This is a genomic window from Leptonema illini DSM 21528, from assembly GCF_000243335.1.
GTDB lineage: Bacteria > Spirochaetota > Leptospiria > Leptospirales > Leptonemataceae > Leptonema > Leptonema illini.
On record NZ_JH597773.1, the window covers coordinates 3138553 to 3599925 of the forward strand.

A 461373-nucleotide genomic window follows, 5' to 3' on the forward strand; every position below is an offset into this window, starting at 1 on the left:
GGATATCGGCCCGTACTTCATCACGTAAGGCAGCCATATCGGCCTTGAGCTCCGTTCGTAGCTCTCCCATATCGGCGCGAGTTTCGGCGATCTCCTGCCGTAGCCTGGAGATTTCAGTAGAAAGCCGGTTCTCGGAATGAGCCGAAGACATAGAGATCACTTCCTCTCTCAAAGCTAAGAAGGCCTGATTCAAACTGTCAACGAATTTCCAGGCGCCGGAGCCGAGCAGCTTTTCAAGTTCTGGTGGTAATTTTTTCAGATAGTCCATGGCGATCCTCCCGCTGATCCATAGATCGAGGTTCAGAAAACGGGCGAATGGAGCGGATTTTTCTGCATCACACCGGCAAAATTTTCGAGTTGACCCCTCCTTCGTTTTTCGCTTCCCTGGATATGTTATGAAAGGCAGCACATCCGCATTCACGATTGAATCGGCGAAGAGCCTTGCTCTCTCGCTCCGCTCTGCCCTTCTCGTTCTTTCCCTCCTGCTTATCCTTCCCCTGCTTCTCGGGCTCTGAGCCCGAAATATCGAACCTTGCGGCTATGCCGCCCCGCCCTCAGTCGGCTCTCTGAGTCGAACCACGTTTTGAAGCAGAACATTTAAGAAGGATACCTATTATGACTACTACCAGCAAACGCCCCCATTCGCCGGGCAACAAATATCGCCAGTATACTCAGGTGAAACTGAGCGACCGCACCTGGCCCGACCAAATGATCGAAAAAGCTCCCATCTGGTGCAGCGTCGACCTGCGTGACGGCAATCAGGCGCTGGTTACGCCGATGAGCCTGGATCAGAAGCTTGAGATGTTTCAGCTGCTGGTCGACATCGGCTTCAAGCAGATTGAGGTCGGATTTCCGTCGGCCGCCGACGTTGAGTTTCGCTTTCTGCGCACGCTGGTCGAGCGTGACCTCATCCCCGCTGACGTTACCGTGCAGGTGCTGACACAGGCCCGCGAACATCTGATCCGGCGCACCTTCGAGGCGCTGGAAGGAATTCCAAAGGCCATTCTGCACCTGTATAACTCCACGTCAGAGCTGCAGCGACGCGTCGTCTTTCGCATGGACCGACCCGAGATTCGCAAGCTGGCCATGGACGGAGCGCGGCTTGTAAAGGATCTGTCGTCTGAAACGTCGACACAGATCACGCTGGAGTATTCGCCTGAAAGCTTCACAGGAACGGAGCTCGACTTTGCCGTCGACGTCTGCGAAGGCGTGATGGAAGTATGGCAGCCGACGCGAGAGAATCGCATCATCCTGAACCTGCCCGCCACCGTCGAGATGTCGACGCCGAATATCTACGCCGATCAGATCGAATGGTTCTGCCGCAATCTGAACGGACGCGAAAACGCCATCATAAGCATCCATCCGCATAACGACCGCGGAACGGGCGTGGCGGCGGCCGAGTTCGCGCTGATGGCCGGCGGCGATCGCATTGAAGGAACGCTGTTCGGAAACGGCGAGCGTACGGGTAACGTCGACATCGTCACGCTGGCGATGAACATGTTCTCGCAGGGCGTCGATCCGCAGTTGAATTTTTCGAATATCAATCATATTCGTTCCGTCTGCGAGCGCAGCACAGACATCAAAGTGCATCCGCGGCATCCGTATGCGGGCGAGCTGGTGTATACGGCCTTCTCGGGTTCGCATCAGGATGCCATCAATAAAGGCCTTGCCTATCGGCGGGAGCATGGCAGCGAGCTGTGGGAGGTTCCGTATCTGCCGATTGATCCGACCGACGTGGGGCGCACCTACGAATCGATCATTCGCATCAACTCGCAGTCGGGTAAAGGCGGAGTCGCCTACATCCTCGATACGGAGTTCGGTTACTCCCTGCCGCGGGCCATGCATCCTGAGATGGGTACGCTTGTGCAACAGGAGGCCGATAAGACGGGCCGCGAGATCACACCTGACGAGATCCTCCAGATCTTTCAGCGCGAGTATCTGCATCAGGAAGAGCCGCTCGTTTTCGAATCGTTCCGGAGTTATCCGGACACCGAGGACGCAACCGGAGAAGGCGTCGTCGCCGAGCTTGCTTTTTCAATGGAAGGACGTCGCTACGAACTTAAAGGCCGCGGTAACGGTCCGATCGACGCCTGCAAAAACGCTCTGAAACAATCGGGCTTCTTCGAGTATCGCATCGAGAATTACCACGAGCACAGCCTCGAAGAAGGGTCGGAGTCGCGAGCCATCGCCTACATTCAGCTTCGCAGCGATTCGGGCGCCTCGTACTTCGGAGCGGGCATCGACGTGAATATCAACAAGGCAAGCGTAAAGGCGATCTTCAGCGCTCTGAACAGAGCGGCCAAAGGCGCCGGCGTGATGATGGTGTAAGAACCGGCATAACTTGAACCCTCAAAAGCCGACACAGTTGTTGGCTTTTGAGGTAGCCTGCCCAGGTGGTCCCTTGAAATAGAGGCGCAGGAAGTACAGCACTTCCCGCGCCTCTGTCATTTATCTATCCTCTCTTTGCCGTCTAACTCTTTCAATTTGCGATGCAACCAGATTCCGGCCTTCTCAGTACGGCCGTCGGGAAATTTGAGATAGTAGGGAGATCCCGTAATCGACGATTTCGATGCAAGGTAGTCGATGAACTGCTCGGCCGTACTGATGCGGTTCCCTGCATTATTGAACTTGAGGCGCATATGAGAGGCGGCGTCGGCGGCCGAGTGCTCGCTGCCGTTACGAATAAAAATCAGGCCAGATTTCTCCACTGCGGCGATGAGAGCGTCGATGCGCTGCTTTTCGCGGGCTGACGGAGCGGCTGTGAGGGAGCCGTCACTGTCAATCATGATGGGCAATGGCAGGACTGCAGAAATGGCGAAGACGGAAAGCACTGCAAACGGAAGGATTTTCAGTTGGATTTTGAGACGCATAATTCAACAGTAGCCCACCGACTGCAACGGGGCAAGTACAATCAGCGCCCACCGCCGAAGAGAACAACCCGCACAGTTTTCAGTAGGATGTTGATGTCAAGCAGGGCCGTGTAGTTCTTAATATAATACAGATCGTATTCAAGCTTGTGAACGGTATCATCTATGTTTGCCCCATAGGGGTACATCACCTGGGCCCATCCGGTCAGGCCGGGACGCACAAGATGTCGCAGATTGTAGAACGGGATCTGCCGCTCGTACTGCTGTGTCAGCTTCGTCCACTCGGCTCGCGGCCCGATAAGACTCATCTGCCCCATGAGAATATTGATCAGTTGTGGAAGCTCGTCAAGTCGGCTGAGGCGCAGAATGCGGCCGAAACGGGTAACCCGACTATCCCCTTCCTGAGTATATGGGCTCTGCTTATCGGCCCCAGGGATCATGGTGCGAAATTTGAACACACTGAACGTCTGTCCGCTTATTCCCGTTCGCTCCTGACGGAATAGAATCGGGCGTCCTGAATCGATAAAGAGCGCAGCGGCAATCATTAGCATGAATGGAACGCTTCCGATCAACAAAAAAGCCGCAATGGTGTAATCCATCACGGTCTTGAGCCGAAGACCGATCGGATTCGAGAGCACAAAAAATCCTCTGCTGATCATGAAATGAGAATGAGCGACAAAGTAGAGAGGAACTTTAAGAAAATAACGCTCGTAGAAAGAAACAAGATCAAAAATGCGAAGGCCGCCCATACGCCGACTTAGAAGCAGCTCCATCTGATCTCCGGATAACGCTTCAGTCGCTATGATAACGCCGTCCCATTGACTTTCCAGCGCTCGAGGCAAAGCCGATTTCATCGGAAGCACCTGTTCTCCGGCCGGCCCTCTGACCGGTTGCGGCGAATCGCGCTCCATGAAAACCACCTCCCACATAGGAAAGCGGCGACGAACCTCTTTATCGATCGGCTCAAGAAATCGCTTCTCGGTTAAGATCAACCAGCGGCTTTGCATTTTCGCCTGATCAAAAACGCGAGCAAAGACGAAGCGTGAAGAAACCGCATAAATGCCGAAGAACCCGAGAGCGAAATACAGCACGCTTCGACCGACATACGCCTGGAGCTCATGACCGAAAACCAGGAAGGCCACCAGGCTGAGAACTATGGTCAGGATTAAAAGCGCTGGCAGCATCCTGGTAGCGAGCCCCATGCGTGAGTAGTGGCTCCATGGGTTATACACATCCATCACAAGAAAGACGCCTGCAAGAAAAGGCAAAAACCACGGCGTTCCGGGCATAACGAAGCTTTCGTAGAAAAAGCCTCTTCGCAATAGATGACCGAGCTGATAGCTGACCAGAAAGGCCAGCAAATCCAGCATCAGCAGTCCATACTTAGCGAAACGCAGCGTGTGCAGCATCTTACACCTCGATTCCATCAGCCTGCAGCATTGAACCAATGATCTCTTCAAGAGAGCGGCTGTTTCTCCAGGAAAGGGTGGCGGCGATTTTCGATGGATTACCGCAGAGCGGTATATGCTCCGATGGTCTGAAGAAGCGCGGGTCGGTCGCGACGTACTTTGCATAATCGAGTCCCGCCAGACGAAAGGCAATATCGACAAAGTCTCGGACGGAATGCAGTTTGCCCGTCGAAACGATAAAGTCATCGGGCGTTTCAGTCTGCAGCATTCGCCACATCGCTTCGACGTAATCGGGAGCCCATCCCCAGTCGCGCAGAGCGTCAAGATTACCGAGAGAGAGCGTGCTCGCCTCGCCGCGAGCGATCTTCGCCACGGTAGATGTGATCTTTCTCGTTACGAATTGATGCCCGCGGCGGGGCGATTCGTGATTATACATGATGCCGGTGCAGGCAAAGAGCCCTTCTTTATCGCGATAATTACGGATCATGTAGTACGAAGCGATTTTTGAAATACCGTAGATGGACTTTGGATTGAAACGAGTCAGCTCGGTTTGCGGGCTTTCATCGGGTTCGCCGAACATCTCAGAAGAGCCTGCGAAGAAAAGGCGACAGGACGGTTTCAGTTCTTTGATCGTAGAAAGCAGGTAGTGAGTGGAATTGAAGTTGTTATTCAGGATCAGGAATTCGTCGTCAAAGTTATAGTGGACGAACGACGAAGCGGCCAGGTGATAGCATTCATCGGGCTGAATGTCGCGAAAGAGCTTGTAAAGGCTGAGGTGGTTATTCACCGAAACCGGATGCAGATGAATGCGATCGATTGAATGGCTGAGATTGCCAAGCCTGTGATTGGCGTCTTCGACGGACTCACGCTTGACGATGCCGTGCACCTCATAGCCTTTTGAGAGAAGCAGGTCGGCCAGATAAGAACCGTCCTGACCGGCAACCCCTGTGATCAGCGCCTTTTTCACTTTTTCTTTGCCTCACTACAATACTGACGGTAAACCCCGTTGATACCGTCGCGAAGACTAATCTTCGCCCTCCAGCCAAGTGCTGCCAGCTTCGATACGTCCATCAGCTTGCGCATCGCTCCGTCGGGTTTTGCCGGATTGAATCGTAGCTCTCCCTCAAAACCGACGATCTCCCGAATCATGGAAGCCAGATCGGCGATGCTCAGATCGATACCGCTGCCGATATTGATATGCGTATTGCGAACTTCGGTCATACCGGCCGAAAGATCACCGAAATCAACATTCTGCATCAACCAGACACAGGCATCAGCCATATCGTCGCTATGCAGAAATTCACGAAGCGGCCTGCCCGTACCCCAGATCTCCACAGCATCGGCAGAAACTCCGATCCGACCGAGCATGGCCTCAGCTTCGTCATTGCCGGCAAGGCCAAGATTCAGTCGGAGCTCGCTCCATCGTTCCTCACGGAGCAGTCTCGCCAGATGCATCTTTCGAAGAAGAGCGGGAAGAACGTGTGATTTCTCCAGATCGAAATTGTCGTTCGGCCCGTAAAGATTCGTTGGCATGACGCTCATGAAGTTCGTGCCGTATTGTAGATTGAGAGATTCGCAGAGCTTGATACCGGCAATCTTCGCTATAGCATAGGGTTCGTTTGTGTATTCCAGCGTAGAAGTCAGCAGAGCATCTTCGCTCATCGGCTGCGGCGCCTCTTTTGGATAAATGCAGCTGCTACCGAGAAAGAGCAGTTTCTTCACCCCCGCCCGCCAGCTTTCTCCGATAACGTTGTTCTGAATCTGTAGATTTTTCAGGATGAAGTCGGCGCGATAAACGTTGTTGGCAAGGATGCCTCCTACCTTGGCGGCGGCGAGAAAGACATACTCGGGCCGCTCGCGCTCGAAAAAATCCGCGACGGCTCGTTGATCTTCAAGATCAAGCTCATCATGCGTTCGCAGAATCAGGCTTGAGTAACCCTCTTTCTCCAGACGCCTCACAATGGCAGAGCCGACCAGGCCTCGATGACCGGCGACGAAAATACGGCTTTGCAGGTGCATGCTCACCACTCCGCGCTTTCAAGAACCTTGTGGCCATGAACATGCAGCAGCCTATCGCGCTGAAAGAGCTTCACATCGGACTGCACCATCTCGCTCACCATCTGGTCAAGCGTACACTGCGGAGTCCATCCAAGCTTTTCCTTTGCCTTTGTCGCGTCGCCGACAAGCAGATCGACCTCTGCCGGACGATAGTACTGTGGATCGACGGCGATAACCTCGTCGCCCGCTTTCAACGAAGGCTTTGATTTAACGATGGATTCAAAACGGGCCTCATCGATGGAGGCGACGACGGCCACCTCTTTCTCTTCTGCCCCACGAAAATCCAGGGATACGCCGATCTCACCGAAGGCCATACGGCAGAAATCGCGGATCTCAGTCGTTTTGCCGGTCGCAATGACATAATCGTCGGGCCCGGGTTGTTGTAGAATGCGCCACATCGCATCGACGTAATCACGAGCATGGCCCCAGTCCCTTTTCGCGTTAAGATTGCCAAGATAGAGCTTCTTTTGCATACCGAGCGCAATGGCTGCGACGGCCCGCGTGATCTTTCGCGTTACAAAGGTCTCGCCGCGGATAGGACTCTCGTGATTGAATAGAATACCGTTGCAGGCATACATACCATACGATTCGCGATAGTTCTTCGTGATCCAGAATCCATAGATCTTCGCTACGCCGTAAGGGCTTCGCGGGTAGAAGGGCGTCGTCTCTTTCTGGGGGATCTCCTGAACCAGACCATACAGCTCAGAGGTGGAGGCCTGATAGATGCGTGTCTTCTGCGTCATGCCAAGCAGGCGCACAGCCTCAAGGATACGCAACGTCCCGATGCCGTCGGCGTTAGCCGTGTACTCGGGGGTCTCAAAGCTGACCTTTACATGACTCATGGCAGCGAGGTTATATATCTCGTCGGGCTGGGTTTCTTGTACGATACGGATCAGATTCGTCGAATCGGTGAGGTCGCCATAGTGTAGATGAAGCCTGACATCCTTTTCATGACGGTCCTTATACAGATGATCGATGCGGTCGGTGTTGAAAAGCGAGGCTCTGCGTTTGATACCGTGGACCGTATAGCCTTTCTGCAGCAGCAGCTCGGCCAGATAAGCACCGTCCTGCCCTGTGATCCCTGTTACGAGTGCTGTTTTTGCCATGTGTGCGGTACCTTTGCTCTGTTGTAGCGGAAAAATTTATCCAGAAAACAGCTTCCCGTGGATCGGGTAGAGAGGCAAGCGGAAATGAGGAGCAAGCCTTTGCTGCCTGCATCACCCCAACAGATGAGAAGTGTTCACTATGTCAGAAGCTGACGGATTTTCAGTACTGGCTTCAACAATGGCAACCAGACCGGAGCCTTCAGACCGTTTTTCTTGAAAGCAAGATAGCTTTCTTGATTTGCCCTCCAGATGTTTTTCAGGCTCCGATTGCTTGCTCCACCCGTTCGCATCTTCACCTTTACGCCCGGAAGATAGAGGCTGTTCAGCCGCTCCTTTTCCATCAGGCGAAGCATGAACTCGTAATCGGCTGCAATCCGCAATTCCTCGTCAAACAGGCCGCAGCGCTCGTATACGGAGCGACGCACAAAGAACGAAGGATGAGGCGGATGCCACCCCCTCTTAAAACTGCCGGGTTTAAAGGCGGAGGAAATCCATCGACGAACGACGTGATCGGTATTCACGGCATCGACGTATTCGAGATCACCATAAACGATATCGACGTCAGGATTCAAGCGAAACGCTTCGGCCACGTCATGCAAAATAGCAGGCCTCGCGTAATAATCATCGGAATTCAGAATTGCGACGATATCGCCCTTTGCCAGGTGCAATCCCTTGTTCATTGCGTTGTAAATGCCTTTATCGGGCTCGCTGACGAATGTGGAGATACGATTGCCGTAGCTACGGACTATATCGGGGGTAGCGTCTTCTGACGCCCCATCGATCACAACATAGTCAAGATCGATTCCCTGCTGCGACAGAACGGATTCAATGCAACTGCGAATCGTTGCCGCACTGTTAAAGCAGACTGTAATGACGGAGATTTTCACCGGGACTTCTTCCCTTCAAAAACAAACACCAGCATCGGTCGAACAAGGCGCTTTACCAGTGCAAATAGATGAAACCGTGACGCGGGAAGAAAACCGAAATACTTACGAATGATCTCTACAATCTCTCTATCACGAAGCACAGCCTGTTTCTGATTCGCTCCGGAATTATCAAAATGCACGAAACCGGAACATGCATGGAAGGGAAGTCGGTCGCCGTATCCATGCCGGATATAGTAGTCCAGATCTGAAGAGATACGATATCGAAGGTCGTAGAACAGTTCTTTCTTGCGTTCAAACACGATCCCCTGATGGCAGTTCGGTAAACCCTCTGAACGCTTTTTGAGCCTAATCGGCCGATAGCCAAGAACCGGATGCTGATATTTCACAGGCAGAAAGCACGGCGCAGTCAGATCGGCCGTGATGACATCACCGACAAAATAATCCCCTGCATTCAAGAAGAGAAGGCCCTCACCGCTGGCCATACGAATCCCTTTATTCATGGCGTCATAGATGCCTTTATCGGGTTCACTGATCCAGCGTACGACGGGCGGCAACGTTTTTAGATAGGCAAGCGTTCCATCCGTTGAACCACCGTCAACGATGATGTATTCAATGTCGGGCCAGGCCGTCTGCTTGAAGACGCTCTCGGCTGTTAACTTGAGATTCTCCAGTGCGTTAAAAACTACGGTGACGATGGTGATCACAGGCATTGTCTGTAGGCCTCAAGGGTTTTCTCTGCACACCTCTTCCATGTAAACAGCTTCACACGCCTCCTGCCACGATGAATCAGATCCTGCGACCGGGATGGAGAATAGACTACGTTCTCGATGGCCGTCAGGATAGATTCGACCGATGCGGGGTCAAAAAAATCGGCCGCATCGCCGATGACCTCGGGCATCGAGCTTGTATTGCTGCTGATGACGGGACAATCGAGCGACATCGCTTCAAGCGGCGGAAGGCCAAAGCCTTCATAGAGTGATGGATAAACGAAACAGGCGGCATTGCGATAGAGCTGACCGAGCAATTCATCGCCGCCCGATATCTGGTGGCAATGATCGCTTTTCAGATTCAACGAAACGAAAAGCTCTCTCTCCTCTTTAGAGAACGTACCGCCACCGAAGGCGACCAGAGAAAAGTCACTGACAAGTCGATCAGAGGATGCAAAAGCCCTGACGAGACGCTCGAAGTTCTTATACCCTCCGCGCTGACCGACATACAGAATATAGGGATGGTCCACTATGCGACGATTCTCAGAGAGGTTTAAGAAAGCATCATAGCCAAGGTGCGTTACCGAGACCTTTCGGCTTTCAATTCCATACAGATTCAAGAGGTCATTTCTTGTACTCTCAGAAATACAGAGCACATGATCCGCTCGCATGACGGCCTTCTTTTTGGCGGCGACGGTAGAATCCCATCGCGCAAAATACTGCGGGTATAGCTCATGAATCATGTCATACACGGTTACGACGGATCGGGACTTGCTTGAGGTCCACCGAATACGCGAGTAATAGGTCTCATGTACGATATCGGGTTCCCATTGAGCGATACGTCGCGCCGCAAGGACCTGATTCAAAAGCAGAAATGGCCGAGTCGTTTTAGGAGGATAGGGACTCCAGTAGCGACCGGAGACGCTGCCATCGTCCACCTTTGCCAGGTATTCGTTTCTGTGAAGAGGAGCGAAGGTTCGTACAGTCAGGCCAGATGCACGCAGCTCACGAGAGAGATTGATATAATACCGGGAGATACCGCCGTAGGCTTGCAGGCTGAAAATCTGAGGATCAAAGGCTATCTTCATCTACATTTAGTCTTTATGGATAGAATTGATCTTGTCATCCATGATTCGCCCATAATGCCAGAGGCCGAACAGTGCCCCTCGAAAATAGTAGCCTCGCATTCGCCAGGCAGTTCGTCTCGGGCCGAACTGCAGCATTGTCGAGAGAATCAAGCCTGCAACCAGCCTGATAGCTTTCAATAAAGGGAAAAATCTACCGGCACCTTCTTTCTTACGCCACAGCACGGCATTGGTTATGCCCTCCGTGAGCATCCTCTTTTTCAGATAATCCTCGGTCTGCCGCATAAGAGGAACCGGATGATAAACCATTAAATCCGGATGGTATATGATTCTATAGCCCAGAGCATCAACCCTATGGGTCAGGTCACTATCCTCACCATAAACCTGAATCTTCCGCTCATTTACTGGCCCGAGTTTCTCATTGAAGCCGCCAGTGCGAAGAAGGAGCGATTTCCGGGTCCAATAGTTGACTGCAGGAGGCCTGGCCCCACCAAGAAACGGACCGATTGGGCCACTTTGAGAGTACTCGGGAAGAATGTAGCGAAACTCTACAGGAATGTCAATTTGAAGCGCTCCGCCTTCTGGAACTCCAGTAATGGGACCACCGAGAATTCCGGTATCAGCATGAGCAAGCATGTGCTGGAATCCTACTTGAAGCCACCGATCAGAAACACAGGCATCGTCATCTGTGAATGCAATGATCTCACAGCTGGCTGCTCGCCACCCAATATTTCGAGCACGAGAAGCTCCTCGTCCATGATCAAGAAGGTGCTGTATCGCTGCATAGCTCTCCTTAAGACCGTCAAGAATTTCTGCCGTCAATGCGGCATTGCCCTGATCGACGATGATGATTTCTCTGGGTTGAACTGCACTGCTCAGAATGCTCTCCAGTTGTTTTAATAGCAGCGCAGGTCGGTTTGCTGTACAGATGATGACAGAAACATCAACAATTCGATTTTCTTTCATGACTCACACTGCCGATCTGTAATCACCCGTCCAGGGATCTGCGCCCGCAATATCATACCGAGGAAATCAAAAACAGGGGGTGCTTGATATTGTTATTCTATTTGGATACTGTAACGTCGCCCATGAAAGGGTCCCGATTGCCCACCTCTACAAATAATCGGGACCCTTTCATGGTTGTCAAGGAGTTTGTATCCAGCCTTATACCAAAAATGGAACACGGGCTTCTCCCCTTTCCGGAGGCATTCAGTTAACGAATATGCCCGCACTCCGCATTTCTGCGCAGGTAACGAAGAGCCAGATATCGAGCCCTTTCCCTGAATACAGGAAAAGGGGAAACACGGTTTTCATGAATCTCAGCTTACACTCAATCGTGTCTGACTAACCGCCTTTCAATGGCCGCTAGAGCCTTCAAGAAAATGTGCGCGCAAACCCAAAACCATACACTGATTGGAATGTGCGGAAGAATTGCCGCACTTCGGTAGATTTTGGTGAGCGGTGATAGCTTACTCCGTACTACTGAAACGATGGCTGCCGCACCGGCGTAACGAGCGATCTGCCTGGTCTGCCCAACGGGAAATCCCAGGAATGCGGACTGTACCCAATCAAGAAAAGCAACCTCGGCCTTTAGTTTTCTCATCAGTATCTCCCGCTCCTGTCGTGAGGAGATATTCAAACCGCTCTGCCTGAACCAGAGCCGCCCGTGGGAGATCGTGTAAAAGCCCTTCTCCATTGCAAAATTGATATAAGTAGCTGTATCAGAATGCCATGCAAGGTCGAAAGCGACGAACCCCTTCCTTTCATAAATGCTCCGACGGAAAATATGATCCTGAGCACAGGTATAAGCCTCACCTGAAAGACGCCTGAGAGTAAAATCATACGCTGATTCAAACTGAGGATGGCCGAACTCATAGCCAGGCCCACATGGCTTCGAATCAGCGCCAATCCAGGATACCGGGAATCGATAGATGTCATAAGCACCTGCTGTTCTTTCCAGCGTTGCATAAAACGCCGCTACGGCATTCGATGACGGGATATCATCATCAGAGAGGAGCCAGATCCAGGGTTCGCCGGCAGTCAAATCAATAGAACGCCTCCAATGCGCTACGAGATCGCGACCGCCGAGATTATCCGGAAAGCGGTGATAATGCATTTGCAGCTGTTTACCGTATGGCTCGACAATAGAGAAGAGATCATGCGGACTCGCGTCATCAGAAACATACAGGGCAAAGCGTCTGTCAGTCTGATTGGACAGCGCATCCATTGTTTCCTTCAGGAAATGGGCCTTAAAGGCCGGTATGACAATAGCCAGATTATAATCTGCCTTGCTCTGAACGCTGCTGGAATAACTCATCTGTGTCGGCTACCACATTCCCCGATTATGTCCCGAGTTTAGTTAGAGCTTGAAAAGGCGGAACCCTGGCCCAAAATGGGCCGAACACCACATTGCTCTCTGTCAGCGTAGTTGACGCACATTTTTTCAATCGTCTGCCTCAGGAGGCTTTCGCCTCGCCGAGAGTAACCGCCTTCTGATACTCCCACTTCCTGGGGCTCTGTGACCACCGAGAAGGATTCTTTTTCTTCGCTGCTGCGAAGGTCTGTGCTCGCTTCTTGAGGATTGCCCGATCCTGACCGGTGTGTCTTTGCTCGGGCGTCACATAGTTGATACCAGAATGGCGATGTTCATGGTTATACCAGTGCACGAAATTGGCAACCCAATTTCGTGCCGATTCAAGACTTGTGAATCTCCGCGGATAGCCCGGACGATACTTCAACGTCTTGAATAGCGCCTCAGAATATGGGTTATCCTCACTGACACGGGGCCTGGAGAAGGACGCCGTCACTCCAAGCTCGTAGAGCTTGAGCAGCATTGTCGATCCTTTCATCGGTCCGCCGTTATCCGCATGCAGAACAGCCTTGCTCAGATCCATCTCACGCGATAGGCGATCAATCATCCTCGCAGACAGTTTGCTCGTCTCCTCTGTATGGATTTCCCATCCTGCAATCTTACGGCTCCATACGTCTATGACCATATAGAGATACAGGTAGATCCCCTTTATGTTCGTATGCAGGTAGGTAATTCCCAGCTCAGAAGCTGATCGGGTCCGGTAGCCTTGTGAGAGGGCTTATTTCTCGGGGTGCGACCCCGGCCAGGACCGCGATGGGTTAACATCCTGTTCTCCTTCAACACACGGTAAATCGTTCTCTCGGAGCCTATATAATGGCCTTTTTCTGCGAGAATTGCCACGATTTCCGCCGGATTCAGGCCTCTGTATTCCGGAAGGTTAACGACCCGTAGAATCTCATTTCTCTCTGTCGCAGTCAGCTTATGCTGTACCCGTCGCTTCGCCCCTTTGCGGCTATCCGCACTCGCTCCACGACTCCACCGTCGTAGAGTGCTTACAGAGATGCCTGTGGCTTCACTGATACGCTTCTGAGAGAGATGGGAAGCTATGGCCTCGGCCACTGCTTCGCTTACGGTCGCTTTCGTTCCCGGTGTATTCATCTGTCCCCGTCCGGTTCGAAGATGATCCCCTCCAGTTTTTTTTTAAGCACCATGATGGCTGTCACTTCGGCCAGCGCTTTGTCTTTCTTCCGGAGTTCCTTCTCAAGCTGTTTAACCTTCTTGCGCTCTTCACTCAGCTCTTTCCTTGCTTCCGACTGCCGGAGCTTCAAGGTTTCGCGGATTTCTGAACGCCAGAGCTTCAGATGCTCTTCGTGAATCCCTCGCTTCCTCAACCATTCGCCGAGCTGCTCGGTCGGAATCGATGCCGATTCGAGCAAGAGCTCCTGCTTCTCCAGCATTGATCGATTTTTCGGATCTGACGAACCCATACGCATCTCCACCTCTCCACGCATCTTCCTGAGCCAGTTATAAAGCGTCTGGAGGGAAATGCCAGCTTCTTCTGCAACTGCCGCAGCACCCGGTCCGTCCGGGAGAAGGGCTTTACGCACCGTTGTGCTCTTAAATTCTTCGCTATACCTTGCCATGTTTAACCTCATTTTGAGGCGTCAACTTTGCAGGCAGAGAGGAAATATGCCCTTACGGCTTTCAATAATTTATAAATTCTATACGGAAGCCATAAAATAAATTCGCCAATTTTATACTGGGCTCGCCCTTTCTTTGATAAAAAAGGTGAACCATTCAAATACAATTTAAAAACATCATGCTTTCCTGTTATAGCTATTAAATCAGAATACGCAAAACCAATCTCATTAAGGGATTTTGCAATATCTTTCTCTTTCATTATGTCATATAGCACTTCGATACCAAACAGCCTTCTATACTCCAAAGGAGACGCCAATGACTCTTTTGCCACGTAAAAAGGTATTAATTTAGCATCAACTTGACCAGGGATATCGACACCAGAAAATATTTTTCTAAAATCTTCTACTGACTCAATATTCAGATAATGCTTTAAAATCTCCTTATATTCAACTGTGTTTCGGATATGGGTTTCAGGTTTGTCACCGCTAGCGTTCGCTTCCCCCTTGCGTATCCGAAATTTGATTAAATTTTCGTTCAGGATATGAATATCAAAATGCATGCACACCCTTACCCAAAAATCAAAATCAGGCAAAGAACCAAATCTTTCATCATATAAGCCCACTTTATCATAACAATCTCTTCTAATTAGTGCACTGGGATGGCAAAGGCAATTGCCATGATAGAAAAAATAATTTAGCCACTGATATCTGTCTCGATTTTCTTTATTGAAAACCGAACAGTACGGATGAGTTAAGTCTGTAAACTTATCGCCATCTTCATCGATAAAATATGCTTTACTGAAAACAACCCCTATATCTGGATTTCCATCTAAAAATTCGACTTGTTTTTCAAGCTTACCGGGGAAAAAAACATCATCAGAGCTAAGCATAGCAATATACTTACCTGAAGAATTGAGAATACAATTGTTAGCAGCAACGCTTGCACCTTGGTTTTTCGAAAAAACAAAAAGCTTTATTCTTTCATCATTAAAGCTCTTTATTTCCTCTACTGTGTTATCCGTAGACCCATCATCAGTTACAACTATTTCAAAATCCTGAAATGTTTGACTTAAGACACTCCTGATACTTTCCCTAACATATTTGCCATGCTTATAAGATGGGATAATTACACTCACTTTAGGCATATAACTTCTCTCAATCACTGTAACCATTATTACCCCCTGCAAACAACCTTAAGTTCGGAATATAAAAAATCTTTATTTTAGCATAAAACGAACTCTACCGCCAAAGAATTTGGCACCATAGCTAATCGTCTTTCCAGCTCTTTTGTCTTTAATGGAGTTTTTAAACAAAAGAAGGTATAGTTTATTTTTCTGCCCCAAAAAATCCTTTTCGTATTTGCTCTCAAAAAAAAGATTATATTGGTCGATATTCTTAATTATTAGCATCAATTGATCTTCGTAACTTACCTTAGACCAAAGACCGCCCTCATGAACCCTGTAAACGGACATCTCTCTATCGATATAACCAATATTTCCTTCTTCAGCAACGGCCATATTGAAAAACCAATCATATGTTAGATAGTCATATATGCGGGGATTAATTTTATCCACCGCCTTCTTTCGATAAAAACATGCTGAAAAGTTCCCAATAAAATTGAAGCCTATCAAATCATGTATGGAGAATTCTTTATCAGAAAGATCGTTCTGACCAGCATAAATACCAAACTGGTTGTTGTAAAGAGTTCTCACTTTATTAAAACACATTGAACAATTTCGGCTACTTTCCAAGAACTCCAACTGTAAAGCCAACTTATTATCATCAATCCAATAATCATCTCCTTCACAAACAGCGACGTAATCTCCGGAACAAGCACGGAAGCATCTCTGCAAATTTTTTGTTAATCCAAGATTGCTACTATCTCGTAGAATTATAAAAGTATCTGGATGCTTTTCCTTATATTTTTCAATAATAATCGGAGTCTTATCTGTTGAACAATCATCCCCTACAACTATTTCCAATGCGCAATTAATTTTTTGCCTCAGTATCGACTCTATTGCCTGCTCGATGTATTTTTCATGATTATAACTGGTTAATACTACACTTATTTTCATATCAATCACCGCTCAATAAAATTCTCAAATATTTTAATACGCTTTTCGATCTGAAGCTCAGTTGAAAATAATTGATGTGTTTTATACTGTCCGCTATACGATATTCGATAAAGCTGATCAATATTATCATAGTAATAGTTGATTTTCGAAACTATATCTTCAACATCAGCATTTACTATAACTATCTCGTTTGAATCATACTCAGTATTTATTTTCAATTCGTCTGAAAGGAAAAGCGCAACCCCATGAAAAGATGCATCAGCACCTAAAGGAAAGCCATCAAAATTCCCAGGAAAAAGTTTGAAAGGCCTATTCGGTGATAAAAAAATATCCATAGAAGAATAAAATTCGGGAAAAAAATCCGGCCTTCTTAAACCATAAAAAAACACCCTATCCTCAATATCTGATACATCAATATCGTCTTTATCCCAATTGCCTACAATATGAAAGTATATATCATTATACTTTCTGCATAAGATCTTTGCACATTCAATAAAAAGATCATAACCCTTATCAACTCCTCTGTCCGAATACTTTGCTGCTACAAAACAAATATCAAAACTTTTTTTTTCTATTTGATATTTCTTCTTGTGCATTATCTGATTCTTATCAAATTGGATAAAACCTCCATATATATATTCAATGGAATCTTCATGACACAGAGATTTGCTTAATAAGTATTTTTTTGTAATTTCCTGAGTTACAATAACTTTTCTAAAATATTCCGAGCTAAATATTCTTTGCAACATAATATCTGATTTATCAAAATCTATCCCAAAAGCACCACCTGGATACAATACAAACACAAAAGGAATTTTATTTTTTTCCAGCAAAGGAAGCAATGTATAGGTCTCCGCAAGAAAAAAAGAATATGATAAATCCGCGCCCAAACATGCATCAGAATGAAAAAATTGGATTTTTCCAGGATCAATTTCCGGATAATATTCTAAATACTTTTCTTTATTCGTCTTAAACTGTTTGAAGGTCATCCCATATGGGTGGGAAAACCACGCTTCTTTGTCCGGATATAACCTAGGCATTGTATAACTTTTAATAAAATCATAACTCCTTAAGTACTCTGCTATTTCACGATTCCTAAAGCCAAATGGAACAAGTTGAGGAAATGTCGAATCTACTATTATTACTTTTTCTTTAGCTATTTTCTTATTGTAGCCATTTGCTTTAAATAACTTGAAAATATTCATCTATCATCCTACAAGCTTCGGTTTTTTATCAACTGTATTATATCACAGATTCGATCAACATCGTCCACTGTAAGTTCTCCATAAAAGGGCATTGATAAAACTTTTTTAACGGCACTGTTAGCATTGGGTAGGTTTTCAGGATTGGACGAAGGAAGCTGTCTATAACATGCATAATCGCTGCAGAGGGGATAAAAATACTTACGAGCAAATACGTTATACTTTTTCAGCTCATCGTAAACGTAATCGCGAGACCTTCCAAAAGTCTTCTCATCAACTTGAACTACAAAATATTGAAGGCTATTCTTAATATTACTATCCAGTGTATGAAAAAAAATCCCTTCGATCTCAGAAAGCCTTTCTGTATATCTCTTTAAAATAACCTGCCTTTTGCTTCTTTCCTCTTCGATCAAATCCAAGACAATAAGCCCAAGAGCAGCCTGAATTTCATTCATTTTGCCATTAATGCCCGGCATAATAACTTCATCTTCACTTTTTATACCGAAATTTTTGAGCAAATCAATTCTTTGTTTAAAATGATCATCTTCATAAACAAGGGCTCCACCCTCTCCAGTATGAAACAATTTAGTGGGGTGAAAACTAAACATGGTAATATCGCCGAAATTTCCAATTCCCTTTCCATCAATTTCAGTCATAAAAGCGTGAGCGGCATCATAAACTATTTTTAATCCATACCGATCGGCAATTTCCTGTATTTTGAATACATCGCAGGGCGTTCCAAAAACATGAACGGGTAATATTCCTGTTGTAAGAGGAGTTATCATGGATTCAATTTTATCCACATCAATATTTAAAGTAGTGGGGTCAATGTCGCAAAAAATTGGTTTAATGTTGTTCCAGGTTAGAACATGTGGTGTGGCCGGAAAAGTAAAGGGCGTCGTAATCACCTCCCCTGATAATCGAAGGCTTTGGACTGCTACAATTAATGCTATTGTTCCGTTATTAAAAAGGCTTGCATTCGGTACTTTTAGAACTTTCTTTATAGATTCCTCGAGCTTCTGGTGCTGCCTTCCATTATTTGACAACCATTTTGAATCCCATATTTCTTCAAGTTTAGTATTGAGCTCTGATAAATCAGGAAATATAGGTCTGGTAACCATTACAGGATTCTCAAAGGGCTGCATTTTATAATCCTCCTTTTTGTTTTTCATTAAATTCTTTTAGAAATCTATTCTCAAGTCTAAGTAAATCTTTTTTCCGTTCTTTAATTCGTTTTATAGGTATTCCAGCGTAAATGCCCCAGGGATCAGTGCTTTTATTTATAAAAGAAAAAGCTCCAAAAGAACAACCTTCACCAATTTCGATTCCAGGCAGTACTACAGATGTAGAGCCAATCAAGCTATGCTTTTTTATTACTACTTTTCCACTTCGAATTTTTTTATATAAATCAGGTATTGTGGGATTTGTCATAGTTTCTCCAGAAAAATCATCGGTAATACTATAGATTGAAATACGCGATGACAAGTTAGCGAAATCTTCTAAAACAATCCCCTTCGCCCCCCACAAACCGCAGAAAGCTGCAATATGGATATGTGAACCAAGACTGATCTCTCCCGAGAGAATGCAAAAGTCGTCTATTCGAACATTGTTACCAATAATCATTTTCTCGGGACTATACATGCTTGCCTTTCGGCTTATTAATACATTTTCTCCAAATCTTTTAAAACCTATCCTCTTCAATTCATCCTCTGAATAAAACGAATTCATTTTTTCTCCTGAAGCCAGAGTCAATACTTAAACATTCTTGCCATCTTCTTTAAGATCCTCAATCCTACGTCGGGCAACCAGGTAAAGCAACGACCCTGTCGATAGGCAAGGCTTTGATAGAGCCGAGCCATGGTTTGGTCTCTCCGAACAATAGCAATAACATTCTGAATCTTTCGTAAAATGCCAGCGCGCTCCATAATATGTTAAGCTGCTCTGCGCTTGCTGTCAATTTCATTCAGCGGCGACATGTTTAAATAGATGCGTGAATCCCATGTCTTTGAGACTACGTAGCACAGTCCCGCTGCGGCGAGCAGAAGAACGAACTGCCCATCTGGAAATGGGCCAACGGCTGGCATCCCTCGGCCATTCTCTTTCATCAGCCGTTTGAGGCGATTGTTTGTTCTGATTCGCACTCGATGTTGTGACGGGAATTCGTACCAAGAAAGGGGTTTTTCAAGCCCGCTCTCGACCATCTTTGTAGCTTCAAAAAGCTTCATAGCTCTGAGACATTCAGCAATAAACGCCGCCTTCCTGCGAGTAGCGTCTTTGCTTTCCTGAGCATGAATGGCCTTTAACATACAGCCACTCTGCGAATCATTCTCGGCAGCCCTTTCGTAAAGACATTGCGATAGAAATGGCCCACGCATCGCCTCCAGATGCATCTCCACAATCGCCTCTTCAACCGAAATCTGCCGAGTTCGATATCGCTCGGTTATGACGCTTTCAAGCGGCACGTTGATCGCCTCTTCCACGGTCCCTCGAACGAGATTGTCCAATCGGCGTTTGACCTGTTCCTCGTCGATCTGGATGATTTTTCCTTGCCCTGCTACAGGATTCCCGATTTGGTCTTCCATGGGTTCTGCTTTCACTGTTTGCCCAAACCTGATATTAGGTCTGGAGGAGGACCTGCCAGCATTATTTAAAGTTCGAAAAGCTTAGCATAGTATCGCCATTCTTACGAAATCCCTGCGGCTACCATTCCAGCTTACTCCCATTCAGACCAAACCGATTCATGCAGCCCCAAGCAATCCGTTTGATTGCACACAAATACCGTCAAAATATGACTCATAGCATTCACCCCATCAACCTTTTTTTGATGCGCTCTACGAGCGGCCTCTTTTTCTCCAGCTGAGCAATTCGCTTCTCCAGCTCATCACATAGCCTTTCCGCCTCTTTCAATACTTTCTGCACGGTTATGGGGTCCATAACCAAGATTTCGAAATACAACCAGATATGTCAACCAACATAAAGTAAACAATTAATCCATTAATGCACCTATATCAGATACTTGCAGATACTGGAATCAGCGGCCGATCAGGCTACGCCTCAGAAACCGCAAAAACCGACCAAAGCGAGAATTACCTGTAAGACGCAGATACCGATCCACCGCTGTGCTCAAGCGGCGGAGGACGACATACAAATGCTCCCGCTCGCTGGATCTTAATGGAGCCCACTCACCTCTGATCTCAACTGCGACAATTACTCCATCAAAATGAAAATAAAACTGCGGGAAAGCAGTCCAGAAGTCAACCCAGCCATCTTCCGTTCGAGAGGTACCATTATGAGATATTTGATCTACAGGAATACTTCGGACGGCTCCGGAGTCATCGGTCACCGCAACATTCACCAATTTTACTCTGCATAAAATGCCAGAAACGGGATCCCACCGTAGGAATCGAGTGCCGGCTCCAGGAGTAAAACGGAAAAGAAATCCACCTTTGCCATCCAGTCTGACAGGCTTCCTTATTGCTCTGTCTTCAGAAAACGTTTGATCTGAGGACCAGTAGAGAATGGAGGTTGTCCTCCCATACCAGGGGTTCACTACAGCATCAAGCATCGGAGCGACGGCTTCCAGCGGAATGTGCTCCCACTGCCCCCGTATCTCGACACTGTTTACTTCACCGGATTCATTGATCTCAAACTGAGGATCAAGCGTCAGGAACTGAACGTACCCGGTCTCAGCGAGAAGCTTACCGTTATGCAACAAATCTGTCTGATGAAGCATTACTCTCTTACCGGAAGTAAATGTTATTAGAATAGAGTCGACACGGACCCTGGAAAAAATATTGGAAACCGGGTCCCATCGCAAACGAGCACATTCGATAGGCTGAGAAAAAGAATAAGCAATGACGAATGGCTCGCCTGTATTCTCAATTGGTTTGTCAAAATACTGGAAGCCACCCTGTGAATCGAAGCAGAATAAGATTGAAATAGAAGATGGACAGATTTCGTTAATTCGCTTCTCCTTTAGAAGTGCAGCGGTCTCTTTCGGATGTGATAGAAAGAAGAGTTGGTTTCGTTCATATGTTCTGCCAAAGAGATACCGCAACTGAAGAGGAGTCATGCTACGAACCATCGAACCGGTTCGAATACGGTAGAAAAACAGTACCTCATCAATTCGCTTTACCTTGCGCCCCAGGCCGAGGATCGACAGCCAGAAATCGTAATCCTCAAGGCCATATTTCATATCGCGCTTAAAACCACCGACAGATTCCCAGTCCACGCGTCGAAAAAAGGAGGTGCAGAAGATCACATTATGATCCATCATCTGCTTAATTGAGAATTCTTTTAAAATCCACGGACCTTCGTCTTCGCCGAACTTTTCTGCAAGGCAGTAAACGATTCCCAGATCCGGGTCCGAATCAAGCAGCTCTACTGCAAGTTCCATATAACGGCGACCAATGCGATCGTCTGCATCGAGCGGCAATATATACCGGCCCGTAGCCTCACGTATACCCGTGTTACGAGCCTCTGCCAGTCCCTGGTTTTCCGTATGAATCACGCGCAACTTAGGTCCGGAAAGCTCCTTTAGAATTGCATTTGTTTCCGGTTCGGTTGATCCATCATTGATCACAATGATTTCGTAATCCGGATAAGTCTGTGACCAGACCGACTCCAGAGCATCGTGAATATAGCTGCCCTGGTTATAGCAGGGGATGACTACCGAGACCTCAGGCATCTTTTTATGCTCCATTTCAAGATCTTCCAGAATATTGGATACAATATCTGTATCAAGTTCGAATTATCGATTCTCGAAAGAAAGTAATCACGATCACATTTGGCATAGGCTCGAAACCATACGGAAAAAAAGCAAAGCCCCAACACCCAGTACGTAAGAAAAATGGCCATCGGCACAGCATGCGGATCTGCATTACCTGTTCTTCTTATTACTCGCAAAACACTGCAAGGAACAACCAATCCGAATACATGACGATGCAATTTTCTAATAGCGATTTCGGCTGATCTTTCTTGTTCCGACAGAGAAGTCGCCGAAATAGAAAGGTCATGTATCCTGTAGCGGTACAGAACTACAGGCAGATTTGCGAGCTTATACCCGTTTTCAACAAAGGAAACCCAGAGATGTAAATCCTGCGCTCTACGTACAGACTCATCGTAAAAAAATGGTCTCGATAAATCGGCCGCACATTTCATCATGATACTTCCATGAATCAATGCGTTTGCAAATAGCATTTCGGTTTGAACCAGGAATGGATCCGTAACGGGTTGGATTAGTATTTCCTCTCCCGTCGGGGTAAACCCACTTCCCCACGTCCCGCATACCGCGCAATCCGGGTGAGCCTCCATATACTCAATCTGTCTTTCAAAGCGCCGCGGCAAACTGATATCGTCGGCATCCATCCGAGCTATGTATTTCCCTCTTGCACGACGAAGACCGATGTTAAGAGACTTTGTCAGCCCCAGGTTCGTTTCATTATCGACGAGAACGATACGTGGATCTTTGTAAGACAGAATGATATCTCTGCCGCAATCTATACTGCCGTCGTTTACGATGATGAACTCAAAATCCGTGTAGGTCTGTTGCAGAATGCTATCGATCGCTTCTTTCAAGTAAGCTTCTGCGTTATATACAGACATAACGACGGATATCATAGGAGAAGTCATACCTGTTCTCCAAGCAGCACGGATATATAGGCGGCCGCCGTTCTCTCGATGGTAAGGTCACGAGAACGGCGACGAGCCTCCCTCAGATAGAAATCATAGTTCTCCAACAATAGCTGGATTTTTTCCACCAATCTAAGCGAATCAAAGTCTTTATACAGCTGGAGGATGTCATTTGAAACGGGAGCAAGCAAGTCTTTTTGGTACCAGAGCAATTCCGACATGGACCCGGAATCGAACCCGACGACGGGAAGCCCGCTGGAGATCGCCTCAATAACGGAATTCGGACACGGAGGATTTAAATGCGAATAGACAAAAGCCTGTACCCCACGCAACTCGTTCCCGAGCTCTTTAAGAGAAATGCGGGGAACGTGACGAATATAGGGCCGCTTCAGATAAGGGAGAAGGTCTTCCTTGATCACATCGCCGAACAAGCGGAGTTGAAAAGGAAACTTACCGTACAGCCGATCAAATGCGTGGACCATCGGTTCCAGCATATCGATATTCCGAAAATTTCCAGAAGAGGCGAAAATCCATCCTTCCTTCGTCGCAGGTGGGCGGGCGACAGGGTGGAAAAGTTCCGTGTCCGCTCCGTTCAGTATAATGACTTCAGACTTCGCACCCGATAAACCGAGAACCTCCCGGCATTGTAGATAACTGTATCGACTTTGATAGATTACCGCATCAGCCAGCTCGCGGTAGATTAGCTCGAGGTTTCGATTCAATCCTCTGTATGCCTCGCCGTGCTTCGACGGGTAATAAACACCGTCCAGTCGTTGCACGATGCGAACACCGCGCCTCTTCCATTCTCTGATCCAGTCAAGATCATATTCAACAGGAATAAGTGCAGACCGAAGGTTACTGGCTTCCGGGCGAGAAGTGAAGGCAATGCCCTGACGCTGGAACTCCGCTGCAAGATTCTGCACAAACGTAGCGGGCCCTCCTGTATAATTCCTGGAATCGGGCAAGAAAACGGCAGATGATTCGCGCCAGAACTTCTTCAACGGGTTCATTACTGCTTTGTCCATGACTCACTGATCATACCGTACTTCGAAGGGCCAGTATAACGAATCAATCCCAATCCGTAGTTGTAAGGTAACACTGAGTATTCAAGGTGTCGATTCCAGCGACACAGTGATCGCAACGCCTTTCCCACCGAATATCTGTCCACAAAAACGTCATGCACCGCAATGACTGCATTTGTTTTCAAAAGCGCAATGCACTGCTTTAACTCTGACTTCACAAACTGTGGATCGACCTCTTCTGAGGAAAAATAATCGAGAAAAGCCATATCAATTCCGACTCTATTCAGCGTCTCGTCTGACCAGACAAGATTCGAAAAGCCAAGTTTATAATCGGTTACCGATCTCTCTTCGCTCGAAAGCAGATACTGGAAATCGCGATTGTCACAGGTGACGAATCGGCCTTCGTTCTCGGCAGCCGCACGAGCCAGAACAAACGTAGAGCGGCCAAATCCAACCTCGACAATACTCCTCGCTCTGAGACCACGCGCAACGGAATAAAGAGCAAGTAAATGTTTCGAGGTGGAGTAGGAGTCGTTATACCAGCGGAACAGTAGTTCGTCTGAGATGAGCCTGTGTCCCTCAAGATCGGTCTCGACATCTTCCTGCCGATGCATAATTGCTTTTTCATTCATGGTTAGATCCAATCCAGATGAATATTCTTGATTTTTCGTCGCCTGATCTCTTTGCGAATACGATCCGTTCCCTCTTTCAGCTCAGGGATCTTATGATCGTGCGTTTCGGCAAAGATCCATCGAATCTGTTCATAGGTTCGATCCTCAATAATCCTGTTGAGGACTTCGACCTCTGCACCTTCAATATCGATTTTCAACACGCCGACAGGCTTTTTCAGCTCTCTTATAAAAGAAATCAGATCAATGATCTCCACTTCTATCGACTTATCCTCCCTGACGTTCTTCTTAAAAGGCAGGAGAGAAGAACCGGTGGACCATTTCACCTCGTCATCATCGGACCATTCATGGAGATAAAGGTTCATCGTCGATGGTCTGTCCCAGACTCCTTTTTGAAATAGATGAACACTCTCATGATTGCGGAATCGCCGTTGCAACTCTGCGAAGGCATGGGGATTGGGTTCAAACGCATAGACGATCCCACCCGCTTCAACCATCTGAGCCGTAACCAGACCGATATTCGCACCACAATCTATACAAATATCGCCGGGCTGTACATACGATGATACGGATGCTTGAGCCTCAGGCGGCTTCTTCTTAAATAAATCTATTAAACAAGAAATCATAGAGCATCCTATACTTTTAAGTAGACCTCATTTACGTACTGGCTTGCAATTGTACCCCAATCCAGTGCCCGAACATCAGCTAACGCTGTCTCAACGATTGATCGAACGGAATCTCTATCCGCAGCAATGGCTGCCAGTCTTTCTGCCATTTCCATGATATCAGTCGCTTCATAGACAAATCCGTTTTTGCCGTTCTCTATCCAATCTCGCGGCATACCCATCCGGGAAGAAACTAGAGGCACTTGCATGGCCCACGACTCGGGAAGACTCAGTGGCCCCCCTTCCACTCGGGAGCAAATCAAGTAAGCATCGAGCGCAGAATAATAGACAGGCATTTCCTGATATCTATCGACAAGCCTGTGTATCCAACGTATTCCCCTTGAATCCAGCTCCTTCTTAACGTACCCGCGAGAGGGCCCTGTTAGGAGAACCTTCAGATTTGGGATCTTTTTATTTAACTCATCGAGAACCTGGACAAGAATATCAGGCCCCTTAACAAACTTGGGTTCCATACCATCTCCCCAACCAGAGCCATCTTTTTGAAAAGAGCCTACAACAAAATCAGCATCCGAGAACCCAAGATCGCCCCGCGCAATGGGACGGATATTCACTCGCTCAACAGCGTTAAAGAGTTCAAGATCCACTCCCAGAGGAATAACAACGATCTTCTCTTTGGGAATGCCGGCTTGCACAAGCTCAATCTCAGACTCTCGACAGGAAGTAACGATCATCGCTACATATGGAATGGATGCTTTCAATCGTTGAAACAGGTCATGAAACTCTTCAGAGTTATATTGACCATGTAACCAGGTAATGACCGCCCGGAATCGGTTCCCTATCATCACGGGATCGTGCTGGAAAAAATCGTAGCGGTTGCCAAAATGCACGATAGACCCAGGGGCCAGCTTATCCAGGGAGGTAGCAATACGGAAGTCAAAGCATCCGTTGTGGTGAAGGTGTTTGGCAATTCCCTTTGCAACCCATTCAAGAGCCCAGTCAGCCCCATCATGGAGATAAACAATCTTTCTTCGCTTCCTGTTGAATAGTCTCGAAAAAACAATCATGGCTTGAATACCTGCCAGCCCGACGCATCGACATCAAGAATCCGAAAAATCATGGCCAGGGCCCATGTTAATAGCACCGTCCCATGGATATCGGCACAATCTTTACCGTCCGTGATGGTAATCCCATAATAAGTCTGCTGTGCTCTACCCCGATAATACGAGAATCCACCCTCATCAGGATGATAGTGTTCCATAATCGTTTGAATCATGGAAGAGCAGTATGCCTGAACATCTTTCTTACGGTGATCCGTGAACTGGAGACACCGATATAGGACATAAACCGCATCAACGAGATGACACCCTTCAGAAGCTGGTTGACGCGTCAGAACAGTATCGATCAAGCGCTCCGGATAGTGAACTGGAATTTCACACCAATCCATTCCCGATAGCACCTTCATTGCCCCATTAACAAGCTGCCCGTACTCCGGCCCCCCCCCCCTGTAATATCCACCTGTCGCAGGGTCAGCAAGACTGTCGATCAGGCTGCCTATTCTCCTCAGCTGCAATTGATTATTAGGCAACAACGAAGCAAAGACCATTTGTGCAGAAAACTGCCCTCCGGCTGCCCATGGAGAACGCCAGTCAAGCTGGTTGAAGTATTCCGTAAGCGCCTCCGCACTATCAGCACAGCCTCGATAAACAGGAAATGATGTTTCGCCTAAACCATACAGGGTAGCAATCGCTTGTTTGGTCTCGGCTACAAGTATCTGTTCGCTGCTTGTTATGGGGTATTTCCTGGCGACGCCTTTCAAAAGCATCCAAACACTGCCCGGACGTGCGGCATCAATAAAAGCAAACCGGTATAGAGGGTAAAACGAAACGGGCGGCTCAGCGCGGTAACTTAAAATCTTGCCGGCTATTCCAGATTTATCAGATGAGCCCTCAATCAATCCAACTGTCTGCAGAGTTTTTGCAGCAAAACACTGAAAGCCGAGATTCAAACCAGAATTATTGGCACCGTTGGCCGTTGGGCTAATGGATCCATCGCCCTGTCGAAGACTGGACAGAAACACGTCGACGCTTTTCTTCAATCTCTCCGGCAACCCTGTGATATCAGCACGTCCCTTGGCCGCCACCTTTGCCAGCACTAATCTTTTGAAAAGATTAAAATATTCACTACCAGTCTTCTCACTGGTATGTGGATAGTGCAATACTTTCTCTCGCAGTATCTGGTATCGTGTACGGATTTCTTCCAGCCGATCGAAAAAATCCGAAGGATCATACATTATCCCATAACCCTCACAGTACTCGGGCATACAGCCAGAATTGATATAAAGGATTGGCAATCCGCAATTGCCGCCTTCATTCTGATGGTTCCCACCAGGTTCGTGACGCGATGCGGTCAGATAAACATGATGCCTCTTTATTTCCGCTGAAAGATTCAGACCATATAGGGGAGCAATATGGCGAGTATTCTTAAAGGAAAAGCCATCTGGGATATTACCAATATATGTAAATTCGTATTGCCTTCGAAATGCTGGATCACCCAACCTCGCATCCAGTTGTTCGTAAATATCAAACCCCTTCAACCAAGAAGCTCCCCAATGGTGGGTCACAATCCTTAACGGGGCCCTACCGTCCCAGATAACTCCACCTTCAGGGTTAAAAATTCGCCGATCAGACCCATTCAATATAACACTACAAGATTTCGGTTCACTCCTCTTTGACTCAAACAAATCCCGCAGCCAAGAAGCCACATACACCGTATGGTGCGCCACACGATTGGCCTCCATTAAGCGGTCATTCAGCCCGATTGTTCCCTTTCTTTCATCACATTCATTGATTCGGTGCACAACAATAGGTGATGCATTGACACGACTAATGTAATCAGCAATATCTGCGTCACTGAAGGCACAACTTCTCATCTCCTTGCGGGGGTCGGTCAACAGAATTACATCAATATCATCGTCAGTAAGGGCTCGCACCACATTCACACCACGCTTCCGCAAATACAGTTCTAGGGCATCAGCGAACTGATTGCCACCGCCCCAAGGTCCTTCTATCTTATTGAAGCCAATCGCTATTTTCATCGTATGTCCCCGCAGATGATAGAATCAAGAAACTCCATATCTCGCAATTTGAATCGTACCGGATTTTTCGGACACCCCATCAGGCCACTTTCTTAGTTTCAAATGCCTCCGGTGAGAGATAGCCCAGATAACTGTGGCTCCTCTTCCGGTTATAAAAGACTTCGATGTAATCGAATATCTCGCACTTCGCTTCCTCTTGATTCGCGAAGACCTTTCTGTCCAGCTCATTCTTCATCTGACCGAAAAATGATTCGGCGACGGCGTTATCCCAGCAGTTGCCTTTACGACTCATGCTCTGGACGATACCATGCTTCTTCAGCTCTGAACGAAACTCCTGACTGGCATATTGAGAGCCACGATCCGAATGAAAGACAAGACCCGATGCAGGACGACGCGAGCCGATGGCCATACGTAGTGCAGAGGCTACAAGCGATGATTCCATGTGCCTCTTCATCGACCAACCCACGACTTTGCGTGAATAGAGGTCGATGATTGCACAAAGGTATAACCATCCTGTCGCCGTCCTTACATAGGTTATGTCCGATACCCATGCCTGATTCGGTAATTCCGTCGAGAAATTTCTGTTCAACAGATTCGGACTGATTGGCGAATCATGATCTGAATCCGTCGTTCGCGGAACATATCTTTTACGACGTTTTCCGCTTATTTCAAGGATTTTCATGCCACGAATCACCGACAGACGACTGTACTGGAGTCCCTGCACCTTCAGCTCATGACAGATCTTTCTGAGCCCGAAGCATCGACGGTTCGATCGATGAATTTGCGTGATCATTGATAACAAATCCGATGACACGACTTCTTTCTTCTTGCCTGATCTCTTCATGTAACTGTAGAAAACGGATTTAGAGACGCCTAACAGGGCTGCCATGCGATTCACTGAAAAGTCCTTTCTCCACGCCTTCATGAAGGCGAACTTCTTCAGTCGTCCCGGGAAAGCATGGCTGCATACTTTTTTAGTATCGTGTTGCCCATTCGGAGGCTTGCATTCTCTGCTCGGAGGCACTTCAGTTCTTCCTCGGCACTGCTCTTCTTGCGAGTTTCCGGTTCACTCTTCTGGGATTCCAGATACTCCCGACGCCAATCCTGAAGGGTCCAGTAGCTGATTCCGAGACCGGCGGCTATGTCCTTGATCGATTCGTCGCCGGTCAGGGTCTGTTTTACAGCCTGTTCCCGGAATTCTGGCGAGTGTTTACGTTTCCTCATGGTAACCTCATAGTATTAAGTTACCCCTCTGAGGTGTCTATTTTTTCCGGTACGAGTCAAGATTACTCCACAATTCCTTTAACCGCCACAACTCCGTATCCCGTTGTCGCTCCCTTCACAATACCGTTATCATCGAGGAATCCAGAGCCCTCTATCTTCCATAAAGCCCTAAAACCTATATTGACAAGACGACAGGCGATCTTCTTTTTCCAGGGTTTTGAGTCTAACCCACGAAAAATTCCAGACAGTAATTTGCAATACATAGCAAGAACACTCCAGAGTCGACCTTGATTTTCAACGTGGACAGAAGTAAACCCAAGCCTACTCAGTTTAACACGATACCAGCTATCCGTATAACGACCAAAATCATCGGGATCAGCATGTTTGTGAAATAAAAAAGGGGTACAGATCAACAAATTACCGCCCGGCTTTAAGACACGAAAGGCCTCCGACAGGGCCTTTTCTGGCTGATCCAGATGTTCAAGAACTTCAGAAAGCATGACAGCGTCATACGATTCGGAACCAATCTTCAAATCATATACACTACAAAGAAAATCCGGATTCGTTTTCTCATCAATATTCACATACTGTACAGCGAGATCAGGCCTAACCTTCTCGATGTGAAAATAGCCTCTTTTATTGTCCTTCTTACCGCCAAGATCGAGCACACGACATCCATGCCCTACTCGCTGAATAGTTCTGAGCCAGAACAAATCCACATAGTATCGGCGAACGCTATAGTAGCCATCAGTAAGCAAAGAGCTTTTCAACGATTCCTCAGACAGGCCGCAAGTATTTGCCACAGAATTCATTCGACTTCTCCAGATTTTTTCTCGCTGTTGCACTTATCATTCGATTTTAGAACGCCTTGCCCTAAATGCAAGAATAGGCCATACATTGATACGGCCCTTTGTAATCAGCACTGCCTGCGCCACTGAAAGCACAACGTCTCATCTCCCTGCGGGAACCGGTCGCCAAAATAACATCCATAGCATCTTTTGCAAGATGCTCGCACTACACTCACACAGTGCTTGAACAAATAACAACTCCATGCCATCATGCGAACTGATGGCCGCCGCCCCAAGGCCTTCTATCTTGCTGAAGCCTATCACTGTTTTCATCGTATATCTCAATGACAATTAAGTCAAGAAACTCCTTATCTTGCGATGGGAAAAAACAGATCACTTTTTCTTTATAATCCATTCCTGATTTGGTTCAATGCCAAAGTTTCGCTGGATAAAATACTGAACTCGCACCCAGCCATTTGGAAATGAATCAGGATAAGCAGGGTAACGCATAAATGCATCTACCGAAAGTCGACGCACTATCTTTTTTATCTGCTTGGCGTTCACCATGTTAAGAGTATATAGAAAGCCCGGATTGCGCCCTCGCAAAACCAGAATGAAGCGAATCAGCCACCGGGGAAGAAACATCGGTAGATTCATCTTATAATGACCTTCCCACCACTGCCTATAGTCAGGCATGTTAAAGTATAGATACCCCCCCTTCTTGGTCACCCGAACAGCTTCATCAATAGATTGTCTTACATCGTTAACGTGTTCCAGCACAGTAAAGCAATAGACTAAATCAAAACTTTGATCTGTAAACGGCAGCTTTTCGGCCCCCCCCTGTATAATACGTGAAGGGTCAATACCCTGTATCTCAGCTTTTTTTCGAATAATCGAACAGCCTTCGGCTGAAGGCTCAACACCATAACAATCAGCACCAAGGCGATGAAAATAAATAAATTCTGCTCCCGTACCTGCACCGATCACAAGAATTTTTTTTGAACGTACATCAACGTTGATAAAATTCATAAGATGGTCAATTACTGGCTTGGCAAAGATTTCTTCTTCCCTGAGCCGTCTTTCTATTCGTTCCCTGAAATCTGAAAGGCCTAGTATATCCCTATAGTACGCTTGATAATACTGACTCATGGCATCATCAATCTCGCTCATCAGCACGGCTCCTTACTCTCACAAAATCGCAGACTCTAAGGCTGGTTCAATACTCTAACATCCTCGGACACCAATTCTCTTGGCTGGGACACCACCAACGATTTCATAAGGCGCAACATCAGCCCGAACAACCGCGCCTGCTGACACAATGGCCCCGTTCCCGATCGTTACTCCGTCAAGAATGACTGAATTCGCCCCGATCCATACATCATCGCCGATGGTAATTCCCTTCTGACTATGCCCCTGCTGAAAGATCGGAATATCTATTCGCTGAAAATTATGATTCGAAGGAATGATGACAACATGCGCGGCGATACGTACATTATTACCGATAGTAAGTCCCCCATGACCATACAAAATGGTAAACGGATTAACAGAACAATTTTCTCCCAGTATTATATGCCCACGATATGTTAGAAGCTGTGCAAAATGGTGAATTCTACAGCCTGCACCTATCTTAATCGATCCACCCGCAATCAATGACAGAGTCGCCCGTCGAGACAACATTGCCGTCTCGTGAATGAACACATTGCTGATTAACCGTCGGCCAGAATAGAGAAGCCGATTCCGGAGCAGTGTATACCAAGTAACCCTATCAAAAGCCCTCATGCGTCAGCATACCCCCATTCGGTCGTAAAAAAGCACTTACCCAATCCGGCAGTCGATTTCTTGACTGTAGCGGGCGAATCAACAAGTATTGTAGCCGCATTATTGACAATATCAATCTTGTAGGCCGCAGCGCTAACAACGACATCCAAGACATAGGTACCTGCCATCAGTGTGCAAACGGGAACGTCAATCCTGACTTTTTTTCCTCCTGACTTCCATTTTTCTTCAGGCTTAGAAATGATATTTGTCAAATAAGCAATAACCGTTCCATACGAATCGACGATCGATACTCCAATATTCGGACACTCAGCAGCTTCCAGAACAACCATCTCGAACTCAATAGACATTGGCCCGTTCGTACTAATCGGTTTTCCTTCATTGATAAAAATTCGACGAACTCTAATCTCTCCGGATCCTGGGCGTTTGCCTATGCTATCGGCCACTGGTTGACTCAATTGCCCACGCTGAGTTTCTGCAAAGTACTTCTCCAGAACTTGGTCCGTACTACCGGTCATCTTTATTTGCCCGGTATTCATCAATATGGAGCGACTGCACATTCTCTCAAGGACATAAGGACTATGGCTAACAAGCATTACCGACACGCCGGAATTGATCAACCTGTTCATTCTGTCTATAGCCTTCTTCTGAAAAACATAATCCCCGACACTGAGAACCTCATCGACAAGAAGGATATCGGCCCGAATGTTCATGGCCACACCGAAACCCAATCGAGCCAGCATTCCACTGGAGTACGTGCGCACGGGCATATCAAAGTACTCTCCCAGCTCACAAAACTCTTCCACATCGGGCTCAATCATTCGAATCTGACGTTTTGTGAGCCCCATGACCGCCCCGAGCAGCCGAACATTCTCTCGCCCCGAAAGATCGAAGTGCATACCGGCATTCAGCTCGATCATGGGAAAGATACGCCCCTTCACTTCCACGCTGCCACGGGTCGGCTTTGAGACACCGGCAAGGATCTTCAACAGCGTTGATTTTCCGGCGCCGTTTCGACCGATAATGCCGAAAACCTCGCCCCGATTGATTTCAAGGCTGATGTCGCGCAGGGACCATGGCCCCTGATCGGAATCGGTCCAGAGTGGATTGCGTAGATGCCGCAGATTGGAGAGGATCTGTCGCGGGCCGGCCGTCGGCGGTAATCCGTAACGTTTCCAGAGCCCGTCAATTTTGATAATCGTATCGCTCATAGTTCATCCGCAAAAAAGGCCGCTCGCTTCCTGAAAAGAGGCCACGCGATGGCCAGGGTCGCGAGGATAAAAACAACTCCAGACATCAGATGTATCCAGTCTGGCCCCTGATTCAGAACAACAGAGTTTCTGAATCCCTCGATAAGAGGTACAGTGGGATTCAAATAATACAGAAAGCGATATTTCGCGGGAACACTCTCAACAGAATAGATGATAGGATTCAGAAACATCCAGATCTGCAGAACATACGTGAAAGCCATCGTAATATCACTCTTGAAAATGCCGAAGGCTGAAACGAACATACCCACCGCAAAGCCAAGCAAGCCCATCAGAAGAAGATATAAAGGCGCCCAGAGCAGGTTGAGGCCAATATCAGCCCGATAAAAAAGAAGCATCAGACTGAAGAGCAGGATCATCATCAACATGTCAAAAATCATGTTCAGGACGTTAACGATCAAGAAGATCTCCCTGTCGATATTGATCTTTTTGATGATACCGGCGTTATTCATGATCGCAGGCGTACTGCCGTTTATAATGCCCTGAAAGAAATTCCATGGAATCATTCCACTGAAAATCAGCAGGGGATACGGAATTTTTGAATCTCGAATACCGAAGAACGAGCGAATCGTTATCCATAGACCGAGAAACATCAGCGGTTGCAGGATTGCCCACGCATGGCCGAGCATGGAGCGTCGATATCGGCCTCTTAAGTCGCGCAGAAACAGCGAAATGGCAAGGTTGTAGGCGAGATAGACATCGCGAATCCATTCCGTTGCCGCAGCCCTCTGGCGCAAACCCGCATATACATTACGAAACATGATAGTATCCCCTGTACCAGTCGACGAAGGCCTTTAATCCGTCTTGAATTGCAGTTGCAGGTCTGTATCCGATTTCAGATTCCAGATCAGACACGTCGGCCCAGGTTCGCTCCACATCGCCCGGCTGAATGGGGAGAAACTCCTTCGCAGCTTCGCGGCCAAGGGTTTTCTCGAGCACTTCTATCATATCCAGCAACCGCACAGGCGCGTTATTGCCGATGTTGAACAGTCTGTTCTGCCAGAACGCAGCGTCTTCACGCCCTATCATGCGCTCGATAGCCTTACAGATATCCTCAACATAAGTAAAGTCACGATACATATTACCGTTATTGAAAACACGTATCGGCTGTCCGGAAAGAATGCGGTTCGTGAAGTCGAAGTAGGCCATATCAGGCCTTCCCCACGGACCGTAGACGGTAAAAAATCGCAGTCCGGTTACCGGAATCCCGTAGAGATTATGGTAGGTAAAGGCCATCAGCTCATTAGCCCGCTTGGTTGCCGCGTACAGGCTAACTGGCTCATCGACTCGATCAGACGTTGAGAACGGAATCTTTGCATTCTTCCCATAAACCGACGAACTGGACGCATAGAGCAGTCTGACTCCAGTTTGATGCCTTACGTACTCCAGAACCTGCAAGAAACCATCCACGTTAGAATGCACGTAAACATCGGGGTTTTCCAGAGAATATCGTACTCCTGCCTGCGCAGCGAGATGGACTACGATATCAATCTTATGATCGAGGGCAATACGTTCCCAGACGTTACGATTGCATATATCGGCACGATAGAAAGGGATCTCACCTGGAACGAAGAAAATTTCCGACTCCTCCGTATCGGGCAGGTGGATCTGCAACTGCGCCAGCCGCGCCACTTTCAATGTAGGATCATAGTAATGATTCAGATCGTCCAACCCGATGACACTATGGCCCGCTGCCTTCAAAAGCCGCGCGAGATGGAACCCTATAAAACCAGCTATTCCCGTAACCAGAACAGTTTTCGCCTGTCCGCTCATCCAAGCCTCTCCAGATACCACTCTACCGTCTTCTCAATTCCGGTCTCAAAATTCTCAACGGCCTTCCAACCCAGCTCTGTCTCAAGCTTCGTCGCGTCAATCGCATATCGGCGGTCATGCCCCGGCCGATCCGTCACGTAAGTAATTAGAGCCCTGTAACTGCTTCCATCCTGGCGAGGACGTTTGGCGTCGAGAAGCGAGCATATACATTGAACGATGTAGTTGTTGTCTCTCTCATTACGCCCTCCGATGTTATAGGTTTCGCCCGGTCGTCCTTTTTCAAAGGCAAGATCGATTCCACGGCAGTGATCGAGAACGTAGAGCCAATCGCGCACGTTCTTACCGTCGCCATAAATCGGGATCGGCTGACCGGCAAGAGCCTTGCGAATGATCGTGGGGATCAGCTTCTCGTCGTGCTGCTTCGGACCGTAGTTGTTCGAGCAATTCGTCGTTACCGTGTTCAATCCGTATGTATGATGATAGCTGCGAACGACAAAATCACTGGAAGCCTTGCTGGCGCTGTAAGGCGAATTCGGTGCATAGGGCGTCGTCTCTTCAAAGAACCCGGTATCGCCGAGACTTCCATAGACCTCGTCCGTTGAAACATGCAGAAAGCGACACTGCTCATAGCCATGCTTAACGACAAATGGTTTTTCCATCCAGCGGCGATACGCTGCATGCACAAGCTGGAATGTGCCCAGAACGTTAGTCTGCAGAAATACCTCGGGATTGGCGATAGAGTTATCGACATGACTCTCGGCGGCAAAGTGGATGACTCCACGAATATCATGCTCATCGAAAAGGCGCTGCACAAGAGCGGCGTCTCGAATGTCTCCCTGAACAAAGAGATGCCGCTCGTTTTTTTCGACCTCAGAGAGGTTTTCACTTCGACCGGCATAGGTCAGCAGATCCAGCGTGACAACGCTTGTGTCAGGATGACGTTCCAGATAAAAAGGAATAAAATTCGAACCGATAAAACCGGCCCCTCCAGTGATCAGTATACTCTTCATAGGTCCTCTTGCTTCAAGCGTTCTATGCATTTTTGAAGACTGACACGCCAGTACGGTATTGAGATATTCAGGGCGCTGCGAATCTTCCGCTTATTCATGATGCTGTAGGCAGGGCGCTGTGCAGGCGTCGGGTACTCATGGGTCTCAAGTGGCCGAACGTCACAGGACAACCCCGATAACTCCATGATGGCGATGGCAAAGTCGTACCAGCTTGCCACGCCTTCATTCGAGTAGTGAAAGATACCTGAAAGATCTGCCGTTACGGCTTGTAGCAAAACGTCGGCAAAATCGGCTGTCCACGTCGGGGTGCCTACCTGGTCGGCGATGACGCCTATCTCTGAACGCTCCCGACCGAGCCGCAGCATGGTTTTAAGAAAATTGGCTCCATAGGCTGAATATAGCCACGAGGTGCGGATGATACACGCATCCGGATGAGCGTCAAGAACGGCACGCTCTCCTTCCCGCTTTGATAGTCCGTAAACGCCGAGAGGCGAAGTCATATCATCTTCAACATAAGGAGTGCTTTTTTTTCCATCGAAGACGAAATCGGTCGATATATGAATGAATCTGGCGCCGATCCGACGTGCTTCCGCTGCACAGAGTTCGGCGCCAGAATGATTTACGCTCATTGCGGCGTCTATATCAGATTCGGCCCGATCCACGGCCGTATACGCAGCGCAGTTTATGACACAGGACGGCCTCTCCCTCTCTACTACCTGACGTACCTGAAATGCATCGGCAATATTCAACTCAGAGCGATCCGTGAAAACGAAGGTATGGTCGTGGAATATCTGCGCCTTCAGCCTGAGCTCTCTCCCGAGCTGGCCGCTTCCGCCGGTGACCAGGACTTTACTCATAGAGCTGCCCCTCTGGGAATAACTCAGCCTCAGATATCAGAGAAGCTTTGCGATCTTTTTCTGAAAGAATCAAATCGCGTTCAGGCACCCTCCAGTCAATGCCGAGGGACGGATCGTTCCAGCGAATCCCACGGTCATGCTCTCGCGAATAGTAGTTATCCACTTTGTAAGAAAAAATGGCCGCCTCACTGAGCACGACAAACCCATGAGCAAAACCACGCGGAATGAAGAGCTGCTTCTTATTCTCGGCGGACAGCTCCACGGCAACATACCTGCCGAATGTCGCAGATCCACTGCGAATATCGACGGCAACATCCAACACGGCTCCCTCGATGACTCTTACGAGCTTGCTCTGAGCAAAAGGAGGAAGTTGATAATGCAGACCGCGCAATACGCCTGAAGTCGAGCGTGACTCATTGTCCTGTACGAATTGGATGGAGCGGATGTTGCGAGAAAACAAATCGTCCCGGTAACTCTCGAGAAAATAACCGCGCCCATCACCGATAACCTTCGGCTCAATCAAGAAAAGACCCGATATTTCAAGTTCTGTAAAAATCACCGGCCCCGCTCCCGATCCACGATACGCATCAGATACTGTCCATATTGGTTTTTCTTCAACGGCTCAGCAAGCCTCTCCAGTTGCTCCAGAGTGATGTATTGCTTGTAATATGCTATCTCTTCAAGACAGGCTATCTTGAGCCCCTGTCTGCGCTCTATCACTTCCACGAATTCCGATGCCTCAAGAAGGCTCTCATGTGTTCCCGTATCCAGCCAGGCGAACCCACGGCTCATAATATCCACATAGAGCTTGCCATCCTCGAGATACTGTTGATTCAGAGTCGTAATCTCGAGTTCTCCACGAGGCGAAGGCTTGATCGTCCTCGTGCGCGCAACGACGTCAGACGTATAAAAATAGAGGCCGACTACGGCATAATTACTCTTCGGTTGTTCCGGCTTTTCTTCGATGCTCAGAGCCTTTCCGTTCCTGTCGAAGTCTACAACGCCATAGCGTTCCGGGTCATCGACATAATATCCAAAAACAACAGATTGCCGATCCTCTTTAACTCGCCTGACCGAATTGAGCAGCAATTCCGTCAATCCATGGCCGTAAAATATGTTATCACCGAGGATCAAACAGGCGTCAGATCCGTTCAAGAATTCTTCACCGAGCAGAAACGCCTGGGCCAGCCCGTCAGGTGAGGGTTGTATTTTGTAGGAAATCTTCAGGCCGAGGTCGGATCCGTCACCAAAAAGCTCCTCAAAACGTTCCATGTCTTTTGGAGTCGATATGATCAACACTTCGCGAATACCGGCCAGCATCAAAACGGAAAGCGGATAGTATATCATCGGTTTGTCGTATACAGGCAGCAGTTGCTTAACGACTCCCTTTGTAACCGGATACAATCGCGTCCCCGAACCACCGGCCAGAATGATACCCTTCATAGGCTACTTCCCCTTTCATCCAGCTCTTTCTTCAATTCCTCAATCTCTCTCTTGATCTGCTCGTACTCTTCCATTTTGCGCCGCAAGAATCTCACAGCAACCCTGCCCTTTTCTTCAATACCGGCCGGAGTTAGAAAGTACGCATAGGCTGCCTTATTCCGGCTGTTCTTGAAATTGCGCGCCTTTACAAGACCTTTCTCGATCAGGGCATTCAGGACATAGTTCGCCTTACCGACGCTAACGCCAAGCTCATCAGCCAGTTCACGCTGCGTCAGCTCGGGCCGACGGTCCAGCAAGCGCAGCACCTGATAATGAGTCTCATCTGACGCAAAATGCGGCATCTGTTCAACGAATGAACAGATGCGAGAAATGTCAAGAGAAAACCGAGAAGCTGCCCGCCCTTCCCCTGACACTGGCCTGTGCAGGCAATGGTAAACTCCTGAAAAGGAAGTGACCGCGGAGCGCCTGAAGAAAGGCTGTTGTCAGGACATAATGCAATGACCGCGAAAAAGGAATATCTGATCTGGGGCGGCCTCTTTCTGGCTCTTGCCTCCTTCGCCATCTATAGCAGAATCTGGGTGACAGAAGATGCTTATATTTCCTTTCGCTATATAGAAAACCTATTCTCAGGCAATGGTCTTGTTTTCAACAGGGGTGACCGCGTTGAGGGATTCACACATCCTCTGTGGCTGTTTCTTCTCATTCTGCTTCGAACTGTCGGCATCGATGCTCATCAGGGCGGCATCCTGCTCGGATTCCTGCTGTCTCTGAGTGGTATCGCTCTCGCCATTCGCTGGAAGTCAAAATCCTCCTCCCCGCTCTTCCTTCTACCGGCCCTGCTGGCATGTCATGATGGATTTCGTGATTTCGCCACATCAGGTCTTGAGTTTCCCCTTACTTTCTTTTTACTGATCGCGCTGCTCACTCTGACGTTCCAGCAAAAGCTGCACTCTCCGTTCCTGCTCGGAACGATTGTTTCACTGCTCTACCATACGCGACCCGAAATGGGGATGCTGATTCCCTACTATTTCCTGTGGAGGCTTGCCGAGATCCGCAAGCTGGAATGGAACTGGATACTCAGATATGCCCTGGCCGTCGGCCTTTTTGCCGGCCTTTACCATCTGTTCCGGTTTGTCTACTTTCACGATATTCTGCCTAACACGTTTTATGCAAAATCAGGCGGCAGCGCGCGCTATGCCGACGGACTGAATTACCTGATGCATTTTCTGACGTATTCAAAGTTTTTTCTTCTCGCCGTCGCTGCCACCGCAGCCTTCGCGCTATGGCGCTTTTTTGTGAGTAAGCAACAGGCCGAAACCGGCGAGATTCATCGGGCACCGCTTGTGATGCCCTGGCGAGAGATTGTGCTGATTGTTCTGCTCGGCCATTACATCATCCGGGTAGGCGGAGACTTCATGGGTTTTCGGCTTTTGATGCCGACCTTTATTATCGTCTGGTTCGTTCTTGACTATCTTGCCGCCGCTCTTGCAAAAGATCTATCTCCTGTTATCATACGATCCCTCAACCTGATTCTGTTTCTTTCTGTGTCTGTCGTTCTGGTGTTCGGGAATAGCTTTCCTGTTCTCAAAAGAGGCATCGTCAACGAGCGCATGGCCTACATCAACGAGTTCGACGCCGACGGCAGGATCGTTAAGCGTCTGTATTCGGGCCCTGTCGATCTGGCCAGTGGAGTGAAACATCGTTGGTTCGTCAGAGGGCTGGAATTCAGGAACCTGCAGGCATGCCTGGGCATCTCTGACTTCAGGATAACGAACTCGCTTACGGAAGCGAAGTGTATGGAAGACGGCGTCGGTCTGGGTTACTTTGGCGTCGCCGCCGGTCCTGACGTAATAATCATCGACGAACTCGGCCTCACCGACCGGGACGTCGCCCGATCGAATAAAAAGTCGGGTCATAACAGAGTGGGGCATGAAAGAAGCATCAGCCTCGATCAGGTGATAGAGAAAAAAGCGGCCTTCTGTTCTCTTGAGGATCGCCGATATGATGATTTGATGCGAACGAAATTCGGCGTACTGCTGCGCATTGAGCCCGAAATGCTACGTAGCCTTGGCAAAACGGAATACGAACGCAGGGTAAAAGGCCTCAAACAACTCAAGAAAAGCATCCTTGCCGGCAGCTCTGCCGACGATCAAAGACTCCTTTCAAGGATCGAGCATCTGGAAAATATCTGGCAACAGAAGGTGGAAGACCTGCCGGATACGACAGAAGAACAGACACGAACGGATGGCTGCTGGCTGTAATGTCTTTTCCGATCTCTCAACTCAAAACTGAAAGTAGATAAACGGAGTCGATTTTCCGGTAAAGGCCATAACAAGGAATCCGATTACGACGGCGGCTACCGGTAAGATCCATTCCCTCCACTTCCAGATACGCAGAAAGGGACGTGCTCTGTATTCATATACATGGAGCACGATTGCCGCGAGAAGAATATACTCCACCCTCAACGGAAATTTGACTCTGCCGGTTCCTTCGCTGCTTATCAAGCCTGCAATTACATCAAACGCCCCCTGCATGTCAGGCGCTCTGAAGAATATCCAGGCAAGCAACACAAGATGAAAGACGATGAACCCGCGAAGCAATCTTGACGGCCACCGTGCATCGGGCTTCGGATACAGGTTAAAGTAGCGCTCCATGACGAGATAGGCTCCGTGCAAGGCCCCCCAGACGATAAAGGTATAGTTCGCTCCATGCCACAATCCGCCAAGAACCATCGTGGCAAAGAGATTGAAATAGTTGCGGACTGCCGATACACGATTCCCACCCAGACCAATATAGAGGTAATCGCGCAACCATTGCGAGAGAGTAATATGCCAGCGACGCCAGAAGTCGCGAAAGCTTAAAGCAAAATAAGGCGCACGAAAGTTATGCGGTATTCTATAACCCAGAGCATATGCAAGTCCGCGAGCCATATCGGAATACCCAGAGAAGTCCATATATATCTGAATGGCAAACCCGTAAACGGCGGTGAGAACGGCCTCAGAAGAGTAGGCAGAAGGACTGGCAAAAACGGGATCGATAGCCGGTGATATATTATCGGCGATCAAAACCTTCTTTGCGACACCAATCAGAAAGAGGAAGATGCCTTTATCAAGCCAGTTGCGACGCAGCGTTACGGGCCTCTTCAAATATGGCAGCAATTCATCGTGCCGCATAATCGGACCGGCGACAAGCTGCGGGAAAAACATAATGAAGAGCATGAAATCCTTCATGCTCACATGATAGTCGATCGTTCCGCGATAGCGGTCTACATGAAAGGCAAGAATCTGAAAGGTGTAGAAGCTGATACCGAGAGGTAGTATGATTTCGGGAATCAGACCATCGCCTGGCTTCAAAAATGCCGACACGTCGGCAGGCAGGGCAACCGATGCGGCATCAAGCAAGAAGTAAAAGTATTTAAAGATGGCAAGATGCAGAAGGTTCAGGGCCAAAAGGAAACGCAACATCAGCTTTCCCGGGCGTTGCACGAAGAAGTACACGGTATAATTGAGCGCGACAATACCCGTGAAATGCAACAGGAATGGAACGCTCCACCATCCGTAAAAAACCAGCGAAGCTATGAGTAGAAGATTCTTTCGCCCTTCAATGTCGAGGCGAGGAATCTTCCAGTACAGGAGATACAGAGCCAGGAAAAAAACCAGGAATGGGATCGAATTGAAAAGCACGCCCGGCGCTCCGAAGGGAGCACTGTGGTCCGCTATTTCGAACTGTCAATCAAAATTGCCGCAAGCTCGGTATAACATACATCCGCCAGGTGGCTCTCGTCCGTAAACAGACGGCACTGCATAGAATCAGTGGAAATCCGAACATATCTCCGATCGCCCTTTCTCAAGCGATTCACTATCGATGTGAACGGCCTTTCTACGCCGGATTCCTGCTCAATCCGGGTGAAATTTTGATGAACAGGAGGAGTCCAGAGCACGAAGGGGATACCATCTTTTTCAAGCTCCGCAATCAGGTAATCCAGACTGTCGAGAGCCATAGCGTCCGCGGTGTAATCACTGAAAAGCCATTCTCCGTACACCCGTTGCAGAAGAGCCCGGTAATTCGAATCAGAGGATAAGTCGGGGAATTCCTCTGCCGACCTGTCTTTCTCCAGCCTTAGCGTTCGCGCAACAGGGCGATACATAGATGTCCTGGTTACAGCGAGTGGGTTGAAGGCCTTATTCATAAAGCGCGTCGAATCATCCTGAACGGTCGGCGGAAAAATCGATCCGACAAAGAGCCGTGCGGTGAGCCATTCTTTGAGAAACCGAGGGGGATAACGATCAAGGTGCCGCATGATAAACGCATCAGGCGATACCTCGCCGATATAGCTTCGACGCAGCGAATAGTTTTCGTTAAACGCAAAGGAAGATACCTCTATCCATACCAGGTCCGGACGATAGCCTTTTTCCCTTAAGTAAAGATAGTGATGCAGAAAAACGACCGGAATGGATGCGGACAGCGAAAAAGAGTAGATACGGTGACGCTCAAGCTGCTCGCGCTGTTCCTGATTGAGTCCGGGGGTTTCCTGAATATCGCGAACTGACGGAGTCCGTCCGAACGGTACGCTTCGCGACGTTCCAAAGACCCAGATCTGCTTCTGATCTTTCCTCGATAATTCTTCTTCGCCCTCAATTGCATGAACGTCAAAGTCCACTCCGCTGGCCACCGTGAACCGCTCCCGGACAGCCGGGATCAACAGTACCTTCTCCGCAAAAAGAAAGAGAAGCAGATAAAGAAAAGGTTTGTAGAAAAAGAAGGACTTCATAGCCTCCATCACCGCAACGGCAGCCTGTAGGTCGCCGAGAAGTCGACGGTCTTAATCATCTCCCGGGCTTTTGTGCGATCGAAGATGTAGTCGCCGAAGATCGCCATCTGAATACGATTCTGAATCACATCATTGAAACTACCGTTGTACTTGTTGCTTAACTCAAAGCTCACGAATCGGTATTCGTAGATCTCATACTTGAAGCCCGCAGCAAGCGTAAGCCGTTCGTTTACAAGATAGCTTCCACGCAGGGCTGCGTAGGGCCCTCTTACCGCAATGTCGCCCGTATAACGCATTCCATCAAGTCTGAATTCGCCCACGCTCAGGAGCGCTTTCGATTCTTCATCGATGAAGGCATCGCCTCTGCCCGAGTAATAGCCGAGTAACAACGACATGCCTACGTAGGAGCGACCGAATTGAAAAGGCATGAGAAACTCGAAGCCGCCGATCACTCCTTTCGACGTCGAACCTCCGTCGATCTCTGTCTGTGTCCAGGTAGTAACGGGCAGATTGGCGAAAAGACCGAAACTGCGAAAATCCGTTTTTGTTTCCATCAGATGCCGCCGACCGCCGACAAACGGTCTCACGCGGAAGTAACCCGCCTCATAGACGTCGGCGCGCAGAGCAAGCTCGATAACAGTGCTTCGAATTGGATCATGCAGCTCGGCACTCTGATAAGCGAATTCATTGCCCTTATCTGTAAACTGCGCATAGGTACGACCACTGGCCTTCCCTTGCGAAACGCTGCCATCAAGGTCAAGGAAAAATCGTCCGTAGTTATACCCGATGCCAAGCGCGAGCATGGGCGAGAGATCGGCGCTGCGATCCTTTCTATCGGCAAAGCCGCCGCGAAACTCCGAGCCGATCATAGTGATCGAATTGCGCAGACCAAGAATACCGGCCCGCACATGCTGAACACCGAGTCCTCCGCGAAAGTTCAGGTCGTTCTGTCGGTAGGACGGCTTCTGATCTTTGCGCTGCTGATCCTTTTTTTGCTCTTCGGTCTTTTTGAGTTCTTCTGCCTTCTTCAGTTCCTCGGCTTTTTTCTGCTCTTCAAGCTTCTTACGCTCGGCCTCTTCTTTCAGGCGCTGCTGTTCGATCAGCTTCTGCTGTTCCAATTGCTGGCGTTTCTGCTCTTCAAGCTTTCGCTGCTCTTCGAGTCGCCTCAATTCCTCTTGCTTACGCAGCTCTTCTTGCTTGTTCCGAGCGCTATCGTATTCGATGCGGCGAATCTGCGCCTTGGAGATCTTGCGCAACCCCTGTGGCGTTCTGATAAATACGTCGGTGGCGGATTGATTCTCAATCTTACCATCGATATTTGTTCCGTTGGCGAGATAGATCGTATCGGCCAGAAGAGGAGCGGCAAGAATAAACACTATGATTATTGTCAGTTTTTGAGCCACGCATCGCATTGAGTTCAACTCCTTTGAGTTTCCTTGTTTGCCGTCGGTTTTATCTATGTTATGAGACGACCATTATATTTGACGGAAAAAAAGACGAATCGCTCACAATTTTGGCGCTGACAAGCCCATTTTCGCGCCGTCTTAATTCGATTGACTGCATGGCCGTCGACGCAACCTTTCTGCTATGTCTTCTTCGGTCATTCTTGTTGTCGAAGACGAACCCGCCATCGCCGATACGATCTGCACCGCACTGCGCCTTGATGGCTTCACGGCCGTCTCTGTCGGCACGGCAGCGGCGGCGCTTTCCCGCCTTGCAGATGATGTGAGCCTTGCCATCGTCGATATCGGATTGCCTGACCGCAGCGGATTCGACCTCTTACGCGAAATACGTAAAGCCTCCTCTGTACCTGTCATGTTGCTTACGGCGCGATCCGAAGAGATCGATCGCGTGCTCGGCCTGGAGCTCGGCGCAGACGATTACGTCGTCAAGCCCTTCTCTCCGCGAGAGCTGGTGGCTCGCGTACGTGCCATTCTGCGACGCATCTCCACCACGCCTTCGACGCCGACAGGAGAGTCCGGTTCCACCTCTGTCGATTCGCATACGAACCATCAGAAGATCATCGGCCCCTTTCAGATCGATCGCGGCCGAAAGGTCATCCACTATGCCGGTCAACGACTGCATCTGAGCGCCTATGAATACGGCACGCTTGAGCTGTTCCTTGATCATCCTGGCCAGGTTTTCTCGCGAGAACAGATCATGGATCGCGTCTGGGCCGATCCCGAAGAGAGCTTTGATCGCGCCGTCGATACGGTTATCAAGAACATCAGAGCGGCGATTCGATCGGCGCAGGCCGATACAACCCTTGATCCCATAGAGACAAGGCGCGGCATGGGATACTGTCTTCGCGAAGAGATCGCCCGATTCGAAAGAGAACGCAAAGAGGGAAGTCGATGAACATAAAAAACGGCATGAGCATTCGCCTTCGGTTGAGCATCGGTTTTTTTTTGTCCTTGTCGGCGCCTTTTACTTTCTGATCGATTCCATCCTCAAAGACATTCGGCCGCGTTATCTTGAAGCGGTTGAAGAAAGCCTGAACGACACGGCGCATCTGCTTGCCTCGCAGATTGAATTGCAGCTTCGTGACGGACGCATTGATCCGACGCTACTACAGTTAACCTTTCAGCGCATGCAGGAGCGCGAATTCACGGCGAAGATATACGGGCTCGTAAAAACCCGCACTTCTCTTGACGTCTATATCACCGACGCTCGCGGCATCGTCATCTTCGATTCGACGGGCAAATCCGTCGGCGAAGACTTCTCGCGCTGGAACGACGTAGCCCGCACCCTGCGCGGAGACTACGGTGCGCGGTCTTCGCGTTCCGACGCCGATGATCCCGCGTCGGGAGCGCTTTTCGTTTCGGCGCCGATCCGGCATGGCGATGCGGTGATCGGCGTCTTGACCGTCGTCAAATCCAAAGATAGCGTCACGCCGTTCATCGATCTGGCACGCCGTAAGTTCATCCTTGCCGGATGGATGGCAGCCGGAGGCATCATTCTCTTCTCCATTTTGATTACGATCTGGATCACCTCGCCCATCAAGCGTCTGCGAACGTATGTGGAGTCGTTACAGAGCGATCATCCGCTGCCTGTGCCGCGAAGCAGCGGCGAGGTGGGCGAGCTTGCCCGTGCCTTTGAGGCGATGCGGCGAGAACTGGAAGGCCGCCAGTACGTCGAGCGTTATGTGCAGACGCTGACGCATGAGATCAAGAGTCCGCTTGCCGCCATCCGCGGATCGGCCGAGATCTTGCAGAGCGATTTAACCGAAGAGGATCGAAAGCGAATGCTGCGCCACATCGAAACGGAAAGCGGTCGTATCAACGAGATCATCCAGCGTATGCTCGATCTGTCTACGCTTGAGAATCGCTCACAGCTGCGCGACATCGAAGAAATCGCCGTCGCCGACCTTCTTGCCGATATCGCAGTGTCGCTTGAACCGATCGCCCGGCAGCGGCAGATCAAGCTCGACATCAAGGCCGATCAAATGATCGTAAGGGGGGAACGTTTCTTGATCCGCAAGGCCGTCGAGAATCTCATCCACAACGCCATTGATTTTGCTCCGACATCGTCGACGGTGCGCATCGCATGCGAACGCCGCCGTGGAACGATCGCCCTGCTCGTCAGTGACGATGGTCCGGGTATTCCCGATTACGCGATAGACCGCATCTTCGAGCGCTTCTATTCGTTGCCGCGTCCCGAAACGGGACGCAAGAGCACCGGCCTCGGCCTGCCGTTCGTCAAAGAGGTGATGGAGCTTCACGGCGGACGCTGCGAGGTGACCACGAACGGACAGACGACGGCTACGCTTCTCTTTCCGGATTGAGTTCGATAAGAATACTCACAAAAAGCTCACAATCCGCCCATCACTTTTTCGAATCCGCTCAAACTGCGCTCAACGCAGTGCTCGAAATTCTGTGCATATAACGCTGCAGCCAGAGCGCTGCACGCAAGGAGAAACTGTATGACAGATTTTCAAAGCCGCATCGGCTTTTCCCCCATGTGGAAGATCTTTTCTATCGGCGTGTTGATTCTCATTCTGCTCATCCCGCTTATGATGGTGCGCTCTCTGATCGACGAACGCAGCATCCGTTACGATGAGGCGGTGGCCGAGATCAGCTCGCGCTGGGGCAACGAACAATCGTTCTCGGGGCCCATGATCGTAGTTCCCTATACGGAAGTAGTTAGCCGAGATAAAAACGGTCCAGTGTATGCCTATCGCTCGGCCTATTTTCTGCCCGAAGATCTGAAGATTGAGGGGGCGCTGGAAGCGGAGAAGCGCAAGATCTCGATCTATGAGGCCGTCCTGTATTCGGTCAATCTAAAGGTCCAGGGAGTATTCCGTCTGCCTACGGAGGCGTCGCTCAGGGCCGCTTCAGGAGGAGAAATCACGAAGATACACTGGGATCGCGCCTTCGCCGTCATCGGCATCAGCGATACGCGCGGCATCAAGCAGGATCTTGCGTTTGAATGGGATGGAGCAAGGCGGTCCTTTCTTCCCGGCACAAATCGCTCGCAGCTTTTCGCCACAGGCCTTCACAGCGCCATCCATCTCGACGGAAAAGGCGGAACGGCTCCCTTTAAGTTCAATCTGCAACTGCTTGGAAGTCGGTCCCTTTCGTTTACGCCGATCGGTAAATCGACGAACGTGAAGCTTGAAGGCGGATGGGGCGATCCGGGTTTTACGGGAGCGCTGCTTCCCGAACCGCGTACGATAACGGATAACCATTTTACCGCCGAATGGAACGCTTCCTATTACGGTCGCAGCTACGGACAGATACTGATCGATCCCGAGGCCGATGCATCGGGAGCCATAAGCGCCTCTTCTTTCGGCTTCCAGCTCATTCAAACCGTCGATCACTATCAGAAATCCGAACGTGCGGCGAAATACGGTATCCTGTTTCTTCTGTTAACGTTTACGGCCTTCTTTCTTTTTGAGATCTATACGGGATTGCGGCTGCATCCGCTTCAGTATTTGATGGTCGGCTCGGCGATGGTCGTCTTCTACCTGCTCTTCGTTTCGCTCTCTGAGCATGTCGTCTTCGTCGTCGCCTACCTGATCGCCGCACTTGCAACGACGGGGCTGATCAGCGCCTACGCCGCCGTGATTCTACGGAGTCGCAAACGTGCGGGCATTCTTGCCGGCTTGCTGGCCGCGCTCTACTCGTATCTGTATGTCGTCATGACATCTGAAGACAGCGCCCTGCTTCTCGGTTCGATCGCCCTGTTCGGCTTCCTCTCGCTTGTGATGTATCTGACCCGCAAGATCGACTGGTATGCGATGGGAAAAGCGGCTCCGGCAGGCGCTTTAAAATAATCCCGTTCATTTAATAAGGGCCATCGAGGCAAGGAGAGGCAGGGTTCCTGATAGCTAACCTCGGACGACGACCGCCGAAAAAGGCCGCACGGTTTTTTTCAGCGGTCTTTTTTTTAATTGCCTTCTGAATCAAAAGAACGGCGTCCTATACGACGTCTATGGAGCGCTTTTTTCGCAGAACCGGCATTCGGGTAAAGCTGCTGATTATCCTCGGCCTTTTATCATTGCCGTATCCGGTTTTGATGGGCCTTTTGATACGGCAGCAGAACGTTGCCATTCGATTTGCCGAAAAAGAGCTGCTGGGGGCAGAGTTTAACCGGTCTCTTTTTCAACTGTTCTCCAGAGCCGAATCGCAGGGCTTCGTCGAAGCGGGCGAGCTCAAAGATGTGGACGCACTGAATCGGGAGATGAGCGAGGCGCTGAAGTCCGGCGAACTATGGCAGGCCCTTCGCCCCCTGCTGCTGGCTGCCGGAGCAGACGAGCGACGACAGCGTTTCCTCGAACTGAATACGCGCGTCGGCGATACGTCCAATCTCATCCTTGACCCTGACCTTGATAGCTACTACGTGATGGATATTACGACGATTCGCCTTCCTCTGCTTCTCAAGCGTCTGGGCGAGATCAGCGAACGAAGCGATGAGCTGCTTGCACGCGGAAGCATCACCGATTCGGAGCGCGAGCAGCTGCTTCTCCAGGAAAGCCTTCTCGAAGAACAGCTACAGGGCATCCTGCATTCGCAACAGACGATCTTCGAGTATAACCCCGAGCTGCGACCGGCGATGATAGCCGCCCACGGAAAATTCAGCACTCGTATGGACGCCTTCCGGAACCGGCTGGAATTTCTTCTGTTAGAAGAGAAGGCCGATAGGGCGGGAAGGGCGGCCTTTGAGAAAGCGCGGCGTGAGGCGATCACCGGCATCGTCGATTTTTACATTACAACGTCGCAGCTTCTGGTCATCTTATTGAACAAACGCATCGACGGGTTCGTCATGCAGCGAAACGTAACGACCGGAATCGTCGCCGTTCTCATCGTTACGAGCGTCGCCCTGACCTTTCTGCTCATCGGTTCCATTATACGACCGTTGCGCGAGATCGGAAGCCGCATGAACGAAATCGCCGACGGACAGGGCGATCTCACATCAAGGCTCACAGAGGATTTGCCCGATCGCGATCTATCGGTGCTTGCCGCCGCCTTCAATCGCTTTGTCGGGCGCATTCGCGATATCGTTCTTGAGGCGCGACGCCTCGCCGGCCGACAGGCATCGTCGGCAGGCGACCTGAAAAGTTCCTCGGAGCATTTCGGCCGTGATATGCAGGCCGAAGCGGCCACTATGGAAGAGATCTCGGCTACGATGGAAGAGATATCTGCCTCGGCCGATCAGGTCGCTTTTTCAGTCGAGGGAACGGTGCAGGCGACGCACGATCTGATGAAGAGCATGGACCGACTCTCGTCTATTCTCGGTCAGGTGACTTCGCTCATAAACCGAACATCGTCGTTAACCGATCAAACGACGGAACAGGCGAATGAAGGCCGACAGGGCATGCAGAGCATCCTTGAAACGATCTCAAACATCCAGCAGAGCTCGGCCCTGGTCGACGACATCATCATGATCATTGAAGAAATCGCCGAGCGAATCAACCTGCTTTCGCTGAACGCCGCCATCGAGGCGGCAAGAGCCGGCGAAGCAGGCCGGGGATTTGCCGTCGTCGCCCAGGAGGTCAGCCGTCTGGCCGACCAGACGAACAGCAGCATCAACGATATCGGCAATCTGATCAAAGAAAATGGAGAGAGAATCGAACGCGGTTCGGCGACGATCCGCACGACGGTGCAGACCATCAACGATGTCATCGAAAGCGTCGGCAACATCTCGCGAAGCGTGCTCGAGATCTCCGCTCTGATTCCAGAAGAAGATCGAATCAAAGATATGGTGAACGCAAGCGCCGGCGATCTGCTGAAACGAGCGACGGGCATCGAGCAATCTTCAATCGAACAGAAGTCGGCCATCCTCGAAATCACAAAGGCCATCGCCAGTATTAACGACGCAGTACAGCGCAGCGCCCGTCACTCCACGCATGTGCTGGAGCGCGCCGTCGATGTCGACTCCGACGCCGGCGAGATGACGAAGCTCGTCGAGAAGTTCCGCACCTGACAGCGCAAGAGCCGCGGGTGCGGTATTGGTGGTTCACGCAGTTCGTTGCAGTTCCTCCCGAGACAGTATTCCGTGATTGGTGAGTTGAGTGCTGACCATGAGCGGCGATACCCCAAAATGATCAGCCTCCCTCTGTATGGCTTCGTCTGAATAATCACCGTCAAGATTACCGATCATCTCATGATAAGGGCACAAAAGCTCGGCGGCGAAAGCACGCTGTAGCTTCTGACGATATGTATAGGCCTGCGTCGCCGGATGCAACCAATCTGATGGGTAGGCAAGGCGATCACAGAGTAATCGAGCTGCCTCAAACCTCTTACTCGTGCGATATGGCGATCGAAAAACAATACGGCCTGCCGAACTATTCTCTATCAAAGCAAAACTCATACCGGTATTCCTGTCTGAGAGCGAGGGGCCGTTTCCAAAAACAGAGGCCGAAGCGCCGACCAGATCACCCAACTCATTGTCCGATATGACGGATGATACCGAGAGCTGCGACCTGAGTTGCGTAGCCAGCCTCTCTCCTTTCTGGTATGCTTCCATACTCCCAGTATCCAGACCAACTGACTCTACCGTGGCAAGCGGATTGCATTCCGCACCGATCCGACGGCTTTTCTCTTTGAGTTCCTCAAAGAATTCAATTCGCCTGCAGTAGGCTTGATTCGCTACGACTTCTTCAAACGCGGCAGGGCCCTCCGCGTTTACTTCTGCTTGCCATAGAATCCATTGCTCATCGCCAAGCTCATCGGGGTCCAGACCGCTCAATGCCTCCAGTTTACGTCGTAAGGAAAGGCTCGGTTCTTCACGCTCATTCTTTAATTCATGCCACATTGCACGGAGATTCGTCTGCTTATGGCCGGCCTCTCGCAAACGAGTAAGCACCACCTCGATAAAGTGGTCTATCGAATGCTCAAACGTTCCCCCTTCAATGGCACGTGAGACATCATTCAGATAACGAAAGACAGGGTTCAAAGGCGTAGATTTCGCCACAATGCTGACATATTTGCCGTCGGAATAGAGCGTAATATCGGGCCAGATATAGCCACCGCCAATATTCCTCATTGAATGAGCCATATTCCAGCCTGTGAAGTCCGCAGAGTTGCCGCTCAGATCTTTCCATCTTGGCTCATAACGGATTCGCCACCAGTTCCAGGCCAACCATTCGGCGAGGTGATACGCCGAAAGTAGCGGGGCCTGCCGTGAAGCGCCCGTAAGGACATCAAGGCCCTCCGTGCAATTGCGCCCATCCAGAATGATTTTCACGGCAGCGCTGGCGATCCGCTCTTCAGGTTCGCCAGCGTCCACGGCAACCCAATCCGGCTCAATATCGAAACTCACTGACATCTCCTTCTCCATTCGGCCTGGACAACAATGCTCATTTCATCTTCGCTGTCGAGCGGATACCCATGGTAGCACCCCGAACCATTTCTATCGGTTTTCGCTTCGAAAACTTCCCCTTCATTATTAACGGCCCAGATGAACTTTGGAAAGCCCGTGCCATCGGGTTCGCTCATCATACACATCTGGATTCCGGCTTTCAACAGGCTGGCCGCTTCACGAGGCGCGAGTCTTCTGTTTACATCACAGATTGATTTTTCAGGCCGCGGCTCCATGCGAGAGAAACCGTACTCGACAGGGTTCTTTTTATGGTGAGCGCTGCCCGTGTAGCGAACACGTTCCGCCAGCCCGTTCAGATAATCAGCTCCGTAGTTACTCTGATCACAGAGCCTGCGCCGGGGATTACTGCTCTGTCTGCGCACCGTTGACGGTCTCCATAGCCATACAATGCCAGTCAGCCCGAAACGAGTCAAGTCGAATCATCATGTACGCCCTCCCCGACCAATTTGCGATTGCAGGCCCGGGCACTCTCTACGAACTGCCACTTCAGAATGGAACATTTTGATAACGTTCGCCTTGTTCCGAAGGCGAATATCTATGACGGCGGCAAGTGCGTCAGCCACACCTTCTACTCAGAAGACTGGAAGAAAAAGACGGCCGGGGTGATGTTCCCGGCGACGCATCATTTCAATACCGAAGAACCCGAACGCATGGACGTCATCGAAGGCCAGTGCCGCGTGCGCCTTGCCGGCGAGACGGACTGGAAGGAATACCAGAAGGGCGAGTTCTTTGACGTGCCGGGACACAGCTCTTTCGATATCGAGATTATCGAGACGATGCATTACATCTGCCACTTCGGCTGATGTCTCTGCCGCGATTTACTGTCGCACTGGCGGTGACTATCGGACGCCAGGTGGAAGATTTCGGCCTTTCAGGCGCCTTCATTCTAAGAGGGCGCCGAAAAGGGCCTCGGCAGGCTGCGGCATGCCGAACAGGTAACCCTGCACCTCCTCGCAGCCAAGTTCGAGAAGCAGATCAAGCTCTTCGCGCCGCTCCACGCCTTCGGCGACCACGGATAAATCAAGGGCCTTCGCGATCATAATCATGGCCTGAACGAGATGCCTCTTGCGCGGCGAATCGGCGAGGCCCGTTACAAACGATCGATCGATCTTGATCGTATCGACGGGAAGGCGCTCCAGATAGGTAAGCGATGAATAACCCGTTCCGAAGTCATCCAGAGCGATGCGAAAACCTTCTCTGCGTAAATCATGCAGGACGGTTAACGTTTTCTGATCAAGATTCATAACGGTCGATTCCGTGATCTCAAGCTCGAAGCTGCGCGCTTGCAGACCGGCCTGATGCACCGTATCTCGCAGCTTCTCAAGCAATCCAACCTGATAAAATTGCTTCGCTGAAAGATTCACCGAGAATACGAAACCTTCGGGGAAGACGTGCTTCCACTGACTGTAAGACCGCACGGCATCGCGAAACACGCCCTCGCCGAGCCCATAGATGAGGCCCGTTTCTTCGGCGATGGGAATAAAGGCATCGGGAAAAAGAACTCCGTGCACCGGATGCATCCATCTAATGAGAGCTTCGACCGCTATCATGCGACCGCTATGCGCATGCACGCGCGGCTGAAAATACGGAACAAACTGCCATTCGCGAACGGCCTGACGTATCTGTCCCTCTTTCTCGAAACGATCTCTGCTCTGTTTCAACTGCGCTGCATTGTAGAAGACATATCTTCCTCGCCCTTCTTCTTTCGCCCTGTAAAGCGCCATGTCGGCCAGTCTTAAAAGATCGTCGGGCTCGCTTGCATCGTCCGGATACAGGGCGATGCCGATGCTTGCTCCGATCGTCAGCTCCGTATCATTGACGGCAAAGGGCGCTTCAAACGAAGCGAGCACCTTTTCGGCTACGGATGCGGCGTGATCGTTCTTGCCGAGTCCCGGCAGAAGCACCATAAATTCGTCGCCGCCCTGACGGCTCACCGTATCGTCAGGACGCAATGCGCTCTGAATGCGCCGGGCCGCGGCCACAAGTATCAGGTCGCCGTGAGCATGACCGAACGTATCGTTCACAAATTTGAATCGATCGATATCGACGAAGAGTACGGCTACCTTCTCGTTCAACCGGTTCGCACGCAGCAAGGCCTGTCGCAGACGGTCCGAAAAGAGGCTGCGATTCGGAAGATCGGTCAGCGTATCATGCATCGCCTGATGAACGAGCGCCTCTTCGGCCTGCTTGCGATCGCTGACATCAAACATGATCCACGCCGCTCCGCGAGCCTTTCCCGTTTCATCCTGAAGCGGCATGAGCGTCGAATCGAACCATTTTTGAGGTCCGCTTGCCGCTTTCAGCGGAATCTCTTCGCGAAAGATTTCCTTGCGACGGTATTCGCTCAAAGCCCGCAGAAAGATGCGAGCGCTGCGTTTCTCGGTAACAAGCCTGTAGACGGGCTTCCCGATCAGGTCGGATTTTTCGCGACCGAAGAACTCACAGAAGGCGTCGTTCACGCGCAGCAGAGTACCGTCGTTTTCCATCATGGCAAAGAGAGAGACGCGTTCGAGAGCGTTTCGCAGATCTTCCAGCTCGCTGTAGGCGCGCGACAACGCCTCTTCGGCCTGTACCCGTTCGGTTATATCTTCGATAATACCGAGCTTCATGAACGGTCGCCGCATCTCATCACGCACGACGGCGACGACGGTTCGTGCCCAGAAATCGCTGCCGTCTTTGCGCACATATCTCTTGCGCAGCTCATAACCCGGCAAAGGCTCCTCGCGCACAAGCTCGATAATACGCTCGTTCTCGGCGACGTCGTCGGCAAATGTGATTTCTTTCAGGTGTCGTCCGCGAAGCTCATTGATGTTCATTCCAAGCATGCGAAGAAATTCCGAGTTGGCGTCGGTGATGTGCCCCGGGTTATCGGTTACGGCGATGCCAAGCGGCGAGCGTTCGAAAATCGTGCGGAATTTCGTTTCGCTTTCCATCAGGCGTCGCTGCGTTAACCGCTCTTCGGTGACGTCTCTGTCCGTCGAAACGAAATGACTGATCCGTCCGTTTTCGTCGAAAATGGGCGTGATCACCTTTTCGACATTATAGATGGTACCGTCTTTACGGCGATTCTGCATCTCGCCGCGATAGGCGTGCCCCGAAAGCAGCCTGTTCCACATCTCGCCGTAAAACGAATCAGAATGCGTACCCGATTTCAGAATCGAAGGGGATTGACCGACGATCTGCTCGGCCTTCCATCCTGACTGCAATTCAAAGGCGGCATTCACATAGAGAATGCGACCGCCGGCGTCGGTGATCAATATGCCTTCTTGAATCTGATCGACGGCGGGCAGCACAAGCGAGGCGCTTTCAGAAAGACGGCGCATACTCTCCACGTCATGAAAGACGCAGAGCATCCCCTGCGCCGTCGGAGTTCCGTGAACGGTTACGGAGCGATGACTGCCGCAAAGGTCGGTGAATCCATGAACTATTGTCGGGTTTCCCCCGCGAATCGCCTCGAGCAACGTAGAGCCGTCATCCCACTTTACCGCTTCCACAATCGAAACACCGGCTTGCGTGAAGGCAAAGAAGGACTGAAAGGCGCCGTTAACGCATGTGATCACGCTCTTTTCGTCAAGCAAGCAGGCCGGACGAGGAAGAGCAGAAAGGCACGGACATTCTTCTGAGGAAGGTATCATGAATTACTCGGTGGAACCTGCTCAGCGGTTATAGCCAATGGGACGTGATCTGGAAAGGAAAAAAAGGAAAATCCAGACAAAAAACATCCGTAATCTCGGATGCCCATTTACTTAGAATAGTCGAAGTTTCTGTCGATCAACGACCGATCGCAGTCAGCGAATGAACAGCGCGACGTAATCCATCAAGCGTGAGTGGAAACATCGGCATCAGATCGGCGATGGCCTGCACAGTTTCATGGTGCCAGGTGTGCGGAGGATCAGGGTTCAGCCATGCCGTACGCGGAAAGCGGGCCAGCAAGTATTTCAATCTTTCGTAACCGTTCAGTACGTTTTGCTGCTTCTGTCGCAACGTCTCTTCATCCGTCTGACCGGCTCGATAATAATATTCAAAGAAGGCATGACGTTTATCAAAGAGCTCATACGGGCTCATACAGGCGTCGCCGACATAAAGCAGCCGCGTCTCGTCGTCGTATTTGCGACAGAACTCATCGATCGTGATCATCTTTGAAAAGCCTGCGTCTTCAAAGAGGTAATCATACACGACGTTATGAAAATAATAATGCTTGAAGTGTCCGAAGTGGTTCGTCTTAGAAGCGGCTGAAAACAGCCGGCTCACAAGTGCGGCATGCGGCGACATACTTCCGCCCACATCCATAAGAAGCAGAAGGCGTAATCGGTTCTTTCTCGACTTTACGAATACGGCTTCGGGATCTCCGGCGTTATCGGCCGTACGTCTGACGCTCTCGGGAATCGAGAACTGTGGCCTTCCTTCGCGACGAAGATCTCGCAGACGACGCAATGCGATCTGAAACTGCCGCACGCTTAACCTTTCATCATCGCGATATTCACGGTAACGCCGCTCTCCGAGCGAATCGATGGCGCTACGATTGCCCGGCTGTCTTTCATCGCCGCCGATACGCACTCCGGCCGGATTCACTCCTGAATGGCCGAAGGGAGATTTGCCTTTTGTTCCGATCCATTTAGTACCGCCGTCATGCCTCTCTTTCTGTCCTTTGAGCCTCTCTTCAAGCTGTTTCCACAGCTCATCCGGTGAAAAATGAGGGGCTTCACCGGGACGTTCGGTTAACTCAGCAGCCCTCTGCAGCCATTGTTCGATGGCCTGCCGAAAAGGGTCATCGCCGGCGCCGATCTGCCCCGAGAACATACGGGCAAACACAAGATCAAAGGCGTCATAGAAGCGCACGTCTTTGACGAGAGTCGCTCGCGAAATCAGATAAAAACGCTCGGGCGTAACGGACATATCCCGCCGGGCGTATCCGCGCAGGGCCTGCATCAGGTCAAGGTACTCGCCCGTGCTGACCGGAATGCGGTGCTTACGCAGCTCATAAAAGAAATCGAAGAACATAGCTTCCCGTGCGATTCTCTATCGTCCCTGAAGGCGGCGAAGATCCTCTTCGTTTTTAATCAGCGCCCCTATATATGGTACGACGCCTCCGGAACCGGTCCCCTGCCCCGCACCGAGGCCGCCCTGATGAAGCAGAATCTGAATCCAGTCGATAAGCTCTGAAGTGGACGGCTTCTTTCGTAAGTCTCGCGTATCGCGCAGCCGATAGAAGGCAGTTAACGCTCCGTCCATCAGTTCTTTCTCAATATCAGGAAAGTGGGAGCGCAGAATGACGCGCATGAAATCGGGAGATGGGAAGTCGATATAATGAAAGATGCAGCGTCGCAGGAAGGCGTCGGGCAATTCCTTTTCGTTATTCGACGTGATGATCGTCAGCGGTCGCCTTTTCGCAACGACACGACGCCCCGTCTCGACGATAAGGAATTCCATCTGGTCGAGTTCGAGCAGAAGATCGTTCGGAAATTCCGGATCGGCCTTATCAATCTCATCGATCAACACGATGGACGGACCCTCGTTTTCAAAGGCCTCGCCGAGAGCACCCATGCGAATATAGTTCTCGATATTGCGCACACGTTCTATGTTCTCATCGAAGCGCGAGTCGTTCAATCGCGATACGGCATCATAGTCATAGAGGCCCTCTTTTGCCTGGGTCGTCGATTTTACATGCCAGGAGTAAATCGGCCACTTTCGACGATCGGCGATGGCTCTTGCAAGAAGTGTTTTCCCTGTTCCTGGCTCACCTTTTAATAGAAGCGGACGACCGGTGATCTCGGCGACCATTACGGCCTCTTCCAGCTCCGGAGGCACTACATAGGTATCCTGAATAACTGACACAGGCTGAAGAAAGCGTATTCCAGACGAGGGTCAAGGCGAAATCATCGCCGCTTCTTCGCCGTTACCGTCAACGGCAAACCGATCGTCACGCGAAAGCGCGTCGCATCCCGTTCGATGGTGAGCGTGGCTCCGAGGGCGTCGGCGGCCGCCTTCGCCTGCGCAAGACCGAGCCCGTAACCGGGAACGTCGGAGGCGCGATGAAAAGGCTTCATCAGCTCTTCGGGCGTCGACTCATCGCCTTCTTTACGGACGTATCCGTTCTCTATCGTGATCTGCGTACCGTAAAGCCAGACCTTCACCTGCGAAGAATCCGGAGCGAATCGCGCCGCGTTATCCAGAAGGACTCCGAGCAGCGTTCGCAGGGCCTGTCGGCGCACGGGCAGACGCGTTCCCGATTCGGGGGCGGCGACTTCCAGTTCGATATTTTTCTCGCGAAACAGAGGGTCCTGACGTTTCAACATCAGATGCAGCTCTTCGGCAAGGTCAAGTGTTTCGACGGGCTGCTCGCGCAGCATTCCCGCTCGCGAGAAATCGAGGATGGCGCCGATGAGGCGATCCATATCTTCGATCTCAAGCTGCATGGAGTTTGCACGTGCCGGCGTCTGCGGCGAATTCGGTTCATCCTCGATCATACCGGCAAGAATGCGTATACGCGCCAGAGGCGATCGAAGCTCATGCGATACATGAGCAAGCAGATGACGTGACGCCATGACCATCGCCTGCACGCGCTCCGCCATCCGGTTAAAGTCTTTTGCCAGCGCTCCGATCTCGTCGTGCGATCGCACATCGGCCCTGCTCGACAGATCGCCTTCGGCGATATGATGCGCCGACTCGCGCAATTCTTTCAGCGGAGAGGTGAGCTTGCGGCTGAGCGGAATGGCCATCAGGGCGAGTATGGCGCCGGTGATCAACATCGCCGTTAAGAAACGCTGCAGCGGGCCCGCTCCTTCGTCGGTGCGGTCGATGACAAGCTGTATATGCGAACCGGTAAGCGGAGGCTTCATGATGGGAATCGTTAGCATGAGGATGCTGCGACGCCAGTCATGCTTGATACGAAAGTTACCCAGATCCTTCTCGCTTCCCTGACAGGATTCGTCTGATCCGTTAGACGAAGAGGCGAGTATCGTGCCGTCAGGCCCGATCAGGCGCAAACGCGCATCCAGCGCCTTTGCCATGCCTTCAAGAAACGGATTGAGCGTCGCCGGACCTCCCTGAATCCATTTGTCGACGACGACCTCAGACAGGATAAAGGCATGGGCCCGGCCGAGCTTTTCAAAACGATCGGGCACATCGGTTAACTGCATCAACCGGAATACGATGCTTGCCGAAAGCGTCGTCGTGAGTACGGCGACGACGAGGGCGATCAGAACCTTCGCGTACAGGCCGCCTTTCACTTCTCGGCCTCGACGGTGAACAGATAGCCCGCCCCCCAGACGGTGCGGATTTCTCCCGTAAAGGCGCCGCTTTCGCGCAGCTTCTTACGAATCGAGCTGATATGCACGTCGATGCTGCGATCAAAGGCCAGATGATCGCGCCCGCGCGAGAGGTTCATCAGTTCGTCGCGGCCGAGTACGCGGCCGGCGTTTTCCATAAGAGCGCGTAGAATTCCAAACTCCGCCCCCGAAAGACCGAGGTCCTGATTGCCGGCGACGACGCGGTAGCTCTCGGGCATGAGGCGCAGGCCGGCAAGCTCGATCGTTTTCGTCTTTGCCGTCATATCTCCATTTGTGCGTCTGAGGATGGCGCGTATGCGAGCAAGCAGCTCCCGCGGATGAAAGGGCTTCGCCAGATAATCGTCGGCGCCGAGCTCCAGACCGACGATACGGTCCTCTTCTTCGCCGCGGGCCGTCAGCACAAGTACGGGCACGCTTTTCGTCGTACGGATCTCTCGCAGAATATCAAGGCCGCTCTCGCCTGGAAGCATGACGTCAAGAACGAGCAGATCGGGAATAAAGGATTCCAGCAATCGACGGCCTTCTTTACCGTCGAGGGCGACGCGGATTTCGAAGTCGTATCCGCTCAGGTATTCGCTTACCAGCTCGCCCAGCTTTCGGTCGTCATCGATTACGAGAATTTTCTTCGACATGATCAGGCAAAGAACGCAGGACATTTTCTGGCCGTATACCGTTTTTTCAGGCGGCTTCGCCTTTGAATCCGACGTTTAACGTATTTTTACTTATTCACGATATTCGCTCATACATCGAACATACTTCGTGAACTCTTTTTCGCTACTCTTGCCTTATTCGAAGTTTGCCGATTCGAACACCTGATACTGATGAAAAGCTGAGTCTTCTTTCTCGAAGGACGAAGATCAATCGTAAATCATGGGAGGACCCGATGATAAAGAGTCACATAAAAAAGGCCGCGCTGATTGCCGGCACGGTATTCATTCTTGTAGGCCTGATCGCCTGCGGACGTCCGTTTGCGGGCAAAGATCGCTCGGACTATTTCTTGAAAGGCATGGATAGAAAGGTCGCTTCACTCGACCTGAACGCCGAGCAACAGGCCTACTACGATCGCATGCGCGCCGAGATGAAGGCCGATCTGGAGGCCTTGAAAAAAGAGCGCAAAGAAACGGCCGGCAAGATCAAGGCCGAACTGAGCGCCGCCGCACCCGACATGAAAAAGGTATCGGCTTTCGCGAAAGAAGGAATGCAGAAGCATCCGAAGCTTTTCGAAAAGCAGATCGACCGTCTCACCGAATTCTACTCGCAGCTGAACGCCGAACAGCAGAAGGAGGTGCGAGAATTCATTGATAAGCGACTCTCCCGTTTCGACTCATGAGGTTGTCCGCTCCACCGGCGGACAGGCTTTAGATCCTGTGACCTGTGGCGTCCGGTTAGCCGGACGCCTCTTTTTTTTCGAGCAGCTGCTTCTTGAGGGCGATGGCTGCAAGCGTATAACCGCCATCCGCTCCGTCGACGAAATGCACGTCGCGCCCGCTGCCCGAATGCAGAAGGCAGGTCATGATGGCCCGATCTGATACGTGGGCTCCGTATTGGATGCGACCCGAGCGATACAGATCATCAAGATAACCAAGCAGGGCGGTTCGGGAGTCGGACGTTCCCGATAGCACGATCTTCAACGTACCGTCATACTTCTTATAATCCGAGGAGATTACCTGGTACTCTTTCAATCGGGCCAGATCATAGTGAAAGGCGCGCAACGGAATACGGAACCTCATCGCCAGTCCCGTAATGAACATCTCCATGGCAATTTTCAGGCGAGTCAGGCCGCCTGTCTGGCCTCTGCCTGCGACGATGGCCTCTTTCGCCACGTTTGCTCCCGTATCATCAAGCGAAAGCAGCTCCTCGCGAACGGGCCGATGACTGGATTCGGGTCCGTAGGTTTTTTCTATCGCAGCAAGCACATCGCTGATCGCCGCGCTGTCGCCTCGAACGATCAGCGTCAGCACCTCTCCGGCCGGTGAAGGGATATCCTGCCAGCGACAGGTGAATCCCGTAAAATCGGCTTTGCCGGTTAACCCTTCGTCCCCCAGCCTGTAGCGATCGTCATGCTTCAACAGCCGATCGATCTCGTCGAGCGCATCCCCTTCGAGTATGGCCTGCGTATAGTACGGCGAGATCACCTGACGGGCCATGCGAAACGCAAAGCCTTCATTATATAGAGCCTGCACCGGAATGAGGGCGGCGCGCAGATCCAGGGCAAACCATTCGCGCACCGAGGCGACCGTATCGGCAAGCACATCACGCATCGTATCAACAGCATCAGGCGGAATGAGAAAGAGCACGCCGTCCCCTCCGAACAAAAACGGAAATTCGAAGTCGTTTAGAGCGTTTGCAGCGGCCACGAGGGCAAGCCCGCCGGCGACGTTGACGTCTTTGTACCGACCGGCTGCAATCGCCGCCGTGGAATTCTGCACATCGGTGGCGGCCACCCACCAGGTATGCGGAACGGGAATTCCACCGCTTCGAAAGTAGGCATCAAGGCTTGCATGCGAAGGAAGTTGCTTGTAAAGCGTCAGCGCTGATTCTGGCATAGGCCTGTCTAAAAAAGGCGAGGTGCTGCGAGCAGGCGTGCTTATTTTGAAAAAGGGAAAACCGACAGTTGTCTGATTTCGTCAAAGGACTATTCCTGCTTCGCGGGCAGACTCAGAGTAATTTATGCGCACCTTTTCTATTGCGATACTGGCACTTTTAAGCGCGGCAAGCTGTCTTCCCTCGCTCGATAGCGCTCCGGATTCCTCAATCTTCAGCCTGTTCAGCTTCTCGCAGGCTGCGGAAGTCCCGCCCGCGGCTCCGGCCATAACGTCGATCACACCGGCTCCAGAGGCGCTGCTCAGCAGCCAGACGATTACGATTCGTTTAATCGCAGCATGAACCAGGCGACATGTACTTTTCTCGGAACGGTCGGCGCACCGACCGTAAGCTGGAGTAGCAGCAGTCTTACCGATGATACCGTGACGCTGACAGGCCCGTGGTCCGCGGGCACAGGCCGCACGCTTCTCGTTATGAACTGCGAAACCACAGACGGCACCGTCGTTACGACGACAAGCCGCCTCTGGGATGTCTTTGACCCGTCCACCGTGCGTTACGTTCGCGCAGGAGCGTCGGGCCTGAACGACGGACTCACGGCCGCAACGCCCATGCCCGATCTACAGAATGCCATCGATCAACTGGATGCTCTGCCCTGCGCAACATCGTGCGCCGTGCTTGTCACAAACGGAACCTACTCGCAGGCCGCCGCCTACAGATTGCGAGCAAACGTATCGCTCTATGGAAGTTACTCCACCGATTTCTCGACGAGGAATCCGGGCAGCTTCGGCTCGGTGCTGACACGTTCGGGCTGCGCGGCGGTTAACCCTGCCACATGCTCCACCGTTACGGCCGATGCCACAATAACGGGGACGACGCGCATCAGCGGCTTTGATATCGTCGCCGGCACAGGATCAGATTCTTCAGCCGCGATGCAGACGCTGGGATGTCCGGTGATTCTGGCAAACCGTCTGCGCGGCGGATCGGGCGACAACGACAGTCAGGGCCTGCTCATCGCAGGCGCCCCGTGCCTGATCAACATCTATGCGAACGTAATAGAAGGCGGTTCCTCGCCCAACAACTCCGTCGGGCTCTATCTTACGGCCGACGCCGCCGTCAACGTCGAGAACAACGTCATCGTCGGCGGTTCAAACGCCCTTGCCACAGGCACGGCCGTTTTTCTCTTCGGAGTAACGGGCTCGAAGTTCATCGCCAACAATATCATTCTTGGCGGAGCAGTTAACGAGGCAGGCGGCATCCAGCTGGCAGGCACGGGAAGTACGACGGGCATCTTTCATAATACGATTGTAGCGGGGACGGCCGCTTCAAGCTCTTCGCATGGCATCATCGTTACGCCCGCCGATACGCTTGTGAAGATCCGGTCGAATCATATCGAGGCACGCGGTGCAGCCAGCTCCTGCATGACGGAGTCGGGCGGCGTGCCGACCCTTCAGCTGGACCTCCATCCGCAACAACTTCCACGGCTGCTCCACGCTGTACTTCGATTCCGTAGTGGGGGCTATCACCGACGTCCCGACGCTGAACACCCATGACCTCGTCGATCCGGGCGGAGCCTTCGACGGAAACGTAAGTCTGACTCCGAATTTTGTTAATCCTGCCGCCCTGAACTATCGCTACGGCACGACTTCACCCTGCGGGCTCACACAGGGAGCGGCGCTACCGCCCGATACGCCCGTCGACATTACGGCAGCGGGCAGGCCGGGTGCGGACGGCTTTGCAAGTATCGGCGCCTTTGAATACGACGGCGTTTGCGCTCCCTGACGGGCGTTCAATGGGCGTTCGCTCAGTTACCCGGAGCGACGCATCTAACCATGAACGCCTGCGACGGAGGCAAGTTGCGCGAGGCGATTCTCGGACGCTATCAAGAAACTCCAGCGCCATTCAAACAGATGAGGCGTTATCAGCTCGGCTAACGTTGCGATCAGAGCAAAACCAAGCGAGCGAGAAAGTCCGGCATACAGACGCAGCAGCAGGGCAAAGCCCGTAACGGCCAGAGAGGCACGGGGCAAACTGCGTCATCGCCTCGATCATCCAGAGCGTTTTACGATCAGGTATAATTCGCTTTATCATCCCCTGCCCTCCTCTGTAAACGCAACGCCTTGCCTGCACTTTGCTTCATAACTTCTCTTTCAATACTCATGCGCGCCAATATCAATTTTCCGCAGACTCTTGACATCTCAACATTAAGAATCCAGAACTGAAATCTTCATCTTCCATCAGAGGGATTCGAACGAAGGCGAAAATTCATCCGAACCAACCCAGCCATCCGCACAACTCATAGCGGCCGCCATGTGAGAAAGCCCGCCCCTCTCTGAAGCCGTACAGGAACTCGCCGTATTCCCGGGCAAGGTTAAACATTCTTCATGAATTGCGTCAATGATCGGCTCGGTAACTGATATGCAAACCCAAAAAGCGGCCTGCCACTCTCTACGATCCCTTGCTTTTTCGCCACTCGCCACATAACGAGCGTGCGCAGGATCTGAGAGATCGTTCGGCAGGATCTCGCGCACGTCGCATCTTGAGAGGAGTAAGGCCGCAAGAGCGCCGCACATCAGGTAGATTGGAAATGATTATGTCCCGAATTTAGTTAGAGTTTGAAAAGGCGGAACCCTGGCCCAAAATGGGCCAAACACCACATTCCCTTACGGAGGGTTCCATATGAAGAAGAACGAACGGGCAGAAACCAGTCAAACACAAAGCCTTACGGCCGAAGGTTTTCGGGATTATATTCGAACCAGCCTCGATGCTCGAGTGCGCGAATTTGCACTCGGTTACGTAGGAGCTTTGATTCTCGAAGAAATCGAAACGTTATGCGGCAAGACAGGGGAGCATAAGAGAGGCCGTGGATTTGCTCATCGAGGCGGCAGCCAGCGAGGTTCCATTGTGCTCGATGGAGAAAGGGTGGCCATCCAGAGGCCCAGAGCTCGACGTAACGGCAAGGAGGTGAAGCTGGAGCGATATGAGATCCTTCAGGATCGCTCTGATCTTCGCGAGCATGTTGAGCGCCTGATGCTGGCGGGCATCAGCACCCGGAACTATGAAAAGACGCTGAGAAAGACAGAAGCCTCTCTCGGCCTTTCGCGGAGTGCGGTTTCGCGGGAGTTTGTGAAGTCCAGCCGTGAGTCGCTCAATCATTTGAATTCGCGCAGGTTTCCCGATCAGACATTCTGGTGTATTGTTCTTGATGGCATCGTATTCGGCGGCTCTGTCGTAATCGTTGCGCTCGGAGTCGATACGGCCGGAAACAAGCACTTTCTGGGCATTTCTGAGGGGTCTACGGAGAATGCTGATAGCGCACTCAGCGTTCTTCAATCGATTGAGAGCCGTGATATCCGCTTCACAGATCGTGTGCTTGTCGTCATGGATGGATCAAAGGCTCTCGAAAAAGCGGCCAGAGAATTCTTCGGTAGCAGAGCTGAAATTCAACTCTGCTACCTTCATAAACAGAGGAATGTCCTTGCAAAACTCCCACGGAAGTATCATGCAGAATTCTGCAAGAGATACAAGCAGGCATTCAGTGCGAACAGTTACGAAGATGTCGCAAGCGAAATGCGGTCCGTGCTATCATGGCTCGAATCCATCAGCTACAGCGCCTCTCAGAGCCTTCAGGAGGGCTTTGAAGCATTGTTAACGCTGCATCGCATCAACATGCCGCCGAAGTTGAGAACATCCTTCTACACAACCAATCTGATCGATTCGGCATTCTCGAATCCCAGGTCTCAGCTCAACCGGGTTAAACGATCAAGGCCTCAGACAGACCAGGTGCTCCGATGGGTCGGCAGTCTCCTGCTATCACAGGAGGAACAATTCCGTAAGGTGCGGGCCTACACTCATATCCATGAGTTCTTAAACACCTTCCTGGATAAAAAGATTGACGAGCGGATCTCGGCATAGGATGCATTCAGTGGGTCCCGCCTCAAAGTCTAACTATCACTGGGACATAGTCTTGGAAATCTCTGCATTGCTTACCTCAATAGGACTCGGAATTATTAAACTCATCACTACGAGCACCGGGATGATAATCCACAAGGGCAGCCGCGCAGGCTACAATGCCCATAAATCTTCCTTGAGAATTTGCACAGACAGACTGTGAACTCTTTAGTATACACTCAGCATAGTTTGCATCAAAATACGGCTGTAGCAGATCATTACAGATGATGATATACGCATGAAACTGCCGCCGATCCTTCGCCTTATCTCCACTCGCCACATAACGAGCATGCGCCGGATTTAACAGGTCATTGGGCAGAAAATCGCAGCTTGAGGAAAAAAGCATCAACAGAGACAATGCAATGAGGTGGGTATATCGTTTCATTCAATTCTCCTATACGGGCTGCACAGCGCCATGGCTCCTTACCACCAGCACCGATTCCAGAGTGCATGCTTCAGATCGGTGGCATGCATCTGGTAGCTTTTTCTTAGAGAGAATCCCAATCATTGAACTCATAGGGTCTTGCTCCAGGGTGATAGTCCACAAGCCCCGATGCACAGTTCACGACAGTACCGAAATCAAATACCGCCGTATTGCAACTGCTCGGCGTTTCTTCCGGATCAAGAAGACAACGGGCGTATTTGTCTTCAAAATACGGCTGTAAGAGATCGTTGCAGATGAAGATATACGCCTCAAACTGCCGCCGATCCTTATCCTTATCTCCACTCGCCACATAGCGAGCATGCTCCGGATCTGAGAGATCGTTCGGCAGGATCTCGCGCACATCACAGCTTGAGAGGTGGAGGATCAACAGTGGAGCTACCATCCGGAGCATATATCGCTTCATTCAATTCTCCTCTACTGGCTGCACAACGCCATAGCCTCTCACCCCAGCACCGATTCCAGAGCGCATGCTTCAGATCGGTGGCATGTAGCTGGTAGCCTTAATTGCTCAGCAGAACGGACAGCCGCCGCGCATAGTCCTACCATGCAGGGCCTCTTTTAAACTGTCAATCCAGTTTTACCAGTGCAGGACGCAATGGCTTACGGTGCAAGCTATAACCGTAGACGAGGATGGTCGGTATTCGTTAGATCGACATGCCCTGGAAGACCTCGACTCCGGACTCTTCAAACGTGCGGTGATGCTTCATGCGGGCGAAAAGCACGTCCCCCGGAACGACGCGAAGCTCGCGAAACGACTCGATCGTCATCTCTGCCTCGAAGCGTTCCTGCGAATCGCGCTTGTGTAGTTCAAGAGCGATCTGCGATCCCATGAAATGAATATGTTCGACGCGAGCCTCGGCGAAGGAGTCGGCCCTTCTCTCTCTGGTTAACTCGATCTCGTGCGGACGTACGAAAAGCGTGATCGTATCGGCATTGCTTTCAAAAGGCTGCCCGTTTGCAGATGCTTCGGCTTTCGATTCAGAGGATGAGGCTTTTCGCTGCACCGAGAAGCGGTTCACATTACCGAGAAAGTCCAGCACAAAGGCCGAGCGCGGTCTCTCGTAAACCTCTGCCGGCGAGCCTTCCTGCTCGATGCGCCCTCCGTTCATGACGACGATACGATCCGAGACCTCAAGCGCTTCCTGCTGATCGTGTGTTACAAAGAGCGACGTTACGTGAAGCTCGTCGTGCAACCGACGCAACCAGCGACGCAGTTCCCGGCGCACACGAGCATCGAGAGCGCCGAAGGGCTCGTCAAGCAGCAGATACTTCGGTTCGACGGCAAGGGCCCGGGCCAAAGCGACGCGCTGACGCTGGCCGCCTGAGAGCTGCGTCGGCATGTGCTTCGCATACCCTTCAAGCTGCACGAGGCGCAAGAGCTCGGTCACCTTCTCTCGTATAACCCCCTCAGAGGGACGGATCTTTTTCTTTTTCACGCGCAGACCGAAGGCGATGTTATCGAAGACGTTCATGTGCCGAAAGAGGGCGTAATGCTGAAAGACGAATCCGACGCCCCTCTCGTGCAGGGCCTGGCGATGCGTATTCTCCCCTCCGAAGAGGATCTCGCCCGTATCGGGCGTTTCCAGACCGGCGATAATACGGAGCAGAGTCGTCTTGCCCGAGCCCGAAGGTCCGAGCAGGGCGACTAACTCTCCCTCTGGCAACGACAGATTGACGTCGTTCAGAGCGACGAAACCGCCCCAGCGCTTCGTTACGTTTCGGATCTCGATACTCATATGAACTTCTCCTCTTTCAGACGACCCACTGTGCTCGGTTCTTCCTGCAAGCGTCCTGCTTTCAATCGACTCTCTTTTAATCGTCCTTCTATAACGACTCGCAGAACGAGCGTGAGCACCGACAGCAGCATCAGCGCCGAGGCGACGGCGAAGGCGCCGGTATACTCGTACTCGTTATACAGGATCTCAACATGAAGCGGCACCGTATTCGTCATCCCGCGGATGTGCCCCGATACGACCGAGACGGCTCCGAATTCGCCGAGGGCGCGCGCCGTGCTTAAAACGATACCGTAAAAAAGGCCCCAGCGAATGGACGGAATCGTGATGCGAAAGAACGTCGTCCACGGACCGGCGCCAAGCAGACGGGCGGCCTCTTCTTCGTCTCTGCCCTGATCTTCAAGCACGGGGATGAGCTCGCGAGCGACAAAGGGAAACGTGATAAAGACCGTCGCCAGGATAATGCCCGGCGGAGCAAAGAGGATCTGTATGCCCTGTGTTCGCAGAAAATGACCGAACCAGCCGTGCGCTCCGAAAAGCAGCACAAACAGCAGGCCCGATACGACAGGCGAAACCGAAAAAGGCAGATCGATGAGCGTGATCAGAAGGGCGCGACCGCGAAAGCGAAAGCGTGCGATGGCCCATGAGGCGGCCACTCCGAATACGACGTTCAACGGCACCGAGACAAGAACGACAAGCGATGACAGATACACCGCATGCAGGGTCATCGGATCGGCAAGCATCTGAAAATAATAGACGACGCCCTTCTCAAAGGCGCTTGCAAGCACAAGCACGACGGGAAGCAAAAGAAAGAAGCCGAGGAATGCCGCCACGGAGCCGATGAGCACAATCTTTAACCAGAGCGGATCGCGTATCGTCATGACTCGCCTCCCGATTCTTTAAGATTCATGCGTCGCGCCGCCCACATCTGCAACAGGTTGATCAGCCCCATCAAACAGAAAGAAAGAAGCAGCATAACGATACCGATCAAAGCGGCCGCTTCGTAGTCGTATTGTTCGAGCTTCTTCACGATCATAAGCGGAACGATCTCGGTCTTGAAGGGCAGGTTACCCGAAATAAAGACGACGGAGCCGTACTCGCCGAGCGAGCGCGCAAACGAAAGCACAAAGCCCGTCAGGGCGGCCGGCAGAATAGCCGGCAGAATAATGCGCACGATCACATACAGACGACCGGCGCCGAGCAGGGCGGCCGCCTCCTCTTCTTCGCGCGGCAGCTCTTCGAGAACGGGCTGCACCGATCGCACGACAAAAGGAACGCCGATAAAGATCAGGGCGACGATGATGCCGGCCTGCGAATACGCTACCTGCACTCCGAGCGGTTCAAGCACTGAGCCGATCCAGCCGTCTTTCGCGTATAACGCCGTCAGACTGATACCGGCGACGGCCGTCGGCAGGGCGAAGGGAAGATCCATCGCCGCGTCGACGATGCGCCGACCCAAAAAATCATAACGACAGAGCACGTAGGCGGCCATCGTGCCGAAGATAAGGTTAACGAAGGCGGCGACGCCGGCCGAAAGAAAGCTCACCCGGAACGACGCAATCACCGCACGATCAGTGAGGATCTCGATCGCCCTGTCCACCGGTACGCCCGCACCCTTCACAAAAAGAGCGACCAGAGGAATCAGGACGATCACGCTCAGATAAAAGACCGTATAACCCAGGCTGAGCCGGAATCCGGGAATGACGGATCGTTTGCGGACTCCGGCGGTATGCATCGGCAAGGCTATCATTTCGATTCTGTCGGTTTTGAGTAAACGGTATCGAAAACGCCGCCATCATCGAAGTGTCTCTTCTGAACATCGCTCCAGCTTCCGAATTTTTCTTCGATCGTAAAGAGCCGCAGTTTCGGGAACTGCTTCTCGTACTTTGCGGCCACCTCGGCATTCCGCGGACGATAGAAATGTTTCGCGGCAAGCTCCTGGGCCTCAGGCGAATAAAGGAATTGTAGATATTCTTCTGCAACGGCTGACGTTCCGCGACGCTCCGCATTTGTATCGACGACGGCCACAGGAGGCTCAGCCAGGATGCTTACAGAAGGAACAATGATCTCAAACCCATCGCCGCCGGACTCCTTCAATGAAAGAAAAGCCTCGTTCTCCCACGCCAGCAGTACATCGCCCACACCGCGCTGCGCGAATGTATTCGTCGAACCGCGAGCCCCGGTATCGAGCACAGGAACGTTTGCATAAAGTTTCTTAAGATACGCTAATGCCTCGGTCTCGTTCCCGCCCGATTGTTCAAGGGCGTATCCGAGAGCGGCCAGGTAATTCCATCGCGCCCCGCCCGACGTTTTCGGGTTTGGCGTAATCACCTGCACATCGGGCCGGATCAGATCCTTCCAGTCATGGATGCGCTTCGGATTTCCTTTTCGAACAAGAAAGACAATCGTCGACGTATATGGAGCGCTGTTTTCAGGCAGTCGCTTCTGCCAGTCCTTTGCAAGCAGTCCTTTCCTGGCAATGACATCGATATCGTAAGCGAGAGCCAGCGTAACGACATCGGCTTCGAGCCCATCGATAACGGCACGGGCCTGCTTGCCCGAACCGCCGTGGCTCTGCTGAATGGAAATCTCATTTCCCGTCTTTTCTTTCCAGTGCTTTGCAAAAAGCTGATTATAATCGTGATACAGCTCCCGGGTCGGATCATAGGAGACGTTGAGCAGCTCCCCGGCCTGGGAGCGGTTGCAAGCCGATAGTCCGGCCAGAATGACTGAGAGAATGAGCGAAGCAAGTATTCGATTCATAGAGCAGGCCCCTTTTTCGATATTTCCTATCGAATTAGTATGATTTAACAGGATAAAGATGCCCTGCGAGGCCGGCAACACTTTTTTCTGTCGGCAATGCAGGAAGGCGAGAATTGGAGCGGGCTGAGGCTTTTCCCTGTAGCCGGACTGAAAACACTATTGACTGAAGCGAGGAGAATTAAACATCATGGATAGCTACGATGCATCGGTCGGTAAGGGAGTGAACAGGCACACCGCAATTAGCTCGGGACGCCTTGCCCTGCTCTGTCTGCCTCTGCTTCTGTCATTGCAGTGCATGGCCTTTGCGAGTGTGCAGGTATCGAAGCAGATTGATCACAGGCGAAACAGAATCACCTATGAGTGTGAGCCCGATTACTCGCATATCGGGTGTACGGAACGATCACCCACCGCCACCTATGTGGTCCTGCCGGCGCTGACAGCGGACATCTACATCCTCTACGCGGCATCGGTCGCCAATCCCTACTACGGATTCGGATATTTCGGATTGAGTTATATGGGCCTCGGCATGCTCAGCAAACATCCAATCGGTTACGACAGAGTCCTGCGTTACGAGGAATGGCATGGTCACCCGAATGAGCCGCTGTCAGAGTCTGAAGATACCTTTTACACGATCCTACACAGACCGGCACGCTCAGACGATCAGGCCTTATACTGTTCAGAATTAATAAACGAAGTCAACCGGAAAGCCATCACCCTCAAAGCATTCAAGGCAAAGGGAATTACACTGAATGAAGACAGACTCAAAGATATTACACAGAACAGCGAGATGATACTCCTGGCTGAAGATATTGACGGCTACGAGAAGACTGTCTGCCTGTTTGCTTATCAGGCCAGGGAAGAGCGGTAAAGGTGCTGAGATCAACGTCAGGAATAAGAAGGGTGAAGGGGCAATTTCGCTTTCGAGAAAGACGAACGCCGACGATAACCAGGTGGAATTATTAAAGCGATACGGTGCCAGGGAATAAAACCCCCGATCGAAACCATTAGACCAACTCCGACAACCGGCTGTGACGCACTTTATTCTTGCCCCCCTTACAGCGGAAGCCTTGCCCCCTCGTTCTTAAGCCATTTTTCCGCAAGTCGGAACTCCGACATCCATTCGGCGACCTGGGCCCAGAACGCAGGGGAGTGGTTGGGATGCCTCAGATGTGCCATCTCGTGCACGGCCAGATAGCGCTGTACGAAATCGGGTACCATGGCGAGTCTGTAGCTGAAGTTGAGGCTACTCCGGGAAGAGCATGATCCCCAGCGGCGACGGGCCATCGTCACTCCGACCTTGCTGACGTGCAGCCCCGTCTGGCGTCGCAGTTCTGACACGTGGGCGTTCATGCGCTCGAGGGTGGTCTTCTTATAGAAGAGAAGCAGAGCCGACTCGATCTTCTCGGGCGAAGCATGTAGACGCCTCGCCACGATGAGAGCGTCATCGCGAGCGACGACGGTAGCCCGGCCCGTGTTGCCAAACTGTAGCGGCAGCCACTGGCCGTTTACGGGAAAGGTCTCGCCTTCGGCAAAGGTTACGGGTGCCGGCCGTCGTGATGCCTGCTCGGCCTTCTTGCGCCTGATCCAGCCGTCATGTTTTGCAAGCATCTGTCGGATCTGCTCCTGCGTCGCTCGCATCGGTGCGCGCACCTGAAGCTCTCCGTCTGACGTCACGACGAGAGCCAGGGTGCGGCGACGACTGCGAATCAACCGGTACTCATGCGAAAGGGATTGCGATGACACTTTATCAGAACGCGCAGACATATGCTACAGGGTATCAAAACGACCGAAATACGGCCATTCAGATGAGATATTGCTCCCGATAAGAATCCCCGCTATGGCGGCCTCTCTGTCAACCAGAATCGACATGACATCTGCCGCAGTCATTTCCAAACTTTTTTAACGATCGGGCTGATTTCGGTTGAATATGATATATGGCCACTGTAACCTGGTCGTATATCATGCCGAAGATGCTCTTTCATCTTCCGTTGCATCGATACCGCTCTCTGGCCATCCTGCTTCTTCTGGCCACACTTTCAAGCGGACTTACAGGGTTAACCAACCGGCCTGAGACTGATTCTAACTCTGCGATCTGTTCGAACCGTCCCGCCTGGTCCGGGCCCGTCTCAATTTCACAAGAGAGCCCATCGCAGTCGCCGATCGTCGCAAACAATCAACCGGCGATCGAGGCAAAGCCTGAAAGCACTTATGCTCCCGTACAGTTAACCTCGGCGGCCGCATTTGAAAGGGAACAGGAACCCCGAACGGCGCAGAGGCCGCCTTTTTCGGCCCGGGCTCCTCCCCTCGGTTAGTCAGCGCATTTCACAAACCGTCTATCAGCGCTCTGCGATGCAGAGATGCCATATCTATGCCCTGATAACACAGGAGGTTTACCCTATGTTTGATTATCCTGTTTTCGAAGTACCGATCATCGGCCAGAGGTTGCTCATGGCCATCGACGCCGTCACGCACGTTTTCGTTTCGCATGGCGGAGCGGTCGGCGGATCGGTCGTACTCGCCCTCGCCGCATGGTGGGCCAACAAAAAGAACGACCTTGCTCTTTACGAACTCGTGCGAAAGATTCTCATGGTTTTCTTTATCGTCACGACGAGCGTCGGAGCTCTCACCGGCATCGGGATCTGGATCCATGCCAACATCATCACGCCGAACGGAATCGGAAGCCTGATTCGCGTCTTCTTCTGGAAATGGTTCATCGAATGGATCGTCTTCAATATCGAAGTGATCATGCTGATGATCTGGTTCATGACCTGGGAGAAGAACGCAAAAACCGAGGCCGGTCGCAAGAAATCCATCATGATCGGAGGCGTGTATGCGGTGTCGTCCTGGGTGACGATGCTCATCATCACGGCCATCCTCGGATTCATGCTCACGCCTAACTTTGAAGGTCAGCCGTGGATCGATCCCGAGGTATTCCCGGGCAAGGTGGATTACAATAACGCCCTGTTTAATCCGACATGGTTCCCCGGTCTGGCGATGCGCACGTTCTCGGCCATCGCATTCGGAGCGGCGCTTGCCATTCTCTGGACATGGCTTCTGACGGCCTTTTTCGGACCGAACGACGACGAGGCGAAAGAGCTTCGCGGAAAGGCGATCCGCTTCTTCGCGACAATCATGGTCGTCGCCGTTCCGATCGGCGCCGTCTTCGGCTTCATCTATCTGCGCTCCATTCCCGAAAGCGCCATGCAGATGATTCCGACGGCGATGATGACGCGGGCCTTTGCCGATCGCTTCGATCTCATCTATACGATCGTAGCGGCCATCGGCGTGACCGTCGTCGTCACAACGCTGCTGGCCTTCTTTCTGCCGAAGCGCATGCCCTATGTCGCCGCCGTGGCGATGGTGCTGGCCTTCGCCTCTTTCTGGGGATACGAGGAGCGCGTGCGCGAATTCGTCCGCAAGCCGTTCATTATCAACAACTACATGTTCGCGAACGGCATCCGACTTACCGACATCCCCTATCTGAACAGAGTGGGCGTGCTCAAGCATGCGGTCTTCTTTCCCGAAGAAGAGCGCGTTCTGAAGGCCGATCGTTCAAACATCGTCGACGTCGGACGCAGCGTCTACCGCATCGAATGTAAAACCTGCCATACGACGCATGGCCTCAATTCGCTTTCTGCTCTGACTCAGGGCTGGACGCGCGAAGCGATCCACAACCGCGTCTCGACGCTGCGCTCGGGTACGACGCTTTTCATGCCCGACTTTGTCGGTACCGAAGCCGAGAAAGAGGCTCTTGTGGAGTTCATCCTCTCTCTTAACGCTCCGGGCCGCTACGGGCTCACCGCCGGAGGTGCACAATGAAATGGGAATTGCCTCTTGATATTCCCCTGGTCACGCCGACCCTGGGATTGCCGATCTGGTTATACGACGCCTTGCTGGTCATCGTATTCGTCGTGCACATCACGTTTATCTACACGCTTCTTGGCGCATCGTTCGCTTCGGTGCTCTACAATATAACGGGGGTGTGGAAGAAGTCGAAGGTCGACGACGATCTGGCTTACCGACTAACGAACTTTACGACGGTATCTGAGAACATGGGAGCTCTGTGGGGCGTGGCGCCGTTATTGATCATCGGCGTGCTTTACACGGGCTTCTTTTATACGGCGATCATTAAGATCTCGCCGCATATTCTCCATATCATCTACGGAAACATCCTGGCCTTCCTTCTCTCCTATGCCTATAAGTTTTCCTGGAAGAAGATGCAGGAGCATAAGGGGTTTCACATCCTGATAGGATCGGCCATGCTGATTCTCTTTTTCTCGTTGCCCTTCGTCTTCATGTCGATGACGAACCTCTACATGCAGCCTGAGCTTTTCGGGCAGGTGAAGGATATCTGGGATGTGATGCTGACGCCGCTGACGGGGTTGCGTCTGCTCAATTTCTTCCTGACGACGTTCACCTTCTTCGGCGCGGTAATGATCTTCTTCGCCACAAGATGGAACGATCCTGAAGACGCGGAGATCCGAAAGCTGGCCATAGACCAAGGAAAGAAATGGATCCTGTTCAGCGCTCCGTTGAACGTCGCCATCCTGCCTCTGGTCCTCTTCGCCTTTTCGCCGCGCATCGGCGAAGGACTGATGAAAACGTGGTTTATCGCACTGCCCTTCCTCGCCGCGCTGATTCTTTTCTGGATGGTCGTGTATCTGATCAAACAGTTTACGGCCGGTGATTTCAGCCGCAAAGAAGGCACCGCGCTCTTCTCGGCCATGCTCGTAACCGTACTTCTCATGGCGACAGGTCGACAGGGATTGAGAGTCGTCTCTTTTGAAGAGCCCGTAAAGGTTCAGGCAGAGGCCACGCAGGCGTATATGAATAATATGCTTGTGGCCTATCACGAAGAACGGGCACGCGAAAAAGACAGACCGGAGCCGGCAGGCGACGAACGGCAACAGTTAGCCGAGAAGAAGGGATGCCTGGCCTGTCACAGCGTCGAGATCCGACTTGTCGGGCCGGCATATAAACAGGTGGCGGCGAAGTACCGATCACCCGACGAGATCATAACCTCTATCCTGAAAGGCTCGAAAGGAAAGTGGCCAGAGCTGAACGGCGTAGCCATGCCGCCGAATCAGGTGACCGAAGCCGAGGCGCGAAAACTCGCCGAATGGATTCTTGAGCAGAAGTAATGCAAAATCCGGGAATCAGATCGGTTCCCGGAACCGTATAACTCTTTCCGAGTGATTCCTGCGCCGGCCGCACTGGCCGGCTTTTTTTCTACTATCTATCTCAAAATGGCTTTTATAGCGCAAGGATGCTGCGAGTCAGCTTTTTCTTCATGCCTGTATCCCCTCATCACCGTCACGATTGAACTTTGATGTGTGATAAGGCCTGTGCCGCAATACCGTCCAGCTTTTTTAGCAGAAATTTCTATTTATGGTCCCTGTAATACTCATGCAGCTTTCTGAAGATATCTCGACTCTGCACGACCGTTCCGTGTCCGCTGATAACCTTATCAAAAGGCAGCTTCTCGACGGCGTTCAGCGCACGCAGAGCCTTGATGGCATCGACCTTAGCGGTAAAAAGAGGCGGATAGGCGACAAGGCTTCCTCCGTAGAGCATGCGCTCCTCTTTGAAGAGCACGACAAGATTGTCGTCGGACCATCCCTCGCCGGGAAAGATGACCTTGATGTTGCCCTTTTCAAGCTCGAACTCTTTATCGATGGCGCCGCGCAGCTTCGGAAGCGGTGTGCGATCCCAGTGCAAGAAGGATTGTGACAGCCATTGATTCGCCTGAATCCAATCCTCTTCGAAGCGAGCGGCTGCGTTGCGCTGGATCAGAACAGGAATGCCTTCATCAACAAAGGCCTGGGCGCCGCCCGCATGATGCTGGTGTCGCGACGTGAGGATTAGTCCGCGAAACTCCGCATGTGTGAGCGTCATCGCCTTCCAGAGCAGCGCCTCTGCCGAGCGCGGCTGATAGGTCGCATCGAAGAAATAAACGCCGTTCTCGCCGATCCAGAAGACGCTGTTGGTCTTCCAGAAATTCCCGTCCTCGACCGAGTAGATGCCGCCGCTCACATGCTTGATACGTAACGGCAGATCGGCGCGATCGGCCGGCACAAGCGGATCACGGCGGCTGACCGGATGGCAGCCGGCAAAGACGGTCAGAGAGAAGGCGATGAGGGATGCAAGCCGGCCCATAATCCAGTGAACGGGCCGCCGCACTCTGATTCAAGGCCTTTTCGCTGATGGCAGGGCGGAGTTCCGACGTATGGCCCGGATTCTCATCCCGTCGGAGTTCCGACCTGGCCGCTGATTCGCCTCGTCGGAGTTCCGACCTATGGCCTGATTCTCATCCCGTCGGAGTTCCGACCTACTGAAATCTGCGAAAAAGCGCCCCGGCACGCCAGAATTACGCTGACAGGCGGTCAAGAATACGGCAAATCCGACCGATACAGGACGTATGAGGGTAGAAGCGACACAGAACGTCTCCCGCATCGATGGAGTCTACGTTTATCCCGTACGTCGTTATCAGACCGATCCGGTTCCGCCCGTTGATCCGGTCCGTGAGCGCAGCTCCGCCCTCAGCGGCTCGCAGATTCGCGAGCAGAACTACCTCGAACTCTACTCGCCGTCGGGAATGCGTCGCATGAACACGTCGCCGGCTGCCTCGTTCATCGACCGTCGGGCCTGATCGTGTCTTTTCGCTCCGTCTTTCTTGTCGCCCTGGCCGCCTCTCAGCTCGGCTCCTGCTCGTATCTTGAAAAGCTATTTCATGGCGAGAAAGAGCAGTTTGATCCCTGTGATCCCTCCTACAATTATTACGACGAAGACGGACAGCATTACATCAGAGACGAACTTGTTCGCGACGACGGTACCATCGACTATGAGCGCATCCTGAAAGGACTCGACCCGTCGCATTCACGCTGCGATCCCCTGAACAAAGAGCAGAAGTGAGAAGCAGCACGGCTGTGAAGAAGCCCCGCTAACAGGTCGAGTCCATACATCTGACAGGAAAGGCTTGACAGCTAAGGCCCGCGGGCATTCTTCCTCGTGCCGGCCTCCTGCCGGTTCCTTTATTCACGAGGTTTCTATGTCTTTGCGCCGTACTCTGCAATTCCATTCCCTTGACGATGTTCTCGTTGAGCTTTCCGCTCTTGACAGGGCGCAGATAACGACGACGGGTACATGGTCGTTTTATCAGATCCTGAGCCACCTTGCTGAAAACATAGAGAGCAGCATCTCACAGTATCCGCGCAGCATGCCCTTTGTGATTCGCCGGACGATCGGCCCGATGGCGCTGCGTCATCTCTTGAAAACGCAGGAGATGAAAAGCGGAGCGCCGAATCCGACGGCTCCGAAGCAGCGCGAAGAAGGCGACGAGAAGGCGGCCATGCTTCGACTACGCACAGCGATTGCCTCGTTCCGCGCCTATGAAGGTCCGATGGCCGAGCATCCGTTCTTCGGCCCGATCAATAAGGAAGACTTCGAAGCATTGCATGCTCATCATGCGGCGCTGCACCTGAGCTTTGCGCATCCTGAAACCGCGCAGACGAGGCCTTCGAAAGAACGCGCTGCACCATCCGAGAAAAAGGCTGCAAAGAAGGCGCCCGAAAAAACAGCAAAGAAAGCCACCAAAAAGGCCTCTAAGAAATCGGCGAAAAAAGCAGCAAAGAAATCTGCAACGAAAAAGTCCGCTTCGAAGTGAGAGCCTGAGGCAGCTCAGCTTCTCAGTGTGAATTGTTTTCGCTTGCTTTTCTTTGTTTGTCGGTCAAGCCTGTAATATGCGTGCCCGATGGCAAAACTGGCTGATTCAGGCTGAAGCCGATTTGCAATGGGCCGAGGATTCCTTTGCAGACGGTCACTATGCGGGGGTATGCTTTCTCTGCCAGCAAATCGGCGAAAAGGCCGTGAAAGCGCTCGCATACTTTCGTGGTGCAGATCTTGTAAGAGGCCACAGCATTCTTTCCATTTGTGAGGAACTCGAATTGAACGGCCCCGTTCGTGAGGCTGCAGCGCGACTTGACCTTTACTATATCAGTACCAGATATCCTGACGCGCTGCCATCTGGCGCTCCTGCCGAGCAGTTTGTCTCGTCTCAGGCCAGTGAAGCTTTACAACTTTCGCGCTTAATTATAGCCCGAGTCAAAGAAGAGACAACCTCGGGGACTGAATCATGACCAATGTCATCTTTCACCCCCCGAGGCATCCTGCCGACATGGCCTATCGCGAGGGAATCGTCAAGCAGCTTCAACTACTCCTGAAAGACCGAGTGGACCAGGCCTATATTTTCGGCAGCTTTACCACAGAGGGATTTCACGGAGATAGCGATCTTGATCTCATTTTGATCTGCCGCACTGAAGAGCCTTTCGTGGAAAGAGGACGGTCCTTTTTTGATCTTTTCGACCTTGGGATTGCCATCGACTTGCTCGTTTATACCCCAGAAGAATGGGAGCAAATCAAGAGAGAAAAACCCGTCGGATTCTGGAAATCTGCCGTTGCTACGCTGAGGCAGATCCTGTAGCTCCGCTGCTGAAAATGGTTTTCAGGGCGCCCCGAAGCGGCAAACTGGGCCAATGACAGCGGAACTGCCTTCACGATACAGCCATACAGAGACCGAGGCGCGATGGCAGGAGCTCTGGGAGAGGTTCGGCGCCTTCTCTCCCGAGTTCGCCGAGAAGGCCGGACTTCCGCAAACGGGCGATCCATACTGTATCGTTATCCCTCCGCCGAACGTCACCGGACAGCTGCACGTCGGCCATGCGCTGAACAACACCATACAGGATGTGCTCATCCGCACGGCACGCAAGATGGGACGACCGACGCTGTGGGTGCCGGGCGTCGACCATGCAGGCATCGCCACGCAGGCTCGCGTCGAGAAAGACCTCAAAGAAAAAGAAGGCGTTTCGAAACACGAACTCGGTCGCGAAGAGTTCTTAAAACGCGTCTGGGAATGGAAGCATCACTTTGGCGGCGTCATCACGAAGCAGATCCGCCGTCTCGGATTCTCGGTCGATTGGAACCGCGAGCGCTTCACGATGGACGAAGGACTTTCGCGCGCCGTTCGCAAGGTATTCGTCGATCTCTATAAAGAAGGCCTGATCTATCGCGACACTCGCATGGTGAACTGGGATCCCGAGGCCCGCACCGTGCTATCTGATCTTGAGGTCGATTATGAAGAAGGCTTCAAGGGAGAGCTCTGGTCTTTTGCATATCCGTTAACCGATGGCAGCGGGGAGATCGTCGTCGCCACGACCCGTCCTGAAACGATGCTGGGCGATACGGCCATCGCCGTTCATCCCGACGATGCGCGCTACAAGCATCTGATCGGCAAAACGTGCAAGCTGCCTTTCGTTAACCGTGAAGTGCCGATCATCGCCGACGGCATTCTCGTCGATCCGGAATTCGGAACGGGCGCCGTAAAAGTAACGCCGGCGCATGATCCGAACGACTTCGAGGTCGGTAAGCGTCATGATCTGGAATTCATTACCATCTTCGATCTCTCGGCCCGCGTAAACGAAAACGGCGGAGAATTCGCCGGCATGGATCGTTACGAGGCCCGCAAGGCCATCAAGGCAAAGATCGCCGACCTGGGCCTTGAGCGCGGATCAAAAGAGAACATCATGAGTCTCGGTCGCTCGCAGCGATCGGGCGCCGTCGTCGAGCCGATGATCTCGACGCAGTGGTTCGTCAAAGTCGGACCGTTAGCCGAAGAGGCCATAGCGGCCGTCGAGACGGGCAAGATCCGCTTTGTGCCCGACCAGTGGAAAAATCTGTTCTATGCCTGGATGCGCGACATTCGCGACTGGTGCATCTCCCGTCAGCTCTGGTGGGGACATCAGATTCCGGCATGGCATTGCGCCGACTGCGGGCACACGACCGTGTCGATGGAAGACGTCACGTCCTGCGAACACTGTCAGTCCGACAACGTCACGCAGGATGAAGACGTGCTCGATACCTGGTTCTCGTCGGGCCTGTGGCCGTTCTCGACGCTCGGATGGCCCGAGCCGACGCACGATCTTCGCACGTGGTACCCTAATACGGTGCTCGTCACCGCCTATGACATCATCTTCTTCTGGGTCGCCCGCATGATCATGCTCGGGCTGCATTTCATGAAAGACGTGCCGTTCGGCGACGTCTATATTCACGGCCTGATGCGCGACGAGAAAGGACGCAAGATCTCGAAGTCGCTCGGCAACAACATTGATCCGATCGACGTCGTAAACGATTTCGGCGCCGACGCCTATCGCTTCTTCTTAATCGCCACCCTGACCGAGGGCAAGGACTCGACCTACTCCGAGGGACGACTCAAGGGTTATCAGAATTTTGCCAATAAGGTCTGGAACTCGTCCCGCTTCGTCTTCATGAACCTGCCCGCAGACTTCAAGCCCGTCGCCGACACGAAGGCGTTAACCTCCCTGGCCCTTGAGACAGAAGACCTGTGGATATTAAAGCAGCTCAATCATCTGCTTGAGACGCTGAACCGCACCATCGGCAACTATAAGTTTCACATCGCCACCGAAGAGCTCTATGCCTTTATCTGGAATCAGTTCTGCGACTGGTATGTGGAGCTGATCAAGTCCCGTCTCTATGAAAAGGAGATGACGCCGTCGAAAGAGGCCGCTCTGCAAACGGCCTTCTATGTTCTGCGAAGCATCCTGAACGTGCTGCATCCGTTTATGCCTCATATCACCGAAGAGATCTTCGCGATTCAGAAGCAGTATCTGGATAACGACGGGCAGAACGGCAAGGCAGGCCCGTCAGGCGAAGCCAGCGACGCCGGGCCGCGATTTCTCATGTGGGAGCCCTGGCCCGTCGCCGCTCCGCTTTCGCAGGCGCAACTCACCGAGGCCTCTGTGCTCGAGGTCTTACAGGAAGTCATCACGAAGGCCCGACTCATCCGCGCAGAGGCCGGACTCGCCCCCGATCGCAAGATCCGCATCGTCGTACAGACGACGAACGCAGAGCTTGGACGCGTCATTCAGGTAAAAGAGAAGGCCGTTCTGCGTCTGTCGCAGGCCGAGACGATCGAGATCACGAAGTCGCATAACGCCGGCAAGTTCGAGTCGATGGAGGCCTTCAGCGAAGGCGAGGTCTTTGTTCCTCTTGAAGGCCTGCTTGATGTTGCGAAAGAGAAGGATCGCCTGAACAAAGAGATCGCAAAGACATCGCAACTGGCCGAAGGCGCCCGCAAGAAGCTGAGCAATGCGAAGTTCGTCGAAAGCGCGCCAGCCGACGTCATCGAGAAAGAAAAGCAAAAGCTCGAAGAGGCCGACGAGAAACTGAACTCGCTGAAGAAAGGACTGGAGCGACTGGCGAAGATGGGGTGATGGGTTGGGTTAGCGGGTCAGGAAGGCCCGCGACGCTGACTCAAGCGATTTATTAAGAATATTGCTGGCAACCCTACTTTCTTCTTCAAGAGCGCGGTTCATTTCATGGATTTTTTGAACGACTGGATTTTGAGAATCCATGAGGTCAATCTCGACTGTTTCTCCTCGACCCAGATCACCGAGTAGCTCTTCGAATTCTTCACGATCCATTGTCAGGCCCTCCAGTTATTCCAGTCACCTTTTAGATTATTCTGGTACAAGCGAAAAATCAACGTTTCTCCAAGTTCTTGTGCCTGCCAGCGCCCCTGCCTGTCACGAATACCGACACGACCTGATCGAAGCAGAAAAAGAAGGCTCTGATCAGAGGCATCCCCCGTAGCGTCCAGAAGCATCAGGCCCGAAATATTGCCCTGGCCATACTCCTTTCTCGACGCTTCTTCGACAACCCAAATAAACTTCGGCATCTCAAGACGAGCAACCAATCGCTTCAGTTCTACTGGCAATGAATTGCGAACGAAAGCCGCCTTAAAAGACCGTGCCGTAGTAATAAAAAAACGCAAGAATACAGGTTCCTCTGGCTTCTCTCCGACCAGCCCTGTATTCTCGAATAACTGAAAGACCAATTTCCGCGCTCTGTATGCATCCAGATAGATTTTGGGATACAACGGAACAATAAAATGATCGATCGAAGCCGAGGCAAGCTCCCGGCCCTGATAGCTCAACGGGTGATCGAACGCCATAATAGAAAATGGAGGGCGGTTATCATCCATGACGACATAATCAGAACAAAGATCTGCTGTATCCATCCACAGACCATGAGCAACAAGGTCATCGGGATTCTTGCGATCTGTAGCATGCCCGATCGCCACCCACGCATGCCCCTGAGAGCCGCCGGTAGCTGCTACGATCACGGGAATTCCGGACTCAATATAATAGTGGAAGAGCTTCTTGAAAAGAGACTTCTCCTGCTCTTCCAAATCCTTTCTCGAATAGATTACGCTACCGAATCCAAGTTGGTTCAGAGCATACGAGAGTTGTGCTACAGACAATCCATCGGAAGGTACCATCCGCCGTGCAGACATGGAGTTGAGCGCTTTACGAATTGAGCTTGATCGAGCCGGCCGGTATTCCTGATACTTAGCTGAGAAGTATTCCATAATCGTCCAGAGCGACGTTTCTGCACAGGACATCGACTCGCTATCCTGAGCCGAATGGGGAAACGAATCGACATTCACATCTAAACCGTGGACTAACGCCCTATACCGGGCGAGGCAGACAACAGCGTTCTGGTTCTTCATCGCACGGGGCGCAAGAACGGATCGACCGATATTCCGGATCTTGGTCGGGCGAACAACGAAGAAGCCAAGATACGCTTTAATAATTTCCGAACGGTATTCTTCGTCTGTTAGTAACCGATCAAGATCCGGTTCTTGCTCAAACAGCGAAATCCTTACACAATCCCTGGAATATGCGACATGCTTTGAGGCAAAATACTCGTAATAGCTATCGCGGTAAACACTATCTACATACGGGAACTCGATAACACAGACCAGATCAGGGCGCAAAGCCTCAATGTAATTCCGGAAATAACGAGCGCTGGCATCATTCATAGCCCACGGTGTTTCTTTCAGGGTCTCTACAAGCCGATCAACGTCTCGAATAGGAACTACCTCGAACTTCATCCCCTGCTTCCCTCCACAATCCGAATCTCCTCTTCGGTCAGGCCATACAGCTCATACACAAGCACATCGATCTGCCGATCCGTATGCTCGATGCGCCGCTTCTTTGCTATTTTCTTTCACTGCCGTCTCCGATGTCCAGCCTGAGATCGGGAGTCCGAATTGCAAAGCAGTTTTCGCCGCCCCATTTCCACTTGCACGCACAGCACACGGCAACATCTTGCGATCGATGGCATCCTCTGACGCCAACCGCTACTTCGGCTCGGGCCGTGCGCTCGGTATTATACGCGATATACTCGACGATGCTCGGCTGGTGCGCATTGCGACGGCCTTCTTCGAGCCGTCGGGATGGCAGCTGCTTGAGCAGACGCTTCGCGATAAAGAGGTGCGGTTGCTCATCGGTCGGCCTGAGGGAACGACCGATCGCATCCGCTCGATCGCCGAAGAGTTTGCCGCGGCGCTTTTCTCGGGCGATCTTGAGCATCGCACGCGATCGATCGCCGCTCTGCGGGACGCCTTGCAGAACGGACGCTTCTCGATCTCGGCCGGCGGCGGAACGCTTGATCCGCGACACATCCTGCATCATGCGAAGATCTACATATCAGACGACACGCGCGCCGTTGTCGCTTCGTCTAACTTCACGTTCAGCGGACTTCTGACGGCGCGAGAGGCGGGCATCGTCGTTCGGAACGAGGACGACGTCGCCTATTTCATCGATCGATTCGACGAGTACTTCGAGCAGGCAATCCCGCTTGGCGAGGAGCTGCTTGATCTTCTCGATCGCTGGCTGCGCCTGGGCTCTGCCTATCATGTCTATCTCAAGGCGCTTCTGGCCGTTTATGGACTTCCCGAATCCGAGGAGGTCGGACGTCTGCCCGCCCTTGCCGGCTACCAGCGCCCCGTCGTTTCGCGCATCCTGCGTAACGTCGAAGATTTCGGAGGATCGTTCGTCGTCGCCTCGACGGGGTTAGGCAAGACGATCATGACGGCGCATGCGGCGGCGATGCTTCGCGCGGCGGGCATGATCGACTCCGCCCTGGTGTTCTGTCCGGCGGGGCTGCGACAGATGTGGCGACGTACCCTGCGTGCCGGTCGCGTTTCGTCTGAAGAGTTCAGTTACAGCGAGCTGTCGATTACGGACTGGCGTCGTAGCCGTCGCATGGACGTGCTTCTTCGCGAGCTCGATCAGGTCGACGAGCGAACCCTACTGATACTCGATGAAAGCCATCATCTGCGCAACGAAGAAAGCGGCGGCGAGCTGCGCCTGCGTAACTCTCGTATCGAAGAGGCCGTCAGCAAAGGCGCTCGCACGCTGCTTGTGACGGCGACGCCCTACAGTCGGGGCGTGGACGATATCAACGCGCAGCTGCGTCTTCTACCGAAGCAGGATCGGCAGGGGCTCTTCGCGAATCACAGCGCCTGGAATGTAGAGACTCCGGCCGAGCTCTCAGATCTAAACTGCTCTGTCGTGCTGACGGCGCCCATCGTCGTGCGCCATTTCAGCGAACAGGACGAGGCAGGCGAACGTTACGTCATCTTTTCAGGGGACCGTCGCATGTACTTTCCGCGACGCATCCACATCCGATCGCATATCTATGAAAACGCCCTCGACGCTCCGTTAAGCGAACTTCTAAAAAGCGGACTTCTGCGCCGCCGCATCGCCTCAGAAGAGACGGCTCCCGATCTTTTCGGGAACGGGCCCTCCGGAAAACGAGACGCCTTAACCGAGGCGCGCATCATCCATCAGTTCTGTTCGTCCTCGGCCGAGGCTTCCCGCGTGCTCGGTCAGTTAGGCGAAGAAGGCGGATTCGATACGCTGCGCTTCCAGCGGCAGGAGGAGCTGTCGGTCTTTGCCCGCGACGCCCGCCGCATTCCCGAGAGCATGCTCGCCGATCAGGGGCAGGATCCGAAGATCCGCGCCCTCTGTGATATACTGCGATCCCATCCGGCACAGAAGGCCGTTATCTTCTGCACGTATGTTTCGACGGCGGGCTTCGTAAAGGCTGCTCTGAACTCCCTGCTGCCCGAGCTTCGTGTCGACTGCACCGTAGACCGTGACGCCGACGATCTCGATCGCCTGCTTCGCGCCTTTGCTCCGATCTCGAACTCCGCCGAGTTTCTCGAAGACGATACGGCGCAGGACGAGACGCTCGACGTGCTCGTCGCCACCGGATCGTTAGCCGAAGGCTTCAATCTACAGGATGCTCCGCTTCTGATCAACTTCGATCTTCCCTGGACTGTGCTTGTCCTTGCTCAGCGCATGGGCCGTATTCTGCGTCCGTGGCATGAGCCGAGAGAGATCCACATCTATAACCTGATACCGTCAACGATGGAGCGTCTCGATACGGACGATCTCTATCTTGCGCGCAAATGGAAGGAACGCCTCGAACGGCGCAGTAAAGAGCACCGCTCTTTTGCCGACATCCCCGTTCTGCTTGAGGAACGCGAGGGCTCGGTGGAGATGATCGCCCTCGCTCGAGTGCTGAGGCAAACCGGTGATCCCGATCTGAACCTTGATGAGGCGCTGGCCTTCGTCGAAAGCGTCGAAGAGATCCGCACGTCGTCTTTTCTTGACGATCTCGGTCGAGCATCTGAGGCCGATCTTTCTGCCGTGCGTTCGATGGTTCCGGGCCTTCGCAGCATCAAGGGCGATGCGTCAACGGAAGGCCTGTTCGTTCTCTTCTCGTATCGCGATCGACCGTGTCCTGTGCTCTTCGATATGCAGGGTGCGATCCTGCTCGATACGGTGAAGGCCGATGAGATTATGGCGCGCATCCGATGTGAGCCCGACGACGAGACACAGGGCATCCCTCAGCGAAAGCTTGAAGATACGCTGGATCGCTACGATCGACTTTTACAGAGATCCCGTGATACCTGGGCGCATAGCCGGGGCATAGATCCAGAAGAGCTGCGTATCGTATGTTCGATGCTACTGCGAAGTTGAAAAGCCGCAGAACTGAAATCCCTATTCGCCTGAAAAAGGTTCAGTCCATGGTGGACTCGAGAGACTCATCTTGCAGGCAGAGTCATCTCAAGGATAACGTAATCGCGGGTACCATCGATGTGCCCGCGAACGTTATTCAGACGACACTCGCCGCTCATCCTTCGTAAAATGCTGCGCATATAAAAAAGCCCGAGTCCCTGATCCAGCGTTCCATAGCGCTCATCGACGGTTTTATGAACTCGAAAGAAAGGCTCAAACACCTGCCGCTCGGCACTTTCGGGAATGCCCGTGATCCCCTCATAGGCCATCGCCGTATTCAAGAACGAGATCTTCATGCACGCCGGTGCCGATGATGTCGATGCCATCGTCTGTACGATGACAGAAACAAAGCTTTCTGGCGGCGAGAAGCGCAGCGCATTCAAGAGCGCCTCTTCAAAGCACGATGCGATAAGACGTCGGTCGAGCTCGACGCTTCCCGGCCTGTCATTCAGATCGGCATCATAGACGATCATGTGACCGCGAATAGCGGCCTTCTCTTGAATATGATCGACCGATTCACCGAGCAGATCGCCGACCTTGCGAACGCTGCATGGCTCGTATTTCGGCTGCGACGAAAGCGTTTCACTCACCTGATCGACCATGCCAAGAAAATGCTCGGTTGCACGCGCGTTCTCATCCAGCAGAGTAAGGAACTCACGATCAAGCTTTACCGAGCCGTCGTCCTCTCGCGGCAACTGCTCGATAACCTGTACCAATCCGACAAGGACGGCAGGCCCTTTGCCCTGATTGAGCCCGGTCTTCAGATGATAGAAGAGCGAATCCATGAGGCGCTCTTCGTTGCGTTGCGTCATCTCGTTCCGGGCGCCCGTCCATTGATGATGCTGCTCGAGTCGCTCTCGCTTCTGTCGATCTTCGCGCCTTCGTAAAAGAAGGTTATGCGCGGGCCTGAAGGCCTGCGTCAGATGCGAGATGATGCGCCGGTTATCTATCGGGCGAAAGATGAGGTCGTCGGCGCCAAGCTGCATGATACGAACGGCATCCTCTACGTCACAACGATCGAGCAGAACGATGATCTGCGGCAGGATCATGCCCGTGCTTTTCAGCCCGTGCAGACGTTCGAGCAATGGCTCGTCGTATTCGATAACAGCTACGGGAAAGATCCCCGACTCCATCATGCCGACAAAATGCTCACGATTCTCGGGAATGGTCGCGGGCACATACTTTATGAGCGACGCGAACAGAGAACGTAACTGCGTCGATGTGGGATCAAGAAGGATTCCTTCACTGTGATACGCTGAAGACATAGGTACTCAAGCACAAGCCTGAGCTTCTGAAAGTCTGCTTGCGCTGTGAAGTGAATTTTGTGATTCGGGCGAAAAAGCGAAGAGAGAGCGCATATACCAGATGGTATATGCGCTTCTGCAAGAATCAGAGATCGTCGATCTCTTTGAGGATCTGATCGGCAGTCTGCTCGGCATTCTCGGGAGTGATCTGCTCGACGGCCGGCTTCTTCTGTTCTTCTTTCTGAGGACAGTGAACCGAGATCATCGCCGCGAGAACCAGAGCTGGAATAAAAAATAGATTCTTCATGCGTCTGCTCCTTATTTCTCGGGCTTGCCCGGTTTTTCAGGCTTACCTGGTTTCTCGGGTTTTCCTGGCTTTTCAGGTTTGCCCGGCTTCTCGGCCTTTTCGGGCTTCTGGCCCTTCTCGGGTTTATCCTTTTTTTCTTTCGGATCTTTCTTATCCTTCTTCTCGCGGGCCTTTTCGCGCTTCTCTTCAGCCTTCTTTTTCTTCTCGGCTAACTTTTCTTTGCGTTCGGCGAGCTTCTTTTCGGCCTCGGCGATCTTTTCGCGAATACGAACTGCCTGCTCCGTTTTGCCTTTGCTCTCAAGATCGGCGGCGACCTTCTTCAGGCTTTCGATCTTCTGCTCAAGGCCGCGGGCCTTCTCTTCTTTTTGCTCGACCTCGGCCACTTCTTGCTCGGCGGCTTCTTCTTCCTGGGCATACACGGGCATGCCAAGGGCAAAGGCCAGCACAAGCGCCAGGCCTGTGATTCGTTTCTTCATTCTTCTCTCCTCTACCTTGATGTGTTTGATATGCCGGATGCGCGCTCTCGAATCTGCGGAATCAACTCCCGTAAACGCCGGATGCGCGTATCGTCAGAGGGATGCGTGGAGGCGAACTCAGGCGGCTTTGCACCGCCGGCCTCGGCCATGCGCTTCCAGAAGGCGACGGCCTCTTCGGGTTCATAGCCGGCCTTCGTCATGTAATAAAGACCGATCTCATCGGCCTCAAGTTCATGTTTTCGCGAAAACGGAAGCAAGACGCCGAACTTTGTGCCCGCTCCGATGATGCCGAGAATCGTCTGCCTCTGGCTCGGTTCAAGGTCTTCTATCGAGCCCTGAACGCCTTTCATGGCAATCTCGACCATGCCCTGATCGAACATACGCTCCGCTCCATGTCGCGACGTTGCATGGGCGATCTCATGCCCCATCACGGTAGCGAGGCCCGCCTCATTCTGCGCAACAGAGAGGATGCCCGTATAGACGACGATCTTGCCCCCTGGCAAACAGAAGGCGTTGATCTCATCGCTTCTTACCAGCGAGACCTTCCACTCAAAGCCGGCGCCTTCATCGCCGACGACGTTAACCAGTCTCTTAGCGACCCGACGGACCATCTCGACTTCGGGACCGCTTTCAACGACCTGCGACCGTGAAAGGACTTCGTTATAGCCCTGCAAACCGAGAGCGATCTCTTCGTCCTTTGAAAGACCGAGACGCGTTTCGCGACCTGTGATCGGGTTTTCAAACGATTCTGATCTGAAATAGAAAACGGCAAGGGAGACCAGAGCGATAAGGATCGGTCCCCATTTGAACATACTGCGACGTTGCATGGGGACAGAAGCTACTCTGATACGGCGATGAAAGCAATCCTTTTTTGGAGCTCTTACCCTGCGAAGGCAGGATACTCGTCACGTAACGGATACTGTGACGTTATCGTCGAGCCCGTGAAGTGGCCTACCCATCCGGCCGGATCGGTGAAGACACGCACACACTGGAAGAATGGCTCGGCGCCCATATCAAACCAGTGTTTGGTGCCGGCAGGCACGTTCACAAGATCGCCTTTTGTGCAGAGCAGAGCGATAATCTCGGCGCCCGTATTGATATAGAAAAGACCCGATCCGTCGACGAAGAAACGCGCCTCGTCGTCGGTATGCGTATGTTCGTTCAAGAACTTCTGACGCATCTCAGCATGATTCGGCAATCCGGCATGAATGGCGACGACGTCTTCGGTGCGAAAGCCTCGTTCCGCTTTGAGCTTCTCAATCGACGGACGATAGGCGGCAAGCACCTCTTCGGGCGTCGCCGTTTTCGCAAGCTGTGCACCGGCCTGCCATCGCTCGAAAAGCACGCCCTTCTTCCAGAGATAGGCCCGGATCTCGTCAAAGTCGGACATCTCGGTATAGGAATCGGCGGAGTTTACGGGATAGATACGCAGCAGGCTCATAATGCATGAAACCGACGGGACGCTCAGAGCAGCAAGCGCTTTTCATGGGGCAGTTCACTTGACGCTTACGGCAATCGCCGCTTTTCTATGGCCATGCTGACACGCCTGAAGTACGGCGATCTCTCGTGCTGGATGCATCCCATTCCGGCAGATCTGCAGCCCTTTGTGCGAAGCTGGTGCGGCTATGAAGAACGCACGGAGGCGCCGCTGCAGCGACGGGAATATCCGGGCGTGCAGGTTGTGCTGATCTTCGAATTCTCCCCTCCGCTGCGCGTCTATGAGTATGGCAGCGACAGCCGTTTCTCCACTTACAGCGGAGGCTTTGTCGCCGGATTGCATGACGTCTATTCGTTAACCGAGCATCACGGATATCTGTGCGGATTCCAGGTTAACCTGAGTCCGATCGGCGCCTTTCGTTTCTTCGGCATTCCCATGTCAGAGATCAGCGGCAGGGTCGTTTCGTTCGTCGATCTTTTCGATAAAAACGATCTGCGGCACCTGAACGAGAGGCTCGGCAATTGCCCGACCTGGTCCGATCGCTTTGCTCTTGTAACGGACGTTCTGCGCCGGCGCATTCTCACACAGGGGCCGCTTTCCGCCTTTCCTGCATATCTGCATGAGATCGAATCGGGCCGACGCTGGCAGACCCGTGAGATGGCCGAAGATCTGGGCTTCAGCCAGAAGCACCTGATCTCCCTTTTCAAACGCACGACGGGCGTGACGCCGACACAGCTGCGACGCATTGCCCGCTTTGAGAGGCTTCTGCAGTCTCTGAGATCCGACCGGCCGGCCAGCCTGGCCGATCTTGCGCAGTCTCTCGGCTACTACGATCAGGCGCATATGAATAACGAGGTGAAGGACATCACCGGCCTGACGCCCGCCTCTCTTGTGCCGGCTTTTTAGCCGTCGGAGTTCCGACGTGACGTAATACGGGGCCGATTTGCCGATTTCCGGCTCTCCGGGGCATGCATCCGACCGCTGCAGGTAAATCCGTTCCAATACAGAGCCAGAATTCTCTTACATACTGATTCCACCAACTACGACGACCGGAACCAGAATGGACGGCGATCGGCCATTCCAGACCGATTCTAAAATTAGGGGAAGACTATGAATCCTACGAACAATGAACAGGGATCACGCATCATGCCAACACTCCGTTACCGAGACGTCGGCAAGGCCATCGACTGGCTGGAAAAGGCCTTCGGCTTTGAAAGGCATGCCGCTCATGCCGACGAAAGCGGCTCGATCGTACATGCCGAGCTCAAGAAGGGCGCCGATATGATCATGCTCGGAGCGGCCCGCGACGATGCCTTCGGCAAGCTGCAAACCATGCCCGATCAAACGGGCGGCCAGGTAACGCAGAGCGCCTACATCATCGTGCCCGATGTGCCCGCACTGCACGACCATGTGCAGCGTCTCGGGGCGCGCATCGTGATGCCGCTCAGCAAGGAGCCGTATGGAACGATGTTCTCTTGCCTTGATCTCGAAGGCCATCTGTGGAATTTCGGAGACTACGATCCCCGTGTTTGAAATCGTCTGAAATCGCTTGCACTGGCACGGTCTCGCGCATGTCTATGATATGCGCGAGCTTTATCCTGAAATCGAGCCCTTTCACACAGGCCGTCTGAAAGTATCAGACCTTCACGAACTCTATTACGAACAATGCGGTAATGCCGACGGAGCGCCCGTGCTCTTTCTGCACGGCGGTCCGGGCGGCGGAATCACAGAAAAGCACCGTCGCTATTTTGATCCGGCGCATTACCGCATCGTGCTTTTCGACCAGCGCGGATCGGGCAAAAGCACGCCCTTCGCCGAGCTGCGCGAGAACACGACCTGGGATTTAGTCGAAGACATAGAGCGGCTGCGCCTTGAGCTGAAGATCGACCGCTGGATCGTATTCGGCGGCTCCTGGGGATCGACGCTTGCGCTTGCCTATGCCATCAAGCATCCGACGCAGGTGCAGGGCCTGATCCTGCGTGGGATCTTTCTCTGCCGCGAAGAAGAGATTCGATGGTTCTATCAATACGGGGCGCATTTTCTTTTTCCCGACGCCTATGCGAAATATGTCGCTCCCATTCCCGAAGAAGAACGTGATGATCTGTTACATGCCTTTCATGCGCGACTCATCGATCCTGACGAGAACGTCCGCCTTGAAGCGGCAAAGGCCTGGAGCCTGTGGGAGGGATCGGCGCTGAAACTCATTCCCGACGCCGAAACATTGGACGAATTCGATCATATCGCCGTCAGCCTTGCGCGCATCGAAAACCATTACTTTGTTAACCAGGCCTTCTTTGAGTCGGATGGATGGCTTCTCGATCAGGTCGAAAAGATACGACACATCCCGGGCATCATCATACACGGCCGCTACGACATCGTATGCCCTGTGAAGAACGCCTTTGACCTGCATACCGTCTGGCCCGAGGCCGAGCTGAAGATCATTGCCGACGCCGGCCATGCGGCGGGAGAGCCCGGCATCCTTTCGGCGCTTGTCGACGCCACCGACGCCTTTCGCAGCCTTGCGCGATAGACGGGACGGCGATGTGCGGTAACTGTCAGGACTACACTGCGAAAGAGAAACAATGGACCATTACTATCACTCCTCTGATCTGAAAAAATTCGGCGAGATCTCTCGCTGGAACGAAAAGCTCGGCAAAAAGTTCTTCGACTACTACGGTCACGTATTCGAAGAAGGAGCGCTCAGCAAACGCGAGAAATCCCTGATCGCCCTCGCCGTCGCTCATGCCATCCAGTGTCCGTACTGTATCGACGCCTACACGACGGAATCTCTGGAACAGGGTGCGACAGAAGAGCAGATGATGGAAGCGCTGCACGTTACGGCAGCCATCCGCGGAGGGGCAAGCCTCGTGCACGGCGTGCAGATGATGAACCGTGCCGGCGAACTCGAAGTATGACGACCTTACAAGAGCGCCGCAGCCCGCTTGCAGACCCAGCCGTGCAGCTTGCACGATTGCGCGACATCTTTCGCGGACGGGAGTGGGCTTCGTTTAGAGAAAAGTTATCCGAACAGCATTTTTATCCGCTTCGAGCGACGGGCGTCGATACGTTGCAGGTGAATGTCGGCAAGCTATGCAACCAGACGTGCCGCCACTGCCACGTCGATGCCGGGCCCGATCGTCGCGAGCAGATGAGCCGCGAAACGTTCGATACGTGCATCGACGTCGTGAAGCGACATCACATCCGCACCGTCGATATCACCGGAGGGGCGCCCGAACTCAATCCACATTTTGAGTACTTCGTCGCATCGCTCTCCGCCCTCGGAACGCATATCATGGTGCGATCCAACCTCACCGTGCTGACCGTGCCGCGCTACGTCGAGATGCCCGCCTTTTTCGCAAGACATGGAGTCGAGGTCGTCTCGTCGCTTCCGTTCTATAACCGCAGCCGCACAGATTCGCAGCGCGGAGAGGGAGTATTCGACCGATCCATCGAGGCGATTCGTAACCTCAACGACATCGGTTATGCCAAGCCCGGCACCGGCCTCATGCTCAACCTTGTGTATAACCCAACGGGAATCATGCTGCCTGGCTCACAGAGCGGCCTGGAGCAGGAATTCCGAAAGCGCCTTCACGACGATTTCGGCATCCGCTTTAACAGCCTTTTCACGATTACAAACATGCCCATCGCCCGGTATCTGGAATCTCTTGAAAAAAGCGGGAAGACCGAAGAGTACATGGAGCGCCTGATCACCGCATTTAACCCGGCAGCCGTAAACGGAGTCATGTGCCGCAGCCTGGTATCGGTCGGCTATGACGGCCAGCTGTATGACTGCGATTTCAACCAGATGCTCGAACTGCCGACTGCAGAGGGGTTCGCGAGACACATACGCGATTTCGACGCCGCTCTTGCAAGCCGGCCGATCGTCGTCGACGATCATTGCTGGGGATGCACGGCCGGCGCCGGCTCAAGCTGCGGCGGGACTACGGTATAGCTGAATCAGAACCCATTTCAGGGCTCTGCATCTCTGAATCTCTGAATCTCTGAATCTCGCATCATCCTTGCGCTCAGAGGACAGACAAGAGGGCCGATCAGAGCTTCTTCGCTTTAAAGAGAAGCAGCGGCTTTTCGCCCTCCGCTACGAGCAGCTTGTCGGTGAGGATCTGAATCCTCGTTCCTCTCTGTAGATTCGACAGGAAACGCTGTTCGGTGTCGATCGCTTCACAGTACATCTTCGTTGCCGTGATCTGCTTGACCCGAATGCGGTCCTTTTCCTTGCTGTAGCCGCCGTTAAACTGATTGCATCCGCCGAATCCCTGAAAGGTGCCGTTATCGAATTTGATGAAGGGCTGGGTAGGCGAATTCGCAATCTCCGTATTTCCGATATGCTTGAGCATCCAGATCGTGCCGTCCATGGGAGGCTCAGCCATCTCTGTCTGGCCGTCCGGCGAGGCGCAGGCAGAGACGGTAACGAATAGAGCAAGGATCAGAGCTTTCTTCATAAAAAGCATGGCTACAGCGCAGAAGCTGGCTGGCAAGTAGAAAGCTGGATTTTTAAAACGGCGGCAAATCCTCTCAACTCACATCAATTCAGTTGCTTTTCAACACGGGTAAGAAATCTCTTACAGAAAAACAATAAAACAGGAACCTATGATGTTCAGACGATCGACAGTACCGCTGACAGCGCTTTTTGTCTTGCTAACAAACTGCGTCAGTTTCTATGAAATCAAACCGCAGAAAGATCCTTCGCTATCGATGGCAATTTTTGAGATCAACGTTCCGCACACCCTTCAGCTTATCAAGCTGAAGCAGAAGAATGGGATGGTTTTTGAGAGTACGTTTAAAGCAGAGTACGAGGATTCTGTACTCGAAAACTTTGCCGTTGTGGAAAACATTCCCGCCGGATCGTACCATATTAATTACATCTTCTCGCGGAATTCCGGAACCAGTACGACGATGGGAAATACGGTCTACACATCCTGGAGTGAATTCATCGTTTCCATCGATGATCCAGGAAAGAACTACTTCGAAGTCCCTGCCGGGCAGATTGTGTACTTTGGCAGGCTGCTATTGATTCCCGAAGAGAAAAAAGAAACGGCCCTTGCCGAGGTTGCGAAGCAACTCAAAACGACACCGATGGCAATTCAGCAAGCCATCGTCGGTTCGATGAATCTTAGAGGAAAGAAAGGCACCATGCCCGTCATCGTTCTTCGAACGGATCATCCGGCCATTGTCGGCGAAAAAGGAGCGCTTGCCTCTGAACGTCTGGTACTTCAAATGATCGTGCTCAAAGCCCGGTATGAAGAACGCCATCCGAACGAGATCGTAGAATGGCGGGCCCTTGCAAACAAACGAATTGCAGAGATTACCGAAAAAATCGGTCCCTGAGATGTCGCTTCTGGAATTCGGCCAGATAAAATCCCTGGCCGGACTCCAGACAAACGTTCACGTTCCCCTCTATTGCTGTCGCTATCAAAAGCAATAAATATCGTCGACAGGAGCAAGACTCAGCAGCTTTTCAGCCTATGCCCGGTCGAGTTCGCCCTTTCTCCGTCATCGCCAAGCTGGAGCTGATGACCTACCTGCTTACCGTTCCTCTTGCCGCTCTCTTTCTTATCATTCATCTGAATTACGCCGGAGAGCAAATACTGCGTTTTCTTCAGGCCGTCCTTGTTGCCGTTCTGTTCTCGTTTCTTTTTCCAGCGTATCGCATCATACAATTAAAAAGATTGCTCGACTACTTCTACGTCGGGAGTACCCCTTTTAATGAAAGGCCGCAGGAAGACCGCGAGCGGTTCCGACGTAGCCTGCTCGATCTGCCGCGCCGTTATGCGTTCATCGTAATTCTTCAATGGACGACTGGCGTCGCCGTCGCAGCGGCCGTGAATCAGATTCTGAATCCGGGGCCGCTTACTCAGGCGCTCTATTTTGCCGTCGCTCTTTTGATGGTTATTCCGATGAACTGGATCAGCCAGTATTATTTTGCCGAACACTTCCTTTCGCCTCTGTTCACAGACCCCGAAGTGACGCGCATCACGCTCGGTCCGGCCCGAATTCGACGTATTGGGTTGTTCGGGCGCATCTTTCTTTCGCTTTTCAGTATCTCCTGGCTTTCGCTGATCATGACGGGCAGCATCCTCTTCAGTATTTACCGGAATAAACTGCAAACCGAATCCCTTGAAATCTTCCTTTTATTGATCTTTATCTTCGCCGTCGTAATTATATTCGTGAACGCCTACTTCATCGCATCTTCTCTCAGTCAGAACATCCGCCGCCTCGGTGACGTGTTGCACGACCTGGGAGAAGGCAATCTGACTCAGTTGCTGCCGCTCGCCTCCACCGACGAATCGGGAATTCTGAGTTTTCGCGTCAATGCTCTCATTGATCGGTTAAACCAGATGATGCATTCCATCCGGAGCGAAGCGCAATCCATGGAAAAAGAGTCGCTCGACCTGAAGCATCGCACGGCTTCGTTACAGGCTGGCATGGTCGAGCAGGCCGCTCTGGCCGAACAGATGAGCGCTTCCATTGAAGAGATTTCGGCTTCGATCGCCGGCGCCTCTGAAATCGCCGAAAGACAGAAAGAACATGCCGATCATTCGGCGAAGATGCTGCATGCGCTGAACGAGAAGATCCGTGAGATCCACTCGGTCTCTGAAAAAGTGAAACGCTCCTCTGACGAGATGCATACAGAGATCAAACAGGGGGCGGCCACTATGAAAGAGGTGCAGAATAGCATCCTTGCCGCCGAATCGACGACGATCGACATCCAGGATACGGCCGATCTGATTCAGGAAATCACGGAACAGTTGAACCTTCTTTCTCTGAATGCATCGATAGAGGCGGCACGCGCCGGCGAAGCGGGAAAAGGTTTTGCCGTCGTCGCACGAGAGATCAATACTCTCGGCACCCGTACACAGGATAATGCACGAGCGATCGTTGAGCTGATCAGCAGAGCCGTTGAGGCCTCGGCCAGCAGCCGATCAGCGAACGAAAAAGGACAGTCATCGTTCGAGTCCATCAGCAGGCTTGTCGTCACATCGACGGCAGAATCGGACCGACTGGCGACGACGGCCGACAGCCAGCAGATCGTCAGCGAGAAGGTCGCCGAACAGTTTGCGGGTATCATTACCCTGGCCGATCAGGTGCGTGATCTTACATCCGAACAAGCTCGGACGATCCGGGAGTTTGCAAAAGGCGTGGAGCAGCTGAGCGAAGGCAGCACGGATCTCGCGACAACAACCGATGAGATCGATCGCTTTGCCGAACAGCTGCGCGATCAGGGAAGCCGCCTTATGAAAGAGATTGGACTCTTCCGATTGCGTTCCTGAAAGAAGCAAAGGCGGCGCGAGACATGGACGGTAAGAAAAGAATCGACAGGCAGTATCGAGCCATGCTCGACAGAGAGGGCAGCCGAAACCAGAACGCCGAAAGAGCCTTTCGAAGACGACATCGCATGGTTCTACGATTCCTGCGTAATGCAGGCCGCTTTAGCGGCGCCACTCGCCTGTGGCAGTTCATGACGGCCGATATAGAGATCCTGAACTATGAGGTCGTCCGCTGGATGGCACTGCTCTTTCTTCCGACGCTTTATATTACGGTCCTTGCGATTCCCGATCTGGCGAGCAATGCATACATACTGGTATCGCTTCTGGCCGTTCCGGCCCTTTTTCTGATCGAGGCCATCCGCTATGGGATCTGGCGACTGCGTGTCTCCCGCTTTCCTACACTGCTCTCGCACTGGAATGCCCTCGGGCCTTCCTCCTATTTCGAGTGGAGCGAGATGAGACTTACCATCGAGACCGATACTCCCGAGCCCACTCGGACACAGGTGCTGATGTTGCTCTGCGAGAGGGCGAACCGATATTTCTATGCCAGCAACGATGAGGACCGAAGGCATCGCTGGAAGCCAGAAGCGCCGGGCATTACCGGTTCTATCAATCGCCGCATCGTCGTAAAGATCGTTCCGCATCTGAGAAGGTTCCGGCGCATGCTGTCCGGACACCGGTTGTCGTTGCAGCTTGAACTGAAGGGTCGGCCCATCCGCCAGTCGAGTCGCGCCAATGACGGATCGCCCGATTCTTAAGCATTCTAAGCCAATCCGGCTCCCCCTGGCGAAAGTGCTCAGAAAAACAACATCTCTTCCAATTAATAGACACCCGAGCGAACGCTTTTCTGTGCAAGTAATGGCATCAATATTGCATCTCTACTCCCATGATCGGGGTAAAATTCGGAAAGCGCAAAGTCGTCAACTACCGCGGCTCACAGATGGTGGTCGGAGGTCTTACCTCTAAGAACAAGATCGACATCCTGATCTACATCGCCCGCGAGCTCGCCAGCGTAAACAAACAGGAAGACCTCTTCGAACGGGTGCTCAGCCTCTGCGAAGAGATCTTTGAGGCCGATAACATCCATCTGCGTCTCTGGAACGAGAACGAGAATAAACTGAAAATCATCCGCTCGCTGCGCCCCATGGACCCGCCTGCGCGTGACCTGAGATCCGGCGAAGGATTCTCGGGAACCGTCTATAAAAAAGGCGAGCCGCATCTCGTCGCCGATCTTACCAAACACATGGAGTTGCTCGACGAAGGCGAGCAGACGCGATCCGTCGTATGCGTTCCCATACTTTACAAGGCGATGGTGATGGGAACGTTATCCGTCGAGAAGTCGATCTCTTATTTTTATCGAGAGGACGACCTGGAGATCCTCGAAGCGTTATCCTCGCAACTCGGTCTGGCCCTGAACGAGGTAAGGCTGCTTGAGGGGCTTTACCTGGCTAACCAGCGCATCGAATTCGACCTGCGTATGGGCCGCAACGTGCAGAACCAGATTATTCCCAAACGACTTGATCCCTGGAACGGGATTCGGTTCTTTTTCCATTACGCTCCTATGACTGAAGTCAGCGGCGACTATTTCAGAGTCTTTCGTGACGAAAACAGCGTTACGCTCTTCCTTGCCGACGTCGCCGGACACGGCGTCGCCGCGGCGATGGTGACGATGATTATCCATCACCACCTTGAAGTATTGATGGAAAAGACGAATGCTCTTCCAGAGCTGTTTGAAGAGTTGAATCGCAGCATCCGACCGAACCTGCCCGATGGTGTTTACTTTACCGCGCAGATATTTCGAATCTACGAAGACAACAGCTACGGCTTCGTGAACGGCGGCCATGTGCGACCGGTCATCCTCAGAAGCGATAGCGAAAAATGCGAACTGATCGACGCTCCGGGCCTTCCGCTCGGTATCGCCGACGTTCGCAAAGAAGACTATCGCATGACGTCGGGGCAGCTTGACGAAGGCGATCTTGTCTTTCTTCTGAGCGACGGCTTTCAGGAGCAGAAGAACGCCGGCGGCGAAGAGGCGACGACGAAGAGAGTGCTTTCATGGATTCTCGAAGAACGCAACCGGTTGATGAACCGAAAAGGCATCGTCGAGGCCGAAGAGCTTGGGTTATCCTTCCTCTCGCGATACGAACAGTATCGGGACGGCGCTCCGACGGGCGACGACCTGAGCATGATTATGCTTCAAATCTCGCCTCTTCTTTCTCGTTCGCGAGCGCAGTACGCAAAGGCTCGCAAGGCGACGACGCTTGAAGAGAAGCTCGAACTCTGCGAGCAGATACATCATGCCGAGCCGTCGCTGCTTGCGAACCTGCTCTATATGGGGCGGCTCCTGTATAAACTACAGGACTACCAGAGATCTGAGGCCGTGCTGAAGCAGTATCTCGAAACGAGCGGAAGCGTGAATCCCGAAGTCATCTATCTCGTCGGATCGGCCATCAAGCATCAGGACCGACTCAAAGAAGCGCGCAAGTACTTTCGCTGGGCACTTGCGGTCGATCCCGTACATCTGCCTTCGCTCATGTGCATGGTGAAAAGCTACCTGAAAGAAGAACGATCGGATGACGCTTTGCTTGTTCTCAATCAGGCGGCCCGAGAAGGCCTGCGCGATGAACGTGTTCTACAATTAATCAAACGCATTGAAAAGAAAAGGAGCCTGTCATGATTCGCCCGGTAAACGCCAATCCTCTTATGCGCGTCGCCCGCATCGTCCTCACGGTGGCCGTCGCTTTTATCCCGCTCTCACTTTTCGCTCAGGAAGCTCCCGATCCCGTGGCCGTTCTGAGACAGGAAACGAACTGGCTCTGGACGATGATCGCCAGTTTTCTCGTATTCTTCATGCAGGCGGGGTTTGCTCTCGTTGAGGCTGGATTCACTCGCTCAAAGAATACGGTGAACATCCTCATGAAAAACCTGATGGATGCCTGCCTCGGTCTTTTCGGATTTTACCTGATCGGCTTCACGCTTATGTTCGGGCTTCCCATGCTTGAAGGGTTCGGCGTCGGTCAGATCAAATGGATTTCGCAGTATCTCTATGCGGATGGCAAGCCCGATGCGGGCGCCTTCACATTCTTCTTCTTTCAATCGGTATTCTGTGCAACGGCGGCGACCATCGTATCGGGAGCTATGGCCGAGCGCACAAAATTCCCGTCCTATCTCGTATATTCCTTTCTCGTTTCGGCGTTGATCTATCCTGTCTTTGGAAGCCTTGCCTGGGGTAACCTTTTCCTTACAGATAACGTCAGCTTTCTCGCCAATCTCGGCTTCATCGACTTTGCCGGCTCCACCGTCGTGCACTCCATCGGAGGATGGATCGCCCTTGCCGGCACGATCGTTCTCGGCCCCCGCCTCGGTCGCTATCTTGAAGACGGCACCATTCAGCCCATCTTCGGACATAACCTGACCGTGTCGACGCTGGGCGTGTTTATTCTATGGATCGGCTGGTTCGGGTTTAACCCCGGCTCTACCCTTGTCGTCGACGGAGGCAACTTCGCCATCATCGCCATGACGACGCAGTTCGCCGCCGCAGCAGGTGCTATTGGAGCGATGCTCACAAGCTGGCTCATCTTCAAGCGCCCCGATGCAACGATGATCTTGAACGGCGTGCTTGCAGGCCTTGTGGCCATCACGGCCGGTTGCGCGAATCTTAACCTTGAAGGAGCGACGCTGCTCGGATTTGTCGCCGGTGTTGTCGTCGTAATCGCGGTGGTTTTCTTCGATGCCATCCGCGTCGATGATCCGGTCGGCGCCGTCTCGGTGCACGGGGTGTGCGGCGCCCTTGGAACGTTTGCCGTCGGACTGCTGGCCGATCCCTCGCATGGTTCGGGAGCGGCCGGGCTTTTCTACGGCGGTGGATTCAAATTGCTCGGCGTGCAGGCTCTCGGTGTCGGCCTTGCCTTCCTGTGGGCTTTTGGAACCGGCCTCCTGCTGTTCTTTCTTCTGAAGATTACGATCGGGCTTCGGGTAACGATGGAAGAGGAGATCGAAGGCCTCGATCTGCTCGAACACGGAAACGAGGCGTATCCAGAGCAGATCTGATCTCACACCATTGCGATAACAGAAGGGCCCGCTCCTGAACGGAGGACGGGCCTTATCGAATCGCACCGACATGAAAGTCGACGAAGATAAAGCGGCGGGAGTCCAGCGGTCTTGTGAAGGTGCGGATCTTCTGACGACTTCCCTGATCTATATACGGACGTGATATAATTCCGCGTCCGTACTCGATCATACGCAGCATGTTCTCGAGAAAGTACGGGCGAAAGCTCCAGTTTCTTCCGCGAAACTCAGGTCTCAGGCGAATGCCCGCTTCGTTCACCTCGACATTGGAGGATAACTGCACTCCTGCCGCATCGCATACATACAGGCGAAAACAATCGACGGGTAACTCGGTGAAAAGCGAGCGCAAAAAAAGGTCGAGCCTGTCGGCATCTGACTCTGTCGCAAGCGGGACGCGTGATAGCAGCGACTCAAGAAGAGCATCCATCCGCTTTTCCATCTCAATAGAAAAAAGAAGCCTTTCGCACAGCGATTCAAAGACGGCCTTGCGCGCGGGCAGCATACGCGCCGCAAATGCAGGGTCATCGGCAAGAAATTGCTCGGTTGCCTGAGAGAAAAGGAAACCCTGCACCAGCTCGGCGCCGGCCCTGTAAGCCGCCTCAAGCTCGGTTTCGGTTTCAACGCCTTCAAAGAGCACGGTGATGCCCGAGTCGGCGGCAAAGCTGGATATGTATTCAATGAAGTGCCCGGTATCATGCTTCAACGACAGATCGGCGACCAGGGCACGGTCGACCTTGACGATGTCGGGGCGAAGCTCGAGCAGACGATCGACATGATGAAACTGAAAGTCGTCGATGGCGATCTTGAAGCCGGCATCGCGATACAGCCGTATCTTGCGATAGAGATCGCGGATCTCGCCGGCGAACAGGTCTTCGGTGATCTCGATCACGATCTGAGCGGGATTCAGGCCCGCTTCTTCGACGAACATTATCGTCGGATACCGCCCCTCGGGGAAATTGAGTATCCATTCAGGTTTGATATTAAGAAAGAGCAGGCCGCCGTAATTCTCATGCACGGCCTTATCCAGAGCCTCGCGCCGCAGTCGACGATCCACTTCAAGCTTCTGCTCCGTCGGTATCTCGCGACTTGCGAAGAACGCGCCGAGACTGAGCAGGCGATCATTCATCCACTGTCGTCCGAGCACTTCATGACCGACAGTGCGACCGTCTGCAAGCGAAAGTACGGGCTGATAGTAGGCATGAACCGACTGCACGCCTCGCCAGAATCGCGAAGCAGATCAGATGCACACTTCATTTTTCTTTGACAGATCGGTCTCATTACATAATTGAAGCAGGATGAAGATTCTTATACTCGGTTCGGGCGGCAGAGAGCATGCACTCTATGCGGCATTGAAAAAATCTAAGTCGGTGGAACAGGTTCTTGTGCTTCCCGGCAATGGAGGCATTCCCGAATCCGATAGAATCAGGCATATGACGGCGCCTTACGCAAACGGCTTCAAGGCGCTTCAAGAGTTCGTTCAGAGCGAGCAATTCGACCTGGTCGTAGTCGGGCCAGAACAACCTCTCGTCGACGGTGTAACCGATGCTCTGGAAAACACCTGCGCTGTCTTCGGTCCGAAGAAAGCGGCCGCTCAAATTGAGGGATCCAAAGGATGGGCGCGAGCCTTCATGGAGCGCCACGGGCTTCCCTCGGCGCGTTATGCGGAATTCAGCGATTTCGATGCGGCTCTTCCAGGCCTTGATTCTTTTGGCCCGCCCTATGTGATCAAGGCAGACGGACTTGCCGCGGGCAAAGGAGTGACCGTCACCTCTGATCGAGAGCATGCCGTTCAGGCGTTGAAAGAAGCTCTTGTAGAAGGCGTCTTCGGCTCGTCGGGCGCGAAAGTTCTCTTAGAAGAGTTCCTGCCCGGACGCGAGGCCTCCGTATTCGCTATCTGTGACGGCGAGAAGGCTCTTGCCTTTCAGCCCGCTCGCGACTACAAGCGCGTCTTTGATAATAACGAAGGTCCGAATACGGGCGGTATGGGCGCCGTTACTCCCGTTGAATACGTAACCGAAGCGGTTATGCAGCAGATTCAATCCGAAGTGCTGGATCGCGCCGTTCAGGGATTCAAGAAGGATGGCACGCCGTATCGCGGCCTGCTCTACGCCGGACTCATGATACATGAAGGCAAGGCTCGCCTCGTCGAGTTCAACTGTCGTTTCGGAGACCCCGAAACACAGGCACTTCTTCCTTTACTCGAAGACGATATTGCGCAGCTCTTTTTCCAGGCAGCGACGGGACATCTGAAAGAATCCTCTTTGCGCTTTCGGAATGCGGTCGGAATGACCGTCGTGCTGGCCGCCGGGGGTTATCCAGGAGACTACGATAAAGGAATAGATCTTTCGGGGCTGGAAGAGCCCTTCGTCGACGGCGTGCAGTGCTTTCATGCGGGAACGGAGCGAAACGGCGCTCTACGCAGCACAGGCGGCCGGATCGCAAACATTACGGGAACCGGAGTATCGATCGAAGATGCGCGAAATCGTATTTATTCACAACTGAAAAGCCGATCCATTGCCGGAACTTTTTTCCGTTCCGACATCGGACTGTAGCGTTTAATTGTTATTATGCCCGAAGGCGTCATCTATCAGAGGAAAGAACATGTCATTTCAAAGAGACCTGAAGAAAACCGACACCGAGATCATCCGACTCGAAATCACGGAGTTCCGCGGAGAGCAGTATCTGAATATCAGAGTATGGTATCTGGACAAAGACGGCGAATGGAAACCGACCAAGAAGGGCGTGGCCATACGACCGTCGCTTTTTCCCGATTTCAAGAAGTTCGTTCTTGAAGCAGAACAGGAATTGAAGATCTAATCCTATGCCAGAGCCAACCCGACGCGGCTTGAAACGCAGCCTCACCGCAATACTGATAATCAGCTGGATCGCCCTTTTCCTCTGGGCCTTTCCATCCGTTCGGGTCGGAGTTCGTTTCGCCGTGTTAAACGCCCTGGGCTTTGGCGCCGCCCTCGCCGGAAAGGACGTACCCGAAGAGATCGCCCTCAGTGAATTCAAGCCTGTCAGCGTGATGGTGCCTGTCAGCGAAACAATACCGCAACAGCCGCGTTATCCGGTCGTTGAGTTTCACGGACATATCTTCCCGACTTATACCGGCGACCTTGACGCCGATCTTGCTCAATGCCGTACTGCGCTCTTTGTGAACCTTGCCCTGCGCACGACCACGTCCGATGGATATGCAAAACTGCAGCAGGGACGACCGCAAAAAACGATCGTACACTTTCCAGGATGGAACTACGCTCGCCTTAAAGAAGTGAATGACGCAAGCGGTGTGGCGCAGATGGCATCTGACCTTGAAGCCCTGGCAAAGGCCGGCATCAAAGGCGTCAAACTCTGGAAAAACCTCGGCCTCGGCCAGAAAAAGCCCGACGGCACGTTCTATGCTATCGATGATCCCATCTTCGAGCCGCTGTGGGATGTGGCCGCAAGATACGATCTGATCATCGCTATTCACACGGCCGATCCACCGGCTTTTTTTGGAAAGGCAGACGGGACTAACGAGCGGTTTGAAGAGCTCTCGCATCATCCTGAATGGTCCTTCGTGAAAGGACCGACCTTTGATGAAGTACTCGCACAGCGAGACCGACTATTCGAAAGGAGGCGCGACGTGCGCTTTGTGGCCCTGCATTTCGGAGAGCTGGCGCACGACCTCAAGCGTGCAGCGGCGCTTCTCGATCGGCATCCGAATGTGTGGGTCGACACGGCGCAGCGCATCGACGAGCTCGGTCGACAACCGAAAGCGGCGAGAGCGTTCTTCATCAAGTATCAGGATCGCATTCTCTACGGAACCGATGGTTTACCCGACTATGAAAAGGTTCGCATCTACTGGCGCTTCTTTGAGACGGACGATGAATACTTCGATTACTATCCGCCTCATAAAGCCCGCAAGGGATTATGGAAGATAAGCGGCATAGCGCTTCCCGACGACGTGCTTCGCAAGCTCTACTATCTCAATGCATTGAGACTCATCGGCGTATCAGAGGCCGAATTTCTCAGGAATGATCCGCTGCAACGGAAGTAATTTGAAGACTTTTTACTTGACTTTTTTTAATATTACTTGAGGGTGCACCTGAGCCGTAATTCAAAGAGATCGGCCAGTTACCAATGCAACGCGGCCCTTTAAAGTTGAAAGCAAGGACAGTAATCTTCCAATTCAGCATAATTCTGTTATTGAGCACTGCGCCGGCTTCGGCCGAAACGCTGTATCTGGAAAACGGACAGGTACTGCGCGGTATCGTCGTCGGCCAGGACCGTGAAACGGTTCGCTTTCGCACATCAAACGGTCTTCTTACCATCCCCAAAACGCAAATCCGACGTATGACGTTCGATCGCTATGATCCCGGCGATACAGAGGCCGAGAAAGAGGCCCGACGTAAAAGCGAAGAAGAGAGACGCAAGATCGTCGAAGAACTCAACCGCGAGCTTGACCGAAGACGGGAGGGCCTCGATAAAAAAATAGAAGAAGAAGATGATCGCAAACAGGAAGAACGGGCCTTCTTTCAGAATGAGTTCTTACAGGAGAAGGAGCGCAGAAAGAAAGAAGGATTCCAGCGCAGCCTGATCCTTCCTGGTTGGGGCCAGTATCATAAGAATCAACCCGATCGCGGCAAGATTTACATGGGTAGCTTCCTCACCCTGCTTGGCACGGTACTTCTCGCCGACTATGTTTACAAGCAATCCTATGCCGGCTACAGCAAGGAAAACAACAACTACGCCCTTTTCCTTTATCAGCGCCATAATCCGATCTTTGCATACTCTTATTATAAAAAGGCCGTAGCCGAACGGGACAGAGCGAATCAGAGTGCGGCGATAAGAACGGGAGCTCTGTTAGGGCTCGGCCTCGTTTACGTTATCAGCGCCGCAGACGCCCGCTACACGGACCCTGAACTCGATTGGCTAACGCAGAGCCCGTTACCTCCGCAGCAGTTTCAGATCGCCTTCCGGTATGCCTTTGAGTGAGTGTGTGGATTTTTCAGACTATCAAGGAGCAGGCTTAAACAATGAGACGTCTTAACTTCGCATCGTCCGCTTTCGTCCTGCTCTGCACCGCGCTGCTTACAGGTTGCGCAACGCCCGATATCATCGTTGCCTCAGCTACCGGCGACGTGGACGGAATAGAGACCGCCCTCAATGAAGGAGTCGATATCAACCTGAAAAGCAGCGAGGATCGCACGCCGCTTCACTGGGCAGCCTCTCTCGCCCAGAACGCTGCCATTGAATTCCTCGTCAAGAATGGCGCCGACATTGCCGCCCGTGACGAAAACGGCCGGACAGCTCTTCATCTCGCCGCAATGAAAGGACATCTGAAAACCGTCGAGCTGCTCATTAAACTCGGCGCCCCCCTCGAGGCCGTCGACAAACGCGGCAGGACGGTTCTTCACCTCTCTGCCTGGCTCGGCAGAACCGAAGTCGTCGAGCTGCTTCTTAATAGCAAGGCGAACACCAGTATCACGGATAACGAAGGCTGGAGCGCCCTTCACTATGCCGTATGGAAAGGACACACGAAAGTCATGGCCGCGCTGCTTGCTCGAAAGATCCCCGTCGACTCCATCGATAAGATCGGCTGGACTCCTCTCTTTCTCGCCGTTAAGGCCGACCAGCTGGAGGCGGCCGAACAGCTTATAAAAGCCGGAGCGCGGCCAGGACTCAAGGCCTTCGACGGGAATACTCCGTTAACCCTGGCCATCGATATGGATCTTCCTCACATGGCTCTTCTGTTGAGGCAATCCGGAGCGCCGGCGCCTCCACGCGAAAGCCTCTATCTTGCCTGCTGGACGGGCGATGCCGGGCTCTTTGCGGCCTCCGTTTCGCATGCGGCCGCTCCCGTCGACAGTACGTCATCACTCGGGGCCACTCCGCTTATGTGGGCCGCCTATCGCGGGCACGGTACGATCGTAGAACGGCTATTGAAATACGGAGCACAGCCGGCGATGCGACATTCCGGCCAGGCGTCGGCCCTTTCAGAGGGGGCGGCCAGCGGCGACGCAGAAACGTTAGCCTCTCTGAAATCCGCCGTTCTTGCTCCCGACCCTGTTGACCGCCTCTATCTTGCGATCGCGGCCGGCGACGTGCGCGGTGTGAACAAAGCGCTTTCGGACGGCGCCCCCGTCGATCATCGCGGAGTGTATAATACTACGCCGCTGCACAGAGCTGCCTTTCTCGGCAAGGACGATGTGGTCTCTGCTCTTATCGACGAAGAGGCCGATCTCAAAGCGAAAGATCGGTGGGGTCGAACCGCGCTGCATGAAGCCGTCAGGAATCGACATGCTCAGACGGCCTCTCTTCTTCTCGGTGAAGCCGATCTGGAAAAGGACGCCACCGATCGCGACGGTAAGACGGCCCTTTTTGTCGCCGTCGAGCAGGATGATTTATCCACCGTGAACGCCCTTCTTGCGTCGCAGGCTAACCCGAATATCGCCGACCGCAAAGGAAGGACGACGATCTGGTTTCCGCTACAGCGCAACCGCCGCGACATGCTGCTCGCGCTTCTTCGCGGCGGGGTTTCGACGGCATGGCGCAACGAACAGGGCTTCACTCCGCTGAACTGGGCCATCCTCAACGGACGCGGCGAATTCATGCAGCTGCTGCTGGAATCGGGAGCTCCGCTGACGCTGCGTGACGGCTTTGATCGCTCGCCCCTCATGACGGCCGCCGTAGCCGGTCTGACTCCCGTCATGCAAACGCTTATCGACAGAGGCGCTCCTGTAAACGAAGGCGGTCGCGAAAACTACACCGCCCTTATGATAGCATCGCAGTTCGGTCGTGAAGCATCCGTGCGCTGGCTGCTCGAACACGGAGCCAATCCGGCGATGCGGCATCGATCAGGCAGGACGGCGCTGAGATTTGCGAAAGATGCGGGGCATAACGCCATCGTGCAGATCCTTCAAGACGCCGGAGCACCGGAATAAAAACCGGTCCTGTGTACCTGCAGATCATCGTTCTTGCTCTGATATGGGGCGTGAACTGGGTGTTTATGAAGGCCGGCATGGCCTACTTTCCTCCCATCCTCTTTTCTGCGTTGCGCTTTCTCAGCGCCGGTGCCGTTCTGCTAATCATCAGTCGGTGGCGCGGCGTGACCGCTCCGACGGGCGACGAATGGAGACCGATCCTTTTCACAGGCCTTGTTCAGATCGCCTTCACGAATGCCGTGCTACAGAACGCCCTTCTTGTCATCGATGCCGGTCTCGCTTCCGTTCTTTTTTATACGATGCCTCTGTGGCTGAGCATACTGGCACATTTCCTTCTGCCCGACGATCGTCTCTCGCCGCTCAAAATCTCGGCGCTTCTGCTTGGTGTTGTCGGGCTCACGATACTGCTGAAGCTGAATCCCGATACGCTGCTGCAATTGTGGCAGCGGCCGGGAACGCTGTCAGAGCTGCTCGTTCTCGTCGCCTCCGTTGCATGGGCGCTCTGCAACATCGTTATGAAGCGCGTCTCAGGTCGGATCAATGCCCTGCGTTTCACGACCTACCAGATGATTACAGGCGGACTTTTGTTACTGGCGTATTCGGCGCTGACGGAGCCGTTTCAACTTCCCCCCGCCCTTGCTTATCAAGGCTGGGCAACGGTGGCCTTTTCGGGGATCGTTGCATCGGCGCTGGCCTTTTTGATGTGGTTCCGACTGTTAAGAGCAATTCCGGCATCGACCGCTGGCATTTCGCTTCTGCTTGTGCCTGTCGTAGGCGTGTTCTCGGGCGTATTGCTGCTTGGCGAAACGGTAGATCTTGCGATGATAACGGGCATGGCGCTGATACTGATCAGTATAGGCCTTGTAAACGTGTCGGGAAGGCGGGGCCGCGGAGCAGTGTAACTACTCCGCATTTTTTTGTTTGTTTGAATATCGAAACTTTCCCTTTAGAAGCCACGACCCCTTACATACGAGTTTTCGGCTGCCTGGCCGAATTCACAACCATTTTTTCGGATTGCCGTAGAAAACGAGCCGACAACAGATAGTACAAGGTGAGCAAGCGTTTTCGATACACGTGCAAGGGCTGCGGAAAAGGATTCCAGCTTGAGATTGATACCTCCTCCTATACGGTTCATTCTGCAATCTGCCCGTTCTGTGCACGCAAGGCCATGTTCGACAATCGGAGTGGCGCGCTGGATCGCTCCAGCTATGGCTCCGGTGCCCGTTCTCAGGCGGGCGGCTTCTCGCGAACGGATCGCAGCTCCATTCCCCTGCGCAAGACATCGGACATTGGACGCAGCCAGAGCCGTCGCTTCTCTATGCCCTCGTTTTCGCTTCCGTCGTTTCGTTCGTTCTCGCTGCCTTCTTTTTCGCTTTCTTCGCGCCGGGGCGATCGCTCGCGCCTTCTCGTTCTCGGGGGCTTTATTGCCCTGATCGGCGCGCTTCTCTATGGCTCGGTTGTCGTCGTCCAGCTTGCTCTTTTTGATCCGGATCCTTACATCTCGGGCATGGGCTCTCGATCGCCTGATCGCATCTACGATCGCAACGGGCAGCTCATCTCAGAGCTTTTTTCGTTGAAAACCGGCAATCTGAAGTTTGAAGATATTCCGAAGCCGATGATCGATGTTCTGCTTTTCGTCGAAGACGAAGACTTCTATTCTCACGGCGCCATCGACTTCACAGCTACGCTGCGTGCCGTTTTCATTAACGTAACGAATGCCGGATTCGTACAGGGCGCTTCGACGATCACGCAGCAGCTCTCGCGCATTCTGCTGGATGATCGCGAGAAAACGCTCACGCGAAAACTGAAAGAAGCATCGCTTGCCTATGCTCTTGAAGCCCGTTATGCGAAGAATGACATTCTGACTGGCTACTTTAATAACGTTTATCTCGGGCACGGGGCTTACGGTTTCCAGACGGCTGCGGATTTCTACTTCAGAAAAACGTTAGTCGAGCTCAATTTCACCGAACGCCTCGCTCTTGCTTCTCTGCCTTCGGCGCCTGAACGCTTCTCGCCGCTTCGCAATCCTGAGATGCTCATCCGAAAGATGGATCATATCTATGCGCGCATGGTTGAAGACGGGTTCCCCGTGCCTGCACAATCCGAATATGAATCGCAGAAGCTATCGTCGCTCATGCATTTAAATCGCAGCCCGACCGAAACCGTCTTCGGAACGCGCACTGATCATGGTCCCTACGTTACCGAATACATCCGGGGCAAGCTGCGTGAGATTCTCGGAGATGAAGCCGAATCGCAATCTGGCCTGCGTATCGAGACGACGATCGATATCGACTTGCAGAAGTCGGCTGTGAAGCATTCGCGAGAGTTTCTTGCCGAGATACGCAAGCAACATCCATACAGGCGGCCCGAACAGAACGACGAGTCGGTTTTGAAAGAACGCATCCGCCGTGAGTATCTTCTAATGGCTTTAGGAGGAGCGGTGCTCGGCCTTCCCGTTCCGCGTACCGGCAACAAGCGCCTGGAGACTGCATCGATCGGGCTTGATCCGGCGACGGGCGAGATTCTCTTCATGCAGGGCGGATCGGAATTTTTTCCCGAAAACCAGCTCAACCGCTCCATTCAGATGCGCCGTCAGACGGGGTCGGCCATCAAGCCTATCATATATTCGGCCGGCGCCGAATCGGGTAAGGTTAGCCCCGCCACTCCACTTGAAGACAGCCCGCTCTTCTTCTCAGGAGTGAAAACGGCCGACGGAAAGGATTTCTGGTTACCCGACAACATCGATGAAGACTATGAAGGCATTATTCCAGCCCGCATTGCTATGGCAAAGTCACGCAACATTCCGGCAATTCGGGCAGCGATGATGATCGGTCTCGATCGAGTGGGCGAGCAGTTTCACAAGTTCTTCTTTCATAGCGACGAAGCGTTCGCAAAACGCTTCCGCGCAGAACAAGGCGTCGCCATTGGCATTCTTGAGATGAGTCCTCTTGAGATGGCATCGGCCTTCTCGGCTTTTGCGAATAACGGCGTTATCAAGCGTCCGTTTCTGATCCGGCGCATCGTCAGTCCGACGGGCAAGGTGCTTTTCGACGGCACCGGCAAAGACGAATTCCGCATGCAGATGCCGGCCGAGGTAAAGGCCATCGATGGCGATGCCGCCGAGGTCGTGGCGTCGATGATGCAGGACTCGGCAAAGTACGGCGGTACCGGCCGCGGCGGATTTAACTCTCCGCTTTTGCTCGGCAAAACAGGTACGACGAACAAGCACCGTGACGCATGGTTTGTCGGCGTGCTTCCCCATCTTTCAGCCGCCGTCTGGGTTGGATTCGACAATCATATCGTGTCGATGAACAAAGGAACGGGAGCCGGAGTGGCCGGTCCACTTTTCGGTCGCATCGTATCTGGCTCGGGAAAGGGATCGGAACTTGCAAAAGGTGGTTATGCATTCGATCCGCGGGCGCGCTCTGTTACCGTCTGCGCCGATACGGGCCTTCTGCCGAACGGTTTCTGCCCGCGCAAAAAGTCTGATCTCTTTGCGGCAGCCGGCGTGCCCGATAAAACATGCGATAAGCATGGCCGCGATACGGTAGAGAATCCGTCCATTCCCGAGCTGCCGACAAAATCGGATTTCGATTAAAGAGCCGGTACCAGCGATTGCAGCCTGTGGCACAAAAGTATCGATGATTTGTGGGTCGGGGATGTCGGGGGCTATGTTTTCAGGATTCTTGTGAGTTTTCTGGTGGCTGCATCCACGCAAATATAGCAAATCACCACGGGATTCCAGTGACCCGTCTTGAAAGATGGCTGAGTTCCTCCATCCTCAAGAGATATCACTCCCATAGCGATCAGCATCAGGAAAACAAAAATATAGCAACGGGAATACCCGGTAGCATTCGAAATTGCAGCCAACTTCCCCCAATCCCTGTCATCAGGATAAAAGTTCACGCGCACCATATTTTGCCCCTCTTCCTGATACTGCTTCTTCCACTTTCCTGTTTCCTCAAGAAAGCTGATCTTGTATTCAAGCTGGGGATCTTCCATAAGGCTGGCGAAATAAGAAGCAAGGGCCCAATGCCCTATTTTTATGTAAGGGCTTCGCCAGAAGTATCGCTTGAAAAGGGCCTCGGGAATAAGCAACGTGGAGCGAGACCGGTAATAGGGCTCCTGGTCCAGGCGAGTCTGTTTGTTCATACAAACGCAAGGTCGAAAATGAGCTGAATTGATCTGAATTTTTTTCGCTCAACTCAGAAAAAAGCGGATGCTTCGATCAACCAACCAGCTTGAGATAAAAATCCGTCATCACGTCAATCATGCGTTCCGGATGAGGGATGACGCTGTAGCCTCCCGCTCCGAACATCTCGGGAAGATAGTGGCGTGCCTGACTGTCGAGACTGAAGGCATGCAGGCGGATGTTCTTTGATCTTGCCTCTCGAATCGATTGCTTCACGTCGGCGATACCATGCCGGCCTTCGTATCGATCGTAATCATTCGGACGAGCATCGGAGAGAAGCAGAATCCATCTATGCCTGCTCTTCTCCTGTTCGAGAAGAGAGGTCGCATGGCGTATTGCCGGACCGATGCGAGTATAACCTTTCGCCTCAATAGAACCGATGCGGTCCGCGCAGCTCTGCCAGTTCTCGCGAAAGGACTTAATCGTACTGTATTCGATCTGGTTGCGTGTGTGCGAAAAGAAGGCATCAATTTGAAACCGCGTCGCCGCCTCGGCAAAGACGGTCGATGTGAGAGTGACGGCCTGTCGGGCGACGCTTAAAATATGATGGCCGTTCATGTAAGAATCTGTCGAGAGACTGTGATCGATGAGGATGAGGATGGATAACTCCCGTCGGCACTTCCGTTTTGAACGATAGAGCCGTCCATCCGGCGATAATCCTGCGCGTCGATCGACATGAGCAAGAATGGCCGCCTCAAGATCGATCTCTTCGCCGTCCGGCATACGACGCACCGTTTCTCTGTCGTTCTGAATCTGTCTGTACTTGCGTTTCAGCCGGGCAAGGTCGGCGGCATTCTCGTCGCAGACGGTCGCGTAGTATCCCGGTGAGCTTAGCGTGAAGTGCGACGGATAAACATGGCACCACTCTTCTTTATAGGAGCGACTGCGTGCATCCCACTCCGGGTAGGGAACGGCGAAGCGTTTCCCGTCGACCGACTCCTTTGATTCTCCAGTCATAAGATCGAGTCGGATGTCGGCAGAGAGCATGGAGCGGGCCTGCTCATCCACGCGAACGAGATCACGCAGTTTCAGTTCTTTCACGGCGTCAAGATGCTCCTCCAGCTCGTCGGATTCATCGGTCTGACGCCAGTTCCCGTTGAACTCCTCGATCGTATCGATCTTCTCGAAGCTATGATTGAGCGTATAATCCTGTATGGCCTTTTTATCAAGCTGATGCACGACGACATCGTCGGCAGCCTCGATTTCAATCTGCGTATCGGGGCGTTCGTCGTTCGAGGAGTCACCTCCGTCTCTGCGCTCCGCTTCGCTGTCTTCACGCAGGTTACAGAGCAGCATCCAGTCTTCGAAGGCCTTCTTTGCCTCTGGAGAACTTGCGGCGTCGAGGCACTCGTCGTACTGGTCTGCGAAGCCGGCGTAACGGCTGCGAATGCCAGCAAGCCGCTCCTGAGAAGAGACTGTCGTCGTGCCAGTGGTCGAGGTATCGGATGCCCCACCATCCGAGAATGACAGAAAGAAGGCCTTCAGCATCAGCGCCTTCTCGTTCATTTCTCTGTCTTCAAAGACATGGACCAGACGCGGCAGGTATACGGTCGTTGAAGATCGTCCGGGCACGTCTTCGGTCGTAAGAACCCGTAGCTTTTGCGAGGCCGAAAGCGAGCAGAAGCTATGCCAGCGACGCAGTGCCTCGTCGACGCGATAAAGTCCGGGCGCCTCTTTTTCTTTTACGAAGCTCTTCCAGAGCCTTCGAAAGATCCACTCATCCCAGCTCATAGAATAAACCTCAAATGATTACCCTGAAGAGTACTATCAAACTTTTAAAAGAGAAGAGCAATCATGTCGTTCAATGCGGCCGCCGTCTGACGGTCGTCGGTGAGCGGCTCGGTGATAGCCACAGTGCATGCAAGACGCGGGGGGATGCCCGATGCGGCAAGCGCGGCGGCGTCGACAAGAAGGCGTGTTGATACCGTTTCCTGAAGCCCGGGAAGTATTGCGCTACGGATGTTTGCGGCAAGTTGAACGAGTTTATCGCAAAGCGCCGGCTCTGCTCCCGTTTCGGTTCGCACGATCTCGGCTTCGACGGACTGATCGGGGTAATCGAAACTCATGCCGATAAAGCGCTGCCTTGTCGAGGGCTTGAGCTCACGGTTACCGCTCTGATAATCCGGATTGAAAGATGCTACCAGCATAAAACCGTCCGCGGCCTTCAGGCGTTCGTTACGGCGGTCGATGTAAAGCTCGCGGCGATGGTCGGTTAACGAATGAATGGCGACGATCACGTCGGGCCTGGCCTCGGCGACTTCATCAAGATAGAGGATCGCCCCTTCACGTACGGCCCTGGTCATCGGTCCGTCCTGCCAGATCGTTTCATCACCAAGAAGAAGATAACGCCCGATCAGGTCGACGGCCGAAGTCTCTTCGTGACAGGAAACGGTGTAAAGAGTGCGCTCAAGGCGAGCCGCCATATGCTCGACGAATCTGGACTTGCCCGTTCCCGTCGGTCCTTTTAACAGAACAGGCAGATGCCTTTCTGCTGCATGCAGAAAGACATCGACCTCCGCTGCGCGAGGACGGTAGTAAGGTACCGTCCCCTTTTCAGCGGCGACTGTGTGAATCTTACTCACGACCCGCTCCGGCGGTCATCTTCTCATCACTTACGCCGATCATCTCGTCGCTCGGAAGTCCGAACTTGATGAAGTTGTAGATGTAGAGAATAATACCGACCGAAAAAAGCGACGCTGCCAGGATAAGACCGACAAAATGAATCTCGATCTCTTCCTGAACGGCGAGGAAGTCCATACCAAGACGGCGCTCAAGATACACCTGCGCGATACCGGCGACGGCAAAGGCGCCCGTCATACTCGTCATTCCGATATTAGACGTCCAGAAGGCGAGCAGGCCCGTCATGTTGTTCCAGAGCTTGCGACCCGTCATAAGCGGCTGAGCATAGGAGATCACGGCAAGCACGATCATCGCATAGGCTCCCCAGAAAGCGAGGTGGCCGTGCATGGCCGTCACAAGCGTTCCGTGTGTATACAGGTTAACCTGAGGCAGCGTATGAGCGAAACCGAGGAATCCCGCACCGACGAAGGACATGATAGCGCAGCCGATCGTCCAGTAGAGGGCGACCTTGTTCGGATGGCTGCGTCCGGCACGACGATACATGGCGATCGCGAAAAGCGCCATTCCGAGAAATGCAAGCGGTTCGAGAGCGGAGAAAATACCGCCGATCCACAGCCAGTAGCTCGGAGTTCCGATGTAATAGTAGTGGTGCCCTGTTCCAAGAATTCCCGAGAGAAAAGTTAACCCGACGATCACATAAAGCCACTTTTCAATTACTTCACGGTCCACACCGGTCAGCTTGATCAGCAGATAGGCGAGCAGCGATCCCATGATGAGCTCCCATACGCCTTCCACCCACAGATGCACAACCCACCATCTGAAATAAGAATCGAGAGTCTGGTTATGGAAGTAGATCATACCGGGAAGGTAAAGCAGTGCGGCCGAGAAAAGTCCGAAGAACAGAACGAGCGACGTCGTCGTGTAGCGGTTGCCCTTCCACACCGTCATTCCGATGTTAAAGAGGAAGGCCAGAACGTTAACCACGACGAGAAAGTCGAGCGGACGGGGAATTTCAAGGAATTTGCGGCCTTCCCACCAGTTCAGATGAAAACCGGCAATGGCGACGACGCCTACGACGACGAGGCTGATGAGCTGAATCCATCCGAGTTTTTCGGAGTAGATCTCGCGGTCGCTTTCTTCGGGGATGATGAAATAGGCGGCGCCCATAAATCCCGTTAAGAGCCAGACGACGAGCAGGTTCGTATGTGTGGCGCGAGCCGTATTAAACGGAATGAATTCATGCAGTCCGTCCATACCGATCCGGGCGAAGCCCATGACGAAGCCGTAGACGAGCTGCAGCGCAAAGAGCAGCATACAGGTTGCGAAGAACCAGTACGCGAGTTTCTGTGATCGAAATTTCATAGTTTACTCCAGAGGATCATTTCAGAGCAGAAAGGAATTCGGAGAGCTCTGTCAGCTGTTCAGGGCTGAGCGGAAGCTTCGGCATGGCCGTGCCGGGTTTAACCGATTGAGGGTCCGAAAGCCATTTTGTAAGATAAGCGGTATCGTATTTCTTACCGACGCCGTCAAGGGCCGGTCCGACCGTGCCGCCTTTTCCGCCCAGAGCATGGCAGGATTTGCAGAGAGACTGAAAAACAGCCGGTTCGGCGGCGGAGTTCTGAGCCGTGGCCTGTTCGGCCTGGGCGACCTTAATCGTCGGTTTAGGCGGGAATCCGTTCAGATCCATCTTGCCTGTCCATGTGAAGAAGGCGATCAGATCGTCGATCTGCTCGTCAGTGAAGTCATACTTCACCATCTTACGGCGGCCGGGGTACATGGCCTCCGGATCTTTGATGAAGACCCGAATCCATTCCGGATCGCGGCGTTCCATCACCCTGGTCAGTTCGGGCGCATAGTACGCTCCTTCGCCGAGAATGGTGTGGCATCCCATACAGTTGTTCTGATCGAAGATCAGCTTTCCCCTTTTTACGGGTTCGGTCAGGTTCTCAGCACGGGTCTGCGCCGGAACGCGGGCCAGCGTGTCAAACGTCAGACCAATAAAGAGCGCCGCAAAAAGCGCCGTCCCACCAAGGAAAAACCATCGAGCCTGTGATTTTGTAAGCATGTGAATTCTCCAATTTATGATTCAATACTATTAAAACCTGGATCATCGTCAACTATTTCACAGCATTCCGGATGGTTCCGAAAATGGGACTATTTCTCAACTTCGATTAGAATCCACGTAATATCGTCCTCTATGGCCGCCTTGCCGGTCCGGTTCGCTATGACAAGGGCGCGCATATAGTCGACCAGCTCATCCATCGTGTCCTGACGCCGGCTGATCAGGAACTCATCCAGCTCAGAGGGGATGGCCGGCTCTCGTTTTGAACAGACCTCTATGACCTCTTCAAGGCCGTCAGTATAAAGAAGCAGACGATCGCCTTTTTCAATCGTTGAAGTGAGCGTCTCGGGGCGTGTCTCGTCGATCAGGCCCATCGCCCTCCCCCGACCCTTCACCCTGACAAGCGTCCCATCTGCCTTCAAATGCAGAAGCGCCGGATGGCCGCACGATCCGTAGCGCATCATGTGTCTCTGCGAATCGATATACAGATAGCCGGCCGTAAGGAAGTGGTCGCCCAGTCGTCCATAGATCGTGCGGTTCATCCATTCGAGAAGCCCTGACGGATCTTTCATAAAAGGTCGATAGGTCTGAAACGTATAACGCACGAGGGAGGCGAAAAGAGCGGCCGGCGTTCCGTGCCCCGTTACGTCGGCGATTAAGATACCGACCTCGCCGTTATGGCCGCTTATTCCATCGGCCTTTCCATCGCCCGCTCCGGCGAAAAAATCGAAGTAATCGCCGCCGAGTTTGCCGCTCGGCTCATATTCCGAGACGATCTTCAGTCCTTCGATAAGCGGGGGTTTTTCGGGAAGCAGCGCCGACTGGATGCGACGGGCGGTGTCGAGCTCCGTATTGAGTGCGTCGAGACGGCGGGAGCTTATTTCGTTCGCGAGAGCAAGCCTGTCTTTTTCCTCTCGAATTCGCCTGTAGCGGTACGATACGCCAAGGGCAAGGATAACCATTTCAATCGCCGCCGCTGCCTGTATAGAATAGATCGTGCTGACTGATTTATCGAAGACGGCCAGGTTACTTAAAACGACGACGACGCCCGAGATGAGGAACCCCGAGAAAGAAAGCAGATAGAACCAGGCCATCCGGCTTCCTGCTCGAATGTTACGATACGTCGAGACCATGAGCACGGCCAGCGTGAAAAGCAGAAAGACGTTCAGAGAAAAAGATATCATGCGGTAGGGGATGATAAAGGAAAGCACGACGCCGAGGGCGGCAACGATCGCCAGGCCTGTCTGGATCGACCACATCGTGCGCTGCCGCTGACGCAGTTGAAGATACTCGCTTGAGAAGAGGATGGCAAAAAAGATGGAGAAACCAAGGAAGGCCGGGTTCAGGCGATTGGTCAGAAATGTCGATTCGGGAAAGAGATAGAGAAAGGCGAAGCCGTTATACACAAAGAGAAAGAACCCAAGCGAAAAGATATAGAGGGCATAGAGGGCAAAGATGCGATCTCGCAGAATCAAGAACTGGCCGAGGCTATAGGCGACCATGATAAGAACCATGCCATAGAAGAAACCGAAGACGAGATTCTGTTCGTTCGATTTGATACGGAATTGCTCGGGCGTGAGAACGGCGGGAAGAATGGCAAGCACGCTGGTCGTTTGAAAGCGCAGGTAGAGCTGCCTTTCGCCGTGAGCGGGTACGCTGAACGGAAAAATATGATTGCGATCGCGAATCGGCCTTTCTGACATGACGAGCATATCGCCTGATACGAGGGTTCGTAAGATGAGGTCATTCTCGGTCTCGTAAAAAATCACTTCATCAAGCGGCGGAAAATCGATATCAAGATAGAGATCGGCCTGCTTATCGGTCGGATTGCTTACGACTAACCTGACCCACAGCGTACGGTTGTCGAAACCGAAGTTCAGCTCATGTTCGGACGTCGCCTGAAAGGCGTCCGTTTCTGGCAGAATCCTATCCACTCGAATGGCTTCATCCAGAGTTGCTTCTGCGGATGCTCTATTGCTCGGGCCTCCAGGTCCATGCAGAGCGCTGCTATCTTCAAAGGCATAGGATAACGCGATCTGATTCGCAGAAATCCTCTCTTCTGAAAAGCCCGCAAGCGACGTACCGAGAAGAAGAAGGCTGGCCACAAGGACGCGAATAAGCCAGGCCCTCAGGTTTATACTGTCTAAGCTGCTATGGCCTTCCATCTGAAAATCCGCAGAAGAAAGTAAATCAATCCGGCGATAAACAGCCACAATGCCGGAGCATAGAGAGCGAAAAATCCCATGCGCTGAAAGAACACCTGACCGATGCTCCCGCCAGAAAGAAAGCCAAGCAGAAGTATTGAGAAGAGTGAAAACCGTAACAGAGGAACCTTTCGATTGCGGAGCATCTGGCCGATTAAGATTCCAAGATCGGTGATGATACCCGTCATATGAGTCGTGCGTACAACCGCACCACTGTAAGAAGTGGCCATTGCGTTTTGAAGTCCACAGGCCATCGAAAGCAGGTATTCTCCATAAACCGAATTCTGCAGCAGAAGAGAGGCGGCAGCGATGATAAACGCCGATTCAATCATGAGCAGAACACCGTAACGCCGGCCTGGCTTGAATTGCGAATCATGCGTGATATAGCCCGACACCGAGGCTCCGATCATAAAGCAGAGTACGATAAGAACGAACGTCTGCGCCTCGGCGTATTTTCCCGAGGCGACGCTTGCAGCAAGCCGTGTAACGTTACCCGTCGTGTGACTGATCGCCTGATGAAAGAGACCGAGGAAGCTGACGACGTTGATAAAGCCCGCCGTAAAACTGAGAAAGAAGGCGCCTGGAAGCAGGATCTGAGGCAAACGTGCCTCAGGTCTGGCCGATTCGGGAATCGTCTTATTCATGGGATTCGCTCTGGACGGCGGCCCTGCGAAGTGCTGCAATCAGATCGGCACGTTCGGCGCGAATAAAGATGGCGGGCTGGCCGATGGGCGCCTGTACGCTGTGCGTTCGTTTTCCCTCGAAAGCCTTCTCTGTCCACAGATGAATCCATTGCCCGGCCGGCAGATATACCGAAAGCTCGGCAACTCCCTTATCCAGTACGGGCGCTACGAGAATATCACGACCGAGAAGAAAGCTCTCATAGCGAATGCCATACACGGCCGGATCATCGGAGTAATGAAACCATAGCGGACGAACGACAGGCCAACCGTGCTGCTCCGCTTCGGCGAACAGCGTCTTTCTATAAGAGAAAAGAGCGGCGTAGATGCGAGCGAATCGTGAGAAATGCAGAAGCGTCTCGTCGTCGCTGTGAAACTGATGGTTCACGTCGGGTCGATTGCCTTCATGGGTGCGAAAGACGGCCTGAAAGGCGGCCATCTCTGTCCAGCGCATAAAGAGCTCTTTCGAGCGATGATAATCGCGCAGCGGATGCGTGATCGTCGTATAACCTCCGATGTCGGAGTGATTGATGCTGAATCCCGAAAGGCCGCTTGAAAGAAGTCCCGTTACGGCCGTCTTAATGCCGTCGTATTCATCCCAGCTGACAAGCTGGTCACCCAGCCAGAACAGCCGGGCCTGTTCCGGACTCTGCGTGAAGGCAGATCGCACAAAGAAAACGACGTCCTCGTTCGCATGCGACTTCTTCCATTCTTCGGCTGCCTCGCGATTTAGAGCGGCCCACTGCTCTGGATAACGATTGTGAAACGAAGAAGCCGGCTCGCCCGAAAAGAGTTTCGCGTCAAAGGGAAGAGCCTCGCCGAAATCGGCCATATAACCAGAAGCTCCGCGGGAGAGAACTTCTTCTTTGATGACGTCTTTCATCCAGCGGCGCGCGGCGGGGTTCGTCAGATCAAGCAGGCCGGCATGAAAATCGGTATTGAGGATCAGATACGGTTCGCCGTCGGCCTTTCTCACGAGGTAGCCGTTTTTCTCGGCCTCCGCAAAGAGATTGCGGCGTAGATTACTTTTGAGTGACGCCACATCGGCAAAAAAAGGATTCACGTAGGTCATCACGCGTATGTTCTTTGAACGCAGCTCGGCATTTAACTCATCCCACTCCGGATAACGATCCCGGTCGAGCTCCCAGTTCCACCAGAGCTGTCGCCCGAAGCTTGTCGTGCGCTGTCCCACCCAGTCCTGAAGCCAGAAAGCGGCCATCGGAGTATTATACGAGTCGAGTTCTTTCAGCCGTTTTCTGACTTCGTCGGTGCCGCCCTGCATACCGATGATAGCTCCACTGTGAATCCAGTCGGGTAGCGCCTTCATGCGGCCCGAATACTCTGTATAACGCTCGACCAGCTCCGCGGGATCAGAGCCCGATAGCAAGCGTCCGGTCATCCGATTGCTGAAAACCTCGATGCGAACGAGATCCTCTTCGGTCATATCAAAGATGGAATACTCTCGATTTTCAAGAAAGAGGGAGCGCATACGACTGCTTATAAAGTGCGGGACGCCGGCGTAACTCGTATGCCAGTCTCCGCCCGCTCCTGCCGTGAGGTTAGCCCCCGCGGTGATGGGCTGTGTTCCGCGACCGATGCCCTGCTCCTGTACGAGGATGGGCAGTTGGCGACCTTTCAGATTGAAGTAAGTGAACTGCTCGCCGAATCCGAAGAAGGCCTCGTCTGTAACTGAGGATAGGTTCAGCTGCAGACGGTTCAGCTCAGGAGAGAAGAGACGAAAGTCGAAGCGCAGAGCGTGATCTGACACCTCTTTAAAATGAAACTGATAGGCGATACGGCTCTCGTCCTCGCAGACAAGGCTGCCGCGAACAAGCATCTCGGGGCCAGAGGCGACCACGCTTTCGACCACCTGCCCGCGGCAATCCAGAAGCGTTTCGTCTTCAATTGAGAAAGATCCGCGTGATTCCTCGACCTTTTCTTTGCCGCGGCCTCCGGTCAGGAAGGCATGACCGGGCAGGGACTCGGCAAGGATGCGATCGCCGTCTTTCCAGCGGTAGACGGGGCCTTGCTCTGTCACCGATCGCTCAAGAGTAAAACGGCCGGCCGACCATGTATGCGGCGAAGGAAGCGTGCGCATGACATCGGCCTCAATCAGCCGATCGGGACGGGGAGAGGAACAAAAGGACAGGAAGGCGAGAACGGAAAGGGTCGTAAGGATTCGTAAAGTGCGCAAGAAAAGCTCCATCGAAGTGCTCTACAACTCGTCTCATTGACATGAAGCCAGTCAAGAGAAATCCAGACCGGCGACGGACGCTTGCATCCCGCTAAGGATGGTCGCGTCCGTCCGCTTTTTCTGACGGGTGAAGAAAAGGCCGACCTGCTGGCCTTTCTTGAGGCATTGACCGACGACTGCTTCTTGAATGATCCGGCCTTCGCCGATCCTGATCTGCCTCCGCTTTCTATGCCCGATTATTGCAGCAAATAACTGAGCATACCGGTCACAAGTCCCATGTAAAGGATCATTCCGAATCGCCATAGGGGATGGGCGGTTCGAAGATGCATATAGTTATCCGTGATAAGGACGGACTTCACGAAGGTGAGCGCTCCGGCGGCGATGGCAACGGGCAGCGCAAGATGCGGCAGCAGGAAGATCGTTGCCGAGAGGAGTAAGAGCACGATGTATATGATAAATTCTTTCATGTCGGGTTAACCTGTTACATAGAATAGCGGAAACAGAATCAGCCAGATCAGATCGACAAGATGCCAGTATGAGGCGGCCGAGTTTGCGATCAGATGCCGCTCCGGATGATCGGAAAGCAGGCGTCTTGATGCGATGACGAGGAATACGACTCCAAGGATGACGTGCAGAAAGTGAGCAAACGTCAGGAAGTAATACGAGAAAAAGAAAAGGTTAGTCGTCGTCGTGAATCCGGCTGAAATATCGACGCCATATTCAACGATCTTAAGAATCAGAAAGATCCCACCACAGAGGGCGGCCAGCAGAAAGGACTGCGAGGCTTTCGTCCGTTCAAGCCGCAGGGCTCGCGCTGCAAGAAAGCTTCCCGTAATCAAGAGCAGGGTATGCGCCATCGCAAAATTAGGGATGAGGTGCTGCGACGATTCATGAAAGAGTGCCGGGTTTTCGTTTCGCACAAGCGCGTAGGCAAGAAAGAAACCGGCGAAGGTGAGCAGTTCGAGCGTGATGAAGATCCAGAGGGCCAGGCCTCCCGGAGGGCTCGACAGGGTGCGTGTATTTTCCACGTTCATAAGAAAGTGAGAACAGTGATCCGGACAAGCAAATTTAATACCTTGGAGTATTGATTTTAGGGGTTCGCGGGTTGAGCTACGGAAACGGAGAGAAAATGGAAACAAACTCGACAGAAATCTGTTCTTCTGTCTATGGAAGGCATGCTTGAGAAGGTGGAAGTCCCGGCAGGTTTCGGGTCAGCGGTGGAGGCGGTTGTTCCGGAGTTGCTTCCGGGGGAGTGCACGAATATAGAAGGGGCGACAGAGGCATGGAAGAATCTCCAGTCGGAGTTCCGACCTGCCTTCAAAATCGTCGAGGTCGGAACTCCGACCGGGCTTTCAAGGAGCAGACAGGCCCTCGTACCCCCGGATTTTGAATGGCCCATCTGCAGGGAATGTGGCAGCGAGCTGGTCCTGAAGCATCAGATCCACCGACAGGATGCCCCCGGGTTGCCGGCTCCCGCCGGGAAAGACCTTTTTCTGGCCTTCCTGTGCCCGGAGGACTGTGGCGAGGAAGAGCCCGAGCATTTTTTGACCTTTCTGGACTCCAGGTCGGAACTCCGACCGGCCACTGAGGGCCCCCACGCCGAACCGATCGGCCTCCAGTTCGAGCCGTTCCGGGATCATCCGGGCATATCAGAACTCCAGCCGATTGCCGGCACAGACTGGATTGCCGTCGGCCTTGCCGATTGTGAGCTTCTTGAGAACGGCAAGCCTGTGCCGTTCCTGGACGGAATCGACCAGCACCACTTGAATAGCGAAAAGACAGGCGGCTATGTAAGCTGGGTCCAATGGGCCTGGCGGTGCTGTTCCTCCGCCCTCATGCCTGTCACGCAAATCGAATGGGCTGAAGGCTACTGGTATGTCATGGCCTGCCCGGACTGCGGCAAATTGCACACCGAATATCAGGGGACCTGAGATGACCGAATCCTTTGAACAACTGGCGCGCAGCGTGGCTGCCGACCTTGCATCTCATTCAGGGATTGAGACGATCTCGCTTCATACGGAGCGGCATAGAAATGTGATTCGGCTAACGATGCGTCCTTCATCCGGAACGAATGAGGCGGTGTTTCCTTATTCACAGTGGCATGATGATCTGTCGCGAACGCCGGATCGGTCGCTTCGCACATGGTCGAGACGACTTGTCCGCCGTATATTCGCGCATCTTCCACAAGACTGGAATCAGCGACTTCCTGTTTCTTTTTACTGGATTACGGGCAACGGATCGCATTCCGTCGGAACGTCGGCGTCGCTTGCCTTCCCCACCGACGAACGGACAGGCGAATACATCACCGACGGAGCCCTGCGGGGTGGCGGCGTTCTTGTCTGTTGTGAGCGCTGCATCGCCTTCCTTGACGGCGCTCGCTCCTATGTTTATCCATTAGACGAGATCGATGATCTTGCTCTTGAAGATGTGCATGAGAGCGGCAGCATCGAGTTTCACTGCCGTAATGAAAACGTAGGCATCGAGCTGCACGGGCGTTATGACGGCAACCTGCCTGCCGACGTACTTGCTTATTTTTCAGAGGATCGTTTCCCTCCGTATCGCGAGATGTTCAAAAGTAACGATGTGCAGCGTATCTACGCGCATGCAGATCGCATCCTGTCCTCGAAATCAAAAAGGGCGTATCATTACCTGATCCTTCTCGCCTATTTCAAGAAGCAGGATTTTCCGTTCGTCTGTGAGGTAGCAAAGAGAGGCGCCACGCAGTTCGATCTGTCTCTCGAACTTCTCGACAGCGCCACGCCGGCCTTTCTGAAAACCGGACGCTTCTCGGAACAGCTCGATCTCTTCAACCAATCCGTGCATACAATCCTTTCCGTTCCCGGAACCGATAGATGCACATTGTGGATGAATCTTGTCGGTAATACTCTTGTTTCAGTCTGCATGGCCGATGCAGCCGTTCAGAATGAATTCGCCCGTCAGTATTACTTCGAAGATGCAAGGGAAGAGTGGGGTCCGAGCGGACGTCTCTTCTATCATAACTTCGCCTGTCTTTTCGCAAGACTCTCTGACTATGGCCGCTGGTGTCGTGCCCTGGAGCTGGCTCGGGAGTTTGGCGAAAATAAGGATCAGATCGAAGGCGAAGAAGACTTTGCGCCGATGCTTGCCACGTCCGCCGGTCGTCAGTTTGTCGATCAACTGCTTTCGCGTGAGGGACGCTTCTCTCAAAGCGAAAGACGGTTAACGATGACCGATCTGATTCGCCAGCGCGGAGCCGGCGAGAATCACAGGCTTGTAAATATCCTGAAAGAGAAAACACCCGAGGCGATCGCCTATGCGCGGGATATTCTGCAGCAGCCCTTTGCCTCAAATATGGACAGACAGGAGTGCTTCTTTGCATTGCTCGGAGCGGATGGCGATGAGAATCTTCGCATTGCGAGAGAGGCCTATGAGCGCTACGGCGTCCATGAGTCCTGGGACTTCTATCCGGGGTTTACAGGGCTGAACGTATTTTATAGCGATGCAGCGCGTTTTGCCGAAAATGCTCGCTCGATCATGGGCTCAGATGCAGATTTCTTGATCGAGCAGTATTTGAATTCATCGAAGCAAGAAAGCTGATCCACAGCAAAGAAAGGAGTGCCGTGGCTATGACAGGATCGCAGATACAGGAAAAGCTGAAACAATTCGCCGGACGACGCGTGACTGTTGCGTACGATCATCCATTTCAGCGAGATGCACGTCGATATCACTACGTACCTCGCAGAGAGGATTTTGATCAGGATTCTTTTTATGAGCTCATAGAAAGCTTTGATGGATATATGATCGATAATGGCCGCCCTCTCGACTTTGAAAGCGTTTATATTCTCTCCTGTGAAGACGGCATTGAGATAGACGACGAAGGTGAAATCGAGTATGTGCAGGTCGGAGACGCATACGTATTCGACTTTGAAAGCGGGTCTGTGCTTCATTGTGAAGGAGGCCGTTGCTCGACGGCTTTTGCGAACTTAGATAGTTATGTTGCTCGCTTATCGTTGCGCAGTCAAACCTGAGTATACCTTCGTCTTTTACCCGCAGAGAAGCGCTGGCCCGTCTCAACAATCGGGTCTCGAACCAGCTTGAAAGCCCCTTCTTACCTGGCCCTTTCTTCGGGAGCATAGCTCTGCCAGCCGCCGCCGAGAACGCGATAGAGCCTGATGAAATTCGAGATGCTCTCGCCTTCGCTGATGGCGAGTTCATTCTGTCGCGAAAGCATCGTCTGTTCGGCGGTGAGCACGTCTGAAAAGGCGACCAGACCGGTTTGATACTTCAATCGCGTAAGCATGGCCGCCTTTTCGGCATGGGCAGCCGCTCGTCCAAGGGCCAGACGTCGCTCTTCTTCCTGTGTATAAGCCACAAGAGCGACGTTGATCTCGCTTAACGCAGAAAGTAGCGTCTGTTCGTAGGCGTGAAAGGCCTCGGACTTCGTCGCCTTCTGTATATCGACGCGGCGACGGATCGCTCCGGCATCGAAGATATTCCAGCTCAGGCGAAGACCGATCGAAGCGATCGACGTATCGGTGCTGCCCGTCGTCGTGTAGCTCAGCGTTCCGGGAAGCGTGAGCTTCGGATAAAGATCAGACTTGCGGACGCCAATGCGCGCCGTTTCTGCGGCCAGCTTACGCTCGGCCCGACGAATATCAGGACGCCTTCGGATCGCATCGGCAGGCGTATCGATCACAAGGCGATCGGGCAACCGGGGCCGTGTTTTTGCGGCAAGCAGCTCCAGCGTCTTTTTCGAGAAGGCCTCGGGCTGTAATCCAAGCAGAGCGGCAAGCGTGAAGCGCGTCTGAGCGATGCCTGCCTTCAGCGTCGGAATCTGAGAATTCGTCGTCTCGATATTGAGACGGGCCTGCTCTTCATCGAGTCCATCCGACAGTCCGGCCTGGACGCGATAGAGCGCAAGATCAAGCGAGGACTGCTGTATTTTGAGGTTGTTCTCGGAGATTTCAAGTCGGCGTTCATAGGTACGAAGAGAGATATAGTTAAGCGCCACCTCGGCCACAAGGCTGGTTAACGCATCTCTGTAGGCCTCATGCGCCGATTGCAGATCGGCCTCCGCCGCCTCAAGGGCCCGGCGGTTGCCTCCGAACAGATCGATCTCCCAGCTTGCATCAAGACTGCCCGTACGCGTCTCTTTTCGCGACGTGATCGGCTTTCCGCTTTCGTTCCTCTCCAAAAGGGCCTTCGCCAAATCGGTGGATGTCGTGGGAGTATGATCGGTCTGCACCCGACTCTGCTGGTCTGTGATGGCTCCGTTTGCATCAATGGTCGGAAAAAAGGCCGCATAGGCTAACCCTCGATTGGCCCGAGCGGCCACAAGTCGGTCGGCGGCCTGCATCAGCGTGCGGTTGTTCTTTACGGCCTCATGCACAAGCTCGTTCAGCGCCGGATCCTCCGTCTTCTGCCAGAACCGGGCAATCCACTGCGGATCAAGCTCCGACACGTGCATGCCCGGAAGATCGGCCTGCCACTTCGACTGAAGCTCCACTGTCGGCGCCTCGTAGTCGGGCCCGACACTGATGCACCCGTGAAAGACGATCGTTAACAGCGGGGCGAACGTAATTTTGAAAATCCTGAGTCTCATTGGTATGCCGGATGTGTCCATTTACTCTCTGCGAAGGGCCTCAATCGGATCAAGCTTCGCCGCCTTTCGAGCCGGCAGGTATCCGAAGATGATGCCGACGGCAGCCGAGAACAGAAAGGCCCCGAGCGCCAGAAGCGGATCAAACAGAAACGGAAGATCGATCAGCGCCGAGATGCCGATGCAGGCAATCAGAGCAAGGACGAGTCCGATCAGACCGCCCAGGGAGGAGAGCACGGCCGCCTCGACGAGAAACTGAAGCAGCACGTCGCTTTCAAAGGCGCCAATGGCCTGCCGGATGCCGATCTCCCGCGTGCGTTCGGTGACCGAGACGAGCATGATGTTCATAATGCCGATTCCGCCCACAAGAAGGCTGACGGCGGCGACGGCTCCGAGCAGCGAGGTGAGCACCTGTGTCGTTCCGGTCATCACCTGCACGATTTCCTGCATATCCATGACGCTGAAGTTGTCGTCCTGGCCGGGTCTTATGCGCCTCCGGTCCCGCAGCATCGCTTCCAGGTCGGATTTTACCCTGGAGGTCGGAACTCCGACCTTCGCCTGGACCTGAATCGAACTCACGTCGGAACTCCCCGCGATCCGCCGGAAGAACGCCCGGATCGGAATAATCACCGTATCGTCCGCATCGCTCCCCATCGTCGTCTGCCCTTTCGGCGCAAGCAACCCCACCACATCACAGGCCAGCGTTCCCAGGCGGATGCGCTCCCCGATCGGATCGGCCGAGCCAAAGAGTTCCCGGCGCACCGTCTCGCCAATGACGCAGCTCAGCTTACCGCCGTCCTGCTCGGCCTCAGAAAAGATGCGCCCGCCTGTGACGCTCATATCGCGGATCTTGAAATAGTCGTTCGTCGTTCCGGTGACGCTTGTCGTCCAGTTGCGTGATCCGTAGACGACCACCATACCTTTCGCCGTCGTCGGAGCGGCAGCAAGAACAGAAGGAACCTCATGCACGATGGCCCGGGCATCGCTCAGTTCAAACGGATCGGCATTTACCCTGGCGCCGGGCCCGCGCATCTGGCCGGGACGAACAAAGAGCAGATTCGAGCCCATGCTTGAGATCTGCGCCTTCACGCTTTCGGTGGCTCCGCGGCCGAGGTTCACCATCGTGACGACGGCCGCCACCCCGATAATCACGCCCAGCATCGTCAGTGTGGAGCGCAGAAGATTGCGTCCGATCGAAATCAGAGCCAGAGAAAACGAATTCCAGATCACAGGCGTTCCTCCCGTTCGATGCAGCCATCCCGGAAGTGCACGATGCGGCTGGAATACTGCGCCATATCGGGCTCATGCGTCACCATCACGATGGTGATCCCCTGATCTCGATTGAAGGATTGAAGAAGCTCCATCGTTTCGATGCTGCGGGCCGTATCGAGGTTGCCTGTCGGCTCGTCGGCCAGGAGCACAATCGGACGGGTGACGATGGCCCGGGCGATGGCAACGCGCTGTTGCTGTCCTCCGCTGAGCTCGCCGGGTGTGTGATGGGCCCGATCGGCCAGTCCGACGGCTCGCAGGGCGTCAAGAGCAAGCTCATGCCGCTCCGAGGTCGGAACTCCGCGGTAAATCAGAGGCAGCTCGACATTCTCAAGAGCGGTCGTTCTTGAGAGCAGATTGAACCCCTGAAAAACGAATCCGAGGTAATTCCGCCGCAGAAGGGCTCGCTGTTTGCTTGTAAGCGTTCCCGCATCGACGCCGTTGAACAGATACCGCCCCGACGTCGGCGAATCGAGGCAGCCGAGGATGTTCATACACGTCGACTTGCCCGATCCGCTCGGGCCCATCAGCGAGATGAACTCCCCCTCTTGCACGCTGAGATCGATTCCCGCAAGGGCGTGCACGGCCGCATCGCCCTGACCGTAGATGCGGCGCAGTTGCTCAAGGCGGATGACTTCGTTACGCGGGAAAGAGTCCTCATGCCGGATGGTATCGCTCCGTGAGGCGGATTGACGGCCCGATGTCTTTCGAGATCGCGCCATCTACTTTGCCTCGATCATCTCGATGATGAGATCGGTTCCGGGTTTGAGGTCGCCTTCGGTGATCACCGTGTTCGTTCCGTCGGTGGAGCCCGTTTTCACGGCGATGGCAACGGGCTGCTTCTCTTTTACCGTCCACACACGCTTCTCGCCGTTCTGCGATGGCGGACGCGATCTGCGCGGAGGGCCGGGCATCAGACTTGCGATGAAGCTCTTTTTCGGTGCCTCAACGGGCGGTGCGAAGCGCAGGGCCGCATTCGGAACGACAAGCACGTCGGTTAACTTCTCCACAACGATCTCAGCGGTCGCCGTCATGCCAGGCCGCAGCACCAGGTCGTTGTTATTCACGCGAAGCGTCGTTTCGTAGGTAACGACGGCCTCCGATGTCGAGGTGCTTGCCGTAGGCGCAAAGCGAACACGAGTGATCTTCGCGTCAAAGACGCGTCCCGGAAAGGCGTCGACGGTGAACGTCGCCGCCTGCCCCGTATGCACGCGACCGATATCGGCCTCGTCGACCTCCGCTTTGAGAACAAGCTGCGTCAGGTTCTCGGCGATCACAAAAAGCTCGGGCGTTGAGAACGAGGCGGCCACCGTCTGGCCCGGCTCGATCTTGCGTTGCAGCACGATACCGTTAATCGGAGCCCGTATCACAGACTTCTTAAGATTGATCTCGGTCACGGCAAGCCTTGCCTTCGCTTCTTTGATAGAAGCTTTAGCCGAGTTCTCTTTTGCAACGGCCCGGTTCATCGTAGAGCGGGCCGTCAAGAGATCCTGCTTTGAGGGAGTCAGGCCTCCGCTTAAACGATGCAGCTCTTCGAGCTTCTTGAGATTCTCGCGCGCCTCATCCAGCGTGGCCCGCGCCTCCACCAATCCGGCCTCGGCCGAGCTGACGGATGAAAAGGCCTGACTGTATTCGGCCTCAAGCTTATCGGTATTCAGGCGTGCAAGCGCCTGGCCCTTCTTTACGCGATCGTTCTCGTCGACAAGAACCTCCTGCACGATTCCTGATATCTCAGTACCGACCGTCACCTCTTTAACGGGCTCCAGCGTTCCCGTCGCCGTAACGACGACGGTCAGATTGCCTTTCTCGGCCTTGACCGTGCGAAACGTCGTTCCGTTGCCACTGCCGGTAAAGAAGTAGAACGTAAGCAGAAGAACGAGGACGGCTCCGCCTCCGATCAGCGGCCATCGGTAACGCGAAGCGGACGACTCCACAGCCTGCAGGCTGCGACGGATGTCATCCGCACCGGCATTCCGATCAGAAGAGAAAAGCGCCATAGAACCTCGCATTCAATAAGAGCCGTACAGATGGGATACCCGCAGGAATCAGAAAAGGTTCACGCAGAGTTCAGGCAAGAGAGATTCGCGGCCAGAAAATGAGAGGATAGCAGGGATTTGTAAAAAGAGGTAAGGCCCACCGATATCGATGGGCCCTGCCTGAAGCGTGAGAGTGCTCATCCCACGGGATGAGCGGAGGTCGTTACTGCTGTACGCAGATGAGTCGACGTGTGGTCGTCAATCCGCAATCGCTGATACCCTTACTGAGTGCATCCGCTTTGACGGATGTACCTCCCTGACCGTAAGTCGTTTCGTATGGGGGCCCCCCGGTATTGTTCTGAGTCCAGCCAAGACATGTGTTTGCGGCAGTAGTCATGTTGGAGTTAAGACCAGTCCAGTACGTGACCCCTGCATTTGTCGTGAAAGCGTTGTCGAGTGAGCTGATCAACGCGTTGCTGTTGGTCTGGAAGACCTTCGTAGAATAGGGGCCGGCTCCTCCCCCTATATCCTTACGATAGTAGCCTGTGCTCGGCTGTAGGATCCAGCCGACCGCACCAGTAGCATCTGTTCCGCTTGTTGTGGCGACGCGAGTGCTGCTATCGACAAGGAAGGCCTTGTAGGTGCCCCAGGAAGGTTTTCCGTAATCCGTATCGTTACAGTACGTGTCGGCCTGCGACATTCCAACCGTGAAGTTGGGGTTGAATTCTGGAATAGCACCATCCGTGATGAAAATAACCTTATCTTTATCTATGTTGTTGATCGGACAGATGCCCGGCGGGGTAATCTCGTTGTAGTACGGATCGCCGGATGATATGGCACCGAAGGTAACGCAACTGGGTTGCGGTCCGTCGGCTCGGTTATCATTCGTTACAGGAGTTACTGTGATCGGCACGCAGGTGTTTGCGGCCGAAATCGTCACGGTTGACGGACTAACGCTGGAGCATTCCGTGCTACCGCCCGAACAGCTGATCGAAAAAGAAACGGACGAGCTGGGTGCTGCGCCGGCCATTTTCAGGCCAAATTTGCCAGTTGTACCGCTTTCACTTGAGTTCCTCGTAGCGTCGGCGCCGCCCGCGTCGCAGACCTGGAGGGCCTGTTCGTTATCGGTGTTTCTGAGAGATACGGTTTGAGCTGAGGCATGCAATGTTCCGCAGGACGTGCTTACATCCAAAGTATATTGGACATTTCCATCGAAAATTGCGTCGTCCTGACCTGTGATTTCAATTCGGTTCGTCCCCGAATTAGACATCGTATTCCAGTTTGACGAGTTGATATTGACCGTTCCCGTCGCAGGAGATCCACCAACACCACCGCCTGCATAAGTCACGACACCCTCCGTTTCATCGTTACTGAAAGCCGAAACCGTACACGTGCCAGGGTTATTCTTGCCAATCCACCATAAGGTTGCCTTCCCGCCCCCTTCAGATGTTCCGAAGCCACCGGAGCGTCGGCAACTGACAACGGAATTTGTGCCGTCATTATCACAGCTAAAGAGACTGAAGACAGGCCTGGCAACCTTGCTGGTTTCGTTATAGCCATAGAGCTTATTCGCATATTGACCATCGCCTGTGATGCCGCTAACACGAACTGTGTAATCCTTGTTTCCTTCATTCGTGCTATCGGAGGCTCCTGTGACCGTGACGGTTTGCGGAATATTCCAGTTTGCAGGTGTGAAAATCAAGCTATTAGTGTTCAATGTCCCGTCATTATTTGAGGTCGTTACTTCGAGGGATACGACCACGTTACCCAACGGTTCTGAACGCAGCTTCATTGTCCACTGCGAGAAGCACGCCGTATCAAGTCTGGCGCTATCATCCGTTGCGAAGCCTGATATAGTCGTGGCACCACTTCCAGTCGTGTAAGTGTTTTCAGCACAATCATTCTGGTTTTTCGCTACAATGACAAAACCCGGTGTGTCATTGTCTATATAGTTAATGGTTACTCCGTTGACCTCAACATTGGAGAGAGTTGCTTTGCGATTGTTGTAGTTAGGATCGAGGCTCACCGCCGCCTTCACTGCTACAAGGAACTGAATTGTCCCGTCACCAATATCATCATTAGCGGGGACAAAATCGATTTTCTGGACTGTATCCCAGTTGGATGGAGTAAAAGTCACCGTCATGGTATTGGCGGGCGTATCGCCCGATCCTTGTAGTCTCAAGCCACCGAGACGGTCAACAGGTTTGACCGCTCCATCCCAACCTGAAGGATCGAAGACGGCGTCGATTTCAATCACAACATCGCTCGTTGGCTTTGTGTTCAGAACAAGGTCGAACGTGCTGATTTGACCCGTGGCTTCAATAGCTTGCGGGAAGGGATTCGTTACTATAATCTTCGGCTCATCGTCATCAATAAGAGTTACGTCGACATCTGGTGGATTGATGTTTCCATAATTTGTTGCCTGACCGAGGACAACTTTGAAATTAATATCACCATCCGCTACATCATTATGATCTTCCCCCCTTTTCCTGGACAGGAGACAGTAAAATGAAAAGGGGTAATTTATGGGCAAAAGAGGCCAGCATTACGATGATAGCTTTCGCAGAATGGCGGTGGATCGGTGGATTCGCGGCGGCAAAACCAGCAAGGAAGTAGCCGACGATCTTGGAATCTCTGTCAATTCCTTGAGAGCATGGAAAGCGCTGTATCTATCAGAACCGGGTGGACCCCAGCAGCAAAACCTGCAAGAGGAAGTTAATCGTTTAAAAAAGGAAGTCATGGAGCTACAGGAGGAGCGCGATATTCTAAAAAAGTCCGTTGCCATCTTCTTGAAACCCCGAAAATGAAATTCGCCTGGATACAGGAGAATCGCTCCGAGTTTTCGGTAAGGAAGATGTGCCGTGTGCTTGATGTATCGGAGAGCGGCTTTTATGAATCACAGATTCGACCTCCTTCACAGCGCTCAACAGAAGATGCTCGAATTGTGGAAGCAATCAGAGTGATCGCTGATGAAACGTTTGGTACCTATGGCAGTCCTCGCGTGACTCCGGAGCTCCATAATACAGGCATGAAAGTTAACCGAAAGCGGGTGGAAAGGCTGATGAGGGAAAACGACATTTCTGCAAGAAATCCGAGGGTTTTTCGTGTAAAGACGACGGATTCCAATCATGAATTGCCGGTTTCGCCCGATCTTGTTCAGCGAAACTTTGAGCCAGGTGCACTTGATCGAATCTGGGTAACTGATATCACCTATATCGAAACAACCGGAGGATTCGCTTACCTGACGACCTTCATGGACCTTGGAAATCGTGAAATCGTCGGCTGGAAACTTTCTGACAATATGCGATCGGAGTCGATCGTTGCCGCTTTGAGGCAGGCCTTGAATCGAAGGGGGCAGAATACCAAAGGCCTGATTATACATTCAGATCGTGGGGTACAATATGCATCGAAAGAGTATCGTGATGTATTGAAAGGTAAGAAGATAAGCCAGAGCATGAGTCGCAAAGGGAACTGCTGGGACAATGCTGTTCAGGAATCGTTCTTCCATACCTTGAAAACTGAATGTTTATACAGAATCGGGTTTTTTCCGAATTTTGAAGACCTACGAAGAATTCTGTTTGACTATATCGAAGTGTTCTACAACCGTAGAAGGAGGCATTCTGCTCTCGGGTACTTAAGCCCGGTAGCTTATGCACAGCAAATTGCATGATTCCCTCCGGAATATTGGGGGAAGATCATTATCGTTAGGAGTAATCGTTACCTCTTGAGCCGTACACCAGTTACCGACCGATGGACAATCACCCGGTGTAAAGGTTAGAAGAGTCGTGCCAATTGTTGCTCGATCTACACCGTCTGTTGTGGGCATGCTGTCGACGGAAACGGGAACGGTTACGATACTGGCTGGGCCTTTCAGAAGTTGTACCGAGAATCGATTCGCGGCACCAACGCCAGCGCCTTCGTTTACGGTACGCGTCAACGGAAGAACTTGCACAGCCGGCGTATCATTATCCAGGTTATATGCAGCGACGTCATTCGCAGCTGCGTTGGCCTGATTCGTAAATGGTTGTCTTCCGCTGTAATTGCCATCTGCGCTGCTGCCATTGTTGAAATGCAAATCATAGTCGATGTCACCATCAATCAGTGGGTCATCGGCACCGGTAAGTAAGACGGGCTGAGGCATCGACCAATTACCGCTGGTGAAAGTTAGTGACGGAACTGATACGCTACCCTCAGTTGTATCGGCGCTGCTCACGCCGATCGTTACATCATCCGTCGGGGCTGTTGTGAGGACTACGCTTGCACAGCCCCTTTTGCCGTCTTCGCTGGTTTCGATCTTTTTATCGGGCCGGGCGTTAATGTTTGAAGTTACAACGATAGATGGGGAATCATTATTGAGGATGACAATGCCCTTCACTTCACCAACGGTGAAGAGGTTGTAGTCTTGATCTTTGCTCTGTGCAGGTTGAAACTTGATTGAGACGAGAGTGTTAATCCCAACGTCAGTATTTGCAGTCAGTGAAATAGTCTGTGGCTGGTCCCAGTCCGAAGCAGTGAAGACGACCTGACTCTTATCGATCATGCCCATGCCTTCAGGTGCGACAGAAATTGGAATCTTAACATCGTCCGTAGGCTGGCGCGTAAGTTTAATCTTGAAGACCAAGGTCCCGGCACCATTTTCTGGCACCGTATAATTGCATTCGCTATCGTCAGCATCATCGTTGCCATCGCCATCAGGCCAGACGACGGCCCCGAGTGGGCCACGATTTACTTCAAAGAATTCCGTGATACCGAAGAGCATCTTATCGGTCAGGTCCCCGATGGGTCCACAAGAGGAGAGAAAAATAGTGCTGATTAGGGCGATCGGAGTTCCGACCTGCGTCATTTTGCTGAGGAAAAGGCCACGGATCTGTTTCATAGGTACTCTCTGGGAGCAAAAAAAAGAATTCGTGCGCGCTCCCGGATTCTGGGACGGGCAGTTGATGGAAAATCCGCTGAGAAAGGAAAATTTTGAAGGGAATCCGGACTGTAAGAAAATACAGGGGTGAACGTTACCCGGAAGATCCGGCTTATCGGTCGGCATTCAGCAGAGATCGGAGTTCCGACCTGCCTCAGAGCTTTCGATCGCGGAGGGTCGTTTAATTGCGGGAATACAGCCTCCAGTGAGCCGTCCCGCGCAAATGGTATCGTTTTGCCAGGAGTTTCATCTCACGCACGAGGTGTTCATCCGGAAAGAAGGCGATCTCAGCTTTTCTGTTCTCGACTGCGCCACCCGGACAGCGGGCCACGAGCATCTGGGAGCGGTGCCGGTGAACAGTGCCGGAGCGGCATTTCAGGAATTCCTGGAATGATTTCTTATGGAGAGTTCTATAGCGGCCGGTTTGGATTTCCCAGGCATAACCATAGGTCGGAACTCCGAGCCAAATTTTGTCTGCCCGGACATGCTTCATCGCCAGCTGAATCGCCGACTCGGCCAGATGGACATCGGTAACGGGGCCGGGTTCCGTAGACGGGCGGTGATAGTCATACGTCATCAAGACGAATTCATCCGCCAGCGGTCCGATTCGAGAAAGGTCGTGGAACTCTCTCTGAGACGAGGGAAAGTTCCCGGGAAGCACAGCAAGGGAAAGAGTCTTTTTTCTGGCTGTCATCTCAGGATAGAGCTCCAGCAATAACATCTCAAGATATTCAAGATCCTCACCGCCAAGGTGTTCAAAATCCAGATGAAGCCCGTCGTAGCTCTCAGCAAGGAACAGCAGCGAGCGAACGGCTGTTTCTCGGTGCCGGGCGGATCTGAGCACACTCTCGCCCGTTTCCCGGTCCGGAAAGGCTACGAGCGGATAAACACGGGGGCGTTTTCCGGGCCGGCCTATAATGGTCGGAACTCCGACAGACTGGAGAGTACCATCTCGCCTCATCACAGTGCCAATCATGGCAAGGACGGCAGATTCTTTGATGCCATCCCTGATCGATTGCGAGGACGAAGGCAGATCCTCAAACCCGACATAGTTCCAGATGTCGGCCTTAAGAGCGACTGGCGTTGCCAGGCTGGAGCTCAACATGATGATCACAAAGCGCATTTGCGCCGACCGAAAGAGCATGAGTGATTTCAGGCATTTTTCTGTCAGGAACAACCTTTTTCGATTTTTTTTGAGTACAATAGGCCGCTCTCCGACCTGAAGCGATATGCACATATCCCTATTACCCCAGCCACCCATCAGCCGGAGTAAGCAGCGCGATGTATTTCGCCTGCAGGCTGCCGGCAAAGTGGACTTCTTCCTTCCTTCTTTTGCAAACGACCAGTTCAACCTTCTTCGCAATGATCCCGGCAGTTTGAATCTCTTTTTCAGGCTCCTACTCGGTCGCTATCGTAATCGAATCCTCCGACAGTTTTATAGAAACTTGAGCAGCAGTGACGACAGAATCCGGACACGCTATCAGTTCTCGGGTCTTGCTCTGCGAAGAGTGAGCTTCCCCGTGGAAGAAGAGGTCTGGGTTGAACTGCGATTGCTCTCGCTTGCCGTCCGGTGTTCAATGAGCCTGATCCTTGTGCAGCTTGTTCAATATGAATACTGTCGTCGATGGAAGTTCGGCCTTCGTAAGTGGGACCCTCACATAGCGGGTCAGGTCGGAACTGCGACCTTTCACAGTCTGACAATTTCCTATTCAGAGGGTTGCAGAGGCTTGGACTGAGAGTATTTTTCTCTGGCAGTCAGCCCGACGTATTTCCACCATGGTACTCTCGTCCCGGGGGTTCACAGGCACGGGCTCTGTCCTGACGGGATGATATGCTATCGTCGAGGAAGAGATGCCAGGCATTCGTATTTATTTATCCCATCCGCTTCAGGAGCTGGCAGATCGTTGGATCGCAGATACGAGCGACGATCTGAAAGGGGCCGACTTATTTCATCCGCTGCGGGTCATCGTCCCGAATCGGAATATGAAGCGCTGGTTGCAGATGTATATGGCCCGAAAGGGAATCGTGGCCGCCCATATCCGATTCCAGTATGTGGAAGATGGAATTCGGTCCTTGCTGGAAGGGATCGCCGGCGAGTATAACCCACAGGTATTGCGTCCGCTTGATCTTCAGGGAAGAATCCTGCATCTATTGCTGCAAGATCTGAAGTCTGATTCTCCGCTGTGGCCTCTATTAACACAGAGAGAGTCTCACTCCGCCAGGGAAGGTTCCGGCGAGGAATCGCTGCGGATCTTTCAGCTTTCTCAGCGAATGACGGATCTATTCACGAACTATGAATACCATCGGGTGGGCACTCTTGAAGATTGGAGGGAAATTGACTCCGATCTTACGCTTGATGTGTTTGCAGATAGCAAATTCGATGATTCGCTTGCAGCCGACGGCCTTTTTGAGGAGCAAAGAAAGCTCTATAGAGCGGCTACCGTTGAGTATGGGAAGGACGAGCAAAAGCTCAATCTTTCTGTACTGCATGCTGATCGTGTACCCGTGTCAGAGTATGCGCGAAGGGTCCTCAAGGGAGATGTTAAGAAAGGAGAGGCTCCGACGGTCTATCTCTTCGGTCTATCACTTCTTTCGAGGTACCATATTTCTCTGATCCGGCATCTTTCCGATCATTATTCCTTTCGAGCTTATCTTCCGGATCTGGTTCCAGGGTTATTCAAGAGGTCCGCAAACGAAAATGACGAACAGTGGTCGCCGATAGAATTCACGGCGGAGTTCCGACCTGAAAACGACCTGTTCGCCGGCTGGAAGAAGTCTTTTGCTGAGCTACTCGGATTGCTTGAAACGGCTTTTCGTGGCCGCATTGAATGGTATGGTCGGAACTCCGACCGTACTTATCCTCTGGGCCGCTTTCACGATGCTCTTCTCAAAGGAAGTATACATCCCATCACTGACCGGATCCATATTGGCTGCTGCCCCGGAGAACGACGGGAGGTTGAGACAGTCTACCAGTGTATTCTACAGGCGATGAGGGATGACCCAACCCTTGAGCTGACAGACATTGCGGTGCTTGTTCCCGACATGGAGCATTATCGTCCCTATATTCTTGATGTCTTTGAGCGCGATAGAACTGCGACAGATCGTCCGCTTATACCTTACAACCTTTCTGACTACTCGGCTGCCAGAGAAAGTCACTTTGCAAGCGGTGTACGTGCACTATTCCAGCTGATCAGAGGCGATTTCACCCGAAGTGAGGTATTCGAGCTTCTCTATAATCCGTGCTGCCAGCATGCAATAGGAATTGATCGAGAAACAGTGGCCGAATGGCTGCGCCTCTTCGATGATGCTGGTATACGTCGTTTCTTCGATGCCGCTGATCGGAGTGCTCAGGTCGGAACTCCGACTGATGGAGAACGATCCGATGCCTTTACATTTCTCAGAGGACTCAGAAGCCTCTATCTCGGAATGTTCCTCGAGCCGGATGATCTCCTGAGTGATGGACTCCGCCCTCACTCCCTGTTCCTTGTCGATAGAACTGCCTTACTCAAACTCATCGATTTTGTGCAAAGGCTGTATCAGTGGCAGCAGGAATTGAAGCGGGAGTTTACAGGCAGAGAGCGTTTTGATAAAACAATGGAGTTCATTGATGGCTTTCTCTCGATTCCGGCATCGAATAATGAAGAACAGGAGGTCCGTGACCACATGGAGTCGGAACTCCGACTTTATGATCTGAGGCTTTTCAAGGATTTCACACTTCTGGAGCAGGCCATGCTCGCCTCTCTTACAGGCATCGCAGGTGGTCGTGGTCATTACCTTGCCGGAGGGGTCACCGTCTGCTCCCTTCAACCGATGCGACCGGTTCCATTCAGGCATATATACATCGCCGGCCTGGGTGAAGGTCAGTTTCCTCCCCGTGAGGATCGTTCTACCCTGAATCTGCTATCACGGGATCCCTCAGTCAGTGCCGGCGGGCTTCCACACAGCAATATAGCGACAGGAGAAAAGGCCCGGCTGCTTCTCTACGAAACCCTGCTCTCGGCGACCGATCGCATTGTTCTCCTTTATAACGGCCGAGATACGACCCGCGACAGGGAGCTTTTGCCGTGCTCTCCGCTGAATGAACTGATCTCTTATTTGAAGAAAGCGGATTCCCCCAAAACGGAGGATCTGGTTGAGCGCCTCCCGCTCAAACTTTACAGCCGTCAGTACACAGGTCGGAACTCCTACCTGTTCTGCAATCTCTCCCGACCGGATATCCGGCTGCTCAATCTATCCTCCATCAGAACCCCACCTCCCCCCAGCCCTTCCCTTGCGGCCGGAACGAAGGTCGATCAGCCTCTCGCCACGGATATCCAGATCGCCCATCTGATCTCGTTTCTGCGTCATCCCGTAGAAGCCGTTATCAAGCGCCAGATGCGTCTCTATGATAGCCGTATCGAAGATGACAGTCTTCATGACGATGAGCCTTTCCATATCACAGATGAAGAGATATGGGGGATGTCATCGCTTGTGATTGAAAGGGCTCTCATGCTCATGTCGGAGGGGACGTCGAACAGTGCCGGCACCGCGATAAACGATGCGGTTTCCTCCATTCAAGGGGAGTTTGCCGATCGTCTGCCTGTTCCCCCCTATGATGAAATTGCTCTTAAAAAGTACCGATCGCCTGACTTTATCGAGCTGCTTGAGATGGCGGGCCCGATCCTCCACAGCCATCCGTTCAGGCGAATCCGACTCGCTGACGAAAGCGCTGTGCAGGTGAACGTGAAGGGACGATCAATCCGTCTGACCGGCGAGATACCCTTTCTCTCGTATGCGGACGGGCATGCGACGATACTTCATGTGACCGACAGAAATTTCACGAACAGAGTTCTATTTCCTTTGCTGTTTCAACTTCTCGTACTCGAACGCACTCGGAGCTTCCGCTGGCATTCGTTCACGATCTGCATCATAGCCATAAAGAATGGGAAAACACAGTTATTGCAATACGCGAATAACCCTGAGCGCACACTCCGGAGCACATATATAGAGGATCTTCTCGATGAGTATCTCGCGGGAGATCTAAATTATCTTCCTCTGCGACTTGACCTCCTGAGCAAAGACATGTGGAAGTCCGATTTCTTTGACACTGCAGTTGGCGATGCAATCCGACGACGACTCGAAGATGAAGCACTTGAGTCCGAGGTAGATTTCATGGATCTTTTACGCGTCATTCCGCCAAAAATCGATGACGACATCCTCTCGCGAATGCGTAAACGCTGGGAGCCGATTGTGACGCTTTCCATTCCTGTCGATGATGGATCATCACGAAAAGGCAAATCAACTGATAAGACAGCGGAAAAGCAATCCAGAACGCAATCAAAAAAGCAAGCAGAGAAGCGACCAGCGAAATCATCAAAGAAACAGTCGAAGAAAGGATCTAAGTCATGAGTATGCAAGATCTGAATCATCCCTATGATTTCGATCTGTCGAAGCATGGCTGGATCGAGGCCTCGGCGGGAACGGGGAAGACCTTTACGATTGAGAGACTGGTTGTGCGCGCCATCGTGGAAGAGAAGATCCCTATATCTTCCATCCTCACCGTTACATTTACCGAGAAGGCGACCGGAGAGCTGAAAGATCGCATCCGCGGTCTATTACAGAACATCGTCGACGGAAGCCTTGCAGAAGGCGACAGACAGTGGTTCGAGGAGCAGCAACGCAAACATGGGGAGCAGGAAGCGAGCAAAACCTTCGCTTTCGTCAAAGAGTCCCTCGATAGATTCGATGAGGCGGCCATATTTACGATTCACGGTTTCTGTCAGTCACTGTTAACCGAGTATTCGTTCGAGCTCGGACGTCTTCTCAAGTACGAGCTTGTGAACGACAACGACCTGCTTGAGACGCTCATCCCCGACGCTCTGCGCAGGCTTCCGGTTTCGGAGTCCCATCTACTGGAGCGGCTTGTCCGATCCGAGTTCTGGAAGGTTACCCATTCCGGGGAGCCCCGCCTGGAAAACACGGTGCGCAATCTGCTTCGCATGCTGAAAGGAAACGTCGAGCCGCGCCTCTCTTCTGCATCCGAGGATTCGCCGATGCAGATCGTTCTTCGCATGGTGCGCTCGATTCAGGACAATCTTACCCGTCTCAAGGCGGAGCGCGGCTGGATCAGCTACGACGATATGATCCTGCATGTGCGCGATGCGCTCTGTCCGACTACAGATCGATTTAAAGATCAAGCGACAGACCGAGCTACAGATCAAAAGAAGGACCCCGATACGAGTCGCAAACTGGCCTCTGCCATAGGCGAACGCTTCCGCTTTGCCATCATCGACGAATTTCAGGATACGGACGCTCTGCAATGGGATATCTTCAGCGCCTGCTTTCTGGACTCCGGCCGTCACGTTAGCCGAACGTCTGATCGCAAATCCGACGATCGGTCGCCCCGGTTGATTCTTGTCGGCGATCCGAAGCAATCCATCTACGGCTTTCGCGGAGCGGATCTCAACGCCTACTTTAGAGCAAAGAAGCGCTTTGTTGCGCTTACCGAAAAGGGAGAAGCCCATCTTTATCGAATCAATCGCAATTTTCGATCATCGCCGGAGTATATACAGGCCCTGAATGCCATCTTCCAGTCGGAGGGTTATCCGTGGAACGTGGCCTCTGGCGACAATGATCTGGCTTACGTTTTGAAAGATTGTCCGACAGGCAATCGATGGGAAGGCACAGAGCTACCGCAGGGGCGCCGTCCGATGAACCTCTGGAGGCCCGAAAACGCTGACGGTGCCGCTGCCATTCGATTGGCTCATGCCCGTCATATCTGTAACGAAATCCGTTTCCTCACGGCAGGCGGACATGAACTCTGCAAAGATGGGAAGCGTCTGCCCGTGAGCTACGGCGACATCTGCATACTGGCCCGTTCAAAAAAAGAGGCCACAGGAATTCTCGGACATCTTCGCGCAGCGGGCATACCGGCCTCTTTCTATAAACAGGCCGGCGTATTTGAATCCGTCGAAGCGCTTGAGATTCTCTACGTGCTTGAGGGGCTTGCCGAACCGGCTCGCTCATCGGCAGTGCAGAAGGCGCTCCTCACCCGATTTTTTGGCATCTCTATAGAGCTGATCCAGGCGATGGATGAATTACCGGTCGACCATCCCTTTCGCGAGCGCCTGCAGCGCTGGCATGAGCTTGCCGGCGAGAATCGATGGCCGCAGCTTTTTCGCGAGATGATGACGGTCGACGAGTTATTCGCACTCGTACATGCCGATGCCGGAGGCTGGGAACGCAGCCTCACGAACTATGAGCAGATCTTTCATGCTCTCGAAGAACGGGCCCTTCGTAACGGCCTTGATCTGATCGGAATCGTGAGACAGCTGAAAGAATTGATACGCGAAGGATCTCTCGAAGAAGAAGAGACGCTGCACAAACAGGAAACCGAAGAGCAACGTGTGCGTGTCATGACCATCCATGCAAGCAAGGGCCTTGAGTTTCCGATCGTCTTTATCTATGGCGGCCTCACAGAAGGCACGAACATTGACTTCTTTCGCTTCTATGAAGAGGAGCATCCCGTTATCGTGCCTGTTCCATGGTTTGATCCCGATAAAAAGGAGCTCGACCGATCCGAATCGGGACTCCGCTATAAAGAGCTACATAAATCGTTTGCCCGGGCCGAGAATGCGCGACTCTACTATGTGGCGCTCACAAGAGCGGCGGTGATGTGCTATATACCGACCTATCGACCCAATCGCAATGCAGGCCCTGTCGGGACCTTCTTACAGGATGCCCTTGACGAAGCGATGAAACTCAGTCCAAACGTTTTTGCAGAAGTGAGAGACCAGCACCAGACGATAGCGTCCATAAGCCGGAGCCCTATCGACGGACAGAGCACGGCGCAGTTGCCGGAGCCTGTATTGCCGGCGCATCTACAGGAAAGAAAGGCCGATCTCCTCTCATATTCGTCAATTGTTCGACAGCGCGCGGAGCGCATTGATCGCGAAGAGCTTGACCATGACGCTTCTGCCTCTGAGGTTATCCTTGAGACCTCTGATGTCGATGTTCAGCCGACATCTCTCGACACGATCTTTCGCGGAGCGGAAGCCGGTAACTTCTTCCATGAAATACTGGAAAGGCTGGATTTCCAGGATGATGCCTTTCGCGAAGAGCAGCCCTCAGACTCCCTTTTCTCTGAAGATGTTTATCCGTCGCTCTCTACCCGCAATCGCTCGCTTATCCGACGCAAACTTGATCAATATGGCTACCGGACCGATTCAGATCACGAAGGTCCGGTTGTGCTGCTTTTGCACAGGCTCATGCGCACGCAGATCCTGCCCGGCTTCCGACTGTGCGATCTGAAACCGGCCGATCGTATCCATGAGATGGAGTTCGTATTCCGATATTCTGAGAATGTCGCCGGCATAAGAGGTGAGAGGTTCTTTACTGGCTTCATCGACCTGGTCTTTCGACATGAGGGGCGCATCTATCTGCTTGACTGGAAAACCAACCGTCTGCCTGCCTATGATCGTCCCCATCTTGACGAGGCCATGCGATCGCATCAGTATGATCTGCAGTATTCCCTCTATGCGCGGGCTCTGAGCGGATGGCTTGAGTCTCGCGGCCATGATCCGGTGGCGGAGTTAGGCGGGATGATCTATCTGTTTCTTCGCGGCGTCAGGCCCGGAGCTTCGGACGGTATCTTCTTCGAGACGGCAAGCCTCGAAGAGGTTAGCAGAAAGCTTGCCCGGGAGATCGGAGCATGAATTCGGCAACGCACATAGATCTGGTCGAGGCTTTGCGGTCGGTGGATGCGTTGGAGCCGGGTTGCCTCTTTATTGCCGGGGATCTACTCAAGATCTGTGACCTTGAAGCCCGTCGGAGTTCCGACCTGAAATATGTCTCTCTGGAAAATTCCGAAGTACGCAACCAGTTGAGGGATTTATTGCTGCTCCTGCAACTCTCGCTTTTCGAAGGCAATCTCTGCATCTCATCCCGCCCTGACGACACGCTGGATTTGCTGTCAAGGCTGGGCGTACCCACCCAGGTCGGAACTCCGACCGCCGAATCCCTTGCCGGCCTCGTCGCCGACCCCGCTCTCGAATCATATTTGCGTCCACTCTTCCACACAGGCATGCTCGTCAGAAAAACCGCCGGCAGCGCCTCATATCTCTTTCCGGGGCGTCAATGGCGGGCCATCGATCGCATCCGTTCTTTCGCCCTGCAATCGGCAACCCAATCCGCCACGTTCACGGACGACCAGCTCCGGCAGTGGTTCCGCGACGTCCTTGCAGAACGCCCGATCATGGGAGGCGAAAAGCCCGTCGCCTTCACAGCGCAGCAGCGTCTTGCCCTTCTGCTTGGTTTAACCGAGCCTCTCTTTGTTCTGTCCGGAGGTCCTGGAACAGGCAAGACGACGATCATTCTCAATCTGCTCCGGCTGATGATCCGGTCGGGCGTGCCGGCAGAGCGCATTCGCATGGCCGCACCGACGGGAAAGGCCGCCGCACGTATGATGGAGTCCATCGGCGGCGGTCTGCGTTCTATTGAAAAGGCGACCGATGCCGACAGGACTATCGAAACGCTCAAGGCGTCGACATTACACGGGCTTCTCGGCATCCGCCCCGGCATAGCACAGCCCGATTATAATTCAGCTAACCCTATCGATGCCGATGTCGTCGTCGTCGATGAGGTGTCGATGGTTGATGCGGTGATGATGTCGTCTCTTCTCTCGGCCATCGATCCGCGGCAAACGCGTCTGATACTGCTCGGCGACCGCGATCAGCTGCCGTCCGTGGAATCAGGCGCCGTTCTCGCCGACCTGCTTGCCCTTCTATCTGAGCAGGGAGAGGCGGCATACACCGAAGATGTTCTACAAAAGGCGGCGGATGTAATCGGCCCCGATGAAGCCTGGAATATGGCCCGTCGCAAACCCTCGGGGCCGAATCGCTACGTTCACCTGACCTATTCTCATCGGTCCGAGAGAGCTGTGCGCGATCTGGCCGCCTGGGTTAACTCCGGAGGCGAAGGACCATCTCCGCTGAAACCGGCCGAGGCTGCGACGCTGGAAGCCGGGCATGAAGGCACGTTTCTTTTTTCGCGGCCCGATGGAGCCGGCAGAGCTCATATAGAGTCGCTCATTCGCATCTGGGGAGCAAGCGTCTTTCCATCCGAGTGGGAGGCTATGCTTACCGAGCTCTCGCGCAAAGACGCTCCGACAGGAAGAACGATCACCGATCCGCAGACGATGGAGCTGGTGCGATCGCTATTTCGAATCTTCGATCGCTCTCGTATCCTGACCGTATTGCGTCGCGGTCCTTTCGGAGCGGAAAGCGTGCAGCGTATGTTTCAGCGCTATATGCTTTCGCGAGGACTTCGCGAGCGACGCGGACTTTTTTCCGGTCTTCCCGTATTGATTCGACGGAACGATCCGCTACGAGGACTGGCTAACGGCGATACGGGGCTCATTCTACAATTTCGGTCGCAGCGTTTTCTTGCGGTTTTTGACGGCAGTCCCATGACGGTCTTCTCGCCCGATGTGCTGCCGCAATGGGAGCCGGCCTATGCGATGACCGTGCATAAGAGTCAGGGGTCCGAATATGGAAGCGTGCTCATTATTCTGCCCGACGAGCCCGATCATCCGCTCATGAACCGGCAGATTTTATATACGGGCATCACGAGGGCGCGGAAGTCCGCCTTTCTGTACGGGAGTGACGATGCGATCCGTCATGCCTCCGGAAAGGCCTTGCGGCGCATAACCGGATTTGATTAGATGATCTCGAATCGACGTTCAGCGATTGTTGAACGTTTTTTTACATTTGAGGCGGCTTTTCGTACAGTTTTTCGGTCGTTTTCGAAGGCTGCCTTTGTTTTTGTGTGAGCAATTAAAATGACGCCAGCTTTAAAGAAACTTTCCTTTCTTCTATTCGCGCTGGCTCTGTTCCCCTTTCGCGCCGGCGCAGAAACGCCCGAGAAGCCCGGCCTCAAGCTCACGCTGAATCAAGCCTATGAGCTGGCTCTGAACCTGAATGAAGATGAGCAGATTCGCAAGCAGGAGCTTGAAATCGCCGAGGCGCGCTACCGACAGGCACTTTCGAATTACTTTCCACAGCTCTCCATCTACTATTCGAAACAGTATCGCGATCGTATCGATCAGAGTCGTACGCGAAGCTCCGATCCTTCGTCTCTTTTCGCGCAGCAACGTGCGCTTGAATTTGGAAGTTACTGGTACCAGTATAACGGTTCTTATGAAACGAGAGCGCAGCAGAATCCGTCACAGGCAGGCGTCAGTCTTACCTGGCCGATTTTTTCTGGCTTTCGCACCTATCACGAATCGCTGGCCGCCGACGAAGAGATCAAGGGGAAGGAACAGCTGAACGCCCGGGCGCGAGAACTGCTCTTTCGCGATCTCGCCGAGGTCTTCTATCAGACTTTACAGTACGAAGAGGCGGAACTTATTTATCGCGACGAAGCAAACGCCCTTCGCCGCCGTATCGCCGAAGTCGGTCGTCTTATTGGTCTCGGTCGCGCGCCTCAGGGAGATCTGCTCGTGGCACGATCTGATCTGGCGAATAGCCTTGTTCAGGCCGAGGCGAACAGGGCGCTGCTGATCGCATCAAAAGAGCTTCTTGGTTTTTTAATCGGTAAGCCTCCAGGAGAATGGACTCTTTCAGACGAGCAAAGTCTGCCGCCGGCACAGGCGCTTGAGGCATATCTGGAACGACTTGAAGAGCGCAAGGATCTGATCGCTTCATTACAGGCGATTCGAGCCGCAAGGGCTCGCCTCGAAAGCTCGCGCGGAGGATATCTTCCCGACGTCAGCCTTGACGGAGCCTATCTGCTCAATCAGAGCCCCGATTCGGGTCGCGACTGGAATATGACGCTTCGCATAACGCTGCCCATCTTTCAGGGCGGATCGACGATGGCATCCGTGCGCGAATCGAAGGCGAATCTGAAGATCAGCGAGTTGCAGCTCGACCGATTGCGTCGGCTGGCCACCTATGAGGTGCGTCAGGCCTATGCAGATTATACGGCGTCGGCAGCACAGCTTCTGCTCCTGCGAGAGAACGTCGAGACGGCGCGCGTCGCCTATGCCGTTCAATCGCGCGACTACGGACTGGGCGTCGTGACGAATCTTGAAGTGCTGAACGCCCTCAGTCGCTATCATCAGGCCCGGCTTGCACTTGCGCGCACCGAGGCCCTTTTGCGTATCAATCAACTGCGGCTGCATGTGGCGGCCGGCCTGGAGGAAGCGAAGTGAAGTTATCCGACCAGGCGATACGCCGCCCTGTTTTTGCGTGGATGATCTTTTTTGCCCTGATCGTGTTTGGCGCCGTTTCGCTCGGGCGCCTGGGCGTGAGCTACATGCCCGATATCGACTTCCCCGTTCTTTCGGTAACGGTGAACTGGGAGGGCGTGCCTCCGGAGTATATGGAGTCCGAGGTCGTCGATCGACTGGAGCGTACGATTATCGCCGTCGAAGGGCTCAAAGAGATGAGCTCGAGCGTGCGTCAGGGGACGGCGACGATCAATCTCGAATTTCAGATCGATCGCAATATCGACGCCGCCCTGCAAGAAGTGCAATCCGCTATCAGTCGGGTACGCCTGCCAACGGGCATTGATCCGCCTACGATCCGCAAGTCGAATCCGGACGATAGTCCCATCCTCTGGATCGGTCTTTCATCGAAGACGCGCTCGGTGCGCGATCTTTATGTCATCGCCGACCAGTCCATCCTCGATCGCCTGCAGCTTCTCGAGGGCGTCGGCGAGGTCTTCGCCGGCGGAACGATGGATCGCAACCTGCGCATCTGGATCGATCTTAATCGATTGAAAAAATATGAGTTAACTATCGTCGACGTTCTCGATGCGATCGCAAACGAACACAGCGAAGGAGCATCGGGTTACCTCGAAAATCCGGAGTTCGAGAAGAACCTGCGAGTGCTTGGCGAGGCTTCCACCGTTAAAGAAATCGAAGATATCCGAATCACAAGAAGAGGCGGGCGGCCGGTCTATTATTCCGACATACGGATTCGCGACGTGGCCCGCGTTGAAGACGGGCTCACCGATATGCGGCGTATTACGCGCGTGAACGGAATCGAAGGCCTGAGCATCGGCATCCGCAAACAGCGCGGAGCGAACGCCGTCGACGTCGGTAAACTGGCAAAGGCAGAGATCGAAGAACTGAAGGCCGATCTGCCCGAAGACATCGATTTACGAGTGAACTTCGACTCGACGGTATTCGTTGAAGAGGCGATTGATGAGACGCTTTTCACGCTTGTCCTTTCGGGCGTGCTCACATCGCTCGTTTGCTGGCTCTTTCTCGGGAACTGGAGCTCTACGCTTAACGTCATTCTCTCTATTCCGAGTTCTATCCTCGGTAGCTTCTTGATTCTCTATTTCATGGGGTTCACGCTCAATCTTTTCACGCTGCTCGCCCTCTCGCTTGCTATCGGTATCGTCGTCGACGATAATATCATGATCCTGGAGAATATCATCCGGCATTTTGATATGGGCAAGGATCGCGTGAAGGCTGCCCGAGAAGGAACGCGCGAAATCGCCTTCGCCGCCATCGCCTCAAGCGTCGCCGTCATTGCTATCTTTCTACCGATTGCGTTTATGGAAGGCGTGATCGGTCGCTTTTTCTTTCAGTTAGGCGTGACCCTGTCCGCGGCGGTCGCCCTGTCGCTTCTGGACGCCGTGACGCTTACGCCGATGCGCGCCTCGCAGATGCTGGTGCGCACGACTCGCGAGCCCCGTATCGTACAGGGCGTGCGGGCGATCATGGAATGGCTGACGACCGTCTATCGCTGGCAGCTGGAGTTCGCCCTGCGTCGTCCGCTTTTGATTCTTGCCGGCAGTGCTGCCGTCTTCGGTCTTTCGTTATCTCTTGTTTTCTTTATCAGAACGGAGTTTGTTCCTCCGCAAGATCAATCGCAATTCGGCATTCAGTTGCAGGCTCCGGTCGGATCTTCGCTTGCACATACGGTTACGAAGTTCGAAGAGGTGGAAAGGTATTTACAGAAGCGTCCGGAGGTTGAGCGTTTTCTCGGCATTGCAGGCGGCTTTCAGGGCGGTGAGTCGAACAGGGTAATGATCTTTGTTACACTGAAGCCACGGTCGGATCGCGATCTAAGTCAGCAGGACTTCATGGTCCAGGTGCGCAAAGATCTGTCGGCGATCAAAGGTGTGCGGGCCTTTCTCTTCGACCTCTCGACACGCGGCCTGACCGCACGTCGTTCGCAACCTGTCGAATTCAGTATTCGGGGCGGTGAATGGTCCGTCTTGAATGATAACGCTAAGAAGATCATCTCTAAGATGGAAGAGACGGGGCTCTATCGAGACATAGATACCGATTACAGAGAAGGCATGCCCGAGGTGCGCATCATCCCCGATCGCAAAGAAGCCTCTCTTCGCGGCGTCAGCATGCAGACTCTCGTGCAGACGGTCGGTGCCTCGCTGGGCGGGATTCGCGAAGGACGCTTCTCAAGCGATGGACGCCGGTATGATATTCGCGTGCGTCTCAAACCCGACCAATGGAGATCAGAGGCGGACGTTTCAAAGATCGCCGTGCGTAACGTACATGGAGAGCTCGTGCCGTTATCCGAAGTTGCTGAAGTGATCGTCGCTCCGACGGTGCAGACGCTGACGCGCATCGATCGTCAGCGCTCGATTCAGGTTACGGCGAATCTGGGCGAAGGCGCTTCACAGGGAGAGGCGCTTTCCGTGACCGAACGCATTGCCCGTGAGATTCTTCCGCACGGATACGCCTACTTTCAGGGAGGCGGCAGTCGCAGCTTCGACGAGGCCTTTCTGGGCATCTATACGGCGCTCTGGATGGGCGTGCTTGTGGCCTACATGGTGCTCGGCGCTCAGTTTAACAGCTTTCTGCATCCGCTGATTGTGCTTCTTGCTCTACCCTTCAGCGTAACCGGGGCGTTTCTTGCGTTATTCATAACCGATAACTCTCTTAACCTCTATAGCATGATCGGCCTTGTTCTGCTTATGGGTATTGTAAAGAAGAACTCGATCATGCTTGTGGAATTCACGAATGAGTTAAGAGCAAAAGAAGGCCTTGATGTGGGCCGGGCTCTGATCGAGGCGGGCACCATCCGACTGCGGCCGATTGTGATGACGTCGCTATCGACGATTGCCGCTGCCATTCCGCCTGCTCTTGCCATCGGTCCCGGCGCAGAAAGCCGCATTCCGCTTGCATTGACCGTCATCGGAGGTCTGACCGTGTCGACGGCATTCACGCTCTTTGTCGTACCGACGGCGTATAAATTGCTCAGCCGCTTTGAGCGTCGTCCGCCGAGCTTTTGAGGGCACAGTCTGTTCCGTAAAAGTGTTGATCAGACGAACAAACAATACATAGTGTACAGAAGCGGGGTTCCGATCGTGCTCCGCTTCCACACATATGAAATCGCTCACCCTCAGAACCAGGTTTATCCTCGGATTCCTCACATCCGGTCTTTTCATCATTATCCCTTCGGGCTCGCTCGCTCTCTGGACCGTGCGCGACTTCGCGCAGACCGAGAATCGTCGTGAGCTGATGGTGCTTGCGCGGCTGGGGGCCTCAGCTCTCGACGGTGACGCTCATTCGCTGATTGCGCCAGGAGACGAAGAGACGGAGCGGTATCGCAGTATGGTGCAGACTCTGCGCCGCTATCAGAGCCAGTCAGGCCTTGCATATTTTTATACCTATGTTCCGCATGAAAGCGATCCGACGAAGGTGCGCTTTGTGCTGGATTCTGACTCCGAAGATCCGGCGGCGATCGGTGAAGAATACGAAGCGACTCCCGAGATGCTTGAGGCCCTGAAAGGAGTGGAGGCGGCGAGTGAAGATCCGTTTACCGATCGCTGGGGAACGTTCGTTACGGGAGCGGCGCCCATACGCGATTCGTCGGGTAAAGTCGTCGCCGCCGTCGGAGCCGATCTACCCTATGAGACGGTGAGGCGCATCCAGATAACGATGATCGTCCTTGTCGGCGGAGCGTGTGCCGTGGCGCTTCTCTGTTCTGTCGGATTCGCCGTGATCGCTTCGCGCACAGTGATGAAGCCCGTGCATGACACGGTGCTTCGCATGGATGCCATTGCAAAGAACTCGGGCGATCTCACGATCCGCATGCCCGTGAATACGAACGATGAGATGGGCGATCTGGCTCGCAAGACAAACGAGCTCATCGCTAACGTTGCCTCGATAGTAAAGCTCATTCGATTCACGTCAACGCAGATCGGCTCTTCCTCTGAAAAGATGCAGGGGCTTCTTGATGAGGCCGCTTCGGCGACAGAAGTGATCGCCCAGTCGATGGAGGAGCTTACGGCCGAATCGGCGTCCTCAGACGCCCGGCTGCATGACGGCATGCAGTCGGTGAAAGAGCTATCGCGTTCCGTCGACGTTCTGACGGCCGAGTCCACCGCCATACATCGTCTGCGAAGCCAGGCCCAGAGCAGCGCCGATGAAGGACTGAAAAGCATCGCAGAGTTAAGCGCGCATACCGACGCCGGAACTAAAATCGGAACGGACGTCGTGCAAGCCGTCTCAAAACTCGAAACGAAATCTGATGAGATCGTGCGCATCATCGACGTCATCACCGAGATCACAAGCCGTACGAATTTACTTGCGCTGAATGCAGCCATCGAAGCGGCTCGAGCCGGCGAAGCGGGACGCGGATTTGCCGTCGTCGCCGAAGAGATCGGCAAGCTTGCCGACAGCACGACCGTATCGGCGAAAGAGATCTCGAATCACATTCAGGAGGTACGCACCTCGACCGATGCCGCGGCCCGGGAACTATCTCATCTTGTCGGAACGATTCGCGAACAGGTCGCCTTTGTCGATCGATCGCAGGAGTCATTCCGACGCATCGCCGATATCGTTCGAGAGATCGGAGTCAGCCTGGATCGCATGAAAGAGGGTATCGAGCATACGTCGGGCGTGCGAAACGAAGTGCTTTCCGTCATGGACTCCATCAGTCGTTCGTCAGAGGTGTTTGTCTCGACGATTGAAGAAGTGCAGGCATCGGCGCAGGAGCAGCATCGTACCGCATCGTCCATACAGGATTCGATGCGAGCGCTGAACGAGCTGTCACAGGAATTAACCGACGTCGTCAAATCGTTTCAAGTCTGACGCTTGCTTCCCGCATGCACTTCGCGCCACCCTGTATCAGAGAAGCGTTTCGCGCAATTGTTCGGCAAGCTCTACGGCGCTCAGACCGACGGGCAGAGCAAGCAGCAGCCCGTCGCCGTCGTTAAGAAGATAGTAGAAGCCCGTATGGTCGATGCCGTATCCGACGGCGGCGTTCTCAGATTGTTTATACATGACGCCGAAATCTTTTGCAAGCCTGTCGATCTGATCACGGTCGCCTGTAAAGGCTCGCAGCTTACGTTCATCGAACTGATCACGATAGGCCGAAAGCGTTTCGGGAGTGTCTCGGGAGGGGTCAAGGCTTATGAAGACGGGAGTTATACGGTTTCCGTCTCGGCCGAGGATTTTCACCGCCTTCGCCAGTTGCGAGAGGGCGGCCGGACACATATCGGGACAGTGCGAATAGCCGAAGAATACGACCTTCGGGCGTTCGATGCTTTTCAGAGCGACGGCGGCGCCCGTTTCATCGACAAGCGACGTCATATTCCAGGAATGAACGGATCTCTGCGGAGCTGTTTCCTTCTTACATGCGGTGAAGGAAAGCATCGCAAGAGATATCAGTATGATTAAACGGCTACGAACCATCCCATTGCTCCTCTTTCTGCCATGTGAATCTGATGCGGATGAAACATATACCTTCCTTTGTAAGGAAGACGGAATTCGAGAATGGCCCTTTCGGTCTGACCGAGCGTAATGACGTCGGTATGGTCGTCAGGCTGCAGTTTCGTTCCCGATCTGAAAACGTCGAAGGTCTGCGCATGCAGATGAAACGAAGCGACGGGTTCGTATTCGAGCATGTTGACGAGATAAACGCGCACAAGCTCGCCGACGTTAACCCTGATCGGGAATCGATCATAAAATCCGGCCAGCCCGTTCCAGGAATAGATGTCGTTGCGTCCACGGTTCTGAAGATCGTAACCGCTCAGAATCAGAACGACTTCGTGCGCCGGCGGCCGCCCTCCCGGAGGATCGACGATCATCGTTCCGAATAACCCCTTCGCCATGTGAAGAGCAAGCGGAGGGACATGACAGTGATACGGATGAACTCCGACAGGACCGGCCTTGATCGTGTAAAGCGTATCGGTGCCTCCTGGAATGGATTCCCAGCCGTCCTGATTCGGATCATGCGATCCGTGAAAGTGAACGGAATGCGGCTCGTTCGTCAGGTTGCGCAGACGAATGCGCAGCGTCTCGCCGGCCGTCGCCCGGATAACGGGGCCCGGAACCCTTCCATTGAAGGTCCAGGCGTTGAACGACGTGCCATGCGCTACGTTAACCGGTCGATTTATCGTCCGGACTTCGATATCACGAACTCCGGATTTCGCCCGCGAAAACGGCGGCAGGTAGCGGTCTTCCAGTTTTGCGGAGGCTCCATCATTTGAGGTGCCGGCAAAAAGCCATTCGCCATGTTCTTCTTTAAGAGGGCGCTCAAAACTCGAAAGGTAGTTGCGGTGAAGCCCCGAAGGCGGGTGTACCATGCTGCCGTAGGCGTTACCCGTGCGGCGCAGAAGCCCGGTTCCGTTACCCATACCGTCATCGCCTAACGCGAATCCCGAACCTGTCGCCGCCGTCGGATCGGTCGGCGCCGGGCCGAAGCAGAGCGGACCGCTCTGATCGACCGGAGCTCCGCGCAGGCGGGCGATGAGGGCCGGGATGGAGGCGGTGCCGAGCAGACCGACGCCTCCAAGCCCGAACCATTTAAGAAAGTCCTTCCGGTTCATCAGTAACGGGCGATGCTCGCGACGGCGATGAGAAGCACCATGAGGCCGGTACCGCCGAAAACAAGCACGTTGCGGACGAAGGCCGGCAGGCTGCTTTTGCCGGCGACGTGATAGGCAAAGGCGCCGACAAACGGCAATCCGATGATGGCCGCCGTCCAGATCGAGCCCGTACGGGTATCGACGTCGCTGCGACGCGACAGGTCATACAGAGCCAGCGGAGCCCAGATGGCAAGAAGGATGAACGGCACATAGTAGCCGTAGAAGTTGATCAGGATGGTGAAAAAACCGGGAGATGCAATCGTTTCGTTCATAATAATTACCTCGTTACTGTTGTAAATGTCAGAGTACCACAAGCACGGCGGCGATAAGAAAGACGAGGAAGACCCCGGCTCCTGTGGCCAGCATGCTGCGTCGAATATGTGCGGGAATCGTCGATCCGCCGCGCAGATGATAGGCAAGCGATCCGACGAAGGGAAGAAGCACAAGAAGCGCCGTCCACAGCGTGCGTCCGTTCGTACAGTCGCGCTGATGCATGTCGACGAAGGCAAGTGAAGTCCAGGCGGCATACACGGTTAACGGCAGCAGGAAGGCAAAGACGTGATACAGCAGACCGAGCACTCCGTAAGGGAGGACGGGCTGAATCGAACCGGCCGTGGCCAGTCGCGAAGGTCCGTATTCCTTGATATACTGTTCGGTCAAAGGATGATAGTCGGCATTGTCGACGATGCCCTTATTCTGCTCGAAAACGTTAACAGCCGGCTGAAGGCGATCTTTGACCGCACCGGGCATCTCGGGTTGGGCGGGCGGCACGGGTTGTGTTTTATAGTCTCCCGTTTTAGCCAGTCCGACCTTCGCTTCGATCATCATGGCCAGAGCTCCCATCATCATCGACAGATCGCCTCCGCTGATAACGCGGATCGGAGAGTCGCACGAATTCAGAGCAGACAACCCGTACGGAATCTGCGTGCGGAACTGGTTCCCCTGATAGCAGTTCCCGGTGCTCACCGGACCGACAAGGGCAAGGTCGGCGCGACCCGAATCCAGTACGATGTTGTCTTTAACGGTATTATCATACGACAGCCACAGGTTTTCCTGTAGGTTCGGGATGATCAGCACACCGTTATTCGCGTGGCCGAGAATGAGATTCTTTTCGATATCGTTGCGAATGCCGCCGGCGATCATGATGCCGTTACCGTACGACGGATACGTGAGCGCTTTAGCTGGAGCGTTGCGGTTGTTGTTCGAGACGATGATGTTGCCGATCAGCGTCGATTCGCGCTCCGGAGGGAGCAGCTCGCTGTCGAGCGTGTTCGGTCCGGCTCCGACCATGTTGTTCTTGAAGATGTTGTTGATCAGATAAAGATCGCCTCCGGAGTTCGTTCCCGAATAACCCATGGCGTTATTCTCGCCGATGTTGTTATAGAGGATCGCCCGGCACGGATAACACTGGCCGATATAAAAGGATGAATCGGGAGAACCCGAAGCATAAGAATGCTCGAAGATCCCATCTACGGAATCGAAGGCATACAGGCCATAGTCGCCGTTATTGTAGGCCGTCAGATACGATCCGCGGTAGCCTTTCACGCCCGTCCAGAAGAATCCGTTCAGGGTGGCGTTGCGCGCCGTCATGTTTTCGATGACGACTCCGTCCGCTCCGACGACGAGAATACCGTTGCCGCGAACAAACTCGCCGTCGATGATCGTTTCACTGCGGCTAACTCCGCGAAGAATCAAGCCCGGCGTGGTAACGACGACCTCTTCGCGATACACGCCTTTATCGATAAGAATGAGATCGCCCGGCGATGCGGCGTCGACGGCGTTCTGAATGGTCGGATGCTCTTGCGGAACCTTTCGCGTGCGGCCCGACCATTTCTCGGGAGCCGGTTCCGCCTTGCCCGTCACCTCGGCCTTATATTCAACGTCGCCGACGACGATTGTGGCGACCATGCCGAGTTTCCCGTCGGGCGTGGCATGGAACGAACAATAGTAGGGGAAGACGCCGTCAGCCGGATAGGTGACGCGGGTCTTTGCGCCGCCAAGCATCACCAGATCGCCATATGTCGTTTCTGTCGACCAGCTCTTGTCGACGGCAATCGCATTGTGAGGATTCAAACCTTTATTGAAGAACTCGATCTGTCCGCCTTTATGAATCCTCGAAAGAGGAGGCGAAAAGAAGTTGTCCATCATGGTTACGTGAGCAAAGCCTCCGCCTTCGCCCGGGGAGCCGCAGCTCGCCAGAAGAAGGAGAAGCGCTGGAATCGCAGTAAGCGCTGTTTTTCGCATATGTTTCTCCATAATCGGATGCCCTTGAGGCACGTTGCAGACTGGATGGTCTGTGAAGATCAGTCAAGCAGAAAAGGATGAACATCTGTTTGTCGATTCCTGCGTCGGAGTTCCGACCTGAAGTCTGTCGGAGTTCCGACCTGCATCCGCGGACACAGAGGATGGCCGCCGGAAGGCGTGGTCAAGAAGAATTTCCTTCCGTGAACGTAAGCAAGCGCCCATCCCCGATTAGAAAGTGCTTTCCTCGTGCCCCCGAAGCGACTTCGTGAACCTGATGCAGCGCCTTTCTTTCGGCAAGTTACCCGATCTTTTTCGGTCAGACTACTTCCTGCCTGTGCTTTTTCTGTTTTTTCTCTTCGTGGCCGGGACATCCCTCTGGAACCGACCGTTTGATGAGGTCGGTGACGAGGCCCTGATCGGACTGCAAACCGTCAGAGCGGGTCAGTTTGCTGAGGGAGTCGGGCCTTATTCCAGGGTCGGATTTCATCACCCAGGCCCGGTCAGCTTCTATTTCTATGCCGCGGCGGACAGGCTCTTTCCCTTTATTCAGGCACCGGGCCAGCGCTATCGGTTTGTCCAGTTTCTGTTAAATGCGGCGCTGTTGCTCTGGTTCTTCAGCCTGCTGCGCCGACTGATTCCGGGCCGGTCTGCGCTGCTCTATCTTGCGTTTTTTCTCATCGGCATCGCCCCCGTGTATCGAGATTTCTGGTTCAGTATCTGGGGACCTCTCGCCCTGATCATCCCCTACATGCTTTTCTTTGTTTCCTATATGGGGCTCAGTCGGGGGCGGCTTGATCATCTTTTGCCCGGCATGGTTGCCGCCGTCTTTATTCTGCATAACCATGTGAGCGGGATAACGCTGCTTGCTCCTCTTGCACTGGTCGCCTTCTGGAAGCTGTTTCGGCTGCGTTCGCAGTGGGCGCCGGGTCGCCACAGTCTGATTTCTGTCGGCATCGCCGTACTGGTGCTCCTGACCACATCGATCCCTCCGCTTGTTGATGAGTTTGCGGGAACGGGGAATCTCTCAAATATATACAGGTACTTTACGGGCCATGGGTCGGCTTCGCGTAAGTTCGACATTGTGCTTGTATACCTGACAGGCTACTATCTCGATCCTGTCAGGCCGTTGATTACCATGAATCCGATTCTCTGGTTCGGCATTCTAACAGGCCTTCCTTTGCTTGTCTGGAATCGACTTGATCCGATCTGGAGATCGCTTCATGCCAACCTGATGCTTGTCTTTTTTCTGTCGTTAGTCGCAGCCATGCGCATATCGGGCGATCTGGTTCCCCATCTTTTCTGGCAGCTTTATCCTTTCGTCGCATTCCATCTGCTTCTTGCAGCCGTCTCCATTGCATCGCTGATAACGATCCGGTTGCCTGAACCGAGACTCGTCGTTTTGCAAACCGCTCTCGTTTTGCTTGCCCTTGTGATAACGCTCTATCGGCCGAATCCTCTGCCCGCAGGTCCGACGGGCATCGAGAAGGTTATGGCAGAGATTCGTTCCTATCCGGGGCCATACCGCCTTGTGTTTCCGCGCGGATCAGCCGATCATGATCGCTGGGTCGAGGCAGCCGGGCTCGCCCTCAAGATCGTTCGCGAAGGGGGAAGCTACTGCGTTGATGAAGAGTGGAGTTTCATGTTTCCACACGGCTCAACATGCGCTGACGACTTCAGCGGAACCACTCTACGACTGACATCGTCGGATTCAGGCGCTCTGATCATCCGACGCGAAGACGGGGCGACTCGATAAGGAAATTATTCTAAATGAAGCGCGGCGTTTTCTTTGATCTCGGGCGAGTCCTTCTCGACTTTGATCTGATACCCTTCTTTGCCGAGATTGCCCGGCAGACGGAATCCGATCTTGCAACGGTAAGGAGCTCGCTTGCTAATGCCCGCTGGTTCGATCGCTATGAACGCGGGGAGTTTGATGATGACTCATTTTTCGTCGGCTTGCAGAAAATCACCGGATATGCAGGAGACGAGCAACAGCTGCGACGTCTGTGGACCGACATATTTACTCCGATTGACAAGAACATCGCACTGATGCATGCCCTGCGTGAGCGTTATCCGATCGGGCTCGTTTCAAATACGTCTCCGCTTCACATTTCCCATATAGAGCAGCGCTTCGATCTTCTCGCTCATATTTCCGTCCGCGTGCTTTCTTACCAGGTCGGCCTTATGAAACCCGATCGCCGCATCTTCGAGCATGCTTTAAAGCAGCTTGGCGTTCATGCAGAAGGGTCTGTCTTCATCGACGATCTGGAAGTAAATCTTTCGGGTGCGAAAGAGCTCGGTATGCACGTAATTCACTATCTACCCGAAGTCGATCTCGAACACGAGTTGGTGAAGCTCGGATTCCCGCTTTAGCGATCCGTCATCGTCGCTTCGCTGTTTTCGTTGTTCTTGTGTCGGATTCGATCCGGCCATCGACCATATGAACCTGTCGACCCGCCGCCCGCGCATAATCAGGATCATGCGTTACCATGAGGATCGTCGTTTTCTGCTCTTTATTGATACGACCGAACATCTCGATCACACGGTCTCCGTTCACAGTATCGAGGTTTCCCGTCGGTTCGTCGGTAAAAAGGATGTCAGGATCCATTATGAGAGATCTGGCAATGGCGCATCGTTGCACCTCACCACCCGACATCTGAGAGGGCAGCTTGTTTATGCAGTGATCGAGCCCGAACTCAGCAAGTAGGTGCTCGGCCTGCTCGCGCTTTTTTTCGTGAAGGCCGAGTTTACGCGTCGGCATAAGCACATTTTCGACGGCCGTCAGCTCGGGCAGCAGATAGTGGAACTGAAAAACGAATCCAACATGCTCATTGCGAAACCGATGCTGTTCTTTGCTATCCAGAGAATGTACGGAGCGTCCCTGCAAGAAAACCTCCCCCTCCGTCGGTTCGTCAAGGCTACTCAATATATAGAGAAGCGTAGACTTGCCCGAACCCGAGCGTCCGGTTAACGAAACGAATTCGCCTGCAGCTATCGTTAGATCAATGCCTTTCAATATCGGCATGGGGGGATCTCCGAAAGACTTGATCAGATTCCGGCAGCTGATGGCCTCGGCACTCTCACCCGGCCGCCGGGATTCTGCGGGCTGCACGGATTGACCGGACTGCCCGGATTGCCTGAAAGTGTCACCGCTTCTCTTCGCCATATCAGGTACCGCTTGACCGAATGATTTCGACAGGTGATAACCGGGAGGCCGCTCTCGCCGGAATAAAGCTCGCCACAAAAGAAGAAAGAAATGCCAGGAAAAAGGCCTTCACAAAAATCAAATAATCCCAGGAGATGATCATCACTCCCATGGCCGGCCTGATGGAACCAGATTTCGGAGCACTTCCGATCGGCATGCCATCGATAAAGCTGTTGGCTATGGCGCCGAGAATCAGCCCGAGAAAGGCGCCGATGAAACCGAGCAGTACCCCCTGGATAACGAACAGGCGAATGGTGTCTCCTCTGTCGAAGCCGACGCTTCGCAGAATGGCGATCTCTTTCTTCTTCTGATTCACGACCATGTTCAGAATATTATAGATGCCGAAGGCGACGACGAGGATGATGGTGAACGTCGTCGTGTTACGAACGATATCCTGCATACGAAATACCGATAGAATGCTTTCGTAGGTCTGATCCCAGCTCTGCACCTTATCGCGCGAATAGACCGCCCATTCGGTGGCGATACTCGCAGCCTGGGAAACGTCCTGAACACGGATAACGATATCTGATATCTCTCCCGAACTGCCCGTTACACGCTGCACTGTCGTGATTGAGGCGTAGACGATGGTTTCGTCGAGCATACGGTTGCCCGTATTGATAACGCCCGCAATGCGAAGAGGATACCGCTGACCGCGAGGCGTGACGATCTGCACATTATCGCCCTTTCGCGCACCAAGCTTCTCGATGAGACCGGCGCCCATCATAATCGTCGCTCCTCCGCGAATCAGATCGTCGAGATTACCCTCGGTAACCGACGACTCGATCGTCGTAACGCGTGTCTGCCGCTTTGGATCAATACCGATGATGCGGCCCGGGATGCTCGTGCTGCCGTTTACATAGATGACCTGCCGTGCAAGCTGCGGAGCATAAGCGACGACACGCGGATCATGATCGAGCTTTTCGAACCACCCGCTCGCATTCGTTAACTGAGTGCTGTCCGTTCTTCCCGATGGAGGTCTGATCCAGCGGACCTCGGTATCGGGAAAGAACACTCCGCTGAATGTCTCTTCGGTTAGAGACTCGTCGCGCGGCGAGATGCGGATCTGAGCATCGTTATTGATGAGCTGATCTGTAATATAGACCTGAAATCCGAGCATGATTCCCGAGAAAGTAACATAGGCGGCCGACCCGAGCATGATGCCGATGAGCGTCAGAATGGTTTGCTGCGGACGCGAGAGAAGTTGCCTTATAGCGAGAAAGAGCATGTCAGTTCTCCGTCGGCTTGCGTTCAGGAACGGAGAGCAGGTCAGTCTCGACGATGTCTCCTTCGATGAGTTCCCCCCATTCGCCGTTGATCACGCCGAGTTTCACCTGAATACGCTGCGTGCGACCGTCCCGTTTGCGACGAACCCCTCCGTTTTTGATGGCTGCAAGCGGTATTAAGAGAACGTTCTCCTTTCGCGCTACCTCGATGGCCGTATCGGCCGTCATATCGGGCAGCACCTCGTCGGGCAGATCGTCTACGATGACGCGCACGACAAACTGTCCTTCGTTCGGATAAATACGGTCGACGACTCCAGTCGATCGTTGTCCGCGGATGCTTTCAAAGCTGAGCTCCACCTTCTGTCCAGGGCGCACCTGGAGCGCCGACTCCTGATCGAGCGAATACTCCACATGAAGGCGCGTGAGATCCTGTAAAACGAGAAGCTGCATTCCGGTCACGACAAGCTCTCCAGGATTAACAGTGAGCGAAGTTACCGTCCCATCAAACGGCGCCTTGAATGCGGTGCCTGAATCCGACACAAGAAGCGTCTGCCCCTGGCGCACGCGATCGCCTTCGGCGACGGCCACCTTCTTTACGGCCATCGGAATGGCAGCCTTGATCTTAAAGACATGGTCGGATTTTACGGTCCCGAGGGCGTACACCGCTTCGGTAATGGCGCCTCTTCGCGGAGATACCATCTCACCATTGATGCGAAAAAAGGCGACGGTCAGTACAACGGTGATCAGAAGGCCCGCTGCAATGAGCGCATGCCAGCGATAGCGATGAAGGAGAGCGGTCATGATTCGCCAGTCTATCATGGGAACAGAGGCAGGCAAACGAATCTTTACGCCATGGGATGCGCTCTTTCGGACACACCAAACATCAGGGATGGATTGACCGGTTTTTTTAAATTCCTGTCAGAAATTTTTTCATCCAATCGGCTCGTTTTAGACCATATCTTTTCATGAACGAACAGACGCGCCTTGATCAGGAGCCGTATTATCGCACCCGGTCCACTTTGCTGATTCCCGAAGTTTATTTCAAGCGATACTTCTGGCGAAGCCCTTACATAAAAATAGGGCATTGGGCCCTTGCTTCCTATTTCGCCAGCCTTATGGAAGATCCCCAACTTGAATACAAGCTCAGCTTTCTTGAGGAAACAGGAAAGTGGAAGAAGCAGTATCAGGAAGAGGGGCAAAACATGGTGCGCGTTAACTTTTATCCCGACGACAGGGATTGGGGGAAGCTGGCTGCGATTTCGAATGCGACCGGATATTCCCGTTGCTATATTTTCGTCTTCCTGTTGCTAATCGCTATGGGAGTGATATGCCTTGAGAATGGAGGAACTCAATCATCCTTTGTGAAGGGTCACTGGAATCCCGTGGTAATTTGCTATGTTTGTGTAGATGCAGTCACCAGAAAACTCACAAGAATCCTGAAAACATAGCAGAATGACACGCCCACCACACAGAATACAAAAAAACCGCCCCTTGCGGGGCGGAAGGTAGAGTTTGCAGCAGGTTTAACTGAGGAGAGAGTGTTAACCTATCGCTTCTTTTCCTTTCTCGCCGGTGCGAATGCGGATCACTTCTACCAGATCGCTAATGAAGATCTTTCCGTCACCGATGTTGCCCGTACGGGCTCCGGCGATGATGGCGTCGATCGTCGGCTGAACATAATCCTCGTTCACCGCGATCTCGATCACGGTCTTCTTCAAGAGATTGACCTCGTGAACGACGCCCCTGTAGGATTCATCGTATCCCCGTTGTTGACCGCAACCGAGTGCGGTCGTAACGGTCATTTTTGTTACGCCGGCTTTTGCCAGTGAATCCTTAACATCTTTCAGCTTGTAAGGCTGGATGACTGCAGTAATAAGTTTCATAGTCTTAACTCCTTACTCCTTTGTTACTCGACGGTGTAGAAGGAGAAGCCATGATACGCCTCTGCTCCGTGTTCGCCGATGTCAAGACCCTTGAGCTCCTCTTCACGAGAGACCCGGATGCCGATCGTATACTTCAGGGCAAGGAAGATAACGAGCATGGTCACGAAAGCCCAGGCGATGATCGAGAACGATCCGATCAGCTGGACGACAAGATCCTTATCGGTTCCGAAGATACCGGTGGCAATACCGCCCCACAGGCCGTTCAGGCCATGCACCGGCCAGGCACCAACCGGGTCGTCGATTTTCAGCATATCAAGCAGCTTCACACCGGCCCATACGAGCACGCCGGCGACGAGACCGATGATGACGGCCTCTCCGTTCGAAACGGTATCACAGTTCGCCGTAATACCGACAAGGCCGGCAAGCAGGCCGTTAAGGGCCATCGACAGTTCAGGCTTCTTGTAAAGGAACCATGTAATCGCCATGGCAGAGACGGCGCCTGCGATCGCAGCCAGCGTCGTGTTGACGGCGATGAGCATGACTAACGCCGTATTCTCCGCTCCAACGATTTTGAGTTGCGAACCCGGGTTGAACCCATACCAGCCGATCAACAGAATAAAAACGCCGAGTGTCGCGAATCCGAGGTTATGGCCCGGAATGACCTGCGGCTTGCCTTCGGGAGAGAAGCGACCGATGCGAGGGCCGAGCACGATGGCTGCGGCAAGGCCTGCGAACCCACCGACGGCATGCACGACAAGCGAACCTGCAAAGTCATGGAATCCCATAACGTTCAGCCATCCGCCGCCCCACTTCCAGTAACCGCTGATCGGATAAACTAGACCGACGATGAGAGCAGTGTAGATCATATAGACGCCAAACTTCAGACGACCGGCGACGGCACCCGATACGATCGTCGCAGCGGTGGCAGCAAAGGCTACCTGAAAGAGGAAATCCACCTGCGGATGCAACACACCCGGGCCTGGAGCAAAATCAGCGCCAGTTTCGTTCAGGAAGAAACCGCCCCATTGGAAGAACCCACCAGGCACACCCGGATACATGAGCTTGTAGGCGAAGAGATAGAAGATCAAGCCGCCTACAGAAAAGTCCATAAGGTTCTTGAAAAGAATATTCACCGTGTTTTTCGCCGAGTTCAGTCCCGATTCGACAAGGGCGAATCCGGCCTGCATGAATATGACAAGCACGGCACAGATGAACAGAAAGAAGTTGTCGATCGCGTATTGCGTGATGGCAATATCGGCAGAGGGGTCTGCGGGGGCAGGCTCGGACTGTGCATAGAGCCCAACGGCGAATGTCATCGCCATTCCGAGCAGGACCCATAGCAGCCGCTTGGCTTTGATCCGTTTCATTGAGAGATCTCCTGGCATTGATTATTTTGCCAGTGTTATAGCAAGATCTGTGCCAGACGCTGAATGTCACGCATGGTGCATGATGTTCAATTTATAGGCACATCCAGAAGTGGCGGATTCGATACGCGTAAATATTCTGCACCTCAAAATCGCTGCAAACTCGGTACGCTACAGATCAGGATAGTACGATGACAGATCAAACAGCCGATCGTCCGATAGAGATGGACTCCAGAACAGGCCTTGCCGCTTTAATGGAGTGTGTGACCACTTCTCCGACAATAACCAGCACCGGATCACCGGGCAGAAGGTCGAGATCATGCTCTTCGATTTCGGCGAGAGTACCGACCCACTGGCTCTGATCGGGAAGCGTTCCTCTGCGCACAACGGCTACAGGCGTGCAGAGCGACCCCATATCGAACCGAAAAAAAGCGTCGCGAATCTCCTTCAATCTGGTGCCGCCCATATAGAAGACATGGCTCATGCCATCAGTCGTCAGGTCGCCAAAATCGGCAAGCGGTTCGTCGCGTTTGCGATGTGCAGAATGAAACCGCAGCGAAGAGGCACAGTCTCGATGCGTGAGCGGTAGCAACAAAGAGGCGGCCACTCCCGACGCAGCCGTAACACCGGGCACAACGTCGCATTCGATCCCACGGCTGTGAAGGTATTCGACCTCTTCACCGCCTCGCCCGTAGATATACGGGTCTCCGCCTTTCAGGCGGCATACAAGCTTATGAGAACAGGCAGCTTCAAAAAGAAGCTCATTGATTTGATCTTGCGGTAACGAATGGCATCCCTTGGATTTTCCGGTGAATATCTTCACACAATCCGGACGCGCATAATTCAGGATCGAAGGATCGATGAGACGATCAAAGAGGATGGCGTCTGCCTGCTCGATCATGCGCACGGCGCGAAGCGTGAGCAGTTCCGGATCTCCGGGACCGGCTCCAACCAGAACAACCTTTCCGTAACGTGTCATACCGACCTCCTGAAAAAAATGGCCGGTCGAAACCGGCCCAGGTTTACCCTCATCAATAGATGTCGTTTTTACTGTTGTAAACGTTGAACTTGCCTGTGGGCGTAAACACCCAGCTCTCGCTGATTTTCTTTTTCAGCTTCAGCGTCTTATCATCGTAGATGTAGATGCTGTTGTCGAGCCATCCGGAAATCCAGACCTCGTTCCCGTCCTTGTTGTATTCCATGTGCACGATACGATCCGGGCTGACCTTGATGTACTGCATCTTGCCCGTATCAATGTTATACACACCGACTTCGCCGTTCACGCCGGCCTGCGAGGACAGCGGCATATCAACCCAGAGGTTGCGCGAATTCGGATGCGTTTTCACAAAGAGCGAACCGGCGGATTTCATCGGGATCTTCTCGACGACCTTCCATGCATGCTGCGGATGTCCGGCTGGATCGACGCCGATGAGCGTGATCACTTCTTCACTGATATGCGACGTCGCATATACAGGTCCGAATTTCGGATGCACGAAGTTCGCGCCCCGACCCGGATGCGGACGGTTACCCGTCTCGATACATGGTTTCGCGCCGACCTTCACGAGCTTTTTAGCGACGACGTCGATGACGCAGAGGCTGTTTTTCGCGTTGGCAGCGACGATGAAGTAGCGCTTTTCTTTCGATCCGGGGAACGATACCCAGCCGCCGTCATGCAGAAAGTTATCCGCAGTGATGCGAGTTTCTTTCGGCTGCTTCGGATTACGGTAGTCCACAAGATAGACCCAGCCCGACTCTTTCAGGTTGATGACCCAGAGAGGCTCGTGGTCCGAGGCGACGATCGAGGCGACGCGTACTTCGGGAAGGGCGTTCCCTGTCTTCCAGTCCTTCGAATCGGCCACCGAGGTGATGCTCAACGGCTCGAGAGTCTGACCGTCCATGATGGCATACTGGAACGGAGTGTAGCAGCCGACGATGGCGTACTTATCTTCGTATCCATGGGCCTTCGATCCGTCGACGGAGCGAGCGTCCCAGCAGGTACGACCGCGGGCCACGACTTTCGGCTCTTTATACCAGAGGTCGATCAGCGCAAGACGTCCGTCACGGCCGATGACATAGAAATAACGACCCGAATGCGACGAACGCAGAATATGAACCGCTTTGCCTGTATCGACGACGGCGATCTTCTTATGCGTCGTTCCGTCGATGATGGCAACCTTGCCCGCATCACGCAGCACGACTCCGAAGTAGTTCAGGAACTGGCCGCCTGTCGGATCACTCTTCGGACGATCGGCAACAGGAACGATAAGCTCCCATTCTTTTTTCGCCTCTTCCATTCCGAGCTTCGGAACTTCGGGCGGATCCATCTGCACGTAACGAGCCATCAGGTTGATCTGACGCGCATCGAGAATCTTCTCTTTGCCCCAGGCAGGCATTCCTTTCGGAGAGCCGTTCTCAAGCATAGCCTCGATAAACTCCTGGCCCTTAGCGCGAGTTCCACCACCCTCCACTTCTTTCGCATCGGCAATATGCGTTGCCGGAAGCAGCGAAGGACCGGTTGCTCCCCAGCGCTTTGCGCCGTGACAGCCCGAGCAGCGATCGAAATAGATCTCTTTTGCCTCGGTGAATTCCTTATCGCTCAGCGGTTCAAAGGCCTGGGCCGTTGCTCCCTGCTGATCCTGCCATTTGAAGTACTCGATGACCTGGTCGATCTCTTCGGCCGTCAGACCGAATTTCGGCATGTGGGTCGTGTACTTCTTGCTCAGCTCCTGCGCCTGCGGATCACTTTTCAGCATGGCAGCCGGATCATCGATCCATTTCTTGATCCAGTCCGCCGTGCGTCGTTCCGTAACGCCTTTAAGATCAGGCCCGGTGGCCGAATCTCCTCCGCCGAAGTTGTGGCAGGCCACACATCCCTTCGACATAAATACCTGTTTTCCGGGCCCTGTGAATTCAGCCGTTTCCTTTTTCTTCTCGCATGCGACTGCGAGAACGAAAAGAGCAACAGTTGAAAAGAGGACCGCGAATTGTGTCTGTTTCTTCACTCTCCACCTCCGTTTCCTATCCGTTTGTCAGATAAAAAATCAGCGCATCCATCTGGCTCTCTGTGAGCCTTGTGCCGAAATCCTGGGGCATGATATCTGTATAACCCGGTACTATATCTCGCGAAGGCTCGATAATCGACTGTCGTGCCTCCGTTCCATCCATCGTTATGCGAAATCGATGCAGCGATGGGCCCGTCAGTTTTTCGTCCTCCATACTGTGGCAGGACTTGCAGTTCATATCAAAGATGACCTGTCCCTGCTGCCACAGCTCTGAATGCGTCGCAACGGATTGCGTCTTCGCCTCGCACGCAACGAGCGCAGCGAGCGCATAAAACGCTACCAGGGACAGCGACCATTTCATGCAGGCACTCGCTCCAGATGCCGCTCTCTCCACGCCATCTCGGCTGCCGTAAAGTAACGCAGCCGGGTCTTCTTGAATTCGCGAGTCGATTCCAGCAGGATGTATTTATCGCAGCCCGAAAGCTCAGAAAGCCGCCGAGCCGCTTCGCCGACAAAGGTCATATCGGGACCGTGCAGCATCGTATAAAGGTTATACGGGAAGCCGGGAGCGACGTCTCTCGAATAGCAGTGGCTGACGGCCGTATCGGTGAGCATCAGGGCGCCGACGTCGGTGATACGACTCTCATCGACCTTCCAGCAGGTCATCGCATTTGACTTCACGCCAAGTTTACGATGATGAAAGGTGGCGACGTATTTGCGAACGCTCTTGCCTTTCTGCGAAGATAAGAATTCGAGCAAATCGTCTTCAGCGAGACCATGCTCGGCCGAAAGGCTTTTAAACGGACGACTGCCCAATGGAAGATTGCTCTGAATGGCGCGAATGATTCTCTGCTGTTTCTCATCGGGCTCAAGCAGCTCCTGCGAGAACGTCAGTGGATGCCCGACCGTTTTATTGCATCGGTCGATCAGATCAAAGACGACACCGATTTTAAAGGTATGCCTGCGACGCAGCACATGAAAGGGACGTACGCCGGTCAATCGTTCGAGAGCTTCGATGTGGCTTTCAATCCCTTCGTGTTCAGGAGCTGCAATCGTGAACCAGATGTTATAGAAGTGCCGGCGCTCGTAGTTATGCGTTACAAGCGGATGCTCTGAGATTACCGACGCCACCTGCTCGACATTTGAGGCAGGTACGGCGCCGCATACAAGGGCTGATTCGTATCCGATACGGTCGCCTTCCATGACGGCGGAAATCTCGCGCAGGCGTCCGCTATCGCGCCAGTCTTCCATGATGCGCAGGATCTCGCTCTCGCTTACGTTCATCGTATCGGCGAGGGATTGATATGGCCTTTCCGTAACGGGAAAGCCCTCCTGCACGATTCTGGCTAACCTGTTCTCTTCTTCGGCATTCATAAAAACCTCGTTTACAGACCTGTTTGAAAAGCGCGCCAGACGCCAAAAATGCCCGACGGTGATTCGACGGGCACACGGTGAAGAATACGATAGCTCTTTGCATCCATGACGATCAGCTCGTTCGTCAGATTGCTCGAAATAAAGGCCATATCTCCTCGCGGAGTAAAGCCCATGTGATAGATACGCTTGCCTGCATCGATAGACTGAACGATCTTCGCCGTCTCAAGATCGACGATCTCGATATGGCCGTCTTCGGACTCTCCGGCGAAGCTGACCCAGAGATATCGTCCGCCCGGATGCACCATCGCATACACAGGCGATCCGGATAACGCAATACGGCCTTTAAAGCGCAGAGTAGAACGATCAAGCATCTTCAGCTCGTTCTCGTCCGCCGCCGGCAGATAAATGGTATCCTCCGAAACCGCCCAGGCCTCCATATGAGGCATTTTAACCGGACGATTCTGCTGTGCGGTTCCGGAGGATAGAGTATCTGACAGAAGTATGTTTTTTGTTTTGCCGTTTCTCAGATCCAGCGCGGTGATCTCTCTTGAATTAAAATGACCCGTAATATAATAGCGCGCATCGGGTGTAATCAGTGCATCAAACGGAGCCGATGAAGCGGCAGGAAACGACTCCACCGTGTATTTCAGGCCCTCGGGATCTCGAACAAGCTTCCAGATCTGCGAGCGATCCATCAGGGCGCCGAGAAAAGCGTTATCCGGAGCATCGACAAGACCCGTGACGCGTGATTCCTTCTCGCCATCTCTCAGGGTCGGGATCTGCTGTAAAACGGTGAAGGATTCCGTATCGATGAGAGTGATCCCGCCGGGCTTGTATCCGGCGACGGCGACGACTCGCGAATCTGAAGAAATAGCAAGGCCGATGGCGTTCTCGGCACAATCGACCGTACCTGCATGGCTCAAATCCTTCATGCGAATGCGATGCAGCTTGCCGTCACGGGCGGCGATATAACCGTACTCGAGGGCCTGATCGAACACCATCGAGGCATGACGCATATTGCCGCCGATATTGATGCGCTTCACCAGCTCGCCGGTTCTGTAATTCACAACGGCGACGTTACCCGCCTCCCTTTCAACGACGAAAAGCAGCGAGCCCGGTCCCGGATAACTCTCGGTGCATCGGGCGTTCAGAGCGAAAAAGAATGCGACCGCAGCGAGCAGCGAGAATCGGCGGGCCATACGACGCGCCGTTCGGATGAAGGATTTCTGCGCCTGCACATCTGACTCCAAAGTCCTGTTCATCGCTTTGCCTCCACACGCGAAGCCGACTCCGCCGCGATGTCTTCTTCGGTTAAATAGCAGGAAGGATCGTCGCCCCAGATAGATCCACCGGCAGCAAGAGCGCGCTCTCTATGAGAACCGCGGCAGACGGAAAGATAGCGACAGCGAGCACAGCGCCCCGTTAACAGAGTCTCGCGTTGCCGCAGATCGGCAAAGAGCGGACGGCTCATAATCTCAGCAAGAGGCAGTTCAAGCAGGTTCCCGCTTGCCGTGCCTCTCCAGAACTGATCCGGATGAACGGCGCCTTTATGATCTACGTTAATGATCTTTTCGCCGGCAGAGTTGCCGCCGCGACGCAGAAGCGCCTGCCAGACGACAGAAGCGGCCTCATCGCCAAGATGCGTCTTAACGAATGAATACAGCGCCGGGCCGTCGGCGTCGTTTCCGCCTGAAACAAGCTTGAGGCCGGACTGGCGGCGCAGCAGATCAAGGGCCGTCGCAAAGAAGCCTTCGATTCTAAATCCGCATTCCTCGGCCTGGACGTCGTCGGCCATCATATCGACAGCGCGACCGCCATAAACAAGATGCGAGAGATAGAACCGATCCACGCCATGCGTCTCGGCCAGCTCAAGAAGGGCGTCCAGATGCGCCGCATTGGCCGACGTAAGCGTCATCCGCATACCGGTACGCATGCCGACCTGACGGGCGTTTTCGATGCCGGCCAGTGCCCGCTCAAAGGCATTGCGCAGTCCGCGATAGCGATCGTTGAAATCGGGCAGGCCGTCGACGCTGACCCCCGCATACACGATGCCGGCGTCTCTCAGCGATCGAGCCCGTTCGGGCGAAAGCAGAACGCCGTTCGTCGAAAGATGACACGATATACGGCGCTCTTTCAAGAAAACGGCTAACTCTTCGACGTCGTTGCGCAGAAGCGGCTCGCCGCCCGACAGGATGACGACGCGCACTCCGGCCTCTTCAAGTCGGATACCGATCGATTTTAGATCATCAAGGCAGAGCCCGTATTCGCTTCGACCCTTTACGGCCGACGAATAGCAGTGCGGACAGCTCATGTTGCAGCTATTGGTAACGTTCCAGACGACGACAGGGGCGGCGCCACCGTTCCTTTCAGGAGAGGAGAAGGAAAAGAGGTCCTTCGCAGAGGCCATGCTGGCCTCGAGAATTTCCGTTACTGGTAACACCGCGAATATATATTTAATACTCCCGAATACTAATTCAAGCGGAAAAAATATTTTAGAACAGGAATTCCGATATTTTTGCAGGGAATGAGAACCATTCTAAACTCGCGAGGCCATACCCCCCTCGGGCATTTTAACATTGAAAACAAAGGAGACGGCTCGAATGCAGGCTGCGAATATTTAGAGGGGACTATGCTTTCTCGATTCCAGAGCGCCAGGGTTATACGCGCCGACGCCGATCAGCGACCGGCAGATTCTTTTTGTGTGCCTGAACTAAGAGCCGTCCCAGAACGGATTCAGCAACGAAGGAAGCGGTGCCCTGTCCTGAAACTCAAGAGGGGTTCAGGACAGGTTCTAAGAAGTGACTCAAAAAAAAAACTTCATTGAAGGCCGAGACGCGTGTAGATGGCCCCGATATTACGCAGAAAATACTGCACGTCGAAGATGCGCTCCACGTCTTCGGCCGAGAGCAGCTCGGTAAACTCCGGCTGTTGCAGCGCCTTCTGCTTCAGGCTTGTGGCCGGATCGGCCCATACTTCCATGCTTGCCGTCTGTACGCGACGATAGGCCTCTTCGCGCTCCAGGCCACGGTCGATGAGATTGAGCATCAGCCGCTGCGAGAAAACAAGTCCACGGGTGTGATTGAGCACACGATCCATGTTGTCGGGGTAAACGTTCAGGTTGCTCAGAACGTAGAACATCTTATCGAGAATATAATCGAGTGCGATGGTGCTATCGGGAAGCACAACACGCTCAGCGGACGAATGCGATATATCGCGCTCATGCCACAGAGGCATATCACGGAATCCGGTCATGGCATTGGATTGTATAACGCGAGCAAGGCCGCAGATGCGTTCGCAGATCACGGGGTTACGTTTATGCGGCATGGCGCTTGAGCCTTTCTGCCCTTTTGCGAAGGGCTCTTCGACTTCGCGTCCCTCTGACTTCTGTAGAAGGCGAATCTCCTGCGCCATGCGATCGAGACCGCCGGCGATAACGCCGAGCACCGAAAGATAGAAGGCGTGCCGGTCTCTGTTGATGACCTGTGTGGCGACTGGCTCGGGCTCAAGACCGAGCGAACGGCAGACCTCTTCTTCAAGGGCCGGTTCAATATTCGAGAACGTACCGACGGCGCCTGAGAGCTTGCCGACGGCAACCTGACGCCGCGCCTCGATCAATCGCTCTTCATTGCGCTTCATCTCGGCATAGAAATGCGCGAACTTCAGGCCAAGCGTCGTCGGCTCGCCATGAATGCCATGCGTGCGTCCGACCATTACCTGATCTTTGTATTTGATCGCGAGCAGGCGTGAAGCCTCGATAACCTTGCGAAGGCGAACAAGCAGCAGATCGGCGGCGCGCACCATCTGCAAACAGAGCGCCGTATCGCCGACGTCAGAGCTCGTCATACCGTAGTGCACCCAGCGTCCGGCAGGGCCGACATGCTCTTTTACACTTGTAAGGAAGGCGATCACATCATGCTGCACTTCCTTCTCGATCTCTTCGATACGCTGCAGATCAAAGCCCGCCTTAGAGCGGATGGCCTGCATATCTTCGGCGGGGATCAGTCCACGCTGATGCCAGGCCTCGCATACGGCAATCTCTACCTCAAGCCAGATGCGGAACTTATTCTCAAGAGACCAGAGGCCCGAGATTTCAGGATTACTGTAGCGATCGATCATGGGAACAGTTTCCTGATACGGGCCAGGCAAGCAATATCTTTCAGGGAGAGTGGCCGGCCATCGAGCTGACGGGATCAACCATACTCCAACAGAGACTCCGATAAAAAATATTGATTCAAATAAGCTCATGCAGCCCTATTTCATTTCAGCGGCATGAAACTGGCACTACTCGACCAATTCGTGCTTGCCGTATATGCGGACGAAGCTTTACGCTTCGAGAATGTCCCGGCGGCGTGTTAGGAAGATGGGATGAGCGAGTACATAGGGCGACGATAAGGATGGAAGATGGCACAATCAGAATATGACAGAGTAAAAGAATGGCTGGACCGGGCCCCCCGTGAACTGCTGGTTCGCCTGCTCTGGGATCAGGCCCTGTCTAACGATGAGTTCTTCGAGCGACTCAGTGATCACGTCACCCTGGCGCAGTCATCGGACGGAGATTCGGCAATCGCTCTCATGATACGCACCGCTCTGACAGTGGATGGCTTCCTCGATTATCATGCAATGCGACCATTCGTGCGTGTAGCACAGCAGGTAGCCGATCTTCTTGCCAGCCACCTGACCGGTGAAGGGGCCGCGGCGACTCTGCCTCTGGCGCATCTGGCCATGAAGCTGGGCATTGAGGCCTACCAGAAGGGCGACGACTCAAGCGGTCGCTTTGGCGAGGTTCTGCGATTGATGGCCGCAACACACCTTGAAGCGGCTACAGGCGCCCAACCTGATCCGGTGGCCTTTGCCGAAGACCTCTTTGAGCTTTCTATCATCGATGACTGGAGATTCTTTCCTTTCAAATCGTATTCTCCTCTATTGAAAGAGGATGGTCTTAACCGCTACCGTCAGCTTGTGCAAGAGGAATGGGATGGCCTGTCATCCTTAGAGCCGGATCAGCGTCCGGCCCGTGGAAGCCGCTTTATCGTTACAAGTATGATGGAAGAGATGGCACGTCAGAGCGGAGACGTCGATGGCCTGATTGATATCAAGATAAAAAGCCAGAGTTTGAGCCACGCTTTCGGGTACCTGGAAATCGCTCAAATTCTTCACGAAGCCAATCGGAGCGATGAGAGTCTGGATTGGGCCGAGCGTGGTCTGGCCGCCTTTCCGGATCGCCCGGACAGCAGGCTCATCGAGTTTCTTGCAGCCGAGTACGCTCGTCGCGGCCGACACAACAATGCCATCGCCGTGGTGTGGACGTTGTTTAACGACAGGCCTGACGTCGAGTCCTATGGCATGCTCAAAACCCAGGCCGAAGCGGTCGGAGAATGGGCGAAGTGGCGAGAGAGGGCCTTCTCTTATGTGAGAAAGAACAGGACGGGGCAACAGGAAAGCAAGCCTTCATACCATCTTGAAGAAGCGACATCGACCATTGTCAGGATTCTGCTCTTTGAAGGAGATCCGCTTGCAGCCCTCAAGGAAGCCCGTGCAGGGAAATACGATGGCCATCTCTGGTTTGATATCGCCGAGGCCCTCGAGCCGATTATTGCTACGGAGTCCGTTCGCATCTATCAGGAGCGTATCGACGACATTATCGACCTCAAGGGCAATCGTGCCTATGACAGGGCAGCTGATCTCGTACGCCATATTCGTAAGCTCATGACCCGGCTCCATCGGCAAGAGGAATTCCTGCCCTGGCTTGATACGGTGCGGCGTCGGCATAAGGCGAAGAGCAATTTCATGAAGCGCATCGAAGGGATTAGGTAGGGCATCGTGTTTATAGGGCATGTGAGGCAGGAGGATGGGGGTCAGTGGCGAATTCAGCCACTGGCAGATCACCTGATCGGAACGGCACGACTGTGCCGCAAGTTTGCATCAGCCTTCGGGATGGGAGGCCTCGGGCACGTGATTGGACTACTGCACGATCTGGGTAAGTATAAAGCGGCGTTTCAGGAGAGGATTAAGGGAAGGTCCGGCTATGATCCGGAGGCCCATGTCAGCCGCGTCGATCACGCAACGGCCGGTGGGCTGTGGGCCTGTAAACATCTTGGCAGCGGAATCGGGACACTGGCCGCCTTCCCCATTATAACACATCATACAGGCCTCCAGAACCTCATGGATATGAGGCATCGTCTATCGGATGAAGGCCGCGAGAACCAAGCTCTCGCAGAAGTTGAGAATGTTATGGAAGAGTCGGTGGCTGCTCAGGTTAAGCAGACGGATATTGAGCAGGAAAATATCAGCCGATTTGGAAGCAACAAGGCGTTACTGGTCCGCATGCTTTTTTCTGCTCTTGTTGATGCGGATTCGCTTGATACGGAAGCCTTCATGGCACCGATGAAGTCCGATTTGCGTCTCAGTTCTGTGCATGTATCTGCGGATGCCCCCTCACAGATAAGTCATCTGCACAAACATCTTATCGCTTCCATCGAACGATTGGAAGGCGGATCGCAAGATACATCCGTTAACCGCTTGCGACGTGAAATTCGAAAGGAAGCCCTGAGCAAAGCAGCCCTGGTGCCCGGCTTCTTTTCTCTGACGGTACCAACTGGTGGAGGGAAGACCCTGACCTCTCTGGCTTTCGCCTTAGCGCATGCCTGCTTGCACGGCAAACGACGCATCATCTACTCTATTCCATTCACAAGCATCATCGAACAGACGGCCGATGTCTTTCGTCGAGCCCTCGGTGATGCTGGTGATGACGCCATCCTCGAACATCATTCGAGCGTTGAACCCGAGACGGAAAACGCACGCAGCCTGTTGCTGTCTGAGAACTGGGAAGCGCCGATCATCGTCACAACCAATGTTCAGTTCTATGAATCTCTATTCGCCAACAAAAGATCACGGGCACGAAAAATCCACAATATCGTCAATAGTGTTGTAATTCTGGACGAATGCCAGACGATTCCACCGGACTATGTGAACCCCATTCTTGCGCTGCTTAAAGAGCTTGTTCGCAACTACGGCGTAACGGTAGTATTTTGTTCTGCCACACCTATCGCCTTTCAACCTGTTAAGACTGCAAACCATTCGTATGAGGGAGTGGTTAACGTACGTGAGATTATTCCAAACCAGCAGGCTCTGTTTGATCAACTGAAACGATTTGATCTGCACCTGCCTTCTGATTGGACAACACCGACTCCTCTCGAAGAGTTAGGAGATGCCATTAATGCAGAACGTCAGGCGCTGGCTATAGTGAACCGGAAGGCCGATGCCAGAGAACTCTTCGAGCATATTATCGGAACGAAGGTCCACCTGTCAACATTCATGTGCCCTGCTCATCGCAAGCTAAAGTTGGCCAAAGTGCGTTCGCTGTTGAACAACGATCAGCCGATTCGCGTTGTCAGTACGCAATTGATCGAGGCCGGAGTGGATATCGATTTTCCTGTCGTGTATCGAGCCCTATCGGGCCTTGATAGCATTATGCAGGCCGGAGGCCGCTGTAATCGCGAAGGACTCATGACAGAACCGGGCAGAGTCAATGTATTCGTCCCGCCGAAACCATCGCCACCGGGCTATCTTCGTGTAACCGAAGAGATCGGTCGTATCGTTTTACAGGAATCCGGTGGTGAGATAGGGCCGCAACAGATCGAGAACTACTTTGAACGGCTCTTCTGGCGAAGAGGAGGCCATGACGGCGGCCTTCTGGATAAACACCAGATTCAGCGCAAATCCGACGCCCTCTTATTTGAAGATGTTGGCAAAATGAGGATTATCGACGAAGATACTGTTCCCGTTCTTATGCCGTTCGGTCGGGGAAAAGAACTGCGCAGTGAATTAAAACGATTGCGAACGGATCAGCTGGAGCGGGGCTTTGTTCGTCAGCTACAGCTTTATTCCGTCTCTCTAAATCGGGAAATCTTCAATCGATTCAGTGCGGCCGGAGTTATTGAAACACTGCACGGCGCCTTTCATGTTCTGACCAATGATGATCTTTATTCTGATGATACCGGTCTATCGGTGGATGATCCCGCCGAGCATGATCCGGCCAGTCTTATAGTATAGCATGTTCGAAGTGAGGAGGCAAAGATGGCAAAATCGAAAACGCTAAAAATAAAGGTTTGGGGTGAAAACGCCTGCTTTACCCGACCTGAGATGAAAGTGGAGAGGGTTTCGTATGACGTTATGACTCCCTCAGCTGCAAGAGGAATCCTCGAAGCTATTCTCTGGAAGCCCGCCATCTCATGGCGTATAGAACGGATCGATGTGTTGAACGAGATTCGCTGGCAATCTGTGCGGCGAAACGAACTCGGGAGCAAGATTCCATTCAGCAACGTCACGAAAGCAATGAAGGACGGCAAAGGTTCTCTCGCCCTCTACATCGAAGAGGAGCGACAGCAGAGAGCCGGCCTCTTCTTGAGAGATGTAGCCTATGTCATTCATGCACACTTCAGCCTTTCAGACAGGAAGGGGCCTGCCGACAACATCAAGAAGTTCGAAGAAATGTTCGAACGGCGAGTCAGCAAAGGGCAATGTCATCATTTCCCTGTGATGGGGAATCGCGAGTTCCCGGCCTTTTTCGCACCGGCGGACGACGGTGAACGGCCACACCCCGTCGATCGAGATCTCGGCTTCATACTTTACGATATGGAATTTGGAGTTTGGGATGAGAACTCCAGCGACTATGAATCGGCACGGCCACGCTTTTTCAGAGCACGACTTGAAAGTGGAAGCATGGTCGTTCCCGCATGGGATTCAGCGGAGGTGCTCGGATGATCCTACAGAGACTTAACCAGTATTACGAGCGTAAGTTAGCCGAAGAGGACATTGCTCCACCGGGGTATGAGTATCGTGAGATCCCCTACTTGATCATCCTGACGAACAAAGGCGCATTTGTCCGCTTTGAAAGCCAATATTTGGACGAGAAACGCAAGAGGTCCCGTAGATATTTAGTGCCAAAGTCCGTGGAGCGAAGCAGCAATACGAATCCGAACCTCCTCTGGGATAACGCCAAATACATCCTAAAGGAGCCAGACAAGCAGGCTGCTTTTCTGGTTCGGCTAAAGTCCTTTCGTGCATACTGCGATGACGATGCTCTGGATGCCTTAATAAGGCTTTTGGGAAATAATGGTGACGGCTGGCAAAAAGACCCTCTCTACTCAGAGATCATCGCTGAGAAGAATGATCCAGCCCTGACATTCAAATTGGACAATGATTCGGATATTATCTGCGTTCGGCGGAGAATTATGGATTCTCGCTTTACCAATCCCTACGATTTTGATGAACAGTTCGACAATCCCTCCCTTCCCGTTGATGGATTTTGTATTGTCGATGGTAACAATGCCTCGATAGCAAAGATTCATCCGACTATTACCGGTGTTCGCGAAACAAACCAGAACCGCGGAAACATCGTTTCCTTCAACAAGGATAAGGGAGCTTTCGATTCATTTGGCAAACAACAGGGATTCAACGCCCCCATCTCAAAAAAAGCTGCCTTTGCGTATACGACGGCCTTGAATACGATGCTGAGTAGCGAACGACGTCAACGGATGTACGTCGGTGATACTACGATTGTGTTCTGGGGAGAAAAAGGAAGCAAGCTTGAGGAAGATGGATTCCTTGGCCTGTTTACCGATCCAGAGCATGAAAAAGGCCGACAGAAAGAGGCTGAGTTACAGAGGCTTGAATCTCTGCGCTTCTTGCTCGAATCGCCTAAATCCGGGAAGCGGCCGCTTGATGAAGAAACCACAGGCTTCTATGTGCTGGGCCTCGGACCGAATAGCGCCCGTATTTCAATTCGTTTCTGGTATGAAGGAAGCGTTGCTCAAACGGCGGCAAACCTTCGACAGTATTTTCAAGATCTTCAGATAGTGAAGCCCGAGTTTGAAAGCGGCTTCCTTTCGCTGAAGAGGCTTCTGAGAAGCACGGCCGTGCGCGAAGAAGAAAAAAATATCGTGCCCGAACTATCGAGCCGGCTGTTTCAGGCCATTCTGCGATCTGAACCATTTCCGCGCATCGTACTCGACCGAGCGCTTGCGCGCATCAAGGCAGATCATTCCGAATTCGCTGAACGGAACCTGTTTCCGCGTGTGGCGTTGATCAAAGCATATCTCAATCGAATGGGACGTACCGGGCGCATTCCCGGATTTCAGGAGGTAACAACCGATATGGATGAGGAAAATCAGAACATAGGTTATAACCTGGGCCGGTTCTTTGCTGTGCTGGAAAGAGCTCAGGAGGCGGCGAATCCAGGAATCAATACAACGATCCGGGATCGCTACTTCACATCTGCATGCACACGACCGGGTACTGTATTCCCCGTTCTTGTGAATCTCAGCATGCATCACGTTTCTAAAGCTGGCGGCGGATTGGAGGTCTACTTCGAAAAGCTGAAGGCTAAGGTGCTCGGCAATGTTTCAAGATTCCCGCTTGTACTGAGTCTTGAAGATCAGGGACATTTTGCTCTGGGGTATTATCACCAGAGGCAGGCATTTTTCACGAAGAAAGAAGGAGGAAAGGAATGAGCGCTATTTCGAATCGATATGAGTTTGTTTACCTGTTCGATGTAAAGGACGGGAATCCAAATGGAGATCCTGATGCCGGCAACATGCCGCGCATCGACTCCGAAACGGGACATGGGCTCGTTACGGATGTAAGCCTCAAGCGGAAGGTACGCAACTATGTGGGTATTACAAAAAGGTACGAGCCACCTTACGATATCTATATTAAAGAGAAGGCTGTGCTCATTGAAGCACATGAGAAGGCATACAAAGAGCTCGGAGTAGATCTTGAAAAGGATGATAAGAAGCGAAAAGGCGGCGATCGCGTCCCTGAAGCGAGAAGCTGGATGTGTAAAAATTTCTACGACGTCCGCAGCTTTGGCGCCGTAATGGCGCTCAAGGTCAATGCCGGTGTCGTTAAAGGGCCGGTTCAGTTGTCTTTTGCAAGAAGTGTTGATCCAGTTCTTCAATTCGAACACAGCATTACGCGAATGGCCGTGGCAACGAAAGAAGAAGCCGAATCTCAGGGTGGCGACAATCGCACTATGGGCAAGAAGCACACGGTTCCCTATGGTCTTTACCGATCCCACGGATTCATCTCTGCCTTCTATGCCGAAGATACAGGTTTCACTGAAGAGGACCTCCAGCTATTCTGGAACTCCCTGACAAATATGTTCGATCACGATCGTTCGGCCGCTCGGGGTGAGATGTCCGCTCGTAGACTTATTGTTTTCAAGCACATCGGCGAAGGCGAATCTGCGCGACTTGGCACACATCCGGCGCATAAACTGTTCGATACCGTTACGGTTCACCGCAAATCCGACGGCCCACCCCGCTCCTACGCCGACTACGAGGTCAAGATCGACGAGGCGGCCATCGAGAAGCTCAAGGGTAAAATCGAGCTACTTGATTTGATCTGATAATTGAAACAGGAGCTTTTCACGTTTTGCTTGAAAAATGGGAAAAGCTCCTGTAACCTGGAATGCAGCCGTCTGTAGCCGCAGACGCTCTGCGAATACACATCAATGCCGAGGGGGAGCCGATGACTCTGGAAGCGGAAGCAAGAAAAAGAATGGTCGCTTGCCTCACCGAGACGCCGATTGAATCGGCCTATCTGTTCGGCTCTTATGCAACGGGGCAGGCCGAGGCCGACAGCGATGTCGATATCCTCGTAAAGTTGCCGCCGGAAGTAAACCTGCTGCAGCTTGCGAAGATCAAACGGTCCCTTGAGAAAGCAACAGGGAAAAGGGTCGATCTTCTAACCGAAGAGGGCATTGCACCTGATATAAGGCCTTTCGTGAATCGTCAGAAGATCCTGATTTATGAACGACATAGATAAGGTTCCGGGCATATCCTTGAATCGATCATCGAACTGGATTCTTTCCTGTCCGGGATCGATAGCAGTAAAACGTTTCAGGAGAACAGGCTTGTTCGAAGTGCATGCGTTCGACAGCTTGAAGTGATCGGTGAGGCCTGTGGTGCCCTGTCGCCAGAGTTTGTTGAAGAGAATTCTATAGAAGATTGGCAGGCATGGAAAGCTATGCGTAACATTCTCATCCATCAGTATTTTGGCGTGGATTATCACAGAGTCTACTCCGTGATAATTGAAGAAATCCCGCGACTGAAGAGCCTTGTCGCCTCCCTGCTTGAATAAGCCGTACGATCCAAACATCCCATCGCGCCATGCATGAATTCACAGACAACGAGATCGTGCCCATATCGGCCATCAGCCATCATCTGTACTGCCCGCGGCAGAATGCGCTGATTCATACGGAGGGAGTCTTTCTCGACAACGACCTCACCGTTTCGGGAAACATCGGTCATACCTTTGTCGATGAAGAGAAAGGCTACGACGATCACGGGATTCGCAAAGAGACAAGCCTGCGAGTCTACAGCGACCGCTACGGACTTTCCGGTATTGCCGACATTGTGGAGTTTCCAACAAAAGGGCCGCCGTTTCCGATCGACTACAAAAACGGTCGCATCGCATCCTGGAAGAATCAGGAGGCCCAGCTCTGCGCCGTTGCCATCTGCCTCGAAGAGAGGCTTGGAGTCGAAGTACCCGCCGGCGCTATTTATCATGTTCAATCAAAGAAGCGGCATACGGTCCGTTTCGACGAAGAACTGCGCGTCATTACGTTAACCGCCGTCGAAGAAATTCGATCCGCCCTGACTTCCAATACCGTACCGGAGGCCCGTCCGGGCAAGATCTGCCGTCGTTGCAGTCTACAATCCCTCTGCCTGCCCACGCTGGGCGGCCACTCAAGGGATGACATCTTCCTGCCGGCAGCCTCTGAAGAAGCGACGACGGAGTCTGTGCAAAAGCGAGCAAAGAAGAGCACGAAAAAAAGGAAGTAGCCTATGCCGAGCATCCGACTGAATACCCTCTACGTAACGACCGATGGACTCTATGTACACCATGAAGGGGATCTTGTTCTCGTCGAACGCAAGCGCGAGACGCTTCTCAAGATACCGCTGCATCATCTTGAAGGGATAACACTGCTCGCACATTCTTCAGTGAGCCCCTCTCTATTACAGAAGTGTATGAAGAAAGGAGTTCCGGTCACTTATCTTACCGAGCGCGGACGATTTCTTGGCAGATTGGAAGGAGCGCATCCCGGTAACGTTCTCTTACGCAAGGAGCAATTCCGTCAGTCCGAACACGACAATAGAAAGCTGGTTTTCGCGCGCTCGTTTATCGCGGGGAAAATCCAGAACTCTCGCCTGAACCTTCTGCGATCGGCAAGAGATTCGTCGAATGAAGAAGCGCAGGCGGCGCTGAGGTCTGTGGCATCCGACCTGGAGCGCCGGTTAACGATGCTGGCCGCGGCATCGGACGTAAATTCCGTGCGCGGATACGAAGGCGATGCGGCCAGGGTCTATTTCTCGGCCTTCAGTCACTGTATTCTGCAGCAGAAAGACGATTTTCATTTCGACAGGAGGACGCGAAGGCCGCCTCGCTCACGTCTGAACGCCCTTCTCTCCTTCGGCTACGCTCTGATTACCAGTGATTGCGTCTCGGCCTGTCAGGCTGCCGGCCTTGATCCGTATGTCGGCTTTCTGCATGAAGAACGTCCGGGTCGGCCGTCGCTTGCCCTTGATCTTGTCGAGGAACTCCGACCGTTTGTGGATCGGTTCGTTTTTACTCTGATTAACCGCAAGCAGATCCAAGCCCAGGACATCATCGAAAAACCCGGCAGCGTCTACACGCTGAGCGACTCGGGCCGCAAGATCTTTTTAACGGCCTACCAGACGCGCAAGCAGGAAGAGATCACGCATCCGCTGCTTGAGATGAAATGCCGCGTCGGCGAGATATTTGTCCTGCAAGCCCGCATTCTGGCCCGCGCTATTCGCGGCGATATCGAAGGTTACATCCCGTTTGTCTGGAGGTGAAGATGTTTTTTCTCGTCTGTTATGACGTTGAGACCGTGACAAAAGAAGGTCGACGACGATTGCGTCGAGTAGCGAAGGTCTGTGAAAGTCACGGCCAGAGAGCTCAGAAATCCGTTTTTGAGTGCCGCATGGAGCTATCTCTCTATCTACAATTTGAAGAGCGCCTGCGTTCCATCATTGACACCGAAAGCGATAGTCTGAGGATCTACCAGATCGATGAGGACTCTGTTCGAAAGATCAAGCAGTTCGGGCAAACCGGCCTGCGAGACTTCGAAGAACCTCAGATCGTATAACGCAGGCCAATTTGCTTCTGCGTTAGTGAACGAAATGCGAACATGGGTCTCCCGGAAAAACCCGGGGGGTTCGCAGCGAAGCAAAACGTGCTTTTTCTCGAGGAAAACCGACAAAATGCAAATGGAAACTCCCCTAAAAACGCATATCCTGTCAGGGTTCGCAATGAGGGGTATAAATATGCCCTCAGAGCTATCCAGAAGCCCCGTAGAGACACGCCAGGCCGCCCGCCCTTTCATCCTTCCTTCGGGAAGGATGTGGATTGAAACTCAGGCTACCTCCGAGGAGTCGGTAAAGCGGAAACTTTCATCCTTCCTTCGGGAAGGATGTGGATTGAAACTCTATAACGACGCCACGTAGTCGGCGAGCTGCTCTTTCATCCTTCCTTCGGGAAGGATGTGGATTGAAACAAGCTCCGCTTTTGCCATCGCACTTGCAACTGCGCTTTCATCCTTCCTTCGGGAAGGATGTGGATTGAAACATATCAAGTAGACGCTATTTGCCCGATCTGTCAACCCTTTCATCCTTCCTTCGGGAAGGATGTGGATTGAAACTTCAGACGGCGTGCATCTCACTGCAACCGGTTTCCTTTCATCCTTCCTTCGGGAAGGATGTGGATTGAAACTTCTCGGACTCCGATGATCTTAAGCCCATATTCGCTTTCATCCTTCCTTCGGGAAGGATGTGGATTGAAACTCTCCGGCGAGCGAGGATGCGTCTCGCTACAGGGCTTTCATCCTTCCTTCGGGAAGGATGTGGATTGAAACCTAACGATCAGGAAGAGTATGCGGAAACCGTGCGCCTTTCATCCTTCCTTCGGGAAGGATGTGGATTGAAACATACTGTCTATTGTATGGCCTTGGTTTACTACTACGGCTTTCATCCTTCCTTCGGGAAGGATGTGGATTGAAACCAAACTTCCTGTTCGCTAAGACCGGCGAATTCAGGCTTTCATCCTTCCTTCGGGAAGGATGTGGATTGAAACATAAACCTCGATGTAAGTCCCGATACCACCGACCTTTCATCCTTCCTTCGGGAAGGATGTGGATTGAAACATCCCTTCTCGAACCATTACGACCTACGTATTGTCTTTCATCCTTCCTTCGGGAAGGATGTGGATTGAAACCGGACGAATCTGTATACACGGAAGAAACTGTCCTCGACCTGACTTTCATCCTTCCTTCGGGAAGGATGTGGATTGAAACCACCTCGTTAAGATCTGACAGACTCGATCGGCGTCCTTTCATCCTTCCTTCGGGAAGGATGTGGATTGAAACATTTTTGTGCTCATCTTTTCCCCCGTGAATCAGAGCCTTTCATCCTTCCTTCGGGAAGGATGTGGATTGAAACTTGCCTATAACCTTAGCGCGAATCTGCATCCAGTACTTTCATCCTTCCTTCGGGAAGGATGTGGATTGAAACGGGGCTAACTCTGTTCTCACGTCGATTGACTATCTTTCATCCTTCCTTCGGGAAGGATGTGGATTGAAACCAGATAAAAAATACGTATAACCCGGCGCAGCAACTTTCATCCTTCCTTCGGGAAGGATGTGGATTGAAACAGTGTGTCCCTCGGCTTGATCCGTTCGCTGTACAGACTTTCATCCTTCCTTCGGGAAGGATGTGGATTGAAACTGGTGTGCGTTATACAGAGTTTTTGAGAGCTGTATCTTTCATCCTTCCTTCGGGAAGGATGTGGATTGAAACGACGATTAAACTCGTTTAGCGCCATCGACGGTGCTTTCATCCTTCCTTCGGGAAGGATGTGGATTGAAACGCTGCTGCTATGGGCCTTGGTCAGGCCTTTAACTCTTTCATCCTTCCTTCGGGAAGGATGTGGATTGAAACTACTCCAGGAGCTGGTACGAAACCGGGATTTTGCTTTCATCCTTCCTTCGGGAAGGATGTGGATTGAAACGCCAAGATAAGGGTGCTTGCAGTTCATTTTGTTTCCTTTCATCCTTCCTTCGGGAAGGATGTGGATTGAAACATAGAATTCGGCCACATGTTGCTTAAATGTATTTTCTTTCATCCTTCCTTCGGGAAGGATGTGGATTGAAACAAGGACGCAAGAGCAATCGGCGTCGCGTACGCAGCTTTCATCCTTCCTTCGGGAAGGATGTGGATTGAAACAGCGCCCCGTCCATATCGAGATGAGCCTGTCTCCCCTTTCATCCTTCCTTCGGGAAGGATGTGGATTGAAACACCGTCATAGGGGTGGGCGAATTGGCTGAGGTCGCTTTCATCCTTCCTTCGGGAAGGATGTGGATTGAAACGGATTACAGGGACGTTACGATGAATACCGTTCGACGGTTTCCTTTTCGCGGCTTTCGCGCTTTTCGCGGTCAAATTCTTACTCCAACAGAACCGTGAAAGACGCGAGCCGCCCGCGCACTCCTGCCCGATTAACTGATATTATAGAAACTTCTCATCATCCTTCACCCATTCACGACGGCTTTGCTCGGCGCCCTCGGTGTCCTCTGCGGTTTACAACTCCGCACAGGTCTTCCCTCTCCGGATTGACAGCACAGTCCGGCTCGCCAAACTCACACCGTGTCGCATTCAACACACATCCTGCTTGTGGAGCCCGACGACACGTTACGCTTCACGATGGAAAAGCAGATCGGCTATTTCGGATTTTCCGTTCAGTCGATCACAAGCGTGGATGAGCTGCGATCGGTCGAAGAGGCGCCGGCCGTGCTTGTGATCAGCCTCGGCGAAGAAGAAGGCAATGCGGCGATGGCCGTTTCAGAATTCAAGTTCAGGCTTGGCCACCTTCCCATCCTATTTCTCTCTGATAAGTCGGACTTCGAAACCAGGCTGCAAATCGTGCGGCTTGGCGGAACGGCCTTTTTACAGAAGCCCGCCGCCATCCATCAGATCGTCGAAGAACTCGATCGCTTAAGCGCCCCCGCTCCCGACTATGAAGGCAGAATCCTGTTCGTCGAGAACGGCAATCCGTTTACCGACGCCTATGCAAAGGCGCTGCGCGAGGCGGGCCTGGACGTCTATTCGCTCTTTGATCCGGCCGATATTGACGTCATCATCGACGACTTCGTTCCCGATCTGATTCTTTTAAACCTCTACTACCCGGAATGCCTCGGCATGGAGATGGCCGCCATCCTCAGACAGAAGCCGTCGAACGCCTCGGTGCCCATCGTCTTTCTTTCGCGCGAGCAGAACCTTTCGCGACATCTGGCCGCCATTCAAAGAGGAGGCGACGACTTCTTTATCCATCCCGTCGATACCGATCATCTTGTGACGTCTCTGATGGCGCGCATCCGCCGCACGCGAGTGCTGCGAGAACTGACGATTCGCGACGCTATGACGGGCCTTCTCAATCATTCGACGTTCAACGAGCGACTCGAACAGGCGATCCGGCAGCACGGTCGGAACTCCGCCCCGTTTGCCTTTGCCATGGTCGATATCGACAACTTCAAACGCATCAACGACGGCTACGGACATGCGGCCGGCGACCAGGCCATACGTAACCTGGCGCGCACGCTGAAGCAGAGCCTGCGTCCCGTCGATACGCTCGGACGCTTCGGCGGAGAGGAGTTCGCCATCCTCATGCCTGTTGAAGAGCCGGGTGAGGCCTTCCGCATAATGGACGGCATCAGACAGAAGTTTTCGCGCATCCAGCACAGCCACGGCGGACATACGTTTCAATGCACGTTCAGCTGCGGCATCGCTATGTACCCGGATTTTTCGGGCATGGCGGAGCTTGGCGAGACGGCCGATGAAGGCCTTTATATAGCGAAAGATAAAGGACGCAATAGCGTCATCCTGATACAAAAGCAAAACGGAAATCTTCTCGTCAGCACGGGAAGCGTCGGAAACTGATCCCATGATCGTCGATCTTTCTTCTCTCTCGCCCAATCAGGTCTATCATACGTTCACGCAAACGCTCATTCCGCGTCCGGTCGCCTGGGTGCTTTCGGATAACGGCGACGGCTCACACAACCTCGCTCCGTTCTCGTACTTTACGGGCGTCTCAAGCGCTCCGCCGATTCTCATGATCTCGGTCGGCAAGAAGCCCGACGGCAGTATTAAAGACACGTGGCGCAACGTCGATGAGCGCGGTCATTTCGTCGTTCATATCGCGCATCGCGAGCTTGCGAAGCCCGTTTCGGATTCGGCTGCCAGCCTGCCCCATGGCGAGTCGGAGCTCAAACAACTGCAGCTTGAGACCGTTCCTTTTGAAGAAGGCATCAGTCCTTTACCCCGGCTAAAAGACTGTCGTATCGCCTTCGTTTGCGAAAAAGAACGCATCATCGAAATCGGTAACGTTCCTCAGGGCCTCATCTTCGGGCTGGTGCGTTATATCTACATCGACGATTCCGTCGCCTCGCTTGAAGACGGTCGCCTCACCGTCGATGCGACGAAGGTCGATCCGCTTTCGCGACTGGGCGGAATTCAATTCGGCCTTTTCGGAGACGTCATCTCCGTACCACGGCCGAAGTGAAGCGATTCCTGAAAGCGCTGCTGCGACAGATCGATGAAAGCGATCTGCTTGCTCTGGCCGCCGAGATGGCCTTCGGGCTCCTGCTTGCTCTCTTTCCCGGCATGCTCATCTCGGTCAGTCTGCTCGGCCTCGTACAGAACGCGTATAACGTGCAGTATATCACGGGATTGCTCTCGGCCTTTCTGCCGGCCGACATATACGCCTCTCTCGGCCCTGCATTGAAAAGCCTAGCCTCCTCCGGGCGAGAACGTTCCATTCTGACGATCACGATGGTGACAGGCTTTCTGTCTATTGCATCGGTCTTTTTAACGGTGATCAAGGCGCAGGAGAAGATTCATGCGGCGCCGCCCACTTCGTTCGTGAAGCGAGCCGGACGCTCTCTCATCATCACCGTCGTCATCATGTCGGCGCTTCTCGTCGTCGTAAACGCCATCTTCTACTATATAATGGCGCAGTACCATATCGTTAGCCGCTTTCAGCTATGGGCGCTTTCGCCTTATATTCTCAAGGCCCGCTTTGTGCTGGCCTTTGGAATTATGTTCTTCGCTACGATTCTGATCTATCGTTATTCAGCGCCTCTCAGTCGGTCTCGCTTCTATCGCGGATTTCGTCTGCACTGGAAAGGAGCGGCCTTTCTTGCGCTGAGCTGGATTCTTCTCTCGGTGAGCTTCGGCCTGATCGTGCGCTATCAGACGCCGTCGGGCAGCCTGCGCGACGCCTACAGCTACGTCGGGCGTATGTCGGCGATGATGCTCTATCTATATGTAAGTTCCTTCCTCTTCCTGGTAGGAGCCGCCATAAATCAGATCGACGCCTCCCCCATCAGCGACGAAGGGCCTCAGCCGGAAGCCAGCCCAGATCCGGAGCATGAAGAGACTGAATATACAGACGATCCTCCGTCTCGGTAACGGCCGTCGTTTCGGGGTAGGCGCCCGTCGGATCCTGCAGGCTTGCGACGATCGTGCCGTCTTCAAGAAAGGCGACCACATGGCCGTAAGGAACGGGCACCGGCCACATCGACCGCGGCAGACGCAGGGTTAGACGACGCAGGAACGGCTTCTCGGCCATGCCATCGACCGTCGGATTGCGCGGCTTCACAAGTCCGACCCAGATGCGGCCCTTTTTACCGCGCATCAGGTTATCGGGGTATCCGGGCAGGTTATCCAGTAAAATACCTGCCTGCGACGATTCGGCGGCCACAGTCGAGAGATTCAAATCGCGCACCGACGCATCGATCCACCAGATGCGATAACGTCCCGTTTCGGCGACGAAAAGATTACGGCCATCGGAACTGAGCGCTATCCCGTTTGCAAACGACATTCCCTTCGCCACGATCTCTGTCGTTTTCGAAGCCGGATCATAGACAAGCACGCGACCCGTTGCCGACTGTTCGAGAATATCAAGCACGCTGGCCTCGAATGTGCCGCCCCATTGCTTTGCTCCGAATCGAGTCGAGGCATCGGTGAAATACATGCGACCGTCGGCTGCGACGATCACAGAGTTCGTAAATTGGATGGGCGAGGATCCGACATGATCGGTTAATACCGTAACGACGCCGGCCCGGTCGATGGAAAGCAGGCCTCGCTCAGAATCGGCAGCGATGAGATTTCCCGCCCGGTCAAAATCAAAACCGAGGACGCGACCGCCCGTTTCGGCAAAGCTCTGGACCTGCGTTCCGTCGGGCTGCATGCGCAGGATTCGTCCCGATGCGACCGTCGTATAAAGCAGGCCGTCGGGACCAAGGACGATATGTTCGGGGCCCTCTTCTTTGATGCCGTCATGATCTAAAGAGATTCGGTTAAGGCCTTTCAGTCGTTCGTTCGGCGCGAAGGCTCCTGTATAGCCTGCATCGGACGGCGGATGCCAGACGACGGGATCGACGGGCACAGGCCAGGTTAACAGATAGAGCAGGGCTGCAAGCAGCATCCCGGCAAGAGACAGAGGTATTGTTTTTCGCATGGGTTATCAGCGGATTAGCGCCAGGCGAAGATGGCAAGCATTATCGGCGAAAAAATCCCCTGACCAATGCGATGGCGGCATCGGGTCGCACGGTGAACATCGTGTGCCCGTTCTGCGCGACCTTAACATGCTCGGTCTGAGCGGGCAGATAGGAGCGATGATACTGTTCCTGATAATCGTAGCCGATAAACGAGCATTCGCTGCTCAGAAGCAGAAGCGGCCGATTGTACCGATTCAGGCCGTCGGTCAGATCGACGTTAAAGACCGACGGATCATCCATCATGGGCATCGTCGTCGCTTTCATCACCGCATAGCCCGAGCGCCTTGAGAAGTCGGCCGGCATGCGATCGCCAGGGCAAAGATACGGAGGCCCCTCAGACCTGCCCGACATAGCCGTCAGCACATAGTCGGTGCGTTCATGGCCATCGACGGAGGCCACGAATATCATCTTCACAAATGCGGGTACGATCCCCAGCATCGCCGAAATCGACTGGCTCTCTTTCAGCTTCTTAACAAAGACCGGTGCAACCTCGGGCCTGAGAATGCCCGGCTCTGCGATAACGGCATGACTCACTTTCTCGGGATGACGGCCAAGATAGGCCGAAACGAGCATGCCGCCCCAGGAGTGGCCGATGAGACGTACCGGTCTGCCCTGTCCGAAATGATCGACAAGCCCGTCGAGATCGGCGATCTGTCTGTCCACAAAGTCGCGAAACGATGCCGGCACGCTCTCGCGGGCGGATAACCCCGTTCCTCTCTGATCATAGAGTACGACGCGATATTCATCTGAAAGAGCAGAGAGCGACTGCAAGTACTTAGAATCCCCTCCCGGGCCGCCATGCACGACAATCACGACATCGGGACGATCGCCGTACTGCTCGGTATAGAGCGGGTAACCGTCAACGATGGTGCGCGGCAGATCGGCATCAAACGCCGTCGTTTGCGGTATATGGATGCAGCCTTGAAAAAACATTGAAACCCCCAGCATTGATAGCCAGCCGAACTTTCGGCCGCCGATGATTGGCTTCGCCACATAGTCCGTGTTCATGTTCAGTTCTCGTCTGGCTCAAAGGCCCTGCATATCTTCTCAGTTATTTCTGAATACCGACGCAACTCTTCTTTAGTCAGGATATGGCCTATATCACCGGCCAGAGCCTTGAAGGCCCCCTCCTGTACCGAGAGCAGACGATGCCCCTTTTCTGTAAGGGTGATGTGCTGGATGCGGGCATCATCGGCATCGATCTTCTTTCGAATCAATCCCTGATCTTCAAGCCTGCGCACGATCACCGTCGCCGTAGGAGGGGTGACGCTGAAATACTCTGCCAGACGACCGACCGTCGGCCGATCCATGCGCGAGATCGCCTGTACATACTGAAACTGCTGCACCGAAACCGACGAGAGCAGCTTCGATCCAGGCTGATCCTTCTTATGCTCCTGCAAACGACGCCCGTAGCTTTCTGAAACGCGACGCACAAGCTGCCAGAGCGGCATACTCTTCCCTGAAGTGGCCATATTCTCTATTGCATCCCCGCGGGGATATAAACTCCATTAGATTGAACTAACTAATTTTGCAAGCTTTTCTCTGATCCGGCGGCGGACCGCCAGGCGACCGGGCGTTCTGGCTGCCATTTCGGAACGGATGACCGTTCTGCCGATCACGTGCCCCGGAAGCAAAATTTTGCGATACTAATCTCAATGCTCGAACTTCACCCGGACTCGACCTTCATCGATTTTCTGTACTTCGATGGACTCCCCGTACTTGCGCCCCAGGGCATGGATGCCTCCGATCAGATAATCGATCATATTGCGCTGCGATGAATAATGGAGTACAAGCGTTCGCTCATCCTCCCATTCGTAGTGAAGTCTCGGAGGCGTGGCGCCTTCGATATTCTTTGTTACAGTCAGATGGATACGGTCCAGATCAAGTAAGAGCTCTCGCGCAGATTTGTGTCCGATATAATAGGCGCCATAGACTCTCGGAGTAAACACGTTCACCCAGGTTTCGCCGAACTTCAGGCCCATCTGTTCAGAGGACAGCCCGGTCTCTATTTCAGCGGCCTTTCGTAACTGCTGCCACAGGCCCTCGTCAACATCGCTGATCGGTAGCAGGATGCGATCGGCGCTCATGCCGCACCGAGCAGCAATCCTCTGCCAGACGTCATCGCCAAACTCGGCGCGAATCATCTCTCGCATGGCCACGGCAACGGCTGCTTTCATGATCATCCCTCCACGGCCAGACACAGGCCGATTTATTATTTAGTAGTACTTAATCTGAATCTCAATATAAGTGCGGGGGATATTCTGGCTACTTACTTTTTCAGAGAAGCGGGGATACAGGCAGTCAGTTCATTTTTCACCGAAGAGGAAGGCACCCCCTCCGCCCTCACTATCAGTAATTTTATTATTTACGATTAATACGGTTTATGCTTTCCTGGCCTCATGCTTCCTGTGACCGTCCTTTCCGGATTTCTTGGTGCCGGTAAAACAACCGTCCTCAACCATGTACTCAATAATCGAATGGGCCTGCGCGTCGCCGTCATCGTTAACGACATGAGCGAGGTCAATATCGATGCCTCTCTTATTAATAAGGGCGAAGGAGCCCTCTCGCGCACCGAAGAGAGGCTCGTCGAGATGTCAAACGGCTGCATCTGCTGTACTTTGCGCGACGACCTGCTCGCTGAGGTCTCGAAGCTTGCTCACGAAAAGCGCTTCGACTACCTGCTCATAGAATCTACGGGCATCGGAGAGCCTTTGCCTGTAGCGATGACTTTTTCATTTGAAGATGAGTCCGGCCGCTCTCTATCGAGTGTAGCGCAGCTGGATAATATGGTAACCGTCGTGGACGGAGCAAACTTCTTGCGACACTATCGCTCCCGAACCGACCTGGCCGATCTCGGGCTCGCCGCAGGCGAGGAAGACGATCGCTCCCTTGTCGATCTTCTTACCGAACAGGTGGAGTTCGCCAATACGATTGTGATCAACAAAACCGACCTGATGCGCGGCGAAGAACACGAAGAGCTGAGATCCATCTTGAAAACCTTGAATCCCGGAGCCGTTCTTTTATCGGCGGTAAATGGCAAAGTCCCGCTTGATGAGCTACTGAAAACCGGCCGATTCGATATGGAAACGGCGCAAAGCTCGGCGGGATGGGCCCGCGAGCTTGCCGGGGAACATACTCCGGAAACGGAGGAATATGGCATATCGAGCTTCGTGTTCCGGGCGCGAAGGCCGTTTCATCCTCAAAGACTGTGGTCTTTTTTCAAAGAAGATTGGCAAGGGACGCTACGCTCCAAGGGCTTCTTCTGGACGGCAACCCGTCCAGAATGGGTAGGCATCTGGTCCCAGGCCGGTGCATCCTGTCGCGTTGAAGTGGGTGGAAAATGGTGGGTCGCCGTTCCCGATGAATTCTGGCCTGTCGATCCCGATGAACGCAGTATGATTCTCGATTCGTTCGACACCGAAAACGGCTTCGGAGACCGACGTCAGGAGCTTGTCTTCATAGGTCAGCAGATGAACAGAACTGAAATGGAGCGTGCTCTGACCGAAGCGCTGTTAACCGACGCCGAGCTCGATGCCGGGCCGGAGGCATGGATGACGATGACTGATCCTTTCCCCTCGTTTGAGGTCGATGAATAATACCATGCAGTCTATGCTCTACCCTCTTCTGGCCGGCTCAGTGACGGCCTCCGTTTCGCTCTCTGCGCTCGCATTTCGCGGAGTCAGACCGGAACGCCTGAAGGTATGGGCTCCGATCCTTGCCTCTTTTTCTGCGGGGATTCTACTGGCCGATGCCCTGCTGCATCTGCTGCCCGAAAGTCTGCACGTTGTTCACCCTCGACAGGCATTCCTCTTCGCGCTCGGGGGGTTCTCGATATTTCTTATTCTGGATCTGACGCTTCGTTCTCTGTCTCCCCGGCATGGAGGCATAACCGTGCTCATCGTCGGTGATGGTGTTCATAACTTTCTCGATGGAATTCTGATCGCGCTGTCCTTTTCTGTGGACACGACGACCGGGCTTTTTATCACTCTTGCCATACTTGCACATGAGTTTCCGCAAGAGGCGGGCGATGTCGGTGCCCTCATCCAATCAGGAGCCGATATCCACAGTGTCATCCGCTGGAATATGATCGCCTCACTGGCCGTTATTCCTGGAGTGCTGACGGCTCCGTTATTCGGCAGTATCGGCGTCGCCGGCGGCAGCATCATGGCTCTGACGGCAGGGTCTCTCCTTTACATTGCCACCGTTAACATACTGCCATCGGTTAAATCGGGAGCACGCCCGATACCGGCCGCGATCGCCTTTCTTTTCGGGATATCCGTCTTACAGGGTCTGGAACTACTTCCTCATACTCATATAGAACATACGATCACGGAAGGTCTGGAATGAATCGCCATATACTTGCCCTGCTTTTACTCATGCCGGTATCGCTTGCAGCCGCACCCGTAGCGCGCTGGAAGGATCTTGCCGGGCTCAGCCTTCGAACGGGAAAACCGTCACAATCCCTTGCAAAACTCCTGAACAAACCCGTAAGAGTAGCCGGCTTCATGATCCCCCTTGAGGATTCTGAAGCGGCCGTTAACGAGTTCCTCCTTGTTCCGTATCCGCTGGCCTGCGTGCATGTTCCCGCTCCTCCGGCGAACCAGATCGTACACGTTAAAATGGCAAAGAACAAAAGGATTCCCGTCCAATGGTATGAGCCCATCTACGTAGAAGGGCTGCTACGGGCGCAGAAGATGCAGAGCATATACGCCGATACCTCATTTCAGATGGCCGGCTTCAAAATACTACCGTACAAAGGCGAAGGAGAACTTGAATGAAACGATACGCCACACCGCTGCTAACCATGCTGCTGGCCGCTCATTGCGAAAAGGAACATGTCCACTCGCACGTTCCAGGCGCCCACGTTCACGGACGGGCCGAAATACAGATCGCAGTAGAGAAAATCGACGGCATCGCCTACTTCATACGTTTCGAGGCGCCGGCAAAGGATCTGCTGGGTTTTGAACGAGATCCGGTTAACGACGACGAGCGCAAGAAAAAAACCGATCTGCTCTCATCTCTGAAAGAAGGCTCCGGTCTGGTGTCGGGAAAAGACTGCACGACCGAGTTCGTCGCTTCGGAAGAAGAAAAGGAAGGCGAGCATCGGTCTATTGTGGCGCAATACCGGCTGAGTTGTTCAAAGCCGCTTTCTTCTATCCAGATAAGATTTCTGACGGCTTTCCCGTCGATCAAAGATGCCGCCGTTACGATCGTCGGCGAAAACGGTCAGTCAATCAAGCCGCTGGCTCCAGGCCAGACGACTCTTGAACTCCCGGAATGAAAAAGCTCCGAAAACGATCCATCGTAGCGATTCGTGAACTGGAGTTTCGTTATGCGAACGGCGAATATTCGCTTCGCATTCCCGAACTCACAATAGCTGAAGGCGAAAAGCTCTTCCTCTACGGACCGAGTGGATCCGGAAAATCCACTCTTCTCTCTCTCATAGCAGGAATCCTTATTCCTCAGCATGGAACGATCAACGTTCTCGACCGGGATCTTAAGACGATGTCATCACGGGAAAGAGATCGATTTCGCGGCGAGCATTTGAGCATCATCTTTCAAGAATTCAATCTGCTGCCGTTCTTATCGGTCCGCGACAACGTCAGATTGCCGCTTGATCTTTTTCCTTCGCGCATGGGGCCCGCAACGAAAATCAGTCAAACGCCTGATGCTCATATCGTAGCGAAATCCGACGATGCAAAAGGCGTTCTGTGCGACCTCATGCTGCAACGCCTCGGACTGTCAGATATCGCCCATCGAAAGGCGTCCGACATTTCGCGCGGACAGGCGCAAAGAGCGGCCGCCGCCAGGGCTCTCATCGGTCGACCCAACTTAATACTGGCCGACGAGCCGACCTCTTCACTTGATACTGATGCGACAGAATCATTTCTCGCAACGCTTTTCAAACAGATGCAACAATCGCGTGCCGCCCTGATCTTCGTCAGTCATGACCGATCGTTGAAGAAAAGATTCGACCGCGCCGTTGATCTGACGTCGCTGATCTCCAGTCAAACGAGGAATGTATGAAATCAGCCATCGTCGTGCGTCTTGCCTGTCGATCCCTGCTGGCCAGGCGATTCACAGCAGCTCTTACCGTTATCACCGTTGCCATCAGCGTCGCCCTCTTTGCCGCTACAGAGCAGGTGCGCAGCGGAGCTCGCAGCGGCTTTGAAGGCGCCATCAGAGGAGTCGATCTTGTCGTCGGCGCACGCACCGGGCCTGTTAACCTTATCCTCTACTCCGTCTTTCGCATTGGCAGCCCGACATCGAACATGACGATGAAAAGCTACGAGCGGTTTGCGGCGCATCCGGCCGTGCAGTGGAGCATACCCATATCGCTCGGTGATAGCTTCCGCGGCTTTCGCGTAGCGGGAACGACGCCGGCCTTTTACGAACGCTACCGATTCGGCGACGATCGCCAGATTCAGTTCAAGGAAGGAAACGGCCCTCAGAGGCTTTTCGATGCAGTTATCGGCGCCGATGTCGCCGATCGACTCGGTTTGAATTCGGGCCGCAAGATCGTCCTTACGCATGGAATCTCGCAGAGTGCCGGTATTCTCGATCATGAAGAGCTTCCGTTCCTGATAACAGGAGTCATCCAACGGACCGGTACTCCGGTCGACCGAACGGTTTTCATTTCACTGGAAGCCCTGGAAGCCATCCATCTGGACTGGTACTCGGGTGCTCCTCCGGCTGAGGGAGAAGAGACTCCTCGCGAAAAGATAGAGGAGATGTATCGAAAGGGCGAGTTGAAGCCGAAACAGATCACCGCATTCTACATACGAACAAAGAATCGTTTCGAGGTGCTGCGCCTGCAGCGGGAGATACAGGATTATAGCGACGAGGCTCTCACGGCCGCTCTGCCCGGAGTCGCCCTTCAGGAACTATGGCAATCCGTCTCGATCCTTGAAACGGCGCTACGCATCATGAGCCTTTTCATCGTCGCCGGAGGGTTATCCGGAATGATGCTATCGCTTTTCATGCTGCTGGATCGGCGAAGAAAGGAGATGGCCGTTCTGCGAGCTCTTGGAGCCGGGCCCGGTCTACTCGCCATGCTCATGATCGCCGAGGCGGCTTTGCTCAGTGCGACAGGGGCCACGCTCGGGCTCCTTGTCTCACGGATAACGCTATCTCTGCTTGCCGAACCGTTCGGCATGCAGACGGGTTTCTTCGTCCGTATAGTGCCGCCCGGAACAATCGAGCTGTTAACCATCCCGATTGTTACCGTTCTGGGGATGCTGGCCGGCCTCTTCCCGGCTATGCAGGCCGTCCGACGATCGATGCAGGACGGCCTGTATGCGCCCTGAGGCCGGGCGCTCGCTACCTCTCAGCCCTTCTTCAGTGCGACCTTAAAGACAAGCTTCACTTCGTCTTTAATCGGATTTATCATGCTGCTATAGGTGATCCCGAAATCGCTGCGCTTGATCATCGTCTCGCCGCTGAGCTCGGCGCTGTTTCCCGAGACGGTTCGTTTCAGGTCGAGCGTAAGCGGCTTTGTGACTCCGACCATCGTCAGCTTGCCGGTGAGGACCAGTCGGTCGCCTTTCAACTCAGCCTTCTCGATCGTGAAAACCGCTTCAGGGTGCTTCTCAACGTTAAAGAAATCCTCGTTTTTCAGATGAGCGTCGCGCTTAGCATTCGCCGTGTCGATCGAGGCCGTCTTGATAACGATCTTGCCCGTTCCCGTCCAGTTATCGCTGATCTTGCCGTCGAAGGCCCACTGCTTGAAAAGCCCGTCGGCGTCGTGCATGCGGCTGTAGGCGGTGAAGGCGATTTTCGATGTCTCGGGCTGCACCTTCCATTCGGCAGAAAGGGCGCCTGCCGTAAGCAAGAAGGCCGCTGCGATTATCATGAGATGCTGTGTTCTGAGTTTCAATGTTGTGCTCCTGAATGCTTCATAGTGAAAGTCTTAGGAATCCTGTCATTCCTGCCCTGTATTCTACACCTTCCTGCTTTTGGTTGCATGAGCAAATGTTCAATGTACGTAAATTTTTGTGAATCCATCTACATCCCGGACAATTCTGCTTGACCACAAACAGGAAAATTCCTATCTGTTAACAGTAATTTTCTTAACTAAGAAGAATCTAAACAGGAGATTTTATGAAAAGAGCCTTCCTTCTACTATCACTACTTCTATTCAGCCAGTGCTCTCTATTGAACAAACCAGAAAACAACGACGGCGACACAGCCCTGGCGCTGCTGCTCGGCATATCGGCAGGCTGCGTGATCGGAGGCCAGGCATTCACTCCGTCTGCCGGCGTGACCTGCTCGGGCGGCACGGCCAGCGGCACCGGCACGCTAACGGCAGTCGGCAATAAGGATGAGATCTTTATGCAACTATCGCCTTCTATTGGAGCCGGCGGCTTTCTTCGTGTGTTTACATACGCACCATCAGGTAATATTACCGATGCTTCCAGTGTAAGTATAAATATCAGCGCAGAGGGACAGATGAGCAACCACCAGAACTTTTCTGGAATCGGCGTTCCGTTCTCCACATCGGGCAGTACATTCTGCCTTGAATTCCACGGCGAGCACGATCACATACTGTATAAGAATGCCGCCTGTTCGGCGACAACCGGCGACGAAGCAGAATTCGTCAAAACCGGCTCTCAGGAGGCCTGGGGATTTGAATTGAACAACGCAACCCTGACCAATGTCACCTTCTTCTCAGAAGGAAGGCTGACGGAATAATCATTGTGTGAAACGTGGCCGTAGCGGTGTCCTCCATGAAACGATGCTTACTCCTCTCTGTCCTGCTGCTCTCTGGCCTGCATTCGCTACAGGCCGAGGAGATCGACGATCTCTTCAACTCCGAACAGGCAAAGGATCAGGAGGCGATCGAAAACGAACGCGATACAAAGACTGAGAAGAAGCATCCGTCCGGTGAGCCCGCTCAGTTTCAGTTTAACGATAGCGCCGGACGTACCTATTCGCTCGACATGATGGCGGCCGTCGATACGGTCCTTGAATGGTATAAGAATACGCCGCACTCTACAGGGAACAAATACTACGTGCGTACGGGCGAGTTCGGATTCTACGCGGCCATCGATCATCTTGCCGAGGGCGTTCTTACCTTTGCCGCGCACGACGAGGGCGGCGAATTGATGGCCGAGGTACACGAGGCCTATCTACAGATGCCCGGCACGCTGATTCCGCGAACGACGATCCGGCTCGGAAAGATGTTCCCTCAAGCAGGACGTTTGAACGGCATCCATCAGCATGACTGGGCCTTTGTGACGCCTCCCGTCGTTCACGAGAAGTTGCTTGATTACGAGGGCATCCTCGATACGGGTGCGGAGTTTTCCTTTCTCATGCCGTGGCCGTTCTGGCAGGAGTTGACTGTCGGCGCCTTTAACGGCCGCACGTTCGGACACGCACATGACGACGGCGAACAGAAGAATAACCCGCTCTTTAACGGACGACTGAAACAGTTCTTTCCGTTAGGCGACAGATGGGGAACTCAGTTCGGATTCAGCTATCTGCGCTGGCATCCTGAAACCGTATCGACGAAGGTATCACATCAATATGGCTTCGATTTTCTACTCAAATACAAAAGAGGCAAACTTGCTTCTTTTCAATGGCAGACAGAGGCCTGGTATCGCGAAACACGCATGAAGAACGAGCGCAAGCTTGATCCGCCGGCCGATCCCGTCGAAACGCATGCGGGCACGTACACGTTCCTTGAGTGGCAGCCCTTCGAACAGTGGGCCTTCGGAGCCCGCTACGACTACTATACGATTCCGACGCTGCGCGAGTCCAATCAATACACCGGGCTCGATCAGGCGAAGAAAAACGGCCTTGAAGAGGTTTCGATGATCGTAACCTTCCGCCCGTCTGAGTTTTCCTTTTTTCGTGGACAGGCGTCGACCCGGGTGGATTTTGAAACGGGCCTTCGCACGTGGCAGTACTATCTACAAGCGACGTTTATTCTGGGCAAGCATCCGGCGCACGTCTATTAATCTGAGGACAGCAATGAAACACTTCAAACTTCGCATTCTGTTCGCCGCTCTGGCATTCGTATCTCTCACTTTGCAATCGGGCGTTTCGGCTGAGGATCGCAAGCTTCGCGTCGTGACGACGACATCCGATCTTGCCTACCTTGCGCGAGAGGTCGGCAAGGATCGCGTGCAGGTGGAGTATCTGCTTCCGCCGACGGCTGATCCACATTTTTCTGACGCCCGCCCCGACTTCATCGTTAAGCTGAGCCGGGCCGACGTTCTCGCTATCGTCGGCATGGACCTCGAGGTGGGATGGCTGCCTCCGATCGTGCAGCAGTCGCGAAACCCGAAGATCTTCGTCGGAGCAAACGGCTACTGTGACGCCTCCGTGGGTATTCACGTTCTGGAAAAGCCGACGGGCAAGGTGGATCGCTCGATGGGCGACATCCACGTATTCGGCAATCCGCATTACTGGATGGATCCGCTGAACGCCGCAATCATGGCGCGCAATCTGCGTGACGCCATGATCCGCGTCGATCCCGACCACCGGCAGAGCTACGAAAAGAATTATGGCGCGCTGTTCGAACGACTGCGCGCCTTCACAAAAGAGCAGATGAATCGTTTTGCGCCGGCAAAAGGCATGAAGGTCGCCGTCTATCATAAGGAGTTCAGTTATCTGGCCCATCGATTCGCTTTCGACCCGGCCATATCGATCGAAGAGAAGCCTGGCGTTCCGCCTTCTGCCGCTTATTTAAAGAAGGTCGTCGAAGATATGAAGCGCGAGAAGATCAAAGTGATCCTGATCGCTCCTTATAACAATCCGCGTTATGCGAACTCCGTCGCAGAGAAGACAGGAGCAAAGGTTCTCGTCATGCCCACATCGGTCGGTACGATAGCAGGCATTGATAGCCACGAAGCAAGCATAAGCCGCATGCTGGATCTTATTCTTCAGAATCGATGAGGGCGCCGTGAGCGAAGAGTTATCCAGACTTGCCTTCTCTTCAGCTCGCATCGGAATCGGTGATCTGCTTCTGATCGACGATCTGAATATCACGCTTGATAGAGGAGACCGGCTGCTGCTTCTCGGCCCGAACGGAAGCGGCAAATCGACGCTGCTGTCGGTCATCCTCGGGAATCGGCAGATTCAAGCCGGGAACTTTACATCGACCTTTTCGAGAATCGGCTATGTTCCTCAGTGGAAAAAGGTGGAGTTTCAGTATCCGTTAACCGTCGAGCGATTGCTCTCGCTGGCCTTTCCGTTGCCGGCCTTTTCGGGCTCCGAAAAAAAGCGACGCAGCGAGAGAATCGAACGCATGCTATCGATGGTAAAGATGGATGATCGACGCCACAGGCTTCTTCGCGAATGCTCGGGCGGTGAATTGCAGCGGGCCTTTCTTGCGCGGGCCTTCTTGCTGAATCCCGACCTGCTGATACTTGATGAGCCGATCAGCGCCGTCGATCAGGAAGGCCGGAATCAGATTCTCGATCTTCTGCGCATCTATTGTGAGGAACGCAATCCGGCGGTGATCCTGACCATACATGACAGCGAGCCAGACTGGCAGGAGTTCTTCACGCGCAGAGCTCATATCTCGGGACGCCGGCTTGTAGAAGAGAGGGAATCATGAACACAGAAAACGAAATCCTCTCGGCCCTTTTCTTTTATAAGGCTCAGATCCTTACAGGCGCTCTGATCGGCGTACTCACCGCACTTCTGGGAGTCTTCGTGATTCTGCGCCGCATGATCTTCTCGGGCATCGCCCTATCACAGGCGGCATCGGCTGCCGTCGTGCTCACCCTGCTCGTTCAGCTTCACAGCGAACCGGTCGTCTTTGCCGTCACGCTCGCCCTGTTCAGTCCTTTCTATTTTCTACAACAGAAAGCGGAGCGCAATCCAGACGCCGTTCTGGCAGGCGCCCTCGTCTTCTTCGCCGCTCTGGGTCAGGTGCTTCTTGCTTTCGGCGCCGGAGCGCAGAATCATCTTATCACGGCCTTTTTCGGGAATATTCTGACGATGCCCGAAGACGAATGGAAACATCTGTGGATGCCGTTAACCGTCGGCTCGATCGCCTTCGCCTATCTCTATCGTCCTCTGCTTGCCGTCTCGTTTGACCGGGTGTATGCGAAGAATTCAGGACTTCGCCCGGCTCTGATCGAGCTGCCGTTCTTTCTACTGTTAACGGCCTGCCTGACGACAGCCATCTATCTCATGGGCTCTTTTTACAGCATCGCACATCTTGTCATTCCCGGATTGATCGGGCTGGCCTTCGCCCGAAGTATGGGGCGGGCCTTTGCCATTGCCGCCGTCGTTTCCCTTGTCGGAACCTTTCTCGGCTTCCTGATCAGCCTGATCCCGATTGAGGTGGCCGGTACGACGATCAACCTGCCCACCTCAAGCACCGTGGTTATGGTTCTTGCGGCGTTTCTTCCGCTCCTGCTCGCATCAGAGTGAGAGAATTCAAAACGACGCATATAGAGCTGAGAGACATGAAAATCGCGCCAAGCAGCGGCGTGATATAACCGAAAAACGCCAGAGGCAGAAGTAATACGTTATAGCCGAACGATATCGAAAGGTTCTGCACGATCTTCATTCTTGTACGACGCGAAAGCCTGGTCATAAACGTCAGAAGTCGCAGATCGGGTTTCAACAGAAGAATGTCGGCCGAATAAAGTGCAAGACGCGAAGCCTCGGCAAAGGTAATACCCACGTGAGCGGCCGAAAGGGCCACCGTGTCGTTTACTCCGTCGCCGAGCATTACGGTGACGCCAGTCTTGCGTAGCTCTGCGATACGGTCTCGCTTCTGCTCGGGCGTCATCGACGCCTGGAACGATCGCAGACCGGTTCCCTGCGTCACAAGGGCCGCCGTCTGCTCTCCGTCGCCGGTTAACAGCTCGGTGTCGCCCGCTTTATTCAGTTCTGCGACGACGGAGGCGGCCTCCGGTCGAATAGTATCCTGCAATTGAAAGACGCAGAGCAGCTCCTTCTGGCCGTTCATCGTTCGGCCGAAGCCCACCGGCGTAGCAATGCCGTCGAGCGAAACCGCCCCGATACCGTATCCAAGCTCTTCCAGATAAGGAAGCGAACCGAGATGATAGGCGGCCTTAGCGAAAGAATCCGCACCCCCACCTGCAATGTTAACCGGAACGAGTGCCTGCACGCCGCGGCCTGTAAGATACGTCGTCTCGATGTCGTCACGGCGCAGCCTCTGATGCTTCGGCGCCGATTCGATAAAGGCCGTCGCAAGCGGATGCTCGATGCCCGTCGAGGCCTGGATCTGTGCTGCAAGTAGAAGATACTCCGGCGCTTTACCGGCAGAGCAGCCGTCGATGCGCGAAACATGCATCTTACCGGTCGTAATCGTTCCCGTCTTATCGAAGGCGAAGTGCTTTGCCTTTGCGAGAATCTCAAGGTGTTCGGCCTTATGAATCAGACATCCGCGCGAAAACGAGTGTTGCATCGCCACAAGGATCGCCGTCGGAATGGATAACGAAAGGGCGCACGGACAGGCGACGATCAAAAGCGAGAGCGTATGCAGAATCGCTCCGGGAAGATCATTGCGTATCTCAAACCAGTAAAAGAAAGTCGCCACTCCGGCAAGAAGAACGAAGCCGATGAAGATAGCGGCCGCTCTGCTGGCGATGCGCTCGGATCGCGGCCGGTCGCGAAGACTCTCTTCGGCCATGCTCATGATTCTTGTCAGCGTGCTTGTTGCATGCGTGCTCGTCGCCTCAAGCACGATCGCCTTTTCGCCCGCCGCCCGCGACCCGGCCGTAAGAATCTCGCCCGCCTTGCGCTGTCTCGGACGAAACTCGCCCGTTAATGCCGATTCGTCGGTTTCGGCCGATTCGCTGAGAAGACGTCCGTCGACGGGCAGCGCCTCGCCGTTACGCACAACAAAACGATCCCCTATTTTTACGTCTTCAAGCGGAGCGATTCTCACCTGCGACTCCTCGTCGAGGTCGTCGATATCGACGCCGGCGTTCAGAAGGCGTGCGAAATCTGGAATATGACTGATGAGGTTATGCGTATAATACCAGGTCTTCAAGCGGATGCGGCTTTCCAGAAAGCGTCCGATTAAAATGGCGAAGACGACGAAGCAAACGGCGTCGAAAAAGACTTCTCCCTTGCCGGTTAACGTCACATAGACGCTGTAAAAATAGGCAAGCGAAAGCCCCGACGCCGTCAGTATATCCATGCCGAGCACACGGTTGCGAATCGACGCCCAGGCGGCCTTGAAGAATTCAGAGGCGGAATAGAGATAAACGGGTGTGGCCATCAGCCAGGCGACGAAATGAAAGAACTGCTTCGTCAGCTCGTCCATGAAACTGAACATGCCCGCATACAGCGAAAAGCTGATCAGCATGATGTTGCCGGTGAAGAATCCGGCGACGGCCATTTTTTTAAGAAGGCTGACCGAGGCCTTTTTCAGCTCGACGTTTTCCTTCTCCTGAACGGGTAGAAGTCGGTATCCGACCTTTGAAACGGCCCGCGCAAGTCGCGCCAGATCCGTCTTCTCGGGATTCCACTTCAGATGAACGCGACTTGTTACCAGCTGCACTTCGGCCGAGATCACTCCGTCGATATTCCGTAATATCTTCTCGTTCAGCCATACGCAGGAGGCGCAGTGGATTCCGCGAATCAGGAAGGTTCCTTCAAGAAAGCTCTGCTCTCCGTCCTGTCCCTTCGATGCGATGCGATCTTCGAGCGCTCGATAAAGGGCCTCTTCGGGCATCTGCTTCTCGTCGGGCCGTGAGGCAAAGTCCGTGCGCGATTGATAATAGCTGCCGAGGCCTTCCTGTTGAATCAAGAGATAGGCGTTCTTGCAACCATTACAGCAGAAATGCAGCTCTTCAGCGGCGCTCTGCAAGCGAAAGGAATCGGTTTCAACGGGCAGGCCGCAGTGATAGCAGCCGTCTATCTTCCGGGACGAGTTGCCCGCAGTCTCACGAATCGGAGAGGTCATGACTGTCAGATCCTTGCATGAATGCGCCCGGCAAAGTGAAAAAGCATAATATCATCGAATCACGAGCCTTACGTATGCGGTCATAGCGGCGATAAACGCAGCTGAAAGAAGAACGAGCAACAGCACAAGGCGAGCACGCAACCATCGCCTCTGCCATAGCTGCCGCCTCTCTGCCTGACGACGCTCTCGTTCGAGTCGGCCGCCTCTAACGACTCGCAACGCAGGAATGCCTGACTTCTGTGAACTGCTGACGCTCATACCGTTCACAGACAAAAAAGGCAGAGCGTTAAGCTCTGCCTTCCTTTTTGGCGGATTTCTTTTTTATCGAAGTATCGACATCGTCTTCTTCATCAAGAACCATACGATGCCCTGGCATCTCGGGATCGTTATAATCTCCGTTCTTAACGCTCCAGAAAAAGAAAACCAGGAATCCCAGAGCGATGATCACGGCAATGGGAAGCATGATGAGAAGGCCCGGCATATTACTGCACCGTCAGCTTTTTCGAGATATGGATGGCCGAATCGGCGTCGGGGCGAACCTCTACCGAAACCTCAACCACGCCTTTCAGCGAAACGTCGACCTTCTTGCTCATCTGCATCGTGTTGCCCGATCGCACAAAATCCGATGCCGGGAATTGAAGTTGCTTACGTCCCTCAACCGACGCCGGATGCGAAATCGTTACCAGCACGGCGTCACGGTCTGCCGGACCGAACTCGCCCGCCGGCTTCGACGGATCTTTCTCAAGCACGACATTCAGCGTATTCTCTCCCGCTTGAATCGATTCTGCATCGAAAAGATTGATCTTCGCCGTCCAGCCGCGCGCTCTCGCTCGATCGAACTCGTCGTTGCGCTTCTGATAATCCAGTCCCTTCTCATGATAGGCCGGATCGGTCGGCGGCTCATAGCTTTTCACCGCCGTCCGCACCGTGTAGAAGATGGCGACAAAAAAGACGGCGAAGAAAAGACCGATGACGATAAAGGCTCGTCTTAATGATGAACTCACATATTCCTCCAGATAATCCTGCGGCTCAGTACGGAAAGGTAAAGGTGCTTTTGATAACCTTCTTTACCTTCGGATCGGCCTGATCGGTCACCGTAAAGGTGATCGGCATGGCGTTCGCCACAGGACGTCCGAGCGATTCCGGATACTGAACAATATACCTGATACGTTCATAGCCGCCAGCAGAAATATGCAGGGAATCGTCAGTGCGGATAATCGTATAAGGCGATCCTTCTTCGGGATCGATTCTCACGTCGATATCGTGATGAGACAGGTTACCCACATGAATCTCGTATCCGTTCTGCCATCCCGTACCCGGAACATGAATGCTCGTAATCGCCTTATCGCGCACGGCATTAGCATAGATCGGTACACGTTTCACAAGAAGGAAGGCGAATACGCTAACAAGAATCGTCAGGATGACGCCATATACCATCGTTCTTCCGCGAAGATAGTGAATCTTCGCTTCGGGATTCGTCACCTGCTCAATCGTTCTGTAGTCGATAAGAGTCTCTTTCTTGAGCTTGCCCATCACCGTAGTGCAGGCGTCGACGCAGAGCCCGCAGGAAAGACAGCCGATCTGCAGGCCTTCCCGAATATCGATACCCGTCGGGCAAACAAGGTTACACAGATCGCAATCGATACAGTCGCCTTTATGCTGGCCGACCTTCTGCGTTTTTTTCTCGCGTCTCGGTTCGCCGCGATTCACGTTATAGCTGACGATGGGCGAATGTCCATCCAGCATGGCCGTCTGGAATCTACCATACGGGCAGATCAGGCGGCACATATTCTCGCGAAAGTATGCCATATTGCCCCAGGCGACTCCCACCGACATAATCATGAAAATAACCCAGGGAGCCGGAACCAGCGTGCCTTCGGTCAGGAAGTTCCCCTGAACGATATCGCGAATAATCTCTTCGTAAGGCTTGAAGTAACCCAGAAAGACGAGAGAAAAGGCGATCGACATAACCGCCCATACAAAGTACACCCATGCCCATACGGCCTTTGATGCACCGGCCTTTCCGTGTCTGTTGCCTGTTAAGACTCTTGCTACTTTATCGTAGATCTCGGTGAAAAGCGTCTGCGGACAGGCATAGCCGCACCAGATACGACCGAAAAGAGCCGTAACGGCAAAAAGCAGGAATCCGCCTAACAACAGAAGAACGTGCAGGAAGTATAACTCTTGAGGCCAGATTGTAAGGCCGAAGATGAAGAACTTGCGAGCAGGAATATCGAGAAGAATAAGAGGAATGCCACCGATTCGAATGAAGGGCGTGATCAGGAAGATGGCGAAGAGAATAACGTTTATCTTGTTTTTAATGGCCCGGTATTTTCCGGTTACCGGCCTCGAAATAACCATGGAAGGCCTCCTTTTGCGAAATAACAGGTGAGAATCGCTCTTAGCGGATGCGACCTCTGGCAAAACACCGCCGGCTCCGCAATAGAACCGGCAGCTTCAGCACCAGTTTAATGATCGCCATATAGCGATACATCACTTTCGGTTCAGCCTGCTTGTTTGCAGACAGGACCGGGTTTCATTCTCAGTTCGCCTTCAGTGAGGTGTTCTTGCTGGCGATGAACGCCAGAATTTCAAGAACTCCTTTCGCCCCAACGCTCTGTTTGTGCGCGGGCATTGGGCCTTTCGGCGGGTTCAGCATGAGCTTATCGGCTTCGACACCATTCATGACCACGTCATAAATGGCCTGATCCGTATCGCCGTGCAGCCATGTCGTATCGACAAGACTCGGTCCGACAAGACCGGTCAGGTCGTTTTTATGGCACATCGCACAGCGCGCCTGAAAGCTTTTCTCGCCGGAAGCGATCGCCGCAGCGTCGCCACGGAATGGATTCGATCCATCGGCGTTCAGGCCGGCGCTCTGCTGAGGATGTTTCTGCTCGTGCAGAGCAACCTCTTCGGCGTATTGCTTTTCCTGGCTCCAATCAAGCATACCATGCATGATGATGGCAAAGCCGATGGAAAAGATGACTGCGCCAATGCCCAGCCAGCTCCACCATGCAGGCAGCCAGCCCCGATCGTCATCGGGAATTCCCTCGTCGAGGTATTCGTTCAGATCCTTATCAGACATAAGTTCCTCCGTTATTTCGATTCTTCCTTCTGCCGGAATTTCTCGGACAGACCGGGATCGACGTCGTCGTCAAGCATGCTGAACCTGGCCTCTTCCATATCCTTCTTTTTTGAAGGGCGGTAAACATACCATCCGATGAAAAGCAGCACCATACCCAGAAGAGGAAGGCGAAGCCCTTTGTAGATTCCTATCAATTCTTGATCCATAACAATCGTCTCTCCCTGACTGAAGATCCGGAGCGGCGTTAACCACTCCGGACACAGGAGTCATGCAGAAGGTTATTTTTTCTGGTCGCGTCCCAGCTTCAGCAGATACGCCACCAGAGCGTCGCCCTTGGTCATGCCCTTCACGCGTGCCGGGGCGCTCTCGATCTCTTCGTCGGAGTAAGGAACGCCGATCATCTTCAGGGCCTTCATGTTGGCCTGAATCTGATCTGCATCGACCATCTCTTCGAAAAGGTGAGCGTAGGACGGCATGATCGAACCCGGGCTCATCAGCTGAGGATTCTTCAGGTGATCAGCCTGCCATGTGGCGTTGTTGTTCAACGAGGCCTCATGCCAGAGGTCCGGGCCCGTACGCTTCGATCCCCAGAGGAACGGATGCTCATATACGTATTCGCCCGCTTTCGAGTAGGGTTCCGGTCCGTATTCACGGTTGCGGTCCCAGCGGTCCGTTTCCCATTTAAAAGGACGGATCATCTGCGTATGGCAGTAGAAGCATCCTTCCTGCTGATAGGCGTCACGGCCGGCAAGCTCGACGGCGCTGTACGGCGTCACGTCTTTCGGAGTGTTCACCTCTCCCATAAGGAAGAAAGGAGGCAGCTCCACAAGACCGCCGATCAGAATGGCGATCGTCGTCCATACGGTGAATTGAAGACCTTTGTCTTCGAGTTTGTGCGAGAGTTTCTCGTACCAGGTCAGGTTTTCGTTAGAATGTGCCATAGATCGCTCTTCCTCCTGAATCAAGCGGCTTCTGCGCCTTCACGCAGATCCACGGGTACGAAGCCTTCGCCGGCGTTCCTGATCGTCATGATGAGGTTATACACCATCACGAAGAAACCGGTAAGGAAGGACAGACCGCCGATGGCGCGGATCAGTCGATACGGAGCAAGCTGCTGCACGATTTCGATCCAGTCGGGATACATCAGACCGCCTGTAGCCGGATCGATGGCTCTCCACATAAGACCTTCGGCAACGCCCGATACCCACATCGAAACGACATACAGAAGAATGCCGATCGTAGCCGTCCAGAAATGCACCTCGGCCAGCTTCTCACTGTACAGTTTGGCGTTCCACAGACGCGGAACCAGATAGTACAGAGCGGCGAAACAGATACCGCCAACCCAGCCAAGAGCACCGCCGTGAACGTGTCCGATCGTCCAGTCGGTGTTATGCGAGATGACGTTGACCGAACGGATGGACATCATCGGTCCTTCGAACGTCGACATACCGTAGAAGGTGATGCCTACGAGGATGAACTTCAGAGTGGCGTCCGTGCGGAGCTTTTCTTTCGACTGAGTCAGCGTGAGGAAGCCGTTCAGCATACCGCCCCAGGAGGGAGCGATCAGCATGATCGAGAACAGCATACCGAGCGACTGGGCCCAGTTCGGAATCGGAGAATAGAGCAGGTGGTGAGGACCGGCCCAGATGTAGATGAAAATCAACGACCAGAAGTGAATGATCGAGATTCGGTGGCTGAAAATCGGCAGCTTCGTATGCTTCGGCAGATAGTAGTACATCATACCGAGAATCGGAGTTGTGAGGAAGAAAGCCACGGCGTTATGCCCATACCACCACTGAATGCTCGCATCCGTCGCTCCGGAATAAACGGAGTAGGACTTGAACAGACCGGAAGGAATGGAGATGTTGTTAACGACGTACAGCACTGTGATGGTGACAATGGTTGCAATGAAGAACCAGATCGCCACATACATGTGCTTCTCCTGACGGTTCTTGATCGTCATGAAGAAGTTCGTTGCCATCGTAAGCCACCATACGGCGACGAGAAGGTCGAGAGGCCACTCAAGTTCGGCGTATTCCTTGGACTGTGTGAAACCAGCGAGAAGCGTGAGAACCGCTCCAACGATGGTTACGATGAACATCCAGAAATGCGCACGGGAAAGGGCCTTGGACCACATCGGCGTCTTGAGCAGACGTGGAAACGAATAGTACATCGATGCGAAGATCATACTGCCGGTAAAACCGAAGATGATTCCGTTCGTATGAACCGGTCGCAGACGTCCGAACGTGAGCCAGGGACCCAGGTTGAGCTCGGGGTAGACCATCTGGAAGGCAATGATAACGCCAATCAGAAGAGAGGCGCCTGCCCAGACCAGAGCGGAGATTACCCACCAGCGTACAATCTGGTTATCGTAATCGATCCTGTTTTGCATGATTTGCTCCTGTCAGTTTTTACGGAGCTCCGAAAACAAAAGGGACCGCCGGGGCGATGCCTCAGTTTACAGGAATCGGAATCTCCGTTTGGGCCCTCCAGGACTCGAACCTGGGACCAAGAGATTATGAGTCTCCTGCTCTAACCGACTGAGCTAAGGGCCCCCGAACAGGGCAGCGACGCTGCTTCAAGCCAGTTTTCGTCGCCGAGGGGCAGAAGGCAATTCATTTCAGCCTCTGCCATCCTGTTCTTCCATAAACAATACACGTCAGCGACACTAAATCGCTTCATCGCAATATGACGATCTTTCCCGCTTTTACCGTCATCTTTCAATCAACTTATGCCGAAAAACGGCCGGTCAATCACTATTTACAAAAACCGATATCAAAGCACGGATTTGCAAACACTGAGCCTACACCACGGAGCAAACGGCCTTTTCGCTGACAAATACTTTGATAAATTTACTAAAACAGAGATGATAACAAGAACGCTTCTCAAAACACTCCGAACATAGAATGGTTCTAAGTCCGCCAGTGCTGAACCTTTTTACAGGGTGCAACGCTCCTCCTGCCCGCAGAAAGCATGCTTGACGGTCTCTGTGGGGCCGGCATCGTACGAACCTGAACGGACTTTGATCGTCTGTAAGAAGGAATCCACCTGGAGGAACCTATGTTGCAAAGGATTATGATTGCCGGAATGGCGGCGCTGCTTGCCACGTGTGCATCCGTCGACAGCGTGAACGGCGGCGAACAGCTTGAAGGATGGAAGCGCGAAGGAGAGATCGACGTTTATTACGTAAAAACACCTGCACGGGCAAGCGAACTTGCCATCAACAAAGGCGATCCGGCCATGATGAAAACAACATGTATGGAATCCTCGAAGCTGCAAGCCCTGGACAACATCATCCGCAAGATGGTCGGCGAATCGTTAGAAGCGCAGTCGGGCATGCTCGACGGGCAGACGACCAATTACGCCATCACCTCGCTGCGAAACGGACAGATCAAAGGCGTTCAGCAAAAGGAATGCGCTCCGACCGGAGAAGGCGGATCATGGCAGAACTGCGAATGCGTGCACTATGTCTCGGGCCCGAATCTCAAAAAACAGATTCAGATCGAGGTAACGAAGGCGGCGGAGCGTTAACAGAGCGACCAAGCATCCGATCCAGCATTCATGACGAGCAAGAATGCTCAGTCCTGATGCAATGAAGGCCTGCCTTTCTTCGGGGCAGGCCTTTTAGTATCTACAGTTGATGACGGACATACATCTGAAAGCACACATTCGGTGCAGCGGGGTCGTCGGGCCACACAGGCGGAACGACCGAGGAAGATCAGATAAAGAGAAAGATCCATCCAGTATTTCGGCGGAACCTTTTGCATCAGATCCTTCTCCATGCGCACCGCATCCTTCGCATGACTGAGGCCGAGCAACCGGCTCAGGCGAAGCACATGCGTATCGACGACAAAGCCGCTTGAGATTCCGTATAGTTCTTGTAGAACGACGTTGGCCGTTTTACGACCCACTCCGGGCATCTTTACGAGCTCTTCGATCGTCTGCGGTACTTTGCCGCCATGCTCGTTTACGAGAGCCCTGCAGAAGCCCTGTATATTGCGAGCTTTGTTACGGTAAAAGCCCGTTGAATGGATGAGCCTCTCGACCTCGGCGACAGGTGCCTCTGCAAGCGAGCGGGGATCAGGGAAAGCCTTGAAAAGTTCGGGCGTGACGCGATTCACCATCTCATCCGTGCATTGAGCAGAGAGGATGACGGCAACGCAAAGCTGGTAGGGTTTTTGATAGTGAAGGGGGCAGGAAACGGGGCCGAACTTGCGCTTCAGGCGCCCGTATATCTCGTCTATATAAAGAGCTTCTTTCTTGCTCACTTCGGAGCTTTGAGAACAGAGAGATCCTGGCCGTATTTTTTGATCAGAGACTTTGCGCCCTTCTTGTTCAGCGTTTTCAGCATACGAGCCGAAACACGCAGACGGACGGTGCGATTCTCGTCAGCGAGAAATACCTTCTTCTCGACAAGGTTCACCTTGAATTTGCGCTTCGTTTTGCGGTGCGAATGGGAGATCGTATTGCCGCTCGACGTCTTTTTTCCGGAAATATCACACTGACGGGCCATAAAGGCCACGTACAGGGAACACTGTACCCGGTCAATCCGCTTTCCTCACTTCCGGGCGAGAGGACCGGAGGCACCCGGTTTTCTTCGCGAAACTCAGAAATACGCCGGGTACGAATTGACAGTCAGAATGGGCATGTACTATAGCCCTCTGCATGCTGTATCTTTCTGATATATGCGGCGAACTGCCCGATGAAGAACGAAGACGCCTCGAACGTCGACTGGGCATCCTCCTTCGTCATCCGGAACGCAAGGCCGAGACATGTCGCTCTCTAATAGAGAAGATTCGAACCGATTTCAGGCCCGAGGCCTGCGAATGGCTTGGAATCAGTATTGAGAAGGGCGACCCCGTTCCGCGCACCGAACTCAGCTCCGCGGAACGAGAGGTTCTCGAACGCTCGCCGGTGATCCAGCTCGAAGGCCAGTTCTACATGCCGGCCGAATTCCTCGAAGCCTGGAAGACCGATACCTCGCCGACATCACAGCCTTTTCTGTTTCAGACGCTGCACCGGCTCAGCCTGGCCGAGAAGCGTGCCTTTCTCGTCTGGCTGAAAAGGCATACGGATCGTGAGGCCCTGGCACACCTGCCCTTCCAGTCGGTGGGCATGCGGCTGTACCTGCTCATCCGACAGCTGCGAAGGGACTGGATCGAGCCCCCCGATTCGGCATCGCCCGAGGGCGACGGCCCCTGGAAGCTCGAAGACATCTTCGGCGAGTTATGGCAGAAGCCTCCTCTCTACTGGTATGACCGCGAGGTGCTCCCTTTTTATCAGTGTCTTCAAGACCTTGAAAAAGAGCTGATGCGCAAGCATAAGAAAACGCCGGCCTCGTTGCCGCTCATTCAGCATGTGTATCACGGCCTGCGAACGGGTAGCTACTGCCTTGTCGAAGAAGAGCAGGGCTACGGCCAGAAGCTATTGCCCGTGCTCTACCGAACCCGCGATTTTGCCGTGAATCCGACGGCTGCGATTATCGGACGGGCTCCACTTCAGGAAGATCGTCTGTTCTGAATCAGAGCAATGACGATCAGCGCCCAGCCAATCAAAAACGAAACTCCTCCGACCGGCGTGATCATGGCGGCCAGCCTCACTCCGGCAAGTGTGTATATATAGAGCGTTCCCGAGAAAATCAAAGTACCGATGATAAGGAAGATGGCTGCGGTATTCAGCCGTTTGAGTAAGGTCGGAGTTCCGACCTGCGAGCTCAGAACTCGGATTCCGAGGCCCAGAGCTAAGAGTGCCAGGCCATGATACATCTGGTACTCGACGCCCGTCCGATATACTGTCAGCGCGGCCTCCGACAGTACCTTTTTCAGGCCATGTGCTCCAAAGGCTCCCAGTGCAACGGCAGTTCCCGCGAAAAAGGCGCCGATCGCAGCGAGCTGCTGGCCTTTTCGCTCATACCGTTCCTTATCATTTTGAACATCCTGTTCTCTTGAATCGCTCATTACATCCTCCGACCTTGATCTTGCGCACAAATCGACGGAATGGTCCCGCTGAACCATTTCCGTGCCATTATATCCGTTTTTTGAGACTCATTCTCACAGGCAAGGAATCGCGCACCTCGATTATCCGAGAGCGTGCGCCCTACCGCTGTGCCTGTAACATCAGTAACGTGCAGAATAAAGCGCTTCAAGCATTGCCGGAGCTCCATCGGTAAAGAGCGCCGGCCCGGGTTGTAGAATGATCTCGGATTCGATCTCATGCACCCGGCCAGATTGCACAGCCGGCAAAGTGCTCAGATGATCTTGAATCCATTGCCTGTTCATCGGCTTCCCGCACCAGGAACCGATGAGCACATCGGCCTCGGTCGCCCGCGCCTGTTCGAGCGTGACGATACGGTCTTTTGCCAGCGTCTTTTCCTTCAATGACGCAAAGACGTCCCGGGCGCCAAGCAGCTCGATCAGCTCCGACACCCATCGAATGCCGGTAATAAAGGGATCCTCCCACTCCATAAAAAGGGCCGTCGGAGTTCCGACCTGATCTGCCAGTTGCCTGCCCTGCACGGCAAAGCGATCCAGATTCCGCTTCCACTCGCCGATCAGCCGCCCGGTCTTTTCTGCCGCACCGACAAGACAGCCGAGCATCTGCATCGTTTCGAGGATCTCTTCAAGGCTGCGCTGGTTCGTGATGAGCACAGGCAGGCCGGCAGAGATCAGATCACGGGCAAGGTTCGCCTGAATATCGCTGAAACCGATGATGAGATCGGGCCTGAGAGCGGCGATTTTTTCAACGTTGCCGGCGATAAACGAAGAAACCTTTGGCTTCTCCTTTGCCGCTCGTTCGGGCCGTTTCGCATAGACGGAAATTCCTACAATACGATCTTCTTCGCCGAGCAAATACAGAAGCTCGGTCGGTTCTTCGGTCAGGCAGACGATTCGGCGAGGTCCCACGGGCGAAAAAAAACCCGGCCATACGACCGGGCAAGGGGAAAACGGGAGCCTGGCTCCCGGTAGATACGGGTTGATGGTTCAGCTGTGATACTTCTGCTTGTCTTCGACAAGCGTCGCCACGACCGACGGATCAGCAAGCGTCGAGATGTCGCCCAGGTTCGAGAACTCGCCCTCGGCGATCTTACGCAGAATACGACGCATGATCTTGCCCGATCGCGTTTTCGGAAGGCCCGGCGCCCAGTGGATGACGTCCGGACGAGCGATCTTACCGATCTTCTCGGCCACAAGCTCAAGAAGCTCCTTCTTCAGCTCGTCGTTCGTATGAACGCCGTTTTTCACGGTCACATAGGCGTAGATTCCCTGACCCTTGATGTCATGCGGATACCCCACAACGGCCGCTTCGGCGACGGACTGATGCTCTACAAGAGCCGATTCGACCTCGGCCGAGCCGAGACGGTGGCCCGACACGTTAAGAACGTCGTCCACACGACCGGTGATCCAGTAGTATCCGTCTTCATCGCGGTTTGCACCGTCACCGGTGAAATAATAACCCTTGAACTGCACGAAATAGGTGTTGAAGAAACGCTCCGGATCTCCATAGACTCCGCGCATCATCGACGGCCACGGCTGCTTGATGCAGAGGTTACCCGATGCCGCTCCTTCGAGCTCTTTTCCGTCGTTATCGACGATGACCGGTTCAATGCCGAAGAATGGCTTCGTTGCCGAACCAGGCTTCGCGTCGATCGCTCCCGGAAGCGGAGAGATCATGATAGAACCCGTTTCGGTCTGCCACCATGTATCGACGACGGGACAACGGCCTTTACCTACATTATGGTAATACCATTCCCATGCCTCCGGGTTGATAGGTTCGCCCACCGATCCAAGCAGTCGCAGCGTGTTCAGACGGTGCTTTTCGACCCACTTCACGCCTTCGCGCATCAGCGCACGGATGGCCGTCGGAGCCGTATAGAATACGGTGACGCCGAACTTGTCGCAGATCTGCCAGAATCGACCCGCATCGGGATACGAAGGAACGCCTTCGAACATAAGAGACGTCGCGCCATTCGAAAGCGGTCCGTAAAGAATGTAGCTATGGCCCGTTACCCATCCGATGTCGGCAGTGCACCAGAACGTATCGTCTGGTTTGTGATCGAAGACATAGTTGAAGGTCATGTTGGCGCCGAGCAGATAGCCGCCCGTCGTATGAAGAACGCCCTTGGGCTTGCCGGTGGAACCCGACGTATAGAGAATGAAAAGCGGATCTTCTGCATCCATCTCTTCAGGCGGGCATTCGTCAGAGAGGTCGGGGCTGTTCAGAATATCGCGCAGGTGATGGTCGCGACCTTCGTTCCATACGGTGTAGGTTTCGTTACCCACACGCTCGGCGACGATGACATGCTGCACCTTATGCTCGGACCTCTGAAGCGCCTCATCGATATTCTTTTTCATGTCGATGATACGACCGCCGCGAAATCCTGCATCGGAAGTGACGATCAAAGAAGGCTTGGCGTCGTCGATACGGCTCTGTAACGACTCAGGCGAGAATCCGCCGAATACCACGGAATGCACGGCACCGATACGGGTACATGCCAGAGCAAAAATGGCAAGCTCGGGAATCATAGGAAGATAGATAAGCACGCGATCGCCGCGCTTGATTCCGAAACGTTTGAGTACGTTGGCGTGCAGGCTGACCTCACGATGAAGCTGCTGATAGGTGTAGGTTCTCGTTTCGCCGGGTTTGTCGCCTACCCAGATGATGGCCGCTTTGTTTTTTGCGGGCGTTTGCAGATGACGATCAAGACAGTTATAGGCTACGTTCAGTTTGCCGCCTTTGAACCACTCAACCTTAGCGTTGGCGAAGTCATGCTCCAGAACCTTATCCCATTTTTTGAACCATGTAAGACGTTCTGCCTGCTCCCCCCAGAAGCCTTCGGGGTCCGAGATGGACTTTTTGTACATCTCCTCGTACTGATCTTTCGTCAGGTTGCTATTCCGAACAAACTCTTCCGATGGAGCGTATTTTTTTGATTCGAACATAACCCTCTCCTTAAAATTTCTCTGCCGTATTCTTGAAATTGGTTTGTAAAAGGCAAATAAAAAACCGATCGGATTTTGAAAATTACATTTTATTTATAAATTTCCATGAATTCAGCAACCGGTGGAAGGGCGAAGAGCAAGAGGTGAACTCAGCCACTCGTAAAAGTCTTCTTCCATTCTTTTAAGAAGTTTATAGTCACCTCCCAGCAAGATTAGAAATGAATCCTGTTCAGAATCCGCCGCTTTCTTTACAAGGTGGATAAACAGCCTGCGCTGCCACAGGAAGTAAGCAAAATAGCCTGCCAGCGCCGTTTCTTCATATATTCCTTTTCTTCGCAGCTCGGCGTCTCTGTTGACTGGCAGCGGGAGACGGCGTTGCAAGAGCCGCGACCGAAATCCCCGAAGGCCTTCTGGAAGCTGCAATGGTGCACCGCAAAGCGGACGTTTTCTGTCAGCAGACTGTAGAAGCAATGCCGCACCTTCCTGCATCCAGAATGGATAATCCTTGAATCTTGCATGCAGAACGGCATGAACGAATTCATGTCTCCAGCCCTCTTCGGCGATGTCGACGGGCAGATGTACAATAGCCGTCCGCATGTGGAAATGCGCAAGCGAGTCCACCGAGCCCGGTCGAAAACGCGCATAACTCTGATGGTCCTTATAAAAAACGACTTTTACGCGGCCGATATCGTATCCTGGAAAAAGCGACCCGGCAAGCCAGTCGCTAAAGAGGATCATCTCTGTGGTCTTTTCGGTGACGCTACGCTCGATACCCGGTTCGGCCCAGTATTGCAGTCTGCCTGATTCCTGTGCCGGTCCTTTTTTCCACGATGGCCCCGTACTCTGACAGCTCAGAAGAGCGAGCAGCAAGCAGAGAAGAGCCGACAGCCTCATGCAAGCGGACGCAGCTCCAGAAATGGCCCCACCTGCATCAGACGCAGGACGTTGAGCATCGGAGGCTGCAAATCGACAAGCGCCATCTTCACTTCGCCTCCGCGAAGGGCGTCGCCAAATCGATTGTAGATGTGGATGATCTCAGTGATGCAGAGTGAATTGATATGTGAGACATAACGGAGACTGAGCTCCACTCTGTCGACCGAGCCGTCAAAATACCCGTTTGCCTCAAGGTGGTTGATGAGATAGCGGTCCTCGATATAAGAAACGTCATCGACCGTGATGGTGAGCAAAGAATCCGTTTTTTTGATTTGCGGTATCATACATGAACGCTGAGCTGACCTACTGGCTATGCTCAGAACCTCTTTACAGAATACAATTCTTTTCCTGCGCCGTCCTGTCGGAACAGGTTTGCTGACTCTTATCGTTTCGGTTCTTCTTTTCGTCGTGCAGCCGCAGCCCTGGCCAGTTGCCATGCGCCTGCTGCTCTCACTTTTGCCGGCTCTTATTCCGACGGCTCTCGCCGCCCTTGCCGTAAGATACCATGAACGAATGAATTCGGCAAAGCCCCGTCTCTTTCTTTCGGGGATCGCCCTATTTTCCTGGATTGCGCTACTTTTAGATATAGGACAGACCTTTCTTCCCTGGGTTCTCGTCTTTTGTCTTGCGCTGATTTTTTCGTTCGTGGCGGGACTTCGTTACACGGCCGTCTTCTCGCTCGGCATGATATTCTTCGCCTCTCTGTACGGAAGCCTCCGTCTGCATCAGGCCGAACAGCTGCTTTACCTGAATCTACTCGTAAGGCAGGAGCAGCGAAAGTCCGAGGTACAGTTTTCTATTAAAAAAGAAGGTGGTCGCATCCTGCTCTTTGAGAGCGGAGCGTCTGAGCCCGTGTTGACCGCTCCCCGGCCGGCAGCAATGCAGCAGCTTGCCGATGCAGAGTCCGATGGATTCTTCGGCCTGACGCCGGCCTTTGTGCTGACGACCAATCCAGAAGACGCGAAGGCGATTCCCATGGCCGCCGTGCTTTTCGTTCCCGACGGATTCCCGGCAAAGCTCTGGAACGTTCAGGTAAGCAGCGATCTTGATAAACTGCAGCGACAGGGAGGCATCGGCCGAGCAGAAATGCGAGAGCGCGAAAGCCGGTGTGGATCGCTTTCTTGCAACGAAACGCTCTGGCTTTACGAAGACCGGTTTCAGGCTAAGACAGTACAGGCCGGTTATGCTCTTGTGTCGGTTCCGATGGCCGGTCCTGGCGCCGGCAGTCGCACATTCATGCTATGGTTTCGCGAGCCTTTCGTCGAAGGACTTCCTCATCATCCTTTCGTTCTCGAAATCATGAAAGGCCTGACCGTCGGCGGGATCACCGCAACGGAAGAGAAAGCAGACTGAGCGGATCGCCGGGAATACCCTGCACCCAGATCGCCAGGTGCAGATGGGCTCCCGTTACCATTCCCGTCGCTCCGACGTCGCCGATCAGCTGACCGGCCTTCACCGTATCGCCCACTTTCACGTGTATGCGATGCTGGTGCATATAACCCGTAAAGATACCGTTACCGTGGTCGACTAATGTGAATCCGCCCTCGAAATGCATGTCGTGCGCGAGCACCACCGTTCCAGGCGCTATGGCAAAGATCGGAGCGCCCGTAACGCCGCGAAAATCAAGGCCTCTGTGAATAGACCGCACCGGCGGCAGATAGGTGCGCTTACCTCCTTCGTCTTTATACCGCTGATTCAGACGACTTGCATAAAAAGGAGACGTGATATAATGCATATCGCGCGGATGTGATAGCTCATTCGTAAAGGCCCAGGCCGAGCGATGAGAAAAGGCGCGACCTTTCATCGCTCGCTCCTCTTCAAGCCTCTTTGCAAGAACCGCCGCCTTGCTCTTATCGGGATCGACGAACTCTTTCGCGAAAGGAAGCACGCTTTTCGATTCGGGAAAGCTTTTCAGATGCACGGGAAGATGGAAGACGTCTTTGCGCGTATCGGCCTTAACCTTCTGCGTCCATGTAAGATACGTATCGCCGTTCTGATCGGGCGGAATCAAGAACAGTCCCTGCCATCCATCTGAAAAGGCATGCAGATGGACCTGTCTCTGTATGGAGCCTTTATAATAGAGATGATGCTCGATGAGATCCACCGCTTCTCCTATCTTTTCCGTTTGAGACGCCCGTTCTGAGCGCGGGTTTTCGGTGTGAGCGTCTTTTTCAGCGGTTTGCTCTTCGGATTTCGGGCTGGCCTTCGAAGCGGGGCGTCTTACGATCTCTACATAGCAGAGGTCGCCTCGCGAGAAAGAGCGCGAAAAGACGATAAGCCTGTGTTCGCCGAAATCGAACTCACGACGCTGTGCCGTCGCCGGTCGCCAGCCCTTCGGCGCATGCATCACCGTCGGACCGATGCGCAACGTATGACGAGGAGGGCTCTGGGCCACCAGCAGAGAAGACAGGAAAAGCAGAGGTGCAATAAAAAAGAGTTTTCGTTTCATTCTTATCAAATACATTCGTCAGAGCCTGTTGAAACTCTTCCGGCGCTGCTTCGTGCGTAAAGGGTTTTTTCGCTGACGCGCTTGCGGACTAACGCAATATGAACACTTCTCTCTCTAAGATCTCAGCCGCTGTATCGCTTCTTCTTCTCGCATTCTTCAGCCTCTTTTTTTGCGGCCGGCCGCCCGCTTCAGGCATTTCCTGGAATACCGATCTTGAAAAGAATCGCCCTGACGGAATGTTATCATCGCTGTCTGCTCTTGCAAAAAAAGAGGATCGTCCGCTTTTGCTTTACTTCCATGCCGACTGGTGCTCAAACTGCCATGAGCTTGAAGAACTGCTCGCCGCTGAGTTTGCTGATTCTATCGCCGCCGGCTGGATTCCCGTTCGCATAGACATCACCGACTCCGCCATCTGGGAAGGCCCGGCCCTTGATCTGTTCGGCGTCTATGGCGCACCGGCTCTGGCATTCGTCGATCGGCAGGGCAACGTCCAGAAGCGCCTGACCCTTGTCGGTGCACATCCTCCGCGACGGGCGCTGCAATCCGTACTCGATCAACTCTCCGCAAGGTAGCAATAGAGATCGCTATGGCCCGCAAAGCACTGATCATCGCCGGAACCGACACCGATGCAGGCAAGACCGTCATCAGCGGCTCGCTGCTGCGGCAGTACGGTCCGCTGAACGACAATCTCTATTACTGGAAACCCGTGCAGACGGGTTATCCGAAGGATGACGATACGGCGACCGTGCGCCGGATCTCGCGCTGCGATCGCGTCATCGCCGGCCTGCGTTTCACAGAGCCGCTCAGTCCGCATCTTGCCGCCGAGCTTGAAGACAAAAGCATCGAACCGGAATCGATTCTCGAAGCGTTTCATAGCATGGACCATGATCTGATTCTTGAAGGCGCCGGCGGCCTGCTTGTTCCGCTCAATCGAAATACGCTCTGGATCGACGTTCTTGCCGAAATGGATTCGCCCGTTCTGCTTGTGGCGCGGACCGGACTGGGCACGATCAATCACACACTGCTGAGTCTCGAAGCCCTGCGTCATCACCAGATTCCCGTCGTCGGCATCGCCTTTTCTGGCCCTAAAGAACGCTCAACCGAAGACAATATGCGCACGATCGCCGATTTCAGCGGCCTTCCTGTCTTCGGTCCAATACGGTACGACGATGCGGCAAAGTTGCAGATCGATCCCACGGGCCTGCTGCGCCACCTCCTGCTTGCTTGACAGGAAAGAAGCGCCATGCAAAATCAATCATGCTGTTCACACGACGTCTGACGCTTCTTGCCTCGATGGCAATGATCGCCCTGCTGCCCTCCTGCTCCCTCTTTCAGAAGATACTCGCGAACGCCCAACCGGAGTTCAAGATCAACGCCTTTACGGTCAAAGATCTCAGTCTTGAATCGATTACCTTTCACATCGACGCCGAGCTTCTCAATCATCTTCCCGTTCCTCTTCCGCAGAGCCTGCTCAAGCTTGATGTGAAGATCAACGACCAGCCGCTTACAAAGATGCAGAGCGGCCCGATCTCGGTTAAAGCCGGAGCATCGACTCCCGTTCCTCTTGATCTGACGCTGAAGTACGCCGATCTCTATCGCATCGTGAGGTCGATGAGCCTTGTCGAATCGTTCAAGGTCGGATTTCAGGGAGCGGCCGATTTTCCCGTCACTCTTCCCGGAATGCCCGAGAAGATCAGCGTTCCTTTTAACGTTGAGAAGACAGTGCCTTCATTCTTACCCGACGTCACCATCGATTCCGTGCAGATCCGCCGACCTGATCTGAGTTCCCTTGTAAGCTCGGTCTTTAAAGACGAGATTCCGCTTGGCATGGATGTCGACCTTACCGTGAACAATCGTGGAGGGGCGAAATTCAACTTTGATCAGATGGGTTATACAATGATGCTCGGCGGCAGCCGCGTCTTCGAAGGTAAGACGACTTCGGCCGAGGCCGGCCCCGACGGGAAATCCTCGAAAATACGGATCAGCACGGACGTGCCGCTCAAAGAATCGGTAAAGGCTATCCTTCCTCTGCTAAAAGGAAGTGCGATTAACTATGAGTTGAAGGGAACGGCAGCCTTCAAATTCGCCGGCGTGGATCTAAGCGAGTTGAAGCTGCCGCTTAACAAAACCGGTTCAATCGGCTTTTGACAGGCTCTTTTCACCTGTGGCTTGCTTCTCGTAGTAACCAAAGCCGTTAGCCAGGGCGACCACTTTGCCGGTCGCCGGGTCGACGACAAACTGATGTGTGAGGAAATCCCGACCGCCGTTAAAGACATGATGCGTCTCGGGAAAGACCTCATAGGCCCATGATCCCCTGACCATGATATGCTGTGTCTCGGCGCGCTGCTCGGTATACACGACAAGCGTTTCGGACGTCTGCGGGTCAATATACACCCCCGGGAACTGCGCCACCAGCTCGGGTTTCGGTGCATCAGCCTTCCAGGCATAGACCGGTTGTGGCGAGTTCGCGTAGGCGCCCGCCACATCGCCAAGCAGATACTGCACGCCGCTCAGATAGTTCATCAACGGATCGGAGTACTCGGGCGGATTGCCGAGATAGCAGATGCCCACTCCGTAACGCGGGAAAAGCTGAAGCCAGGCGCTTGTATAATTGGCGCCTCCGATATGGAACATCGTCACCACGCCTTTCTCGTCGGTTTTCACGCGCCAGCCGCGGCCGGTGAAATAGTTGTGGTCGGACTTAGGAATATGAAACCCCGGATGCACCATCTGCTCGATTGAGGCCTTGCTCAGAAGGCGTTTACCGTCGACGGTGCCTCCGTTCAGATACAGGCGGCCAAACAGCATGAGATCATGCAGCGTCGTAACAAAGCCGCCTGCTCCCGTTTTCGGGCCCGTAGATTCGGTCATTCCAAGCGGATCAAAGATCTCACGCTTCATACAATTCTCTATCGAATCTCCACAGGTCTTTTCGAGGATATGGCCGAGCATGATATACCCGTGATTTGAGTAACGATAGTGCCGACCGGGCGGATAGATGGGCATCGGCACCTTCAGATCGATCGACTCCATCTTGCGGAAATCGGGCTTCTTATAAAAACGCAGATCGGGGAAACCACCCGTATGTGTAATCAGATTCTGCAAGGTTACCGGCTCGTTATTCCATCTCAACTCCTGAAACTCAGGGAAGTGCCGGTCGATGGCCTCATGAGGCTGCAGGCGCTTGCGCTCCAGCTGCATTTGGAAAAGGGTCGCCGTCAGAAGCTTTGTTACAGAGCCGGTGGAATAGCTCTTGTTGGCGTCTGCATTGATATAGTAGGTGTACAGAAATCCGCGTCGATCAAAGACGCCGACGGCAAACGAGGGGAACAGACGGCGCGAATAGCTATGCAATATGAAGCGTTCAAGACGCTGCTTGCTTGCCTCTATGCGATCTCCGTCGGTAACAGGGGCGATGGCTTCGGTAAAAAGACTGTCGCGCTCGGACCGCGACGATTCGCACCCCGAAAGCGGCAGCAGGGAAAAGACGCTGATTGTAAACAGGTACGCGACGGAACGGAACACAGCAACTCCGAAGGATTTCTCTCATCCTCTATTCCGTCAGACGATGGAAACGAGGTCAGAGTTCTTCTTTCGCGTAATAGGACGTGTAATCAGTCACACCGACAACTTTATTTTTTTCATCGAAAAAAAATTGATACGTCAAATACTGCGAATCGCCCTGGAATTCCCAGTCATTGATGGGCGCAAGAGGAATGACCTGCCCGGCTCGCTCAATGGCCAGACGATTGTTGCGTATCATCACCTTGATGGTGACGCCGTTGTATTCGCTCTTGTACTTACCAATGTACGATTTTGCCGGCGCCCGCGCCGAAGGTGTTCTCGGCGGATTGGGCAGCTGAGCCGTGCTCTTCGCCAGACGCTCTGCAAGAAGAGTCGAGTAAGCCATCATGCTTCCTTTGACATCCTGCACGGCTGCGGATCGGTAGTCGGGCGGATTGGCGAGATAGGAAAACGAAGCGGCATGCTGCGGATAGATCATCAGAAGCGAAACGCCCTGATTCCAGTCTCCGGCATGATACATGCTGAAGATCTCGCCGTTCTTGAGCGTCACTCGCCAGCCAAGTCCGTAATAATCCTGATTGCCTGTTGAGGGAACGCCGGCCGGCGGACGGGCCAGCTCCTGAATGAACGAACCTTCGCGATACAGCTCATAGTCCTGTATCAGAAAATCTGCGAAGGCCGACATGTCGCTCGTCGTACTGACGACGCCCGACGAGCCATGTGCGTGCCCGGCAAGATGCGTATTCTTAAGATGAAGAGGACGAATGACAAGCTCTTCCATGAGCTGCTTGAACGGCTTGCCGGTGACGCGCTCCATGATGGTGGCCACAAGCTCATAGTTCATATTCGAATACTCGAAATAACGACCGGCGGGAACGCGAGGTGCGGGCACATAGACGCCGTTTACAGAAATGCCCTTGCCGCCTGCATAGGGGATGCCCGAGCGATGCTGCAGCAGATGCCGCACCGTCACCGGGCGGCGGCGATCCAGTTCATGCTTTGCAAAATCCGGCAGGTATCTCGATATCGGAGCATCCAGATCGACCTTACCCTCACGAGCCAGTCGAAGCATGGCAAAGGATGTAAAAGACTTACTCGTCGAAGCGATCGATACAGGAGACGAAGGGCCGAGCTCCTTGCCGGCAACGACAACGGGCTCATGCAAGTAATAGAATTCGTAGGATATGCCGGGAAGATCCGCCGTTCCGCCGTATTTTTCAACGACGCCCGTGAGCTGTTTGCGAACCGATTCGATTTCGGGGCCGATCTTATAGCTCGGTCGGCTGATCTTATCCTGGTCCTGATGTGCGTGCTCGGGCTGTGTGATGCCAAGCAGCATGAGAGCGGCCATAGAACCGATCATCTTAACGGAATTGCGCATAGTCCTGATCCTGCCCGGTGGGCTTTCTTCCAGTTTCGGCCCGTGACGACGTAAAAAGGATCTTTTTCCGTAGCCCGAATGCCTTTTAAGGAATAAAGACCACAAAAACGAATTCGATATCTGAGCAACAAATAAAAAAGCCCGCAAATTCGTTGTATGAGACATAAGCGGGCTTCCCGTTGCCCGACTCCGACATTGGAAAACGATGACTGGTGCGAGAACCTGCCCCAAAGGTAATCGTTGCCGCAGGAATTCTTTTTCCAGTTTGGCCCTTTTTCGACCTTCCACTTGTATGAACGAACAGACTTGCGTGGATCAAGAGCCATACTACCGCTCTCGCTCAACACTACTCATTCCTGAATCGTATTTTAAGCGGTTCTTCTGGCGAAGCCCCTACATAAAAATCGGACATTGGGCTCTTGCCTCTTATCTGAGCGGGCTTATGAATGATCCAGAGCTGGATTACAAACTCGGCTTCCTTGAGAGGACCGGTAAGTGGAAGAAGCAATATCAGGAAGGAGAGCAGAACCTGGTGCGTGTGAATTTTTACCCGGATGACCGGGATTGGGGGAGGCTGTCGGCGATTTCGAATGCTACGGGGTTTTCCCGGTGTTATATCTTCGTTTACCTGATGTTGATCGCAATGGGGGTACTCTCTCTGGACGATGGAGGAACTCCTTCAGTTTGGGAGAAGGACCACTGGAACCCAGTAGTCATCTGCACCATTTCGGTCGATGCGATCACCAGAAAACTCACGAGAATCCTGCAAACATAGCATCCGCCCGCCCCGTAACCCTGTACTCAGCCCTTATTCGTGCATGCCTGGGATTTACCGCGCCCGTATCGCGCCCTCATTGCTCGATAACGCCGCCTTCCTCCCCCGGATGCACCGGCTGATAGACGGGCCCTTTCTGACGATCGCTGCGATAGTCGGCGATGACCTTTTCGTAAAGCGCTTCCAATCGATCAGCGCATTCGAGAATGTTATGTTCGCTTGCGATCTCAAGGCTCTGAGTCGAGAACGCCTTATACAGCGCCGGATCTTTCAGAATCCTCTCGGTGCGCTCTGCCATGTCGATATGGTGCCCGGGTTTTACTACGAAACCGTTGCGGCCTTCCTGGATCAGCTCGGGCAGAGCAAAAGCGCTCACACCGACGCAAGGCAGACCGCAGGCCATCGCTTCAAGTACGACAAGGCCCTGCGTTTCCATCGTCGAAGCGGTAAGAAAAAGATCGTAGTTCGGATAAACATCGGGCAGCGTCTCTCGCGAGACAAAGCCGTGAAACGTAACGTCGTCCAGCAGGCCGAGATGGCGCGCCTCAATCTTCATCGACGTCAGCGCCGGACCATCGCCATATACATCGAGCGTGATACCTGGAAAACGCTCTTTCAGCAGAGCCAGCGCCCGCAGTACAATTTCGACGTTCTTTTCGAATGAGATGCGGCCGACGTGGATCAGCTTCGGAGCACGCTGCGGAACCTCTTTCACCGCACCATTACGAAACAGAGTAAAGTCCATCCCGTTTGAGATGACGGCAATCGGTTTCTTCACGTCGTGTTCGAGCAGCTCCTGCTTGATCATCTCGCTCGGCGTAATAATCGTCTCGCAGGTTTCGTATAACTTATTTGTCAGCTTCCAGATAAGCGCCTTTTTCAGGCCGCCCGTCGCTATCTGTTCGACCTTTTCAAGCTTTTCAAGGCGCTTCTTCACCTTCTTATCGGCCTTGAAGTAATCGAGAAGTTTATCCACCTTGAGCAGACGATAGAATGAGAGATACGTCTCCTGCTCTGAAACAAGCGTATGATATGTGCCCACCATGGGGATGCCATACATCTTCGAGGCAAGCACACCGTACTGGCCGAGCAGTCCGGGCGTTTGAATATGAATGATATCGGCGTTGAAGTCACGCACCGCCTTCAGGATTTTTTTCTGCGATGGCAGGACGACCTTCACGTCGGGATACGACGGAAGAGATGTGTTCTTAAATCGGTAGGTTTGGATGGCCGGACCATAATCGGGTTCTTCGCCCTCCGAATATTTCGGACAGCAGATGGTGAATTTGTGGCCTTTGTCGGCCAGAAGACGGCAGAAATGATCGACGGAAACGGCGATGCCGTCGATTTTCGGAAGAAAAGTATCGGTAAAGATGGCGATGTTCACGGTGCCTACAGCATGCACATCATCCGCGGATGGCAAACAAAAAAGAGGCGGCCCCTGTTACAAAACGATTACGGCTTCTGCCCTTCGCGGAATTGCTCGATCGCATCCTGCCGGAAGGGTTCCTGATCCCTTTTCAGAGGACCGATGTAGAAGAACTGGCTGTGTAGCCAGAGCAGGACGTAGAGAATCACCGAGGTGCCCATTGCAAAGATGCTGCGGCGCAAAATTCGGCTTTCGATGCGGCGAACCGGGCCGGTCGGATCAGAGGTCAGGCGCTCGAACTCCCCCTGTCTTCTTGCCTTCCAGAGCAGGGCGACCATAAACAGCGCAAGCGGAATCGCCACGGCCAGCACGACGGGAAAGAGAACGGGCACAAAGGCCAGCCCCAGCAGCAGAAACGAGAGGACGGACAGAAGAATCCAGCCTGTTTTTCGCAGCAGTCGCACGAGAATGCTTTCCTCCGACGATTCGTGCGGGCAAGTACGAAACCGAGTCGGGAGAAAAAGGTTTACCGGACGGCCCTTATGAAGGATCTGAGCACAGCATGCGCGATCCGCTCCGCACGATACGATGGCTTGAGGCCATATTGAACGATCCCACAAGGGCTCTGCAAATACGCAAGGAGCGCACACCGGGACGCGGCATGCGAGATTTTCGCGAAGACCATCTGCCCTTTCTACTCGGTTATCTTGCGATTCTGCTTTTCAGCCCTTATCTCTGGTACCGCGTGCTCTCCTACGAGAATACTCCTTTGTTCAAGGCTCTGCTGACGACGGTTCGTGGCATGCTCATACCTGCCTTCATCGTATTGCTCTTTCTAACCTTCGTCGGCCTCTATGATCGCTTTCTCGAAAACCGTTTCACACCGGGCCCCACCCGGTCGGCCGAAATCGATCCCGAGCAGCATAACAGATCTCTGTTCTTTGCCCTGCCCGTCTCGGCCTCGCTTCTCTTCTTCTGGATTCATCCGCTTTTCGGATACCTGATGCTTCTGGCCGCCGTCGCCTACTCCCTGATTCAGATCGTACACTTTCAGGCCCTGCACGAAAAGGCAACAATTCGCAGAACGGCGGCCATGCTTATCGCCTTCGGCGGAGTTTTTCTTCTGCCTGTCGTCGCTCTCCTACTTGCTTATAATCTTCTTTTAACGACGCGCATACTGCTCGATCTCTTCTGACATCCGAAATGTTCTGAAGCAGGATCGTGCCGATGACTAACGAACGGAGTTTTTCATGGACCATCACGGCCTGACCATCATACAGGACATCGGCTGGAGTATCGTCTTTGCCGGCGTCACAGCCTATCTGGCCCGCTTACTCAAGCAGCCTCTGCTTCTCGGTTATATCGTCGCCGGCGCCGTGCTCGGTCCGAATATCGGCATCGGTATCGTCAAGAACGAAGAGAGCATTCATCTGATTTCAGAGATCGGTCTGCTGATGCTGCTTTTCATCATCGGCCTTGAGATCCGCCTGCCCGATCTCATGAAGCTCGGCAAAGAACTCTTTCTTCTCGGCGTTATCCAGTTCGTCGGATCGGTGGCCATAGGCCTGCTCGTCTTTCAGCTCGAAATCTTCAAGGTCGGTGACGGCCCCTACGACACGCTCTATCTTGCCGTCGCCACTTCCATCAGCTCGACTCTGATCGTCGTCAAACTGCTTCAGGAGAAGTTCGAGATCAAGACCGTCGCCGGACGTATTACGCTCGGCATCCTCGTCTTTCAGGACCTGTGGGCCATCCTGTTTATGGGCGTGCAGCCGAACCTCAGCGATCCACAACCGTTAACCATCCTGCGTTCGTTCGCCGGCGTCGCCGGACTCGTCGTGCTTTCGTTCTCGATCAGCAAGTTCGTTCTGACGCGTCTTTTCTCGAGCGCATCAAGCAGTCCGGAGCTGGTGCTGCTTACGGCGATGGCGTGGTGCTTTTCCGTAGCGGGATTCGCCTCGTTCACGGGTCTTTCGCTTGAGATGGGCGCCCTTGTCGCCGGCATGAGTATCGCCGCCTTCCCGCAGGGCAACGACGTCATCTCGAAGGTATCGGGCATCCGCGATTTTTTCATTACCCTGTTCTTTGTCGCTCTGGGTATGAAGGTGCCGCTTCCGTCGCTTGAGATGCTCGGACTGGCCGCTCTGCTGCTTGTATTCGTCTTTGTTTCGCGCATCATCACGATGGTACCGACGGCCTATTTCACAGGTACCGGGCTTCGTGCCGGACTGCTCTCTTCGTTGAACCTGTCGCAGATCAGCGAGTTCTCGCTCGTTATCCTTACACTCGGCGCCGGCTTTGCTCATGTATCGACGGAGCTGCAATCCCTTGTGCTTACGGCGATGCTACTCGGAGCGCTCACGTCCACCTACACGATCCTGTTCAATGCACAGCTTGCGCGCATGTTTATGAAGCTCTTTGCCACGGTCGGATTTCGCGAAAAAGGAGAAAAGGATCGCGGCGACGAAGAAGAAGGCGATCACCGCGACATCGTGCTGCTCGGCTGCTACCGTATCGCTCAGGGACTGCTTGAGCGTCTGGAACGCGAAGAGCCCGAACTCGTTAAGCGCATCCTTGTCGTCGATTATAATCCGAGCCTGCGCGCCTCGCTGGAACAGCGCGGTTATAAATGGGTGTATGGCGACCTCGCACATCCGGAAAGCCTGCATCATAGCGGCATTGAAGAGGCCTCGCTTGTCATCTGCTCGATATCCGACGTTTTCTTGAAAGGCATCACCAACCGTCGCCTGCTTTCGGTCTTGAAGACGCTTGCTCCGCATGCACAGCATATCATGACCTGCGATGATCCACATGAGGCCGAAGAACTGAAGGCCGACGGCGCCGTGCATGTCGTCGTTCCTGGCTGGATCGCCGGACACGATCTTTACGAGCAAGTGAAACCGCTCGTCTGAATGCGCTTTACCGGCACGGGGCGCTTTGCGAACTGGAGCCATGCGCATCCATCTGATCGGCGTCGGCGGAGCGGCCATGGGCAACCTGGCCGCCATGTTAAAAGAGGCCGGCCATACGATCACCGGCTCTGATCAGGCCCTCTATCCTCCGATGTCGGACCGGCTTAAAGAATGGAACATCGAGGCCGGTCCGTTCGATCGCAGCCGCATCTATTCGGACGGCAGAGCGCATGCCGATCTGTATATCGTCGGCAACGTCATCTCACGCGGCAATATCGAACTGGAAGAGGTGCTCGATCATAACCTGCCTCTTACAAGCATGTCGGGAGCGCTCTACGATTTCTTCTTAAAAGGACGCCGTGTGCAGGTCATCGCCGGCACACACGGCAAGACGACGACATCGTTCCTGCTACATCACATCCTGCATCATGCGGGACGCAAGCCCGGCCTCTTTGCCGGAGGCATCCGCGCCGATGGGCATCCGGGGTATGCTCTGCCCGGAGCCGAGCTTTTCGTGATCGAAGGCGACGAGTATGACACGGCCTTCTTTGATAAAGGGCCGAAGTTCCTGCATTACCGACCGACCGATCTGGTGCTCACGCATGTTGAGTTCGATCATGCCGATATCTACGAAAACTTCGAGGCCTACAAGCGCGCCTTCCGTCTGCTGCTGCGCTGGATTCCGTCGACGGGCAACGTCGCCGCCTTTGCCGGGTCGTCTGGCGTGCGCGAGGTGATGAAGTCGCTGCCGGCGGGGCAGTCTCTCTGGTATGGATCTGCGGCAGATGGGGATCTGCTGGATCAGGTCGGAACTCCGACCGGATTTTCGGGCTTTCGTCGGGAGGCCCGGCGCATCTACCTTGATGGAATCGGAGATGCCGACGTCCCCTTTATCGGCGCCCACAACACGGCAAACGCCCTCGGCGCTGCCTTGATCGCCCGGCAGCTCGGCGTTTCGGGCGAAAAGATCCTCGAAGCGCTGAGCAACTTCCCCGGCGTGCTGCGGCGACAGCAGATCCGCCGGCAGGTCGGAACTCCGACGGGAAAAGAGATCGTCTTTATGGAGGATTTCGCCCATCATCCGACCGCTGTGCAGGTCACCGTAGACGCCGCCAGGCAGGCGTATCCGCATCATCACATCATCGGGCTTTTTGAGCCCCGCAGCGCCACCTCGCATCGCAACACCTTTCAGAAAGAGTATGAACAGGCCTTCTCGGCCCTCGACGAGGCCTTTCTCACCGATGTATTCAATCCGGGCAAGGTAGCGTCTGATGAAAGGCTGGACGTGGCGGGGCTGGTGGAGTCGCTCAAGCAGTCGGGGCGGAGCGCGCATTTTGCCGCATCGCCCGATCAGCTGTTCGAGCAGCTTAAGGACCATCTGCAAAAAGGCGTCGGAGTTCCGACCTTGATCCTCGCCATGTCAAACGGCGGATTTGGAGGCATCTATTCAAAGATCGATGCCCTTATAGACGCCTTACAGAAGGGTTGACGGCGCCCGCCTGTGAATTTTACTGATTCTCAGTCTCAGAAAACTTGTTTTTCGAGACTGTTCGGAGACCACGATGCACAGAACTCTCTCGAAATCTCACGGCCTCTTTGCGCCGCGGCGCTGGCTCGCTGGCCTTTTACTTGTCTCGCTCGCCCTGCCCGCCGCCGCCCAGGCCCGGGTATACACAACTCCCGAACAGGCGCTTGAGCAGGCCTTTGGCAAGAACTACGAAAAGAAGCGGCTGCATCTGTATCCGGCGCAGAAAGAGGCCATCGAGAAGAAGATCGGCCGTGACGTAAAAAGCCGACTCTACACCGTCTATGTCGGATTCGACGCAAACAAAAGGACGACGGGCTATGGCTTCTTTCATACCGAGCGCGTCCGCACAAAAGAACAGACGCTTTTCATCGTCGTCACGCCCGACGAGAAAATCCGCGACGTCGTGCTCATCAGCTTCTACGAACCCGACGACTATGCGCCCACCGATCGCTGGCTGAAGCTACTGCTCGGCAAATCGAAATCCGACGCGCTAACGCCCGGCGTCGATCTGCCCGCCATCAGCGGAGCGACGTTAACCACACGCAGCTCGGCCGATACGGCGAAGCTTGCCCTGGCCCTGACTGTTTACGCGAAGCAACTATGAAGTTCTTTATTACGGGAACAATCCGAAGCGAGAAAGGGCCGCGGGCCATTCTTACGTTCACGCTGCTTTTCTTTCTCGTCTTTCTCGCTATGAACGTCGCCCTGCTTTTTGCGCAGACCGGACTGCTTCCCTCGCAGATCGCCGAGCTACACGAGCCGTCGACCGTGATGCGCCTTGAACGCACGCATGTGCAGCTCTTTCTCTTCACGCTCGTCTATGTGATCAGCGCCTCGATCTTCTTCCAGACACGCATCGGTCCGGGATTCAAACGCTTCGGACTATTTGCCGGAGCACTGTTAACCTTTTTCTACATCGTTTCGTATCCGCTGCTACTGACTGCAGATGCCTTGCCCGTATATCTTTATTCGATCGCTACGATTGCCGTGCATCTCTGGTACGCCTTACTCATCGGTTATCTTCTCTATGATCTGTATGCACCGGCCGGGCATCTTGCACCGGAACATCCGGTGTCTGGAGAGCATTGATGCGCGACCCCGATCTGAAAAAAGATCAGCGGTTCTGGAAGGTCATCCTCATCGCCTTTTACGCCTTCTCGTTTTTGCAGCTTCTCAGCGGCACGTATCTTTTCTTCGAAAAGATCGGATGGCATCCGGCTGACATCGTCGAATACTACCACGGCTCAGAGGCGATGCTGGCTCAGTTTCCCGGTCGCCCTGACCGCTTCAAGAATCCGGCCAGCTGGGAGGGACGTCTGGAAACCGTATTTGCCCATGCCATCGCCTACTCCGTGCTTGTGCTTGGATTGACGCATCTGCTGCGTTCGTCCGTTAAGGGCGGGCGGCGCTTTTATGATGTAATCTCCTTCGTTTTCTTTGCCGCTGCGGCCGCCGACCTCGGGCTCGACTTCGGCATCCTGCTTGCTCCCTGGTGGGTGGCGCCGCTCAAGCTTCCGGCCTTTCTGCTCTTTGTCTCGTCAGGATTCCTGACGCTGTTCCTTCTATCGCTGCGCATGATGCGCGATGCATCCGTTCCTTTTTCAGACCGATCTCAAAAAGCAGATTGACGGCCGCCGTTTTTCGGAATCCGATCGACCTATGAAATCCAACGTTCTTCGCCGCAGAGCTGCGGCGCTTGCAGTGACATTTGCACTTGTTACAGGCGTGATCGCTTGCAAAGATAAAGCGACTCCGGCCGATCTCCAGGGCGCCATCCTGACTGCCGTCAGCGGACAGGTGACGCTGATCAAAGGAGATACGAAAACGACGGTAACGGCCGACAAGCTCTACTCAAAAGAGGCCATGCTTCTCAGCGGAATGATTCTCGAAACGGGAAAAGACGGCAAGGTAGACATGCAGTTCCAGACAGGCACGCAGCTCCGTGTCGGACCTTCCAGCCGCATCAAACTCGAAAACGCTCAGGTACTTACGGGCGAGAACTTCTCGCAGACGCTCATCCGCATCGACTCGGGCTCGCTTTATACAAAGGTGAATCGCCTTGAGAAGGGCTCGTCGTTCTCGCTCATCACTCCGACGGCGACGGCATCGGTGCGCGGCACGGACTTTCTCACGAAGGTTGAAGAAGGCGAATCCAGCGTTCTCGTACAGGACGGCGCCGTTGCCGTAACCGACGATGAATTCAAGAAGGAAGAGGTCGTCGAAGGCGGCAATAAGGCCGAGGTCGACAATGCCAGCGTCGACGTGAAGCCTCTTGATGAAGAGGATAAGAAAGAGCTTCAGGAATACGGCTCGAATATCCAGGGCATCACCGAACAGGGACGTCAGCAGATCAACAGCATCTTACAGACCTTCGAAGAGAACAAGGCTGAGATCATGAAGGCCATCGAAGGACAGAAAGAGGCCAACAAAGAACTGATCGAAGGCCAGAAGGAAAACAACCGAAAGCTTATAGAAGGACAGCTCGAATCCAACCGTCAGCTGATGGAACAGCAGAAGGAACGCGACCGTGAGGCAAAAGAAGCCATTGAGTCGCAGGGCAAAGAGGATGTGAAGAAGAACGTCGAAGAAGGCCGTCAGGGCATCGAAGAGCAGAAAAGCCAGAAGCCGACGAATACACAGTCCGAAACGCAAAGCGAGCTTGATCGCATCAAGCAGCAAAAGCCCGGTAACTGATAACGCAGAAGCCGCCCTGATCGGGGCGGCTTTTTTGTGCGAAGGGGGAGGAGCCGGGAGTCGGGAGGGGTAGAGCTGGGCCACAAAGAGTGGAGTCGGGCTTGCGGATGATCTGATTCGTCCTATGGATGCGAGTGGGCTACCATTCAAAGGTCCAAATCAAACAGCTGGACAATTCCTTTCTGACACTATTGTAGCTCGAGAGCTGAAAGGTGTTAATTTTTCTTATAAACCAATTTATGATTCGAATTTGAAAAATGCTGGTGAAGCTGTCTTGGGACAAAAAAGCTTCATCGGACCACAAGCATTTAATCCAGAATTGATTGGCAAAAGAAGTTTGTTCTCAAAACCACTTACACAACGTCAAACAGCAGCATGGGTTCAATTGCACGAGGATCTTCATCAAAGAATATTTCAACGCGCCGCGCAGTCCAGTAAGTGGAGACAATTGTTTAAGAATCCAACTGCTGAACACAAATATATGGACGAAGTTCTAAACCGATACTTTCAAATGCGAGGATGGTAAAATGATAGATGCAAATACTGTTCGAAATATATTACTAAATGGATCCTTGAAAGAAGTATTAGGATTGAAATGCCCAGAGTGTGGAAGATTGCTTGAAATTCAATACTCAAGTGGTTCTGGAGGATCATATGCAGTCAATTGTGAATGTTTTAAATTTGGCTTGCGGGGAGATGGTGTTCCTGAACCTGAATGGGTAAAAGATGTGGATAGGAGTATGCGAGTATATGATATAGAATCCAAATATGAATTCAGGGTAACTATTGAACATGGTGAAATAATAAAAGAAGGATAAGTCACAAAGAGTGGAGGGGGGGGTTAGTCGGTGTCGTTGGAGGTAGGGGGCTTCCTTATTTGTCTGAGAATCCAACTGTTCGCATGATTGCTCAAACAGAAGAAATGCCATGCGGGGTTGCGTGCAGTCGACAATTATTGAGAGAAAGTGGAGTTTTCGTTTCAGAAGATGCTCTAGGTCGCTACGAAATATCATCCAAAAACGGGAACTGTCGCTGAAGATATTGCAGAGACCTTAAATCAACACTTCAGGACAGATAAGATATTGGGTGGAACTGCCGATGTTGATGATCTGGCCGCTTTTGCTAGGCAACATGATGCAACATGGATGGCTTTGTTGAAAAAACCTTCCGGCAACCACTGGGTAATTGTAGATGATCTGGATGAAGCTGACCTCATGACGATAAGAGATCCTGCAAGTTTGAATGGTCTGGGAGGCGGTTTCGGCACTCGTGCGACAATGATTTTGACAGATTCTTAGAACAATGGCGATTGTCTGGATATGGTGCAGTATGGTGATGCTATGGAGATGGAAACAGCAAAGGAAAGATTAACCGAAGTGGGTTTACGAGCCCGAATTGACAGAGAGCATAGATCATTGTTCGGAGGGATACCTTCCTCTCGGGGCAGTGTGCTCATACATGGTTTCTTTATGTATGAGTCCGATGGTAAATGGATCGTGGAGTTTGCCGATGACGGGCAAATTCCTGTATGCCATAAGCACGAAACCCTTGAGGAAGCGGTTCAGACTGTTGTAGGGCGTTTAAGGTCTGTCATGTGAGCTGGGGTGTCCATAAAGGTGACGCAGAAATGTATGAAGCAATTCGGCGGATCGGTTTTGCGGATAATCTTGGTACAGGCGCTACGCAAACTGCAGAACTTCTTAATGGTGTATTAGGCCGGAAAGCGTTTCAAGGCGGTAGTCTCCCCTATGAAACTATTCCTGAGGCAGCGGCTTGGTTAAAAGCCAATTCTAATGCAGAGTTCATGGCGGTATTACGTGGTGCTGGCGGAAAAGATCATATGGTCATCGTAGACGGCCTTGAAAAAGGTATTCGATCCTGGGGGGCCGAAAGTTCCGGAGGGCGGTTTTGGAACTCGAGGCACCATCTTATTTGATGATTTTATGGAAAAATGGCGGGCAGTCAAGTCAGCTAACTGGAGGAAATCAATATATGCGCCTTTTTCCACATGAAATACTCATAAAAAATCTGAAGCAGGAAATTCCCGTTGATGCAAAAAGACAGTATCTGACTCAAGAGCAAGCTTATGATAGGTTAAAAGCGTGGACGGGACAAGATTTTGGTCTGAATGTAAAGAAGTGGGAGGAATGGTTCCGAAAGGATGGTAAATTAAGTATGAAAAAACAATAGAGCAGTCGCACTTTTCGTACTGTAGCTCTACACTGTTGTCACAAAGAGTGACCTGACCCCTTAAAATTGGAAAAAGAATGGCAAACTGCGCTCGATAGGGGAAGTGAGGTTACGGTTGATATCAAACCAACTTATCCTGGAAACTCACTTCGCCCGGATTCGATCGAAATACTATACGCGATTGATAATAAGCGATACTGGCGAAGCTTTGAGAATGTCTCTGCACTACAGTGAGGTTTATATATGAATAGCACGATTGAAAGCATCTACCATCAACTTGGCACCTATGCGCTGGCCTATGCGGAAAGATTAAATGGAAAACTGCTAATCTATGCGGAGATTGAAGAAGGCGTTATATCAGCAGATATGTTTTACCATGAAGGGAGTCGAAAAGTTGTAAGATTTCGTTTCTGTCCCAAAGAGATTCGAGAGTTTATCAAGGACCTCTGGAAAGAATGGCAGAAGGTGACGGGAAACAAGGAATGGAATGGAATGATTTTTATCCTTGAGAATACTAATTTTAATATAGAATATATATATCCAGATCAGATGATTGAGGATGGAGGTCTGCATGATCGCCGTGATAGAGTCGTGACGGATCATTTTGGTAACGCTGATATCGACTATTCCAGCCCATGAATAATGAACTGATTGTTGTCCTGATTCGTGTCCGCTGCCCTGCACGCTTGCGTGTGGAAATGAAAGAAAGGCGAGCTGTCCCGTCTCATTAACAATGTTTTCCGCTGAAACAGGCAGAAATTCATTGGGAGCTGGGATAGGGCAGGATTGGGGCGGGAAGGAGTATTTTACGGGTGAAACAAACATCGGCAATACATTCATGAACAGCCCATCATGGAGCCGGTCGCGCCAACCCGCCCGGTCATGCGTCCGGTTTTAATCAACACGTCGGTGCGTTCTTATGCAGCGTCGGCCCAGTGAAAGCCATACGCAAGTGCTCTCTGTCAGCGTAAGAACGACTGAGGAGCTTCGCTTCCAGAGAAGGCTTTGGAGAAATCGGTCTTCCCGCCGGAGCATCGCCCGCAAGAGCAAGATGGGTGCTATGGCCGTTATACACACCCGCCCCCTTGTTGCATCTGCTCAGCGCCGGGCTTTTTGCGGTGAGCGGCGCGGCGGGTTGCGCCGCGAACAGGCAAAGCCCTTTCCCTCCTTTTGAGCACCCCCGAAAAGAACCCCCACCTATCAGAATCGGGAGAGGGAGCCCCTGCGCGCGAAAATGTGGACTATCCTGCATCGGCCGCCCGGCCTCCCCGTGAAGGAACGGAAACGATTGGACAACCGGCGCTGCTCGGGGCGTAGAAAAGGAGTGGACGGAAAGCCGTGAAGCGAAGAGCTTAGGAGGCGAGGAAAACGGTGATGGCGAAGATGACACTGGAAGAAGTGAGAGAAGCCGTGAAGGAGCTGAGCGAAGAAGAGCAGGAGATCCTTTACCTGTATCTTGCCGGCGCAATGGGAAAAGAGACTCCTGAACATGAAAAAGCCTGGCAGGGAGAAATCGAGCGGCGTGTGACAGAGATTCAATCCGGATCCGCGGTTCTTTATGATGGCGATGAAGTGATGGCAGAGGTCCGAGCGCTGGTAGATGAAAAGATATAAATTCGGCGAACATGCAAGGCAAGAGCTGATCTTAACGACAAAAGGTTATCGGGCAATATCCGCTTCACTCAGCAGACGATTTGTCAAGGAATTCCAAGCTACTCTATCAACGATACGTCAGTTTCCCGAGATCGGGGTCCAGAGTTACGGCGGTGCACAGAAATTTCATCTTGATGTTTTCAAATATACAATTGTGTATATCGTGTTAGATGATATTGTTCATATCGTTGCCGTTGCCCCTCAGAGAAAAAAACCGGGTTACTGGAAAGATCGCCTGAGGAACATACATCAATAAACCAGCCGCCCTCCTGCTGCATGTGCTCAGCGATGGCTCCTGGCAGGGAGGCCCGAGGCCGCGGACGGCCGCAAGGAGACAATCGCCCGCCGCCCCTCGAAAAACAGTAGACTCCGCCGACAAACGAGTGATTTCTTGAAACGAGCGAGGTGAGGACATGAGAAAGACTCTGGCAGAAATAGAAAAGGATATAAAAGATCTAACCATTTCGGAAAAAGAATTACTTGTGGACGAACTTCTTCTTGACATTGATCAAACTCCACGGGCAGAAGTAGACCGGTTACGTCATGAGCTTATCAAGCGACGTTATGCTGATGTTATCGAAGGCAGAGTTCAAGGCGTTGATGGCGACGCAGTAGTTGAAAGAATCAGAACAAAGCTAAATGAAAAGAATTGAACTCCATCCAGAAGCCGAAGAGGATGTCGAGCAAGCAGTCAGTTACTATGAAGAAAGAAGGTCGGGTTACGGGAGCAAATTTCTTGATAATTATGTAAGCGCTACAAGTTTTATCCGGCAATTCCCCGAGTCCGGAACCCGGTATTACGAAAGGGTATTGTTTACCACACTGAATGATTTTCCCTATTCTATTTTCTATTTGAATCTTGAAAGAAGCATCTTTGTTCTTGCTGTTATCCATGATAGACGCCGACCCGGTTTCTGGCTTGATCGCCTGAAGGGTGCTCAGTTCGACTAACCACCGATCGGTCTTCCGCTGCATATGCTCAGCGTCGGCTCCTGGTAGTGAGGCCCGAGGCCAGGGACGGCCGTCCCACGAAAAACAGTAGACTTCGCCGACAAACGAGTGATTTCTTGAAACGAGCGAGGTGAGGAAGATGGCGACACTGAAACAGGCAGAGCAGATTGTCAATGAATTGTCCGAGTCCGACAGGAGAGCCCTACTACAGAAACTCATCGACAGAGTCGATCCAGTTAGTCCAGAAATAGAAAAAGCATGGCTTGACGAATCGCGGAGCCGCCTTGAAGCGATGCGTGACGGTACGCTTGAATTAATTGATGAAGAAGAAGCTTTCTCGCGGGCCTTCAAGTCTTTAGATGGAAAATCTTAAGTTTAACCGATTTGCTCTTTACGAAATGATCGAAGCCGCACAGAATTTGACCAGTAAAGCTCTGACTGAGGGCATGATTCGGCCCCCTTTGCGAAAGCCAGAGTAAAGGAACATCAACGATGAAAAGCACTTATACCAACCCTCGCAGTGGCCCCCTGATGGTGCTATTCTACTTTCTTATTCTCACAGGCGTAGCCGTTGGATACTGGGTAATGCTCCAGCATTTAAAGAATGAAGGCTTTGCGTATTATTTCTTAATGTATTTTTTCTATCCGTTTGGTTTCATATCCGGAATATATATCTTCATATCAGAGATGCGTGGCGCCTATAAGATTCAATTCTTTGAAGAAGCACTGCGCACATTCAGTATCACAGGGAAGCCCACAACAGTTCCTTATGCAGATATAGAACACATTGGTGAACGGACTTTTGGCCATAACTCTCTCTTCTCTGAACTGTTTGTCAGAACGCACTCCGGTATGGAAATAATCGTAACCTGGGATACTCCGATGCTGGGCGAGATAGTGGAGCGCACTATTTCAGAATCCAAAAATCTCGAGTCTTTGAACTTGAACGTCAAGAAGATCAATCAAGGAATATGGAAGAAGCCGCCCGATACTCAACTTTTGGAAGAGGCCTATCATCGCGCAGAAGAGAACCGAGGCCGCGGCACCCCCGCTCCCAAAAAACAGTCGACTCCGACGACAAACGACAGTTCGATCCCACATCGATGAATAGCAAAACATTATGCGCCCTGATTCTATTCGCATCCACTCTCCATCCCTGTAGAGAGCCCATGCATGAAGCCCATGAAGCCATCCCGGCAAGAATGCCTGCCGCGAGTATCTCCCTGGCTAACTTTGAGACAGGCAAACGTCTGGAGCTTATCCCAATACCGGAATCCCTTCCATCCGGGACCCCCTCACATCCACTCTGGCTGACCGCCGACGGCAATGTTAAGAGCTCGAATATCATGCAGCAATGCGCCCCTGATCAGACGGGCTCATGGAAGCTTCAAAACGGCATTCTCATAGTTCACCTGCTCGAAACACACAGGAATCCTGTCTGCCTGGGGCAACGGGCGCCATTCAGGACAAGAACCACTCATTACAGGATTCTCGAATTGAATTGTGTCTATGCAGAGAACGGAAGAGGAGAAGGCCTGGCCCTGTCGGCTGAAAAAGTCAGATTCATGGTGCTTTGCGAGGATTAGCCTTGCCGCTCCCTCCCCCGAAAAATCCCCCGCTTGCCATTCTCGGCCCTGCTCATTCCAGAGTATTTTTTGATTGACAAGTCAATCAATATCGGATGGTCTGAGAACAGCCGTGACAGACCTACCAGAAACATCCCCCGAAACCGATCGCCAGGGCAAGAAGCGCAAGAACAGCCAGGACCGAATCTTTCGATCCGCTGTATCGGTGCTTGCTCAAAAAGGCTACCACAATACGAGGATCACCGATATCGCACGCCATGCCGGCGTCGCCTACGGCCTTGTGTATCACTATTTCGGTTCGAAACAGAACATTCTCGAAGTCATCCTGAACGAGGTCGGATTGCGCTTTAACGAACGACTCGACCGCATCGCCGCCGACGAAGGCAGCGTGCGCGAGAAGCTGGGCCGCGTCGCCGACTACATGTTCGACTCCTATCTGGCGAACGAAGATATGATCCACCTGCTTGTGAACGAGGTCGTGCACGGGCCCGGCACGGAGCGCGGTATCGAGATCGCATCGGATCTGATCGGGCGCATCAGCCGCATGATCAGCGAAGGCGTTCAAGACGGCGAACTGCATCCAGGCCTTGAGCCGCAGGTGATCGCCCTGAGCTTCTTCGGATCGGTGCAGATGCTGTTAACCTCGCTTGTCGCCGGGTACTACGACCGCCGCGGACAGAAGCGCATCGCCATCGTCAAAAGCCTCAAACAACAGGTCAGATTACTGTTACAGAACGGCAGCTACGGGAGTCTCTGATGAACTTCGCGCTGAACGACGATCAACTCGCCTTTCGCGATGCGGTGCGCCGCTTCGCCGTCGAGCACGTTCGTCCGAGCGTGGAGTCGCGAGATGCCGAAGAGCGGTGGGATGCCGATATCTGGTCGAAGATGGCGGCGATGGGCCTGCTCGGTCTGCCCTTTCCCGTCGAATACGACGGTCAGGGCGCCGGATGTCTTGATACCGTTCTGGCCACCGAGGCCTTTGCCGAAGGATCGGCAGACGGTGGGCTAACGCTTTCCTGGGGAGCCCATTCCATCATCGGCTCGATGCCCATCGTGCTCTGCGGCACCGAAGAACAGAAGCTCCGCTATCTGCCCGCCCTTGCTTCGGGCCGTATGATCGCCGGTCTTGCTTTAACCGAACCGGGCTCGGGCTCCGATGCGGCGGGTTCGATGCTCAGTCGCGCCGAGAAAAAAGGCGATCGCTATATTCTTAACGGCTCGAAGACGTTCATCACAAACGGTCCGATCGGCGACCTCTTTACCGTCATGGCCGTCACGCAGAAATCACGTGGACCTATGGGCATCTCGGTCTTTCTCGTGCAGCGCGACTTCCCCGGCTTTCGCGTCGGCAAGCGCCTGAAGAAGATGGGCATGCGCACCAGTACGACATCCGAGCTGTTCTTCGACGACGTTGAGATTCCCGAAGAGAACCTGCTCTCGCAGATGAACTCGGGATTCCTTCGCGTGGGCCGGGCGACGCTCGAATGGGAGCGCACGGTGCTCGTCGCCGGAGCGTTAGGCTCCTTACAGTATATGATCGACGAGGCCGTCCGTCATGCGAAGCAACGCGAGCAGTTCGGCGAGCCGATCATCCGCTTTCAGGCTATTCAGGAAAAGATCGCACGGGCCCGCATCGCCCTTGATACGGCGCGACTGCTTGTGTATCGGTCCGCACTGTTAAAGGATCAGGGTAAGGCCGCCCCGCTGGAATCGTCGGTGGGCAAGGTCTATGCGACCGAGGCCGTGATCCGCTCGGCCTACGAGCTCGGCCAGGTATTCGGCGGCTACTGCTTTCTGGCCGAGTATCCGATCGAACGCATGTATCGCGACGCCCGACTGTCGACGATCGGAGGCGGAACCTCAGAGGTGATGCGTTCGATCATCGCCGCACATCTCACTGCAAACGAACGCCTTTCGGCGTGATCGGAGGCCATATGCAAACGTTAACTGAAACGCTCGACTATGAGCTTGACCAGGGACAGCGTGAATTCCTTGCCTCGTTCCGCCGCTTTTTAGAGGCCGAGATCGAGCCTTCCGTTCTTGATATCGAGAAGACGGGCATTCCGCGATCGCATTTCGCCGCCCTCGGCCGCTTCGGATACAATGGCCTCCTGCATGAAGAACGATTCGGCGGATCGGATGCCGATCACGTAACGACGATGCTCGCCGAGATCGAGCTTGCCGCCGTCTGCGGTTCGACCTTCTTCAGCGTCGGAGCGTCGGCGGGGTTATACGGCATCCCCCTTCGATTTCACGGAACGGAAGCGCAGAAAGAACGGCTGCTTCCGGCGCTGATTAAAGGCGAACTGATCGGCTGCCTCTCTGTTACCGAACCGCAGGCCGGCTCGGACGTGCAGGCCATTGAAAGCGCGGCGGTGAATCACAACGGAACGATCTTGCTTAAAGGACGCAAGACCTATATTACGAACGCACCGATGGCCGACCGCAGCCTCGTTCTGGCCCGCTACCATGACGGCAACCGTGACCGTGGCCTGACGCTTTTCGACGTAGATCTGAACGCAGAGGGCGTACATCGCAGCCGTCCGTTCGAGAAGATGGGGCTCCGCGGATCTAAGACCGGCGAGTTAACCTTCGACGACGTTTCGCTCACAGAAGATTCCATCGTCGGAACGCCCGGCCGCGGATTTCTCGCCGTCATGCAGGTCTTTGACGTCGAACGGCTTTCGATGGCCGCTTATGCGACGGGCGTTATGCGATCCTGCCTTGAAGATTCCCTGGCCTTTTCTCGCAGCCGCAAGGCCTTCGGCAAGCCGCTGTATAAACATCAGAGCGTCGCCTTCATGCTTGCCGATATGAAGACCGAACTTGATGCGACGATGCTGTATCTGCTTGAGACGGCCTATCTGTTTGATCGTGCGGGCGGCAAATCACGCCTCATCCACAACGGAGCGGTCGTTGATCTGAGCGCCCGGGCATCGGCCTTAAAGATACAGGCATCTGAGGCCGGCCGCAAAGTCGCTAACCTTGCCGTACAGATTCACGGCGGCGCCGGATACATGGAAGAGTACAGAGTATGTAGACTGTATCGAGATGTGCGCCTTGCCGAGATCGGCGGAGGCACGACAGAGATTCAAAAGCAGATCGTCGCCCGTGCCGAAGCAAAGCGGGTGAGCTGATCCTAATCGGCTCATTATTGTTCGACAGGTCTCGGAACGCCGGAGCAAATCAGAGCTCCCCGTAAAAAAAGGCGCAGGGGACCGAAGTCCCCTGCTCGCAACCACTCGGTTCGACTCAGCCCTTTTTCAGGACAAGAGCACGAATGCTCTCGCGGAAGAGCGCTTCGCGATTCGATTCATTTTTAAGAACGTCAAGCAGAACGATGGCCGTCTGGATGAACGCATTGCGTGCCAGATCGGTTTTCATCCGCAGCAGCCCGTCGGAATTGAGCGGTCGCAGAACGGAATCGGTCTGACTCTGGATTTTGCTGACAAGCTCGGCAAGATCACCCGGATCATGCAGAATATAACGCAGCGCGAGCGTAAGGGCGTCGCCGTTTTCATCCCACATTGCCGTATAGACTTCGATGAGATTGTCGAGGCCCTGCTGAGCGGTACCGGCCTTCTTCTCTTTCATAGCCTTGATGAGCTCTTCAAGAACGGGGCGGATCACCTCACGGAGGATCTCTTCTTTCGATGCGAAGTGGCTGTAAAGCGTCGCACGTGAGATATCGGCCTCGTCGGCCACATCTTCGAGACGAACACGATCCAGACCGACGTCTACAAAGCGTTCGGTAGCAATCTCAAGAATGCGCTTGCGTGCACGCTCTCGTCTGCGTTCCACACGGGGCAGTCGCCTTTTCATGCGCGGTTCGCCGGCCGCACCCTTCTTTTCTGTTGTCTTGGTTCCTTTTTCCATTAACTTACCTCTCGGATCTGAGCGATTCCGGTCTGCCGGATCGCCCTTTCTTTTATCTTTATATTCGACGTCTGATTCTTCTGCTATCTGGATATTTTTCCACACTGGAAAATTCTGTAAAACAAATTAAGAATGACCTTCTCCGTACATACGATCCATAACACCGGCATACATGTCGTAAACAACATTTCGTTTAATTTTCATCGTCTCTGTCATCTCACGGCCCTTCTCAAACTCTTTACCGAGAATGGCAAAGTGTGTAACCTTTTCAAAGGCCTTGAATCCATTCTGTGCCGATATGGAATGTTTGATCAATTCGTGAAAGAACTCCCGCACATGAGGGTCAGAATCCCACTCCGTCATCGCTTCCGGAGCCGTGTGGCCGACTTTTGTCAATTCTTCAGCTACACGATCTTTATGCGGAACGATCAGAGCGGCAAGACTCTTACGATCCTGCCCGACAACGACGACCTGCGCTATATAAGGTGAGGCGGCCAGTCGCAACTCAATAGGGCCAGGTTCGACATTCTCTCCACCGGCAAGCACGATCGTATCTTTTGCCCTTCCCGTAAAACGGATCTCGCCCGTTGTCGTCCAGGCAAAAAGGTCGCCCGAGTTCAGCCATCCGTCTTGTAGAACCTCGTCGGTCTTATCCTGTGCTCTATAATAGCCTTTCATAATATGAGGGCCTTTATGCCAGGCGACTCCGCGCTCACCGGGTCGCGTGATGATGCGGCCGTATTCGTCCCGCAGCTGAATATGAACTCCGGGCAACGGCGGCCCGACGCAGGCGCGACGCGGCCAGGGAAGGCGGCCCATCACCGAAACGGCCGTCGTCTCTGTCATCCCGTAGGCGTCCACAATAGGAATATAGACAGAACGAAAGAAATCGGCAATATGTCCTGGAAGAGCGCCGGCGCCCGAAATTGCATAGTTGAGCCGCCCGCCGAAGATATCTTTAACTTTTTTGAGAACGATCTGCGCTGGAAGATTCAACCAGAACGTAACAAGCAGCACAGCGACAGATATACCCTTACGAATCCATGTCTGTGCAGGTGTTTCTTCTTCTATTAGAGCAATACGATCGAATAGATTATCAAGAGCATCCATATGCAGACCGGCCACGTTAACGGCCATGTGAAAGATCTTCTGCTTCTCTTCGGGCTGTTTGCGCACGCCGTCCATGATACGCTTGTAAAGCTGCTCCCAGACGCGTGGAACGGAGACGAGAAGCGTGGGCCGGATCGTCTGTAGATCACCGGCCAGATGCAGGATGCTTGAATTCGCCATACTTGCACCACATGCAATCAGGGTCAGTTCAAGTACACGTTCGGCGATATGCCAGGGCGGTAAAAAGATAACGGCGCGATCCTTTTCGTTGAGCGGAGTACTGAGCTGAACCTGCGCCACCTCCCAGCAAAAATTGCGATGCGTGAGCATGACGCCTTTGGGCGTTCCGGTCGTGCCGCTTGTATAAATGATCGTTGCAAGGTCATCAGGTCGGATGGCCAGGCCGCGCTTGCGCAAGAATTCCTCGCCGTGCTTGCGAATCAGCGCATGCCCTTTATCAAGTGCATCCACCAGAAAATGCAGCTTTACGTCGGGGGCCTTCGAATGCTTGACGGAGCGTTCTTCGGCAAAGCGCAGCTCCCATCGATCGTTGCGAAAGCCTTTCGGGCCTTCAATGCACAGAATATGCCGGATGTGAGGAAGCTCTCCGATCAGGTCGGCGATCTTCGAGAGCATCTTCTCATTCTCGACGATCAAGACGGAGCATTCCGTATGGTTGAGGATAAACAGGATATCCTGCTCGGTGGCGTCGCATCCGCGCGGAACGTCGACGCAACCGATAGTGCTCAGGCCGAGGCTGATCAGATTCCATTCGTATCGATTATCGCAGAGGAGGCCGACCGCATCGCCATGATCGAGACCGAGCTCGAAGATCATGTAGGCCTGAAAGCGTTTCATATCGGCTCGCCAGCTGCTGTAAGAAACGGCGGCAAACTCCTGCTTTTCAAGCCTTACCCAGTAACACGGACGCTCCGAGAAGGTGCGCGTCGTCTGGTATACAAGATGATAGAGGGACTCCTTTTCCATGCCTGCCTGCTCGGTTCCGTTTCCGGGTATTCTTCCCGACGGAACGTGATGTCAAACGGAATCTTTTGCGGAGTTCACCATCCAGCCGGCGAAGGAAACAAGAAAGGCCTTGAATTCCTCTCGATCCTCTTCGGGAAAGGGCAGATCGTCCATGGCGCGAAAGAAACAATCCAGCCACACATCCTTTGCCCGATCGGTGATCTCAAAAGGCATATGCCGGGCACGCATGCGCGGAGGGCCGTGCTTCGTTGAAAAGTGAGGAGTTCCACCCATGAGCTGAATAAAGAAATCGGCGTTCTTTTGAGCGGCGAACTCGACGGCATCGGGCTCGGTCGGAAACATGTGGGCGATCGAACTTTTCAAAAGATGATTATAGTGCAAACGGAGCAGCTGTCGCACGCCCTCTTCGCCGATCTTCTGGAGGATGTGTGGTCCCGGCGGATTTCCGGCCGGCGGGCCGGAAGAAGGAGTATGAAAATCTCTCATAATATAGGTAGGAATCTTCCTGGCCTCTGCAATGTCAATCGACCTCTGCATCAAGTAAAGTGGCTTGTGCGCCAGATGCCGCTGCGAATCCTGATCTTCCGTCATGAAATCCGCATTGCTACGAACGCTCTTCCTGGTCGGCGCACTCTCTGCCGGACTTCTATCCGGCTGCACGAAAGAGCCTCCGGTTAAGCCGGAAATTTTGAAAAAGCACGGACCGGCGGCAAAGGCCTTCTGCGAACAGATCGTCGAATGTGAACGAGAAGAGATGCGACAGCGTCTCGCCGACGACGTGCAGCGACGCACCTATCTCGAAGGACGCATGACCGATGCTGCCTGCATCGAGGCCCAACTGCGACGCATTGAAGAACGACCGGATTCGGTCGAAGCGATGGTCACCTGCACGACCGCTCTTTCTGAAGCGTCGGATTGCAAGGCAAGGCTTCTGCTTTTGCGAGAGCATGAGAGTTGCCGCTCCGCTCTGAATCTCTGATGGCCTACCGCCTGCAACAGTGCACCGAGGCCGGCGCCCGGCTTCTGAAAGAGTTCATGGCCGGAGCAGAGGCCCGGCGCGAGGCGCGCACGTTGATGCGTCATGTGCTCAAGCTGTCCGAACACGACTTCTTCAAAGACCCGCTTGCGCGCCTCAATCGAAGCGACTTCCATCGTTTTGCCTCTTTGATTCGGCGCCGGGCTAAAGGCGAGCCGTTCGCCTATCTTGTCGGCAAACGCGAGTTCTTCTCGGTAGAGTTTCAGGTGAATCCGTCGGTTCTCATTCCCCGCCCCGAAACGGAGGAACTCATCGAGCACATCCTGAAAGAGCATACTCATGCTCCGGCACGCATCGTCGACATCGGCACGGGCTCGGGATGCATAGCGGCGATTCTCGCCATGCAATGGAAGGCCGGTGAAATCCTCGCCGCCGATATCTCGGTCGATGCACTTGAGACGGCGCGACGCAACATACTCGAACTGGGGCTTGAAGATCGTATCACGCTCATCCATTCCGATCTTTTCGAGAGGATTCAGGGCAGCTTCGATATCGTCGTTTCGAATCCGCCTTACATAAAAAAAGAAGAGTTCGCGACCCTTGACCGAGACGTGCGCGACTTTGAGCCCGGAACAGCCCTTGTCGTCGATAATCCCGAGACCTTTTATCGTCGTTTCTTCGCACAGGCCTTACAGCATCTAAATACAGGCGGACGCATCTACATGGAAAGCTCGCCCGCTCTTCTGCTTGCACAGCGTCTTCTTGCAGAGCAGGCCGGCTTTGTCGACATCCGAATCGAAAAGGATCTGTCGGGGAAGGAGCGCTTCTTGATCGCCCGGAAGGCGTAAGATGCGTTATCCGATAGCCCCGCTGCGACAGAGCCTGTCTTCAGGTCCGGGAAGCTCAGGATAGATCAGGGCAGATCAAGCGAGCGCCTTCTTCTGACCTCGATGCGCTGCGTCGGATTGTTTTTCAGATCCTCACGTATGGCGACAAACAGGCCGGTCTTTTCAAGCGTTAGCCATCTTTTATAGAGGTCGATCTGAGCGCTTCTTTGCGCATCGTCTTTCGGAATCAGGAAAAGCGACGTGTCATCTGATCTGCCAAGATACAGCAGCGGATAACGCTGCAAAGCCTGCGCTGCCGGCGATAGCGAAACGGGGAGCGATTCGAGTTCGGCGCGCAGCTCACGGATTCGTTTGATCAGCGGAACGCGAGCATCGGTATCTGAAAGCGAGAGCGTCTTGAGCTGGTTCTGCGCCTCGACGATCTGCGACTTGATCGCGGAACGCCTGCTGCGGCGTTCGTCTGAGATCCAGAGATCAAGCGCCTCGATTCGATCACTGCGCTCCAGCCATAGCTTCTCGGCCCGGGCCAGAGAGGTGCGGTATGCGTCATCCTGAAAGGCCGGGCCCGTAACCGCTTCGAGACGAAAGATCAGCCTTTCGAGCACGCCGGTCAGCTCTTCATTGAGGGGCTGCAGCTCGGTCAGCACGGGTTGAAGCGACCGCTCGTTGTCAAGGATCAGGGCGCCGGTGCGCTGCTGTTCGCCTTCAGGCAGGATTCGGATCATGACAATCTCGTTATCAGCGGGGTTTTCGAGGATTTTCATCGGGCTGTAGCCCTCTTTTATGTCACGTCGGAACTCCGACACGGCCTTCTGTAGAACTTCAGACCCGGATTCGAGCGGATCTGCGGGCAAAAGCACCTGAATCAGAACCCCCTCATCGGCCTCAAGAAGCCGCTGCATCTGCAATCGCTCCTGTTCGGCATGCCTCTGCCACAGAAAAAAGACAGTGGCACCCGCCGCTACGGCAAAGAAGGCCAGAATAGAATAGAGACCGAATCGCTTTCCCGATTTCATGACACCAGAGGCCCTGCTCGGTCCGACACGACCATTCCTTTTTCAGTTTCCCCGCCGGAGCCGATCTGAGAACTGGAACAGGAACATGAAAACGGCCTTCACAATTCAGAATTTATCTCGATCATTCGGCATCCGCACGCTCTTCAAAGATTTAAGTCTCTCCGTTCCGGCGAACGAAAAGATCGGCGTCATCGGACGCAATGGCGCCGGCAAGACAACGCTCTTTAAGATGATCGAAGGCGTCGAGCAGGCCGATACGGGCAGTATTATATTCAACGGTTCCATGCGCTTCGGATTTCTCGAACAGCATGATAACTGGAACGACGAGGAGTCCGTGCTCGATTATCTCATTCGCAAAAGCGAAGAAGAGCCCTGGACCTGCTCTCGCGTCGCGGCGAAGATGGGTATTCACCAGCACCAGCTCGATCTTCCGATTACCGCTCTATCGGGCGGCTATCGCATGCGGGTCAAGCTTGCCTCGCTTCTTGCGCGTAATCCGGATTTCCTGTTTCTTGACGAACCGACTAACTTTCTCGACCTTTCGACGCAGCTCTTTCTTGAAGCCTTTCTGAAATCCTGGAAAGGCGGATACATGATCATCTCGCACGATCGCGAGTTTCTCATGCAGACGTGCGAGATGACGCTTGAGGTTTCGCAGAACGAGCTCCTGCTTTTTCCCGGAGACGTGCAGGAATATTTCGCCTACGCCGAAGAGCGCCAGGAGCAGCTCGCCCGCCAGCAGAAGAACATCGACTCACGACGAAAAGAACTCATGGACTTCGTTAACCGATTCCGTGCGAAGGCGTCGAAAGCGACACAGGCTCAGTCGAAGCTCAAGATGGCGGCGAAGCTCGAAGACGTGCAGGCCATAAAGAAAAGCCGCTCCGCCCGCATCAAGATCCCCGATGTGCGCGTAGCTAAAGGTCCGATCTTTGAATGCGAGATGGACATCGGTTATGGCGAGAAGGTCATCGCCGACTCGGTGGAATTAAAGTTAGGCGGAGGCGAGCGATACGCCGTTCTCGGCGATAACGGTCAGGGTAAGTCGACGTTACTCAAGACGCTGGCGGGCGTGCTCAAGCCCGTGCGCGGCACGATGCGCTGGGCTCCGAGCAAGCGACTCGGTTATTATGCCCAACACCTTTCCGATGCGCTTCGCGAAAACGAGACGGTCTTTGAATCGCTGCGCCGCATGGCCGATACTACGGCGAACCGACAGGAAATCCTCGATATGGCCGGCGGCTTCCTGTTCAGCGGCGACGATGTCGACAAACCTGTTAAGGTGCTGTCGGGCGGCGAGCGCTCTCGCGTCTGTCTGGCCGCTCTGATGCTTCAGAAGAACGACATCCTGCTTCTTGACGAACCGACAAACCACCTTGACTTCGAAACGGTGGAACTGCTCGCCCTCGCACTGCGCGATTACTCCGGCACGCTTTTCTTCGTCAGCCATGACCGAACCTTCGTGAATACGGTCGCCTCGCAAATCATCGAGGTGAAAGACGGAAACATCATCCTTTACCCCGGCCTTTACGAGGATTACGTCTTCTATCAGCGCAGCCGCATTGCAAAAGAGCTCGAATCGGGCATCTCGGACGTGGCCAAAAAAGCGGCCGAGACGGCGGTCGATCCGGCACGCAAAGAGAAGCGCAACGGCAATACTCCGCTTCCCGTCACCCCACCGGGCGGGCCCGAAGAGAAAAAGGAGGCCCTTCTGCGTTTTCTCAATCTCGCACGCAAGGATCGCCAGAAAGAGATTCGCCGACTGCGGGACGAGTTGCGTAATATGGAAAAGCGTATGAAGGAGCTCGAGGCGAAGCGCGCCGAGCTGACGCAGATCCTTTCCTCCGGAGCCTACGATCAGGAAAAGTACAAGGCAATGGAAGAAGTGAGTAAAACGTTAGCCGAAATGGAACGGGAATGGATGGAGCTTCAGGAGCAGATCGATCTTTTCGAGGGAGAGATCTGAAATCGCAGTGATATGATCGCGCATCAGAACAGAGGCCGGCGCGAAGGCGACCAGATCGTCTGGCTGCTTTTCAATCATCGCATCGAATTCGTCGAATCGGAATTCGATGAGATCATCTATGCCATCCGCAACGGCGGCCTCTTTGCCTATCTCGATCGAGAACGTCCGGCGCTTCGTTCGCGCATGAGCGGCATTCTTTCAGAGGAGCTTCCCGAAGGCGTGTTTGAATCGGCCGGCGATGAGGAGTTCTATCTCGAACAATGCCTGCTCGGGCTTGGTGATCGCGTGAGGTGAGCATAAAAGCATTCCTTCACGGACGGCAGAAAAAAGCTCTAAGGCATAAAGAGATCAAACTTGATATGCTTCCGCATCAATGCAAAATGCTTGTCCAGCGAAAACAGTGACGCATTATTTTGAATACTGTTCTGCAAAATAATCAGATCAGGAATGCCCACATTATTCACTCCGTGCCGGAGGTTAGCAGTCTGTAGGTCCATAATTTCGGCCCAGTCAATTCGAAATGGCAGCCTTTCCACAGACATCAGAAGCTCTATTATCTGCCTTTTTCTCTTCAACCGGAGAAAAGGAATCAACTCGGCCAGGATCAAATCATTGACAGAGATAAGCCCATAGTCGATCAAAGAGTCAAGTACCACGCCAGACTCAGATTCTTTTCGTCGAAAATAATCGATCCAAACTGACGAATCAACAAGAACAGTTTTCATCGCTGCCGAAGCTTTCTCATATCTATATCAAGGTCAATACTACCCTTGAATTTTTTTAATTTCTTGATCTTTTCCCGCCTGATGAGTGCATGAAGTCCTTCCTGAATGACGACAGATTCGTCGTCAATTCGAGAGACATCCATAGCTTCTTTCAATAATTCTTCGGGCAAATCAATCGTTGTTTTCATAGATGCTACCTCATGCCAGAGTCATTGATACTTTTAACAATCACTCAGTCAACCTGTAACCCTTTCTGTCAAGAATTCGATTATGTCCCGAATTTAGTTAGAGTTTGAAAAGGCGGAACCCTGGCCCAAAATGGGCCGAACAACCACATTCCCTTACGGAGGGTTCCAAGTGAAGAAGAACGAACGGGCAGAAAACAGTCAAACACAAAGCCTGGCGGCCGATGAGTTTCGGGATTATATTCGAACCAGCCTCGATTCCCGTGTGCGCGAATTTGCACTCGGCTACGTAGGAGCTTTGATTCTCGAAGAAATCGAAACGTTATGCGGCAAGACAGGGGAGCATAAGAGAGGCCGTGGATTTGCTCATCGAGGCGGCAGCCAGCGAGGTTCCATTGTGCTCGATGGAGAAAGGGTGGCCATCCAGAAGCCCAGAGCTCGACGTAACGGCAAGGAGGTGAAGCTGGAGCGATATGAGATCCTTCAGGATCGCTCTGATCTTCGCGAGCATGTTGAGCGCCTGATGCTGGCGGGCATCAGCACCCGGAACTATGAAAAGACGCTGAGAAAGACAGAAGCCTCTCTCGGCCTTTCGCGGAGTGCGGTTTCGCGGGAGTTTGTGAAGTCCAGCCGTGAGTCGCTCAATCATTTGAATTCACGCAGGTTTCCTGATCAGACATTCTGGTGTATTGTTCTTGATGGCATCGTATTCGGCGGCTCTGTCGTAATCGTTGCTCTCGGGGTCGATACGGCCGGAAACAAGCATTTTCTGGGCATTTCTGAGGGGTCTACAGAGAATGCTGATAGCGCACTCAGTGTCCTTCAATCAATCGAGAGCCGTGATATCCGCTTCACAGATCGTGTGCTTGTCGTCATGGATGGATCAAAGGCTACTTGAAAAAGCGGCCAGAGAGTTCTTCGGAAAGAAGGCAGAGATCCAACTCTGCTACCTTCATAAACAGAGAAATGTTCTTGCCAAGCTCCCACGGAAGTATCATGCAGAATTCTGCAAGAGATACAAGCAGGCATTCAGCGCTAACAGTTACGAAGATGTCGCAAGCGAGATGCGGTCCGTTCTATCATGGCTCGAATCCATCAGCTACAGTGCCTCTCAGAGTCTTCAGGAGGGTTTAGAGGCACTGTTAACGCTGCATCGCATCAATATGCCGCCGAAATTGAGAACATCCTTTTACACAACCAATCTGATCGATTCGGCATTCTCGAATCCCAGATCTCAGCTTAACCGGGTTAAACGGTCAAGGCCTCAGACAGACCAGGTGCTCCGATGGGTCGGCAGTCTCCTGCTATCACAGGAGGAACAATTCCGTAAGGTGCGGTCATACACTCATATCCATGAGTTCTTAAACAGCTTCCTGGATAAAAAGATTGACGAGCGGATCTCGGCATAGGATGCATTCAGTGGGTCCCGCCTCAAAGTCTAACTATCACTGGGACATAGTCAAGAATTCACCGCAACATCTTAAACGCATGCATCCAGTCGTTCTGTTTGAATCCCGGAATACACCAGAGCATGCAGAGCGGCTCTATGGCACGAGCGGCGACGGCAGAGCCCATATCGTCAACGTCCCATCCGAACTGATCGAGAATGGCCGTCGTCGTCTGTTTGGCCGCATCGTCGTTTCCGCAGATGAACATCGTCGGTCGGCCGCCAGAAAAGCCGGGGTTAACCATCGCGCCGGCACCGACGCTGCTGAATACCTTTACGAAGCGTGATTTCGGGAACTGGCTCTGCAGGCGCTCCATCAGCGACTGATTCAAATCAGTAAAGAAACGCAGCACGCCGTCTTCCGGTGGCTGATCGGCGATGGGATTCGTTGCGTCCAGAACGGGCTTGCCTTCTAATCCGGAGCCGGCAAGCTTCAGGACATCCATCGCAGCGCTACCCTTTACCGCGAGAACGACAATATCGCCGAAGGCAGCCGCTCCGGCAAAATCGCTGATCGCGCCGCCCTGGACGCTCCATTCCTTCAATTTATCGGGATTGCGCGTTCCCAGAATGACCTCGTGTCCGTGCTTCTTAAAGCCGGCCCCGAGTGTTTTCGCCACAATACCCGATCCGAGAATGCCTACTTTCATGAGAATGCCTCCGTTAACGGAAAGTAGGCATCTGCACCGCTACTCGTCAATGATTTATCTTCTGAAACGGATCCTCAATCGTCGTGGTGCCTCGATCCTTCGTTCGCCGGTACTCGTCGTACTTCTTTGATTTCGTTTTGAACAGGGTATCGGTGTACGAGAATAGAGACGAGTAGTTGCCATAGAACTTGGAATGATGAAAATCATGATAGGCCGGCCCGTCATAAAGGGGGATCATATGTGTCGGCGTCCAGGGAACAGAGATGCCCGAATGCTGCGAGGCCGCCTCCCACTGACGGACGACGACCCAGATCCAGATCGTTATGACATGCGCCCCGAACAGGATAGGCCCGACAAAGACAAGCGTCGAGATGATCAGGAACTCGACGACATGCATATAGTTACCCGTGATCGCGATCGGCGTCGTCACCTGATGATGAATGGAATGAACCGCCTTATATAGAAAAGGAATCTCATGCAGCCACCGATGCGCCCAGTAAAACAGGAAGTCGTCGATAATCGCAAAGGCGACCACCTGCGCGACGATGACATACCATGCAGGCAGAGGCCCATCATGGATGCCCGTTAACCGCAAGAGAGGCCAGGAGAGCACGCTTAGAAGAAAGGCCACGGCAAAGTTCCGGCCAAGGTGAATGAGTGAGCCGCGAATCAGGCGGCCATAATGGGGCTCCCTGCTCTGAATACGATACGGACGCACCCACTGTGGATTCCAGTACGCGAGCAGTGTAAGCGGAACACTCATCGCCAGAAAACTGAAAAGAGCGATCAGATTCGTTCCGATAATAACTTTTAAGAAGAGCGGCTCTTCATACATCGCAAGCAATTCGTTGAACACAGTTCCTCCGCCTGTCGGCCCTTTTTTTTCCATTCTGATCTCACCGGCCTTCGCGGGCAAGCCGCCTCCTCTGGATCGCACTTTTTTTTCTCGTCGTGTCACAAACCTCCGCCTTTATTCGTCTGCCTTCTGTCGGTCCCGAAAGGCAAGTCATCGGGCACGACAGGAGGATCTATGAAACGCATCGTCATCGCCGGCGGAGGATATGCCGGCATTCTGGCCGCCAATCGTCTTGCGGCCCAATCAAAGAAAGAAGGCTATTCGATTACTCTGATCAACGCCTCTGAAACCTTTGTGGAGCGCATTCGCGACCACCAGGCCGGCGCCGGTCAACCGCTTCCGCGCATGAGCGTGCGCGAACTGCTCAGGGCTCCCGTAGCCTTCTTGCACGATCGCATCGAGAGCATCGACGCCGTCGGTAAGACGGTGGGGACGCAGAGCGGATTCGTACCCTATGATGCGCTCATTTACGCACCCGGCAGCGAAGGCCGGCCGAGCTTTGCCGCCGAAAACAGCTACTGCATCGGAGCACCCGGCGAGGCGGATCGCCTTCGTCGAGCCCTGCCATCCGCAAAAGGAAGCGTCGTCGTTCTCGGAGCAGGGTTAACAGGCATTGAAACCTCGACGGAGCTCGCCGAGGCCCGGCCCGATCTATCGATCACAGTCGTGCATACAGGGAACCTTGATCGCGAGTACTCGCAAAAAGGGGCGAATCACCTGCGTAAGGTCTTCCGGCGTCTTCAAATCCGACTGCTCGAAGATACGCGTATCCAGGCCATTCGCCCATCGTCCGTTCTGCTTGCCGATGGTCGAACGCTACCCTCCGATATGACGATTCAAAGCGGAGGCCTTTTCGGCTCGCCTCTTGCAAGGATCTCAGGCCTTCCGGTCAACGATCGGGATCAGCTTCTCGTCGATGAAACCCTGATGGTGCCAGATTATGACGGACTTTTCGGCGCCGGCGATGCCATTGCGTTACCCGAAGGCTACGGCTTCATGCGTATGGGATGCGTAACGGCCATGCCGCTTGGCGCCCATGCGGCCGGTTCGGTATCACAGTATCTCGCAGGCGCAAAAAGACGAGCCTTTCGCTTCGGATTTCCCGGCAGATCGATCAGCCTCGGACGCAATGACGGCCTGATCCAGTTCACAGATTCGTTTGACGGCCCCGTAGAACGCGCCATAACCGGACGATCGGCGGCATTCATTAAAGAACAGGTCTGCCGTTATACCGTGCGCATGCTTCGTCTCGAAAGAACAACAGGATGGAAGGTTTTCAGATGGCCGCAGGGACAATTACAGACAGCGAACTGACCATCTTTCTCGAACATCGTCGCCTGCTCTTCTCCGTCGCTTATCGGATGATGGGCAGCGCGACCGATGCCGAAGACATCGTGCAGGAAAGTTATCTGCGATGGAGGAAGGCCTCGTCCAATCAAAAGATTCGCGATGCGAAGTCGCTACTCGTTTCGATTACGACCCGACTCTGCATCGACGAATGGAAGAAGGCTCGCCGCAAACGCGAGGTTTATATCGGTCCTTTTCTTCCCGAGCCCGTTCCGACGGCGATGCTACATAGTGAGCTGCACGATGATCGCATCGATCATGCCTTCTTGCTTCTGCTCGAGCAGTTGAAGCCGGTGGAGCGAGCGATCTTTGTATTAAAAGAGGCCTTCGACTATTCGTATGCAGAAATCGCCGGCATCGTTCAAAAATCCGAGGCGGCATGCCGGCAGATATTCAGCAGGGCGCGGCGTTCCATTGACGTGAACAAGGCGCCCGTTTCGATTACGCGCACACAGGAGTTGCTTCTTCAGCGGTATCTGACGGCGTTAAGCACCGCCGACGCGAAGCTGCTGCTCTCTGTGATCGCCGAAGACGCACAGATCCATTCCGACGGCGGCGGCGTGGCCGGAGCGGCCCGGCGCGTCGTTCACGGACGCATTCCGGTGGCGGCGCTTCTGCTCGGCGTCACGCGCAAGGGCGGATCGGGCGAGGTCTACACGGCAAGCGTCAATGGAATGCCGGCTATCGTCATCTACCGAGACGGCAAACCCGTCCTTGTGCAGTGTCTTGCTATGGATGCGCAGATACGGACGCTTTTCGGCATCCTCAATCCTGGAAAGTTAGCCGCCTTCAAAGATCGAGAACGACTTATACGCGAGGGCGTGCTGTCGCCGGTTCGATTCACGATAGTGATGCAACTGCGCTGGCTCTGGAACCGGTGGATCGGCCGACACTTCACCGTTCCGATGCTGCGTCGTCTCGAAACGGAGACTTCATATTCACGCTCATGATGCGCTCCAGCTGCTCATCCGAGAAGCGATAGGGGCGCATGCGCTTCAGATCCATGAAGAGTCCGTGCACAAGCGAGCGCAAGAGCAATCGACGCGAAGACTTCGAAAAGAGATCGTGCCGGAACGCAAGGCGTCCTTTTTCGCCCCGCTCATAAACGGTGGCGATGACAAGCTCGTCTCGAAACGTCATCGGCGCAAAATAGTCGATCTCGGCTCTGTACACGACGGGGCCGATCCCCTGCTCCTGTAGCGAATCGATATCAAGGCCGGTCGCATAGCCCGATCGAATCCGGGCATCGTCAAGATAATACTGGATCGTATGCAATCCGACTCTTGCCTCGGGCGTCATATGAGGCCAGGCGACGTCGACAGAGTGATAGACCGCATGCGGATAATCCTCAAGGCGATAATAGATCTGCGGCGCCTCGGCGTCTCGCAGATAGAATCGGCCCTGTGTGACCAGAGCTGAATCTGATGCGCGCAGGATCTCCTGTGAGATAAAGCGTCCTCGCTCATCGGTTAACAGCTCTGTCGTTACGATCGCCTCATCGGGATATTTCAGTTCTTTACGAAATTCAAGCTCGCACCGAGCTATTTCGAAGTCGCCGGGAAGCCGTTCATCGGTCTGTTTCAGAAGCTCAAACGCTTCTATTCGGGCCTCTTCGAAATAGCTCTGGTATGTGCCATTGTTTACATGTCCGTTCACGTCCAGGTCGGATCGCCGAACGCGAAGCGTCGTCTGGGTCTTTGTGCTGAGGGCAGTCATTACATCCTCCATGCCGGTTTTTCGGATCCCGAGATCAAGGCCAGGGCTCCAGTATCAGGTAGACAGATCGGTCTACCTGATACTGGTAATATAGTTTCTGGTAGACAATTCTGTCTACCAGAAAAACCTGAAATGCAAAGCTATCCGGCCCGAACAGGCCTCTTTCGAAGAGAATATGAGCGGCATCGAAATAGAAGAACCGGCCAGGGATCGCATATTAAGAGCGGCCAGTCGTCTGTTTTATGAGCAGGGGTATCCGAACACGGGCATCAACGAGATCCTCAGCGAAGCCGGCGCCTTCAAGAAAAGCCTCTATATTCACTTCCCGTCTAAAACAGAGCTCGGGAAGGCATACGTGCAAGAGCAGGAGGCCTTTATTCTCGGGACGATCGAGCGCATCATCAAGCGTCACGATCGCTACGCCGAATTTATCGCTTCGTGGATGCGTGTGGTCCGACGTGGAATCAAGACCTCGTACAGATACGGATGCCCGCTTGCGAACCTGAGCAATCAGACGCACGACGAGCCCGAGCTCGCATTCACGGTAAGGCAGGCGCTTGATCGCTGGACGACGCTCTTTCGCACCGAGCTGCTTCGCATGAGCTGGCCTCATCCGGTTAACGAAGATCTGACGGCGGACTTTGCCGAGCGGATACTCTTCTACTACCAGGGAGCCATGCAGCTGTATGGCATGTCGGGCGATATCAAATACATCAAACGCCTTGAGCATGAGCTGCTGCGTATAGCGGAGGATGTCAGGGGATCATAGTCATTGGCACATTCGCCTGCTGAAGATCTCTCGTCAAAACCACCATGTCCCGACAGAGCAGGCCGTTCTCAACGATGGGCTCTGCGTAGTTGTCTGTAAAGAAGTCCTTTATGATATGATCCATTCGAAAGCCCAATTTCTGATAGAGACTCAGCTGGGTAAGGCTGGAGTTACCCGTCCCTATAACAATAGACCGGCTTCCGTTTTTCTGCGCCCATTCGATGGCGAATCGAATCAATAACGAGCCGATGCCCTTTCCCTGCTGTTCGGGCAGAACGGCGACATTCTTGATCTCGACGACATCGGATGCCGTAAAGGAAAGCACGATTGCCGCAATGACTCGATCTTCATGCATGCCGACAAAAGTGTGCCCTTCTCTGATGTACCGTTCGATCATCGCGCGCGAGGGATCGGCAAGCAGAAACAGGTCGAAAAGCGAGGGGTCGGAGTATTCTTTCGTTTCGATGATTTTCATGCTGTTACATGCAACCGAACCATCAGGCGTCATGTAAAACCTCTTCTGCTCTTTTCGTGATACAGGCGCTCAAGAAATCGCTGCGAACCGTCGTTATAAGATCGGGAATACGTCGTTCGATGCGCCAGGTGCCGTCGCTCTGCCGTTTGCTTTTCAGAAGATCGAGGGCCCTGTTCATCGACGAATCACTGCGTCCCTCGCGGCGCAGCAGCCAGAGGATCTCAAGAAAATCGGAGTGGTACATATTTGGAAAGGTTAACTGGTCCGCGCCTCCGGCGAGAAGCCTTGCAGGATCACTCGAACTGTAACAGACCTCATGCAGCAGAATGAAATCGATACATCGCTGTATAAGTTGCTTGACGTTTTTCTTACGTCGACGCTCTGCAAGAAACGAAAGCCCCTTTAAGAGCTTTGTTACGCCCCAGTAGCACGTATGCGCTCCGTAGCAGCTTTTATTGCGAAAATACGGAAAAGCGGACGGCGTCTTGAAATCGCCGTCGTCAAAGCGCTGGTACTGCGCGAAGAAAGCAATGACGCGATCGTCATAATCCGACTCAAGGCCGAAATAGCCATGCAGATACAGCATATTGCCGTTGAGACAGGGGATGGGAAAATGCGACTTCCCGATCGAATACACGCCGCTTTCGCGATCAAAGAAATGGTCGGTGATCGCCTGAAGAGGCCGGCGCAACTCGGGCAGAGCGGGATCGCACTCGATGTCGGCAAGCAAGATCAGCGTCCAGAGCGTCGATTTATAGTTCGGAGCATAATGCTTGAGCTCAGGATAATACCTGTCTCCAGGACTGAGCTGGTTCCAGCATCCGTCCTCGTCTTGAAGCGAGAGGATTCGCTCTACAAGTTCAGATCGACGATCGCTCAGCGCAGACACGACGGGCTCCTGAATGACAGGATAACGCCCGCCCGCCTGTTGCAAGGATTTTATTCCGTTCTGCCTGCTCCTGCCGAAGGGATAACAGGAATCAGCAGATGCGAATCGAACGGCCCTCCTGTGTGAATGATCGTGCGTCCCCTCCTGCCGGGAACCCTGCGCTGAAAGGGAGGCGCTGGAATAATCTCGCGCCCCGCAATGAGTAGCAACAAACCCTCTCCTTTCTTGAAGAACGTGGCGCTCGGGAGCATGGCGATCTCGACCGGCACGATCTCGTCAGGGCGAAGCGGTTGATGCGAAGTGCCGCTGAGGACGGGATGAAACGGCGTCGACTGATTCAGATCAAGCTCGCGGCGACTCAGTCGCAGACATCCGCGGCTGACGCCGTCATGAATCAATCCCACCGATCCGTTGAAATAAACGATGCGACCGCGCGCATCGATCTTATGAAGAACGACGAAAAGATCGCCGTCGTCGGTCCCTCTCGATTCCACAAAGAGCTTTAGAGCGAAGTATCCGCTGAGCTCCGTATCGACGTCAAATGTGTGACGAAGGCGTAGCGTCTCATTCCGGGAATCAAAGCCGATCTCCTGTCGGGTCGTCGGCGCCGTCGGAGTTAAAGCACTATTTTCGAAGTAAAGGGGCCTGTACTGCGTGCGCGCCAGAGGCCATTCGTTTTCGAATCGTCTCTCGTGAATGGTCTCGCGATTTGAGCGCACCTCAAGAGTTACCCTCGGTCTGCTCTCGAATCGATCCTTTTTGCCTTTCAAGAAACAGTCCATAAAATCCAGCGTCAGCTGCTTCACCTCGTCGGAGTAATAGGCGACCCACTTTCCCGTTCGGTGTGTGTATAACCATTTCTGCTTCGACCGGGCCCGCTCAAAGGCTCGCAGAGTGCCCATCGTATGCAGGCTGTGATCCGAAAAAGAGGCGCCGACGAGCATGGGCAGCTCGATGCTTTCCAGATCGGGAATCTTTGCCTTCCAGTTCTCATCAAGGAAGGGATGCATTTCGGTCCATGATAGCGGAAGGCCGCCCTCCGTTTCGATGATGGCTTGCTCACCGCCGCGAATCGTTTCGCTCATCTCAGTCTGCCACCAGAAAACGGGGAATCCGACCTCCTGAATGCCGCCGTTCATGAGCAGATCGCGATAGGGATCGCTGATGCCCTCCCACGGAGCGATACACTTCAGAGCCGCCGGCGGAGTCGACGCCGTTTTCGAGGCCACATAGTATTGCGAGATGGCGAGAAAGCTCACTCCGCTTAACCCCACGTTGCCGTCACACCAGGATTGAGCGGCGACCCACTCGATAGCCTCGCCGTAACAGCGACTCTGATGCTTTGAGAAGACGCTCGGCGGCCCTTCGCTCGATGCATAACCGGGCAGATTCAGATTGACGACGGCGTAGGCATGTCGCACCCAGAAGTCCGGATCGGGCGCCTCCCATCCGGTTAACGTTGAGAAGACGGGACGTCCGCCGCATTGACGGATCATCCGGTACTGCTTCGGTGGTCCTGAGAGCGGCGTCTTTTTCAAGGCAGGAATCAGGCTGTTATCGTAGGGATGGGCACACATCACGACGGGCACCCTTTCGCCGCGCGCAGCGGCAGCTTTCGAACGAAACACATTTGCCGTGAGAAAGAAGCCCTCGCTCATCGGTATGCGTACATCATACTCGCAGAGGATATCGGCATCGGGCTCGGTCAGCACAGCGGCCGGACGAAAGAGCTGTCCTCTTTGCAGGGCCCCTGCAAGGATCGGCAGTAAAGAACGCATCAGAATGCGGAACTCATTGAACTTCATGCGTTCAGTATGCTCCGATTTTCAAACGACATCGACCGAATGGATACAGACGGACGAAAAAAACATACGGACGTGAGCCATCCGAATAGAAACGAACGGTTCGTTCAGGGAGAGCCCTGTCGAAATTGCGTCGGCGTCTTTCCCGTCTCTTTTAAAAAGGCCGAGTTAAAAGAAGACTTTGAATTGAAGCCAGACTCATAGGCTATTGAGAGCACTGTCTGATCGGGGTGATCGAGCAGCATACGCTTTGCATCGGCGATGCGATATCGATTGAGAAAGGCATGAAAACTGATGCCCAGATAGCCGTTAAAGAACTCGCTCAGCTGCTGCGGACGCAGACCGAGCCGCGAGGCGACGGAAGGCATATCGAGATCCTCTTCTTTATAGAGATGCTCGTCTTCCATGAGCCGGCGCAGGCTTGCCTCGATATGATCGAGATCGAGATTTTTCAAGACGCTGTAACGATACTTCTCTGCCCGAGCGGCAAGCACAAGGTCGAAAAAGAAATGCGGATTGCGGCGGCTCAGGCCATGCATCAGGATGACGAAAAAGGCGACGATGAAAAGAACAATCTCGGTCAACTGGATCGACCGAAGCAGAACGGAAAGCACGGTTAACACACCGAGAAAGACGGTCGAGCATCCGATCAGCAGAATCAGACGCAGGGCCGAATCGGTAAGCCATTTTTCGCGCGGAGAGCTTTTCAAAACGAGGCCGACGGCGTAAAGGGCGCAGGCGGCGCTGTAGCTCGCTCCGAGAAGAAAGATGAGCACGCCGACATCCGCCCCTTCCAACCGCAGAGTACGAACGGACTGAATCACCGCAATCTTCTCATCTGGAGACTGCAGATAAAGTGGAATGAGCGCCACGACGGCCAGCAGAACGGGCACGGCATAGACCACGTCGGAGGGCGTCGGACGACGACGGTTCTCAAGGGCCATCTTACAATAAACGAGCACAAGCGGACCAAGCGCCCATGTAAACGGCATCTCAAGCCTGAAAAGCCACAGCCGCTCTTCAAGGCCGCCATAAAAGAGAAAGTGGCCCTGCAGCAGGATAACGGCAAAAGAGATCTGGATGCCCGAATAGATATAGGTCTTCGCGCTGCGCTCGCGCACAAGCAGCTCTGAGAAGCCGAGAATCAAGGCAAGGGACGATGCGATAAGCAGGATCACGGTTTTACAGCAAACAGCTTACGGACCGGGCCTTTCAACTAATTTGCGGCTGAGGCATTTCGAGTACAGAGAAAAACATCCGAACAAAGGCTTGCATTCCGGGGAATCGAGTGTCAGACAGGTTCTATCAGCCGGTTGGGGGATCACCGATGAGCGAAATACATTTCCGAACCTGTCCGCTTTGCGAGGCGATGTGCGGATTGCGATTTGAGATCGACGAAGGCAGGATCATATCGATTCGAGGCGACAGCGAGAATGCTTTCAGCAGAGGTCACATCTGTCCGAAAGGCCCCGAGCTAAAAAACCTGCACGAAGATCCCGATCGCCTGAAACGACCGATCAAGCGAGTCGGCGATCAGTGGGTACCGGTTTCGTGGACCGAGGCGCTCTCTGATATCGCCCGGCGTGTCGTCGAGATTCAGCAGCGATCCGGCCACGATGCAGTGGCCTTTTATGCGGGCAATCCGACGGTGCATAACTACGGCTCCATGCTGTTCGGCGATCGCTTCTCTAAGGCCCTGAAAACGAAGAATCGCTTCTCGGCGACCTCCGTCGATCAGCTACCCCATCAGCTTCTTTCTTATCTGATGTTCGGACATCAGCTGATGATTCCCATCCCCGATATCGATCATACGAACTATTTTCTGATCATCGGAGGTAACCCCTTCGCCTCAAACGGCAGCCTGATGACGGTGCCCGACGTCAAAAAGCGGCTCAAGGCCATCCAGGAAAGAGGCGGCCGATACGTCGTCATTGATCCGCGGCGCACGGAAACGGCAGAGCATGCAAGCGAACATGTCTTTATTCGCCCGGGAACGGACGCCTTTCTTCTTCTGGCATTTGTTAACACCCTTTTCCAGAAAAATCTGATCAGGAAGACCGGTCTCTATACCGAAAACGATCTGAGCACTCTTAAAACCCTGGCCGCCGAGTTTGCGCTCGATCGAGTGGAAAAGGTGACGGGAGTTCCCGCATCCACGATAGAAAGGTTAGTCGACGAGTTCACACAGGCAAAGGGCGCCGTCTGCTATGGAAGGGTCGGAGTTTCGATGCAGGCCTTCGGATCAATCTGCCAGTGGCTGATCAACTGCATCAATATTCTGACAGGCAACATAGACGTAAGAGGCGGTGCGATGTTCACGCTGCCCGCCGTCGACATGGTCGATCCGAATTCGGCGATGGGCGGCGCACGAGGAAGCTTCAACCGATATCGCTCCCGCGTGCGAGCGTTACCCGAATTCAGCGAGGAGCTGCCCGTATCGGTTCTTGCCGAGGAGATTCTCACGCCGGGCGAAGGCCAGGTCAGGGCTCTTTTCACGACGGCCGGTAATCCCGTACTCTCCACGCCGAACGGTCGACAGCTCGAAAAGGCGATCTCACAACTCGAGCTGATGGTAAGCTTCGATATTTATGTGAACGAGACGACGCGACATGCGCATTATATACTGCCTCCAACGTCGACCCTGGAGCATGATCATTACGATCTCATCTTCAACGTCTTCGCCGTCAGGAATACGGCGTATTACTCCAGGCCAATCTTCGAGCCCGAGGAAGGCAGTCTTCACGACTATGAGATCTTCGCCGATCTCACGAAACGTATTGAGCTTGTGCGCTCGAACAAAGCGCTTCCCGATAATCTCGTGAAAACGAGGATGACTCCTGCCGCCTTTATCGATCATGCGTTGAAGGCCGGTCCTTACGGAGAAAGCGGACCGAGGGCCATGGGCATGAGCCTTGAGCTTTTACAGAAGAGTCCGCACGGAGTCGATCTCGGTCCGCTTGAGCCCTGTCTTCCTGCAAGGTTATGCACGGATGATAAAAAGATACGGCTTGTTCCCGACGAGCTGCTCGCCGATTTCGATCGCTTGAAAAAATCATTTCAGGCGGCCGCTTTATCGCAGGACACCTCGGAGCAGGACGCCTCGCTTCTGCTAATTGGAAGAAGGCATCTGCGCAACAACAACTCGTGGATGCATAACCTTCCGAAGCTGATGGCCGGCAAGAATCGATGCACGGTGATGATCCATCCCGACGACGCTCAGGCGCTCGGCATTCACGAAGAAGACGCCGTTACCGTCGAGTCGGATGTAGCGACAATCACCCTGCCCGCTGAAATCTCGGACGGCATCATGAAAGGCGTCGTGAGCATTCCTCACGGCTTCGGACATCATCGCCCCGGTACGGCGCTAAACGTCGCCACGAAATTTCCGGGGGCGAGCATCAACGACCTCACAAGCGATCGTCAGCTCGACGAATTCTCGGGAAATGCCGCCTTCAGCGCTATCAAGGTGAGGCTTTCGAGAGGAGGTTAGGCGGCCTTTTCTTGCCACGGAGAGGAAAGAGATCGACCCAGAAAAAATACATCGTTTTTCTGGGTCAGAAGTCACGAAAAATGGAAGAAAACGCCTTAAATAGATGCTTTTTCTTTATATCTGGCCATGGGAGGGGGTGGGCATTCTCATCAAAGGATTTGATGGGACGATGGTCACGTCAGCAGGCCGATACCGCTATACATCTATATCAATAATCAGCGGCATGTGATCACTCAAACTGATCCAATCATCTCTATCGCCAATCTGAAGACTCGTTCTCGGAATCAGATCTTCTGACACGAAAGCATAGTCGATATGATAACGTCTGATTGGATCCTTTCTGTGGTAGAGTGTAGGCATGGATTCTCGACCTGGCTTTTCATTCCTGCTAACATGATACAAGCTCTGAAAGCCGAGGCTTGCAAGCTCCCGCTCTACATCTGAATGATTCCACCATCGGTCAGGTCTATCCCAAATCGCATTGCTGTTAAAGTCGCCCACGATAATGGTCCTTGATCGTGGCAAATCATTCTTATGTATTTGTAGAAACTTCCAGAATTGCCCGATATATCCGAAGGATGCAGAATTGGCTTCCTTGGTCCAAACGGCAAGAACGGTGAGCTCGCTCTTGAATGTAAAAGGAATAAACTGATGAAGATCCTGCGTTGACCATGACAACGCAGGGCTACCGTTCGAAATACCCTTCATTGCGAAAGTGCCGCTCCATTCAAGCCGCGTCAATACTCCAGGTCTGGGCGTGAAAATGCCAATTCCATCTTTTTTGTCGGATTTTTCCCACAGGGAACAATAGCCCTGAAAAGCTGTTGGTTGCATTTCAGGATTTTCTGATTCTTGAACGATCAGTAGATCCGGCTCCAGCTCCCCTACCCTGCAAAGCTTCTTGCCTAAGGAACGATTGCAGTTCCACGAAACTATTCGCATTTTTACCGGCCTTCCCCTCTAACCCTTTCTCAAAACGATATGCGCCGCCTTTTCAGATGCTACGGACTGCACGCATTCATAACCCAGCGCCCGCAGATCGATGCCTTCGAAGAGCGGCTCGCCTCGACCGAGCAGCACCGGTGAGATCGCTATATGCAGCTCATCAATAAGCCTTTCGCGCAGATACTGTCGGATGGTGTTCGCCCCGCCTCCAATACGCACATCCTTGCCGGAAGCGGCGTTGCGCGCACGATCAAGCGCCTCGTGAATGCCCTCGGTTACGAAATGGAAGGTCGTGCCGCCCTGCATCTCAATCGGCGGACGGGCATGATGCGTCAGGACGAATACGGGAACATGATAGGGAGGACTGTCGCCCCACCAACCCTTCCAGCTCATATCGCTCCAGGGGCCGCGCGTCGGCGCGAACATATTGCGCCCGAGAATCCACGCTCCGACGTTCTGGAAGCCGCGGGCAGCGAAGTCGTCATCAACACCGGTCGTGCCGTCTTTATCAAAGAGAGCACGCTGCAAGGTGCGCGTAGGGAACAACCACTGATGCAGATCCGGTCCGCCGATACCGAGCGGATTATCGAGGCTTTGATCGAGACCGGCTCCGAATCCGTCTAACGATATAGAGAAGCTTTCAACTCGAACTCGTGTCATATTTTTTCCTGTGGGTGGGCTCGTCTGCTTTCTCTCGCAAGTACGTTATCGCTTGTTCAGTCAGACAGGTCCACGACAAAAAAGGTTCCCTTCGACCGTACTGTCGACGATCACCAGCTTGCGTTCAATGTCCGACATTATTTACGTATCGGCTGGCATATTATCCCAGTCTTCGGACACGCCAATCACCCAGTCAAGAGCGCGTCTTCGCTCCCATACTATACCTTCGCCGACAAGACCATCGAGCCCTTCAAGACGTCGCTGTCGTTCATGCCAGTGCAAACAATAGTGCAAATCCGCCTGCTGTAGTATTTCGGTCATCGGCCTCAAGCACCTATTCTTCACAAACTCGGCCGGTTTATTACCTGGAACAGTAAGGCTGGCAAAATTATCAGGACAGGAGCATGTTGGATTCAATTCCACGATATCAAGACACCATGCAAAGGCACAAACGCATTCAGCTAACCACTGAAAATCAATGCGGTCTTGATCTGAGACCAGGGAAGAATTCTTAAGTCGTTCAGCCTCTCGGGGACTTACATAGGGCCAGAGATCGGCGCTTTCTATACCATCAATAAGAACCGCATGATCGGCGCCGTACCCCATGCCAATCACCATTCCAAGTGCGGCTATTTTTTCGTGCTACATCGTCACCATTTTTTGGAGACAGCTCACTATCAGCTTCCAACAGAGGCAGATGAGCAGGGATTTCTACTCCTGAACTCTTCAATTGCACGATTGTTTGCTCTCGGATTTCTCTTCTGTTCATCAGGCCCTCAGCTCTGGATGCACCTTCAAATACACAGTTTATCGGGTGTCCAAAATATCCGTCTCATCCCTCGGCATTTGCCTCGACGATAGCCATACAAGGATGGGCTGGGCCAGATAAAAGTAGAACAATAGCACTGCCTGAGCAGCGCTGATTTCAAGCTTGTACTCTATCAACTCGGGGTAGATTACATAAATAAAGCCGGAGGCAACGGTTAGCAGAATATTGATCAAGACTGCAATCCGACTGGTCCATAGTGTTGTGGATTCTATCTCAGTCAAAGGTCCTGGCCAGTGACTGTGAATCATGGCAGGCGCCGTAAAAATGTTTACGATAGGGATATACGAAGTCAGGAGCATCTGAGCTCTCGATATCTCCTGATTGCGACAGAGTCGTCGGATCCATATATAAAACATGGAAGATGTTCCAAAGAAATAAAAAAGCATAATGCCCACCCCAAAAACATCGATACCTTTCGATTTCAGAGCAAAGAATTCGATGACCCATACATAGCCATATGTAGGGAGAAACGGTGGTCCTACGTTAAGCATAGCGTTGAAGACGAATAGGGTAACCGAAAGAATAAAAGCCGCCCTCAATCCTTTATCCTTCATCGTTCCTTCAACCACGTTGTATCTTCCTGTGTCAAACTCCAGCGGCACCCGGCGGCAATGCTACAGTCGCGTTAGCCATCTACAGATTCCAGAATCGCCTCTCCCTCGCGAATCTCGATGGAAAAGTAATGCCCTGCCGGTTTACAAAAATACGTAACACCCCACGGATTCAAAAAATCACCTTCTGCGGGCACCGAGATTCCATCAAGCGACAGAACATCTCTCCAGTCGGTGGGCATCTCGCTGTTCACCCAATCTTTCCATGCCTCTTCAATCGCCGGCTTCGTTAGCATAAACAGGTCATCAAGTCTCGACATCCAATCCTTGCAGAAAGCGGTCTCTTTTTCCGTTGGCCCTTCAGCTTCGTCAGCTTCCTGGCGGACCTCGGAGTGGAAGCCTACCTTTCCATCGATACCAGCGATGCTATTGTCGAGTTCGGCTTCCCAGCGCGCATACGATCCTGGAGGCAAGATCCATAACCGATCGAAATATTCATGCTCTATCTGCTGAACAGGGGAACGCCTCGCCCGTACCGTGACAATGATAACGCCGACGACGAGCAGGCCGAAAATTACGACAATGACCGGGGGCAATAACGTTCTCCTACAGTGGCTCTGGCCTATTCATTCGCGACAGACCACAATAAACGGCGTCCTTCATCATAGACGCTGCGCCCCCTCCGTCAAGGAAAAATCTGGCCGCCCCCTGTTCGCATCCCCGCCGCACCGTCACAAGCGCGCTCGCCTCTCCGCCACACCGTCACAAGCACGTTCGCCTCTCCGCCGTCGAGCGCCTTCGCTCAGCCTCCCCGCCGCACCGTCACCACACGTCCGCCCATCCGCCGTCAAGCCGCTGCGACTAACGTCCCGGCTTGCCTTCTCCAACACACTGGCTTCTCCACGATCGGGCCGACCTGGCCCTCCCCTCCTTCCCGGACTTAACCATCCCTCGGTTTTTGCAGATTGCAGGCTGAACCTTCAATTTGCATGATGCAAGAACGGTCGACTGTCGTGACCTCAGCCGATGGGGCTCGTATACTTGCACCCTGGATATGCAGAACAACCCAGAAAACTACTGCCGGCGGACGGGCCTTTGCGAGCGGTCCGCTGGACCAACCTTCCACCGCATCGAGGACAGATGCCCATAGCCGTTGCGACGTCGCTTCGCCTCAGGCTATCCACGTGCCTTCTTTCAGTAGAAGTTGTCGGCAAAAAGCGCCCGGCTTGCAAACGCTCCACCATCGAATCACACTCGGCCGCCGTGAAAACAGGACGATCGAAGGAGCGTACATAACCTATGAGCCCGTTGATATGAGTGACGTTCTGCGGCATCTGAGTTCGCAACTCTGCACCGCCCGCAAACACGACGACAGAATGAATGCAAGCCTTCGGTACTCTCAAAGCCGACTGCACAGCCTTTACATGCAGGTAGTTCTGCCGCAAAGGGTTCTGGAATTTGAACTTCTTTTTATAGAGAACCTGAGTCCAATGACGCTGATTCGCTGCGCCAAATATCCATCCTTCCATGTTTTTCGTCTCTATTACAAAGACTCCATAAATGGAAACGAGCACATGATCGATTTGCGTTGTTCTGCTGCCGATCGGCAAGGTTACATTGTCCAGCCGGCGATAGTCGCTGTTATTAAGGAATAGGTCGGCGGCGAGTTTTACCTTCGCCTCGCCATAAGCGCCCTTCAGGGCTGGCGAGCGACGAATCCAATACAGGATGATAGCAAATAGTAGCGCCAGTAAAACGAGGACAGCTTCCATACAGATATCCGCCTTGAGGTTTGCGTTTTCAATGTACGGTCATTAAAATGACTCTTGCAAATCGTGATGCTGCGATTCTTTGAATACTGCGCACCGCCCTTCATCCTTTCCTGTGTAACAGCTCAGTCAAGGAAAATTCTGGCCGCCCCCTGTTCGCCTTCCCGCCGCACCATCGCAAGCACGCTCGTCTCTCTGCCTTCGAGCGCCCTCGACTAACCTTCCCTTCACCGAGACACATCCCCGGTTCTGGATTTAATCCACCTCCTCTTTCGGCGTCTGCTTCGATGATAACCATACAAGAACCGGCTGAGCGAAAAAGAAAAGGATTACCAATAGACTTAAAATGCTACTAACCGCGTGTCCTGCGCTCCCTAACGGATAAAAATAACCTTCGATTGTATTTGCTATAATCGAGCCCCAGTAGCCTACCATCGCAGATAGTCTTGAGCTCCAGAGCAGTATGTTCAACGCCCGACCTGGATCAGTCGGCCAGTGGCTGTGAATCATTGCCGGTGCCGTGTATGTATTTATAACTGGCAAGAAGCACATCATGAAAATCTGAATTCTCGATATATTCGAATCCTGGCATAGTATATCAATCCATGCGTAGAACATGATTGATGTCGAGAAAAAGAGCGCAAACAGAGAACCTACCAGAATCAACGCTCTCTCGAAAGGGTGGATACCCAGCTCTATCAGCATTCTCTCTGCCAGAGGACCGCCCGAGATCGGACTGGGAACGAACAGCAACAGGCTCAACAAAGCACCAAGAACTGCAAGAGCAAAAATCACGGCGAAATACTTTCTCATCTCCTCCCCCTTTCTCCGCACCTTCCCTACTTTCCCTTCTTTCTCCCCCATCTCCCCCGTGCCTCCGTGGTTAACCTCCGGATTCTCCTCTCTTCTCCGCGTCCCCTGCGCCCTCCGCGGTTAACCTGCCTTCCTTTTTCCCTCCCCTATCACTTCTTCACAATCCTATAGCACGCATGCGGACGCTGCATCCGAAAATCCGGCGGTACGGTCTGCGCGGTGATGTCTTTGATCTCAGCGCCGCGGATCTGATCCGCCTGTATCTTGAACTTCTTCAAGTTCGAAGAGAAGTAAAGCACGCCACCGGGCACAAGCAAGCGAAGCGTGCGTTCAATCATCTCAGGATGGTCGCGCGCCACGTCGAAATCACGCACCATGCGTCGGGATTTCGAGAAGGTCGGCGGATCAAGCACGGCGAGATCGAAGCTTCTCGGCTCGAAGTCGTCGAGGCCTCTTAAAAGGTCGGTTTCGACAAAGCGATGCTCCCGGCCCGTGAAGCCGTTCAATCTCATGTTACGCTCCGCCCATTCAAGATTCACGGGCGAGAGATCGGCCGTCGTTGTGGTTAACGCTCCTCCGGCGGCGGCATAGACCGAGAACGATCCGGTGTAGGCGAAAAGGTTGAGGAAGCGTTTGCCCGCCGCCTCGGCTCTTACAAGAGAACGCGTGATGCGATGATCGAGAAAGAGGCCCGTATCGAGATGGCCCGACAGATGAATCTCAAAGCGCAGTCCGGCTTCGACGACCTCCGACTTTTTGATGGCGCCGGTCGCGCTCTGACCTGCGCCCTGCGTCCCACCTTCAACACGCTGACGGATTCTTACAAATATACGGGAGCGATCGATCTCAAAGACGTTCGCTATGATTTCAAGAGAGCGGGTCTGCCAGTCTTCTTTCGCGTGCAGTGCGTCGGTCTTTTCGAGAATAGAGACGACAAGATCGTCTCTGTAACGATCGATGATGATCGGAAACTGCGGCACATCCCTATCATAGACGCGAAAGGCCTCGATACTCTGTCTGCGCGCCCAGCGTCCGTTATGACGCAACATCTTGCGCAGTCGGTTCTCGAACATCTCGTATGGCAGAGTGCCCAACGGAATACTACTCGATGATATCTTGCCGGGTGACGTATGATCCAATGACGATTCATCCGATGAAAGATTCGCTGCGGACGGATTCGAGGCAGTGTCTGCCGATCCCTCTTTTTTCTTTTGCGCCATAAGCCGGAATCGCCCGGTTCGCATGGCTGGCAAGAAGGGTTGACGGCGGCGCTCCGTTTCTATAATCTTCGTTCAATTATGAAAAGATCCGATTTTGGAAGAGATTTCCTGTGGGGAGCGGCCTCCGCCTCCTATCAGATTGAAGGCGCTTACAACGAAGACGGCAAAGGGGAATCCGTCTGGGACCGTTTCACGCATACGCCGGGCAAGATCCACGACGGCTCGACGGGCGACGTCGCCTGCAATCATTACCACCTGTTCGAGAAAGATCTCGACATCATGAAAGAGATGGGGCTTCCGCTCTATCGCTTCTCCATCGGATGGCCGCGCATCTTTCCGACGGGTTCCGGTGCGAAGAATCAGAAGGGCGTCGATTTCTATCATCGCCTGATCGACGGATGTCTGAGCCGCGGCATCGAGCCCGCCGTCACGCTCTATCACTGGGATCTTCCGCAGGCGCTCGAAGATCGCGGAGGCTGGACGTCTCGCGAAACCTACGAGCACTTCTGCGAATACGTCGATTTCGCGACGAAGGAATACGGATCAAAGATCAAACGCTGGATGATCCTGAACGAGCCCTTCGCCTTCACGACGCTGGGTTATATGCTGGGACAGCATGCGCCGGGTCGCAAGGGTCCGTCTAACTATCTGCCGGCCGTGCATCATACGGCGCTGGCGCAGGGCGAAGGCGGACGCATCGCTAAGGCGAACTGTCCGAATGCGGAGGTGGGCACGACCTACTCCTGTTCATGGATTGAGCCGGCCGGTTCTTTCAGCGCTCAGGCGGCGGCCCGCTACGACTATCTGATGAATCGCATGTTCGTCGAAACGGGCCTGGGCCTCGGTTATAATACAAAGCTGCTTCCGCTTCTGAAAAAGCTGGATGCCTTCCAGAAAGAGGGCGACGACAGCCGCATGAAATTCGATTTCGATTTTATAGGCATCCAGAATTACTCGCGCGAGATCATTCGCTGGTCGCCTTTTATTCCTTACGTATGGGGCAGTATGATTCCGGCGAAGAAGCGTTGCCCGAAAACGACCGATATGGGATGGGAGATCTACCCCGACGGGATCTATCATCTTCTCAAGCAATTCGCCTCGTATAAAGGCGTGAAGAAGATCTACGTTACCGAAAACGGAGCGGCCTTTCCCGACGTCGTTACAGGCGATCGCGTGCATGACGCCGAACGCACGCAGTTTATCCAGGACTATCTCGGCGCCGTGCTTCGAGCGAAGAACGAAGGCGTGAACGTGCAGGGCTACATAATCTGGAGCTTCACGGATAACTTTGAATGGGCGGAGGGCTACCGTCCGCGCTTCGGGCTCGTTCATGTCGATTATGAAACGCAGAAACGCACGGTGAAGGATTCGGGCCTCTGGTTCCGGGGCTTCCTTGCCGGCAAATAACGGTCGAGCGCTTCGATAAACAGAAAGGGCCTGCGGGCCCTTTTTTCGTTGGACAGGAGGACCGTCGATTGTCCCCTTCCGTTTTATGTCTTCGGCTCTTGACCAGACAGTTCAGTTGCTTCGCATTATAAAAGGCCGCGCGCAGGGCCGCACGTATGAGCGCGGAGTCGAATACCATGACGACGATCGTATCTCTGATCTGACGAAAGAACGTCGCGGATGGAGCGGCATCGCCCACGGCATGAACGAGTATGACGTCTGGATCGATCCGCAGCAGGGCATGTATGAATGCAACTGTCCCGCTCCGTCGCCGTGCAAGCATGTGGTGGCCTTAACGCTCGTTTTGCTCGACCATCTTTCGGGCAAGAATGGCCAGCGTCTGCAAGCGTCACATCAGATACAATACAAAGACGGAGATACGGACGATCTCAAAACCGACCACCGGTACGGCCGCACTCGCACACACGAACCATATCGAGCCGCGCGAAAAAAGCAGAGCGGACCGACGCCGACTCTCGTCTATCAGTTTCGAAGCGGATCGGACCGCTTCTGGATCGGCTTTCGCGACGACACGGGCAAAGAGATACATCCCGACGGCATCGACGATCTGCTTGAATGGATGCCTCACGGCACACTCGACTATTATTACAGACAGAAAGAGCACGGGTTATCCATCCCCTATCAGTTTGAGGTTATCCACCGACTTGTCGGCGATCATCCGCTTTATCTTGACGATGCGCCCGTTACGATGGCCGATACGATTCCTCCCGTCTTCACGCTCGATCTGCACGGCGATAGCGGCCGCCTTTCTGCATCGGTCGAGCTCAACGACGAATTTGCAGCGGTGGGCGGGAAGAAGGTAGCCAGTTATCTGCTCGCCCGTGAAAGCAAGGACGGGTTAATGATGCGGCTCGGGCTGCCTGCTCCCGATCAGCTTGCTCTTTTGCAGAGGACCGAGATCACTCATCCACTGAAGACGTTACTTGAGATGCTTCCCGAACTGCGCCGCCAGAAGGTGCGCGGACTGGAGGCGCTCCCTGAGATCAAAGAGCACGGACCGCTGCCTCTTCTTTTCGTCGATCCCATCGTCGATAAAGACGACCTTGTCGGATTGCAGCTGCAGTTTCGCTTCGCCTATTTCTCTCATGCGATCGAGCCCGAGCGAGATGCAACGCCCGCAGGCCTTCAGGAGGCCGCCGTTTTCGCTCCGTTCACGCTGAGCAATACGCCTCGCACAAATGAGCCCATCGGAGTCAGCCCGGAAGGCATCCCGGCAAAACGAAACGCCAAGAAAGAACGGAAGATCTTCGAGCCGCTTGCCTCGATGCTGACGCAGAACGGGAGCAAACGCATCTTTAAAGGCAAGATACTGACCTTCTTTCACGAACAGTTAGGCGCCTATCAGAAAGCCGGCGTCGTCGTGCAGATGCCGGCGGAACTGATGTCGCTGAAGATCCGGCACACGCAGTCCGTTTTTCAACTGCAAACGTCGTCGGGCACCGATTGGTTCGACGGGCGCATCGAGATTCCGGGCCTCTCGGCCGAAGAAATGGAGCGTGCCCTGACTGCGGCGCGAAACCGCCAGTCGCATCTGCTTCTGAGCGACGGCCGATGGATTCGTCTTGAAGATCTGCAGATCGATCGAATTTTGCAAACGCTCGATTCGCTCGGTCTTAAGAATAAAAAGGACGGCACCGTCGAGAAGATCTCGATCGGCCAGGCGACGGCTCTTCTTGCCGAGCAGGAAGCTCGCACCGAGCGGTTAGGCGGCGAGCTGCGCGCTCGGTTGCTACGATGGGCGCATCGCGATGAACAGGCATCGACCGTGAGATTCTCCGTTGCCGAAGGCTTCGGCGCAAAGCTGCGTCCGTATCAGGTAACGGGAGTGCAGTTTCTTCTCGAACGTCATGCGGCGGGTGTGGGCGCCGTGCTCGCCGACGATATGGGTCTCGGCAAGACCGTGCAGGGTCTCGCCTTCTTGCATACGCTCGAACATCAGAAGCCCGGACGCTATCTCATCGTCTGTCCGCCGGGTGCGTTATCCGTCTGGCGTCTTGAAACGGAGCGCTTCTGTCCGAAGCTGCTTCTGCAAACCTGGCATGGAACGTCGCGCAAGGACCAGTTTCCCGCCGAGCGCGGCATCATGCTGACGACCTACGGCACGCTACAGAAAGACCTCGAACTTTTCGCCGATCTTTCCTTCGAGACGGTGCTGATCGACGAGGCGCAGACGTTGAAGAATCATCGCTCCGCCGCTTCGCGCAGTATGCGCTCGATTCAGAGCCGTACCTTCTTCTGTTTAACAGGCACGCCTCTTGAGAACCATCCGCTCGAGATATGGAGCCTTATGGATCTGATCCTGCCCGGCCTGCTCGGCACGCGAAGCTCCTTTCGATCGCTTTTCGGGCAGACGCTTGACGAGGATCGCAAAGACGCCCTGAAACGGCGCATCGCTCCTTTTATTCTGCGCCGCACACGCGACGCCGTGCTCAAAGATCTACCTGCGCGCACAGAGCAGGATCTGCGTATTCCGATGACGCAGAGGCAGGCCCTCGCCTACGAACGAGCGAGACGAGAGGCCGTCGAAGCTTTGAAAAAGGCCGGGCGAGACTACCTGATGCAGATGCTTCCGCATCTGATGAAGCTGCGTCGCATCGCCTGCCATCCAGAGTTAGGCGATGCAAAGGCCGATCCGCTTGAATCGGGCAAGATTCTGTCGTATGCCGAGATGGCCGACGAGCTTGAAGAGACGGCTCGCGGCATTCTCGTTTTCAGTCAGTTTACAGACATGCTCGATATGTTCGGGCGCTTTCTCGATGCGAGACACGAAGGACGAAAAGGCACCCGGCGACCGTATCTGCGTCTTGACGGGTCGACGACGGCGACACAGCGCGAGCGTCGTGTGCGCGAATTTCAGGAGGGCGACGTTCCGTATTTCTTGATCAGTCTTCGCGCCGGCGGTACGGCCCTGACGCTGCACCGGGCCGACACGGTGCTGCATCTTGATCCCTGGTGGAATCCGGCGGTTGAAGAGCAGGCGACGGCGCGGGCCCACCGCATGGGACAGAAACATCCCGTCTTTGTGTATCGCTTCTTCAGCGAGAACTCGGTCGAAGAGAAGGTGGCGAAGCTTCAACAGAAGAAACGGCAGCTTTTCGACGACCTTTTCGGCTCTTCGCAGAAAGGCGCCGTGCCTTTTGACCGTGACGAGCTGCTTGCTCTGCTCTCGACCGATTGACGACTCAAAAAATCGACATCGGACTTGCCAGCGCTACGGCCAGGACTACTCCGGCTCATGCACATGATCACGCATAGCATGGCTCCGGACTGGCTCTGGCTCGCCTTCCTTATCGGTATCCTGATTCTTATCTTTATCGATGTCGCCCTGCTGCATCGTACGGCGAAAGAAGAGAGCATGCGCTCCGCTCTCTTAAACACGGCGCTCTGGATCGGCGTCGCCCTATCTTTCAACCTCTGGTTCGGTCTTGAATACGGCACGACGGCCGGCACGGAATTCCTCACCGGCTACGTGATCGAGAAAAGCCTGAGCATGGATAACGTTTTTGTCATCCTGCTTCTTTTCGAATCGATGAAGATTCCCGCGAAATACCAGCACCGCGTCCTTTTCTGGGGAGTTCTCGGCGCCATCATCTTCCGGGGCATCTTCATCATTATCGGAGCGGAGCTCATTCACCGCTTCAGCTGGGTGCTTTACATCTTCGGAGCCATTCTTATCATCTCGGCCATCAAGTTCCTGCGCGAAGAGAAAGAAGAGGTCGAAGAGGTCGAACACGTCGTTATCCGATACTTAAAGAAGATCGTGCCCGTCACATCGAAGATCGAAGGCCAGGCCTTCTTTGTTCGCGAACACGGTCGCCGCGCGGCAACGCCTCTTTTCGCCGCTCTGCTTCTTGTTGAAACGAGCGATATCATCTTCGCCGTCGATTCGATTCCGGCCGTGTTCGCGGTAACACGTGATCCGTTTATCGCCTTCGCTTCAAACATCCTGGCCATCCTCGGATTGCGATCTCTCTATTTCGTCATCGCACACTGGGTGAAGAATCTGCGCTATCTGAAGCCCGGCCTCGCCGTCATCCTCGGCTACGTCGGCATCAAGATGCTCATCGTCGAGTGGTATCACATTCCGGCCTGGATCTCGCTGCTTGTGATCATCGGAGTGCTGACGACGGCGGCGCTTACCTCCTGGTACGTCAACCGACTCGAAGAACGTCGCAGGTAACAGAGCCCGCGATAATCGGATTGACCGGCCGCTCAGAGCCCGTCCGGGACGGGTTCTGAGTTGACAGCGCAGTCAAGCAGGCTCCGCTGATACCGATGCCAGATTTACGCGAAAAAATCGAGACCTATCTTTCGAAGCGCCTGCAGGGAAAGGTACAGATCCTCGATATGAAACTGCTCTCCGGCGGCGCCTGCCAGGAGAATCATCTCGTAAAGCTTGAGGTCAGCGGCGGGCCCGAGGCCGGCTCCTACGATCTCGTCATGCGCACCGATCGAGGCGGATCGCTGCTCTCGTCGCTTTCGCGCATGAACGAATTCCGCATCGCCGGCACCGCCTTCGATGCCGGAGTTCGCACGCCGCGCGTATTCTGGCCAGAAGAGAACGCCGACGCCATCGGCGCTCCGTTCTACTTCATGCAGCGGATCAACGGTAACGCCGCCGGTCGCTTCATCGTAAAGGATCGCAGCATCGCCGAAGCTCGCAAGAAGCTGCACGATGAGCTGGCTGCAAGCCTGGCCCGTCTTCATTCCATCAAGCAGAGCGAGAAATCGCTCGATCTCGATTTTTTACCGCGTCGCGATGCGCGCACGCTCGCCCTTGAGGCGGTGCGCGAGATTCGCGACGAGCTCTCACAATTCGACGAGGCACATCCGGCGATTGAACTGGCTCTGAACTGGCTTGATGCAAACGCCCCCGAAGCCGACGACGTCGTATTGATTCATGGCGACTTCCGTACGGGTAACTTTCTCGTTTCGCCCGAAGGATTGCAGGGCGTCGTCGACTGGGAATTCGCTCACTGGGGCGACCGGCATGAAGATATTAGCTGGCTGTGCATGCTCGACTGGCGCTTCGGCGTCATCAAGAAAGAGGTCGGCGGCTTCGCCGATCGCGACGCCTTTTATGAAGCCTACGAGCGCCACTCAGGAGTAAAGGTCGACGTCCAACGCGTCCTTTTCTGGGAGGTGATGGGTAACGTTCGCTGGGCCGTAGGATCGATTCAGCAGGCCGAACGTCATCTGTCGGGTAAAGACCGAGGTATCGAATTCGCTTCGATAGGACGACGCACGGGCGAGATGGAATTTGAAATGATGAGGTTAATCGAACATGCAGGATAAACCGAAGGCCGAAGATCTGCTTGAAGCAGTGCAGGATTTCTTGATGAAAGAGATCCTGCCCGAGATTCGCGAGAACGACCTGCTTGCCTACAAGACTCTCGTCAGCTGGAATATGCTGGGCGTGATCTCGCGCGAGATCAAATCCGAAGAAGAGACGATTTCGGCCGAGCTGGAACGCATGGCGCCGCTTCTCGGCGAAAAGATTCCGACAGGACTTTCCTTTCAGGAGAAACGCAACCTTCTCGGACGGCTCACCTCCGATCTGGCCGAGAAGATCCGTAACGAACGCATCGTCGATACGGGCAGCCTTGTCTGGAAGACCGTAAAAGAATCCGTGGCGGCGAAGCTGCGCGTCTCGAATCCCCGCTTTCAGGCCGACGAATGACTCAGGTTAACGAGATCTGGATCGTTCGACACGGACGAGCGGGCGTCGAAGGCGAATACGATTGCCTCACGCAGCAGGGGTTCGCCCAGGCGAAGGCGCTCGGCGATTATCTGCGACAGATGCAGATCCGCTTCGATGCGGCTTTTTCGGGATCGCTGCGTCGCCAGCAGGAAACGCTTTCGACCATCCTTGAAGGTTTAACCGAATCCCCGACCGACCAGATCGACGTTCGCGAGGCCCTGAACGAGTTTTCGCCCAGACAGGTGATCCGCGTCGCGGCAAAACTGCGCGAATCAAACGAAGAATTCCGCGGCGTCTTTGACCGATGGCAGAACGAGTGGAGCGACTCGGTAGAAACGGGAAAGCCTCTGTTCTTTAAAGTGATGCGCCATTTCCTCGAATACTGGGCCTTCGAGCCCGGCGAACACGGCTTTCAGTCCTGGGCCGCTTCGGTGCTTGAAGGGTTCTCTGCCCTGCCGCACCACGGACGTCTGCTTGTCGTCAGCTCGGCCACTCCGATCGCCCTTGCCGCCGGCGCCGCCTTCGGCATGAAGCCCGTAGAATCGCTCAAGCTTCTACAACCGATCTACAACAGTTCGATTACGATCGTGCGGCGCTCGGATCGCGGATTTGAAAGCGAGGTTCTTGAGCCGGTCATGTTTAACGCCGTGCCGCATCTTCGCGATCCATCGATGCTGACGCTGCTGTAAGAAATCGGGAGTGCATCCGTCCATTTCCTGCTTTACAGCAGCTCGCATCTGACCGAGCTGTTTTGGTGAGCACCATCGTCCTCGTCAATGTCTCCGGGCCCGATCGCGCCGGCATTACCCGTTCCGTCACCGAAATCCTCGGCCGCTACGGCGTGCGAGTGCTCGATATCGGCCAGGCCGTCATCCATAACCATCTTTCGCTCGGGCTCTTGATTCAGATTCCGCCCGAATCGGAATCGGCGCCCGTGCTCAAGGATCTGCTCTTTCGCACGCACGAAATGGGATTACAGCTGAAGTTCACTCCCATATCCGAAGACGATTACGAGCTGTGGGTTAACGCACAGGGAAAAGAGCGCTATATCATTACGGCGCTTTCGCGAAGCATCACAGCCGAACAGATCCACCAACTCACGACCATCATATCCGAAAACGGGCTGAACATCCAGGGAATAACACGTCTTTCGGGACGCTTCTCGCTCCGCCATCCACCGGAGCGCCCACGTGCCGGCGTCGAATTTCAGGTGCGGGGCGAACCCGCCGATGCCGCGGCCATGCGTCTTGCGTTTCTTGCGCTGGCCCAGGACCTGGGCATGGACGTCTCCTTTCAAAAAGACGACCGCTATCGACGCAATCGCCGCCTGGTCTGCTTCGATATGGATAGCACGCTGATTCAGGCCGAGGTCATCGACGAGCTGGCCCGCGAGGCCGGCGTCGGCGAACAGGTCGTCGCCATCACCGAAAGCGCCATGCGCGGGGAGATCGACTTCAACGAAAGCTTCCGCCGCCGGGTCGCCCTACTGAAAGGGTTATCCGAATCCCGTCTCGACAGCATCGTCGAACGCATCTCTCTCACCGAAGGCGCCGAAGAGCTGATCCGCGCTTTAAAGGGCATGGGACTGAAGACGGCCATCCTTTCAGGCGGATTCACCTTCTTCGGCCGCCGACTGCAACAGCGCCTGGGCATCGATTATCTTCATGCGAACGAGCTCGTCATCGAAAACGGCGTCGTCACGGGCGAGGTGCGCGAACCCATCGTCAACGGACAGCGCAAGGCCGATCTCTTAAAGCAGATCGCCGAACAGGAAGGCATCCGTCTGGAACAGGTCATCGCCGTCGGCGACGGAGCAAACGATCTGCCGATGATCGGCCTGGCCGGATTAGGCATCGCCTTTCAGGCCAAGCCGCTTGTGCGCAAAAGCGCCAGCCATGCTATATCGAATCTCGGTCTGGACGGGATTCTCTATCTGCTCGGCGTGCGAGATCGAGACGTATAAGAAACGCGGTAAAATCGATCCTTCGTTTCAGAACCCGCCCCGGGACAGCTTCTTAATCAGTGATCATGGTTCTCGTCAGGCGAGCCATGATCGCTATGCATGATGCGATCGGCCCAGGCAAGCGCGATCGTCGATACGAGAAAAACGGCGTGGATAATGACCTGCCACATCACCTGCTCGGTATCGCGATTGGCGATGTTTACGAAGCTTTTGAGCAGATGAATGCCCGATACGCCGGCAAGAGCACCGGCAAGTTTAACCTTTAACGTGCCGGCGCCGATCTTCTCAAGCCATTCCGGATGATCCCGGTGCTCATCGGTTTCCAGTCTGCTGACGAACGTCGAATATCCTCCGATGATGACCATAATGAGCAGGTTGGCCACCATCGTAACGTCGATCAATCCGAGAACGGCGAGCATCAGCATCTCTTCGCTGATGGAATCGATATGCGAAAAAAGATGCCAGAGCTCGATATAAAACTTATAAGAATACAGAAGCGCCGCAGCGATCAAGCCGATATAGAGAGGAAGCTGCACCCATCGACTGGCAAAGATGATGCGTTCAAGAACGTGCTCGATACGATTCTTCATGACGATGCAGATTTCGAGAAGCCTTCCTCCCGAAAAGCAAAATCCCGTCGGTCTGAGGCCAAAATCTGGATAGCCCCGTCCTATACCGTAACGATGACCTTACCCGCCGCATGTCCGGCTTCGAGATATCGCATCGCCTCAGCCGATTCTTCAAGCGGATAACGTCGATCGATCACAGAGCGAATCTTGCCCTGTGCGAGCAAATCGCTCAGCAGCTCAAGGTCGGCTCGATTCGGCTTCGACGATACGGTCACAATCTTCTTCTTTGAAGCGAGAGAATAAAGCGGGCCGAGAAGCAGCGCCTGGAAAAGCTGACGACCGTCACCACCGACCATAGCATAGATGCCCGACGGCGTAAGGCATCGTCTGTACTCGTCAAGCGATCGAAAGCCGTTCACTCCGATGATGGCATCGTATAACCTGCCGGATTTCGTGAAATCCTCTTTCGCATAATCAATGACGTTGTGTGCACCGAGCGATCGGGCAAGCTGCTGCTTCGCGCCGCTACAAACGGCCGTGACCTCGGCGCCAAGATGGCGAGCGATCTGAATAGCGTAGGTTCCCACTCCGCCCGACGCTCCGTTGATCAGAACCTGTTGCCCCGACTGCACGTTCGCCGCATCACGCAGCGCATGCAGGGCCGTCATGCCGGCAAGAGGAAGAGCGGCCGCCTCTTCAAAAGAGATGTTCTGTGGCTTCAGGATCAGCTCATCTTCGCCGGCGCATTTGAATTCGGCAAGGCCGCCGAAATTCGAAGCGAAGACGTCTCCAAAAACCTCGTCGCCGGGTTCAAAGCGCCTTACCTGAGAACCGACCGCTTCGACGACTCCGGCCACATCGGCGCCTAACGTAGTGATACGCTTCGGCCGCAAAAGACCGGAATACAGGCGGGCAAGAAAAGGATCGGCCCTCATCATACGCCAGTCGGCCGCATTCAACGAAACCGCTCGAACGCGAATCAAAACATCGCGCTCGCCGGGAGTGGGCCTGGCGACCTCTCGCATCTGCAAAACTTCCGGCGGTCCGTATTTTTCGAAAACAATGGCTTTCATGATGATATCCTGAGAGAGATTCGGTTAGTTGAAATTCGCTGTTCGCTGATCCGGAATCACTTATCTACATCGACAGCTATTCAGAGTCCGCGTTCATTCTTTTTACTTTTCACTCGCAATGCATCGCGCACGCGCATAAGAGCAAAACCGAGCAGGTTCTCGCCTGGCCACTGATCGGGTGCTGTAATCCGGGCCACTTGCTCGTTCAGACCGATACCCCAGATGCTGTCATCGGGGCTTGCTTCTACAAGCACACGATCGCCAGTTGAAAACAGGAAGTCGGCAAGCTCTGGATTTTGAGAGAACTTATGCAGATTCCCCTCGAAAACAATGCGACCCTTTTCCCGATTCCAGGTCTCTTCATCAAACCTCCGGATCTGCCGACCGAGTTTTTTCGCTACCGCGGGATTCTCGTCATCAAGCATTGACAGCATAATACTCTCATCTTGAAACAGCCTGGCCTTCTCATACATCATCCAGTGCTCCGCAGTAGGGAAAGAGAGGCCTTCGAAAAGAAAGGCGCGACGGTACCACTGACTCAAGCATTCTTTGCCGATTTGAGCGACGTCTCTCGAAGTGTGCCCCCAGAAAAACAGGAAAGCCGGGGGCTCGCTTTGTTTGATACTCCGCCTCAGATTGGCCATCGAGTATATTTGATCAGAAGAGTCACTCATACTCCCTTTATCCCTCTGCCGGAAAAACTATGAACCGAGCCGGCACATGCTCCGTTAACCATACGCCGTTTTCAGACAGGAAAAACGCATGCTCGCCGGCGTTCATCGAGCCGGCATCAACGCGCAAAACGATCGGCCTGCCGCGGCGCATGCCTACCGCTCGGGCCGTTTCTTTATCAGCGGAAAGATGAACAAACTGTCGGCTGCGACGACGCAATCCCTCTTGTCTGATCGACGGAACGAACTCGGCCACCGTACCGTGATACAGCACCGATGGCGGTTCTACGGGCTGGAGCTTTGGATCAACATCAATGGAGTGGCCCTGAGCGGCCCGGATCCGGGCGCCATCTTCGCTGATCGTGAACCGCTTCTTGTTATTCTCGCGTACGATCTGCTTGAGCTCATCAGAGTTGATCGGTGTTCCAGAAGACGCAAGCGCCTGCAGTAACACGTCGATAGAGACCCAGCCATTTTCATCGAGCGCTATGTCGATTGCCTCGGGCCGGTGTCTAAGCACAAGACTGAGGAACTTACTTTTGTTGATAAGCCGCTTTTCCATAAGTCAGAACATCAAAGCTTCTTCCTTACATAATGTCTCAGACGCGCAAGAAAATATCCTTCTGGATTGACGGATTTCGAATGATGATATAATATAAAGCTCGGAGCAACTGCGGCATGAAACAGCGGGCGATTCCCTTGCATTCCTACCGGACTACCTGGATCTCTAATCCGGCTGCCCCGAACGTGGATTAACACATGCGCGAAAGCCTCCAGGAACTACGCTCTCTGCTCATTCGCATGAGTCAGGCCGCAGATACCGGTGCCTCATTTCCGGCCGAAAGCGAAGACCTTCTTGCCGAGGTGATCGATTCGGCAACGCGCATCAAGCGGGCGATTGCGGCATCGAAGAATCGCCGCTACAGCCAGATGGACGATCGCTACAAGCAGGCGATTCACCAGGCCTTGATCCGACAATCTCTTATGGGCATTGCGCTCATCGAAGAGGAGCGGTTCGTCTTCACGAATCACCGCTTCTGTCAGATTTTCGGATATACGCCCGAAGAACTGCAAAGGCTCAGCCCGATGGATCTTGCCGCTCCCGAAGATCGAGAGATCGTCGCCTCCAACCTTCGTCGACGAAGACCGCTTAAGAACGAACGAGTCTCTTACCAGGCGCGAGGAATTCACAAAGACGGAACGGAGCTGACGGTCGAGATCTTCGGCTCAGCCGCTGCCGTCGACGGCACCATGATCCCCATCGTCGTCGTTGAAGACGTCACCGAGCGCGAAAAGGCGCGAAGGGATCTGCGCGAAAGCGAGCTGCGCATGCGAGGCATCTTCGACAACAGCCTCGTCGGCATCGTCATCGCGCAGATGAGAAACGGCCATATAGAAGAGGTAAACGACCACTTCTTGCAGCTCTCCGGATTTTCGCGCGAAGAAATGATCGGTCACACGACGGTTGAGCTCGGCGTCTGGGCCATTCCAGAGCAGCGAGACGAGATGATCGCTCATCTGCGAAAAGGCGAATCGCTGCACGGATTTCACGCCACATTGCGGAAGAAAAACGGTGAGCTTCGTGAGTTGCTTCTTTCGGCGAGAGCGGCCTCACTGCATGGCATCGAATGCTCCGTCGTCTCGACGATGGACATCACGGAGCTTTTGAAAGCCCGTGAAGATCTCGAACGGCAGAGAGGACGAATGCAGGCCGTCATCAATCTTCATCCAAGCGGCATAGCCCTCTTCGATTCAGACAGACGGCTCATCTTATGGAATAAACGATACGAAGAGCTGCTTCAGTATCCGGACCACTTTCTAAAGCGGAACGACATCCTGTTCGATGATGTGGTCCGGTTTAACCATGCCCGCGGGGACTATCCGGGCCTGACCGAACAGGAAGCCCTTGATTTCTTTCTCGAAAAGCTTGAAAAGGCCAGAACCGTCCACCTCGCCCGGCAACACAGGGGCGACCATATCTTTGAGATCGATGGCATCCCGCTTCCTGGAGAAGAAGCTCTGATCATTTATACCGACATCACCGATCTCAGCCATGCAGAAGAAGAGATGCGCATCCTTGCCAATCACGATCCGCTCACACATCTGCCGAACCGCAGGCAGCTTATGGATGCCCTGCACGCAATGCTCAGCGGAAAGCGAGAGCGACATACGGCGATCCTGCTTCTTGACCTCGACGATTTCAAACCGCTGAACGACCGATTCGGACATCAGACGGGCGATGTTTTCCTGGTCGAGATCGCCGACCGATTACGCCGTACGGTGCGCAGTAGCGATATCGTCGCTCGCATCGGAGGGGATGAATTCGTCGTCCTTCTTACAGGGCTTGATCCGCATCGTGAACAAGCATTAAAAGAGGCCACGGGCATTGCCGAGAAGATCCGGTCGGCCATCGGTCTTCCGTATTCATTAACCCTGACAGACGAACAGGCCGCCCGACGTTATGAGCATGCATGCAGTTGCAGCATCGGCATACGACTGCTACGAAACGAAACCGACGCCGATATGGTTATCCAGCAGGCCGATACGGCCATGTATTCGGCAAAGCGGGCCGGCAAGAATCAGATCGCATTTTACGGTGGTCCATAGGGCGGTTGACTGAACCAGGCAATTGAAGATGAGATCGGGTATAAGTGTGAGAGCGGCGAGGGCAAGAGAGCGGGCGAGGTACCGAGCCTCTGATTGAGCAAGGCAGTCGAAGGAGAAACCGAACTCTGTTTGCCATCAGTCTTCAAGGTCGCCTAAGCCTCTTCTCGCCTGATATCGGCTCCCAGTGCGATCAGGCGGCCGTCGATGTTCGAGAAGCCGCGATCGATCTGGTTGATGTTCTGTATCACCGACTCGCCCTGAGCGCAGAGGGCGGCGATGAGCATGGCCATACCGGCACGGATGTCAGGGCTCGATACGACGGCGCCAAAAAGCGGCGTCGGGCCCATGATGATGGCGCGATGCGGATCGCAGAGCACGATGCGCGCTCCCATCGAGATGAGGCGGTCGGTAAAGAACAGACGGGATTCAAAGAGCTTCTCATGCAGAAGCACGGTGCCCTTGCACTGTGTCGCCGTCACAAGAGCGACGGACGTCATATCGGCGGGGAACCCGGGCCAGGGCGCCGAGTCGATGTGCGGAATCGCTCCGCCTAAATCCATGAGGATCTCGCGCGATTGATCGGGCGGAACGTGCAGACATGTCTGTCCGTCCTTCAGCTCTTCGCGAGCCTCGATGCCTAACCGCGAAAAGACAAGCCGGATCATGCGCATGTTTTCGATATCCGGATCTTCGATCCACAGATCTCCGCCGGTGACGGCGCCAAGAGCGAGAAAAGATCCGACTTCAAGATAATCCGGGCCGATGCGATGCGTGGCGCCGTGAAGCGATCCCACTCCGCGCACACGCAGGATGTTCGAGCCGATGCCGTCGATCTGCGCTCCCATCTTCACAAGCAGATGACAGAGGTTCTGCACGTGCGGTTCGCACGCCGCATGTCGGATGATCGTCTCACCTTCGGCGAAGGCGGCCGCGCAGACGGCGTTCTCCGTTCCGGTGACCGACGCCTCATCAAGCAGAATATCGGCGCCGACAAGCCGGTCGGCGGTTAACTCGTAGCCGTCGGGAAAGATCTTGATCTTTGCGCCGAGCGCCTGCAGCGCCAGGATGTGCGTATCGAGGCGACGACGTCCGATGCGATCTCCGCCCGGACGCGGCAGAAACACACGACCGGTGCGCGCAAGAAGCGGCCCGGCAAGCGTAACCGATCCACGAAGAAGGGCCGAGAGCGAGCCGGGAATATCCGATGCCGGAGCGGTGCGTGCCTGCACCTCGACGAGATCGGTGCGCGACGGATCTGGATAACGCACCTCGACGCCGATGGCCTTGAGGATCTCAAGCATCTGCCGTACGTCCTCGATGTCGGGCAGATTCTCGAATGTGAGCGCTTCGTCGGTCAGACAGGCGGCAGCAAGCACCGGCAGGGCCTCGTTTTTATTCCCCTGTGGTCGAACGACGCCGTTTAACGGACGTCCGCCGCGTACTCGAAAGATCTGTCTGTCCGTACTCATAGGCGCCATTACCCCGTAAACCGGAGCGCACGCAACCCAGAATAAGGCCCGTAGAGGCCCGCCCGCTCCCCCTGCGTGCGACGAGGTGACGCGCTCCTGCGTCAATCGTCGCCGCTCCGCACTCCTGCTCCGCTACGCAGGGGGAGCGGGCGGGCTGGGCTTTGGGCTACGGGAATACTTGTGAGGCGAGTGGAGTTCATGAAAATCCGTGGCTCCGCTCTCAGGGGTGAGCCGACGGGCTGGATTCAGGGCGAATAAAAAACAGTTGAATCCAATGATACTCCCGCCTAACCCAATACCGGCTGCATCGCTCCATGCCTGGAGTTCCGTTCCACCCGCACCGGCTCGAACCAGGACTGGTGCGGGTGAAACTTCGGGAGGGAGCGCTACGGCCTTACTCCCACTCCAACAGAACCTTGCCTGTCGTTCTGCCCGACTTCAGATGCTGCAGGGCATCAAGGGCCTTTGCTGCGGGGAATATGGAATCGATGACCGGCCTGCGCCAGGGAAGCTGCATCATCGGACCGAGCATCGCCGCCATCTCATCGACCCGATCATAGAGCCAGATCAGATTAAAGCCAAAGATGGCTCTGTTATCAGAGATCATGCTTAACGGATCGGGTCGGTAGCGCTTCATATACTGATAGGCAAGGCGCAGCCAGCCCCGACGCGAGCCGGTGGGCATGAAGTCGGCGGCTCCGAAAAGCAGATAACGTCCTCCTGGAGCAAGCCGCTCAAAGGCCGGACGAAAGAACGGGCCCGCTACGGCATCAAGCACAAGATCAAGCTGACGGCCAGACGGCCCCAAGGCGTCAGCAAGGCGGCGACCGAACTCCGCTCCGGCACGCCAGCCCGAAGGACGCAAAACAATCTGATCGGCCGAGAGTCCAAACTCCTTCATGAGCAGATCGGCCTTCTCGGGTCGGCCGATGACGGCGATGGCATGGGCCTGCTTCCATTGAACGATCTGCAACGCATGCAGGCCGACACCACCGGCTGCCGACTGCACAAGCACGCGCTGTCCGGCATGCAGGGCTCCCAGCTCGGCGAGCCCGTACCACGCTGTCAGTGCCTGCACGGGAAAGGCAGCGGCCTCAGCAAGGCTCCATCCGTCGGGGATTTTTCGCAGGTAGCGCGGGTCGGCGTCGATATGCGAGGCGTAGGCTCCGAATCGCGAGAACCCCCAGACGCGATCTCCGGGGCGGAGTTCCGACGTCGGAGTTCCGACCTGTTCGACGATGCCCGAAAACTCCAGTCCGGGGACGAATTCCCCCGTCGGAGTGGCCGAATACAGCCCCAGACAGGCGAATACGTCGGCCAGATTGAGGCCGCTGTGGCTGATTTTGACCCGAACACTCCCCGAGGTCGGAACTCCGACCGGTTCCTGACGCATTTTCAGATCGTTCAGATTCCCGGCGCGGGGCAGAAAAAGGACGTGACGGTGCATACAGAACTCCCTTTTTACCGATCTTGAGAACGCAACGTGCGTCCAATCGACCGGAGATGAAACCTATGAAATTTGCCCGAATCCTGCCGGCTTTCTTTTTGATCGTCGGCGCCCCTCTGATGGCGCAGACGCCGATCTTCAAGCTGGATCCGGCCTCTACCGTGAAGTTTCACGTGCAGGCCACCCTGGAGAACGTTACGGGTAGCTTCCACACAATCGAACTCGAATCCATTGAATTTAACGGACGCCCGGAAAGCCTGAAAGGCCGCCTTGCCGTCCTTATCGATAGCCTCGAAACGGGCAAAACGAAGCGTGACAGCCATCTGAAAGAGGCCGATTTCTTTGACGTCCAGAAATATCCGAAGGCCTATGTCGACGTGCTCGGTATCTCTGAGGATGACGGCGACTACTACGTGCACTTTGCTCTGGAAATTCGTGGTATTCGAAAAGAATATCAGGAGCCGATTCAGTTAAAAGCGGACTGGGTGGGAGTGCAGGCGAAGGGAACGGTGGTTGTGAACCGGAAGGATTTTGGTGTGAACGGGAATATTCTGACCAATACGATTATCAACGATGAGGTCACCCTCGAATATAACATCGTATTGGTCAGATGACAGAAGGCCGCTCTCTCAGAGAGCGGCTCGTTTTTTTGCAGCCTTCTTCTTGGAGGCTTTTTTCTTAGCGGTTTTTTTGGCCGACTTCTTTGCAGCCTTCTTCGTTGCTTTTTTCTTAGCAGTCTTTTTAGCTGCCTTCTTCGTTGCTTTTTTCGTTGCCATGTTCTATTCTCTCTGACCGGTTATAGTGTTATCAAACTGTTTCTTTCGTAACCATGACTTCGAAGGCGATCTACTGTTCTTACACTGTTGCTTGATCCGATCACCATCTTATGTCACTTATGACTCTTCTTTTTTTCAGTGAGTAAGTTATTGTCAATTCATTCATGAATTTTTTCCAACTATCGGGAAATTTTTTTTATACAAGGTTGTTATGAAACTATAACGATCCGGAAGATATAATGAGCATGCGATGACACATCATATCATGCTCGTTATATCTTCTTCAAGGGGTTACATGGCGGACTTCTGCAACTCTTGATGCGTCAGAGTAACGGTGATATCGGTGCCAGGCGCTCTTCTATGCATGAAGATGACGATCAATGACAGCAGAGATACGATCACGACGGCGAAGGGAAGCCACGAAGGCGTCAGTGTAACGAAGAATGGAAGCACTCCGATCGCTATCAGGCGAATCACCTCGGAGTAATAGGCCCACTTCTTCAACTCCATCATGCCTCCGACGTTCATCAACGTCCAGACGACAAGCGCCGACACCGCTGCAACGAAGGTCATTGAGAGATTTTTTATGCTCAAGAGGACGATAAAGGTCGCTGCCGTGGCAAAAATGAACCAGATCAACCCGTAATAACTGATGATCGGCGGTGTTCGAGTGTCAAAACGGTCATAAAGCGTCTCTTCACTGGTTTCAACGGCCGCCTCAGCGGGAAATTTATAGTCCTTCATGTTATCAGGACGCCATCCTGGAGGACGAAACCACACCTGAAACCGATCCTTCCAGCTCTTTGCATGCCAGCAGAAGTGAAAGAGATCGGCGAAATGATGTATGTTAGCCCAGACGGGGTTCCAACTGCGTAGCGGCTTCACAATGCCATAAGCGGGCTCTTCATCCTCTTCCTGAAACGTACCGAACAGACGATCCCAGATGATGAGCGTTCCTCCGTGATTCTTATCAATATAACGGGGATTGCGACCGTGATGCACGCGATGGTGGGATGGCGTATTCAAAAACCATTCAAGGAATCCCATCTTCGGAACGGCGCGCGTATGAATCCAGAATTGATAGATGAGGTTGATCTGTCCATGAACGATAAAAAAAGCCGGATCAAAACCCACAACGGCGAGAGGTAGATAGAAAACCCAGGTGAAGAGGCCATGAAAGGCCGGTTGCCTGAGGGCGACGGTGAGGTTATATTCCTCGCTGCTGTGATGCACAACGTGACCGGCCCAGAGCAGATTCCATTCATGGCTCATCCGGTGCATCCAGTAGTAGCAGAAATCGTAAAGCAAGAATGCCGACACCCAGGCGATGCCCGCATGCAGGGGCGTTTCAAAGCCGAAATCGAAGAGCCGGACGTTCTCGTACAGATAGATGTAGGCGAGGATTGTAAAGCCTTTAAAGAAAAGGCCGGCGATCTGATTGCCTACGCCCGTGCTGAGATCGCTGATCGAATCGTGCAGACGATACAGCCTTTTTTTGCTGAGAATCGAATAGAGTAGCTCGATTCCGATCAACAGGAAGAAGACCGGAATGGCATACGTGATGAGTTTTGTTTCCATATTCGCATGAACCTTTTTTTTGACTGAAATTAGCGATTCTTGCACAAGAAACAAGCGTAAATCGAGGATTTTTGTCGTCTAAAGTGCTTGAACGGTAGCCCTCTCGCAGTTCTCTCGTTTACGCTGGATTTTTGCGCCGTTTTTATGCATGACCTTTTACGTAAGCTTACATTATTCCCTCTTCGCCGTCTGATTCCGATTCTGTTGCTCGTCGGTTTTTCCGTCTCGCTGGTTGCACTTCTGGCGCTTTACAGATCGGGCTATCGCAAGAACGCCATAGATCTGCACCGCAGCACCGCACAGCATTCTATCGAAGTACTCACCCATCTTCTCGAAAACGACAGTCAGCTTTTCGAAAAGAGCTTTTCGATGCTCGTTCGGCCATCCGATACGGGCATCGTGCTGATCACCGATCAAAAAGGCATCGTGCAGTATTCCAATCAGCGCCTGCTCGCCGGACAGCCCGTCGACGAGGTCTTTGAGCTGCTTCGCCTGGCCAGAGGGATCAATCGTCAGCGCATCGAACAGAGTATAGACGCTGCACAGACCTCGTACATCGACTCGGGCAGCCGACAGATCCTCTACAGACCTTACAGAAACGATATGCAGCACGGCCACGTCATCTACGTGCTCGATCTCTCTGACATGCTGTACTCTTTCGACCGGAATCTGCTCTCTTTCGTCCTGCCTGCCCTTGCCGTCGTCGGGCTGCCGCTTCTTGTCTTTGGATTCCTCTACATGCGCCTGTATCATAACCGCCTGAACAGCCTCATGGAAACGACCGAAGCTCTGAGCCGCGGAGAGCTCGATGTGCGGGCCGAACTTTTCGGTCGCGACGAGATCGCCGCTCTTGGAGAACGCTTCAACCGCATGGCGTCCAAGATCGGCACGCTTGCCTACAGAGATTCATTGACCGGCATCCGCAATCGAGCGGCCTTTGAAGAGGCCGTGCAGCATCAGCTTCAGTTCAATACGCCTGGAGCGATGATCTTTATGGACCTTGACGGCTTCAAATACGTCAACGAAACCTTCGGGCATAATGTCGGCGACCGAATGCTGCAGCTTGTAACCGGCCGCATTACCTCGCTGATTCCAGGAAACGGTATCTTTGCTCGCATCGGCGGCGATGAGTTCGCCGTTTTCGTTCACGACTACCGTGACATCACGGCACTTCAGATTCTCTGCGACCGCATCATTCACTACGTGTCGCAGGATTTCAATATCGACGGCATCCATCACCATATCGGCGTCAGCATGGGCCTTGCCCTTTTTCCAGAAGATGGAACGACGTTTCACGAACTGCTCATGCATTCCGACCTGGCCATGTACCAGGCGAAGCGATCGGGCAAGAATACCTTCATGATGTTCAGCGACACGCTGCGTGACGAGATGAAGCGCAAGACGGTGCTCATGAACTACCTTCATCATACGTTCCGCAAACATCTCGTCGCCGACGACTTCTTCACCGTCTACCAGCCCATCATCGACGTCGATACGGGAATGCTCTCGCACATGGAATCGCTTGTGCGCTGGCGCGGCAAAGAAGGCATGCGAGCCAGTACGGCCGAGATCATTCCGTTACTTGAAGAGTCGGGGTTGATCCGGGAGCTTGGTTATTTTGTATTCGAGCGCGTCACGGCCGATTTTCGGCAAATCATCGACGAGCTGGGTGATAGCGTCCCCGATCTGAAGATTACGATCAACGTTTCGTTGATTCAGCTGCTTGACTCAAGCTTTCTACGTCAGATCACCGACATCGTGACCCGGTACGGCCTGCATCCGCAGCAGATCATTATCGAAATCACCGAAACGGCGCTCATGCAGCAGCCCGAGAAGATGATCCGCATCCTGAATTCGATGAGCGAGCGCGGATTCCTTTTTGCCATCGACGACTTCGGCACCGGTTATTCGTCGCTCAGCTACCTCAAGCATTTGCCGGCCGCCTATCTGAAGATCGATCAGTCCTTCGTGAAGGATATTTCCTTCGACGAACGCAGTCAGGTCATCGCCCGCTCCGTAATTGTTCTTGGTAAGGCGCTTGGCCTCAAGATCATCGCCGAAGGCGTCGAGGACCAGGAGACGGCGCATATGGTCTCTCGTCTCGGTTCAGATTATTTGCAGGGATACTTCTGTTCCCGACCGCTTCCCTTCGCCGAGACGCTCAGCCTGATCCGCGGGCGTTTCCGTTTCTTTGTTCCCCGGCCGGCAGGCGAAGGGCTTCCCGAAGCCCATTCAGTTGACGGTTAGCCTCCTCGTAGCCGGCATGCAGGATCTCTCGCTGCCTGTGAAAATCGAACAGATCAAAAGAGCCGACGTCGGGATTCAGTAAAAAGTCGAAATCGTTCAATCGGAATTTCAAAAGCTCCCGGTTTGCCACCGAGATCGAGCGATTCACGATTTTTAGAATGGGCGGCAGATTCACAAAGCGGTACACGCCTTTCAAGCCCTCGCGTCGATTCACGCCCGTCCGCGCTGAGAGCGGATCGGCGACCGGAGACACGTTGATGCCCACAACGTGCGACAATCCGTTCTGCCGCAGAATCTCGCCGGGAAGGTTATTCATCACGCTTCCATCTACAAGCGTGCGTCCGTTCCACTCGACAGGCGGATAAATCCCCGGAAGGCTGACCGTACAGCGCAGGGCAAAATCCAGCCATCCGGAATCAAACATCACCATCTGCCCGCTTTTCAGATCGGCGGCATTGCAGAAAAACGGCAAAGGCATATCTTCGATGCGAATGCCCCGAAAGACGCTTCGCAAAAGGTCGGCCAGCCGGTGGCCGCCGAAGAAACTGACAAAAGGCAGCCTTTTATCGAGGATGGCATCGGAATGAAAGAGGTAGCGGCCGATCATCTTGCGGATCTCTTTCGCCGGAAGCTGCAGGGCATAGAGAGCGCCGATGACGGCTCCCATCGATGATCCGCTGACGGCATCGAATTCGAGGCCTTCTTGCTCGAAGACGTCAAGGCAGCCGGCATGCGCCAGGGCCCTGGCGCCGCCGCCTCCAAGGCAGAGCCCGCGCGAGCTCTGTAGCAGCTGCCGGGCCAGCCGACGCGTGGCGCCATTCACGACGGGATCCATCCTCCAGCCCTGAAAAACAGGCAGCTCGCCGGGCTTCTGTCGGCGATCGACGTTTGTCTCGCGAATCGCCCGACCCACAGAGGCGGCCGGCCGCTCTTTTCGGTAAAAGACCAGGCTTTCGTCGGCGTCGTCGAGCATGGCCTGCGCAGCCGGGGAAGGCCGGTTTGCGAGGTCGACAAGCACGAGATCGAAGGTGCGGCGCAGGCCCGAGAGCAGGTCGTGCAGGTTGAGGCGCAGCTGCTCCTCCTGCCCGTCGACGAGAAGCGGTTCGAGGTTCAGGATGACAGGCAGGTCGGAACTCCGACCGGATTCGGGGCCCTGTAGCTGCTCGATCAAGTTCCGGTCCTTCTCGAAAATCAGCGGCGAGCTCTCGTTCAGGGTCAGGATGACGACGCGCTGCCCTTCTTCACGGACGGCCAGGGCCAGGCTGAAGACCATCCGCCCGGATCGCTCTTCCTGTTCGGGGTAGCTGACCGAGCAGATGCGCCCCGGATGCAGGTCGGCCGGCGCATCGAGCGTGCCGCGAAACCTCTCTGACAGGATGCGGATGAGCTCCCGCCCCACCGACGGCACCGACTCGATCAGGCGTACAAAGCTCTCGCCCGGGATGACGATAACCGAGCAGTCAAACATCGCCCGGGCCGACGACGAATGCCCGCTGCCCGAAAGCAGGCTGACCTCGCCGCAGATGCTTCCACGCCGCTGCAGGGCGATGAGCTTCTCGCCCTGATAGATGCCGATCTCGCCGGAATGCACGATATAGATGCGGTCCGAGGCGTCCCCCCGGCGAAAGAGGAACTCCCCCCGCCGGATCATACGCATTTCGCTGCTGCGGATGAGTTCCTCCATCTCGGTCGGAGCTCCGCCGAGGCTGCGGAACAGAGGAATATGGAGGAAAAAGTTTCGCAAAATGTGGGTATCCTGGTTGAATTCCGTCATGGTTCGATTTTTTTGGATCTGTCATCTCCCCGTGATCTAACATGAAACATAGCACCTCCCATCGGAATTGCCCTTCTTCGGGCAAAACTCTCTGCGGGCGTCGACGCCTGCCAGAAGATGGCAAACCTAAAGACGAATGCGGTGTGTATGGTATTTTCGGATCTGAAGAAGCATCCAATTACACCTATCTCGGCCTTTATGCTCTGCAACACCGCGGCCAGGAAAGCGCCGGTATCGTCTCTTCTGATGGCGAACGTCTGTATCGCTATGCCGGCATGGGCCAGGTCGCCCATGTTTTCGAGAAAGAGAAGCTCGATCAACTCTACGGCCATGCCGCCATCGGTCATAACCGCTATTCTACCACAGGCGCTTCGTTTCTGCGCAACGCACAGCCGATCCGGGTCGACTCCAATCTGGGCAGCTTTGCGCTGGCCCATAACGGCAACCTTGTAAACGGATGGGACGTGCGCAAAGAGCTCGAACGTAACGGCTCTATCTTTCAGACCACCGTCGATTCTGAGGTCATCTTTCATCTGATGGCGCGAAGCGGACTCACCGACTTCCTTGACGCTTTCATCGCCGCCCTTCGCCGCATCGAAGGCGCCTACAGCCTTCTCGTTCTCACGTCCACCGCACTCTATGCAGCGCGCGATCCGATGGGATTTCGTCCGCTTGTCATGGGCCGCCATAAGAAGTCGGGCGCCGTCGTCTTCGCCTCTGAAACGTGCGCCTTCGACATCACCGACGTCGAATACGAACGCGATATCGAACCGGGCGAGATCGTACGCGTCACCGACCAGGGCGTTGAGAGCTTTCATCCGTTTGGAGAAACGCCCGAGTCGCTCTGCATCTTCGAGAACATCTACTTCTCACGTCCCGACTCCTATATCTTTAACCGATCGGTCTATGAGGTACGCAAGAATCTCGGTCGCGAGCTTGCCCTCGAACATCCCGTCGATGCCGATTGTGTCGTCGCCGTTCCCGACTCCTCTGTCGTCGCCGCCCTCGGCTACGCCGAACAGAGCGGATTGCCTTACGTCACCGGCCTGATCCGCTCGCACTACATCGGCCGCACGTTTATCGAGCCCGAACAGAAGATCCGCGACTTCGGAGCGCGCATCAAGTATAACGTCGTGCGTTCGGCCATCGAAGGCAAGCGCATCGTCCTTGTAGACGATTCGATCATGCGCGGCACGACGTCACGCAAGCTCATCAAGATGATGAAAAACGCCGGAGCAAAAGAGATCCACATGCGCATCTCGGCTCCGCCGACGCGATTCCCCTGCTTTTACGGTATCGACATCCCCACGCGAAACGAGCTCATCGCCTCGTCGCATACGCCCGAAGAGATCCAGAAATACCTGCGCGTCGATTCGCTCGGCTACATGAGCGTCGAAAGCGCCCTGCGCGCCATGGAGATTCCCGGCGTCGCCTCGAATCGCTGGTGCGACGCCTGCTTTACGGGGCGTTATCCGATCCTCTTCGATTCAAGCGAATACGGAAACCAGAAGGATCTTTTTACGGAGTTCATGATCGAAGAGGTCAGGTGAAACTGAACGCCATTACACCAGGCAAATCGTGATATGCAAACCCGGATTTTTTCTGAACCAAAATTCCGTTTCAGTTCAGATCGCTCAATCGTGCACTGACCTGTAGCTAAAGAAAGCTCTTAACGTTTTTTAATTTTTTTTGTTAAGATTCTGCAATGATTGACAGAATTGAAACAGAGTATCGGATCGCTTCAGGCCATGGATTCGTGGATTACTCTGTGGCTTTTCTTACAAAACTAAAACCTTTTTGGAGGATCCATATATGAAAAAAACCACTCTTATTCTTGCGTTGTTTGCCCTTGTTGGCTTTGCATCTGCCTGTGCCGACAAGAAAGACGATGACGATTCATTGCTGCTGGCCGGCCTTCTCTTAACCGGATCAAGTGGGCCCACCGTTGGCACCTGGGCAGCTCCGACTGCAGGAAGCGCCACTCTCGGTTCATGCATCACCAGCAGCGGTGGGACGTCCCTCTGTACGACGAACTACCCTGAATCGTCCTGTTCTCTATTGATAACGACCTATGGCTTCAATGCCATTTTCAGCACCAGTACGGGAGCAACCTCGGTAAACACGGCAGATAACCTGTGCGTCAGCAACGGCTATACAAGCTGTACCAGTCAGGGCACCTACCTGCAGTGCTCTAAATAACTGCACCGAGTGTTGACCACACCCGCAAGACCCTCTTCGGAGGGTCTTCTCTTTTAAGAGTCGAGGCAACGCGCCAGTAAACACCGCACACTGCTTCCAATAAAAAACCCCGCAGCAAGGCGGGGTTTTTCGTTCGTTGTACAGAATCGCTCAATTACTGAATCGCCTCGATCACAGAAAAAACCGCAACGACCGATCTGCAATCCCCGGCCTCTCAGCCTTCGAGATTCTTATTCGCGAAATCCCAGTTTACCAGGTTGCCGAGGAAGATGTCGACATAGTCCGGACGACGGTTCTGGAAGTCGAGGTAGTAGGCATGCTCCCACACGTCACACGTGAGGATGGCCTTCTGCCCTTTCACCAGAGGAAGCTCGGCGTTCGGCGTCTTCTCGATCTTCAGCTTGCCGCCGTCGAGCACGAGCCATGCCCAGCCCGAACCGAATTGCGTCGTCGCCGCCGTCTTGAAGGCCTCTTTGAATTTGTCGAAGCCGCCGAAGTCTGCGTCGATTTTCGCAGCAATGGCGCCCGTCGGAGCTCCGCCGCCGTTCGGCTTCATGGAGTTCCAGTAGAAGGTATGATTCCATACCTGGGCGGCATTGTTGAAAATACCGACTTTCGCGGCGTCGCCATAGGATTCTTTGATGATCGTTTCGATATCGGCCTTCTCAAGCGCCGTGCCTTCAAGCAGCTTGTTGCCGTTGGTTACGTAGGCTGCGTGGTGTTTGCCGTGGTGAAATTCGAGTGTGCGCTCGGAGATATGCGGCTCCAGAGCCTTTTTGTTATACGGGAGTTCCGGTAATGTCAGTGCCATAGGCTGTAATTAAGACTCAATTGCACAAGCAGTCAATTGATTTTCCTGATCATTCGACCGCCGCTTGATCGCCGCGAGAGCTCAATGAGAGCAGACGGTCGGCCTGTCCGCGGATGGTCTTGATGCGGTCTCGCAGCATGGTCGAATCTTCCATGATGCGCTGGATGTCTTTCTCGAAGGTTTCCATGGTGCGAGAGATCTCGGTCTGGCCTTTCAGCTGCTCCTCGATGCCTTCAAAAACCCGCGTCGAGTATTCGTTGATCTGCGCGATGCGGTTAATCAAGGCCGAGTTCAGTCCTTCGTAGCTGCTGTAAAGCTCCGAGACCGTTCCGATGACGGCGCCCATCTCTTTTACCTGTCCGAGCTGGCTGCCGGCCAGCTCTTCGGTGAGGCGCGAGGCGTCGCGGCTTTCTGAAAGCAGGCCGCCGGCGCCGCGCACAATGATCGAAATCTTTTTTGCGTTATCGGCGGTGAACTCGGCAAGTCGGCTGACCTCGTTGGCGACGACGGCAAAGCCGCGCCCCGCATCGCCGGCACGAGCGGCCTCGATCGAGGCGTTCAGAGCAAGCAGGTTCGTCTTGTCGGCGATCTCGCCCATGATCTTGTTGATTTCATCGACGTCCTTGAAGGCGCCTTCGATCTTTTCGAGAATGCGCCGCGTATTCGCTACGGATCCGGTAACGGATTCCATGCTCGTCTGTGTGCTCTGCGTATGATCGAGCATCTGCCAGTTCTTCGCAGAGAGGTCGCTCATCATGCCTTTCATCTTTTCGGAGTCGTCCGTCAGCCCTCTGATGTCGGATTTCTGCTTCTGCACCGATTCATGCGAGCTGCGCGAAGCGGCGCCCAGCTCTTCAAGAGCCGCATTCATCTGTTCCAGAGCGGCAGCCTGTTCGTTCATGCGATCGGTGATGCGCTGAATATAGCTCTGAAAATCCTCGATCGATTCGTTCAGATGCTTCGCGCTGTCTTCGATGGCCGTTCGCTGATGCTCGATGCGACGGATCAGGTTCCTTGCGTTATCATAAAGATGCTCGGTTTCGCCTTTCAGACGAAGCAGCAGACCGAGAAGGCGCGATACGATGAGCGAGGCGGCGAAGATGAAGATAACCTTGAATCCTTCTCGCGAAAGCGAATGATGATTCGGCAGCTTCAGCTTCGACGCATCATTGGTGAATACGACGCCCGAATAATAATGCGAGATAAGAAGCGTCGCCGCCACGATCAGAGCAAGCAAAGCCCCCGTAAGTATAGTAAAACGCGGAGATCCGATAAAGGCGGAGTAGACGATAACAAAGACGACGATGATGTAGAGGATAGAGTTCGTCAGCTGCGATCCGGCCTGCTCTTTCAAGAAAGAGCCAAGAAGAATCACACCGCCGATGGCAAGGGCGTCGACGATGATGCCGAGGCGATTGTACCAACCGATGAGCAGACCTTTACGCAAAACGAAATACGTGATGAGGGCATAGACGGCCATAAAGGCGACGGCGACGATATAGCCGAGCGTCATCGCAGTGTGGGCCGATTTCAGAGTTCCGATGATGGTCAGAGAATAGAGGAGGATGAGGCCAAATCGAATCCAGTTTACGGTCACGATTCCAAGCTTCCAGATCTTCTGGAAGTACAGCTGCTGCGACATATATTAGAGGACGGCAAAAGCCGCTTCCGCCGTAAATAAGAAAACGCCGTTCAGAGAAATTCTCAGGATTGGTTGCCCTGTAAAGGCAAGCAGGTGCTCTTTGGGCCGGTCTTAAAGCCCGCCAGGCAGGCCTTTGCGGATGCGCGCCCTCGCATTGTGGCTGTGCAGAGATTCCTGATGCTCGACCTCGGCCGACCAGTCGAGGATGCGCTCATCGTTGTTCAGCGTCTGGTAGAGCTTGCGAGCGACATGTTCGACAAAGATCGGATGCGATCCGTTCAAAATAGCGAACGCCTGTTCATCAACGCGCTTCACAAGCACCTGCGTCTCTGTGGGGATGGCGCCACGCAGGATCTGAACCAGCTCTTCGAGATAGAAGTTTTCTTCGGGATCGACCTCGACGGTCACCCGCGCCACGGAACGCTGTGCATGCGCCGCCGCGATGCCGTTGCCCTCGGTCGTCAGTCCGCGACGGTACTCGTCTTCGTACTGATGCGCGAGAGAAAGCGAACACGGACACGTAGAAGAGTACTCGTATTGAAGGCCGAAATAGAGTTTCACTTCGTTGCCGATCTTGCGCCCTTCGATGAAGCTGCGATAATACTGCCATCCGCTGTTGTCGCTTTTCAGGGATTGCTGCCGAACCGGATACGAAAAATCAAGCCTGACGTGCGCCTCTTCAAACGGATCTTCGTCGGGCTCATCGCGCATCTCTGTTTGAAAGCGACCGAGCAATCGGTGAATCATCTGCGAGCGCACCGTGTCTTTGTTGCCTTCATCCTGTAAAATGAGACAGAGGCGGCTCATGTTGATGCCCGTTTTGCCTGCACGCAACCGCACCGACATCGTCGCCTCGGTGTCATGATTCATGACCGAGCCGTCGGCATGGCGATAGTTCAGAGGAACACGAAAGCGATTGATGCCCACCTCTTCGATGGCGATTCCCGTTTCGTCGGGCAGCTTCTGAAAATCATTCAGGCCGGATTCGTCCTGAATGGGAAAGCTCTCTCGCAAACTTGCCAGTTCTTTAGGTGTCATCTTCATCCTCTTGCGCCGGGCGCCAACCTGTTCAGGATAACGTACACCCGGCTGCTGACCACAAAAAAAGGCTACTTCTGGCTTCTTGCATCTCTTCGCACAAAGCGATGCGGCAGAAGCTCCTCGACAAGATCGCCTTCGACCGGATACATCTCTTGATTGATATGAGCGGCAAGAATCTCAGCGGCAAGCATCGAGCTCATCACTCCCCGCGATCCGAATCCACCCTGGACAAATATACGGTCGTGAACGGGCACAGTCGCCGCCATGTCGGATTTTAACAGCGACAGGGCCTTTTCGTAATCGGGCAGCGGACCGATTACGGGAACATAATCCTTCGCCTGAGAACGAAATCCGACGCGACCATGTACGGGCTTAAAGCCGTCTTCTTTCATAGGAACGCCGATCTCGGGAAACTGCTCGGCGATCTGAGCGAGAAGGCGTTCGTCAGAGGCAGGATCTCGTTCAGGGTTCTCGCTATAAGGCTCAAACGTGGCTCCAAAAACCCATCCCTTCGGATCGGGGATCACATAGTTCTCGAATACGGCCGGCCTGCGCGGCAATCGCTTCACGGTCGGGCTCAGATAACGCTCTGCCTTCTCTGCCTCACAGACAAAGAGCTGACCGCGCACCGCCTTGATAGGTAGAAAGGCCGTCTCTTTAAAGCCGGCAAGGCCCGTTCCCGATGCCACGATGACGGCATCGGCCCCGTCGTCATTCTCGGGAATCCGATCACATCGCTCGTTCAGGGTTAACCGGAACCGATCGCCGTGACTCAAAAGCAAATCGGTTATGCTCTTGCATAATGCGGCCGGTTCCGTCCAGCCTGCCTTGCGCATGAGATAGCTCTTGCGATCGACACGCCTCATAAACGAAGCAGGCAGGCCATGTGCCTGGCTGGCCTTTTCGATGCGCTCTTCAAGTTCCGTATCAATGTCTGTATTGCCGTCAGCTCCGGCGCCGATGCGTCGCACGATTCCTGTTCTGTGCAGCAGATCGCCTGCGCCGAATACAGGAAAGGACGAGGCGAGCGTCTCGCAGGCACGCAGCGTAAACCGGCTGATCGTCGTCGGCTGCGCCGTTAGATAAGGCATAAAAAGCCCGGCGGGGTTACCCGAACTCGCGCTTCCCGTTGCAGCGAGCTTCTCGCGCAGCTCGACGCTCCATCCGCGACGCAAAAGAGCAAGCGACGTCGTTAATCCGGCAAGGCCGCCGCCGATGACGATGGCATGCGGCACTTTTTCCGGTTCAGGCATGCTCTGCGTAGCGGAGTGCGGCGAATCGTTAGCTGCTTCGCTGCTCGCACTACGATCAGTGAAACGACCGACGACCATCTCGCGCTTGCTGCCGAAACCGGGCACCTTCTCTACGTGAAAGCCATGTTGCTCCATGCTGCGTCGCACGGCGCCCGCCGAGCTGAACGTTGAAATGGTCGTGCCCGGCCTGGAAAGACGTCCCACATGAAAAAAGACTTCGTCGGTCCACATGGCCGGATTCTTTGCCGGCGAAAAGCCGTCGGCAAACCATGCGTCGACCGTTCCTCCGGCCAGCGACCCGAGCATCTCTTCAGCCTCGCCGGTTAACAGTGTCAGGCGAACACGTTCATGAAAAAAGATCGTATGAAAGCCAGGCAGAGTCCAGGAAGAGGCACGCAGAACCTTTAACAGCTGCTTTCGCAGATCGGCAAGCTGTAGAAGAGCAAGAGCATCGTCGATATTGGCGATCGCAAGAGGATGCTTCTCGACGCTGAAGTACTGTAGCTGCGCATGAGCCGGAGCATTCTCGAGAAAGGCACGCACGGTGAGCAGGAAGTTCAGACCGGCGCCAAAGCCAAGCTCACCGACAACAAAAGGCCTCCGGCCGATTGCGCGAAAACGATCGGGCAGATGATTGCCTTTGATATAGACGTACTCTGACTCGGCCACTCCATCCTCGGGCGAGAAATAGATGTCGTCATAGAGCGTGGAGCGAAGGGCCATATTTTCAGTTCTCGAAATCGGCCCGTGCTGCCGATACTTTTTCTGTGGCGCGCTATTATCTGATCGCCGTCAGCTTTGTCGCCATTGCGCTCGGCTGGGACTCTTTGCTGATCAAGCCGGCTCGCCTGCTTGTCGTTCTCGTTCATGAGATGTGGCACGGGCTTTCGGCCATGGCGGGCGGTGTGCGTCTTGATACGATCCGCATTCATGCCGACGAATCGGGTGAAACGCTCGTTACCGGCCATCTACAGTTTCTCGCCTTTCTCTTGAGTGTTTCGGCGGGCTATATCGGCACCGCCTGGACAGGAGCGATGCTTCTGCGATCCGGCCTGCAACGATCGTGGGAACGAACGACGCTCGGTATCTTCACGCTTCTTCTTTTCTACATGAGCTATCTGTTTACCGATCCCGGATCAACGGCCTATCTTACAGGCCTTCTTACATCTCTGCTTGCGCTTGTGCTGCTTTTTCTCGGTCGCGACGCTTCGGGCAAAGGACTTGTCGTTCTGGGCAGCCTTTTCGTGTTTTACAGCCTTTTCGATCTGTACGATTTTCAGCGACCGCAGGCCACCGATGCGGCCATCCTTGCGCGCTATCTTGAGAGCCGCGGATTGCAGAGCGCCGATGCCTGGATCGGACCGATCTCGGTCGCCTGGACGATCTGCATCGTGCTCGTCGTGGCGCTCACTCTGCGCTCGGCCGCGCTGCACGGCGCCTCTGAGTCGCAGTCCGCGCCTCAAGAGCCCGCATTGTCGCCCGATGCCGGAGCCGGCTCCACCGACATCCCTATGGAGACACCCGGCGCCCCTCAACCGGATGCTGCCCCGCCTTCTCCGCCCGGTGCATTGCCCCCTGACTTCGCAGCACAGGGAGTTGCTACCGCGCCTGGCCCCGTTCCTTCCAACACTTCTGTGGCAGACTCCGCACCTCCGGGCTGGAACGCCGATGAGCTGGATGAGATCCGTCAGATGGTCGCTCAGATGAAGAAGTAACCGACGAGTCGGATTTCGGAATGGCCCGCCCAATCGACCGAGGCCATTCTGCTTGCCCTCACGGGCGTTACGAAAAAACTCCCCCCATGCAAAAACGGATACTGATCACCGGCGGGGCCGGATTCATCGGCTCGCACCTCTGCGAAACTCTGCTTTCCCGCGGTCATCATGTCATCTGTCTGGATAACTTTTTCACCGGACATCGCCAGAATGTAGCGCATCTTCTCTCGAATGATCGCTTCGAGATCATCCGCCATGATATTACTTCGCCTCTGAGTATTGAGGCCGATATGATCTACAACATGGCCTGTCCGGCCAGCCCCGTGCATTATCAGTTTGATCCGATCAAGACGATGAAGACGTCGGTGCTCGGCGCCATGCATCTTCTTGAAGAGGCCCGGCGTACGAAGGCGCGCATTCTGCAGGCCTCCACATCTGAGGTCTATGGCGATCCTGAGATTCATCCGCAGACGGAATCCTACCGCGGCAACGTGAATCCCATCGGCATCAGGGCCTGCTACGACGAAGGCAAAAGAGCGGCCGAAACGCTGTTCTTCGACTATGAGCGGCAGTACGGCACCGAGATTCGAGTCGTGCGTATCTTCAATACGTATGGGCCGCGTATGGATCCGAACGACGGGCGTGTCGTCTCGAATTTTATCGTTCAGGCGTTAAAAGGCGAAGAGCTGACAATCTACGGTGATGGATCGCAGACGCGCTCCTTCTGCTACGTGGACGATCTTGTACGAGGCATCATCGGCCTGATGGAAGTCGACGGCTTCACCGGACCGATGAACCTGGGTAACGACGGCGAGTTCACGGTCAAGGAGCTGGCCGAGATGGTGCTCGAACTGACCGGATCGAAATCGAAGATCACGTATCTGCCGCTTCCGCAAGACGATCCGATCAAGCGCAGGCCCGATCTCGGCCTGGCACGGGAAAAGATCGGCTATGCGCCTACCGTACCCTTACGTGAAGGTCTCGTTCGTACGATCGAATATTTTCGAAAAATTATATAATTATTATATAAAATTTCACTTCAAAATCAGCGGGGGGTCGCTGATCTGGCTCTGCATGCCCAAAATCGTCGATCACGAGAAATACAAAAAAGAGATTCTCGAAAAGTGCGTCGATATCTTCTTTGCCAAGGGTTATTCTGCCCTCACGCTGAAGGAGATAGCGGCCGGGCTTAACGTGTCCGTCGGGTCTCTCTATTATTACTTCCCCTCAAAAAACGCGCTGTTCGAAGCCATGTTTCAAATGGTAAACGACCGGTCGCTTGGCGAGCTCGAGCAGAGATTGAACGAGGTCACAGGACGACGTGAAAAGATGCAGGTCGTCGTCGACAGCGCCATCAGCGATCCATCGCTCGTGCAGAAGCAGATCGTGCTCAGCGTCGATCTCATGCGCAATACGGTGCCCATCAGGGCCGAACGTATGATCTTTGAATGGGCCCGCTCTTACCTGCGCCTGATCAGCGAACATCTTGAGATCAATATGGAAGACGCCCAGCTGCTCATGACCTATCTGGCCGGGCTCATCTATTCGTCGTATCTGTCATCCAATCGACGCATTATGAAAACCGGTATCGAGCGATTTCTCGAACTGCTCGATCACTCACCGGCCTTTCGTTAGTCGGGATCCCATCTCCAGAGCAGAATAACCCCGGGCGTTTCGGTAAGGATCGTTCCCTCTCTATCCATCTCTGCCTTCAGCTCTCCCGTCAGCGTTCCGTAGAACAGACGGTAGAGCTCTTTGCATTCCCCCGATTCTCGATCATAGAGATGCAGGCGCACACCGCCGGGCATACTTTTTTCAAACGGCGAGCCTTCATAAAATGTAAAGGGGATGGGTCGGGCCCGCAGCGGCACAAGGGCCGAGACGTGAAAGCTGCTCTGAACGCATGCATCAGCCGGTATGAGCTTCACGGTCTCGTCGATTGCGTCAAAGGCCTGATGTTTCGCGAACAGCGAATACGGATGATTCCGATCTCGCAGCAGAGCATAATCGGCGACGAGAGCCCCGATAAATACGAGCAGCAGCGCCGGGCGCACGGTGAAGCGCCGCTCTTCTGCAAGCCGGGCGATATTCGCAAGGCCGCGAATGCTCCCGGCAAAAATAAAAGGCAGGATCGTATAAGAGTAATGGCTTTCCAGTAAGGCATGCCACGGCATACCCGAAATCATGTGCAGAGACAGGACGAGGAGGACAAGCACGGTGCTGCGTAACGAGAAGAAGAGCCATATTCCCGATGAGAGAAGAATCCAGATGTAAGTATAGGGCGTTTTACGGAACTGCGGATAACGTTCGGCATATTGTTGCACATTCCAGTAGCTTTCCCAGCCCGGGGCCCCATCGCCTGCAATCCACAGGCGACCGATCATGGCGACGATCGTCCACACGAAGGCAAGCAGGCCAAGACGGAAGTAAACGGAATGCTTCATGCGTTCGAGAAACACGCGAAGTATGCTCTGCTTCTCTTTCTTCCATTCGTCTACGATCTCGAAAAAAAAGAAAACGCCAGCAAACAATCCCAGATAAACGCCCATATCCTCTTTGATGCCGGCAAAGAGCATGGCAATCAGAGGCCAGGATTGACGCAGCCAGACGGCGCGTCGGGGAATGTCTTCACGCCCGTGCAGACGCAGCGATAGCAGAAGAAGAGCCATCAGCGGAATAGCAAGAACCTCAAAATGAAACGAAAGTATCTGCCTGTACAACAGAAAGCTGTGCAGAATCGGAATCATCGCAACGGGCAGCAACCAGCGAAGCGTCGGCAACGAACGATAGGCGTAGTAAAGCCATAAAAAGAAGCCCGCAAGAAGCGTGACGAAGAGCATGATATTGTAGAAGTTATGATTCACATCGGTCGAAAGTACCATGGCCATCTTATAAAACGGCACATAGAGAAGTAACGACGGCGAGAAGTGATGGGCAAGAAAGCTGCGCGAAGATCCGGCTGCGACGTAGGGCGAGGGAAGTATATCGGTGATCGTCGTTTTCGCTATGGCCGTCGAAACGTTCGTCACATCCTGATCGGCGCTTAACAGGGCTCGATCGACCGAAACGGTGAACAGAAACAGGTAAAGGCCGAAAATGCCAATAGACGCCACAGACATCCATAAAGCGACTCGGTCGGGACTTGCAGTGAACCTTCGAAACGCATTCGCTTTTTCGCTGTCTGCCGCTCTCTCGATTTCCCTTTCTGTTTCTCTTCCATTTACTTTCCACTGCCACAGCACGAAGGCGAGAGCCATAACAAGCAGCACGATGGAACCGATCACCCCGCCCTGACAGAGAGGACGATCCGCTCCGATCAGAAAGTTCGCATCCATCACGGTCTTTTTGCAGAGCAGGGCTCCGATCGAAGGAAGGGCGAGGGCCAGTGCGGCCAGCGCTGCCACGAAGGACTGCCTACCCGTAACGGGAAACAGAGAATTCTCCTGTCTTCGTTCTTTCATATCTTACCTGCTATCCATCGACCCGTTTATGAATTCCATCAGACTTTCGTATTGCCTGCGATTGAAAAGATTTTCAGTGACGTGCATCTTTTTGTCGATGTAAGGAAGCCTCTTTGACTTCATCATCTGCCGGCTCATATCCAGGGAAAGGATATCTTCGCGAAGATCGCGAGCATAGCTGGCAAGGATATGGTTTCTTGCAGGCAGTCGACCGTTTTCAAAAGCGGCTCCGGGCAGGCCATCATCGACGACGGGCAGAATGACGGCGCTGACCTCGGGATCAAGGGCGGCCGAAGCGGCACAATCGCCGTCAGTCAGGCAGAGCTGCAGTAGCGGCCGACGCACAGGGCGGTGCTGTAGCTTACAGTGACGCTGCTCTGCACAGGAACGAAGTTCTTCTATAGAGTAGGATTGCAGAAGCCTGGAAACGGCATTCTTCTCGATAATAGACGCAAGACGCTCATTCACATCGCGGCCACGAGGGCGTAGAAACATGGCAAGGGCCACCGAAGCATCTTCAGAAACCTGCGAAAAGATACGCATATCAAAAAGCACTCTGTTGCGTTCCGGATTCGACTCCGCATCTTCCATCCACATGACCGTACGGGCAGGCTTTTGTGGAAAGCGGATCAAGACCTCGCGCTCCACCTTTGATCCCGATCCCGCCGAAGGAGGCGCCAGAATGCCCGGACCGGCTACAGGATTCAAACGGCAGGGCGTTCCCGAACATGCCTCCCGCAGCTCTATCTGGAAGCTGTATAACCCCGGACCGAGCCTTTTGACGGAATCGATCTCGGCATGTTCTTCAATCTGATACCGGCGCAGCATGGCGAAATACGGCCCGTACATTCCGCCTGCGCTGCGCACAACGGCGATACCTAGTCGCAGGATTCGCGAAGGCGCTATGCCGTCGGCCCGCAATTGATCAAGGACCAGCCGCGTTTCACGCGCACGCAGGCCGAAATTCGCTGCCATGGCTTCCAGTTCCGGTGTGTCATCTCGCTCTTTGCGCAGGCGATCAAAAAGCCTTCCAAGACTGCTCGGTTGATGCAGTCGATCCTGCCAGATATATGAATTCAAAAGCACAAGCGCATACGTTCGGTCCATATCCAGCGGCATGCGCGGGCGAACGATCAATCCGCAGTTCTGTGCGTTACGATAACGAACAGTGATAGGAACACGCCGACGATAACTCATGTCGTACAGAAACAGCGTATCGGACTCTTTCTCGGGAATGAGATCCTCTCTCAAATTGCAGGGAACGGGAACATAGTAATGGCTGCGCGGACTGAAACCGTCGAAGACAAGAGGAATACTCAGAGAGTTCTCTTTGAATAATCGCGCAGACGGCGTATCTCCTGGCAGGCGGTAGCTGCCCGTTTCAAGGTCTTTCCTGAAAAGTAGATCGGTAGGCAGCAGATAGGCATCCGCATCCAACCCGGGCAGAAAGCTTTCTTGAAAGGAGGCGGCTCCAGAACAACCGATGCAAAAAAGGCAAATAAAAAGCGCAGAACGAAGGTTTACTTGTTTTCCCGATAATAAAAGCCGGTACATCCCATTATCTTTCGCTGGATTTTTCTTGAAGAGTATAAAAAATAATTGAACTGTAAAGGTCATCCTGCTATCCAAGAATTCGAAGGGATCATGCCCGCAAGGCTGCCCTTCATTTTCGTCCATTTCAAGGAGATCAGTACATGAAGAAAATCCTCGCCCTGAGTGTCATCGCTCTTTCCATCGGCCTGGCCCAGTGTGGCGGTGGCGACTCCCGCCGGGATGCTACCACTGTCGGTGAAGCCGGCTGGGTATTTGAAGGCTGGGCTTGCGCTCCCGATGCTGCGCTTGCAAAACAAGGCCAGAGCCCTGCAGAATACTGCACCGCTGAAAAGCCGAAAGATTACCTCTATATGAAGTTCTCTGCCGCTGCCTCGCAAAGAGCCATCGATAGCGGCCGTCTGGCCATGATGATGTCAACCTGCCGCGACGCTGCTCTCACGCAGATCAAAGGCGACGGTCTGTCGAAAATCATCGGCGACTTTCTCGAGCAGGCTTCGGGCGTATCTGACGGTCAGTCGACTGGCGTTGCCATCGTTCGTCAGAGCCAGGGTCTGATCCGTGGCGCCGGTGTATATGACTGCTGCGCTATCGACAACGATACAGGCGCCTGTGTTAAACCCGGTGAAAAAGAAAACTGGGAGCAGTGTATGTGCGTCGGTTACATGAAGTTCCCCGGCGGACAGAAGGCTTTCGAAACGCAGGCTGAGAAGGCTCAGGCTCAATAATCCTGACTCTATGTTTGCTTCAAAAGGCGGAGTTGAAAAGCTCCGCCTTTTTTGTTTGGAAGCGCTCCGGCCGTGAGATGCTTTGTTTATAGTATTCTTGTGAGTTTTCGAGTAACGGCATCGACGCAAACTGAGCAATAAACTGCCAGCTCCATGTTCAGAAGAAACCTGCAAAGAGATTGCCTTTCTTCTTTTCCCATTCGGCATAGTATTGCATTCTCAGCAGACCCTTCTCGGCGTAATCGTTGCGATGCGTCGTTCCTTCAGCGCGGCCCGTGTTATGAATGCGAAAACATGCCTCCCAGTCCTTCTTTACGATCTGCGACAGATAATGACGTTGCATGTAGGCGATACTCCAGAGAAGATGATACTCTCCAGATAGATCCTGAATCGAACATCCCAGATCCAGGCAGTGATACCCCATGATCTGAGTCAGACCGTAGCTGGTCGCCAGCTCGCGCAGCTCGGCATCTGATAGCATGCGGATCCTTTCAGCGGGCAGGCGTCCGAACGAACGCCCCTGATTCTTCATTTCAAGAAGTCTCTGGTATACCTTTGGCTCAAAGCGCCGACTATCACGATTACCGGGCGGATGGCTCTCAAGCGAAATGAGAGCGGCAAGAAAAGCGGCCGGTATCTCTGTACCGTCGACGGCCGCTTCGATCTCGGGATGCAGGCGATGATAGATGTGGAGCATCACGGCATCATCCTGATTGCGCGGACATCCGGCCAGGAAAACGAAGAACAGAGGGATCAGGAATCGCAACTTTCGAGAGAGAGGCATGAGTCTGTCAGGCTACGGTTGCTGAAGGGAGTTCAAGGTTTTTTTGATCTTCTTGATGTACTGCTGCGTCTCTTCAAACGGAGGAACTCCTTTGAAGCGATCGACGGCTCCGGGGCCGGCATTATAAGCCGCCAGCGTACGATCAAGATCTCCGTATCGACCGGCCATCTGCTTCAAGAAGCGAATGCCGCCTTCGAGATTCTCGGACGGATCATGCGGATCAACGCCCAGCATTTCGGCCGTCTGCGGCATGAGCTGCATCAATCCAATAGCGCCTTTCGGCGAGACGGCCTTCGGATTACCGTTGCTTTCGGCCTTCACGACAGCACGCACCAGATCGGGAGAGACGCCCTGCTTCTTCGATTCTTCCTGGATGAGCTGCTCGAGCATACCCGAGAATAAGACGGGTTTTTCGGGCGAAACTGCCGCCCTCTCAGACTCTGATGTGGAGGATGTGTTCAGAGCCGGTTCCACCGCGGGGCGAGGCTGAAAGCGATTGTGGATTTCCTGAATGCGTTGATCAATCTGCGTGATACGATCCGAAATCATGATTATGTCTCGGCAGAATTATTGAAATGCACAAGGAAAAAAACTCATTGATCGTGATGAAAAACCGATAACGATGCCCCTTCATGACAGAAAATCCATACGCTCCCTCGCAGGCCTCTCTCGCCGATACGATTCATGCCGACCAGGTGCGCCCGCTTCCGCTGTCGGGTGGCGAGATTTTTTCCGGCGCCTTTCGATTGATGGGCGAGAATTTCTGGGCTCTCTGTGGCATAGGCATCCTCTGGTATCTGATCTCTATCTTTGCCGTAAACTCCTTCGTCGGACTGATCGCAATACCGCATCTGATGGCCGGGCTGGCGCTTGTCGGTTACCGATTCTACCGCAAACAGGGAGCGCTGGAACATCTCTTTGATGGTTTCCAGAAATTCGGGCCCGTACTTGGCTTCGGACTCCTGCTGATGGTCGCTTCGTTCGGAATGCTCATCCTGTTCGCAATGATCGGCGGTGCTATGGGCGCCTGGGCGGCATCAACAGGGCTTGAGCTCGAACAGCTCTTTGAAGCGGAATTGCCAATGGCTGTCGGAGGGACCATCATCGCCGTTCTCTTGATGATCTACGTCTATCACTATCTCGCGGGTCGCCTGATTCTTGTGTTTCCTCTTATCGTCTATTTTCAGCATGGCATCGGGTCGGCCTTCTCGGTCTCCTGGAAAGCGACGTCGGCAAGCGCACATGCCATCGCTCTTCAGCACATGCTCTTCGATTTCGTGTTCTATTTTCTTGGCTTTTTACTGCTATGTATCGGCGTCGTTCCGGCCTTCGGTTTGATGATCGCCTTTCGAGGAGCCGTCTGCGGTCCTCTGCTCGATCATCTCTACCCGGAAGGAGCTCCGCTTCTTTCGCCTGTAGCAAGACAGCCCATCGGCCCACCTGCCACCGCGCAGCAAACGTCAGCGACCGACGCTCAGCCCCCCTCAGGCCAAACGTCTCCACCAACGACGACGAATACCGATACGCCGATCCCGAGAGACGATGATCGCTTCAAGCCGCCTTCGTTCCCCTCGGGCCCGAACCCTTACAGCTGAGGCTATTCTCCTGACGAATAGTGTTCGTGCAGATGTATGTCGTTCTCTGTCGCGAAACGCAGAAGTATCTCGCGCCAGATCTGATCGGTCAGGATGCGACGGTTCTTCGGCTCGCACAGATGGCGGATCGTTAACAGAACCGCTCCGCCTCTGTACTCGACGTAAACGATCGGTCGAACTCGGTTAAACTTAATCAGGTAAAGGTCTTCGGATCTTTTCAGTCGTTCGTCATCGACAGAGATGCGTTCAAGCTTTTCGGCGGCGATCGATTCGATGATAGCGAGCGCCTTCTGCCAATCGCTCTTAAGCGTTACCGGCACGCGTATCTCGTTCCAGTTGAAGGCGAATTCCTTGCTGGCATTGGATAGCGGTTGCGTGAGCAGCGCAGAGTTCGGGATGTGAACGACCCGCCCCGTACTCTGCCCTCCCAGCTTCGGATGCGCCGTTTCGATAATCGTAAAATCCATAAGCCGGATGTCGATGACGTCCCCATACAGGTCCATGATTCCAATGCGGTTTCCCACTTCGAAAGGCTTGCGCACGACGACATAAAACCATCCGCTGATGTTCATCAGTATCTCTTTGTTTACGATAAGGATACCTGCGCCAAAGATACCGATGATGGCGGCAATGCCCTGCAAAGAGGGAAGCCAGAGCGGCAGAGCGATCATCACAAAGACAAGAGCGGCAAGATAACCGGTGTTCAGCTTCCAGTGCCGGAACGAGACGCGATCCTTGAGACGACGCCGCAAAAAGCGCAGAGCGATCCATCGCGCGAGGACGATCACCGCTACGAGCACTGACGTATAAAGCACATTCTGGAAAACGACCTTCTCTGAGAGGGCCGATAGGATGCCTGTCAACAGCTCGTTCATCATCTCCGAATGCTATGGCAGCGATTCGCCGTCAATCAGGAGCCTCGCGTTTTCTGTTGACAGAACTCTCCATAATCGATTGAATGCGGCCATGACTCAGTCATTCCTTCGCAAAGCCCTTAAAATTGCCGGGCTGCTCCTCGTCACGGCCTCAGTATCAAACTGCGGCTACAATCAGATTCAGGTTCAGGACGAACAGGTGAATGCCGCCTGGTCCGAGGTAGTGAACCAGTATCAGCGCCGTTTCGATCTGATCCCGAACCTTGTCGAAGTCGTCAAAGGTTATGCCAAACATGAAAAAGAGGTTCTGACCGCCGTTACCGAGGCCCGCTCGCGTGTGGGTTCCATTCAGGCAACTCCCGAGCTCGTCAACAATCCACAGGCCTTCCAGCAATTCCAGAACGCTCAGGGAGAACTGACCGGCGCCCTTCAACGACTGATGGTCGTCGTCGAAAACTATCCCGATCTGAAAGCGAACGAAAACTTCCGCGATTTACAGGCACAGATCGAAGGGACCGAAAACCGCATTACAGTGGCTCGCAAACGATATATCGAATCTGTGCAAGCTTATAACACTACGATTCGCGTCTTCCCGAACGTCATCACCGCGAAAATATTCGGCTATCAGACGAAGCCTAACTTCTCCGTAGAAAATGAAGGGCAGATCTCCAAACCACCTGCCGTGAATTTTTCGAACTGACCATGCTGCGTCTGATCAAACATTTCTTTTCGGGCAAGTGGCGTATTCGATCCCTCTTTCCCGAGGCCTCCATGCTGGCGATCCGTGACAGGATCGCCTCGTCTGAAAAGAAGCATCGCGGCGAAATCGTATTCGCCGTCGAGCCCTCGCTGGATCCCCGCGAAATCATCGCCGGCAAGACGCCCCGCGAGAAGGCCGTCGAAGCGTTCTCCAATCTTCGCGTATGGGATACCGAAGAGAACAACGGCGTACTCATCTATCTTCTGCTCGCCGATAACGATATTGAAATCCTTGCCGATCGCGGCGTGCACCGAGCGGCCGGGCCCGAGTTCTTTGAGCGTATCTGCCGCGAGATAGAAGAGGCCTATCGCAAGGGCGATTTTCTGAACGGCACGCTGAGCGGCATCGATAGCGTTTCGCAGAAACTCGAAGAACTGTATCCTCGCGACGGGCGGGTCGATCGCAACGAACTGCCCGATCGTCCGGCTGTCCTGTGAGTCTATCATGCATCCATTGCTGAGACGTATTTTTCGTACCGCCGTTCTTACCATGCTGATCATGAGTCTGCCACAGCTGCTCATGGCGCAGATTCCCGTACCCGAGCTGACCGGGCGCGTCGTCGATCTCAGCGGAGCGCTCTCTACCGAAGAGGTGCAGCTGCTTGAAAAAGAGTTAGCCGAACTGGAAACCCGCAAAGGAAGCCAGATCGCAATTCTCATGGTCTCAACCACCGACGGAGAGGTGATCGAGGATTTCTCCATGCGCGTGGCTGAGGCCTGGAAGATCGGCCGAAAGGGCACCGATGACGGCATCCTGATTACGGTAGCAAAAGACGATCGTAAGATGCGCATCGAAGTCGGCTACGGGCTGGAAGGGGTTATCCCCGACGCCACGGCAAAGCGTATCATCAGCGAGCAGATGGCTCCGGAGTTCCGAAACGGTAACTTTTACGCCGGCCTTCATGCCGCCGTTTCTACAATGACGCGTCTGATCGACGGCGAAAAGCTTCCACCCCCTTCGACAGAAGCCTCGTTTGATGAAGACGATGGAACGCTGGGCGGAGGCTTCTTCTTCGGATCGGCCATCAGCTCCTTTGTCATGCACTGGTTTCTTCCTACTCCGCTGGCCGTCATACTGGCAGCCCTTGCCACGTGGATCGTTTCGATGTTCTTCGTGGGCTTCTCTTTCTCCAATCTGTTCATTCTCTCTCTGGCAGCCGTCATCGGCGTGACCTGGTATCGCTTTCGTGGCGGCGGAGGCAGCAGCTCCAGTGGCGGATGGTCCAGCTCGGGCAGTAGCTCGGGTGGCTTCTCAGGAGGCGGCGGCAGCTTCGGAGGCGGTGGATCATCGGGCTCGTGGTAAGCGGTTCATCGGGCTCAGTGCAGTGAAACCCCTGCACCATACATTCAACGGAAACAGGAGCTTTATGAAACAGAAAACAATGTTATGGGTCGTAGCGGCGATCATGCTCTTCTTCGCCGCATGCGACAAACGAAAGGATCCGGCCAGCGTCATCGACGACTCTCTGCGATGTCAGCTTTTCGGCGAGTGTCAGGGCAATACGACGTTCGGCATGGTAGGCGATAGCTGGACCGATTTCGCTCTTGGCCTGCCTGTTCTCGTCGACCTCTACGACCAGTTAACCGAAGTGCATGGCTATCGCATCACCGCCTCAAACCTCGCCGGACTGACCCTCCGTACAGAATGGGAAAGCCGCCGCGGTTTCGAGAGAGTGATCCATAACGGCGGACCGAACATGCGTTATATGCTGCTCAGCCTTGGCGGGAACGATATGATTGCAAGCGAAGGCGAATACAGCAACATCCCCGAAGATATTGCCGACGTCCGCCTTGCAAATTACGAATCACGACTTCGCTTGCTTATTATGAACGGCGACCTGCTCAAGCAGTCGCTTTATGGCGGTGAGCCGCTCACGTGGATCATTCATGGTTATGATTACCTGAACCCGCTGAAAGAGAATAGCTGCGTCAATGATTATTCGCAGGGGCCGAGTTCAATTACTCAAAATCAATTGCCGGAGTATATCATTACACAGTTCAACGCCAGGCTTCAATACCTGACGACACAGATTCCCAATCTGCGTTATATCGACGCAAGGGGCACTCTCGGCGGGCCTCCCTATTCCGATGCCAGCCTTATGTTCGACTGCATTCATCCGAATAACGACGGCTTCGCTCTCTACGGCGCTGCCTACGCCACTCGCCTTGATCTTCTTACAGGAGGAGCACGATGAAAGGCAAGATTCTTCTCTCATTCTGCACCATGCTGATCGCCGCACCGGGCGCTCTGTTTGCAAGATCCGATGATGTGAATGCGCTACTTTACGACGAGGTGCGCGTGCAACGACAGATCGGCGCCGGCTTCAACTTTCAGGAGCGACGCGAAGAAGACGACGTCTATCAGCGCACACGACAGATCTCGCTGGTGGGCGAATGGGCGTTCGTTCCCTGGTTTTCTCTGTATCTGAAAGTGCCGTATGCCGACCTCGTGCGCACCGATCGCGCGAAGGTCGATTACTGGGAGCATATTCGCCTCGGCTTGAAGTTCGAAGGCGGATGGCAGAAGTTCGGATTCGTCGGAGGACTGTACGGCGACCTCTCCAGAGGACATAATAAGGTGGGCGATGTCGCTCACGATATCGGTTACCTTGAACCTTATGCCGGCATGTATCTCGATTTCGACATCTTCTATATGACAGGAGCGGTGCGCTGGAACACCGAAACGAATCCGAAGCTACGCGAAGAGGACGATCAGGAGTTCCGCAGGCGCTGGTTTTACGATCTTTCGCTCGGTCTGCGACTGCGCCCGGTGACGCTTTCCGTCGATTTGCGCTACCACAACCGTTACGATCCCGACGATCAGATCAAGAAATACCTTGAGATAGCGCCGGGGCTCGACTGGCATATCGGCTCGGGCTTTCATCTCGGCGTGGCGGGCATTTTTTATACGGCATCTGAATCGAAAAATCGCGGAGCGCTGATCTCCTTTCGAAAATTTATTGACTGAGGAATCCGGTACCGCGATACCATAGGCGAGCCGGCGCGGGCCGGCCAGAGAATCCTGTTGAATACTGAAATGGTCTCAACAGGATGATTTCCAGCGGACGCAGAGCCGCAAAAATTGGGTGCTTGAAAAGGCCACAGGGCTTTTGCCGGCATGCCATCATTAAAAAGGAGTTCTTTCATGGCCGTTAACCTGAACCAGACCCTTCTGGGACCGAAAACCGTTCTCAGAGACAATACCGTCTTCGTAGATGAAAAGCTCATCATCGAAGGACAGGTATTTGCAAGAAAGATTGATGCCGGTAACAATCCGGTCATTATCGGCGCCGGCGCCGAAGTCATCGTTGAAACGGAAATCCTTGGCAGTGAGATCGTCGTACTCGGTCGCGTAAAAGGCGAACTGAAGGCGAAAAACGAGATCATAGTCAGCGAAAAAGGCTCTGTTGAGGGAAACCTGACAGCTCCTAAGATCAAGCTCGACCCGACGGCAAGCGTCTCGGGCGTTCTGCGTCACTGATCGTTTTATAATCCTGCTTTGCCTGATGCCGCCCATAACGGAGCGGTGCAGGATGGCGGGCCCACCGCTACGGCCGACCGGATCTGAAAAGGTCCGGTTTTTCCGTTTAATGCCCTTTCTACCCGGATCGATCGCTGAAACCAGAGGGCCTGGCCTATTCCATGAAAGCACACGGCCTGCCAGAATTACAGTTGCCTGTCAGTATGACAGATCCACATCCCTGAAGCCCCTCTCGCCATCAGGAAAAACGGCATCTGCCTGGAACAAAAATTGCTATGTTCTGATTTCGAGAAAGAATTTATGAAACACGTGATTCGCTATACAGATCAGAACATCACCGAGATCGATCCGGCGGAAATCCCCGAGATCGTTCCGCTCATCCCTCTTCGCAATGCCATCGTATTTCCTGGCATCATCCTGCCCATATTCGTGGGCCGCTCTGAATCGGTGCAGCTCATCGAACAGCACGGCAAACCGGGCTCGCTAATCGGGCTTTTTACGCAGAAGAACCCCGAGGCCGAGACGGTAAAAGGCGAGGATCTCTTTCCGGTCGGATCGCTTGCCGAGATCCATCGCGTCCTGCCGATGGGCGAAGGCGGCTATCAGGTCTTTCTGCAAGGCGTGCAGAAGATCGAACTCGCAGAGATCGTGACGGATGAGCCCTACCTGAAAGCGCGCATCAAGCCGGCTTTCGAGGTCGGCGATATCGGCAACGATGAATTCCTCGAATTCCAGGCTCACGTTATCCGTTATATCGAATATAACCCTGCCATCCCCGACGAAGTGATATCTTTTATCAAGCGCATTACCAACGCCGCTTCGCTCGCCAATCAGGTCGTCTTCTTCTCGGGCCGAACCATCGAAGAAAAGATTGAGTTCCTGACGCTGTCTTCCGTTGCCGAGAAGATCAAGCTCGTGCAATCGTATCTGATCGACGAAACGCAGCGGCTTGTTATGGAGAAAGAGGTGCGCGAGAAGGTCGAGAAAGACGCCTCAAAGATGCAGCGCGACTTCTATCTTCGCAAACAACTCGAAACGATCCGCAAAGAACTGGGCGATTCCGAGGAGTCCGACGCCGACGAGCTGGAAAGACAGCTGCGCGAGATGACGCTTCCCGAGCATGTTCGCAAGGCAGTCGATAAAGAGCTCAAGCGATACAAACGTCTCGCCGAGGGGCCGCAGGGCGGAGGCATGGAGGCGTCGCAGATCCGCAACTGGCTTGATCTGATCGTCGAGCTTCCCTGGCCCCAGGTTAACGAAGGCGATCGGGCAGCCGCTGCATCCCGCGTAGAGAAGCTCGATCTTGCCGAAGCGCGCCGCATCCTTGATGAAGACCACGAAGGCCTGCAAGAAGTAAAAGAACGCATTCTCGAACACCTCGCCGTCGAGAAGAAGGCCGGTCCTTCGAAGGCTCCGATCCTCTGCCTTGTAGGACCGCCGGGCGTCGGTAAGACGTCCCTTGCACAGTCGGTGGCCCGCGCCCTTGACCGCAAATTCGTAAGAGCGGCCCTTGGCGGCGTGCGCGACGAGGCCGAGATACGCGGACATCGTCGCACCTATGTGGGCGCCCTTCCCGGAAAGATCATCTCATCGTTCCGCAAGTCGGGATCGGTGGAGCCCGTCTTTCTTCTCGATGAGATCGACAAGCTCGGAGCGTCGTATCAGGGCGATCCGGCGGCCGCTCTTCTTGAGGTGCTTGATCCCGAACAGAATCACGGCTTCGAAGATCATTATCTCGGTCTCGCCTACGACCTTTCGCGAGCACTGTTCTTCTGTACGGCGAACTCCCTTGAGACGATTCCCGCACCTCTGCTCGATCGCATGGAGATCGTATCGCTTTCGGGTTATACAATGGAAGAGAAGATCGCCATCGCCGAGAGACATCTTATTCCGCGCATCCGCAAAGATCTACAGCTCACCGAAGAGCAGTTCTCTCTCGATCGTAAAACGATCGCTCGCGTGATCGAGGATTATACGCGCGAAGCGGGCGTGCGCAGCCTGAAGCGCAGGCTTGAGTCGATCGCACGCAAGCTTGTTCTTAAAGTCGAAGAGAAGAAAGAGGCCTTTTCGGTCAGCGAAGCGTCGCTTGTCGAGCTTCTTGGCAGGGCGAAGTATTACAGAGATCGGCGCGAATTCAACGGTATTCCCGGAGTGGCCACAGGCCTTGCATGGACTCCGGTCGGAGGCGACATCCTCTTTATTGAAAGCACGGCCTTTCAGGGAAAAGGAGGCCTGAAGCTTTCGGGCCGACTGGGCGATGTAATGAAGGAATCGGCGCAGGCCGCCTTCTCGTTTCTCAGGGCCCATGCAAGCGAACTGAATCTGAACGAAAAACTCTTTGAAGAGAAAGACGTCCATATCCATATTCCTGGAGGAGCCGTTCCAAAAGACGGGCCATCGGCCGGCGTTACGCTGCTTACGGCGATGACGTCGCTTTTCAGCGGCGTTCCCGTCGCCGAAGATATTGCGATGACGGGCGAGATATCGCTGCGCGGACGCATCCTGCCCGTCGGCGGCATCAAAGAAAAGGTGCTCGCGGCGCGAGCGGCCGGCATCAATACCGTGCTTCTGCCCGAGCGCAATCGAGCGGACTTCGAAGAGATTCCCGAAGCGATTCGCGAAAACATCGCGGCTGAGTACTACTCTGATATGATGCAGCTTCTACGGCGCACCGTTCCAGCGGCCTTCGAAAAGCGAAATCCCGTCGACTCTCGCGACGGCTGGTAAGCCTTCTGCAAGGCAGATCTTCTTTAATGTTGAGTTTTCTGCGTCGATAGCCCCGACGCAGAGATTTTTCCTTGACCGATACACGCTTTTACCGTCAGAAAGAATGCTCTTTGCATTTTCCTGCGGCCTTCATCTGCATTTTGAGATGAGGTCGCAGCGACAGCAATGAGAAAAAGATACTTTCCTCGGGAGAAGCACATGTCCGAACCGACAGATTTTTTTGGCAAGATGAAGGAGTCGCTGAAAGGCGTCCTTGTGGGGATCATCCTGATTCCGGCCTCCTTCGTTATCGTCTTCATCGCGAGTCAACGCGAACAGGCATCAGAGGTGCTTGAAGGCGCCATGCCTTTTGAAAAAGCAGCAGAGGCGGCAAAAGAAAAAAAGGCCGTATATATGACCGGTAAGCTCCAGGCCGAACCCATCGGCGACGGCTACCTGAAGCCCGGCCCGTACCTGAGCATCAACAGAACGGCGCAGATGTACGCCTATGTTTCTAAAGAAGAAACGAAAGAAGTAGAGAAGAACGGCAAAAAGGAAAAAGAACCCGTTTACAAATGCGTTGAAGAATGGACGAGCAACCCCGGCAAAGCGGACGACGGCAAGGGCTGTCGCGACGAAGGCAAAAGTAATCCGGGCCAGACGCTCTCTGATTTCAGCACAGGCGTCACGCCCTCGCTTATCTTCGACGGGAAGACGTGGCCGATGGCCGACAGCGTCGGCTATACAAATATGCCGGGTATCGACCTTTCTGCCGATAAGCTGAGCGGCTCGTACACGGTAGACGGCAGCTATCTCTATACCGACTCGACATGCAACACGACGAGCCCGCGTATCGGCTGCGAGCGACTCAGCTATTCCGGAACGTCGTATGATCCGGCCGGCGAATACACGGCTCTCGGCACGCCAGGAAACGGACGCATCGACGGCTTTGTCGCCGATAGCGGAGACAGCTATCTGCGCGTTGGGCCCGGTAAGGTCGAGCAGGTCATGGAGAGCTTGAATACGGAAGACTCGATCATGACAATCGTCCTCTTCGCTGCCTCCGTTCTCTGCCTCGGTATCGGCCTCAGCATGCTTGTCGGTCCGTTCCTCGAACTGATCGAGTACATCCCTCTGATCGGAGGATTCGGCGCAGGCTTGATCCGGGTTATCCTTTTCATTTCGGCCTTTGTCGTGATGGGGCTTTCCTTCCTGCTGATCGAATACTGGTATCTTGTACTGTTGCTGTTCGTCGTCGGCATCATCGCCGCCATCGTCATTGCGAAGAAACGCAAGACAGCGGCAGCCTGATTCAGAGAGCTCATGCAGATTTGATCTGCATTGTCACTGACGAAAAAACCCCGCCTGCAAAGGGCGGGGTTTTTTGCGACTCCAGTGCGATTCCGACAGTGAAGGATCAGATTCCGGCTTCGGGCTTTGTGCTTGTCGGCTGTCCTGAATTATCTTCGAGGATCTCGACCGGCTTCTTGCCTTTATGAAAGCGGAAGCGCAGTTGCGTATCGAGCTCATCGTCGAAGCGCATCTCACGAGCGTCGACGGTATCGCGATGCCACTCCTGAGGAACGCGGAAGTCAAAGATCGGATGCAGATTCTTCGGCATGATATTCGGATTCTGTGACCAGTTCATCTTCACGCCGTGCAGCGAAGGAATCTCACCGGCCTTATCGTCGATCTTTTCGGTTTTGCCGAACTGATTGCTCAGCGGATAGTTCGCGTAGGGATACTTGAGTGCGAAGATGAATTCGGCGTTGATCTTCGCCTTGCGGCATAGCTCGATCACCTGTCTGTAGATCTCGATACGACGATTCACCATATCGATCGTCGTACGCTGATCGGCATCAAGGTGAGCATCGAGACGCAGCGCCTTTTCGCGCGCCTGACGAGCAAGACCGAGATGCTCGTAGCCCTTCTCCATGTTCTTTTCGATCTGATACTTGTTCACCGCCCAATGATAGTTGCGCGGATCGTAGCGACGCACGTCATACTGAATGTTGCGATTCTTATGAAAGTCCCGGCGCAGTTTGGAGTTCTGACCGAAATCCATCGAAATATCGACGACGGCCATATCGTTCGGGTCGTTCGGATTCAGCTTCTCGACCGACTGACGCATCATCAGCTCGGCGCGGTCGATATAGATCTGGCTGATGGCCTCAAGCAGCTTGTCCATCGTCTGCTGGGCTTCCAGAAAACGGGAGTAGGAGTTGACAAAGTTCTTTTCAAAATAATAGACAAGGCCTTCCTGATACAGACGCTTCGCTTTACGGTACATCTCGACGTTTTTGCCGGGATTGGTGCGACGCTGCTCGGCGTTCTGCGGCATGCATTCGGGCATCGGATCGCAGGGGAAGTTGTAGACCATCGGCCGCAGCTTGCGCAGTGAGATGATCAGGCTGTCCCGCTGACGGGTCGCCTTTTCGGCAACGGACTGAGCCTCAAGAGCGGTGGTACCGAGGATGGCCCCGAAAATGGCGGCAGTGATGATATAAGATCGGGCTCGTGGTAATAGGACTCTTTTCAGTAAAACTCGTTTCATAGGAAAATTCTCCTGAGAATTCAAATAATATATCGGACGTCGAGGAGTCCAACGTGATATGCCGATATAAAAAAGGCAAAAGATAGAAATCGAAAAAACGACTTTTCAATTCGCAGGTTGCCGAAAAAAGCAGCCTGTTAGCAATTCCCGGGCCCTATTCGCCCGGATTGGAGCGCAGGATGCTTGGAGGACAGAAGAAAATCGGCCGGAACATCTCATTTCGCAGCAAGGACCAGTCCCGCTGCCCCGTATGCAACCATACCTTCACCCGCGAGCAGCTGCTCACAGGCGGCGGACGCCTGATCGCCGGCGATCTGTCGGTGGAGTTGCGTCGAGGCTACAATGAGTCCCGCAAATTCGGCCGTGTGATTCCGCTCATCTATCCGGTTGTCGTCTGCCCGCAATGCCTGTTTTCTTCCTTTCAGAATGATTTCAATACGGTCGATGCCGGCGCCCTTGACGGTCTGAAACGAACGACGATGAACCGACGCACGGGTATCGAAAAGATCATCGGGCCCATTGATTACAACGAAGACCGCCATCTCGTACATGGAGCGGCCTCGTATCTTCTGGCGATCGACTGCTATCAGCATCGCGGCGTGGACGTCGCCCCCACGCCGAAGAAGGCCATCTGCTCGATGAGAGCGGCCTGGCTTTTCGGAGATATGAACGACGAGTTCCCGAGTATGGGATTCGATAAGATCCGGGATTTCATGTATTTAAAGGCCGTGCAGTATTACCGTCCCGTTCTCGAAATCATGAGTCGCGGAACCGAACCGCATGACCAGTTCACATCGCTGCTCGGTCCCGATACCGATAAGAACTGGGGTTTTGACGGCGTCATCTACCTGAACGGTTATCTGACATACAAGTATATCGATGCGATCACGAAAGATCAGGCCAAACAGATCAAGTATCTCGACGAAGCAAAGCGCTATCTTGGCAAGCTTTACGGTATGGGCAAATCCTCTAAGTCGAAGCCATCGATCATCATTGATCTTTCCAAAGATCTATACGATGAGATCAACGGCAAGCTGCAGTTGCTGACCGGACAGGGAGAGGCCGTTTCCTGAAAAAGATGGTGCGACGGCGTTACGCTCTGACGATCGCCTATGACGGTTCCCGGCTCTTCGGCTTTCAGACGCAGAAAGACGGCGAAACGGTTCAGAGTCGACTGGAAACGGCGCTCAGCGTCTTGCTGCGCGAAGAGATCAAGATCCAGGCGGCCGGACGTACCGATTCGGGCGTGCATGCGACCGGACAGGTCGTTTCTTTTCGCACATATGCGTTGATCGAGGAATCCGACAGTTTTCTGCGTTCCATTGACGCGCTTGCAGGCCCCTCCGTTCAGGCAGTGAAGTTTCACGAGGTGCCTTACGACTTTCATCCGCGCTTCGACTGTGTGGCCAGAGAATACGAGTATCTGATTCATCAGGCACGAACGCCTTCGCTGTTTATGTCGCCTTATACCTGGACCGTCCCCGACTCCCTTGATCTGGAGGCTGTGTTTCCCGAACTGCTCGCCTTGCAGGGAGAGCATAACTTCGAGGCCTTTACAAAGCGCGCAAATCCCGAAGAGAAGAAAGAACGCTATCTCGATCATATCGCCCTGCAGCGACGTTACGATCCGGTCGGAGGCGCTACGCTTCTTGCGCTGACGATACGCGGGAACGCCTTTTTGCATAACATGATCCGCATCATCGTCGGAAGCTTCGTTGATCGCGCCTCCGGACGACTGAGTATGTCGCTTCCGGATATTGTGAAAAGCAGAGACCGCATCCAGGCCGGACGCACCGCTCCGCCACAGGGACTCTACTTTCGAGCCGCGTATTATCCCGATGTTCCCGACCTTCACGGTATCGGGCTGTCGCTGCTCCGTGATTATCCCGTCTTCGGGAACAGCCTTTTCAAGCAGAAGCTGCTTCGCCTTCAAGATAGTCTGCAATCAAATACATAGAGGGCTCCTGAAGTGCTCCTGTCTCTTCTCGAACGAAGGCTGTCAATCATCGGAGTCGAAGGCTGCTCAGGAATTAATCTTCCTTTACATATCTATACGATTCCGTACGAATCGTGCGGGTAAAATCGATAGACTTCTGCTTTCCGGATCGAATCCTGGCGTACCCCATAACAGGTTTCCATACAGTGGTAGATTTTCGAACAGCTCTCCGTCGCCAGCCTTTGCTTCTGCTGCTTGCCACCGCTATCTCTGTGGCCGCTCCGGCCGGCCTCAGCGCGCAGAACTTCAATGAAGAGCTGAAGATGGAGGCCGGCTTCTGGATGGGTGGTTCGTTTCCCGTTCCGGGAACGCCGGCCGACGACGTGCTCGATTCAAACCTCGGTGCGGGCGGCTTTTACAGACTGTACTGGCCGAGCCCCTTCCTGCTCGAAGCCGGGTTTTCCTACGCCGCCTACAAATCGCAGAGCACACAACAGCTGATTACCGTGCCCGTATATGCGGCGATCGCATACCCGCTTCCATGGATACAGCGCTTCAGCGTTTTGCTGAAACTTGGCGCCGGCGCCTCCTATCTTGAAGTGCGTCCCGTAAACCGTAGCGGCTGGGACCCTATGCTCTACGGTGGATTTGAATTCTCCATCCTTGCTGCCCGACGTTTTCGCGTGGGGCTTCGTATCGACGGCTATTATATTTACGAAGAATTTCGCTCCGAACCCAAAGAACTGAAGTATCTGCGATACATGCAGGGCAGTTACGACGATCGCTTCTACAAAACAAAGGAGTTTGAGATATACAATCCGGCCTTTTACAACTTCGGCCTGATGGTCTCTTTCATCATTTGAGCCATGAAAAGAACTCTCACAGCAATCCTTATTCTATCCGCCGTTTCATCGTTTTCAAGCTGCCGGAAGGGCGAGGAAGCTCTGGTCAGTCATCTGTTTAACCAGCGCATGCTCGTATTCCTCAAAGGTACGTACGCAACCGACTACCCGCTCGGATGGGAAGAGATCAACGGCAACGCGCTTTTCGTCGATGCCAGCGAGCCTACGGACGTGTCAGGGCTGCCGGCCTACGATGCTCTGCCCATATTCCTTGACGTCGGCGAGATCAGGCTTTCGACAAAGGGTTATCTGTCTACTCTCGGCGAGCTTGACGATGAGAAAGATGCCGAGAAATTCTGGGATGTACTTTCGCCGACACGACAGGTTTATTGCAGTCCTACTTTCGTCCTTTTAAACAACGATAATTCGTGCATCGATAAAGCCGGTTATATAAATTTCGTCGAGCTTTTCAACGGCCGAGGAGCGACCTATCCTTCGCGAGACGTCGGTCCTGGGGCCTATCAGCACGCCGGTGTCTATGTACGTACATTCTTCACCGGTCATCTGAGGCAGAGCGGTACGGCGCCTGTCGATACCGTTTACAAGGTTAACGGCTACCGTATGAACTGGATCCTCGGTTACGATCCGGGCATTGATGCTGCGATGCGCAGCGTTCTGCCGAGCCAGTGGTTTCCGCTACACCATACGACTCATCCGGGCATGCAGAATTCCATGTATGTTACGGGCGAGTACATTCCTCTCGGCATCGAGATTCGCTTTAACATCAAAGAGAATCTCATGGTTCACAGCTTCGTCCCTTCTGATAACTCTGACCCGGCGACCGTCGTGGGTATAAGCGACTGGCGAAGACCGCACACAAGCGAAATCGATATGGGCGGGAACGTGCTGACGCGGGCTCGTATCTTTTATCCTGACTTTACCAGAACGGTTCGCGTTTCGGGTGGAACAAAGGATATTCGCTATTATTACGCTATTTACTATCAGGGGGAATGTATCGACGGATTTGGTAACCCTACGTGCATCCGTGACCTGGATCAGCTTCCTCTGGCAGCGACGCCGGTTCGCGCCGGGAACGACAACCGTATGACTTACATCATGCCGGGAAGCTACGTCATTCAATGCCGTTATGACGCCGTCCGCGATGGTTATCCAGAACAGGTTCTCTCTGAAAAGAACTTTGAACTGCCGGCTGAACTGGGCGAATTCAATATATCCTGCGTCTGCGGCGGCGGCGCAAACGACTGCAGCTGACGATGAAATGCTGTAGTTGACCCAATCAAAAAAGAGGCTCTGCTATGATGCAGAGCCTTCTTCGTTTCATGGCTTAACAGCACTTTCACAAACTGCCTCAGGGCTATCTCGATTGAATCGTCGGATTCTCTTTTTCAAGCTTCAGACGCCGGCGAATTTCCTTCGCACGTCTGCGGTTCGCTTCAATCAATCGCAACGACTTCTCGGTAAACTCCTCGCTGTGTTTTCCCTGAAACATGCGCCTTGTTAACCTTTCCGGAAGAACGTACCAGCTTGCGCTCGAACTTACGTGGATCTCATTGGCATCGTTGAAAATCACCGCTCGCGTGTAAAGCCTGCGCTTTCGCACGGCCGTTAGCCAGGCACGTACATGAAACGCGGTATCCAGAGGCGTCGCCTTGTGATAGTTCATGTGCAGTTTTTCGGTCATCACGACATGACCGACGTGGAAACAGAGGCATCCCTGGGCCTCGTCGAGAAGGGTAGCCAGCATACCGCCATGTGAGAAACCCGGCGCCCCCTCAAAATGCTGTGCAGGCGTGTAGGAGAACCGCACTTCACCCGTTTTTTCGTCGAAGGTGAAGTCCGCATGGAGTCCTTTCTCGTTCTCCTCCCCGCATCCATAGCAGTTCGGGTGATGCCAGTCTCTTCCCGTCAGGCTGGCGCCCTGAAAATGGGACTGGTTCAGATTCATGCTGCCAGTTTTGGGTGAAGGGGCGTCGGGTCAATGTTCCTGACGATGCAGATCGAGCAGTATCCAGCCGTCATCGGTCTTCTGCTCATGACAGATCCACGACTCTCCAAAAAGTCGCATGAAGGCGTCTCGCGCCTCTTCAAGAACCCCTGAGACGACGAGCCTACCGCAGTTCAATCCGTCGATGATGCGTCGATACTCGACAAAGATGTTCATCGTTATATTGGCAAGGATAACGTCATAGCGACGACTCTGAATCTGCGGAAGATCCCATCCTCCTTCCAGTATCTCAAAACGATCCGGGGCGATTCCGTTCTCAAGCAGGTTCTCGCGCGAGGCATTGACCGCATTGCCGTCAATATCGAAACCGGTCGCGTACTTCGCCCCTTTCTTGAGAGCGGCCAGTGCAAGGATACCCGAACCACACCCCGCATCAAGCACCGTCTTTCCCTCAAAACAATGTGCGTCGATGAACTGCACCATCATCTGCGTCGTGGCGTGTCGTCCTGTTCCGAAAGCAAGGCCTGGATCAAGGTAGAGCGGAATGAATCCGTCCGAAAATTGCGCGATAAACTCGCTCTCTTTTGGCGTTCCGCGGTGCCAGTTGGGAACGACGCCAAAATGTTCTGACAGGCGAAGAGGCTCGTAGTGCTCCTTGTACGCCTCCATATAGTTCTGGCGGTTAACGGAGCTTTCGGCGATCACGTAGTCGTCAAAACCTATCGAAAGCAGAAGACTTTCCAGGTCCCAGCGCGCCATTGCGTATCCGGCGGGAAAATACAGCTTCATCACCGACCGATCAGATCTGAGTCCTTCTTCATAAAGGACCTCGAAATAACCGGTCATCTTTTCCAGAATGCCGTTGTCAAGAAGCGGAGTCACTTCAAGGGAACGTTCACGGGGAATGTCGAGGATCACCTCGATAAATACTTCGTCCTTCATGCGATGTCAGAAGGCCTCGTCACTTTTTTGAGATTCCTGTCCCGAATCCGACGCGGCCCCCTCTTCTTCGGGAGGAGGAGCGGGAGCGGTAGAATCCTTTGTAGAGGCCTGAAAATCCTCTTCGGATAACTCAAGAACGCCGCCGTAAAGATCTCCGTTCTCAAGACGTCTGCCCAGAACGTGAGCGAAGGCATACGTGTCCCGGATGATCTCTTTCATCTTGCGGCCGTTCATGAGTTTGGACTGATCGGCTTCGAGATCCATCACGAAAACGTCGTTTGGATTGAGCACGACTCTTCCGCCTTCCTTCATATCTTTCAAGAGGACGGCAAGCAGCTTCTCGATTCGGTTCATGTAATTCTTGATCGCCATGCGAACCTCTCGCCCCGTTTTGCCGCGGCGAGTTTCGAACATAGAGACCTTCTTCGCATGCTCCACATAGTTGCCCGTCTTCGAGCCTTCGTCGAGAGCCTTCCTGTACTCTATATAGTCGTGGTAGTAGGCGCGGAACATATCATGGCATGATCGAATATTCTGGTAGGCATCGGTCAGATCCTGCTTCAGGTTAACGCGCACTCCGCTCTGCACTATGGGCTCGAGCTGAAGGCGATTCGTCGTAAGAATGAAAGCGAACTGATCATCGAAAAACTTCAGCAGCATGTACGAGAGAAAGGCCTTATCGTGCAGATCGGCCTGGACGTATTCGTTCTTCGCATCGTAAGCCTCGCGAAGCTGTTCGGGTGTGCGACGGCGATGGAGGCCAAGCCCGTAATCAAAAAGCCGCTGCGCCAGCTCCTGCTTCTTGCGCTCCTTATCTTTTTTTGCCTGTTCTTCGGGATCGAGAGCCTCTTCTTCCACCTGCGACGCTTCTGCACCCGGCGTTCCAGACTCCGGCTTCTCTTCTGCGACGCCAGTCGCAGGCTCGACGGTGACGCCTCCCTGTGGAACCTGCACACGCAGATCGGCGCCAAAGCCGATCATCTCTTCAAAAAGCGGATGGCCGGGCCCTATATTCTTCATTTCAAGACGCTGCACAAGGAGCAGGATCTTTGGAAAGGCCTTGTCCATCAACAGCCGCCAGCTTGCCTCGATTCCCTTCTGCTTGGCTACGTAAAGATCGGCGGCCTTTTTCTGCTGTTTCTGCTGGATCAGAATACCCGTCTGTACCGACTTCAGGTAACTCTCGCGATAGGGCATTAGCGCATAGAGCTTGCGCAGAAGCGAAAAGAGCGGCACACGCATCGACTCAAGCGGCACCGGCCGAGGATTCGCTTCGCTGTACGAGGCGAGAAGCTCGCTTAACTCCTGGCGATCATAAAGAAGCCTGGCGCGGTTTACGAGCTCGATATAAAAGGGGTTCTTGAGTTCTTTCTTCATCGAACGGGCCACTTCTGCGTCGTTCACGAGAAGCTCGTTGCCCAGAATATTACATTCAATAAGCGCCTTGCGCAGTTCCAGGCTGAAGAAGGAGAGCGCCGAGGGCTGTACCATGGCGCTGCCGAACGGAGTGAGGCCCGCTATGGAACATCGAAATTTGATGCCCAGCCGAGCGAAGAAGCTTGATGATTCGCGTCGCATGGCATCTTTACGCTTTCGTTCAAGCGCCTGCCTCTCAAGCTCTCGAGCGCGCTGCTCCTTTCGCAACTCAGACGGAAGCTTAACATCAGAAACCGGCGCAGAACGTCCCTCTGACGGCGACTCCTTTCCGGAGCGCTTCGCCTCAGCCTGCTGCCGTCTCAGCGCTTTTTCGTCGAGAACCTTGCCGCCACTGGAGGTGAAGGTGCCCAGCAGTCGCTTGCGCTCCTCTTCCTCAAGGGCTTCGGAGCCGATAGCCTTCCGTGTTCTGTCGAACTCCATTTCATCCATATTCTTTATAAAGAATGGAGTTGTTGCTCAGCGATCAATCAAAAATCATGTCGGAGCATGACAGAAGGCAAAACCTTCGTCCCTTCACCGGAGCAGTTTCAGCACCTGCTTCCCGTACTCAGATCTGTCTGGCCTGTAGCGACTGAGCTGCGCGGTGCGGTCGTCTTCGGCTCTCGTGCGAAGTTCGCCGATCAGCGACGCAATGCCGACTGGGATGTCGGAGCCATCTATGCCGGTGAGCCTCCACAGCTGGAAGTCCCCGAGAACTGGGACCTCTTTCTCTGGTCTGAAGAACGATGGCAGGCGGGCTTCGCCCTTCAGGTGGAGATCGCAAAGCACGGCGTCATCCTCTTCGATCCCGACGGCATCATAGAAGAACGCTTCGCCATGATTCGCGAGAAGATCCTGCCTTTCTGGGGCGGCTACTTGAAACGATTCTGAGGCAATTTTGAGAATGGCTGAGGCAATGCCGGCAGAGTTATCTACGCGGCCTTACCTGCGTCGGCGCCGATTCTTCTGAACGAACGGAACGACCGTACTCTGCTGCGGCTTTTTATCACCGCCTTCAAGATGCTGCATCCAGTCACGCAGGGCGGCCGCCTTCTCGAAATCCAGGTTTTTCGCCGCCTCAAGCATCGCATTGCGGATGATCTCGATCTTCTCTCTGCTTCCGCGAGCTTTGCGAAAATCGAGCTCTTTCTCAAGATTCTCGAAGCTGCGATCCGCTTCTTCTTCGGTGAGAAACCGCGGCAGTATGTCGTCGATGCCTTTGCGGATCGTTTCGGGAGTGATGCCATGCTCCTGGTTAAACTGCTCCTGTATGATCCGACGGCGACGCGTTTCGTCTATTGCAGCCTTCATGGACGGCGTAATCGTATCGGCATACAGAATGGCGCGCCCTTCGGAGTTTCGGGCCGCACGCCCCATCGTTTGAATCAATGATCGCGTATTACGCAGGAAGCCTTCACGATCGGCGTCAAGAATAGCGACAAGCGACACCTCGGGTAGATCGAGGCCTTCGCGAAGCAGGTTCACGCCGACGACGACTTGATACAGACCCTTGCGCAGATCTCGGATGATCTCGACTCGCTGCATCGTATCGACTTCGGCATGCAGATAGGCGACGGGTATTTCAAGCTCGCGCAAATAGTCGGTTAAATCTTCGGCCATCTTAATCGTCAGCGTCGTCACAAGCGTGCGGTGGCCCTTCGCCATCTGCGCTCGGATCTCGGCAGTAAGATCTTCGATCTGTCCGGCGACGGGACGCACCTCCACCTCGGGATCAAGAAGCCCCGTCGGTCGGATGAGCTGCTCGACCGTCACCTCGGCGTGATTCGTTTCGTAATCGGCAGGCGTCGCCGAAACAAAGAGAATCCTCTCGGCCTTCTTCTCGAATTCGGCGAAATTCAAGGGACGGTTATCCAGCGCCGACGGAAGCCTGAAGCCGAAGTCGACGAGCGTCTGCTTGCGAGCCCGGTCGCCTTCGAACATACCCCGTACCTGGGGCAGCGTGACATGACTTTCATCGACGATCACCCAGAAATCGTCGGGAAAATAACTGAAAAGCGTGGCCGGCGTTTCGCCCGGTCCGCGACCCGAGAGATGGCGCGAGTAGTTTTCGATGCCGTTGCAGTAACCGACCTCCTGCAGCATCTCCATATCGTAGCGAGTACGCATCTCCAGTCTCTGCGCCTCAAGCAGCTTGTCTTTCGACTTGAGATAGGCAAGCTGCTGTTGCAGCTCTTCTTCGATGGCCTTAACGGCGTCTTTCAGTCGCGGAGGCGACGTAATAAAGTGCTTCGCCGGATACAGGATAATGCGATCCATACGATCGAGTACACGACCGGTCACAGGGTCGATGAACGAAAGCGATTCGATCTCGTCTCCGAACCATTCGACGCGCACGGCCTCCTGACGATAGGCGGGAAAAATCTCAAGCGTGTCGCCCCGTACCCGGAACGTTCCACGGCCGAAGGCGACGTCGTTACGCATATACTGAATATGTATCAGCCGGCGCATGATTTCGTTGCGATCGACGGTTAAACCGCGGTCAAAGATGACCATGCTGTCGCGGTAATCTTCGGGAGAACCGAGACCGTAGATACATGAAACGGATGAGACGATGATGACGTCGCGGCGTTCGAGCAGCGACGAGGTCGCCCGCAGCCTCAACCGGTCGATCTCGTCGTTGATGCTCGCATCCTTTTCAATGTATGTGTCGGAGCTCGGAACATAGGCCTCGGGCTGATAGTAGTCGTAGTACGAGACGAAATACTCGACGGCGTTCTCTGGAAAGAACTCCCGGAACTCGCGGTAAAGCTGAGCCGCCAGGGTTTTGTTATGCGTGAGAACAAGCGTGGGCTTCTGCACCTTTTCGATGAACGAGGCCATCGTGAATGTCTTTCCCGAACCGGTCACCCCGACCAGGCAGAGTCGATGCTTTCCGTTTTCGGCGGCTTCGGATAGGGTGCGAATGGCCTCGGGCTGGTCTCCGGATGCGCTGTATTCCGAGACAAGCCGTAATCTGCGATCATTGCTCATGTGTTTTTCCGTTTCATTGATAGGGTCGGCAGCACCGGTATGCTACAGAATACAGGCATCCGATTATAGAAGAATCCGCCATGATAAAAGCATAACAGGGCACCGGGACAAATTCGGAATGCCAGCGTTTAAGAACGAACCAGCTTGCGAGCACGAAACGTGGCCCGACTGACGGATTCGTCGATGCCGATATCCATCTCATCAAATAGCCTGGACATGACCATCATGCCACGCATTAAAGTGCGACTGCTGTCGTATTTGCCGAGCTCTATGTCGTGATCTGGCTCGGCAGGCTTCACGTCATTGATGACTTCAAGACGGAATTCTCCGGGAACGAAATCGAATCGAACAACGATATCGCCAGAGGAAGAGTATTTCACCGCATTCTCGATGGCTTCCACAGAGGCGATGACGATATCGACCTCCTGCTCGGGGTGGATGCCCTTCTGTCGCAAGAAGACAAGCAGCAAGGAACGGAAAAATTGAATCGGCGAATCGGAAAGATGACGGGGGCAGTGAAAGGAATAGGAGTCGGGCAGCCTGGCCATGTGCGTGCTGACGTAATCGTCAGGGTAATCGGCATGTCGCTCGAAGCGACCCGATACAAGCAACGCATCGAGAGCGGCTCTGACCTGGTCTTCACCGATATCGATTCCTTCTCGAAAGCGAAGCCATTTACTGAAATCAGAGGCCGTTCCGTACAGACCGGAATCACCCAGCTTCTGCAACGCTTCCTGTAAGACACCGCCGGGCATATTTTATCATAGTTTACGTCGGGAAGATTTGAACGCAAGTAAAAGATTTCCTGAGAATATTAATGCCCCTCCAAGGAGGGCCATAATTGACGTGGGCTCATCCAGAAAGAGCAGACCCGACACGAGTGCAATAGGGATCCGCAATCCGGAAAGCACGCTGCCCGTCGTAGCATCGAGATTTCGGTAGGATTCCGTTAAAGTCCACTGTCCGAGAAGCCCGCAGGCGGCCGAAAGCAGAAGAAAGGGCAGCTCAGCGCCGAACATCTGCGGAATCTGATGCATAATGATCGGAAAACTGAGCACCGTTCCCGTTCCAAACATCCACAGAAGAATCAACGAAGAACCCGCCACACGAGCCGCTCCGCGCAGAGCAAGGACGGCAACAGCGGCCGTGATGCCCGAGAAAACTCCGAACAGATCGCCGATAATATGATCTGATTGCGGGGCGATGAGCGCATCGGAGAAATGCATGAAAAGCCCGATCATTCCCAGACCGAGCATAATCAGCGTCATGCGATCGGGCTTCTCTGCAAGCAGCGGCCCGGAAAGCATCGCCACAAAAACGGGATAGGTCATATTCAAAACGTTGGCTCGTCCGGCATTTCCATACTGAACAGAAAGATAAAACGCGAAAAGAGCAAGAGCGTTGAACACTGCTCTGATGAAAAGCACGGGCGGAACGCGAAACTTCATCTTCTGAGGATTGAGAGTAAAAAAAACCAGATAGAATAAAAAACCTATAAGATTACGCAAGAAGGCATAACTGAGGGCACCGACCGATTGATCTCCCGCGACATCAATGCCCCGATAGACCGCCACCGTCGCTCCATAGAAGAAAAAAGCGCTGGCAATATTAAGCAGAATACATCGCGATCGTGAAATCTGCGCGGTGGAAATCGGTTGACTCATGAAGCGGTAAAACCCTCTGTACTCCCTATGGGCCTCGTTAAGGTTACGATCTTCCAGAAACTACTTTCGGATGGGCTTAACCTCGCCACCTTCAAGAAGCTGGCCGCGGTGAAATCCGATTTTCTTCTGTTACCCGAGTATTTTTTTGCAGACGGTTCGGTCAAAGATCCTCGTGACTTAAAAGAGAAGACGAAGTTCGCCCTTGACTGGCTTGTGAAACTGAACAGCTCTTATCGCGGCGTTATTATCGGCGGATCCGTCGTTCTCGAAGAAAACGGCCATCTTTACAACGCCACACCCGTTATATCGGGCGGTCAGATCGTAGACTGGTATCGCAAACGCCACCTCACCGAGAACGAAAAGAAGTTCCTCACTCCGGGTAATGATGCGGGCATCTTCATGCTTGGCGGCCATCGCTTCGGAGTCTTGATCTGCAACGACGTGCGCCATCGTCCTTACTTCGATGAGCTGGCCGAACAGGACGTACGACTGATATTCTCGGTATTCAATTCGCCGTTTCGTGAAGAAAGCGTCGACGAGAAATTCCAGCGCGACGAAGAGCTTTTCTGTCTACCCGCCAGAGAAAACCGCCAGTGCATCGCCAAATGCTGTTCGACCGGCGAGATCATGGGTCATCGCGTCCAGGGCAGATCACTTGTCGTCACCCCGCAGGGCATCAGCTGGCGCGTTCCTCCCGCCGAGGAGAGTCAGCAGATTCTTAAAACGGTTATCGTTCAGACGCCTTGATCATGCGAGGCCTGTTAAACCGTTTCATAGATGGTTCGATGCAGATCGAAGAACAGACGCGAAAGATGAAACGGCAGCATGCCTCCCTGCGCCATGCGCATTCCCGATAGAAACTGATGAACTGCTTGAGTGATGTCGCCTGCAACCGGCATCCTTCGCGTTCGCTGTAACAGCAGCAACGCAAAGGCTTGCAAGAAATCTTCGTACGTGTATTCCAGTTCTTTCATCTCGGCGTTGCGCTTTGCTTCCTCACGCACATAGGCCTCAAGCTCCAGCAAACCGAGCTGATGTGAGAGGGCGTCGTCCACCGCCGCTTTCAGGGAGCGATACGCCTCGCTCTGAATCATATCAAGAAGTTCGAACGAGCCTCCAAGCATTTCAAGATCGTGTACGTCGCGGATGCCCGTCTGCGCTTCAAGGGCACGTAGCGGTACGTGATGAAACGGAACATGCACTCCCCGACTGAGAATCGTTTCTTTCAGCGACTCTACCGAATCAGCGATAAAGATAAAGCGAGTATGATCGGGCGGTTCTTCAAGCGTTTTCAGTAATGCCGTCTCGGCTTCATGATTGATAAGATCGGCGGCAGGAAAGAGCACAAACCGTCGCTTCGCATGGTACGGCGCAAATGGCAGACGCGTACTGAGAAGCCATCGCACCGTAAAGGGTTCGGGCTTTTTCGCATCGCCGATGGGAGTCTTTTCGGCAGGGAACTGGATAAAGTCCGGATGCGCTTCGCCGCCGATCTGCTGGAACAATCGGCAGTCCGAGCAGCTTCCACAGGCCGTGCCTGCTTCGCAGAGCTGTTCCTGGATAAACTGAAGAGCGGCGTCGAGCTTACCGGTACCGTGCGGACCCGTAAAGATCAAAAGCGGTGGAACCGGATGCTGTCGGTAGTAGTCGAGGATGCGACTGGCGACTCGCTGGTATTTCAGGCCGGAGCTATGCATCAGGACGACTTTTGGATTCCCCCGGATGAACTCAACCGCTTCGCCGAGCGGCAATGAAAATAAGAAACCCGGCCTTTACAGGGCCGGGCTCGCATGCTTCACTCTACCTTTTTTTTAGCCAGATCGACTGAGGCGACTGGCGGTTGACGGTTAAAAATGTTTCCCCTCAGCATATCTATAGCAAACCCTGTGCCAGGCATGCCCGAATCCCCGCATTTTTGAATATTTTTGTTTTTTTACAAGATTTTAACAATGATTCTCATTGAAAAGAGGCATGCGAACCCTGTTTTTTTGAACTCCACGGGGAAAAACGCGGCATAACAAGCTGCCATCGGAACTCTCAGGGGGCACTCATCCCATTCGAAGCACACTCTCTGAGCGCTTTTTCGCCACTATGCCGAAAGCACATTGTCATACGCACTGATATTGTGCAGGCGCATGGCGCAGAACAATCAACAGACGTTCATTAACTTTCGCGAAAACAAAACAGAGCCAAATAGAGATTGACAGCTTTTTTCTTTAAATCCCTATACTGCCATGAAAATAAAGATCCTGCTCCTTGGTTGGCTTGTGTTCATGCCACTTGCTTGCGCTTCTAAGGCTGATGAGCCACAGGAAGACTATAATTTTTTGAATCTTCTTGGAGTCGATGCCGTCGACAGCTTCTTCTGGAACGGCAAGGCCGTTCAAAGCCAGTGTGCGAACCTGACCGACGTCGGCGTTTGTGCACTTCTGCCGACTGCCGACGCAGCGTATGTCGATGACAACCTTAGCATCCTGTTCTCCAATCCTGTCTTACTCGAAGGACAGTTAACGGTAGTTGTCGCGCATCCCGATAACCTTACTCCCACACCGTTTGTGTTTACGATTCAGGGTAACATAACGCCGGGTTACGAAACAGGAGGCGGCATCAGTCGCATTATGAATCTAACGGCAACGCCGACTCTCGTTACTTCGAACGGCGTTCAGGCCAGCCTTGACGGATTCCGGGCAGACGTTCTTGAAGATGGGCTGCGCGGAACCATCACACTCTCCTATCCCGGCACGTCGACCACGTCGGTCGTTTATAGCTTCAACATGAAGTCGCTCTGATTCGAGGAATAACATGCTCAAAAAATACATTATAGCGCTGTGCCTCGGCACGCTTTTCGTACACACAGGACTACATGCGCAGGATAAAGATCCTGCTCCACCGAAGCCCGATCCTGAAGGCTTGAAATTTACGGGGCTGCCGCTTATCAGCTTCAGTAGCGACGACGGTGTCGGCTATGGCGTGCGCGTCTACGGCACATATTATGAGAAAAACTATGAGCCCTTTAAGTTTCAGACCTACGGACAGTACTATCGTACGACAAAGGGTTATGAATATCATGAAGCCTCACTTGATGCCCTGAAATTCCTTGGCTCACCTTATCGCGTTCGCATCAACGCCGGTCTCGAACGCTATCTGAACGCACAATACTATGGATTCTCGAATTTTCAGGACATCCAGCGGCAGAACCGCATCAAAAACGGAGAGATGCCGATCAACGAAAACGTCACCGGCGTTCCCGATCTCTATCATGTATCAGATGACATCACGCTGAACACGAATTTCATCAACAACCCGGGCGCTCCGCTGTCTGAACAGCTCAATCCGTCGAAAAAGCAGCTGAAAGACAGTCAGGATAAGTTCTTCAACTATGACAGTATCAAGCCTTTCCTTACGGCTACGACCGAAGACTGGTTCGGCAAAACCAATTTCAAATGGCTTGTAGGATTTCGTGCGCAGCGCTATCGCATCCAGTCTTATGCCGGCGATAAAGAGTCGGGTAACGCCTGGGTGAATAACAAAACGCTGATCGACCTCGAAAAACCGACGGGCTATGACGCAACGGAAGGTCGTCGCTTCGTGAACAGCATTCGTCTTGCGCTGGCTTATGATTCACGCCCTCGATTGAGAGAGCTGAATCCGAACGGCGGTACCTTTACCGACCTGCACTATGAAGGCGTCGGCAAAGGCACGGGCAGCCACTACACCTTTCACAAGTACACGCTTTCATGGCGCCAGTACTACGATATTGCACCGTCGTTCTTCAACAAGTTCGATAAAGAGCTGGTTTTTGCCTACCGACTGCTTGGACAGTACACGATCGGCGATGCTCCGTTTTTTGAGATGGGTCGTATCTATACGATGCGAGAAAGCGCTCTCGGTCTCGGCGGCAACGGCGGTATTCGCGGATATCCGGCGAACCAGTTCGTCGACCGCATGATGACCGTGTTCAACACCGAGCTGCGTCTTACGTCGTTCAAAGTCAGCGCTCTGGGCGGCATCGACTTCGTCATCCTCGGTTATTATGACGTCGGTCGCGTCGCTCACTCATGGGAGGACTGGCAGGCGAAAGATATGCACCGAGCCGGCGGTGGCGGTCTCAGGCTTGTCTGGCAGAAGAACACGATCATCAACATCAGTTCTGGACGTTCGAAGTACGAATCGAATACGAACTTCTCGTTCAACCACATGTTCTGATATCCATGCAGGCCCTCCGGAAACGGAGGGCCTTTTGCTGACAGCAATTCCCCTCCCAGTAATCCTTTCACGGCGTGCGCGCCAGATCCCTCGCTCTGCTTGACTGGAAAAGCGAACATGCTAAGAGGGGGGGCGTCTGAAATATATGATACGGAATCCCTTTACTTTTCTCGCCGCTCTTTTCGTTCTTCTCTCTTGTTCAGAACCTGTAAGAGAATCGGCCCCGCCTGCTTCGAATCAGTCGCCCTCTCTTGAAAGGGCGATCGAGGTCGTCCAGAAGGAATCGGGCGTTTATCTTTACCGGTACGCCGAGACGATCGAGCCCATTGATCCGCGCAAAGACTATACCGAGAAATACCGGATCTTCAGACAGTCGACCATTGAAGACCTGCGCAATCTCGTCGCAAGCAACAGAGAGTATGAGCCTGAATTCAAGGCTCGCTGCCTGCCCGTATGGGATGCCGGATTGGAGTTTCGAGACGAAGGGCAGAGCGTGATGTTTCTTTTTTCGTTTCGCTGCAACACGATTCGATACGTGGAAGGAAACCTGTTTAAAGACTTCACACCGCAACGAACGGCATTCTATAAAATTTTTCAGTATGAGATAAACGATGAAAGCGCCGTACTTATCGAAAAGCGTTAGTTATGTACGAGGCTCGGTCAGACGCCGTATGCCCGAGCTCTTCTCGCATACGGCGTCTGGACTCACTCTAATTTTCGCCGCCCTGTTTCTTATGCCCGGCTTCCTGTTTGCGGCGCCGATCGGCATCATGCCCTTTCAGAGCGGATCGCAGACGGATCAGTCCGTCCCTTCGGCTCTGATAACGGCGCTCAAGCAGGCGGGCCGATTTGAGATCGTCGAACAGAGCAAGCTCGACGCCGTGCTTGACGAATTGAAGCGCGGCCAGAGCGGCCTTGTCGACTCTGAGACCGCAGCTCAGATCGGCCAGCTTGTCGGCGCTCAGTATCTGATCGTCGGCGAAACAAACCGAACAGAGGCGGGCCTTGAGGCGGCATACAGGGTCGTGCATGTCGAGACGAGCCTGATCGTCGCCGCAGACAGGGCTTCGGGCAAGAGCGATGACGTCTTACAGAGGTTGCAGGTTTCGCTTCTGCGGCAGCTCGATCTCTATCTTGGCCTTGATAACCCCGACAGTCCTTACACGGTGCTATTGAAACTTCCTGAGGGTCCTCTGAAGGTCGGCGATACGTTAACCATAAAATTCAAGGTCATCTCGCACAGGCCATCGGCGCCAAAGCGCGTCTATATTCAGCTTTATTCGATCAACGCGAAAGGCGTGATGACGCTTATTTATCCGAATCGGTTCTCGGGCTTTTCGCCCATCGAGGTCGATCGCGAATATGAGTTTCCCTCTGAAAAAGACGACTTTGAATGGGAGCTTGTACCACCGACGGGCATGGAGTCGATCCAGGCCGTCGTCACCACCGAACCGAGCGATCTATTTCAAACGTTTACAAAGGCCCGCTCTACGTTTCCCGAAACCGGTCGCAACGGCCATGATCCGGCGACGTACCGCGGCATCCAGGTGCAGCTGAATCGCGATAAAAGAAAGGACTGGAAAGCGCAGCGCGTTACCTATGAATTGCAGCAGTGAGCCTCACTGACGAAAAGGCAAATACGCTGCACGTCGCAGCGTTACAGTTCGAGGTCCGTACGGGCGATATCGAGGCGAATCTGCATGAGATCGCCCGGTTGACGGCTGAGTCTGATCCGGCCCTGCACAACGAAAGGCTCGATCTACTTTTGCTTCCTGAGATGGCGTTAACAGGATTCGACTACGTACGCCTGCCGCAGCTCGCCGACGATGCCGCAGCAGCTACGGACCGCCTGATCGATATCGTGCGCGAGATCGCTTCTTATGTTGCGCTGAGCATTCCGTTTCGTCATGCAGACGGCATCAGCAACCGCCTGATCGTTCTTTCGACTGAGTCAGGAGCGTTGACAGCCTTCTACGACAAGATCCACTGCATCGGCCACGGAGGCTTTCGCGAAACGGACTTCATCAAACCCGGTAGCGAAATCAAAACGGTTCAGCTGAAGGGCTGGCGCATCGGTCTGTCTATCTGCTACGATCTACGATTTGCCGAGCTTTACAGGTTACAACGCCCCGACCTCATTCTACTACCGGCACAGTGGCCGTCGACGAGGCATGAACATCTTCTCTTGCTGGCCCGTGCCCGAGCCATAGAGAATCAGGCCTGCCTTCTTCTGTGCAACATGACGGGAAAAGCGGGCAGACTGGATTTCTCGGGCAACAGTCAGATTATTGATGCAAAAGGATCGATTCTTGCCGATGCAGGAAGCACACCCGCCCTTATTCGGGCTAAACTCGACCGAAAAGCGTTAACCGATTGGAGAAAAGACTTCCCCGTTCTGGAGGACACGAAGCTGCTCGAATAAGAACCAGCCCGGGCTATCTCTTTCTGAAATGCAGCGCCATCATATCGCCCTGCCCGGTCATCTTCACAAGCGGATCGGCCAGGCGCTTTGCTGCCCTGTAAGGCCATGAGGCTCCCGGTCTGGTCGTTAACCCCGAACCATAAGTAATCTGCTTGATTGCGGTGAATCCGTATTCGCCAAAGAGCTGCACAAGCCCTCGCCGCGAGAAAAAGAACAGATGCTCGGGAACGTTCATATAACGCCATGACGGTCCTGTTAACCAGGAGAGAAGTCCGCGGCGGCATGTGGAAAGGATCAGGCTGCCGCCCGGTCGCACGGCGTCGGCCAGCCGCCGCAAGAGCAGCCGCGGATCTGCAAAATGCTCGAGGGAGGCCCAGAGCGTTACGAGATCATAGCTTGCAGCGACCTCTCCGGCCAGAAAATCCGCCTGCACGACATCCAGACCCTGGCTGCGTGCATGAGCGGCCATCGGTGCAGAGATCTCCACTCCGCTTGCAGACCACCCGCGCCTCTGCATGAAGTCGACAAAATAGCCGGCCGCACAGCCCACATCAAGCGATCGTCCCCCTGCCCGTAAGAGAGATGATTCTACCTCGAAAAAACCGAGATCCTTGAGGTTCATGGCAAAGACACGCTCGATCTGCATGCGCACCGCTTCGGACCGATAGTCTGAGTAGCCGCGATCCGTGCGCTGTTCAAAATACGATCCTTGATAGCACTGCGCCAGCTGTTCGGCCGTCGGTCTCGGCAGGGTCTGCATGGTCTGACACGAACGGCAAATTACGATGTTGAAAATCGTTCCGTTTTCGGATTTCTTCTGAAAGCAGTGGCGAAAATCCTGACCGTAGCAGACGCCACACTGCTCAGATGTGGCGTTGCGAATGGACGCCTCCGGAGAAGCCTCGATGGCTATGGATCGCAAAGACTTTTTCAAAACAGGCCTCTCTGAAACGGCGAAGTCGCTTTATAACACAAAGATCGGCGGAATCGTCGATCGGCAGCTGCAATCTTTCGCCAACCTGCTGGCTCCTTTTGCCGAGCCGGCTGACGCCCCTGCTGAAAAATCTTCTTCGGAATCTGGCAAAGCGATCGAGGGTGCCAGTACGTCCGCTGGGGCATCGGGGACAGCGGATGCACCGGCTCAGGCGCCTGCCATCGCGAACGAGGCCGCTCCGACTGCCCCGGCGCCGCCCAGAAAAAAGCGCGGCTTTGTCCGTCCGCCGGGTTCGGTACGCGATCCGGAGCGATTCAAGCAGATCTGCACCGAATGCGGAGACTGCATCATCGCCTGCCCTTACGGCGCTATCCTTCGAGCGCCAGGCGTCTACGGACCGGTAATGAATCCGAACCTCGTTGCCTGTGCCCTCTGTGAGGATTATCCGTGCATTGAGGCCTGTGATGAAAGGGCGCTGCTGCCCATCCCCGAAGGCTTCCTGCCAAAATTCGGTCATGCGATGCTTGATCCGCAGCTCTGCCGCAACGTGCACACAGAATCAGGCAGGGCGAAGAAGAAGGCTACAAAAAAGACATCCGGCAAATCGGCAGCCCTGTCAAAAACGTCGGCTGCATCAAAGACGAAGACCTCTTCACAGAAGAAGACCTGCACCGCCTGTGTGGACGCCTGCCCGATTCCCGACGCCGTGGCCTTGCTCAAAGGCCCTGTGAAGATCCCCGCCTTTGCTCATCATTGCACGGGCTGCGGCCTCTGCGTGCAGGATTGTCCCGAGTCGGCCATCCGCATCGAATATGCGTGAGGCATCCGGTTGAAGAGCTGCGAGTCAGGGGCAAAGGCAGAATGGAATTGACAGAAAAATCAATTTTGTGTTCTTGCAAGTAAGCGATCCGCGCATACAGGATGCGGAAAGGCTGCCTCTCAATCAAAATTGACAATTCAAGCAGGCCGGCGTTCTCTAAGCATGTTTGCATCGATGCAATAATACCGGGCAACAGATATGACAAAAACAATCACCTCTCTTCAAAAAGAACTGACCATCCACCAGCGTCGCAAGGCCGGACTCTTTCGTTCTATGTTTCTCTGGGTCGGCATGGTTCTTGCCACTCTCTTTTACGGAACGATCGTCGTTCCATCCATTATCAGGAAAAAGCCCGACGGTGTTCACAGATGGGCGATCCAGTGGGGACGCGTTCTGGCACGCTTTTCGGGCACGCGCATCCATGTGCGGCATACGGAACGTATGCATCAGGCCGGGCCCGTCATTCTGCTCAGCAACCATCAGAGCCTGTTCGATATTCCCGTACTTTATGCCTTTCTTGACATCCCCTTTCGCTGGATGGCAAAATCGGTACTTTTTAAGATTCCCGTCATCGGACCGGCCATGGCAGCCGCCGACTACATTCCCGTCGAACGGGGTGATTCAAAGAAGGCGCTGAAAAGTATGTTCGACGCCGCCGAGCAGATTCATAGCGGCAAATCCGTCATTATCTTTCCTGAGGGGACGCGCGGCGGTATCGATGGCAAGATGCTACCTTTTAAGAAAGGGGCGTTTATTCTCGCGAAGAAGGCAGCCGTTACCATTCAGCCCGTCGTGCTCTGGGGAAATCAATACGTGCTGCCCCGCGAAGACCAGTATTTTGTTCAGCGTTTTTATTCCGGCGACGTCTTCGTCGAAATCCTTGATCCTATTCCGCCCGAACGCTACGCCGATCTGAAGGCCGACCAGCTTTCAGATTTGCTGCGTCAGGTCATGGAAGAAGGATTAGAACGTCTGAAGAAATGGGAGTTTGAAGAGCTTTCTGGAAAAGAAGATAAGACGGCTGAAGTGCGCGACTGATATGCCTCAGACGGCGGCGTTGAAGCCGCCTCTCAGCTGAGCCTCAAACTGCTCTCGATTCAGAGGACTTGAGAATAGATAGCCCTGAAGGTAACGTACGCCCATATTGCGTAGCAGGTTAACCGTTTCAAGATCCTCAACGCCCTCGGCGACGATCTCAAGATGCAGGGCCCGTGCCATACTCACGATGGCCTCTGCGATCCGCTGACCTTCGTGAGTGTGAATGCGGCGCACGAAAAGCTTATCGATCTTCAATTCGTCGACGGGGATCTCGTAGAGCTGGCCGAGCGTCGAATAACCCGTTCCGAAATCGTCGATGGCGATCTTGAAACCAAGCTTCTTGAGTTCGTGCAAACGCTCCGAGGCGTTCTTGATGTCGAGCATGGCAAGCGTCTCTGTAATCTCAAGGCAGATCTGCTTCGGATCGGCGCCCGTCTTTTCAAGCAAGGCGTGAAACGAATCGATCAGACGGTCGGAATACAGAACCCTTCGCGAAAGGTTAACGCTGAGGCGCAGATCGAATCCGACAGAGGCAAGATGCTTCTGGAATTCCACCGCTCCCGTCACGATGACTTCAGAAAGCTCTTCGATAATTCCAAGATCCTCGGCGACGGGAATAAAAACGTCGGGACCGACTTTAGGAAGCCCTTCGACGTCGGGGATTCTTGCCAGAGCCTCCATGCCGACGACGCGATTCGTCTGAGTATCAAAGATCGGTTGCAGATACGGCTCGATAAGACCGTTGTTGATCGCATGTGACAATCGGTTACGGATGCTCATACGATCGGCCGTGCCCGAGTTACGGGCCACGTCCTGAGCGAGCAGGAATTGAAAACGACCGTTACGTTTGCCGAACTGCAAGGCTCGATCAGCCTGGCCGAAAAGCCCGTCGATCGTCTGAGCATCATCGGGATAAAGCGATACGCCGACGGTGCACGTCACATGCAGGCTCTGCTCTTCGATGGTTAACGGCTCGCGCACCCCCTCGCGGATGTCGTTCAGAAGACGACGTATCGAGGTCAGATCGTCGATGTTTTCAAGGATGAAGACGAATTGATCGCCTCCCCAGCGATACAGCGTTCGCTCGATCTCGCGAAAGCTGCGCAGTTTCTCGGCAAAAAGAGCGATCGCCAGATCGCCAAGACGATGCCCGAGAAGATCGTTCACGTCATAGAAACGGTCAAGATCCATAAAACCGACGGCCAGACGTTTCCCGGTTCGGTCGGCCCTGAGAATCGCGCGAAAAAGATCTTCTTCAAGACGGTTGCGATTCGGCAGCGAAGTCAGCATGTCGGTGTTCGACATGAAATAGGTCTGCTTTTCAACGATGTATTCGAAGGTTACGTCTTTAATCAGGCCGCGGATGCGCGAATGGCTGTTACGATCGCGCACGATCACAAACTCCGCTTCGTACCAGTCCATGCCCGTCTGATTGGAAACGTTCGGAAATCGTATCGTTTTCGTTTTTCTCGTTTCCAGAAGCTCTTCAAGAGTGATCTGCACGTACCACTGGAAATCTTCTGAGGCGACTTCGGGAAAGAAGATGCCATGCAGATTGCGGCCTACGGTGGCGCCGAATTTCGGTATGGGATTGTTGATGAAGCGAACGCGCAGATCTTCATCGAGTTCGACGACGACGACCTGCAACATCGAAAGCGTCTGTAAATATTTTCGGTGTTCTTCAATCGCCTGATAAGAGGCGGTCAGATCCCGTATAATACCGACGACGAGCAGGTGCTCGTTTTTATTTAGAAGCGTGAAGGCGATCTCGATCGGCGTATAATGCCCGCGATCGTTGGCGATCGTGATCCGGAACTTAAGAGGATGACGTTCCAGACTTCTTTTGCGTTTCAGGTATTCAAATATTTTGCGGAACCTGGAGCGATCGGACTCAAGAATCAGGTCGAAATGCGTTCCCTGAAGAATGACGTCTCTACTGTGACCTACAAGCCGCGTGAATGACTGATTGCAATCGAGGATACGCCCCGTTTTCCAGTCTGAAAGAAAAATGGCATCGCTTGCGTTATCAAAAATGGAACGGTACTTTTCTTCGGATTGCTTTAAAGCGATTTCCGTGAGCATCTTCTCTGTGTTATCGCGAATGTTGAGTTGAATACGCCCGTCTGAAAGGATAACGCCGCTCAGATCGCAGTACACCCTTGTCATGTCTTTGCGCGTGAGAACGACGTTGGAATGATTGAGCACTCCGTAGCTTTTCTGAAAGAAGCTGCGAAAGAACGGACGGTGTTCGGCGCCAATCAAGTCGAAAAAATCGCGCAGTTCGCTTTTTGAATACTGTGTGAGGTCGACGGCTCTGTTATTGGCAAGCAGGATGTGACCGCGAGAATCGAGTACGAACATCGGATCAGCCGACTGTTCGATAATCAGTCGGCTGTCCCGCTCCTGATGTTCGGCCCTTATACGGGATTGCTGCGCCGTGTACTCAGAAACGAGGCGCACGCCGCAGATGTTCAAAACGAAGGTTATGCCTGCCGTATCATAGATTGGTTTACGCGACACGACGTAAAGACCGAGGTCCTTTTCGCCCGCCTTCAGGTGCACGCCGATGAATGCCTGAAACTGATTGAGCTGAATAAAATGGTTCTCGGGCTCCTGTATATGCAGATCCTTCTCGACGATGAGAATACCCTGACTGCGAAGCCGCTCTGCCATCGAGTTCTTCAGCTCGTAGTAATTGATCTGTAGATCTTCGCCGTCAAGCGTGCCGGCCAGCATGAGAACGATGTCTTCGCCCTTCGCGTCTTTGCCGTATTCGATGAAGGCGGCGCCGTCGAGATCATAGTTCTGCGTGAGCGCAGCCATCATCTTTCCGTAAAGCTCGCGACCGCTCAGAGGAAATGTATCGAGAACGAGTTGAAAGAGACTCTTTTCGCGCACCGACAGTCTGGAAAGATCCTGAAAGGCGATGATCATATAGTTCGTATCGCCAAGCTGCACGGCCCTGGATAACGTGCTCAGATCGAGGATGACATCGTCCGTTCGCACCTTCAGATTGAAGCGATAATAATCGCCGCTACGGAATCGATCCAGATGTTCTTCGATAAAGCGTCGCTCTTTACTCTGTACAAAGTCAAGAGCGCTGCGACCTATCAGAGAAGGAAGATCCACGCCGGGAATGGCTCTCGTCGACGCCGGGTTAAAATAGACGATCTGCCATCCCCTGCAGAGTATCAGAGGGACGGGTAGCTGTTCCAGAAAAAACTGCAGATCTTTTTCGGAATCCCGAAAGTCTGTCAGAAACTGAACAAAACCATCGAGCACGGTCAGAACTGAGGCTTCTTCTTTTCGACAAAGGCAGACAGACCGAGCGATGGCTCTTTGCCAGAAAAGAGTTCAGAAAAGACGATGATTTCACGCTCAAGAGCCGCCGTAAGCGGTTGCTCCATTCCGCTGTGAACCAGCCATCGTGCCTGCTTCTGGGCCTCCGGGCCTTTCTCAAGCATCTTCTGCATCAGCGACTCCGCCAGAGGAAGAAGCTCGGCCTGTTCCACGACGCGATTCACAAGGCGCATTTCAAGGGCGCGAGTGGCATCGATCTGTTCGCCGGTCAGTATCATTTCAAGGGCGTTACCCATGCCGGCAATGCGCGGCAGACGCTGCGTACCGCCAAACCCGGGAAGAATACCCAATCCGGTTTCGGGAAGAGCAAGCTTCGCATTCTTCGACGCAATGCGGATATCGCAGGCAAGGGCAAGCTCCATGCCTCCGCCGAGGGCAAAGCCGTTGATGGCGGCGATGGAAAGCAGATCGGAATTGGCGATCATGTTCATCGTCTTATGACCGCGGCGAGCAAACTCCTCGGCGTCATCCGAAGAAAAATCCTTCATTTTGACGATGTCGGCTCCGGCACAGAAAGCCTTTTCGCCCGCGCCGGTCAGAATCACCCCGCGGATGGCTCGGTCGGAGGAAAGGTCATTGATCGCCGCACGCAGATCGCGCAGCACATCGTCGTTCAGGGCGTTGAGAGCGTCGGGTCGATTGATCTTAACCAGCGCGTAGGCCCCTTTTTTTTCCAGTTCGATGAATGACATGCTAATCCTCTCTCTGTTTTCTTTCTGATGGCGCACCTGCATAGAACAGGAACCCCGTCTGATGCGTCGCGCAGCCTAATTGCAGACCTTCACGCAGCAAACGGCTACAGCCTGCTTAGCATTTTCCGTCTGAACTAAGATGCAACCCTTTTTATCCTGCTCGGATTCGAGTACTTTCGATTCAGCTTCTCGGGGCATTACCGATAGTGAAAGAAGCGGCCGGATTGACAGCGATGGACATAAGATAACGCTGACGGCGCGGGAGGGTCCGATGAGCCTGGTAGGAGAAATGATCGACCGGTTACGTGCAAGGCTGTTCATCCTCAGGGAGGACTTCGGCCTGCGCTCTATGAAGACGGGCACCGAGGTGGAGGATATGTCCTTTGCCGAGATATCTCTGCTGCGTGAGATATCGGGCGGAATCGTACCGTTATATGTTAAGATCGGCGGCCCCGAGGCGCGCAACGACATCCGCAACCTGATTCGTATCGGAGTGGATGGCATCATCGCACCTATGGTCGAATCGCCCTACTCCCTCAAGAACTTCATGGCGACGTTTGAAGAGATCTGCACGGAACGATCGGCGGCAGGAATCGAGGCGGGTATTAACCTTGAAACGATCACCGGCTACCGTCAGATGCATGAGATCCTCGCCGAGCCGCTCGCCGCCGGATTGCATCAGGTAACGGCAGCTCGGACCGACCTTTCGGGTTCGATGGGCTTGCACCCCGACGACGACCGCGTTCTCGCCATCTGCGAAGATATCGTGCAGACGTGCCGGGCGCAGGGCCTCGTCACAAGCGTCGGTGGAGCCATTCATCCGGGAATCATCGAAACGCTTATCGAACGCATCGCCTCGGACCGCGTCAACACGCGGCACATGGTGCTTTCTTGCCGCGACATGGCAAGAGATCCGAAGCGATCGCTGATGGAGAATCTGCGTTTTGAGATCGATCTCTATCGTGCACTCGGGTCAGATCCGTTTAACGAGAAACGCGATCTGCATCTCAAGAGATACGAGGTTTTAAGCGAACGTCTGCAGAAGCACGCCCATTTTATTGGTTGACCTTCACTTCGCTGAAAAGTGTAACGGGGCGAGATGAACGCTCGCCCGAAAACATCGCGCTGGTTCAACTTTCCTCCGCTACCGGGGCGAAAGCGCGACTACTACCTGCTCTTCTTCGCCGCCCTTGACATCGTTATTCTGCAGCTCACGCAGTCCTTTGACGTGGTGCTCGGTCGCACCGGTCGGTTTGTCGCCATCGGCTTCGACGTCTTTGTGATGACACTGTGGGGCCTTGATCTCATCAGCCGGACATACAATCAGGAAAACAAGCTGGAGTATCTGAAGCGGCACTGGTATGAAGTGGCCGGCATCGTGCCCTTTCAGATTCTGCGCTTCCTGTTGCTTCTTCGCGGCGTCAAGCTTGCCATCGCCTACTACAAGCTCGGGCGCGCCGATGAACAGTTTTCACGATCTTTAACGCGAGAGATTACGTTTCGCTTTCGCGACGTCATCGTTGATACGATCGCCGATGCGGTCTTTCTGCAGTCATTACGCCGTGTCGAAGAGGTGATGGTTCGCCTCAACTATGCGGACCTTGCTCGCAAGGCCTTTCAGAATCACCAGAAAGAACTCAATGAAGCCGTGAAGCGATCGCTGCTCTCAAAAAGCATGATGGGAGAGCTGGCCCGCGTTCCGTTCATGCAGGGCTTCGTCGAACGCACCGGCGACGACGTTTCGATGGTCATCAGTGAAATCCTTGAAACCGAGGTATCGGGCGAGATCATGAAAGAGATCACGCGAGGCATCCTTGCCGAGATGTACGAACGTGTGCAGCGACTCGACGTCGAGCGTATTACGGGCGAGCCTGAGGACGAGAAATGAAGTTAACCGATCTTGAAATCCGCCCTGCCCGACCGGGCGACGCCGGCGTCGCCTCGCGACTGATCTATCAGTCGGGTCCCGACGCCTTTCGCTTCGTTTTCAGCTCTGAAAGTGAGGCGCTACGATTTCTTGAATATGCCTTCGAGCGTAAAGAAGGCGAATTCGGATACGGCTGTCATACCGTCGGCCTGCTTGACGGTGTCGTCGTCGCGATTGGCGCCCTGCTCGACGGACGCGAGACTCTCAAAAATACGATTGCCGCCGTAAAGCAGTTCGTCGGTTGCTTCGGTCCGCTTGGCTGGATTCCCGTCGCCGTTCGCGGCTTGCGTACCGAGGCCGTCATCCAGCCTCCGAAAAAGGGTGAGGTCGCTCTTGTGCATATCACCGTCGAAGAATCGCTTCGCGGAAAAGGCATCGGTAAGGCAATCATCGCAAGGCTTCTGGAAGAGGTGAATCGGATGTCTACGGCCGGCGCTCAGTCGCTGCCCGTTCTCGACGTCGCCGCTCATAATGCAGGCGCCGAGCACGTCTACACTTCGCTGGGGTTTCGCGTGCAAACAGAGCGGATATCGAAGTTGCGCAATGCTGCCGGCCATGTTCCGGCGCATAAGAGAATGATTCGAGCTTGAGTTCATTTCCGCTTGCCAGCGTCTGCACGAACGGGAAACCGTTTTCATGTCGTCCGTTGCGCCGCTTGTCGGCCTCATCATGGGAAGCAAATCCGACTGGGAGACCATGAAAGAGGCCGCCCTTCTACTGAAAGAGCTGAGCATTCCGTATGAGGCGCGCATCGTTTCGGCGCATCGCACGCCCGAATTGATGTTCGAGTATGCGCGCACGGCGGAATCGCGCGGCATCGAGGTCATCATCGCCGGAGCAGGAGGAGCGGCCCATCTGCCCGGTATGACGGCGACACAGACCATGCTTCCCGTCATCGGCGTGCCCGTGCAGTCGAAGGCGTTAAACGGCATGGATTCGCTTTTATCTATCGTTCAGATGCCTGGCGGCGTTCCCGTGGCAACGATGGCCATCGGTACTGCCGGCGCGAAAAACGCCGCTCTGATGGCCGCACGCATGCTGGGCGCAAAGCATCCGCAGATTCGCGAAGCGGCGCGTTCACACTTCGAACGTCAGCGCGAGGCGGTGCTTGGCGATGCGTTACCCGACCAGGACCAGCTTAGATGAATCGTCATATATTGCCCGGCTCGACGATCGGCATCATCGGCGGCGGACAGCTCGGTCAGATGATGGCCCATGCGGCGCAGCAGATGGGGTATTATGTATCGGTGCTTGATCCCGATCCCGATGCTCCGGCCTGTCGCGTCACCGATCGACGCATCATCGGTCGCTATGATGATGCGCGTCACATCGCGCTTCTGCGTCAATCCTGCGACGTCATCACGTATGAGTTTGAGAACGTCGATCCCGAGCCGCTGCATACTCTGAGCGACGAGGGTTATGCGCTTCATCCGCATCCGAGATCTCTTTTTATTGCGCGTAATCGATCGCGAGAAAAACGCTTCGCCGAGTCATGTGGCTTTCACTGTGTTCCTTTCGTCGACGGGTTGACGCTTGATCCGGCAGCGCCGCAACAGATGCAGAAGATCGTCGAAGCGGCCGTTGCATTCGGCGATAGCATCCTGAAAACGGAAGAAGGCGGCTATGACGGCAAGGGCCAGCTGCCTTTGCGCGATCTCTCAGAAGAGCAGATTACACAGAGGTTAGCCGAATTTCATACGTCACTCGGCGCGACGTCGGCCGTCCCTGTTGTCTTAGAGAAGCGGATGCAATTTCGCTTTGAATTCAGCATGATCGCTTCGCGCTTTACCGACGGCAGCTTTCGCATCTTCCCGGCCTTTGAGAACAGCCATCGTAACGGAATCCTGCATCGTACGATCTGCCCGGCCGTTCTGCCCGATGAGGAGCTGCAGCACTGCCACGGTTCGATGCGACGCCTGCTCTCTGAGCTCGATTACTTCGGAGTCCTGACCGTTGAGTTCTTCTTCTCAGAGGACGGACACATCCTGTTTAATGAGATGGCGCCGCGTCCGCATAACTCCGGACATCTTACGATTGAGGGATGCAGCGTCAGTCAGTTCGAGCAGCACATCCGCTCCATCTGCGGCCTGCCGCCCGGCGAGCCGTCACTTTATCGACCGGCGGGCATGTTAAACATCGTCGCTCCGTATAAACCGATCGCAGAGATTGCAGATGCTCTTCTGAAAGAGCGGGATTGCCATCTTCATCTTTACGGCAAAAGGCAAGAGAAGGCAGGACGCAAGATGGGTCATATCACCGTGCTTGCCGATTCGCGAGAAGAGCTGGTGGCCCGACTGGACAGAGTGGAAGAGATCGTGTTTGGCCGGATCGAGCGTCTGTAAGCGATCGCCTGTCGGTTCACGTTCGCTGGCTCGATTGGCGCGAGTGCTCTACTCTCCTGGCATGATCGCAGGATTCCAAACCACTTCCCATAAATGGCCGTCCGGATCCTGAAAGTAGCCGGCATAGCCGCCCCAGAACGTCGGCTGAGCGGGTTTCACGACGACGGCGCCGGCCGACTCTGCCTCAGCCATGACCGCATCGACCTCTTCGCGGGAACGCACATTATGACCGAGTGTGAACTCCGTCGCACTGCGCTCCGCGCTAAGCCCCGTGTCATGCTCGATGCTCTTTCGCGGCCACAGTGCCAGGCGCAATCCGGATTGCAGCTCGAAGAAAACGACGGCACCGAATTCAAACTCAGTGCCGATGATGCCATCCGTCATGAGGCCCATCGCCCGATAAAAGCGCAGCGACCGTTCAAGGTCGTCTACGCTAAGCGTGATCACAGAAACGGATGGCCGCATACGCCTGCCTTACGGGAAGAGCGGACGGAACCAGGGAATGCCGACGGCCAGAACAAGCAGCAGGATCAGCGAGAGGATCATCTGTAGAAAACTGCGACGGGCTCCTTCTTTCTTCGCGGGAATGACTTTAAGAAGATGGGCGAACGCTACGGCCACGATCATAAGGGCAATGTGTTCGACGGCAAAGAAGCGGATGTCGGGCGCCTTCATGGCAGCCTTGAAATCGGCGAAGGCGGCGGCCGTAATGGGGCTCAAGAAGATATAGAGCACAAGGCCGATCAGGAACTGCACGTCATAAACGACGACGTTTGCTCGCACGAGCTTGATATCGCGCTCGCCGGGGCCCGTTTTCTGAAGCCATGTCATGGCCGAACGGATGAGGATGATTGCAGGAAGCAGAAGTGCGATCCAGCGGAGAAGGTTGTGAAGAGCCAGTGTCATTTCGTACATCGCTGACAGGATAGCGAAATCGCGATCACAGGGCGACTCAAAATGCTCAAGAGTGCAGACGGGCCTCTATATATTCCTTGTGCCGGGGACAGAGGAGCTGTAAGAACGGCTTGCGAGCTGAATTCGGCCCGGCCTACTGGTCTTCTACGCGCGGGCCGACCGGAAGTATAGAGGGACTGAGATGCTGGAAAGACTGTATGTGCACAACTACCGATGCTTTGAGAATTTCGAGCTCAACCTGACAGGTCTTTCCTCTGCGCTTCTCATTGGTCGAAACGGCGCAGGAAAGTCTACAGTATTGTCCGTTCTGGAGATATTTCAGAAGATCGGCCGGGGAACTAACCGCGTTGGGGAACTCGTCAAGTCAAAGGACTTTTCTCGCGCTCAGCGCGGTCTGCCCATGCGATTTGAGCTGGAGGCAAAGCTTGCAGGTCAGGTATTTAAATATACGCTGTTACTCGAGCTACCGGAAAATTTTCAAGAACTACGGGTGTCTGAAGAAAGTTTACATATTAATGGGCATCCGATCTATGATCGAAAAAAGGCAACGGTCATACTGTCAAAGCGCCCCGGCGAAATAACAGAGTTTAACATTGACTGGCATCTCATCGCCTTGCCTGTCGTGCAGACGGAGAAAGACGGAAAAGGCCCTTTGAATAATTTCCGAGAGTGGCTCGGGCGGATGCTTATTCTCTCTCCGTTTCCAGCAACCATTAAAGGGGAATCCAGCGAAGAGACTCTGAAGCCGATTAAATGGGGATTGAATCTTGCCGATTGGCTGTCAGGCCTTCTGCTCCATCACCCAAAATCCTACAGTATTATCGAGGACTATTTAAGGCAGGTCATACCGGATTTCAGTGAGTTCAGGAATGAGCCGACAGGCAAGGATTCGCGAAACCTGATTATTGTCTTCTCTTCTGAGAACAAAAAACTCACTCTCGATTTCAAGGATCTTTCTGATGGAGAGAAATGCTTTTTTCTGTCGGCCGTTGTTCTTGCCGCCAATGAGACTTATGGGCCGTTATTCTGCTTCTGGGATGAACCGGATAATTACCTTTCCATGTCTGAAGTCGGTCATTTCATTATAGAGCTCCGCCGCTCCTTTGCCAGGAACGGCGGTCAGATCATTGCCACTTCACATAATCAGGAAACAATCCTGAAATTTTCAGATGAGAATACGCTGGTTCTCGACCGCAAAAGTCATCTGGAACCCACAAGGGTAAAGACGTTGAAAGAAATTGATATAGAAGGAGACCTGCTGACCTCTCTCGTAACGGGCGATCTGCGCCTATGAGCGTAAACGCCTATGAACCTCATCTAATCATCATCCCTGAAGATGATGCGACCAGACAGCTTGCCGTAGGGTTTACACTGATCACTGATTTTCCCCGTAGAATCGACATCAGACAACCGGAGGGTGGGTGGACAAAAGTCGTCCAGCGATGTCTGGAAGACTACTGCCCGTCCATGAACAGTTTTCCGGAAAGAAAGATACTTCTGCTCGTGGACTTTGACGGCAATCCTTCGGCTCGCCGAGATCTCTTAAAGAGTCAGCTTCCTGAGGGCCTCCAGGAACGGGTTTACGTTATCGGCGTTTCGAGTGAGGCAGAAGACCTGAAACGCCGCTGCAACCATAAATCTTTTGAAGTGATCGGCGAGGATCTTGCCAGGGAATGCTCCTCTCAAACACATAACCTCTGGAAAGACGAGCTCCTCTCGAACAATCAGGCGGAAATTGAGCGCTTTGATAGAGATGTACGTCCGTTTCTCTTCAGATAGTCCGAGCTATAGCCCCCACCTTTCTCATCCCGCTCCCGCCTGGGAATATGATTGTGTCTTTGACTTCCGATAAAAAAATCGACCCCGAACAAGCCTTCTTCTTTAAAAGAGGAATCCGTCATTAAACGGGTTCAGAACAAGAGGCGAGAAATCATCCCAGAAACACTGAATTATGGCAAAGAAGAAAGAGACCAAACCCACGAAATCCAAATCAATCCCCGCTCCTGCATCCGGAGGTCTCGTCCGCACAGACATCCAGGCTGCTCTTCAGAAAGGCCTGCGCGTCGTTCCCGTTCAGATCGACGATCAGATGAAAGAGGCCTATCTCGACTATGCGATGAGCGTCATCGTCGGTCGTGCCCTTCCCGACGTGCGGGACGGTCTGAAGCCGGTTCACCGTCGCATCCTCTTTGCCATGCACGAACGTGCCTGGAGGCACGACCGCCCCTTCGTCAAATGCGCGAAGATCGTCGGCGAGGTTATCGGTAACTTCCACCCGCACGGAGACGGCGCCGTTTACGACACGATGGTGCGTATGGCGCAGGACTTCGTGATGAAGATGCCTCTGGTCGAAGGCCAGGGGAACTTCGGTTCGATCGACGGCGACAATGCGGCAGCCTATCGTTATACAGAGGCCCGACTGACGCGCGCCGCCGAAGAGCTTCTGCGCGACATCGACAAAAACACCGTCGACTTCAGCCCGAACTTCGACGACACCAAGCAGGAACCTAAGGTTTTACCGGCAGGCCTGCCGAACCTGCTCATCAACGGAGCCAGCGGCATCGCCGTCGGTATGGCGACGAACATCCCGCCGCATAACCCCGACGAGGTGATCTCTGCCGTCACCGCTCTTATCAAGAATCCCGACCTGTCGCTCAAGGATCTGATGAAGCTGATCCCCGCGCCGGACTTCCCGACGGGCGGTATCATCATCGGCGGCGAAGGCCTGAAGCAGGCCTATACGACGGGTCGCGGCTCGATTCGCATTCGCGCCAAACTCACCGTCGAGCAGCTGCGTAAGGGACGCGACACGATCGTCGTCACCGAGATCCCCTATCAGGTAAACAAGAAGAATCTGCTCGAACGCATCGGCGATCTCGTGCAGGATAAGGTTATCGAAGGCATCTCTGATATTCGTGACCTGTCGGATCGTCACGGCATTCGCGTCGAGATCGAGCTGAAAAAAGATACGAACGCTCAGATCGTTTTGAATCAGCTTTACAAGCAAACGCAGCTTCAGGTCAGCTACGGCATTATACTTCTCGCTCTCGTCGACGGACAGCCCCGCGTCCTCAACCTGAAAGAGATCCTCGTTGAGTTTATCGCGCACCGCAAAGAGGTCGTCGTCCGTCGCACGAAGTACGAGCTCGATCAGGCCGAGAAGCGGGCCCATATTCTCGAAGGTCTGAAGATCGCCCTCGACTTCATCGACGAGGTCATCAAGATCATCCGCTCTTCGAAGACGGTGGACGAGGCCCGTCAGAGCCTGATGAAGCGGTTCAAGTTAACCGAGATTCAGGCGAACGCCATCCTCGACATGCGTCTGCAGAAGCTGACCTCTCTGGAAAGCCAGAAGATCATCGACGAGCTGGCAGAACTGAACAAGAAGATCAAGGACTTCAAAGACATCCTCGCAAAAGAGCTGCGTCAGTATCAGATCATCACCGACGAGCTGCAGGCCGTCGGCAAGGCCTACGAGAAGAAGCGTTTTACCGAGATCGACCATTCTTCGGTCGATACGACGTCGTTCGAGATCACCGATCTCATCCACGACGAAGACGTCATCATCACCTTCTCAGAAGACGGCTTCATCAAACGCACGCCCATCGATACATTCAAACGTCAGAAGCGAGGCGGTAAAGGTGTGAAAGGCGCCTCGATGAAGAAAGAAGACGTGATCAAGCTGATCAGTCATGCATCGACGCATGATAACCTTCTGCTCTTCTCAAATAAAGGCAAGATCTTCGCCATGAAGGTGCATGAGATTCCTGAGGCCGGAAAGGATGCGCGCGGCAAGTCGATCAAGGCTGTCCTGAACCTCGCCGCCGATGAAAAGATTACGGCGATGACGTCGGTGCGCGAATTCGACGCCGAACGCGCCATCGTTATGATCAGTCGGGACGGTATTCTCAAGAAGTCGAACCTAGACCTTTTCGCGAACGCTCGCAAGGGCGGCATCATCGCCATCAGCCTGCGCAAGGACGACGAGCTGATCAACGTATGCCTTGTGAATCCGAAAGACGATATTCTCATCGCTACGCGAAACGGACTGGCCCTGCGCACGAATCTCGCGAAGATGAAAAGCCAGGGACGGCAGGCCTCGGGCATTATCGGCATCAGACTGGAGAAGGGCGACAGCGTCATCGGTATGGATGTTGTCGTCGAGAAATCCGACCTGTTCGTCATTACCGAGCTGGGCTATGGCAAACGCATGGCGTTCAAGAACTTCCCCGTAAAAGGTCGCGGCACGAAGGGCATGATGTATGTGAAGCCGGGCGAGAGAATCGGACCGGCCGTCGCCATCCAGACTGTGCAGAAAGACGACGACGTTATCATCATCTGTCAGAGCGGTCAGATCATTCGCGTATCGGTGGACGAGATCTCGACGCAGGGACGAAGCACGCAGGGCGTGCGCATCGTAACGCTGCATGAGAACGATTCGATCCAGGACGTGGCGATTCTGAAAGGCGATATCTAAGCGGGGGGCGCCAGTCGGCCCCGGGAGTTGTCCATCTTTCAATCGAGTGTACAGATCAAGGTGATCCAGTACACATTGCTGCTTGTAAAGAGCAATCGCTCGCAGTCACTTTACCTTCGAGTTTTAAGATATAAAAACAAACGAGGAACTGCTCCTGGCAACGTTTCTGCTTATCTGCTTCGTCATTAGAAGAAAGCACCTCGCAGGAGAGCAGCATAGGGAAGGAAAGAAATGAGATTACCAACGATTTTTTCATAATAGAAGCCACAATGCCCTGTCAATATACAAATACCAATCAGAATCAGTAGGTCATCATCTGCTGCCGGCAAAGGTGGCGGCTCGGGTGTCCAGTTCGGTGGCTGGCCTGCTGGGAATGTCACACCTGTAGCATAATGACAGCGATCCCCGTATTCCGGCATCGGATTGGTACGCCAGCCACGGGCATCCATCTCGGATCTACATAGTACCTACGCAAGACGGCATCCACCGAAAACAATCAGACTCCTTTGTCGGCGATTCCGGATAAACTGCATGCAGGCAAATAAAATACAGTTCTACACATTGGTTCAGTCTCTCGGTTTGCTTTGTGTCTTCGTTAGAAGATTGTAAACACCCCGTCAAAAAAGTAAGAATTATACCGATTCGGAAAACAATTGAAATCATTGAGAACATCCTTAAAGAAAATCAAAAATCGCAATGACCTGTTAATATTCAAATACCAATCAAAATCAATAGATCATCGTCTGCTGCCGGCAGCGGTGGCTCCGGGCCAATTCGCTCGCAACGGGGGGGGTATTACTCACAGTCCAACGTCCTCAATCAGAACTGCTTGCCGCTGTCTCAGCACACATACCGGCCACACTCCAGCACAAATCTCTGTCATCGGAAGCAGGCATGGTATCGCATACCATAGCCAATGCGACACACCTGATTACTTCATCGGATGGCCCTGTGTTGGGCGAAAGCACAGTGCAGCCCGAGGAGAAAGAGACGAGAAGACTGATCGGAACAAGACAGCCTTTCATAGACTTATAGAAAGGAACCATATCCTTGACTCTTTTCACATTGTTCTACAATCAGTCAATATTCTTGCCGCTAACAATCAGCAACGTGTGTAAAAAAATACCCCGGGACACTTGCCCTATTGCATTTCCGGGCAATCCGTGCGACATTTGCTCTATCGGGCCCGCTGGCCCAGGAGAATCGATTATGAATGAAATTCCATTGCATCCGGCTATTGTGCATATTCCCGTCGGACTGGCCATGCTCATGCCGGCCGTCTTCATTGGCCTTTATGTTTTCATCAAGAAAGAGAAGCTGCCTGCAGCCGCCTTCTTGATCGCCGTCCTTCTGCAGACGGTTCTTGTCGTTTCGGCCATCGCCTCGCTTCGCACGGGTGAGGCTGAAGAGGATCGTATTGAAGAGGCCGGCATCACCGTGCCGCATGAGGCCATCGAAGAGCATGAAGATCTGGCGAAGATGATGACGGGCGCTGCGTTAGCCACGCTGCTTCTCTCGGGCGCTTCCCTGAAGAAAAGCCGCTTCAGCGGTGGATTGCAGATCGGCGCCATCGCCCTGTCGTTCGCCGTAACAGGACTTGCCATTACAGCCGGCCATCATGGAGGCAAGCTCATCTATGTCTATGGTGCGGCAGGCCAGGGGCCGTTTGCCGAGCAGCCGGCGAACATACAGACCGACGAGCACCATAGCGGCGAAAGCGATCACTGAGGGGCCCTCACTAACTTTTTCAATGAATCGGTCTCATCGCCAGGGGCCCAATTGGTGGTCCGGCAGTGGGCCGATTCTGAGCCATTGAAGGCTCTATTTCCAGCAAACAGGTTAACAACGCAACCCTGTCAGGGCGGCAGGCTCAACTGTCATCTGGAGTTTCCACTCCGTCACGGTTTTGGTTGACCCAACGAAAAATATCTCTATCAATTCGACCGTTCCGGGACCTTCCGTTTATATGAACGAACAGACTCGCGTTGATTGGGAGCCTTACTACCGGTCACGCTCCACTTTACTCATTCCGGAATCCTATTTTAAGAGATATTTCTGGCGAAGCCCCTACATTAAGGTCGGGCATCTGGCTCTTGGCGCGTACCTTTCCATACTCATGAACGATCCACAGCTTGAATACAAGCTGAGCTGCCTTGAAAGGACCGGTAAGTGGAAGAAGCAGTATCAGGAAGAAGGGCAGGATTTGTGCCGGGTGAATTTTTATCCGGATGACCGGGATTGGGGGCGGCTGTCGGCGATTTCGAATGCTACTGGGTATTCTCGCTGCTATATTTTTGTGTACTTAATGCTGATCGCAATGGGGGTGATATCTCTGGACGATGGAGGAACTTCACCGGTTTGGGTGAAGGGGCACTGGAATCCTGAAGTCTTTTGTTCAATTTGTGTCGATGCAGTCACCAGAAAACTCACGAGAATCCTGCAAACATAGCATCCCGCGCACGCACCAATAAAAAAGCCGCCCTTTCACGGGCGGCCTCTCTTCATCGTCTAACGCTTCGGTTGATCGCGGTCGCCGCGATTTTCATTGCGGTCGCCGCGATCGCCGCGGCCACGATTGCCACGGAAGTGGTCGCGGCGTCCGCCGCCCTTCTGCTGTTGCGCACGGCGCTCCTCTTCGCGAGGATCTTCGTGCACCTGGCCTGTTGCCTTGGTGAAGATCATCTTGCCCGCCGCCGTCTGAATGATCGACGTTACGTTTACGGTGATGTGCTTGCCGAGCAGCGCTCGTCCGTTCTCCACGACGACCATCGTGCCGTCTTCGAGATAGCCGATGCCCTGATTCTCGTCTTTGCCTTCTTTGATGACCTCGATCTGAATGTCTTCGCCAGGAAGAACGATCGGCTTGAGAGCGTTCGTAAGGCTGTTCAGGTTCAGAACTTCGACTCCCTGCAATTCGGCGACCTTGTTCAGGTTGAAGTCGTTGGTGATGAGCTTGCCGCCCGTTTCACGTGACAGCTTCACAAGCTTGGCGTCGACCTCACGCGTATCGGTGTAATCGATGTAGCTGATCTTCACTTTGATGTTATCGAGCTGCTGCAGTTTGTTCAGCATCTCAAGGCCGCGGCGTCCGCGATTGCGCTTGATCGGATCGGGCGAATCGCTGATCAGCTGGATCTCACGCAGAACGAAGTTCGGAATGATAAACGGCCCTTCCATGAAATTCGTCTGGGCGATATCGAGGATGCGTCCGTCGATGATGACCGACGTATCGAGGATCTTCTCGGTCGTCCCCGATACTTCGTCGTCATGGCGGAAGCCGCCGATCAGGCGCAGGCCCGGCGAGTGTGCGAGAAAGATCCCCACATAGACGCAAAAGGCAAATGGAACGACATAAACGATGGGGCGATACGGACGCGGAAGTTGCAATGCATCGGCGATCTGGCCGAGAAAGAAGGCGGCCATCAGGCCGAAAAGAAGGCCGGTGGCCACATACACAAGGCCGTCGGCGGTCAGTCCTTTGAAAATCGTTTCTGTGTTGAAGAAAACAAAGGCGATGATCAGAGCAACGGTTCCGTTCACAATCACGGAAATCAGCGATCCCTCAGAAAGAGGTAGGGCTATCGCAGCAGCCACAAGTCCGGCAAGAACCGGACCAAGAATACGGTACAGAGATTTCATAACTCACTCTCTATAGAATAGATTGAGCTATGGACTTCTTCTCAGACGGCGGGCGATCAGGACAGGATATCAGAAATAAGGTTACCGGCCTCTTCCTGCGTGATGCCTTTTGCTATGGCAATCTCGCTGGTGATGAGGTTATAGGCCGATTCATATAGCCTTTTTTCCATCAGGGAAAGTTCTTTATCTCGCGCTCTTTTGTAAAGATTCCGGCAGACCTCTGCTACGGAATAGATGGAACCGGACTTTATTTTATTCAGATTATTCTGATAGCGGATTTTCCAGTCCTCTTCCGTGTCCACTTCGTCCTTTTGCAGTAAGTTCGTAACCTTCTTTACATCGGTTTTCTTGATAATGGCACGGATTCCGGTCTCCTTCGCCTTATTGACCGGAATAACGACCTTCATCTTATTACTCTGGATTTCAAGAATATAACAGAGCGTTTTGTTTCCCAGGATGGTCTGTTTCTGAATGCCTGTCACTCTACCGACGCCATGCATCGGATAAACAATGTAATCGCCCTCAGCGAAACCGGTCTCTTCAACCGACTCCTTTTTAACCTTCTGCACAGCAGCCGGTTTGGGAGCAGTTTTCGGAGCGGATTTAGGAGCCGATTTTTTCTTGGCTTTCGTCTGAGGCATAAGTAGTCCAGGATAGCTCGCAAACAACGAAAACTTAGCGACAGAATCCGACAAGGCTTTTTTCGATTTGACCGAATTTCCCGCTCTCGAACCGTCGTTTCAGGGGATTGATCTGAATGTCAATTCCCCGAAACGAAGATCCGGCGGCCGAAAAGGCCCGGAATCCAGGAGAAACGCATGAAAGAAGTTTACGTGTTCGATGCGGTACGTACGCCCCGCGGAAAAGGGAAGAAACGCGGCGTACTGGCGCATGTTCATCCGGTTGACCTTGCAGCCGTCCCCCTGAAGGCCCTTCCTCAGAGAAACAATCTCGATCCGTCTGCCGTTGAAGACGTGATCCTCGGTTGCGTCTCTCAGGTCGGGGAACAGGGAGCCTGCATCGCTCGCAATGCCGTTCTGGCCGCGAAATGGCCTGAAAACGTTCCCGGCTATGTTCTGAACCGCTTTTGTGGATCTGGCCTGCAGGCCATTCAGAATGCGACCGGTATGATCGGCTCGGGTCAGATGGATCTCGTCGTCGCCGGCGGCGTCGAATCGATGAGCCGCGTCAAGATGGGAGCCGATATTGAAGGCCTTGACTTTGCCGTCGGTAACGAGGTATTAAAGAACGACTACGCCCTCGTACCGCAGGGCATCTCGGCCGATCTTATCGCCACGAAGTATAACATCAGCCGCGAAGAAGTGGACCGCTACGCCGAACAGAGCCAGCAGTTCGCCGATGTCGCCATCAAAGAGGGCCGCTTCAAGAACAGCATCGTTGCCGTAAAAGGCCCGAACGGCGAAGACATCGTTCTCGACGAGCATCCGCGCATCGAAAGCGACTACGCCTTCCTCTCGGGACTCGGCGCCATCTTCAAGACGATCGGCGAAAAGGAACTCGATGCCATCGCCCTGCGACGTTATCCGGAACTGAAGGCTATCCAGCATGTACACACCCTGGGTAACGCGTCGGGCGTCGTCGACGGATCGGGCATCGTCCTTCTCGGATCAGAAGAGGCGGCGAAGCAGCATAACCTGAAGCCCCGCGCACGCATCGTCGCCACGGCCGTCGCCGGCACCGAACCGACGATCATGCTCACCGGACCCGTTCCGGCATCGCAGAAGGCGCTTGCAAAGGCCGGTCTCAAGGCCGACGACATCGACCTGTGGGAGATCAACGAGGCCTTCTCTGCCGTCGTAATCTTCGCTATGCGCGAACTGGGCATCCCCCGCGAAAAGGTAAACGTAAACGGCGGTGCGATCGCTCTCGGCCATCCGCTTGGTGGAACGGGCGCCATCCTGCTCGGCACGATCGTCGACGAACTCGAACGTCGCAAGGCTCGCTACGGTCTTGTAACGCTCTGCATCGGCGGAGGCATGGGCGTCGCCACGATCGTCGAGCGTATCGGATAACGCTGGCTTTCGTTGCGCTCCGGCGCCGTTTTAGCAAAGGCGGAGGCAATGCTTCCGCCTTTTTTTGACCTGTAAGGCTATGCAGCGGCAGATCAAAAGTCATTTGACGGGGTCCTTGCCCTGTAAAGTGTTCAGTGATGCTCTCTGCGCCGCCTGTCTATCGGAACTCCAGAATCAGAATCTTTATCCTGTTTCTCAATCTCATTTTTGTCTTCTTATCTGTAGTCCTTCTCTCCTCTTCCTGCACGAAGTCCGGCGATGCGCCGCAAGCGTTCTCGGTAAACGACGGCACTATCGACCTTACCCAATGGAATCCCGAGCGCGACGGAGCAGTACCGCTCAAAGGTGAGTGGAAGTTCTTCTGGAACACACTGCTGCCCGCAAATGAACCGCTGCCCGAAGACGGCTTTATTCTCGCCCCACCGACGATCTGGAACGGACTGCAAACTGTCGATCCGCGAGAAAACCCGGAAGGCCAGAAATTGAACGGAGAAGGATACGCCTCCTACGCGGTCACAATCCGGCCACCGGCTTCCGTGGCTATACTGGCAATCAAGATTCCCGACGCCGGTTCGTCGATGACCGTCATAGCAAACGGCGAAACGGTATATACGGCAGGCAGGGTCGGCACTTCAGAGGATTCTTTCACGCCCTACTACCGTCCCGGTACGGTGGATCTCATCGTTTCTCCAGGAAAGGACATCGACCTTCGCTTTCAGGTGGCTAACTTTGTCGATCGTCACGGCGGGATTCAGGGAGAGGTTCTGGTCGGCACGCCCGCTCAGATCGATGCCGTCGTGCGGCGCAATATCGTTTATGAGATGTTCCTGTTCGGCAGCATTCTCATCATCGGGTTCTATCATTTCGGATTATACATCCTCAGAAAACAGGATTCCAGTCCGTTCTGGTTCGGGCTCTTCTGTATCGACATCGCTCTGCGCACGATTCTGATGGGCGAGAGGCTCTTTCAGACGGCCTTCCCCGGCCTGCCGTGGATCGTCACCAATCGCCTTGAGTTCTTCACCGGTTATCTCTCCATTCCGCTCTTTTTAACGTTTCTTTATTCGCTGTATCCGCAGGAGGTGAAGCTGCGCGTCGTTCAGGCCTTCTGGTTGATTGCAGCGGCCTTTCTTGCCGTCGTCAGCTTCACGCATCCAACTTTCTATACCGAGAGCCTGCCCTACTATGAGGTCGTGATCGTCGCCGGCATCGCACTGGTCGTCGCCACGATGGGCCTGGCCGCACGTCGTCGACGACCGGGCGCCATTCAGGCGCTTGGCGGCATTCTCTTTCTCGGCGGATGCGTCGTACTTGATCTTCTGAGATTGGAGCAGATCTTCACAATAGAGCTGTTCACGACGCTCACGCCGCTCGGCCTTTTCGTCTTTATCCTGTCGAAATCCTACATCATATCGGAACGATTCTCGCGAGCCTACCGTACGGCCGAACAGTTAGCCGATGAGATGAAAGAATTGAACTCGGCTTACAGTAAATTCTTTCCCGAGGAGTTTCTGAGACTGCTTGCGAGAGGAAACATCACGGAAATCGGCCTCGGCGATCATCGCAGCATGGAAATGACCGTACTCTTTTCTGACATCCGATCGTTTACGGAACTGTCGGAGTCGATGACGCCCGAACAGAACTTTCACTTTTTGAATTCGCTTCTCGGCGAAGCGGGGCCGATCATACGAAAGCATGATGGCTTCGTCGACAAATACATCGGCGATTCGATCATGGCCCTGTTTCCGGGTAGCCCCGATCATGCTCTTGACGCCGCCGTCGAGATTCAAGCGAAGGTGCGACAGTTTAACCAGGAGCGCATCGACGCCGGCCTTGAACCCATCGACGTCGGCATCGGCATTCATTTCGGTCCGATGATTCTCGGAACGATCGGCGAAAACGAACGCATGCAGGGCACCGTCATCTCAGATGCGGTAAATCTCGCCTCTCGTATCGAAGGGTTAACCAGAGCCTACCATTCGACCATCCTGATAACGGGCGAGCTTCTTGACAGGCTCGAACAGCGCGAACGCTTTCATTTCAGAGAAATCGACATCGTTCGCGTAAAAGGCAAAAAGAACGCCGTGCGTCTCATCGAGGTTCTGGACGGTTTTTCGCCGGCGCAGAGAGAGCTTCACGAGAAACATGCCGATGCCTTTCATCGTGCCATAGAGAGCTTCCGTTCCGGGGATTTTACGTCCGCTCAGGCGCAGTTTGAAACGATTCTTTCGGACGACCCGGACGACGGTGTGGCCAGGATCTACAGCCGGCGTTGCCAGCGTCTCGTTGAAAAGGGTATTCCCGAAAACTGGGAGGGGATCACCGAGCTGCGATACAAATGAAGCTGCGTTCCCGACTCGCCCCTTCGCCCACCGGAGAGATGCATACAGGCCATCTGCTGCATCTGATTCACGTATTCGGCATCGCTCGAAAGACGTCGGCCGACATCGTCTATCGCATGGAAGACCATGATCGATTGCGCTGCCGACCTGAATTTGCCGAACAATGGAAGAGCGACCTGCGCTGGCTGGGCTTCACGACAGGCAATGAGCAGTGGTCGGTGCAGAGTGAACATGCGGAACGTTATACACGGCTGCTTGAGCGTCTGCGCGAGGCCGGGCTTGTTTATGCCTGTAGCTGCTCGCGAAAAATGATCGAGCAGCGCCGGGCTGCGACGAGAATCGTCGGCGACGAAGCAGGCTCCGGCGCCGGCTATGATGGATTCTGCCGCAACCGAGGCCTTCCCTTTTCGGATCAAAGTGGCGTCCGTCTGCAATTGAATGCCGAATCGCAGGGATTTGTAGATCTGCGCCTCGGCAAGCAAACGTGTGTTACGGATCAGGCAGATCCGCTTTTGCGCGATAACCGCGGGCTTTTCACGTACCAGTTCTGCGTCGTCGCCGATGACATTGTCGAGGATGTGAACCTCATTATCCGCGGAGAAGACCTGCTCGAATCGACGGCCCAGCAATTACAGATGCGCCGACTGTTCGCCCCTCTGCTCGGTAAAGAGCTCCAGGACATCGTCTTTTATCATCATCCGCTTCTCTATGACGAAAGCGGTCGTAAGCTCAGCAAGACGCATCAGAGCCTGCATCTTCGCGCGATGCGTGCCGCAGGCGAAAAAAGGCCCGAGCAATTGCTCGGGCATGCAGCACGGCTGGCAGGGTTAACAACCTCTGAGGTTCTTCATGCAGACGAATGCGCGAAGCTGTTTCAAAACATCAACTTATAGATATGCACGGTTTCAAACCGTCAATCGCTATGCCCATCGAACCACTGCGCCGTCTCTTCCCACAGGTCTTTCTTGCGATTCGGCTTTAAGAAGCCGAAGTGTCCGATCTCGTCGGTTTTAAGGTCTCGCGGATGAATGTGGCGATGATTGAGCTTCAGTGTACGAAAGCGCCGCAGTAGCGAGGCCGACGAGTTGGTCGGAGCATACTCGTCATCCTCGAAGCTGAAGGCCAGCGTAGGCCGATCGTACTGCGCCGCATACTTCGCCGGATGTTCAAGACTCTCATCTTCGATGAAGCCGCTATAGCGACATACCTTCGCCCAGTCAAGGGCTACGTTAGGCGGAAGCGTTTCGCCGTACCATCCCTTTCCTTTCAGCAAAGCGCCGTTCTTTTTCACATGGCGAGGAAGCGTCCACAGCCAGGTAAACAGCATCTTGAAACGCGTCAGACCCGAATAATGCTTCCAGTATCCGTCGGGCACAGCGAGGAAAACCATCGAACGGATCTTCTCGGACTGCGGAAGAAAGGCCATCAGCCATCCGCCTCCGGAATGCCCCATGAGATGATACGATGGGTAACGCTCTTCGATCCATTTCTGCACGCCGGCGATATCGTAGGTCGCCCAGGAATGCATCGGATCAAGCACCTTCTCGGGGCCCGGACCGGCTGATCCGCCCATGCCGCGATAATCGAACGTCAGGACCGGATAACCCTTCTGCGCCAGAAAACGAGCATAGAAGGCGTAAAAGGCACGCTTCACCCCGAAAGCGGGATTGATCAGCACCGGGGGGCGATCCCTTCCGTTTTCGGGGTGGTAGAGCGTTGCCGAGAGAGCAAATCCGTCTTTTGCGGCGATCGTGAATTCTTCGAGGCGCTTTTGCGCTACTTCTGCCATAAACTCCTCCATATAGAAGCGGTCCTCTACAGAACCGCTCAGTCATCGAGAATCCGGCCTGCCGCCCCTGAAGGCAGTAGACCGTTCGGTCTATTTAGATTAACAAAAAGTAGTCCGATCGGTCTACTCTTTTTCTTTCCTTTTCCAGAAAATCGTGTAGAATAGAATGCCGGAGTAAGCCATGAAACACGAAAAGCAGAATCCCCGAGAACGCATCCTTGACAGCGCCTTTCATCTGTTCCGGGATCAGGGCTATGCCGAAACGGGTATCTCTGAGATTCTGACCGAGGCCGGCGCTTACAAAAAAAGCCTTTACGACCATTTCACCTCGAAAGAGGACCTGGCCGTCGAATACCTGGCCAGCCTCACTCACAGCCACGCCGATCTGATCGAGCGAGTCGCCGCCACAAGCGAGGATCTCGAACGCTTCACCGATCGTTGGGTCGACCTCGTGCGCCGATCGCTGAAACACAGCAAGCGGCAGGATTGTCCGATCGGACTCTTTGCGGGGGAGGTTGCCTCGATTCCCGAGATGCGTCCGCATGTTCTTGAGACGATCGATCGGTTAATCCGGACGATGCAACGAAGCGTCCAGCAGATTATACCGCTTCCCGATGCCGAGGCCGAAAACCTGGCCCGTCGCGTCTTCGTCGCCTTTCAGGGAGGCATGCGTCTTTTCTATCTTACAGGCGAGGAGCGTTACCTGACGCTGATGCGCGAAGAACTCAAGCATATCGCTCGATCGGTGCCGGTCGTGAAGAGTTAGGGCATTTCCTATGCACACCCTCATTACCGGCCGACTTCCAGACATTCTACTCGCCCCCTGCATTGTAGAACTCCGAACCCAAAACCGGGACGTTAATATTGATACCTTTCGGGCCTGGTTGTTTAATTCCGGAATAAAGTATACTGGCTTTGAAACTACAGAAACAAGCATTCACCGAGCTCCTATTAAAGCTATCGTTGCTTTTTCAAACAAGGATGACGCCAACCGCCTGATTGAGCACGCGGAAAAAACCAGAAAGGGTAACCTGGTCTGGTCTGACATCATTATCCCTCCGGTTCTAAAAATTCAGGCTCCTCAGATAAGATCGCAATCCTATTCGGGCGGCCATGAAAGCTATGCCTCTCTGACCGTTGCCTTTTCTCCGGCGGAACGGCCAGATGGATTCGAGTTTGAATTTGAATCAAAAGCCTTACGCGAAGAACGTGGAATCGAAAACAACGAAAACTGGTGGTCTGCCGACCTGGCTAGTTCCCTGGCAAAGAAGACAGCCGATCATCTTATTCATCGCTTTGCAGCTTCTGGAAGGCCAGAGAGCATTCGGATTCAAATTCAAGAGATCCTTTACCGGGAAACATTTCGCTGGGAATGGGGTGCCTATTATTGTTTAGAGCAGTGCCTCACTGAGATGCTAAAAGATCTCAACATAACTGCACGAGAAGCACAGTGAGGGCCGTAATTACAATCCTGCTCGCGCTGACAGTACCTGTTATGAGGTGCGCTTCTTCAGCGACGCAGATTATAGAAACACATACAGACGGCACCGTCGAACAGTACGACCTGACAGGCGCAATCGGCCAGGAGCACGCTATTCCCTGTATCTATGATGATCATGCAAAATGTCGTGCTTATTTCTTTCCGCTGGAAATCCATCAGCCTTTTCCCTGGACCGTATATATCAACCTTGCTCCAGAGGACAGAGTCCTCACTGTCATTGTCGGCAGCGGCGGTGACGGTCTTCTTGTGCGCGGAAATCGAGCCGAGGGCGGAATGCTGTCACAGAAAGCCCATGTCACCTGGGGACCGGATAGCGTCGAAGCATACTCCAGTACGCTTCATTTTCGCGCCGAAGGAATTCATAAAGGCAGTCCGTTAGCGTTATGGTTCCATCATGGAGACAAGCCGTGCGCTGACATCAAGCTCTGCACGGATCGAGTAGAACTCTACCCTCAAAGATCGCCGCAGGAGATGCGGATCTATCGGTTCGGGAATGACAGGACGAACTTTAGTCTTAACCCTTCTAATTATTCTCTTATGCAGAGATGCCTGTTTTGAATATGCGGCTAACGATCTTCATGGTCCTTCTGTCGGCATGTACGCCGTTCAAGAAGCAAGATTCCTGCGCACTACCAGAGAAATCCGAGCCGGGGCAGAAGTTGCTGCTGATTCCGTTCAGCTGTGAAAGAAACAGCGCTACACAATCAGATTTTTCCATTTCTGTATGCCCGCGTGTCGAACTTGCCGATAATCGTCAGGCTGTTGTGCATCTCGCTCTCTATCCGGTGCCAGTTGCGACTGCGCATCAGGCCACTTATCACAGCCCGGCTCCTGAAACAATAGAGATAGAGTTCCCCTACTCCACTCCGAACTACAATCTGTGCTTCGGTGGCTGCTTCCACGTAGAGTCCGATCTTTCGGGCAGGGCGTATCGGAATTGTGAACTACAGTGCAAGAGGCAGTTGTTATCCGATTACGGCAAAGTCACAGCAACGTTTCCTGTGAAAATGGTATTACGTGTCGGCCCGGAGGAGGCGCAGATTACTTCATTAGAAGGAATAGATCCTGATCCGGTTCCCGAAAAGCGAAAATACGAATTCAAGAACCCGTTCGAAGGTCCGCTGGTGTGCAAGAGGGTCTTAGAGGTTGAATAACTCCGTCGAGATACGATGAGGACAGGCTTAGTGCCGGGCCGTTCCATTCAGACCTAAGACACTTCAGAGGCTGTAGCAGTCCGCCCTGCCCCATTACCCAGCATTTTCTTGACCGTTTCACATCGCCTGCTAAACAAGAATGAACAAGTGGGTCTGTCGGCTGATTCGGCTTACTCGCACATAGAACAAACCATGGCCAGCATACTGAGAATTCGATCGCTCCCTTTTTTCGCTCCCATGACCGTACTGGCCGTTTCGTGTGTTGCAAGCCTGGCCCTGATCGAAGCCCGACAGATATTCTTTCAGAAGTATCAGTACCGCTTTCTTGTCTGGAATCTCTTCCTTGCCATCATTCCGCTGGGCATCGCCTATGTGGCTTTTGTTTACTATGAGTTACGGCGTCGCAGGATGGACGTTCTTTTTCTTCTGCTTCTTATTACCTGGCTGCTTTTCTTCCCCAACGCTCCCTATATCGTAACGGATTTCGTTCATCTAAAGGCGAAGAAAGGCGTTCCGATCTGGTTTGATATCGTCCTTCTTTACTCCTTTTCATGGAACGGCTTGCTGGCCGGCCTTTTCTCGCTGCGCATCATGCATCTTGTAATCAGTGACCGATTGAATCGCTTCATCGGATGGCTCTTTGTCCTCGCTGTACTGCCGCTTGCTTCTTTCGGCATCTACCTCGGCCGATTTCAGCGCTGGAATTCCTGGGATGTGGTCGAAAATCCAAGAAGCTTGCTGGTCGACTCCCTGAAACTTTTACAGACGTCTCCCTCTGATTTTCATATGGCCTCGATTCTGGGCTTGACCTCTCTTGGCCTGTTTCTTGGCTACGTGATGCTTGTTTCTGTTGCAACAATGCGATACGACAAGGGTGAGCCATGAACGGCATTGTTTTTCAGAAAAAGACGAAGCTCTGACTGTTATATGTGTACGTACCAGAAACGGACACAACCAAACCCCATGCACCAAACAAAAACATTCAAATCGAAGGACGGCCTGTTGATTACGGCCGATTTATATAAAGTAAAAGACGCGAAGGGCCTGATACTGCTCTGCCACAGATCTCACTGCAACAGGGCGGAGTATCGTGAGACGGCGCCTTTTTTCAACGAGCTGGGTTATTCATGCCTTGCCATCGACCAGAGATCGGGCATGAACATATTCAAAGAGGTCAATCAAACATCGACGCTGGCCAAGCAGAAAGGGCTCCCTACGGGCTACCTTGATGCGCGGCAGGATATTGAGGCCGCCGTCGATTATGCCTGCAACAAACTGAATCAGGGCAAACCGATCATCCTGCTTGGCAGCTCCTACTCGGCGGCCCTTGCGCTGCTCATTTCATTACAATCCGACAGAATACAAGCCCTGATGCTATTCAGTCCGGGAGAGCATCTGAAAGGCATCCGGCTGGCCGACGAGATCAAAGCGTTGAAGACGCCCTGCTTTGCCACTGCCGCCCAAAAGGAATTCGAAGAGATGAAGAGCCTATTCCGGCATTGTGACGCAAAGCATCTGAACCTCTACAAGCCCGCTCAAGAGGGCTTTCATGGATCGAAATGCATGTGGCAGGGCGTTCCCGGATTTCAGGGCTACAGAGAGGCGGCCGCTCGCTTCTTGAGTTCGCTCGAATCACAGGCCGTCTAAATCGAGTAAAAGCTCTTGACCGTTTTCGGCTCCGATTACGATCGCAACGAAGAAACCGAGCAACCCCTCTGGAGCCCGCTATGAAACAAAAGAAAGGCAACGCCCTTAACGCAACCCAAACTTCCGAACTGATGAAAATCCTCAAAGCACGCTTTGAAAAGAATATGGCCCGCCATAAAGGCCTTGAATGGGCGACGGTGCTCGGTCGGCTTGAAAAGAATCCCGAGAAGCTCTGGTCTTTGAACGAGATGGAACGCACGGGTGGCGAACCCGATGTCGTCGATTACGATAAAAAGACCGGCCAGCTCACGTTCTTCGATTGCTCGCCCGAAAGCCCGAAAGAGCGACGCAGCCTCTGCTACGACCGCAAGGCGCTTGACGATCGCAAAGAAGCAAAGCCCGCCGATTCCGCTCTTGATATGGCAGCTGCCATCGGTATCGATCTGTTAACCGAAGAACAGTACCGAATGCTTCAAACGCTCGGCGAGTTTGATCTGAAAACTTCGAGCTGGATCGTAACACCGGCGCCCATCCGCAAACTGGGCGGCGCCCTTTTCGGCGATCGCCGCTACGATCACGTCTTTATCTATCATAACGGCGCTTCGTCGTATTATGCGGCAAGAGGCTTCCGGGGTGCGTTGAGGGTATGATGAATAACGCTAATCCCATAACTCCGACGAGGAATCAATGCTACGTAGATACGTACTGAGCGCTCTGACATTTCTGCTGTTCGCCGTAGCAGCGTTCTTTCTGTTCTCGCCCGATCTCGGTACCATGGAGCTGCGCGCCTACAGGGCATACTGTCTCAAGGCCGCTGGCATCAGTATCGCCGGCCTCTCGCTGTATGTTGCCGGCACGGCGACGCTGGCCCGCGAGATGAAACACGGTTATTTTCTGACGCTCCTGCCCGTGGTCGGATTTGCCGTTACGGGATATCTCACATTCAAGCACAACGATACGTTACGCAAAGAGATTCAAGATCTGCGCCGCCAGGAAGTGGAACGCATTCTGGAACGTCATGCCGAAGAAGAATGGTCGGAGCACAGACAATAAACCCGAACCACACCCGTCACTACCCCTAACTACGGAACGAAGGCATCCTGTAGATCGACGGCGCCCGGAAGGTTCTGGCCGTACATACGAACGCAGATGAGCGGATACTCCGTCATCGGGCACGGCGCAGACATGATAGCAATGACGCAACCGGCAAGGGCGTTCTTCTCCAGCTCATCGATCACAAACAGCGGAATGGGCGGAACGGACCCGCACTCCGAGCGCTTGTATTCGATGGCGACTAAGAGATCAATATTGGCCTCAGTCGGCTCTATCTTCTCGACGACGCAGGACGAAAGAAGCGGAACAAAAATAATCAAGACAAAAAACACAAAATGGCGCGTGCGGAACGGCTTACGCATATTTAAGAATCGCTTCATGATCAAAACCTCATCGTATACGAGATGGGCATGAAGTTCACTTCCATCTTACTGCGTGAATGACGTCTGTCGGCCTTGTAGGCCTGGAATTGATAGGCGAAGATGATCACATCCCACCAGAAATGCAGGGCGATGCCTTCGCGAATATCGCCGCCGTTCTTATGCTGCATGAAAGCAAAGTAATAACCGTACATCGTCTGCGGTAGAACGGAACCGACCGGAGCGCCACCCTGTAGATGCGCGAGGCCGAACAGCGTGCCCGAAATGAGACCGCCTGTGAACGGACCGTGACGTCGCGAAAGCGTATGGTTCATATAGCCGCGAAAAAACGCCTCTTCGGCGACGGCGGCGTTCATAGACTGATAGACCGTTAAGAACTCCCGGGTGCCGTCGTTCATAAATCGATCGTTAACCAGTGTTGTGTCATTATACGGACCGCTTGATCCGATGGCGCCGGCAAGAACGGCAAGCGGCACATATACCCAGGGGCTTGAAAGATACTTCCATTGAAAAGGAGCGATCAGCAACTCTTCGATGCGCTCATCATGCCGTCCGGCGCCGGCGTCCCGATAGCTCGAATATACGGAATAAAAGATCGTGCTCTGCGCCATCAGCCCGTAAGCGCCCGCCATCTCGGTGCGCGTGTTGGTACGGTTGTATTCACCGTATTCGACCAGCGGATTTGTTTCGGCGATCTTTCCGTCTTTGATCATGCGCATCTGCCGATCGTAGGCAGTCTCAAGCGAAAAAGGAGCCATCGTATACAGTGCGTTATCTGAATAAAGAACGCCCTGTCTGGCTAACTCTCGTCCGAGCAGCACCTCTTCCAGATCATAGGTCACACGACGATCCTCGAATTCGATGTAGTCATCTTTAGAGGCAAGCGTGCCCGCCGATGCGATCGAGCCTGAAAAAAGCCCGAACTGAAACATGGCCGTGCCGTAGTTTCCGAGAGCGGCCTGCCCGAGTCCGGGCACGATACCGAGAAGAGCGGCCTTATTCGGGCTGATGCTGCCACGATGCGGCGCCGGAATCGAGCGATCCCACCAGGCGGGTTTTTCCGGGGCGGGTTGCGGCTCGTCGGGGCTCTGCGCGAAAAGCGACGTCGGCCCGACGAAGAAAGGCCCCGCGAACAGGAGCAAAGTAATAAGAGAACAGAGATATGTACGCTGCACCACGTCTTTATTCCAATGACGGAGAAATCCCGTCAATCGATTTCTCTATATAGATCATCTGCCTCTAAGCAGAATGTTTTATTCTCCCACGATCGGATGCGGCAGCTTCAGTCTGGCAAAGCGACGCAGATCCTTTTCGGCGAACCAACCGGCGTTCATCTCGATGGCGTAGAGCGCCGGCGACGAAGAGCTGTAGATCCGCGCGCCGTCGTCGGGATCCATACGCTGCACGTCGACGAGAAAGCCCTGCGAATCAAAAAAGGCGACATCAAGGGGGACGAGCGTGTTCTTCATCCAGAAAGACTGGATCTTCTCTTCGGGAAAGACGAAAAGCATGCCCTCATCCTTTCCGAGGGAGGTGCGATGCATGAGGCCCTGCTGTCGCTCTTCTTTTGTGCGAACGACCTCGACCCGGGCGGGAATGCCGCCGATCTCGATTTCGATGCGGCTTCGCGGCCACAGATCTCCGGAAACAAGAGAACAGGAGGATGCAAGGAAGAGCAGCAGTACAATCGCCGGTCGGATCAGTGGCATAGAACTCTCTTAGCCGGATCAGAGCGGCTGGCAAGCAAAACTGTGTCCCATATTTTCGGATGCCGCAGAGTGCTTCTGATCAAGCCCGTTCGAGTCCGCACTGGCTCACGCCAACCCGCGCTCTATACGCTTTGTGCGCTTAACGAAAACGGGCCGCCTCTGATGCAGGCGACCCGTTAGCCGACGATACTCAAGCGGATGTCAGGCAGCCATCGAACCAACGCAGCCACCCGTTCTTCTAAAGCTTACTGGAAGTGCAGGATGATCTCACCGCGCTTCACCGCATCGACGACGATCTTTTTGCCCGTATCACGCACGACAAAGAACATGCGCGGATCTTCGCCATAAAAAGCGAGCGTATCACGCAGCGCAAACTCACGTCCCGGATACGTCACCTCCCAGATCAGCTCGTTTGAGTCGGCGCTGATCTCGTTCACCTCTTTTACGGCGGTACGCTCGACCAGGTCGTCGCGGAACGTTCCGGCGCCTTTCTGATCGAGTCCGCGTACACGCATGACGATGACGTTATTGCGCGTCATCTCGGACCACTTCGATTTCAGAGTACTGTCGAGAAACTTTGCAAATCCACCTGGTTGCTTGATCGGATCCTTCGCCGTTCCGACAGAGAATCGAATCACTGAAGCCTGCGCGGCCGCTATATCGGTCACATGCGCTCCGCCCATCGCTTCACGATAGCTTCCAAGCACGCTGCCGCGTCCCCAGAGCGCAAGGATCGTCAGCGTTCCGGTCGCCTGATAACTTTTCATCTGCGGTTGTGCCGATGCCTGCGGGTTGGAATCGATCGTCCCGATGACAAGCACGTCAGCGCCCGCTGCCATGGCGCGATCTTTCAAAATATCGGGCAGTTTGGACGGATCGGCGGCTGCCAGCTCTTCGTTGAAGCCGCCGGTGACGACCGATCGCGAATCGATGATTGTATAACCCTTCGAGATCAGGAAGTTCTGCAACTGAGACGACGCCTGTCCGCTGCGCGAGGTGAAGCCTTCGACTTTTTTGGCGGCGCCGGCAAGGTTGTACTCTTCGCGAATCAGAATCATGACTTTAGGGTTACCGACAAGCTTCTTCATCGTGTCGATCGTGCTCTGGATATCGACCTTGCTGACGTTGAAGCGCACGAAAAGCTTCATCATCTTGATCGTATCAAGCATGTATTCCTTTTCGTCGATGATCTGATCGTTCTTGCAGATGCCCTGAGCCTGAGCAAAGATCTCTGTGCCCGTCGACTGTCCGTCGCCGACGCCGCTATGGGCGGCCACGGTGCTGCCGATGCATTTCTCAACGGCCTTACGGCAGGCATCTTCTTTCGCCTTCATACGAGTAGCCGATACGCTTGTGAACAGAGGGGCCTCGCCGTAGACGGTGATCTGCCCGTTTAAACATTCGGATTGAAAACTGCCGCGCTGACCGGAATCGTCGGTCGTGCTTCCGCTGCCGCAATGAGCGGTAAATGCAAGCATCAGGGCAAGGCCTGCGCTCAGAACAAGAGGTCTTTTCATCATAGCTCCGATTAGACGGGCCCTGCAAGGAAAAGCAATAGTTTTTTGTAAGTCGGAGATGGGCCGGCAGAGCAGCTGGTGGCCTCGTTTGAGTAATCCGATCGCCTTTCTGAACAATTGCCGGATTTCGCTTGCGCGGCGCGGATCACCCCGTTTTCTTCGCGCGCTTCTGTGAATACATGCGTCTGTCGGCAATTTCAATGAGGGATTCGAGGCCTTCGGCATCTTCCGGAAAAGAGGCATAGCCTGTGCTTCCACTCAGTGTGACGGTCATATTTTCAAAAGAGAACGGTCTGGCAACCCGCTCGTCGATGCGCTCCAGAAGCCCCAGAATATCCATATCACGCTCCACTTTGTAGAAAATAATCCCAAACTCATCGCCGCCCAACCTCGCGACCGTATCGGTATCTCCCACAGCGGCCTTGAGACGCAGGGCAAACTCTCTGATCGCCGCATCACCCGCCCTGTGGCTCAGCGTATCGTTGATCGATTTCAATCCGTCCATATCAATCATAAGAACGGCGAATCTCTCTTTTTGGCGAACGGCCTGAGCGAGGCGCTGGCGCATCCGATCATAAAACAACGCTCTGTTCGCCACATCGGTCAGGTGATCGTATGTGGCGCGACGGAACATCTCGTCAGATTCAAAGCGAGCGGCGTTATACATGGAAGATGCGATCAGATCAGAGATCAGATTGAGCACTTCCATATCGGCTTCGTCGAAAGCATGAGGCTGCGCCGAAAGCACCTTAATGACGCCGACGACGATATCGCCATCCTTGAGCGGCATAACGATCATGGATCGAAGACCAACCTTGCGGCATGCCTCCCTGTCGACTCGTGAATCTGACTCAGAGTCCTTGCAAAGCAAAGCCTCTCCTACGGTAACGCAAAGACCTGAAAGACTGCCATGTACCGGAACACGCAGACCCAGCTGTCCCTCTGCAATGCCTGATGCAGCCCTGTAAACCATATCATCGCCTTCAGCCAATTCAATCACCGCTCCGTCGGCCTTCATCAGAGTCTGCATGCGCATCACAACGAGAGCCATGACGGCGCCAAGGTCCAGCCCGAGCCTCACAACCTCGGTTTGAATCTGAATGATTCGAAGCATCTTTTCGGGGAGAATACTCATCATATATCAATAATCAGAGGAGATATGTGCGTCAATTCATGAAACCTATTTCGAAATTCTACCGAGTCATAGTTCGAGAATTGCCAAAGAGCCGTATTCCTGAGAGTCAACGGCACTCTGGGGGATGAAACAACAGTCTGGCCAGGCGCAGGCCGCCCCGACGCCGGCGACGATCTTTTCGCTCTTTCATGACGGACGCTTCGTAACGACCGATCTCAGCGTCTGCATGGATAGCCGGTTCGACAGGATTGTGGGAGGGTGAACTTTTTCGTGTGGACAAAGTCCGGACGTATGCCATCATTGCATCATGGCCCTTCGAGAAACCACCAAGCAGGACCGAATCGAGCTCAGAGTCAACCAGCGCCAGAAGGCCCTCATAGAAGAGGCGGCGAGTCTGAGCGGCATGAGTTTAAGTTCCTACATGCTTGCAAAAGCGCTCAAATCGGCGCGACAGGAGATCCAGGAAGCCGAAATCATCCGGCTTTCTGATCGTGATCGCGATCTGTTTCTCAAAGCTCTGGATACGGCCCCAAAACCCAGCGCCAGACTAAAGAAAGCGGTAAAAAGGTTTCACGACCGGTGAGTGAATTTCGGATTGTCCCGTTTTCCAGAGCGATCGACCTGCAACAGTTCGACGCCGGAGTCGATGCGCTGACCGAGTATCTCAAGAAATATGCCCGACAGAATCAGGACAGAGGCATCGGCAGGACCTACGTACTGACAGACTCCAACAACAGAGCCATCGGATACTACGTTGTGAGCATGGCCGAAGTCTCATTCGCATCCTTGCCCGACTTGGTTAAAAAGCGTGTTCCTCGCTATCCTTTACCTGCAATGCGAATTGGAAGACTTGCCGTCGATCATCGCTACCGCGGCCAGAAACTCGGCGAGATGCTTCTCGTAGACGCTTTGCAACGCTCCGTCAATCTGTTCCATCAGGTCGGTCTCTTTGCGGTGATTGTCGATGCGAAGGATGCGGTAGCAGAAGGATTCTATGAACACTTCGGCTTCAAGCATTTCGTCGATCGGCCCGCCTCGCTATTCCTGCCAATGGGAAGCATTGTGAAAGCGTTTGAATCCTGAGGCGACTCAGGCCGATATCAAACCCAGTGCCTTCGCAGTTTGGATGCTTTTTATATCTTTCTCATGCAGCCGTTCCGCTTCCTCCAGGTCATACAGATTTTGTAGATTGAGCCAGAAGGCCGCGGGAATCTCGAAGAACTTGCCGAGCTTCAGCGCTGTTTCAGCAGAAATGCCGCGTTCGCCTCTAACGATCTGCCCGAGGCGAGTCTGCGATAGGCCTGTCTCTTGAGAGAGACGGTAGACCGATATCTCCATCGGAACCAGAAACTCTTCTTTAAGGATTTCGCCGGGATGTATATTCTTCAGTCGCTTCATATTCGCCTCATTCAGTGATAGTCTGTGATCTCTACGTCATGCAGACCTTGCCCTATCAACTACGGTAGACTGTATCGCTATTGAGCCAGCGCCGAAATCTACTAAAGCAACCGAGCAATTGCGGCTTGATCTTGAGCAGAAATCTGCGGAACCCGCCTCTCTCGATCCTTTTTGATCTGATTTATTAGCTGGTCAAAATCATATAGGGTAACCTTACCGATGTCCAGACCGAGCTTGCGAACAGATAGCTTAAAAATGATGGATTGCCCCCTTTTTGGATCGAAAACCGTGGAAGTGGTTTCCTTGGGAAAGCTGTCATCAATCACCATCCGTACATTTCGAAGTTCTGTCGCCTCCCATAGGAAGGTAAGCAAGGTCTCACGTCCAAACCAGCCAAAACCATTACTCTCCCAGTGGTCCTGTCGGTCCGTCGTGGCCCTGTCGCACAGTATCAAGATTTCTGCAAGTATCGTGTAAGGAAAATCCTGATAGGAATGAACCGCAATGATTCGCATAAAGAAGAGATCATCGTAATCCTTTCCCCAATCCAAGCCCCAATCAGTATAATGACGCAAGTCAGCTATTCTGCCCTGAGATGAATTCGCAGCTTGCGCTAATGATTCGCTTAGCTGTTGAAAGCCATCATCGAAAGATCTACGGAAGTCAGCATAGAGTTTCTCTCTTAGAAAGAGAGGAATTTTACAATCATCAATCAAAATTGGGAGGAGTATGATATGACGCTCTTCAAGCTCGCGCATTAAACCTGCATTCAACTCCTTTCTGCACCACTCTGATTCGACTGCTGCTTTCGAAAGTACGATACACAAGTAATCAGCATTTTGAATAGCCTGCTGAATTCGGTCCAAGAGCGAATCACCGACTTTCAGTTCCCAGCGATCGAGCCAAACATTCATGCGCTCTTTGACAAGCTCTACTGCGAGCTTATCGACAAACGCGCTATCAGTTCTCGAGTAACTAATAAATACCGACATTTGTTAACTCCACTCCGCTGATATTGTTACCGTCGCCTGCAAGGTGTACCCGAGTCCGGACGGTCCGGTCCATGGAATCCATAAACTCCAGACGTTATCTACGACCCATGTGCCTCGTCCTCTCGAGCCGAGTCCTAGGTGGCAAATCGGTAGTTATCGGCATGGAATAACGCAGTGGCTACTGGATGCGAGTATCGGCTATTTGATCCAGACCGAAATCAACTGCAGAGCAAAACCAGCTATCAATGCAACGAGCCCGCTTTTTGTCCATATGTGCCGCTTGCTCTCTGCTCCCTCTTCGGCTTTCTGAATGTCGCCCTCGTCCCAGGTTTGACCTGACGGGCGCCACGGCACCTCTTTCCACCAAAGTATGGACACACCCACGATATCAAGACATAGGCCTGCACTGGCAAAGATTGTACTGCTTTCCATCCTTCTACACTCTTCTCGACCGCTCTCCAGCGCTCGTCCCTTGTACACACTTATCTACGCACTTGTCAATAACAAAATATTGACCAAGGATACTCATCCCCCTCTCACCAGCCGCTCCATCGCATCGATGGCAAGGGCATAGTTATCCGAAGTGCGGCCGATCTTCGCGCCGAGTATGCCGCCTTCAAGCAGCATGAAGGCGACCGTGGCCAGCTTCTCTGTATCGGTCGGAGGCATCTCGGCGGCGGCGATGGCTGCGTCAAAGACGGACTTGAAACGCGCCCTTGCATCGCCATAGATGCGATGCAGGATGCGATGGAAGTCCTCGTCGACGTTGCTCATCTCCTGAATGAGATTGGCGACGGGGCATCCGCGGCTGAGATCCAGTCGTCCCATTTCGCGAAGGCTTGCGAAAAGGTTATCAAGATAGGGAGGCTCCACATCCGGAACGAGGATCTGCAGTCTCTCTTCCATCATTGCCATCGCCATCTCTTTCTTACTCTGAAAGAAATGATACATCGAGCCTTTGTTGATGCCGGCCTTGCCGAGGATGGCCGACAGCGACGCTCCCTGATAGCCATGCGTGAAGATCTCGTCGAAGGTGATGTCGATCAGTCGTGCCCTTGTATCGTGCCTCATTTTTCTCATCCTCCGAAAAAAATCCGCGCCCACTTGACCGATCGGTCAGATTACACTATACTGAATTTGACCGATTGGTCAAGTCACTTATCACACCACCAGAGAGGATTTCATAATGATAGTAGTAACAGCAGCATCGGGCCAGCTCGGACGGCTTGTCGTCCAGGAGCTCTTAAAATCGGTGCCGGCCGCAGAGATCGTTGCCGGAGTCCGTTCTCCCGAAAAGGCGAAGGATCTTGCGGGCACAGGCGTGCAGGTGCGCGAACTCGACTACACAAAGCCAGAGACGATTCAGGCCGCCCTTGCCGGCGTGAAGAAACTGCTTCTGATCTCGTCTAACGCAGTCGGATCGCGGGCCGCCGAACATAAAAACGTAATTGATGCGGCAAAAAAGGTCGGAGTGGAGCTCATCGCCTACACGAGCATATTGCATGCCGACACGACTCCGATGATTCTCGCGCAGGAGCATAAAGAGACCGAGGCCATGATCAAGGCGTCGGGACTGCCTTACGTTTTTCTTCGCAACGGATGGTACACCGAGAACTACACGGCCAATATCGCTCCAGTCCTTCAGCATGGCGCCGTTCTCGGATCGGCGAAAGACGGTAAGTTTTCGTTAGCCGCCCGGGCCGACTACGCAGCGGCCGCGGCGAAGGTTCTAACGCTGGATAACCAGGCCGGCAAGATCTACGAGCTGGCCGGCGACGTCGCCTATACGCTTGCCGATTATGCCGCCGAGATCGCGAAGCAGACGGGCAAGACCATCGTTTACAGTGATATGCCCGAGGCCGACTACGCGAAAGTTCTGGTCAGCGTCGGACTGCCCGAAGGCTTCGCGAGCGTGCTCGCCGACTGCGACACCGGCGCCTCGAAGGGAGCGCTCTTTGAAGACAGCAAAACGCTGAGCAAGCTGATCGGTCGTGCGACGACTCCGATCGCCGAGTCGATTAAGGCTGCGCTGTAAGAGCTTTGCAAGATAGTAGATGCCCTGGTCGCGCTATACTGGCCAGGGCTTGTGCTGTATCGATGCAGATACTCTGGTCTATGCTGTGTGATCCTGCATCTTAGTTCGTGAGCCTAATCAGCGTTGCACGCCCGCCGGGCACCTTCATGAAGATCTGGCAGACGCAGGTCTCGGCGGTGGCAGTGGCCGCGGTTCGAGAGATGCAATCAGATGAATCGTTATCGGCAGCACAACATGCTGTGACACCACGCTGCCATCCTCGGGTTACCGGAGTGACCCGATCCATCCAGCGTTTTTCTTCCGGGTTTACAAAGCCTGACGGACTTTCCTCCTGCATATTCTGAATAGAGTACAGTAAAGCGGCAACAAACTTTTCTTCTTGCACACGTTTTCGGACCGACAACTCACAGCTTGCAGCCATCTCCGCCAAATCACCGTGGTCTATGGCTCGCTGAGATGAAGCGCCGTACTCTATCAAATAAAGATACTCCGACAATCGGTCCCTATCATCACAGTGAGCTGGGATATGCGCCTCGCTTGCCGCTGCATAGGGAGCGCACGACCAGCCCTCGAAGTAGCGCTCCAGAACAGCGGGCTCAACTTGCCCGTGAACACAAGACGCAAAGAGAAGAAGCATGACAATGGACCATGCTGTGTGATGCTTGGGATTCGTTTTCATTTCGCGGATACGGTTCACAGTTTTACTCATTTATTTTTCACGAGAAAGCGGCTTATACGGGATGCTATTATCGAGAGGCTCTTCACTGAACCAGCGATAGAAGACCTGATTCTCTGGCTTCAAGCGTTCTTCAAGGGGTACAGCTTCGTCCTCGAATGACTCGCATAGTTTGATCAGCTTTGTTCGATCTTCAAACGTATGCGACCAAAACCGGCCGAGCGAATCCCTGTAAGTATTCAGGCGATAACTTTCAAAGTACGAAGCATGCTCACGAAGGTTCAAGAAGCCTATAAATTTGCCATTCATAGTATAAGCAGCTGCTCGTTTCGGTACAAAGGTCATCCGCCTTGCATCGACAACGACATCACCGACCGTAACTAATTGAAGTTCGTCATAGTTCTGGCCGTCTAACCGCAACCGGGGCAGAAATGGTAGGTGATGACGCCATTCCACAAAATGCCGAGCGCCCATCAGGGGGATAGGGCCATCGTCCCATTCAGAGAAAATGTTGCATTCAATAAGATGCGGAACCAACTTCCGGTCTATCCGATCCTCCAGAAGAAGATCTGATCGCTGCACCCAGCAACCAGCCGAAAGGGAAAACCAGACTGCGGACCCGCTTCGCTTCAGGGAATGGCTGCCCGTGATGCTGTAGATTTCGCCGAAGCGAAGATCCAAATTTGTGGCTGCGTCTATGCGAGGCTGTGCGCGACAGGGAACGCCCTCGCCATAAACGATGGCCAGCCGCGGTACTGCCAGAAGGGGCGCTCCGAAGAGCATTATAACCATGAACAGTAATTGTTTCATATGCCCCCACTATCAGCCACTACCCTTCGTCTGGATCGCAGGCCGAAATCTTTTTGTTTCCCTTTTCCACGCGTTGTCGCCCGAGCTACTCCGGCCAGTATCTCTGCCAGATTTTCCTCTTGCCTGTCCGGACTCCGTCGTGTATTCATAGGACATTCTGCACGGGAATCCACGATGGCTCAACAAAAGTTTTCTTCTCTCAGCGACGATCTTGACGAGGTAATACGACTGCTTCCTGTCGCCGCTTTTCTGATGGACGAACTGGGACGCATCCTTTTCGCAAACGAACGATTTCGTTCTATGGTCGCCCCTCCCGCCGCAGAGGATTTGACCATTTTCGATCTCATGCAGCTCGGGACGAGCGACACACAACGCGACACCTTCAGGGACATCCTTGCGCAAAGTCATGATGTTCTTTCCGTGAATGCAGACGGCAAGGCACGGCATCTGCACATCCGATTTTCGGATGCGCCTCTTCAATCCAGCCAGCTGTACATCGGCATAGTCGAAGACCGCACCGATCAGTTTACGACGCTCGCCGGTCTGCGCCAGAGCGAGGATCGCCTGGAAGCGATCTTTCAGTCCACTCCGCTTGGTATGTGTATTACCGATTCAAAGGGATACTTCGAAACCGTTAACCAGGCCTACTGTCGATTGTACGGCTACACGCCCCAGGAGCTGATCGGCCGTCACTTCACCATCGTCGTTCCTGAATCCCATAAGGCGCAGCTTGCGGATCTGCATGATCGTTTTATAGAAGAGGGCGCGGAGATTCGCGGCGAGTGGGATGTGCAACGCAAAGACGGCTCGATTCTGACCATCCTCGCCGACGCCGTGCGCATCGTCGGCAGCGACGGTTCCTATAAAAAGGTGACGTTCGCTATGGATATCACCGACAAGAAACGCGCCGAACGTCTGAAAGAAGATATCGAACAGATTACGCGTCACGATATCAAGTCGCCTCTGTCGGGCATCATGAGCCTTGCTCGATTCTCTAAAACGCAGGCAGGCATTCCCGAAGACGCTCGCAGAAAATTTGGCATGATTGAAGAATCGTGTCGCAAGATCTTCGATCTGCTCAACCTCTCGCGAGGAGTGTATCTGATGGAACAGGGCGAGTACACGCTTGACGTCTCTGAGGTTAACCTTCTCTCGCTTCTTGATCAGATTGTGAGCGATCTGCATGCAGAGACGGTGGCCCGGAACATCGATCTCCGGATCGAAAATGAAACGAATCAGGCGCTCATCTTTTATGGTGAAGAGTTGCTGCTCTACTCCATGCTCAGCAATCTCATACGCAACGCCGTCGAGGCCTCTCCGGAAGGCGAGAAGATCACCGTGCGTGTCATCCCACCTCAACGAAGAGACGAGACGTTGCGGATCTGCATCCATAACAAGGGTGCCATCCCCGAATCCATCCGACCCGTATTCTTTAACAAGTATGTGACATATGGTAAAACCGGCGGGACCGGCCTCGGGACCTACAGCGCCATGCTGATTGCGCGGAGTCACGGCGGGACCATCCGCTTTGAAACGGACGATGATCGCGGCACGGAGGTCGAGGTGCTTCTGCCGACGGGATGATATATTGCGGTCTGGTTCAGCAGTGATAGGGGAGGTTGGCTATGTTTGCAGGATTCTCGTGAGTTTTCTGGTGGCTGCATCGACACAAATAGTGCAAAAAACCTCAGGATTCCAGTGGCCCTTCACCCAAGATGGTGAAGTTCCTCCATCTTCCAGCGAGATCACCCCCATTGCGATCAGCATCAGATAGACGAATATATAACAACGAGAATATCCTGTAGCATTCGCAATCGCCGACAACCTTCCCCAGTCGCGGTCATCCGGATAAAAATTCACCCGGCACAGCTCCTGCCCTTCTTCCTGATACTGCTTTTTCCATTTGCCGGTCCTCTCAAGGAAGCCCAGCTTGAAATCCAGCATAGGATCATTCATAAGCCCGGCCAGATACGAAGAAAGCGCATGATGCCCTATCTTTAGGTAGGGGCTGCGCCAGAAAAACCGCTTAAAATACGATTTCGGAATCAGCAAGGTGGAGCGGGTCCGGTAGTAGGGCTCCCCATCAATGCAAGTCTGCTCGTTCATACGAACGGAGGGTCGAAGAAAGATCGATTTGATAGAAATTTTTTTCCAGAAAAGAAGAAAACGGCAGCCACCACGCCATTACGCCCCTGTTCGTTCTCAATCATGCGCCGCTAAAAAGCCCCGCTGGGCGAAATCACAATGTCGATCGGGCAATTCACATCATATAAATATTGAAAACCTCGCGATTGAAAATCAAGCGTTCGGATTCCTTCCTGCGCCTCCTTCCATGATTCAGCCCTGAGTGAGCAAAGAAAATGGCTATCCCTCTTGATGCATCCCTGATCCAGATCTGATCCAGATCTGATCCAGATCTGATAGGGCGAATGTCAGACTCAAACCATCACCATTCTCAAACAATATCTTTCCTGTTACCACAATCTCTCTCTCGACGAAAAGGCATTCAATTGTTTGATGAAGCAGCATCGCCCCATCGCTGTCAAAATGAGAAATAAGTAAAATAGAATCCTCGGGATGCGCCATGGTCACGCCCTGCAAGAAGGAGATCTTCATGTGCTCTCTTCGGTCCATTCCGGCCATGACCACGATACTTCAGGGTCCACTCTACCAACAAAATCATGAAAGGGGCTGCCTTCATAGCCTCCAACAAACGGCTCGACTTCATTGCAGACTGCGACCATGCAATCGATGAATTTTCGGTATATCTCAGGCTTCTTCACATCCTCTCCATATTGGCGATAAGCCTGCCGTGCCAGGGAGCTGCCTGTTCCAGCTGATAGGCTAACCCGAGCAGCAGGGCTTCTTCACCTCGGCGGGCGGCGAAGTGAGATCCGCAGGGCATGCCGTCGGGCAACTGGAACAGAGGCACAGACATGGCCGGCATGCCTGCAATGTTGTGCACGGGTGTGAATCCGGCAAACACTTCTGTACGTCGGATGAGTTCCTCCCGTCCGAGAGTCGGAGCCAGAAAGCCGATCTCGGGCGTTGGAATGCCTGTGACCGGACTCAGGAAGATATCACATTCCGGAGCATACCGTTGCATGAGAAGGGACGTCCTCTGAAACAGCTCTGCAGGAAGGCTCCGGGCCTCGATGGATAACGATCGATACCATTCGATCAGCGACAGTGTGAACGGCTCAAGCATCGACTCGACGCCGATGGGTCCGACGATGCCTTCCATGAATCGGGCGACTCCGTCCATGGCTGCGCCTGCAGCCGTAAAAAAAGCGTCGGAGAGTCCTCGACCATCCACGGCAGGCGGTGCAATGGGTCGCACATCATGACCGAGCTCTTCGCAGAGTCTCACTGTTTTCAGGAGAATGTCTTCGATTTCCGCCGGGACGTCGGCGCCGAGAAGCGTACGACTATAGTATCCGATCCGAAGCGGGCGGACTTTCGGATTGCCCAAATGCGTGACCGAATGATCGGATGAAGACTGAACCGGGCTCTCGATGAAGCCGACTGGAGGATAACCCTTTTCCTTCTTCTCAAAAAGATCGAGAAAGGCGGCGCTATCACGCACGGAGCGCGTCACGACGTGATCGACGACAAGATCCGAGAAGTCGTTCGTATAAAAGGATGTGGGAACGATGCGCCCGTTAGACGGCTTGAATCCGAACAGGCCGCAGGCCGAGGCCGGGATGCGAATGGAACCGCCGCCGTCGTTTGCATGAGCAAGAGGCACCATACCCGCTGCAACGGCGGCTGCCGATCCGCCCGACGATCCCGTCGCCGAACGAGCGGCGTTCCAGGGGTTTCGACTAACGCCCGATAGCAGCGATTCGGTGCTGCCCAGCAGTCCGAACTCCGACGTCGTCGTCTTGCCAAGCATGCGCAGGTTCGCTTCCTGAATCCGCGCCGTAAACGGAGAAACCTCGTCGGTCTGATTCATCCTGAAAAGGCGCGATCCGAATGTCAGCGGCATGCCCGGATACGAGATCAGATCTTTAACAAGAAAGGGCACTCCTCCGAGTCGGCCTTCAGGAACCTGATCATCAACGGATTGCAACGCCTGCTCAAAGCGAGTTGCCGTGAGAGCATGGATCTGTGGCTCGATGCGTTCGATGCGCCGAATAGTCGCCTCAAGTAGCTCTCGCGGCGATAACTCGCCCCTCTTTAGCAGATCGGCCTGCCCGACTCCGTCATACTTCCAGATTTCGTTCATCCTGCTCCTCCTCAGTATCAAGACTCCATCAGAAGTCTTATGAGACCATCTATAACAGAAAGAGCGCGAAGAACGCCTTAACCGCGGTTAAGATTTTGCCGTTTCTTTGGGAAAAGTCAGTTTTTGTGATCAATGTTACATACCCTCTTTCCGGATTTCTGTATGCTCCTTCTTATCACATCAAGGAGTTTTGTATGAAGCTTTTTATCGACACACATGATAAGAACAAGGAAACCTTTCCCGCGCAGATCTCGCCCGAGCAGTTAAGCGAGTTCTATGCGAATTACCGCAAGATCTTCGCCGAAGAGGGTGTCGTTATCGTGCGGACGTTTCTCGGTCTTGGCGAAGGACGGGCCTTCTGCCTGAACCTGGCAAAATCTACTGATGACGTAAAGCGAGCCCATGATCGAGTCGGACTTCCCTATGACTCCATTACGGAGGTTACGGGAGTCTCGCCGAACGACCTTCTCCTGAATCTATGAGATGGAAGCTCTCATATACGGAGGATTCTCGTAAATGATATTGCGTCCGATTCACGGCCCGCTTGAAAACAAGCGGGCTTTTTCCGTTGCCACAAAAACGCATTCCGGCGCAGAACGGATTATGAAAAGGCATCAGGATGCTACGAACGACGTTATAAACAGTCGCATTGCCGGACTTGTCGAATACTTCCCCTTTTTGCGCTCAGTTTCAAACGACGGACTTGCCCTGATCGGGGAGTCTCTTGAAACCGTACAGGCAAGCGGCAAACAAACGCTTATCCATCGCGGAGACGCAGTGGGTGGCGTTTATCTTGTCGAAGAGGGAGCGCTTCGCGTTTACAGTATCAGTCCACGCGGAAAAGAAAGCACTCTTTACTGGATCGAGCCCGGACAGTCCTGTATCCTTGCAATGAACTGCGTTTTCTCAAATATTCTGTACCCGGCCTGGGTGGAGAATGACCGCCCGCGATCACGTATCTCTGTGATTCGCGGAGATGTCTTCCGAAAGCTCCACGAATCCGAACGTGGGATTCAACAGTTCACGGTGGACGTTCTGTCGTCACGCATCTTTGATCTCATGTCGACAATAGAAGAAATCTCAACGCTTCCCGTCGGACATCGTCTCGCTAACCTTATTCTGAAAAAGAGTAAACCGCCCGGCCATCTTGCGATGAGCCACGACCAGATGGCCTCGCATCTGGGCACGGCTCGCGAAGTCGTTACGCGAAACCTTAAACAACTGGAAAAACTCGGCGCTATCCGTGTAGAACGGGGTTATACAACGCTGATTTCGACGAAAACTCTCGAGCAATATATCAACGGCGAACTGCCGGATTGATCCCGGCGGAGCGTCACTTCATTTGCGGTTATCTGGATGGTTTGAGTTTACCGGTTAGCTCGAAACCTATTCCTGCACAGTCAGCTTCTTCTCCTTTCTTAATCCGTCGATGCTCTCGCGACGATCTCGTCCAAGCTTCATCATGTACGCAACCATACCGTCGATCTCGCGCTTTCCCTCAAGTTCCGCTCGCGCTCTGCTGATGTAAACGGCATTCTGCCCGGCATACGTTCCAAACAGGTCAAGAACCTCCATGCTGCGAACGATCTCCTCAACATCGATTCGTTTCTCATAAAGCCAGGGATAGGCGGGATGTGTGGAATACGCCATCTCTCCCTGCATCGTCGGATCCTTGAAATGCCTGTAATGCCATTCCGCGTTTCGCAAGTCCGATTCGCGCCATAGATCAGGGCCCGTTCGCTTTGAGCCCCACAGGAACGGACGATCATAAACGTACTCGCCGGCCGTTGAGTACACGTTCTCGTCATTATCGTCCCGTCCAAAGCGAACGGCCTCCCAGTGAAACGGTCGGATCATCTGCGAATGACATCCGCTGCATCCTTCTCGTATATAGATATCGCGACCGGCCAGCTCGAGCGCCGAATAAGGCTTCACGCCGGGCTCAGCGGGAACGCTGGATCGTATAAAAAGAGGCGGAATGATTTCAATCATGCCGCCTATGGCAATGGCAACGGTCACTCCTATCGTCAAAAGCAGGCCGTTTATCTCAAGACGCTGATGCTTCTTCAGTAGCTGTTCCACAGGATCTTACCTCAGGCACCATCTCTACTCTGAAAGCTGCTCATTGTAAGTGACAACGGTCACGAACGAAAGACTTCTTTTTGTTTTATCTATGTGACCGGAATCACGGTTTCGTCCGAAGATCTATGGCACGATGCCTGTCATGAGGTACATCATGCAAGCATTTGCCAGGCTCAGACAGCATCCGAACCTGCCGTTAATCGGATTTCTTTTCAGCGCAATCTTCTGGGGCGGCCTGTCCGGATTCAGCGGACTCTCCGTTGCGATGAAACTTCTCATCCCCGGCGTCGAGCTTGCCGGTGAGTATTTATCGTTCGGACGGTTCCGCACGATTCACACGCACGTAGTTCTCCTCGGTTTTGCCGTTTCCATCATCTTTGCCGGTATCTATCATTCAATGCCGGCCTTACTTCGCACTTCGATGTACTCGCGAAAGCTTGGACTGATTCATGTCATTATGTATAACGCCGTCGTGCTTGCCGGAACGGTAAGCTTTGCGCTCGGTATCAATCAGGGAAAAGAATATGCTGAGATGGAATGGCCGTTCGATATCGCCTTTATCGTCATGTGGATCGTCTTTGCCGTGAATTTCTTCGGAACGATCGCCATCAGAAAAGAGAAGCATTTTTACGTATCTATCTGGTTCTATCTGGGATTCGTCGTAACCGTTCCCATTATGTTTGCCATAAACAATCTCGCCGTTCCCGTAACGCTCTGGAAATCCTATTCTCTCTATGCCGGCAGTACGGACGCCAACATCCAGTGGTGGTATGGCCATAACGGAGTGGCTTTTATTCTGACGACTCCGTTTCTTGGACTTCTGTATTATTATCTGCCAAAGCAGATACAGAGTCCGGTTTATTCCCATCGCTTTTCCATCATTCATTTCTGGTCGCTGATCTTCTTCTACGTATGGGCCGGCCCGCATCATCTGCTCTATTCTCCGTTGCCGGAATGGGTGCAGATGCTCGGCATGGCCTTCAGCGTGATGCTCATCCTTCCGTCCTGGCTTGGCATCTTCAACGGCTTCCTGACACTCACACATGCGAAGCGTCGCGTCGTCTATGATCCAATCGTGAAATTTATCGTCATAGCCATGTCGTTCTATCTTGTAACGACGATGGAAGGAAGCCTGCTCGCGATAAAGAGCATCAACGCACGCCTGCACTACACCGACTGGATGATCGCGCATGTGCATGCCGGCGGGCTTGGCTGGGTCAGCGGAATCAGCTTTGCCATGCTGTACTATATCGTGCCGCGTCTGGTGAAGAAGCCTTTGTATTCTATGGAGCTGGCCGACACGCACGCATGGATGACCTTTCTGGCCGCCTTTCTGTATGCTGCTGCAATCTGGCTCTCCGGCATCGGTGAAGGGACGATCTGGAGCACGCTCTCATACGACAGAGAAACGAAACAGCTGATCCCTTTGAACTGGGGACATCTCGCAGAGTTGTTAGCCATCTTCAGGCAGGTTCGCAGCATAGCGGGAGCGATCTTTATGACGGGCTATGCGCTGCTTCTATATAACCTGATGAGGACGGTTTTCGGCGGGGAACGGGATTAGCGTTAACCGAAAAGTGCCTCCATCCTGTTCTACAGCAGGATGGAATCGGACCATCCGAGCTGTATATCTTTTTTGAAACGCCTTTCTTTGCATCTTCGACCCAGCCTTCATTCTTAAAAGCAGCCCAGATGGCCATGCTATGACCGTGGCCTAAGTCAAAGTCCTCTTTCAGCCACTTCACGAGGTCACCTGCCTTCAATCCGGGCTTAAGTAATCCTTTCTGTCTGGCCAGCTTTCGAAAATCTTCAGGTGTTTTGCCTGTCTTTGTTTTGATATTGTCGATGTACGCCTGAAATGACATAGAGCCTCCTATCGCGACCAGAAGAAGCGCAGGATGCGCGAATCACGAAGAGCGAGACCGGCCCAGGCAAGTACTCCGACATAGACGGGGAAGACCGTATGCGTAAAGAGCGGATTGTCGACACGCAGATGCGTTACGACCGCTCCGCCGAGATAGCCCGTCAGCAAAACGGCGCCGATGCGAGATGTGGCCGGCACGGCATACAGGATGGTGCACAATAAAAGAATCAGTCCGATGTGCAGGATTGTAGCCTCAAAAAAACCCAGCTCCTGGGCGCTTTTCAGGACCGGCTCGACCCGGGCAAGCTTCCCGGCTGCGTCAAAAAGCAGGAAGGCAACAACCAGCCCGCTAAGAACTCGCCCTGTCCAAATTCGGGCACGTGAATCGTTCTGTTTTTCCATAAGTCTCGTCGGCCCTCTTCAGGCCCCTCCAGAAATGATGTCTCTAAAAAACATATCACTTGATATGTTGTCAAGCCCCTGAAACCTGGAAAAATCAGGACAAATGGTCAGATGCTCGTATAATGGAAAAAGACGATGGGCAAGCAGGAAGAAACGAGGCAGAGGATTATCGAGGCTGCCTTCTGGCAAATCTACGAGCACGGCTTTCAGGGGGTCGGAGTCCGTGAAATCGCTCAGAAGGCCGATCTGACGATCGGGGCATTCTTCTATCATTTCAAGACGAAAAACGACGTCGGCTATGCCATCATCGACGAATACCTCGCAGCCGGAATTCACGAACGCTGGATCGCTCCTCTAAAAGACTTCGAGAATCCCATTCAGGGCATGATCGAAATCTACAAAAAGACATTCGACGAGTGGCCCGATGAGTTCGTATCACGAGGATGCCCTTTGAATAACCTCGGTCAGGAGATGTCGGCCATCGACGAGAAGTTTCAGGCAAAGGCGGCACGGCTGCTTGCCGACTGGATCCATAAGACCAGGCACTACCTTGAGATTGCTCGCGAGAAGGGAATCCTGAAGCCAGAAACGGATACTGCGGCGTTAGCCGAGTTCATTGTTACGTTTCAGGAGGCGACGTTCGCCATGGGCAAGGTAATGAACGATCGAAAGGTCTACTCGTCTCTGTTCCACTCGTTTAAAGAGCATCTATTGAATCAGTGCGTTTGACGGGGAGCGGGTTGGATCGCAGAACCGATTCGCGAACCGCAGAGGTCGAGCAAATCAACTTCGACTCTTTTAGAGGGAGTCACGCTTCCGCTTCAATCATCGAAAAATCCACATCTTCGTAAAGAGCGCGCATCGGTACAGTGAGGTCGATGCTCCTGAATTGCACGTTTGCATCTTCGCCGGTGAAAGCCACAAATTCCCAGCGGCCGTCGGGCTCACGACGAAATATATCGACTCGATGCTCTCGCGAATCAATCAGCGCATACTCCGTCAGACTACCGATCTCTCGATAATGGGCGAATTTTCCACCTCGGTCAAAGGCCTCTGTGGCCGGCGAAAGCACCTCAATGATGAGCTTCGGATGATCTTTAAAATAACTACGTTGCCGATCCGACGGATCGCAGCTGACCATCACATCCGGATAAAAGAAGGCTTCGCCCTCGTTGCAACGCACCTTCATATCTGCCATGTAAACACGACAATCCGAACCACGCAGATGAGCCTTCAATAAAGCAAAGGCGTTTCCGCTCACGGTAACATGAGCGTCAGATGCACCGGCCATCGCATAGAGTTCTCCGAGAACGTACTCATGGCGTGTCGGCGCGTCTCGTTCACCGGCGAGGTATCCCTCCGGTGTCATCCTTCGCTGTCTGGCCGCACCTGACATCGCTCTACTTTATGAGAGAGCTACAGTAACGTCAAGGGAATTCATGCGGGATGTCGCGCCCGTAGGTCTGAATAAGAAAACTGGCAGCTTTCCAAGCCAGGAAGAAAACCTCCCGCGCCATCTAAAATTTCCCGCTCCGTTAGCCTACCGATTGACAAGCAGACACGAATCGCCTACGCTGGATGAAGATGGCTTCACGATCCCTGCGAGAAATACCGGGCGGCGTTCTGGCGACCCTGCTCGGCATTCCCAAAAGCATCGCCCTGGGGATCGTCGCCCTCGCCCCTCTGGGCTCTGCCTTTACGGCCGTCGGCCCATTTGCCGGATTGGTTTCGCTTGCCGCCGGTAATTTCGCCACGCCCAGCCGCCGCGGCGGCTCCGTCGTCAACAGCGGGCCCTATTCCGTCTCGGCGCTGATGCTCGCCTCGGCGGCGACTACGTTTTCGCTCACGCATCCGCCCGACGTCGCCTTCCAGCTTCTTCTGCTCGTCGTGCTTTTATCGGGTGTGATTCAGCTGCTCCTGGGCCTGCTGCGTTTCGGCACGATTGCCAAGTATATTCCGTATCCGGTTTTCTCTGGCCTGATGAACGGCAGCGCCATCCTCATCCTTCTGCCGCAGGTGAAGCCTATCTTCAATGCGACGCCGGCCCTTCTGTTAAAAGATCCTTCGGTTCTGCTTTCGCAGACGACGCTGCTATCGGTCGCAGCCGCTACGTTAACCGTCCTCGCATACGCCCTTACGAGACGTCTGAATCGCTCGGCCGTACCGCCTGCCTTTATTGCCGTCATCGTCGGATCGCTCGGTTTTCACGCCGCTGCGTATCTCGGCAGCATCTCCGTTAGCGAACTGTTAGTCGGACGAATTCCAACGGGCATTCCACTGCCCCGCCTGTTTGCATCTGCCTCAGAGGATCTTCTCTCACTACAGACATGGCAGACGCTTGCGCTTCCGGTCGCCTCTTTTGCGACCAGTATTGCGCTCATTAATAGTCTGAGCTCGTTTCTTGCGCAGAGCTTCTCTGATACCTTGTGTCGCGAGCGAACCGATCCAAACGCCGAGCTGCTAAACCAGGGATCGGCTAACCTTCTCTCTGCCGTATTCGGCGGCCTGCCCGCTGCCGGATCCTCCAGCCGCTCGAAAGCCGCCTACGATTACGGCGCACGCACGCGAGCCTCTCGCCTTGCGGGCGGACTTTTCGCCGTCCTTGTCCTCGTCTGGGCCGGACCGCTTTTTGCGCCCATCCCGCTTTCCGTAATGGGTGGCGTGCTTCTGATTCTCGCCTATGGCCTCTTTGATCGCTGGCTGCTGCTACAGATCGTCGAGCTTATGAAACAGCGCGATCGTCGTGAGATTGCGACGAACATCGGCATCTCGCTTCTCGTCACGGTCGTCATGGTCGCCGTCGGCATGGTCGAGGCCGTCGTTACCGGAGTTCTGCTCTCCGTCGTCATCTTCGTAACGACGATGAGCCGCGGGATTATCCGAAGGGAGTTCTCGGGCCTCAGCATGCGATCCAATACGGAGCGTCCGCGTCGCGAAACGGACATCCTCGACCGAGAAGGCGACGCCATCCGCATCATCGAACTGGAAGGCTACCTCTATTTCGGAACGGCCGACGATTTCCTGCTGCGCACCGACGTCCTCTTACGAGAAGGCGCTCGTCACATCATCCTTGACGTTCATCATCTGAAAAGCGTCGACATCTCGGGCCTTGTCGTCGTCGATCAGGCATACGAACGCTGCCGCGATGCCGGGGCCCGTCTTGCCATCGTCTCGCCCGTGCGCTCTCCGCTTCGCGAGAAGTCTCAGCTCAGCGGTCTTGTGTATGATTACCTTGACGATGCCCTGGCCGCCGCCGAAGATCTGTTGATCGACAGCGCCGGCGAAAGCGAGCACGACACATCGATCACGCTTGCAGAGGTCGACATCCTCTCAGAATTCACGCCCGCCGAGCTCGCGCAGCTTGAGCCGTATCTGACGTTTCAGAGCTATGCGGACGGCACGAAAGTATTAACCGAAGGAGAGGCCGGCGACTCCGTATTTATGATCGCCGCAGGCCGGGCCGAGCTGTACACGACGACGGATGGCCTGTATCATTGCTATTATCGCCTGAGTCGGGGCACCGTTTTCGGCGAGATGGCGATGATCGACGGCCGCCCCCGCTCGGCCGACGTGCTTGCTGCAGGCACGCTCAGCTGCTGGGTGCTGACGATGGAACGCCTGAACCGGCTAAAGCAGGAGCATCCGGATGTCGCCTACCGCGTCATGACGGGCGTCGCCGCGCTGCTTTCACGCAGAATACGGATCAATCTGAATATTATTTCGCAGTACAGGAAGTAGGTTAACGTCGCATATCACGATTCTGAATGAATGCCGTGATGGCGCCGATGAACGAAGCGCTGAATTGAATGAAATCGAGGCCCGTTGACGGCTCGGTAAAATCGCCGCTCCGACCGGTCGACTCGGCCGAAAAAAGCAGACATGCAGAATCGTACAGGCCTTCGAGCACAAGACGCCTGCAAAACTCTACGTATCGCCGCTGATATGACGCCTCTTTAAAATCCGGCAAAACCGGAAAGTAAGGCTCACGGACCTTGACCGGCGTCGCCGATTTCGGATGATCTTCAAGAAGCATAAAATAGCCCATCCACGGTTTGATGGACTGCTTCATCGCTCCTTCTCGATAGGCGGTTCTCAGATCCGTTGCGCTACCGAGCGCCTCTTCGACTCTGTTATTGAAATTGTTTCCGAACGATGGGCCGATATGCGATTTGAATTCGACCGAGGCGATCAGATCCCCGTCTGCATACAACACGAGATCCCACTCCTTTGTCGGACGATAGTAGCCCGGCAGCGTCGTTTCTTTCATATGTATCTCGGAATCGGTTAAACCTGAATCCCTGGCGATCTTTGCGAACAGCTCGATAAATCCGTCAAGCTGCGCCCCGCCCGTTACGGAACTGCGATTGCCGGCATCCTTCGTTCCGCTCGCCTCGCCCTGCTTTTCTGATTGCACCGTCCGTTTCTTCCAGAAATAAGCGACCGCTTCGGCAAGCTCGTTCTTATAATTCCGTGCCTTCATCTATGCGATCTTTTTTATCGTCGTGCGGTTAAACAGGCCAGTCGTCTCTTTCTGTATACGATCGGCGGCCATCTTGAAGTACTCCGGATCAATCTCCACGCCGATGCTGTTCCGGCCGCTCTTCGCCGCTGCAATGCTTGTCGTGCCCGACCCGAGAAACGGATCGATGACCGTATCCCCGACGAAGCTGAACATGCGGATCAGCCTCTCTGCAAGCACGACCGGATAAGGAGCCGGATGATTCTTCGTCGAAGCTCCGGTAATGCCGCTCCAGATCTGCTGGAACCATTCCTTATGCGACTTGTCGGGGATGATACTGAGTAGCCTTTCTTCGAGCGACGGCTTACGGTAGCCGCCGGGCTTGCGCAGCATCAGAATATATTCAATGTCGTTTTTGATGACGCCATTCGGCTCGTAAGGCTTCCCGAGAAAACGGGAGTTCCCCTCAACTTCATACTTTGCGTTAGCGATCTTATGCCAGATAATCGGCGCCAGATTCGAGTATCCGATACGACGGCACCGCTCCTGAATCGACGAATGCAGCGGAAAAACGACATGCTCACCGTTATTATTGCGACGTGACAGACATACGTCGCCGACGACGCAGACCAGACGTCCGCCTGGAACAAGGGCATCATAGATCTGCTGCCAGACCTTATCAAGCTCGTCCAGAAAGGCCTCGTAATCCTTGATGATGCCGAGCTGACCTCTTCCCCCGTTATAGGGCTTCAGGTTCCAGTAAGGAGGCGAGGTTAACGCAAGATGCACGCTGTTCGGCGTGAGAAAATCCATCTGCCGGCAGTCCTTTCGGTAAAGCGTGTGCGTGGTCGGAATCGACTGGAGGGCATTTGCGATGTCGGCCATCAGGATGTCGTTCTTGGCCATTTCGGGAATGAGGTCCTGACTGTATTTACTCTTCTTAAGGGACGCCGGGACAAATTCAGCCAGATCTTTCATCGCAAGGTTGATAAGATGGGATCACTTATTTTTTGTCAAGTATATTGCGGGAGGGTGAGATCTACTGTCATTCACAGCGACCCAAGAGTGAAGAAAACTGAGGCCATGCTCCAAAAAATTGAGACTCAAAAGCGGCGTTATGCCCCGCTTTAAGCATGAATGGGTCGGAAAGGGCTTGAATCTATGATCATTTTTTGCTTGATTGTTGTTTCTGCCGGAAAAAATAAAGCAGGATCATGGAAAAGAGGCGAATAGTTGGTAAACAGCCAATTGGTGAACGCCACCGATGACACAGACTTTGCCAAGATGGAAAACTATCAAGGATCTGGTTGGCTTACAAACTTATAGGAACTAAGTGGAGACAGCGTAACTCGTCAGACATTTGGAGAAAGGCAATGGCGAATTCAATCATCCGTAAGGCAAAAAGCGCCCAAAAGGGGAGCGCAGGTGAGAACTTGGAACTCCCACTGCCGGCAGAGTTACGTCACAATATCTTCCGTGAAGTGACCGGTTCCGATAAAGTGCCGAGCTCAACTATTGAGGCTTGGGAAATCTTGACAAGAAACAGCAAAATCAAAGTCCAGGGCAAGCCCTACGGCAACAAGCTGGTTATCCAAGAGGGAAGTGTTTTCAACCATCGTCGGTATTCAGACGATATTGAGAAAGAGATCGATACTGCCTTAAAGCTGTGACCATCATCCTGTGGCAACCCGACAAGAATTCCTAAGTCTTTACCGCGACAAATTCTTGCCGGTATACTCAGATCTGGTCAGCTTTCTCGGTGATAAACCCCAAGAATTACTCGTTCAGTTTGAGAACATTAACTCACACCTGATATGTGTCCTTGAATATGGCAAGAGCCAAAAGGGTCAGGAAAACCTCGACAAGGCCTACAATCATCTCACGCGTGCAACATTGGATAGCAGCAAGCTCCTCTGGATAACCATCAACGCAAAACTCGACGCTTTGCTGCTGGACGAGACTAGCCGAACCTTCGGTTTCAGTTTATCCCAGAAGGATCTTCGTAACGGATATGGATTGTTCAAGGAGCTCGGTCGAATTGCAAGAACGGTTGAAATGCAATACGTAGGTGACGATCCCCTAATGTCCTTGCCTTACTATCGAGGTGCGATCGATACAGGCTTTGGCATTCTCAAACATGAGGACAAGGAAAGAGTTCAAAAAATCAGAAATCTGTCGTTTATCGCATTGATAAAATCGCAAATCATCGGCTTTTTTCTGGGGATAATCGCAAGCATCATTGCGTCCATCTTGTGGAAAGCATTCGAATAGCCATCGATTCTGCCTGAAGGAGTTTCCACAAGATGGCCTTCGAACGGATTCGCATCTCTCTCAGGATAGCAAGTCAGGTGCGTTCTCCTGAAGATATCGTCACGTTACTCAAGATCGAGCCTACCGTGGTTCACAGAATCGGAGAGAAGATGTCGATGCGAAATCCATCGAGTACAACAAGGCAGGAAAATCTTGTTCTAATCGAATTCACCTCGATAAGGGACACAGATTTTTCGGAGGAGCTTCTTGGGGTAATCCGTTCTCTAAGCGAGAAACGATTGGAGCTAACAACGCTGAAGCGTGATTGCGACATTGAGATCTTCTGCGGGCTTTTTTCCGACAACGGACAGGGTGGCTTCACTCTGAGCTCAGATAGCGTGGCAGCATTGCATGCTCTCGGCATCGATGTCGTTTTCGATTTCTATGCTTGAGCTCATTCAAACTCATCCACTCTGTCGCAAGCTCTTTTCCCGCCCGCCCCTTCCCTGTTAACGCCTCGCCGCTTCCGCACATCCCGCGAACATAATTTTCTTATGTCGCATAATCCACTCCCGGTTGCCTCCAATTACTCCCGCCTTCCCGTAGCCCTTCGAATACTCCCGCCCTTCCATTTGCCCTTCCGTACTCCCACTCCCCCGAACGCATTCCCGCCACGCTCGCTTCTCCTCCCGCACGCTGCCTCGCACGTTAGGCGAACATAACAATATTATGTCGCGCTCGTTCATATTGGCCTTTCATTCACCGCGCACCCGTTCACATTACCCCTTCATTCACCGTAGCACCCGCCGTCCCATCCCCTTTCTGCCCTTCCTTTACCGGAACTTTTTCTTTTTTCCTGTAGCAAACACAGCAATCTTCCGATTCTTGCACTATCATGATCCTCGAGCAGCTCAGGGATGCCTTCGACTCCGAAGCCGACGTTCTTACCGAAGCCCTTTCTCTGGAAAGGGAGAAAACTCCTGCCATCTTGCAGGCGCGCGGCAAGCGTCTGAAGGAGCTTTCGGATCGCTCTGATACGCTGCTGGCCGATCTGGCAAGGCTTGAAGAGGAGCGGCATGAGCTGTTCCAGAGTTTCATCACGCAGAATCGTCAGGCCTTCAACGATCCGGCTCCGGGCATCGAGAGCTTCGTCACAGCGTTAAGCACCTTTAAAGAAGCGCCTGACGTTCGCATCTCGAACGCCGAATGGGCGTCGCTTCTCGACGATCTCATCCTTTCCGTTTCGCACTTTCGCGACACGGCCGTCAATCTGAAGAAAGAGGTGCATGCGAATCAGCAGCTGCTGAGCCGTACGCGTCGCGTGATTCAGAATCTGATGGACGATCTGGACAAGCCTTCGCCGGCCTATACGCCGCAGGCGAAACAGAAGCCACGTGCAGCGGGAGGACCGAGTCCGCTCGTCTTGAATACGAACGCCTGACGTTTTTTCTCCGCCTCCGAAAAAAATTCTCTAATAATCCCGGAATCGACCGATGGGACAATAGAGCCGCGTCTGCGCGCTCAGGAGGTTCGATATGGGTTCCACTTTCGGAGGCATTGAAATCGGTAAGAGAGGGCTGAATGTGCATCAGACGGCCATTCAGACGACCGGTCATAACATATCGAACGCCGATAACGAGAACTACGCTCGTCAGCGCGTCACGATGGAAAGCATGGATCCGCTCTATGATCCTTCGCTGAACCGTGCCGCCGGACCGGGCCAGATCGGACAGGGCGTGCAGATCTCGCAGATCGAGCGCATCCGCGATACCTTCTATGACGACCAGATCGCCCTCACCTCCAACGAGAAGGAGTTCTGGGAGTCTTCGCGCAATTATCTCTACCAGATGGAAAAGATCTTCAACGAGCCCTCCGACAATACGCTGCGCTCGCTGACGGATAACTTCTGGGCAAGCTGGCAGGATCTTTCGTCCTATCCATCCGATCTCGCTCACCGCGAAGTCGTGCTCGAACGCGCAAACGGACTTGTGACGCGCATCCACGACATCCACTCCAAGCTCAGCGATCTTCGCGAGCGCGCGGATAAAGAGGTCGTACAGACCGTCGAGCGGATCAACGGACTGTCTTCTGAGATTCGAGAGCTGAACGAAAAGATCCTGAAGCTGCAGGCGCTGGGCGATAATCCGAACGACCTGATGGACCGTCGCGACGCCGCCGTCGAGCGTCTTTCGTCGCTGGTAAACATTCGCGTCGGACGCGGCGATAAAGACGAGGTTTTCGTTTTCATCGGAGAGCAGGCGCTCGTGCAGGGCGTTATCCAGCGTAAACTGAAGGCGAATCCGAATCCGGCGAACGACGGCATGGCCCGCGTCGCCTTCGAGCATAACGATCGCGACGTCGTTCTCGGCGGAGGCAAGCTGCTCGGATTGATCGAGATGCGCGATAAGGCGATCATCGAACGCATCAACCGCACGAGCGAATTCGCCCTGAACCTTGCCGATATTGTGAACGAAGTGCACCGCGATGGCTTCGGACTGAACGGATCGACGAACCGCGACTTCTTTCGCATGCGTGCGCTGACCGAGGATGCCGGCGGCGCTTATACGGTGCAGAATGCCCGCGGCGACTTCGACCTGAACGGAGACGGCACGGCCGATATGACGGCCATCTTTCGCGTGACGGGAACGAATACGATCGATCCGACGAAGCGCGTGGGCGTGGACGGTACGATCACGCTGCACCGACCCGACGCGAATAACACGCCGGTACGCATCGACTACTCCCGCGACGAGACGCTCGAACAGGTGATCCGCAAGATCAACGACGCGAAGGCCGGTGTCGTCGCCTACATGACGCATGACAATCAGCTTGCGCTGAAGGCCGTCGTAAACGATTCCGATCGTCGACTGAATTTCATGATCAATCACGTCGAGGATTCGGGCGAGCTGCTTGTGGGTTATACGGGCCTGCTTGTTGCCTCGGGCGAGAACGGAGCGTTTGATTCCCGCCGCACGGGCGAGATGGTGAAGCTGCGCTCTCCTCTGTCGGATGTAACGCTGACGCCGGTCTTTCATCCAGCGGCGCATCTGCGCGTCGATGAGGCGCTCGTGCGCGACCCGGCTTCTATTGCGGCGGCCCGCGGCAAGGACGAAGGCGGCACAGGCGATTATAACATCGCAAACGGCATGGCCGACGGCTCAAACGCCCTCTTGATCGCGAAGGCCTTAAAGCAGGGTCAGAACCGCTTCGGATACGCCGAGAACGCCGAGGCCTTTTATAACGCCCTGATCTCTAAGCTGGGTACGGAGTCCCGCACCGCTGAGGACGCCGTGCAGCGTCAGAGCGAGAATCTCGTTTCGCTGAAAAACCTGCGTCAGAGCGTGATGGGCGTGAATCTCGACGAAGAGATGGCGAATATGGTGCAGTTCCAGCACGCATATAACGCATCGGCCCGTACGATCAACACGTGGGATCAGATGCTCGACGTGATCATCAACCGACTCAAGTCGTAAGCGAAAAACTCGATACTGAATAAGACGACATCAGGGTAAAGACCATGCGCATCACCGGACTCATGCAAAACCAATCGACCGTTCGCACGCTGAACCGCCATCAATACGAGATGGATAAGATTCAGACGCAACTGGCGACGGGACAGAAGATTCAGACGCCGAAGGATGATCCGGCGGCGGCGACGAATCAGATGTTTTTTCGCACTCGCATTAACGAACTCGACCAGTTTGACCGCAACATCAGCGACGGCACGGCACGTCTGAACCTGATGGACGGCGAGCTCGGTCGCATCACCGATATCATGCAGCGTATTCGCGTCTTAACCGTACAGGCCTCAAACGGTACGTATCAGGGCGATAACGCCTTCGAATTAAAGAATGCCATCGCAAGCGAGATCGATCAGCATCTTCGCGCACTCATCGACATAGGAAACGGCAAAGACGCTACGGGGCTTCCGCTTTTTGGCGGTTATACGGTGGAGCGTGCTCCTTTTGAGCCCATCGTTTCAAACGTAAAAGGGCTGAAGGGCCTCGAACTCGAGAATCAGATCGTCGGCGTCGAATACAGGGGCGACATCGGCAAACGACTGCTTGAGGTGGAGCGCTCACAGTACATCGACGTGAATATGCCGGGCAACCAGGCCCTCTGGGGAACGAACTTCACGATTACGGGCTCGGTGGATAACTCGGGCTACATCGCCTCGTCGGACCAGGCGTTCAAGATCGACGGCGTCGAGATTCGCGTGCAGGCCGGCGATACGGTCGATGACATCATCGACAAGATCAACCATGCAGGGCTCGACGTGAAGGCGTCCAAGATCGGACAGGACTTCGTTTCGCTGCATTCGACGGCTCCGCATCAAATCTGGCTTGAAGACATGGAGGGTGGGACGGTTCTGAAAGATATCGGACTCGTCAGCGCCGATCGCACCCGTCCGCCGAATAACTACGCCGATACGGCTCGCGTCTCAGGGCTTTCGCTTTTTGACGTCGTCATCAAGCTGCGCAACGATCTGCTTGCAGGGGACCAGCTCGAAATCTCGGGCCGCGATCTCGGCAACCTCGATGAGGCCATGGATAACGTTCTGCGTCACCGGGCTCAGATCGGCGCTCGTCAGAACCGACTCGAAGAGCATACGAAACGCGTCTCATGGGATAAGAACTACATGACCGAGCTGCTTGCCTCGAACGAAGGCATCGACGTGGCCGAGACGGTTATGAACCTGAAGTGGATCGAGTCGGTTCATTCCTATGCCCTGAACGTCGGGGCGCGCATCATCAAGCCGACGCTGATGGATTTTCTGAGATAGGTTGATACGTAGATTTAGTTTCAGAACGACATCTGACTCGAACTTCGTGTTCAGTTCCTGGCAGAATTGACTTGCTTTTTTCACCTGATACGTTTGTGTCGACGTATGGAAAACCGTCGACACAAACTACTCCTGCTTCCATCCGCGCTTTTTCTCTCTCTGCTCTCCTGCGGCGGCGGTGGAGGCGATGATGACTCTTCACTGCTCTTTTTCCTGCTCGCGTCGGGCAATGGCGCCTGCACTGCCGAACCTTTGTTCGGCGATCAATGGCATCTACTGAATTCCGGCCAATCAGGCGGCACATCGGGAGAAGATGCCGGCGTGACGGGAGCGTGGGATGCAGGCTACACGGGTAGCGGCGTAACGATTGCCATCGTCGACGACGGTATCGACATCCTGCATGAAGATCTCAGGGCGAACATCAATACCTCGCGGAATTACAACTATGTGGAATCCAGCACAGACCTGGCTCCGCACTTTCTCTATGCAACACACGGGACGTCTGTTGCCGGTGTCAGCGCCGCCGATTGTAACGGCAAAGGCGTATCAGGGGTCGCTCCTGACGCTACGATGGTCGGCTACAACCTGCTGCTGACGAACAGCGATGCCAACAACGCCGATGCGATGACGCGGAACGGTGACATCGTCGCCGTCTCGAACAATAGCTGGGGAGCGCCTGACCTTCTGGGTACCCTGAATGATAGCCTCTCCAGTAGCCTGTGGCGGACGGCCATCCTTGACGGCATCAATAACCAGCGCAACGGAAAGGGCATCATCTATGCCTGGGCGGCCGGCAACGGCCAGAATTCAACCACAAACCGAATCGATAACTCGAACTATGACGGCCAGGCGAACTTTCGCGGCGTCATGGCCATCTGCGCCGTTAGCAACGCCGGCAAGCAGTCTTCTTATTCCGAAAGGGGCGCCAATCTCTGGGTCTGTGCACCGTCAAACGGCGGTTCGCTTGGTATTACGACGACCGATATACGCGACAACTACGGCTATACAACCTCCGATTATACAGATGATTTCGGTGGAACATCGTCGGCCTCGCCGCTTGTAGCCGGCGTTGTTGCCCTGATGCTTCAGGCCAATCCCGACCTGACATGGCGCGATGTGCGCTACATCCTCGCCCGAACCGCTCGCAAGGTCGACCCCACCGACACAGATTGGATTAATAATGACGCGGGCATTCCCGTTAACCACAAATACGGATTTGGCGTCGTCGATGCCTCCGCTGCGGTTACGATGGCCAGAACCTTCACGAGTATAGGCGGAAGCTCGACTCTTAAATCAAAGGCATCGAACACCGATTCCCCTGCAGCCGCAATCCCCGACAATGACGTCAACGGTATCAGTCGGACAGTTACGGTGAGCTCGTCGGGGATTACTGATATTGAATGGGTCGATATTGAGGTAACCTTCGTCCATACCTACGCCGGCGATCTGAATTTTGTGCTGACTTCGCCGGACGGAACAACGGCCCACCTTTCTGAAAAGCATGTCTGCACTGATGGAACCAATATCACCGCCACCTGCCCGTTCAATGGTACCTGGCGCTTTGGTGCCGCTCGCTTCCTTGATGAAACGGCCGACGGCACCTGGACCTTAAAAGTAACAGACGGAGCAGCCGACGACACAGGCACACTGAACTCATGGAGCGTTACCGTCTACGGACGCTGAGACGAGTACATAAGGAGAATAGCAATGCACAGCAAGAAAATCATACTGCTTCTGACCGCGCTCAGCGTGGTCGCCCTGAAATGTTCGAGTGTCATGGCCAAACCAGGTGAAACGACTGCCGAGGCCCTGCCGTATGTGTACTATGACGGCGATACACAGCGAACCATCTATCTGCGGCCCGATCTGCTTGCGGAGTTCGGCGATTCAAAGGCCGTTACAAAAGCCGATCCATCGGCGTCACCGCTTAAAAATCAGGGAATGGCCGTGATCTATCGCGTCAGCGATTCCGGCGTGAAGACAAAGATCCGTCAGGGCACGTTCAGTCGTTCCATCAATGGCGCCGTCGTATCTGAGGTCTTCAGTTCTTCGCCCGGCGGCGGCGCTCTTTCGGCGCTTCCCGGCAATATCATCATTCAGTTCAAAGACGACCAGACCCGAACGCAGATCAATGCATTCCTGCAAGCGCGCTCGTTGCCGGTCGTCAGAACGATGCAGATTGGCGTGAGTGAATTCTACGTCGTCAAATCGACTCCGGGCATAGCGTCGCTTGAAACGGCGAACCAGCTTCGTCTGCTGCCCGAAGTGAAAAGCGCTCAGCCGGACTGGTGGAGAGAGGTTTCCCGGCGCTGATATTTGCCGCAGGCTACTCTGAGGAAAGGGTGGCCTGCTTTTCCGGAAAGCGAGAAGTTTATTCATGGAATCGGCCATTCCGCCGATAATGCATCCAGGATGATTGCAGAGATGAAGACACTCGCCACGAAAGCCTTTGGAACGATCGAGATAGACTCTGGAGCCATCTATACCTTCTCCGACGGCCTTTACGGCTTCGCCGAAGAGACGGAGTTCGCGCTGCTTGCAGGCAAATCCGACTCGCCGTTTCTGTGGCTTCAGTCGACGAAAGACGAGCACCTGGCCTTTATCCTGATTGATCCGCGTTCGCTGATTTCTGACTATACGCCGAAGACGCTGAAAAGCGACCTTGAAGCGCTTGAGATCGAATCTGTGGACGATTGCCGCATCTTCACTATCGTAACCATCCCGCAGAACGCACCGGAAGAGATGACGGTTAACCTCCAGGGCCCCGTTCTCTTGAACGATAAAAACCGAAAAGGCCGACAGGTCATCTCTGACGACGACCGCCACGGAGTACGCATGCCCGTACTCAAGCTGATGGAGGCAGGCCGTGCTGATTCTGGCGCGTAAGTTAAACGAATCCATCATGATCGGCGACGATGTAGAAATCGTCGTCGTCGAGATCAAAGGCGACCAGGTAAAGCTGGGCATCCGTGCTCCGCGCAACGTCGCCGTGCACCGGACCGAGATCTATAAAGAGATCCGTGATCAGAACACGCGCGCCGCTGAGACTCCGGCTCCGGAATCGCTCGATAGCCTGGCGTCGTTGATCAAGAAAAAGAAGCCGAAATAGCAAAAAGCTCCTCTGCGTTTCGCAGAATCAGCACCAGGCGATTGAGAGCTTAATGATTCCGTAGCGCCTGCACCTTGCGTCCGCGAAAGCGCTCGAAGAGCACGCCCAAAAAAACGGCGGCAGAGAATTCCCACGCCGCCACGAGGTTCAGGCTCACAAACCACAAGTGAGCCTCTGGAAAAAATAGTGGAGCTACTCCTGGATCTGAAAGCCTGGCGCATTCAATATCAGATTTCGACGGGAGCTGTCTTTCAGGTTACGCTCGGACGTAGAAGAGTAGGCCCCTGCGTCCGTAACATCGGGGCGATCACCGGAGCTGCTTTCGGGAGAGAAGACCTGGTCGCCATCATCGCTATCAAAGAACAGCATGTTCTCACGAATCACTTCGATAGTGATACCGTTCGGCTTCTTTGAAAGTGTCGATACCGGCAATACGACAACGTAAGCCTGATCGTAACCAAACCGGGAAATATCTGCCGGCAGATTGAACGACACCGCGTCATTACTTGATAGATATGCTGATTGCGTATGCTGCATAGGGAACAATGGCGTTTGAGATTCGTAAAGAGCGCCCATCTTCCCATCTGCTACTGCGATCCGGGGCGATTCAGAGGTCTGGCAACTCCAATCTCCCATTGTTGCACCCGCCATGATATCCACTAACGCGCCATTACTGGCAAGCTCCGCCGGACAGCTATCGAGTAGAACGGTATGAGTAACAAGTCCGCGCTCAATAAACCAATTATCATAAGCGTAATAATTGGAATAATAAGCCTGCCAGTAGCGCCTGTTGGGATCAGAGACTTTTTCGGGAGGAAAGAATACGTTGACCGATTTCAGGACGAGTCCTATACGATCGTAGGTGGTTCCCATTTCAGAAAGATCAGCGCCGTAAATATAACCCAGCTCTCCCTCACGAATGGCAACATGGAAGCCCATGACGCAATCCCGTCCATTCGCATAAACCCCGCTACTCGGGTCCACAATGCTGACGCCGTTCTCAAATGTCTCGGTCCCGGGCGCGGGCCCACCTTCAGATTCAGGAAGGAAACCGACCACATCGCAAACAACCAGCGACATGACGGAAGGCGTCAGGAATACGTCAGGGAATCCGTCCCCCGTACCGTCACCTTCCGACCGCGAAGCGGCAGCCGGATGGGAAGAAGTGCTCGCACGCGAAGAAGAAGCAAACTGAAAATTCAACCCGGAAAAGGGCATGAAACCCAGAAGCATGAACATCGACAGGGTATCGTCGTCCTTCGACTTCCCACAACTGAGGAATTGGCTCATAGTGAAAAGCGTCAGAAGAAAGGTACTGAATCGTCTCATCTTTTCAATACTCCTTTAAATAAGGCTATCTCAAGAACTAACAGCAACTTTGGTTTCTCAGGGCTATTCGCATGACCTTTAGAGGCCATCTCAAGAGTGGCCTCTAAACAAATCCAGCAACATCAAAGCAATCCTGACTCACACATCAAGTCACTTCGAAGGCAACACCCCATTTATACACTAAATGTCCAATATTAAGTCAAGACTGCAACAAACAACAATTGATGCAATCATTTTTTGCTCGCGCCTGAACAGCCACCATGGTTTTGGCTTTCCGCTATCATGATCGGCGACGATGTCGAAACTCCGGCACCGGAATCGCTGGATAGCGTGGCGTCGCTGATCAAGAAAAAGAAGCCGAAATAACAAAAAGCTCCTTTGCGTTTCGCAGAATCAGCACCAGGCGATTGAGAGCTTAATGATTCCGTAGCCCTCACCTTGCGTCCGCGAAAGCGTTCGAAGAGCAGGTCAAAAAAAAAGGCGGCAGGGAATTCCCACGCCGCCAGGCGGTTCAGGCTCAGAAATCACAGAATGATTCTGAGCCTTTGAATATATCAGTTATATCGGACGAGAACCCCGTTAACGCCGGAGTATACCGCTTCTACGCTGACATTATCAAACGTGTAGCTTCCAGCACCACGGATAGTTCCACCTGCATAGACCGCACCGCTTGGATCAACGGAAAGCGTAGTGAAATAAGAGAAATCATATCCATCTCCGGATTTTGCCACAGCTGCATTCCCCGAGCCATCGTACTTCAACAGAAGGGGGCTATAGCAGCCTGTACACTGCGTGGTTACGCTTGCATTGTTGCCGAACGAAACGGAGTTGTTATCGTACGCTGCTCCTGCGGCAAACAGACTACCGCCTGCATCCAGTCCTATTGCACGAATATCGGTCGAAGCCGAAGACTCTGTTGTGGTCTTCGCCCATACAGGCGATCCAGACGCATCGTATTTCACTACCAGTGCATTCAAACCACCGGCATAGGCGCCCTGCGGGCTGACGGAATTTCCTAAACCGACCGCAGCTCCACCGTTCAGCCAACCGCCCACGTAGACGGCACCGGATGCATCCACTGCAACAGACGAGAAGGCGGTGGAGGTTTCGCCTGATTCAGTGGATCGTGCCCACTGGGCGGTACCGGCCGAGTTATATTTTACAAGCAAAGCGTTGGAATCGTTTGCATCTCCAGAGACGGTCACACCGTTTCCAAAGTTAAAAGGGAGGGCAGAATCGACGTTGCCCGCAGCGTAGATATTCCCACTTGAATCCAGAGCAACATCGGTAAAAGATGCATCGTCAAATCCGGTGTCGGCAAGCGTTCGTGCCAACTGTGCAACGCCGGCCGAGCTATACTTTACAAGAAGTACACCGTGCCCATAGGATGGGCCTCCTGTATCGGGGACTTCTCCTGTCACGGTCACGCTATTGCCGAAATTATAAGTCCCGGTACCGACGACGCTCCCAACGACGTAAATAGCGCCGGCAGAATCCACTGCCAGTGCATTGAAGGAAGAATCGTCCGGTCCTGTTGCGAGCGTCCTGGCCCATTGTGCGGCACCGTTCGAATCATACTTTATCAACACACCATGAGACGGAAAAGCCGATGGGCCTTGCAGGGTCACACCATTCCCACAATTCAAAGCAGTATTGCCCGTTACTGTACCGACAACGTAAACATTCCCCGCGCTATCCGCGGCCACATCAGAGAGTGATACCGACGCCCCACAAACGGTTGTTGCCCATTGAGCAACACCCGATGCATTGTATTTAACCAGAAGCGAAGTGTTCGCATAGGCTACATTGAAGGATGCTTGAACACTGTTCCCAAAATCATACGTACCGCTAATCCCTCCGTATGTCACGATATAGACGTTCCCGGCCGAATCCACTGCCGATCCCCGATACTCCGATGCGCCCGTTGTTGCCTCTGCGGGAGCGGCGGCCCAGCTCGCATTGAGCGATGACCCGGCAGAAGAAAGAAGGAAGAACAGAAGTCCTTCATTTCCATCGCCGTCCTTACCTCCGCAAGCAGAGGCGAAATTGAACATCAGAAGCGCCCCCAATAGTATTCCTGATAGTCGTTTCATTATTTCCTCCTGTTTCGCAGTGCTCCGATGTGACGAAAATCACAGGATCAGAAAGCACTCACCGTGACTGCACCCGGTCCAATCCCTGACAAACATCACACTATAGCACCAGACACACGATGAACGACATCGAGTCAATAATATTTCCCAGTCCAGATTCATTCAGATGGCTCCCGTTCTCACAATGGCTCCGGCTCAGAAATCACAGAATGATTCTGAGCCTCCTGAAAACTGAGGAATGATGGCGAGACCGTAGATATCAGAAAGACGCGACTGTGGGGAGGCTGACGCCGGCCCGGGAGAGGCTATCAAGAGTTCTGAAAGCCCCTGTCGAGCGGTTTGTTTAAGCCACACCCCAGAAGCACATTCTCTCGCTCAATACTCGGCCAGTATAACGTCCATCGTGTCGATGATCTCATAGCGCAGCTCTCGCAGCTCCTGAACCTTGCGTCCGCGAACGCGTTCGAAGAGCAGGCCGCCGAAGAAGGCAAGGGCGGCCTTGAGGCGTCGGCCATGAAAGACCGAGAATCGCCAGAGACGGCCCATCATATAAACCATGATCACGGCGACGACGCTTGCAAAGAAGGCGGGATTCTCGCGAATCCAGACCGGATCAGCCCAGCTCAGGTGTGTCGCTGCCTGTGTCGCATACTCCGGCCCGAAATGCAAAACAGCATAAAAGATGCCGACTCCAAAGAGCGGATACGTGATCAAGGCGACGATGAACGCCGCAATGATGGCCTGTTCGTCTCCGTCCACCTGAGCGCCCTTCTTTACATCGACGACTCTGTAGCGCATGAAGCCGGCGGCGCGACGCGGAAGCCAGTTCGCCAGATAACCATAGGCGATGAAAGGAAGCAGCAGGATGCCTTTGAACAGAGCGATGAGATGATGACCGATGGCTTCAAGGTTAACCTGCCGCCGGATGGTCTCGTCGTCAAGACGCATGGCCTTCAGCTTTCGTCTGTATTCCTGAATCAGACGCTGTAGCTTCTCTATGACCTTGCGCCCGTCTGCGTCCTGACTCGCCGCCTGGATGCTTTCGGCGACGCTCTTGCTGAGAACGTACTTCTCTTTTACGTTCTCAAACGTTCCCATGTACTTTTGCGAGCTTCGCACAAATAGATCGGTGGCATCATCGATCAGCGGGACCAGGCTTTCCTCGGGAATACTGATGATCAGCCGTTCGATGTCGGCCTGGAGTCGATTCTTGCCGGCGAGCATCAGACTTTTTTCGAGCTGAACGCGCTCCTTCTCGCTCAAAGACGAATAGTCCAGTTTGCGATCCTTCATAAGATCTTTCAGCTTGAAGGGCTTGCCGAAGATGATGCAGACGGAGCTCTGAAACTTGTTGATACGATCGTAGAAATACCCATAAGGAACGATGCGCAGGTTCAGGTTATAATCGAACTCCTTTTCGGCAGCGAGGGCGAGCATCATAAAGCCGAGCTTGATCTTGTTCAGTTTACGACTGTCTGTGGAGCGCCCTTCGGCATAGATATTAAAAAGTCGGCCCGTTACAAGGCGCTCTACGGCATCATCGATCATAGCCTCATTGGCCTTCAGGCGTTCCTCTTCGCTGATTCCGCTTTCGCCCTTATCCTGCGCTCGCGAAACGGGCACCATCAGGGCATAGTTCTTCAAGATGTAACCGAGGACGGGGATGTTCGTGATCGTATCTTTTGCCGCCGTCGCCACCGGATGACGCACGACGGTTAGCAGATTGAAGAAGTCGAGCAGCGAATTGGGATGATTCCCGACAAGAAAGACGGCGCCATCGGGCGGGATGTTCTCCAGGCCGATGGCCTCGATTTCAGAATGCTGCGTTCTGGCAACCGTACGGAAGAGAGAACGTAGAGGATAATAGAACAGACTGGCGCTGCGTCGCACCGATTCAATGCCATGATAGATCCGGCCGCTCTTAGAATGAGGGCTGTGGAAAAAACGTCCGATAAGCGGTAGCTTGCTGAATAGACTCATGTTCCGTTCCCTGAACCGTGAAGTCGGCGTCAGATTCCGACATCAAGTGCTGTGGATATTCTGCACCGTGCATCTATAGATCAACCAACAAAATCAGGGCAAAAAATCTTTCCATATGAAGCCCGATGACTCGGTGCTGTCAGGAGGAGAACGGGGCGACCCGGAGACGACGCTTAGCCTCGCCGACCGGAGCCACTTTTGCGGTGGCTGCGACAACTGTTGCAGGAAAGCAACACAGATCGGCCAGCAGATCGAGGTCTCAGGAATATTTTCCTCACGATAAAAAATGGAAGGACCGGTAGATTGCGAATTACTGAATGGGTTTCAAGTAGGAAGAACACATCACAAGCGACCTCAAAACCCGGGTTCTCAGATCGCTTGTGATGCGTATGAGTTTTCCTTAAAAGGGCACGTTTTCGGACGCGCTCCTGAGTTTATTTTCAGCGAGAGCTGAATTGAAAAAGGGAGAATACAATGAAATTTGATCGAGATGGCGACCGCCTGGTCATAGCAGGCGCAACACGGACTCCGATCGGACAGGCCGGCAAGAGCCTGACCGAGTACGACTCCTTCCAGCTGGGCGATATGGTCCTTGCGGAAATCATTAAACGTACCGGTGTAGACAGGAACAAAGTAGACGGTCTGATCGCCGGTGAAATCGGCCAGAGCTCCAAGGCTCCGAACGTGGCGCGCGTTATGGCCGTTAAGGCAGACCTGAAACTCGAAGGTTCCGCGGTAACCGTCGCCAACAACTGTGTTTCCGGATATGAAGCCATCAATGAAGCGGCCCGTCGCATTCTGCTCGGCGAGAACGACGTGGTAGCGGTGATCGGACAGGAGTCCATGACCAACTACGGCTATTATCTGAATAACGCAAAGCGCGTCGCAAAGACCGCCTCGCTCGATAAGCTGAAGCAGAACTGGAACGAGATTCCCGGAATGGAAGAGGTCACCATCGTTGATGCCGTTGTGGAAGGTCTGACCGACCCGGTTCGCGACGCGATGATGATTGATACGGCCGAGGTTGTGGCCCAGAAACTGGGATTGGACAAAGCCACGCTCGACAAATACGCTCACGGTTCTTACAAAAAGGCATACGAGGCGCTGGAAGGCGGCAAGTACGATCCTTACCTGATGCCCGTGAAGCACAGCAAAGGCGTGCTGGACAAAGACGAATATATCATGTCGAAAAAAGGCTTCGTAGAGAAGCCCGACCGTTTCGAAAAAGCGGGCGCCATCTTCGAGCATCCTGAAATGGGCGGCATGAAGAAGTTCTACGACCGTTACGGCAAATACATCGGTAAAAGCTATAGCGACGGCGTGCAGGGCGCGGTGAGTCTGTTCAATGCCTGTCCTCAGTCCGACGGAGCAGGCGGATGCATCGTCACCACCGAAAGCAAGGCTAAAGAACTCGGCCTGACTCCTCAGGCTTATATTAAAGGTTGGGGTAACTATGGCGTCGATCCCGTTATCATGGGCCTGGGCATCGCCTATGCCATGAAAAAGGCTCTGGAAAACACCGGCCTGAAGTGGGACGATATCGGTAATTTCGAGATTCACGAAGCCTTTGCCGCAACCGCTCTGGGCAGCATGGTCGTCGTGCGCGATGAGTTCGGTTACGACCTCGTGGCTCGCCTGGAAAAAGGGGATGTTAACCCTCACGGCGGCACGCTGGCCCTGGGCCATCCGCTCGGAGCTACCGGTCTGCGTGTCCTGATCAATCAGATCATGGGACTGAACGCAAGCGGCGCCCGCTACTCCATGGGTTCCATCTGTGCCGGCGGCGGCGTAGGCGGATCGTTAATCCTGGAAAAATTCGGCTAAGAAATTCGAAACCTCTGATGAAAGGGGAGGCGTCCGATGGGCGGCTCCCCTTTTTGTTGCTATCGAACGCCCGCTCTACTTTGCAGGCGAATCACTGGCAGACCGATCAGGCTTTCAAATAGGTGCCGAGATAGGCGACAACGGCTCGCTTCGCTTCCTGTACTAACGGCTCGATCAGATCAGCATGCTTTCGATACGAGAAGCGAAGCACACTGTCGCCGATAGCAAGGCCGATGCTTGCAATCTCTTCTTCTCGATCGAAGGGCTCGATACCGAAATGCTGATGCAGGCCGTCAAGACTGACGCGAGCCATGCGCGTATCGATGTCCTGACCGAGCTCGCGAGCTCCGCTGAGCATCGCACCGTATCCGTATACAAGACGCGGAAAGGCGGTTTCGCTTTTGGTAACGTCGACGGCGACATCGATGAAGCGCTCGATATAGGCCTGCCAGTTCTTGAACTTCTCGCTTTCCAGATCGGTGGCCTGCTCGATCAGCATCTCACCATGGAGCATGCGGATGCCAAGAAAAATGGCCTCGATGTTGGGGAAGAAATGATACGCAGACGGACGCGGAATCTCGGCGCGTTCGCAGACCATCGCAAGCGTGATCTCTTCGGGCGCTTTCTCCCGTAAAAGTTCAAGCGCCGAAGCAAGCAGCGTCGCCCGACGCGTGCGGCCCTGCTTGCTTGTGAATTTAAAAGGACGCGGAGCAAGCTCCGGAAGAAGAGAGGCATCAACAAGTTTCGTATCCATTAGAAATGGAATCCTCCTTTGAAAAAAGCCTGGTGTCAATCAGGAACTGCAAAAAAGGACAGGTCGAACAGCTCAGCGAGCAAAACAGCCCGATTAGCGAAGCAGGAAAAAGGGTTGAACCAGAGCGCGCTTCCCGTAGAAACCGCTCAGCATGATTGATATGACGAAAAAAATAACAGAATCCTCTCTCTTTCAGAACTTTATCACGGCCGTTATTCTGCTAACTGCCTTACTGGTCGGTCTGGAAACATACCCGTCGATGATCGACGCCTACGGGCCGTTGCTGCACACGCTCGATCTTCTGATCCTTGCCATCTTTGTGACTGAGATTGCCCTGAAGCTTGTCGCTCGCTGGCCGCGGCCCGAACTCTTCTTTATCGATCCCTGGAACGTTTTCGATTTTGTCATCGTTGCCGCCGCATTTTTGCCCATCGATGCGCAGTACGTAACGGTGCTTCGACTCCTGCGACTGCTGCGGGTGCTTCGCCTGGTTCGGGCGCTTCCTCAGCTGCGTATCCTCGTCTCGGCGCTTCTGAAAAGCATCCCCTCGATGTTTTATGTGGGTATCTTTCTCTTTCTGCTTTTCTACATCTATGCTGTGGCCTCGGTCTTTCTTTTTTCGGCGAACGATCCCGTTCACTTCAAAGACCTTCCGCTCGCCTTCATCACTCTATTCAGAGTGGTCACGCTTGAGGGCTGGACGGAGATCATGTACATCCAGTCCTACGGATGCGATAACTATGGTTATGACGGCATGGAAGCGTTATGCACGCATCCCACTGCCTATCCCGTTCTCAGTCCGCTATTCTTCATCAGCTTCGTATTGATCGGCACGATGGTCGTACTGAACCTGTTCATCGGCGTCATCATGAACGGTATGGATGAAGCGAAAGAAGAGACCGAGGCGGAAGCGATGCTTAATCCGCAAACGCCGTCAGCTCTCGAAGAATGGAAGCAGCTGACCAAAGACATGAAGGCCATGGAGCACCGCATGGCCGCCATCCGCAAGGCGCTGGAGGCTCAGGGCCCTCGCAAGTCTTCAAAGAAAGCCCGATAAAAAAAGGCCGGACTGTGCGTCCGGCCTTATCAGGAATTTTGTCAACGTTATACAGGGCCGGCTTCGGCCCGTTTTCAGTCCATTCTCCAACCGCCCATGGTTCTTATCGGGCCCGGTTGCGTTTCTCTCTTATAAAACGGTGAAGTTGCGGCTCACACCCTGATAGGATTTGATCGCTCCCGTCCATCCCGATTTCCAATGCCCGCGATGGCGGATGCGATAGGTGCCCGGCGCAAGGTCCGACGTATCGACCGAGACCGTGACCTTCGAATAGGCGATGCCGTCGCGCTGCCAGCGATAGATCGTCGCCGGATCGTTATCGCGGAGCACCGTTATCCATTGCCCGTTTACAAGACGCTCGATATCGCCGTAGCTGCTTCGAATGAGCGGGTCGTTCTTCGGATGTCCGCCCCAGAAGACAGCTTTAGCGATGGCGCCGCGATTATACGATGTGGCGGGCTGCTCGACGATATCGCCGAAGTTCTTGAACCAGGGCACATCGTCGAATACGACGCCCGTTTGCAGAGTCGTCTGATAGTCGGTCAGATCGGGGGGCACCGGACCGGGCGAAACGGACGTTCCGGCCTGGAGGGAGTCGGCTAACTTCGCGAACTCCTGCTCGTATGCGGGCAGCGTGTTCGGTCCGAACTGCGTCGACGCTCCTTCGTAATGCTGCAGGGCGTATTCTTCAGGCGTCGTTACATAGGATGTGTAGGCGTTTGAGAGCCCGGCGACGACGACGATATCATCGGCATTGCGCTTCACGGCGTTTCGCAGACGACGTCCGGCCATTGTGGTGATCTCGGCGGGTACGGCGGCGATTTTTAGCTGACCGATCTGAACGATCTGAAACGGAATGATCGGCGGAGTCCACGGATTGCCGTCAAACGACGCCTCTCCCGTCGGAATCAGGATGGGCTTCTTTTCATGACAGGCGACATAGGCCGGATCAAGCGTAGAAGGCCAGGCGATGGACAGGAAGCCCGACAGGAAACTATGAAGAAAGGCGTTGCGCGAATTCTCATTCCACTCGACGGAATCGACCGTTACGCCTTCGTCGAAAAGATCGAGCGAGACGGCGTTATCCTCGGTGGAGCCGGCAGAGAACGAAGCTCCCATGGCCGCCTTACAGGTCGACTTGCCGACGCTATCGACAAACGTGTTATACATATTCACGTGTTTGTGACGAAAGTCGATCGGGCCTTCAAGGCGTACGGTGGCCGTATCAAAAAGCTCGCGGGCCTTATCGTACTGACGGTCGGCGATGATATTCTCGCGCTCGTAATCATGAACGCCGTCGGCCGGGCCCCAGAGGTTAGGCGATACGTCGCCGGCATTGGACTGGGCAAAGGCGGCTACAAACGTCGAATCGGCCGTATAGCTCGTTCCTCCGTCCTTTTCAAAGAAATAGGAGGCGAGGCCCTTGTTATCGCCGCCGATCAGCTTATTCGTCGGCCCGACGCTCGTCGGATGCACGGCAAACCAGTTGATCATGCCGATATCGGTGCCGTTCTGCCTTTGCAGTCGAAGCAGCGTCATCTTCGTGTCGACGTTCGACGCATACTGCGACCTTTCAGAGGCGGGGTTGTTCTCATAGGCGATAGGCGAACGATTCATGCTTGCGTTTGCAAGATCGCCCTGATTCACGAAGATGCGGCCCGGAGCGACGTTCTGATGGGCGAGCTTGATCGACCGATAGATACCGTCGACGATGACTTCGTAGTTTTCACGAATGAAGCCCATCGTCGTAACGTTATACATGAAGTAATGCGAATATCCGCCAGGGCCGCTGTGTGTATGCGTGGCCGAGAGAAGAACGTTCGCCTCGTTATAATAAGGAGCAAGATCGGGATCGGCGGCGATCTTACGGGATACGCCCTGCTTCACCGATTGAAAGATCATGCCAAGGTCGGCCGAAACGAAGACGACGCGCTTCGCACCGTCCCCGATAACGAAGGCTCGCGACCACAGTCGCATATAAATACCTTCGGTCTTCTGGTCGGTTTCGGCGAATCCCATCATACCTACTTCGGCGGCCGGGCCCGTAATATCGTACAGACCTGCTCCGATCAGGTAGAGCGGTTCGCCGCTTTGAAGCGACATCGCCTGCAGATTCGCCTCGGGCGTATCTGCAATGCTATCCGTTAATGGAAGCAACAGGCTTCCATCAGAGTCCTTTTTCCCGCAGCTTACCAGCATTACGAGGGCGACAAGCGCCATGCATTTGCTGCGGAGGATGGTTTTTTTCATGTGAGTATCCTCCTTGTTTTTCGCAAGCGACCTTCTGAGGGGTCGTGAAGCTATCTGTACACATGGGCAAAAAACTTGCAACTATTAATGAACATTAGTTGACTATTTTTTTCGCATTGATAAAACTATCCTGTAGATCGATTGCCTTTTGTCGGAGGATGGGGCACGATGAGCTGAACCCATTGTCGAGGGAAAAAGCTTCAGGAGATAGCGATGTCGGATCACAGAAAGAAAAGTCCTCTTGTCCTGGCCGTCGATCTGGGCACCTCGGGCTGTAAAACGGCCCTTGTGGCGCTTGGCGGAAAGGGCGACAACGGCGAAATAGAATCGGCCAGCGTCATCGGCTTTGAATTCGCCCCGGTCGAGCTTGTTCTTCCGCCCGGCGGCGGCTGTGAGCAGCGTCCCGAGGACTGGTGGCAGGCCTTTTTGATCACGGCAGAGCGTCTTTTGAAGAAGCAGAGCCATTATCGCGAACAGATCGTCGCCATCTGCTGCTCGACGCAGGGTGAAGGCACCGTCTGCGTCGACGAAAAGGGAGAGGTCCTTGGCAACGCCATCCTCTGGCTCGACATGCGAGGCGCTCCCTATGTTGAAAAGCTGGCCGGCGGCTGGCCTTCCGTCTCGGGTTACGGGGCGGCGAAGCTCTGGCGCTGGATCCGACTGACCGGCGGAGCACCGGCACTGTCGGGCAAAGACCCGGCGGCGCATATGCTTCTTATCAAGCATGAGCATCCCGATCTCTATCGTCGCACTCATAAATTCCTGAACGTCATCGACTATATGAATCTGCGGTTAACGGGTCGGGCCGCCGCCACGTCCGACTCCATTCTCACCTCATGGGTGACGGATAACCGTGACCCCGCGAACATCCGCTACGACGACGGCCTTGTGAAGATGAGCGGCATCGAAAAAGCCAAGCTGCCCGACATCGTTAAATGCACGGATGTCGTGGGTATGCTTCGCGCCGACGTAGCGCAGCAGCTCAAGTTGCCGCAGCTTCCCGTCGTCGCCGGTTCGATCGATAACACCGCCTCGGCGCTCGGTTCGGGATGTGTGGATTTCGGCGATGCACATCTTTACATTGGAACATCTTCCTGGATCGCCGCCCATGTGCCGAAGAAAAAGACCGACGTCTTTTCGTCTGTGGCCGCCGTTCCCTGCGCCCTTGACGATCGCTATCTGATGACGGCGCTGCAATCGTCGGCCGGTTCTAACCTGAGCTATCTGAAAGATCGCATCCTCTATCATGAAGACGAGCTGCTGCGCGAAGAGCATGTGCCCGACGTCTATAAGATTCTCGATCGTATCGCCGAGCGCACCGAGGCAGGCAGCGGCGGTCTCATCTATATGCCCTGGCTGTACGGCGAACGCGTGCCCGTCGAAGATCGCACGCTGCGCGCCGGACTTTTCAATCTATCGCTCGAACATAATCGATCGCATATTATTCGCGCCTTTTTCGAAGGCGTCGCATTGAACACGCGGTGGATGCTAACCCCCGTCGAGAAATTTCTCGGCAAGAAGCTCGACCGCATCACCATCGTCGGCGGAGGAGCGACGTCGAACGTATGGTGCAGCATCTTCGCCGATACACTCGGCATTTCCGTGCGTCAGCTCGATCAGCCCGTGCAGGCGAATGCGCTCGGTTCGGCCTTTATGGCCGGACTTGCACTCAATCTTATCAAGCGCAGCGACATCTCCGAACGCACGCGCATCCGCGCCACATATCAGCCCGATCCCGACCGGCGTACCGTCATGAATCGTTCGTTTGAAACGTTTCTCGAACTGCACCGGCGGCTCGCCCCCGTCTATCATCGCATACGAGGTTTAAAGAAATGAAAACAGCTACAACTAAGATCGCCTACGCGAAAGAGCGACAGTCCATCGTCGATCTCTGCATCGAACTCTCTCACATCGGATTCCTTGCCGGCGTCGGCGGTAACGTCGCCCTGCGCCTGTCGGATTCTGAATTCGCCGTCACGCCGTCAGCGGCCGATTATTACACGATGAAGGCCGAAGACATCTGTCTGCTCAATATTCGCACGCTTGAACGTCTCGATTCGGATAACTCCTTCACACCCTCAGTCGAAAGCGGGCTTCATGCAGCATTGCTTCTGCGTCGCCCCGATCTGAAGGCATCGGTGCACACGCATCAGCCGCTGGCCAGCGCCGCCGCTCTGCTGCACCGACCGATTCCGCTGAAAGGCGAGGATCGGGCGCTGCTCGGTAAAGAGGTCGCCCTTGTGAACTACGGTCCATCGGGCTCGTCTCTTCTCGTCTCGGCGCTGAAAAAAGCGCTTCGCGACGACGTGAACTCCTATCTGCTTCGTAATCATGGCCTTGTCTGCGCCGCTCCTACGCTTGCGCTCGGCCTGGACGGAGTGCGCCGCATCGAGAAGGCGTCGGCCGACTTCATGCTCGAACTGATCCACGCAAATAAAACGACGGCGCTCTCACCGGCTCTGCTCTCGCATATTGAGGGCCTTCTAAAAGACGCGCTGCACGCATAACTACTATCGAAAAAGGAAAGAATGATGAAGACATTGGAAACACCGAAGAGACCGAAAACAGAAACCTCACAGCAGGAGTATGCCATCTCGGAGTGGCATGATACCGACGCAATCCACGATAAACTGAAGGCGCTATTAAAGCAGCCGCCACGCGCCATCCGCCGTGATAAAATGGAGCAGGTTCTCGCCTATTTCGAGAAGAAATGCCGCAAATCAAAGGCCATTGCCGACGAGGCGCAGCGCTTTATTCCCGGCGGCGTACAGCATAACCTTGCCTTCAACCATCCGTTTCCTATCGCCATCGACGAGGCGAACGGATCCTTCCTGAAAGACGTCGATGGCAACCGCTACATTGACTTCCTCCAGGCCGGAGGTCCCACCCTTCTCGGTTCGAACTACGCTCCGGTGCGCAAGAAGATCATCGAGCTGCTTGAAACCTGCGGCCCCGTCACCGGCCTTCTTCATGAATACGAGCATAAGCTCGCCGAAGAGATCAACCGTCACATGCCCGGCATCGAGATGTTTCGTATGCTCGGCTCGGGCACGGAAGGCGTCATGGCAGCCATCCGACTGGCAAGGGGTTATACAGGTAAAAAGAAGATCATCAAAGTCGGCGGCGCCTATCATGGATGGTCCGATCAGATGGTGTATGGCATGCGCATTCCAGGAACGGGCCGACGTGAGGCGACGGGAATTCCGGGCGGCTCAACCGCTCATACGCAGGAATGCTTTCCGAACGATATCGGCGCCCTGCGTCGCATGATGATGCTGAACCGTCTGCGCGGCGGGACGGCGGCCGTCATCGTCGAGCCGCTCGGTCCGGAAAGCGGCACACGCCCCATCTACAAAAACTACAACGCCGAACTGCGCAAACTCTGCGACGAATTCGGCGCCCTGCTGATCTTCGACGAAGTCGTAACAGGCTTTCGTCTGGGCATGGGCGGCGCTCAGGGTTATTTTGGCGTTAACCCCGACATCACGGTTTTTGGAAAATGCCTGACCGGAGGGTATCCGATGGCCGGCGGCATCGGCGGACGTCGCGACGTTATGATGCTTCTTGCCGGCGGTATCAGCGCCATGGGCAAGCGCGTCTTTGTCGGCGGCACGCTTTCGGCCAATCCGCTTTCCTGCGCGGCGGGCTATTACACGATTAAAGAGATGGCTCGTACAAACGCCGCCGTTAAGGCGGGCCAGGCCGGGGATCGTCTGAGAAAAGGGCTGGAAGATATCGTCGACCGCCTGGGCCTCCCCTATGTCGTGTATAACCAGGGATCGATCGTGCATCTGCAAACGTCGGCCGTGCTGCTCATGAGCATGCGCAATCCGATCAAGGTGCTGAAAGAAGCGAAAGACCGCAAGCATCTCATGGAAGAGATGGGAGCGGCCTATATGTCTCAGGGCATCATCACGCTGGCCGGAAGCCGCATCTATACGAGCATGGCGACGACCGATCGCATCGTCGACGACGCCCTCGATCGCTTTGAAACCGTCTTCAAGATGGTCTGAGGAAACGTATGAAAAAGCACAATCCACACGAAGCGGACTGGATGCATGCAGCGGAGCGGCTGCTTGAGAAGTCCATAGTCAAAGCCGGATCAGACGAGGCGATGTCGCTTCGCCTGCCCGGCGAGGCGAAGATGCTCGGCGGCACGTTTAACAAAAAGCTGTCGATCGTCGACCTGAACGGCGCAGAACGAACCGAAGATGCGGGGGCCTTCCCGGCCTCTCATCTGCATGCGGCCATCTATCGCGCACGGCCCGACGTCGGCGCCATCTTATTCAGCCGTCAGGACTGGGGCTCGTCGCTGAATCAGGGCACCGAACCGATGCCGGGCATCTTCGACGAGCAGGTACGACAGCTCGGTCGCTCCGTCGCACAGTTAAAAGGCGTGCCGCAGCAGATATCGACCTTTCGCGGCAACCTCGGCTCGGCGACGCTCTCGCAACTCAAGGCCGGCGAGCAGATCTTTCTCGTTTCGGGCGGCCTCTTGATCCTCGGGCATACGGTAGAACGGGTCGTCTTTAACGCCGAACTGGTCGAGAAATGCGCGAAGGCCTATCTGATCGCCCGTGCAACAGGGTTATCCGTGAAGAAGGTTCCGCTGTACGTGCGCATCATCGCCAACATGCGTCTGCACAAAGACCAGAAGCGATCGGCGGCCTCGTATGCGGCCGGCGAGATACCGGCAGGTTTCAAGGCTTATTGATTCTGGATCAGAAATCGTTTTACAGATAACCAGGAAGAAACGTTCAATATACCGTTACACTCGCATCAAGGAAGAGTTCATGCAACATAGAAAATGGATCGTACTCGGCGCCTTCATGGGCGTCGCCGCCGTCAGTCAGATGCTCTGGCTGAACTTCGCTCCCGTACAGACGCTGATCATGGAACGCTACGGCGTCTCGGAATTCATGGCCGGCTTTCTCACCTTCTGCTTCCCGCTTCTTTACGTCTTCTTCTCCATGCCGGCCGGAGCCATGACGGACCGTCGCGGCTATCGCTTCACTATCGGCTGGAGCTCCGTACTCATGGCCGTCGGCGCCGTCATCCGCATCTATGAGGCGTCGTTTTATGCCCTGTTAATCGGACAGCTTGCCATCGCCGTCGCACAGCCCTACGTGATGAACGGCATCACGAAGTTAGCCGCCGACTGGTTTCCCGAAGACGAACAGGCCGCCGCCACCGGGCTCGGCACGGCCGGTATGTTCATCGGTATGGCCGCCGGCATGGCGACGTCGGCTCCTCTAACAGAGGCTTACGGCCTCGGCGGGGCGATGCTGATCTTCGCCGTAATCAGTATCGTAGCCGCCGCCTTCTTTCTGCTTTTCGCGAAAGAGAACGGACAGGAGATGACGCTGGAGCAGAGAGCGAAGACGTCCCGGATTGCCGGGCTGACCGCAATGGAGGAATTCAAGCATCTGATCAAGGATCGATCGCTGACGCTGATCTTTATTCTCTCGTTTCTGGCGCTGGGCTTCTTCAACGGACTGGCCACCTGGCTTGAAGGCATCCTTGGCGAAAACGGCGTTGAGCCTACAGACGCCGGACTTGTCGGCGGCGCCATGATCATCGGCGGTATCGTCGGTTCGATCATCATCCCCGCTATCTCTGATAAGATACAACGTCGCAAGCCGTTCCTGATCTTCTGCGGCCTCGCCGGCGCTGCGCTTGCGTATCCGCTCTGCACGTCGTCTAACCTGACGCTGCTCTATTCGCTCGGGGCGCTTCTGGGCGTCCTCTTTCTTCCCGGATACGCCCTGCTGCTTGCCATGTCCGAGGAGATGGCCGGTAAGGAACGGGCAGGCGGCGCGGCGGGTCTGCTCATGCTTGCCGGGAACGGCGGCGGTGTCGTCGTCTCTCTCCTGATGGAGGCTCTGCATAACGATAGCTGGTCGACGCCCATTCTGCTTCTCATGGCGGTGATGGCCCTGATCGTCGTGCTCGCTTTTTTTGCTCCGGAAAGCGCTGCAGCCCACAGGTCGGAACTCCGAACTTGAAATGTGGTACCACAGATGACGGGCAGGCCGGCACGACAGCCGGCCGCTCTTCAGCAAACAGCTCTGCTCACAGCTCTGCTGCTATTCCCGCTCTCCATCCCAGGATCTCTGATCGGAGAGCCAGCCTATCCGCCTGTTTCGTCGACGTTTGATCTGATGATCGTAAACCGTCGCTTCGTATCTCATATTGCGTTCGAGAATACGGATGGTCGGAACTATCTGACGCTGATCGTCACGCATGCTCCGGCGTATCATGCCTTTCATGCGACGTCGCATCCACTGCACTACGACTGCGCCACGCCCCGCCACTGTTACGAAGAGGCAAAGAAGCTGAACCGGCATCTGCAATCCGGTTGGAATATCGGACTGGCGCTGAACGGCTCGACTATCGAAGAGATCGTCTACCTTGAAGGTTCGTTGGAAGAAAGGCCTGAACCCTGAGCTGAGCCATGACCGGAACCCGGACCGAAATGCAGCGAGCAATTCAAGAACGCGCTGGATTTTCTGGCGAAACCGTATAAACTTGCGCAAGATGCGACCCGCGCTCCTATGGCTAACCGGGCTTCTGTGGCTTCCGGCGCTTTCCGCAGAACCGCACATTCTGCGGACCATCTATGCCGTAAACGTGCGACGGTTTTTCCGTCTGGCCATCGTGATGACGGTCGTGCATGCCATTCACGTCGCCGCCTTCGCTCTGAAAGACGTTACCGGCGCCGACGCAAGGGTGCTTCTGTGGCGGGATGGCATCATCTACTCGCATGCTCTGCTCGCTCTCGTCACGCTCATCTTTGCGCTGCTCTGTCGTCCGGGCCGTCGGCAATCCGACGCGGAGGCATCGGCCTATTCTACGTTCGCCGTCGCCCTTTATCTAACGTTCGGAGCCGTCGTCGCCGCCATCGACCAGCTTGTAACGCCGGCAGTCACGCCGTTTCTTGTCGCCTCTCTCGGCATCGGCGCGACGGTTCTTCTGCCGCCTTTGCGCAGCTTCCCGCTTTTCGTCGGAGCCATCGCACTCGTCGCTATCGCGGCGGGTTATACACAGGAATCGCCCGAGAAGCTGCTGTCGCTGCGCGTCAATGCGCTTTCGATGGGGCTGATCGGCGCCGGGCTGAACTGGGCTCTTTTCTCGGGCAAGGTGCGCGAGCTGCGGCATCTGCATACGATCGAACAGCAGAGAGAGGATCTCGCTTTAAAAAACCGAGCCCTTGTGCGCATGAACGAGGCGCGCGATCGCTTTCTGGCCATTATCGCTCACGATCTGCGCGGACCGGTCGGCAGCCAGGCCGACGCCATCGACGTACTTGCAAACGAATACGGCGATATGAACGACGAGGAGCGGCGCAGCATGCTTCAGTCGCTGCAACGTTCCTCGAGAAGAAGCTACGAACTTCTGGAAGAGCTTCTGAAATGGGCCCGTTCGCAGACCGGTCGCATCCCTTTCCGGCCCGAGACCTTTTCGTTAACCGAGTTGATTCGCGAAACGATCGATCTTGTATCAGACAGAGCAAGGAAGAAAGATATTCAGGTCTCTCTCGAAGTCGCCGGCGATCCCGAGGTCTTCGCCGATCGATCCATGATTCATTCCGTTCTCGGGAATCTGATCGGCAACGCCATCAAATTCACGCCGCATCATGGATGCGTGACCGTCATCGTCGAAAGCGCCGATGATTTTCATACCGTAAGCGTCGTCGATTCCGGCATCGGAGTTCCGCGCGAACAACAGGATCGTCTCTTTCAGGAAGGCGAACCCGTACGCACGACGGGCACCGACGGCGAACGCGGCACGGGCCTGGGACTTGTGCTGAGCAAGCAGTTCGTCGAGCGCAACGGCGGCCATATCGGCGTTGAAAGTATGCCCTTCTCGGGCAGCCGCTTTTATTTTACGGTGCAATCTGCGCGGCAGAGAGCTCAGGGCGTTTCAAGCGAGTGAACGAGCGCCTCTCCGCTTCGATCGATTTTCACGACGATACGACTGTTGCCCTGACGCACGATGCGATCGAGCTCTTCGGCCTTGCCTTCGTTGATATAATAACGTTCCAGACCGGCGGTGAAGCGACCCCGTTCGCAGCGGCCTTTTAAGACGGCCACACAATCGCTATCGGGCTTCTCTTCACAGGTGTATTCGTAATTTGCGGGCGGCACTTCGCTCACATCGGTTAAACAGAGACAGACCGGATCGCCGGCCGACGCTCCGTAGCGAGCCGGCATGTCGTTTTCGGCGCAGACGGCGTCCGTCCCGTAATCCACTCTATAGATGAGATAATGGCCGGCGATGATATCGCGCGGATCATAGCCGTCGATAGGGAATCGTACTTCGACGCCCTGCGCATAAATGCGGGCCTTCTGAAAGGCGACGAAGCCGAGAACGATAACGGGTATTAGAACGGATATTGCAAGCAGGATCCGTCCGGGGCGCGCTGTCAGATCCATCGGCTGATTCCTCTCATTAGCGGTTCTCGTATCTTGATGTATAACCATACGGCGCCGAGGATCATAAATCCCGACACGATCAGGCCGAAGCCCGTCGCCGCCAGATCCCCCAGCACCTGAAAATAAACGACCAGGAAGCGTATGCCTATGCCGACGAGGCAGAGCTCGAAAAGGCGGCGATGCTCGGTCGCCAGGGCGAAGAATGCAAAGAAGAGCCAGACTGCGATAAAAAGAACGGCCGCCAGGAAGTCGGAATCAAGCAGCAAAAACTGCGGTGAAAGAAAAAGCGTGTAGAGGGCGACGGCGACGCTGAAAAAGACCGACTGCTTTTTTGTAAGACCCGGTGCGACGAAGGACAGGCCGATCGTCAGTAGCGACGACACAAGAAGAGCCGTATAAAGAAACGACTCTGAGCTCGATTCGGGTAACGATTTCTCGCCGACGAAGAAAGAGGCGGCGATCGTTCCGGCCGCATACAGAGCGCCCGCCCAGGGGATGGCCGCAGTTCGGTGCACGTCGAAGTGGCCGTGAAAGCGAGAGAGCAGAGCGATCGTAGCGAAAAGAGCGGGCGTAACGGCGAAGAGAATCAGGAAATCGTCGTCCGTGTGGATCAGATAATCCATCGTCATGGCAAGAAGGCCGGCAAACCACAGATGCAAGGGAAGGCGTCCGCCAAGAACCAGCACAAGCGGAAGCGTGACGCTCGTCCACAAAAGCAGCGCCTCATAGAGCTCTCCGCCTGTGTGAAAGATCTGACTGATGAGACCGATGCTGCCGAGGATCAATCCGAAGAAGATGACGACGGCGATCTGCGAAAGCGCCTGGCGCCCCGTCATCGCCGTAAAGAGGATGATGGCCCCGACGATCGCAAGCAGCGAGAAATCGGCGCCTAACTTTATTGCGTCGGATATCTCATCCCAGTTGAAGGCGATCAGCGACACGATGCCGATAGCGATGGCAAGGGCGCCGAGGCCGAGAAAGCCATACAGCGCATACGACGGGCGGCTGCCCTGTTCGTAATCCAGAATCTTCTGCGCCTGATCCTCTGTGATCAGGCCGGCCTTCTGCCATCGACTCAGTCGCTCTGCCAGTTTCATGCTCAGGCTTTATCGCGCAGGCGCTGCATCTGTCAAGAGGAAGGATTTCTTTGAGGCGGAAGCACCGTGCACGTCCCTTTGCTCACCGTCGTGCCGGCCTGATTCGTCCAGAGGATCTTCATCTCGACGGCTTTGAGACGCTCCACCTTTCCCGTAACCTGCACCTCGCACGTAATCGTGTCGCCCGGATACACGGGCGCCCTGTACTTCTGCGTCACCTCAAGGGCGACCGTGCCCAGTCCGGGCAGCTTCATGCCAAGAACGGGCGCAAGCAGAGATCCGGCAAGGCCGCCGTGGGCGATGCGCCTGCCAAACGGCGTCGTCTTCGCATACTCTTCGTCGATATGCACCGGATTGAAATCCCCGCTGATTCCGGCATAGAGATAGACGTCCGTTTCGCTGATCGTCTTTGTGAAGCTGGCTCGATCGCCGACTGAGATCTCTTCGTAGGTGCGCCCCAGGTTGTACATGCATGCAGCTTGAATAAATTGACTCAAATGTCAATCTGGAAATGCGGGAGGTGGGATCAGGCGCTCACTACATCTTTATAATTTCTAATCTTAGCGAGTTCTTTTCCAAGCTTTTCTCGCTGCTCACGGATTTCAAATTCGTCCTGAATACCCATCCAGAAATCTACGGAATTCCCGAAAAATTTCGAGAATCGCAGCGCCGTATCAGCAGAGATACCCCGCTTCCCATTAATAATATCGCTGACCCTTGTAGCGGGAATCCTTGTTTCCTTGGCCAATCTGTATGGAGTGATTTCCATCGGTTTTAGAAATTCTTCACTGAGAATTTCGCCGGGATGAACATTTGGAATCTTGTTCTTCATAATGAACCCTCAATGATAGTCTTCAATGGAGACGTCGAAGGCGTTGCCTTCGCTGAATTTGAAACAGATTCTCCATTGATCGTTTATTCTGATACTGTATTGACCCCTTCGATTTCCCTTGAGTCGCGATTTCCGCGTGTAGAACGACGCAAGACCGCTAAACGGATTCCAATGAGCCCGGCAGAGAGGGCAGGTCAATCCGCTTTGTTCTTCGGACCGAAGCGATCGATGAAGTAACGATTCTTGAAAAGAGGCAATACGGCGTGCACAAAAACGAGAACGTATCCCGTAAATCTCATTTCAATTCCTCATGCTTTGAATAGAATCTAAGAAGTTGCCGGTATGCTCCCTCAAGGCCGCCGCTCGAACGGAGAGCTTCGGACAGGCGGACCGCATCTGGCTGATATGAGGTGAGCTTTTCCATCGTATCTAACAACCACGAAGACGAATACCGCCCTGCTCATTCTGCCGAAGTCCGGTACCTGCGTTGGCAAGTCTTTGAAGCAAGAGTTTTACCTCATTTTAAGAACGACCTTGCCTTTCACGCGGCCGCTCTCGACGTACGCCAGAGCTTCGTCGAGCATCTCAAACGGGAAGACTTTATCGACAACCGGTCGAATTTTGCCCGATTCAATCAGTGAGGTTATCCTGTCTAATTGAGCTCCCTGTGCCCGCATGAAAAGAAATGAGTAACTTACCCCCCGTCTTTTTGCTTTTCGTCTGATGCCAAGACTCAGCACCTTGAAGACAGATTTCAACAGCCATGACGCTCCGATTTCATTGGCAAAGTCCGCATCAGGAGGACCGGAGATTGAGACCAGTTTGCCGCCGCGTTTCAAAACGCTCAGAGATTTTTCAAGCGTCGCTGCGTCCTGACTGTTCAGAACAACATCGAAGTCTTTCAGTTTCTCTTCAAAGTCTTCTTGCCTGTAATCAATGACTATGTCGGCGCCAAGGCTTTGCACCATCTCAAAATTTGCTGCACCGGCCGTGGTGGCCACCGTGGCCCCCAGATATTTTGCCAGCTGAACAGCAAATGCACCCACGCCTCCCGAGCCGGCCTGAATAAAGACTTTCTGACCTTCTGTAAGGCCTGCCTTCTCAATGAGTGCCTGCCAGGCGGTCAGGCCAACCAGGGGAATCGAGGCTGCTTCTTCCATTGTCAGGTTCTTCGGCATGATGGCCGCGTCGTCTTCATGGATTGCGATCAACTCCGCGAAGGCGCCGATTCTATGATCTGCAGGTCGTGAGTAGACTCTGTCGCCCACCTGGAACTTATGCACGCGCGAACCGATTCTGATGACTTCGCCGGCTACGTCATGCCCCAGAACCAGCGGCAGTTTATACGGAAGAATCAGTTTGAAATCTCCATTCTTTATCTTAGAATCCAGTGGATTTAAAGCCGCCGAATGAACTCGAACCAGTATGTCGTTATCGCTTAATAACGGTTCCGGTAGTTCGACAAGTTGAAGATGTTCCTTCTTACCATACTTCTTGATAATATAGGCTTTCATATTCTGCACCTATTTTGCGTTGCGCATCCTTTTCAGAATCACGCCTTCAAAGACTTTATATGCAAAGTGTTGCATGAAAAGAATGAAGGAAGCCCCCTTCCCGACGGGGAAATGGAACCCGGGGTCTTTCCGGTCTATGATCTTCATTACTGCTCTGACGACCGGCTCCGGCGTAGGGGCAGTATCGAACTCTTCTTTTGTGAAGGCATTCGCTTGCTTTCGGATCGCGTCATAGTCCTCAATTCTTACCGTTGATGCTACGGCGCTGCCTCCGATATTTGTCTTGAAGCCCATCGGTTCAACCATGCTGACTTTTATATTGAAATCCGAAAGCTCAAAACGCAGCGCTTTAAAATAGCCTTCAAGCGAATGCTTTGAGGCCGAATAGTAAGCAACGGCGGGAAGGCCGATTAATCCGAGAAAGGACCCTACGGTGATGATTTTTCCATACCTTTGCCTTCTGAAATACGGCAATAGTTGGTTGGTAACGCCGACTGTGCCCCAGAAATTCGTTTCGAACTGTTCTCTGCCCAGATCCAATGGAGTCTCTTCAGCAAGTCCTGTTACCAGGTAACCTGCGTTGTTTATGAGAACGTCCAATCGATCAATCTCATTGAACAGCCGTGTACCGAACGATTTGATAGATCCAGGTGAAGAAAGATCTAACTCTATGATTTTAAACGGTAATCTGGCCATGTGCTTTTCCGGATCGCGGCTTGTGCCGATTACCATATATCCGTCCTGGTGAAGTCTGTCGGCGATAAGACGGCCGATGCCCGAGGAAGCCCCCGTTATCAGAATTGTCTGTTTCATTATTTGCATCCTTGAAGTTCTATTATATTATGATCATAATATAATAGACCCGATACGAACCGGCGAGAAAATATCTGCTTTAATACTTGATTTGCGGCTGTCGGCTGAGTATCTTCGCCGCATGCGCTACGCTGAAGGGCACAAAGACCAGACTCGAAAGAAGATCCTTGAGGTGGCAGGCAAAAAATTCCGCAAGGACGGAGTTGGAGCGGTCGGTCTGGCGACGCTGATGGCAGATGCCGGTCTGACAAACGGCGCTTTTTACGCGCATTTTAAGTCCAAGGAAGATCTGCTTAAGAACGTAGTTTGCAGTATCTTCGATGAAAGCGAGACATCGCTTCAGGAGATTGCAAGAGTCAACGGTCTGGAATCTGCGTTGCGAGCCTATCTCTCCCCTCAGCACCGCGACAATCCGAGTCAGGGTTGCCCGACGGCTGCCCTGGTATCAGAAATAGCGCGTCATCCCAGGGCAACTCGGACCATTTATACGAAAAAGATAGAAGAGGTTCTGGAACAGCTCGCCTCGCTGCTTGCAGAGAAAGACCCGGCTACACGTAAACAAACGGCCATCGCCCTTTACAGCCTGCTCGTCGGAGCAGTGCAGCTGGCGCGGGCCGTTACAGACAAAGAGCTTTCGGATGAGATCATGGACAGCGCGCTGGCCGGTGCGCTCTCCCTCATTGGGTGAGTCGAGATGGTGTCGAGAAGGGCAGGGACTTCAGCGACGGAACCTGCAATTGTTTTCTTGCGTCATTGCTTCAGTAATATTCAAAATGCATCAAACTGATTACAATCGTCTACCATTTCGGGCGCTCGGCCCTCCTTGCCTTATTAGATGATGCCCGGCGCGTCCGCTATCTCCTTACCTGCAGCATCATACATTCTAACAGGAATACCACTCCTCATTCTCTCATATTCGCTTCTGTACAGAATCCACACCATAGAATCTCTAAATTCATTTTCAAAGGTTACGTCCGTTCGTTTTCTTATCGTTTCCAACGTAAAACCGAGCTTCTTCGGAACCTTTATGCTGGCCGTGTTCGCCGGGTTCACATGGATTTCAATTCTATCTATCCCTTCAACCTCGAATCCTGCTTTAACCAGAGCGCTTGAGACTTCTGTTGCATATCCGTTCCCGATAAAGTCTTTTGCAATCCAGTATCCAATTTCAAAAGCGCATTTACCAATTCTTGTATGAAGTCCTGTTGATCCTATCAGGAGCTTCTCTTCTCTATCAAAGATTCCATAGAAGAAGTCTTTTGATAAATCAAAATTCGCTCGAAAACCCCTCAGCAATTCTATCTTCTCTTCGATCTCTGTTGGTTCGTTCAATGACCATGGCATCCATGGCCTTAGATGATCAATACTCTTATCAATAGCTTCCTTTAACAAGGGTGCATCCTCTGGATGATAACACCTGAGAACCAATCTTTCTGTTTCTATTCTGTACGCTGGATATTTCATAGAGTGTCTTTTTATGTGGGATCGATTTCGGATAAGGTCCTGGAATATTCACAACGGAAAAAGAATGGCCGAGGGAGGTCTCTTGCGGCTCGTGTGGCGAGGCCAAATCTCACTGTAGCCCACAGCTATCAGCGACTAAAAAAGCTATGCCGTTCCGGAAATAGAATGAATCTTCTGTAATACCTCTTTAAGTTCATCCTTCTTGTTTCTGACCTCAATGTCGGACTGAATATTTATCCAGAATTTTTCAGATGTCCCGAAATATTTTGAAAGCTTGAGCGCCATTTCAATCGACAACTTCCGTCTATCGTTCAGAATATCAAGAACCGTACTTGTTGAAACATTGAGATCTTTCGCCATCCTGTATGCCGTGATGGAAAGAGGCTCAAGAAACTCTGTCCGTAGAATTTCACCAATAGTCGGAGTAGGGATTTTCTTATTCACAATGAACCCTCAATGATAGTCCTCAATGGAGACATCCGTTGCGTCGCCATTCTTAAACCTGAAACAGATTCTCCATTGATCATTAATACTGATGGAAAACTCATCTTTTCTTTTGCCTTCGAGACGTTTGAAACGGTTTCCGGGCGGCGAATCCAGATCAGCTTCTTTTTCGGCGGCATTGCGAATAATGCTCGGGACTGCCGGAGGTTGATATTACTTCGTTGCATCCCTCTCAAGGTTTAGAGGCGCTATGATATCTTCATTGATCTGGATTTTCTTATCAAGGAAGCCGAACAATGGCTTTTCAGGAGCTGCGGTGACTGGAACGAGCCTCGCTACAGGTTTTCCATGCTTGGTAATGATAACTTCTTCATGGAATTCATTCACGTGATCCATAAGGCTCAGGCATTTAGCTTTGAATTCTGCGGCAGAGATTATCATACTGGCCTCCAGTAGTCTTAATAGCATGGTCATATAGTATCAATAAAAGCTTTATACACAGGAAGCTCCAGTACTCAGACGTGTGGATCAAACATGTCTGATGACCGAAGTATCGCGACCGAATAAACTGCCCAAATACTCTTCGATGTCAATTCTAATCGGCATCAAATACGTATTCAGCCCGTTCTTCTTACAGTAGCCAATTACATCTTTTGCAAAAGATGTATTCCAATCCATCGTTAGCTTGAAGTCTTTCGGAAAATAGGCTCGATTTCTTGATTCCCAGTAGCTTTGAGACTTCTCCGTTATTACGGGGCTGACTCCAATATAGACTTCCGTTCCGTGAAGTTTTTCTGTAAAAATATCTATAAGTCGTAAATCAAAGAATGGCTGCGTTAAAAAACCATCGGCTCCGGCGTCCTTTTTCATTTCGATATAATCAAATTCGTCTCTGATCCCTGCACGATACTGATCAACGGCAGCATAGACTTTTAATGAGGGGATTTCTTTCTTCAGCTTTTTTATCAGCTTTATGGATGTCGTAGGGAAGACCTTTTTTGACATATCAGCGGGTGGATCGCCTTTGATTACAACCACAGATGATATCTGGTTTTCACGAAGAAAAGTGATGATAGGATCGCAATTGTTAATATCAAAATCAATGGCACGAATGTGAGGGATAACATTGGAGAAAACAGATTTAACCGCCACCGCTGCTTCCCAGCTTCGAGTCTCAAACCTCAACAGATCAGGGATATTTATTCCAGAAATCTGGCTGTAACTATTCTTAACGTAGCTTACTTCATTGAGAAGTGTGTTTACCTCTCTTGGAATAACTTCGAGCAGTATTTTATTCATGGAGCATCCTTTTTATGTAATGAATTCTTTTTGAGATGGGGCCTTCGCATATCGTTCTGGAACCCCCGAAGCAATGGACTACCGACTCGATCGGAGCGGGGGATTATTGAGTTTTGGGAAGATACTGGCAATAATATGAAGCCATATAATTGTCAACTATTTAGCCCCATATGCTGTTAAAAGCTCCTTTATCCTGGGATGCGTTTTGTTGGTTACATACTTCCACAATGACTTTGCAAATTCAATATTATCAATATTAGCGCCGGCTTCTAACAAGGCTGATACTGCAAATAAAGAGTTGGATTTAATAGCATTCTCCAAAGGTGTTCCGGATATATCTTTAAAATTGAGATCAGCGCCTCGTTCAATTGCCATTCTTAACAAGTCATTGTCTTTTGCCCAGATGGCTCGGTTGGTGAATGCAACATGATGAGTAAATACGTTGACATCAGCGCCACTTGACACTAAAGTTTTGGCCATTTCATATTCTCCAAGAGCCATTGCCCATATTAGCGGAGCCGGAAGTCCAGTCGGATGGTTGGGAAGGTAGATGTTTAGGTTTGCTTCTAATGCGATTATTGTCTCCAGCATTACCATATTCTTATTGGTAATTGAACAGAGGATGCATGAGAGTCCTCGAAAATTCATTTGGTTGATATCAGCGCCCGCCTTATGCAGAATTTTGATAATTTCGATTCGATTGTTCATGGTAGCGGCGAGTATCGGGGTTATTCCATACTCATCTTGTTCGTTGACATCAGCCCCATGCCTTATCAGCAAGGAAACAATCTCACTGAAACCGTTAGCTGCAGCATAACTGAGAGGTGATCGGCCAATCACATCTTTTTGATGAATATTGCCACCTCGGGAAATGAAAAGTTCGACGAGCTCATAGTATCCTTTTTCTGGCAAAACAGCAGCGATTAGCGGCGAAACGCCAGCAGAATCTTGAAAATTGACATCTGCCCCCTCTGTAATCAAAGATCTACATTTATTCAGGTTTCCCTTCTTTGCATACCGTAGCAGAGCCCGATTCTTAAGGAATAGCATTGTTATCGATCTCCAGGTTATTACTTCAGTCTACGACGGAAATAAACCAAAACTTTTGCATTATGACCTGGATTACCGGAAGTTGGCCGGCCGAACAAGAATGCCAGTGCCGACCCGAGCGGACAATCTCGGGGTTATACGAAGCTTCAATATCCTTAATCCAACCCGATAGCATTTCCATAGACCCACCCACAATCATAAAATAAATTGCCCGCCATCTGCTCTCCGGGAAAACAAACATGATACCAGAAGTGCTGTAATCCATGTACGCTATCCTTTTCGTAGGATTGATAATCTATGAAGCCCACGACGCTCTTTTGATTCTTCAGCAGCTTTCTTTTAAAGACTATCTTTGATTTTGCGGATGGATCTTCGCGAAATAATGCCGTACCGATCAGAGTTATTTCTGTCTCTGAATGCGCATCGCCGTCAAGAACAACAATGGGAGTAGAGCCCCAGTATCGAATAGAGCCGACAGCCGGTTCGGAATCGTCGGCTCCAAAACGAATTTGAGCGAGGTTGCAGACCAAAAAGACCGTAAAGAGTCTGTGCCGAGAATCCTCGGCTATGCGGCATTCAAGCGTGCCGTGTTTCTTGAATGGCTCCCAGAGCCTGAGATCCGGACTTGCTGTTAAAAGAACCACATCCGAATGTATTTCGAAGGCACCTGAACCAAGCTGGCCAAAGGGACCTTGAGCAAGGAAGGTGCCATCCTGGTTAAAAGTAATTGATTCGGCGTCGCCAACCCATGCTCGCCCCAGCAGGTACTCTTCGTTCAGGACCGGCCGGGCCTGAAGGCGACTTGAGAGTGCAAGAAGGAGTATGAGGGACCATTTGATTTTCATGGATATCGAATGCCGCATTGCCGGACGAGACTGAGGGCTGACTGCCGGAGGCCGCAGCGGCAAAATTCCGTTTATGCGAAGTTTCGTCATAAACTTCTAATAATGAGCCCGGACTTGAGTGAGCGGTGATCCCACCACCTTACCAAGTCTCTGTAACTCTTCCTCATTTAGATTTCTCGCAATATTTGAGTCATGAATGGCAATTTCAAAAGAGGCAAATCCCGCAGGCCATTCCAATATGAGGCGAATGAAAGCAATTTCATTATTACAGCATGGCATGGTAATGTGGTGGGTTGGCAGGTCAGATTCGTCTATTACGTCTACAGCTGTGTACCACCAGTCTGAAATCTGATTATGTCCCGAATTTAGTTAGAGTTTGAAAAGGCGGAACCCTGGCCCAAAGTGGGCCGAACACCACATTCCCTTACGGAGGGTTCCAGATGAAGAAGAACGAACGGGCAGAAACCAGTCAAACACAAAGCCTTACGGCCGAAGGTTTTCGGGATTATATTCGAACCAGCCTCGATGCTCGAGTGCGCGAATTTGCACTCGGTTACGTAGGAGCTTTGATTCTCGAAGAAATCGAAACGTTATGCGGCAAGACAGGGGAGCATAAGAGAGGCCGTGGTCTTGCCCATCGAGGCGGCAGCCAGCGTGGTTCCATTGTGCTCGATGGTGAAAGGGTGGCCATCCAGAGGCCCAGAGCTCGAAGCAATGGCAAGGAAGTGAAGCTGGAGCGATATGAGATCCTTCAGGATCGCTCTGATCTTCGCGAGCATGTTGAGCGCCTGATGCTGGCAGGCATCAGCACCCGGAACTATGAAAAGACGCTGAGAAAGACAGAAGCCTCTCTCGGCCTTTCGCGGAGTGCGGTTTCGCGGGAGTTTGTGAAGTCCAGCCGTGAGTCGCTCAATCATTTGAATTCACGCAGGTTTCCTGATCAGACATTCTGGTGTATTGTTCTTGATGGCATCGTATTCGGCGGCTCTGTCGTAATCGTTGCTCTCGGGGTCGATACGGCCGGAAACAAGCATTTTCTGGGCATTTCTGAGGGGTCTACAGAGAATGCTGATAGCGCACTCAGTGTCCTTCAATCAATCGAGAGCCGTGATATCCGCTTCACAGATCGTGTGCTTGTCGTCATGGATGGATCAAAGGCTCTTGAAAAAGCGGCCAGAGAGTTCTTCGGAAAGAAGGCAGAGATCCAACTCTGCTACCTTCATAAACAGAGAAATGTTCTTGCCAAGCTCCCACGAAAGTATCATACAGAATTCTGCAAGAGATACAAGCAGGCATTCAGTGCAAACAGTTACGAAGATGTCGCAAGCGAGATGCGGTCCGTTCTATCATGGCTCGAATCCATCAGCTACAGTGCCTCCCAGAGCCTTCAGGAGGGCTTAGAGACGCTGTTAACGCTGCATCGCATCAATATGCCGCCGAAGTTGAGAACATCCTTCTACACAACCAATCTGATCGATTCGGCATTTTCGAATCCCAGGTCTCAGCTTAACCGGGTTAAACGGTCAAGGCCGCAGACAGACCAGGTGCTCCGATGGGTCGGTAGTCTCCTGCTATCACAGGAGGAACAATTCCGTAAGGTGCGGTCATACACTCACATCCATGAGTTCTTAAACACCTTCCTGGATAAAAAGATTGACGAGCGGATCTCGGCATAGGATGCATTCAGTGGGTCCCGCCTCAAAGTCTAACTATCACTGGGACATAGTCCTGAAATCTTCTCATCATGTAACTCCAGCTTCGAACGACACTCAGGGCAGATCACTCTTTCGAAATTTTCCCCCTGATCGATGAATCGCATTTTATTGTAGAAATCGATCTCGATTTCGCCGGCGTCGGGCAGCATGTTTTCCACCAGCTCGCGAAGTCGGCTTTCAACATCTCTTGTCGGGATGTAGTGGGGACCTATAGGAATAACTCGAAGCATATCAAGTGACATTACTTTCCTCCGAATGACTTTCGAATAACGACCTGACTTCCCGACGGCCCACCTTCCGGCTGTGGTCGGAACCCGGGCGGCCCGTGCCGCATAGCCGGCATCCGTTGGCATAGACGAAGCGCCACCCAACTAAACAAAGTATCCCTGTGTAGCAACACGCTTGATAAAGCCACTAAAAGAACTGCCTAAAACAATAATATCATTGTAGTCGAACATAAAAGGTATCAGGACATAATCTATCCGATTTTCGTCTCTCAAGTCGAACGCTAAGGCTTCACCTCCACCGTTGGATCCAAAAAGAAATATTCCTGGAGCATTTTCGTCAACATGATATTCGGCATTTGTTTGCATTAAGTCCTCGCCCCGGTAAAGGATCATATACTCTGCACCAACGAAGCCTTCACCACCGTTTGAGATCTTAAGAAATTCTATATAGTCAGGGGGCAGCGTTTTAGGAAGCTTGAGTCTATCAAGACGCTCAGAGTCGACACCTTCATTCCTGCGAAAGTCCCTTAAGTATTCTATATAATCCATGGTTGCCTATTATTACCAACTATTTGCGTAACCGATATTGGTCGCCCGCTGGCGGACCGTTTGTTTGCCGCCCGCGCCGTTGTCCCGAAGCGAGAGGGACCTGAGCGGAGCGGGTAATCTTTGAGTTACCCGTATATGTGAATGAAATCCATCGTTAACTAAATTAATCATGTTACAATTGAAAGATCGTTGTTCCTGTACTCTTGCTTCCAGTCACATTTTAAAATTTGTATCAACAAACATCTGAACAAACTGCATCGGTGTAAGTTCTAAGTTCTTTTCTCTGGCAATCTTTTGATTGTTTTGCCTCATCGCATTTATTATATCCTTAATATTGTCTGGAAGTTGAAGCTCTTGAATAATGACCTCTTCCCATGTTCCATTCTTAGAAAATGTTTGTTGCAATTTGGGAGTCATTTCAACCAACAAAGCCTCCTGAGATGGATCTAATTCATTTATGCTTTTCAGCACAAATGAATCTACTATCTTTAGTAACGGCTTTCCGGCATATCGATCCACAATTTCTTCTTTTTTCCCAAAGTCGAATAGTCCCATTCAGTTTCTCCGTTTGTACTTTATTTAAACAATTAAAAATGCTATAGTTCACACTTTCGTCTAACGTTCTGGATTACCCAAAGTCGCCCGCCCACCGTGCAGAGAATTTGTCTGCGGCGCGGGTAATCTTTGAGTTATGCGCAGTCACAGGCTTCTTCCGTTATCACTGACAATTAGATATGATCAATTTGGGATCGATGGTTTTGAAAACATGTCGGTATTTCTCCGTAAAGGATTTTGCTTCATGGCATTCCCCCAGAAAGGCAAGGCTCGATATAATGGATTGGGCAAGAAATTCAGACGAAGGATGCTTTGAAAATTCTGCCCTCGCCCATTTAACGCGCTCATAGTGGACCTTTGCGTAATCAAGACTGACAGGGTTAGATTTTTCAATGATGGCATTCATAGTAGCTGGTTCAGGAGAGTAAATCCCAAGTGAAAGTGAATCAACGAATTCTTGATTCAATGAAGCTACACCTAAGACAGTATTATCAAAGCCTATGGCAATTTGTTTTCCATTATTGTTTTTGCTAAAGTTCCAGACTTTCGTGTATGACTCAGGTTTAAAAAAGAAAGAAATCCGTATCCTATCAGGAGATCCCTCAATCGGATATTTCGGTGCTTCGGTGATGTCAATGTACTGAATGTCATGGGATTCAATGGCAGAATTTATCAGGCTATATTTTGTTCCTTTTGAGTCGATTTTTGTACCCGTTTCAGTTTCATATACCATTCCAATAAAGTACTTGAGATTGTTCGGGATATAGGAGCCGTATGGAGCTTTATTGGTCCCAGCGCAAGAAGATGCAAAAATCATTAAGAGGATAAATGGTTTTATGGCTTTTTTCATAATTTCTACCTGTGATTGCGTTTAACGTTATGGTTTTATATGACGTTTTGCGTCCCGCAGGGTTGGCGCAGCTTTTGCTGTCCTACCCAATATTTATTCTATCACAAGCAAATGATGTGACAAGACAAAATGTGCCCGAAGGCCCAAGGCGAAGCCGCTGCATATAAATCCTGTTATGTGATTTTACCTGGCCGGACGTTGTGTGTTTATCACAACAATCGATATTCAAGTAATGCATCATTCCAAATTAAATCTTGATTAATTCTTATATTTCTTAAAATAATTTCTCGTAATGATTCTTGATCATCAAGATGTTTTTCATAGATCTCTCTAAAAGTTTTGGAGTCATTTTCATCCATGGGTGCAGCTTTTTCAGGAAGCTGACAACAACCATAACCATCGAATGAAATTCTCTTTAGAATTATTAAATCATTTTGATGATCATTGAAATCAATAAATACCGAGTCATCATAGCAACCTATACAATAGTCAGCAGGTCTTGATGGTGGCATTGATGCTATTCTAAATTGTTGATTGTTCATTTCATAATTGATCCTTTTTTGGAATAGAGCAGCCAAGTAATTTCACATAACGTTCTGGATTACCCGAAGTTGACCGGCCGCAAGGCCGGACAATTTGTCTGTAGCGCGTTCCGGTGTGCGCCATTTGAATTTTCCCAATTGGCGCATATCCGGACCCCGCGAAGCGGGGAGCGCAAAGACCGGAGCGAAGGCGACCCGAGCGGAGCGGGTAATCTTTGAGTTATGCGAAGTGTTCATTTGTTCAGCGGTATTTGTGGACTAAGGTATTTTTCGAAGGAGGTTATGTAATATTCATGGAAGTTCTCCAGGGATTGAAGATCGAATGTAGATATGCTGTTGCTAACCATGAAGCATTTGTCGTTTCCACCTTTCAAAATGATGCGGATAGTATCATAGTATCGCGGTATTTCATCGTGCAATAGTGTACTCCTTCGGAACTCGGCTTCGATAATAAGATTGTTCGGATCTTCAATTGTTAATTTGGACACAGCAATTGTTATGAACCTGTCATCAGGTTTCCGGTTTTCCTGGCCACCGTTGATCATTTCGCTGAAGCATTTGTTTTTCGGAACCTCGCTAATGTAGATCTGCCAATGGGTATCAACGATGCCAGGTTTTTGATGTCTGGGATCAAAGTTGAAAAGATAATAATGGTAGTTAGGGGGGGCAGGATTAGCCCATTTGTGTATTGTCCATGTATTCGGAGCTCTTATTTTAAAGGAAGGCGTGGGATACTTGCTATCGATTGATATTATTGTAGATGGTAAGTTGGGGTCGAGATACGGTGGATTCTCTGCGGAAAGGGGTACTGCAATGAACGAAAAGAATAGAAGTGAGATTCTTAAATGCATTTTGGAGCTCCATACCCTAAGGAATTGAATTTGTATTGATAATCCACTGATTGCTGAACATTGCGCATAACTTGTCTTACCCGCATTCCCCGCCCCCGCCTGACCCGCTCTCCAATCCTATCCTCTCTGCCCATCTCTGTCAATCACACTTTGCCCGATTGCCTGACCCGCCCCATCCGCCCTGCCCTTTTTGCGTTTGACGCTCCTCTCGTATGAGCAAGCCTCTCCTGACTGAGATGAATCCTCCTCCTCTGAACAGCTCGCGCATTCTGCGAAGGCATCTGATCACCGGCCTGGCTCTGCTCATCCTGCCGATGGTGCTTCTTCATCAAACGGGCATCGCACGCCTGCCGCAGATCCTCGGCTGGGCGACGAGCCTCGGGCCGTACTGGCTGCTCTGGGGCGCCGTTTTGATCTTCAGCTCGTGGCTGGCCTTCTATATGGCCGATCGCCTCATCTGGCCCGGCTGGATGCGCCGTATCAACATCGATCTCTACGAAGGCGGACGTCTTCGCGATCTCTTTCGCAAATGGGCGCTCTGCTGGCGCTGCCTCGGCTACTGGTACGGCGGCATTGCCTCGTTTCTCTTATGGCTTGTCGTTCTGCCGGCCTGGTACGGGGCCTTCTATTTTGCGCTCGCCGGCGCCTCGCTTGGAGCGGCGATCACCGCTCTCTTTGTCGCAAGCAGCGCGAAAGAATAGGCTGCACGAAAAAGCGTTAACAATTTTTGAAAAGCGGCGGACGTTCATTCGTTTTCATATACGATGGACTTTCGATACATCGCCGCTCTTTGCATATTTGCGACATCCTGTCTGAGCCGGCAGGAAATCGTTAGCCGTGACCTTAAATACGATACCGATAAGCTGACGGTAACGGACGCTCCGTATATTCAGGGCGACTTTATCATGATGGCGTTGAAGAAGCGCGATTTGAATAAAGGCGACACGGATGAGGTGATTCCGCTCTGCATTCCGCTGTATCGCACGCCGGCCTACGAGGAGTATCAAAAAGGGCATGCCTCTTCGCCGAACCATATCGCCTACGAAGAGCATCAGGATCGCGTCGATGTCGTCGTCAGAGTCCCCTATAGCTTCAGAGGATGCGAGCTCGACGAGGCCCCGGCCGTTGAAGTGAAGCTCGGCCCGGCCAATCGCGGCGTCAGGCCGACCGTCGTCGAGATCATGGGCCGGCGTTTTTCGTTTGAAGAGAGTATGGCGTCGTTCCTGTATTACTTCAATCTGACGTCGCGAAGGTTACCCTATCGAATCCGACTGGAGCCTGCATTCAAGCAGAAGCGGCTGTTTGCGTTTTGAGGGGTTAGTCGGAATTCGGATAGGATAGAATTCAGATCAACGGAGCATCAATATCAGAGATTCATAAACGCATTCACGACAACGAGTATCAGGACGCAACCCAGTTGAACACAAAGCGCTATCAAAAAGTCTTTACGATACTTGCTGGGACCGGGAAAAGCCTCTTGATGCAAACCGTATATGTAGAGTGGCTTTAATGGATACTTGATGAATACGGAAATCTGCTCTGATTCAGGACGGATGCTATTCAGCTCCCGGGTCATCTCCCACGTTAACTGAGCACCTACGAGGCCGGCTACTACTATAACTACAACGACAAAAATAACGAATACGATCATATACGATCATAAACAGCGGCGAAGCGGGTAACTCGCAGCTCCTTGTTTTGCAAAGCCTCCCATAGATCCAGCTTCGTCTGCATATTCAGCCAGCTCTCCGCACGCACCGCCACTATAACCACCATGGCACGATTTCAGATTTGTTCTTGCATTTGTTTTGGTTTAAGTATTCGACATACAAAAGACATTCCATAAGCCTCTGGTCGGCCTCTACGGAAGAACTCGCGTCGTCGGCAAGAACCACGCAGGAAAACTCATTGCCTTCTCTCTGCAACTCGTCCTCACAAACGTATCTCTGGCTAAGAGCGGGGCCGTAGCAACTGGTTTGAACGAGACAGGCCAACAATAGTCCTGCCGACAAAAACTTTACCTTTTCGTTTCGGATCATTTTGTCTCACTCCGCCTTTTTCCAGCACTACGAGTTCAACCTCGGCCGATCCATCCACTTTTGTCAATCAAACTCCTGTCCCGCCAGTACCTCCGCTCAGCGCCCATTCAACGATTTCTCTTTGTCGGCACACTGGTGCAGCTCTTGAAAACCACGGTTTCGCTGTGAACAATACGCAAGACCTTCACGGTAGAGAGTCTTCGCATCCTGCTTCCCCGCTCGAACACAGCCTGAATTTGCGGGAGGCGTGAACTCTTTCTGTCTCGGGAAGTAGATACAATGCATGAGTTTATCTTGATACAGGAAAAAAACGAATGCTGCCGTTCCCCGTGCGCGGTATTCGATCAGCCTGTCGTACTGAAAATCACGAGATGACACGCTTACGCTTCGTGGAGTCAGGAATGTCATATAGAGATACGGACTGCCTTTGAAGAACGTCTGCACCTCAGCAGTCGTTGTCCGGTCGCGACGGACTCGTAAGCCACCGAGATATTTCACATCGGATTCGAAAGAGGTCGGATAATAGATATCCGTTTCAGAAAACGGCGGATCATGCTCCGCCTGATAGCGGTGATACTTTCTGGTATACTCTTGAGCAGCGACTGTATAGAATGGATGCGAACCACGATAAACAAAGGCCTTTGCACCATCGAGGACTGCAATTAAGGTGATCACCTTGAGAACAGGGCGGAGAGGCAGCCTTGTAAGGACACCTAAAATGAGGAAAATCAATAGTGGAAAGAGGATGATAGGATAAAGCAAGATATGGGCGGCGAAAGAAACGATGTAGATGATACCGGCCTCTCCTTGCGCTGCGGAAAATGCGAAGAAGATGAAGTCGGCAATATAGAGTGTCATGAATGCGCCGAACAATCCCCGGACGATCCGCAACCACAGATCGGTAATGAAGTCGTTTTTCATCATGATTGCCTATCCGACGAGATCAAAAATATAGATCTGTTCTGTGACAGCTGCCACATATCTTCCACTTTCAGAGAATGCTACCTGGCCAATGGGGGGCAGCACAACTCGCTCTTCTGCTTTGAGACTACCTGAGCTCTGAAGAAAAAGGGCGCAGACAGATAGAGTACAGGCCAGCGTGAAACTTTTCATAGAACTCCACCTCACCTTTCTGCAACTCTCCAATCTCTCTCCCCATTCAAGGTAATTGCAGTGATTTTGCCTTTTCCGAGCATTTATGAATCATCTGGAAGCTCTGGTTTCTCTGAAAGCAGTAGGCGATGGTTTCAAGGAGGATGATCTGTTTCTGCCTCTCTGGCGATTGAACACAGTCAGCGTCTACGGGCAGAGACAATTTCACCGCTCCCGGAAAGTAAGTGCACTGCACGAGTTTATTTTGATAAAAGAAGAGAATGAATTCGGTGCTTCCGCCTAACCGATAGGCGAACAGCCTGTCATAGTAGAATGAACGAGACGATATGTTCACGTAACGAGGAAGCGAATAAGACAGAGACAGATAAGGACGCCCATAGAAAATCCTCCAGAGCTCATCCGTTGTCGTCTGGTTGCGGATAAAGGGGCGGTCGCCCAGATACCTTGCTACCGATAAGTGTTCGTCAGGATTGTAGATATCCGTATCTGAAAAAGGCGGATCCTTTTCCGCCTGATCACGATGATACCGTTCCGCCAAAGAGTCTAACACGATCGAATAAAAAGGGTGATCACCGTTATAAGCGCTCACCTTTGCGACATCAAAGATAAATATGAGAACGACCACCTGCAAAACCGGACTGAGTGGTCGCTTCCCGACGGCACCGATAATGAGAAAGACAAGCAGCGAACAGAGCAGAACAGGATAAAAAACAATGTGCACGACAAAGGACAGCATGTAAATAAGGCCAGCTTCCCCTTGCCTCTTAGCATAATCGTATAAGCTAAAATCCGCGATATATAGTATCAAGAATACCGCGAACACTCCCCATACAAGCATCCGCCATGAATCTTTCATAAGCCTGCCTTTCATCGCTTTCCGTATATCCCTGAGCTCGATCCTGCAATCTCTGCAAACATCTGTCAATCAAACTTCATCCGCACAGGTAGCCTGCTCCTCTCTGCGCCTTCCTTCTCTGCGCCTTCCTTCTCTGCGCCTTCCTTCTCTGCGCCTTCCTTCTCTGCGCCCGCCTTCTCCGTGCCCGCCGCGCTCGCTGAGGTTTACCCCTCTCTCTGAGCCCCCGCCTTCTCCGCGCACTCTGCTCCCTCCGCGGTTAACCCCTCCCCTCACTTACCCACACAGAAAACCGAGAAGATCCGCCCCAGGATATCTTCAGTCGTGATCTCGCCCGTAATATCGGCAGCATTCTGCAAGGCCGTATCGATCTCAAGGGCGCAGATCTCGTCGGGAGCGCCGTCAGACCAGAGCGAGAGCAGCCGTTGCAGCGCCTCTCGCATCGCCTGAAAGTGATGGCGATGCCGCTCCTCAAGTAAAAAAGGATCGAGACCGCCCGGCTCTTCTTCAAGGTGCGAGACGATGCGCTTGTGCAGAAGGTCCACGCCCTCGCCGGTTTTACATGAGATGCGAATCAGCTCAAAAGTCCCGTTGCGGCGGATGCCGTCAAAATACGAATCCTCATGCGCCTTTTCATGCAGGATATCGACCTTGTTTAAAACGTGGATGATCTTCTTCGATTCGGATGATTGAGAAAGTTCGTATTCGAGCGCCTCGTTAATCTCGATGCTTTCGCGCGATCCGTCGATCAGATGCAGAATCAGCTGGCTGCGCTTCATCTCTTCAATCGACCGTCGTATTCCCTCGCGCTCGATGCTATCTTCGGTTAGTCGAAGGCCTGCCGTATCGATAAAGCGCACGCGGAACTCGCCCAGCTCCACGTCTTCGCTCACATAGTCTCGCGTCGTGCCGTGAACGTCCGAGACGATAGAACGATCCCATCCGAGGAGGCGATTCAACAGAGAAGACTTGCCTGCATTTGTCACGCCGATCAGGGCGATGCGAAAGCCTTCGCTCACGCGCTGCGCCGCTCCGCTGCGGGCAAGAATATCGTCGATCTGTTGCAGCAGGTCATGCACGCGACGCCGGCGAGCGTCCTTCGATTCGAAGGTCAGGTCTTCGTCCGAGAAGTCGACTTCGGCCTCGGTCTCAGCCTTCAGATTCATGAGCGCCGATCGGAATCTTGCGATCGAGCGCTTCAGCTCGCCGCTGTATAACCTCTGTGCGCCCTGGAGCTCGTATTGCGAACGCGCATCGATGATGCGTCTGACCGACTCGGCCGTCGTCAGATCCATGCGTCCGTTTTGAAAGGCACGTCGCGTGAATTCTCCCGCAAGGGCGGGACGGATGCCCAGTTTCTCAGAAAGCTCGGTTAACAGTCGACGTACGATGAGCGGCGAACCGTGCAAGAAGATCTCGGCGCAATCTTCCCCCGTATAAGAGTGCGGTCCCGGAAAATAAACGGCCAGGCCGTCGTCGATAAAGACGTCGTCAGAACGGACGTCCACCCGCGTCATCACGCGGGGTCGTTCGATAGCGGACGGGCCCTTCGTTATACAGAAGCGCCGCACCGCTTCGGCCGTCGCCGGCCCCGAGATGCGCACGACGGCGATGGCCCCTCTTCCGGGGGCCGTCGATAAGGCGGCGATCGTGTCTCGTTCCTGTATCATGGTGCCGAATGAATAAGCTGAGCGCTATACAGATAGGAATGCAATAAGATTAGATGGTTAACAGGAAAAAAAGAGGGGCTTTCGCCCCCTCTTTTCAATCATCGATGCGGTTGCCGATATTATCGTCATCCTCATCATAATCCTGGCTACGGTTACCGTTGCCTCCGCGTCGCTTCCGATTTCCCGGATTCTCGTCGATGCGCATGACGCGCACTCGCTTGTAGAGTCCGTTCCCTTCGGATTCCGTGGTGATCTTAGCATCGCCTTCCAGTTCGAGGTGGATGATGCGCCTTTCATAAGGGTTCATCGCCTCGAGAAGAAAGGATTTGCCGTTCTTCATCACGCGACCCGCTATGTTGCGGGCGAGTTTCTTCAGATAGTCCTTGCGACGTTCGCGATAACGAGCGACGTCCACAAGCACCCTTTTCTTCTTCTTCAGTTCCTTGTTCAGGAGCAGGTTGACCAGGAACTGAATGGCGTCCAGGGTACGTCCCTGACGGCCAATGAGGAATCCGGAATCTTCGGAATTCACGTGAGCAACGTAATTCTCGTCCGTTTCCTCGATCGTCTCGATCTCAGCTTCGACGCCGAGCCGGGCGATTACGGTTAACGTAACGCCTCGGATCAGAGCGTTGTCGCTGAGTTTCTTCTTGTCGTTCTTCACCCTGACGGTGACGGGTTTACGAGAGACAAGGCCCAGAAGAGAGGCACCTTCGGTGATGAAGGTGGCATCGTCCTCTCCGACGCCAAGCACGTCCATGGCCTTCCTGATGGCATCACCTTTCGTTTTGCCATCGGTCTCATACACGAAATTCATAAATCACCTCTTATGTATCATTGCAGGGTCAATCCTCCACCTTCGCAAAACGGTTCGCAGCAAGCTGCCACAGAACGGAGATGATGTTCTGTACGGTCCAGTAAAGAGTCACACCGCTCGGCATGGACCAGAAGAAGAATATCATGATAAACGGCATCATATACATCAGCATCTTCTGCTGCGGATCCGATGCGACCGTCGTCAGCTTCTGCTGCGCGAACTGCGAAACGACCATGATAAGCGGTAGAATGTTGAACGTGAATCCCTGGATAATCCAGAAGTTAAGCGTGTAGACGGTATCGGGCTCCGAGAGGTCGTGCATCCACAGAATGAACGGCGAATGCCAGAGCTCGATCGATTCGGTGAAGGCCGAGTAAAGAGCGATGAAGATCGGAATCTGAATCAGAATCGGCAGACATCCCTTCGCCGGATTGATCTTATGCTTCTTATAGACCTCCATGATCTTCTTCTGGCGCTCATTCGGATCATCCTTGTACTTCTCGTTGATGACGTCCATCTCGGGCTTGAGGGCGTTCATCTTCTTCATCGTCTTCGCCTGCATCTGGTTCAGCGGATACGTAACCAGCTTCCAGCCGACGGCGATGATGATAATGGCATAACCGTAGTTACCCACATAGGCCTCGACGAAACGAAGCAGCCAGATGATGCCGTCACGGATCTTCGCAAACAGCGCGAGGAACGTCGACGAGTAGATGACGTCGCGCATCGCCGATTCCGGAGCCTCTTCGCCGAACTCGCCAGACGCTACGGACGGATCGTTGAAGACGTGCTGATCGTCGGCTCGCAGTCCGGCGAAGACCTGCATGTTGATGACGACGGCATCGGTGCGGGCCTGATCGAGCTTCACCAGATCGGTAACGCGAGCGGCGCCGGGCTTCAGTTGCAGATCGGCATCATGCGCGGCGGCAAGCGTAAAGTTCTTATAAATACCGGTATAGAAGGCGTCGCTTTTCAGCGAAGGGTTATTCGTCACGACCGCTCCGTCCAGCGACGACAGCTTGCTGTCGGTGGAGAGGAATCGCGTATACATAATGAAATAGCGGCTATGAGCACCGAAATAACTGAGCGTATCGGGAGCTTCCAGATAGAGCGTAAACGGCCCTTTATCGCCGCCCGAGCATCCGAACCAGCCCGATCCACCGGCGCCGTAGCCAGGCAGTCGACTCAGGCTGTCGTTGTAGTTGATGAACCGGCCAAAATAAGCCATCTCGCGGCTGGAATCGCTTTCAGGCCCGGGACCGACGCCGGCAAAGGGCTTAAAGAAAAGATCGCCGCCAAGAGTAAAAGGACGGTTTTCAAGGTTTCGGATAACGGTGATCTGATGAAAGAAGCTCTCTTTTTCAAGAAAGCGAAAGACCTTGATCAATTCAAGGCGATGCTTCTTGAATTCCACAGGCAGGGTAAAGCGAACCTCGCGCACGCCCGTCGCCGGAGTCGACTCTTCTACTTTGAAGATAGCGTCGTTAAGGCGGGGATGCGCAAGCGGCTCGGCTCCCTGACCGCCTGCACTGTAATAGATATGCGGCTGAAAGTCCATGCCGTTACCAAGCGTAACCTCGAGGGCACGGCGATCCTTCTCGATCGCATCGGCGGACTCATTCAAAACGGCATCGGGCAGGCGCACGCTATCGCTGTGCTTGACGTAGACCCGTTCGATACGACCGCCCTGTGTGTTCAGAATATAAATATTCGGGCCGGCATCTACCTCGATAGAGCGTGCTTCACCACCAGCCTGAAATTCGAAGTCACTCAGAGATGATGTGCTCTGCGACGGTCCGGGCACCGGCTTTTGTTCGGGCTTCTTGCCGGGATCAAGTATCTGCATCATCAGAACGGCCCCGACGCCGAGGATAACGATCGGCAACAGCGATGTTAGGGGGCTTTTATTTTCCTGACTCATGGGTTCTCCTGTTCGGACGTTCGATCCTTCGCCTCCGGAATGACCGGATCAAAATAGCCTTCATTGAAGGGATTGCAGCGAAGAATACGATAGGTTGATTTTGCAAGTGCTACGGGAAAGGGAAGGATCTCAAAGGCCTCTTTTGCATAGGCCGAGCAACTCGGATAAAAACGACAGCGCCCCGGCAGGAGCGGCGAGATGGCGGCTCGATAGAAGCCGATAAAAAGAAGAAAGAAGCGATTGATCAGGGCGGGCTCAGCCATGCGCCCCTCCAAGCATGCCGCGGGAGCGCAGCAGATCTTCAAGTTGTTCGGCAACGATCGTCGAAGTCAGGCCTTCTGTCTTGCCTGTCGGCAGTACAGCGATCACCCAGCCCTTCTGAATGCGCAGAAGGTACGGCATCAGAGCCGCCCGGAAGATCCGTTTCAAACGATTACGTTTCACGCTGTTGCCGAAGCGAACGGACACGCAGACCGCAAACCGTAGCTCTTCCGGTTTTCCGGGAACGAAGATCAGCTGAACATTTCTCGTGCTCTTCCTGATTCCCGTCCGGAAAAGACGGGCAAACTCACGGCGATCTGTGAGTACGTGCTCTTTGTATTCAGAGATCGACAGCCTCCAATCACTTACGATGCGTGGAGCTGGAAACGGTCAGACGCATACGGCCTTTTTTGCGACGGTTCGCAAGAACCTTGCGTCCGCCCGAAGTTGACATACGAGAACGGAAGCCATGCGTGCGCAGACGGGAGATATTACCGGGTTGGAAAGTACGTTTCATAGAAGACCTCTTAGAACAAACCGAGGGTTGGGTAGAATATAAACAGACACCTTTTTACGACCATGTACCGGGTCAACAGCATATCGTTCAAGCATTGATTCAGAAATCGCATCAGGCCAATGGTAAAAAAAAGAAAACCCGACGTTCGTTTTGAGTTTTTGACTTGTAGGATCATCGGATGTCGGGCGCCTTACATGGACGCCCCTATCCACCGGAGGAAACACGGTTGGCTCAAAGCGACCTATCACGGCCTACTTCAAAATCCGAACCGGACAGCCTCATTCGTCCGGCCGGATTGCCCGAGCGCGCCTCACCGCGCACGCTGCAGTCCCTCTATGTGGACCGACACGGCGCTCCTATCCTCGATACGTTGCAGACGGCGCTCAAGAAACCGGGGCTGCTTTCTCCGATTATCTTTTATGGCCCGGCCGGCACGGGAAAGACGCATCTTTTACAGGGACTTGAAAGCGACGCCCGCAGCCGCAAGCTCAGCGTCTATCATCTGTCTTTTTCAAGCGGCATCGACACTCCGGCCGCATTGCATGATCTTCTTCTCATCGATGGCCTGCATCATTTCCCGACGCTCAGCGCCGAGAAGCAGGATGAGTTCTCTATTCTTTTTGAGCGACACTTTGAAAGCCGCAAACAGATCTTCGCATCCACCGAAATCGAAATCGGCGATCTCGAACTGCCCGACCGGCTTCAGAGCCGCATCCTATCCGGCCTGACGCTTGAGCTGCGACTTCCCGAAGGCGAAGACCGCTTTGACTTTATTCAGAAGCGCCTGGGCGAGTTCGATATGCAGATCCCCGCCGAGCGTCTGCGAGCCCTGAATCTTCCTGAGAATCTTTCGTATCGCGACCTGGAGTCCGTTTCGGCGATGATCTTTCTCTATTCAAGAAACGGATGGAGCGACGCCCGTCTTGCCGAGGCCTTGCAGAATCGTTTTGCTCCTCAGGCGCAGAAGGAGCGGCCCATCATTACGATCGAGCAGATCCTCGAAACGGTTCTGAAGCGTTTTTCGGTGACCCGCGAAGACCTGCTTGGCAAATCGAGACGGGCCGAGCATACGCTGCCCCGCCATATCGCCATGACCCTGGCGCAGGAATTCACCGGACTCAATAAATCCTCGATTGCGCGATTCTTTCAGCGCAGCGATCACTCCGTCGTCATCCACGCCGTGAAGAAGATGCAGGATTCCCTGCGCACAGAACCGACCTTGAAGCAGCTCTACGACAGGCTGCTCAAAGACCTCGGACTTTCCGTCAACGGCCGTCATGGCTCCCATGGCTCCAACGGAAGGCGTTGAAAACCTGTGAGATTCCTGCCTGCGATGTGAGATCTTCGGGTATCCCGTGTGACATAATGCAGCGGGCCCGAGTCATCACTGTGAGAGATTATGTCACACGGCTTGACTTCCAGCCTGTGTGAGTTTTTTTTCTCACAGCGATCTAACTTTCCATTGTGCGACGAATTCCCGGGAAAAACTTGGATCGGCCCTGTTTTCGGGATTTCTCACAAACTCACGGCATCAATAACAACAAATACAATAAACAGAGGATCCTATGAAATTCATTGTAAACAAACAGAACTTCCTCAAAGCCCTGTCTTCCATCGAAGGAATCATCTCATCGCGTGAAATCCGGTCTCCGATCGGCAACGTTCTTATCGAATCGAAGAAAGACGGCATCGATCTGACGTCGACCGACCTTGAGATGACGCTCAAGACGTCCACCGACGCCAACGTACTCGAACCCGGTAAGATCCTTCTGCCGGCGCGCAAGCTTTCGCAGACCATTCGCGAATTCCGTTACGAGAATATCGAGTTTCACGTAGAAGACGTGAAGGTTCGCATCCATGACGCCGACAGCAAAGGCAAGACAGAGATCGAGATCATGGGATCGCCCGCAGATGAGTTTCAGGTGAAGCTGAATCAGGATAACCTCAAATTCGTCTCGCTGCCCCCGACGCTTGTCGCCGAGATGATCGACCGCACCTCATACGCCGTCGCCGAAGAAGACAGCCGTTTCGCCTTTAACGGTCTCTACATCGAAGACCGTGACGGCAGCCTGAACGCCGTCGGCACAGACGGCCGCCGTCTGTCCTTTGCCACACGCAAACCAGGCGAGATCATCAGCACCGAAGGCGGTATCATCGTTCCGGTAAAGGCTGTGCGCGAGCTGCGCAAGCTGCTTTCGGCATCTGACGTCTTTGCTATGGCCGTCGAGAAATCCGAGAATACCGTGCATTTTCGTTTGAAAGACGTGATCTTTATTACGCGACTGATCGATTCGAATTATCCGGATTATACGCAGGTCATTCCGAAAAAGGCCGAATACGCCATTCTGCTGAACCGCGAGGATTTCAGACTGGCGATCAAACAGGCGTCGGTTCTGGCCGCCGAGCCATCGCGTCAGATTCAGCTTTCTTTCATTAAGGGAGAGGTGCGCGTCATCGCCTCCACACCCGACGTCGGACGCGTCGAAGATACGGTTCCCTGCAATTATGAAGGCGAGCCGTTAACCATCGCCTTCAACTCCAACTTCCTCTCTGACGTGCTTGGCGTTATCAAATCCGAGCAGGTTGAGATGCATCTGAGTTCGTCTTCGGCGCCGGCCGTGATGATGGATATGGAAGATCGCGATTTCAAAGCCGTTATCATGCCGATGCGCCTGTAAGATTCGACCGTCTATGGAGATACGCTCGCTCGAACTGCATAACTTCCGTAACTACGAGCGAGCCTCTCTGCGTTTTGAAGAAAAGCTCAACTTCTTCGTCGGCGAGAATGCTTCGGGTAAAACGTCGCTGCTTGAGGCCCTTGCCTATATATCTCTCGGTCGCTCGTTTCGCGGAGTCAACGACGCCGACCTGATACGGCAGGGCGAGAAGCATTTCTTTATTCGCTGTGAGCTGCGTGATCGAAACGATCACGTCACCCGTTTTGAGGTGGGCGTCGAAACGGGACCATCGTCACGTAAGAAGATCAAACGAGACGGCGTCGTTTTAAAGCGCACGTCGCAGATGCTCGGCTCTCTCGTATGCGTCGTCTTTACTCCCGAGGATCTTGCTCTTGTGCAGAGCGGGCATCAGGAGCGTCGCGCCTATATCGACTACGTGCTTGGATCCGTCGACGGCGAGTATCTCGAATCGCTGCTTCAGTTTAACAGAGCTCTGAAACAGCGTAACGAGCTTCTGAGGCGCATTCAGGAAAACAAGGCCCGGCTGGATGATCTGCTCCCGTGGGATGATATCTTTGTAAGGCATGCCGTTACCGTTCAGCGAAAAAGGCGAGACTTCCTTTTAAGATTCGAGCCTGTCGTGTTGCGAAGCGTCGAACGCATATCGGGGCTGAAAGACGTCATCACACTGAAGCTCGATACTTCTCTTGACGAGCGTGGCGAAGAGAGCCTGCGAGAGCGCATGAAGCAGCGTCGCTTTGACGAGGTGCGTGCCGGGCATTCGTTGCTCGGTCCGCATCGAGATCGACTGTATTTTCTGGAATCATCAGGTGAAGAGATCGGACGGCGCTTCAGTCAGGGACAGAAGCGCACGCTTGCCCTTTCTTTAAAGGTGGCTCAGTTCTACTATTTGAAAGAGCATATCGGTCGTCCGCCCGTTTTGCTTGTCGATGACGTTTTGCAAGAGCTCGACATCCATCGTCGCCGCGCCTTTCTTGAGGTTCTCGACGATTGCGGACAGGCCTTTTTCACCACACCCGATTTTGACGCCGATCAGGCGCTCTTTCAGGGTTTTCCTTCGAGCCGTATCTTTGTCGTCGAGAACGGCACCGTAAGCGAGAAATAATGGACTGGAAAGAGATAGAATGGAGCGAGCCTCCGAAGCGAGTGGCGCAGTCCATCGGCGAGGGCAATATACAAGAGGCCTTGTTGCGCGCCCTTGTCGGCGATAGCTCGGCCGACGAGAAAGCCCTCGAATACCTGGCGGCCAACTGGTCGAAGATGGGCGAGGCGCGATCGATGCCCGTCTCGCTGCATGCAGGCGTCCTGATAGTGCAGTGTATCTCGGCTCCGGCACGGCAGAATCTGGTGTTGAAATTCCCGGGCATACAGAGAGAGATTCGTCAGCGCTTTAATATGGAAATCCAGCAGATGCGCTTTGAACAGAAGGCGCCTGCCGCTCCCCCGCAAAAGGAAAAGACGCAAAAAATCGACGAGACGAAGAAAGAAGAGACCGATACTGTGAAGAGTGAGTCGCCGCTGATTCACGACATTCGCAGGATTCTCGGTCTGTAGCTTTCTATGATGCTCTTTCTTACACTTGTGGGCATAGGACTGGCTCTCGTCATTTTCTTAAACGGCCTGCAGGCCGCCGATAAGACGCGCAGACCCTCAAAGAGCGACGAACCAAGAGACCGGCCCGTGCTTGATGCGAAGAAGGTTCTCAAGATGCCTCCTGGAGAACTGCGTCCGAGGATCTGTCCGGTGTGCGGCACGATGCTCGGCCCAAAAGACTATCTCATTGCAGCTCTCGAGCCAGAGCCGAAGACCGAGCGCAAGCGACAGGCGCATATCTACGGCTGTCCGTTCTGCTTTGAAAGCGGAGGCGTGAATACGACCCGGCGGCAATTGAGTCATATCGAGCCCTGAATGCGACCTACCGTTTTCTTTTTCTTTTCATTCGTTTCCATATCTCTGTTTTCGCTATCGTGTACGCATACGCTCAGGCAATCCCCCGATTGTATGTCGCGTTTTTTGCCTGAGCGATTCAAGACGCTTGCCGATCGTATGCGCACAGACGAAGAGATCGATTCGCTGAATAAAGATGCCTTTCTCTCCAAACAGGCGACGTCCTGGGCCCACTACAACAGCGACCGGCCGACCATCGTGCACTATGATGCCGAACGGCGCGGTCCGCTTGAACGGCTGAAACATGCAGGGTTTCAGAAGCGGCTGGTTTCAGAAAACATCGCCGTTATGCCCGCACAGGCCACTGAGGCCGACATCCTTGCCTCCTGGAAGGGAAAGAAAGAAGAAGAGAATCTTCTGAATCCGCTCTATCGCAATGTGGGATTCGGCCTCGCCCCTTTCAAGCAGGGCTGCGTCTTCGTAGTTCTGCTGACCGAATAGAAGCGTGCGTTAACCAAACAGGCCGGAGTATTTCCAGAGCATTCGCGCTCCGATAAAGATCTGAAGGCCGGCCAGAAACAGCTTCAGATGTTGTTCGGGTACTTTCTTGCCAAGCCGGGCGCCCAGGCCTCCGCCTATGATGGCGCCGGCAAGCACGGGTAGAGCCAGCGGCAGGTAGTAGAATCCGACCGAGGGCTCGGGAAGCAGACGTCTCGTATCGAGGTAAGCGATGGAGCCGGCAAGCGTTACAAGAACCATGCTGAAGTTCGAGGTGGCAATCGAACGATGGATGGTATGTCCTTTCAAAAATTGCGCAAAAAGCGGTACCATGATAATACCGCCGCCGACGCCGGTCAGGCTGGAAAGCATCCCGGTAAAAATTCCCGTAACAGGCAGCCAGATCCGTGACGGTGGGCGACCAGGAGTCATGGATTGATTCCTCTCTTTATTGTTTGCAGCATCGCCTGTATTGACCGCAGCGTTTTTTCTCTTCCCGTAGAAGATCTTGTACAGACCCAACAGGCCCATCAGCAGAACAAAAAAGCCAAAAATCAACGTGAGTGCCTGGAAATTGAGGAATCGACCGACGATACTGCCGAGAAAGGCGCCCGGAACGCTGCCCAGGGCAAACAGCAATCCGATGCCGATCTCAACCATGCGCGTTCGCAGGTTGACGTAGCTGGCCGATACGGAAAGCACAAAGGCCATAAGCAGCGATGTGGCCACCGCCATCTGTGCAAGATATGCTTGACCGATGCCGTGCAAAGATCCGACATATATTAGAACGGGAACTGAGAAGATGCCGCCGCCGATGCCCAGAGAGGCAGAGAAGATGGCAATCAGAACGGCCACCATAAAGAGTAGCATAATTTCGTACATTTTTCGACCTCGTATCTGCGGGGAGAGGAGCATCCGGGAATGGCAACAGGTCTGCATCCGACGGTGGAACAAAGGGTAAAGGAGATTTTACTGGGACTCCTTGAATACTTTGAGAAAAAGCGTCTTTCCGGTCGAAAAATGATCTCTGACGAAGAGATCGTGTACAACTCGCTCAAGAACCCGCGCCTGGGCGATATCAAGGTGCTCATTTTTCCGGGTCCTCCGGTTCAGGTCTTTCTCTCAAATCGCAGGGATCCAAACAGTCCCTTTGCCGTAATGGACGCGGCCGAACGGCGTAATTTTATCGAGCGTCGCTCTCTCGATGAGGTCAACGATAGCGAGCTATTACCCTCTCTATTTCTGATCTCTTTTGCCGACCGAGAGATGCTCAAGAATCCGAATAATGTGCGCTCTGAGTTCTACTCCACCTATCTGAATCTCTCGGGCAACGCCGAGCCGATCGTTGAAGAGGTCGATCTCAGATCAAAGCCCTATGACTCGCTGACGCATGGCGAGCGTATGGCGATGCTGCATTCGCTATCGGCCGTCGATCCGCTTCGCGAACAGATCGCAAAGGACCTGTTTGATTTCATCATAAGCTACGCCCGCTACAAACAGGCCGATAAGCAGCAGGCCATTCGGCTTCCGCCCGGGCAGGTGCGCGAATATCTCGGGCAGTTCAGCAGAGATATGTACCCGCAGAACCTGCGCATGGTTCTGCTGCGCGATTTTCCCGCCGACCATGATCGTTATTGCTCTTATGTGAAAGACCGTATGTCGACGCTGGCCCGTATCGTGCAGAGCCGGCTCGATGTGGCCTCGGGCGAGTACGCCGACTATTTGAGAGAGGCGATGCGCGGTATCGAAGAGCAGATCGCTCAGATCGATCAGCTTCAGGGTCGACGCCGCTGATCAGAAGAGACGGTAGAGATACCAGCGTCCGCCCTCTTTGATGAAGTAGGCGTTATTAAATCGGTAGGACTGCGCCTCAAGCCTTTCGGGCTTCTCGATGGTTAAGCGAACCTCGCACTCCTCTGCCTGAAAGAAAAGATCGGCGCGAATCCGGGTGCTTTCTTCGATCAGATCGTGCAGCGCCTTCTGATCGCTTTCGCCGGTGTGCCGCCGCAGGGCCTCGGTATTCAGGTAATAGGTGTTCACATACCCGGCCGGATCGGCAAGATCGGCGGCAAACTCGGCTGCCGTCTTCTCGGCCTTCAGATCGACCCAGACGCCTTTGCGAGCGTCAATCATACCGTTCAGAGAAGAGAGGTCTTTTTTTTCGACGGCCTCAAACATGCCGCGCAGCAGGCCGTGGATCTCTTTCACGTCGTCCTCTCGCTTCACGGCCTCGTTTGAGCGATTGACGGCCTGTCCTTCTATAAGACGCTCTTTGAACTGTTCCGGAGGACGTTCCGAGCAGGCGCTGGCGATGAAAGCGACCAGAAGCGTAAGAGCCGTTAAAAGAGTATTAGAGCGCATATACATGAGACGAATTCTACGAGTCGGGGTTCGCTGTCTACACAGCAATAAACCGCCGACATCTCCGTCGACCGAAGAGCGGCACTATTCCGGTTCGAGCACGCGCATGAGCAGATCGCCAAGATCGAACTCGTTGATGACCTTGATTTTGTTGAGCGTCTGCAGCGCGGTCTGCGCTCCGTCGGTGAGGCGGGCGGCGGCGATAACAAAGCCTTCCTGGGCCTTCTGTTCGTTTATGTGATTCTGCATATTACGCAGAAAGATGTCAGAGATGGGCTGGTTCTTCCATTTGCGGATTTCAAAGACGGCCTTGCGGCCTTTCTCGGTCGTGCTCTGAGCAAGGATATCCATGCCGTCCGAATCGCGATATGGCAGCAGGGATACGACCCTGTAACCAAGCGTGGCGACGATCTTGCGGCAAACGGTTTCAAAGGCCTGTCCTTTTAAGGCGTTAAAACGTTCGATCATCTCTTCGGGATCGATGCTTGCCTGCTGCCTTGCGACGCGCGGAGGGCCGTCCTGATTCAGGAGGGCGTCGATGTCGAGGTTACGCTCCATCTTAAGGCCCGATATCTGATAGATGAAGCTGGTGTTGAAGCGCGAGCGCGACCAGTCGTTCAGGAAGCTGCGAAAGTTAAACCCGGAAGGAGATACCTCGCCGGCCGGTATCAGTCCCTCTTCGACGTTCATGCGATAGTCCGACAGGTTGATGACCTTCTGGTCGTTCATATTGCGCATTTCGAGCGTTAACAGATTCTCGTTCGCCGTTTCAAGGTCTCCGGCCATGATGGCCATACAGGCCGTCGACATGCGCGCATCGTATTCTTCGCGATCCCATGCTTCGTCAAGGGCGACACGCAGGGCCTGCTCCGCATGTTGCAGAGCGGAGTTGTAATCCCCTCTTTGAAAGAAGATGGCCGTAATCGCCTTGCGGATGATGTATTCCACTTCGGGCTCGGGGCCGAGTTCAAGCGCATGCAGCAGTCGTTCGACGGCCTGCTCAGAAGAGCCCTGAAAAAAACCCTCGATGCCGAAGAACAGATTGGCCGTGAGGTTTCCAGGATCGATCTGACAGGCTGCCTCGAATTCGCCAAGGGCGTCCTTCTTGCGAAGCTGCGAAAGACAGATGCCGCGACCGAGACGGTATTCAAAGACGTCGGGCTTGAGCTGAACGAGACGCGAGAAGAAACGATCGGCAGCCTCGAATTTTTCCTGTCCGGCGCACAGAAAGGCAAGGCGAGCGAGGGCCTCTTCGTTTTCGGGCACCATCTTCAACGCTTCGCTGTAGAACTGAAAGCTCTCGTTGTATCGCTCGTTGCGATAGTACACCGATGCGATGCGGTTGGCTAACACCGGGAGCGGAAGATCTGGAACGGAGCGACCGAGACGAAAGATCTGCAACATGTGATGCAGCTCGTTCGTTTCGTCGCCTTCGATGTTGTAGATGCGCATCATCAGATAATGAAGCGCCGGATCGTTCGGCTCGCGATCCAGGCGGGATCGCACAAGGCCGCGGGCGTCGGTGAACATACCGGCCTCGGCAAGCTCGATGGCCCTTCCGCTCAGATCCTTCTTGCCGAAGAACAAGAAGTACACGGCGATGCCTGCGGCGATCAGGACGGCGATTGCTATGATGACTGCGATGGCCATATCAGTGCGGAATAAAGGTGCTCCCCAGATTTCTCGGAATGCCGTCGAATTTCAGAATCGCCTGAATCGTAGAAAGCAGTTCCGTGCCGAGTCCGCGAAGGGCGCGGGCTTTGGATCGGCGCAGCTTGAAAAATGCGACCGGTCCGCCAGGGAATCGCAGCAGAATACGCATCTTATCAAACATGCCTTTGTACGGCCAGTCCCAGAGCATGTATTCGTATTCGTATAAAGCCGCTTCTTCGGGGCGATCACCGGCGATCTTTACGAAATGCACGAAAGAGTGATTCTGAAGAGGTTTGATCGAGCCCACAAGTTCCAGAATCTTCGAGGCCTCCATATCGCAGGCACGAGCATGATAACGCTCGGCAAGGTCCATCTTATCGAGCATATCATGTACGGGGCGATCGACCGTAACAAGCGTGTCGCGTCCCGGTCCGCCAGGAAAGATCGTTTCGGATTCGGACTTCACGACCTGGCCGAGCTTCAGCCGATCGCCAGGACGGGCGGGGTCGCGTTCATCGAGGATGCCGACAAGTCCGGCGTTGACGATGATGTCGGGCTGCAGCTCTTCGAGCATCTTTTTCACGCGGCCGGGATGACGCACGCCCGGCCCCGTTGTGGCCGCATATAACCCCGGTTGCTGCCTTGATCTGTAGACGCGCAGATCCTTCTCGAACTCAAAGGGATGTTGATCGAGCAGGACGGAGAGTTCTTCTTTGATGCCGGTAAGAATAAGCAGAACCATGCAGGGCTTCCCTTCTCTCTTTCGGCATTTCGCGCCGCCTCGGAAGCCTTTTTCCTGGCCGTCATCGCAGCCGGCGTTCCAGTTCGTCCAGTAGCGATTCAGCAAGGCGGTCTTTTGCCATCGGGCCGAGCACCGTTTCGCTCCCCGCCCGATCAAACAGATGCAGCGTATTCTGCACCTCGCCGAAGCCGCTTCGATCTCGATAGACCTCGTTTCCGCAGATGAAGTCGGCGTTCTTTCGCTGCAGCTTTTCAAGAGCGTGTTCTTTCATGTGTTCGGTTTCGGCGGCAAATCCGACGCGGATGCAGCGCTCAGGCGGATTCTCGCCGGCCGTTTTCAGAATGTCGATGGTCGGCCGCAGCTCGATCGTACGATGTGTTTCGCCGGGCTGCTTCTTGATCTTCTGTTCGGCCGGAGCGACCGGCGTGTAATCAGCCGGAGCAGCCGCCATGATGAGCAGGCTATTCTTGCAGAGCGCTTTCAAGACGGCTTCCGCCATATCGGCTGTCGTGTCGACGGCCACGTTTGTCGCTCCGTCAAGCGTGCGGTAAGCAGCATCACAGGGTCCGGAGATATAGACGACGGCGGCAAAGCGGCTGAGGCCGTTTCGCGCGATCTCCCATCCGGTCTTGCCCGAAGATGCATTGGTTAAGAAGCGAACGGGATCGATCCACTCCCGTGTCGGACCGGCGGCGACGACAAGTCGCATCTTAGAAAACTCAAATCGGGAAAAATCGTTTCGATCTGCCATGGAATCTCTCGATCTCTTATTGCGGTCGCACGACGGGGCGTGCCTTGCCTATCTCATGCAGGCGCAGAATGGCCGCTTCAAGCACGGGCAGATCGGCCATCTTGCCGCGCCCTTCGTCGCCGCAGATCACCACGCCGCTCATCGGATCGACGATC

At 53.5% G+C, this 461373-nt stretch carries 456 protein-coding genes, 1 tRNA gene, 4 pseudogenes and 1 CRISPR repeat array (2 of these 462 cut by a window edge); of the genes and pseudogenes, 218 read left to right on the forward strand and 243 right to left on the reverse strand.

Going from position 1 to position 461373, the window contains the following annotated elements:
* A protein-coding gene (locus LEPIL_RS14310) for an LA_3696 family protein (RefSeq protein ID WP_002773435.1) crosses the window boundary here: on the reverse strand, positions 1-268 show its start. 431 nt of this gene lie to the left of the window's left edge; the window shows 268 of its 699 coding nt (coding positions 1-268); the start codon lies at positions 266-268; the stop codon falls past the left edge of the window.
* Positions 269-615: 347 nt separating this feature from the next.
* On the opposite strand from LEPIL_RS14310, the gene leuA reads away from it, so the two are divergent.
* Positions 616-2328: a 2-isopropylmalate synthase gene (gene leuA / locus LEPIL_RS14320; protein ID WP_002773437.1), complete on the forward strand. Its 1713-nt coding sequence runs from the start codon at positions 616-618 to the stop codon at positions 2326-2328.
* Between the two features lie 116 nt (positions 2329-2444).
* On the opposite strand, the gene LEPIL_RS14325 is transcribed toward leuA, so the two are convergent.
* The 24 genes from LEPIL_RS14325 to LEPIL_RS23035 all read right to left on the reverse strand — a co-directional run bounded on the left by LEPIL_RS14325 (position 2445) and on the right by LEPIL_RS23035 (position 25108).
* Positions 2445-2870 (reverse strand): YfeK family protein, encoded by a 426-nt coding sequence (locus tag LEPIL_RS14325; protein ID WP_002773439.1) that lies wholly within the window; start codon positions 2868-2870, stop codon positions 2445-2447.
* Positions 2871-2911: 41 nt separating this feature from the next.
* Positions 2912-4294, reverse strand: a complete 1383-nt coding sequence (locus LEPIL_RS22285; RefSeq protein ID WP_081476505.1) for an exopolysaccharide biosynthesis polyprenyl glycosylphosphotransferase — start codon at positions 4292-4294, stop codon at positions 2912-2914.
* Positions 4278-5243 (reverse strand): GDP-mannose 4,6-dehydratase, encoded by a 966-nt coding sequence (locus LEPIL_RS14335; RefSeq protein ID WP_002773442.1) that lies wholly within the window; start codon positions 5241-5243, stop codon positions 4278-4280. The genes LEPIL_RS22285 and LEPIL_RS14335 overlap by 17 nt, the downstream gene beginning before the upstream one ends.
* Positions 5240-6295, reverse strand: a complete 1056-nt coding sequence (locus LEPIL_RS14340; protein ID WP_002773444.1) for a GDP-L-fucose synthase family protein — start codon at positions 6293-6295, stop codon at positions 5240-5242. Before LEPIL_RS14340 ends, LEPIL_RS14335 begins: the two co-directional genes overlap by 4 nt.
* A gap of 2 nt (positions 6296-6297) precedes the next feature.
* Positions 6298-7440, reverse strand: coding sequence for a GDP-mannose 4,6-dehydratase (gene gmd / locus LEPIL_RS14345; RefSeq protein WP_002773445.1), 1143 nt, complete (start codon positions 7438-7440; stop codon positions 6298-6300).
* Between the two features lie 137 nt (positions 7441-7577).
* Positions 7578-8327, reverse strand: a complete 750-nt coding sequence (locus LEPIL_RS14350; RefSeq protein WP_002773446.1) for a glycosyltransferase family 2 protein — start codon at positions 8325-8327, stop codon at positions 7578-7580.
* Positions 8324-9037 carry a glycosyltransferase gene (locus tag LEPIL_RS22290; protein ID WP_002773447.1) on the reverse strand — a complete coding sequence of 238 codons (714 nt, stop codon included), beginning with the start codon at positions 9035-9037 and terminating at the stop codon, positions 8324-8326. Before LEPIL_RS22290 ends, LEPIL_RS14350 begins: the two co-directional genes overlap by 4 nt.
* Positions 9028-10122 carry a glycosyltransferase family 4 protein gene (locus LEPIL_RS14360; RefSeq protein ID WP_002773448.1) on the reverse strand — a complete coding sequence of 365 codons (1095 nt, stop codon included), beginning with the start codon at positions 10120-10122 and terminating at the stop codon, positions 9028-9030. Before LEPIL_RS14360 ends, LEPIL_RS22290 begins: the two co-directional genes overlap by 10 nt.
* A gap of 6 nt (positions 10123-10128) precedes the next feature.
* Complete coding sequence (locus LEPIL_RS23020; RefSeq protein ID WP_002773449.1) at positions 10129-11085, reverse strand: glycosyltransferase family 2 protein; 957 nt, start codon at positions 11083-11085, stop codon at positions 10129-10131.
* Positions 11086-11449: 364 nt separating this feature from the next.
* Entirely contained in the window at positions 11450-12436 is a 987-nt protein-coding gene (locus LEPIL_RS22295) for a glycosyltransferase family 2 protein (RefSeq protein WP_002773450.1), read from the reverse strand.
* A 139-nt stretch (positions 12437-12575) separates the two neighbouring features.
* Positions 12576-13169 (reverse strand): integrase core domain-containing protein, encoded by a 594-nt coding sequence (locus LEPIL_RS23025; protein ID WP_342742351.1) that lies wholly within the window; start codon positions 13167-13169, stop codon positions 12576-12578.
* Between the two features lie 415 nt (positions 13170-13584).
* On the reverse strand, positions 13585-14073 hold the full coding sequence (locus LEPIL_RS14385) for a transposase (RefSeq protein ID WP_002773451.1): 489 nt from the start codon (positions 14071-14073) through the stop codon (positions 13585-13587).
* An 8-nt stretch (positions 14074-14081) separates the two neighbouring features.
* On the reverse strand, positions 14082-15242 hold the full coding sequence (locus LEPIL_RS22300) for a glycosyltransferase (protein ID WP_002773453.1): 1161 nt from the start codon (positions 15240-15242) through the stop codon (positions 14082-14084).
* A gap of 45 nt (positions 15243-15287) precedes the next feature.
* Positions 15288-16145, reverse strand: coding sequence for a glycosyltransferase (locus LEPIL_RS14395; protein WP_143464632.1), 858 nt, complete (start codon positions 16143-16145; stop codon positions 15288-15290).
* Positions 16146-16150: 5 nt separating this feature from the next.
* Complete coding sequence (locus LEPIL_RS14400; RefSeq protein ID WP_002773456.1) at positions 16151-17350, reverse strand: glycosyltransferase family 4 protein; 1200 nt, start codon at positions 17348-17350, stop codon at positions 16151-16153.
* A gap of 8 nt (positions 17351-17358) precedes the next feature.
* Complete coding sequence (locus tag LEPIL_RS14405; RefSeq protein WP_211208648.1) at positions 17359-18519, reverse strand: DegT/DnrJ/EryC1/StrS family aminotransferase; 1161 nt, start codon at positions 18517-18519, stop codon at positions 17359-17361.
* Complete coding sequence (locus tag LEPIL_RS14410; protein ID WP_002773460.1) at positions 18494-19075, reverse strand: acyltransferase; 582 nt, start codon at positions 19073-19075, stop codon at positions 18494-18496. The genes LEPIL_RS14405 and LEPIL_RS14410 overlap by 26 nt, the downstream gene beginning before the upstream one ends.
* Positions 19076-19278: 203 nt before the next feature.
* Complete coding sequence (locus LEPIL_RS22305) at positions 19279-19929, reverse strand: transposase (protein ID WP_002773471.1); 651 nt, start codon at positions 19927-19929, stop codon at positions 19279-19281.
* Positions 19930-20149: 220 nt separating this feature from the next.
* Positions 20150-20281, reverse strand: a complete 132-nt coding sequence (locus LEPIL_RS24055) for a hypothetical protein (RefSeq protein ID WP_281251478.1) — start codon at positions 20279-20281, stop codon at positions 20150-20152.
* A gap of 97 nt (positions 20282-20378) precedes the next feature.
* On the reverse strand, positions 20379-22049 hold the full coding sequence (locus LEPIL_RS22310) for a glycosyltransferase family 2 protein (RefSeq protein WP_052608358.1): 1671 nt from the start codon (positions 22047-22049) through the stop codon (positions 20379-20381).
* Positions 22016-22978 (reverse strand): glycosyltransferase family 2 protein, encoded by a 963-nt coding sequence (locus LEPIL_RS14425; protein ID WP_002773476.1) that lies wholly within the window; start codon positions 22976-22978, stop codon positions 22016-22018. Before LEPIL_RS14425 ends, LEPIL_RS22310 begins: the two co-directional genes overlap by 34 nt.
* Positions 22975-23901: a glycosyltransferase gene (locus LEPIL_RS14430; RefSeq protein WP_169314823.1), complete on the reverse strand. Its 927-nt coding sequence runs from the start codon at positions 23899-23901 to the stop codon at positions 22975-22977. Before LEPIL_RS14430 ends, LEPIL_RS14425 begins: the two co-directional genes overlap by 4 nt.
* Before the next feature lie 86 nt (positions 23902-23987).
* Positions 23988-24632 carry a class I SAM-dependent methyltransferase gene (locus LEPIL_RS14435; RefSeq protein ID WP_002773481.1) on the reverse strand — a complete coding sequence of 215 codons (645 nt, stop codon included), beginning with the start codon at positions 24630-24632 and terminating at the stop codon, positions 23988-23990.
* 2 nt (positions 24633-24634) lie between these two features.
* Positions 24635-25108, reverse strand: a complete 474-nt coding sequence (locus LEPIL_RS23035; protein WP_245826803.1) for an FkbM family methyltransferase — start codon at positions 25106-25108, stop codon at positions 24635-24637.
* On the opposite strand from LEPIL_RS23035, the gene LEPIL_RS23945 reads away from it, so the two are divergent.
* Positions 25031-25195, forward strand: coding sequence for a hypothetical protein (locus LEPIL_RS23945; protein ID WP_246811973.1), 165 nt, complete (start codon positions 25031-25033; stop codon positions 25193-25195). The two genes, LEPIL_RS23035 and LEPIL_RS23945, sit on opposite strands and share 78 nt — an antisense overlap.
* Before the next feature lie 68 nt (positions 25196-25263).
* Here LEPIL_RS23945 and LEPIL_RS22320 read toward each other — a convergent pair whose 3' ends face one another.
* The 15 genes from LEPIL_RS22320 to LEPIL_RS14515 all read right to left on the reverse strand — a co-directional run bounded on the left by LEPIL_RS22320 (position 25264) and on the right by LEPIL_RS14515 (position 38829).
* Positions 25264-26319, reverse strand: a complete 1056-nt coding sequence (locus tag LEPIL_RS22320) for a glycosyltransferase family 4 protein (RefSeq protein ID WP_002773485.1) — start codon at positions 26317-26319, stop codon at positions 25264-25266.
* Positions 26316-28349 (reverse strand): glycosyltransferase, encoded by a 2034-nt coding sequence (locus LEPIL_RS14450; RefSeq protein ID WP_002773487.1) that lies wholly within the window; start codon positions 28347-28349, stop codon positions 26316-26318. Before LEPIL_RS14450 ends, LEPIL_RS22320 begins: the two co-directional genes overlap by 4 nt.
* Positions 28350-28428: 79 nt before the next feature.
* Complete coding sequence (locus LEPIL_RS14455; RefSeq protein ID WP_002773489.1) at positions 28429-29274, reverse strand: IS3 family transposase; 846 nt, start codon at positions 29272-29274, stop codon at positions 28429-28431.
* A 14-nt stretch (positions 29275-29288) separates the two neighbouring features.
* Positions 29289-29573 carry a transposase gene (locus LEPIL_RS14460; protein ID WP_002773491.1) on the reverse strand — a complete coding sequence of 95 codons (285 nt, stop codon included), beginning with the start codon at positions 29571-29573 and terminating at the stop codon, positions 29289-29291.
* A 62-nt stretch (positions 29574-29635) separates the two neighbouring features.
* A complete protein-coding gene (locus LEPIL_RS14465; RefSeq protein ID WP_002773493.1) occupies positions 29636-30385 on the reverse strand; it encodes a class I SAM-dependent methyltransferase in 750 nt (249 codons plus the stop codon).
* A 369-nt stretch (positions 30386-30754) separates the two neighbouring features.
* Positions 30755-31531, reverse strand: coding sequence for a class I SAM-dependent methyltransferase (locus LEPIL_RS22325; protein ID WP_002773495.1), 777 nt, complete (start codon positions 31529-31531; stop codon positions 30755-30757).
* 54 nt (positions 31532-31585) lie between these two features.
* Positions 31586-32140 (reverse strand): acyltransferase, encoded by a 555-nt coding sequence (locus LEPIL_RS24195; RefSeq protein WP_002773497.1) that lies wholly within the window; start codon positions 32138-32140, stop codon positions 31586-31588.
* Positions 32137-33348, reverse strand: coding sequence for an ABC transporter ATP-binding protein (locus LEPIL_RS22330; RefSeq protein ID WP_002773506.1), 1212 nt, complete (start codon positions 33346-33348; stop codon positions 32137-32139). Before LEPIL_RS22330 ends, LEPIL_RS24195 begins: the two co-directional genes overlap by 4 nt.
* Positions 33345-34166 carry an ABC transporter permease gene (locus LEPIL_RS14485; RefSeq protein ID WP_002773508.1) on the reverse strand — a complete coding sequence of 274 codons (822 nt, stop codon included), beginning with the start codon at positions 34164-34166 and terminating at the stop codon, positions 33345-33347. Before LEPIL_RS14485 ends, LEPIL_RS22330 begins: the two co-directional genes overlap by 4 nt.
* Positions 34156-35178: an NAD-dependent epimerase/dehydratase family protein gene (locus LEPIL_RS14490; RefSeq protein WP_002773509.1), complete on the reverse strand. Its 1023-nt coding sequence runs from the start codon at positions 35176-35178 to the stop codon at positions 34156-34158. Before LEPIL_RS14490 ends, LEPIL_RS14485 begins: the two co-directional genes overlap by 11 nt.
* Positions 35175-36188, reverse strand: a complete 1014-nt coding sequence (rfbB, locus tag LEPIL_RS14495) for a dTDP-glucose 4,6-dehydratase (protein ID WP_002773511.1) — start codon at positions 36186-36188, stop codon at positions 35175-35177. Before rfbB ends, LEPIL_RS14490 begins: the two co-directional genes overlap by 4 nt.
* Complete coding sequence (gene rfbD, locus LEPIL_RS14500; RefSeq protein ID WP_002773513.1) at positions 36185-37045, reverse strand: dTDP-4-dehydrorhamnose reductase; 861 nt, start codon at positions 37043-37045, stop codon at positions 36185-36187. Before rfbD ends, rfbB begins: the two co-directional genes overlap by 4 nt.
* Entirely contained in the window at positions 37038-37604 is a 567-nt protein-coding gene (gene rfbC, locus LEPIL_RS14505; protein ID WP_002773515.1) for a dTDP-4-dehydrorhamnose 3,5-epimerase, read from the reverse strand. The genes rfbD and rfbC overlap by 8 nt, the downstream gene beginning before the upstream one ends.
* Positions 37601-38488, reverse strand: coding sequence for a glucose-1-phosphate thymidylyltransferase RfbA (gene rfbA / locus LEPIL_RS14510; protein ID WP_002773517.1), 888 nt, complete (start codon positions 38486-38488; stop codon positions 37601-37603). Before rfbA ends, rfbC begins: the two co-directional genes overlap by 4 nt.
* Positions 38485-38829, reverse strand: coding sequence for a MarR family EPS-associated transcriptional regulator (locus tag LEPIL_RS14515; RefSeq protein ID WP_002773520.1), 345 nt, complete (start codon positions 38827-38829; stop codon positions 38485-38487). Before LEPIL_RS14515 ends, rfbA begins: the two co-directional genes overlap by 4 nt.
* Positions 38830-38985: 156 nt before the next feature.
* On the opposite strand from LEPIL_RS14515, the gene LEPIL_RS14520 reads away from it, so the two are divergent.
* On the forward strand, positions 38986-40749 hold the full coding sequence (locus LEPIL_RS14520) for a hypothetical protein (RefSeq protein WP_002773522.1): 1764 nt from the start codon (positions 38986-38988) through the stop codon (positions 40747-40749).
* 21 nt (positions 40750-40770) lie between these two features.
* Here the strand turns inward: LEPIL_RS14520 and LEPIL_RS14525 are convergent, their stop codons facing one another.
* The 3 genes from LEPIL_RS14525 to LEPIL_RS22335 are packed head-to-tail and all read right to left on the reverse strand — an operon-like array spanning position 40771 to position 44662.
* Complete coding sequence (locus LEPIL_RS14525) at positions 40771-42171, reverse strand: MBOAT family O-acyltransferase (RefSeq protein WP_002773524.1); 1401 nt, start codon at positions 42169-42171, stop codon at positions 40771-40773.
* A 32-nt stretch (positions 42172-42203) separates the two neighbouring features.
* Complete coding sequence (locus LEPIL_RS14530; protein WP_157135088.1) at positions 42204-43259, reverse strand: DUF1574 family protein; 1056 nt, start codon at positions 43257-43259, stop codon at positions 42204-42206.
* Positions 43260-43267: 8 nt separating this feature from the next.
* Positions 43268-44662, reverse strand: a complete 1395-nt coding sequence (locus LEPIL_RS22335) for a hypothetical protein (protein ID WP_143464617.1) — start codon at positions 44660-44662, stop codon at positions 43268-43270.
* 184 nt (positions 44663-44846) lie between these two features.
* Here LEPIL_RS22335 and creB point away from each other — a divergent pair, with 184 nt between their 5' ends.
* From creB to LEPIL_RS14555, 4 genes and pseudogenes are all read left to right on the forward strand, one after another.
* Positions 44847-45617, forward strand: coding sequence for a two-component system response regulator CreB (creB, locus tag LEPIL_RS14540; protein WP_002773528.1), 771 nt, complete (start codon positions 44847-44849; stop codon positions 45615-45617).
* A gap of 55 nt (positions 45618-45672) precedes the next feature.
* Positions 45673-47043: pseudogene (gene creC / locus LEPIL_RS14545) on the forward strand (two-component system sensor histidine kinase CreC); the annotation flags it as partial.
* 138 nt (positions 47044-47181) lie between these two features.
* A complete protein-coding gene (creD, locus tag LEPIL_RS14550) occupies positions 47182-48534 on the forward strand; it encodes a cell envelope integrity protein CreD (protein ID WP_002773532.1) in 1353 nt (450 codons plus the stop codon).
* Positions 48535-48692: 158 nt separating this feature from the next.
* Positions 48693-50684 (forward strand): methyl-accepting chemotaxis protein, encoded by a 1992-nt coding sequence (locus LEPIL_RS14555; protein WP_002773534.1) that lies wholly within the window; start codon positions 48693-48695, stop codon positions 50682-50684.
* A gap of 33 nt (positions 50685-50717) precedes the next feature.
* Here the strand turns inward: LEPIL_RS14555 and LEPIL_RS14560 are convergent, their stop codons facing one another.
* The gene (locus LEPIL_RS14560; RefSeq protein WP_143464616.1) at positions 50718-52022 is read right to left on the reverse strand and encodes an ImmA/IrrE family metallo-endopeptidase; all 1305 of its coding nucleotides are present in this window, start codon (positions 52020-52022) and stop codon (positions 50718-50720) included.
* Complete coding sequence (locus LEPIL_RS14565; protein ID WP_002773539.1) at positions 52019-52444, reverse strand: hypothetical protein; 426 nt, start codon at positions 52442-52444, stop codon at positions 52019-52021. The genes LEPIL_RS14560 and LEPIL_RS14565 overlap by 4 nt, the downstream gene beginning before the upstream one ends.
* A gap of 129 nt (positions 52445-52573) precedes the next feature.
* Here LEPIL_RS14565 and LEPIL_RS14570 point away from each other — a divergent pair, with 129 nt between their 5' ends.
* The gene (locus LEPIL_RS14570) at positions 52574-52885 is read left to right on the forward strand and encodes a pyrimidine/purine nucleoside phosphorylase (RefSeq protein ID WP_002773541.1); all 312 of its coding nucleotides are present in this window, start codon (positions 52574-52576) and stop codon (positions 52883-52885) included.
* Positions 52886-52963: 78 nt separating this feature from the next.
* Here the strand turns inward: LEPIL_RS14570 and LEPIL_RS14575 are convergent, their stop codons facing one another.
* The 5 genes from LEPIL_RS14575 to LEPIL_RS14595 form a co-directional block, all read right to left on the reverse strand.
* On the reverse strand, positions 52964-55717 hold the full coding sequence (locus tag LEPIL_RS14575) for a bifunctional diguanylate cyclase/phosphodiesterase (protein ID WP_002773543.1): 2754 nt from the start codon (positions 55715-55717) through the stop codon (positions 52964-52966).
* A gap of 136 nt (positions 55718-55853) precedes the next feature.
* Positions 55854-57083: a VWA domain-containing protein gene (locus LEPIL_RS14580; RefSeq protein WP_002773545.1), complete on the reverse strand. Its 1230-nt coding sequence runs from the start codon at positions 57081-57083 to the stop codon at positions 55854-55856.
* Between the two features lie 18 nt (positions 57084-57101).
* On the reverse strand, positions 57102-57917 hold the full coding sequence (locus LEPIL_RS14585) for an AAA family ATPase (RefSeq protein ID WP_002773548.1): 816 nt from the start codon (positions 57915-57917) through the stop codon (positions 57102-57104).
* Positions 57918-57958: 41 nt separating this feature from the next.
* Positions 57959-59311: a sensor histidine kinase gene (locus tag LEPIL_RS14590; protein ID WP_002773552.1), complete on the reverse strand. Its 1353-nt coding sequence runs from the start codon at positions 59309-59311 to the stop codon at positions 57959-57961.
* Positions 59308-60003, reverse strand: a complete 696-nt coding sequence (locus LEPIL_RS14595; protein WP_002773554.1) for a response regulator — start codon at positions 60001-60003, stop codon at positions 59308-59310. The genes LEPIL_RS14590 and LEPIL_RS14595 overlap by 4 nt, the downstream gene beginning before the upstream one ends.
* 251 nt (positions 60004-60254) lie before the next feature.
* On the opposite strand from LEPIL_RS14595, the gene LEPIL_RS14600 reads away from it, so the two are divergent.
* On the forward strand, positions 60255-60701 hold the full coding sequence (locus LEPIL_RS14600; RefSeq protein WP_002773556.1) for a Spy/CpxP family protein refolding chaperone: 447 nt from the start codon (positions 60255-60257) through the stop codon (positions 60699-60701).
* Between the two features lie 55 nt (positions 60702-60756).
* Here LEPIL_RS14600 and LEPIL_RS14605 read toward each other — a convergent pair whose 3' ends face one another.
* On the reverse strand, positions 60757-61917 hold the full coding sequence (locus LEPIL_RS14605; RefSeq protein ID WP_002773561.1) for a DUF3095 family protein: 1161 nt from the start codon (positions 61915-61917) through the stop codon (positions 60757-60759).
* A gap of 124 nt (positions 61918-62041) precedes the next feature.
* On the opposite strand from LEPIL_RS14605, the gene LEPIL_RS14610 reads away from it, so the two are divergent.
* Genes LEPIL_RS14610 through LEPIL_RS14620 form a run of 3 tightly spaced genes read left to right on the forward strand, consistent with a single transcriptional unit; the run spans position 62042 to position 63694 of the window.
* Positions 62042-62257 carry a hypothetical protein gene (locus tag LEPIL_RS14610; protein ID WP_040918906.1) on the forward strand — a complete coding sequence of 72 codons (216 nt, stop codon included), beginning with the start codon at positions 62042-62044 and terminating at the stop codon, positions 62255-62257.
* Positions 62254-63465 carry a hypothetical protein gene (locus tag LEPIL_RS14615; protein WP_002773563.1) on the forward strand — a complete coding sequence of 404 codons (1212 nt, stop codon included), beginning with the start codon at positions 62254-62256 and terminating at the stop codon, positions 63463-63465. The genes LEPIL_RS14610 and LEPIL_RS14615 overlap by 4 nt, the downstream gene beginning before the upstream one ends.
* Positions 63425-63694 (forward strand): hypothetical protein, encoded by a 270-nt coding sequence (locus LEPIL_RS14620; protein WP_002773565.1) that lies wholly within the window; start codon positions 63425-63427, stop codon positions 63692-63694. The genes LEPIL_RS14615 and LEPIL_RS14620 overlap by 41 nt, the downstream gene beginning before the upstream one ends.
* Positions 63695-63738: 44 nt before the next feature.
* Here LEPIL_RS14620 and LEPIL_RS14625 read toward each other — a convergent pair whose 3' ends face one another.
* On the reverse strand, positions 63739-63942 hold the full coding sequence (locus tag LEPIL_RS14625) for a hypothetical protein (protein WP_040918909.1): 204 nt from the start codon (positions 63940-63942) through the stop codon (positions 63739-63741).
* Positions 63943-64591: 649 nt separating this feature from the next.
* Here LEPIL_RS14625 and LEPIL_RS14630 point away from each other — a divergent pair.
* Entirely contained in the window at positions 64592-65827 is a 1236-nt protein-coding gene (locus LEPIL_RS14630) for an IS256-like element ISLil1 family transposase (protein WP_002771667.1), read from the forward strand.
* Between the two features lie 76 nt (positions 65828-65903).
* Here LEPIL_RS14630 and LEPIL_RS23040 read toward each other — a convergent pair whose 3' ends face one another.
* The 6 genes from LEPIL_RS23040 to LEPIL_RS14655 form a co-directional block, all read right to left on the reverse strand.
* A complete protein-coding gene (locus tag LEPIL_RS23040; RefSeq protein ID WP_002773566.1) occupies positions 65904-66248 on the reverse strand; it encodes a hypothetical protein in 345 nt (114 codons plus the stop codon).
* Positions 66249-66351: 103 nt separating this feature from the next.
* The gene (locus LEPIL_RS14635) at positions 66352-66711 is read right to left on the reverse strand and encodes a hypothetical protein (RefSeq protein WP_002773568.1); all 360 of its coding nucleotides are present in this window, start codon (positions 66709-66711) and stop codon (positions 66352-66354) included.
* Between the two features lie 241 nt (positions 66712-66952).
* Positions 66953-68044, reverse strand: coding sequence for a sulfate/molybdate ABC transporter ATP-binding protein (locus LEPIL_RS14640; protein ID WP_002773570.1), 1092 nt, complete (start codon positions 68042-68044; stop codon positions 66953-66955).
* The gene (gene cysW / locus LEPIL_RS14645; protein ID WP_002773572.1) at positions 68041-68922 is read right to left on the reverse strand and encodes a sulfate ABC transporter permease subunit CysW; all 882 of its coding nucleotides are present in this window, start codon (positions 68920-68922) and stop codon (positions 68041-68043) included. The genes LEPIL_RS14640 and cysW overlap by 4 nt, the downstream gene beginning before the upstream one ends.
* Positions 68919-69791 (reverse strand): sulfate ABC transporter permease subunit CysT, encoded by an 873-nt coding sequence (gene cysT / locus LEPIL_RS14650; RefSeq protein ID WP_002773574.1) that lies wholly within the window; start codon positions 69789-69791, stop codon positions 68919-68921. Before cysT ends, cysW begins: the two co-directional genes overlap by 4 nt.
* Positions 69788-70804 (reverse strand): sulfate ABC transporter substrate-binding protein, encoded by a 1017-nt coding sequence (locus LEPIL_RS14655; protein ID WP_002773579.1) that lies wholly within the window; start codon positions 70802-70804, stop codon positions 69788-69790. The genes cysT and LEPIL_RS14655 overlap by 4 nt, the downstream gene beginning before the upstream one ends.
* A gap of 187 nt (positions 70805-70991) precedes the next feature.
* Here LEPIL_RS14655 and LEPIL_RS14660 point away from each other — a divergent pair, with 187 nt between their 5' ends.
* Positions 70992-71672 (forward strand): hypothetical protein, encoded by a 681-nt coding sequence (locus LEPIL_RS14660; RefSeq protein ID WP_002773581.1) that lies wholly within the window; start codon positions 70992-70994, stop codon positions 71670-71672.
* Between the two features lie 185 nt (positions 71673-71857).
* On the opposite strand, the gene LEPIL_RS14665 is transcribed toward LEPIL_RS14660, so the two are convergent.
* Positions 71858-72568 (reverse strand): M48 family metallopeptidase, encoded by a 711-nt coding sequence (locus LEPIL_RS14665; RefSeq protein ID WP_002773583.1) that lies wholly within the window; start codon positions 72566-72568, stop codon positions 71858-71860.
* A 170-nt stretch (positions 72569-72738) separates the two neighbouring features.
* Here LEPIL_RS14665 and LEPIL_RS14670 point away from each other — a divergent pair, with 170 nt between their 5' ends.
* From LEPIL_RS14670 to LEPIL_RS14680, 3 genes are all read left to right on the forward strand, one after another.
* Positions 72739-73116 (forward strand): hypothetical protein, encoded by a 378-nt coding sequence (locus tag LEPIL_RS14670; RefSeq protein WP_002773585.1) that lies wholly within the window; start codon positions 72739-72741, stop codon positions 73114-73116.
* Positions 73117-73201: 85 nt separating this feature from the next.
* Positions 73202-74623 carry a c-type cytochrome gene (locus LEPIL_RS14675; protein WP_002773587.1) on the forward strand — a complete coding sequence of 474 codons (1422 nt, stop codon included), beginning with the start codon at positions 73202-73204 and terminating at the stop codon, positions 74621-74623.
* Entirely contained in the window at positions 74620-75945 is a 1326-nt protein-coding gene (locus tag LEPIL_RS14680) for a c-type cytochrome (protein ID WP_002773590.1), read from the forward strand. The genes LEPIL_RS14675 and LEPIL_RS14680 overlap by 4 nt, the downstream gene beginning before the upstream one ends.
* A 241-nt stretch (positions 75946-76186) precedes the next feature.
* Here the strand turns inward: LEPIL_RS14680 and LEPIL_RS14685 are convergent, their stop codons facing one another.
* On the reverse strand, positions 76187-76960 hold the full coding sequence (locus tag LEPIL_RS14685; protein WP_002773592.1) for an MBL fold metallo-hydrolase: 774 nt from the start codon (positions 76958-76960) through the stop codon (positions 76187-76189).
* A 262-nt stretch (positions 76961-77222) separates the two neighbouring features.
* Here LEPIL_RS14685 and LEPIL_RS14690 point away from each other — a divergent pair, with 262 nt between their 5' ends.
* The 6 genes from LEPIL_RS14690 to LEPIL_RS14715 all read left to right on the forward strand — a co-directional run bounded on the left by LEPIL_RS14690 (position 77223) and on the right by LEPIL_RS14715 (position 82089).
* Positions 77223-77453 (forward strand): hypothetical protein, encoded by a 231-nt coding sequence (locus LEPIL_RS14690; protein ID WP_002773594.1) that lies wholly within the window; start codon positions 77223-77225, stop codon positions 77451-77453.
* Between the two features lie 2 nt (positions 77454-77455).
* On the forward strand, positions 77456-77716 hold the full coding sequence (locus LEPIL_RS14695; protein WP_040918915.1) for a hypothetical protein: 261 nt from the start codon (positions 77456-77458) through the stop codon (positions 77714-77716).
* 136 nt (positions 77717-77852) lie between these two features.
* On the forward strand, positions 77853-78467 hold the full coding sequence (locus LEPIL_RS14700; protein ID WP_002773596.1) for a DUF1569 domain-containing protein: 615 nt from the start codon (positions 77853-77855) through the stop codon (positions 78465-78467).
* A gap of 76 nt (positions 78468-78543) precedes the next feature.
* A complete protein-coding gene (locus tag LEPIL_RS14705) occupies positions 78544-78939 on the forward strand; it encodes a HEPN domain-containing protein (protein ID WP_002773598.1) in 396 nt (131 codons plus the stop codon).
* Between the two features lie 38 nt (positions 78940-78977).
* A complete protein-coding gene (locus LEPIL_RS14710) occupies positions 78978-79283 on the forward strand; it encodes a nucleotidyltransferase domain-containing protein (RefSeq protein WP_157135089.1) in 306 nt (101 codons plus the stop codon).
* A 52-nt stretch (positions 79284-79335) separates the two neighbouring features.
* A complete protein-coding gene (locus tag LEPIL_RS14715) occupies positions 79336-82089 on the forward strand; it encodes a valine--tRNA ligase (RefSeq protein WP_002773601.1) in 2754 nt (917 codons plus the stop codon).
* 9 nt (positions 82090-82098) lie between these two features.
* Here LEPIL_RS14715 and LEPIL_RS14720 read toward each other — a convergent pair whose 3' ends face one another.
* Both LEPIL_RS14720 and LEPIL_RS14725 read right to left on the reverse strand, forming a co-directional pair.
* Positions 82099-82299 carry a hypothetical protein gene (locus LEPIL_RS14720; RefSeq protein WP_002773603.1) on the reverse strand — a complete coding sequence of 67 codons (201 nt, stop codon included), beginning with the start codon at positions 82297-82299 and terminating at the stop codon, positions 82099-82101.
* Between the two features lie 2 nt (positions 82300-82301).
* Positions 82302-83771: a papain-like cysteine protease family protein gene (locus tag LEPIL_RS14725; RefSeq protein ID WP_002773605.1), complete on the reverse strand. Its 1470-nt coding sequence runs from the start codon at positions 83769-83771 to the stop codon at positions 82302-82304.
* A 226-nt stretch (positions 83772-83997) separates the two neighbouring features.
* Between LEPIL_RS14725 and LEPIL_RS14730 the strand changes: the two genes are divergently transcribed.
* Positions 83998-86712, forward strand: a complete 2715-nt coding sequence (locus tag LEPIL_RS14730; RefSeq protein ID WP_002773607.1) for a helicase-related protein — start codon at positions 83998-84000, stop codon at positions 86710-86712.
* Between the two features lie 65 nt (positions 86713-86777).
* Here LEPIL_RS14730 and LEPIL_RS14735 read toward each other — a convergent pair whose 3' ends face one another.
* From LEPIL_RS14735 to LEPIL_RS14750, 5 genes are all read right to left on the reverse strand, one after another.
* The gene (locus LEPIL_RS14735) at positions 86778-88016 is read right to left on the reverse strand and encodes an ATP-binding protein (RefSeq protein ID WP_002773608.1); all 1239 of its coding nucleotides are present in this window, start codon (positions 88014-88016) and stop codon (positions 86778-86780) included.
* 124 nt (positions 88017-88140) lie between these two features.
* Complete coding sequence (locus tag LEPIL_RS23525) at positions 88141-88302, reverse strand: hypothetical protein (protein WP_002773609.1); 162 nt, start codon at positions 88300-88302, stop codon at positions 88141-88143.
* An 11-nt stretch (positions 88303-88313) separates the two neighbouring features.
* The gene (locus LEPIL_RS14740; RefSeq protein ID WP_002773610.1) at positions 88314-88778 is read right to left on the reverse strand and encodes a hypothetical protein; all 465 of its coding nucleotides are present in this window, start codon (positions 88776-88778) and stop codon (positions 88314-88316) included.
* Positions 88779-88789: 11 nt separating this feature from the next.
* Entirely contained in the window at positions 88790-89605 is an 816-nt protein-coding gene (locus tag LEPIL_RS14745) for a M48 family metallopeptidase (RefSeq protein ID WP_002773611.1), read from the reverse strand.
* 53 nt (positions 89606-89658) lie between these two features.
* On the reverse strand, positions 89659-90219 hold the full coding sequence (locus tag LEPIL_RS14750) for a 1,2-dihydroxy-3-keto-5-methylthiopentene dioxygenase (RefSeq protein WP_002773613.1): 561 nt from the start codon (positions 90217-90219) through the stop codon (positions 89659-89661).
* Between the two features lie 87 nt (positions 90220-90306).
* On the opposite strand from LEPIL_RS14750, the gene LEPIL_RS14755 reads away from it, so the two are divergent.
* From LEPIL_RS14755 to arsS, 5 genes are all read left to right on the forward strand, one after another.
* Positions 90307-91122, forward strand: coding sequence for a helix-turn-helix domain-containing protein (locus LEPIL_RS14755; protein ID WP_002773615.1), 816 nt, complete (start codon positions 90307-90309; stop codon positions 91120-91122).
* A 204-nt stretch (positions 91123-91326) separates the two neighbouring features.
* Positions 91327-91749, forward strand: a complete 423-nt coding sequence (locus tag LEPIL_RS14760; protein WP_002773617.1) for a VOC family protein — start codon at positions 91327-91329, stop codon at positions 91747-91749.
* Between the two features lie 49 nt (positions 91750-91798).
* Positions 91799-92746 (forward strand): prolyl aminopeptidase, encoded by a 948-nt coding sequence (gene pip / locus LEPIL_RS14765; RefSeq protein ID WP_002773623.1) that lies wholly within the window; start codon positions 91799-91801, stop codon positions 92744-92746.
* A 52-nt stretch (positions 92747-92798) separates the two neighbouring features.
* On the forward strand, positions 92799-93131 hold the full coding sequence (locus tag LEPIL_RS14770) for an arsenosugar biosynthesis-associated peroxidase-like protein (RefSeq protein ID WP_002773624.1): 333 nt from the start codon (positions 92799-92801) through the stop codon (positions 93129-93131).
* Positions 93128-94168 carry an arsenosugar biosynthesis radical SAM (seleno)protein ArsS gene (gene arsS, locus LEPIL_RS14775; protein WP_002773625.1) on the forward strand — a complete coding sequence of 347 codons (1041 nt, stop codon included), beginning with the start codon at positions 93128-93130 and terminating at the stop codon, positions 94166-94168. Before LEPIL_RS14770 ends, arsS begins: the two co-directional genes overlap by 4 nt.
* A 97-nt stretch (positions 94169-94265) precedes the next feature.
* Here arsS and LEPIL_RS22340 read toward each other — a convergent pair whose 3' ends face one another.
* Positions 94266-94676 (reverse strand): META domain-containing protein, encoded by a 411-nt coding sequence (locus tag LEPIL_RS22340; protein ID WP_157135090.1) that lies wholly within the window; start codon positions 94674-94676, stop codon positions 94266-94268.
* Between the two features lie 148 nt (positions 94677-94824).
* Here LEPIL_RS22340 and LEPIL_RS14785 point away from each other — a divergent pair, with 148 nt between their 5' ends.
* The 5 genes from LEPIL_RS14785 to LEPIL_RS14805 all read left to right on the forward strand — a co-directional run bounded on the left by LEPIL_RS14785 (position 94825) and on the right by LEPIL_RS14805 (position 101552).
* Entirely contained in the window at positions 94825-95562 is a 738-nt protein-coding gene (locus LEPIL_RS14785) for a hypothetical protein (protein WP_078123354.1), read from the forward strand.
* Positions 95563-95699: 137 nt separating this feature from the next.
* A complete protein-coding gene (locus LEPIL_RS14790; protein ID WP_002773630.1) occupies positions 95700-97505 on the forward strand; it encodes a methyl-accepting chemotaxis protein in 1806 nt (601 codons plus the stop codon).
* 23 nt (positions 97506-97528) lie between these two features.
* The gene (locus LEPIL_RS14795) at positions 97529-98260 is read left to right on the forward strand and encodes a hypothetical protein (RefSeq protein ID WP_002773632.1); all 732 of its coding nucleotides are present in this window, start codon (positions 97529-97531) and stop codon (positions 98258-98260) included.
* A gap of 128 nt (positions 98261-98388) precedes the next feature.
* Entirely contained in the window at positions 98389-100179 is a 1791-nt protein-coding gene (locus LEPIL_RS14800; RefSeq protein WP_002773634.1) for a SpoIIE family protein phosphatase, read from the forward strand.
* Positions 100176-101552 (forward strand): ammonium transporter, encoded by a 1377-nt coding sequence (locus LEPIL_RS14805; RefSeq protein ID WP_002773636.1) that lies wholly within the window; start codon positions 100176-100178, stop codon positions 101550-101552. The genes LEPIL_RS14800 and LEPIL_RS14805 overlap by 4 nt, the downstream gene beginning before the upstream one ends.
* Before the next feature lie 52 nt (positions 101553-101604).
* On the opposite strand, the gene LEPIL_RS14810 is transcribed toward LEPIL_RS14805, so the two are convergent.
* The gene (locus LEPIL_RS14810; RefSeq protein WP_002773638.1) at positions 101605-102783 is read right to left on the reverse strand and encodes an EAL domain-containing protein; all 1179 of its coding nucleotides are present in this window, start codon (positions 102781-102783) and stop codon (positions 101605-101607) included.
* Positions 102784-102865: 82 nt separating this feature from the next.
* On the opposite strand from LEPIL_RS14810, the gene purD reads away from it, so the two are divergent.
* The 7 genes from purD (at position 102866) to LEPIL_RS14845 (ending at position 112094) form a co-directional block, all read left to right on the forward strand.
* Entirely contained in the window at positions 102866-104122 is a 1257-nt protein-coding gene (gene purD, locus LEPIL_RS14815) for a phosphoribosylamine--glycine ligase (RefSeq protein ID WP_002773640.1), read from the forward strand.
* A 49-nt stretch (positions 104123-104171) separates the two neighbouring features.
* Complete coding sequence (locus LEPIL_RS14820) at positions 104172-104387, forward strand: transcriptional coactivator p15/PC4 family protein (RefSeq protein WP_002773643.1); 216 nt, start codon at positions 104172-104174, stop codon at positions 104385-104387.
* 4 nt (positions 104388-104391) lie between these two features.
* A complete protein-coding gene (locus LEPIL_RS22345; protein ID WP_002773644.1) occupies positions 104392-105609 on the forward strand; it encodes an amidohydrolase family protein in 1218 nt (405 codons plus the stop codon).
* 83 nt (positions 105610-105692) lie between these two features.
* Positions 105693-106547: an LA_0442/LA_0875 N-terminal domain-containing protein gene (locus tag LEPIL_RS14830; protein WP_002773646.1), complete on the forward strand. Its 855-nt coding sequence runs from the start codon at positions 105693-105695 to the stop codon at positions 106545-106547.
* Positions 106548-106588: 41 nt separating this feature from the next.
* Entirely contained in the window at positions 106589-108496 is a 1908-nt protein-coding gene (locus tag LEPIL_RS14835; protein WP_002773648.1) for an ankyrin repeat domain-containing protein, read from the forward strand.
* An 11-nt stretch (positions 108497-108507) separates the two neighbouring features.
* Complete coding sequence (locus tag LEPIL_RS14840; protein WP_002773649.1) at positions 108508-109398, forward strand: DMT family transporter; 891 nt, start codon at positions 108508-108510, stop codon at positions 109396-109398.
* Between the two features lie 149 nt (positions 109399-109547).
* A complete protein-coding gene (locus tag LEPIL_RS14845; protein ID WP_052608376.1) occupies positions 109548-112094 on the forward strand; it encodes a transglycosylase domain-containing protein in 2547 nt (848 codons plus the stop codon).
* Positions 112095-112165: 71 nt separating this feature from the next.
* On the opposite strand, the gene LEPIL_RS14850 is transcribed toward LEPIL_RS14845, so the two are convergent.
* The 8 genes from LEPIL_RS14850 to LEPIL_RS14885 all read right to left on the reverse strand — a co-directional run bounded on the left by LEPIL_RS14850 (position 112166) and on the right by LEPIL_RS14885 (position 122408).
* Positions 112166-112648 (reverse strand): DUF1564 family protein, encoded by a 483-nt coding sequence (locus LEPIL_RS14850; protein WP_002773651.1) that lies wholly within the window; start codon positions 112646-112648, stop codon positions 112166-112168.
* A 76-nt stretch (positions 112649-112724) separates the two neighbouring features.
* Complete coding sequence (locus LEPIL_RS14855; protein ID WP_002773652.1) at positions 112725-114419, reverse strand: nitric oxide reductase activation protein NorD; 1695 nt, start codon at positions 114417-114419, stop codon at positions 112725-112727.
* A 44-nt stretch (positions 114420-114463) separates the two neighbouring features.
* Entirely contained in the window at positions 114464-115270 is an 807-nt protein-coding gene (locus tag LEPIL_RS14860) for a CbbQ/NirQ/NorQ/GpvN family protein (protein ID WP_002773653.1), read from the reverse strand.
* Positions 115263-116630 carry a cbb3-type cytochrome c oxidase subunit I gene (locus LEPIL_RS14865; RefSeq protein ID WP_002773654.1) on the reverse strand — a complete coding sequence of 456 codons (1368 nt, stop codon included), beginning with the start codon at positions 116628-116630 and terminating at the stop codon, positions 115263-115265. Before LEPIL_RS14865 ends, LEPIL_RS14860 begins: the two co-directional genes overlap by 8 nt.
* A 16-nt stretch (positions 116631-116646) precedes the next feature.
* Positions 116647-117333, reverse strand: coding sequence for a c-type cytochrome (locus tag LEPIL_RS14870; RefSeq protein ID WP_002773655.1), 687 nt, complete (start codon positions 117331-117333; stop codon positions 116647-116649).
* A gap of 89 nt (positions 117334-117422) precedes the next feature.
* Positions 117423-119495, reverse strand: coding sequence for a SpoIIE family protein phosphatase (locus tag LEPIL_RS14875; RefSeq protein WP_002773656.1), 2073 nt, complete (start codon positions 119493-119495; stop codon positions 117423-117425).
* Entirely contained in the window at positions 119474-120178 is a 705-nt protein-coding gene (locus tag LEPIL_RS14880; protein ID WP_002773657.1) for a YoaK family protein, read from the reverse strand. Before LEPIL_RS14880 ends, LEPIL_RS14875 begins: the two co-directional genes overlap by 22 nt.
* Positions 120171-122408, reverse strand: a complete 2238-nt coding sequence (locus LEPIL_RS14885; RefSeq protein ID WP_157135091.1) for an alpha-glucosidase — start codon at positions 122406-122408, stop codon at positions 120171-120173. The genes LEPIL_RS14880 and LEPIL_RS14885 overlap by 8 nt, the downstream gene beginning before the upstream one ends.
* An 81-nt stretch (positions 122409-122489) precedes the next feature.
* Here LEPIL_RS14885 and LEPIL_RS23530 point away from each other — a divergent pair, with 81 nt between their 5' ends.
* Complete coding sequence (locus LEPIL_RS23530) at positions 122490-122660, forward strand: hypothetical protein (RefSeq protein WP_157135092.1); 171 nt, start codon at positions 122490-122492, stop codon at positions 122658-122660.
* Here the strand turns inward: LEPIL_RS23530 and LEPIL_RS14890 are convergent.
* Positions 122645-122875, reverse strand: a complete 231-nt coding sequence (locus tag LEPIL_RS14890; RefSeq protein ID WP_002773659.1) for a cytochrome C oxidase subunit IV family protein — start codon at positions 122873-122875, stop codon at positions 122645-122647. The two genes, LEPIL_RS23530 and LEPIL_RS14890, sit on opposite strands and share 16 nt — an antisense overlap.
* 6 nt (positions 122876-122881) lie before the next feature.
* Positions 122882-123436: a cytochrome c oxidase subunit 3 gene (locus tag LEPIL_RS14895; RefSeq protein WP_157135093.1), complete on the reverse strand. Its 555-nt coding sequence runs from the start codon at positions 123434-123436 to the stop codon at positions 122882-122884.
* A 138-nt stretch (positions 123437-123574) separates the two neighbouring features.
* Between LEPIL_RS14895 and LEPIL_RS14900 the strand changes: the two genes are divergently transcribed.
* From LEPIL_RS14900 to LEPIL_RS14910, 3 genes are read left to right on the forward strand one after another with little or no spacing between them, the layout of a single operon-like run.
* Positions 123575-124339 (forward strand): hypothetical protein, encoded by a 765-nt coding sequence (locus LEPIL_RS14900; RefSeq protein WP_002773661.1) that lies wholly within the window; start codon positions 123575-123577, stop codon positions 124337-124339.
* Position 124340: 1 nt separating this feature from the next.
* On the forward strand, positions 124341-125984 hold the full coding sequence (locus LEPIL_RS14905) for a hypothetical protein (RefSeq protein ID WP_002773662.1): 1644 nt from the start codon (positions 124341-124343) through the stop codon (positions 125982-125984).
* Between the two features lie 29 nt (positions 125985-126013).
* Positions 126014-126415, forward strand: a complete 402-nt coding sequence (locus LEPIL_RS14910; RefSeq protein WP_002773663.1) for a hypothetical protein — start codon at positions 126014-126016, stop codon at positions 126413-126415.
* An 80-nt stretch (positions 126416-126495) separates the two neighbouring features.
* On the opposite strand, the gene LEPIL_RS14915 is transcribed toward LEPIL_RS14910, so the two are convergent.
* The 5 genes from LEPIL_RS14915 to LEPIL_RS14935 all read right to left on the reverse strand — a co-directional run bounded on the left by LEPIL_RS14915 (position 126496) and on the right by LEPIL_RS14935 (position 133764).
* The gene (locus tag LEPIL_RS14915) at positions 126496-127989 is read right to left on the reverse strand and encodes an efflux transporter outer membrane subunit (protein ID WP_052608379.1); all 1494 of its coding nucleotides are present in this window, start codon (positions 127987-127989) and stop codon (positions 126496-126498) included.
* Between the two features lie 21 nt (positions 127990-128010).
* Positions 128011-129216: an ABC transporter permease gene (locus LEPIL_RS14920; RefSeq protein WP_002773665.1), complete on the reverse strand. Its 1206-nt coding sequence runs from the start codon at positions 129214-129216 to the stop codon at positions 128011-128013.
* Positions 129213-129977 (reverse strand): ABC transporter ATP-binding protein, encoded by a 765-nt coding sequence (locus tag LEPIL_RS14925; protein ID WP_002773666.1) that lies wholly within the window; start codon positions 129975-129977, stop codon positions 129213-129215. Before LEPIL_RS14925 ends, LEPIL_RS14920 begins: the two co-directional genes overlap by 4 nt.
* A complete protein-coding gene (locus LEPIL_RS14930; RefSeq protein WP_002773667.1) occupies positions 129978-131252 on the reverse strand; it encodes an efflux RND transporter periplasmic adaptor subunit in 1275 nt (424 codons plus the stop codon).
* 202 nt (positions 131253-131454) lie between these two features.
* Entirely contained in the window at positions 131455-133764 is a 2310-nt protein-coding gene (locus LEPIL_RS14935) for a DUF1554 domain-containing protein (RefSeq protein ID WP_052608381.1), read from the reverse strand.
* Here LEPIL_RS14935 and LEPIL_RS14945 point away from each other — a divergent pair.
* Both LEPIL_RS14945 and LEPIL_RS14950 read left to right on the forward strand, forming a co-directional pair.
* On the forward strand, positions 133757-134038 hold the full coding sequence (locus tag LEPIL_RS14945) for a transposase (protein ID WP_002769616.1): 282 nt from the start codon (positions 133757-133759) through the stop codon (positions 134036-134038). The two genes, LEPIL_RS14935 and LEPIL_RS14945, sit on opposite strands and share 8 nt — an antisense overlap.
* Positions 134035-134901 (forward strand): IS3 family transposase, encoded by an 867-nt coding sequence (locus LEPIL_RS14950; protein ID WP_002771521.1) that lies wholly within the window; start codon positions 134035-134037, stop codon positions 134899-134901. Before LEPIL_RS14945 ends, LEPIL_RS14950 begins: the two co-directional genes overlap by 4 nt.
* On the opposite strand, the gene LEPIL_RS14955 is transcribed toward LEPIL_RS14950, so the two are convergent.
* Positions 134866-136107, reverse strand: coding sequence for a hypothetical protein (locus LEPIL_RS14955; protein ID WP_040918923.1), 1242 nt, complete (start codon positions 136105-136107; stop codon positions 134866-134868). The genes LEPIL_RS14950 and LEPIL_RS14955 overlap by 36 nt on opposite strands.
* A 220-nt stretch (positions 136108-136327) precedes the next feature.
* Positions 136328-137269 (reverse strand): glycosyl hydrolase family 18 protein, encoded by a 942-nt coding sequence (locus tag LEPIL_RS22350; RefSeq protein ID WP_002773668.1) that lies wholly within the window; start codon positions 137267-137269, stop codon positions 136328-136330.
* Between the two features lie 106 nt (positions 137270-137375).
* Here LEPIL_RS22350 and LEPIL_RS14965 point away from each other — a divergent pair, with 106 nt between their 5' ends.
* The 7 genes from LEPIL_RS14965 to LEPIL_RS14995 all read left to right on the forward strand — a co-directional run bounded on the left by LEPIL_RS14965 (position 137376) and on the right by LEPIL_RS14995 (position 153196).
* The gene (locus LEPIL_RS14965; protein WP_002773669.1) at positions 137376-137882 is read left to right on the forward strand and encodes a hypothetical protein; all 507 of its coding nucleotides are present in this window, start codon (positions 137376-137378) and stop codon (positions 137880-137882) included.
* A 115-nt stretch (positions 137883-137997) separates the two neighbouring features.
* Complete coding sequence (locus tag LEPIL_RS14970) at positions 137998-141534, forward strand: exodeoxyribonuclease V subunit gamma (protein WP_002773670.1); 3537 nt, start codon at positions 137998-138000, stop codon at positions 141532-141534.
* On the forward strand, positions 141531-144839 hold the full coding sequence (locus tag LEPIL_RS14975) for a UvrD-helicase domain-containing protein (protein WP_002773671.1): 3309 nt from the start codon (positions 141531-141533) through the stop codon (positions 144837-144839). Before LEPIL_RS14970 ends, LEPIL_RS14975 begins: the two co-directional genes overlap by 4 nt.
* Positions 144836-146845 carry an exodeoxyribonuclease V subunit alpha gene (gene recD, locus LEPIL_RS14980; protein WP_002773672.1) on the forward strand — a complete coding sequence of 670 codons (2010 nt, stop codon included), beginning with the start codon at positions 144836-144838 and terminating at the stop codon, positions 146843-146845. The genes LEPIL_RS14975 and recD overlap by 4 nt, the downstream gene beginning before the upstream one ends.
* Positions 146846-146962: 117 nt before the next feature.
* Entirely contained in the window at positions 146963-148333 is a 1371-nt protein-coding gene (locus tag LEPIL_RS14985; RefSeq protein WP_002773673.1) for a TolC family protein, read from the forward strand.
* Positions 148330-151392 carry an efflux RND transporter permease subunit gene (locus LEPIL_RS14990; RefSeq protein WP_002773674.1) on the forward strand — a complete coding sequence of 1021 codons (3063 nt, stop codon included), beginning with the start codon at positions 148330-148332 and terminating at the stop codon, positions 151390-151392. Before LEPIL_RS14985 ends, LEPIL_RS14990 begins: the two co-directional genes overlap by 4 nt.
* Positions 151393-151486: 94 nt before the next feature.
* Entirely contained in the window at positions 151487-153196 is a 1710-nt protein-coding gene (locus LEPIL_RS14995; RefSeq protein WP_002773675.1) for a methyl-accepting chemotaxis protein, read from the forward strand.
* 36 nt (positions 153197-153232) lie between these two features.
* Here LEPIL_RS14995 and LEPIL_RS15000 read toward each other — a convergent pair whose 3' ends face one another.
* The 4 genes and pseudogenes from LEPIL_RS15000 to LEPIL_RS15015 all read right to left on the reverse strand — a co-directional run.
* A complete protein-coding gene (locus LEPIL_RS15000) occupies positions 153233-153799 on the reverse strand; it encodes an SCO family protein (RefSeq protein ID WP_002773676.1) in 567 nt (188 codons plus the stop codon).
* Entirely contained in the window at positions 153781-154935 is a 1155-nt protein-coding gene (locus LEPIL_RS15005; protein WP_002773678.1) for a multicopper oxidase domain-containing protein, read from the reverse strand. Before LEPIL_RS15005 ends, LEPIL_RS15000 begins: the two co-directional genes overlap by 19 nt.
* Positions 154935-155246 carry a hypothetical protein gene (locus LEPIL_RS15010; RefSeq protein ID WP_002773680.1) on the reverse strand — a complete coding sequence of 104 codons (312 nt, stop codon included), beginning with the start codon at positions 155244-155246 and terminating at the stop codon, positions 154935-154937. Before LEPIL_RS15010 ends, LEPIL_RS15005 begins: the two co-directional genes overlap by 1 nt.
* 427 nt (positions 155247-155673) lie before the next feature.
* Positions 155674-157230: pseudogene (locus tag LEPIL_RS15015) on the reverse strand (right-handed parallel beta-helix repeat-containing protein); the annotation flags it as partial.
* Positions 157231-157492: 262 nt separating this feature from the next.
* On the opposite strand from LEPIL_RS15015, the gene LEPIL_RS15020 reads away from it, so the two are divergent.
* Both LEPIL_RS15020 and LEPIL_RS22355 read left to right on the forward strand, forming a co-directional pair.
* Positions 157493-158971: a glycosyltransferase family protein gene (locus tag LEPIL_RS15020; RefSeq protein ID WP_002773684.1), complete on the forward strand. Its 1479-nt coding sequence runs from the start codon at positions 157493-157495 to the stop codon at positions 158969-158971.
* 14 nt (positions 158972-158985) lie between these two features.
* Entirely contained in the window at positions 158986-159588 is a 603-nt protein-coding gene (locus LEPIL_RS22355) for an HAD family hydrolase (protein ID WP_002773685.1), read from the forward strand.
* Between the two features lie 7 nt (positions 159589-159595).
* On the opposite strand, the gene LEPIL_RS15030 is transcribed toward LEPIL_RS22355, so the two are convergent.
* The 3 genes from LEPIL_RS15030 to LEPIL_RS15040 form a co-directional block, all read right to left on the reverse strand.
* Positions 159596-160240: an ABC transporter ATP-binding protein gene (locus LEPIL_RS15030; RefSeq protein ID WP_245826929.1), complete on the reverse strand. Its 645-nt coding sequence runs from the start codon at positions 160238-160240 to the stop codon at positions 159596-159598.
* Positions 160241-160382: 142 nt separating this feature from the next.
* Positions 160383-161645, reverse strand: coding sequence for an ABC transporter permease (locus tag LEPIL_RS15035; RefSeq protein ID WP_002773688.1), 1263 nt, complete (start codon positions 161643-161645; stop codon positions 160383-160385).
* 1 nt (position 161646) lies between these two features.
* Positions 161647-162444 carry an efflux RND transporter periplasmic adaptor subunit gene (locus tag LEPIL_RS15040; RefSeq protein WP_040920435.1) on the reverse strand — a complete coding sequence of 266 codons (798 nt, stop codon included), beginning with the start codon at positions 162442-162444 and terminating at the stop codon, positions 161647-161649.
* 164 nt (positions 162445-162608) lie between these two features.
* Between LEPIL_RS15040 and LEPIL_RS15045 the strand changes: the two genes are divergently transcribed.
* The gene (locus LEPIL_RS15045) at positions 162609-163091 is read left to right on the forward strand and encodes a DUF1564 family protein (RefSeq protein ID WP_002773690.1); all 483 of its coding nucleotides are present in this window, start codon (positions 162609-162611) and stop codon (positions 163089-163091) included.
* Between the two features lie 93 nt (positions 163092-163184).
* On the opposite strand, the gene LEPIL_RS15050 is transcribed toward LEPIL_RS15045, so the two are convergent.
* The 9 genes from LEPIL_RS15050 to purB form a co-directional block, all read right to left on the reverse strand.
* Positions 163185-163526 carry a P-II family nitrogen regulator gene (locus tag LEPIL_RS15050; protein ID WP_002773691.1) on the reverse strand — a complete coding sequence of 114 codons (342 nt, stop codon included), beginning with the start codon at positions 163524-163526 and terminating at the stop codon, positions 163185-163187.
* 23 nt (positions 163527-163549) lie between these two features.
* Positions 163550-164893, reverse strand: coding sequence for an ammonium transporter (locus LEPIL_RS15055; protein ID WP_002773692.1), 1344 nt, complete (start codon positions 164891-164893; stop codon positions 163550-163552).
* Positions 164894-165089: 196 nt separating this feature from the next.
* Positions 165090-165869 carry a uroporphyrinogen-III C-methyltransferase gene (gene cobA / locus LEPIL_RS15060; protein WP_052608387.1) on the reverse strand — a complete coding sequence of 260 codons (780 nt, stop codon included), beginning with the start codon at positions 165867-165869 and terminating at the stop codon, positions 165090-165092.
* Positions 165870-165921: 52 nt separating this feature from the next.
* Positions 165922-167892, reverse strand: coding sequence for a cytochrome D1 domain-containing protein (locus tag LEPIL_RS15065; RefSeq protein ID WP_002773694.1), 1971 nt, complete (start codon positions 167890-167892; stop codon positions 165922-165924).
* 16 nt (positions 167893-167908) lie between these two features.
* Positions 167909-168253 carry a c-type cytochrome gene (locus LEPIL_RS15070; RefSeq protein WP_002773695.1) on the reverse strand — a complete coding sequence of 115 codons (345 nt, stop codon included), beginning with the start codon at positions 168251-168253 and terminating at the stop codon, positions 167909-167911.
* Entirely contained in the window at positions 168250-169266 is a 1017-nt protein-coding gene (gene ahbA, locus LEPIL_RS15075) for a siroheme decarboxylase subunit alpha (RefSeq protein WP_002773697.1), read from the reverse strand. The genes LEPIL_RS15070 and ahbA overlap by 4 nt, the downstream gene beginning before the upstream one ends.
* Positions 169267-169277: 11 nt before the next feature.
* Complete coding sequence (locus tag LEPIL_RS15080) at positions 169278-170528, reverse strand: cytochrome D1 domain-containing protein (protein ID WP_002773699.1); 1251 nt, start codon at positions 170526-170528, stop codon at positions 169278-169280.
* A complete protein-coding gene (locus LEPIL_RS15085; RefSeq protein ID WP_002773701.1) occupies positions 170525-171673 on the reverse strand; it encodes a radical SAM protein in 1149 nt (382 codons plus the stop codon). The genes LEPIL_RS15080 and LEPIL_RS15085 overlap by 4 nt, the downstream gene beginning before the upstream one ends.
* Positions 171674-172083: 410 nt before the next feature.
* Positions 172084-173382, reverse strand: coding sequence for an adenylosuccinate lyase (gene purB / locus LEPIL_RS15090; protein ID WP_002773703.1), 1299 nt, complete (start codon positions 173380-173382; stop codon positions 172084-172086).
* 285 nt (positions 173383-173667) lie between these two features.
* Here purB and LEPIL_RS15095 point away from each other — a divergent pair, with 285 nt between their 5' ends.
* From LEPIL_RS15095 to LEPIL_RS15155, 13 genes are all read left to right on the forward strand, one after another.
* Positions 173668-175080: a tetratricopeptide repeat protein gene (locus LEPIL_RS15095; RefSeq protein WP_002773705.1), complete on the forward strand. Its 1413-nt coding sequence runs from the start codon at positions 173668-173670 to the stop codon at positions 175078-175080.
* 21 nt (positions 175081-175101) lie between these two features.
* Entirely contained in the window at positions 175102-177318 is a 2217-nt protein-coding gene (gene cas3 / locus LEPIL_RS15100) for a CRISPR-associated helicase Cas3' (protein WP_281251510.1), read from the forward strand.
* Between the two features lie 24 nt (positions 177319-177342).
* On the forward strand, positions 177343-178029 hold the full coding sequence (cas5c, locus tag LEPIL_RS15105; RefSeq protein ID WP_002773708.1) for a type I-C CRISPR-associated protein Cas5c: 687 nt from the start codon (positions 177343-177345) through the stop codon (positions 178027-178029).
* Positions 178026-179777 carry a type I-C CRISPR-associated protein Cas8c/Csd1 gene (gene cas8c / locus LEPIL_RS15110; protein ID WP_002773709.1) on the forward strand — a complete coding sequence of 584 codons (1752 nt, stop codon included), beginning with the start codon at positions 178026-178028 and terminating at the stop codon, positions 179775-179777. The genes cas5c and cas8c overlap by 4 nt, the downstream gene beginning before the upstream one ends.
* On the forward strand, positions 179774-180673 hold the full coding sequence (cas7c, locus tag LEPIL_RS15115) for a type I-C CRISPR-associated protein Cas7/Csd2 (protein WP_002773710.1): 900 nt from the start codon (positions 179774-179776) through the stop codon (positions 180671-180673). Before cas8c ends, cas7c begins: the two co-directional genes overlap by 4 nt.
* A gap of 62 nt (positions 180674-180735) precedes the next feature.
* Positions 180736-181092: a nucleotidyltransferase family protein gene (locus tag LEPIL_RS15120; RefSeq protein ID WP_078123301.1), complete on the forward strand. Its 357-nt coding sequence runs from the start codon at positions 180736-180738 to the stop codon at positions 181090-181092.
* A gap of 24 nt (positions 181093-181116) precedes the next feature.
* The gene (locus LEPIL_RS23050) at positions 181117-181407 is read left to right on the forward strand and encodes a HepT-like ribonuclease domain-containing protein (RefSeq protein WP_281251486.1); all 291 of its coding nucleotides are present in this window, start codon (positions 181117-181119) and stop codon (positions 181405-181407) included.
* A gap of 29 nt (positions 181408-181436) precedes the next feature.
* Positions 181437-182111: a CRISPR-associated protein Cas4 gene (cas4, locus tag LEPIL_RS15130; RefSeq protein ID WP_002773713.1), complete on the forward strand. Its 675-nt coding sequence runs from the start codon at positions 181437-181439 to the stop codon at positions 182109-182111.
* Positions 182112-182114: 3 nt separating this feature from the next.
* Entirely contained in the window at positions 182115-183146 is a 1032-nt protein-coding gene (cas1c, locus tag LEPIL_RS15135; RefSeq protein WP_002773715.1) for a type I-C CRISPR-associated endonuclease Cas1c, read from the forward strand.
* Between the two features lie 2 nt (positions 183147-183148).
* The gene (gene cas2, locus LEPIL_RS15140; protein ID WP_002773716.1) at positions 183149-183439 is read left to right on the forward strand and encodes a CRISPR-associated endonuclease Cas2; all 291 of its coding nucleotides are present in this window, start codon (positions 183149-183151) and stop codon (positions 183437-183439) included.
* A 230-nt stretch (positions 183440-183669) separates the two neighbouring features.
* A CRISPR array of direct repeats spans positions 183670-185713; the repeat unit is 37 nt; unit sequence CTTTCATCCTTCCTTCGGGAAGGATGTGGATTGAAAC.
* 277 nt (positions 185714-185990) lie between these two features.
* On the forward strand, positions 185991-187280 hold the full coding sequence (locus LEPIL_RS15145; protein ID WP_002773717.1) for a response regulator: 1290 nt from the start codon (positions 185991-185993) through the stop codon (positions 187278-187280).
* Positions 187281-187284: 4 nt separating this feature from the next.
* The gene (locus tag LEPIL_RS15150) at positions 187285-187902 is read left to right on the forward strand and encodes a flavin reductase family protein (RefSeq protein ID WP_002773718.1); all 618 of its coding nucleotides are present in this window, start codon (positions 187285-187287) and stop codon (positions 187900-187902) included.
* Complete coding sequence (locus LEPIL_RS15155; protein WP_002773719.1) at positions 187899-188810, forward strand: YihY/virulence factor BrkB family protein; 912 nt, start codon at positions 187899-187901, stop codon at positions 188808-188810. Before LEPIL_RS15150 ends, LEPIL_RS15155 begins: the two co-directional genes overlap by 4 nt.
* Here LEPIL_RS15155 and LEPIL_RS15160 read toward each other — a convergent pair.
* The 4 genes from LEPIL_RS15160 to LEPIL_RS15175 form a co-directional block, all read right to left on the reverse strand.
* Positions 188725-189861, reverse strand: a complete 1137-nt coding sequence (locus LEPIL_RS15160) for an SMP-30/gluconolactonase/LRE family protein (protein WP_002773720.1) — start codon at positions 189859-189861, stop codon at positions 188725-188727. The genes LEPIL_RS15155 and LEPIL_RS15160 overlap by 86 nt on opposite strands.
* 40 nt (positions 189862-189901) lie before the next feature.
* The gene (locus LEPIL_RS15165; RefSeq protein WP_002773721.1) at positions 189902-190909 is read right to left on the reverse strand and encodes an alpha/beta fold hydrolase; all 1008 of its coding nucleotides are present in this window, start codon (positions 190907-190909) and stop codon (positions 189902-189904) included.
* A gap of 2 nt (positions 190910-190911) precedes the next feature.
* The gene (locus tag LEPIL_RS15170) at positions 190912-191352 is read right to left on the reverse strand and encodes a MarR family winged helix-turn-helix transcriptional regulator (protein WP_002773722.1); all 441 of its coding nucleotides are present in this window, start codon (positions 191350-191352) and stop codon (positions 190912-190914) included.
* A gap of 201 nt (positions 191353-191553) precedes the next feature.
* A complete protein-coding gene (locus LEPIL_RS15175) occupies positions 191554-192078 on the reverse strand; it encodes a heme NO-binding domain-containing protein (RefSeq protein WP_002773723.1) in 525 nt (174 codons plus the stop codon).
* 222 nt (positions 192079-192300) lie between these two features.
* On the opposite strand from LEPIL_RS15175, the gene zigA reads away from it, so the two are divergent.
* Genes zigA through LEPIL_RS15205 form a run of 6 tightly spaced genes read left to right on the forward strand, consistent with a single transcriptional unit; the run spans position 192301 to position 197208 of the window.
* Positions 192301-193497, forward strand: a complete 1197-nt coding sequence (gene zigA, locus LEPIL_RS15180) for a zinc metallochaperone GTPase ZigA (RefSeq protein ID WP_002773724.1) — start codon at positions 192301-192303, stop codon at positions 193495-193497.
* Between the two features lie 13 nt (positions 193498-193510).
* The gene (locus LEPIL_RS22365; RefSeq protein ID WP_169314825.1) at positions 193511-194248 is read left to right on the forward strand and encodes a ZIP family metal transporter; all 738 of its coding nucleotides are present in this window, start codon (positions 193511-193513) and stop codon (positions 194246-194248) included.
* Positions 194245-194679: a DUF3299 domain-containing protein gene (locus LEPIL_RS15190; RefSeq protein ID WP_002773726.1), complete on the forward strand. Its 435-nt coding sequence runs from the start codon at positions 194245-194247 to the stop codon at positions 194677-194679. Before LEPIL_RS22365 ends, LEPIL_RS15190 begins: the two co-directional genes overlap by 4 nt.
* Entirely contained in the window at positions 194676-195182 is a 507-nt protein-coding gene (locus LEPIL_RS15195; RefSeq protein ID WP_002773727.1) for a ZrgA family zinc uptake protein, read from the forward strand. The genes LEPIL_RS15190 and LEPIL_RS15195 overlap by 4 nt, the downstream gene beginning before the upstream one ends.
* Positions 195179-195928 (forward strand): ATP-binding cassette domain-containing protein, encoded by a 750-nt coding sequence (locus LEPIL_RS15200; RefSeq protein ID WP_002773729.1) that lies wholly within the window; start codon positions 195179-195181, stop codon positions 195926-195928. The genes LEPIL_RS15195 and LEPIL_RS15200 overlap by 4 nt, the downstream gene beginning before the upstream one ends.
* The gene (locus LEPIL_RS15205) at positions 195925-197208 is read left to right on the forward strand and encodes an ABC transporter permease (RefSeq protein ID WP_002773731.1); all 1284 of its coding nucleotides are present in this window, start codon (positions 195925-195927) and stop codon (positions 197206-197208) included. Before LEPIL_RS15200 ends, LEPIL_RS15205 begins: the two co-directional genes overlap by 4 nt.
* A 20-nt stretch (positions 197209-197228) precedes the next feature.
* Here LEPIL_RS15205 and LEPIL_RS15210 read toward each other — a convergent pair whose 3' ends face one another.
* Positions 197229-197777 (reverse strand): YceI family protein, encoded by a 549-nt coding sequence (locus LEPIL_RS15210; protein WP_002773733.1) that lies wholly within the window; start codon positions 197775-197777, stop codon positions 197229-197231.
* Between the two features lie 224 nt (positions 197778-198001).
* On the opposite strand from LEPIL_RS15210, the gene LEPIL_RS15215 reads away from it, so the two are divergent.
* The 5 genes from LEPIL_RS15215 to LEPIL_RS15235 are packed head-to-tail and all read left to right on the forward strand — an operon-like array spanning position 198002 to position 202288.
* Positions 198002-198592 (forward strand): hypothetical protein, encoded by a 591-nt coding sequence (locus LEPIL_RS15215; protein WP_002773735.1) that lies wholly within the window; start codon positions 198002-198004, stop codon positions 198590-198592.
* A gap of 35 nt (positions 198593-198627) precedes the next feature.
* Entirely contained in the window at positions 198628-199860 is a 1233-nt protein-coding gene (locus LEPIL_RS15220) for a hypothetical protein (protein ID WP_002773736.1), read from the forward strand.
* Positions 199861-199873: 13 nt separating this feature from the next.
* Positions 199874-200800, forward strand: a complete 927-nt coding sequence (locus tag LEPIL_RS15225) for a metal ABC transporter substrate-binding protein (RefSeq protein WP_002773737.1) — start codon at positions 199874-199876, stop codon at positions 200798-200800.
* Between the two features lie 7 nt (positions 200801-200807).
* Positions 200808-201464 carry an ATP-binding cassette domain-containing protein gene (locus tag LEPIL_RS15230; RefSeq protein WP_002773738.1) on the forward strand — a complete coding sequence of 219 codons (657 nt, stop codon included), beginning with the start codon at positions 200808-200810 and terminating at the stop codon, positions 201462-201464.
* The gene (locus LEPIL_RS15235) at positions 201461-202288 is read left to right on the forward strand and encodes a metal ABC transporter permease (protein ID WP_002773739.1); all 828 of its coding nucleotides are present in this window, start codon (positions 201461-201463) and stop codon (positions 202286-202288) included. The genes LEPIL_RS15230 and LEPIL_RS15235 overlap by 4 nt, the downstream gene beginning before the upstream one ends.
* Here LEPIL_RS15235 and LEPIL_RS15240 read toward each other — a convergent pair.
* The 10 genes from LEPIL_RS15240 to LEPIL_RS15280 form a co-directional block, all read right to left on the reverse strand.
* Positions 202242-204800 (reverse strand): heavy metal translocating P-type ATPase, encoded by a 2559-nt coding sequence (locus LEPIL_RS15240; protein WP_002773740.1) that lies wholly within the window; start codon positions 204798-204800, stop codon positions 202242-202244. The genes LEPIL_RS15235 and LEPIL_RS15240 overlap by 47 nt on opposite strands.
* Positions 204801-204851: 51 nt before the next feature.
* On the reverse strand, positions 204852-205058 hold the full coding sequence (locus LEPIL_RS23535) for a hypothetical protein (RefSeq protein WP_143464658.1): 207 nt from the start codon (positions 205056-205058) through the stop codon (positions 204852-204854).
* A gap of 28 nt (positions 205059-205086) precedes the next feature.
* Entirely contained in the window at positions 205087-205263 is a 177-nt protein-coding gene (gene ccoS / locus LEPIL_RS15245) for a cbb3-type cytochrome oxidase assembly protein CcoS (protein ID WP_157135094.1), read from the reverse strand.
* 19 nt (positions 205264-205282) lie between these two features.
* On the reverse strand, positions 205283-205804 hold the full coding sequence (locus LEPIL_RS15250; RefSeq protein ID WP_002773748.1) for a FixH family protein: 522 nt from the start codon (positions 205802-205804) through the stop codon (positions 205283-205285).
* 25 nt (positions 205805-205829) lie between these two features.
* On the reverse strand, positions 205830-207161 hold the full coding sequence (gene ccoG / locus LEPIL_RS15255) for a cytochrome c oxidase accessory protein CcoG (RefSeq protein ID WP_002773750.1): 1332 nt from the start codon (positions 207159-207161) through the stop codon (positions 205830-205832).
* A gap of 181 nt (positions 207162-207342) precedes the next feature.
* Positions 207343-207888, reverse strand: coding sequence for a c-type cytochrome (locus LEPIL_RS15260; RefSeq protein WP_002773752.1), 546 nt, complete (start codon positions 207886-207888; stop codon positions 207343-207345).
* Between the two features lie 11 nt (positions 207889-207899).
* Positions 207900-208094 (reverse strand): cbb3-type cytochrome c oxidase subunit 3, encoded by a 195-nt coding sequence (locus LEPIL_RS15265; protein ID WP_002773754.1) that lies wholly within the window; start codon positions 208092-208094, stop codon positions 207900-207902.
* Between the two features lie 72 nt (positions 208095-208166).
* Positions 208167-208829, reverse strand: a complete 663-nt coding sequence (locus LEPIL_RS15270) for a cbb3-type cytochrome c oxidase subunit II (protein WP_002773756.1) — start codon at positions 208827-208829, stop codon at positions 208167-208169.
* 20 nt (positions 208830-208849) lie between these two features.
* Positions 208850-210283, reverse strand: coding sequence for a cytochrome-c oxidase, cbb3-type subunit I (gene ccoN / locus LEPIL_RS15275; protein ID WP_425435248.1), 1434 nt, complete (start codon positions 210281-210283; stop codon positions 208850-208852).
* Positions 210284-210369: 86 nt separating this feature from the next.
* Positions 210370-210443, reverse strand: a tRNA-Ile gene (locus LEPIL_RS15280).
* Positions 210444-210948: 505 nt separating this feature from the next.
* Between LEPIL_RS15280 and LEPIL_RS22370 the strand changes: the two genes are divergently transcribed.
* Positions 210949-211419 carry a hypothetical protein gene (locus tag LEPIL_RS22370; protein WP_002773760.1) on the forward strand — a complete coding sequence of 157 codons (471 nt, stop codon included), beginning with the start codon at positions 210949-210951 and terminating at the stop codon, positions 211417-211419.
* Positions 211420-211466: 47 nt separating this feature from the next.
* Here the strand turns inward: LEPIL_RS22370 and nth are convergent, their stop codons facing one another.
* Both nth and rpmB read right to left on the reverse strand, forming a co-directional pair.
* Positions 211467-212192 (reverse strand): endonuclease III, encoded by a 726-nt coding sequence (gene nth, locus LEPIL_RS15290; protein WP_052608398.1) that lies wholly within the window; start codon positions 212190-212192, stop codon positions 211467-211469.
* Positions 212153-212401, reverse strand: coding sequence for a 50S ribosomal protein L28 (rpmB, locus tag LEPIL_RS15295; protein WP_002773765.1), 249 nt, complete (start codon positions 212399-212401; stop codon positions 212153-212155). The genes nth and rpmB overlap by 40 nt, the downstream gene beginning before the upstream one ends.
* Before the next feature lie 152 nt (positions 212402-212553).
* On the opposite strand from rpmB, the gene LEPIL_RS15300 reads away from it, so the two are divergent.
* Positions 212554-213408 carry a hypothetical protein gene (locus tag LEPIL_RS15300; RefSeq protein ID WP_002773767.1) on the forward strand — a complete coding sequence of 285 codons (855 nt, stop codon included), beginning with the start codon at positions 212554-212556 and terminating at the stop codon, positions 213406-213408.
* On the opposite strand, the gene LEPIL_RS15305 is transcribed toward LEPIL_RS15300, so the two are convergent.
* The 5 genes from LEPIL_RS15305 to LEPIL_RS15325 form a co-directional block, all read right to left on the reverse strand.
* Positions 213387-213845 carry a DUF423 domain-containing protein gene (locus LEPIL_RS15305; protein WP_002773769.1) on the reverse strand — a complete coding sequence of 153 codons (459 nt, stop codon included), beginning with the start codon at positions 213843-213845 and terminating at the stop codon, positions 213387-213389. The genes LEPIL_RS15300 and LEPIL_RS15305 overlap by 22 nt on opposite strands.
* A 159-nt stretch (positions 213846-214004) precedes the next feature.
* Complete coding sequence (locus tag LEPIL_RS15310) at positions 214005-214790, reverse strand: ABC transporter substrate-binding protein (protein ID WP_002773771.1); 786 nt, start codon at positions 214788-214790, stop codon at positions 214005-214007.
* A gap of 78 nt (positions 214791-214868) precedes the next feature.
* Positions 214869-216827 carry an acetate--CoA ligase gene (gene acs / locus LEPIL_RS15315; protein WP_002773773.1) on the reverse strand — a complete coding sequence of 653 codons (1959 nt, stop codon included), beginning with the start codon at positions 216825-216827 and terminating at the stop codon, positions 214869-214871.
* 111 nt (positions 216828-216938) lie between these two features.
* Positions 216939-217721 (reverse strand): hypothetical protein, encoded by a 783-nt coding sequence (locus LEPIL_RS15320; protein ID WP_002773775.1) that lies wholly within the window; start codon positions 217719-217721, stop codon positions 216939-216941.
* Positions 217718-218044: a hypothetical protein gene (locus LEPIL_RS15325; RefSeq protein WP_002773777.1), complete on the reverse strand. Its 327-nt coding sequence runs from the start codon at positions 218042-218044 to the stop codon at positions 217718-217720. Before LEPIL_RS15325 ends, LEPIL_RS15320 begins: the two co-directional genes overlap by 4 nt.
* 28 nt (positions 218045-218072) lie before the next feature.
* Between LEPIL_RS15325 and LEPIL_RS15330 the strand changes: the two genes are divergently transcribed.
* A complete protein-coding gene (locus LEPIL_RS15330) occupies positions 218073-219113 on the forward strand; it encodes a hypothetical protein (RefSeq protein WP_002773779.1) in 1041 nt (346 codons plus the stop codon).
* Here LEPIL_RS15330 and LEPIL_RS24065 read toward each other — a convergent pair.
* The gene (locus LEPIL_RS24065; RefSeq protein WP_052608400.1) at positions 219085-220209 is read right to left on the reverse strand and encodes a M23 family metallopeptidase; all 1125 of its coding nucleotides are present in this window, start codon (positions 220207-220209) and stop codon (positions 219085-219087) included. The genes LEPIL_RS15330 and LEPIL_RS24065 overlap by 29 nt on opposite strands.
* Before the next feature lie 98 nt (positions 220210-220307).
* Here LEPIL_RS24065 and LEPIL_RS15340 point away from each other — a divergent pair, with 98 nt between their 5' ends.
* Genes LEPIL_RS15340 through LEPIL_RS15350 form a run of 3 tightly spaced genes read left to right on the forward strand, consistent with a single transcriptional unit; the run spans position 220308 to position 222357 of the window.
* The gene (locus LEPIL_RS15340) at positions 220308-220781 is read left to right on the forward strand and encodes a thioredoxin family protein (RefSeq protein WP_002773782.1); all 474 of its coding nucleotides are present in this window, start codon (positions 220308-220310) and stop codon (positions 220779-220781) included.
* A 14-nt stretch (positions 220782-220795) separates the two neighbouring features.
* The gene (gene bioD / locus LEPIL_RS15345) at positions 220796-221437 is read left to right on the forward strand and encodes a dethiobiotin synthase (RefSeq protein ID WP_002773784.1); all 642 of its coding nucleotides are present in this window, start codon (positions 220796-220798) and stop codon (positions 221435-221437) included.
* Positions 221438-221466: 29 nt separating this feature from the next.
* The gene (locus LEPIL_RS15350; protein ID WP_002773786.1) at positions 221467-222357 is read left to right on the forward strand and encodes an LEA/WHy family protein; all 891 of its coding nucleotides are present in this window, start codon (positions 221467-221469) and stop codon (positions 222355-222357) included.
* On the opposite strand, the gene LEPIL_RS15355 is transcribed toward LEPIL_RS15350, so the two are convergent.
* Both LEPIL_RS15355 and LEPIL_RS15360 read right to left on the reverse strand, forming a co-directional pair.
* The gene (locus tag LEPIL_RS15355; RefSeq protein WP_002773788.1) at positions 222343-223734 is read right to left on the reverse strand and encodes a serine hydrolase domain-containing protein; all 1392 of its coding nucleotides are present in this window, start codon (positions 223732-223734) and stop codon (positions 222343-222345) included. The genes LEPIL_RS15350 and LEPIL_RS15355 overlap by 15 nt on opposite strands.
* 55 nt (positions 223735-223789) lie before the next feature.
* Positions 223790-225115: a serine hydrolase domain-containing protein gene (locus tag LEPIL_RS15360; protein ID WP_002773790.1), complete on the reverse strand. Its 1326-nt coding sequence runs from the start codon at positions 225113-225115 to the stop codon at positions 223790-223792.
* Between the two features lie 292 nt (positions 225116-225407).
* On the opposite strand from LEPIL_RS15360, the gene LEPIL_RS15365 reads away from it, so the two are divergent.
* Positions 225408-225890, forward strand: coding sequence for a DUF1564 family protein (locus LEPIL_RS15365; protein ID WP_002773792.1), 483 nt, complete (start codon positions 225408-225410; stop codon positions 225888-225890).
* A gap of 76 nt (positions 225891-225966) precedes the next feature.
* Here the strand turns inward: LEPIL_RS15365 and LEPIL_RS15370 are convergent, their stop codons facing one another.
* Positions 225967-227277 carry a glycosyltransferase gene (locus tag LEPIL_RS15370; protein ID WP_052608529.1) on the reverse strand — a complete coding sequence of 437 codons (1311 nt, stop codon included), beginning with the start codon at positions 227275-227277 and terminating at the stop codon, positions 225967-225969.
* Between the two features lie 68 nt (positions 227278-227345).
* A complete protein-coding gene (locus tag LEPIL_RS15375; protein ID WP_002773796.1) occupies positions 227346-227723 on the reverse strand; it encodes a hypothetical protein in 378 nt (125 codons plus the stop codon).
* 98 nt (positions 227724-227821) lie between these two features.
* Here LEPIL_RS15375 and LEPIL_RS15380 point away from each other — a divergent pair, with 98 nt between their 5' ends.
* From LEPIL_RS15380 to LEPIL_RS15490, 23 genes are all read left to right on the forward strand, one after another.
* Positions 227822-228454: a hypothetical protein gene (locus LEPIL_RS15380; protein ID WP_002773798.1), complete on the forward strand. Its 633-nt coding sequence runs from the start codon at positions 227822-227824 to the stop codon at positions 228452-228454.
* Between the two features lie 55 nt (positions 228455-228509).
* Entirely contained in the window at positions 228510-230171 is a 1662-nt protein-coding gene (locus tag LEPIL_RS15385) for a cation:proton antiporter (protein ID WP_002773800.1), read from the forward strand.
* A 40-nt stretch (positions 230172-230211) separates the two neighbouring features.
* Complete coding sequence (locus LEPIL_RS15390) at positions 230212-231660, forward strand: UDP-N-acetylmuramate--L-alanine ligase (protein ID WP_002773802.1); 1449 nt, start codon at positions 230212-230214, stop codon at positions 231658-231660.
* Positions 231661-231733: 73 nt separating this feature from the next.
* The gene (locus tag LEPIL_RS22380; RefSeq protein WP_002773804.1) at positions 231734-232303 is read left to right on the forward strand and encodes an FMN-binding protein; all 570 of its coding nucleotides are present in this window, start codon (positions 231734-231736) and stop codon (positions 232301-232303) included.
* Positions 232300-232788 (forward strand): hypothetical protein, encoded by a 489-nt coding sequence (locus LEPIL_RS15400; protein WP_002773805.1) that lies wholly within the window; start codon positions 232300-232302, stop codon positions 232786-232788. Before LEPIL_RS22380 ends, LEPIL_RS15400 begins: the two co-directional genes overlap by 4 nt.
* Positions 232788-233327: a hypothetical protein gene (locus LEPIL_RS15405; RefSeq protein WP_002773807.1), complete on the forward strand. Its 540-nt coding sequence runs from the start codon at positions 232788-232790 to the stop codon at positions 233325-233327. Before LEPIL_RS15400 ends, LEPIL_RS15405 begins: the two co-directional genes overlap by 1 nt.
* A 31-nt stretch (positions 233328-233358) precedes the next feature.
* Positions 233359-234393 (forward strand): surface adhesin Lsa33, encoded by a 1035-nt coding sequence (gene lsa33, locus LEPIL_RS15410; protein ID WP_157135095.1) that lies wholly within the window; start codon positions 233359-233361, stop codon positions 234391-234393.
* Positions 234394-234517: 124 nt separating this feature from the next.
* Entirely contained in the window at positions 234518-234919 is a 402-nt protein-coding gene (locus LEPIL_RS15415) for a hypothetical protein (RefSeq protein WP_040918950.1), read from the forward strand.
* Between the two features lies 1 nt (position 234920).
* A complete protein-coding gene (locus tag LEPIL_RS23540) occupies positions 234921-235211 on the forward strand; it encodes a hypothetical protein (RefSeq protein WP_143464657.1) in 291 nt (96 codons plus the stop codon).
* Positions 235212-235475: 264 nt separating this feature from the next.
* Positions 235476-235691, forward strand: coding sequence for a hypothetical protein (locus LEPIL_RS15420; protein ID WP_040918951.1), 216 nt, complete (start codon positions 235476-235478; stop codon positions 235689-235691).
* Positions 235692-236020: 329 nt separating this feature from the next.
* Positions 236021-236329 carry a hypothetical protein gene (locus LEPIL_RS15430; RefSeq protein WP_040918954.1) on the forward strand — a complete coding sequence of 103 codons (309 nt, stop codon included), beginning with the start codon at positions 236021-236023 and terminating at the stop codon, positions 236327-236329.
* Positions 236302-236583 (forward strand): hypothetical protein, encoded by a 282-nt coding sequence (locus tag LEPIL_RS15435; protein WP_143464656.1) that lies wholly within the window; start codon positions 236302-236304, stop codon positions 236581-236583. Before LEPIL_RS15430 ends, LEPIL_RS15435 begins: the two co-directional genes overlap by 28 nt.
* Positions 236584-236649: 66 nt before the next feature.
* Positions 236650-236817 carry a DNA/RNA non-specific endonuclease gene (locus LEPIL_RS24200; RefSeq protein WP_078123295.1) on the forward strand — a complete coding sequence of 56 codons (168 nt, stop codon included), beginning with the start codon at positions 236650-236652 and terminating at the stop codon, positions 236815-236817.
* A gap of 9 nt (positions 236818-236826) precedes the next feature.
* Complete coding sequence (locus tag LEPIL_RS15440) at positions 236827-237222, forward strand: hypothetical protein (RefSeq protein WP_002773812.1); 396 nt, start codon at positions 236827-236829, stop codon at positions 237220-237222.
* A 735-nt stretch (positions 237223-237957) separates the two neighbouring features.
* Positions 237958-238197 (forward strand): addiction module protein, encoded by a 240-nt coding sequence (locus LEPIL_RS15445; RefSeq protein ID WP_002773814.1) that lies wholly within the window; start codon positions 237958-237960, stop codon positions 238195-238197.
* A complete protein-coding gene (locus tag LEPIL_RS24205) occupies positions 238184-238492 on the forward strand; it encodes a type II toxin-antitoxin system RelE/ParE family toxin (protein ID WP_002773816.1) in 309 nt (102 codons plus the stop codon). The genes LEPIL_RS15445 and LEPIL_RS24205 overlap by 14 nt, the downstream gene beginning before the upstream one ends.
* 157 nt (positions 238493-238649) lie before the next feature.
* Positions 238650-238889 (forward strand): addiction module protein, encoded by a 240-nt coding sequence (locus LEPIL_RS15455; protein ID WP_002773818.1) that lies wholly within the window; start codon positions 238650-238652, stop codon positions 238887-238889.
* Positions 238876-239187 (forward strand): type II toxin-antitoxin system RelE/ParE family toxin, encoded by a 312-nt coding sequence (locus LEPIL_RS15460; RefSeq protein WP_002773820.1) that lies wholly within the window; start codon positions 238876-238878, stop codon positions 239185-239187. The genes LEPIL_RS15455 and LEPIL_RS15460 overlap by 14 nt, the downstream gene beginning before the upstream one ends.
* A gap of 139 nt (positions 239188-239326) precedes the next feature.
* Positions 239327-239560 (forward strand): addiction module protein, encoded by a 234-nt coding sequence (locus tag LEPIL_RS15465; protein ID WP_002773822.1) that lies wholly within the window; start codon positions 239327-239329, stop codon positions 239558-239560.
* A 119-nt stretch (positions 239561-239679) separates the two neighbouring features.
* Positions 239680-240294: a hypothetical protein gene (locus tag LEPIL_RS15470; RefSeq protein ID WP_002773830.1), complete on the forward strand. Its 615-nt coding sequence runs from the start codon at positions 239680-239682 to the stop codon at positions 240292-240294.
* Between the two features lie 591 nt (positions 240295-240885).
* Positions 240886-241530: a TetR/AcrR family transcriptional regulator gene (locus LEPIL_RS22385; RefSeq protein WP_002773832.1), complete on the forward strand. Its 645-nt coding sequence runs from the start codon at positions 240886-240888 to the stop codon at positions 241528-241530.
* Positions 241530-242699, forward strand: a complete 1170-nt coding sequence (locus tag LEPIL_RS15485) for an acyl-CoA dehydrogenase family protein (RefSeq protein ID WP_002773834.1) — start codon at positions 241530-241532, stop codon at positions 242697-242699. The genes LEPIL_RS22385 and LEPIL_RS15485 overlap by 1 nt, the downstream gene beginning before the upstream one ends.
* Before the next feature lie 11 nt (positions 242700-242710).
* Positions 242711-243913: an acyl-CoA dehydrogenase family protein gene (locus tag LEPIL_RS15490; RefSeq protein WP_002773836.1), complete on the forward strand. Its 1203-nt coding sequence runs from the start codon at positions 242711-242713 to the stop codon at positions 243911-243913.
* 115 nt (positions 243914-244028) lie between these two features.
* Here LEPIL_RS15490 and LEPIL_RS22390 read toward each other — a convergent pair whose 3' ends face one another.
* The 3 genes from LEPIL_RS22390 to LEPIL_RS15505 form a co-directional block, all read right to left on the reverse strand.
* Positions 244029-244652 (reverse strand): TetR/AcrR family transcriptional regulator, encoded by a 624-nt coding sequence (locus LEPIL_RS22390; protein WP_002773837.1) that lies wholly within the window; start codon positions 244650-244652, stop codon positions 244029-244031.
* A 126-nt stretch (positions 244653-244778) separates the two neighbouring features.
* Positions 244779-246749, reverse strand: a complete 1971-nt coding sequence (locus tag LEPIL_RS15500; protein ID WP_002773838.1) for an AMP-dependent synthetase/ligase — start codon at positions 246747-246749, stop codon at positions 244779-244781.
* Positions 246750-246800: 51 nt separating this feature from the next.
* Positions 246801-247235, reverse strand: coding sequence for a globin domain-containing protein (locus LEPIL_RS15505; RefSeq protein ID WP_040920459.1), 435 nt, complete (start codon positions 247233-247235; stop codon positions 246801-246803).
* Between the two features lie 103 nt (positions 247236-247338).
* Here LEPIL_RS15505 and LEPIL_RS15510 point away from each other — a divergent pair, with 103 nt between their 5' ends.
* Positions 247339-247728 carry a hypothetical protein gene (locus tag LEPIL_RS15510; protein ID WP_040918961.1) on the forward strand — a complete coding sequence of 130 codons (390 nt, stop codon included), beginning with the start codon at positions 247339-247341 and terminating at the stop codon, positions 247726-247728.
* The gene (gene prmC / locus LEPIL_RS15515) at positions 247728-248573 is read left to right on the forward strand and encodes a peptide chain release factor N(5)-glutamine methyltransferase (protein WP_002773844.1); all 846 of its coding nucleotides are present in this window, start codon (positions 247728-247730) and stop codon (positions 248571-248573) included. The genes LEPIL_RS15510 and prmC overlap by 1 nt, the downstream gene beginning before the upstream one ends.
* A 65-nt stretch (positions 248574-248638) precedes the next feature.
* On the opposite strand, the gene LEPIL_RS15520 is transcribed toward prmC, so the two are convergent.
* Entirely contained in the window at positions 248639-249589 is a 951-nt protein-coding gene (locus LEPIL_RS15520; protein WP_002773846.1) for a hypothetical protein, read from the reverse strand.
* Positions 249590-249674: 85 nt separating this feature from the next.
* On the opposite strand from LEPIL_RS15520, the gene LEPIL_RS15525 reads away from it, so the two are divergent.
* Entirely contained in the window at positions 249675-251555 is a 1881-nt protein-coding gene (locus LEPIL_RS15525) for an ABC-F family ATP-binding cassette domain-containing protein (RefSeq protein WP_002773849.1), read from the forward strand.
* Between the two features lie 12 nt (positions 251556-251567).
* Complete coding sequence (locus LEPIL_RS15530) at positions 251568-251849, forward strand: hypothetical protein (protein ID WP_002773851.1); 282 nt, start codon at positions 251568-251570, stop codon at positions 251847-251849.
* Between the two features lie 38 nt (positions 251850-251887).
* Here the strand turns inward: LEPIL_RS15530 and LEPIL_RS15535 are convergent, their stop codons facing one another.
* Together LEPIL_RS15535 and LEPIL_RS15540 are read right to left on the reverse strand one after the other, a co-directional pair.
* Positions 251888-252280, reverse strand: coding sequence for a PIN domain-containing protein (locus LEPIL_RS15535; RefSeq protein ID WP_002773853.1), 393 nt, complete (start codon positions 252278-252280; stop codon positions 251888-251890).
* The gene (locus tag LEPIL_RS15540) at positions 252277-252468 is read right to left on the reverse strand and encodes a type II toxin-antitoxin system VapB family antitoxin (RefSeq protein ID WP_002773855.1); all 192 of its coding nucleotides are present in this window, start codon (positions 252466-252468) and stop codon (positions 252277-252279) included. Before LEPIL_RS15540 ends, LEPIL_RS15535 begins: the two co-directional genes overlap by 4 nt.
* 169 nt (positions 252469-252637) lie before the next feature.
* Between LEPIL_RS15540 and LEPIL_RS23060 the strand changes: the two are divergent.
* Positions 252638-253874: pseudogene (locus tag LEPIL_RS23060) on the forward strand (IS256 family transposase).
* A gap of 58 nt (positions 253875-253932) precedes the next feature.
* On the opposite strand, the gene LEPIL_RS15555 reads toward LEPIL_RS23060, so the two are convergent.
* Both LEPIL_RS15555 and LEPIL_RS15560 read right to left on the reverse strand, forming a co-directional pair.
* Entirely contained in the window at positions 253933-254562 is a 630-nt protein-coding gene (locus LEPIL_RS15555) for an NADPH-dependent F420 reductase (RefSeq protein WP_002773856.1), read from the reverse strand.
* A 46-nt stretch (positions 254563-254608) separates the two neighbouring features.
* Positions 254609-255451 (reverse strand): sterol desaturase family protein, encoded by an 843-nt coding sequence (locus LEPIL_RS15560; RefSeq protein ID WP_143464773.1) that lies wholly within the window; start codon positions 255449-255451, stop codon positions 254609-254611.
* 141 nt (positions 255452-255592) lie between these two features.
* Here LEPIL_RS15560 and LEPIL_RS22395 point away from each other — a divergent pair, with 141 nt between their 5' ends.
* Both LEPIL_RS22395 and LEPIL_RS15570 read left to right on the forward strand, forming a co-directional pair.
* Positions 255593-256732 carry an NAD(P)/FAD-dependent oxidoreductase gene (locus tag LEPIL_RS22395; RefSeq protein ID WP_002773860.1) on the forward strand — a complete coding sequence of 380 codons (1140 nt, stop codon included), beginning with the start codon at positions 255593-255595 and terminating at the stop codon, positions 256730-256732.
* Positions 256699-257715 (forward strand): sigma-70 family RNA polymerase sigma factor, encoded by a 1017-nt coding sequence (locus LEPIL_RS15570; protein ID WP_002773861.1) that lies wholly within the window; start codon positions 256699-256701, stop codon positions 257713-257715. Before LEPIL_RS22395 ends, LEPIL_RS15570 begins: the two co-directional genes overlap by 34 nt.
* Here the strand turns inward: LEPIL_RS15570 and LEPIL_RS15575 are convergent.
* The gene (locus tag LEPIL_RS15575) at positions 257660-258481 is read right to left on the reverse strand and encodes an acyl-CoA thioesterase (protein WP_002773864.1); all 822 of its coding nucleotides are present in this window, start codon (positions 258479-258481) and stop codon (positions 257660-257662) included. The two genes, LEPIL_RS15570 and LEPIL_RS15575, sit on opposite strands and share 56 nt — an antisense overlap.
* A gap of 175 nt (positions 258482-258656) precedes the next feature.
* Between LEPIL_RS15575 and LEPIL_RS15580 the strand changes: the two genes are divergently transcribed.
* Complete coding sequence (locus tag LEPIL_RS15580) at positions 258657-259250, forward strand: TetR/AcrR family transcriptional regulator (protein WP_002773866.1); 594 nt, start codon at positions 258657-258659, stop codon at positions 259248-259250.
* On the opposite strand, the gene LEPIL_RS15585 is transcribed toward LEPIL_RS15580, so the two are convergent.
* From LEPIL_RS15585 to LEPIL_RS22400, 4 genes are all read right to left on the reverse strand, one after another.
* On the reverse strand, positions 259237-259725 hold the full coding sequence (locus LEPIL_RS15585; protein ID WP_040920464.1) for a GNAT family N-acetyltransferase: 489 nt from the start codon (positions 259723-259725) through the stop codon (positions 259237-259239). The genes LEPIL_RS15580 and LEPIL_RS15585 overlap by 14 nt on opposite strands.
* Before the next feature lie 22 nt (positions 259726-259747).
* Positions 259748-260614, reverse strand: a complete 867-nt coding sequence (locus tag LEPIL_RS15590) for a hypothetical protein (protein ID WP_002773870.1) — start codon at positions 260612-260614, stop codon at positions 259748-259750.
* Between the two features lie 50 nt (positions 260615-260664).
* Positions 260665-262419 (reverse strand): CocE/NonD family hydrolase, encoded by a 1755-nt coding sequence (locus LEPIL_RS15595; RefSeq protein WP_002773872.1) that lies wholly within the window; start codon positions 262417-262419, stop codon positions 260665-260667.
* A 104-nt stretch (positions 262420-262523) separates the two neighbouring features.
* Complete coding sequence (locus LEPIL_RS22400; RefSeq protein WP_002773874.1) at positions 262524-263594, reverse strand: AraC family transcriptional regulator; 1071 nt, start codon at positions 263592-263594, stop codon at positions 262524-262526.
* A 149-nt stretch (positions 263595-263743) separates the two neighbouring features.
* Between LEPIL_RS22400 and LEPIL_RS15605 the strand changes: the two genes are divergently transcribed.
* A complete protein-coding gene (locus LEPIL_RS15605; protein WP_002773876.1) occupies positions 263744-265906 on the forward strand; it encodes a molybdopterin-dependent oxidoreductase in 2163 nt (720 codons plus the stop codon).
* Between the two features lie 195 nt (positions 265907-266101).
* Here LEPIL_RS15605 and LEPIL_RS15610 read toward each other — a convergent pair whose 3' ends face one another.
* From LEPIL_RS15610 to LEPIL_RS15645, 8 genes are all read right to left on the reverse strand, one after another.
* Entirely contained in the window at positions 266102-266848 is a 747-nt protein-coding gene (locus LEPIL_RS15610; protein WP_002773878.1) for an endonuclease/exonuclease/phosphatase family protein, read from the reverse strand.
* A gap of 18 nt (positions 266849-266866) precedes the next feature.
* On the reverse strand, positions 266867-267511 hold the full coding sequence (locus LEPIL_RS15615) for a dihydrofolate reductase family protein (RefSeq protein WP_002773885.1): 645 nt from the start codon (positions 267509-267511) through the stop codon (positions 266867-266869).
* 141 nt (positions 267512-267652) lie between these two features.
* On the reverse strand, positions 267653-268144 hold the full coding sequence (locus LEPIL_RS15620) for a DUF4272 domain-containing protein (RefSeq protein ID WP_342742383.1): 492 nt from the start codon (positions 268142-268144) through the stop codon (positions 267653-267655).
* 174 nt (positions 268145-268318) lie between these two features.
* The gene (locus LEPIL_RS15625) at positions 268319-268894 is read right to left on the reverse strand and encodes a hypothetical protein (protein WP_040918977.1); all 576 of its coding nucleotides are present in this window, start codon (positions 268892-268894) and stop codon (positions 268319-268321) included.
* Positions 268895-268965: 71 nt separating this feature from the next.
* On the reverse strand, positions 268966-269487 hold the full coding sequence (locus tag LEPIL_RS15630) for a hypothetical protein (protein ID WP_002773888.1): 522 nt from the start codon (positions 269485-269487) through the stop codon (positions 268966-268968).
* Positions 269488-269910: 423 nt separating this feature from the next.
* Positions 269911-270663, reverse strand: a complete 753-nt coding sequence (locus LEPIL_RS15635; RefSeq protein WP_002773889.1) for a nuclease-related domain-containing protein — start codon at positions 270661-270663, stop codon at positions 269911-269913.
* Between the two features lie 252 nt (positions 270664-270915).
* On the reverse strand, positions 270916-271524 hold the full coding sequence (locus LEPIL_RS15640) for a hypothetical protein (RefSeq protein ID WP_002773890.1): 609 nt from the start codon (positions 271522-271524) through the stop codon (positions 270916-270918).
* Positions 271525-271622: 98 nt separating this feature from the next.
* The gene (locus LEPIL_RS15645; protein ID WP_002773892.1) at positions 271623-272693 is read right to left on the reverse strand and encodes a class I SAM-dependent methyltransferase; all 1071 of its coding nucleotides are present in this window, start codon (positions 272691-272693) and stop codon (positions 271623-271625) included.
* A gap of 78 nt (positions 272694-272771) precedes the next feature.
* On the opposite strand from LEPIL_RS15645, the gene LEPIL_RS15650 reads away from it, so the two are divergent.
* From LEPIL_RS15650 to serB, 7 genes are all read left to right on the forward strand, one after another.
* The gene (locus LEPIL_RS15650; RefSeq protein WP_002773893.1) at positions 272772-274100 is read left to right on the forward strand and encodes a GH1 family beta-glucosidase; all 1329 of its coding nucleotides are present in this window, start codon (positions 272772-272774) and stop codon (positions 274098-274100) included.
* 85 nt (positions 274101-274185) lie between these two features.
* Entirely contained in the window at positions 274186-277338 is a 3153-nt protein-coding gene (locus LEPIL_RS22405) for a DEAD/DEAH box helicase (RefSeq protein WP_002773894.1), read from the forward strand.
* Positions 277339-277401: 63 nt separating this feature from the next.
* Positions 277402-278340, forward strand: coding sequence for a TerC/Alx family metal homeostasis membrane protein (locus tag LEPIL_RS15660; protein ID WP_157135097.1), 939 nt, complete (start codon positions 277402-277404; stop codon positions 278338-278340).
* A 95-nt stretch (positions 278341-278435) separates the two neighbouring features.
* The gene (locus LEPIL_RS15665) at positions 278436-279455 is read left to right on the forward strand and encodes a phosphotransferase family protein (RefSeq protein WP_002773896.1); all 1020 of its coding nucleotides are present in this window, start codon (positions 278436-278438) and stop codon (positions 279453-279455) included.
* The gene (locus LEPIL_RS15670; protein ID WP_002773897.1) at positions 279445-279840 is read left to right on the forward strand and encodes a DUF6285 domain-containing protein; all 396 of its coding nucleotides are present in this window, start codon (positions 279445-279447) and stop codon (positions 279838-279840) included. The genes LEPIL_RS15665 and LEPIL_RS15670 overlap by 11 nt, the downstream gene beginning before the upstream one ends.
* Positions 279837-280550, forward strand: a complete 714-nt coding sequence (locus LEPIL_RS22410) for a histidine phosphatase family protein (protein ID WP_002773898.1) — start codon at positions 279837-279839, stop codon at positions 280548-280550. Before LEPIL_RS15670 ends, LEPIL_RS22410 begins: the two co-directional genes overlap by 4 nt.
* Positions 280551-280615: 65 nt before the next feature.
* Positions 280616-281824 carry a phosphoserine phosphatase SerB gene (gene serB, locus LEPIL_RS15680; RefSeq protein ID WP_002773899.1) on the forward strand — a complete coding sequence of 403 codons (1209 nt, stop codon included), beginning with the start codon at positions 280616-280618 and terminating at the stop codon, positions 281822-281824.
* Between the two features lie 56 nt (positions 281825-281880).
* Here the strand turns inward: serB and LEPIL_RS15685 are convergent, their stop codons facing one another.
* The 4 genes from LEPIL_RS15685 to LEPIL_RS15700 form a co-directional block, all read right to left on the reverse strand.
* Entirely contained in the window at positions 281881-282414 is a 534-nt protein-coding gene (locus tag LEPIL_RS15685; protein ID WP_002773900.1) for a TIGR00645 family protein, read from the reverse strand.
* An 80-nt stretch (positions 282415-282494) separates the two neighbouring features.
* Positions 282495-283466, reverse strand: coding sequence for an NAD(P)-dependent alcohol dehydrogenase (locus LEPIL_RS15690; protein WP_002773902.1), 972 nt, complete (start codon positions 283464-283466; stop codon positions 282495-282497).
* Positions 283467-283546: 80 nt separating this feature from the next.
* On the reverse strand, positions 283547-284140 hold the full coding sequence (gene ybiA, locus LEPIL_RS15695) for a riboflavin biosynthesis intermediates N-glycosidase (RefSeq protein WP_002773905.1): 594 nt from the start codon (positions 284138-284140) through the stop codon (positions 283547-283549).
* A gap of 7 nt (positions 284141-284147) precedes the next feature.
* Positions 284148-284699, reverse strand: a complete 552-nt coding sequence (locus tag LEPIL_RS15700) for an RNA 2'-phosphotransferase (protein ID WP_002773908.1) — start codon at positions 284697-284699, stop codon at positions 284148-284150.
* Positions 284700-284896: 197 nt separating this feature from the next.
* On the opposite strand from LEPIL_RS15700, the gene LEPIL_RS15705 reads away from it, so the two are divergent.
* Positions 284897-286744 carry a sensor domain-containing protein gene (locus tag LEPIL_RS15705; protein WP_002773909.1) on the forward strand — a complete coding sequence of 616 codons (1848 nt, stop codon included), beginning with the start codon at positions 284897-284899 and terminating at the stop codon, positions 286742-286744.
* 152 nt (positions 286745-286896) lie between these two features.
* On the opposite strand, the gene murA is transcribed toward LEPIL_RS15705, so the two are convergent.
* Positions 286897-288213, reverse strand: coding sequence for a UDP-N-acetylglucosamine 1-carboxyvinyltransferase (gene murA, locus LEPIL_RS15710; RefSeq protein WP_002773910.1), 1317 nt, complete (start codon positions 288211-288213; stop codon positions 286897-286899).
* 394 nt (positions 288214-288607) lie between these two features.
* Positions 288608-289660: a zinc-binding dehydrogenase gene (locus tag LEPIL_RS15715; RefSeq protein WP_002773911.1), complete on the reverse strand. Its 1053-nt coding sequence runs from the start codon at positions 289658-289660 to the stop codon at positions 288608-288610.
* A 65-nt stretch (positions 289661-289725) separates the two neighbouring features.
* Between LEPIL_RS15715 and LEPIL_RS15720 the strand changes: the two genes are divergently transcribed.
* On the forward strand, positions 289726-290274 hold the full coding sequence (locus tag LEPIL_RS15720; RefSeq protein ID WP_002773913.1) for a YceI family protein: 549 nt from the start codon (positions 289726-289728) through the stop codon (positions 290272-290274).
* A gap of 15 nt (positions 290275-290289) precedes the next feature.
* Here LEPIL_RS15720 and LEPIL_RS15725 read toward each other — a convergent pair whose 3' ends face one another.
* The gene (locus LEPIL_RS15725) at positions 290290-290436 is read right to left on the reverse strand and encodes a hypothetical protein (protein WP_002773914.1); all 147 of its coding nucleotides are present in this window, start codon (positions 290434-290436) and stop codon (positions 290290-290292) included.
* A gap of 291 nt (positions 290437-290727) precedes the next feature.
* Positions 290728-292014, reverse strand: a complete 1287-nt coding sequence (locus LEPIL_RS15730) for a sterol desaturase family protein (protein WP_002773915.1) — start codon at positions 292012-292014, stop codon at positions 290728-290730.
* Between the two features lie 144 nt (positions 292015-292158).
* On the opposite strand from LEPIL_RS15730, the gene LEPIL_RS15735 reads away from it, so the two are divergent.
* Positions 292159-294261, forward strand: coding sequence for a putative bifunctional diguanylate cyclase/phosphodiesterase (locus tag LEPIL_RS15735; RefSeq protein ID WP_002773916.1), 2103 nt, complete (start codon positions 292159-292161; stop codon positions 294259-294261).
* Here the strand turns inward: LEPIL_RS15735 and LEPIL_RS22415 are convergent.
* Complete coding sequence (locus tag LEPIL_RS22415) at positions 294176-295945, reverse strand: patatin-like phospholipase family protein (protein ID WP_169314826.1); 1770 nt, start codon at positions 295943-295945, stop codon at positions 294176-294178. The genes LEPIL_RS15735 and LEPIL_RS22415 overlap by 86 nt on opposite strands.
* Before the next feature lie 131 nt (positions 295946-296076).
* On the opposite strand from LEPIL_RS22415, the gene purF reads away from it, so the two are divergent.
* Complete coding sequence (gene purF, locus LEPIL_RS15745; RefSeq protein ID WP_002773918.1) at positions 296077-297585, forward strand: amidophosphoribosyltransferase; 1509 nt, start codon at positions 296077-296079, stop codon at positions 297583-297585.
* Positions 297586-297847: 262 nt separating this feature from the next.
* Complete coding sequence (locus tag LEPIL_RS15750) at positions 297848-298234, forward strand: hypothetical protein (protein ID WP_002773919.1); 387 nt, start codon at positions 297848-297850, stop codon at positions 298232-298234.
* Positions 298235-298448: 214 nt separating this feature from the next.
* Here the strand turns inward: LEPIL_RS15750 and LEPIL_RS15755 are convergent, their stop codons facing one another.
* The 4 genes from LEPIL_RS15755 to LEPIL_RS15770 form a co-directional block, all read right to left on the reverse strand.
* Positions 298449-299045: a superoxide dismutase gene (locus LEPIL_RS15755; protein WP_002773920.1), complete on the reverse strand. Its 597-nt coding sequence runs from the start codon at positions 299043-299045 to the stop codon at positions 298449-298451.
* A 49-nt stretch (positions 299046-299094) separates the two neighbouring features.
* On the reverse strand, positions 299095-300687 hold the full coding sequence (locus LEPIL_RS15760; RefSeq protein ID WP_002773927.1) for a methyl-accepting chemotaxis protein: 1593 nt from the start codon (positions 300685-300687) through the stop codon (positions 299095-299097).
* A gap of 111 nt (positions 300688-300798) precedes the next feature.
* Positions 300799-301725, reverse strand: a complete 927-nt coding sequence (gene folE2 / locus LEPIL_RS15765) for a GTP cyclohydrolase FolE2 (protein ID WP_002773928.1) — start codon at positions 301723-301725, stop codon at positions 300799-300801.
* 71 nt (positions 301726-301796) lie between these two features.
* Positions 301797-303704, reverse strand: coding sequence for a bifunctional tRNA (5-methylaminomethyl-2-thiouridine)(34)-methyltransferase MnmD/FAD-dependent 5-carboxymethylaminomethyl-2-thiouridine(34) oxidoreductase MnmC (locus tag LEPIL_RS15770; RefSeq protein WP_002773929.1), 1908 nt, complete (start codon positions 303702-303704; stop codon positions 301797-301799).
* Positions 303705-303748: 44 nt separating this feature from the next.
* Between LEPIL_RS15770 and LEPIL_RS22420 the strand changes: the two genes are divergently transcribed.
* The 3 genes from LEPIL_RS22420 (at position 303749) to LEPIL_RS22425 (ending at position 306331) form a co-directional block, all read left to right on the forward strand.
* A complete protein-coding gene (locus LEPIL_RS22420) occupies positions 303749-304696 on the forward strand; it encodes a M50 family metallopeptidase (RefSeq protein ID WP_002773930.1) in 948 nt (315 codons plus the stop codon).
* 86 nt (positions 304697-304782) lie between these two features.
* Positions 304783-305715: a UDP-glucuronic acid decarboxylase family protein gene (locus LEPIL_RS15780; protein ID WP_002773931.1), complete on the forward strand. Its 933-nt coding sequence runs from the start codon at positions 304783-304785 to the stop codon at positions 305713-305715.
* Positions 305716-305770: 55 nt separating this feature from the next.
* On the forward strand, positions 305771-306331 hold the full coding sequence (locus LEPIL_RS22425) for a TetR/AcrR family transcriptional regulator (protein WP_086004587.1): 561 nt from the start codon (positions 305771-305773) through the stop codon (positions 306329-306331).
* On the opposite strand, the gene LEPIL_RS15790 is transcribed toward LEPIL_RS22425, so the two are convergent.
* Entirely contained in the window at positions 306328-308157 is a 1830-nt protein-coding gene (locus LEPIL_RS15790; protein WP_002773933.1) for a DUF2079 domain-containing protein, read from the reverse strand. The two genes, LEPIL_RS22425 and LEPIL_RS15790, sit on opposite strands and share 4 nt — an antisense overlap.
* A 3-nt stretch (positions 308158-308160) precedes the next feature.
* Positions 308161-309594 carry a hypothetical protein gene (locus LEPIL_RS15795; RefSeq protein ID WP_143464769.1) on the reverse strand — a complete coding sequence of 478 codons (1434 nt, stop codon included), beginning with the start codon at positions 309592-309594 and terminating at the stop codon, positions 308161-308163.
* Positions 309595-309851: 257 nt separating this feature from the next.
* Between LEPIL_RS15795 and LEPIL_RS15800 the strand changes: the two genes are divergently transcribed.
* Positions 309852-310436: a lipoprotein LipL21 gene (locus LEPIL_RS15800; RefSeq protein WP_002773936.1), complete on the forward strand. Its 585-nt coding sequence runs from the start codon at positions 309852-309854 to the stop codon at positions 310434-310436.
* Between the two features lie 157 nt (positions 310437-310593).
* Here LEPIL_RS15800 and LEPIL_RS15805 read toward each other — a convergent pair whose 3' ends face one another.
* Together LEPIL_RS15805 and LEPIL_RS15810 are read right to left on the reverse strand one after the other, a co-directional pair.
* The gene (locus LEPIL_RS15805) at positions 310594-311220 is read right to left on the reverse strand and encodes a hypothetical protein (RefSeq protein ID WP_002773938.1); all 627 of its coding nucleotides are present in this window, start codon (positions 311218-311220) and stop codon (positions 310594-310596) included.
* A gap of 12 nt (positions 311221-311232) precedes the next feature.
* Entirely contained in the window at positions 311233-311769 is a 537-nt protein-coding gene (locus LEPIL_RS15810; protein ID WP_002773940.1) for a lytic transglycosylase domain-containing protein, read from the reverse strand.
* An 83-nt stretch (positions 311770-311852) separates the two neighbouring features.
* Here LEPIL_RS15810 and LEPIL_RS15815 point away from each other — a divergent pair, with 83 nt between their 5' ends.
* Entirely contained in the window at positions 311853-312815 is a 963-nt protein-coding gene (locus LEPIL_RS15815) for a hypothetical protein (protein WP_002773945.1), read from the forward strand.
* 2 nt (positions 312816-312817) lie between these two features.
* On the opposite strand, the gene LEPIL_RS15820 is transcribed toward LEPIL_RS15815, so the two are convergent.
* On the reverse strand, positions 312818-313690 hold the full coding sequence (locus LEPIL_RS15820; protein ID WP_002773946.1) for a mechanosensitive ion channel family protein: 873 nt from the start codon (positions 313688-313690) through the stop codon (positions 312818-312820).
* Positions 313691-313781: 91 nt separating this feature from the next.
* Between LEPIL_RS15820 and LEPIL_RS15825 the strand changes: the two genes are divergently transcribed.
* The 8 genes from LEPIL_RS15825 (at position 313782) to LEPIL_RS15865 (ending at position 321947) form a co-directional block, all read left to right on the forward strand.
* Positions 313782-314390, forward strand: coding sequence for a LemA family protein (locus tag LEPIL_RS15825; RefSeq protein ID WP_002773947.1), 609 nt, complete (start codon positions 313782-313784; stop codon positions 314388-314390).
* 2 nt (positions 314391-314392) lie between these two features.
* The gene (locus tag LEPIL_RS15830) at positions 314393-314887 is read left to right on the forward strand and encodes a TPM domain-containing protein (RefSeq protein ID WP_002773948.1); all 495 of its coding nucleotides are present in this window, start codon (positions 314393-314395) and stop codon (positions 314885-314887) included.
* A gap of 7 nt (positions 314888-314894) precedes the next feature.
* Complete coding sequence (locus LEPIL_RS15835) at positions 314895-315752, forward strand: TPM domain-containing protein (RefSeq protein WP_002773952.1); 858 nt, start codon at positions 314895-314897, stop codon at positions 315750-315752.
* A 64-nt stretch (positions 315753-315816) separates the two neighbouring features.
* The gene (locus tag LEPIL_RS15840; protein ID WP_002773953.1) at positions 315817-316644 is read left to right on the forward strand and encodes an SGNH/GDSL hydrolase family protein; all 828 of its coding nucleotides are present in this window, start codon (positions 315817-315819) and stop codon (positions 316642-316644) included.
* Positions 316641-317417: a hypothetical protein gene (locus LEPIL_RS22430; protein WP_002773954.1), complete on the forward strand. Its 777-nt coding sequence runs from the start codon at positions 316641-316643 to the stop codon at positions 317415-317417. The genes LEPIL_RS15840 and LEPIL_RS22430 overlap by 4 nt, the downstream gene beginning before the upstream one ends.
* Before the next feature lie 177 nt (positions 317418-317594).
* Positions 317595-317930, forward strand: coding sequence for a bactofilin family protein (locus LEPIL_RS15855; protein WP_002773955.1), 336 nt, complete (start codon positions 317595-317597; stop codon positions 317928-317930).
* Between the two features lie 300 nt (positions 317931-318230).
* A complete protein-coding gene (gene lon, locus LEPIL_RS15860) occupies positions 318231-320657 on the forward strand; it encodes an endopeptidase La (RefSeq protein ID WP_002773956.1) in 2427 nt (808 codons plus the stop codon).
* 198 nt (positions 320658-320855) lie between these two features.
* The gene (locus LEPIL_RS15865; protein WP_002773957.1) at positions 320856-321947 is read left to right on the forward strand and encodes a TMEM43 family protein; all 1092 of its coding nucleotides are present in this window, start codon (positions 320856-320858) and stop codon (positions 321945-321947) included.
* Between the two features lie 106 nt (positions 321948-322053).
* On the opposite strand, the gene LEPIL_RS15870 is transcribed toward LEPIL_RS15865, so the two are convergent.
* Positions 322054-323190: an LIC11274 family protein gene (locus tag LEPIL_RS15870; RefSeq protein WP_002773958.1), complete on the reverse strand. Its 1137-nt coding sequence runs from the start codon at positions 323188-323190 to the stop codon at positions 322054-322056.
* A gap of 179 nt (positions 323191-323369) precedes the next feature.
* Between LEPIL_RS15870 and LEPIL_RS15875 the strand changes: the two genes are divergently transcribed.
* From LEPIL_RS15875 to LEPIL_RS15890, 4 genes are all read left to right on the forward strand, one after another.
* Positions 323370-324263: a DUF2225 domain-containing protein gene (locus LEPIL_RS15875; protein ID WP_002773959.1), complete on the forward strand. Its 894-nt coding sequence runs from the start codon at positions 323370-323372 to the stop codon at positions 324261-324263.
* Between the two features lie 5 nt (positions 324264-324268).
* A complete protein-coding gene (gene truA, locus LEPIL_RS15880; RefSeq protein ID WP_002773960.1) occupies positions 324269-325147 on the forward strand; it encodes a tRNA pseudouridine(38-40) synthase TruA in 879 nt (292 codons plus the stop codon).
* A gap of 185 nt (positions 325148-325332) precedes the next feature.
* Positions 325333-325989, forward strand: a complete 657-nt coding sequence (locus LEPIL_RS15885) for an outer membrane beta-barrel protein (protein WP_052608422.1) — start codon at positions 325333-325335, stop codon at positions 325987-325989.
* 3 nt (positions 325990-325992) lie between these two features.
* The gene (locus LEPIL_RS15890) at positions 325993-327240 is read left to right on the forward strand and encodes a hypothetical protein (RefSeq protein WP_002773962.1); all 1248 of its coding nucleotides are present in this window, start codon (positions 325993-325995) and stop codon (positions 327238-327240) included.
* A gap of 103 nt (positions 327241-327343) precedes the next feature.
* On the opposite strand, the gene LEPIL_RS15895 is transcribed toward LEPIL_RS15890, so the two are convergent.
* From LEPIL_RS15895 to LEPIL_RS15905, 3 genes are read right to left on the reverse strand one after another with little or no spacing between them, the layout of a single operon-like run.
* Positions 327344-327934: a PaaI family thioesterase gene (locus LEPIL_RS15895; RefSeq protein ID WP_002773963.1), complete on the reverse strand. Its 591-nt coding sequence runs from the start codon at positions 327932-327934 to the stop codon at positions 327344-327346.
* Between the two features lie 30 nt (positions 327935-327964).
* Entirely contained in the window at positions 327965-328876 is a 912-nt protein-coding gene (locus tag LEPIL_RS15900; protein ID WP_002773964.1) for a 50S ribosomal protein L11 methyltransferase, read from the reverse strand.
* A gap of 6 nt (positions 328877-328882) precedes the next feature.
* Positions 328883-330742 carry a hypothetical protein gene (locus LEPIL_RS15905; protein ID WP_002773966.1) on the reverse strand — a complete coding sequence of 620 codons (1860 nt, stop codon included), beginning with the start codon at positions 330740-330742 and terminating at the stop codon, positions 328883-328885.
* Positions 330743-330799: 57 nt separating this feature from the next.
* Here LEPIL_RS15905 and LEPIL_RS15910 point away from each other — a divergent pair, with 57 nt between their 5' ends.
* The gene (locus LEPIL_RS15910; RefSeq protein ID WP_002773968.1) at positions 330800-331183 is read left to right on the forward strand and encodes a nucleotidyltransferase domain-containing protein; all 384 of its coding nucleotides are present in this window, start codon (positions 330800-330802) and stop codon (positions 331181-331183) included.
* Positions 331184-331234: 51 nt separating this feature from the next.
* Here the strand turns inward: LEPIL_RS15910 and uvrB are convergent, their stop codons facing one another.
* From uvrB to LEPIL_RS15925, 3 genes are all read right to left on the reverse strand, one after another.
* Entirely contained in the window at positions 331235-333283 is a 2049-nt protein-coding gene (uvrB, locus tag LEPIL_RS15915) for an excinuclease ABC subunit UvrB (protein ID WP_002773969.1), read from the reverse strand.
* A gap of 128 nt (positions 333284-333411) precedes the next feature.
* Positions 333412-334038 (reverse strand): ATP-binding protein, encoded by a 627-nt coding sequence (locus LEPIL_RS22435; protein ID WP_002773970.1) that lies wholly within the window; start codon positions 334036-334038, stop codon positions 333412-333414.
* Positions 334039-334044: 6 nt separating this feature from the next.
* A complete protein-coding gene (locus LEPIL_RS15925) occupies positions 334045-334947 on the reverse strand; it encodes a DMT family transporter (RefSeq protein ID WP_002773971.1) in 903 nt (300 codons plus the stop codon).
* A 27-nt stretch (positions 334948-334974) separates the two neighbouring features.
* On the opposite strand from LEPIL_RS15925, the gene LEPIL_RS15930 reads away from it, so the two are divergent.
* Positions 334975-335694, forward strand: a complete 720-nt coding sequence (locus tag LEPIL_RS15930; protein ID WP_002773972.1) for a carbon-nitrogen hydrolase family protein — start codon at positions 334975-334977, stop codon at positions 335692-335694.
* Positions 335695-335708: 14 nt separating this feature from the next.
* Here LEPIL_RS15930 and LEPIL_RS15935 read toward each other — a convergent pair whose 3' ends face one another.
* Positions 335709-336644 carry a DNA polymerase III gamma and tau subunits gene (locus LEPIL_RS15935; protein WP_002773973.1) on the reverse strand — a complete coding sequence of 312 codons (936 nt, stop codon included), beginning with the start codon at positions 336642-336644 and terminating at the stop codon, positions 335709-335711.
* Positions 336645-337181: 537 nt separating this feature from the next.
* Between LEPIL_RS15935 and LEPIL_RS15940 the strand changes: the two genes are divergently transcribed.
* The 5 genes from LEPIL_RS15940 to LEPIL_RS15960 all read left to right on the forward strand — a co-directional run bounded on the left by LEPIL_RS15940 (position 337182) and on the right by LEPIL_RS15960 (position 341575).
* On the forward strand, positions 337182-337736 hold the full coding sequence (locus tag LEPIL_RS15940; RefSeq protein ID WP_002773974.1) for a hypothetical protein: 555 nt from the start codon (positions 337182-337184) through the stop codon (positions 337734-337736).
* A gap of 13 nt (positions 337737-337749) precedes the next feature.
* Entirely contained in the window at positions 337750-339153 is a 1404-nt protein-coding gene (omp85, locus tag LEPIL_RS15945) for an Omp85 family outer membrane protein (protein ID WP_002773976.1), read from the forward strand.
* Between the two features lie 145 nt (positions 339154-339298).
* Entirely contained in the window at positions 339299-339796 is a 498-nt protein-coding gene (locus tag LEPIL_RS15950; RefSeq protein ID WP_002773978.1) for a hypothetical protein, read from the forward strand.
* Entirely contained in the window at positions 339765-340769 is a 1005-nt protein-coding gene (locus tag LEPIL_RS15955; protein WP_002773980.1) for a DUF4384 domain-containing protein, read from the forward strand. Before LEPIL_RS15950 ends, LEPIL_RS15955 begins: the two co-directional genes overlap by 32 nt.
* Positions 340766-341575, forward strand: coding sequence for a nitrilase-related carbon-nitrogen hydrolase (locus LEPIL_RS15960; RefSeq protein WP_002773982.1), 810 nt, complete (start codon positions 340766-340768; stop codon positions 341573-341575). The genes LEPIL_RS15955 and LEPIL_RS15960 overlap by 4 nt, the downstream gene beginning before the upstream one ends.
* A 13-nt stretch (positions 341576-341588) precedes the next feature.
* On the opposite strand, the gene LEPIL_RS15965 is transcribed toward LEPIL_RS15960, so the two are convergent.
* Complete coding sequence (locus LEPIL_RS15965; RefSeq protein ID WP_143464662.1) at positions 341589-342509, reverse strand: class I SAM-dependent methyltransferase; 921 nt, start codon at positions 342507-342509, stop codon at positions 341589-341591.
* Between LEPIL_RS15965 and LEPIL_RS23065 the strand changes: the two genes are divergently transcribed.
* On the forward strand, positions 342487-343329 hold the full coding sequence (locus tag LEPIL_RS23065; RefSeq protein ID WP_157135098.1) for a 4Fe-4S binding protein: 843 nt from the start codon (positions 342487-342489) through the stop codon (positions 343327-343329). The genes LEPIL_RS15965 and LEPIL_RS23065 overlap by 23 nt on opposite strands.
* Before the next feature lie 198 nt (positions 343330-343527).
* A complete protein-coding gene (locus LEPIL_RS15980) occupies positions 343528-344367 on the forward strand; it encodes a lysophospholipid acyltransferase family protein (RefSeq protein WP_002773986.1) in 840 nt (279 codons plus the stop codon).
* A 6-nt stretch (positions 344368-344373) separates the two neighbouring features.
* Here the strand turns inward: LEPIL_RS15980 and LEPIL_RS15985 are convergent, their stop codons facing one another.
* Positions 344374-347649 (reverse strand): sensor domain-containing protein, encoded by a 3276-nt coding sequence (locus LEPIL_RS15985; protein WP_002773987.1) that lies wholly within the window; start codon positions 347647-347649, stop codon positions 344374-344376.
* 2 nt (positions 347650-347651) lie between these two features.
* Positions 347652-348419, reverse strand: coding sequence for an enoyl-CoA hydratase/isomerase family protein (locus LEPIL_RS15990; RefSeq protein WP_002773988.1), 768 nt, complete (start codon positions 348417-348419; stop codon positions 347652-347654).
* A gap of 271 nt (positions 348420-348690) precedes the next feature.
* Between LEPIL_RS15990 and LEPIL_RS15995 the strand changes: the two genes are divergently transcribed.
* From LEPIL_RS15995 to LEPIL_RS16015, 5 genes are read left to right on the forward strand one after another with little or no spacing between them, the layout of a single operon-like run.
* Positions 348691-349485, forward strand: a complete 795-nt coding sequence (locus tag LEPIL_RS15995) for an aldolase/citrate lyase family protein (RefSeq protein WP_002773989.1) — start codon at positions 348691-348693, stop codon at positions 349483-349485.
* Between the two features lie 33 nt (positions 349486-349518).
* Complete coding sequence (locus tag LEPIL_RS16000; protein ID WP_002773991.1) at positions 349519-350307, forward strand: hypothetical protein; 789 nt, start codon at positions 349519-349521, stop codon at positions 350305-350307.
* Positions 350304-350936, forward strand: coding sequence for a GNAT family N-acetyltransferase (locus LEPIL_RS16005; protein WP_002773992.1), 633 nt, complete (start codon positions 350304-350306; stop codon positions 350934-350936). Before LEPIL_RS16000 ends, LEPIL_RS16005 begins: the two co-directional genes overlap by 4 nt.
* Positions 350937-350982: 46 nt before the next feature.
* Positions 350983-351492, forward strand: a complete 510-nt coding sequence (gene purE / locus LEPIL_RS16010; RefSeq protein WP_002773994.1) for a 5-(carboxyamino)imidazole ribonucleotide mutase — start codon at positions 350983-350985, stop codon at positions 351490-351492.
* Entirely contained in the window at positions 351489-352688 is a 1200-nt protein-coding gene (locus LEPIL_RS16015; protein ID WP_002773996.1) for a 5-(carboxyamino)imidazole ribonucleotide synthase, read from the forward strand. Before purE ends, LEPIL_RS16015 begins: the two co-directional genes overlap by 4 nt.
* 48 nt (positions 352689-352736) lie before the next feature.
* Here the strand turns inward: LEPIL_RS16015 and LEPIL_RS16020 are convergent, their stop codons facing one another.
* Complete coding sequence (locus tag LEPIL_RS16020) at positions 352737-353153, reverse strand: VOC family protein (protein ID WP_002773998.1); 417 nt, start codon at positions 353151-353153, stop codon at positions 352737-352739.
* Positions 353154-353162: 9 nt separating this feature from the next.
* A complete protein-coding gene (locus tag LEPIL_RS16025) occupies positions 353163-353603 on the reverse strand; it encodes a hypothetical protein (RefSeq protein ID WP_002774000.1) in 441 nt (146 codons plus the stop codon).
* A gap of 181 nt (positions 353604-353784) precedes the next feature.
* Between LEPIL_RS16025 and LEPIL_RS16030 the strand changes: the two genes are divergently transcribed.
* The 3 genes from LEPIL_RS16030 (at position 353785) to gyrA (ending at position 358080) form a co-directional block, all read left to right on the forward strand.
* Positions 353785-354897, forward strand: coding sequence for an AAA family ATPase (locus LEPIL_RS16030; RefSeq protein WP_002774002.1), 1113 nt, complete (start codon positions 353785-353787; stop codon positions 354895-354897).
* On the forward strand, positions 354894-355382 hold the full coding sequence (locus tag LEPIL_RS23545) for a hypothetical protein (protein WP_002774004.1): 489 nt from the start codon (positions 354894-354896) through the stop codon (positions 355380-355382). The genes LEPIL_RS16030 and LEPIL_RS23545 overlap by 4 nt, the downstream gene beginning before the upstream one ends.
* A 172-nt stretch (positions 355383-355554) precedes the next feature.
* Positions 355555-358080, forward strand: a complete 2526-nt coding sequence (gene gyrA / locus LEPIL_RS16040) for a DNA gyrase subunit A (protein WP_002774009.1) — start codon at positions 355555-355557, stop codon at positions 358078-358080.
* 185 nt (positions 358081-358265) lie between these two features.
* Here gyrA and LEPIL_RS23550 read toward each other — a convergent pair whose 3' ends face one another.
* Positions 358266-358529, reverse strand: a complete 264-nt coding sequence (locus tag LEPIL_RS23550) for a hypothetical protein (RefSeq protein ID WP_143464663.1) — start codon at positions 358527-358529, stop codon at positions 358266-358268.
* 760 nt (positions 358530-359289) lie between these two features.
* On the opposite strand from LEPIL_RS23550, the gene LEPIL_RS16045 reads away from it, so the two are divergent.
* Together LEPIL_RS16045 and LEPIL_RS16050 are read left to right on the forward strand one after the other, a co-directional pair.
* The gene (locus LEPIL_RS16045; protein ID WP_002774011.1) at positions 359290-359808 is read left to right on the forward strand and encodes a DUF2231 domain-containing protein; all 519 of its coding nucleotides are present in this window, start codon (positions 359290-359292) and stop codon (positions 359806-359808) included.
* Positions 359809-360046: 238 nt separating this feature from the next.
* A complete protein-coding gene (locus tag LEPIL_RS16050) occupies positions 360047-360529 on the forward strand; it encodes a DUF1564 family protein (RefSeq protein WP_002774014.1) in 483 nt (160 codons plus the stop codon).
* 59 nt (positions 360530-360588) lie between these two features.
* Here LEPIL_RS16050 and LEPIL_RS24125 read toward each other — a convergent pair whose 3' ends face one another.
* Together LEPIL_RS24125 and LEPIL_RS16060 are read right to left on the reverse strand one after the other, a co-directional pair.
* Positions 360589-361719 (reverse strand): PIN/TRAM domain-containing protein, encoded by a 1131-nt coding sequence (locus LEPIL_RS24125; protein ID WP_002774018.1) that lies wholly within the window; start codon positions 361717-361719, stop codon positions 360589-360591.
* Positions 361720-361775: 56 nt separating this feature from the next.
* Positions 361776-362360 carry a CarD family transcriptional regulator gene (locus LEPIL_RS16060; protein WP_002774020.1) on the reverse strand — a complete coding sequence of 195 codons (585 nt, stop codon included), beginning with the start codon at positions 362358-362360 and terminating at the stop codon, positions 361776-361778.
* A gap of 177 nt (positions 362361-362537) precedes the next feature.
* Here LEPIL_RS16060 and LEPIL_RS16065 point away from each other — a divergent pair, with 177 nt between their 5' ends.
* The 3 genes from LEPIL_RS16065 to LEPIL_RS16075 all read left to right on the forward strand — a co-directional run bounded on the left by LEPIL_RS16065 (position 362538) and on the right by LEPIL_RS16075 (position 366987).
* A complete protein-coding gene (locus tag LEPIL_RS16065) occupies positions 362538-363752 on the forward strand; it encodes an acetyl-CoA C-acetyltransferase (RefSeq protein ID WP_002774022.1) in 1215 nt (404 codons plus the stop codon).
* Between the two features lie 137 nt (positions 363753-363889).
* Entirely contained in the window at positions 363890-366094 is a 2205-nt protein-coding gene (locus tag LEPIL_RS16070; RefSeq protein ID WP_002774023.1) for an adenylate/guanylate cyclase domain-containing protein, read from the forward strand.
* A complete protein-coding gene (locus LEPIL_RS16075; protein WP_002774024.1) occupies positions 366091-366987 on the forward strand; it encodes a glutamate--tRNA ligase family protein in 897 nt (298 codons plus the stop codon). The genes LEPIL_RS16070 and LEPIL_RS16075 overlap by 4 nt, the downstream gene beginning before the upstream one ends.
* 20 nt (positions 366988-367007) lie before the next feature.
* Here LEPIL_RS16075 and LEPIL_RS22450 read toward each other — a convergent pair whose 3' ends face one another.
* Positions 367008-367883, reverse strand: coding sequence for an alpha/beta hydrolase family protein (locus LEPIL_RS22450; RefSeq protein ID WP_002774025.1), 876 nt, complete (start codon positions 367881-367883; stop codon positions 367008-367010).
* Between the two features lie 181 nt (positions 367884-368064).
* On the opposite strand from LEPIL_RS22450, the gene LEPIL_RS16085 reads away from it, so the two are divergent.
* The 7 genes from LEPIL_RS16085 to LEPIL_RS16120 all read left to right on the forward strand — a co-directional run bounded on the left by LEPIL_RS16085 (position 368065) and on the right by LEPIL_RS16120 (position 373238).
* Entirely contained in the window at positions 368065-368649 is a 585-nt protein-coding gene (locus LEPIL_RS16085; protein ID WP_002774026.1) for a TetR/AcrR family transcriptional regulator, read from the forward strand.
* A 10-nt stretch (positions 368650-368659) separates the two neighbouring features.
* Positions 368660-369337 (forward strand): hypothetical protein, encoded by a 678-nt coding sequence (locus LEPIL_RS16090; RefSeq protein ID WP_002774032.1) that lies wholly within the window; start codon positions 368660-368662, stop codon positions 369335-369337.
* A 607-nt stretch (positions 369338-369944) separates the two neighbouring features.
* Positions 369945-370538 carry a hypothetical protein gene (locus LEPIL_RS16100; protein ID WP_002774034.1) on the forward strand — a complete coding sequence of 198 codons (594 nt, stop codon included), beginning with the start codon at positions 369945-369947 and terminating at the stop codon, positions 370536-370538.
* Between the two features lie 192 nt (positions 370539-370730).
* Positions 370731-371423, forward strand: a complete 693-nt coding sequence (locus tag LEPIL_RS16105) for a DUF1361 domain-containing protein (RefSeq protein WP_143464664.1) — start codon at positions 370731-370733, stop codon at positions 371421-371423.
* 78 nt (positions 371424-371501) lie between these two features.
* Positions 371502-372185, forward strand: a complete 684-nt coding sequence (locus tag LEPIL_RS22455; protein ID WP_002774036.1) for an alpha/beta hydrolase — start codon at positions 371502-371504, stop codon at positions 372183-372185.
* 80 nt (positions 372186-372265) lie between these two features.
* Positions 372266-372835 (forward strand): DUF4256 domain-containing protein, encoded by a 570-nt coding sequence (locus LEPIL_RS16115; RefSeq protein WP_002774037.1) that lies wholly within the window; start codon positions 372266-372268, stop codon positions 372833-372835.
* A 37-nt stretch (positions 372836-372872) separates the two neighbouring features.
* Positions 372873-373238, forward strand: coding sequence for a hypothetical protein (locus LEPIL_RS16120; RefSeq protein ID WP_002774038.1), 366 nt, complete (start codon positions 372873-372875; stop codon positions 373236-373238).
* A gap of 29 nt (positions 373239-373267) precedes the next feature.
* Here the strand turns inward: LEPIL_RS16120 and LEPIL_RS16125 are convergent, their stop codons facing one another.
* From LEPIL_RS16125 to LEPIL_RS16145, 5 genes are all read right to left on the reverse strand, one after another.
* On the reverse strand, positions 373268-373618 hold the full coding sequence (locus tag LEPIL_RS16125; RefSeq protein ID WP_002774039.1) for a hypothetical protein: 351 nt from the start codon (positions 373616-373618) through the stop codon (positions 373268-373270).
* A 2-nt stretch (positions 373619-373620) separates the two neighbouring features.
* Positions 373621-374793: a CPBP family intramembrane glutamic endopeptidase gene (locus LEPIL_RS16130; protein WP_143464665.1), complete on the reverse strand. Its 1173-nt coding sequence runs from the start codon at positions 374791-374793 to the stop codon at positions 373621-373623.
* A gap of 78 nt (positions 374794-374871) precedes the next feature.
* Positions 374872-375327, reverse strand: coding sequence for a DUF192 domain-containing protein (locus LEPIL_RS16135; RefSeq protein ID WP_002774041.1), 456 nt, complete (start codon positions 375325-375327; stop codon positions 374872-374874).
* Positions 375328-375572: 245 nt separating this feature from the next.
* The gene (locus LEPIL_RS16140; protein ID WP_040919009.1) at positions 375573-376847 is read right to left on the reverse strand and encodes a hypothetical protein; all 1275 of its coding nucleotides are present in this window, start codon (positions 376845-376847) and stop codon (positions 375573-375575) included.
* A gap of 142 nt (positions 376848-376989) precedes the next feature.
* Positions 376990-377982, reverse strand: coding sequence for a GGDEF domain-containing protein (locus LEPIL_RS16145; protein WP_002774043.1), 993 nt, complete (start codon positions 377980-377982; stop codon positions 376990-376992).
* A 121-nt stretch (positions 377983-378103) separates the two neighbouring features.
* On the opposite strand from LEPIL_RS16145, the gene LEPIL_RS23070 reads away from it, so the two are divergent.
* From LEPIL_RS23070 to LEPIL_RS16155, 3 genes are read left to right on the forward strand one after another with little or no spacing between them, the layout of a single operon-like run.
* The gene (locus tag LEPIL_RS23070; RefSeq protein WP_211208649.1) at positions 378104-378241 is read left to right on the forward strand and encodes a YoaP domain-containing protein; all 138 of its coding nucleotides are present in this window, start codon (positions 378104-378106) and stop codon (positions 378239-378241) included.
* A gap of 45 nt (positions 378242-378286) precedes the next feature.
* Complete coding sequence (locus LEPIL_RS16150) at positions 378287-378562, forward strand: type II toxin-antitoxin system TacA family antitoxin (protein WP_002774045.1); 276 nt, start codon at positions 378287-378289, stop codon at positions 378560-378562.
* Positions 378559-379062, forward strand: a complete 504-nt coding sequence (locus tag LEPIL_RS16155) for a GNAT family N-acetyltransferase (RefSeq protein WP_002774047.1) — start codon at positions 378559-378561, stop codon at positions 379060-379062. Before LEPIL_RS16150 ends, LEPIL_RS16155 begins: the two co-directional genes overlap by 4 nt.
* Before the next feature lie 6 nt (positions 379063-379068).
* Here the strand turns inward: LEPIL_RS16155 and LEPIL_RS16160 are convergent, their stop codons facing one another.
* The 3 genes from LEPIL_RS16160 to LEPIL_RS16175 all read right to left on the reverse strand — a co-directional run bounded on the left by LEPIL_RS16160 (position 379069) and on the right by LEPIL_RS16175 (position 381440).
* On the reverse strand, positions 379069-379377 hold the full coding sequence (locus tag LEPIL_RS16160) for a HigA family addiction module antitoxin (protein WP_002774049.1): 309 nt from the start codon (positions 379375-379377) through the stop codon (positions 379069-379071).
* Between the two features lie 101 nt (positions 379378-379478).
* Entirely contained in the window at positions 379479-380369 is an 891-nt protein-coding gene (locus tag LEPIL_RS16165) for a toll/interleukin-1 receptor domain-containing protein (RefSeq protein WP_002774050.1), read from the reverse strand.
* A gap of 525 nt (positions 380370-380894) precedes the next feature.
* Positions 380895-381440, reverse strand: a complete 546-nt coding sequence (locus LEPIL_RS16175) for a TetR/AcrR family transcriptional regulator (RefSeq protein ID WP_002774052.1) — start codon at positions 381438-381440, stop codon at positions 380895-380897.
* Between the two features lie 115 nt (positions 381441-381555).
* Between LEPIL_RS16175 and LEPIL_RS16180 the strand changes: the two genes are divergently transcribed.
* The gene (locus tag LEPIL_RS16180; RefSeq protein ID WP_002774053.1) at positions 381556-382404 is read left to right on the forward strand and encodes an SDR family oxidoreductase; all 849 of its coding nucleotides are present in this window, start codon (positions 381556-381558) and stop codon (positions 382402-382404) included.
* 100 nt (positions 382405-382504) lie between these two features.
* On the opposite strand, the gene LEPIL_RS16185 is transcribed toward LEPIL_RS16180, so the two are convergent.
* Positions 382505-383101 carry a hypothetical protein gene (locus LEPIL_RS16185; protein ID WP_143464666.1) on the reverse strand — a complete coding sequence of 199 codons (597 nt, stop codon included), beginning with the start codon at positions 383099-383101 and terminating at the stop codon, positions 382505-382507.
* A 12-nt stretch (positions 383102-383113) separates the two neighbouring features.
* Positions 383114-383890 carry a hypothetical protein gene (locus LEPIL_RS16190; RefSeq protein ID WP_002774056.1) on the reverse strand — a complete coding sequence of 259 codons (777 nt, stop codon included), beginning with the start codon at positions 383888-383890 and terminating at the stop codon, positions 383114-383116.
* A 174-nt stretch (positions 383891-384064) separates the two neighbouring features.
* On the opposite strand from LEPIL_RS16190, the gene LEPIL_RS22460 reads away from it, so the two are divergent.
* Positions 384065-385474, forward strand: a complete 1410-nt coding sequence (locus LEPIL_RS22460) for a PAS domain S-box protein (RefSeq protein ID WP_002774057.1) — start codon at positions 384065-384067, stop codon at positions 385472-385474.
* A gap of 39 nt (positions 385475-385513) precedes the next feature.
* Here LEPIL_RS22460 and LEPIL_RS16200 read toward each other — a convergent pair whose 3' ends face one another.
* From LEPIL_RS16200 to LEPIL_RS16210, 3 genes are all read right to left on the reverse strand, one after another.
* Complete coding sequence (locus tag LEPIL_RS16200) at positions 385514-385996, reverse strand: DUF1564 family protein (protein WP_002774058.1); 483 nt, start codon at positions 385994-385996, stop codon at positions 385514-385516.
* A 258-nt stretch (positions 385997-386254) separates the two neighbouring features.
* The gene (locus tag LEPIL_RS16205; RefSeq protein WP_143464667.1) at positions 386255-386506 is read right to left on the reverse strand and encodes a hypothetical protein; all 252 of its coding nucleotides are present in this window, start codon (positions 386504-386506) and stop codon (positions 386255-386257) included.
* A gap of 163 nt (positions 386507-386669) precedes the next feature.
* Positions 386670-388118, reverse strand: a complete 1449-nt coding sequence (locus LEPIL_RS16210) for an amidase family protein (protein ID WP_002774060.1) — start codon at positions 388116-388118, stop codon at positions 386670-386672.
* Between the two features lie 194 nt (positions 388119-388312).
* Here LEPIL_RS16210 and LEPIL_RS16215 point away from each other — a divergent pair, with 194 nt between their 5' ends.
* Positions 388313-388600, forward strand: a complete 288-nt coding sequence (locus LEPIL_RS16215; protein WP_002774062.1) for a DUF4242 domain-containing protein — start codon at positions 388313-388315, stop codon at positions 388598-388600.
* Between the two features lie 121 nt (positions 388601-388721).
* Positions 388722-389438 carry a Crp/Fnr family transcriptional regulator gene (locus LEPIL_RS16220; protein ID WP_169314827.1) on the forward strand — a complete coding sequence of 239 codons (717 nt, stop codon included), beginning with the start codon at positions 388722-388724 and terminating at the stop codon, positions 389436-389438.
* A 66-nt stretch (positions 389439-389504) separates the two neighbouring features.
* Here LEPIL_RS16220 and LEPIL_RS16225 read toward each other — a convergent pair whose 3' ends face one another.
* Positions 389505-390200, reverse strand: coding sequence for a cbb3-type cytochrome c oxidase subunit II (locus LEPIL_RS16225; RefSeq protein ID WP_002774066.1), 696 nt, complete (start codon positions 390198-390200; stop codon positions 389505-389507).
* Between the two features lie 154 nt (positions 390201-390354).
* On the opposite strand from LEPIL_RS16225, the gene LEPIL_RS16230 reads away from it, so the two are divergent.
* Positions 390355-391764: a cbb3-type cytochrome c oxidase subunit I gene (locus LEPIL_RS16230; protein WP_002774068.1), complete on the forward strand. Its 1410-nt coding sequence runs from the start codon at positions 390355-390357 to the stop codon at positions 391762-391764.
* Here the strand turns inward: LEPIL_RS16230 and LEPIL_RS24210 are convergent.
* Both LEPIL_RS24210 and LEPIL_RS16235 read right to left on the reverse strand, forming a co-directional pair.
* The gene (locus tag LEPIL_RS24210) at positions 391697-392065 is read right to left on the reverse strand and encodes a DUF4287 domain-containing protein (RefSeq protein ID WP_002774069.1); all 369 of its coding nucleotides are present in this window, start codon (positions 392063-392065) and stop codon (positions 391697-391699) included. The genes LEPIL_RS16230 and LEPIL_RS24210 overlap by 68 nt on opposite strands.
* An 8-nt stretch (positions 392066-392073) precedes the next feature.
* Positions 392074-392466, reverse strand: a complete 393-nt coding sequence (locus LEPIL_RS16235) for a DoxX family protein (RefSeq protein ID WP_002774071.1) — start codon at positions 392464-392466, stop codon at positions 392074-392076.
* A 135-nt stretch (positions 392467-392601) separates the two neighbouring features.
* On the opposite strand from LEPIL_RS16235, the gene LEPIL_RS16240 reads away from it, so the two are divergent.
* Positions 392602-393195 (forward strand): TetR/AcrR family transcriptional regulator, encoded by a 594-nt coding sequence (locus tag LEPIL_RS16240; protein ID WP_002774072.1) that lies wholly within the window; start codon positions 392602-392604, stop codon positions 393193-393195.
* A gap of 79 nt (positions 393196-393274) precedes the next feature.
* Here the strand turns inward: LEPIL_RS16240 and LEPIL_RS16245 are convergent, their stop codons facing one another.
* Positions 393275-393862 carry a Uma2 family endonuclease gene (locus LEPIL_RS16245; protein ID WP_002774074.1) on the reverse strand — a complete coding sequence of 196 codons (588 nt, stop codon included), beginning with the start codon at positions 393860-393862 and terminating at the stop codon, positions 393275-393277.
* A 188-nt stretch (positions 393863-394050) separates the two neighbouring features.
* Between LEPIL_RS16245 and LEPIL_RS16250 the strand changes: the two genes are divergently transcribed.
* On the forward strand, positions 394051-396204 hold the full coding sequence (locus LEPIL_RS16250) for an SLC26A/SulP transporter family protein (RefSeq protein ID WP_002774076.1): 2154 nt from the start codon (positions 394051-394053) through the stop codon (positions 396202-396204).
* A gap of 1 nt (position 396205) precedes the next feature.
* Here LEPIL_RS16250 and LEPIL_RS16255 read toward each other — a convergent pair whose 3' ends face one another.
* Complete coding sequence (locus LEPIL_RS16255) at positions 396206-396946, reverse strand: PaeR7I family type II restriction endonuclease (RefSeq protein ID WP_002774078.1); 741 nt, start codon at positions 396944-396946, stop codon at positions 396206-396208.
* Positions 396947-397903, reverse strand: a complete 957-nt coding sequence (locus tag LEPIL_RS16260) for a DNA-methyltransferase (protein WP_002774080.1) — start codon at positions 397901-397903, stop codon at positions 396947-396949. It abuts the gene before it with no gap.
* Positions 397904-398298: 395 nt separating this feature from the next.
* Between LEPIL_RS16260 and LEPIL_RS16265 the strand changes: the two genes are divergently transcribed.
* From LEPIL_RS16265 to csrA, 10 genes are all read left to right on the forward strand, one after another.
* The gene (locus LEPIL_RS16265) at positions 398299-398595 is read left to right on the forward strand and encodes a hypothetical protein (protein ID WP_002774082.1); all 297 of its coding nucleotides are present in this window, start codon (positions 398299-398301) and stop codon (positions 398593-398595) included.
* A 10-nt stretch (positions 398596-398605) separates the two neighbouring features.
* Positions 398606-399196: a hypothetical protein gene (locus LEPIL_RS16270; RefSeq protein ID WP_002774084.1), complete on the forward strand. Its 591-nt coding sequence runs from the start codon at positions 398606-398608 to the stop codon at positions 399194-399196.
* 32 nt (positions 399197-399228) lie between these two features.
* Complete coding sequence (locus LEPIL_RS16275; protein ID WP_002774086.1) at positions 399229-399627, forward strand: DUF4279 domain-containing protein; 399 nt, start codon at positions 399229-399231, stop codon at positions 399625-399627.
* A 443-nt stretch (positions 399628-400070) separates the two neighbouring features.
* Complete coding sequence (locus LEPIL_RS16285) at positions 400071-400616, forward strand: flagellar export chaperone FlgN (protein WP_002774088.1); 546 nt, start codon at positions 400071-400073, stop codon at positions 400614-400616.
* A gap of 94 nt (positions 400617-400710) precedes the next feature.
* Entirely contained in the window at positions 400711-402648 is a 1938-nt protein-coding gene (gene flgK, locus LEPIL_RS16290) for a flagellar hook-associated protein FlgK (protein WP_002774090.1), read from the forward strand.
* 44 nt (positions 402649-402692) lie between these two features.
* The gene (locus LEPIL_RS16295; protein ID WP_002774093.1) at positions 402693-403958 is read left to right on the forward strand and encodes a flagellar hook-associated protein 3; all 1266 of its coding nucleotides are present in this window, start codon (positions 402693-402695) and stop codon (positions 403956-403958) included.
* A gap of 105 nt (positions 403959-404063) precedes the next feature.
* On the forward strand, positions 404064-405641 hold the full coding sequence (locus LEPIL_RS16300) for a S8 family serine peptidase (protein ID WP_002774094.1): 1578 nt from the start codon (positions 404064-404066) through the stop codon (positions 405639-405641).
* Positions 405642-405665: 24 nt separating this feature from the next.
* A complete protein-coding gene (locus LEPIL_RS16305) occupies positions 405666-406271 on the forward strand; it encodes a S8 family serine peptidase (protein WP_002774096.1) in 606 nt (201 codons plus the stop codon).
* 111 nt (positions 406272-406382) lie between these two features.
* Complete coding sequence (fliW, locus tag LEPIL_RS16310; RefSeq protein ID WP_002774101.1) at positions 406383-406844, forward strand: flagellar assembly protein FliW; 462 nt, start codon at positions 406383-406385, stop codon at positions 406842-406844.
* Positions 406825-407067, forward strand: coding sequence for a carbon storage regulator CsrA (csrA, locus tag LEPIL_RS16315; protein ID WP_002774103.1), 243 nt, complete (start codon positions 406825-406827; stop codon positions 407065-407067). Before fliW ends, csrA begins: the two co-directional genes overlap by 20 nt.
* 192 nt (positions 407068-407259) lie before the next feature.
* On the opposite strand, the gene srpA is transcribed toward csrA, so the two are convergent.
* The 3 genes from srpA to LEPIL_RS16330 form a co-directional block, all read right to left on the reverse strand.
* Complete coding sequence (gene srpA / locus LEPIL_RS16320; protein ID WP_002774107.1) at positions 407260-408396, reverse strand: sigma factor sigX-regulated lipoprotein SrpA; 1137 nt, start codon at positions 408394-408396, stop codon at positions 407260-407262.
* Positions 408397-408950: 554 nt separating this feature from the next.
* Positions 408951-410489, reverse strand: coding sequence for an NHL repeat-containing protein (locus tag LEPIL_RS16325; protein ID WP_002774109.1), 1539 nt, complete (start codon positions 410487-410489; stop codon positions 408951-408953).
* Between the two features lie 375 nt (positions 410490-410864).
* Positions 410865-412469, reverse strand: a complete 1605-nt coding sequence (locus tag LEPIL_RS16330; protein WP_002774111.1) for a 1-acyl-sn-glycerol-3-phosphate acyltransferase — start codon at positions 412467-412469, stop codon at positions 410865-410867.
* Positions 412470-412943: 474 nt separating this feature from the next.
* Here LEPIL_RS16330 and LEPIL_RS16335 point away from each other — a divergent pair, with 474 nt between their 5' ends.
* Positions 412944-414293, forward strand: coding sequence for a thiolase family protein (locus LEPIL_RS16335; protein ID WP_002774113.1), 1350 nt, complete (start codon positions 412944-412946; stop codon positions 414291-414293).
* A gap of 106 nt (positions 414294-414399) precedes the next feature.
* On the opposite strand, the gene LEPIL_RS16340 is transcribed toward LEPIL_RS16335, so the two are convergent.
* Positions 414400-415047 carry a TetR/AcrR family transcriptional regulator gene (locus LEPIL_RS16340; protein WP_002774114.1) on the reverse strand — a complete coding sequence of 216 codons (648 nt, stop codon included), beginning with the start codon at positions 415045-415047 and terminating at the stop codon, positions 414400-414402.
* A 160-nt stretch (positions 415048-415207) separates the two neighbouring features.
* Here LEPIL_RS16340 and LEPIL_RS16345 point away from each other — a divergent pair, with 160 nt between their 5' ends.
* Positions 415208-416104: an ion transporter gene (locus LEPIL_RS16345; RefSeq protein WP_246811970.1), complete on the forward strand. Its 897-nt coding sequence runs from the start codon at positions 415208-415210 to the stop codon at positions 416102-416104.
* A gap of 129 nt (positions 416105-416233) precedes the next feature.
* Here LEPIL_RS16345 and LEPIL_RS16350 read toward each other — a convergent pair whose 3' ends face one another.
* Positions 416234-418354 carry a neutral/alkaline ceramidase gene (locus LEPIL_RS16350; RefSeq protein ID WP_002774118.1) on the reverse strand — a complete coding sequence of 707 codons (2121 nt, stop codon included), beginning with the start codon at positions 418352-418354 and terminating at the stop codon, positions 416234-416236.
* A gap of 213 nt (positions 418355-418567) precedes the next feature.
* On the opposite strand from LEPIL_RS16350, the gene LEPIL_RS16355 reads away from it, so the two are divergent.
* From LEPIL_RS16355 to LEPIL_RS22465, 7 genes are all read left to right on the forward strand, one after another.
* The gene (locus LEPIL_RS16355; RefSeq protein WP_002774120.1) at positions 418568-420190 is read left to right on the forward strand and encodes a xylulokinase; all 1623 of its coding nucleotides are present in this window, start codon (positions 418568-418570) and stop codon (positions 420188-420190) included.
* Complete coding sequence (locus LEPIL_RS16360) at positions 420187-420861, forward strand: class II aldolase/adducin family protein (RefSeq protein ID WP_002774123.1); 675 nt, start codon at positions 420187-420189, stop codon at positions 420859-420861. Before LEPIL_RS16355 ends, LEPIL_RS16360 begins: the two co-directional genes overlap by 4 nt.
* Positions 420862-420885: 24 nt before the next feature.
* The gene (locus tag LEPIL_RS16365; protein ID WP_002774125.1) at positions 420886-422367 is read left to right on the forward strand and encodes an aspartate aminotransferase family protein; all 1482 of its coding nucleotides are present in this window, start codon (positions 420886-420888) and stop codon (positions 422365-422367) included.
* An 8-nt stretch (positions 422368-422375) separates the two neighbouring features.
* Positions 422376-423068, forward strand: coding sequence for a class II aldolase/adducin family protein (locus LEPIL_RS16370; RefSeq protein ID WP_002774132.1), 693 nt, complete (start codon positions 422376-422378; stop codon positions 423066-423068).
* A 79-nt stretch (positions 423069-423147) separates the two neighbouring features.
* On the forward strand, positions 423148-424359 hold the full coding sequence (locus LEPIL_RS16375) for an MFS transporter (protein ID WP_002774133.1): 1212 nt from the start codon (positions 423148-423150) through the stop codon (positions 424357-424359).
* 3 nt (positions 424360-424362) lie between these two features.
* Positions 424363-424800 carry a hypothetical protein gene (locus tag LEPIL_RS16380; RefSeq protein WP_143464849.1) on the forward strand — a complete coding sequence of 146 codons (438 nt, stop codon included), beginning with the start codon at positions 424363-424365 and terminating at the stop codon, positions 424798-424800.
* A gap of 91 nt (positions 424801-424891) precedes the next feature.
* On the forward strand, positions 424892-426289 hold the full coding sequence (locus LEPIL_RS22465; RefSeq protein ID WP_143464848.1) for a sensor histidine kinase: 1398 nt from the start codon (positions 424892-424894) through the stop codon (positions 426287-426289).
* On the opposite strand, the gene LEPIL_RS16390 is transcribed toward LEPIL_RS22465, so the two are convergent.
* The 7 genes and pseudogenes from LEPIL_RS16390 to LEPIL_RS16415 form a co-directional block, all read right to left on the reverse strand.
* A complete protein-coding gene (locus LEPIL_RS16390; protein ID WP_002774136.1) occupies positions 426268-426789 on the reverse strand; it encodes a GDYXXLXY domain-containing protein in 522 nt (173 codons plus the stop codon). The genes LEPIL_RS22465 and LEPIL_RS16390 overlap by 22 nt on opposite strands.
* The gene (locus LEPIL_RS16395) at positions 426780-427886 is read right to left on the reverse strand and encodes a DUF2157 domain-containing protein (RefSeq protein ID WP_002774137.1); all 1107 of its coding nucleotides are present in this window, start codon (positions 427884-427886) and stop codon (positions 426780-426782) included. Before LEPIL_RS16395 ends, LEPIL_RS16390 begins: the two co-directional genes overlap by 10 nt.
* Before the next feature lie 32 nt (positions 427887-427918).
* Entirely contained in the window at positions 427919-428356 is a 438-nt protein-coding gene (locus LEPIL_RS16400) for a MaoC family dehydratase (protein ID WP_002774138.1), read from the reverse strand.
* A gap of 56 nt (positions 428357-428412) precedes the next feature.
* Complete coding sequence (locus LEPIL_RS16405; RefSeq protein WP_002774141.1) at positions 428413-428718, reverse strand: HigA family addiction module antitoxin; 306 nt, start codon at positions 428716-428718, stop codon at positions 428413-428415.
* Between the two features lie 9 nt (positions 428719-428727).
* Positions 428728-428853 (reverse strand): annotated as a pseudogene (locus LEPIL_RS23955) (type II toxin-antitoxin system RelE/ParE family toxin); the annotation flags it as partial.
* A gap of 377 nt (positions 428854-429230) precedes the next feature.
* Positions 429231-430232, reverse strand: a complete 1002-nt coding sequence (locus LEPIL_RS16410; protein WP_002774154.1) for an NADP-dependent oxidoreductase — start codon at positions 430230-430232, stop codon at positions 429231-429233.
* Between the two features lie 9 nt (positions 430233-430241).
* The gene (locus tag LEPIL_RS16415) at positions 430242-431045 is read right to left on the reverse strand and encodes an SDR family oxidoreductase (RefSeq protein ID WP_002774156.1); all 804 of its coding nucleotides are present in this window, start codon (positions 431043-431045) and stop codon (positions 430242-430244) included.
* Between the two features lie 121 nt (positions 431046-431166).
* Between LEPIL_RS16415 and LEPIL_RS16420 the strand changes: the two genes are divergently transcribed.
* The gene (locus LEPIL_RS16420; protein ID WP_002774158.1) at positions 431167-431733 is read left to right on the forward strand and encodes a TetR/AcrR family transcriptional regulator; all 567 of its coding nucleotides are present in this window, start codon (positions 431167-431169) and stop codon (positions 431731-431733) included.
* Between the two features lie 143 nt (positions 431734-431876).
* On the opposite strand, the gene LEPIL_RS16425 is transcribed toward LEPIL_RS16420, so the two are convergent.
* The 7 genes from LEPIL_RS16425 to LEPIL_RS16450 form a co-directional block, all read right to left on the reverse strand.
* A complete protein-coding gene (locus LEPIL_RS16425; protein ID WP_002774159.1) occupies positions 431877-432509 on the reverse strand; it encodes a GNAT family N-acetyltransferase in 633 nt (210 codons plus the stop codon).
* 144 nt (positions 432510-432653) lie between these two features.
* Entirely contained in the window at positions 432654-432953 is a 300-nt protein-coding gene (locus LEPIL_RS16430; RefSeq protein ID WP_002774160.1) for a HigA family addiction module antitoxin, read from the reverse strand.
* A complete protein-coding gene (locus LEPIL_RS23225; protein WP_425435268.1) occupies positions 432950-433180 on the reverse strand; it encodes a hypothetical protein in 231 nt (76 codons plus the stop codon). Before LEPIL_RS23225 ends, LEPIL_RS16430 begins: the two co-directional genes overlap by 4 nt.
* Positions 433167-433394 carry a type II toxin-antitoxin system Phd/YefM family antitoxin gene (locus tag LEPIL_RS23230; protein ID WP_002774163.1) on the reverse strand — a complete coding sequence of 76 codons (228 nt, stop codon included), beginning with the start codon at positions 433392-433394 and terminating at the stop codon, positions 433167-433169. Before LEPIL_RS23230 ends, LEPIL_RS23225 begins: the two co-directional genes overlap by 14 nt.
* Positions 433395-433481: 87 nt before the next feature.
* On the reverse strand, positions 433482-434252 hold the full coding sequence (locus LEPIL_RS16440; protein WP_002774164.1) for a methylenetetrahydrofolate reductase: 771 nt from the start codon (positions 434250-434252) through the stop codon (positions 433482-433484).
* A 156-nt stretch (positions 434253-434408) separates the two neighbouring features.
* On the reverse strand, positions 434409-435233 hold the full coding sequence (locus tag LEPIL_RS16445; RefSeq protein ID WP_157135099.1) for an ankyrin repeat domain-containing protein: 825 nt from the start codon (positions 435231-435233) through the stop codon (positions 434409-434411).
* Between the two features lie 224 nt (positions 435234-435457).
* Positions 435458-436237: a hypothetical protein gene (locus tag LEPIL_RS16450; protein WP_143464847.1), complete on the reverse strand. Its 780-nt coding sequence runs from the start codon at positions 436235-436237 to the stop codon at positions 435458-435460.
* 350 nt (positions 436238-436587) lie between these two features.
* Between LEPIL_RS16450 and LEPIL_RS16455 the strand changes: the two genes are divergently transcribed.
* Positions 436588-437823, forward strand: a complete 1236-nt coding sequence (locus tag LEPIL_RS16455; protein ID WP_002774170.1) for an IS256-like element ISLil1 family transposase — start codon at positions 436588-436590, stop codon at positions 437821-437823.
* Between the two features lie 29 nt (positions 437824-437852).
* Here the strand turns inward: LEPIL_RS16455 and LEPIL_RS16460 are convergent, their stop codons facing one another.
* The 6 genes from LEPIL_RS16460 to LEPIL_RS23565 form a co-directional block, all read right to left on the reverse strand.
* Complete coding sequence (locus tag LEPIL_RS16460) at positions 437853-438104, reverse strand: hypothetical protein (RefSeq protein ID WP_040919018.1); 252 nt, start codon at positions 438102-438104, stop codon at positions 437853-437855.
* Positions 438105-438233: 129 nt separating this feature from the next.
* Complete coding sequence (locus LEPIL_RS16465; protein ID WP_002774172.1) at positions 438234-438638, reverse strand: SMI1/KNR4 family protein; 405 nt, start codon at positions 438636-438638, stop codon at positions 438234-438236.
* Positions 438639-438851: 213 nt separating this feature from the next.
* Positions 438852-439193, reverse strand: coding sequence for a hypothetical protein (locus LEPIL_RS22470; protein WP_002774173.1), 342 nt, complete (start codon positions 439191-439193; stop codon positions 438852-438854).
* A 163-nt stretch (positions 439194-439356) separates the two neighbouring features.
* The gene (locus tag LEPIL_RS16475; protein WP_002774175.1) at positions 439357-440043 is read right to left on the reverse strand and encodes a hypothetical protein; all 687 of its coding nucleotides are present in this window, start codon (positions 440041-440043) and stop codon (positions 439357-439359) included.
* A 209-nt stretch (positions 440044-440252) separates the two neighbouring features.
* Positions 440253-440585 carry a hypothetical protein gene (locus LEPIL_RS23560; RefSeq protein ID WP_143464614.1) on the reverse strand — a complete coding sequence of 111 codons (333 nt, stop codon included), beginning with the start codon at positions 440583-440585 and terminating at the stop codon, positions 440253-440255.
* A 233-nt stretch (positions 440586-440818) separates the two neighbouring features.
* Complete coding sequence (locus LEPIL_RS23565; protein ID WP_002774177.1) at positions 440819-441436, reverse strand: hypothetical protein; 618 nt, start codon at positions 441434-441436, stop codon at positions 440819-440821.
* 212 nt (positions 441437-441648) lie between these two features.
* Here LEPIL_RS23565 and LEPIL_RS16485 point away from each other — a divergent pair, with 212 nt between their 5' ends.
* Complete coding sequence (locus LEPIL_RS16485; RefSeq protein ID WP_002774179.1) at positions 441649-442137, forward strand: hypothetical protein; 489 nt, start codon at positions 441649-441651, stop codon at positions 442135-442137.
* Between the two features lie 63 nt (positions 442138-442200).
* Positions 442201-442749: a hypothetical protein gene (locus tag LEPIL_RS16490; RefSeq protein WP_002774180.1), complete on the forward strand. Its 549-nt coding sequence runs from the start codon at positions 442201-442203 to the stop codon at positions 442747-442749.
* A gap of 822 nt (positions 442750-443571) precedes the next feature.
* Here the strand turns inward: LEPIL_RS16490 and LEPIL_RS16505 are convergent.
* The 8 genes from LEPIL_RS16505 to rpmH form a co-directional block, all read right to left on the reverse strand.
* Positions 443572-444399, reverse strand: coding sequence for a hypothetical protein (locus LEPIL_RS16505; RefSeq protein WP_002774187.1), 828 nt, complete (start codon positions 444397-444399; stop codon positions 443572-443574).
* A 235-nt stretch (positions 444400-444634) separates the two neighbouring features.
* The gene (locus LEPIL_RS16510; RefSeq protein ID WP_002774191.1) at positions 444635-445459 is read right to left on the reverse strand and encodes a hypothetical protein; all 825 of its coding nucleotides are present in this window, start codon (positions 445457-445459) and stop codon (positions 444635-444637) included.
* 254 nt (positions 445460-445713) lie between these two features.
* Positions 445714-447111 (reverse strand): tRNA uridine-5-carboxymethylaminomethyl(34) synthesis GTPase MnmE, encoded by a 1398-nt coding sequence (gene mnmE, locus LEPIL_RS16515; protein WP_002774193.1) that lies wholly within the window; start codon positions 447109-447111, stop codon positions 445714-445716.
* A 94-nt stretch (positions 447112-447205) separates the two neighbouring features.
* Positions 447206-447928, reverse strand: coding sequence for an RNA-binding cell elongation regulator Jag/EloR (jag, locus tag LEPIL_RS16520; RefSeq protein ID WP_002774195.1), 723 nt, complete (start codon positions 447926-447928; stop codon positions 447206-447208).
* Positions 447929-447956: 28 nt separating this feature from the next.
* On the reverse strand, positions 447957-449849 hold the full coding sequence (locus tag LEPIL_RS22475; protein WP_002774198.1) for a YidC/Oxa1 family membrane protein insertase: 1893 nt from the start codon (positions 449847-449849) through the stop codon (positions 447957-447959).
* Positions 449846-450112: a membrane protein insertion efficiency factor YidD gene (gene yidD / locus LEPIL_RS16530; protein WP_002774200.1), complete on the reverse strand. Its 267-nt coding sequence runs from the start codon at positions 450110-450112 to the stop codon at positions 449846-449848. Before yidD ends, LEPIL_RS22475 begins: the two co-directional genes overlap by 4 nt.
* Positions 450105-450482 carry a ribonuclease P protein component gene (gene rnpA / locus LEPIL_RS23090; RefSeq protein ID WP_078123243.1) on the reverse strand — a complete coding sequence of 126 codons (378 nt, stop codon included), beginning with the start codon at positions 450480-450482 and terminating at the stop codon, positions 450105-450107. Before rnpA ends, yidD begins: the two co-directional genes overlap by 8 nt.
* Positions 450472-450627, reverse strand: a complete 156-nt coding sequence (gene rpmH / locus LEPIL_RS23095; protein WP_002774203.1) for a 50S ribosomal protein L34 — start codon at positions 450625-450627, stop codon at positions 450472-450474. The genes rnpA and rpmH overlap by 11 nt, the downstream gene beginning before the upstream one ends.
* A gap of 226 nt (positions 450628-450853) precedes the next feature.
* On the opposite strand from rpmH, the gene LEPIL_RS16540 reads away from it, so the two are divergent.
* From LEPIL_RS16540 to LEPIL_RS16565, 6 genes are all read left to right on the forward strand, one after another.
* On the forward strand, positions 450854-451936 hold the full coding sequence (locus LEPIL_RS16540; RefSeq protein ID WP_169314828.1) for a helix-turn-helix domain-containing protein: 1083 nt from the start codon (positions 450854-450856) through the stop codon (positions 451934-451936).
* 256 nt (positions 451937-452192) lie between these two features.
* Positions 452193-453305 carry a DNA polymerase III subunit beta gene (dnaN, locus tag LEPIL_RS16545; protein WP_002774207.1) on the forward strand — a complete coding sequence of 371 codons (1113 nt, stop codon included), beginning with the start codon at positions 452193-452195 and terminating at the stop codon, positions 453303-453305.
* A 13-nt stretch (positions 453306-453318) separates the two neighbouring features.
* Positions 453319-454431 (forward strand): DNA replication/repair protein RecF, encoded by a 1113-nt coding sequence (gene recF / locus LEPIL_RS16550; protein WP_002774209.1) that lies wholly within the window; start codon positions 453319-453321, stop codon positions 454429-454431.
* Positions 454431-454880, forward strand: a complete 450-nt coding sequence (locus LEPIL_RS16555) for a DciA family protein (protein WP_002774211.1) — start codon at positions 454431-454433, stop codon at positions 454878-454880. Before recF ends, LEPIL_RS16555 begins: the two co-directional genes overlap by 1 nt.
* A 6-nt stretch (positions 454881-454886) precedes the next feature.
* Positions 454887-455234 carry a hypothetical protein gene (locus LEPIL_RS16560; protein ID WP_002774213.1) on the forward strand — a complete coding sequence of 116 codons (348 nt, stop codon included), beginning with the start codon at positions 454887-454889 and terminating at the stop codon, positions 455232-455234.
* Between the two features lie 93 nt (positions 455235-455327).
* Complete coding sequence (locus LEPIL_RS16565) at positions 455328-455714, forward strand: CAP domain-containing protein (RefSeq protein WP_040919025.1); 387 nt, start codon at positions 455328-455330, stop codon at positions 455712-455714.
* Positions 455715-455723: 9 nt separating this feature from the next.
* Here LEPIL_RS16565 and LEPIL_RS16570 read toward each other — a convergent pair whose 3' ends face one another.
* On the reverse strand, positions 455724-456593 hold the full coding sequence (locus tag LEPIL_RS16570) for a sulfite exporter TauE/SafE family protein (RefSeq protein ID WP_002774216.1): 870 nt from the start codon (positions 456591-456593) through the stop codon (positions 455724-455726).
* A 39-nt stretch (positions 456594-456632) separates the two neighbouring features.
* Here LEPIL_RS16570 and LEPIL_RS16575 point away from each other — a divergent pair, with 39 nt between their 5' ends.
* Positions 456633-457505 carry a hypothetical protein gene (locus LEPIL_RS16575; protein ID WP_002774218.1) on the forward strand — a complete coding sequence of 291 codons (873 nt, stop codon included), beginning with the start codon at positions 456633-456635 and terminating at the stop codon, positions 457503-457505.
* On the opposite strand, the gene LEPIL_RS16580 is transcribed toward LEPIL_RS16575, so the two are convergent.
* The 5 genes from LEPIL_RS16580 to LEPIL_RS16600 all read right to left on the reverse strand — a co-directional run.
* A complete protein-coding gene (locus tag LEPIL_RS16580) occupies positions 457506-458078 on the reverse strand; it encodes a hypothetical protein (protein ID WP_002774220.1) in 573 nt (190 codons plus the stop codon).
* Between the two features lie 78 nt (positions 458079-458156).
* A complete protein-coding gene (locus LEPIL_RS16585; RefSeq protein ID WP_002774223.1) occupies positions 458157-459722 on the reverse strand; it encodes a tetratricopeptide repeat protein in 1566 nt (521 codons plus the stop codon).
* Position 459723: 1 nt separating this feature from the next.
* A complete protein-coding gene (locus LEPIL_RS16590; RefSeq protein WP_002774225.1) occupies positions 459724-460467 on the reverse strand; it encodes a nucleoside phosphorylase-I family protein in 744 nt (247 codons plus the stop codon).
* A gap of 61 nt (positions 460468-460528) precedes the next feature.
* Positions 460529-461218: a phosphopantothenoylcysteine decarboxylase domain-containing protein gene (locus LEPIL_RS16595; protein ID WP_002774227.1), complete on the reverse strand. Its 690-nt coding sequence runs from the start codon at positions 461216-461218 to the stop codon at positions 460529-460531.
* A gap of 16 nt (positions 461219-461234) precedes the next feature.
* On the reverse strand, positions 461235-461373 hold the end of the coding sequence (locus LEPIL_RS16600; RefSeq protein ID WP_002774229.1) for a flavoprotein. The gene runs 428 nt beyond the window's last position; the window shows 139 of its 567 coding nt (coding positions 429-567); its start codon lies beyond the right edge, outside the window — the gene reads right to left on this strand; the stop codon is at positions 461235-461237.

Bases quoted from the DNA above. Each gene is read 5' to 3' on its own strand.
- leuA (WP_002773437.1), top strand. From the start codon at position 616: ATGACTACTACCAGCAAACGCCCCCATTCGCCGGGCAACAAATATCGC.
- LEPIL_RS14325 (WP_002773439.1), bottom strand. From the start codon at position 2,870: ATGCGTCTCAAAATCCAACTGAAAATCCTTCCGTTTGCAGTGCTTTCC.
- LEPIL_RS22285 (WP_081476505.1), bottom strand. From the start codon at position 4,294: ATGGAATCGAGGTGTAAGATGCTGCACACGCTGCGTTTCGCTAAGTAT.
- LEPIL_RS14340 (WP_002773444.1), bottom strand. From the start codon at position 6,295: ATGCACCTGCAAAGCCGTATTTTCGTCGCCGGTCATCGAGGCCTGGTC.
- gmd (WP_002773445.1), bottom strand. From the start codon at position 7,440: ATGGCAAAAACAGCACTCGTAACAGGGATCACAGGGCAGGACGGTGCT.
- LEPIL_RS22290 (WP_002773447.1), bottom strand. From the start codon at position 9,037: ATGCCTGTGATCACCATCGTCACCGTAGTTTTTAACGCACTGGAGAAT.
- LEPIL_RS14360 (WP_002773448.1), bottom strand. From the start codon at position 10,122: ATGAAGATAGCCTTTGATCCTCAGATTTTCAGCCTGCAAGCCTACGGC.
- LEPIL_RS23020 (WP_002773449.1), bottom strand. From the start codon at position 11,085: ATGAAAGAAAATCGAATTGTTGATGTTTCTGTCATCATCTGTACAGCA.
- LEPIL_RS22295 (WP_002773450.1), bottom strand. From the start codon at position 12,436: ATGAGTTATTCCAGCAGCGTTCAGAGCAAGGCAGATTATAATCTGGCT.
- LEPIL_RS14385 (WP_002773451.1), bottom strand. From the start codon at position 14,073: ATGGCAAGGTATAGCGAAGAATTTAAGAGCACAACGGTGCGTAAAGCC.
- LEPIL_RS22300 (WP_002773453.1), bottom strand. From the start codon at position 15,242: ATGGTTACAGTGATTGAGAGAAGTTATATGCCTAAAGTGAGTGTAATT.
- LEPIL_RS14395 (WP_143464632.1), bottom strand. From the start codon at position 16,145: ATGAAAATAAGTGTAGTATTAACCAGTTATAATCATGAAAAATACATC.
- LEPIL_RS14400 (WP_002773456.1), bottom strand. From the start codon at position 17,350: ATGAATATTTTCAAGTTATTTAAAGCAAATGGCTACAATAAGAAAATA.
- LEPIL_RS14405 (WP_211208648.1), bottom strand. From the start codon at position 18,519: ATGAAAAACAAAAAGGAGGATTATAAAATGCAGCCCTTTGAGAATCCT.
- LEPIL_RS14410 (WP_002773460.1), bottom strand. From the start codon at position 19,075: ATGAATTCGTTTTATTCAGAGGATGAATTGAAGAGGATAGGTTTTAAA.
- LEPIL_RS22305 (WP_002773471.1), bottom strand. From the start codon at position 19,929: ATGGAAGACCAAATCGGGAATCCTGTAGCAGGGCAAGGAAAAATCATC.
- LEPIL_RS24055 (WP_281251478.1), bottom strand. From the start codon at position 20,281: ATGGACCCCATAACCGTGCAGAAAGTATTGAAAGAGGCGGAAAGGCTA.
- LEPIL_RS22310 (WP_052608358.1), bottom strand. From the start codon at position 22,049: ATGGAGCATAAAAAGATGCCTGAGGTCTCGGTAGTCATCCCCTGCTAT.
- LEPIL_RS14425 (WP_002773476.1), bottom strand. From the start codon at position 22,978: ATGACTTCTCCTATGATATCCGTCGTTATGTCTGTATATAACGCAGAA.
- LEPIL_RS14435 (WP_002773481.1), bottom strand. From the start codon at position 24,632: ATGAATGAAAAAGCAATTATGCATCGGCAGGAAGATGTCGAGACCGAT.
- LEPIL_RS23945 (WP_246811973.1), top strand. From the start codon at position 25,031: ATGAACACTCTCATGATTGCGGAATCGCCGTTGCAACTCTGCGAAGGC.
- LEPIL_RS22320 (WP_002773485.1), bottom strand. From the start codon at position 26,319: ATGATTGTTTTTTCGAGACTATTCAACAGGAAGCGAAGAAAGATTGTT.
- LEPIL_RS14450 (WP_002773487.1), bottom strand. From the start codon at position 28,349: ATGAAAATAGCGATTGGCTTCAATAAGATAGAAGGACCTTGGGGCGGT.
- LEPIL_RS14455 (WP_002773489.1), bottom strand. From the start codon at position 29,274: ATGAAGGCGTGGAGAAAGGACTTTTCAGTGAATCGCATGGCAGCCCTG.
- LEPIL_RS14460 (WP_002773491.1), bottom strand. From the start codon at position 29,573: ATGAGGAAACGTAAACACTCGCCAGAATTCCGGGAACAGGCTGTAAAA.
- LEPIL_RS14465 (WP_002773493.1), bottom strand. From the start codon at position 30,385: ATGAATTCTGTGGCAAATACTTGCGGCCTGTCTGAGGAATCGTTGAAA.
- LEPIL_RS22325 (WP_002773495.1), bottom strand. From the start codon at position 31,531: ATGAGCGAGATTGATGATGCCATGAGTCAGTATTATCAAGCGTACTAT.
- LEPIL_RS24195 (WP_002773497.1), bottom strand. From the start codon at position 32,140: ATGAGGGCTTTTGATAGGGTTACTTGGTATACACTGCTCCGGAATCGG.
- LEPIL_RS22330 (WP_002773506.1), bottom strand. From the start codon at position 33,348: ATGAGCGATACGATTATCAAAATTGACGGGCTCTGGAAACGTTACGGA.
- LEPIL_RS14485 (WP_002773508.1), bottom strand. From the start codon at position 34,166: ATGTTTCGTAATGTATATGCGGGTTTGCGCCAGAGGGCTGCGGCAACG.
- LEPIL_RS14490 (WP_002773509.1), bottom strand. From the start codon at position 35,178: ATGAGCGGACAGGCGAAAACTGTTCTGGTTACGGGAATAGCTGGTTTT.
- rfbB (WP_002773511.1), bottom strand. From the start codon at position 36,188: ATGAAGAGTATACTGATCACTGGAGGGGCCGGTTTTATCGGTTCGAAT.
- rfbD (WP_002773513.1), bottom strand. From the start codon at position 37,045: ATGAGTAAAGTCCTGGTCACCGGCGGAAGCGGCCAGCTCGGGAGAGAG.
- rfbA (WP_002773517.1), bottom strand. From the start codon at position 38,488: ATGAAGGGTATCATTCTGGCCGGTGGTTCGGGGACGCGATTGTATCCG.
- LEPIL_RS14515 (WP_002773520.1), bottom strand. From the start codon at position 38,829: ATGCCGCATTTTGCGTCAGATGAGACTCATTATCAGGTGCTGCGCTTG.
- LEPIL_RS14520 (WP_002773522.1), top strand. From the start codon at position 38,986: ATGACCGCGAAAAAGGAATATCTGATCTGGGGCGGCCTCTTTCTGGCT.
- LEPIL_RS14530 (WP_157135088.1), bottom strand. From the start codon at position 43,259: ATGAAGTCCTTCTTTTTCTACAAACCTTTTCTTTATCTGCTTCTCTTT.
- creB (WP_002773528.1), top strand. From the start codon at position 44,847: ATGTCTTCTTCGGTCATTCTTGTTGTCGAAGACGAACCCGCCATCGCC.
- creD (WP_002773532.1), top strand. From the start codon at position 47,182: ATGACAGATTTTCAAAGCCGCATCGGCTTTTCCCCCATGTGGAAGATC.
- LEPIL_RS14555 (WP_002773534.1), top strand. From the start codon at position 48,693: ATGGAGCGCTTTTTTCGCAGAACCGGCATTCGGGTAAAGCTGCTGATT.
- LEPIL_RS14570 (WP_002773541.1), top strand. From the start codon at position 52,574: ATGGAACATTTTGATAACGTTCGCCTTGTTCCGAAGGCGAATATCTAT.
- LEPIL_RS14575 (WP_002773543.1), bottom strand. From the start codon at position 55,717: ATGATACCTTCCTCAGAAGAATGTCCGTGCCTTTCTGCTCTTCCTCGT.
- LEPIL_RS14580 (WP_002773545.1), bottom strand. From the start codon at position 57,083: ATGTTCTTCGATTTCTTTTATGAGCTGCGTAAGCACCGCATTCCGGTC.
- LEPIL_RS14595 (WP_002773554.1), bottom strand. From the start codon at position 60,003: ATGTCGAAGAAAATTCTCGTAATCGATGACGACCGAAAGCTGGGCGAG.
- LEPIL_RS14600 (WP_002773556.1), top strand. From the start codon at position 60,255: ATGATAAAGAGTCACATAAAAAAGGCCGCGCTGATTGCCGGCACGGTA.
- LEPIL_RS14605 (WP_002773561.1), bottom strand. From the start codon at position 61,917: ATGCCAGAATCAGCGCTGACGCTTTACAAGCAACTTCCTTCGCATGCA.
- LEPIL_RS14610 (WP_040918906.1), top strand. From the start codon at position 62,042: ATGCGCACCTTTTCTATTGCGATACTGGCACTTTTAAGCGCGGCAAGC.
- LEPIL_RS14615 (WP_002773563.1), top strand. From the start codon at position 62,254: ATGAACCAGGCGACATGTACTTTTCTCGGAACGGTCGGCGCACCGACC.
- LEPIL_RS14630 (WP_002771667.1), top strand. From the start codon at position 64,592: ATGAAGAAGAACGAACGGGCAGAAACCAGTCAAACACAAAGCCTTACG.
- LEPIL_RS23040 (WP_002773566.1), bottom strand. From the start codon at position 66,248: ATGAAACGATATACCCACCTCATTGCATTGTCTCTGTTGATGCTTTTT.
- LEPIL_RS14635 (WP_002773568.1), bottom strand. From the start codon at position 66,711: ATGAAGCGATATATGCTCCGGATGGTAGCTCCACTGTTGATCCTCCAC.
- LEPIL_RS14640 (WP_002773570.1), bottom strand. From the start codon at position 68,044: ATGAGTATCGAGATCCGAAACGTAACGAAGCGCTGGGGCGGTTTCGTC.
- cysW (WP_002773572.1), bottom strand. From the start codon at position 68,922: ATGACGATACGCGATCCGCTCTGGTTAAAGATTGTGCTCATCGGCTCC.
- cysT (WP_002773574.1), bottom strand. From the start codon at position 69,791: ATGATAGCCTTGCCGATGCATACCGCCGGAGTCCGCAAACGATCCGTC.
- LEPIL_RS14655 (WP_002773579.1), bottom strand. From the start codon at position 70,804: ATGAATCGAATACTTGCTTCGCTCATTCTCTCAGTCATTCTGGCCGGA.
- LEPIL_RS14660 (WP_002773581.1), top strand. From the start codon at position 70,992: ATGGATAGCTACGATGCATCGGTCGGTAAGGGAGTGAACAGGCACACC.
- LEPIL_RS14665 (WP_002773583.1), bottom strand. From the start codon at position 72,568: ATGTCTGCGCGTTCTGATAAAGTGTCATCGCAATCCCTTTCGCATGAG.
- LEPIL_RS14670 (WP_002773585.1), top strand. From the start codon at position 72,739: ATGGCCACTGTAACCTGGTCGTATATCATGCCGAAGATGCTCTTTCAT.
- LEPIL_RS14675 (WP_002773587.1), top strand. From the start codon at position 73,202: ATGTTTGATTATCCTGTTTTCGAAGTACCGATCATCGGCCAGAGGTTG.
- LEPIL_RS14680 (WP_002773590.1), top strand. From the start codon at position 74,620: ATGAAATGGGAATTGCCTCTTGATATTCCCCTGGTCACGCCGACCCTG.
- LEPIL_RS14685 (WP_002773592.1), bottom strand. From the start codon at position 76,960: ATGGGCCGGCTTGCATCCCTCATCGCCTTCTCTCTGACCGTCTTTGCC.
- LEPIL_RS14690 (WP_002773594.1), top strand. From the start codon at position 77,223: ATGAGGGTAGAAGCGACACAGAACGTCTCCCGCATCGATGGAGTCTAC.
- LEPIL_RS14700 (WP_002773596.1), top strand. From the start codon at position 77,853: ATGTCTTTGCGCCGTACTCTGCAATTCCATTCCCTTGACGATGTTCTC.
- LEPIL_RS14705 (WP_002773598.1), top strand. From the start codon at position 78,544: ATGCGTGCCCGATGGCAAAACTGGCTGATTCAGGCTGAAGCCGATTTG.
- LEPIL_RS14710 (WP_157135089.1), top strand. From the start codon at position 78,978: ATGGCCTATCGCGAGGGAATCGTCAAGCAGCTTCAACTACTCCTGAAA.
- LEPIL_RS14715 (WP_002773601.1), top strand. From the start codon at position 79,336: ATGACAGCGGAACTGCCTTCACGATACAGCCATACAGAGACCGAGGCG.
- LEPIL_RS14720 (WP_002773603.1), bottom strand. From the start codon at position 82,299: ATGGATCGTGAAGAATTCGAAGAGCTACTCGGTGATCTGGGTCGAGGA.
- LEPIL_RS14725 (WP_002773605.1), bottom strand. From the start codon at position 83,771: ATGAAGTTCGAGGTAGTTCCTATTCGAGACGTTGATCGGCTTGTAGAG.
- LEPIL_RS14730 (WP_002773607.1), top strand. From the start codon at position 83,998: ATGGCATCCTCTGACGCCAACCGCTACTTCGGCTCGGGCCGTGCGCTC.
- LEPIL_RS14735 (WP_002773608.1), bottom strand. From the start codon at position 88,016: ATGTCTTCAGCGTATCACAGTGAAGGAATCCTTCTTGATCCCACATCG.
- LEPIL_RS23525 (WP_002773609.1), bottom strand. From the start codon at position 88,302: ATGAAGAATCTATTTTTTATTCCAGCTCTGGTTCTCGCGGCGATGATC.
- LEPIL_RS14740 (WP_002773610.1), bottom strand. From the start codon at position 88,778: ATGAAGAAACGAATCACAGGCCTGGCGCTTGTGCTGGCCTTTGCCCTT.
- LEPIL_RS14745 (WP_002773611.1), bottom strand. From the start codon at position 89,605: ATGCAACGTCGCAGTATGTTCAAATGGGGACCGATCCTTATCGCTCTG.
- LEPIL_RS14750 (WP_002773613.1), bottom strand. From the start codon at position 90,219: ATGAGCCTGCTGCGTATCTATCCCGTAAACTCCGCCGATTCCTATACC.
- LEPIL_RS14755 (WP_002773615.1), top strand. From the start codon at position 90,307: ATGGCCATGCTGACACGCCTGAAGTACGGCGATCTCTCGTGCTGGATG.
- LEPIL_RS14760 (WP_002773617.1), top strand. From the start codon at position 91,327: ATGAATCCTACGAACAATGAACAGGGATCACGCATCATGCCAACACTC.
- pip (WP_002773623.1), top strand. From the start codon at position 91,799: ATGCGCGAGCTTTATCCTGAAATCGAGCCCTTTCACACAGGCCGTCTG.
- LEPIL_RS14770 (WP_002773624.1), top strand. From the start codon at position 92,799: ATGGACCATTACTATCACTCCTCTGATCTGAAAAAATTCGGCGAGATC.
- arsS (WP_002773625.1), top strand. From the start codon at position 93,128: ATGACGACCTTACAAGAGCGCCGCAGCCCGCTTGCAGACCCAGCCGTG.
- LEPIL_RS22340 (WP_157135090.1), bottom strand. From the start codon at position 94,676: ATGAAGAAAGCTCTGATCCTTGCTCTATTCGTTACCGTCTCTGCCTGC.
- LEPIL_RS14785 (WP_078123354.1), top strand. From the start codon at position 94,825: ATGATGTTCAGACGATCGACAGTACCGCTGACAGCGCTTTTTGTCTTG.
- LEPIL_RS14790 (WP_002773630.1), top strand. From the start codon at position 95,700: ATGCCCGGTCGAGTTCGCCCTTTCTCCGTCATCGCCAAGCTGGAGCTG.
- LEPIL_RS14795 (WP_002773632.1), top strand. From the start codon at position 97,529: ATGGACGGTAAGAAAAGAATCGACAGGCAGTATCGAGCCATGCTCGAC.
- LEPIL_RS14800 (WP_002773634.1), top strand. From the start codon at position 98,389: ATGATCGGGGTAAAATTCGGAAAGCGCAAAGTCGTCAACTACCGCGGC.
- LEPIL_RS14805 (WP_002773636.1), top strand. From the start codon at position 100,176: ATGATTCGCCCGGTAAACGCCAATCCTCTTATGCGCGTCGCCCGCATC.
- purD (WP_002773640.1), top strand. From the start codon at position 102,866: ATGAAGATTCTTATACTCGGTTCGGGCGGCAGAGAGCATGCACTCTAT.
- LEPIL_RS14820 (WP_002773643.1), top strand. From the start codon at position 104,172: ATGTCATTTCAAAGAGACCTGAAGAAAACCGACACCGAGATCATCCGA.
- LEPIL_RS22345 (WP_002773644.1), top strand. From the start codon at position 104,392: ATGCCAGAGCCAACCCGACGCGGCTTGAAACGCAGCCTCACCGCAATA.
- LEPIL_RS14830 (WP_002773646.1), top strand. From the start codon at position 105,693: ATGCAACGCGGCCCTTTAAAGTTGAAAGCAAGGACAGTAATCTTCCAA.
- LEPIL_RS14835 (WP_002773648.1), top strand. From the start codon at position 106,589: ATGAGACGTCTTAACTTCGCATCGTCCGCTTTCGTCCTGCTCTGCACC.
- LEPIL_RS14850 (WP_002773651.1), bottom strand. From the start codon at position 112,648: ATGAACAAACAGACTCGCCTGGACCAGGAGCCCTATTACCGGTCTCGC.
- LEPIL_RS14855 (WP_002773652.1), bottom strand. From the start codon at position 114,419: ATGAGCTGGGATGAGTGGATCTTTCGAAGGCTCTGGAAGAGCTTCGTA.
- LEPIL_RS14865 (WP_002773654.1), bottom strand. From the start codon at position 116,630: ATGAAATTTCGATCACAGAAACTCGCGTACTGGTTCTTCGCAACCTGT.
- LEPIL_RS14870 (WP_002773655.1), bottom strand. From the start codon at position 117,333: ATGCTTACAAAATCACAGGCTCGATGGTTTTTCCTTGGTGGGACGGCG.
- LEPIL_RS14875 (WP_002773656.1), bottom strand. From the start codon at position 119,495: ATGGAAGGCCATAGCAGCTTAGACAGTATAAACCTGAGGGCCTGGCTT.
- LEPIL_RS14880 (WP_002773657.1), bottom strand. From the start codon at position 120,178: ATGAATAAGACGATTCCCGAATCGGCCAGACCTGAGGCACGTTTGCCT.
- LEPIL_RS14890 (WP_002773659.1), bottom strand. From the start codon at position 122,875: ATGAAAGAATTTATCATATACATCGTGCTCTTACTCCTCTCGGCAACG.
- LEPIL_RS14900 (WP_002773661.1), top strand. From the start codon at position 123,575: ATGGAAGGCATGCTTGAGAAGGTGGAAGTCCCGGCAGGTTTCGGGTCA.
- LEPIL_RS14905 (WP_002773662.1), top strand. From the start codon at position 124,341: ATGACCGAATCCTTTGAACAACTGGCGCGCAGCGTGGCTGCCGACCTT.
- LEPIL_RS14910 (WP_002773663.1), top strand. From the start codon at position 126,014: ATGACAGGATCGCAGATACAGGAAAAGCTGAAACAATTCGCCGGACGA.
- LEPIL_RS14915 (WP_052608379.1), bottom strand. From the start codon at position 127,989: ATGAGACTCAGGATTTTCAAAATTACGTTCGCCCCGCTGTTAACGATC.
- LEPIL_RS14925 (WP_002773666.1), bottom strand. From the start codon at position 129,977: ATGGCGCGATCTCGAAAGACATCGGGCCGTCAATCCGCCTCACGGAGC.
- LEPIL_RS14930 (WP_002773667.1), bottom strand. From the start codon at position 131,252: ATGGCGCTTTTCTCTTCTGATCGGAATGCCGGTGCGGATGACATCCGT.
- LEPIL_RS14945 (WP_002769616.1), top strand. From the start codon at position 133,757: ATGGGCAAAAGAGGCCAGCATTACGATGATAGCTTTCGCAGAATGGCG.
- LEPIL_RS14950 (WP_002771521.1), top strand. From the start codon at position 134,035: ATGAAATTCGCCTGGATACAGGAGAATCGCTCCGAGTTTTCGGTAAGG.
- LEPIL_RS14955 (WP_040918923.1), bottom strand. From the start codon at position 136,107: ATGAAACAGATCCGTGGCCTTTTCCTCAGCAAAATGACGCAGGTCGGA.
- LEPIL_RS22350 (WP_002773668.1), bottom strand. From the start codon at position 137,269: ATGCGCTTTGTGATCATCATGTTGAGCTCCAGCCTGGCAACGCCAGTC.
- LEPIL_RS14965 (WP_002773669.1), top strand. From the start codon at position 137,376: ATGCACATATCCCTATTACCCCAGCCACCCATCAGCCGGAGTAAGCAG.
- LEPIL_RS14970 (WP_002773670.1), top strand. From the start codon at position 137,998: ATGCCAGGCATTCGTATTTATTTATCCCATCCGCTTCAGGAGCTGGCA.
- LEPIL_RS14975 (WP_002773671.1), top strand. From the start codon at position 141,531: ATGAGTATGCAAGATCTGAATCATCCCTATGATTTCGATCTGTCGAAG.
- recD (WP_002773672.1), top strand. From the start codon at position 144,836: ATGAATTCGGCAACGCACATAGATCTGGTCGAGGCTTTGCGGTCGGTG.
- LEPIL_RS14985 (WP_002773673.1), top strand. From the start codon at position 146,963: ATGACGCCAGCTTTAAAGAAACTTTCCTTTCTTCTATTCGCGCTGGCT.
- LEPIL_RS14995 (WP_002773675.1), top strand. From the start codon at position 151,487: ATGAAATCGCTCACCCTCAGAACCAGGTTTATCCTCGGATTCCTCACA.
- LEPIL_RS15000 (WP_002773676.1), bottom strand. From the start codon at position 153,799: ATGGTTCGTAGCCGTTTAATCATACTGATATCTCTTGCGATGCTTTCC.
- LEPIL_RS15005 (WP_002773678.1), bottom strand. From the start codon at position 154,935: ATGAACCGGAAGGACTTTCTTAAATGGTTCGGGCTTGGAGGCGTCGGT.
- LEPIL_RS15010 (WP_002773680.1), bottom strand. From the start codon at position 155,246: ATGAACGAAACGATTGCATCTCCCGGTTTTTTCACCATCCTGATCAAC.
- LEPIL_RS15020 (WP_002773684.1), top strand. From the start codon at position 157,493: ATGCAGCGCCTTTCTTTCGGCAAGTTACCCGATCTTTTTCGGTCAGAC.
- LEPIL_RS22355 (WP_002773685.1), top strand. From the start codon at position 158,986: ATGAAGCGCGGCGTTTTCTTTGATCTCGGGCGAGTCCTTCTCGACTTT.
- LEPIL_RS15030 (WP_245826929.1), bottom strand. From the start codon at position 160,240: ATGCCGATATTGAAAGGCATTGATCTAACGATAGCTGCAGGCGAATTC.
- LEPIL_RS15035 (WP_002773688.1), bottom strand. From the start codon at position 161,645: ATGCTCTTTCTCGCTATAAGGCAACTTCTCTCGCGTCCGCAGCAAACC.
- LEPIL_RS15040 (WP_040920435.1), bottom strand. From the start codon at position 162,444: ATGACCGCTCTCCTTCATCGCTATCGCTGGCATGCGCTCATTGCAGCG.
- LEPIL_RS15045 (WP_002773690.1), top strand. From the start codon at position 162,609: ATGAACGAACAGACGCGCCTTGATCAGGAGCCGTATTATCGCACCCGG.
- LEPIL_RS15050 (WP_002773691.1), bottom strand. From the start codon at position 163,526: ATGAAACTTATTACTGCAGTCATCCAGCCTTACAAGCTGAAAGATGTT.
- LEPIL_RS15055 (WP_002773692.1), bottom strand. From the start codon at position 164,893: ATGAAACGGATCAAAGCCAAGCGGCTGCTATGGGTCCTGCTCGGAATG.
- cobA (WP_052608387.1), bottom strand. From the start codon at position 165,869: ATGACACGTTACGGAAAGGTTGTTCTGGTTGGAGCCGGTCCCGGAGAT.
- LEPIL_RS15070 (WP_002773695.1), bottom strand. From the start codon at position 168,253: ATGAAATGGTCGCTGTCCCTGGTAGCGTTTTATGCGCTCGCTGCGCTC.
- ahbA (WP_002773697.1), bottom strand. From the start codon at position 169,266: ATGAATGCCGAAGAAGAGAACAGGTTAGCCAGAATCGTGCAGGAGGGC.
- LEPIL_RS15080 (WP_002773699.1), bottom strand. From the start codon at position 170,528: ATGAACAGGACTTTGGAGTCAGATGTGCAGGCGCAGAAATCCTTCATC.
- LEPIL_RS15085 (WP_002773701.1), bottom strand. From the start codon at position 171,673: ATGGCCTCTGCGAAGGACCTCTTTTCCTTCTCCTCTCCTGAAAGGAAC.
- purB (WP_002773703.1), bottom strand. From the start codon at position 173,382: ATGATCGATCGCTACAGTAATCCTGAAATCTCGGGCCTCTGGTCTCTT.
- LEPIL_RS15095 (WP_002773705.1), top strand. From the start codon at position 173,668: ATGGCACAATCAGAATATGACAGAGTAAAAGAATGGCTGGACCGGGCC.
- cas5c (WP_002773708.1), top strand. From the start codon at position 177,343: ATGGCAAAATCGAAAACGCTAAAAATAAAGGTTTGGGGTGAAAACGCC.
- cas8c (WP_002773709.1), top strand. From the start codon at position 178,026: ATGATCCTACAGAGACTTAACCAGTATTACGAGCGTAAGTTAGCCGAA.
- cas7c (WP_002773710.1), top strand. From the start codon at position 179,774: ATGAGCGCTATTTCGAATCGATATGAGTTTGTTTACCTGTTCGATGTA.
- LEPIL_RS15120 (WP_078123301.1), top strand. From the start codon at position 180,736: ATGCAGCCGTCTGTAGCCGCAGACGCTCTGCGAATACACATCAATGCC.
- cas4 (WP_002773713.1), top strand. From the start codon at position 181,437: ATGCATGAATTCACAGACAACGAGATCGTGCCCATATCGGCCATCAGC.
- cas1c (WP_002773715.1), top strand. From the start codon at position 182,115: ATGCCGAGCATCCGACTGAATACCCTCTACGTAACGACCGATGGACTC.
- cas2 (WP_002773716.1), top strand. From the start codon at position 183,149: ATGTTTTTTCTCGTCTGTTATGACGTTGAGACCGTGACAAAAGAAGGT.
- LEPIL_RS15150 (WP_002773718.1), top strand. From the start codon at position 187,285: ATGATCGTCGATCTTTCTTCTCTCTCGCCCAATCAGGTCTATCATACG.
- LEPIL_RS15160 (WP_002773720.1), bottom strand. From the start codon at position 189,861: ATGCGAAAAACAATACCTCTGTCTCTTGCCGGGATGCTGCTTGCAGCC.
- LEPIL_RS15165 (WP_002773721.1), bottom strand. From the start codon at position 190,909: ATGAACACGGACTATGTGGCGAAGCCAATCATCGGCGGCCGAAAGTTC.
- LEPIL_RS15170 (WP_002773722.1), bottom strand. From the start codon at position 191,352: ATGCCGCTCTGGCAGCTTGTGCGTCGCGTTTCAGAAAGCTACGGGCGT.
- LEPIL_RS15175 (WP_002773723.1), bottom strand. From the start codon at position 192,078: ATGAAAGCAGCCGTTGCCGTGGCCATGCGAGAGATGATTCGCGCCGAG.
- zigA (WP_002773724.1), top strand. From the start codon at position 192,301: ATGCTTCCTGTGACCGTCCTTTCCGGATTTCTTGGTGCCGGTAAAACA.
- LEPIL_RS22365 (WP_169314825.1), top strand. From the start codon at position 193,511: ATGCTCTACCCTCTTCTGGCCGGCTCAGTGACGGCCTCCGTTTCGCTC.
- LEPIL_RS15190 (WP_002773726.1), top strand. From the start codon at position 194,245: ATGAATCGCCATATACTTGCCCTGCTTTTACTCATGCCGGTATCGCTT.
- LEPIL_RS15195 (WP_002773727.1), top strand. From the start codon at position 194,676: ATGAAACGATACGCCACACCGCTGCTAACCATGCTGCTGGCCGCTCAT.
- LEPIL_RS15200 (WP_002773729.1), top strand. From the start codon at position 195,179: ATGAAAAAGCTCCGAAAACGATCCATCGTAGCGATTCGTGAACTGGAG.
- LEPIL_RS15205 (WP_002773731.1), top strand. From the start codon at position 195,925: ATGAAATCAGCCATCGTCGTGCGTCTTGCCTGTCGATCCCTGCTGGCC.
- LEPIL_RS15215 (WP_002773735.1), top strand. From the start codon at position 198,002: ATGAAAAGAGCCTTCCTTCTACTATCACTACTTCTATTCAGCCAGTGC.
- LEPIL_RS15220 (WP_002773736.1), top strand. From the start codon at position 198,628: ATGAAACGATGCTTACTCCTCTCTGTCCTGCTGCTCTCTGGCCTGCAT.
- LEPIL_RS15225 (WP_002773737.1), top strand. From the start codon at position 199,874: ATGAAACACTTCAAACTTCGCATTCTGTTCGCCGCTCTGGCATTCGTA.
- LEPIL_RS15235 (WP_002773739.1), top strand. From the start codon at position 201,461: ATGAACACAGAAAACGAAATCCTCTCGGCCCTTTTCTTTTATAAGGCT.
- LEPIL_RS15240 (WP_002773740.1), bottom strand. From the start codon at position 204,800: ATGACCTCTCCGATTCGTGAGACTGCGGGCAACTCGTCCCGGAAGATA.
- LEPIL_RS23535 (WP_143464658.1), bottom strand. From the start codon at position 205,058: ATGAGCGTCAGCAGTTCACAGAAGTCAGGCATTCCTGCGTTGCGAGTC.
- ccoS (WP_157135094.1), bottom strand. From the start codon at position 205,263: ATGCTTCCCATTGCCGTGATCATCGCTCTGGGATTCCTGGTTTTCTTT.
- ccoG (WP_002773750.1), bottom strand. From the start codon at position 207,161: ATGGTTATTTCGAGGCCGGTAACCGGAAAATACCGGGCCATTAAAAAC.
- LEPIL_RS15260 (WP_002773752.1), bottom strand. From the start codon at position 207,888: ATGTCTGATAAGGATCTGAACGAATACCTCGACGAGGGAATTCCCGAT.
- LEPIL_RS15265 (WP_002773754.1), bottom strand. From the start codon at position 208,094: ATGGATCAAGAATTGATAGGAATCTACAAAGGGCTTCGCCTTCCTCTT.
- LEPIL_RS15270 (WP_002773756.1), bottom strand. From the start codon at position 208,829: ATGGCACATTCTAACGAAAACCTGACCTGGTACGAGAAACTCTCGCAC.
- LEPIL_RS22370 (WP_002773760.1), top strand. From the start codon at position 210,949: ATGTTGCAAAGGATTATGATTGCCGGAATGGCGGCGCTGCTTGCCACG.
- rpmB (WP_002773765.1), bottom strand. From the start codon at position 212,401: ATGGCCCGTCAGTGTGATATTTCCGGAAAAAAGACGTCGAGCGGCAAT.
- LEPIL_RS15300 (WP_002773767.1), top strand. From the start codon at position 212,554: ATGCTGTATCTTTCTGATATATGCGGCGAACTGCCCGATGAAGAACGA.
- LEPIL_RS15305 (WP_002773769.1), bottom strand. From the start codon at position 213,845: ATGAGCGATTCAAGAGAACAGGATGTTCAAAATGATAAGGAACGGTAT.
- acs (WP_002773773.1), bottom strand. From the start codon at position 216,827: ATGTTCGAATCAAAAAAATACGCTCCATCGGAAGAGTTTGTTCGGAAT.
- LEPIL_RS15320 (WP_002773775.1), bottom strand. From the start codon at position 217,721: ATGAGGCTGTCGGCTCTTCTCTGCTTGCTGCTCGCTCTTCTGAGCTGT.
- LEPIL_RS15325 (WP_002773777.1), bottom strand. From the start codon at position 218,044: ATGATACCGCAAATCAAAAAAACGGATTCTTTGCTCACCATCACGGTC.
- LEPIL_RS15330 (WP_002773779.1), top strand. From the start codon at position 218,073: ATGCTCAGAACCTCTTTACAGAATACAATTCTTTTCCTGCGCCGTCCT.
- LEPIL_RS24065 (WP_052608400.1), bottom strand. From the start codon at position 220,209: ATGAAACGAAAACTCTTTTTTATTGCACCTCTGCTTTTCCTGTCTTCT.
- LEPIL_RS15340 (WP_002773782.1), top strand. From the start codon at position 220,308: ATGAACACTTCTCTCTCTAAGATCTCAGCCGCTGTATCGCTTCTTCTT.
- bioD (WP_002773784.1), top strand. From the start codon at position 220,796: ATGGCCCGCAAAGCACTGATCATCGCCGGAACCGACACCGATGCAGGC.
- LEPIL_RS15350 (WP_002773786.1), top strand. From the start codon at position 221,467: ATGCTGTTCACACGACGTCTGACGCTTCTTGCCTCGATGGCAATGATC.
- LEPIL_RS15360 (WP_002773790.1), bottom strand. From the start codon at position 225,115: ATGCGCAATTCCGTTAAGATGATCGGTTCTATGGCCGCTCTCATGCTG.
- LEPIL_RS15365 (WP_002773792.1), top strand. From the start codon at position 225,408: ATGAACGAACAGACTTGCGTGGATCAAGAGCCATACTACCGCTCTCGC.
- LEPIL_RS15380 (WP_002773798.1), top strand. From the start codon at position 227,822: ATGCGCGATCCGCTCCGCACGATACGATGGCTTGAGGCCATATTGAAC.
- LEPIL_RS15385 (WP_002773800.1), top strand. From the start codon at position 228,510: ATGGACCATCACGGCCTGACCATCATACAGGACATCGGCTGGAGTATC.
- LEPIL_RS15390 (WP_002773802.1), top strand. From the start codon at position 230,212: ATGCGCATCCATCTGATCGGCGTCGGCGGAGCGGCCATGGGCAACCTG.
- LEPIL_RS22380 (WP_002773804.1), top strand. From the start codon at position 231,734: ATGCACAGAACTCTCTCGAAATCTCACGGCCTCTTTGCGCCGCGGCGC.
- LEPIL_RS15400 (WP_002773805.1), top strand. From the start codon at position 232,300: ATGAAGTTCTTTATTACGGGAACAATCCGAAGCGAGAAAGGGCCGCGG.
- LEPIL_RS15405 (WP_002773807.1), top strand. From the start codon at position 232,788: ATGCGCGACCCCGATCTGAAAAAAGATCAGCGGTTCTGGAAGGTCATC.
- lsa33 (WP_157135095.1), top strand. From the start codon at position 233,359: ATGAAATCCAACGTTCTTCGCCGCAGAGCTGCGGCGCTTGCAGTGACA.
- LEPIL_RS15415 (WP_040918950.1), top strand. From the start codon at position 234,518: ATGGATGCGAGTGGGCTACCATTCAAAGGTCCAAATCAAACAGCTGGA.
- LEPIL_RS23540 (WP_143464657.1), top strand. From the start codon at position 234,921: ATGATAGATGCAAATACTGTTCGAAATATATTACTAAATGGATCCTTG.
- LEPIL_RS15430 (WP_040918954.1), top strand. From the start codon at position 236,021: ATGTATGAAGCAATTCGGCGGATCGGTTTTGCGGATAATCTTGGTACA.
- LEPIL_RS15440 (WP_002773812.1), top strand. From the start codon at position 236,827: ATGAATAGCACGATTGAAAGCATCTACCATCAACTTGGCACCTATGCG.
- LEPIL_RS15445 (WP_002773814.1), top strand. From the start codon at position 237,958: ATGGCGAAGATGACACTGGAAGAAGTGAGAGAAGCCGTGAAGGAGCTG.
- LEPIL_RS24205 (WP_002773816.1), top strand. From the start codon at position 238,184: ATGAAAAGATATAAATTCGGCGAACATGCAAGGCAAGAGCTGATCTTA.
- LEPIL_RS15455 (WP_002773818.1), top strand. From the start codon at position 238,650: ATGAGAAAGACTCTGGCAGAAATAGAAAAGGATATAAAAGATCTAACC.
- LEPIL_RS15460 (WP_002773820.1), top strand. From the start codon at position 238,876: ATGAAAAGAATTGAACTCCATCCAGAAGCCGAAGAGGATGTCGAGCAA.
- LEPIL_RS15465 (WP_002773822.1), top strand. From the start codon at position 239,327: ATGGCGACACTGAAACAGGCAGAGCAGATTGTCAATGAATTGTCCGAG.
- LEPIL_RS15470 (WP_002773830.1), top strand. From the start codon at position 239,680: ATGAAAAGCACTTATACCAACCCTCGCAGTGGCCCCCTGATGGTGCTA.
- LEPIL_RS15485 (WP_002773834.1), top strand. From the start codon at position 241,530: ATGAACTTCGCGCTGAACGACGATCAACTCGCCTTTCGCGATGCGGTG.
- LEPIL_RS15490 (WP_002773836.1), top strand. From the start codon at position 242,711: ATGCAAACGTTAACTGAAACGCTCGACTATGAGCTTGACCAGGGACAG.
- LEPIL_RS22390 (WP_002773837.1), bottom strand. From the start codon at position 244,652: ATGGAAAAAGGAACCAAGACAACAGAAAAGAAGGGTGCGGCCGGCGAA.
- LEPIL_RS15500 (WP_002773838.1), bottom strand. From the start codon at position 246,749: ATGGAAAAGGAGTCCCTCTATCATCTTGTATACCAGACGACGCGCACC.
- LEPIL_RS15505 (WP_040920459.1), bottom strand. From the start codon at position 247,235: ATGAGAGATTTTCATACTCCTTCTTCCGGCCCGCCGGCCGGAAATCCG.
- LEPIL_RS15510 (WP_040918961.1), top strand. From the start codon at position 247,339: ATGAAATCCGCATTGCTACGAACGCTCTTCCTGGTCGGCGCACTCTCT.
- prmC (WP_002773844.1), top strand. From the start codon at position 247,728: ATGGCCTACCGCCTGCAACAGTGCACCGAGGCCGGCGCCCGGCTTCTG.
- LEPIL_RS15520 (WP_002773846.1), bottom strand. From the start codon at position 249,589: ATGAAATCGGGAAAGCGATTCGGTCTCTATTCTATTCTGGCCTTCTTT.
- LEPIL_RS15525 (WP_002773849.1), top strand. From the start codon at position 249,675: ATGAAAACGGCCTTCACAATTCAGAATTTATCTCGATCATTCGGCATC.
- LEPIL_RS15530 (WP_002773851.1), top strand. From the start codon at position 251,568: ATGATCGCGCATCAGAACAGAGGCCGGCGCGAAGGCGACCAGATCGTC.
- LEPIL_RS15535 (WP_002773853.1), bottom strand. From the start codon at position 252,280: ATGAAAACTGTTCTTGTTGATTCGTCAGTTTGGATCGATTATTTTCGA.
- LEPIL_RS15540 (WP_002773855.1), bottom strand. From the start codon at position 252,468: ATGAAAACAACGATTGATTTGCCCGAAGAATTATTGAAAGAAGCTATG.
- LEPIL_RS15555 (WP_002773856.1), bottom strand. From the start codon at position 254,562: ATGAAAGTAGGCATTCTCGGATCGGGTATTGTGGCGAAAACACTCGGG.
- LEPIL_RS15560 (WP_143464773.1), bottom strand. From the start codon at position 255,451: ATGGAAAAAAAAGGGCCGACAGGCGGAGGAACTGTGTTCAACGAATTG.
- LEPIL_RS22395 (WP_002773860.1), top strand. From the start codon at position 255,593: ATGAAACGCATCGTCATCGCCGGCGGAGGATATGCCGGCATTCTGGCC.
- LEPIL_RS15570 (WP_002773861.1), top strand. From the start codon at position 256,699: ATGGCCGCAGGGACAATTACAGACAGCGAACTGACCATCTTTCTCGAA.
- LEPIL_RS15575 (WP_002773864.1), bottom strand. From the start codon at position 258,481: ATGACTGCCCTCAGCACAAAGACCCAGACGACGCTTCGCGTTCGGCGA.
- LEPIL_RS15580 (WP_002773866.1), top strand. From the start codon at position 258,657: ATGAGCGGCATCGAAATAGAAGAACCGGCCAGGGATCGCATATTAAGA.
- LEPIL_RS15585 (WP_040920464.1), bottom strand. From the start codon at position 259,725: ATGAAAATCATCGAAACGAAAGAATACTCCGACCCCTCGCTTTTCGAC.
- LEPIL_RS15595 (WP_002773872.1), bottom strand. From the start codon at position 262,419: ATGAAGTTCAATGAGTTCCGCATTCTGATGCGTTCTTTACTGCCGATC.
- LEPIL_RS15605 (WP_002773876.1), top strand. From the start codon at position 263,744: ATGAGCGAAATACATTTCCGAACCTGTCCGCTTTGCGAGGCGATGTGC.
- LEPIL_RS15610 (WP_002773878.1), bottom strand. From the start codon at position 266,848: ATGCGAATAGTTTCGTGGAACTGCAATCGTTCCTTAGGCAAGAAGCTT.
- LEPIL_RS15615 (WP_002773885.1), bottom strand. From the start codon at position 267,511: ATGACACGAGTTCGAGTTGAAAGCTTCTCTATATCGTTAGACGGATTC.
- LEPIL_RS15625 (WP_040918977.1), bottom strand. From the start codon at position 268,894: ATGAAGGATAAAGGATTGAGGGCGGCTTTTATTCTTTCGGTTACCCTA.
- LEPIL_RS15635 (WP_002773889.1), bottom strand. From the start codon at position 270,663: ATGGAAGCTGTCCTCGTTTTACTGGCGCTACTATTTGCTATCATCCTG.
- LEPIL_RS15640 (WP_002773890.1), bottom strand. From the start codon at position 271,524: ATGGGGGAGAAAGAAGGGAAAGTAGGGAAGGTGCGGAGAAAGGGGGAG.
- LEPIL_RS15645 (WP_002773892.1), bottom strand. From the start codon at position 272,693: ATGGCGCAAAAGAAAAAAGAGGGATCGGCAGACACTGCCTCGAATCCG.
- LEPIL_RS15650 (WP_002773893.1), top strand. From the start codon at position 272,772: ATGAAAAGATCCGATTTTGGAAGAGATTTCCTGTGGGGAGCGGCCTCC.
- LEPIL_RS22405 (WP_002773894.1), top strand. From the start codon at position 274,186: ATGTCTTCGGCTCTTGACCAGACAGTTCAGTTGCTTCGCATTATAAAA.
- LEPIL_RS15660 (WP_157135097.1), top strand. From the start codon at position 277,402: ATGATCACGCATAGCATGGCTCCGGACTGGCTCTGGCTCGCCTTCCTT.
- LEPIL_RS15665 (WP_002773896.1), top strand. From the start codon at position 278,436: ATGCCAGATTTACGCGAAAAAATCGAGACCTATCTTTCGAAGCGCCTG.
- LEPIL_RS15670 (WP_002773897.1), top strand. From the start codon at position 279,445: ATGCAGGATAAACCGAAGGCCGAAGATCTGCTTGAAGCAGTGCAGGAT.
- LEPIL_RS22410 (WP_002773898.1), top strand. From the start codon at position 279,837: ATGACTCAGGTTAACGAGATCTGGATCGTTCGACACGGACGAGCGGGC.
- LEPIL_RS15685 (WP_002773900.1), bottom strand. From the start codon at position 282,414: ATGAAGAATCGTATCGAGCACGTTCTTGAACGCATCATCTTTGCCAGT.
- LEPIL_RS15690 (WP_002773902.1), bottom strand. From the start codon at position 283,466: ATGAAAGCCATTGTTTTCGAAAAATACGGACCGCCGGAAGTTTTGCAG.
- ybiA (WP_002773905.1), bottom strand. From the start codon at position 284,140: ATGAGTGACTCTTCTGATCAAATATACTCGATGGCCAATCTGAGGCGG.
- LEPIL_RS15700 (WP_002773908.1), bottom strand. From the start codon at position 284,699: ATGGAAAAGCGGCTTATCAACAAAAGTAAGTTCCTCAGTCTTGTGCTT.
- LEPIL_RS15705 (WP_002773909.1), top strand. From the start codon at position 284,897: ATGCGCGAAAGCCTCCAGGAACTACGCTCTCTGCTCATTCGCATGAGT.
- murA (WP_002773910.1), bottom strand. From the start codon at position 288,213: ATGAGTACGGACAGACAGATCTTTCGAGTACGCGGCGGACGTCCGTTA.
- LEPIL_RS15715 (WP_002773911.1), bottom strand. From the start codon at position 289,660: ATGCACCGTCACGTCCTTTTTCTGCCCCGCGCCGGGAATCTGAACGAT.
- LEPIL_RS15720 (WP_002773913.1), top strand. From the start codon at position 289,726: ATGAAATTTGCCCGAATCCTGCCGGCTTTCTTTTTGATCGTCGGCGCC.
- LEPIL_RS15725 (WP_002773914.1), bottom strand. From the start codon at position 290,436: ATGGCAACGAAAAAAGCAACGAAGAAGGCAGCTAAAAAGACTGCTAAG.
- LEPIL_RS15730 (WP_002773915.1), bottom strand. From the start codon at position 292,014: ATGGAAACAAAACTCATCACGTATGCCATTCCGGTCTTCTTCCTGTTG.
- LEPIL_RS15735 (WP_002773916.1), top strand. From the start codon at position 292,159: ATGCATGACCTTTTACGTAAGCTTACATTATTCCCTCTTCGCCGTCTG.
- LEPIL_RS22415 (WP_169314826.1), bottom strand. From the start codon at position 295,945: ATGGAGGAACTCATCCGCAGCAGCGAAATGCGTATGATCCGGCGGGGG.
- purF (WP_002773918.1), top strand. From the start codon at position 296,077: ATGAAACATAGCACCTCCCATCGGAATTGCCCTTCTTCGGGCAAAACT.
- LEPIL_RS15750 (WP_002773919.1), top strand. From the start codon at position 297,848: ATGAAAAAAACCACTCTTATTCTTGCGTTGTTTGCCCTTGTTGGCTTT.
- LEPIL_RS15755 (WP_002773920.1), bottom strand. From the start codon at position 299,045: ATGGCACTGACATTACCGGAACTCCCGTATAACAAAAAGGCTCTGGAG.
- LEPIL_RS15760 (WP_002773927.1), bottom strand. From the start codon at position 300,687: ATGTCGCAGCAGCTGTACTTCCAGAAGATCTGGAAGCTTGGAATCGTG.
- folE2 (WP_002773928.1), bottom strand. From the start codon at position 301,725: ATGACACCTAAAGAACTGGCAAGTTTGCGAGAGAGCTTTCCCATTCAG.
- LEPIL_RS15770 (WP_002773929.1), bottom strand. From the start codon at position 303,704: ATGGCCCTTCGCTCCACGCTCTATGACGACATCTATTTCTCGCCCGAG.
- LEPIL_RS15780 (WP_002773931.1), top strand. From the start codon at position 304,783: ATGCAAAAACGGATACTGATCACCGGCGGGGCCGGATTCATCGGCTCG.
- LEPIL_RS22425 (WP_086004587.1), top strand. From the start codon at position 305,771: ATGCCCAAAATCGTCGATCACGAGAAATACAAAAAAGAGATTCTCGAA.
- LEPIL_RS15790 (WP_002773933.1), bottom strand. From the start codon at position 308,157: ATGAAAGAACGAAGACAGGAGAATTCTCTGTTTCCCGTTACGGGTAGG.
- LEPIL_RS15800 (WP_002773936.1), top strand. From the start codon at position 309,852: ATGAAGAAAATCCTCGCCCTGAGTGTCATCGCTCTTTCCATCGGCCTG.
- LEPIL_RS15805 (WP_002773938.1), bottom strand. From the start codon at position 311,220: ATGCCTCTCTCTCGAAAGTTGCGATTCCTGATCCCTCTGTTCTTCGTT.
- LEPIL_RS15810 (WP_002773940.1), bottom strand. From the start codon at position 311,769: ATGATTTCGGATCGTATCACGCAGATTGATCAACGCATTCAGGAAATC.
- LEPIL_RS15815 (WP_002773945.1), top strand. From the start codon at position 311,853: ATGACAGAAAATCCATACGCTCCCTCGCAGGCCTCTCTCGCCGATACG.
- LEPIL_RS15820 (WP_002773946.1), bottom strand. From the start codon at position 313,690: ATGAACGAGCTGTTGACAGGCATCCTATCGGCCCTCTCAGAGAAGGTC.
- LEPIL_RS15825 (WP_002773947.1), top strand. From the start codon at position 313,782: ATGACTCAGTCATTCCTTCGCAAAGCCCTTAAAATTGCCGGGCTGCTC.
- LEPIL_RS15830 (WP_002773948.1), top strand. From the start codon at position 314,393: ATGCTGCGTCTGATCAAACATTTCTTTTCGGGCAAGTGGCGTATTCGA.
- LEPIL_RS15835 (WP_002773952.1), top strand. From the start codon at position 314,895: ATGCATCCATTGCTGAGACGTATTTTTCGTACCGCCGTTCTTACCATG.
- LEPIL_RS15840 (WP_002773953.1), top strand. From the start codon at position 315,817: ATGAAACAGAAAACAATGTTATGGGTCGTAGCGGCGATCATGCTCTTC.
- LEPIL_RS22430 (WP_002773954.1), top strand. From the start codon at position 316,641: ATGAAAGGCAAGATTCTTCTCTCATTCTGCACCATGCTGATCGCCGCA.
- LEPIL_RS15855 (WP_002773955.1), top strand. From the start codon at position 317,595: ATGGCCGTTAACCTGAACCAGACCCTTCTGGGACCGAAAACCGTTCTC.
- lon (WP_002773956.1), top strand. From the start codon at position 318,231: ATGAAACACGTGATTCGCTATACAGATCAGAACATCACCGAGATCGAT.
- LEPIL_RS15865 (WP_002773957.1), top strand. From the start codon at position 320,856: ATGTCCGAACCGACAGATTTTTTTGGCAAGATGAAGGAGTCGCTGAAA.
- LEPIL_RS15870 (WP_002773958.1), bottom strand. From the start codon at position 323,190: ATGAAACGAGTTTTACTGAAAAGAGTCCTATTACCACGAGCCCGATCT.
- LEPIL_RS15875 (WP_002773959.1), top strand. From the start codon at position 323,370: ATGCTTGGAGGACAGAAGAAAATCGGCCGGAACATCTCATTTCGCAGC.
- truA (WP_002773960.1), top strand. From the start codon at position 324,269: ATGGTGCGACGGCGTTACGCTCTGACGATCGCCTATGACGGTTCCCGG.
- LEPIL_RS15890 (WP_002773962.1), top strand. From the start codon at position 325,993: ATGAAAAGAACTCTCACAGCAATCCTTATTCTATCCGCCGTTTCATCG.
- LEPIL_RS15895 (WP_002773963.1), bottom strand. From the start codon at position 327,934: ATGAATCTGAACCAGTCCCATTTTCAGGGCGCCAGCCTGACGGGAAGA.
- LEPIL_RS15900 (WP_002773964.1), bottom strand. From the start codon at position 328,876: ATGAAGGACGAAGTATTTATCGAGGTGATCCTCGACATTCCCCGTGAA.
- LEPIL_RS15905 (WP_002773966.1), bottom strand. From the start codon at position 330,742: ATGGATGAAATGGAGTTCGACAGAACACGGAAGGCTATCGGCTCCGAA.
- LEPIL_RS15910 (WP_002773968.1), top strand. From the start codon at position 330,800: ATGACAGAAGGCAAAACCTTCGTCCCTTCACCGGAGCAGTTTCAGCAC.
- uvrB (WP_002773969.1), bottom strand. From the start codon at position 333,283: ATGAGCAATGATCGCAGATTACGGCTTGTCTCGGAATACAGCGCATCC.
- LEPIL_RS22435 (WP_002773970.1), bottom strand. From the start codon at position 334,038: ATGCCCGGCGGTGTCTTACAGGAAGCGTTGCAGAAGCTGGGTGATTCC.
- LEPIL_RS15925 (WP_002773971.1), bottom strand. From the start codon at position 334,947: ATGAGTCAACCGATTTCCACCGCGCAGATTTCACGATCGCGATGTATT.
- LEPIL_RS15930 (WP_002773972.1), top strand. From the start codon at position 334,975: ATGGGCCTCGTTAAGGTTACGATCTTCCAGAAACTACTTTCGGATGGG.
- LEPIL_RS15935 (WP_002773973.1), bottom strand. From the start codon at position 336,644: ATGCATAGCTCCGGCCTGAAATACCAGCGAGTCGCCAGTCGCATCCTC.
- LEPIL_RS15940 (WP_002773974.1), top strand. From the start codon at position 337,182: ATGAAAATAAAGATCCTGCTCCTTGGTTGGCTTGTGTTCATGCCACTT.
- omp85 (WP_002773976.1), top strand. From the start codon at position 337,750: ATGCTCAAAAAATACATTATAGCGCTGTGCCTCGGCACGCTTTTCGTA.
- LEPIL_RS15950 (WP_002773978.1), top strand. From the start codon at position 339,299: ATGATACGGAATCCCTTTACTTTTCTCGCCGCTCTTTTCGTTCTTCTC.
- LEPIL_RS15955 (WP_002773980.1), top strand. From the start codon at position 339,765: ATGAAAGCGCCGTACTTATCGAAAAGCGTTAGTTATGTACGAGGCTCG.
- LEPIL_RS23065 (WP_157135098.1), top strand. From the start codon at position 342,487: ATGGATCGCAAAGACTTTTTCAAAACAGGCCTCTCTGAAACGGCGAAG.
- LEPIL_RS15980 (WP_002773986.1), top strand. From the start codon at position 343,528: ATGACAAAAACAATCACCTCTCTTCAAAAAGAACTGACCATCCACCAG.
- LEPIL_RS15990 (WP_002773988.1), bottom strand. From the start codon at position 348,419: ATGTCATTCATCGAACTGGAAAAAAAAGGGGCCTACGCGCTGGTTAAG.
- LEPIL_RS15995 (WP_002773989.1), top strand. From the start codon at position 348,691: ATGAGCCTGGTAGGAGAAATGATCGACCGGTTACGTGCAAGGCTGTTC.
- LEPIL_RS16000 (WP_002773991.1), top strand. From the start codon at position 349,519: ATGAACGCTCGCCCGAAAACATCGCGCTGGTTCAACTTTCCTCCGCTA.
- LEPIL_RS16005 (WP_002773992.1), top strand. From the start codon at position 350,304: ATGAAGTTAACCGATCTTGAAATCCGCCCTGCCCGACCGGGCGACGCC.
- purE (WP_002773994.1), top strand. From the start codon at position 350,983: ATGTCGTCCGTTGCGCCGCTTGTCGGCCTCATCATGGGAAGCAAATCC.
- LEPIL_RS16015 (WP_002773996.1), top strand. From the start codon at position 351,489: ATGAATCGTCATATATTGCCCGGCTCGACGATCGGCATCATCGGCGGC.
- LEPIL_RS16020 (WP_002773998.1), bottom strand. From the start codon at position 353,153: ATGCGGCCATCCGTTTCTGTGATCACGCTTAGCGTAGACGACCTTGAA.
- LEPIL_RS16025 (WP_002774000.1), bottom strand. From the start codon at position 353,603: ATGTACGAAATGACACTGGCTCTTCACAACCTTCTCCGCTGGATCGCA.
- LEPIL_RS16030 (WP_002774002.1), top strand. From the start codon at position 353,785: ATGCTGGAAAGACTGTATGTGCACAACTACCGATGCTTTGAGAATTTC.
- LEPIL_RS23545 (WP_002774004.1), top strand. From the start codon at position 354,894: ATGAGCGTAAACGCCTATGAACCTCATCTAATCATCATCCCTGAAGAT.
- gyrA (WP_002774009.1), top strand. From the start codon at position 355,555: ATGGCAAAGAAGAAAGAGACCAAACCCACGAAATCCAAATCAATCCCC.
- LEPIL_RS23550 (WP_143464663.1), bottom strand. From the start codon at position 358,529: ATGGATGCCCGTGGCTGGCGTACCAATCCGATGCCGGAATACGGGGAT.
- LEPIL_RS16045 (WP_002774011.1), top strand. From the start codon at position 359,290: ATGAATGAAATTCCATTGCATCCGGCTATTGTGCATATTCCCGTCGGA.
- LEPIL_RS16050 (WP_002774014.1), top strand. From the start codon at position 360,047: ATGAACGAACAGACTCGCGTTGATTGGGAGCCTTACTACCGGTCACGC.
- LEPIL_RS24125 (WP_002774018.1), bottom strand. From the start codon at position 361,719: ATGAAATCTCTGTACCGTATTCTTGGTCCGGTTCTTGCCGGACTTGTG.
- LEPIL_RS16060 (WP_002774020.1), bottom strand. From the start codon at position 362,360: ATGCCTCAGACGAAAGCCAAGAAAAAATCGGCTCCTAAATCCGCTCCG.
- LEPIL_RS16065 (WP_002774022.1), top strand. From the start codon at position 362,538: ATGAAAGAAGTTTACGTGTTCGATGCGGTACGTACGCCCCGCGGAAAA.
- LEPIL_RS16070 (WP_002774023.1), top strand. From the start codon at position 363,890: ATGCTCTCTGCGCCGCCTGTCTATCGGAACTCCAGAATCAGAATCTTT.
- LEPIL_RS16075 (WP_002774024.1), top strand. From the start codon at position 366,091: ATGAAGCTGCGTTCCCGACTCGCCCCTTCGCCCACCGGAGAGATGCAT.
- LEPIL_RS22450 (WP_002774025.1), bottom strand. From the start codon at position 367,883: ATGGCAGAAGTAGCGCAAAAGCGCCTCGAAGAATTCACGATCGCCGCA.
- LEPIL_RS16085 (WP_002774026.1), top strand. From the start codon at position 368,065: ATGAAACACGAAAAGCAGAATCCCCGAGAACGCATCCTTGACAGCGCC.
- LEPIL_RS16090 (WP_002774032.1), top strand. From the start codon at position 368,660: ATGCACACCCTCATTACCGGCCGACTTCCAGACATTCTACTCGCCCCC.
- LEPIL_RS16100 (WP_002774034.1), top strand. From the start codon at position 369,945: ATGCGGCTAACGATCTTCATGGTCCTTCTGTCGGCATGTACGCCGTTC.
- LEPIL_RS16105 (WP_143464664.1), top strand. From the start codon at position 370,731: ATGGCCAGCATACTGAGAATTCGATCGCTCCCTTTTTTCGCTCCCATG.
- LEPIL_RS22455 (WP_002774036.1), top strand. From the start codon at position 371,502: ATGCACCAAACAAAAACATTCAAATCGAAGGACGGCCTGTTGATTACG.
- LEPIL_RS16115 (WP_002774037.1), top strand. From the start codon at position 372,266: ATGAAACAAAAGAAAGGCAACGCCCTTAACGCAACCCAAACTTCCGAA.
- LEPIL_RS16120 (WP_002774038.1), top strand. From the start codon at position 372,873: ATGCTACGTAGATACGTACTGAGCGCTCTGACATTTCTGCTGTTCGCC.
- LEPIL_RS16125 (WP_002774039.1), bottom strand. From the start codon at position 373,618: ATGAAGCGATTCTTAAATATGCGTAAGCCGTTCCGCACGCGCCATTTT.
- LEPIL_RS16135 (WP_002774041.1), bottom strand. From the start codon at position 375,327: ATGCCACTGATCCGACCGGCGATTGTACTGCTGCTCTTCCTTGCATCC.
- LEPIL_RS16140 (WP_040919009.1), bottom strand. From the start codon at position 376,847: ATGATGAAAAGACCTCTTGTTCTGAGCGCAGGCCTTGCCCTGATGCTT.
- LEPIL_RS16145 (WP_002774043.1), bottom strand. From the start codon at position 377,982: ATGATGAGTATTCTCCCCGAAAAGATGCTTCGAATCATTCAGATTCAA.
- LEPIL_RS23070 (WP_211208649.1), top strand. From the start codon at position 378,104: ATGAAACAACAGTCTGGCCAGGCGCAGGCCGCCCCGACGCCGGCGACG.
- LEPIL_RS16150 (WP_002774045.1), top strand. From the start codon at position 378,287: ATGGCCCTTCGAGAAACCACCAAGCAGGACCGAATCGAGCTCAGAGTC.
- LEPIL_RS16160 (WP_002774049.1), bottom strand. From the start codon at position 379,377: ATGAAGCGACTGAAGAATATACATCCCGGCGAAATCCTTAAAGAAGAG.
- LEPIL_RS16165 (WP_002774050.1), bottom strand. From the start codon at position 380,369: ATGTCGGTATTTATTAGTTACTCGAGAACTGATAGCGCGTTTGTCGAT.
- LEPIL_RS16175 (WP_002774052.1), bottom strand. From the start codon at position 381,440: ATGAGGCACGATACAAGGGCACGACTGATCGACATCACCTTCGACGAG.
- LEPIL_RS16180 (WP_002774053.1), top strand. From the start codon at position 381,556: ATGATAGTAGTAACAGCAGCATCGGGCCAGCTCGGACGGCTTGTCGTC.
- LEPIL_RS16190 (WP_002774056.1), bottom strand. From the start codon at position 383,890: ATGAAACAATTACTGTTCATGGTTATAATGCTCTTCGGAGCGCCCCTT.
- LEPIL_RS22460 (WP_002774057.1), top strand. From the start codon at position 384,065: ATGGCTCAACAAAAGTTTTCTTCTCTCAGCGACGATCTTGACGAGGTA.
- LEPIL_RS16200 (WP_002774058.1), bottom strand. From the start codon at position 385,996: ATGAACGAGCAGACTTGCATTGATGGGGAGCCCTACTACCGGACCCGC.
- LEPIL_RS16205 (WP_143464667.1), bottom strand. From the start codon at position 386,506: ATGAAGATCTCCTTCTTGCAGGGCGTGACCATGGCGCATCCCGAGGAT.
- LEPIL_RS16210 (WP_002774060.1), bottom strand. From the start codon at position 388,118: ATGAACGAAATCTGGAAGTATGACGGAGTCGGGCAGGCCGATCTGCTA.
- LEPIL_RS16215 (WP_002774062.1), top strand. From the start codon at position 388,313: ATGAAGCTTTTTATCGACACACATGATAAGAACAAGGAAACCTTTCCC.
- LEPIL_RS16220 (WP_169314827.1), top strand. From the start codon at position 388,722: ATGAAAAGGCATCAGGATGCTACGAACGACGTTATAAACAGTCGCATT.
- LEPIL_RS16230 (WP_002774068.1), top strand. From the start codon at position 390,355: ATGCAAGCATTTGCCAGGCTCAGACAGCATCCGAACCTGCCGTTAATC.
- LEPIL_RS24210 (WP_002774069.1), bottom strand. From the start codon at position 392,065: ATGTCATTTCAGGCGTACATCGACAATATCAAAACAAAGACAGGCAAA.
- LEPIL_RS16235 (WP_002774071.1), bottom strand. From the start codon at position 392,466: ATGGAAAAACAGAACGATTCACGTGCCCGAATTTGGACAGGGCGAGTT.
- LEPIL_RS16240 (WP_002774072.1), top strand. From the start codon at position 392,602: ATGGGCAAGCAGGAAGAAACGAGGCAGAGGATTATCGAGGCTGCCTTC.
- LEPIL_RS16245 (WP_002774074.1), bottom strand. From the start codon at position 393,862: ATGTCAGGTGCGGCCAGACAGCGAAGGATGACACCGGAGGGATACCTC.
- LEPIL_RS16250 (WP_002774076.1), top strand. From the start codon at position 394,051: ATGGCTTCACGATCCCTGCGAGAAATACCGGGCGGCGTTCTGGCGACC.
- LEPIL_RS16255 (WP_002774078.1), bottom strand. From the start codon at position 396,946: ATGAAGGCACGGAATTATAAGAACGAGCTTGCCGAAGCGGTCGCTTAT.
- LEPIL_RS16260 (WP_002774080.1), bottom strand. From the start codon at position 397,903: ATGAAAGATCTGGCTGAATTTGTCCCGGCGTCCCTTAAGAAGAGTAAA.
- LEPIL_RS16265 (WP_002774082.1), top strand. From the start codon at position 398,299: ATGGCGAATTCAATCATCCGTAAGGCAAAAAGCGCCCAAAAGGGGAGC.
- LEPIL_RS16275 (WP_002774086.1), top strand. From the start codon at position 399,229: ATGGCCTTCGAACGGATTCGCATCTCTCTCAGGATAGCAAGTCAGGTG.
- LEPIL_RS16285 (WP_002774088.1), top strand. From the start codon at position 400,071: ATGATCCTCGAGCAGCTCAGGGATGCCTTCGACTCCGAAGCCGACGTT.
- flgK (WP_002774090.1), top strand. From the start codon at position 400,711: ATGGGTTCCACTTTCGGAGGCATTGAAATCGGTAAGAGAGGGCTGAAT.
- LEPIL_RS16295 (WP_002774093.1), top strand. From the start codon at position 402,693: ATGCGCATCACCGGACTCATGCAAAACCAATCGACCGTTCGCACGCTG.
- LEPIL_RS16300 (WP_002774094.1), top strand. From the start codon at position 404,064: ATGGAAAACCGTCGACACAAACTACTCCTGCTTCCATCCGCGCTTTTT.
- LEPIL_RS16305 (WP_002774096.1), top strand. From the start codon at position 405,666: ATGCACAGCAAGAAAATCATACTGCTTCTGACCGCGCTCAGCGTGGTC.
- fliW (WP_002774101.1), top strand. From the start codon at position 406,383: ATGAAGACACTCGCCACGAAAGCCTTTGGAACGATCGAGATAGACTCT.
- srpA (WP_002774107.1), bottom strand. From the start codon at position 408,396: ATGAGACGATTCAGTACCTTTCTTCTGACGCTTTTCACTATGAGCCAA.
- LEPIL_RS16325 (WP_002774109.1), bottom strand. From the start codon at position 410,489: ATGAAACGACTATCAGGAATACTATTGGGGGCGCTTCTGATGTTCAAT.
- LEPIL_RS16330 (WP_002774111.1), bottom strand. From the start codon at position 412,469: ATGAGTCTATTCAGCAAGCTACCGCTTATCGGACGTTTTTTCCACAGC.
- LEPIL_RS16335 (WP_002774113.1), top strand. From the start codon at position 412,944: ATGAAATTTGATCGAGATGGCGACCGCCTGGTCATAGCAGGCGCAACA.
- LEPIL_RS16340 (WP_002774114.1), bottom strand. From the start codon at position 415,047: ATGGATACGAAACTTGTTGATGCCTCTCTTCTTCCGGAGCTTGCTCCG.
- LEPIL_RS16345 (WP_246811970.1), top strand. From the start codon at position 415,208: ATGACGAAAAAAATAACAGAATCCTCTCTCTTTCAGAACTTTATCACG.
- LEPIL_RS16350 (WP_002774118.1), bottom strand. From the start codon at position 418,354: ATGAAAAAAACCATCCTCCGCAGCAAATGCATGGCGCTTGTCGCCCTC.
- LEPIL_RS16355 (WP_002774120.1), top strand. From the start codon at position 418,568: ATGTCGGATCACAGAAAGAAAAGTCCTCTTGTCCTGGCCGTCGATCTG.
- LEPIL_RS16360 (WP_002774123.1), top strand. From the start codon at position 420,187: ATGAAAACAGCTACAACTAAGATCGCCTACGCGAAAGAGCGACAGTCC.
- LEPIL_RS16365 (WP_002774125.1), top strand. From the start codon at position 420,886: ATGAAGACATTGGAAACACCGAAGAGACCGAAAACAGAAACCTCACAG.
- LEPIL_RS16370 (WP_002774132.1), top strand. From the start codon at position 422,376: ATGAAAAAGCACAATCCACACGAAGCGGACTGGATGCATGCAGCGGAG.
- LEPIL_RS16375 (WP_002774133.1), top strand. From the start codon at position 423,148: ATGCAACATAGAAAATGGATCGTACTCGGCGCCTTCATGGGCGTCGCC.
- LEPIL_RS22465 (WP_143464848.1), top strand. From the start codon at position 424,892: ATGCGACCCGCGCTCCTATGGCTAACCGGGCTTCTGTGGCTTCCGGCG.
- LEPIL_RS16390 (WP_002774136.1), bottom strand. From the start codon at position 426,789: ATGGATCTGACAGCGCGCCCCGGACGGATCCTGCTTGCAATATCCGTT.
- LEPIL_RS16395 (WP_002774137.1), bottom strand. From the start codon at position 427,886: ATGAAACTGGCAGAGCGACTGAGTCGATGGCAGAAGGCCGGCCTGATC.
- LEPIL_RS16400 (WP_002774138.1), bottom strand. From the start codon at position 428,356: ATGTACAACCTGGGGCGCACCTACGAAGAGATCTCAGTCGGCGATCGA.
- LEPIL_RS16405 (WP_002774141.1), bottom strand. From the start codon at position 428,718: ATGAAGAACAAGATTCCAAATGTTCATCCCGGCGAAATTCTCAGTGAA.
- LEPIL_RS16410 (WP_002774154.1), bottom strand. From the start codon at position 430,232: ATGAAAGCCTATATTATCAAGAAGTATGGTAAGAAGGAACATCTTCAA.
- LEPIL_RS16415 (WP_002774156.1), bottom strand. From the start codon at position 431,045: ATGAAACAGACAATTCTGATAACGGGGGCTTCCTCGGGCATCGGCCGT.
- LEPIL_RS16420 (WP_002774158.1), top strand. From the start codon at position 431,167: ATGCGCTACGCTGAAGGGCACAAAGACCAGACTCGAAAGAAGATCCTT.
- LEPIL_RS16425 (WP_002774159.1), bottom strand. From the start codon at position 432,509: ATGAAATATCCAGCGTACAGAATAGAAACAGAAAGATTGGTTCTCAGG.
- LEPIL_RS23225 (WP_425435268.1), bottom strand. From the start codon at position 433,180: ATGCAACGAAGTAATATCAACCTCCGGCAGTCCCGAGCATTATTCGCA.
- LEPIL_RS23230 (WP_002774163.1), bottom strand. From the start codon at position 433,394: ATGATAATCTCTGCCGCAGAATTCAAAGCTAAATGCCTGAGCCTTATG.
- LEPIL_RS16440 (WP_002774164.1), bottom strand. From the start codon at position 434,252: ATGAATAAAATACTGCTCGAAGTTATTCCAAGAGAGGTAAACACACTT.
- LEPIL_RS16450 (WP_143464847.1), bottom strand. From the start codon at position 436,237: ATGACGAAACTTCGCATAAACGGAATTTTGCCGCTGCGGCCTCCGGCA.
- LEPIL_RS16455 (WP_002774170.1), top strand. From the start codon at position 436,588: ATGAAGAAGAACGAACGGGCAGAAACCAGTCAAACACAAAGCCTTACG.
- LEPIL_RS16460 (WP_040919018.1), bottom strand. From the start codon at position 438,104: ATGTCACTTGATATGCTTCGAGTTATTCCTATAGGTCCCCACTACATC.
- LEPIL_RS16465 (WP_002774172.1), bottom strand. From the start codon at position 438,638: ATGGATTATATAGAATACTTAAGGGACTTTCGCAGGAATGAAGGTGTC.
- LEPIL_RS22470 (WP_002774173.1), bottom strand. From the start codon at position 439,193: ATGGGACTATTCGACTTTGGGAAAAAAGAAGAAATTGTGGATCGATAT.
- LEPIL_RS16475 (WP_002774175.1), bottom strand. From the start codon at position 440,043: ATGAAAAAAGCCATAAAACCATTTATCCTCTTAATGATTTTTGCATCT.
- LEPIL_RS23560 (WP_143464614.1), bottom strand. From the start codon at position 440,585: ATGAACAATCAACAATTTAGAATAGCATCAATGCCACCATCAAGACCT.
- LEPIL_RS23565 (WP_002774177.1), bottom strand. From the start codon at position 441,436: ATGCATTTAAGAATCTCACTTCTATTCTTTTCGTTCATTGCAGTACCC.
- LEPIL_RS16485 (WP_002774179.1), top strand. From the start codon at position 441,649: ATGAGCAAGCCTCTCCTGACTGAGATGAATCCTCCTCCTCTGAACAGC.
- LEPIL_RS16490 (WP_002774180.1), top strand. From the start codon at position 442,201: ATGGACTTTCGATACATCGCCGCTCTTTGCATATTTGCGACATCCTGT.
- LEPIL_RS16505 (WP_002774187.1), bottom strand. From the start codon at position 444,399: ATGATGAAAAACGACTTCATTACCGATCTGTGGTTGCGGATCGTCCGG.
- LEPIL_RS16510 (WP_002774191.1), bottom strand. From the start codon at position 445,459: ATGAAAGGCAGGCTTATGAAAGATTCATGGCGGATGCTTGTATGGGGA.
- mnmE (WP_002774193.1), bottom strand. From the start codon at position 447,111: ATGATACAGGAACGAGACACGATCGCCGCCTTATCGACGGCCCCCGGA.
- jag (WP_002774195.1), bottom strand. From the start codon at position 447,928: ATGAATTTCGTGTATGAGACCGATGGCAAAACGAAAGGTGATGCCATC.
- LEPIL_RS22475 (WP_002774198.1), bottom strand. From the start codon at position 449,849: ATGAGTCAGGAAAATAAAAGCCCCCTAACATCGCTGTTGCCGATCGTT.
- yidD (WP_002774200.1), bottom strand. From the start codon at position 450,112: ATGGCTGAGCCCGCCCTGATCAATCGCTTCTTTCTTCTTTTTATCGGC.
- rpmH (WP_002774203.1), bottom strand. From the start codon at position 450,627: ATGAAACGTACTTTCCAACCCGGTAATATCTCCCGTCTGCGCACGCAT.
- dnaN (WP_002774207.1), top strand. From the start codon at position 452,193: ATGAAATTCATTGTAAACAAACAGAACTTCCTCAAAGCCCTGTCTTCC.
- recF (WP_002774209.1), top strand. From the start codon at position 453,319: ATGGAGATACGCTCGCTCGAACTGCATAACTTCCGTAACTACGAGCGA.
- LEPIL_RS16555 (WP_002774211.1), top strand. From the start codon at position 454,431: ATGGACTGGAAAGAGATAGAATGGAGCGAGCCTCCGAAGCGAGTGGCG.
- LEPIL_RS16560 (WP_002774213.1), top strand. From the start codon at position 454,887: ATGATGCTCTTTCTTACACTTGTGGGCATAGGACTGGCTCTCGTCATT.
- LEPIL_RS16565 (WP_040919025.1), top strand. From the start codon at position 455,328: ATGTCGCGTTTTTTGCCTGAGCGATTCAAGACGCTTGCCGATCGTATG.
- LEPIL_RS16570 (WP_002774216.1), bottom strand. From the start codon at position 456,593: ATGTACGAAATTATGCTACTCTTTATGGTGGCCGTTCTGATTGCCATC.
- LEPIL_RS16575 (WP_002774218.1), top strand. From the start codon at position 456,633: ATGGCAACAGGTCTGCATCCGACGGTGGAACAAAGGGTAAAGGAGATT.
- LEPIL_RS16580 (WP_002774220.1), bottom strand. From the start codon at position 458,078: ATGTATATGCGCTCTAATACTCTTTTAACGGCTCTTACGCTTCTGGTC.
- LEPIL_RS16585 (WP_002774223.1), bottom strand. From the start codon at position 459,722: ATGGCCATCGCAGTCATCATAGCAATCGCCGTCCTGATCGCCGCAGGC.
- LEPIL_RS16590 (WP_002774225.1), bottom strand. From the start codon at position 460,467: ATGGTTCTGCTTATTCTTACCGGCATCAAAGAAGAACTCTCCGTCCTG.
- LEPIL_RS16595 (WP_002774227.1), bottom strand. From the start codon at position 461,218: ATGGCAGATCGAAACGATTTTTCCCGATTTGAGTTTTCTAAGATGCGA.